The organism is Thiothrix unzii (assembly GCF_017901175.1).
In the GTDB taxonomy this organism is placed as follows: domain Bacteria; phylum Pseudomonadota; class Gammaproteobacteria; order Thiotrichales; family Thiotrichaceae; genus Thiothrix; species Thiothrix unzii.
In genome coordinates this window covers 1,484,706-1,946,078 of sequence record NZ_CP072793.1, presented here as the reverse complement: position 1 = coordinate 1,946,078, position 461,373 = coordinate 1,484,706, and the positions used below count along the sequence as shown (strand labels likewise).

Below are 461,373 nucleotides of genomic sequence, written 5' to 3'. Positions count from 1 at the left end.
CCTTGCTTGGTTATTCTGGATAACGCCCCGATACAAACCAGCAAAGCCTTTCTTGGTAAACGTGAAGATTGGATGTTGGCGGGAATTTGCTTACATTTTTTGCCAACCTACAGCCCTGAACTCAATCCTATCGAAATACTCTGGCGAAAAATCAAATATGAATGGTTGCCGCTGGATGCCTATAAAAGCTACAAGGACATGAAGGAACTGGTGTTAGCTATACTGGCTGGCTTTGGCGAAAAATACACGATAACTTTTGGATAATTACTTAACGCATTTGTGCAGAAGAGAAGTCTACCCCGCGCAAATCAGAGCCATCATCAAACTCCGCATAAGCAAAGAGGGTATTACTGACGCTGGTTTGTTGCAGATTAGCATTGAACAGTTTGGTATTGCTCAGATTCGCCCCATCAAGATTACTACCTTGGAAACTAACATTACGCAGTTTTGCATGGGAAAAATCAGCTCCGCGTAAGTCACTGTTGGAAAAATCAATATTGTTGAGTTCAGCGTATTTAAAATCAGCTTTTTGCAAATTCTTGCCGCTGAATTTAACATCTGACAGTTTGCTGTAGGCATAAGGTTTGAGTGATTGCGGTGCTGTCGGATACGCAGGCAAATTCGGTGCAACTGTAATCGCCGTCAACACCGGAGAAGCGATAGGGGCTTGTACCGCGTTGGTTTCTGGTAATGCCGTATTGCTGAGTTGAGCTTCACCCATATCATCCGCTGATAAGCGGGTGCTGCCGATAAATTTTGCGTGTTCGAGATCAGCATTGGCGAGACGCACATTGCTCAGGTCACAATCAATGAATTTCGCGTATTTGAACTTAACGCCGCGTAAGTCTGCACCACTGAAATTGACGTTGGTAAATTCCGCATAAGTCGCACTGCTGTTGCGTAAATCAATCCCGCTAAAATCGGCATCAGTGATTTTCAGGTTGTCTAGTTTGCCACCGGCAATGTCTTTGCTACTGAGATTAATGCCTTGTAATTCAGCGTATCCGTAATCGGGCGGCGTGGCAGCCTGCGACAGCGGTGCTAACAGCAAGTTAACCAATAGCAGGGCGGATGCAGTGAATAGAGGGTGTTTTAGGTTCATGTGAGGTTTTCCTTATCAGATAAGTGTCATGTGTCAATTATCAGGAATGGCTTTGCGATAAGTCTTTTCTATCGCGATGGGCTGGATATTTTTAGGGATGATTGGTATACCTCAATTTATCCAATAAAACCTTTAGGATTTCATTATGTCACTCACTCAAACGCCCGCTCACGGCTCCATCGCCCTCATCCCTGTTACCGCCACAAACTGGCAAAGCATCAGCGATGCCTTACCTGCAATGGCGCAACAATGGGCACAATTAAATGGTTTTACCGCTAAAGCAGGGCAGATTTGCGTAGTGCCTAATCAGGCGGGTGGAATCCATTGTGTGTTGGCTGCGTATGACGTGAGTGAAGGTTATGAGTGGTCATTAGCCGGTTTGCCGGAAAAATTACCGGCTGGTAATTACCACTTGCAAACCGATTGGACAGTGGAACAACGCACCGCCGCTGCTATTGGCTGGGGCTTGGGTTGTTACCGTTTTGATACGTTTAAATCTGCACCAGATAAGGCATTGCCGCATTTATTTGCCGATGCTGATCAGGCGCGTGTCGACGCTTTTGTGCAGGCGATTAGTTTGGTGCGTGATCTAATCAATACGCCTGCGAATCATATGATGCCGGAGGATTTATCCGCCGCAGCACAACGTTTGGCAAGCACTTATGGCGCGAGTTTTCGTGAAGTGGTGGGTGAGGCGTTGCTGACAGAAAATTATCCGGCAATTCATGCGGTGGGGCGTGCCAGTTCTCATGCGCCGCGTTTACTGGAATTGCAGTGGGGAAATCCGCAACACCCACATATTGCAGTGGTGGGCAAGGGCGTGTGTTTTGATACCGGCGGGCTGGATCTCAAACCGTCGCAATACATGCGCTTGATGCAAAAAGACATGGGCGGCGCGGCGCACGCGCTGGGTTTGGCGCAATTAATCATGGCAACGGGTTTGCCGGTGCATTTGCATGTGTTGATTGCGGCGGTGGAAAACGCGGTGGGTGGGGATGCGTTCCGTCCCGGCGATATTCTCAGCACTCGCGCGGGTAAATCGGTGGAGGTGGATAATACCGATGCGGAAGGGCGTTTGGTGTTATGTGATGCGTTCACCGCTGCGGTTGAACAACAGCCGGAATTGTTGCTGGATTTTGCCACTTTAACCGGTGCTGCGCGGGTGGCGTTGGGTACGGAAATCCCAGTGTTTTTCTGTAATGACAAACCGTTGACCTGCGCGTTGCAAGCGGCTTCGGAAGCGGCGAATGAACTGATTTGGAATTTACCGTTACACAAACCGTATTTCGCGCAACTCAAAAGCCAGTTTGCCGACTTCCAAAACAGCGGCGGTAGTTACGGCGGGGCGATTACGGCTGCGTTATTTTTGAATGAATTTGTGCCTGAAAATTTGCCTTGGGCGCACTTTGATATGATGGCTTGGAACACTCGCGCCCGTGCGGGTCGTCCTATCGGTGGTGAAGCGATGGGATTGCTTGCAGTCTATCGGTATTTTAAGACCAATTATCGGTCATAACCCCAAAGTGATGAACTTTTTTATTCAGGCAGTATTCAGTTTGCTAAATTATTGCCTATAATTAGGGCTAGTTAGTGTTTAGTGTTAGGAAGCCTTATGAGTTCGTCACAACCTTCTTCCTCGCCATCCCCGTTGGCGGCTTCGATTCGCCACGCGATTTGGCTGGCGATTTTTATTTACGCTTTAGTAGCGATCTTCTTGTTTGTTTTTTCACCAAAAACACAAGCTAGTGAAGAGCAAGCCCTGCACACACAGTTGTTATACGACGTGTTGGGGCGGGTAGAGTATGACGACGGCGGGCGATTTACCCCTGTGAAAGATGCGGCGATGTTGCAGGAACTTAAGGCAATGATTGCCACCCATCAGTTGGGGAGTGCAACCGCGACGGCCTATATCCGTAACGTTAGCCGCAATATGTTGGCTTGGGCAGCCAGCCCGACGGCACGCTTATTGCCCCAGCAAGAGCTTGGCTCGTACACCTTGCGTTTTGTACGGGTAGACGATTTGAATGTGGCAGTGCAAAATTTCTGGATTAAACACGCGGACGGGCAGCGTGAGGAATTTCAAATGGTGTTAGCGTTGCCCGCGAACTAAAAGCTACCCGTGAAAACGACCTTGTGTCGGTTGCGTAAAATCCTCCAGAATAGTGGCACTTAACACAGGAAGCCTGCGCGATGGTCGATTTTTACGATGAACTCACCTATGAAACCAATCCTTTCCCCGAAACCCATCCCGGTAATCTGGCGGCATTAGGTCGTTTATTTGGGGTGCAAACCCCGTTGGCGCAGCAGTGTCGCGTGTTGGAGTTGGGTTCAGCTACCGGGGGCAATATTATTCCGATGGCGTGGTGTTTACCGCACAGCGAATTTGTGGGTGTCGAGCTTTCCGCGCCGCAAGTCGCGATTGGTCAAGCGGTGATTGAGGCGTTAGGGTTAGGCAATATCCGTTTGGATGTGGGCGATATTCTGGAGCTAGATCCAGCGCAATTGGGGCAGTTTGATTACATTATTGCGCACGGGGTGTATTCGTGGGTTCCGACCGCCGTGCGTGAGAAAATTTTGGCGTTGGCGCGTGACTGTTTAACCCCGAATGGCATTGCTTACATCAGTTATAACGTGCTTCCAGGTTGGCGGATGCGCGGCAGCGTGCGTGATTTATTGTTGTACGCTACCCGCGATGCACAAGGGGCGGATGCGAAATACCATGCGGCGATAGCCGCGTTGCAACGTTTACAACACGCTTTGCAGGATGCGCAGGCCGATAGCCACCGTTATGTGCAAAAAGAAATCGGTTATTTGCTGAAAGCGCATCCGAGTTATTTGCTGCATGAATATTTGGCGGGGGAAAACAATGCCTTTTTGTTCAGCGAATTTTTAGCCGATAGCGGTCGCCACGGTTTGCAGTATTTGTGCGAAACCGATTTACACACTTTGTTTGACACGACCTTGACTCCACCTGCGCAAGCGGCTTTGGGTGATATTGATGACCCGTTGCAGCACGAGCAGTGGATGGATTTCGTGCGGATGCGTACTTTCCGTCAAAGCTTGTTGTGCCGTGCAGATTTACCGCTGGAACGTGACATTGATGTGGATGTTTTTACCACCTTTTATTTCAGTGCCAATTTGCGTTTGCAAGGTGAAGCCTCATTCACCAGCACTACGCCCGCAACGTTTTTGTACCCGGATAATACCGAGCTGAACGTAGCGCACCCGTTAAGCAAAGCAGCCTTGCTGTATTTGCAGGAAGTTCACCCGTATACCCCGGATTTTGCGGAATTACTGGCGAATGCGGCACAGCGGGTGCAAGCGGCGGGAGGTAAATCTTTTGTGTCAGAACGTGGGGAGTTGGTGAGCGAGTTGTTCAGTTTGTACAGTTATCGTGCAGTTTTAGGGCATTTGCAACCGTGCTTAATGCATCCGGGTGTGCCGGAACGTCCTAAAGCCAGCGATTTAGCGCGATTACAAGCCGCGCAAGGTTGGGAAAGCATTGCCAGTGTGCATCATTTGGGTTTGAGTGTTGATGCTTTTGCCAGTCACTTATTGCAACAGTTGGATGGGACGCAAACCATTAGTGAATTGACTGAAAAACTCTCGGCTGCGGTTGCCAGTGGCGCACTCAATGTTGCCGGAAGTCGCAAGGAAGTGCGGGATAACGTGCAGCATTTGCTTACGGTGTTTGCCCGGCACGGGGTGTTGGTAAATTAGTCATTAAGGATAGAGGCGACAAGGGGGAACGCTTGCCGCCTCCAGGATTAGGATTAATTTACCTTAGCGGTTATTTTTAGTGATTTAGATTCATCTTTGGCGAGACTACCGACTTGCCAAATACCTGTCACGTCATCGTAAACATCACTTCCGTAAACTGCTTGTCCATCATCGCTGACATAGCTTAAGGCGGTGGGCAGCTTGTCTTTTACTTCCACACCAGTCGCAGCATCTGGACCCGCATTGGTGACGGTTATGGTGTAAACCAAGGTGTCGCCTTTCTGAACCACATTTTTATCAACCGTTTTTTTGAGTGATAAATCTGCAACAGGCTGGGAAGAGGAACACGTTGCCGGGGCAGTAACGGTAATATTGCTCAACGTACAGCTTGCGGTCGTATCATCCGTCAGCGTCAACGCTAAATTCCCACCCGAAATCGGGAAGCTATTGGTGGAGGTATGCTCTGTGCCATAGCTGCGGTTGGCGTAAGTATCACCGCCAGTGATGCTGTACGTTGCCCCCACATTTGAACCTGTTACGGTGATTTTGTAGGTGAACTTGTCGTCGCTGGCGTTACTCGGTGTACCGTTATTATTACAAGTGGTAGTTACCGTTGGCGTATTAATGCTGCAAGCAGGCGCGGAGCTATACCCCACGTCAAAGCTATGGTTGTTTGCCCCCGCGCTGGGAATATCTGCTGCTGCAACCGTGACCTCACCCGTTGCAGGTGCATTCGAGTCAATCTGGGTATTACCACCTGCGGTAGCAGTCGTCAGGTTATACGTCGTGCCAGAAACGGTCACTGTGGTAGGGAACTTGACGGTATACGCCGTGTTCGGTTGCAATTGGGTAAGGCCATAAATTTTACTTGCCGTATTTGTACCCGCTGCATTGGTGAAGTAATACGTGCCATCAGCGGCAGTGGTGGCAGTCGCCACTACGGTAGCCCCGGAAAGCAGTTGCACCTGTACGTTAGGGATGCCATTTTCACCCGCATCCTGAATACCATCGTTGTCAGCATCGAGCCAGACCCGGTTGCCGATTTCGATGGGAGCAGGGGGTGTGATTAACTCCACGTCACCTAAACCATTGGCTTTTCCGTACAGTTCTGTATCTGAATTTTGATAGAATGAGTACCAATTGTTGATTTGTCCATTGTTTAGGTCATAAGTAATCGTTCCCTGCGTATTCCAATAGGCAGCACCAAGAAGAGCAATGTCAAGTTGTGGATGGGGGTCTATCGAAACTTGTAGGAGTTGGTTTTTCCCTTTTAATAAAGCAATAGCACCTTGGGAAGACTCGCTTTCTGAATCTCCTGATATATCTTGAATAAACTCATCAGTTCCAATATGACAACTACCGGCTCCCTCAATCTCCCAACCTGTCGATGCCTTACACGCTTTTAGATTTTCTCCAAATACCCTTGGCATGGCTCTTGTCGTATCGCCACTAATTGGGAGATAGTTATAGTAACCCATTTGATGACCCCAACGGTCAAAAAAGGAGAGGTACATATTGCCATGTTCGTCAAACTCCATATCTGATAATACGGGTTGGGTCATTATTTTATTACGCCTTCTGACTTCCACTGGCGGTTCTGTATAAGTGTCTATCCATGGATAGAATTCGATTAGATTATCAGCAATATATCTCTTAATGTTGGGATCAAAATTGAGTTTTTGGGTAAAACCTGCAGTTATATTGTTCGGGTCAAATTCCAATACTATTGCCTTTAAGTCTGATTGCTGCAACGATATAGATGCATCATCTATAATGCCTAAATAACCTTTCCCATACGCAAATTTTAATCCCCAAGGACGCAAAATACCTGTTGACGATGTTGGATAACCAGGGAGCGAACTTAAAATGTATTGGTTGATATTAGATGGCGTGCTGCTGGGATTGCCTGATACATCCACCCGAATAAGGGCTTTCTGGAATAAGTTAACAGTCCAAAGATAATCTGTGTTAGGTTGAATATCTGCATCTCCGTAAGACATAGTGCCAACTTTTCCAAAAGCATCTAAATCCCAGCTTGGGTCAGTCTTAGTGAGGGCAAGGGTGAAGTCATCTGAACCTGTTCGCGTGACTGTTCCCAAGTCGATGGCACTACCACCATTGGTGGGAATAACACCTTGTAAATCAAACTTTCCTGTTAAAGAAGGTGTTGCTCCACTGTAGTCTGCATTATAAATATAGCCAACACCATCAGCCATGCCAACATTTCGTTTAAGAAATGTGGTGAAATAAAAGTGCTTCTGTATTTTGTGGTAAGCAGTGCCCCAAACTGATCCAATTTCAGAGACGGTTAAATCTGTTCTGGGAACTGGTCCCGTTCCTTGAGTAACACCATCATCCTCCGTATAGTTTGAGTTTAATCCTGTACTTGGATACAAGGTGGAAGTAACCCCCGGTTCTATAGTATTAGCACTTGCTATGCCGTTCCAATATTGGGGAATTACATAACGGGGGGATTGTGTCGTATCCCAGTAATCATTCGGATCACTCACAGCAAAATTTGCTATCGTGCCATCTTTGGCAAACTGCACTGATGTACCACCGCCTGCTGTGCTTGCACTGGGTTTTAACCATGATTCCACCCATGAAAACTCAAGGCGATAATCGGCACCACTACTTAATCCTGTAAGTGTATAAGAGCCGTCAGTGTTTGATGTTGATGTTGATGTTGGTGTACCTGCTGGATCGTCAGCATCAAATGCCTTAATAGTGATGCCTGAAACGCCTACCTCATTAAAGTCTGTCCCTGTATCGAATGCGCCATTTGCGTTGAAATCTTGGAAAATCTTACCAGAAATATCAGCGAACGCAGTATTCGTGCCAAATAAGAGTAAAGCCGTTATTATGATCTTGCTTGCTTGCTTGCTTGCTTGCTTGCTTGCTTGCTTGCTTGCTTGCTTGCTTGCTTGCTTGCTTGCTTGCTTGCTTGCTTGCTTGCTTGCTTGCTTCGTTGTGCATGTTTTCTCCAAACCCCGTGTTGATTTATTGTTGCTGTGGGTCGTACTTAAGCGACAGAAGGTTCATTGTAGAAGTGAAATTTAGGTAAAAAATCACAGGAAGCTTTGGGTGTGTATTTTTTATGGATATTCCACTCAGCCTATTGCATTATGGTTAATTTAGCTTAACTTGATATTAATCAAGCCTGCTATCTTGCTATTTTTACGAGAGGATGTCGATCAGCCCTAAGGTGCTGACAACGACCAAGCCGCCGCCGACCCAACGTTTAAACAGCAAATCGTTACGCATAATGATTTCGTGGGCTTTTAGCCCCAGCACGTGCCCGACCGCAGCACCGGGGATCAGCAACAGCGCGGTTAACCATTGTACATTTACGCCAAGTGCTAAAAACGTTGACATTTTTAGACTCACCAAAATGAACCACAGCACAAACAAGGTGTCGCGTAATTTTTCCTTGCTGACGTTGCGCATGTAGACCGCCACCATCAGCGGTGCACCAGTGAGGGAGGTTCCGGCGACGTAACCACCCAGCATTAACAGCACTTTATCGACCCACGGATGATGGCTTTCAATGGCCCAGTTCATCAGCCAAATCAACCCGTAAAACAACGTGATGGAATAAATAAAGATATTCAGCCATAGGGTCGGCAGGTTCACCAATCCAAATACGCCGATAATAGCGGGCGGAATAATGTAGTAAGCTGATTTCCGCAAATAATGCCAGTCAACATTGTGCAAGCGGGTGCGCAGTGTCAGCCCGGAAAAGAACAGTAAATGCACGCTAATAATTGGCAGCCACAGCAGCGGATCATTGTGAAGGAATAGCATCAGCGGCAACCCCAAAGCCGCGCCGCCAAAGCCTAACCCGGTACGCACAAACCCCGTCCACACAAATAACAGGATGACCCAAAGGATCTGATAGCTGCTGAAATCACTCGGCATGTGGAAGTACTCATTCAAAAAGTTACGCAAATTAAGCCGATGCATGTTACCACTAGGGCTGCAAAAACTTATAATCCGTGCCTTGATCCCAAACCGGAAATGATGCTGTGTATAAGCTGTTGCGTGACTTATTGTTTTTATTGCCTGCGGAAACCTCACACCACCTCGCGCTCGATAGCCTCAAGCTGGCGAATAAGTTGGGTGTGCTGGGCAAGCCGACAGCATTAGCGGGTCAAGCCGTGCGGGTAATGGGTATCGACTTCCCTAATCCGGTGGGCTTAGCTGCTGGTTTGGATAAAAATGGCGAATACATTGACGCACTTGCCGCGCTGGGTTTCGGTTTTATTGAAATCGGCACAGTAACGCCACGCCCACAACCGGGCAATCCCAAGCCCCGCTTATTCCGCTTACCGGAAGCGCAAGCCATTATTAACCGCATGGGCTTTAACAATCACGGCATTGATTACCTGTTAGCCAAGGTGCAGCAAGCGCGTTACCAAGGCATTATCGGGATCAATATCGGCAAAAACTTTGACACAGCAGTGGAAAACGCCGCCGATGACTATTTGATTGGTTTGCGCAAAGCTTACCCAGTGGCGCATTACATTACGGTAAATATTTCTTCGCCGAATACGCCGGGATTGCGCACGTTGCAGTACGGCGATGAGTTGAAACGCTTGTTGGTGACGTTACGTGAGGAACAAAGTCGTTTGGCGCAGGAGTTGGGGCGTTACGTGCCGGTGGCGATTAAGGTGGCTCCCGATTTAAGCGAAGCAGAAATCCGTGATATGGCAGGGGTGTTTTCGTCGGTGCAGATTGACGCGCTGATTGCGACCAATACCACGCTGGATAAATCAGCGATACAAGGGTTAACCCACGCAAATGAGCAGGGCGGGTTGAGCGGGATGCCATTGACGCAGCATTCGACTCAAGTGATTCAGCAATTCCGCGCTGATATGGACAGCCAGATTCCGATTATTGGGGTGGGTGGAATTTTGTCGGGTGACGATGCGCAAGCTAAATTGGCGGCGGGTGCGAGTCTGGTGCAGGTTTATAGCGGGTTTATCTACCGTGGGCCTGAGCTGGTACGTGAGTGTGTTGCGGCAACAAAAAAGGCCGGTTAATAACCGGCCTTTCTATTCAGATCCGAAAGATCTGATTACTTCGCTGGAGCAGCGGCAGGAGCAGCAGGTGCTGCTGGCGCAGCAACTACAGCAGCAGCGGCTGGTGCAGCAGCAGGAGCAGTAGCTGTCGCAGCGGCAGCAGCAGGCGTTGCAGCTTGTTGTGCAGCAGCCATTGCTTTACGTTGCTCATCTAACTTCTTGAAGAATGCATCAGCTTGAGCGCGTTGCATTTCCATTTGTTTTTGGATTTGTTCAAAACTAGGTGCTTGCGGCATTGCGTAACCAGGCATCATCATGCCGTTGTAACCAGGCATAGCCATAGGAGCTTGCATAGTTGGTGCTTGCATCATCGGCATTTGTTGCATAGGCATTGCTTGTGCAGGAGCCGCTGGCATAGCCATAGGAGCTTGCATCATTGGCATTTGCATTGCTTGTGGAGCTTGCATGTTTGGTGCTTGCATCATGCCAGGCATACCACCCCAAGGGTTGTTGCCGCCATTTTGTGAGCTGTTGGTGTAACCGTACAGGTTGTTTGTGCCATTGCCGTAGCCGTAGCCGTTACCTTGCAGGTTAGTCGCTGTGTTGCCACGACCTTGACCAGCCATGTCAGATGCCAGATCAGACTTGCCTTTGCCTTTGAAAGTGATGGTGAAATCCATTTCGCCGTCAGCGTTGCCTTTACCACGACCGAAGCCGTTAACATCGCCGTTACCAGTGCCGTAACCTTGACCTTGACCAGCAGTGTTCGCTTGGCCTTGGTTTGCGCCTTGACCAACAGCATTGCCGTTTTCAAAACCGTCAAAGAAATCAGCAGAAGCAACGCCTGAAGTAGCGAGCAGAGCAATCAACAGTGCAATTTTAGTGTGTTTCATAAGTGTACCTCTAGCGGAGTAATGTACGCCAAGTGGCGTGTTTCAAAGTGAATCTTAATATAAGCAAATCATAATATTCTTATCGTCTGAATGCAAGCTCCATTTGTCAGTTTGCTGCGTTTTGTTGATATTTATTAAGGAAAGACAAGCAAGGTGCGAGGCAATACAATGCGGTTTAACGCAGATTGACAGCAATAAGAGGACAGCGCATGACCATTGGCTCCGTGATGGTGGATATTCAGGGTGCGGAACTTACCCGCGATGATGAAGAATTTCTCAAAAACCCAATGATTGGTGGGTTAATCTTTTTTACCCGTAACTACCGTTCGCCTGCGCAAATCAGTGAATTGGCGCAGGCGGTGCGCGAAGCCGCAGGCGGTGAGTTGTTATTAGCGGTGGATCACGAAGGAGGGAGGGTGCAACGCTTTCGTCAGGAATTTACCCGCTTACCGCCGCTGGCAACCTTGGGCGCGAAATACGAAGATGATCCACTGGAAGCATTACAGCTCACTCATGCCGCCGGGTGGTTAATGGCGGCGGAAGTGCGGGCGGTGGGTATTGATTTCAGTTTCGCACCGGTGCTGGATCTGGATTTCGGTGGGAGTCAGGTGATTGGCGATCGTGCGTTTCACCGTTGCCCGGAAGTAGTGACGATTTTGGCGGGAGCGTATATCGAGGGAATGCGTGAAGCAGGCATGGCTGCGACGGGTAAGCATTTCCCCGGTCATGGCTGGGTGCAGGCGGATTCGCACTTGGCGATTCCCCGCGATAACCGTCAGCGCAGGGCGATTATGGAAGAGGATGTTTACCCGTTTAAAACCTTGTTTAAGCACGGTTTGGATGCGGTGATGCCAGCGCACGTTATTTATGAGAATGTGGATGCGCACCCGGCGGGCTTTTCGGCGGTATGGTTGCAAGAGATTTTACGTGGGGAATTGGGCTTTGATGGGGTCATTTTCAGCGATGATTTGAGCATGGAAGGCGCGAGTGTCGCGGGCAGTTATGCGTTACGGGCGCAGGCGGCAATGGCGGCAGGTTGCGATATGGTACTGGCGTGCAATAACCGTGCGGGTGCTATCGACATTTTGGAACACGCGGATTTGCAACCGAGTGCGGCTTCGAGCCAACGTTTGGAGCGGATGCGCGGGCGCAACTTCATGAATCGCGGCGCGTTACTGAGCGATGAATACTGGCGTGAAGCGGTGGAATCCGTCACGGCGTTAACTTGATGGAATTTCCTATATCACACGGGTTTTTCCAGAAATTCGCTATAATTTCCCAGATACCTCTAACGGTCGTAACGTAATTATGATTGATACATCTTTATCAGAGCTGATTGCCCAAGGCGAGAATCACGCCCTGGAATTTAAATCTGCTCAAGTACATCCCGATTCCTTGGCACGTGAGTTGGTCGCATTAGCGAATACGCATGGCGGGGTTATTCTACTGGGTGTGGAAGATTCAGGTGATATTGCTGGTGTGCCCACTGACAAAAATTACGAGGAATGGGTCACGAATATTGCCCGTGAAAATGTTATTCCGGCTTTGGATGTGCTGATTACCCGTCATTGGCATACGGAAAAACAGGTGTTGCAAATTGATGTGCCGAAAGGACGGGACAAGCCGTATCAGACAAGGCAATTTCAGTTTTTGATTCGTGTGGGGTCTACTAATCGGGTGGCGACGCAGGCAGAACTGATGCGTTTGTTTCAACAAAGTGGCATGTTTCACTATGATCTGCAAGGCGTGGATAGAACCACTATCCGTGACCTTAATCTGGCGCAAATTGATGACTATTTTGCTGCGTATCAGATTGATTTCCGAAAAGAAGAAGATCAGGTAAGGATATTGACCAATACGGATATTCTGGACGAATCAGGGCGTGTGACCTTGGGTGGCTTGTTGATGTTTGGGATTAACCCGCAACGTCATTTGCCGAATGCCTGTATTTCATTTGCTCACTTTGCGGGTACGGAGCTGGATGAGGAATTGCTGGATAAGCAAGTGATTGGTGGTACGTTGAATATTCAAGTGGATACGGTGCTGGCCATTCTGAAAAACCACATCCGTCAGCCTAGCCGAATTGAGGGGGGCAAAACGGTTGACCAAATCTTTCAGTACCCTGAGAAAGTGTTTCGTGAATTGTTGGTGAATGCTTGTGTCCACCGCGATTATGCTATCCACGGCTCGCGTATCCGCGTGTTTGTGTTCGATGATCGGGTTGAGTTTATTAGCCCCGGTCGGTTGCCAAATACAGTTTCTATTGAAAAGCTCAGGCTGGGGGTTTCGTATGCACGTAACCCTGTCATCCTTAAATTCATGGAAAATTTACGTTACATTGATAAATTAGGTCGGGGGTTGCCAATGGTTTATCGTACCGCTACGCAGGCGGGGAGGCGGGTAGAGTTTGCTGAAATAGGTGAAGAATTTAAAGTGGTATTAGGGTTGGGTGAGTAAATCAGGAGTTCGTATGGGCATTACCCTTGAAGAAGCACAGCGCGTGATGGCGGAAGCGGATTTGCTGTATTCAGCGGCAGATATTGCACATGCTTTGGATATTTTAGCAGCCAGTATTACCGAGGCGTTGGCGGATAAAAATCCGTTGGTATTGTGTGTGATGAATGGCGGAGTGATTACCGCTGGGCATTTGCTCACACGCTTGAATTTCCCGTTGGAACAAGATTATTTACATGCCACCCGTTATCGTGGTGCAACCAGCGGCGGGCAAACGATTACTTGGTTGCACGAGCCGGAAACTTCGCTGGCAGGTCGTCATGTGTTGCTGGTGGATGATTTGCTGGATGAAGGTTACACCTTGCGTGAAGTGGCACGGTGGTGTCGAGAGCGCGGGGCACAAACGGTGTCGATTGCGGTGTTGGCTGACAAAATTCACGCGCGGCGGGTGGATGGCATTCAGGCAGATTTTCCGGCATTGCCGTTGGTGGATCGTTACGTGTTTGGGTTTGGGATGGATTACAAAGAATACTGGCGCAATGCCAATGGTATCTACGCAGTAAAAGGAATGTGATATGACGATTGCTTTTGCCGTTATCGGCGGAACGGGTTTGACCGAAATTGAGGGGCTGGAAGTGATTCATCGTGAAGTGGTGCATACCCCTTACGGCGAACCTTCGGGGCCGATTACCCACGGGATGATTGCGGGGAAGCGCGTGGTGTTTTTGGCACGTCACGGTTACGCCTCGAATATTCCGCCGCATCGGGTGAATTACCGCGCCAATCTGTGGGCGTTAAAAAGTCTTGGGGTCGAAAAAGTGGTGGCGGTGGCAGCGGTTGGTGGCATTACACCGCTGATGGAGCCAACCCGTTTGGTGATTCCTGATCAGATTGTGGATTATACCTACGGGCGTGCGCATACGTTTTTTGAAGACGGTTTGGAACACGTTACCCACATTGATTTTTCATGGCCTTACTGTGTGGAAGTACGTGACGCACTGTTGAACGCGGCGCAATGCGCAGGTGTGAATGTGGTTGCGCACGGCACGTATGCCGCAACACAGGGGCCGCGTTTGGAAACGGCGGCAGAAATCCGGCGTTTGGAACGTGACGGTTGTGATTTGGTGGGAATGACGGCGATGCCGGAAGCGTCATTAGCACGTGAATTGGGCTTGTGTTACGCAACGTGTGCGGTGGTGGCGAACTGGGCAGCAGGCAAGTGCGATGAAGAGATCAGCATGGCGGAAATTCACGACAATTTAACCGTCGGTATGGCACAAGCACGGGCATTATTGCGCGGTTTGGTGTGCTAAACGCATGGAAAATCACCAGCCGCCGCTGCACATTCAGCCGGGGGTATCGCGGCGTTTAGTCGCATTTTTGGTGGTGACGCACGGCTTGGGGGCGGGTGTGGTGCTGTTGATGCCGGGAATGCCTTGGTGGGGGCGATTGCTGTTATTGCTTGGTGTGGGTGTTTCTGGCTGGTATTACTGGCGGTTGCACATTTCACGTCAACACCCGGCGGCGGTGCTGGAAACGACGTTTTACGGGATTGATAGTTGGCGGGTGCAGACTCGCAGTGGCAGTCAATTTGCGGTGCTGGCAGACAGTAGTTTTTTGCAGCCGTGGCTTTGTGTGCTGAATTTGCGAATGCAAAGCGGTGCTATCCATAGCTTGATTTTATTACCCGACAATACTCCGGCAGACGTGTTACGGCGGTTGCGGGTGCGAGTGAAATTTAGTGCGACGGATTTACCCGAAAAATAGTAACCCTCCCCGGCGCAATGGGGAGGGTCAATAAGGGCTCTCTTAGATGTTTTTATTGATGGACTATTTGGGGGGAACTATCAATCAAGCTTATTTTGCAGCAGTGTCAGTGCTTGCAGGTGCTTCTGTCGTTGCAGGGGCAACAGCGGCAGTTTCAGTAGCAGCAGGTGCAGCTTCAGTTACAGCAGGAGCTGCTTCGGTAGCCGCAGGTGCTTCAGCTTCTTGTGCTGGTGCTTCTTGCTTTGGTGCTTCCTGTTCAGGCTTTACTTCTTCTTCAGGAGCTTGCTGAGTTGGGTTTTGTTGTACTGGTGTATCGTCAACAGGTGGGGTTGTGCCTGCGAAAGTTGCACCAGAAACAGCCAGTAACATAGCGGACATGATGGTAATAATGAAGTTTTTCATAGTGTTCTCCTTAACTAGAGTTAGATTTTGATGGACACAAAATGCAGCATTTTTTCCTGATGCTTGCATGGGTTCACTTTCGCTTGGCCTGTCTTCCTGATGGGCTTTGCTGAATGCAAACTTAACCACTAAAACGCCTGCGTAGAGAATCGGTTGACAGGGAATCAAAATTTTTTTGATGATGACAGCGATTTTTTACGCGACTGCTCCACACGTTGAAATCGGGTATAATGTGTTTCACAGCACGGTTTCCTTGCCGTTTGCGGCAGGTGATCACAAGTGCATCGTCGTCAAAATCGTGGATGACTGTGGGATAGAATCACTGAAAGTGATGGAGTTGGATTGATGGATATGGATCAAAATGTTTACGATGAAATGCCAGCATGGACATTCCAAGTTGAAAACTTCGGTTATATCAACAAAGGGGCGTTGACGTTAAAACCATTAACTATTCTGTGCGGACAAAATAACACAGGCAAAACATGGATGATGTACTCCATGTACGGTATTCTGCGCCACTTGCCAACAGATGAACCACTTCCTGAAATTGCTGAATTAACCAACAAACTACTGGTTGATGGTTATGTAGAGTGGAATATCGTTGAGTGGTTTGAAAGAAATTTCACCGTCATCCAAACCTATATCAATCAGGCAGTAAAGCAACGCTTACCAGAAATATTAAATACTGAGCCTGAATTTTTTAGCGAGACAGTTTTCAATTTTTTGATTAGTAGTGACACAAGCAGGCTATTTCAAAAAGGAAAAATGAAGGGAATGCTATCTTCAGTCATTCCTGTTGAAAGATTTTCTGTTGAGAAAGAGCGTCACTCGGCGATAGTTAAAATAACATTGCCAAATAATCGCTTCAAAGCAAGTGATATTGAGAACACAATAAAAGAACTCATCCTTGACTTGATCATAAATAAAAAAATGGGGATGAACCCATTATTGTTACCATCCGAAAGAAATGGTTTACACTTACTGTTTAGGGAACTCAGTATTCGCAGAACCGCGCTATTAAGCCTTTGGAGAGGTAACAACGAGAACTTTTCAGATTTAACATCTAATATTTCCCGTTATGCTGAACCTATAGCCCATTATATCAATTGGCTCAATCACTTAGGGCTTAATAACCAATCAAAATCTTTTGATGATGCTATTGTTGAACTGGATTTTCTGGAAAAAATAATTAAAGGAAAGTTGGAGGTTGATAAAGATAATAACATTGATTTCCTACTAGAAGGTGATCAACGGCTTGGTTTGCACTTGACATCCTCTACCGTAAACAGCTTGGCGGGTTTGTGGTTTTATATTAGACATACGGCAAGTCAAGGCTATGTGCTGATGATCGACGAACCAGAGTTAAACTTGCATCCAGCCAATCAACGGGCTTTAGCACGTTTGCTGGCACGTTTAGTAAACAAAGGAATTCGGGTTATCATCAGCACCCACAGCGATTATCTGATACGTGAAATCAACTCTTTGATTATGCTGTCACAAGAACATCCGCAACGCGCTGATTTAATGGAAAAATACGGTTATTCCGAAGCGGAAACTCTGACGCCTGAACAGGTTGGGGCGTATTTGTTCGACAAAAATAGTATTCAAGCAATGGAGGTATCAAAAGATGAGGGCATCATCGCCACCACCTTTGATGAAGTGATTAATGACCTGAACGAAACCAGTGACGACATCTTTTATACTTATCGTCATTGGAACAACAAAGTTGAGGATGCTGCATGACTTCGCTGGTGGAATTATTTGAACAATTGATCCACGAAGAATGGCGGCTGGAAACAGAAGGAAACCAATGGGTCATTCGTGAAACCCAGCAAACGAATAACCCTGAGTTACGCATCGGCGGTTGCCGCTCATTGGGTTTTTCTCTGGATAAAGCAGGTACTAATCCTTGGCCTTTCATAAAATCCGCAGCACCGAAAGGCATTCGTAGTGCTTGTGATGGCATCATTGTTGCCGAACGCGAGAATCAAACGGTTATTTTTGCAGTAGAACTCAAATCTGGTTCAGAAGGCAAAGCATATAAGCAATTAACCAGCAGTCATTACCTGATTGATTATCTCTGTAAGTTACTCACCTTGCACACTACTTGGAGCGGTGAATATATTTTTGCTGCCATTATTGCATCGACACCAACACGACGAACAGTGAATAAGCGCACTACAGTCAAAGATTTGTTCCCGATTTACCCCATAGAAAACCAAAGTGTGGTCAAGCTAACCGATTTGATGGATAAGCTACAATGAACGTCCCTTATGCCTCACCGATGTTGAAAATCAAGAGTAAAAGCTCTGAACAAGTCAATGCTAGGCGTGTTGACTCATGCAAACACTAAACGCGCCCACCGTCCCGCTGACGGGTATCAACCTGATCGAAGCCAGTGCCGGAACTGGCAAGACTTGGACTATTTCGTGGCTCTACCTGCGCTTGGTGGCGGAGGAGGGGTTGCGCGTCGATCAGATTCTGGTGGTGACATACACCGAAGCCGCCACCGCCGAATTGCGCGATCGTATCCGTAAACGTTTGGCGGATGCCTTGGCGTTTTTGGAAGGGCGCGATAGCGGCGAAACTTACTCCTCGTTATTGACGCAAGACTCGCCGGAAGTTTGCATCACGCGCCTGCAATTGGCATTGGTAAGTTTTGACGAGGCGGCGGTATTTACCATTCACGGGTTTTGTAAGCGCGTATTGACGGAAAATGCGTTTGAAGCCCGCTTGCCGTTTGAAAGTGAATTAGTCGCTAACGAAGATAATTTATTGCTGGAATTGGCGGATACGTTTTGGTATCAGCATTTTCTCAAACCCAGTGACGTGCATTTGCGCTTATTGCAGCAGCAGGGTTTAACCCCCGATAAATTGCTGGCAACGGTGCGTTTGTTCATTGGTAAACCGTATTTGCACGAAGTCATTCCGGCGGTAGCGGATGACAGTTTTACTCAAGCCAAAGCCGCGTTTAACAGCGCGATGAGTGCTGCTGCGAGTGTGTGGCGTGAACAGCAAACCAACATCCAAGCGTTGTTGCATGAGGCATTGAGCGGCAAAGTGTTGAATGCGCAAACTTACAAAGCGGATAAAGTAAACACTTGGTTGTTGCTGATAGAGGCGGCATTTACCAGCGGTGTTGTGGAAAAAGACGCGGCGGAAGCCTTAGAAAAGCTCGGTGCGCGTTACCTGCAAAGCAAAACCAATAAGGCTAAATCGCCCCCAACCCACGCTTTTTTTGACGCGCTGGATGTATTGCATGAAGCGCATACCGGGTTGCAAGCGTTGTTGCCGGGTGTGTTGGAGCATTTGCGGTTGCAATTGTTGCATTATTTACGGCGCGAATTACCGTTGCGAAAACAGCAGCGCGGTTTATTGACCTTCGATGATTTATTGCTGCAATTGGAGCAGGCGTTAACTCGTCACCCTAGTTTTGCGCAACGTTTGGCGGCGCAATATCAAGCCGCGTTGATTGATGAGTTTCAGGATACTGACCCGATTCAGTACGCGATTTTTGGGTGCATTTACCCGCCGTCTGCCGCCGAGCAGCTGCAACGGGTGTTTTACGTGGGCGATCCTAAACAGGCGATTTACGGGTTTCGCGGGGCGGATATTCACACCTATTTGCAGGCTGCGCATCACGCACAACAGCGTTATACCTTGGGTCAGAATTTTCGGTCGCACGCGGATTTACTGGCGGCTCTTAACCATTTGTTTGGGCAATCGAGTAACCCGTTTCGCGGTGAAATTGCTTATGAAGAAGTGGTGGCGGGTAAGGATCAGGCTGCTATTTTTTTACCTGCTGCCGATGAAGAAACCCCACTGCCGCCGTTGCGCTTGTGGGAGTGGGACGTGCCGGAGGAGCATCGTGGCAGCGATGTGGAAGACGCGCTGGCGGCGGCGACTGCCGATGATATTGCGCGGTTGTTGAATGCGGGGCAGCAAGGGCAGGCGGTGATTGGCGACAAGCCATTGCGTAGCGGTGATATTGCGGTATTAGTGCGCACCAGTAGGCAAGGTGAACGGGTACGCAACGCGCTGTTGGAACGTGGTATTGCCAGCGTGCAACGTTCCCGCGATAGTATTTTCAGCACTCGTGAAGCCAGCGAATGGCGGGCGGTGTTACGTGCGATTGCCGAACCGGGTAATGAAGCGGCATTAAAACAGGCACTGATCACCGAGTTATTTGGTTACAGTGCGGAACAATTACACGCGCTGGAGCAGCAACCCGCGTTACTGGAAAGCGCACTCGAAGCCTTTCACGATTGGCATAAAATCTGGAAAACCCAGGGTTTTATGCCGATGTTCCGGCGTTGGTTACATCAGCAACAGCGCGATCAGTATTTGCTGGGGTTTGTCGATGGCGAGCGGCGGTTAACCAATTTATTGCACCTTGCGGAATTAATTCACACTGAAACCCGGCTGCATGGGCATGGAATGCACGCGCTAATCCGCTGGTTACAGCAAAAAGCCGAAGCAGCCGAAGCCGAGGAAACCCACCAGTTGCGCCTCGAAAGTGACGCGGAATTGGTGCAAATTGTCACCATTCACAAAAGCAAGGGCTTGGAATACGCGGTGGTGTACTGCCCGTATTTATGGCAGGAACGCGAGCCGAGTAAACACGCTTGGTTCAGTTGGTATGACACCACGCAAGGGGAGGGCGTGCCGTGTTTGCAGGCGGATTCCCTCGCCACCGATGCGCAGCGTCAGCAACGTTGGGAAGAGGAAAAAGCTGAAAATTTACGCTTACTCTACGTGGCGTTGACCCGCGCTAAATACCATTGCACCTTGGCGGTGGTGACGGGGGCGGTGAGTCGGTTTGACTATTATTCCGCCTTGGGTTGGTTATTGTTTGGGGATTTGCCGCAACAAGCCGCAATCCTCGGCAAAGCCACCAAAGACAAGATGCAAGCCCCCGAACGTCAAGCGTTAATGCAAGCACAATTAAAAGCCATTGTCAGCACTTCGCCGGGAACCATCGGTTTGGAAAGCGTGCCGTTGATTAGCGAATTACGGCGTTATTGCCCGCCGGTGGTGAGTGCGGAGCCACCCATAGCACAAGCACCGTTGCGTTTACGTGCGACGTTAAAGGTGGGTAGTTTCAGCGGTTTAGTGGCGGGGAAGGACGATGAAAAGCCCGATTACGACAGTTTGGCATTGCTGAATACCAGCGCGTTGGGGCGTGATAATGGGCGTGGTGATGTGTTTCCACGCGGGGCGCAGGCGGGAAGTTGTTTGCATAAGATGCTGGAAGAAATGGATTTTATGCAAAGCGTAGCGGCGCAACGTGACAGCGTATTGTTGCCAGCATTGCAGCGGCACGGCATGGCAGAACGTTGGTTGCCAGCGGCAGAACGTTTGCTGGAGCAGGTGTTGCATACGTCGCTAATCGCTGCTGCAACGGGTGGGCAAACCTTGGCGCAGTTGCCGAAAGCGCGGCGTATGGATGAGCTGGAGTTTTATTTTTGGGTGGATCGTTTTCGTTTGCCCGCATTGCAGCGGGTGTTACGTGAGTATTTGCCGGTTGAGTGGACGGCGATTCATGCGGCGATTGAGCGGCTGAAATTTCCGCTGTTAACGGGTTACATGAAAGGCTTTATCGACCTGATTTTTGAGGCTGACGGGCAATATTACATCGTCGATTACAAGTCGAATGAACTGGGTGCGACGGCGGCGGATTACGCTTTTGACGCAATGCAGCAAGCAATGGCGGAACATCACTATTACCTGCAATACCTAATTTACTCGGTGGCTTTGCAGCGGTATTTACGCTTGCGGCTGGCGGATTATGCGTGGGAAACCCATGTGGGCGGGGTGCTGTATCTATTTTTGCGGGGGATGCAGCCGTCAGTGGCGGGTTCGGGAGTGTTTTTTCACAAACCGGACGCGGCGTTGATTGACGCGCTGGATCAGGTGATGGGGTGATTGTTGTGTAAAATCGTCCAGTAGGTGGATGATTTTACACGGTTGCATGGCTGATAGTCATGCTTTAAGATGAGGTCATGTATACACGACACATCACCCCCTTACTGCAAGAAGCACTCGCAGATACCCCCGTGGTATTGCTCAATGGCGCACGTCAGACCGGCAAAAGCACGCTGATCCAATCCTTGGCTGCAAGTGAAGGCCGCCGCTATTTTACCTTGGATGATCAGGCGGTGTTGTCAGCAGCGACCAGTGACCCCGCTGGATTCATTGCCGGGATCAACGGTGCGGTTGCCTTGGATGAAGTGCAACGCGCTCCGGCTTTATTCCTCGCTATCAAAGCTGCGGTTGACCGTGACCGTCAGGCCGGGCGTTTCCTGCTGACAGGTTCGGCAAACGTTATGTTATTGCCGAACATTGCTGACTCGTTGGCGGGGCGTATGGAGGTGTTATCGTTGTGGTCGCTGTCGAGTGCCGAAATAGGCGGCGATGCTGCAACCAATCTGGCGGATTGGCTGTTTGATGGCAAGCTGGATGCTAAGTCGATCCCTGCGTGTGAACGCGCCCAGTTGATTGAGCGGCTGGTGGCGGGTGGCTTTCCCGAAGCGGTGGAACGTAGCAGTGAACGGCGGCGGGCGGCATGGTTCGACAATTACCTGCAAGCCATTTTATACCGCGATGTGCGTGAATTAGCGCGGGTGGAGCAATTGACGGAAATTCCCAATCTGTTGAAATTACTCGCCTCACGCAGTGCTAATTTATTGAATTTCGCAGAACTTTCGCGCACCAGTAACCTTACTCAAACCACGTTGAAACGTTATTTCACCTTGTTAGAAACGTTGTTTTTGGTTTATCGCCTGCCTGCATGGGAACACAATTTAGGCAAGCGCATGGTTAAAGCACCTAAAGTTTTCCTGCCTGATGCAGGTTTACTGGCGCATCTTGCCCACTGGACGATTGATCGCATGGGTGTGGAAAGTGGTTTGCCCGGTGGTTTGGTGGAAACCTTTGTGTTGGGTGAATTGCTTAAACACTTGGCATTTTCCCAGCAGCGTCTCACCTTGTGGCACTACCGTACCCAGAGCAATATCGAAGTCGATTTTATCCTTGAAAATCGTGCGGGCGAGATTACCGGGATTGAAGTCAAAGCCAGCGCAACCGTGGATGCTAAAGATTTCAAAGGATTGCGGCACTTGCAAGAAACGGAAAGTGGATTATTCCGGCGTGGCATTGTGTTGTATAGCGGGCGTGAACTGGTGCCATTTGGCGAAAAGTTATTCGCCGTGCCGTTGTCGATGTGGTGGGCTTGATCTTATGAAAATGCAACGGCTGGTGGCGATTGCCGCGCTGCTTTATTCGGCGATTTCGTGGGGGTTGTTTTGGTATCCCTTCCGGTTGTTGGAGGGTTGGGGTGTCGGCGGTTTGGCGGCGATTTTTATCGCTTATTTGTTGCCGCTGTTGGGCATTGGCTGGTGGTATGGCAAAGCGTTGTGGCAGGTGCGCCGTCATTGGTTGTGGTTAACGGTGCTGGGGTTTGCGTCGGGCTGGAGCAATGTCGGCTATGTGTTGGGGGTGTTGGAAGGCGAAGTAATGCGGGTGTTGTTGCTGTTTTATCTCGCGCCGTTGTGGACGGTGTTGCTGGCTTGGGTGTTTTTGCGGGAGCGTTTGAGTACTTTGGGTTGGTGGGTGATTGTGTTGTCACTCGGCGGGGCAATGGTGATGTTGTGGCAACCGCAAGCGGGTTTGCCGTTGCCTGCGAATGTGGCGGAATGGTTGGGTTTGTCGGCGGGGATGACGTTCGCATTGAGCGTGGTCGCGGGGCGGCATTTGGGCGATGCGGTGAGTGATTGGGTCAAAACGGTGGCAGTGTGGCTGGGCGTGGCGGTGTTGACCGGAGTTGGTTTGCTGTTTTATCCGCAACAAATCACGGGCATGGTGTATTCGTGGGATGCGGCGTGGTTGTTGCTAGGCTTGGCGGTGGCAATTGCGCTGGTGACTTACGCGGTGCAATACGGGGTTGCGCGAATTCCGGCGAGTCAATCCAGCGTGATTTTTCTGTTTGAATTGGTGGTAGCAGCCATCGCCGCGTATTGGTTGACCCACGAACGTATGGTGTTAAATGAGTGGATTGGCGCGGCAATGATTTTGACCGCGAGTTTGTTTTCGGGGCGAATGCAGCAGGATTAGCGATTTGGGCTAATAAAAAACTGTCGGTTTAATTTTGGGCTTCGCATGAATGCGGCGAAAGAATGTTTTACTCTCTGGGCAAACGTATAAAAGTTCGCGTCCCGGTGTTTTGGGAACGAGTGATCTGTATTTCTTTAACGGTAAACCACTAAAGCGTGACAGCGGGTTTGAATAATACATTAAGGCGGCAATCGCAATGCCAATGAAAAATAATGCAACAAAGGATGCAATGACCGGAATTTCAGATACTATTCCAAACAGTGCCAAGATTGACATAATAACAAAGTTAGCCAATGGCAAAACGATTGGTATAAAATAGCGGCGTTCAAATTGTTTTAGAGCTTCTGGGTCTTCGGTGTATCCTGCTTCAATGAGCTTGGCAGCATCTAATGGTTCCATTGTGAATACCTCATGAATATTGTTTTAGTGATTAAGTGGGAGGTGTGCAATGCTAAGATTTGCTGGATTAATCTTCTGCCTTCGTTCGACAACCTGCAAAAAAGACGAGGTTCATATTTTTAGCAGAACAAGAACTAACGATTTTTGAAATAGTTATAGCATCTTGATTCAGTTCAATAGCTCCAAAGGCATTATTCATTGGGTAATCACCCGGAATAAGATACACATTATTTCCGGCCTCATAGCCATGACCAGTGGCGTAAATAATTGAAATATCCGAATTGCTGGATACGCTACTAAACTCATCCAATGCGCAAAGAATAGCTTGGCGTGATGAACCTACGCCTTGAGTCACTGAAAAGCCGTGTCTTGCTAACATCGCGGAGATTCTCAACTCATCCCATGCCGCTCCTTTGAGCGTGCCTCTGGCAGAATCGGTATAATCAGATACGACAAGAACTAAAGCCGTTCTACGTTCTTTTGATCCAATTTTCGGTTTTTGAATTCGCCAATCTTGGCTTAATTCCGCACCTATCCATTCCGGTTTCTGGTGGTTATGGCTAATCTCAACTGTCAATTCATCAAGCTTATCCTGAAACTCATCAATTTTAGCGTCAAACAGCGATGAAAACCTGATTAGTGCCGTCGCAAATGGATTGCCTCCTTCTTGGTCACGATCAAGCGTTGTTCCACCTGATTGAGTGGCAAAACAAATGGGTATGGGGAAGTTAAATCTAGCCATAAAATACGCTTGCTAAAAAATTAGTGGTCTTAGGTCTGTTTGACACGTAGAGTCTGCAAACCGGAGTCAGGCAGCCATCTTCATAGGGATAATAGGGTAAAGCCCTTTCTCTTTCGCTTCGAGGATGACAATCTGGACTTGTCGCTGCGTCCGTCGTCGAATAAATCAGTTAGACTATTGAAACTACTTGATATTATTTTGATTATTTAAATCGAGCGCGAAAAAAAATTTGAGTGGCTTTGCCGACTCCCCACCATCCCAATAAAATACCAATCCACATGATGGCTTTGCCAATGAAATCAAGTACAGTAAAGTGGGCGATTGCAAAGCCACACAACATGATACCCCAGCCAAATAGGGCGATCTTAACGTATTTGAAAAATGTCGCATTATTAACCATGAATCACCATGACACTACGGTGTAGTACATTTTGCTTCAACTCGACAAAATTGAACGCCTGCTGCTGCTCTCGCTGCATCTGGAGCAGCACCATTAGGAACCCAATAAGACTCTTGAGTATTTGAGTTGTTTATAAGGACATCATCTGCCTGTTGCTGTTCGTTGATAGTAGGGAAAGCACTACCTATCTGAGGTGCACTGGACGCTTCATTAAATTTGGCAACAGATTGGGCTGATGGTGCAGCAGTGTCAACTTTAGTGTTTTTTATTGGGGGCGTTGGTCGATTTGGTTGAATACTATCCATGTTAATTTCCCTAATTTTATCAATCTATAAAATAGCTGTCAGCTAATGGATAATATGCAATTTATGTAAAATGTATTTTCGGAAAACTGATGGGCGGTAGGTTTTTGGCGTTTAACGAGGGCGTAGAAAAACCTAGGTTTCTCTAACAAAATCTCAAAAGTACGTAAATCTTTGAACACTTTTCACTGAAAACTCCTCTAAGATTTGCGTAGAACTTCACATTTGTTTATTTTTCGCTCAATCCCCAAAAGTCGAAAAAGTGGTTTGGAGGTTATTCTACAGCCTCAACGTCATGGCTGACGGGCGCGGCGGGGAGTCGATTGGGCAGAGTCGCGAGCTGTCACTGCGTCCGTCGTCGATATTCTCGTTATGTTTTAATTGCGGCCTGTATTTAAACGATTTTTCCAATATTGATAATCAGAAAATAAAGTGTTTTTCGCATCGTTAAGATTTATATGTTGATCATCTACTATGTGAAGATGATCAACAACCAGTTGACCTAATTCAGTAAAGACTTTATTCCATAGTTTAGATAATTCGGTTAAAAATTCTAGCTGATCAGCTCTCTCTTGAGGTTTTTTTAATATTGATTGATTAAGTTCGGCAATAGCCATTAATAAGTTTATCAAGCTGAAAGGTAAACCAATTATTGGAGCCATTCCTAAAATATTGGTCATGATTACTCCCGCGTCTTTTACTTCTCTTTTAATTTTTGCCTTATGCTCAAGTCCAAGTGTATTTTTTATATATTGATCAATACACAAATCACATAAATCTATATATATTTGGGTTATAGCTCTTGAGTCATCTATTTGAAGAACTGTGCTTTCAAGAGTTGCTCTGTTTAGTTCTAATGACTTTATTAGTAGTGAGTCACCTAGAAAATCATTAGGAAATGCTGCTTCTCTTATCTGAAGCGATTTGGCTAGTTCATTAATTTTCGCACTTTCAAGTTGAAGTAGTTTTTTTATTTTTGGCATTATTTTATCATAGTCATCTTTTATTTTAGTGTATTCTTTTTCTATTGCTTTGGATGTGGAAATGTTCTTTTTTGCATTTCTCATGGCCTCTAATATTTCATTGATTTTTACCTTAACTTCAATGATTAATTCAAGGGCATTTGTATAGGGAATTGCATATTCTTTTTTATAGATTGCTTTAAGTTCATCTTCTATTCCTAAGATAACTTGCTTAAAAACGTTGTCTATTTTTTGTTGCTGTGTGGTCATATTTTTTTCCTAAACATAACGTTAAAGCATTTTATGCCGTGTGCGGCAGCACTGGGCATAAATGTCTTGTTGGACGGAACCGCGTGCTACGGAGTCCCACTCTTTATCTATAAGGGGATTGCTTTTCCAGCCTTTCGCTACATTAGCCCATGCTGCCCGATTATTTAACACCGACTGCTGCTTTTCCATTGCCTTGTCACCGCCTGCTACCCTGATTGTGGTCAAACATAGCACAGGGTCAGGGGCGTTTCGAGCCTTTTGTCCAGCAGACGCAACAGCCGTGGGGGGCAGTCCGGGGCTGCCTGTTTTTCCCTTGCCCAAAGCTAAACCTACCTGCCTATTGTGCCGTCAACCATACTCCAACCGTTGCGGCGGCAGCGGGTAACGCACCCGCATCATCCCGGTTTTGCAACAAGGGCAAGGGATGCCATCAAAGCGAGCAATGGCTTCCATTGGCTTGTCTGCCACCATTGGCAGCGTGGGTGCGTAACGGGCAATGGCCTCGCGCACTTGCGGCAAGCGGGTTTTGCGGCAGGCATTCGCCAACCAGCCGTAATGGCGGATGCGCAGGAACCCCGCAGGCAATACGTGTTGCAGGAAGCGGCGCAGGAACTCATCACCCGCCAAGGTCATCACTTTCTGCTGCCCATCGCGGTAATCGTGGTAGCGGAAGCTGACCGTTTCATCGGTGATACCCAACAGGCGCGACTCACTGATGGCAATCTTGCGGGTGTAGCGTGCCAGATATTTCACCACCGTTTCGGCCTTGTGCAGGCAGGGTTTGGCATACACCACCCAGTCTTTACGCATCAGTTGCCCCAGCAATTGTTTAACCTCACCGGGGTGGGTGACACGCGGCAATTGCCCATCCTCGGCAGCCTCCCGCAAGCGGCTGACCAGCTTGCCCCGGAACAGGCGCGACAGCACTCGGATCGGGAACAGGTAGGTGCTTTTTGCCGGATGCCACTGTTGCGCAGCATCCAATGCCCCGCCGGGGATCAGGCAATGCAGGTGGACATGCTGGCTGAGGTTCTGCCCCCAGGTGTGCAGTACCGCAGTCATCCCCAATTGCCCGTTGAGGCGTTTGGGGTCATGCCCCAAGGTGTTGAGTGTGTCCCACACGCTGCGGAACAGGGCATGGTAAACCACCGCTGGATGTAGCCTGACCCAACCGTTCAACTCATGTGGCAGGGTGAACACCAGATGGAAGTACGGTGCAGGCACAACATTCGCCAGTTCACGCTGTTGCCACTGCTCGCTGGCCTGCTGCTGGCAACGCGGGCAATGGCGGTTGCGGCAGGCATGGTACAGCGGGACTTCCTCGCCGCATTCCCCACAGCGCAGTTGGAAACCACCCAAGGCAGCGGTGCGGCACGCCAGCAGTTGTTGGCACACCTTGTTCACTGGCGGTGGCAGCGGCGGCAAGTGTGACTGAAACCGCTGCACCACCTCGGCTAGGCGTAACATACGGCGGCGGCATCCAGCCCCGCCAGCAGATCAATGGCTTGCCCGCCTTGTTGGGTTTCCGGCAACCAATGCGCATAGCGCATCGTGCTGCTGACATGCTCATGCCCCAACACCTGCTGCAACTGGTGGATCGGCATTCCCGCCTGCAACGAATGCGTGGCAAACGCATGGCGCAGGCTATGGATGCCGCCTGCCTTGCGGATACCCACTTGCCGCTTGGCGCGCAGGTAGATTTTCTGGGGTGTCGTCATCGACTGTTGGTAGCCGTAGTATTTCCCCGGAAACAGCCATTGTTTGGGGTGGCAACGCTGCCAGTAAGCCCGCCATTGTGCCAGCAAGGTGTCGGGTACGGGCACGTAACGGTCTTTTTGCCCCTTGCCCTGCACCACATGCAAGATGCGGCGGCTGCCGTCAATGTCCTGCACCCGGATATTCACCAACTCACTGACCCGCAGCCCGCAGGCATAACAGCTCAGCAACAGCAGCCGGTGGGTCGGGTTGTCGGGGGCTGCCACCAGTTGGCTGACCTCCGCCCGCGACAGCAAATCAGGCAAACGTTGCTGGCGTTTGGGCAAGGCAAAGCGGTAAGCCATAAAATCCGCATCTTCCAGCACCGTCACAAACAGGAAGCGTATCCCGTTGAAATACAGGTGACAGGTGGAGGATGAAACGTGGCGTTCTTTTAACAGCCACAGCAACCATTGCTGCACCTCATCCGCCGAAATCTTGTCTGGTGAGCGGTGGTAATAGTGGCTTAGGTCAAGGACGGCTTGGACATAACTGTCGTGGGTTCTGGGGGAATAGCCACGCATCTGCATGGCATCCAGCATCCGCTGGCGCAACGGGCTGACTTTCATGATGGGTTCTCCTGTAAATGTCCATCTATCGGACACTTAAAGTGTGGCTCATCAGAGGAAAATCGTTGGGAATCAGTGGGCTACCGCGTTAGCGGTTTAGTTCAACGTCAACATGACGGGCGCGGCGGGGAGTAGAAATTAAGAAGAGTCTGTCAAATAAACTGTGTAACACGTTTTTCATAGGGCGGAGAGCGGAACCCGCTCTTCACCGAACATAAGTAAAAAAGTCTGCAAAGCGGGTTTCCAGTGGTGAATGACCGACCACTTTTGCGAGGCTTCGCGTACCGCCAAATACAGGCTTTTGAGGGCTGAACTGTCATTGGGAAAGATGCGCCGGTTGCGGGTAAACTTGCGCAAACTCATGTTCAGGGATTCAATCGCATTGGTGGTGTAAATCACTTTGCGGATCTCCGGCTGGAACTGGAAAAACGGGATGACATTCGCCCAGTTACCGCGCCATAGACGCACGACTGCTTTGTATTTGTTACCCCATTCGGTGTCGAGGGCTTCCAGTTCGTGTTCGGCTTCTTCAGCAGTGCTGGACTGGTAAATGCGCTTGAGGGCAGCGACCACACCTTTGGTATCCTTGGCGGTGACGTAGCGCAAGCTGGCGCGAACCATGTGTACCATGCACAACTGGGTCAGCGTTTTGGGAAGACCGCGTTGACGGCTTCAGGCAAGCCGTTTAAGCCATCCATGCACGCCACGTAGATGTCTTGTACGCCCCGGTGGCGTAGTTCCGTCAAGACCGATAACCAGAACTTGGCACCTTCATTTTCTGCCAACCAGATGCCCAACACGTCCTTTTCACCGCGTAAGTTGACCGCCAATACCACATGGGCTGATTTATTGATGACCTGCTTATCTTGTTGAACTTTAACGACAATCCCATCGAGCCAGACAATCGGGTAGATATTATCCAGTGCTCGCGTCTGCCACGCTTTAGCTTCGCCCTGAACGGCTTCGGTTACTTCCGCGATCAGCGTATGCGAGATGTCCACCCCGTACAGGCGTTTGATCGTGTCTTCGATGTCGCGGGTGGTCATGCCTTTGGCGTACAGCGTCAGGATGTGTTCTTCCATCCCTGCTAACCGTATTTGGCGTTTTTGTATCAACTTCGGCTCAAAGCTGCCATCACGGTCACGCGGTGTCTCTACCTGCAACTCACCAAATTCGCCTTTGATGGTCTTGTTGCCTTTGCCGTTACGGGTATTGCTGCGCCGTTGCCCGGCTTCGCTACGCTCACCCTTGTCGTAGTTTAGGTGCACATCCAATTCGGCTTCCAAGCTGCGGTTGATCATCCGCTGCAAGAGCTGGCTGTAAAGGTTTTTGACATCAGCAGGCGTTTTGCAATCGCTGAGTAAGTCATCCATGAGTTTCGGGTCGAGGCGTTCCATGTTACTGCTCCTTCTTGGGATTCACGTTATATAGCAGTTACACAGTTCAGTTTACAGTCTCATTAAGAATCACGGGCTGTCACCGCGTCCGTCGTCGATGTTCTCGTTAGAAAATATATTCACTTTTTAACGCTTTCAATTACTGCTTTAATAAAATCAGTTGCATCCGGCGATTGAAAATCAATCGCTTCTGAATGGAATATATCTTTTAGCTTTTCAGGGTCTGAGATTTTTAATTCATACATTAAGCTAATTAAGCTGGCTTTTGTCGAGTGAAAAACAGACATTCTTAATGTATATTTAAATAGTTCCATAAACATTTTAACAAGAAGAAATAACATTATAGAGGTAAATGCTTTTATGGCAAGTGAATTGTAAATATAGAATTGATTTTTTTGTATTCTGTCTTCTTCTTCATTTAGTTCGCTTTTTAATTCTGTCTTCTTGTTTTCTATTGACTTTATAAACACTTCTTCATTTTTTATTTTTGCATTAACAAGCTCATTGAATTTAGCTGCATCATCGGCGATGGTTTTATTATTAAATTTTATAAGTGAATCTTTGTTTGCATAAGTAGAATTAAATATATTCTGCATATTTGTAATGAATGAATAATTAGTAACTTCTTTATTTATTTCATCTACCGATTTCAACAAAACAAATACACTTGAATCATATTGGTCATTTGGGTAGTGGTTATTGTAATCACGTATTTTTTTGGTATATAATAATATTTGGTTGTAATATGTGTAAGTGCCATAGGGATTTAAATAGTATGCCCTATATGAATCTATTTCACTTCCAATTTCTTGTTTGAATAAATCTTTATAATCATATTCGGCATTATCATCTTTTTTTAAGATTTCGATAATTCTTTCAAAAACTTTATTAATTTGAAGATATTCTTCAATGCTTAATGAGGATATTTCTTTAATATATGCCATATAGTAAGGGTGGTTTTGAAAGTCATACATTTGTATTTTTGTGAATTTCATGTTCTCAATAAATTTAATATTTTCATCTGAGTCGTTTATTTTATTGGCTTTGTTAATTTCCTCTTGTGGATTTTTTATTTTCACTGAACTAACATCAAGAGATGTTGTTGTGAATAGTTTGTATGCTCCGATCATTATTATAAAAATAATGACAAGAACAAGTATTGATAGCATTCTAAAAATTCTAGTTTGCTTTTCTAGTTTTTGAACAACAGTCAAAGATTATCCTTTCTTTTCTAACGTCAATTGGAAGTACTAAAAGTCGTAACTAAAAACGACTTTAGGTCAGATTTTTCTGATGCCGTTTCGAGACTGTAAACTGAACTGTGTAACTGCTATATAACGTGAATCCCAAGAAGGAGCAGTAACATGGAACGCCTCGACCCGAAACTCATGGATGACTTACTCAGCGATTGCAAAACGCCTGCTGATGTCAAAAACCTTTACAGCCAGCTCTTGCAGCGGATGATCAACCGCAGCTTGGAAGCCGAATTGGATGTGCACCTAAACTACGACAAGGGTGAGCGTAGCGAAGCCGGGCAACGGCGCAGCAATACCCGTAACGGCAAAGGCAACAAGACCATCAAAGGCGAATTTGGTGAGTTGCAGGTAGAGACACCGCGTGACCGTGATGGCAGCTTTGAGCCGAAGTTGATACAAAAACGCCAAATACGGTTAGCAGGGATGGAAGAACACATCCTGACGCTGTACGCCAAAGGCATGACCACCCGCGACATCGAAGACACGATCAAACGCCTGTACGGGGTGGACATCTCGCATACGCTGATCGCGGAAGTAACCGAAGCCGTTCAGGGCGAAGCTAAAGCGTGGCAGACGCGAGCACTGGATAATATCTACCCGATTGTCTGGCTCGATGGGATTGTCGTTAAAGTTCAACAAGATAAGCAGGTCATCAATAAATCAGCCCATGTGGTATTGGCGGTCAACTTACGCGGTGAAAAGGACGTGTTGGGCATCTGGTTGGCAGAAAATGAAGGTGCCAAGTTCTGGTTATCGGTCTTGACGGAACTACGCCACCGGGGCGTACAAGACATCTACGTGGCGTGCATGGATGGCTTAAACGGCTTGCCTGAAGCCGTCAACGCGGTCTTCCCCAAAACGCTGACCCAGTTGTGCATGGTACACATGGTTCGCGCCAGCTTGCGCTACGTCACCGCCAAGGATACCAAAGGTGTGGTCGCTGCCCTCAAGCGCATTTACCAGTCCAGCACTGCTGAAGAAGCCGAACACGAACTGGAAGCCCTCGACACCGAATGGGGTAACAAATACAAAGCAGTCGTGCGTCTATGGCGCGGTAACTGGGCGAATGTCATCCCGTTTTTCCAGTTCCAGCCGGAGATCCGCAAAGTGATTTACACCACCAATGCGATTGAATCCCTGAACATGAGTTTGCGCAAGTTTACCCGCAACCGGCGCATCTTTCCCAATGACAGTTCAGCCCTCAAAAGCCTGTATTTGGCGGTACGCGAAGCCTCGCAAAAGTGGTCGGTCATTCACCACTGGAAACCCGCTTTGCAGACTTTTTTACTTATGTTCGGTGAAGAGCGGGTTCCGCTCTCCGCCCTATGAAAAACGTGTTACACAGTTTATTTGACAGACTCAGAAAAAAGCACCAAAATTGCCAAGTTCGGTACGGTAGTGCATTCGTCAGTAAGCAGGGCAAACGCGGTATTTCAATGCTTGCTGGTGCAGTTTTTGGTATAACTTCTGCATTGAAATGACGGTGTGGATAATTGATGAAACGTTTCTACCTGCGGCAGTTATTGCCTTTGATGATGTTGGTTGGTTTATTGTCGGCGTGTTCGCCACGCCCGGAACAGCAATTGGCTGAAATCAATCTGCCAACGACCACTACGCAAGTGTTGTTGGTGACAACCCCGGATTGGGAGGCGACTGAAGCGACGTTGCAGCGTATGGAAAAACGCGCTGAGGCGTGGCATCCGGTGGGTGACGCAATCCCGGTGAGGGTAGGGCGTAACGGTTTAGGTTGGGGTGCGGGTTTGCACACGAATCCGTCAGCCGGTGTGCAAAAGCAGGAGGGTGATGGCAAAGCCCCAGCGGGTGTGTTCCGTTTAGGGACTGCGTTTGGTTATGACGCTGCCCCGCAAGGTTTGCAAATGCCTTACCGCCCTGCGACTGAGCGCGATTATTTTGTGGATGCGGTGGATTCCGCCGATTACAACCAGTGGCGCAGTGTCAGCGCGGATCAGCCCAACACCCCCAAGCAGCATTGGGCATCGTTTGAGCGGATGCGGCGCGATGATCATCAATACGAATACGGCATGGTGGTGGAACACAACACCCAGCCGGTCACGCCGGGGCGCGGCAGTGCGATTTTCCTGCATGTGTGGCTAGATCCGCAAACCCCGACTTCCGGCTGCACCGGGATGGATCGGGCGCACTTGCTAGAGGTATTGCGCTGGTTACAACCGAACGCCAACCCTTTATTGGTGCAAGTGCCAGCCGCTGAGTTGGGGCGTTTGTCGCTTTAATTCTTCCAAAACGCCAGCAATGCGTTGGTTTGTTCGAGTAAATAGTTTTTGCGCCAGTGGTCGTTATGGGTGGTTTTGAGGAGTTGTTCGAGCTGACGCAGGCAAGCGGTTTGGCGGGTTTTGTTGGTTTTTGCCCAGTCTTTTAGCAGCGACAACAGCGCGGAATCAAGGTCAAGATCGAGGTAAATGGGTTGGGCGTATTCGTGCAAAATGCGTTCAAACAGTTCGTTTTGGCGCATCTCTGGCAGCACGCTGTAGCATTCCCACAAGGTTGTGCAGGTGGTGCGCATCAGCACGTACAGGTGATTTTCGGTGTCATCCATTTTATCCGCGAGGGCAGGTAATGCGGTAATCACTGCGAGGCACAAGTCGGTAGTTTCACGGGTGGGCGTGGTGGCTTTGCGTGCTGCGTCGAGTAATTGCCGGATGGAATCCACCAGTTTTTGCGCACTAGCGATGTGAATAAAACCATCAGCATTAGCGTGGCGTTTAATCATGTCGGCGAGCATTTGCTGATATTTCGCCTCCACAGGTTCTTTGCTGCTGAGTAAATCCGCAAAGCAAATCAGCAAGGTGTCGCGAAAATCGCTGTCTTGAAGGGCTTTTTCACGCACAAATTCGCGTAATTGCGTGTGCGATAGTTGTTGGATGATGAGTTCGATTTGCCCTTGGCGGGTAGTTGGTTTTTGCATTGTTTGCCCTGCCTGTATTGTATCGGGCGCATTTTATAGGCTTCCCCCTTACGGGTAAATGAAACTGCGCTGCATCTGCGTTAGAATGCGGCATGGCTCGAATCTTTATTTCCGCAACTCACAAATCCTCCGGTAAAACCACGCTGTCGATTGGTTTATGCGCGGCCTTGCACGCTCAAGGCTTGCGCGTCCAGCCGTTTAAAAAAGGCCCGGATTACATTGACCCGCTGTGGCTGGGGGCGGCGAGTGCGCGTGCCTGCCACAACCTTGATTTTAATACCATGACCCCGGATGAAATCATCCAGACGGTGCAGCATTACGCGGCCTCCGCAGACATTGCCTTGATTGAGGCGAATAAAGGTTTGTACGACGGCATGGCTTTGGATGGCTCAGACAGCAATGCGGCAGTGGCAAAACTGACCCGTTCCCCGGTGATTTTAGTGGTGGATTCGCGCGGCATGACCCGTGGTGTTGCGCCGTTACTGCTGGGTTATCAGGCTTTTGACCCTGACGTACAGATTGCCGGAATCATCTTTAACCGTGTCGGCGGCGCACGCCACGCCAGCAAATTACGCGAAGCGGTCGAGCACTACACCGACATTAAAGTGTTGGGTGCGGTGCAAAATAACCCCGAAATGGAAATCGAAGAACGCCATTTAGGTTTAATGCCTAGCAACGAAAGCAGCGCGGCAGCGACACAAATCGCCCGCATCCGCGATCTGGTCGCGGAACAAGTCGACTTAAGCGCGTTGCTGGCGATTGCACGCGGCGCGGAATCCCTCTTGCTCCCTTCCCCCCTTGCGGGGGGCGAAGCGACGCGTTCGAGCGTCTGGGACGGGGTGGGGATGGGGGGAACTCCCTTACGCATCGGCATCTGCCAAGACCCTGCCTTCGCTTTCTATTACCCCGGTGATCTCGAAGCCCTGCAAACCGCAGGCGCGGAACTTGTGCCGGTGAATACCCTGAAAGATACGGCCTTGCCCGTGCTGGACGGTTTGTTTGTCGGCGGTGGTTTCCCGGAAACACAGATGCACGCGCTGGCGGCGAATGTGTCGATGCGTGAGTCGATCCGTAACGCGATTGAAAATGGGTTGCCGACTTATGCGGAATGCGGCGGCTTAATGTATTTATCGCGCTCGCTGGTGTGGAATGGTGAACAAGTGCCGATGGTGGGCATTATTCCCGGCGATGCGGTAATGCACGCGAAACCGCAAGGGCGGGGTTATGTGAAATTACAGGAAACCGCTGATATGCCTTGGCCGGGTGGGGATGAGCAAGCGGTGATTAATGCGCACGAGTTCCACTACTCGTGCCTTGAGAATTTGACCGCGCAAGGGCGATTCGCCTACCGTATGCGCCGAGGTACGGGGATAGACGGGCAATATGACGGTTGGATTTACCGTAATTTATTAGCCTCTTACACGCACATGCGCGATACTGCCCAATGCCACTGGGCGCGGCGGTTCGTCGCTTTTATTCGACTTAAGCAACAAGGAAATTGATTCAATGATTACCGTGACACCACAAGCTGCCACTCAAATACGCACCGCTTCTGTACAAGGCAATGCCATTGGTTTGCCATTACGCATTGCCATTCAGCAAAAGCCAGACGGTGGTTTGCATTATTTAATGGGGTTTGACGATCAGCAAAAAGACGGCGACAGCACTGTGGAAACCGAAGGTGTAACGCTGGTGGTGGATGCGGCATCACAGCCGTTGGCACAAGGTATGAGTCTGGATTTTGTGGAGTTGGAAGGCAAGATGGAATTTATTTTCATCAATCCGAACGACCCTAACTACCGCGCTCCGCAGGTGTAATTCAGTGGAAGAGCAAGTTATTCAGTTTACGCCGCCTAAGTCCAGCCCGCCTCAGCCAACACCGACCCCGCCACCTGAGGATGCGCGTCAGGCGTATTGGGCGACGCAAGAAGGTCGTCCGGTGATTGATTTACCTTGGCAGGCGCAAATAAGCTTGCTCTTTCTGTTGGTGTTACTCACGATCATTGGCGCGATGTATTTCTGGGTAATTAGCTCCGGGGTGCGTTATGAATGGTTAGCCCCGCTAATGACGGCATTGTGGCTGGTATCCGGCGGCGGCGTATTGGCGTTGCTGTATTGGTTATGGCGTGAGTTTTCGCGATTTGGCATGGAGTTGTCGCGCTGGGCAATGCGTTTGCGCAAAGGGGATTTGAGTGCGCGGATGCCGATTTTCGGTAAAAGCTGTCCGTCACGTAAAATTCGTGAGCAAATCAATGCGATAACCGATGATTATCAAGCACTTTCGCGGGTGCAACAGCAGCGTTTAAGCCGTCAGGAAAAATACATTGCCGAGAAAAAACGCCACTTAGGGGTGTTATATGAAGTGGCGAGCTGCATTAACCGCGCCGATAGTTTGGAAGATTTACTCAACCGTTTTTTACTGACCTTGAAAGAAGTGGTCAATGCGGAAGCGGCAACGGTGCGTTTGCTGGATAAAGACGGCAAGATGCGGCTGGTGGCGAGTATCGGTTTGACCGATGAAGCCGTCGCGCTGGAAGATTATTTGCCGTCGCCGAGTTGTTTGTGCGGGCGTGCGGCGACGGATAGCGAAATTAAAGTGCGTAGTGATATTTCGCAATGCAATCGTTTGTTAGGTCAGGAATTATGCCAAGGTAAGACGGCGGTGGAGCTGTTGGCGATTCCATTGCAGTATCGCGAGCGGATTTTGGGGGTGTATAACCTGTTTATTCCGGTGGGACGTTACGAGCGCAGTGAAGACGATGAGTTGCTGATTAGCATCGGGCAACATTTGGGCATGGCGATTGAAAAAGCCAGCAGCGACGAAGATACCCGCACCTTGTCGATCATGGAAGAACGCACCCGCATGGCGCACGAATTGCACGATTCCTTGGCGCAAACCTTGGCGAGTTTACGTTTCAAAGTGCGCTTGTTTGATGATTCCTTAAACCGTGGCGATGAGTCGGTAATCTGGCAGGAATTGGAAGGGCTGGAAAACACTATTGACGAGGCTTACGGCGAATTACGCAGTTTGATTACGCATTTCCGCGCCCCGATTGATGGTAAAGGGGTGTTGCGGGCGGTTGAGCGTTTGACTGAACGTTTCCGCCAAGACACTGGCATGGAAGTGTTCTTTTACCACAATTGGCATTTGAAAGATTTATCGCGTGAGTCGGAATTGGAAGTGATTCGGATTGTGCAGGAGTCGTTAACCAACGCCCGTAAACACAGCCAAGCCAGCACGGTACGGATTTTAATGTACTCTTCGGAAGAAGGGCGGTGCAGCATTTTGGTGGAAGATGACGGGGTGGGTTTACCTGATCCGTTGCCGGAACCGAACCCAACAACCGGCGAACACATCGGTTTACGCATTATGCAAGAGCGTGCGGAACGTATTGGCGGTGAGATACATTTTGAAAGTGAGCCGGGTGAGGGTACACTGATACAACTGAATTTCGACGCACCCCTTGTTAAAAAATTGTCCGATTTGGTGGGGGCACACCCAGTATCCCGACCGGACGCACCACAAGTGACCACACATGAATGAAAAAGTATTGCTGATTGATGACCACACCCTGTTTCGCGCAGGTTTGGAAGATCTATTGACCCGGCGCGGGATTCGCGTTGTTGCTGCTGTTGGTAGTGGTGAAGAGGGTTTGGCGGCAGCGGTGAAGCACGACCCTGATATTGTTTTATTAGATATGCGGATGCCGTTAATGGACGGCCTGAGCGTGTTACGTCAGTTACGTAAAAATCACCCCAATCTGCGGGTGGCAATGTTAACCACTAGCAGCAATGAAAGCGATTTGGTGGAAGCGTTGCGTAGTGGTGCACGCGGTTACTTGCTCAAGGATATTGAGCCGGATGAACTGGTGGTGGCATTACGCGAAATCGTTTCCGGTAAAACCGTAGTTGCCCCGGAACTCGCGCCGGTATTGGCACGGGTAGTGCAGGGCGGTGACGGGCGTGCGCAGGAAGATAAAATTGCTAATCCGTTTTCGGAATTAACCCCGCGCGAATACGAAATCCTTACCCTGTTGGCGGAAGGTCAAAGCAATAAAGTGATTGCGCGTAATTTGGGTATTTCCGATGGTACGGTCAAATTACACGTGAAAGCCATTTTGCGTAAATTGAACGTTAGCTCGCGCATTACCGCCGCGGTAATGGCAGTGGAACACGGTATCCGCGTCGAAGCGGCTAACGCAGCTTTATAGGGTAAAAAATCCATGAGTGAAAAAACTTTTGCCGCGTTGGTGGCAGATGCGCTGGCGCACGTCCGCGAATTAATGCCGTGGGATGTGGATGATTTGCGCCAAACGGATCCGAATGTGTTGATTGTGGATATTCGTGAAGCGGATGAATTCGCCAGCGGTCACATTCAAGGCTCCTTGCATGTGCCGCGTGGGATTTTGGAAGCGGCTTCCGACTGGGGGTATTCCGACACCGTGCCTGCTTTGGTGCAAGCCCGCAATCAGCCCGTGGTATTGGTGTGCCGTTCCGGTAATCGTACCGCGCTGGCGGCGGTAACATTGCAACTCATGGGCTTCCAGCAAGTATATTCCATGAAAACCGGGGTGCGCGGCTGGAACGATTACGAGCTGCCTTTGTATGATGTTGACGGGGTTCAAGTGGACATTGATCTTGCCGAGCAAGAGCTTGACCCGCCGTTGCGCCCGGATCAAACCAAACCGGCGGCTTAACCGACACGATTCTTTTTGTGGTAAATACGCATTTTTTCTAACAAAGTGTTTCTTTTTTGCTACACTCAACGGTATGTGTAAATTTTGCACGGCGATGAGTGCCCGTTATTGAGGCAAGGAGAAACATTCTTATGCAACATTATTTCAAAGTGCCAGCTTGGTGCGCCGTTTGGGTTTGCCTCGGCGTTGCTTTATCTGGCTGTTCAACGTTATCCGACGCGGCTTCCAGTTCAGCAGCGGGTTTGTCAAAATTAAACCCGTTTGCTGCCAGCAGTAGCCCGAAACCTGACGAGGCGCAAACCGTCGCCCCAGCGAGTACTACTCCGGCAACCCTGAAACCAACAGAAGCAAGCGGCAAGGTGATTCTGGTGAGTGCGCCGCCTGCATCAGCAACGGTTGAAACCACGTTGGCTGACAATAAGCAATGCACCACGTTTTGCGCTTTGCCGATGCGTAAGCCGCAATAAAGTGGTTAACCCAGCATTTCTTCGGCTAATGCACGGGTGGCGGGGGTAATTTCTACACCGCCAATCATGCGGGCAATTTCCTCAATACGCAGCGCGTGGCTTAATTGTTCAATGCCCGTGCTGGTGTGTTGTTTACCTTTGATTTTGGTGACTTTGTAATGCTGATGCGCTTGCGAAGCCACTTGCGGTAAATGGGTAACGCACAGCACTTGGCGGTTTGTACCGAGGGCGCGTAACTGTTTGCCGACCACTTCCGCAATACCGCCGCCGATGCCGGTGTCTACTTCGTCAAAAATCAGTGCGGGCAGGGTCACTTTCTGTGCTGCAATCATCTGAATCGCCAAACTAATGCGCGATAGTTCCCCGCCTGAGGCGACTTTCATTAACGATTTTAACGGTTGACCGGGGTTGGCACTCACGGTGAATTCGATGCTATCCATGCCGCTGGCCTGAAATGCCGTTTGTGTCTCACTATTGACCGTAATGGTGAATTGTCCGCCTTGCATTCCCAATTGTTGCATGGCTTTGGTGACTCCGGCGGAGAGCTGTTGCGCTGCCTTGATGCGTGCTTTGCTCAGATTGCTGGCTTGTTTACGGTAATGATCCGCTGCTGCTTGGCATTGTTTTTCCAAGGTTTCAAGGTCGTAATCGTCACCGCCGAGTTGCACCAGTTCGGTTTGAATGCTCAGTAATTTTTCAGGAAGCAAGCGCGGGTCAGTACGGTATTTACGTGCAAAACTGCGAATATCCGCAATCCGGTTTTCCACCGCTTGCAAGCGTGCCGGGTCAATATCGAGACTTTCAGCGTAATCGCGCAATTGTACCGAGGCTTCCTGCACCTGAATTTGCGCACTGGTAAGCAGTTCCAGCGGGGGTTCTAAACGGTTATCGAGTTGTGCTTGCTGGGCTAAATCGTGCATTAACCGCCCCAAAATCGCGTACAACGACGGTTCGTTATCGTACAACTGGGCGTAACCTTGTTCAGCCGTGGCACGTAATTGTTCGGCATTGGCGAGGCGATTTAGCTCTTCATCCAATTGTTCGGGTTCGTCTGCTTGTAACGCGAGGGCTTCCAGCTCGTGTGCCTGAAACCGCAGTAACTCCACGCGCTCTTGATGTTGCTGATTTTGTTGGCTTAAAACAGTGACGCGCTCGTGTAATTTCTTCCAAGCTTGCCAAGCATTGCGGGTATGCTCCAGCAAGTTGTCGTTGCCTGCAAAACCGTCCAACAGGTGACGTTGCGCGTCTTTTTTCATCAGCGACTGGTGTTCGTGTTGCCCGTGAATGTCCACCAATTGTTCGCCGAGTTCGCGTAATTGCGTTAAGTTTGCCGGGGAACCGTTGATCCAAGCACGCGATTTACCTTGTGCGGTAATTACGCGCCGTAGGATGCAAGTGTCATCCTCGTGTTCCATGCCTTGCGTTTCCAGCCAGTCGCGGGCAAACGGTGTTTGGGTAATATCAACGCTCAAGGTGAGATCGGCTTTATCCGCTCCGTGGCGTACCGTATTGCTGTCGGCTTTGTCGCCTAACACCAAACCGATAGCGTCCAGCAAAATGGATTTGCCCGCGCCAGTTTCCCCGGTGAGTGCGGTCATGCCCGCGTGTAATTCGAGATCAAGCGTTTCAATAATGGCGAAATCGCGGATATGGATATGTGTCAGCATGGCTTAAAGCTGTACTCCCCAGTGCAGTTTTTCACGCAAAATACGGTAGTAATCATAACCTTGTGGGTGCAATAAACGCACTTTTTCCGAATGAGCGCGAATCCGCACCCGATCACCGGATTCCAGCGCGATGTTATTATGCCCGTCAAACGATACCCGTGCGGGAATATCGCGTTGTTCACACAATTCGATTTCCACAGTGCTGTGACCGTTCAATACCAATGGGCGGTCACTCAGGGTATGCGGGCAAATCGGCACTAAGGTAATGGCTTGCAACGCCGGGTGCATAATTGGCCCACCACTCGACAAGGCGTAAGCGGTAGAGCCGGTCGGTGTGGTAATAATCAGCCCATCCGCCCGCTGGGTATTGACGAAATGTCCGTCAACCCAAGTGGTAAATTCGATCATGCGAATTTCACCGCGCACGTGCAGCACCACATCATTAAAGGCATCACCGCTACCTAGTAATTCACCATCGCGCTCGGCTTCGGCGTGCAGCATCAGGCGTTGTTCTTCTTGGTATTGCCCTTGGAGCATCGCGGCGAGTTGGGTTTGCATTTCATCCGGCGAAACATCCACCAGAAAACCCAAGCGGCCTAAATTAACGCCGATAATCGGCACGTTATACGCCGCCAGTAAGCGTCCTGCACCCAATAGTGTGCCGTCACCGCCGACCACAATCGCGAGGTCAATCCGTCTTGCCAGCTCGCCTGTTGCCATTGATGGCAGCCCCAAAATCAGCCCCGCATTTTGGTCGCAAAGCACCTGAAACCCTTGTTGATTCAGGTCTTCATGCAATTGTTGCAAGGTCTTATCAACGCGGGTGTCGTTAGGTTTGGTGAACAGGCCAATGGTGGAGAACAAGCTCATAATGTTTAGTAGTTGCTAGTAAAGATGCAAGGCTGGCAAAGCTGGGCTGAAATTGCAAGACTAACGGGCTTGTATCTGCGGCGATTTAACCCTATAACAGACACATGACAGCGACGAATCCCCCTGAATTAAACGAACGCGCCCGGCATATTTTAAAAGTGCTGGTCGAAAATTATATCCACGACGGGCAACCGGTGGGTTCACGTAGCCTTGCGCGTAGTAGTGGGCTGGATTTAAGTGCCGCGACTATCCGCAATGTGATGGCGGATTTGGAAGAAATGGGTTACATCCGTGCGCCGCACACCTCGGCAGGGCGCATTCCGACTTCGCAGGGTTATCGCTTGTTTGTGGATACGCTGGTGACAGTTCGCCCGTTAGAGCAGCAGTCGATTCATATTTTGCAAGGGCAATTGAAAGCCGAACGTGACCCTAATGCATTGATTCAATCGGCTTCTAGTTTGTTATCGGGCATTACCCAGTTAACCGGAATTGTTGCCTTGCCGAAGCGTCAGGCATCCTCAATTCGCCAGATTGAATTTTTGAGCTTATCCGCAAGGCAAGTGCTGGCGATTTTGGTCATGAACCGCAACGAAGTGCAAAATCGTATTATTCAACTCGACGAAGACATTACTTCCGCCGAATTGCAGCAAGCCGCGAATTTCCTCAATGAACGTTTAATCGGCAAAGATTTGTCGCAAGCCCGTACCGCACTACTCGAAGAAATGCGTCAGCACCGCGAAGATATGAATCGCATGATGCTTTCCGCGATTGCCTTGGGTGAACAAGCCGTGGCGGAACAACCCGGTGAAACCCTTGACGGCGGTTGTGTGATTGCTGGTGAAACCAATTTAATGGGTTACGATGATTTGTCGGATATTCACAAATTACGTGAACTGTTTGCTGCTTTTACCCGCAAGCGCGACGTGTTGAGTTTGCTGGATAAGTGCTTGCAAGCCGATGGGGTGAAAATCTTTATCGGGCGCGAATCTGGGCAAACGGTATTCGACGATTGCAGCGTTGTCACCGCGCCCTATGAAGTCGACGGCGAACATTTGGGTGTGCTTGGGGTGATCGGCCCCAAACGCATGGCCTATGAGCGCGTCATTCCTGTGGTGGATTTAACCGCTCGTTTATTAAGTGTTGCCCTGAAGTCCCGCCAATGATGCTATACATTCACGGTTTTAATTCCTCGCCATTATCGAGCAAAGCCCAACAATTACGCGAGTGGTTAGTCGCACAAGGGCGTGAAGCGGAATGGGTGGCTCCGGCGTTACCGCATGATCCCGCCCAAGCCATCGCATTGTTGTCGCGCGTGATCGAAACCGCGCCGACTCCACCGAAATTGATCGGGAGTTCCTTGGGTGGTTTTTACGCCACGTATTTGGTGAGCCGCTATCAACTCAAAGCGGTGCTGCTGAATCCGGCAGTGCATCCGAGCCTGTTATTACGCCCGTTAGTGGGGAAAATGCAAACAAACTGGCACGATGCCAGCACTTACCTGTTTACCACCGCGCATCTGGATGCGTTGAGTGCGTTGGAACAATTTACCCCGACATTCCCCAAAAACTTGTTGGTATTGCTGGAAACCGGTGATGAAGTGCTGGATTGGCAGGTAGCCGCGCACTATTACCGACAGGCGCATCAGGCGGTGTTTCAGGGCGGTGATCACAGCTTCAGCCGTTTTCAGGATCTGTTGGAATTGGTGGATCGGTTTTAGGTAACGGTCTTATTATCCGGCTTGCCCCGTCTGGCTATCACCTGTATAAATGCACCCACATTAACCAGCGCAGGCCAATCTATGTCAGCTACACCCTCTCATTCTGAACCTCGTTTTCGCCGTATTCTGCTGAAACTTAGCGGTGAAGCTTTGTTGGGCAATCAAGATTCGGGCATTGACCCTGAAATTTTGTTTCGTGTTGCCGCCGAAGCTTTGGAAGTGCAGCAATCCGGCGTGCAAGTGGCGGTAGTGATTGGCGGTGGTAATTTGTTCCGTGGCGCAGGTCTGGCTGAAAAAGGCATGGATCGGGTGCGCGGCGATCAAATGGGCATGTTAGCAACGGTGATGAACTCGCTGGCAATGCAAGACGCTATCGAAAAGTTAGGTGGTCAATGCCGGATTATGACGGCGTTGGGTATCGACCAAATCGGTGAGCGTTACGCCGCACACCAAGCACGACGTTATTTGGAAAGCGGCAATGTGGTGATTTGCGCAGCAGGCACTGGCAATCCGTTTTTCACCACTGACACGGCGGCGAGTTTACGTGCGGTGGAATTGCAATGTGATTTGTTGCTAAAAGCGACGAAAGTGGACGGCATTTACGATGCTGATCCGAAAAAAAATCCTGCGGCGAAACGTTTTGATCGGTTATCCTTCAGTGATGCCATTCAACGTCAGTTGGGGGTAATGGACTTAACGGCAATGGTCATGTGCCGTGATAATAAACTTCCCTTAGGTGTGTTTGATATGTTCGCACCGGGGGCACTTGCTGCAATTGTACGTGGCGAGTCTGTTGGTACTTTGGTTGAGGTTTGAAGTGATGATTGCGGACATCAAGAAAGATGCAGAACAACGGATGCAGAAAAGCATCGATGCACTGAAAAATGATTTGACGAAGATTCGTACCGGACGTGCGCATCCGAGTCTGTTGGATCAGGTAATGGTTGATTATTACGGTTCTGAAGTACCGTTGAGCCAAGTGGCTAACGTGAGCACCGAAGACGCACGTACCCTGAAAGTGGTTCCGTGGGAAAAGCCAATGGCAGCCAAAATTGAGAAGGCGATTTTGACTTCTAACCTGGGTTTGAACCCGGCGAATGACGGCAATGCGATTCGGGTGCCATTACCGGCGTTGACTGAAGAGCGTCGCCGCGATTTGGTGAAGCTGGTGAAAGGTGAAGCCGAAGGTGCGCGGGTAGCGGTGCGTAATATTCGTCGCGATGCGAATTCAGATTTCAAAGCCTTGCTGAAAGAGAAAGAAATTTCTGAAGATGAAGAGCGTCGCGCTACCGATGACATTCAAAAACTGACTGACCACTACATTAAGGAAGTGGAAGTCGTGATGGAAAAGAAAGAAAAAGAATTGATGGAGGTCTAATGACGATTCCCCGGCATGTTGCCATTGTCATGGATGGGAATGGGCGTTGGGCAAAAGCGCGGTTCCTGCCCCGGCTTATGGGACATCATCGGGGTGTCGAAGCAGCCCGCAAGGTGATCCGCGCTTGCAGTGATGCAGGTGTGGGTTGCTTGACACTGTTTGCTTTTAGCAGTGAAAACTGGAAACGCCCGGAAGAGGAAGTGAGCGGCTTAATGTCGTTGTTCATTTCGGCATTGGAACGTGAGGCCGCTGCGTTACAACGGCATAATGTACGGATGCGTTTTATCGGCGACCGTAGCGCGTTTTCCAGTGAATTACGCACCAAAATCACTCAAGTGGAAGCCTTAACCGCAAACTGTGACGGGATGCAGTTGTTAATTGCGGCGAATTACGGCGGGCGTTGGGATATTTTACAAGCGGCGCAGACCTTGGCCACGCAGGTATTGCAAGGCGAGTTAAGCGTCGCGGAAATAGACGAAACAAGGTTTACGGCAGCATTATCAACGGGTGACGCACCCGAGCCGGATTTGTTTATTCGCACGGGTGGCGAACGTCGCATCAGTAATTTCCTGATGTGGCAATTAGCGTATGCGGAACTGTATTTTACGGACACATTGTGGCCAGAGTTTGATGCGGCGAGTTTGCAGGCGGCTTTTGCAGATTTTGCCAGTCGTCAGCGACGTTTCGGAATGACAGGTGATCAGGTATCAGGAGTGAAGAATGCTTAAGCAACGGATTATGACTGGACTGGTGCTCATCACCTTAGTATTCGCGGGGGTGATTTTTTTACCGACTCCGCTGTTTGCCTTGTTTTCGATGATGTTTATCGTGGGTTTGGGCGCGTGGGAATGGGCGGGTTTGACCGGCTGTTATCTGCCTGAAAAACGCATGATGGGCACGTTGATGATTCTGATGGCTTCCGTGCCTTTGGTGTTTTTACCCTTGCCTACGATGTCGGTGTTGTGGGTAAGTGTACCGATTTGGACGGCGGTCTTGCTGGCGTTATGGATTTACCCCAAAAACGCAGGTATGTATAAAAAATATTCGTTGGTAATGCGCATTTTAGGGATTTTTGTGCTGTTACCGGCGTGGTTCGCGCTGTTTAAATTGCATCAAATGGATCCTCGCTACGTGTTGTATTTAATCACGTTAGTGGCACTTGCGGATACTGCTGCTTATTTTACCGGGCGTAAGTGGGGGGTAACAAAGCTTGCACCGCATTTGAGTCCGGGTAAAACCCGCGAAGGCATGTCTGGCGCAGTCGTGGTAACGGCCGCTTGGGCAACGCTGGCGACGATGTGGTTGCCTGTGCCTGCGGATAAGTCGATTCATTTCATGATTTTGTCGATGTTTGTGGTGCTGATGTCAGTCGCTGGTGATTTGTTCGAGAGCTTGCTGAAACGTGAGGCAGGGGTCAAAGATAGCGGTCAAATCTTACCGGGACACGGCGGTATTTTAGATCGTGTGGATAGTCTATTGGCAGCCGCACCGATTTTCGCACTCGGTTTATTGTGGCTGGCATGAGGTCGGTGATGGTATCTAAAGGCATTACAGTTCTCGGTTCCAGTGGCAGTATTGGGGTAAGTACCCTTGACGTATTGGCGCGTCATCCTGAGCGTTTTCATGTATTTGCCTTGACTGCGCACACCCACGTTGAGCGGTTATTGGCGCAATGTTTGCAGTTTCGTCCGCGCTATGCCGTCATGGTTGAACCTCGTGCAGCGGAATTGCTGGCAAGTGCGTTGCGTGATGCGGGCAGTGAAACCGAAGTATTAGCCGGTGTCGATGCCTTGAGCATGGTAGCGAGTCATCCACAAACCGATTATGTGATGGCAGCGATTGTGGGTGCGGCGGGTTTATTGCCCAGTTTAGCCGCCGCTCGTGCCGGTAAGCGGGTATTGCTGGCGAATAAAGAATCGTTGGTTATGTCCGGGCAATTGTTCATGGACGCAGTGCGCGAACATTCAGCCGTATTATTGCCCATCGACAGTGAACACAATGCAGTGTTTCAGTGTCTGCCGCGTGACGGCAAAGACGGCGTGGAAAAGATTTTATTGACGGCTTCCGGCGGCCCGTTCCGCACTTGGTCACAAGAGGCTTTGGCGCACATCACTCCTGAACAAGCGGTGGCGCACCCCAACTGGTCGATGGGGCAAAAGATTTCTGTGGATTCCGCCACCTTGATGAATAAAGGCTTGGAAGTGATTGAAGCCTGTTGGTTATTTGATCTTCCAGCGGAACGTGTGCAAGTCGTTGTGCATCCGCAAAGTACCATTCACTCAATGGTGTCCTATAATGATGGTTCTGTCCTGGCGCAGTTAGGCAACCCGGATATGCGTACTCCGATTGCTTACGGCTTGGGATGGCCGGAACGGTTGGTATCCGGGGTGGCTCCGTTGGATTTATTTGCCACGGCGCGTTTGGATTTTGAACAGCCGGATACCGAACGTTTTCCGTGTCTGGCGTTGGCGTATGAGGCACATACGCGCGGTGGTTACGCGACCATTGCGTTAAATGCCGCGAATGAAGAAGCCGTTAAAGCATTTCTAAATCGGGAAATTGCTTTTACCGCTATTCCACATATCGTGAAACAGGTAATGCAAATGGCGAGCGAGGGTACACCCATGAATGTTGAAGATATTATTGTTCAGGATGGGGAAAGCCGCCGCCATTCACTATCGTTCATCAAAAATAAGAAAATGCATTAAACCATGAGCTTGCTTATTATTATTCCCGCATTTCTTGTCACCATCGGTATTTTAGTTACCGTACACGAATTTGGTCATTACTGGGTTGCACGACGTTTAGGCGTGAAAGTATTGCGCTTTTCGATTGGTTTTGGCAAACCGCTGTGGAAACGGGTGTCAAAAGACGCTGATCGGGTGGAATACGTGGTAGCTGCGTTGCCATTAGGCGGTTACGTGAAAATGCTGGACGAGCGCGAATGCGAAGCCGGTTGTGAAATCCCAGAACATGAATTGCCGCGTGCCTTTAATCGTCAGGTATTGTGGAAGCGTGCCGCGATTGTGTTTGCCGGACCGTTGGCCAATTTTCTGTTAGCGATTGCGGTTTACGCGCTGACTTTTGTACTGGGTGTGGATACATTTCGCCCGGTGGTGGAAGTGCGTGCAGACACACCAGCGTCGATTGCAGGCTTTCAAACGGGCGACACCTTGACCGCCATTAATGGCGAACCGGTGGCATCGTGGGATGATCTGCACATGTTATTGGTGGAAGATTACCTTAAATCTCCGCGTCTTGAAGTCAGCGTTACCACTCGTGATGGCAATAATGCGCAACGGGTACTGGATTTGGGGGATAAGCCCATGTTCAAAGACGAATCTGACTTTCTGAATAAAGCGGGTTTGTCATTGTGGACGCGCGGTACTGGCATCAGTGGTGTATTGGCAGGCTCCGCTGCTGAGCAAGCAGGTTTGCAAGCGGGCGATAAGGTATTGTCAGTGGCGGGTACTTCACCGCAAAGCGTTCATGAGTTTATTCAAATCATTCAAAAACACGCGGGACAAACGCTGAGTTTACAAATCCGGCGTGGTGATAATGACGTGAGCATCAATGTGACTCCGCAATCCAAAGAGCTTGATGGTAAAACCGTGGGTAGTCTTGGTGCGAATGTGGGTGCTTACATGACCGATGCGGCACGCGCAGAATTGGCCTTTACCCAGCGTTACGGGGTGTTTGAAGCATTGTGGCGCGGTGTGGTAAAAACCAAGCAGATGTCTGTCGTGACATTGAAACTGATGGGGCGTATGCTCACGGGCGAAGTGGCCTTGAAGAATGTCAGTGGCCCGGTAACGATTGCACAGTTTGCAGGCGCGAGTGCTTCGATTGGTTTAGGAGCGTTTTTAGGATTCTTGGCAATTGTAAGCATTAGTCTGGGTGTGTTGAATCTGTTGCCCGTGCCGATGTTGGATGGCGGACATTTGATGTATTACCTGATTGAGCTGGTGAAAGGTAGTCCAGTTTCAGCAGAAGTGGAAGCCGTTGGCTTTCGGATAGGAATGGCACTCATCGGTTGTTTGATGGTGCTTGCTTTGTATAACGATTTCATGCGGTTGATGAATTAATTATGAAAAAACAGACACTTGGTTTATCCGTTGCAAGCTGTTTGGTGGTCTTGAGTCAGACCGCATGGGCAGCCGGTTTTGTGGTGCGTGATATTGAGGTTAATGGTTTGGAGCGTGTACCAGCGGGTACAGTGCTCAACTATTTACCGGCACGTATTGGTCAAGCTTTTGACGATCAGCAAACCGGCAATGCCATTAAAGCGTTGTTTGGCACAGGTTTGTTTGACGATGTGAAAGTCGGACGGCGTGGCGATGTGTTAGTGGTTAACGTGGTGGAACGTCCTGCCATCGGTGAGATTAACCTCAAAGGCAACCGCAAAATTCCTTCCGCGAAACTCATGGAAGTGCTGAAATCCCGCAATGTCGGCAAAGGCGATACCCTTGATAAAGCTGCGTTGTTGAGCATCCAACAAGAATTAGAAGAGCAATACAAGGCGATGGGTTACTACGGGGTGAGCGTAGAAACCACGATTGAACCGTTATTGCGTAATCGCGTTGCAGTCAATATTAACGTGAAGGAAGGTGCGACAACCCGCATCAAAAACGTCAAAATCGTCGGCAATCAAGCGTTCCCTGAAGCGGTTTTATTAAAGCAATTGGAATCTGGCCCACGCGGGGCATTTACGATTCCTTTCCTGAGTGACCGTGATAAATATTCCAAAGATAAACTCATTGGTGATTTGGAAAACCTCACTTCTTTCTACCGTGACCGTGGTTATCTGAATTTTGAAATTACTTCTACGGAAGTCACTATGTCACCGGATAAGAAGGATATTTTCCTGACGGTGGGCGTACAAGAAGGTGATCAATACCGCATTCGTGATGTTACGGTAGCTGGTGATTTGGGGCTGTCAAAAGAGCAGTTGGGCGAGTTAATTAAAATCCGCCAAGGCCAAGTATTTTCCCAAAAAGCGTTGGAAGAAACCCGTAAAAACCTCGAAGGTAAATTGGGTGAGCAAGGTTTTGCAGCGGCAAAAATCAATGCGGTGCCTGATTTCGATCAGGCCAATAAACAAGTTGGTATTACCTTGGCTGTCGAAACCGGTCGTCGTATTTATGTACGCCGGATCGACATTCGTGGGGCTAACCGCACCAAAGATGAAGTGTTCCGCCGTGAATTGCGTCAGTTAGAAAGCTCGCAGTATTCCAAAGAGCAAATTGAGCGTTCTAAAGTGCGTTTAGAGCGTTTGCCTTATGTGGAAGAAGCAAGCATTGAAGTCGAGCCTGTCGCAGGCACAGAAGACCAAGTGGACTTGATTGTGAAAGTCACTGAGCGTTCTTCCAACCAATTCCGTGTGGGTGCTGGGTATTCACAATCGCAAGGGGTGTTGTTTAACGTTAACCTGAACCAAGAAAATTTCATGGGTACGGGTAAACAAATGGATATTAACGTTGATAACAGCAAGGTTAATAAAAATTACAGCATTAGTTATACCAACCCGTATTACACCCCGGATGGCATTAGCCGTGGCTTTAGCGTATTCCACAATAAATACGATGCGGCAGCCGAAGATATTTCCAGCTACGCATCTAACCGTACAGGTGCATCCGTCAACTACGCCATTCCGTTGAGTGAACACGACTCGGTAAGTTTCAACGTGGGCGCGGAGCAACGTGAAATTGTATTGGGTAGTGACCCAGCTAACGAAATCAAAAATTACGTAACTCAAAACGGCAGTAAATATACGCAGTTGCCGGTAACAGTGAGTTACGTGCACGATACCCGTAACCGTTCCATTTTCCCTAGTGAAGGCCAACGCCATCGCGTGTCTTTGCAAGCCAACGTACCGGGCAGCGATTTGGAATACCAAAAGCTGAGTTACGAAGGTGCGGCTTATCTGCCAGTCACCGATGATGTAACGTTTGCAGTGAAGGGCAAAGTTGGGGTATCGAATGCGGCGGGTAAAACTACCGAAGTTCCATTCTTTGATAAATACTACGCGGGCGGTATTGGTTCCGTGCGTGGTTATGATCAAAGCAGTCTCGCACCGCGTAGTGCCAGCCATAGAGACCAAATTTTAGGTGGCGATACAATGGCTTCCGCCACCGCCGAGTTGCAATTCCCTGTGCCGTTTGCGGAAGATGTCAAAGGCTTGAAAATGAGCACTTTCGTGGATGCGGGTAATGCCTATAACCGCTCTACCAGTACCGGTGACGAGAAGGCGATGCGTTATTCTGCCGGGATTGGCGCGGTTTGGTTGTCACCGATTGGGCCGTTTGAAATCAGCTATGCCAAGCCGATTAACTCCAAAACTGGTGATGAAGAGCAGAAGGTACAATTTAGCATCGGGGCTTCTTTCTAGGTCTTATGCATTTGAACGGATTCTCCACCTTCATTCAACGGACAGCGAGTCATTGCTTACTCGCTGCTCTGTTGTTGCCTGCCTTAGCCATTGCTGAAGACAATGCGTCGACAAGCCCGTTTCGCATTGCCATCGTGGATGTGTCGGTGTTATTGGAAAATTCACCGCAATCCAAAGCTGCTAATGAAAAACTCAAATCAGCCTATGTGCCGCGCGAAGAAAGCTTAAATAAAGAGCAGCAAGCGATTCAGCAACTCGAAGAGGCACTGGCAGTACGTATTGAGGCCGGTACGGTTTCCGAGGCTGATAAGTTAGAACAGCAGCGTGAATTACGTGACCGTAAACGTAAAAATGTGCGGGCGTTAGAAGATTTCCGTGAGGAAGTGCGGACTGCCCGCGACACTGCCGTGGATAATTTGCAAAGCCAAATCGTGTTAGCCATTGGCGAAGTACGTGAGCGTGAGCAGATTGACGTGGTATTACGTGAAAGTGATTACATCGTTGCCAGCAACCGTGTCGATATGACCAATAAAGTTATGCAGCATTTGGAGCAAAAATTCCAAGCCGATAAAGCCGCAGCGACTTCCGCAGAACCGCCCCGTAAGGAATAACACCGATGGCGACGTATTCACTGGCAGCGTTAGCGGACTATACCGGCTCCACTTTGCAAGGGGATGGGGCTTTGTGTTTTGCGTCGGTGGCGGCAATTGATCAGGCATCTGTTAATGATTTAAGTTATGTGCGCGGCGGTAAATACCGTCATTACCTTGAAACCAGTACGGCTGGCGCATTGATTTTGCCCCCTGAACTGGCAACGAATTACGCGGGATCTTGTCTGGTTAATACCGATCCTTACCTCGCCTATGCCAAAATCGTGGCATTGTTATACCCCGTCCCGCGTCCTGCCACAGGCATTCACCCCAGTGCGGTGATTGCGGCTGACGTAGTGTTGGGCGAGGGTGTCAGCGTTGGTGCTCATGCAGTGATTGAAGCCGGTGCAGTGCTGGATGCGGGTGCGATGATCGGTGCGGGCTGCGTGATTGGTGAAAATTGCCATGTCGGTGCGCAAACCCAACTTCATCCGCGTGTGACCTTGGCGTACCAAACGCAGGTGGGGCAACGTTGTATTATTCATTCCGGCGCGGTGTTAGGTGCGGATGGCTTTGGCTTTGCGCCTGATCGGGGTATGTGGTACAAGATTCCTCAAGTGGGCAATGTCGTGGTCGGTGATGACGTGGAAATTGGTGCAAATACCACCATTGACCGCGCTGCATTAGGCTCTACGCGCATTGGTAATGGGGTTAAATTGGATAATTTAATCCAGATTGGACACAACACTCAGATTGGTGATTACACCGCGATTGCCGCTTGCACCGCCGTTGCTGGCAGTGTGCAAATCGGTAAACATTGCCAAATCGCAGGCATGTGTGCGATTGCAGGGCATTTAAGTATTGCCGACCGTGTAATCGTGACTGGCACTAGCATGGTGTCGCATTCCATTACCGAAGCGGGTGTGTATTCATCCGGGACATCGGTAACGGAAAATGCGGTTTGGCGTAAAAATGCTGCCCGCTTTAATCAATTGGATAAACTCGCCCGCCGTGTGGTGGCGTTGGAAAAGCAATTGGCAGATTTACATAACAAGGATTTAGATTGAGGGCACTATGGGCACGATGAATGTTGAGCAGATTAGAAATTACCTTCCGCACCGCTATCCGTTTTTGCTGGTAGACCGTGTTGTCGAATACGAAGTGGGTAAATCGCTTACTGCTATTAAAAATGTCACGGTTAATGAGCCGTGGGTCAACGGGCATTTCCCGCATCAACCCATTATGCCGGGTGTGCTGATTATTGAAGCCTTGGCGCAAGCTACGGGTTTGCTGGGTTTTCGCACGATGGGTGAAGAACCACAAACGGATACGCTGTATTTACTGGTGGCGGTGGATAACGCGCGTTTCAAGCAGGCCGTTGTGCCAGGTGATCAGTTAGTAATGCAGGTGGAGCTGGTAAAGCGCAAAGGCATTATGTGGGTGTTCAAAGCCGAAGCACGGGTGGATGGTAAGTTGGCGGTATCTGCCGAACTGATGTGTGCTGCGAAAAAAGAGAAAGTCGCTTGAGTAACGGGTTAATCCATCCCACCGCGATTATCCACCCCGGTGCATACTTGGATGATGGGGTGGAGGTCGGTGCGTACAGCGTCATTGGCGATAATGTACGCATTGGGCGCGGCTCGAAAATCGCTTCTCATGTAGTGATTGAAGGGCCGACGCAACTAGGTGAGGATAATCAGGTTTATCCATTTGCCTCATTGGGTGCGGCTCCGCAGGACAAGAAGTTTCGCGGTGAACCCACCGAATTGTTGATTGGTGATCGCAATGTGATTCGCGAATGCTGCACCTTTAACCGTGGCACAGTGCAGGACAAGGGTAAAACGGTGGTCGGCGATGATAACTGGATCATGGCTTACGTGCATATTGCGCACGATTGCATCATCGGTAATCACACGATTTTTGCCAATAACGCGACTTTGGCGGGTCATGTAGAGATTCGTGATTGGGTAATTTTGGGTGGTTTTACCTTGGTGCATCAGTTTTGCGTAATTGGCGAACATGCTTTCACTGGCATGGGTTCGTCGGTGAGTAAAGATGTACCACCGTTTGCAATGGTGTCTGGCGCACCGGCTGAACCGCACAGCATCAATTTGGAAGGGCTGAAACGCCGTGGTTTTAGTAAGGAAGCCATCCAGCGTATCAAAGAAGCCCACCGTATCCTTTATCGTCAACAACTCCCCGTGCAGGACGCGCTCGCCAAGATCGAAGCGGCTTACGGTGAACATGAAGAGATTGCGCTGTTACTGGCCTTTTGCCGCCACAGCCAACGGGGATTGATCCGTTAAGCGCATGAAGCGTATTGCTATTGTCGCCGGTGAAGCATCGGGGGATTTGTTGGCAGCGCGTTTAATCCGTGCGTTGCGTGAATCTTGTCCCGATTGTCAGTTTGAAGGTATTGCCGGAGCAGAAATGCAAGCGGCGGGCTGCCACACGCTGTTTCCCCTTGAAAAGCTTTCCGTAATGGGCTTGATTGAAGTCCTCAAACACCTGCCTGAACTGCTCAGTATCCGTAAACAGTTATTGCAACGCTGGCAAAATGATCCGCCCGATGTGTTTATCGGGGTGGATGCACCCGATTTCAACTTACCCTTAGCAGCGAAATTACATGCTTGCGGCATTCCTACGGTGCATTACGTTAGCCCGTCGGTGTGGGCTTGGCGGCAAAAGCGCGTGCGTAAAATGCAGGGTAATATTGATTTAATGCTGACCTTATTCCCGTTTGAGGCGCGTTTTTATCACGAACACGGCATTGCAGCGGAATTTGTCGGGCATCCACTCGCAGATGAAGTCAGCTTTGATGCAAGTCGTGACAGTGCACGGCAACAATTGGGTTTGCCGTTAGATGCACCGATTTTAGCGATTTTACCCGGTAGTCGCCGCAGTGAAGTGCGTTACCTTGCCCCCGATTTTTTGCAAGCTGCGCAACAATTGTGCCAGCAAAACCCGAATTTAGTGTGTGTTACGCCGGTGGTTAACGCCCGTTTGCGCGAGGAATTAGTGACGCTCCAGCAACGCTATGCCCCTGATTTACCGCTTATTTTACTTGATGGGCAATCGCGTACTTTGATGCAGGCAGCGGATTACATCCTGTTAGCCTCCGGTACGGCGGTGTTGGAAGGTATGTTGGCTGGGCGTTTAATGGTGGCGGCGTATCGGGTGCATCCGTTAACTGCGTGGTTGTTGCGCACCTTTAAACTGTTGAAAACCCAGTTTGTGACCTTGCCGAATAATTTAGCCAATGAAGCCTTAGTGCCGGAATTGCTGCAAGAAGCAGTAACACCCGATGCGGTGGCGCAGGCAGTGGCACAAATGATGCAGTTACCCACACAACGGCGCGATTATGTATTGCAGTGCTTTCAACGGTTGCATGGTGAGTTGCGCCGCGATGCCAGCAGGAGTGCTGCCCGTGCCATTATGGGGAAGGTGTTGAAGTGTTAAACGAAGGCGTTATTCAGTACCGTTTACAGCAGGTTACGCAAGTGTTGCCAGCGACATTGGCGGTTGATGCGTTGGAGGCATGTCGTGCGCGTTTGTTTGCGCAACACTTGATTGGGCAAGATCCGGCGCGTTACGAAGGTTTGGGTTACGGTAATGTTAGCGTGCGGGCAGCGTTGGCGGATAATCCGAATGCGTTTTTGATTACCGGTTCGCAAACAGGGCACTTGCCGCGCTTGCAACGCCAGCATTACGCGCTGGTGACGGCATGTGACCCGCAGGCTAATGAATTACACGCTTTGGGCGAAATTTCGCCGTCATCAGAAGCCATGACACACGCGGTTATTTACCCAATATCACCGCAAATTCAGGCTATTATCCATGTGCATTCAGCGGATTTATGGCAGAATGCGCAGCGGTTAAAGCTCCCGTGTACGGCGGCTGATATTCCCTACGGTACGCCGCAAATGGCGGCTGCGGTGCAAATATTGTGTTAACACAAGGCGCACCGCACGGTATTTTAGCGATGCTAGGGCACACCGATGGCATTGTAACGTGGGGGCAAACGCTCGCCGAAGCAGAGCAGCAACTCATGCAATCATTCATATTCTAATAGGACGTGTCATGGTTTACCTGACCAAACTCAAGCACACAGGCTCCGTCATCAGTTCCAGCGATAAGTTTGGCGCGAAGATGTTCGAGGTTTCCCAACGTTATTTTTCCCAGTATGCACGCGGCATTTTTATTGGCACGGGCAGCGGTGTAGTGGCGCAATACTTTATGGATACGCCGATCCCGTTTAGCTTTGTGGAAAAGCACCCGGCTTTTGTGCAGCAATTCCATACCCGTTTTGGTGATGATAAGCCTCTGTTAGCAAAAGATTTCTTTACCCTGCCAGTGGATAACAGCGAGGAAGGTTTAGGGCAATGCTTGATCGTATCGTGTATGCCAGTGACCGGGCCGTTTTATTCCGAAAAACTGGTGGAGCAATTTCGTGACGCGCTTAACAGCGGCTCAACCATTGTGCAAATGAGCTACACCCCCTTTATTAAACAAATTCGCTTATTTGACGGTTTGCAGCGTGAAGGTTTCAGCGTGCAGCGGGTAAGTACGGTGTTTTTCAATATTCCGCCTGCCTCTGTTTTTGTGTTACGGAAAGTCTAATGTTAATTGCAGGTGTTGATGAAGTCGGGCGCGGGCCACTCGCTGGAGCCGTGGTCGCAGCCGCAGTCATTCTTGATCCGAATCAACCGATTGTCGGGTTGAATGACTCGAAAAAACTCACGGCTAAACGTCGCGAACAACTCGCGTTAGAAATTCGTGCCAAAGCTTTGGCGTGGAGTTTAGGGCGTGCGGAAGTCGCCGAAATTGACGAAATCAATATTTTGCAAGCCACCTTTTTAGCAATGCAGCGTGCCTTGCAAGGGCTGTCGATTCAGCCGGATTTAGTGAAAATTGACGGCAATCGTTGCCCGGAATTGCCTGCTTACACCATGCAGGCGATTGTCGGGGGCGATGCGACTGTCGCCGAAATTAGCGCGGCTTCGATTTTAGCGAAAGTAGTGCGCGATGCTGAATTGGTGGAGCTGGATAAAACGTATCCACAATACGGTTTTGCGAAACACAAAGGCTACGGAACCGCACAACATTTAGCCGCTTTACAGGAATTTGGCGCAACGCCACACCATCGCACCAGCTTTGCACCCGTGCGCAAAGTGTTAGAAGCAGGGGAATGACATGACAGTGACACGCTTTGAAGACCATGTTCCGGCAATTCATCCCACCGCTTACGTCGACGCGATGGCGTATGTTAGCGGGCAAACCACGTTGGCGGAAGGCGTGTCAATCTGGCCGACCGCAGTAGTGCGTGGGGATATTAATCGCATTCAGATTGGGCGTTTAACCAATGTGCAAGACGGCGCGGTGCTGCATGTTACCCACGGCGGCGAATATACCCGCCCTGACGGTTTACCGCTGATCATTGGCGAAGAAGTTACCATCGGACACCGCGCGGTGTTACACGCCTGCACCATTGGCAATCGCTGTTTGGTCGGGATGGGCGCGATTGTGCTGGACGCGGCAGTGGTGGAAGACGAAGTGATGATTGGCGCGGGCAGTCTGGTTCCCCCCGGAAAAGTGCTGCACAGAGGGTATTTATACGTCGGCAGCCCGGTCAAACAAGCACGGGAACTTACCTCTAAAGAAAAAGCCTATCTGCGTTATTCGGCGGAATATTATCGGAAATTAGCGGAACGCACGCGGGCTAGTGCAGTAGGGGATTGATTTGCTGGTGTGTGTTTGAGGGGTAACGTTATTACTTTGGCACAACGACTCTTCAGCAGGCTGGTTGGGTCAACGGGTTTCAAGCCGCCTTACTTGAGTGTGGTCGGGTAGGCTCAAAGCTCGGCAATGTAGGACAGGGTTTCAGGATGCCGTTGCACTAAACGTAATAGCGTTACCGCCTGACCATTCGGGGCAGTGCGTCCTTGTTCCCAGCTTTCAAGCGTTCGGGCAGAGGTATGCAGGTGACGGGCAAACACACCACGCGACATATTGAACATTTCCCGAATCGTCAAAATTTCCTGTGGTTTAATTTCAGGCACACCTGCGCGTTGCACAACATGGGTGCGCAAGGTGAGTTTACCTTCTGAATGTTGCTTAGCTTCCACCAAGGCTGTGCTTAATTCTTCAAACAAGTTACGCTTGCTCATTACGCCATACCTCCATGAATGTTTTGAGTTGATGTTTCTGGTCAGCCGTCAGGTCAGACATCTCATTTTTGGCATAGATGGTCAGCAGATAAAAACGCTGGAAACTGTCGTAGTAGTAATAAATGACTCGCGCCCCGCCGCGTTTTCCCCGACCTTGGATGCCAACACGTACCTTCCTCAAACCTCCAGTGCCTTGAATAACGTCACCCACCAGCGGATTTTCCAGCAAATCGCTCTGGAACTGCTGAAACTCATCGTCTGGCAGGTATGCCGAGCGATGCTTTTCAAAAATAGTTGACTCGACGAAGACAGCTTTCATGTGAAAAATATACGTGGATCGCGTATGTATGGCAATCTATTTTTCGTTTGCGAGGATGCCATACGCGCCGTCGGAAACGATGACGGTTGGGGTGTCCCATTGGGCGTAGTGGTGGAGGCTGTCGCCGAGGTGGGGGCTGACTTGCCCGTCTGTCCAATGCGTGTGGGTGGGAAGGCTATCGAGGGTGACAGCTTTGCCGCGCCCGACCGTGCCGGGGGATGGGGTGTTCTTTGCCTTGAGTGCTACCGATGCGGACATAAACCAACGCCAAAAATCTTGTTGGGGGTAGGATAGCATAGGGCGGGTGTTGATCGGGTAACGCTATCAGTCTGATGAGTTGTCAGCCGACAGAAATTTACCTTAGAAAGTGTGTGTTTTTAGTGCGATAAGGCTAGACTTTCTGGAGATTAGTTGCGTATATTCACGGCACATACCGTGATAATGTGCTGGTTACGCATGACGATATGCGGCGACTGTGCGAAAGGTATCAGACTGGCAGGCAGAAACCCTCTTCTGTTTTATCTGAGTTCTGCTGTAGGACTTTACGAGTAGTGAGATTATAAATGGTAAGTGAATTCGCAAGTAAACCACGGCTTACACGTGCTGTTTTGCTGTTCTTATTTTTGTTTGCTATCGCGTTCACGAGTCAGTCACAAGCAGAGGGGCTACGTGTTGGCTGGAAACCTCCGTTTTTGCCCATTACGATCACTGCTGATGCAGATGGCATTGATATTTCTGGTGATAAAAGTATTGCAACACCTGTGGGTGTGTTTTATGCCGGATACTCCCATGATCTCCTAAAGAAACAAAATGATAACCTCCAGCTTGTTATCAGGGATAAAGAAGGGGAGCATGTGTATGAAATAAGAAACAATAAAAAGCTATCCGTTGTTACCGATGGCATTACTTTAATTGAGGCGGAAAATAACGTCGTTGTCGTGGATGTCACCAAAGGCAAAACAGTAAAAATACAATTTTCAACCAAGGGCGAAGAAGCCTCCGCCACAACTTCTAGCGCAGACGACACACTCCGCACCAGCAACCGCGAATCCTCTTCCAGTACATCCGGTCAATACCGCATCAACGGCGACGGCACGGTGACAGATACCAAAACCAAGCTGATGTGGAAGCGCTGTTCCGAAGGGCAAAGCGGCGACAGTTGCAGCGGTGAGGCAAGCGAATACAAATGGGATGATGCCATGTCCAAATTCGGCTCTGATGTCAGTTTCGCAGGGCATTCCGACTGGCGGATGCCGACCAAAGAGGAACTGCGTAGCTTGGTGTATTGCAGTAACGGCACACCTCAGGAAGAAGCGTGGGATTATGAGTGCGATGGCAAAGACGATAAAGCAGGTGAATATAAAGGCCCAACAATTAACCAAACTGCTTTTCCGAATACCGCACAGTGGCACTGGTCGTCCACGGAAAAAGATGCGTCCGCCGCTTGGTATGTCTTCTTCCTCAGCGGTAACGGCAATTGGCTCGTCCATGGCAATGGTCTCGCGGTGCGGTTAGTTCGTTCCGGTCAGTGATTTTGCTTTTTGTCTGAACTGGGATTTGCAGGAGAAGGAATTAGCAGGATAGGGAAGCGACTCCTCTTCAATCCTGTCCATCTTTGAATCCTATAAATCCTAGTTCAAGACCGTCATCCCCAAAACCTTAGCAGATTCATTCAAATGCTTGTCAAAACAGGCAAACACCAACGGTTGCGGCATGATTTGCAGGCTAATCGCCTCTGCCGCCGCCAGATGGATGCTGTCGTAACCCCGCAAACCAAACTGATCCGCCAGATTGCCCGCGCGTTTGACCAGCATTTCAGTGGGCAAAATCACATTCAGCGTTTGCCAATCGTTGTCGATGACGGGCAACAGTTGGGCTTTTTGGGCGGCATCCAGACGTTGCATACGCTGCGCTTTTGCCAAGGCTGCGCGTAATTCGGCATAGGCAATCAGGTGGGTGCAAGTCTGTTCTGCTTGTTCAACCGCCGCATGGACTGCTTCGGAACCGTCTTCTTCCACATACAATTTCAACCACGCGGAGGTGTCGAGATAGAGTAGGGGGATGCTCATGCACGGTCTTCCAACAGTAAATCACTCAACGACACACCTTCGGTTAAACGGATACGCTGCGCGGTAGGCAACCCCAGTTTTTTGCCAGCTTGTCCACGCCGTACCCACGCTAATTTATCCAGCGGTTGTGAAGCGCGAAGTTGCAAGTTGGGGGCTAAGCGCATCAAGCGTGCCACCGGATTGCCGTGGGTGGTGACGATGATTTCTTCGCCTGCTTGTGCGTATTTCAGGTATTCGGAAAAGCGATTTTTGAGTTCGCGGACAGCAACGTGCATAACGGTTATCTCATTTGTGGCTACATTCCTCCATTGTAGACACAGTTTGAGGTATTTGCACGATCAAAAAATGAAAGGATGTTACCCCCCAATCTCCCCCATCAACTTAACCACCCACTCCTCCCGCTCCTCCACCGTCGCCAATTCCACCTCAAACCTTAACTTATCCTGCCCATCCAGCTTAAACACCCACGGGCGTTTCTGGATCAGCGTAATCACCTTCATCGGGTCAATATTCGGTTTGTCGTCGAAGATAATCCGCCCACCCTTGACGTGCATATCCAGCTTGCGGATGCCCAGTTCCTGCGCCAGCAGCTTGACCCGCGTGACGCTGAACAGCGTCTTGGTCGGCTCTGGCAGTAGCCCGAAGCGGTCGATCATTTCCACCCGCAATTCGTCCAGTGCCGCCTGCGATTCCGCGCTGGCAATGCGTTTGTAGAGGATCAGCCGCGCATGGACATCCGGCAAATAATCGTCCGGGATCAGCGCAGGCGCACCCAATTCCACCGTGGTACGGCGGCTGGTCGCGCTCAGTTCCGGCACTTTGCCCGATTTCAACGCCTTCACCGCCCGTTCCAGCAAGTCGTTGTAGAGGTTGAAACCGATCTCCTGAATCTGCCCGCTTTGGCCTTCGCCGAGCAATTCGCCCGCGCCGCGAATCTCCAGATCGTGCGTCGCCAGCGTGAAACCGACCCCCAGTTCTTCCAGCGATTCAATCGCTTCCAGCCGCTTGACCGCATCCGGCGTGAGAGCGGATTTCGGCGGCGCAATCAGATAAGCGTAAGCGCGGTGGTGCGAACGTCCGACCCGCCCGCGCAACTGGTGCAACTGCGCCAGCCCCAGCTTGTCGGCACGGTTGATCAAAATCGTGTTGGCGGTCGGCACGTCGATGCCGCTTTCAATGATGGTAGTCGCAATCAGAATCTGGAAACGCTGGTGGTAAAAATCGCTCATGATGTTTTCCAGCTCATTCGCCCGCATCTGCCCGTGGGCATGGCGCACCGTCACACCGGGCAACATCGCGCTCAATTCCTGCTCCACCTTGTCGATGGTTTTGACCTCGTTGTGCAGCACGTACACCTGCCCGCCGCGTGACAATTCCCGCGCACAGGCTTCCTGAATGATGGTCTTGTTCCACTCGCACACAAAGGTTTTGATGGCGTGGCGTTGCGTCGGCGGGGTGGCAATGATCGACAAATCGCGCAAGCCCGACAGCGACATATTCAGCGTGCGCGGAATCGGCGTGGCGGTCATGGTCAACATATCGACATTGGCACGCAGCTTTTTCATCTGCTCCTTGTCGCGCACCCCGAAGCGGTGTTCCTCGTCGATGATCACCAGCCCCAGTTGCTTGAAATGCACATCGTCCTGCAACAGTTTGTGCGTACCGATTACGATGTCGATCTTGCCGGATGCGAGTGCCTCCAGTGCCTTGCTGGTTTCCTTGCCAGTCTTGAAGCGCGACAGCGATTCGATATTGAACGGCCAGTCGGCAAAACGGTCACGGAAATTGTTCAAATGCTGCTGCGCCAGCAAGGTGGTCGGCGCAATCATCGCCACCTGCTTGCCCGCATTCGCCGCCACGAACGCCGCCCGCATTGCCACTTCGGTCTTGCCGAAACCCACGTCGCCGCACACCACCCGATCCATCGGCTGCGCGGAACGCATATCCTTGATCACGTTTTCAATCGCCAGTGCCTGATCCGGGGTTTCCTCAAACGGGAACGCGCCCGCAAACAGGCGATAATCGTTGTCGTCAAACGGGAAGCTATGCCCCTGCTGCGCGGCACGGCGGGCGTGGATGTCGAGCAATTCCGCCGCCACATCCCGCGCTTTTTCCGCTGCTTTTTGCCGCGCCTTGTCCCACTGCTCATTGCCGAGGCGGTGCAACGGCGCGTGTTCCGGGTCAGCACCCGTGTAACGGCTGACCAGATGCAGCGCGGCGACGGGAACGTACAGCTTGTCGTGGTTGGCGTATTCGATCAGCAAATATTCCGCCGTCACTCCGCCCGCTGTGACCGTTTCCAGCCCCAGATACCGCCCGACCCCGTGTTCCTCGTGTACCACGGGTGCGCCTTCGTTGAGGTCGGTCAGGTTGCGGATAATCGCATCAGCATCGCGGGTAGCTTTGCGGCGACGGCGTTGCTGCTGGATTTGCACGCCGTGAAGCAGGTTTTCGGGAATGACCGCAATCTTCGCATCGGGCAGCCAGAAACCGTTTTCCAGCGGCGCGACCGTGACCGCCATTTCGGCTTTGCTACCGAGGAAATCCTGCCAAGTTTCCAGCGTTTTGACCGCAATGCCATTGTCTTTCAGCAGGGTGAGGAAGGCTTCACGCCGCCCGGCGGATTCGGCGGTGAATAGCACGCGCCCTTTCAGGTCTTTGAGGAAGTTGAACAGCAGGAATAGGGGCTGTTCTTGGCGGGCGTGGATGAGGAGCGAGGGGAGGGCGGCGATGGGGTAGTTCAGCGCGTTTTGGCTTCCCCCTTTGAAAAAGGGGGATTGAGGGGGATTTTCTTCCACCTCTTTAAATCGCTGCACCTCAACCCGAGGATAATCCCCAATCCAACTCCCCAACATCTCTGCCGTCAAAAACAGCTTCTCCGGTGCAAGCAACGGCCTCTCAATATCATGCCGCCGTTGCTCATACCGATACTCCACCGTCTCCCAGAACGTCTTAACCGCTGCATCCATGCCTTCAGCGAGTACTAGCAGCGTTTTCTTCGGCAAGTAATCAAACAACGTCGCGGTATGTTCAAAGAACAGCGGCAAGTAATACTCAATCCCCGCTGGCGGCTTGCCCTGACTCACGCCTTCGTAAATGCGGCTGCGGGTCAAATCCCCCTCAACCTGCGCCCGGTAGTTTTGGCGGAAAGTGCGGATACCGGCTTCATCCAGCGGAAACTCCCGCGCAGGCAGCAATTCGATGCTATCCACCACCACATCTGTCCGCTGCGTTTCCGGGTTGAAGGTGCGGATCGAATCAATTTCCTCGTCAAACAAATCAATCCGATACGGCGTATGGCTGCCCATCGGGAACAAATCGACCAGCGAGCCACGGGTCGCATATTCACCATGCGCCATCACCTGACTGACGTTGCGGTAGCCTGCTTCTTCGAGTTGCTTGCGCAATTTGTCGATATTGAGCGGTGAGCCTTTGCGTACCACGAAGGTATGTCCATGCACATAGCTGGTCGGCGCAAGGCGATGTAACAACGTGGTGGCTGGCACAATCAGGATGCCGCGCTTTAGGTTTTGCAGCGTCGCCAGCGTTTTCAGGCGTTCGGAAATGATGTCTTCGTGCGGTGAAAATACATCGTAGGGCAGGGTTTCCCAGTCGGGGAAAATGTGGCGCGGGATTTCCGGGGCGAAAAATTGCAGCGCGGAATCCATCTGGTAAGCGGTATGCACATCCGGCACGACCAGCAGGGTCAAGCCATCAAAGCCTTGCGCGGATTGGGCAATCAGCCAGTCGAGGGATGCGCCGTACAATTGCCCCCAGCGGACGTGACCGTTGGGAGCGGCGGGGAATTGGGGCTTGAGCAATACAGACATGAATCCGCGCTTTTATTCTGGAAAGCCCGGATTCTAGCGGATGGCAGCGTGTTTGTCCTGAGTCGCAGCAGGCTTGTTAAGCAGCTCAAGTTCGCGCGTTAGCTCATCGCGTTCATTTTGTGTGAGTAATTGCAGCACGTAATCGCGGTTAGCAATCGCATTTTCATGACCTTGAGCTGCTGCCCGCGATAACCAAAAAGCCGCTTTGGGTAAATCTTTAGCTGTTCCAATGCCATGCGCCATGTAAGTGCCAAGGTTGAATTGCGCTGGAATATGCCCGCGTTCTGCTGCTTTCTTGAGCCATTGGATTGCTTCGGTCGCATCTTGGGGAACGCCCTGCCCGGTAGACAACATTTGTGCCAACGCGAATTGCCCGTCGGGATACTGTTGTTCCGCCGATTGACGATACCAGTACAACGCCATTTCTAAATCTTTGGGGAAATCCACGCCTTGATCGTACATAAAACCTACGGTGTATTGCGCCGCTGGGTTATTACCTTCTGCGGCCTTGCGAATCCACTCGACCGCTTTGGTTTCATCTTGTGTGACCCCTTCGCCCAGCAAATATTTGATGCCGAGATTATACTGCGCTCCGGCTTCGCCTTGTTGGGCGGCTTTGCGATACCAGTAAATGGCTTTGTCGAGGCTTTTTTCAATGCCTTTGCCGTCTTCGTAAAGCAGGGCAAGGTTAAAGGCTGCTGCTGCATCGTTTTGCTCCGCTGCCCGCCGGAACCAGTAAACCGCTTGCGATAAGTTCAGCGGTAATGCCGTACCTTTTAAGTAACGTACCCCCAGATCGAACTGCGCATCTTTATGCCCGTTTTGTGCGGACTGGGTGAACCAATGCGTCGCTTCAGCGGCATCGGCAAAACCACTTTCAGGCGTGTCATAAATCAGTGCGAGGTTGTATTGCGCGGCAGCGTCTTTTTGCTGTGCGGCTTTTTCTAACCAGTAACGGGCTTTTTTGAAATCAGCGGGAGCTTGCAAATACAGAACGCCGAGGTTGAATTGTGCGTCAACATGCCCCTGTTGTGCCGCTTGTTCGTAAAGTTTAGCCGCTTTACTGACATCCTGCTTTACATGAACCCCATTTTCATAGAAATTGGCAAGCTCAAACAGTGCTGGCGCGTAAGCCTGATTGGCTGCTTTTTCCATCCAGATGACACCGCTTTTTAGCTCGTCTGGATTGCTCGGCTTACTTAATAGTTTGCTGGCAAGGGAAAATTGTTCAGCAGCAGCCTGAACGCTTTCCGGTTCCGTTTGGCTGGCGGTGGCAGGCATAGGTACACTGGATAGTGTGGCGTAGCTGGTGGAAAAGGGAAACGTCGTGAGTATGGCAATGGCTGCTACAGCACTAGCCGTGCGTGACAAGTTTGCGCCCTTGTACATGATTTAAGCCCCAGAAATAAAGATGAGTTGTTGTTGTTAGCACTGACTTGATTATAAATTAATAACAGGGAAAGATAAAACGGCTTTGGGGGAATAATATACAGATGCTATACCATTCGTCTGATAATTTTATAGCATGATGCAACGTGTTTGGTCTTAGGGAGTGAATATTGTGGCGGTAGAGGCGGTGGAAATTAAAGGTGAAATGTTGTTGCTCAACGTCTTGCATCTGCATTCGCCTGATACGGTGAAAATCAAGCAGGGCTTGCAATCTAAGCGTGACAGCTTGCCCCAATTGTTTGCCAATAGCCCGTTGGTATTGGACGGTGCGGCACTGGGAAACGCCTGTCGTGACTTGGATATGCAAGCGTTACGTGCGCTGGTTCTCGACCTAGGGTTTATCCCTGTTGGAATGCGGAATCTCCCTGAGGAGTGCCTGCAATCCGCTACGCAAGCGGGTTGGGCGGTGTTACGCTCGCCGCGTGCTGTGCCACCTCGTGTTGAACGTGCCACTGCCCGCGAACCCATCGCTTCACAAAACCCCAGCGTGGAAGTGGTGGATCGTCCGGTGCGTTCGGGGCAGCAAGTGTATTTCCCCGATGGTGATGTGGTGGTGTTGCAACACACCAGCGCGGGGTCGGAAATTTTAGCGGGCGGTTCTGTGCATGTGTACGGTTCCTTACGTGGGCGGGTGTTGGCGGGGATTCATGGTGATACCAGTGCACGGATTTTCTGCCAAAAACTCGAAGCGGAATTAGTCGCGATTGCGGGGAATTACCGCTTATTAGATGAAATGGATACCGACCTAAAAGGGCAGCCAGCGATGGTGTGGCTCGAAGGTGAAAAATTAAAAATTGCCCCGATGTTTTGAAGAATTTAGCATTTTTCAATCAAATATTGTGGGTTTCTGTTAATATTGCAGTGGCGTTCCAAGGCGGGTAACGCCGCTGAGCCACATAATACAAAAGGAGCACTTCTTGAGCAGGATAGTTGTAGTAACCTCTGGTAAAGGAGGGGTTGGTAAAACAACCACTAGTGCGGCATTTGCCACCGGGCTTGCCATGCGCGGCTACAAGACCGCTGTTATCGACTTCGATGTGGGTCTGCGGAATCTTGATTTGATCATGGGGTGTGAGCGGCGCGTGGTTTACGATTTCGTGAATGTGATTAACGGCGAAGCGTCGTTAAAACAGGCACTGATTCGTGATAAGCACACAGAAAATCTGTATGTTTTACCAGCTTCCCAAACACGCGATAAAGATGCTCTGACCCCCGAAGGTGTGGGTCGTATTATTGATGAATTGCGCAATGATGGCTTTGATTTTGTGGTGTGTGATTCACCCGCAGGAATCGAGCGCGGCGCACACATGGCTATGTATTTCGCCGATGATGCGGTGGTGGTGACAAACCCGGAAGTGTCTTCAGTACGCGATTCCGACCGTATTTTAGGATTGTTACAAAGCAAAACCCAAAAAGCAGAGCAGGGCGGTACAGTCCGCGAACATTTGCTGATTACCCGTTATTCACCAACGCGGGTTGAAGCGGGTGAAATGCTGGGTATGGAAGATATTCTCGAAATTCTTGCAGTGCCTTTGATCGGGGTTATTCCTGAATCACAGAGCGTTTTGCAGGCATCCAACAGCGGTAATCCAGTGATTTTGGATAAAGCCAGCGATGCAGGACAGGCTTACGATGATTTTGTACGGCGTTTCCTTGGGGAAACAGTGCCCCACCGCTTTTTAGAGGTGGAGAAAAAGGGTTTTCTCAAGCGACTGTTCGGGTGATTTATGATGGGACTATTTGAATATTTTAAGCAGGGCAAACAAAGCACTGCGAAAATCGCCAAGGAACGTCTGCAAATTGTGATTGCCCATGAGCGTTTAGACCGTAATGGCCCGGATTACTTACCCCAATTGCGCCGCGATATTATGGATGTGATCCGGCGTTATGTGCCGATTGCCGATGAACACGTTAATGTGCAATTTGAGAAAGGCTCGGATTACGACGTGTTGGAGTTAAACATTGCGTTGCCGGAGCGAGATCGGCGTAATTAATGGGTGTCATGGATAGCTCCGCGTTTCAATTAGGCGCGTTCATTGATCAACATATTGTGTTGGTCACTGCGGTGTTGATGTTTGGTTTGGGAGTGTTATTGGCGCACCTGTTTTACGCCCCAGCATTGCGCCAAACCCGCCGCGAGTTGGAGCGTTTAAACCTACAATGGCAAACCGAAGAGCAGATCAACGAAGAGCGGTTGCGCTTATTGGATGAAGCACAGGATCGTTTGCATAATACCTTTGCAGCGGTTTCACAACGTGCGTTGCGTGATAATAATACCCAGTTTTTGCAGTTAGCGCAGGAAACCATGGGGCGTTTTCACGTTGAGTCACGCGCCGATTTGGAACAACGTCAGCATTCCATTGCGCATTTGGTGCAACCGATTCAGGAAGCTTTGGTCAAGACCGAAGCGCAAATCCGTCAAATCGAGAAAGAACGCCAAGCTGCATTTGGCACACTCAGTGAACAAATTCGTGGCATGATGGGTGATCAAGCGGCATTGCGTGATGAAACCGGGCGGTTAGCCGCGGCAATGCGTCATCCGGGAACACGCGGGCAGTGGGGTGAGCTGAGTTTGCGACGCATTGCGGAATTATCCGGGATGGCGGAACATTGCGATTTTATTGAGCAAACCCAGCGCAGTAATACCGAACGCACGATTCGCCCCGACATGGTGGTACGGATGCCAGACCGCCGTGAAATGATCATTGATGCGAAAGCTCCGATGGATGCTTACCTTGATGCGGTGGGGGCGGATAGTGAGGAAAGCCGTAAACGTCATCTTCAACGTCATGCACGCCATGTTCGGGAGCATGTGCGGGTGTTGGCGGCAAAGCGTTATTGGGAACAGTTTGTGTATTCGCCCGATTTTGTGGTGTTGTTTATTCCCGGCGAACAGTTTTTAGGAGCGGCATTGGAGCAGGATAAAACCCTGTTGGAAGACGCGCTTAACGATAAAGTGATTTTGGCGACTCCTACCACGTTAATGGCGTTGTTGCGCTCGGTTGCGTTTGGTTGGAAGCAAACTGTATTGGCGGAAAATGCCACCAAAGTCAGGGATGTGGGCGAGGAGTTACACAAACGCTTGGCTATTTTTATTGAGCACATGGAACGTTTGGGGCGCAATCTGGGGGGGAGTGTTGATACCTACAACAAGGCGTTAGGTTCATTAGAACGCAGTGTGTTACCCGGTGTGCGTCGCTTGGCTGAGTTGGGAGTGTCCTCTGAGCGGAACATTTCTGAATTAGTAGCGGTCGAAGCGATACCACGTAAGCCTTACACCAAGGATGTTGAGACTGATGTTGAAACCGATTAAAACCCGTTATTACCTGACACTGTTGCAGATGTTGTTCGTCATGTTTCTGTTGGGCGCGGTGTTGCTGTTCAATAAAGACAATGTGACGCAGTTTTTCCATTCGACCCAAGCCGGACAAATGGGTTTGGTATTGAATGGTGTCATTCTGCTGATCTTCTTGTTAGGTTTGGTGCGCATGGTATTGATGTTCTTGGGCTATACCCGTGAGCAGGATATGTTGCAGCGTTTTTTGAAGCGTATTGAGGAAAATGCGCCGAACCCCAGTTACGGTTTATCCCCCAACTCGATTATTGTTGACCGTTATCAGGCGGTGCAAAGCATTGCGCGGCAACACGCCGATGTGAATCAGGCGGCGTTAGCGTCGACCTTGGCAGCGAGTCAATCCACCGAATTTACGTTGGTGCGCTTTGTGCATAACATTCTGATTTTATCGGGTGTTTTTGGCACGGTAGTGTCCTTGTCGATTGCGTTGATGGGGGCTTCGGGCTTACTGAGTTCACCGGATAATCTGCAACAAATGGGCACGATTGTGAGCGGGATGTCGAACGCGCTGAGTACCACGGTGACTGCGATTGTGTGCTATGTCTTTTTCGCTTATTTCCATTTGCGTTTGCAGGATGCTCGCACTCAATTATTGGCTAATGTCGAAAACATCACCACGCTGTACATCATGCCGCGCTTCCGTCATGTCGAAAACAGTTTGATGCACGATGTGGCGGTGCTGGTGGCGGAATTGCGCACTGCCGCTGAAACCATTAACCACATTCAAAACCGTTTCCTGCAAGCTGGTGATCGGTTGCAAGTGGCGGTGGATGATTTGCAAAGTGCCGTCGCGCACAGTGGTGATAATATCCGCGTCATTCGTGACTCGATCCGTGAAGGTTTCCGGCTTGATGAACAGCCTAAGAGGTAGGTGATGAAAGACGGTAATTTTTCATTTGCTTCTTTAATCAGCGGGCGCGATGAGTTTGAGGAAAGTTTTTGGCCGTCATTTACCGATGTGATGATGGTCATTACCATGATTTTCCTGATTGTCACGGTGGCGGTGGTTTTGACCAATACCCGCTTGCTGGATGATTTGCGTCACAGTGTCAAAGCTGAACAGTCTGCACAACAATCCGCACAAAAAGCGGCTGAAGAAGCGTTGCAAGCCTCTCGCCAAGCGCAAAAAGCCGAACAATTGGCGGAATTTCAACTCAAAGCCAATGCGAGTCTGGAAGAACAACTGGAATATTTACAACAACGCAGCAGTAGTTTGGAAATGGAATTATTGCGCAGTCGTGCTGCCGCCGAAGCGACAGCCAGTGCTGCCAGTGAACGCGATGCGTTATTGTCACGCTTAGAAGCGCAACAAAGCGAATACGGTAATACCTTAAAATTACGTGAGCAATCCATTGCCATGTTGCAAACGGAATTGAACAGTAAGAATACCGAAATTGCCGGACTCACCAGTAAAGCCGATCAAAGCGAAAAGCAATTACTGAGCTTGCAGGGTGAATACACCGAACTCGATCAAAAATACCAAAAGCTCCTCAAACCAGCTCGCTCCAGTAAAGGCAAGCAAGTGGTTGAGGTGGTGTATAGCAAGTCTGGCTACAATATCCGCAAACCCGGTGAAGCGACTCTGCGCAATATCGGGCGTGCGGCATTGGATGCTGAATTGAGTGCGTTAAAAGCGCAGCATGGCACTGAATTGTACGTCAAAGTCGTGATACCGGATAACAGCGGTTTGTCGTACAACGAAGCATGGCGATTTACCAGTGAAATGCTGGCTAAATACGACTACTACACCGCACCTTGACGTTGACGCACTGCTTCGTACAAACATACGCCGGTAGCGACCGATACGTTCAGGCTGGAAACTTGCCCCGCCATCGGAATCGAAATCAGGTAATCACACGCTTCCTCGGTTAAACGCCGGATGCCTGCACCTTCCGCGCCCATGACTAATGCCATTGGCCCTTTGAGTTCGGCTTGATAAAGGGTTTGCTTGGCTTTATCACTGGTTCCGGTTAACCAAATGCCACGACTTTTGAGGGTTTCAAGCGTGCGGGCAAGGTTAGTCACTGGCACAAACGGGATGATTTCCGCCGCACCTGAGGCGACTTTACGCACCGTCGGGGTAATGCTTGCGGCATTGTCTTTGGGGGCAATCACTGCATGGATACCCGCACCTTCTGCCGTGCGTAAACACGCCCCAAGGTTGTGCGGGTCGGTTACACCATCTAGCACTAACAAGAAAGCAGGTTCTTCCAGCCCATCGAGTAGGTCAAGAAGATCGTTTTCTGTCCATGCTTTGAGCTTGTAATACTCCGCCACGATCCCTTGATGCTTGTTGGTGCCTGCGATTTTGTCGAGCTTATCGCTCTCCATCGCTAACAGGCGCAAACCGCTGTCTTCCGCCATTTTTTCCAGCTTTTTCAAACGGTCATTACGACTGCGCTTGTCAAACCAGATTTGACCCAAATTTTCTGCGTCATTGCGCAGCGCGGTTTCGACGGCGTGAACACCGTAAATGGTTGACTTAGCCATTAGCGTTTCGTTTTCGATTGACTGGAGGATTTGGATGATTTTTTGTGGGCAGATTTTTTGCCGCTTTTGCCTTGTGGCTTGCCAGTAGCAGCCTCTTCGGTTTGCGCTAACACAAAATCAATCTTGCGTTCGTCAAGATCAACCCGCGCCACGGTAATCGCAATGCTGTCGCCCAAACGGTAAATACGCCCGGAATTTTCACCGGTTAACTGATGCCGTACCGGGTCAAAGTGGTAGTAATCACTGGTCAGTGCGGTGATGTGCACCAAGCCTTCCACGTAAATATCACTGAGTTCCACGAATAGCCCAAAGCCAGTGACTCCGGTAATAATACCAGCGAAATTTTCCCCAACGTGTTCCTGCATATATTCGCACTTCAGCCAAGCAGTCACGTTGCGCGTTGCATCATCGGCACGGCGTTCGGTCATTGAGCAATGTTCGCCCAAGTCCATCATGTCTTTAAAGCTATAGCCGAAATCTTTGGCTGTACCGCCGCGTACCACGTGACGAATCGCGCGATGCACCAATAAATCAGGGTAACGCCGAATCGGTGAGGTGAAATGCGCGTAATAGGAATGCGCCAACCCGAAATGTCCGCTGGCAGCAGGGCTATAAACCGCTTGCGACAGAGAGCGCAATAACACCGTTTGAATCATGTGACGGTCAGGACGGTCGTGCAATTCATCCATTAATTCCGCGTAATCCGCCGGATCGGGTTCGTCGCCGCCTTCCAATGCCAAACCGACACCAGAGAGGAATTGGCGTAAATCCACCAGCTTTTCCACGGTTGGGCCATCGTGTACCCGGTGTAAGGCAGGGATTTTGTGCTTGCTGAGGAATTTCGCGGCGCACACATTGGCGAGAATCATGCATTCTTCGATCAGTTTATGCGCGTCATTGCGTTCGGTGGGAACAATCGCTTCGATTTTACGATCAGCATCAAACACAATGCGGGTTTCAGCCGTTTCAAAATCAATCGCGCCGCGTTTATCACGCGCCTTACGCAACACTTTGTACAAAGCGTAGGCTTCATCCACACAGTCGAGCACTGCCGCCGGATAATCCGCACGGGTAGTCGGATTGCGCTGCACCACCATGTCGGCAACTTTGGTGTAGGTCAAGCGTGCCGCCGAATGCATAATGCCTTCTGCGAATTGATAGCTGAGTAACTTGCCGCGTGCGCCAATGCGGATTTCACACACCATGCACAAGCGGTCAACGTGCGGATTCAGTGAGCACAAACCGTTGGAGAGGATTTCCGGCAACATCGGAATGACTTTGCCGGGGAAATACACCGATGTACCACGTTCGCGTGCCTCACGATCAATCGCCATGCCGGGGCGCACGTAATGCGACACGTCCGCAATGGCTACCAACAAACGCCAGTTATTGCCTTCGCGTTCGCAATAAACTGCGTCGTCAAAGTCTTTGGAATCTTCGCCGTCAATGGTTACTAACGGTAATTGGCGTAAATCCCAACGGTTTGCAGCATCGGTTTCCGCGACATTTACGCTAAAACGGTCGGCTTCCTCACTGACTTCATCCGGCCACTCGAATGGCAGTTCATGGCTGCGCATCGCGACATTGATTTCCATGCCGGGAGCCATGTGGTCACCCAATACTTCGACAATTTTGCCGCTGGGTTGAGCGCGTTTGGACGGCTGTTCCACGATGCTGGCAACCACGATCTGCCCATGCACTGCGCCACCGGCAGCATCACTTGGAATCAAAATATCTTGGTTTAAGCGGGCATTGTCCGGTGCAACAAAACCAATGCCACCTTCCACAAAATAACGCCCGACCACTTGTACTGTGCCGCGTTCTAAGACTTCAACCAACGCACCTTCACGCCGCCCTTTGGGGTCAAGCCCGCGTACACTCACTAACGCACGGTCGCCGTGCATTAACGTGCGCATTTGTTTAGCGTGTAAAAATAAATCAGAACTACCATCGTCCGGTTTCAGGAAACCAAACCCGTCGGCGTGCCCGATAACGCGCCCTGCGATTAAATCGGTGCGGGCAATGGGAACGTACTGACGACGGCGGTTGTAAAGTAATTGCCCATCCCGTTCCATCGCACGTAAGCGTTTTTTGAGGGCATCAAGATCCATCTCCTCATGGAGATGCAGGGCATTTGCCAGCGTCATAAAGTCTAGCGGTTGCCCCTGTTCACCCAGCAATTGCAAAATCACTTCGCGGCTGGGAATCGGGTTATCATATTTCTCAGCTTCGCGCTGGTGATGTGGGTCTTTAAACTTCAAGGAACCTTCCTTTTGTAGTGTTTGCTTTCATGAGGCGAAGCATATCAAAAAAATCCACACAAAAGGCATTTATGTGTTTGACAAGATCGCGTCGGCTCTATATATTTCGCCTCTCACAACGCGGTGACGCTGAGTGAACGTGCCGAAATGGCGGAATTGGTAGACGCGCTAGTTTCAGGTATTAGTGGGGCAACCCGTGGAGGTTCGAGTCCTCTTTTCGGCACCAACCTTATTTAAGTTCTGACTACTACAGAACAACATTGAAACCAGCCAAGTGCTGGTTTTTTTGTGCCTGAACGAACCGAAACACCGATTTAAAGTCAAACAGCTAACCAACAACGCTATAAGGAGCTGTCTATGTCATTTTTTCGTCTTGGGGGCTTCGCCCTGTTTTCTAGTGTGTTATTGAGCGGGTGTGTACCTCCCAATATGGTTAATGGCGGTTTAGTGAATCCTTGGGTTTCACCGTATCCCGCACCAGCACCCGCGCCTGTACCCGCACCCGTTTCCTACGTTGATGTGTATAAATACCAAGGTTCGCGCCAATGTGAAGGCGGTGGTGTGCCATTGGCAGAAATGCAGCGTCAATTACAATCCATGCGGATTCCGGTGGTAAGCAGTGCCTGCGGTATGGATGGGCGCATGTATCCGGCAGTTTGTGGTTCTTCCGATGGTAAAATCAATATCCTGAGCATTCCCAGCGATGCGGTGCAAGCCGCAATGAGCCAAGGATTTTTCTTATTAAATGATTTACCGGGAGCGCAACGTACCAATTGTTCGGCAGGTGGCGTGAATAATAACAACACGACCAGTAGCAGTGTTACCACGCACCCGTATACGCCGTATACCGGTGGTAATAACACCTCTTACTATTCTTACCAATAGGCGCGATTGCACAGTACTGATGGCAAACTTTAATACTCATATTACGGTTGCAGCGGCAGGCGCGGGTTTGCTGTCGGTATTGTGTCTGCAAGTCGGTTTGGTGGCTCCGCGTGAAGCCTTGATTCTGGCTTTGATGGGAACCATCGGCGGAATCTTGCCCGATGTGGATTTGGAGCACGCTTACCCTAGCCGCATTATGTTTGCGCTCTTTGGCATTATCGCGGCGTTCTTGGTGATTTTTTCGGTTGAGAACGACTTGGCGATTGTGGAACTGTGGCTGATTGGCTTAATAACGTTTGCGTTGATACGCTGGCCGATTTGGATGATATTCCATCAATATACTCACCATCGCGGGTCAATTCATTCGGTCGTAGCAGGGGCGTTGTTTATGTTTTTAACCGTGATTTTTAGCCATCATGTTATGGGTAAAAATCCGTTTATTTCATGGCTTAATGGTTTTTTTATATTTAGCGGCTTTATTTTGCATTTAGTGCTGGATGAGTTGTATAGCGTCGACTTTATGAACAGCCGGATTAAGCGTTCTTTCGGTACGGCTTTAAAGTTTTGGGATACTAAAAACCGTCCGAAAGCGACCGCATTACTGTGTCTTACGTTGGTAGTGTGGGCGATTACGCCGGAATCCGCTGCATTTTGGGATACTTTACTTAGCAAGCAAACCTACCAAATTATTAATGCGCGGATGTTTCCGTAAGCATTTAAAACGGCATGAACGATTTAAACGCCTTCATAAACGGGTTCATGGTAGCAGCAGCTTCACCCATTGGCGCGGCAGCTTGTGCCAGCGTCCCTACTTTTTGGTTCATTTGCGCAACATTGCCGCTCATATAACCCACGTTATTGTTCATGTAATACATGGATTCATTCATCGCCTGAATGTTTTGCGTCATGTTCTGGGTATCACTCGCCATTGCACCCATGTGACCATTCATGGTGCTGATATTGCCGGACATGGATGTCATTGAGTTTTGCATATTGGTTAAGACGTAGAGCATATAACCGCCCGCCAACATGCCCGCTGCGACCAATGAAAGTAATAGACCGCGCTTTTTCTGTTTGAGGTTTGCCAGTGCTAAATGCTGTTGCTGAATCGCGTGCATTTTCACTTCAAGTTGCTGTTCGCGCTCGTTGAATTCGTGGTGTAAGCGTTTAAACGCGACTTCAAGACGTTCGGAAATGCCATCGTGAGCAATGGTTTTTACGCTAGGTTTTGTCCATGTTGCTGGCAGTAAGCGCGTGAGTAAGCTCGGTGATTGGGGGGCGACGACAGCCAGTTTTTTGGTGGATTTTTTGCGGCTGGGTTTGAGTGCTACTTGCTGACGTTTTACTACGCGCAAGGCTTTACCACTGGCTTCAATTTGGGCAGTAACATTATCAGGAATAGCATTGCCAAACACATCAATGCCTACGTCGATGGTTTTGGTGGTGGTTGGTTTAGGTTTGAACAGGTTTTTTGGTGTTTTCAATGTCTTTATCATGTGTTCCCTCGACCCCTTGTGATGCGCGAAGTGTGTGGCGAAAATCACACACTTCGGTAAGTTTATAAGGAAAAGCTAATATTGACAAGCTTGAATTTACAGCTACTTACGGAATTTACCGAAGGCAGCCGCGAGTGCATCACCCATCGCGGAATTAGCAGCGGGTGGAGCGGCTTTAGCTGGCTTTTTCGGGTTATTGAACTGCCCGCGTGCTTGTTGCGGCTCTGATGGCGGCTTGGGTGTTTGACGTTCTGTGCGTGCTGCTGGCTTTTGGGCTGGAGCTTTTTGCCCATCATCCTCCAGACGCATGGTGAGGGAAATGCGTTTGCGTTGCACATCGACTTCTTCCACACGCACTTTGACAATATCGCCGGTACGCACCACTTCACGCGGGTCTTTGATGAATTTGCTGGTGATTTGGGAAATATGCACCAAGCCATCCTGATGCACACCAATGTCAACGAAGGCACCAAAATTTGCCACATTCGTGACTACACCTTCGAGGATCATGCCCGCTTGTAAGTCGCTGATAGCGTTTACCCCTTCGCGGAAGGTGGCGGTAACGAGTTCAGGGCGCGGGTCACGTCCTGGTTTTTCGAGTTCCGCCAAAATATCGCGAATCGTCGGCAAACCGAATTGTTCGGTGACGTAATCACTGGGTTTGAGGCTGTGAATAAAGCTGCTATTGCCGATTAATTCCACTAACGGTTGGCGATTAACGGCAGCGATTTGTTCGACTAAAGTGTAGGTTTCCGGGTGGACAGCAGACGCATCCAGTGGGTGTTCGCCGTCACGAATGCGCAAGAAACCAGCGGCTTGTTCAAAGGTTTTTGCCCCTAAACGCGATACTTTTTTCAACTGATTACGATTGCGGAATGGTCCATTATCATCGCGGAAGGCTACGATATTGTCGGCAATGCCTTGATTCAAACCAGAAACCCGTGCCAGTAATGCGGCTGAAGCCATATTGACATCGACACCCACGGCGTTAACGCAGTCTTCCACTACCGCATCCAGTGAACGCGCCAGTTCAGGTTGATTAACATCGTGCTGGTATTGACCAACCCCGATGGATTTAGGGTCAATTTTAACCAGTTCGGCTAACGGGTCTTGCAAGCGACGGGCAATGGATACCGCCCCACGAATCGACACATCCAGCAGTGGGAATTCTTTCGCCGCCAATTCGGATGCGGAATACACTGACGCTCCGGCTTCTGATACCACGATTTTAGCGAGTTTGAGTTCCGGGTGACGTTTGATTAAATCGCTGGCTAACTGGTCAGTTTCGCGTGAAGCCGTGCCGTTACCGATGCTGATTAACCCTACTTGGTATTTGCTGCATAACTCAGCTAATACTGCGATGGATTGTTCCCATTGTTTTTTGGGAACGTGCGGGTAAATGGTGGCGAAATCCAGCAATTTACCGGTGGCATCAACGATGGCTACTTTGACACCGGTGCGTAAGCCGGGGTCTAAACCTAAGGTGGTACGTGCGCCCGCAGGTGCGGCGAGTAATAAATCTTTGAGGTTAGCAGCAAACACGCGGATGGCTTCAGCTTCAGCCGTTTCGCGTAAGCGTAAGTTCAAATCGGTGCTAAGACGGCTGTGTAATTTGACCTTCCATGCCCAGCGCACGCAGTCCAATAACCAGCGATCCGCCGCACGCCCTTGATCACGAATATTGAAAGCAGTAGCAATCGCGTCTTCGCAAGGGTGGCTCATGCCGTCGGCGACACTGACATCGAGTTTTAAGTCGAGAATGCCTTCATTGCGCCCACGAAACAGTGCCAGTGCGCGGTGTGAAGGGATTTTGTGGAGTGCTTCGCTGTAGTCAAAATAGTCGGCAAATTTTTGTCCTTCTTGGGTTTTGCCTTCAATCACACTGGAGGCTAAATGCCCGTGTTCCCACAAGTATTCGCGCAACCGCCCGGATAATTCAGCATTTTCAGCGAAATCTTCCATTAAAATTTGCCGCGCACCGTCTAACACCGCTTTGTTGTCGGTAAATTCCATCGCAGGGTTGAGGTAGTTAGCAGCTTCGCTTTCCGGGTTGAGTTGCGGATTAGTCAGTAACGCTTGTGCCAGTGGCTCGATTCCGGCTTCGCGTGCAATCTGCGCTTTGGTGCGGCGTTTAGGCTTGTAGGGCAGGTAAATGTCTTCGAGTTCGGTGCGCGTATTCAACGCGAGAATTTGCTGTTCCAGTTCCGGGGTTAATTTACCTTGTTCGCGGATGCTGTGCAGCACGGTTTCGCGGCGTTTTTCCAACTCGCGTAAGCTGCTCAGGCGGGTTTCAAGGTAACGTAATTGGGTGTCATCCAGCCCGCCGGTTTTTTCTTTGCGGTAACGCGCAATAAACGGGACGGTAGCACCTTCGTCTAATAGTTCGACAGTCGCCGCGACTTGTTTTTCATTCACTGCTAATTCGGTGGCGATTCGGGTCAGGATACTTTGCATACAGAACTCATTAAAAACGAAAGCCTCTGGTTAGCTCATGCAAATCCAGAGGCTTCGTCAGATTGAACACAGTTTAAATCAACGTTACGCAACGCGCCCCGTAATGAGTGTGAGGCGGTTACGAGCATACATATAGTACATCAGAGGAATCAGTACCAGCGTTAACACGGTGGAAACCAGAATTCCAAAGATTAGCGAGACGGCTAATCCACCAAAGATGGGGTCATCAATGATGAAAAACGCACCAACCATTGCGGCTAAAGCGGTGAGTGCAATCGGTTTAGCCCGTACCGCACTGGAATTAATCACCGCTTGTTTCAATGGCATACCGCCGCGTACCTGTTCGTTGATGAAGTCCACCAGCAAAATGGAGTTACGCACGATAATCCCCGCCAGCGCAATCATACCGATCATTGAAGTCGCGGTAAATTGTGCGCCGAGTAAGGCATGACCGGGCATAACACCGATGATGGTCAACGGAATCGGCGACATTATTACCAACGGAACCATATACGACCTGAATTGTGCCACGATCAGCAAGAAAATAAGGATCATACCCACGCCGTAAGCAATCCCCATGTCGCGGAAGGTTTCGTAAGTGACTTGCCATTCACCGTCCCATTTGATGCCGTACAAATACGGGTCATCTGGCTGTGCAATGAAATGCTGGTTAATCGGATTATCGTAAACCGACAGTTCTTTAACGCTGCTAAAGATGCTGAACATACCGTACAACGGGCTATCGGTATTACCTGCCATATCACCCATCACATACACTACCGGCAGTAAGTCTTTGTGATAAATGGAATGTTCGCGGGTGGTTTGTTGCACGCTTACCAGCTCTGACATCGGTACGAGTTCCCCGGATTGGCTGCGTACTCGCAACGCTAATACCGAATCCATTTTGTCTTTGAGAGCGACCGGGAATTCAACCCGGATTGGTACAGCGTATTTAATGCCCTGACCGTGTAAAAACACCACATCTTCGCCATGCAGCACGGTATCAATTGCCGAAGTAATTGCGTCTTGCGAAACCCCCATGAGGGCGGCTTTACTGCGATCCACTTGCACCACGAGGCGTTTTTGCGGGGCTTCCACGCTGTCGTCAATGTCCACAATGTCAGCAGTTTTTTCAAAAGTGCTGCGAATTTGTTTGGCAACCGCAATTTGACCGGGGTAATCCAAACCGTAAACTTCCGCCACAATCGGTGACATTACCGGCGGCCCCGGCGGAACTTCCACCACTTTTACGTTGGCTTGGTATTTTTGCGCAATGGTTTGCAACACCGGGCGTACTGCCAAAGCGATTTGATGGCTTTGACGTTCGCGCCCGTGGGAGTCGGTCAGGTTGACTTGAATATCACCGACGTTAGCACCTTCCCGCAAATAATATTGGCGCACCAAACCGTTGAAGTTAATCGGCGCGGCAGTTCCGGCGTAAATTTGATAATCGGTAACTTCATCCACTTGTTTCAAAGCTGCTGACATCTCATTGAGAACGCGGGAAGTTTGCTCTAGAGATGTGCCTTCCGGCATGTCCAAAATCACCTGAAACTCCGATTTATTGTCAAACGGCAGCATTTTTAACACCACCAGCTTAAACACCGCTAACGACGCAGACAGCACGATCAATAAGGTAATCACCGCGAACAGGATATTACGGCGTTTACTGCCTTTTTGATCATCAAGGAAGGGCGACATAATCCGACTGAAAAACCCAAACAGCTTGTTCGGTTCGTTGGCATCATGGTGGTGGAAATTAACGTTACTGAGCATTTTACCCGTCATCCACGGGGTCACAATGTACGCAACTGCTAAGGAAATCAGCATCCCCATGCTGGCATTAATCGGAATAGGGGACATATACGGCCCCATTAGCCCCGACACAAACGCCATTGGCAACAATGCGGCAATCACTGTAAACGTCGCCAAGATGGTAGGCCCGCCGACTTCATCGACAGCGACGGGGATGACTTCGAGTAATTTTTTACCGCCTTGTTGCATATGGCGATGAATGTTTTCCACTACCACAATGGCATCATCGACCAAAATACCGATGGAGAAAATCAACGCAAACAATGACACCCGATTCAGGGTAAAGCCGTATGCCCAAGATGCAAACAGTGTTACCGCCAAGGTAATAACCACTGCCGCGCCGACAATTAACGCTTCCCGCCAACCCAATGCCAACCAAATTAATAAGGCAACCGCAATGGTTTCAATGATCAGTTTGTGAATCAGCTTTTCTGACTTGGCTTGTGCGGTTTCGCCGTAATTGCGCGTCACCGTGACATTCACGCCTTCAGGAACGAACGTGCCTTTGAGTTTTTCAAAGCGGTCAATCACATTATTGGCAATGTCGACCGCATTTGTGCCCGGTTGCTTAGCAACAGCAACAGTAACAGCGGGGGCGTGAATGCCGTTGGGTAAGCCTTTATGATCGGCGGCGACTCCTGTGCCGAAACTGACATAAGCACTGGGAGTATCCGAGGTGCGTTTTACTTCCGCGACATCGCTGAGGAACACCGGCTTACCATTGAAAACCCCGACCATTAACTCACTGACTTCGGCGGCATCCATTAAGAATGTGCCTGCCTGTACTTGAATTTCCTCGTTATTATTCACCAAGGAAACCGCATCACGGGCTGAATTGCTGGCCTGCAACGCACGCCGTAAATCCGCAATATCAATGCCGTGACCAGCTAATTTATCCGCATCCAAGAGGACGTGTACCACTTGTTGAGGGCCGCCAATGGTGTAAATATCACGCGAACCGGGGACGCGCTTTAGCTCCGCCTCCACCGCATGAGCGACTTGATTCAGCTCGTAAGCCCCGTATTTCGGGTCTTCCGTCCACAAGGTTAAAGCCACAATCGGCACATCATCAATGCCTTTGGGTTTTATTAAAGGTGTGCCTACGCCGAGATTTTGCGGCAACCAGTCTTGGTTCGAGGCAATTTTATTGTAAAGGCGTACCAGCGCGGCAGTGCGATCTTCGCCCACCTTGTATTGCACCGTGAGTACCGACATACCGGGCATTGATGTGGAATAAATATGCTCCAAGCCCTCAATTTCAGACAGTACCTGTTCGGCAGGCGTACTCACCAAACTTTCAACCTGTTCCGCGCTCGCACCGGGGAAAGGCACGAATACATTGGCAAAGGTAACGTTGATTTGCGGGTCTTCCTCACGCGGTGTCACCATCACCGCGAACATCCCCAGCAGCAACCCCACTAATGCGAGTAAAGGGGTGATTTCCGTTATCAGAAATTTCTTGGCAATCGCCCCAGAAATCCCCAGTTTTGGTTCACTCATGGCTGACTCCGGCGGCTTGCTTTAGGGAAATCGCGGCTTGTACCGGGTCTAATGCGACTTTTTCACCAGCATCCAAACCGGCTAAAACGCTGATGCTGTTATCATCCAATTTTCTCCCTAAACGGATTTGGCGTAACGCGGGCTTGCCTTGTTCGTCAACCACGTATACCCCAATCACCTCGCTGCGCACCACTACCGCACTTTCCGGCACGCTGACGATGCTTTGTTGTGCGCCAGTTACAAAGCCGACTTTCACAAACATACCGGGGAACAGGTCAGGTGTACTGTCGGCTAACTCAATGCGCACTTTAAACGTATTGGTTTTGGGATCGGCGTAAGGAAAGAAGGTTAAGTTTTTGACTGATAACGGTTTATTTGAGCCATTCTGCAACACGATAGCGGTTTTTTCCTTGCGAATCGGCACAATCAAGCGTTGTGGCACATCCACTACGACACGTAATTGATCCAGGGAAATCCCGCTCATAATGGGTGTGCCGGGGTTGACGGTTTCGCCTAATTCCACGTGGCGTTGGGTCACAATGCCACCGTAAGGCGCAATCAAGGTGGTATAGCCCAGTTGTTCCCCGGCTTGCGTGGTCTGCGCTTTGGAGGCATCTAAACGCGCTTCAGCCGCTTTCAGTCCAGCCGCCGCCGCATCGTATTCGGCTTTGGGAATCAAACGTTTGGCATAAATTTCGCTGATTCGCTTGAAGTCGGCTTGCGCTTCCACGTAACGTGCTTGGGCTTCATCCAACGACGCTTGCGCTTGTTGCACACCTGCTTGCTGGTTTTTGGACTTAATCCGGGCGATGACTTTGCCTTGTTCCACAAAATCATCCACATCGTAATACAGCTTTTCAATCACCCCACTGGTTTGCGCCGACATGGTGCTTTTATTAACGGCTTCCACATGCCCATCCAAGTACTGCATATCCGGTGATGTGACGGCGTTGACTGGTGCGGTGGCTAATGTTGCCGCAGTGGTTTGAGTTTGCGTGACAGGCACGGATTCTTGCTCACCGCAAGCCGCTAACAACGACAATCCGACGACCAGTAACCATTGTGGTAATACTTTCATGGCATACTTACCCTGATTCAACATAAAATTTAACAGACATCTGATAGAAACTCTGTTTACCCTAACAGGGAACATTAGAGGATGCTAATATTACTTGTCAAGATAACAAAATAAGGTGACGACATGATGAAACAGGCAATATTTATGCCAATTTTACTGGCAAGCCTCGTCGGTTGGGCAAGTTCCGCCAGCGCAGAGATGTATAAATGGACAGATAGCAGTGGCAAAACACACTACAGTGCGACCCCACCGCCTGCTGATGTAAAAGCCAAAAATATTGAAGCTGAGATTAACCTATCCAGCGGTAAATCCAAGGTTTCTGATGCACCTAAGACTGATGCAGCAGCACCGGAAACTAAAACCGAAACACCAACTGACAAAGCTGTAAAGCCAGAAGAAGCGGCGCAAGCCAGCGAAAAACAGCACCGTAGTTATTGCGATCAACAAAAACAAGCACTGCAACAAATTTCCACAAATTCTCTGGTAAAATATACCGATGAAAAGGGCGAACGCTTCCTAAATGCGGCTGAAAAACAGGAAAAAATTGCTTCTATCAGTAAAAATATTGAAAGCATGTGTGGCCCTGAAATGTTTAGCAGTGCTACCGGCGTGGCGGCTGCACCAGCCAATGCCGCTGCTAAACCCGCATCACCAGCGACTGATACCACTACTACTGGACAAACTTCCGGCAAGTAAACGTTAAGCCTGTTATGCAGCTAACCATCGCCCGCGTGCTAATGCTACAAGGGCGTATGGTGTGTCGGTATTTTTATTGCGATTGATGTAGCAAGTTGATTGCGTTGATTGACGAAGCATCTTATAATCCGTCCCTCGCTTTTATCGACTCCCGCATCCATGCCCGGATGGTGAAATCGGTAGACACAAGAGACTTAAAATCTCTCGGCGGTAACGCTGTGCCGGTTCGAGTCCGGCTCCGGGCACCACTTTTGTTGCAAATGAATGCTTGTAAATCAGTAGTTTAGCCAATGACTGCTTTGGTTGAAAACATTGCTCTAGCGATATTGGAGTTCTGATGTACATCCCAAAACACTTTGCCGAACACGACCAAGCCGAAATCCTGCGCTTCATCGCCGCCAATGCATTTGGTACGCTGGTTACGGTTGATGCAGGTGTTCCCTTCGCCAGTCACATTCCGTTTTTGTTGGAACAGGGCGACACACTCACGTTGTCCGGGCATCTTGCCAAAGCCAATCCGCAATGGCAGCACCTCGCGACAAACCCGCAGGTGTTGGCAATGTTCCAAGGCGCACACGCCTACGTTTCACCCACATGGTACGAAGGCGCAGGCGTGCCCACTTGGAATTACACCGCTGTGCATGTCCACGGCAAGGTGCGTGTCATTCACGATACGGCATGGTTGCAAGCGCAGGTGGAACGCCTCAGTCATTACTATGAAGGCGATACCCCCAACGCTTGGATTCCCAGCTACCCCGCCAAAATGCTGGAAGCCATCGTTGGTTTTGAAATCACCATTGAGTCGTTGCAAGCCAAATACAAACTGAGCCAGAACCGCAGTGCTGCGGATCAACATCTTGTTATGCAAGCCTTGGATGCGAATGGCGGCGAAGGTGAACGCGGTGTGGCAGCATTGATGGCGAAACGTTTGGAGGATGATCACGCATCGCAAAACTGACGTGGTTGATATTTTCTGGCGTAATTTTTGCATATTCTTGTGATTAGCTTTTGCTTATAACAAGGTTCACATGCATAAATTGATGTTGGTCGATCACGACCCCGACCGCTCTGCGAGTCTTGAAGTTGCGCTCCTCGCGGCTGGTTATGCTCACATTATCCGCGTCGGGCAAGGTGAAAACCTGCTCGCTGCGGTGCGTACCCACCAGCCCGACATTATCCTCATCGACATGCAAAGCCCCGACCGCGACACCCTCGAATCGCTGCGCAATGTTAGCCGCGAAATGCCCAAGCCCATCGTGTTTTTTGCCGAACAAAGCGACCTTGAAACCACCCGTGCTGCCATTAGTGCCGGAGTCAGTGCCTATATCGTCGATGATTTGCCGGGAAAGCGCCTGAAATCGGTGTTGGAAGTGGCGATTGCCCGTTTTCAAGAACACCAAAAGCTCAAAGATGAGCTGGAAGACTACAAATCCCGCTTGCAAGACCGCAAAGATGTGGATAAAGCCAAGGGCATTCTTATGCAACACCGCAACCTGACGGAAGAAGAGGCATACCAACTCCTGCGCAAAATGGCGATGGATCGCAATATGAAAATCGGTGAAGCTGCCCGCAATTTCGTCGCGGCAATGGCCTTGCTAGGGGGGAAATTCTGATGAAACAAGATTTGCGCATCGGCTTTTTGCCCCTAACCGATTGTGCTGTGTTAGTCGCAGCGTTGGAACGCGGTTTCTTTGAAAAATACGGTCTGCACGTCACCTTGCAGCGCGAAGTGTCTTGGGCAAATATTCGTGACCGCGTGGCATTCGGCGAACTTGATGCGGCGCACATGCTTGCCCCCATGCCTTTGGCGGCAACGCTGGGCATCGACGGTTTGGGGATTCCGATGCAAGCCGCGTTCAGTCTTGGTCTGAATGGCAGTGCGATTACTGTTGCCAGCCCCTTGATGCAAGCCATGCGCGAACATTACCCGCAAGCATTATGCACCGCCCCGGTGCGAGCGCACGGTCTCAAGCGTCTTTTAGATGCGCAAATGCCGCGCAAACTGGTGTTCGGTTGCGTCTACCCTTTCTCACAGCACCATTATTTGTTGCAGGCATGGTTGCAGGATGGCGGTCTGGTGTTGGGGCAGGATGTGGAAATTCGCGTGATTCCCCCGCAGCAAATGGTCGAATCCTTGGCGCAAGGTCAGATTGACGGTTATTGCGCGGGTGAACCGTGGAATCAGCAAGCGGTCAGTCGGGGTATTGGGCAGGTTGCCGTTACCAGTTACGATTTGTGGAACAATGGCCCTGAAAAAGTGCTGGGTGTGACCCAAGCGTGGGCTGAAGCCAACCCTGAAACGCATCAAGCCTTGCTGTGTGCCTTGCTCGAAGCCGCACAATGGTTGGACGAGCCGCATAATCGCGTGCGGATTGCTGAACTGCTAACCCGACCGGAATATTTGGATGTGCCGCTTGCCTTGATCCAGCCGCCGTTGTTGGGGCGTTACCGTTACGCGCCGGATGAACCGGAACGTTTGCTGCCTGATTTCAATGTGTTTGCGCGTTATGCTGCCAATTTCCCTTGGCATTCGCACGGCGAGTATTTCTTGGCGCAAATGCACGCAACAGGTCAGTTGGCAACTTTGCCCACTGACCCTGCGGCACTGCTGACGAAGGTGTATTGCACGCCGTTGTATCGTTTGGCGGCTGAAACTCTGAGCTTGCCGTATCCGACGGTGGATTATCTGCCGTCAGTTCATTGTCTCGCGCCGTGGGTGTTGCGCGATGCCAGCCAACTAATCGCGATGGGGAATAGTTACGTGGCGTTGGAACGGTTGCGGCTATAACCGCGACTGCACCAATCCTGCCCAAACTAAGCCGAAAAAGCACAATATAAGTGCAGTCTAATGAACTCAAGGGTGGGTAGCGTGCAAGCAAAACCCACCAACCCCGCCACCAACCTACAGCTTTTCCACTTGGCACACCCTTTGCATAGTTATCACCATGCAGTCAACGGCGACTGCGTAATCATGAAATGACTCCTCCTCCTAACCGTGCGATGTAGCGCGGGTATTTGGGTAAAGCTGCCCTGACGACTGTTGGCTCCTCCTCTGCCAACAGATTGTCAGGGCTTTTTTTTTGGCTACGAAAAAGGTTTTTACGATGAGCAACATACACGTAACCGAACGCCGTACCTTCCTCAAGAAAGCGACGCTGGCGTTGGCATTAACATTGGGCATGGGTACTGGGCTGCTGAGCACCAGCGCATACGCCGAGATTGGCAAGCCGGAAAAGGCTGATCTGAAATTGGGTTTCATCAAGCTGACCGACATGGCTCCGCTGGCGATTGCCTATGAAAAAGGTTTCTTTGAAGACGAAGGCTTGTTCGTCAAGCTCGAAGCGCAGGCCAACTGGAAAGTTTTGCTGGATGGTGTAGTCGATGGGCAACTTGACGGCGCACACATGCTGGCAGGGCAACCACTCGCCGCCACCATCGGTTTTGGCACCAAGGCTGACATTATCACCCCGTTTTCGATGGACTTGAACGGCAACGGCATCACCGTTTCCAACGCGGTGTGGGAAAAAATGAAGCCGCACGTTGAAATGAAAGACGGTAAACCCGTCCATCCGATCAAAGCCGAAGCCCTCAAACCGGTTATTGAGGAATACAAGAAGGGTGGCAAACCTTTCAACCTCGGCATGGTGTTCCCGGTTTCCACCCACAACTATGAATTGCGTTACTGGCTGGCGGCTGGCGGCATCAACCCCGGCACTTACGCACCCGCCAAAGACGACATCAAAGGTCAGATTGGTGCGGACGTGATGATTTCTGTCACCCCGCCACCGCAAATGCCCGCTACCATGGAAGCAGGCACGATTGACGGCTATTGCGTCGGCGAACCTTGGAACCAGCAAGCTGTCGCCAAAGGTATCGGCGTACCAGTCATTACCGACTACGAAATCTGGAAAAACAACCCGGAAAAAGTCTTCGGTATCACCAAAGCATTTGCTGAAAAGAACCCGAATACCACAGCGCGTTTGGTAAAAGCCCTGATCCGTGCTGCTTACTGGTTGGATGAAAACAACAACGCCAACCGCAAGGAGGCCGTTGAAATCCTGTCCAAACCGGAATACGTCGGCGCAGATAAAGTGGTACTGGCGAATTCCATGACCGGTACGTTTGAGTATGAAAAAGGCGACAAGCGCGACGTGCCGGACTTCAACGTGTTCTTCCGCCACAACGCTACTTACCCGTATTACTCCGACGCAGTGTGGTATCTGACGCAAATGCGCCGCTGGGGTCAAATTGGCGAACCCAAGGATGACAAGTGGTTTGATGAAACTGCCAAGCAGGTTTATCGCCCGGACATCTTCAAAACCGCTGCTGAAGCTCTGATTGCCGAAGGCAAGCTGAAGAAGGAAGACTTCCCTGACTTCGGTGCGGAAAGCGGTTACAAGCCTGCGACCAGCGACTTTATCGACGGTACGAGTTACGACGGCACAAAGCCGAACGAATACATCGAACAGTTCAAGATCGGGTTGAAGAAAGACGAGAAGGTTTAACGGTCAGGTCGTGGTTGTAGAGACGCAAGATTTTGCGTCTCTACGGCTTATCCAAACAGGAGACAACTCATGAATTCCAAGCAACTATTCCAGACCTTTGCCGCGCCGTTTCTCGGTATTCTGCTGTTTCTGGCGATTTGGCAGGTTGGTGCGCCCAAGATTGTAACGTCGTTGGGGGCAGTGCCGGGGCCGGTGCAGGTTTTCGAGCAATTCACCGGGCTGGTGGATGAGCATCGGGCGGCACGTCAGAAAGAGGTGGAGTTTTACCAGCGGCAAGAAGAGCGCAATGCTACCGCGTTGGCGGAAGACCCGAATGCTGAAATCAGTGTTCGCCCTTACACGGGTAAAGCGACGTTTTTTGATCAAATTGTGACGAGCATTGTCACGGTGATGACAGGTTTTGTATTGGCGGGGTTTATTGCGATTCCGCTGGGGATTGTGGCGGGCTTGAGCCAGACGGTGTACGCCGCGCTTAACCCGTTGATTCAGCTTTTCAAGCCGGTATCGCCGTTGGCTTGGTTGCCGATTGTGACCATGATCGTGAGTGCGGTGTATGTGTCGGATGACCCAACGTTTGATAAATCGTTCATCAACTCGGCGTTGACGGTGCTGCTGTGCTGTTTGTGGCCGACCATTATCAATACCACGGTGGGTGTCGCCAATATCAGCAAGGATTTGCAGAACGTCAGTAAGGTATTGCGCCTGAGCTGGTGGACGCATGTGCGCAAAATCGTGCTGCCTTCGGCGATTCCGATGATTTTCACCGGCTTGCGTTTATCGTTGGGGATTGCGTGGATGGTGCTGATTGCGGCGGAAATGCTGGCGCAAAACCCCGGTTTGGGCAAGTTCGTGTGGGATGAATTCCAGAACGGCAGCTCCAATTCGCTGGGGCGGATTATGGTGGCGGTGATTGTGATTGGTTTAATCGGTTTCGCGCTGGATCGCGGCATGTTGCTGCTGCAACGTCAGGTGTCGTGGGATAAAAACGCGGCATTGCGTTAAGCGATAAGGAGAATAGTGATGACAACAAAACACGCGGATCACCTGCTGATTTCACAGGTATCCATCGACTTTCCTACCCCGCAAGGGCCGTTCCGTGCGCTCGACAAAGTGGATTTGCGTATTGAAAAGGGTGAATTTGTGTCGATTATCGGGCATTCCGGCTGCGGCAAATCCACCGTGCTGAACATCGTCGCAGGCTTGTATCAAGCCACCGAGGGCGGGGTGATTCTGGATGGGCGCGAAGTCAATGAACCGGGGCCAGAACGCGCCGTGGTGTTCCAGAACCATTCCTTGTTGCCTTGGCTGACGGCGTATGAAAACGTCGAATTGGCAGTGAAGCAGGTGTTTAAGGGCAAAAAGTCCAAAGCCGAAATGCGCGAATGGATCGAACACAATCTGACGCTGGTACACATGGATCATGCCATGCACAAACGCCCGGATGAAATTTCCGGCGGGATGAAACAGCGGGTCGGGATTGCACGAGCCTTGGCGATGCAACCGCAAGTGCTGTTGCTGGATGAGCCTTTCGGCGCACTGGATGCCTTGACCCGTGCGCATTTGCAGGATTCCATGATGGAAATTCAGGCGACGCTGGGCAATACGGTGATCATGATTACCCACGATGTGGACGAGGCGGTGTTGCTGTCAGACCGGATTGTGATGATGTCGAATGGCCCGGCGGCAAGTGTGGGGGATATTGTGACGGTGAATCTGCCGCGCCCGCGTAATCGGGTGGCGATGGCGGAGTCGGTGGAATACATGCGTTGCCGTAAGGCAGTGTTGAGCTTTTTGTATGAGCGGCACGGGCGCAAGGCAACACCTACGCCAGTCGCGGATGAGGAGGCGCAGCCCGCAAGGGGTAACATCGTTGAGCTGAAAAAAGTGCCTGCCAAAGAAGCGGCATAATCCGTCTGTTTGGCAGATAATGCCGCGATGGATTATCTGCTGCTGTTCACGTCGGCGTTACTCGCCGCGACCTTGATTCCCGCGCAATCGGAAGCCGTGCTCGTTGGGTTATTGCTCAACGGGCAGGGTGCGTTTTGGCTGTTGATTGCGGTGGCGACGTTGGGCAATACGCTGGGTTCGGTGATTAACTGGTGGCTGGGGCGTTATTTGGAACACTTTCAGGATAAACGCTGGTTTCCGGTGAAAGCGGCAAGCTTGGCACGGGCGCAACAGTGGTTTCAGCGTTATGGGTGGGGGGTGTTGTTGTTGAGTTGGTTGCCGATCATCGGTGATCCGCTGACGGTGGTGGCGGGGGTGATGCGGATGCCGTTGCTGCCGTTTGTGGCGGTGGTGGCGGTGGTGGCGGTGGTGGCGGTGGCGAAGGGTGGGCGGTATGGGGTGTTGGGGTGGATGGTGATGGGGTAGTTTATCTCAATGCCTTCAGGCTTGGTTTGACTAGTGCCATATATTTGTTTTCAGGGTTTTTCTACAGCGTCAACGTCCGAATTGACGGGCGCGGCGGAGAGTAAGTCGGTCGGAGTCGCGGGTTGTCACCGCGTCCGTCGTCGAATAAATTGTTGGCTCTCTATTAATATTTTGAGTTAAAAAAAGATATGTATTCTATGTATTTGTCAACTAGATAATGCGCCTTGTTTAATAATATTTTTCTCTCATCAAGGGTTGGTATTTTACCGTGAGCACGGTCATTTCTTTCTTCACGAAGAATATGCAAGACATAACCTTTACTCATGACTTTTTCTCTGACTACACAATTAATCATATTAACCAGTGATGATAAGTCGTTGTTACTTACAGTAATTAATTTCTGATCCTTTGCATTAGATAAGTAATTCTTTAATTCTGTTTCAAATATTCTGCCCAGTTCAAATAAGCCAATATCTATCTCATCAATATTTAATTTTGTGATAGCTCTGTTCAAGTATGGCTTTAAGTTTTCTTTTAACGCATAACTCTCAATATCTATAGAAATAGATTGACTAATCTCTTTGTTTCTGTAAATGGCATATGTTTTGTTATTTTCTTGGTAACTCTCAATATCATTCATTTCTGACAAATAATTATAAAATGTTGGTTTGATGCACTCAACCTGCTCAGAAATCATTTTATAGAGAACACCTTTTTGATATGGCTTATTCGGGTTGCTATAAAGAATTGTTCTGATTTCTTCATATATTCTCTCGCGCAATGTCTCTTTTCCCTCAGTTTTTGATAGACGTTGGAAATCTGAGTTTATACATTCAATTATCAAACTTTTACCATTCCCAATTTTTTTGAACTTAAAATTGGGGGAAGCCCTTAGTCTTTGTCTTATATTTATTTCGCTATAATTTGTTCTTTTCATTAGTTCCCTGACAGCTTCAGCAAATCTCATTGATGTTTTTTCTTTGAATAACTCACTTGCTGCCTCATCCAAAGAATGTACATTATTATTGATTTTCTCATCTTTATGTTCTTTCATTTTCCATGCTTTAAGTGCATAAAGTCCTCGATCAAGAGTCTGTCAAATAAACTGTGTAACACGTTTTTCATAGGGCGGAGAGCGGAACCCGCTCTTCACCGAACATAAGTAAAAAAGTCTGCAAAGCGGGTTTCCAGTGGTGAATGACCGACCACTTTTGCGAGGCTTCGCGTACCGCCAAATACAGGCTTTTGAGGGCTGAACTGTCATTGGGAAAGATGCGCCGGTTGCGGGTAAACTTGCGCAAACTCATGTTCAGGGATTCAATCGCATTGGTGGTGTAAATCACTTTGCGGATCTCCGGCTGGAACTGGAAAAACGGGATGACATTCGCCCAGTTACCGCGCCATAGACGCACGACTGCTTTGTATTTGTTACCCCATTCGGTGTCGAGGGCTTCCAGTTCGTGTTCGGCTTCTTCAGCAGTGCTGGACTGGTAAATGCGCTTGAGGGCAGCGACCACACCTTTGGTATCCTTGGCGGTGACGTAGCGCAAGCTGGCGCGAACCATGTGTACCATGCACAACTGGGTCAGCGTTTTGGGGAAGACCGCGTTGACGGCTTCAGGCAAGCCGTTTAAGCCATCCATGCACGCCACGTAGATGTCTTGTACGCCCCGGTGGCGTAGTTCCGTCAAGACCGATAACCAGAACTTGGCACCTTCATTTTCTGCCAACCAGATGCCCAACACGTCCTTTTCACCGCGTAAGTTGACCGCCAATACCACATGGGCTGATTTATTGATGACCTGCTTATCTTGTTGAACTTTAACGACAATCCCATCGAGCCAGACAATCGGGTAGATATTATCCAGTGCTCGCGTCTGCCACGCTTTAGCTTCGCCCTGAACGGCTTCGGTTACTTCCGCGATCAGCGTATGCGAGATGTCCACCCCGTACAGGCGTTTGATCGTGTCTTCGATGTCGCGGGTGGTCATGCCTTTGGCGTACAGCGTCAGGATGTGTTCTTCCATCCCTGCTAACCGTATTTGGCGTTTTTGTATCAACTTCGGCTCAAAGCTGCCATCACGGTCACGCGGTGTCTCTACCTGCAACTCACCAAATTCGCCTTTGATGGTCTTGTTGCCTTTGCCGTTACGGGTATTGCTGCGCCGTTGCCCGGCTTCGCTACGCTCACCCTTGTCGTAGTTTAGGTGCACATCCAATTCGGCTTCCAAGCTGCGGTTGATCATCCGCTGCAAGAGCTGGCTGTAAAGGTTTTTGACATCAGCAGGCGTTTTGCAATCGCTGAGTAAGTCATCCATGAGTTTCGGGTCGAGGCGTTCCATGTTACTGCTCCTTCTTGGGATTCACGTTATATAGCAGTTACACAGTTCAGTTTACAGTCTCTCGATCAACTCGTATAAAAATATCTTTATGCGAAACTAAGTAAGTGTTGACGGAACTTAATGGGATGTTTTCTCTTATTTTAGTTATTTCATTATGTATTTCTTTTGCTTTCATTGGTTCGCCTTTTTTATGCAAGGCTTTTATCATTAAGTCCTTTGAGCTGATATTAGGTACTGAGTTCCATTCGGAAAGTCCCCATTCTCCACTTTTTCCAATGGGAGTAAATCTTTTATCTGTAACCATTTGATTTGTGATATTTCTAGTGAGCGAGGCATCATGTGAACTTGTTGCTTCTTGTTTATTTATGATTTTAACTATTTGTCGATAATGTGTAGGCTTTCCTAAATTTACTAATATACGGTATGCTTTATCTGCGGCACTAGATAAACAATGGATTTTGGTTTGGAATATTTCTTTATCACTATCTATACATTCAACGCAACTTGAACTAGATAAAAGATTTATAATGTCGTTTTTACTTATATTTTTGATTTTTCTTTTCTTGTTCGATACCACTATATCAAATAGTGAATATTTATCGGGGGTTTTAATTAATGATGCAATGTGGGATGTTGCTTTTATTATATCCTTTGCTGAAATCTTATTTTTTGAGTAATACAGAGAATCTAACTGTAATGATGTAATACTAAAAGAGTTTGATAGTTTTTCATATCCCAATATTTCAAGTAGCAATACTACCTTGTTGTTATCTTGGCATTGATACTGATAATTATTTTTTAACAAGAAAATTATAGAATCTTCGCTGATGATGTTTCCATTTGATTCTAACTCTGATTCAAGTCGAATAAATTTCTCTCTGATTGTTATATCAACCTTGACTTTTTTACTACTGTCTGTCGTTAAAATGTTATAGATCGTTTTTAACGTTTTTGCTTCTATTTGTCGAACTCGCTCTCTTGTTACATCATTATAAGTGCCTATTTCTTCTAAGGTATATTTTTTGTAGCCCTTAAGTGAAAATCTTCTGTCTAAAATATTAATATTTCTTTCTTCATCTTTGTGGAAAATGCGTTTTATAACTTGATATGCAATTCTATCAATTGAGTCGCTTAAGTCTTGGTCGCGCGTTGATGCAACTAATATTCTATTATCACCTATATTATCAATTTCAGAGGGGCTTAAATTTTTATTATTTTCAATGAAGTCCGACAGTATAGTTAATGACTCGGAAATGCTATTCTTATTTATTCCGTCTATAAATGGAGTGTTCTCAAGAAATTTTTTTGCATCCTTGATGGTTTTAATATTATATGATTCAAGTTTGTTTTTTATTCGACTTGGTAAGTTTATGTGCGTTACAGGTATTTCAAGAACTTGTTCGATGTTGCATTTATTCTCTGTCATATGAACTCTATAATTACTTAAGAATCTGAATGTTGTTTGTTTTAAGGTTAGCCAACAGTTTATTGGACGGCGTTCATGAATATCAGAATAACCAGTCCCTGCTCAACCAAAAAGCAGCGACTGCCCATTTAGTTCGTCAAGCGTTCCGCATATTCTGGGATTGTGATTGCCGTCCTTCAAAATCCCATACAAATCGTAAACACGCTACCGCCCTACCACGTCGAAACCGGCATAGGGTCAGTCGCGTGTTGTTATAATTGGTATGGCGTGTATTGGGTTGTCGCCAGCGTTTGACGAATTGCCTGAAACTCTACCATAAGCTGACGAAAAATACCCACGAATCAAGCACACATTCGCAGTAAAATACCGCCATTTTGGCGCGTGTGCTAACCTCAAATGAAAAACTCGTTTAGGAGAAAGCCCGATGCCACCAGTACACCCACGCGATTACCTCAGCGTCGAAGACTACCTTGCAGGCGAACAGCGATACGAATACGTCGAGGGAAAGGTGTACGCAAGGGCAGGGGCAAGCACCAACCATAACCGTATTGCAGGCAATTTATATGCGTTAATCTGGAACCACCAGCGCGGCAAACCTTGTGAACCGATGACCAGTAACATACTGGTAAAAACCACCGCCAAGCGTTTTCGCTACCCCGATTTGATGGTGGTGTGTAACGATGACCCCTCGCAAGATACCTATGTCCGCGAAAGTCCGATTCTGATCTCAACCGCCAAAACGTAAGCCCAATGATGATTTTGAAGAAATCATCCTTATTTCAAGGACGATTTATGGATTATCGTCCTTAATGCTTGAATTCCCCATTCCAGTGCAAACCTCCCCACTCACTCCCTAAATTAGCGCACCCTAATACACCATTCTCTCCCTCCTACCCCCTTCACCCCTTGCGGGGGAAGGGCTGGGGATGGGGGGGTAACGCTGGCACAACCCTTGCATAACTCCCCCCAAACGCTACCCCCGGTCAACGGCGATCGAGGTACAGCCCACCACGCACTGTTGCGTGACACACATATCACGGGTAACGAAGCCCTGAACCCTACGCCCTCTCCGGCGTAACGGTTCAGGGCTTTTTTGTTTTCAGGAGACGCAACAATGCACAAAGAAAATTTAGTACTGATCGGCAACGGTATGGCAGGGGTACGCACCCTCGAAGAACTGCTTAAACTTGCCCCCGACCACTACAACATCACGGTATTCGGCGAAGAACCTTACGGTAACTACAACCGCATCATGCTCTCGCCGGTGCTTGCCAGCGAAAAGACCATCGAGCAAATCATGCTCAACGGCGAACAGTGGTACATCGACAACGGCATCACCTTGCACAAAGGCAAAAAGGTCGAGCAAATCAACCGCGCCCGCCGCGAAGTCATCGCCACCGACGGCACGGTAGCGCATTACGACCGCCTGATTATTGCCACGGGTTCCGTGCCGTTCATGCTGCCCTTGCCCGGTGCGGATAAAACGGGCGTGATCGGTTTCCGCGACATCAAAGACGTGGATACCATGCTCGACACTGCCAGCCGTTACCAACACGCGGTCGTCATCGGCGGCGGCTTGCTGGGGCTGGAAGCGGCAAACGGCTTGATGAAGCAAGGTATGAACGTCACCGTTGTGCACTTGCTCGACACCCTGATGGAACGCCAGCTCGACAAACCCGCTGCTGCCATGTTGCAAAAATCGCTGGCAGAGCGTGGCATGACTTTCCTGATGGAACACAGCACCGCTGAAATCCTTGGGCAAGAGCGCGTCACCGCCGTGCGTTTCAAAAACGGCACCGAAATTCCCGCCGATTTGGTGGTGATGGCAGTCGGCATCAAACCTAATACTGCACTCGGCAAATCCGCCGGATTGTATTGCGAACGTGGCATTGTGGTCAGCGACACCATGCAAACCATTACCGACCCGAAAATCTACGCGATTGGCGAATGCGTACAACATCGTGGCATTGCCTACGGCTTGGTAGCTCCGCTGTTTGAGCAAGCCAAAGTCGCCGCCAACCACCTCGCCAAACACGGCATTGCCCGCTACGTCGGCACGGTCACGTCCACCAAGCTGAAAGTGACGGGCATTGAGTTGTTTTCCGCTGGCGATTTCACCGGCAATGACCAAACCGAAGACATCGTGTTCAAAGATGCTGCGTCCGGCACGTACAAAAAGATCGTGCTGCAAGACAATCAGGTCAAGGGCGCAGTGCTGTACGGCGATACCGTCGATGGCAGTTGGTATTTCCAGTTGATGAAAGACGGCACAGACGTGTCCGCCTTCCGCGACACCCTGCTATTCGGGCAACACCATTTGGGCGATTCCGGGCATAATCCCGACACCCGCGTTGCCAGCTTGCCGGACAATGCCGAAATTTGCGGCTGTAACGGCGTGTGCAAAGGCGACATTGTAAAAGCGATTACCGAGAAAAAACTGTTCACGCTGGATGAAGTACGAGCGCATACCAAGGCTTCGGCTTCGTGCGGCTCGTGTACCGGCTTGGTCGAATCCTTGCTGGCGCACACTGTTGGCGGCGACTATTCCGCCACGCCGAAAACCAAACCGCTGTGCAAATGTACCGATTACACCCACGACGACATCCGCCACGGCATTATTCAGCACAGCCTGAAAACCATGCCTGCGGTGCGCGAACATTTCGAGTGGAAAACGCCGGATGGTTGCCCGTCGTGCCGGAACGCGCTCAATTATTACCTGCTGTGCGCTTACCCGACTGAATACGTGGACGATGCGCAATCGCGTTACATCAACGAACGCGCCCACGGCAATATCCAGAAAGACGGTTCGTATTCGGTCGTGCCGCGCATGTTTGGCGGGATGTGTACTTCTGACCAATTACGCGCCATTGCCGACGTTGCCGACAAATACCAAGTGCCGACCATGAAAGTCACGGGCGGGCAGCGCATTGATATGTTCGGTATCAAAAAAGAGCAGTTGCCTGCGATGTGGAAGGATTTGAGCGCGGCGGGTTTCGTGTCGGGTCACGCTTACGGCAAGGCGATGCGTACCGTGAAAACTTGCGTCGGCAGCGAATGGTGTCGTTTCGGCACGCAAGATTCCACCGGACTCGGCGTGAAGCTGGAAGAACTCACCTGGGGTTCGTGGATGCCGCACAAGTTCAAGCTGGCGGTGTCCGGTTGCCCGCGCAATTGTGCGGAAGCGACCATCAAGGACATCGGCGTGGTGTGCGTCGATTCCGGCTACGAATTGCACATCGGCGGCAACGGCGGTATCAAAGTGCGCGTTACTGACTTGCTATGCAAGGTTGAAACCGAAGCGCAAGTGTTGGAATACACGGGTGCATTCTGCCAATTCTACCGCGAAGACGCGCATTATCTGGAACGTACCGCGCCGTGGATCGAGCGCGTCGGCTTGGAAAAGGTCAAAACCGCGATTTTAAGCGATGCCGCCAACCGCAAAGCCTTGTACGAGCGTTTCCTGATTTCGCAACAGCCCGCGCAAATCGACCCATGGAAAGCCCGCGCCGACGGTGCAGAAGCCGCTGAATTCACCCCGATCATGATCGAAGCCTAGGAGTACATAACCATGAGTAAATGGATAGAAGTCGTCGAATTAAACAACATTCCGGTACTCGGTTCGCGCCTGATCAAAACCCGTGACACCGACATCGCCGTGTTTCGCGGCTCAGACGATCAGGTGTACGCGATTCGTGATGCTTGCCCGCACAAAGGTGGGCCGTTGTCGCAGGGGATTATGCACGGCTCGACCGTCACTTGCCCCTTGCACAATTGGAAGATCGACCTGAGCAGCGGCAACGCGCTTGCGCCGGATCATGGGTGTAGCAATGTGTTTGCGGTGAAGGTGGAGGGGGGCAGGGTGTATTTGCAACTATGAAAACAACCAAAACCACCTGCCCCTACTGCGGCGTAGGCTGCGGGGTCATCGTCGAACAAGACGCGGCGGGCGTATTTAAGGTACGCCCCGACAAGGAACACCCCGCCAACCTCGGCAGGCTATGCTCCAAAGGCACAGCCTTGGCGGAAACACTGGATCACCCGCAACGCTTGCTCTACCCCGAAATCGACGGGCAGCGCGTGAGCTGGGATGTCGCAACGTCCACCATCGCCAGCCGTTTCCAGCAAATCATCGCAGAACACGGCGCGGATGCAGTGGCGTTCTACGTCTCCGGTCAACTGCTGACCGAAGATTATTACGTTGCCAACAAGCTGATGAAAGGCTACCTCGGCTCGGCGAATATCGACACCAATTCGCGCCTGTGCATGTCGTCGGCAGTGGCGGCGCACAAACGCGCTTTCGGCGAAGACCTCGTGTCGTGCAGCTATGAAGATTTGGAAGCGGCGGAACTCATCGTGCTGGTGGGCAGCAATGCCGCATGGTGTCACCCCGTGCTGTACCAGCGCATGGTCAAAGCGAAAAAGCTCAATCCGGCGTTACAAGTGGTTACGATTGACCCGCGCCGTACCCAAACCGCCGACCTTGCCGATCTGCACTTGGGGCTTGCGCCGGGGACGGATGTGTTCCTGTTCAATGGCTTGCTGGCATGGCTGGCGGAAAACGGGCATACCGATGCTGCGTTCGTCAGCCAATCTACCAAGGGCATGGAGCAGGCGGTAGAGCTGGCGAAAACCACCGCACCCTCAGCGCAAGCTGTTGCAGCCCAATGCAACCTCACGGTTGAAGCTGTGGAACAGTTCTTCAAGCTGTTTGCCGCGACGCAACGGGTGGTCACGGTGTTTTCGCAAGGCATCAACCAATCCTCCAGCGGCGTGGACAAAGGCAATGCGCTGATCAATTGCCATCTGCTGACCGGGCGTATCGGTAAGGTCGGGGCTGGCGCGTTTTCCTTCACCGGACAACCGAATGCAATGGGCGGACGCGAAGTTGGCGGACTTGCCAACCAGCTTGCGGCGCATCTCGACATCGACAATCCACAGCACCGCGATTTGGTGCAACGTTTCTGGCAATCCCCGCGCATTGCGCCCTACGCTGGGCTGAAAGCGGTGGATTTGTTCCACGCGATGGAAGCGGGCAAAGTCAAAGCGGTGTGGATTATGGGCACAAATCCGGCGGTGAGTTTGCCGGACAGTGCGCAAGTGCGCCGCGCCTTGCTGGCGTGCGAGCTGGTGGTGGTATCCGATTGCGTGCGCAACACCGATACAGTGGATTTGGCGCACATCCGTTTGCCCGCGCTGACATGGGGTGAACGCGACGGCACTGTTACCAACAGCGACCGCACGATTTCACGCCAACCGCCGTTTTTGCCAGCACCGGGCGAAGCCAAGCAGGATTGGCAAATCTTGGCTGAGGTGGCGCAGGAAATGGGCTTTGGCTCGGCATTCCCTTATCAATCCGCTCACGAAATTTTCCGCGAACATGCTGCTTTATCCGCATTTGAAAATCACGGCGAACGTTGCTTTAACCTAGGCGCGTGGCAAACGCTGACAGCGGCGGATTACGACCAGTTACCACCGACGCAATGGCCGCTGGATGCCGCAGGGCAGGGGACGACACGCCTGTTTGCTGATGGAAAATTTTTCACGCCATCTGGCAAGGCGCAATTCATCGCCGTGCAACCGCGTTTGCCGCAATCACAACGCACGCCCGAATTCCCGTTTGTATTGAATACCGGACGGGTGCGTGACCATTGGCACACGCTGACGCGCACCGGCATTTCGCCGCGTTTGTCCGCGCACGTCGCCGAACCTTACGTGGAAATGCACCCATGTGATGCGCGTAATCAAGGCTTGCAAGACGGCGGAATTGCACGGATCTACACCGCCACCCAATCCATATTGGTCAAGGTGAAAACCAGTCGTGACCAGCAACGCGGCAGCCTGTTTGTGCCGATGCACTGGAGCGGGCAATTCAGTGGCGCGGCAGGCGTGGGGGCATTGATTCCGGCAAACGTTGACCCGATTTCGGGGCAGCCGGAGAGTAAGCACGCGGCGGTGGCGATTGAGGCGTATGGAGCGGCTTGGCAGGGTTTTTTGATTTCGCGAAGAAAACTCGCCCTCGCTGCTCTCGAAGGAGGGCGTATGCAATACGCCCCTACGAATATTCACGGTAGGGGCGTATTGCATACGCCCTCTTACACTTACTGGACTGCCATCAAAGTCCACAACGCTTGGCGTTACGAACTCGCAGGCCAGCAACCCGCAGCCGATTGGGCAACCTTCGCCCGCGACTTGCTATGCCAACACGCCGACGACGTGAACTGGACAGAATACCTCGACGTTGCCCGCCAAACCTACCGAGCCGCTCGTTTCACGGGTGATCAACTGGAAAGCTGCTTATTCATCAGCGCATCCGCCGCCCGTTTGCCCCCCCGCGATTGGCTAGTCAGCTTGTTTGCCCATGAAACGCTTTCCCCAGCAGATCGCACCAGTTTGCTGGCAGGCAAACCGGCGGTGGCTGGCGAAGACAAAGGGCGGATGGTGTGTGCGTGTTTCAACGTCGGCGAAAAAACCATCCGTAAAGTGATTGCCGAACAGGGTTTGAGCAGCGTGGAGGCGATTGGGCGTTGTTTGAATGCAGGCACGAATTGCGGCTCGTGTTTGCCGGAATTACAGGCGTTACTGAGTTAAAGCACTTTCGCTCGCCGGAAGCAGTCAGCGTATTAATTTTTAGGAGTTTATTTTTCAAGCCAATAAAATACCACCTACGTGGTAGTTCGGTTACGTCCAAAGTGTAATTGTCCCACGGAATAATGATGGTTAGGCTAGGGTATCCGCAAGTCACGCGATAAATTACGAGGATACCGCCATGACGTTGGAAAAACAGGACTTTATTGCCGCTTTACAAAGCTACAGTGAAGAACCCAGTATATTGCCCGATGAACTATGGTCGATTTATCAATCTGCTGTGACTCATTCCGTTATCCGTGAAAAAGCGGCTTACCCGTTGTCAGCCTTAATGGCGCAACCTGCCATCACAGTAAGTGCTGAGGCTTTCTTGATGGAAGCTTCGCGGTTAATGTTGGAAAAACGTATTAGCGGTTTGCCTGTAGTGGAAAATAAGATGCTGGTAGGCATTATTACTGAAGGTGATTTGATGGCAGGTTTTGGTGTGCCAGTGAGGGCTGCCCAAACTTCACGGATGAAAAAAGCCCTTGATTCGTGGTTACACCCACACCCGATCTCAACCAGTCCCACGAGTACTGTAGGTGAAGTCATGATCCGTTCCGTGGTTAGTGCCGAACCCCAGCAAACCTTGAAAGAGGGGTTGGAGCTGATGCGCCGTTATCAAGTAACGCGCCTTGTGATTGTTGATGATCAACGGCAAGTCGTCGGGATAGTCACCCGTTCCGACATTTTGCGCTTCACTTCTGCTGATCCACAAACCACACCGCTGCTTCCACCCGCGACCGCAGGTTGAGTTTGCGTAGTAAATGCTTGACGTGAACTTTGACTGTGCCTTCGGTAATGCCCAGTTCCCGTGCGACCAGCTTATTGCTTTTACCCGCTGCGACTCGCTCCAAAATGCGTTGTTCCTGTTCAGTCAAGCCTGCTTCTGAAGGCGTTTTGGGATGAATCGCGTCGTGGCGCATCGCGTGTGCCAGCAAGTTGATCAGGCGTTCGGTGAGGGTAATGCGTCCCGCCGCCGCTTCCGCCAGCTTTTCCACCAAATCTTCAGGTTCCATTTCCTTGAGCAAATAGCCGTCTGCACCTGCGCGTAACGCTGCCACCAAATCACTCGCCTGATCGGAAACCGTGAGCATCACCACCCGTGCATCGCTGCCAGAGGCTTTGATGACTTTTAATACCTCAATGCCGCTCATGTCTTTCATGTTCAGGTCGAGCAAGATCATGTCGGGGGCAAGTTCCAACGCCATGTCGATGCCTTCCTGCCCGCAGGAGGCTTCGCCGACAATGATGAAATCAGGCACCATATTGACCAAATAGCGCACGCCTTTGCGAAACAGGGGGTGATCGTCCACGATCAGCAGGCTTTGCGGGGTTTCAAGCGGCATGGGCAATCCTTGTTTTGGGGGTGAAATCGAGTTGTACGCAAGTGCCACCACCAGCACGCGGCAGGTATTGCAGTATGCCATGCAGGGCGCGGGCGCGTTCGTCCATAATTGCCATGCCGTAATGGTGCAGGTTGGCGGTTTTTTGGATACCTGCGCCGTCATCTTCGATGCGCAATTGCAGGCTATTGTTATCGTCTTGACGCTGCAACGACACCCACGTTTGGCTGGCGTGCGCGTGTTTGAGGGTGTTGGATAAGGCTTCGCGCACGATTTGCAGCAGGTGAATTTCTTCGTTGGGGGTCAGGTTGAGGTTGCCTAAACTAACCTCCAGCGTAATTGGTAAGTTGCCGCGTTCGGCAAATTCGGTGGTGGTTTGTGCCAGTGCCATGCCTAAATCATCGTCTTCCATGCGCAAACGGAAGGTGGAGAGCAGTTCGCGCAATTGCTGGTAGGAACTATTGAGGCCCTCGCGCAATTCTTCCAGTGCAGCGGTAACTTCTGTGACATCCGCCGGATTTTTTACCGCCGTGCGCAAGCGGCTGACTTGGATTTTCATATAGGCCAGCGATTGTGCCAAGGAATCGTGCAATTCGCGGGCGATGACGGCGCGTTCTTCCAGTAGGGAAACGCGGCGGTGCTGTTCGCTGCGTTGTTCGGAGGCAATGGTGACACCGATGTGGCGCGATAATGCTTCCAGTAATTGCACTTGCCAGCGTTCGGCAGTGGTGTTGGCGGGGACATCGACAGCTAACATGCCGTAGCGTTTTTCGGCATCGGTGAGCGGCATCCGCAAGATTTGACGACCGTCGGGGAGCGTGTCCATGCGGGCGGCGTGCGGGTCGTGGCATTCGGCGCAACTGTTGGCGCGTTGGCACAGCGGGCTTTTGCCATCGCTGGAAGTAGTTGCGACGACATCGCCTTGTTGGTCATTGTCTTCTTTGAGGCAAATCGTGCCATTGCCTAAGCCCAACACCGCTTCAGCATCTTTCAACACGTTGTGGAAGACATCGCGGTCGGGGGCTATGCCGTGTAAGCGCGTGATGGAGCGGTACAGTAAATCCAGTGAACGATTGCTGCGGGTAAGTTCGGCGGTTTTTTGTTCGACCCGTGCTTCAAGGTCTTGGTAAAGTTTGGAGAGATCCTCTGCCATCAGGTCAAAAGCTCGTCCCAGTTGCCCGATTTCGTCTTCACCCGCAAGGTCGGTGCGTACCGCGAGATTGCCTTGGCGGATTTGGTCGGTTAGCCCCAATAGCCCTTTGAGCGGGGTGACAAAAATGTTGTTGACCAAGTAAATGGAGAGGATCACGGCGAGGATCGTGCCAATCACGGCAACACCCAAAATCACCCGCAACACCAAAATCTTGGCTTCGGTGGCTTCTTCAATCTGCTTGACCAGATCATTGATGTGCGCAACGAATTGGGGAATGGCATCGAGCAATGCGGCATCGGCGGAGGTGGTGGTGCTCGTGGTCAGTAAGGGAATCAGGTCGGGTTTGATGCGTTGCTGCCAGCCGCTTTCGACTTGCCGATACACTTGCTTGAGCGGGGTGGTTTCGTCGGTGGGCAATACGGAGAGGATCGAGTCCGCCGCTAAATCGGTTTCAAAGCGTTGGATGGCTTGTTGCAAGTCGCTGCGGTGCGTGGGGTTGGGGTCATGCAGGATGCGTTGGTAGAGGGATGCCATGCGCCAACTTTGCATCCGCAAACTTCCAGCGACGTTGATGGCTTCGCCGTTGCCTTGGGTGGTTTCCGCGACCATCCATGACGTGGACATGCCGACAATCGCCAGAACCGTGATGGCAGCGATCATCCCGCCCAGCCGTAGCAGCAAGGAATTTTGGAGTTTTTTCCACAGAATGCGGTTCACGCGGTGGGTTTCCTAGTGTTGTTATTGGATGCTGCGCTCTGATTCTAGGGTAATACATTTGGGGGTGGGGCGGGTGGAAAAAAGGGTGTACTACTTTGGTGGTAGTCACTTGCTTGATCATACGTCGCGAGTGGTTTGTTTACGTGATATAGGTCAGACAAGCTGACGCTCTACGGCGTAGAATGGGTGGAAAACTTATTTTAAAAGGAGTCAGCGTGCATACCATCCAAGACATCCGAAATATTGTCTTTACCGGACATACAGGCGCAGGCAAGACCAGCCTGATCGAAGCCCTGCTGTTTCAGGCAGGCGAAACCACCCAACAAGGCGTTATTGAAAAAGGCAATACCGTCACTGACTGTGATCCGCTTGAACAACAACATCAACATTCCTTGTATATTTCTGTTGCTACTGCCCACCATGCCGGTTGCCATATCAATCTGATCGACACACCGGGATACCCTGATTTTCAGGGGCAGGTGCTGACGGCGTTGTCAGCCGCTGATACGGTGGTGGTAGTGATTAATGCCGTGGCAGGTATTGAACCCATGAGCCGCAAAATCATGGAGTGGGCAAGCCAGCAGCATTTGCCGTGCATGGTCGTGGTCAACCGCATTGATGCCGCACCCGACAAGCTGGAAAAGTGCCTTCAGGAAATTACCGAGGTGTTTGGTCGCGAATGCCTGCCGCTGGAGTTGCCCGTCAACCACGCGGCGCAAGTGGTGGAAGTGTATGACCATGAATCCGGCGCGGCGGATTTTTCTTCGGTAGCGGCAGCCCATACTGCTTTGATCGAGCAGGTGGTGGAAGCAAATGAATCTGCTATGGAACATTATCTAGAAGAAGGTACTGTACCTGCGGCTGAATTGCATGAAGCGTTTGAACAGGCTTTGCGTGAAAATCATCTGGTGCCCGTTTGCTTCACGTCTGCGCGAACTGGCGCTGGCATCCCTGAACTGTTGGATATTATCGCCAAACTTGCCCCCAACCCGTTGGAAGCTACGCCGCACCCCTTTATCCGTCATCAAGGCGAGAAAACCGTGGAAACATGGGCAGTTCCTGACGCAGATAAGCCATTGCTGGCGCATGTTTTCCATGTCGAATTCGACCCGTTTGTGGGCAAGCTGGCTTTGCTGCGGGTACATCAGGGCAGCCTGAAACTGGGCAGTCAGGTGCTAGTGGGTGCTGAAGGCAAACCCGTCAAGATTGCCCATTTGTATCGCTTGCAGGGCAAAGAACGCATTCCTGTTCAGCAGGCGGTCGCGGGCGATATTTGTGCTGTTGCCAAAATCAGCGAGATTGAGCCAGACACCATTTTGCACGAACGCCATGAAGATGATGGCATCGAAATATCCGGGATGACCTTGCCTACGCCACTGGTGGGTTTTGCCCTGCGTGCCAAAAAACGCGGCGATGAACAAAAGCTGTCAGATGTGTTGCACAAACTGGTCGCTGAAGACCCCTGTTTGCGTATTGAATACGATACAGCCGCCAATGAAACGGTGTTGCGTGGTTTAGGCGATTTGCATCTACGTATCGCGCTGGAACGCATGGACAAGCAGTATCACGTCGAAGTGGATGCAGCCCCACCCCGGATTCCGTATCGTGAAACCATTACCAAGTCGGTGCAGGCGCAATATCGCCACAAAAAGCAAAGTGGCGGTGCGGGGCAGTTTGGCGAAGTGCAGCTTGAGGTAGAGCCACTGGAACGTGGTGCGGGCTTTGAATTCGTCAACCGCATTGTGGGTGGGGCGATTTCTGGCTCATTGATCCCGGCGGTGGAAAAAGGGGTACGTCAGTTATTGGCATCAGGGGTGATTAGCGGGCATCCGCTGATGGATCTCCGGGTAACATTGCTGGATGGCAAGATGCACTCGGTGGATTCCAAGGAAATTGCCTTCGTGGTGGCTGGGCGCAAAGCCTTTATGCAAGCCGTTGCCGACGCCAGCCCCATTATTCTGGAGCCGCTGGTTGATTTGGAAGTAACCGTTCCCGCCACTGCAATGGGTGACATTTCTGGCGATCTGGCAACCCGGCGGGCGCAGATTCATGATGCGCAAGCTGATGCAGCAGGCAATATGGTTATTCAGGCCAAAATCCCGCTGGCGGAACTGGACGATTACGCCTCGCGCCTGAATTCGCTGACGGGCGGCGAAGGTAGCTGGGTTATCCAGTTCAGTCACTATGAGCCGACCACGGAAAAGACCCAGCAAGCGCTGATGGCGCAGTACAAGGCTGCTGAAGACTGAACAATATTTCACGTTAATCCGAAGAGGCCATCGTTTAACAATGATGGCCTCCCCGTCAGTTGCCATGTCTTAGCGGTTCACTTTTCTTTCACGACCTCGACATCTTCTCCATTGGTGAGTACTACCCACGCGCTGAGTTTGGGAAGCACCGCAATGGTCGGTAATTGCAAATACTCGTGTACCTGCTCAATGCCTTCTTGCCGCTTGGCATTCCAACCTTCAGCTTTGGCAGATTTTTTCGCGTATTTCAGTTCGATCAAATGCTGATGTGGAACGCTATAGGGGCTGCGTTCCAGCAGTAAAATATCGGGGTAACGCTGATTCATTTCACGTTCGCTCTGGATGAAGTACACCGGAGATTGGTAAAGCAACGTCAGTAAGAGCGTTTTGACGTGTTTTTCATCCATTTTGACAAAATCACGGTTGGACAGTAGCTGCAAAACACCCTGCATTTCATTGATCAGCGGTTGGATGTCATCGTGCAAAGCCAGCGTTTCAATGGCTTGCAGCACCGCCTGATCAGGAATGCGGATTTGATTACGGCGTTCCAGTTCGACCTTGAAATACTGAAAATATAGTTCGCGGATAACGTGGTTGGGAATGGCGAATACCGTTTGGGTCAGGGTACTCCCTGCAATAGTCACAAACCCCATGTAAGCCAGCAAGCTGATGAATGCGTCGCGGTTGAAATCCTTGTCCAGTTCAAACTTACGTTGTTGTTGTGCGGTTACTGTGCCTACGTTGATGAGTTCATCCAGCACTTGATAATTGGCTTCACGGTCGCCGATGTGGAATAACGCCATGATTTTACGGTAATCCGAGGCGATATTGTCATCCAACATCAGCTCAGGGTAGGCACAACTCTCCATCCTGAAGTTATCAAGGAAATACAATACCATGTTGGCGTTGTAGACGGTTTCTGTTGCTTTGGAGTGAAAGCGGTAGCCGTTATACCAATGTGCCATATCACTGAGTAATGCGTCAGCATCCAGCTTGCACTGCTCAACCAGCGGTTGTAACAAGCTAACGACTTCGGTTTGGGTGAATCCCATTGCGGTGTTGAAGTCGTGGTGTAGTGAAAGGTTTTTACCGATGTTAAAACCGCTAGTTAGGCTATCAAGCATTAGCGGCGTAACGCCTGTGATGAACAGTCGGTCTACTGTGCCGCGTTGGGTTGCCGTTTTGATGGTTTCGTAAAAACTACGCACGAACCCACCTTTGCCCATAACGCTTTGGAACAAGCCTTGGTCTTCAGCGAGGAGTGCGTTGGCAAAGTGGTCGTATTCGTCGATCAGTAGCAGGATTTTCTGGTTATTCGCCAAGGTGAACACGTATTTCATCTTGTCCGCAGGTGTTTGGTAGTTTGCCAACCCCGCTATTGCGGCATCCCCATAGCCGTAGCGTTCGAGAAATGCCTGCAAGTGCAGGCTGGTATTGGCATTGAAACCATTAAATACCTGTGCGTGGCTACCTGTCTCAATCCCGCTAAACTCCATGAACAGCACCTGATAGGTGTTTTTTAATGGGGTTGGGTGCTGCCCGATGTAGAGCTTGCCAAACAGCGCCGCGAATTCATCCGTGCGTTGCACATCGTAGTAATGTTCCAGCATCGAAATGAACAGGCTTTTACCGAAACGGCGCGGGCGCAACAGAAAGTGGTAGCTGCCATGATTCTCCAGCTTAGCGATGTAAGCTGTTTTGTCGATGTAGATGAAACCTTGGCTGATGACTTTCTTGAAGTTACTTTCGCCGTAGGGAGTTTTCATGGGTGTTCCTGCGTGTGGCTGCATGGGGCAATCATAGCATTTCCGCCGAAGCGTTGCTGTAGTTGCCATGCCACCTGCTTCGTAGTCAAAACGTGCAACGGGAATGTATGGCTAAGTCTGGTGAAGATAGCGAGCGCATCCAGCAAGCGATTGATTGTAAACAATTACAAGTCATTCCAAGTGATGACATCTCCTCTATGGTTTTGCCCCGTAGCTTAAGTGATGGTGAAAAGGAAGCCATTTGTCTGGCTATTCAACATGAAAACTCCCTGCTGATCGTGGATGACCAGTTAGCGCGTCGGCAAGCAGCGAAATTAGGGCTGACGTTTATTGGTTTGGTGCGTGTGTTGGCAATTGCCGAGCAGCAAGGTATGGTGGATTAGAAGGTGTACCACCTCTATGCCGCCACCACCAAAATCCAATCAGAGCCTTAATAAAAATTCAAATTAAAACAGTTTCTTAGATAATTTTCCATGTATCACTAAAGTGGTATTTTCCATCCTTTACCCACCATTACCCCCACTAGAATCAAGCATTCATCAGCCTAGAATCACCTTGAAACCACTAACGGTTTTGTTAAGAGGTGAATTATGGCAACGCAGCAATACAAGGCATGGTCGGTCGTCATCATGAGTACGCTGGCTTTTACCGTGTGCTTCATGATCTGGATGATGTTTGCCGTCATCGGGATTCCTATCAAGGCAACCTTGGGTTTGAACGAAACCCAGTTCGGGATTTTGATCGCAACACCGGTACTGACCGGCTCATTGATCCGCGTACCGTTAGGGATGTGGACGGATAAATTCGGTGGGCGCATCGTGTTCACCATCCTGATGCTATCCACCGTATTTCCGATTTGGATGATTTCACAGGCAACCCAATTCTGGCATTTCCTCGTAACCGGCTTGTTTGTCGGGGTAGCGGGTGGCTCATTTACCGTCGGTATCGCCTATTGCGCCCGCTGGTTTCCGAAGGAACGTCAAGGTTTGGCAATGGGGATTTTCGGCGCAGGCAATACTGGCGCGGCTGTCACCAAATTACTCGCCCCCATTATTGTGGTGGGCTATGGCTGGACAATGGTTCCGCAAGTTTACGCAGTGCTGATGCTGGTCACGGCGATTGTGTTCTGGTTTTTCACCTTTAGCGAGCCTAGCCACAAGGTCGGAAAATCGGTCACGGTGCGGGAACAACTGGCTGCGTTCAAAGATCCCAAGGTGTGGCGTTATAGCCAGTATTATTCCATCGTGTTCGGTGGCTACGTCGCACTGGCCTTGTGGATGACCAAATATTACGTCAGCGAATACGGTTTCGATCTGAAAACTGCCGCATTCTTGGCAGCCGCATTCAGTATTCCCGGCGGTTTGTTGCGGGCGGGCGGTGGCTACTTCTCCGACAAACTCGGCGCACACACCATGACCTGGTGGGTATTGTGGGTTTCGCTGGTTTGCTTGTTCTTCCTGTCTTACCCGCAAAGCGACATCACGATTCAAACCCTGAACGGGGCAAAAACTTTTCACTTCGGGCTGACCCCGACCATCTTCACCATCATCCTGTTTACCCTCGGCGTAGTCTTCGCTGTCGGTAAAGCCTCGGTATTCAAGTACATCTCGGATGACTACCCCGACAACATTGGCGTGGTATCCGGCGTGGTGGGCTTGGCGGGTGGTTTGGGTGGTTTCCTGATGCCGATTATGTTTGGCGCATTGGTGGATCTCACTGGCATTCGCTCTTCCGCCTTCATGCTGATGTTTGGCGTGGTGTGGGTGTCGCTGATGTGGATGTATTTCACCGAAGTTCGCCCGGTTCATGCCGATTTACACGAAAAATCCCTCACCACAAACCTTTAATGCGAGGAATACCTGATGACTGATATTAAAAATTGGGACGTGGAAGACACCACGTTCTGGGAAAGCACCGGCAAGAAAATTGCCAACCGCAATTTGTGGATTTCGATCCCTAGCCTGCTGATGGGTTTCGCCGTCTGGATGATGTGGGGGATTATCACTGTACAGATGTCCAACCTTGGTTTCCCCTTCAAGGACGATGAACTGTTCACGCTGACGGCGATTGCCGGGTTAGCAGGTGCGACCTTGCGGATACCTGCCTCTTTCTTCATCCGGCTGGCGGGTGGGCGCAATACCATTTTCCTCACCACTGCACTATTGATGATCCCTGCCATTGGTACGGGAATTGCGTTGCAAAGCAAGGAAACCCCGCTGTTGACCTTCCAGATTCTGGCATTTTTGTCCGGGATTGGTGGCGGTAACTTTGCTTGCTCCATGTCCAATATCAGCACGTTTTTCCCCAAGCGTTTGCAGGGTACTGCTCTGGGTTTGAATGCAGGCTTGGGTAACTTTGGTGTTACCACCATGCAAATCCTCATCCCATTGGCAATGACGATGGGCGTGTTTGGTGCCTTGGGTGGTGACCCTATGCCGCTGGTGAAAGATTCTGGTTGGGTACTGGGCAAAATCTTGGCCGGTACTGAAACGTGGATCCAGAATGCGGGTTATATCTGGTTGGTGTTCCTGATCCCGTTAGCATTCTTTGGCTTCTTCGGCATGAACAACCTGATGCCGATTTCACCCAATATCGGCGGCACGTTGGCGGCTTTTGCCAAAATCCTGTTCCTTTGGGGGCTGACCTTTGCCGTTACCGCCGTTGGCTTGTACCTCTACCTGCCTGCGCCGACTGGGCTGGGCTTGCTGAATATGTGGGTGGCTCTGCCGCTGATTATTCTGGCGACCTTGATGATCATGAAACTCGCCGCTTTTGGTGAGATGAAAACCAACATCAGCAAGCAGTTTGCCATTTTCAACAATAAACACACTTGGTCAATGACTGTACTGTACCTGCTGACCTTCGGTTCCTTCATCGGCTTCTCAATGGCGCTGCCGTTGGCGATCAAGGTCATTTTCGGTAACACCCATGTGTTTGATGCGGCAACCCAAGCATGGGTACACGCGAAAAACCCTAACGCTATTCCGGTGTTTGCTTACGCATGGATTGGGCCGTTTGTGGGGGCACTGATCCGCCCAGTCGGTGGCTGGATTTCTGACAAGGTAGGCGGTTCTATCGTTACCCAAATCATTTCTGTCGTCATGGTTGGCGCATCGGCTTACGCAGGCTACCTGATGATGCAGGCTTACCAATCGGCTACCCCGGAAGTGTTCTTCCAACCGTTCCTGTGGACGTTTGTGTTGCTGTTTGCTGCTACTGGTTTGGGCAATGGCTCGACCTTCCGCACGGTTGGGGTGATTTTTGACCGCCTGCAAGCGGGGCCAGTATTGGGCTGGACTTCGGCGGTTGCCGCCTACGGTTCGTTCATTGCACCGGTGGTGATCGGCGACCAGATCAAGGCGGGGACACCGCAAAACGCCATGTATGGCTTTGCGATTTTCTACGCGCTGTGCCTGATTTTGAACTGGTGGTTTTACCTACGTAGCAGCAGCGAAATCAAAAATCCGTAAGACAGGAGATATGAACATGGCAATTCAACAGTATGACGACAATCTGCAAACCAACCCTTACGCGATTTATACCTTGGCGTTGGAAGTGGATGGCAAGCAAATCCTCACCGATCAGGAAGGTTACATCCAGAACATGGATGACTGGAGCGAAGGTTTCGTGGAAGCCCTCGCCGAACGTGAAGGCTTGGTGCTGACCGACGAGCATTGGGAAATCATCGAGTTCCTGCGTAACTACCATCAGGAACACGGCGTACAAGCCCCGGTGCGCGACATGCTCAAGCACTTCAAGCAAGCGTGGGGTGAAGAGTTCGCTACCAACCATTACCTGCATGAAATTTTCCCTAAAGGCGGCCCGCAGAAGCAGGGCAATCGCTTGGCGGGTATCCGTAGAACCAAAGGGGAGCATTGATTGCTATGAGCCACTTTATTGACCGACTGAATTTTTTCAAACGCACCCAAACGCCGTTTTCCAACGGGCATGGAGCGATGACCGAGGAGAGCCGCGACTGGGAAGACGGCTACCGCAAACGCTGGCAGCACGACAAGGTGGTACGTTCCACCCACGGCGTAAACTGCACGGGTTCGTGTAGCTGGAAAATCTACGTGAAAAACGGCTTGGTGACGTGGGAAACCCAGCAAACCGACTACCCGCGTACCCGCCCGGATTTGCCGAACCATGAGCCGCGTGGCTGTCCGCGTGGCGCAAGCTATTCGTGGTATATGTACAGCGCGAACCGCCTCAAATACCCCTTGATGCGCCGTCAGTTGATGGAATTGTGGCGTTCTGCCAAAGCGAAAAATCCTGATCCGGTCACGGCGTGGGCATCCATCGTTGAAAATCCAACCACGGCGCAATCCTACAAAACCCGGCGCGGTTTGGGTGGTTTTGTGCGTTCTTCGTGGGATGAAGTGAATGAGCTGATTGCAGCCTCCAACGTGTACACCGCCAAGCAATATGGCCCAGACCGCGTGATTGGTTTCTCTCCGATTCCGGCAATGTCGATGGTGTCGTATGCGGCGGGAAGCCGTTACCTGTCACTGATTGGTGGCGTGTGTTTGAGCTTCTACGATTGGTATTGCGATTTGCCGCCTGCGTCACCGATGGTGTGGGGTGAGCAAACCGACGTGCCGGAATCTGCCGATTGGTACAACAGCAGCTACATCATTGCGTGGGGTTCTAACGTTCCGCAGACCCGTACCCCTGATGCGCATTTCTTTACCGAAGTGCGTTACAAAGGCACGAAAACCGTGGCGATTACGCCGGACTACGCGGAAGTTGCCAAACACGCCGACCAATGGCTGAACCCGAAACAGGGGACGGATGCGGCGTTGGCAATGGCATTTGGGCACGTCATCCTCAAAGAATTCCACGTTGACAAGCCTAGCGACTATTTCACCGATTACGTGCGCCGTTACACCGACTGGCCGAATCTGGTATTACTGGAAGCGCGTGACGATGGCAGCTATCAAGCGGGACGCTTTGCGCGTGCCAGCGACTTCATTTCTGGTTTGGGTGAAGAGCAAAACCCGGATTGGAAAACCGTGGCGATTGACGACGTGACGGGTGAAATCATTTCCCCGAACGGCTCAATCGGCTACCGCTGGGATGGTAGCGGGCAGTGGAATCTGCAACAGAAAGATGGCAAAACCCACGAAGAGGTCAAACTGTCATTGTCCTTGGTTGAACGTCACGATGCAGTGGTAGACGTTGCGCTGCCTTATTTTGGCGGTGTGCCGAGTGATTATTTCCAAGGCAATACGCTCAAAGACATTCTCAAGTACAAACTGCCTGCCCGCAAAATCACCTTGGCGGATGGCAGCGAAGGCATGTTGGTGTCGGTGTACGACCTGAACATGGTCAACTACGGTATCAGCCGTGGCTTGGGTGACGATGACAGTGCCAAAAACTTCGATGATGCCAATGCGCCGTACACACCCGCATGGCAAGAAGCGATTACCGGCGTACCGCGTGACAAAGTGATCCGCATTGCGCGTGAATTCGCCGATACCGCCGACAAGACCAAGGGCAAGTCGATGATTATCGTCGGCGCGGGCATGAACCACTGGTATCACATGGACATGAACTACCGTGGCTTGATCAATATGCTCGCCATGTGCGGCTGCGTCGGGCAATCTGGCGGCGGCTGGGCGCATTATGTCGGGCAGGAAAAGCTGCGTCCGCAGACCGGCTGGTTGCCGCTGGCGTTTGGGCTGGACTGGTCACGTCCGCCACGGCAAATGAATGGCACGTCGTTCTTCTACAACCATTCCAGCCAATGGCGTTACGAAAAGCTGGAAATCAAGGAAATCCTTTCCCCACTGGCGAACAAAGCGCGTCAATCCGGCAACTTGATTGACTACAACGTGCGGGCAGAACGCATGGGCTGGTTGCCTTCCGCACCCCAGCTCAATACCAACCCGTTGCGCATTGCCCAAGCCGCCAAAGACGCAGGCATGAGCCCGGCGGATTACACCGTTGCCAGCCTCAAATCCGGCAAGATCGCGTTTGCGGCGGAAGACCCCGACAACGCGCAAAACTTCCCGCGCAACCTGTTCGTGTGGCGTTCCAATTTGCTGGGTTCTTCGGGCAAAGGGCATGAATACTTGCTCAAGTATTTGCTGGGTACAAAGCACGGCGTGCAAGGCAAAGACCTCGGCGAAATGGGCGGCGTGAAACCGCAAGAAGTGAAGTGGCATACAGATGCGCCCGAAGGCAAACTCGATTTGCTGGTGACACTCGACTTCCGCATGTCCACCACCTGCTTGTATTCCGACATCGTGCTACCAACCGCAACTTGGTACGAAAAGGATGACCTCAACACCTCCGACATGCACCCGTTCATTCACCCGCTGACCGCTGCGGTTGACCCCTCATGGGAAGCGCGGAGCGACTGGGAAATCTACAAAGGCATTGCCAAGGAATTCTCACGGGTTTGCGTCGGGCATTTGGGCGTAGAAACCGATTTGGTGACACTGCCACTGTTGCACGATGCGCCTGCGGAACTCGGTCAAGCCTTCGGTGTGAAGGACTGGAAGAAAGGTCAATGCGACCTGATTCCGGGCAAAACCGCCCCAGCCATGATTGCCGTCGAACGTAATTACCCCGAAACCTATGCTCGCTTTACGTCCATTGGCCCGTTGATGGAAAAGCTCGGTAACGGCGGCAAAGGCATCGGCTGGAATACCGAAACTGAAGTCGCCTTCCTCGGCAAGCTCAACCACCAGCACACCAGCGGCACGACTGAAGGTCGTCCGTGCCTGAACAGCGCGATTGATGCGGCGGAAATGATCCTCTCGCTTGCTCCCGAAACCAACGGGCAAGTGGCGGTGAAAGCGTGGGCAGCCTTGTCGAAAATTACTGGCATTGACCACACCCATCTCGCCTTGAACAAGGAAGACGAGAAAATTCGCTTCCGCGACATCGTGGCGCAACCGCGCAAAATCATTTCCAGTCCTACTTGGTCGGGTTTGGAGGATGAGCATGTGTCGTACAACGCGGGTTATACCAACGTTCACGAGCTGATTCCGTGGCGTACTTTGACGGGGCGGCAACAGTTCTACCTTGACCATGACTGGATGCGTGATTTCGGCGAAAGCATGTTGGTGTATCGCCCGCCGATTAACACCAAAACCATCAAGCCGATGCTCAACCAAAAGTCCAACGGCAACCCCGAATTGGCGTTGAACTGGATTACCCCGCATCAAAAATGGGGCATCCATTCCACCTACACCGACAACTTGCTGATGCTCACGCTGTCACGCGGTGGGCCGATTGTGTGGATGAGTGAAGACGATGCTAAAAAGCTGGGCATTGTCGATAACGACTGGATAGACCTGTTCAACGCCAACGGTGCAATCGCAGCGCGGGCAGTGGTCAGCCAGCGCGTCATGCCGGGGATGGTAATGATGTACCACGCGCAAGAACGCATTGTGAACGTGCCCGGTTCAGCCATTACCGGCGAACGCGGCGGCATTCACAATTCCGTTACCCGCGTTTGCCCGAAACCGACGCACATGATCGGCGGTTACGCGCAACAGGCTTACGGCTTCAACTACTACGGCACGGTCGGTTCTAACCGCGATGAATTCGTCATTGTGCGCAAGATGACCAATGTCGATTGGCTGGACGGTGAAGGTAATGACACGATTCAGGAGGCAGTAAAATGAAAATCCGTTCCCAAGTCGGCATGGTGCTGAATTTAGACAAGTGCATCGGCTGCCATACCTGCTCGATTACTTGCAAAAACGTCTGGACTTCACGCGAAGGCATGGAATATGCGTGGTTCAACAATGTCGAAACCAAACCCGGCATCGGCTATCCCAAAGAGTGGGAGAATCAGGAAAAGTGGAAAGGCGGCTGGTTACGCCGCGCCGATGGCAAGATTGAGCCGCGCATCGGCGGGCGGTTTCGGGTATTGGCGAATATTTTTGCCAACCCCGATTTACCCGCGATTGACGACTATTACGAGCCGTTCGATTTCGATTACCAACACTTGCACAACGCGCCGGATAGCAAGCATCAGCCAGTGGCACGCCCGCGCTCGCTGATTTCTGGGCAGCGCATGGACAAGATCGAATGGGGGCCAAACTGGGAAGAAATCCTCGGCACGGAATTTTCCAAACGCCGCAAGGATAAAAACTTCGACCAGATTCAGGCGGACATTTACGGTGAATTTGAAAACACCTTTATGTTTACCCTGCCACGTTTGTGCGAACACTGCTTGAATCCGGCGTGTGTCGCGTCTTGCCCCAGCGGTGCAATTTACAAGCGCGACGAAGACGGCATTGTGTTGATCGACCAAGACAAATGCCGGGGCTGGCGCATGTGCGTGAGTGGCTGTCCTTACAAAAAGATTTACTACAACTGGAAGTCCGGTAAATCCGAGAAGTGCATTTTCTGCTACCCACGCATTGAAGCGGGGATGCCGACGGTGTGTTCGGAAACCTGTGTGGGGCGTATCCGTTACCTCGGTATCTTGCTGTATGACGCGGATCAGATTGAAGCCGCCGCCAGCACCCCGAATGAAAAGGATTTGTACCAAAAGCAGTTGGAAGTATTCCTCGACCCGTTTGACCCGAAAGTGATTGAACAGGCGAAAAAGGATGGCATTCCTGACAATGTGTTGAAAGCTGCTCAAGAGTCTCCCGTGTGGAAGCTGGCGATGGATTGGAAGCTGGCACTGCCATTGCACCCCGAATACCGTACCTTGCCGATGGTGTGGTATGTGCCGCCACTGTCGCCAATCCAATCGGCGGCGGATGCGGGCAAGATCGGCTACGACGGCGTATTGCCGGACGTGGACAGCTTGCGGATTCCAGTGCGTTACTTGGCGAATCTGTTGACAGCGGGCGATGAAGAGCCAGTGAAATTGGCTCTCAAACGCCTGATGGCGATGCGCCAATACAAACGGGCAGAAACGGTGGAAGGCATCCACGATACCCGCGCTTTGGAACAAGTCGGTTTGTCTGAGGCGCAAGCCAAGGAAATGTACCGTTACCTCGCGATTGCCAATTACGAAGACCGTTATGTCATCCCCACCAGTCACCGCGAACTGGCACGGGAAGCCTTCCCCGAACGCGGCGGCTGCGGTTTCAGCTTCGGCGATGGTTGCGGCACTAGCACGGGCACGAACCAAACCAACCTGTTCGGCGGGCGCAAGCAAACCGTGACAATGGTGCAGAAAATCGACTTCGTGAAGCAGGAGGTCAAGTCATGATTAAGATCTTTGCCGTACTGGCACGCTTAATGGATTACCCCACGGCGGAACTGATCGAAGCGCGGAGTGCCTTGATTGACGTAGTGCGCGAAGAAACCCGTTTGCCGCAGAGCTTGCGCGATTCCCTGACCGCTTTTATCCAGCAACTGGGGACGGGTGATTTGTTGGATGCGCAGGAAGATTACGTATCGCTGTTTGATCGCGGACGTTCGCTGTCTTTGCTGCTGTTTGAACACGTTCACGGCGAATCGCGGGATCGCGGGCAGGCAATGGTGGATTTGCTCCAGCAATACCGGGACGCGGGGCTGGAACTGAGTGTCAAGGAATTGCCGGATTACATCCCGTTGTATCTGGAATACCTCGCCACCCGCAGCGAAGCCGAAGCGGCGCAAGGGCTGGGGGATGTTCACCCCATTCTCGCGCTGTTATCGGCACGTTTGCAGGAGCGCGGCAGTAATTACCACCTGTTGTTTGATGCGCTGCTGGCGATGATTGGCATCCAGCCGAACATGGGGGAATTGCGCGGTAAAGTGGCAACTGAACCCCGCGATGATACCGCCGCTGCGATGGATAAGGTCTGGGAAGAGGAAATGGTCGCCTTTGTGGAAGACAAGGGCGCGTCGTGCCGACCCACCCAATCCACCAACCAAACCCACACGCTGCATTTTCGGGAGAACTGATATGTCTTACTTTGATTCACTTTTCTTTGGGCTGTACCCCTACGTGGCAGGGGCGGTGTTTCTGATTGGCAGTTGGCTGCGTTACGACCAAGCGCAATATACGTGGCGGGCAGGGTCTAGCCAGATGTTGAGCAACAGCGGAATGTGCCTGGCGAGTAATTTATTCCATGTGGGCATTCTGGTGATTTTCTTCGGGCATTTAGTCGGTTTGCTGACTCCGCATTGGTTGTATGAGCCGTTTATGTCGGCTGGCACGAAGCAAGTCATGGCGATTATCGTTGGCGGTATTGCCGGTGTGGCTTGCTGGTATGGCGCATTGCTGCTGTTTTTGCGCCGTAAGAATGATCCACGGGTACGCGCTACTGGCTCGACGATGGACTTGGCAGTGATTGCCATTTTGTTGGTGCAAGTGACGCTGGGTTTACTAACCATCATTCCGACCTTGGGGCATCTGGATGGCAGCAATATGCTGAAATTGGCGGAATGGGCGCAATCCATTGTGTTCTTTAAAGGCGGTGCGGCGGCGCATCTGGCGGATGTGGGCTTTATCTTTAAGCTGCACATTTTGCTGGGCTTGACCGTGTTCCTGCTGTTCCCGTTTACGCGCTTGGTGCATATCTGGAGTGTGCCGGTGCAATACGTGAATCGTCAGTATCAAATCGTGCGGGCGCGGGGGTAATTTATGGAAGTTGGAACGTATACCCCCCATCCCAACCCTCCCCCGCAAGGGGTGAGGGAGCAAGAAGTTCGCGTTGGTGATCAAGTGCTGACGGAGGAGGCGATTGCGGAAGAGTTGCAATACCACCCCGCTGCACAATTGGATGAAGCATGGCAGGCAGCGGCAACCAGCTTGGTGGTGAAAACCTTGCTGGAACAACGCGCTGCACAACTGGGTATCGAAGCCGCTAGTGAAGAAGAACGCACTGCCCTGTTGTTGGAAAGGGATATGCAAGTACCTGATCCAACAGAGGCGCAGTGTCTTCACTATTTTCAGAGTAATCGGCAACGCTTTCAAACGCCGGTATTGCTGGCAGTGAGTCATATTTTGCTGCCCGCCGCGCCGGATGACACTTTGCAACGTGATCAACAACGCCAGCTTGCGGCGCAATTGCTGCGGCAGTTGCAAGCTGATGCGGATAGCTTTGTGGCACTGGCGCAGCAGTATTCGGCTTGCCCATCGTCGGGGCAGGGCGGCAGTTTGGGGCAGTTGTCGAAAGGGCAAACCGTGGCGGAATTTGAGCGCCAAGTGTGGTTGCTTCCTGTGGGGCTTTGCACGCAGCCAGTGGAAACGCGCTTTGGTTTTCATCTGGTGCGGGTGGATCAGCGTGTGGAAGGCGAGCCGTTGGAATATGAGCATGTGGCAACGCGCATCCGTCAGTATTTGCATGAGCAGGTGACGCGGCGGGCGTTGAGCCAATACTTGCAGGTATTGGGTGTGGAAATTGGTGTTGAGGGGATTGCCTTCAATGCTGCGGGTTCACCACTGGTGCAGTAAGTTTTTCACAGACCCTCCGAAACCGGTCGGATGTAAGCCACTGACCGGGGGTGCGGGCGGTAGCAATATCGCCCGTTTTTTTCTTCATGAGGTGGTGTATGGGTAATGGATTGATTGACCCGTTTGGGCGTGAAATTAGCTACTTGCGGGTATCGGTGACGGATCGCTGTGACCTGCGGTGTTTTTACTGTATGCCCGAACACTTCAACGATTATACCGTGCCGGATCACTGGCTGAGTTTTGATGAAATTGAGCGGGTCACGGCAGCGTTTGCCGCCTTGGGCGTGAGTCGGTTGCGCTTGACGGGTGGTGAACCTTTGGTACGGAATGGTTTGCCTGAACTGGCGACGCGGCTGGCAGCATTACCCGGTATTACCGATTTATCCCTCAGTACCAATGCCAATCGTCTCGCGCAGGAGGCGGTGGCACTCAAACAGGCAGGCGTTTCCCGTCTCAATGTCAGTCTCGATAGCCTGCAACCCAAACGCTTTCAACGCATTACCAAAGGCAAGCTGGATAAAGTCATGGCAGGCTTGATGGCGGCGAAAGCCGCCGGATTTGCCCCAATCAAAATCAATATGGTGGTGATGCAGGGCATTAACGACGACGAAGTGCTGGATATGGTGGAATTCTGTCTGGAACACCGCTTCACCTTGCGTTTTATTGAGACCATGCCGATGGGTGAAACGGGGCGCAATGCCCGCGATTCGTATTACCTGAGCCTGCAAACGGTTAAAGCAAGGTTGGCGGAACACTACAATTTGTTGCCGTCGATCATGGAGGGCGGTGGCCCGGCACAGTATTACACCATCGGTGATACGGGGTTGAAGATTGGGTTTATTACGCCGATTTCGCAGCATTTTTGTGCTACCTGTAACCGTGTGCGGCTGGGTGTGGATGGCACGTTGTATTTGTGTTTGGGGCAGGAACATAGCGTGGCATTGCGTCCGTTATTGCGGGCGGGGATTAGCGATGTGGCGTTGCAAGGAGTGATCCGCAAGGCGTTGTGGCTGAAGCCGCTGGAGCATAACTTCAACCAAACGCAAACGCAGGTGTTGCGGTTTATGTCGATGACCGGGGGGTAAATAGTCTCACGTTGCAAATCGTATGCGTTCAATGGCCTGTAGCTGAATGCGTAAGTTATCCGCTGTACCGTACTGCTGTTCCCAGCATGTTAACCATTGCGCCACACTGAGATTTTCTGCCCAACTGTGGGCAATAGCACACTCACGCATCGCTTTTTGTACTATGTGTGGGGAATCTGGTGTTTGTAATGCCCGTAAAATACGGCGTTTACTGCGCCACTGCTGCCCGTATTTGCCCGCCAGCTTTACGCCAAACCATAGGCTTGCCAACAATGCCAGCAGACTAAACACGCCCATTACACCACGCCAAATCCAACCCAATACCCACGGGCGTGGTGGCGTGTATTGCCTGTGTTCCAAACGTGCCGTTTCAGGGTCAAACCAATGCCATTGCAAGGTGGGTAAATCCAGCCGTCCGCTGCTTTGCGGCTTGAAGGGGATGTGGTATTCGAGTCGGTATTGCCCGCCGTCACTGGCAGGTTTGTCAACTTTCGCAGGGAATAATTCCACTCCACTGCTGCGCATTTGTTTGAGAATTGGCGGGAATTGTGCCGTGTTTACTGCGTCGCTGTGCAAACGGATGTGCCAATACGCCAGATGCCCCGGTTGCAACACGCCGCTGGGGTCGATGTGCGATTCAATCTCGACATTACCGACGGGGATGGTTGGCGGCAAATATGGGGGCAGGGCTTGCACGTCCAGCGTTTGCACGGGCGGTTGCCATTGTGCGGCATCGCGTCCGTTGAGGTTATAGCGGATGGTGGGCAGTTGAATGGTTTGTGTGCCGGGGGTGTGGGCAGATAATTGCCATGTCAGGCGTAGGATGCGCTTGCCGTCTGTTCCCGCTTCGTTGGTGGCAGGCAGAGCCTGCACATCCACGCCGTCAATGCGCGGCAAACTGGCTTCGAGTGTGGCAAAACGGTCGGTGGATTGCACTTCGACAGTCAACGTGGTGCGTTCGCGTTGCCAGACTTGCGTGTCTTCTAGCTGGATTGTCCACGGCAAATCAGCGGCTACCACGGTAAAACTCCCAGTAATTCATTCGGTTTGGTTTGGGGTGCGGGGTAGCCTTCTTCGACTTCAAACAGACGTTTCCATAAGGTAGCGGGATCGTCGTCGAGCTGTTGCAGGGCAATGCGGGCATCGTCGAGCGATTGTTGGCTTTTGCGCCATGTTTGCGGATCGCTTGCGCCGGTTTCTGCCAATCGAGCCATGCCTTTGTTAATCAGTTGCTCGATGTCAGGGGGTAAATCGGGCGGTGGAGTATTTACGGGTGCGTCTTTGCCTTCGCCCAACGTCAGGGTGCTGGCTTGATCCCAGTCGAGGGTATTAGTGTTGCGTTCGCGGCGTGCGCCAGTACTCGCGTTGTCGGCGGCGGTGCGTTGTCCGGCTTCGCGGCGGCGTTCGAGTTCGGCTTGGACTTCGGCGGCGAGGGCTAGGTTTTGCTGGGTGGCGGGGTGTTCTGGGCGATAGGTTAGGGCATCACGGAAGACTTGCGCGGCGGCAGCGTAATCGCCTTGTTGGAAATAGCTGTTGCCGAGGTTGTGCAGGGCGCGGGCGCGTTCGGTGTCGTTGGTGGCGGCGAACACGGCGGCGGTGAAGTGTTGGGTGGCGGTGTCGTAGTGTTCGGCACGGTAGGCTTGGATGCCGTTGCGTAGGTTCGTTTCATCCGCTTGGACGCTACACGTCAACATAAGTAGTAGCGCAAACAGCTTATGCTTCATTTTTTCTTCCTCTTATTGCCAGCCATGCACACACCATCCCCAGTAACAACGTCCACACATACAACTCCCTCCACTGTTGCGCATCGCTGGAGGTGGCTGGAAAGGCTTGCACAATTCCGTTGGTGTACAGCGTTTTCCAATCGCTGGCAGCGTCTTTCACCGCACTGTACCCGCCGCCTGCTTGCGCGGTAAGGCTTTGCAGCGAGGCACTGTCGAGGCGCGAACGCACCGCTTGCCCGTCATATTCCAGCCATTTGCCGCCGGTAAGTGGGATGGCTTCGCCGTCCTCTGTGCCAACGCCAAGGCTGTAGAGCGGAATGCCCGCCGTTTGCAGGGCTTGCGCACGGGTTTGCAAGACGGCGTGCTGATCGGTGGGAATATCGCCATCGGTAATCCACAGCAGCGCAGCGGGTAACGCCTGTTCACGCGCCGCGAGTTCCTGCTGGGCAAAGCTGAGTGCTGCGGCGTGGTCAGTGCCATGTGTCGGCAGTACCAGCGTTTCCAGATGTTGCAGGTAAAAGCGCACGGCGTTGGCATCGTTAGTCAGCGGTGCGAATAGGTGCGGACGTGCACCATACACCACGATGCCGACGCGGCTTCCTTGGGCGAGGCTGAGGAATTCGTGCAATTCCAGCGCGGCGCGTTGCAAACGGTTGGGGGCGATGTCGGTAGCTTGCATTGAGCGCGAAATATCCAGCACCACCAGCACGTCGAATTGGGCGGGGCGCAGATCATCGGATTGCGTTTGTGGAATGCGCGGCCCCGCGAGGCTGATGGCGAATAGTACCCACGCGATAGCCCACAGCGTTTGCGGTGAGAGCCACTTGCGCCAACCGTGCTGACTGGCGGTTATTTGCACCCACGGCAATAAATGCGGGTCGACGTAGGTTTGCGCTTGGCTGCGTTGCTGGAAATATTCCCATGCGGCAAGCAGTAGCGGGAACACTGCCAGTAACAGCCACAAGGGTTCGCGCCAATGTAAGGTTTGCCAGAGCGTCATGTGTTTGCCCTACGTTGCCAGAGTTGCCACAACATCAGCGGTAGCAAACCTGCCAGTAATAGCCAGTGGTACAGTGGTTGCTGTTCGTAGCGCGGGGTTTGTTCGGCTGCGTTTTGGTGTTGGCGGGTAATGTCGGCAAGGGCTTGTTCGACGGCTTGTGCATCACCCGCTTGGTAGGTTTTCGCGTCCGTGCGTTTTGACAAGGTTTGTAGCAGGGCGAGATTGACGGGTTGGTAGACTAATCCGCCAGTGTCGCTGCTCATTGTCGCGGCGGTGGAGCCGATGGCGATAGTGTACAGCGGAATCTTGCTTTCGGCGGTGAGTGAGGCGGCGGCTTCAGGGTCTACACGCCCGATGGATTCGTCGGCATCAGTGAATAGCACGAAAATGGGTTTGCGTTGGGGTTGTTTGCCTGCTTCTTTGAGGGCGAGGGTGATGGCATCGCCGACGGCACTGACGCGCCCTGCCAACGTTGGGGTTAGGCGTTGTAGTTGGCGTTGCACCAGCGTGGGATCACGAGTAAGCGGTACTAGCAGATAGGGGTTTTCGGCGAACACGATCATGCCGAGGCGTTCGCCTTGCAGGCGGTTAGCGAAATCGTGCAGCAAGGTTTTGAGTACATCCATGCGGCTGCGTTTTTGTCCGTCGAGGGTGTAGTCGGTGAGGGTCATGCTGATGGATACGTCAACCAGTAGCAGGATGTCGCGTTCGGGCGGTAGGTCGGGGAGTTTTGCGCCGCGCTGCACGGGTTGGGCAATGGCGACGGTTAGGCAGAACCAAAGCCATGTGAAGAGGGCGCGTTGCAGATGGCGTTGCCATGTAGGGATTTTGGTTGTTGGCAATAGGTGGGCTAGGGGATGAAGAAAGCCCCCCTTCCCCGACCCTTCCCCCGCAAGGGGGGCAGGGAGAAAGAAAAGAGGGATTACCGCCACTAACGGAAAGATTGCGAGATACGGAGTAAGCCAGTCGATGTTCATCGGGCTTGCTCCAACAGGGCGCAGGCTTCGCGTTTGAGGGTGGCGAAGGTTTCGGAGGTGCAGGGTATTGGGGCGAAACGGGCGTGATCGAGAGCAGCAGGGGAAGTAAGCCCTGCTTCGCGCAAAATGCTTGCCAGTTTCGCCGGATTGGGTGGCGAATCGGGCAAGCGTTCAAGTTGACGCAAAGCACGCGCTACGGGGTGTTGTCGCTTGCGCCAATACCAAAATACGCCTGCCAGCAACAGGACAAGCGCGAACGCCGCCAACCACCAAACCATGACGGGCAATGGTTCGGGTGGTAACTCAAGGTCGTGCAGGCTGGGCGGCATCAAACCGCTGGCTCTTGCTGGGTGGTGCAATGAATTCCGCCACCGCCAGCCGCCACGCCGTCGATGTTGATTTGCACGATGTCACGGTCTGGGAACAGCTTTTGCAAGGTGTCATGCGCGGCTTTATCCGCTTTGGCATCGCCAAATTCGGGGGCAATCACCGCGCCGTTGCACACGTAGAAGTTGATGTATCCGGCGGCAAAATCGTTATTGGCGTATTGCTCACGCACCTTGGAAGGGGCAGTCATTACCGCGACTTCTAGCTTGTTTCCTTGTGCATCGGTGGCGGTTTTGAGGATGTCCAGATGGCGTTTGGTCACGGCATGATCGAACGATTGCGGGTCGGGGTCATAGCCTGCCACTACCACACCGGGGCGGGCAAAGCGGGCGTAAAAGTCGGTGTGTCCGTCGGTGATGTCCTTGCCTTTAATGCCCGGTAGCCAGATGATTTTCTGCAAACCCAGCAAGCGTTTGAGTTCGGTTTCGCACGCGGCTTTGCTGACACCGGGGTTGCGGTTGGCGTTCAAGACGCAGCTTTCGGTGATGATGGCAGTGCCGTGTCCGTCGACTTCGATACCGCCGCCTTCCAGCACCAAATCGGTTTCCAGCAGTTGTATGCCTGCGGTTTTGGCAACCAGTGGGGCGACTTTGGCATCTTCATCGAAATCCTGCTTTTCGCCCCAGCCGTTGAAGTTGAAATTCACTGCCGACTTTTCGCCCTTGGCATTGATGACGAAGACCGCGCCAGTATCACGCATCCACAAATCATCCAGCGGCGCGACCACCAGTTTGACGTTGGAATCCCCCAGCAGTTTTTCAGCGATGGCGTAGTCTTCCTCACGCACCAGCATGGAAACCGGTTCGTAGCGGGCAATCGTGGTGGCGATGGTGGCAAGGTTGCGGCGTACTTCCGGCAGCAATTTTTTGCCCCAGATGGCTGTCGATGCGCCGAAAGCCATCCAAGTGCGGGCGTGGGATTCGCTTTCGTCGGGCATCCGCCAGCCGTTGCCGGACGCTGCCCAGCCCATGCTTGGCGTGCCGAAAATGCTACCTGCGGATAGCAGCAGGCTGGTGCTGAGAAAGTGGCGACGGTTCATACAAATATCCTCATGTTGATTATGTACCCATCCCGTGCGGCAGCGGCACTGCTAGTTCTGGCGCATCCACCGCTGCGAGGAGCTGGGTGTAATGGCATCCCCAGCCGCGTAACCGTTGCGCTTGCCCCTCATGCAATGCCGCTGCTTGCTGGCGAAACTGTTCACGCAACGCGGGATCAGCCAAATTGACGCAGTGGGTAACGCCATCCAGCCCTTGCAGGTTCACGCGTCCGGCAGCGGGTAATTCGCATTCGGCAGTGTCCAGCACTTGCACTGTGAACAGCGGGTGATGATGGAGGAGTTGCAGGATATGTGCCTCACAAGCTGCGTCCAGATCGGAGAAATCGCTGAGTAGATAGACGTGTGTGCCGCGTACCACAGACGCATTGATGAGCGGCAAAATACTTGCCAAGGTAGGTTCATGCGTAGTCAGTAACGGTGGGCAAGTTGCTGCGCATTGACGCACGAATTCCCATACGGCGTGGGTATCGGTGGAGGCGGAAAACCAGTGGGGCTGCGCTTCCAAGATTACGCCGGAGGCTGCCCAGCCTTGTTGTGTGGCGGCGAACGCGATCAGTGCGGCAACGCGGGCAGCTTGCGCGGCTTTGAGGCGTACTTTCGTGCCAAAACGCATTGCCCTACGCCGATCTAGAACGATGAACACGGCGGGGCGGCGTTCTTCGCGGAACTGTTTGACGTGCGCTTTGCCAGTGCGGGCGGTAACGCTCCAGTGCATGAAACGCGGTTCGTCGCCGGGTTGGTAAGGTCGGCTTTCGGCGTAATCCAGCCCTGCCCCGCGATAGCGTGAAGCTACGTCACCGGCTTGGCGTTGTTCCAGCAGGTTTTGCAGGGAAGAGTCAGCGGCGGCACTGCGGGCGCGTTGGTACAGGGCTTGCAGTTCGGTTTCGGTAAGGAGTGGGGGAAATGTCAGTTTCACGGAATCGCCACACCCGCCAACACCTTGCGCACCAAGGCATTTGCATCCACGCCCGCCGCCCGTGCCGCATACCCCAGTACCAACCGATGCCGCAATACATCCGGCGCAATGTCGATAATATCATCTGGCACGACGTATTCCCTGCCACGCAAATACGCCAGCGCACTGCTGGCTCGCAGCAAGGCAATCGACGCACGCGGCGATGCCCCTACCTGCAAATAATCCGCCCACGCTGCATCAAACTGCCCCAAATTGCGGGTAGCCCCGACCAGCGCAACAATATACCGCTCCAGTTCCGGCGCAACATGCACTTCCGCCACTTCGCGGCGAGCTTGCAGGACTTGCTGCGGGTGCAAGGGCGAATGCAGCACGGGTTTATCCGCGCCGTAATGCCGCGCCCGATCACGTTGCAGGATCAGCAATTCGTCGTCAGCCGAGGGGTATTGCAACACCACATGCAGCAAAAAGCGGTCAAGTTGCGCTTCGGGCAAGGGGTACGTGCCGCTTTGTTCCAGCGGGTTTTGCGTTGCCATCACGATGAACAGTTCGGGCAAGGGGCGGGTCACACCGCCGACGGTGATCTGGTGTTCCTGCATGGCTTCGAGCAGGGCGGATTGCACTTTGGGCGGAGCGCGGTTGATCTCATCCGCCAGCACGATTTCGTGGAATAACGGCCCTGCGATAAAGCGGAATGTGCCGTGTTGCGGCTCGAAAATATCCGTGCCGGTCAAATCCCCCGGCATCAAATCAGGTGTGAACTGGATGCGTTGAAAGCTGGCGTGGACTCCGCTGGCGAGCGTGGTGACAGCGGTGGTTTTCGCCAGACCGGGCAGGCTTTCCAGCAGGATATGCCCGCCCGTGAGCAGTGCAATCATTAGGCGGTCGAGTAAGGCGGATTGCCCCACGATCACCTGTTCGAGGTGGGAACGTAGTTGCAGAAACTCGCGTTGTGTTTGCACGGTTACTCCTTGTTAAATGTCAGCGCAACCCACGCGCCGGAGAGTAGCATCGCTACCCCGACCAGCCAGAAGGTTACGTCCAAGCCTTGCGTCCATTGTGCCAGCAAGCCCATGCTCAGCGCACCGACGGCGTAGCCGAAGTCGCGCCAGAAACGGTAGACACCCAGCAAGGTGCTGCGTTGCGCGGGTGGGCTGACATCGGCGACTGCTGCGCCCAGCGTGGGGTAAAGCATCGCCATGCCGAAACCGATTAGCCCAGCTTCCAGCGTCCACAGCCAGACGCTGTGGGTGAGTACCAGCAGCAATACGCCGATGCCACACAGCCACATTCCGCCAACAATCAGCGGTTTACGCCCAAAACGGTCAGATGCCGAACCCGTGATAAGCTGGCTTGCACCCCACACCAACGCGTAAACACCGATGATGGAACTGCCCTGCACTAGCGTCAGATTTTGCGATACGAACCACACGGGTAGAATGATCCAGACCAGTGCATCAGTAAATTTTTCCACCAATCCGGCTTGGTTCAAAGCTAACAGATTGCGGTTTTGCCAACTCGCGTACCAAAAGGCTTGCCCTAATGATGGTGCGGGCGCGGGTTTTATTCCCTGCGTGTGCGCCAATGCCCACGGACGGGTTTCTTTTATCACCAGAACCGCCAATAGCAAGCCCAGCACAATCACCGTTGTGCCAAACATAAACAAGCCCAACCGTGCGCCATAAACATCCACCAACCACGCAGTAACCACACCCGCCAGCGCAACTGCCGCATAACCAGAAAACTCATTCAGCCCATTGACCAGCCCTTTCTGGTTCAGGTGGGTCATGTCAAGTTTGCTGTTCAAGGTCATCGACCAACACAAGCCTTGGTTAATGCCAAGCAACGCGGTAGCGGCGACGACCCAACCCCAATTCGGCGCGTAAAGCAGCAAAAACGGAATCGGCAACGCCGCAATCCACCCCGCAATCAATACCCGCTTGCGCCCGAAACGATCAGAAAACCGCCCCGCAAACAGATTCATCACCGCTTTAACTGCGCCGAATACCACCACAAACGTGGTTAGTAAAAAGAACTGTTGCCCGCCCAACCCGAATTCGGTTTCCGCCAAACCGGGGACGACGGTGCGCGTCATGCCGATGGTTAATCCGACTAGAAACACCTGAAGTAGCTGGTGGAGGATTTGCGCGAGATTGGCGTGGATACCGTGCTGAAGCTGAGGCATGAGAAAAACCTGTGGTGGAAACAGCTTGCAGGATACGCATTGTCATGCAATCATTCAACTCATCAATTGAATGAGAAATCCCTGATGTCATCCTCCGGTTTCAAACAGCAAGTCAACGCCCAATTTGCCCTGATCGCGCAAGCACTCGCCTCCCCGCAACGCTTGGAAATCCTCGACTACCTCGCGCAAACCGAGCGCAGCGTGGAAGAGCTGAGTCAACTTGCCAGCCTCACGGTAGCCAATACCTCGCGGCATTTGCAAACCCTCAAGCAGTCCGCGCTGGTGCAAGTTCGCACCGATGGCAAACGTCGTGTCTACCGCCTTGCGGGAGATGATGTGGTGCAACTGATTGCCAGTTTGCGACGCACGGCGGAATTGCATCTGGCGGAGGTGGAACGGCTTGCCCACACCTACCTGACCAACAAACAAACGATGGAAGCCATCAACGCGGAAGAATTGCTGGCGCGGCTAGCTCGCGATGAGGTGACATTATTGGATGTGCGCCCCTACGCCGAATACGCCGCCGGACACATTCCCGGTGCAATCCACGTTGCACCCGATGCAGTGGAGTCGCACTTGCAAACCCTCGATGACAGCAAAACCATCGTCGCGTATTGCCGAGGGGCGTATTGCGTGTACGCCTTTCATGCAGTGCAAACCTTGCGCGGGCATGGCATTGCGGCGGTGCGGCTGGCGGATGGGTTGCCGGAATGGCGGGCTGCTGGATTGCCTATTCAATCATCAATCGCTTAGGAGTTTTCTCATGTTTTTCTTGCAACGTGCCGCACCGTCTAACCCTTCCTCACTCGCCTACCTATTCGGCTGCGGTGGCAAAGGTCATGCCATCGCGGTCGATGTCCATGCCGAAGACGTGGAGTGGTTTTTGCAGCAAGCCGCGCAACAGGCGGTGAAGATTGATTACGTGATCGACACCCACATCCACGCCGACCACGTATCCGGCGGGCGTGAACTGGCGCAACGTTGTGGCGGTGAGTATTGCTTGCACGAAAGTTCCACGCCGCAATTTGCGTTTACCTCGCTCAAGGATGGGCAAGTGCTGACCATCGGCAATGTCACTGCGCAAGTGCTGCACACGCCGGGGCATACGGCGGACAGCATTTGCTTGCTGGTATCCGATGTACGCCGTAGTGCTGAACCGTGGTTTTTGCTGAGTGGGCATACGCTGTTTGTGGGCAGTGCGGGACGACCGGATTTGCGCGGTGAAGAAGAACGCATGGGCGGCTTGCTGCACGATTCGTTGTTCAACAAGCTGCTGACCTTGCCGGAACATGTGGAAATTTTCCCCGGTGCGCAAGCGGGTAGCGTGTGTGGCGCGGGAATTTCGGGCAAACCGTCGTCCACGATTGCGTTTGAAAGGCGGTTTAATACGGCGTTGCTGGCGGATAAAGCGGCGTTTGTGGCGGCGATTTTGGGAAATTTACCGCCACAACCGGAAGGTATGGCGGAAATTATCCGACGCAATGTGATGGCATAACCTGCGGTCGCGTTTCCCGGCCCTATCTCGCCGAATGGCACGCTCACAACAACGCCACCCCAAACCGCCGTACCACCAGCGCGAACAACCCAAAGCAAACCACGGTCAGCACCGCCGATGCCAGCAGCGTCAACCAAAACCCCAGCCGAGGCAACAAGGCGGGGAATGCCAAAAACATTGGCAAAGTCGGCACGACATACCAAAAGGTATACCACGCATGGTTGGCAAGCTTGGTGGCAGGTTGCCCTTCCACATACAACCACACCAACGTCAGCAGGGTGACAAGCGGTAACGCAGCAACAAACCCGCCGAGCTTGTCACTGCGTTTCGCCAGTTCGGAAATCAACACCACCAGTGCGGCAGTCACAGCGTATTTGGTAATGATCCAACCCATAATGGTGCTTCCTGTGAAATGCTACGCCGGATAATTCCAGCTATGCGTTTCCTGTTGCGTATGCCTGCACCACGCATACAGCTTGAGGAAAGCATCAAAGCTGCACAACTCCCCGACGTGGGAATATTCCACACCGGGGATGTCGTAAGGGGTAGCCTCGCTGGTTTCCGCCACTGCCAGCACCTGATCGGCTGGCACATAGAGAAATTCGGCTTCTTTGTCGATAAAGCGGGTAATCAGCCAGGGGCAGGCGATGCGGTCAATTTTAGGGCGTTCGCGTGTGACCCATTTCATTTGGCTTCCAACTTGCCACCAATGGCTTTCAAGCCTTCAATCCCACCCTCGATGAAACGGGCATTCACCCCTTCCGCTTGCAGACGGTCAACCACGCTGTTACTGACCCCACCGCCACACACGCAGTAAATTACCACCGGATGCTTGCGCGGTATGGCTTCGATCCATTGGTCAATCTGGGTCGGGTCTTTCCAGATCGCAAACGGCACGGTTTCGTTAGAGGCAGCACGGTCTTCCAAACGGCGCACGTCCAGCACCATTGCGGTATCTGCAATCGCGGCAAAATCTTCAGGTTTAATAGTACGTTCCATCTCACATTGCTCCCATAGCCAGTGTATAACTCAAACCCAACACGGCACACACACCGATCACTTTCATCACGTCCACCTTGTATTTCCACAGCGCGACAAATGCACCGATGGCAACCACTACAGCGAACCATTCAAACGGCGCAACAAATGGAGTTGCTCCAGTGGCTTTGGGGAAAAACGTATGCCACGCGAAAAACACCGCTAGATTCATAATCACACCCACCACCGCCGCAGTAACACCGGTCAATGGTGCGGTAAATTTAAGGTCATTACGCGAGCTTTCTACCACCGGCCCCACCACGAGGATGAACAGGAATGACGGTAAAAAAGTGAAAAAGGTGGCGACGGCAGCCCCGGCAAAGCCTGCTGCAATCGGGTTGGCTATTACGGTTTTTGCCACACCGCCCAGATAGCCGACCCAAGTAACCACCATGATTAACGGCCCCGGCGTGGTTTCACCCAATGCCAAACCGTCCATCATTTGCGCCCCGGTCAACCAGCCGAACTGTTCCACACCACCTTGGTAGACGTAAGGCAACACCGCATACGCCCCGCCAATGGTCAGGAATGCGGCTTTGGTAAAAAACATCCCCATCTCACTCAAGGCTTGGTTGCCGCCCAGCATCAACATAGCGACTGCCCAAATACCGATGAAAGCAGCAACGGTGATACCGAGTTTTGCCCATGAAAATTTAGCGTGTGCTGGCGTTGGGGTATGATCATCAATCACCGCCGCGCCGTATTGCTTGTCAGATGCACCGTGTCCGCCGCCGCCTTTAAACTTGTCCGGCATGAATTTGCCGCCAATCACACCCAATAACGCGGCCGCCAACACAATCCACGGGAAACCCACATCAAACACGAAAATGGCAACAAAAGCCGCTGCTGCGATACCCCACAGGACGCTGTTTTTCAGTGCCTTCGAGCCAATCCGCCACGCCGCAAACAGCACAATCGCCACCACGGCGGGTTTTATGCCATAGAACAAACCTTGCATCAGCGGCACATCACCCCACGCCAGATACACCCCTGCTAACACCGACAAGAGCAAGAACGCGGGCATAAAGAACAACACCCCCGCCATGACTGCACCCGTCACACCGTGCATCAACCAGCTAATATAAATCGCCAATTGGATCGCTTCCGGCCCCGGCAAAATCATGCAGAAATTCAGCGCGTGTAAAAAACGGTGTTCCGAAATCCAGCGTTTCTTTTCCACCAAGTCGGTGTGCATCATCGCAATCTGCCCCATCGGGCCACCAAAGCTGATGAAACCTAGTTTCAGCCAGTAGAAAAACGCTTCACCCAAGGTTGGGGCTTGTGGTGCGGTTTGTGGTGTATCGCTCAAAGGGAATCCTCCGGTAAGGAAAAAGCGCAATAAAGGTCATCGAGGAGCTGCCCGCCTTCCGCCAGCAGCACATCATCATTTGAGGCGCGGTGTTTCAAGCCTTTCAGCAGCACAGCAAATCCGGCGGCTTCCGGCGCATTGCCACCCACATCCAGCGTATGCACCAGATGCGCCAAGTGTTGCAGCCCAACATCCTGAGCCAGCCCGAAACTGTGCAGCAAGGTTTCAAACGTCACGTACCGTCCAATGTGGCTAAAACGCGCCCCGTCAAAATCGAAACCGAGCGCGTCAGCGGGGCAAACAGCGGTATCGTCCAACCACAGAAATTGCGCTTGCGGGTCAATGAAACGCTGGATCAGCCATGCTGAGGCAAGGCGGTCTACCCACAAATCGCGGCGGGTTGCCCAGTTCTTGCCTTGGAAATTTTCTTTGTCGAGCCGTTCCAGTTCTCCCTGCTGGGAGGTGGGTTCAGCCGAAACTGTCCGCCCACGCACGGCAGCTTCTGCTGTGTGCAGGCGTTCACGGGCGGTGGTTTGCAGCGGATGCGGGAAATAGTCGGTGTCGGTGATGGCAGCTAACCGCTTGCCCAACCCTTTCAGTTGCTTGCGGGTAGAGGCAATGTCGGCGGCGAGCGGGTCGAATTGCGCCAGTTCCTCCAGCCATGCTGTGTATTCGGCACTGCGATCAAACAAAGCGGGGAAACTGTCGGCTTGTTGCGCATCGGCTTGCAGTGCCAGCACCCACGCCTCCCCGCCCGATTTGTGGGTGTCTTCGGCAATGCCATCAAACCGTGCATGGGTATCAGGGCGTGAGGGCAATAGCCACACGCCATCACGCAGGCTGGCGCAACCAAGGGTTTTTAATGCCCGCCAGATGCGCATTCGTGCCGTGGCGTTTTCGGTGGGCAAGGAAATAATGAGTAATAACCAATTCATCTAATTATAGTAGCAACCTCTACAATAAAGTTACAACCATAACTTTATTTATGATGAGGTCTACCGAACTGTTTGACAAGTTGGATGTGGAGAACAAGACATTATGTACGACACGAGAGGAGGAAAACTTACGTTTCCCCCCAACTTTTCGTGTGACACAACCAGACGGATTATTTCACCGTCAGAGTAACGGTTTTGCTGTTGTTGGTTATGCTGCTGTCCCCGGTGTCGGATACGGCTTTACCATTGAGGGTAAGGCTACCAGCAACCGCTGGACGCAGGTAAATGTAACGGTTACGGGAAACGCCTTTTGCCAGATCACCAAAACTGCACACGACTTCCGCAGCAGCAGGCACACATTCCGCCGCACCGGATATCCAAGTGGTATTGGCAGGCATAGGCAATACAAACCGTGCATTTTTCGCTACATCGTTACCGTTATTTTTCAGCACAAAGTTAAATCCGGCGGAACTGCCTTTGGTAACACTGGTAGCGGTTGCATTAAAGGTAGTCAATGCCATGTCCGCATTGCCCGTGGTTGGCGGCGGAGGCGGAGGTGCGGCGGCAACTGTCATGCTAAGAGCCTGCGTGTCGCTCAAACCTTTACTGTCAGTCACTTTCACGCTGAAGCTGGTCGTGCCGGAGATCGAGGGTGTGCCGCTGATAACCCCCGCTGCACTGAGTGACAAACCTGTTGGCAAGCTACCGCTGCTCACCGACCAGCTATACGGAGCTGTGCCATTACTCACCGTCAAAGTTGCGTTATAAGCTGTTCCTACCTTACCAGCGGTCAATATGGAGGTGGTGATGTTTAAAGCCGCAGGTGGCGGAGGTGGCGGAGGTGGTGGTGGAGGTGGTGGAGGTGGTGGAGGTGGTGGAGGTGGGGGGGCAGCCCCGTTAATCGCGGGCAATGCCGCCTTAAGCGGTTCGGTGGTTTTGGTGTGTTCATTGGGGTAACTGTTCCAGCTACGGTAGATACCAAAGTTATTTTCGTTGTAATGGAACAACTGGCGGCTGATACCGAAATGGTCAAACGCGGCATTGGCGTGTTGCAACCATGTTACCCCGTTGACGCCTGCCAATTCGTATTTCTCAAACGTGACCCCGTATTCACCGATATTGAAGGGTACGGTAAAGCTGTCAGTGGCGGCATCATAGAACTCGGTCAAGCCTTCCCCATTTCTCAAAAGCTGTTTGAACTGCGCCAATGTACCCACGTAAGGTGTGTTGTTGGTATGTGAACCCGCCCAACTCCACGGTTCATACCAGTGGATATCGTACAGGATATTGTTGTCCGCTAGTTTATACATACCGATGTCGCTGGGGTGGAAAGACACTTCCACATCAATCAGGTGATTAGGGTCAACAGCGCGAATTTTGTTAATCAGAGTTTGGGCGTAGATAAACCAGTTGTTGATATGCGGTTCATTAATCAGGTCATAAGCCACAATGGTGGTTTCATTGCGGTAACGTTGGGCGATGGCAACCCACAAATCTTCTAGGCGTTTTTTCAGGTCAGCGCGACTACCGAATCCTTTGAAGTCATTGCTTTGGTAGCCACCGGGCGGGACGTGCATATCCAATATCAGACGCAAGCCGTTTTGTTTAGCCCACTGGATATGCCGGTCAACCAATGCCCAACCTTCATTCTTGTAGACACCGGGTGCGGTGTTGCTCTCAAACAGGTTGTAAGACAGCATCAGACGCACACTGTTGAAGCCGAGGTCACGAATTTCCTTGTAAGACGCTTCATCAACATTCTTGTATTTGAAATCATCGAGGGGCGGCGGTGGGTCAACATCAGTGCCCAGATCGTACAAATAAACGTTGACTCCTTTCATCAGGAATGGGGTTTTTTGTGACCCCATCACCAAGCGGTTGCCGTCTGCATAGACTAATGTTGAGGTATCCAACGTTACTGGTGGTTGGTAGCCAACCTCTTCTGTGGACAGCGGTTTTACAAACGCTTCATCTACTTGGAACGGTTTATTGGCAGCAGTGCCGCTAATACAGACTTTGAGGGTATCGCTGGGGGTAAAACTGGCTTGCCACACCCCAAAAACCCGGGTCCATTTGTCGGGATAAACCTTGGCATCGTAGCTAGATTGCTCGCCGTCCAAAGTAATCGGGGTAGCCCCGTTCTTGATCAAACCAAAGGAAAGGTTGGCAGAACTGCCCACGCCACTGCTCAAGCGTACCCGTGCCCCAAATTCGTAGAGTGTGCCATTTTTCAGGTTAGCGGTGTTCAAGGTGTACAGTGCCCCGGTAGGGCATCCGCTATAGGCGGAATCGACCTTCATCCCGGCTTGACCAGCATAAGCGGCTACCGGGTCAAGGGTGAGGATGGATTTGGTGCTTGTCCACGGCAATACACCGCTTTCAAAACCACCATCGGTAATCAGATTGCCCGCCGTGGCAGCTTGTACCGCTATTGCTAACGGCAAGGCATAGAAATAGGCTTTACCCACTCTCATGTGTTACTCCCTTCAACTGTTGTATTACGCAAGTATCAAGACGGTAACATTTGCACAAGAAAAAATCACACACTAATTATAGGTATTTATAGGGAAGTTGAGGTTTGTCATGATTTGCGGGCATCAGGTTGCACGTGGTAATAACGTTGTTTAAGGGCATTATCCACGTTGACACGGGCTTCTGTCGCCAGCCTATACCTTCCGTAAGTTGTTACGGAAGGATTGTATGAAGGACGGGAGCAGTCTCAGGTCAAGTCGTTGACGTGTGATTATTGCGATGCAAAATCTTGCACTTCTACAGTGGCGGTGTCTTGCGGTTCTTCGTCATGCTTGAGGAAGTGGTCAAATTGCGTGTAGGCATTTTCCAGCCAAACACGTACTCGCTGACGTTCCGGTGTGTTCATCAGATCGCGGTTATTCGCCGCAGCCCAAAAGCTTAGGTTGTTGAAATCGACCTTCTGCACCAATTTGGCGTGCAGTTTGCCTAGTGTCATGCAATACGCATTACGTTGTTGCGCTTTCTGGAAAATCGGTGATTGCTCGAATGCATCGAAGTCTTCGCCGCGCCCCATGTTTTGTACCACGATGAACTGAATGTCTTGCTGTGGGTAGCTATCCAGCGTTTTATCCAGCAGGCTCAGGGCATCTGCGCCATCGTCCATTACGTGCCAGATGAATATTTTATGCCCCATTTCGGTGAAAATGCCGAATACGTCGCTTTCCGCAATCCATTGCCCCAAGCGGGCGGAAGTTTGCGCAGCGAGGTCAATGATCAGATCGTGATCCGGGTGAGTTTCGGCGATGGTAATGATGTTATCCAGACTGTCGTAGTCATCTACCCGCAATGGGGATGCGAAGTCCTTGTAAAATCGGGAAAATGTGCCATGCGATTGGTCGGAATCAAACCCGGTAAACGGGGTCGCGCCGTCAATGAAATATTGCGCCAACAGACGTGCAGTCAGTGATTTGCCAACGCCGCCTTTTTCACCGCCAATGAAATGTACCCTACCCATTATTTTCTCCATGATTGCTAGTAGTTAAGGGGGATTACTATGCAATTTTTAGGCCAGAGAGTTAGACAAACAGATGGCCTGTCTAACTCTCGACGGGTTTACTTCACCGTCACTTCCAGCATCAGGGTGAGTTTTGCTCGCGCGGCAACATTGCCTACATCCCAGACTCCATTCGCAAAAGTGCCTTGTGATGGCGTTGCTGAAACGAAAGTCAGGCTGCTAGGTAAGTTATCACCCACTTTAACAGCGGTTGCAATAACGTCGCTGTCATTCTCTAAGGTAATGGTATAGGTCACAGTATCGCCATGTCTTACCGTGGTTTTGCTTGCCGTTTTTGTGACTTTGAGATCCGTTTTTGATACAGCACAGTTTGCTTGTATCGCTGCGGATGCTGTGTTGTTCACTGCATTACTGTCGGTTTCGGTGATTTTGGTAACGTTGGTGGTGTTGGTAATGGTAGCGCAAGCCGGTGGCGCGGCGGTTAATGTAACTGGGTGGTCTTCAATTTCCCCCGTGTTCGCAGCACCAGTGGCATTGCTGATTTCACTGGCAGTGCTGGCTAAACGGCAACGCATTACAGTGCTACCGCCTGTCGTGGTGCTGGCAGTTGCAGGCACGTTTGGTAATGTTAATGTGGCAGTTGTTGCGTTATTAGCAACGGTGGTGCTGGCACGTTCGGTCGTGTTATCAAGGGTTTTATCGCCATTGTAATCAATCCAGCACGCTAAAGTGGCATCCGCACCCGTGGTGTTGTGTGTTTTGACATTGATTGAAGGGGCGGTTTGTCCGTCGGTTAGCGATACTGGTGTGATAGCGTCTTCATCCGCACCGGCAGTGGCGCACGTACCGTAGGTAATGCTACCTGTCGCACTGTCATCACCGCTAGGGGTTGCAGTTACTTGCCCATCCGAATCACCATCCACGCAATTGCCTAAATACAATTGTTGGCTCATGAGGTGATTAGCACCGTTGTTAGCTTTGAGTGTAGGGTAGGTGGCTGGCGCGTCACCGAAATCTTTGGGTGGTTCAGCCATACAAAACGTAAACCCTGAAACCCGTACTGCGTGGTTATCGCTCGCACCGTTAGTTGCACCATGAGTGCCAGACCACCATGAGTACAAGTTAGGATTTGCTTGTTCGTCTGCCGCATCGTCCTGACCATTGGAATAAGTAATTATCCAAAAGTTATCGTGTATTTTTCGCCAAAGCCAGCCAGTATAGCTAACACCAGTTCCTTCATGTCCTTGTAGCTTTTATAGGCATCCAGCGGCAACCATTCATATTTGATTTTTCGCCAGAGTATTTCGATAGGATTGAGTTCAGGGCTGTAGGTTGGCAAAAAATGTAAGCAAATTCCCGCCAACATCCAATCTTCACGTTTACCAAGAAAGGCTTTGCTGGTTTGTATCGGGGCGTTATCCAGAATAACCAAGCAAGGTATTTTTGTTTGTGCAAATTCTTCGGCATAACGGTCAGCAAAGGCATTAAAGGCGGCGATGGCAGCTTGTGAGTCAACGCGCCCTTCCACCGTGTGGAAAAAACTATCGTTGTCTAGGCTCATAAAACCCAAGACATTCAAGCGTTTGCTCTGAGCTGTGAGTAGCCTGCGTGTTTCCCCCGTTTCTGCCACCCGTAAGGGACGCAAGGAGTTGTGGTAAAACCTGAACCATCGAAGTAGTAAATAAGCAACTTGCCAGCCGCCGCTTGCTGGTGGAGTAATGCTTGAATTTCCTGCTCACGCTTGAAAGCCACGGGGTCACGTTTATCTTTCAATGAGTTACGCATCCGCTTCCAGAGGTAGTGGAACTTTTTTTTAACAGGCGTTTCAAGGTGCTGGTACTGGCTACTTTCTGGGTTAGATCAGCCAGTTTGGTTTGAGCCGTCTTGATTTGGCGTGGCTCTTCGTCCACTAGGGTTTTCAACAACGCTACTTCAGCTTCTGTGTATATCCGGGGGCAACCAGAGCGGGGACGGTCGTAAAGTCCCAGCAGCCCTTCATGTTCCCAGCGGTCGAGCCACTCACTGATGGCATCGCGCCGTACATCCAAGATTGACCACAGTTCCGCAAGGGTAAAGCCGCGTGTACTCAACAAAATTGCTTGCGCACGTTGACGACAGCGGAATGTAGGGTGGTTCATATACATTTCCTGCAAGGTCACGCGGATTTCTTCAGGGATCGGCTGGGCAAATTTCATCGGTGCGGACATTCTTAAGTGACAAACTACCAGTTTACACCAGCAGGATCTTATACGTGGAAACTTCTAGCTAGTTACTTACATGATACTGAATTTGTCGATAGGTGCGGTAGATGCAGCACTGATGGTTCCAAGCGGATCTGTTGGTGCTACGTTGTTATTCTGGGCAGAGTTGTAGTTTGCGCGTGCAATAGCTCCTGTTACTGTTAGTGCACTACCCGGATTAAAAATAGAAATAGGTACGTCTGTACCGTTCATGGAGGCTTTGAATCCTACTTCATCTTGGAATGAGTTTCCTGGCGATTCACTAGCATGGAAGTTATTGTATGTATACAACAGACCGGCAGCATCAATATCCCCAATAGTGAAATTATCCATTAAGTGAGCTGGACGGGAAAAGCTGAAATCCAAGAACATTTCTTGGTTATGGTCTGAAGATAGTGATACCCACGTCAAAAAACCTGGACCATAAGCCATGCGGGTTCCCGTCACTAAGGAACTCGGCTGACCGTAGCAGTCAGAATCCCAAGGGTCGTCAATGCTACCGTTACTAGGCCACTCATCAACAGCAGGGGGTTGAATCAGTGGATCAGGATTAGGCAAACATCCACCTGCTGGATCATAGTGGTGCTTTCCTGCATCACGGACATCTGGATCAACGTTGATATTATTGGGGTCACGCAAACTCATCGTAATATCAACAGCGGCAGGGCTACCATTAGTATCCGTGTAGTTGACTGTATAGGTATTGCTGCTATTGCCGTAATTCCAGACGGCATTATTGCCTGAACCTGCGCCATCCCACGTAAAGTTGACCGTGCTCGTACCGACTGGACAGACCGCATAAACGGAAGGTGCAGCAAGAAGCAGTGCAACCCCTACCGAACTCAAGTGAGTTGTTGTTTTCTTAATCATTGTTTGCCCCAATGTACTTATCGAAGACTAATACCTTGTCAGTCTTTTATCTGGATGCAATCAGATCACACCCCTCGCCGCTCAAATAATAATTTGCTTAGGCTTAACCCCGACTGGATAACCGCCGGGTATTGAGCTTGTCTGCACGTAAAAACAGGCTTTCAACAGTGCCTTATTTAGAAGCTACTTCGGACACATTCAAAAGACCAACAGTGCCAAGTTTTTAGTTCACCGTTGCCTGAATGGTTAATGTTGCCGTTGTACCATTGGTTAACGAACCTACACTCCATATCCCGGTTGCTGATGAGTATGTACCTTGGCTGGCGTTGTATGTTGGTTTATAGGTAACTCCTGAGGGAAGTTGATCCGTGACTTCTATTCCTGTTGCGTTGTCTGGCCCGTTATTTTTTACCGTGATGGTGTACGTGACCACATCACCAGAATTGACCTTGGGTTTATCAACGACTTTGTTTACCTCAATGTCAGCCATTTTTGCTGTCATCTGGTTCAACACGCTGACCGCTACCGTGCTGTTTGCCACTATTGTGACCGGTTGGGCAGGTGTTATGACCGGTGTACTATAGCTATAACCACTGGGGGCGGACGGTGTGGTTTCTGTTACTGTACAGGTTGTGCCTGCCGGGATATTGCTGACAGTGTGGGTAGCACCAGCAGTCAGGGTGATGGCGTTGTTGTCGAAACTATTGTCGCTGCAATCCAGTTGGATATTGAAGGTTTGTGGGTCAGTGCCGCCCGCAACGGCCTTACTAATGGTTAGATTACCTTTGGGTGTGACAGGAGGAACGCAACCACTTAAAACTTCTACGTCGCCCAGCCCTGACTTGTCATTGTTTTCATTACCACCAGTACTGTTTTCCAAATCGACGATGTAATCATCTTGTCCCAACGTGGCTGTTGTCGAACCTGTCAAAGGGGTGATCTGTAGACCATAAATAAATGGCGCGGGAAAGTACAGGGCATCGCCCATCAGGACGAAGGAGTCTTCGCACGGTTCACTTGCTCCGGCATTTGTACCGTAGTTATTGTAACCGTAGGCTACTGAACCAGCCGCATTGATTTTATTATTAAATAATCCGACAGGAATAGTACCATTCCCACCTTCTAGACTGTTGTTTAATGTCCAGCCACCGCCTGAGCCGACCCATTCAACACCTGACGTATAATGGGAACTACGCATGTAGCTACCATCCACGACTGGCATTTCTCCGGCAAGCATCCGTTGCCCATCTTTACTGAAAGCAATGTCGGTAATAACAGCGTTACTTGATCCTGCCCAAGCACCTGAGGTGTAAGATAGTTCAAAACGTGCTGCGCCATTGGTTGCTCCATTACTGGCTACCGGAACCGACCAAATTTTATTGCCATCCACCGCCCACACGGAATAATACAAACGTTGTTCCTGTGGGTGATATTGAACAGCAGATACCCGCCGACCTAACTGGGTAAAGCCTGCTGTGCCATCGTCAGCGATAGTGGGGCTGGCTGCTTGCGTACCGTGATCAAAAGTTTCTACGGTTGCACCCGTATCCATATTGAGGACGTAAATTTTACCATCCTCATAGTTCGCCACATAAAGTGTTCTGCCAGTTGGGTTGGCGGCAATTTGTGCCAAACCCGCATAACGGGTAAATCCGTTATTGAATGTTGCACTAGGCAGATTAGCCAGAAGCGAGGCTGCTCCGCTTGAACCGTCAATTTTAAAGACACCACCATAACCGTTAGCCAATGAGCCTGGTGTCATATTAAATGCGGTATCCCTGAAATACATGCTGGAGCTACTGGCAAGGTAAATATCGGGTTGGGCTTTACTGGTATCGAGTGCTAGGCCGAAGACTTCCCCTAAAGTGGTTGCATCCCATGAGGTATGTTGGTAACGCGGAACAGTCCAGTTAGTTGGCCCCGGCAGGGCGAAGGGTGCACTATTGGCAACCGGATCGCGGATGTCCAGCACGCTCAAAACTTTGCCTTGCAAAAAGGGCTGCGATGTATTGTTCTCTATGCCTGAGAAATGGGTGGTAATGGCTTGCCCCGGCAATAGCGGCAAGTCTGCCCATGCAGACGGCGTGCCCGCTAAAACCGTCAGGAACATGAGACTAACAGCTAGTACTAAGCTATGGCCTATACGCTGAGGCAGTGGTGTGTGTTTCATCAGAATAGTTACCCTCGCTTAAAAATAGAGGAAGGCAGGTGTTAGCCATGCCTTCCTCGCTTTCTACTATCAGTTTCTGCGGCGTTGCCAGTAAACCCCAGCCAACATCAGCATCAGGCTCATCAGGATCAGCCCCCACTCGCTCACGGTTGGGATCGCCAGCATCGGGATGAAGCCGAAGCCAATCGTCAAGTTAGTGCTGGGGTCGTTGTCGCCGTCATTGACGGGTTCTTCGTTCCAGCTCAGGTTGACGGTGTTACTGCTGACGTAACCATCAAGTTGAATCGCGCCGTTGCTGTCAATATTGGCTGTGCTATCGGTTTGCCCGTTCGGATTTTCAACCGCAAGGGTAGGGCGATATGCTGCCGGATTTTTGACAATTACACAGTAGTCGCCAGCCTTCAGGTGGTCGAAGCGATACAAACCGTTCGCGTCAGTAACCATCGGCGGTACGATTTCACCGTAGATATTGGCAACGGTATTATTCGCGCAATCCGTCAGTTTGACTTCTAACCCCGGCAAGCTCGGTTCACCTTCTGCTTGCAGACCATCCGCGTTCAGGTCAACCCAGGCTGGGCCACCGATAGCAGTGGAGCGCGTAAAGCCGCAATCCACGGTGCTATTGTGGTGGTGGTCGTCACCATCGGCTTCGGTAGCTGGCTCAGTGCCGCCCAACAAGCTGAAGACTTTAGTTTGGAACTTGCCTTCGGTTGCCGTGCAATTGCTATCCGCGTTGGATGGATCTTCGTCCGGGTCAGCTCCGCCTTTGATGAGGTGGTAGCCATCCGGTGGTGTTACCTGCACGCTATAGTCGCCCGGTAACAGGTCATCGAAGTGGTATTTACCATCCGCCAACGTGGTGAACGGATCGACTGCATTGCCTTTAATATCGACGGCTTGCAAGCCATCGCTGGTCAACAATGCCACTTTCGCGCCCAAGATACCCGGTTCGCCAGCGGTTTGCAGGCCATCGCCGTTGCTGTCTTCCCAGATCAAGTCACCGACCGCAACCGGTGCGAAGAAACCGCAATCCAGCGTCATATCACGGTCACTATTGTCACCGTCTACACTGGTTTCCGGCTGGGCATTGAAGCGCAGCTCACGCACCTTGCTTTGGAACAGGCCGACCGTATCCGTTGCTTCGCAGTTACTGTCCTTAGTGATGTCCGTTACCGCTTCTGGCTTGCTGGCAATGTAATCGGCTGGCGGGTTAACGCGCACCACATATTGGCCTTCCATGAGCATTTCAAAGCGGTAAATCCCGGTTTCATCCACCACGATTTCAGCAACAGTTTCGCCCTTGAGGTTAGTGACCGGATTGCCTGCTGAGGTCAACAGGTTGACACGGCTACCGACCATGCCTTTTTCCGCATCGTCTTGGATACCGTTGGCGTTGGTGTCACTCCAGATGAAGTCACCCACTGCCAGTGGACGGATGAAGCCGAAGTCAACGGAACGGTTACTGCTGCTGTCGCGTACATTTGCCACTTCGTTGTCAGCAGTCGGTTCAGTCCGTGCTGTCAGGGTAAATGGCAGACTGCTGCTGACACCTTCCACTAATGGCAGTGCGTTGGAGTCGGTGTCGCTGCCATCGTCATCCGCATCAATGCCACCCTTCGTCGGTAGGTAAACCTCAGACGGGGCTTTGACTTTGAGCAAGTACTCGCCTTCCAACAGATACTCGAAGTAATAACGACCGCTATCCGTGGTGGTTTGTGCTGCTACTGGTCTGTCGTAAGCGTCCTTCACAGGTGTTACACCGTCAGCCGCGTACAGGTTAACAATAGCACCGCCGATGCTCAGGTCTTCAGGGTCTTGTTGCCCGTTGCCGTTACGATCCAGCCACACGCGATCACCGACAGCAACCGGGATGTAGAAACCGAAGTCGACTGTGAGGTTGGAGTTCGGATTTTCCAGATCACCGTCGTGCATGGGTTCAGCATCGTAAGCCAGCTTGACCACGCCGGATTGCACGTAATTGCTTCCAGTCACAGGGAGTGCATTGGAATCACGGTTCTCATCGTTGTTCGGGTCAAGTACAGCACGAGGTGTCGGCAGATAATCACCTTGAGGTGGTGTTACCCGTACCACGTAGTCGCCCGGAGCCAGCGCGGTGAACAGGTATTTACCCGTTGCATCCGTTTTGACAGGGGCTACTGGATTACCGTGGATGTCCAATGCCTGCGTTGTACCATCCGCGAGGAACAGTTCAGCCGTAGCATTTTCAATCCCGACTTCTGCCGCATCCTGCATCCCGTTGGCATTGCGGTCAAACCAGACGTAGTTACCCAATTGCATGTAACGCAATACACCGATGTCCTGCGTGCCGTCGTAGCTATTGTCTGCCAAGCTTGCTGGTGTGGTTTTGCCGCACGCGCGTTCACCTGTTGCTTCTTGACCCGGCATCAGGGTAAAGGCTGAGGTTTTGATACCGGACAGTGCCAGTGTCGCCAACTCGTCAATCCCGTTTTCACCTTGGGTGTCGTCGATACCTGCGTCAGCATCGTTGCCTTTACTGCTCAGGTAAGCGTACAGCGGTTTCAGCTCCAAGCCGCTATCCAGCACCACCTGATAATAAGGCACGTGCACGAAGTAGTTACCGGGGCGCAGATGCTCGAAGCTGTAGCAACCAAAACGGTCGGTTTCAGTAACACCTACGGCCATGTCTACGTCTGGGTCATCGCCTTGGCGATAGACTTCAACCATGACACTCGCCAGCGGTGGTTCGCCGTCGTCGTAAACACCGTTGTTGGTAGATGTTGGTGAAACACCTTCATCAATCCACAAGCGGTTGCCCACACCGACTTCCTGCGGCACGAACGCGAAGTCTATGCTCAGGTTGCTGGCGTTATCGGTTGAACCTGCCGCATCGTTACCCGCTTGCCCACTGGCTGTTGGGTATTCTTTGGTTGGTTCGCTGTCGTCTAGGGTAATGATACCGCTGCATACCTTACCGTTGGCATCCGCCGGAGCCAGACCGTTGTTGTTCTGGTCTTGATCCGCATTCGGGTCGCCTTCGTTAACAGTGCTTACCAGATAGCCAGCTAACAGACCGCCGGTAGCAAAGTTACTTGCCGCTACGCACACTTGGTATTCACCCGGTGGAACCGCGCTGAACAGGTAGTAACCGCCGGACGTGGTAGTGGTCAACTCACCGCCGCCGAGGTTAATGGGTTTGCCACTGGCATCGTTGAGTTCCAGTACTACACCGTCATCGACAGGTTTTTCACCTTTATCGACTTTGCCATTGTCGCGGTTAAGCGCAATGCCGTTACCGTCGTCAATCCACAGGTAGTTACCCAAACTGTGCCCTTTGTGGGTACGGATGTGAGCAACGTCTTCGCTGGTGACAGGCGATTGGTTGGTCGGCGTGCCGTCCGGGTTAATCGGTTTCGCACTGACGGTTGCCAGATTGCTGATCGGCTGAGTGGCCTTGGCAAGTTGACAGGTGTAAACCCAGCGTTCTTCCGGCGCGAGGAATGCGTCACCGTCAGCGTCATCCTTAACTTCAACGTTGCAACCCGCCAGCTTGTCATCCACCACAATTTCTTTCAGCCAAGTGTTACCGGTATTGGTGACAGTGATGTAATACCGCGCGGGTGCGTCATACATGACGTAAGCTGCACTGGTTTCATCTTGTGCATCCAGTCCTAAAGTGCTGTCGTCGGCAGGGGCGTAATCTTTCGCTTTATCAGCCGCTTGTGCGTATTTCTTCAACAGGATGCTAGGGCGCAACTCGGTGGTAACGTGTGCAACATCGCTGGCATCAACCGGAGACTGGTTGGTTGGTGTGCCATCCGGGTTGACTGGACGTGCTTGCACGGTCGCAGTGTTACGAATGTCTTCGTTGACCTTGGCGAGGGTACATTCGTACACCCAGCTTTCTTCCGGTTGCAGCGTGTTATTACCGTTACCATCGTCGATTGAAGCCAGTACGCAGTTGTCGAGTTGATCATCAACAGTGACTGTATCCAACCAAGTGTTGCCTTTATTGGTAACAACAATGCGATACAAGGCGGCTTTGTCATACGGAACATGAACCGCAGATGTTACGTCTTGTGCATCGTAGCCCAAGGTGGTGGCATCGTTTTTATCAAACTCTGGCGCACCCTCCAGTGGTTGCACGTACTTTTTCAGAGCAATTTTCGGCGCAAGTTCAGTCGTGATGTGGGCAACATCGCTGTCATCCACGGGCGATTGATTGGTCGGCGTACCATCCGGGTTAATCGGACGTGCTTCCACTGTCGCAGTGTTACGGATGTTTTCCTTGATATTCGCCAGCGTGCATTGGTAAACCCAACGTTCGCCCGGTTTCAAGGTTTTAGCCGCATCATCGTCGCCTTGGTCAATCGGGGCAGTGCCCAAATCGCAGTTGGCTAACTGATCATCTACCACCACTTGATCCAACCACGTGTTACCGGTGTTAGTGATCGCAATGCGATACAACGCTGACTTGTCTTTGACGATAAAGGCCGCAGAAGTTGCGTCTTGTGCGTCAACACCCAAGCTTGCAATGTTTGCCGGGTCGTAATCCACCGCACCATCAGCGGCTTGCACGTACTTCTTCAAAGCAATTTTCGGTGCAAGTTCAGTCGTGACGTGGGCCACATCGCTGTCATCCACGGGCGATTGGTTGGTTGGCGTGCCATCCGGGTTAATCGGACGTGCTTCCACCGTGGCGGTATTGCGGATGTTTTCCTTGATATTCGCCAGCGTGCATTGGTAAACCCAACGTTCGCCCGGTTTCAAGGTTTTAGCCGCATCATTGTCGCCTTGGTCAATCGGGGCAGTGCCCAAATCGCAGTTGGCTAACTGATCATCCACGACCACTTGATCCAACCAAGTGTTGCCGGTGTTAGTGACCGCAATGCGATACAACGCTGACTTGTCTTTGACGATAAAGGCCGCAGAAGTTGCGTCTTGTGCGTCAACACCCAAGCTTGCATTGTTGGCTGGATCGTAAGCCATCGCCCCATCGGCTGCTTGCACGTATTTCTTCAAAGCAATTTTCGGTGCAAGTTCAGTCGTGACGTGGGCCACATCGCTGTCATCCACGGGCGATTGATTGGTCGGCGTGCCATCCGGGTTAATCGGACGTGCTTCCACTGTCGCAGTGTTACGGATGTTTTCCTTGATGTTCGCCAATGTGCATTGGTAAACCCAACGTTCGCCCGGTTTCAGGGTTTTAGCCGCATCATTGTCGCCTTGGTCAATCGGGGCAGTGCCCAAATCGCAGTTGGCTAATTGATCATCCACGACCACTTGATCCAGCCAAGTGTTGCCGGTATTGATCACGGTAATGCGGTACAGTGCTGAAGCATCCTTAGTGATAAACGTTGCGGTAGTCGCATCTTGTGCGTCAACACCTAAGCTCGCATCGTCTGCTGCGCTGTAAGCTACCGCGCCTGTTGCCGCTTGCACGTACTTTTTCAAAGCGATTTTTGGTGCAAGTTCAGTCGTAACGTGCGCAACATCACTGTCATCCACTGGCGATTGATTGGTCGGCGTACCATTCGGGTTAATCGGACGTGCTTCCACTGTCGCAGTGTTGCGGATGTTTTCCTTGATGTTCGCCAGTGTGCATTGGTAAACCCAACGTTCGCCCGGTTTCAAGGTTTTAGCCGCATCATTGTCGCCTTGGTCAATGTTGCTGATGGCGCAGTTGGTTAACTGATCATCCACGACCACTTGATCCAACCAAGTATTACCGGTGTTAGTCACAGTAATGCGGTACAAGGCTGATTTGTCTTTAGTAATGAATGTCGCAGCACTGGCATCTTGTGCGTCAAAGCCCAAGGTTGCATCGTCCAGTGCGTTGTAAACCAAAGCACCATCCGCCGCTTGCACGTACTTTTTCAGGGCAATTTTCGGCGCAAGTTCCGTAGTCACGTGTGCCGGATCGGAACTGCTGACAGGGCTTTGACCCGTCGGAGCCAAATCGGCATGAATAGGCCGTGCACTGGCGGTAGCGAGGTTACGAATATCTTCGTTGACCTTGGCTAACTGACATTCGTACACCCATGACTCATCCGGCTTCAGGGTGTCGTTAACATCGTTATCACCGCGATCAATGCGAGTCACTGCGCAATTCTCAATGCTGTCGTCAACCGCAACTTGATCTAACCAGGTTGTACCGGTGTTTTTCACCACAATGCGGTAGAGCGCGTCGCTATCGTACTGCACGTAAGCTGCCGTCGTTGCATCTTGCGCATCTTTACCCAAGGTAGCGACATCGCCGGAAACATAAGTCGGAGCACCAGCCGCCGCTTGCACGTACTTTTTCACAGTAATGCTAGGGCCGTCCAATGGAATGCGTACATTCGCCGGATCTTTGGCATCGACCGGGCTTTGACCGGTTGGTGTGCCGTTCGCAAATACCGGAGTCGCTTCAACCGCTGCGAGGTTGTACACGTCTTGGGTAACGTTGGCTTGGGTACATTCATACGTCCATGCTTCGTTAATGCCCAGCAGGTTATCGCCGTCTGCCAAACTCAGCGGATTCAAGGCGCAATCTTTCAGGTAGTCATCCACTTTGACGTAACCCAATACGGTATCCCCGATATTGCGCACTTCAATGTGGTAAATGACGTTTTCACCGTGTGCAACGGTCAGCGCGTTTAAGTTGTCTTGCGCATCGTTACCCGGTGCGGCATCGCCGACTTTGCGCACGTATTTCTTCATGGCAATCGCAGGCTGCTTGACCGGAATCATTACGTTGGCCATGTCTTTCGCATCGACCGGGCTTTGACCGGTTGGCTTACCGTCTTCCTGAACCGGGCGTGCTTCCACACTTGCCAAGTTAGCCAAGTTTTCGGTGACATTCGGCACACTGCATTCGTATACCCAGAATTCGCCCGGTGACATCACTTCGTCGTTATTGACGCTGCTATGAATGCGGGTGAACGGGTTGCAAGTGTCGAGATGGTCTTCGACTTTCACGCTATCCAGCCATGTTGTGCCAGTATTTTTTACCACCGTGCGGAATAGGGCGGTATCGCCGAATTCCAGCATTTGCGCGTGCAGGGTGTCTTGTGCGTCCAGACCCAGTGTCGTGCTGTTGTTGGCATCGTAAGCAGGTGCGTTGGCTGCCGGTTGCACGTGCTTTTTCAGGGTAATGGCTGGGCCAGTTACCTGAACATGAACGTTTGCCGGATCTTCGTCATCCACTGGCGATTGGTTGGTCGGTGTGCCATCCGCATTTGCCGGAACTGCTTCCACGGTTGCCAAGTTGTAAACGTCGGTGGTGACGTTGGTTTGGTCACATTCGTAAACCCAAACTTCAGTCAAATCCAGCTTGCCATCGTTGCCGGTATCACCGGATTGCGGATTGGCAGGCAGGTTACAAGCTTCCAGATGATCGTCGACCTTGACGTTAATCAATGGAGTCTTGCCGATATTGCGTACTTCAATGCGATAGGTCACGTTGCTGCCGTAAGCGACAGTTTCCGCGTGTAAGGCATCTTGTGCATCGTTACCCGGCGTGACTGCACCTTGTGGACGCACGTACTTTTTCAGGCTGATCGCTGGCAGTTCTTTGCGAATCCGTACATTCGCGGGGTCTTCATCATCAACCGGGCTTTGGTTGGTTGGTGTGCCATCATCGTGTAGCGGTACAGCTTCCACGGTTGCCAAGTTGTAGGTGTCGACTTTTACGCCAGTTTGGGTGCATTCAAAGATCCAAGTTTCACCTTGTTTTAAGGTGTTAGCTGCATCCAAATCGCCCAGATCTACCGGTGCTAAGGCGCAGTTTTCAAGGTGATCATCAACTTTTACATCACCAAGCAGCGCGTTACCTAGGTTACGCACGGTAATGCGGTAGGTGACGTTGGTATTGTGTTCAACCATCAATGCAGCACTGGCATCTTGAGCATCCAGTTCTGTGCCAACGGCTGTACCGGCAACACGCACGTATTTTTTGAGTTCAATTGCCGGTTGTGCCAGTGGGATGCGCACGTTAGCCGGGTCTTCATCCGTAATCGGAGATTGTCCGGTAGGTGAGCCATCCGCATTGGCTGGCGTTGCAACCACGGTAGCCAAGTTGTAAACATCTTGAGTTACGTCGGCTTGACTGCATTCGTAAACCCACAGTTCGCCAACATCCAGCAAGTCATTGCCGTTATCACCGGATTGCGGGGAATCAGGCAGGGTGCAATCACGCAAGTGATCATCAACCTTGACGTTGCTCAATGCGGTGCTGCCGGTGTTACGCACGGTAATGCGGTAAGTCACAGTGTCGCCGTGTTTGACCAGCAAGGCGTTGAGATTGTCTTGCGCGTCAATACCCGGAGCCGCTGTGCCATCCAAACGCACGTACTTTTTCAGTTCCAGCGCGGGTTGTTTGGATGGAATGCGTACATTCGCAGCATCCTGTGCCATAACTGGGCTTTGAGTGGTCGGCGTGCCGTTGTCATGAGCCGGTTGTGCAACTACGGTGGCGAGGTTGTACACATCGGTGGTGACACCGGTTTGGGTACATTCGTATGACCACAGTTCACCCGTTTCTAACAGTTTGTCGCCGTCGTCACCCACAGGGTTAGTTGGCAAGTCACAGCCTTCGAGGGAGTCTTCCACGTCAACGTTTGCCAACGCGGTGTTACCCGTATTACGTACCACAATGCGGTAAATCACGTTGCTATTGTGGTTGACCAACAGGGCATGGAGCGCATCTTGTGCATCGGAACCCGGTGCTGGCGTGCCTTCCAAACGTACATACTTTTGCAGGGCAATCGCAGGTTGCGCCAGTGGAATGCTCACGTTTGCCGGGTCTTCGTCGTTGACTGGGCTTTGACCGGTTGGTGTGCCATTGGGGTGAGCCGGAACCGCAGTCACAGTAGCCAGATTGTAAACGTCAGTAGTGACGTTATTCTGGTTGCACTCATAGACCCAGACTTCACCTGTTTCTAACAGATCGGTCGTGCCTGCATCGCCAGAGACTGGCTTGCTTGGCAAGTTGCAGTCTGGCAGATGGTCGTCGACTTTAACACTTGCCAACGCGGTTGAACCGGTGTTGCGCACTTCAATACGGTAAGTAACGTTATCGCCGTGCTTGACAGGCAGTGCGTGTAAGTTGTCTTGCGCGTCATTGCCCGGTGCAGGGTCGCCCGCTTTACGCACGTACTTGATCAGTTCAATCGCAGGCAGATTTTGACCGATGCGCACGTTTGCGGGATCTTCGTCGTCAACTGGCGATTGCGTGGTCAAAGAACCGTCTGGATTAGCGGGTTTGGCTTCTACTGAAGCGACGTTTTGCATATCCAGCGTAATGTTGGCTTTGGTGCATTGATAAATCCAGAATTCACCCGATTTGAGTAAATCCTTCGCATCAGCGTCACCGTTGTAAACGCGGTTTACTGCACAGCCTTCCAGATGCTCAGTCAACTGCACTTGTGCCAGCGGCGTATTGCCGATATTGGTTACGACCATGCGGTATATAGCCGTCGCGCCGTGTGGCAGTACCACCGCAGTGCTCATGTCTTGCGCTTCTTGGCCTAAGCCCACCAGCGGAGTTGCAGCATTGAATGCAGGTGCAGTAGCCGCATTTTGTACGTACTTTTTCAGTTCAATCGCAGGTTGACCCAATGGAATGCGTACATTCGCGGGGTCTTCAGAAGACACTTGCGATTGATTGGTGGGCGTGCCATCGGCGTTCACCGGTTTAGCGGTAACAGTCGCCAAGTTGAGCGTATCCACCCGCACATCCGCGACGCTACAAGTGTAAGTCCAGACTTCACCCACACTCATGATGCTGTCGCTGCCGGTATCGCCTGCGACGGTGCTGAGGTTACAGCCGGTGAGATTGTCTTGTACGTCAACTGTGCCTAATGCGGTATTGCCGGTGTTGGTCACTACCAGTTTGTAGTTAACGGTTGCACCCGCATCAATCATCACCGCCGCTGCCGCATCTTGAGCATCGTTATCCGTGCCATTAGCAACCACGTACTTTTTCAGGCTGATAGCCGGTGCGCCTTCACGCAATTTCACATTCGCCGGGTCAAGGTCACGTACTGGCGATTGGGTAGTCGGTGTGCCATCCGGGTTAGCGGGTTTGGCTTCCACGTCGGCAATGTTTTCCATCGCCACAATCATGTTAGCCTTCGTACATTCGTATTCCCAGAACTCGTTAGGGTCAAGCAGGGTATCGCCTGCACCGACAGTTTTGGCTACTGCACAGCCGTCCATGTGCTCAGTGAGTACCACATTGGTTAACGGGGTGTTGCCGATGTTGCGTACAACCATGCGGTAGGTGACACTGGCGTTATGGTCGACTACCAACGCTGCGCTCATGTCTTCTGCGTCTTTCTCGGTTGCCGCACCTGCTGCCGCGCCTACTGGACGCACGTACTTTTTCAGTTCAATCGCCGGTTGGCCTAAGGTAATGCGTACATTAGCCGGATCACCATCGTTTACCGGGGATTGACCAGTTGGTGTGCCGTCGGCATTGACAGGTGTTGCAACAACAGTGGCGTAGTTGTGGGTATCTTCACGTACATTGGCTTTGCTACAAGTGTAAGTCCACACTTCACCTACCGCCATGCGTGCGTCGTTGCCAGTGTCACCTTGTGGCGCACTAATGGCACAATCTGATAATTGCTCATCTAACACCACGCTGCCCAGTGCGGTATTACCAATATTGGTGGCTACCAGTTTGTAATTGACTGTAGCCCCCGCGTTAATCATTACAGCTTTGCCTGCGTCTTGCGCATCGTTATCCACGCCGCCTGCTACCACGTATTTCTTCAGGCTAATGGCAGGTTGGTTAATACGGATGCGTACATTCGCAGGATCTTCGTCAGACACCGGACTTTGTGTGGTCGGTGTACCGTCAGCATTTGCCGGTTTCGCAGTAACGGTAGCCAAGTTGTAGGTATCCACTTTCGTGACCACACCGCTACATTGGTAAACCCAGGCTTCATTTGGCGACAGGAACGCATCCGCAGTGCTGGTGTCGGTGCGTACTGGATTGGTGCAACCTTCCAGTTGGTCATCTAGCATGACATCAGCCAACAAACTGTTGCCTGTATTGGTAACAACCATGCGGTAAGTCACTTTATCGCCGTGGCTCACCATCAGAGCAGCACCCATGTCTTGGGCATCGACTTCGGTGTTTTCCGGTGTGCCGTCAACCCGCACGTATTTCTTCAGGCTAATCGCCGGGCGTTCCACACGGACACGCACATTCGCCGGGTCTTCGGAAGACACGGGTGATTGGTTGGTTGGTGTGCCATCAGCATTGACGGGTTTAGCAGTAACCGTTGCCAAGTTGAGGGTATCCACCCGCATATTCGCGACGCTACAAGTGTAAGTCCAGACTTCACCCACACTCATGATGCTGTCGTTGCCGGTATCGCCTACGACGGTGCTGAGGTTGCAGCCGGTGAGGTTGTCCTGTACGTCAACTGTGCCTAATGCGGTATTACCGGTGTTGGTCACTACCAGTTTGTAGTTAACGGTTGCACCCGCATCAATCATCACCGCAGCGGCAGCGTCTTGGGCATCGTTATCCGTGCCATTAGCAACTACGTACTTTTTCAGGCTGATGGTAGGCGCACCTTCACGCAATTTCACATTCGCCGGGTCAAGGTCACGTACTGGCGATTGCGTGGTAGGCGTGCCATCCGGGTTAGCGGGTTTGGCTTCCACGTCGGCAATGTTTTCCATCGCCACAATCATGTTGGCTTTAGTACATTCGTATTCCCAGAACTCCGCCGGGTCAAGCAGGGTGTCGCCCACGCCAACCGTTTTGGTGACAGCGCAGCCGTCCATATGCTCAGTGAGTACCACGCTGGTCAGCGGGGTATTGCCGACGTTGCGCACCACCATGCGGTAAGTGACGCTGGCTTTATGGTCGACCACCAAGGCCGCGCTCATGTCTTCTGCATCCAGCTCTTGTGCAGAGCCAGCCGCTGCTGCTACCGGACGCACATACTTTTTCAGTTCAATCGCAGGCTGGCCTAAGGTAATGCGTACATTCGCTGGGTCTTCGTCAGACACCGGACTTTGTGTGGTCGGTGTACCGTCAGCATTCGCCGGTTTCGCAGTAACGGTAGCTAGGTTGTAGGTATCCACTTTCGTGACCACACCGGTACATTGGTAAACCCAGGCTTCATTCGGCGACAGGAACGCATCCGCATTGCTGGTGTCGGTGCGTACCGGATTGGTACAACCTTCCAGTTGGTCATCCAGCACGACATCCGCCAACAAACTATTGCCAGTATTGGTAACAACCATGCGGTAAGTCACTTTATCGCCGTGGCTCACCATCAGGGCAGCACCCATGTCTTGAGCATCGACTTCGGTGTTTTCCGGTGTGCCGTCAACCCGCACGTATTTCTTCAGGCTAATCGCCGGGCGTTCCACAAGGACACGCACATTCGCAGGGTCTTCGGAAGACACGGGTGATTGGTTGGTTGGTGTGCCGTCGGCATTGACCGGTTTAGCGGTAACCGTCGCCAAGTTGAGGGTATCCACCCGCATGTTTGCGACGCTACAGGTGTAAGTCCAGACTTCACCCACACTCATGATGCTGTCGTTGCCGGAATCGCCTGCGACGGTGCTGAGGTTACAGCCGGTGAGGTTGTCCTGTACGTCAACTGTGCCTAATGCGGTATTACCGGTGTTGGTCACTACCAGTTTGTAGTTAACGGTTGCCCCAGCATCAATCATCACCGCCGCTGCCGCATCTTGGGCATCGTTATCCGTGCCATTAGCAACTACGTACTTTTTCAGGCTGATGGCCGGTGCACCTTCACGCAATTTCACATTCGCCGGGTCAAGGTCACGTACTGGCGATTGGGTAGTCGGCGTGCCATCCGGGTTAGCAGGTTTGGCTTCTACGTCGGCAACGTTTTCCATCGCCACAATCATGTTGGCCTTTGTACATTCGTATTCCCAGAACTCATTAGGGTCAAGCAGGGTATCGCCAGCACCGACGGTTTGGGCTACTGCGCAGCCGTCCATGTGCTCAGTGAGTACCACGTTGGTTAACGGGGTGTTGCCGATGTTGCGCACCACCATGCGGTAAGTGACGCTGGCGTTATGGTCAACCACCAAGGCCGCGCTCATGTCTTCTGCGTCTTTCTCGGTTGCCGCACCTGCCGCCGCGCCTACTGGACGCACGTACTTTTTCAGTTCAATCGCTGGTTGGCCTAAGGTAATGCGTACATTCGCCGGATCACCATCGTTTACTGGGGATTGACCGGTTGGTGTGCCATCAGGATTGACTGGTGTGCCGATGACAGTGGCGTAGTTTTGAGTATCCACGCGCACGTTGGCTTTACTACAGGTGTAAGTCCAAGCTTCGCCCACCGCCATGCGTGCGTCATTGCCAGTGTCGCCGGAAACAGCACCAACTACGCAGTCTTCCAATTGCTCTTCTAAGTCAATGTTGCCTAGTACCGTGTTACCAATGTTGGTAATGACAAACTTGTAATTGACCGTAGCCCCCGCGTTAATCATCACGGCTTTGCCTGCGTCTTGCGCATCGTTATCTGTGCCGCCTGCGACTACGTATTTTTTCAGGCTAATGGCCGGTTGGTTGATTGGAATGCGTACATTCGCTGGGTCATGGCTGTCTACAGGGCTTTGTCCGGTAGGTGTGTCGTCTTCGTTGACAGGAATACCACGGACTTTTGCGGTATTAACAATGTCTTGCTTTAGTGCAGGCAAGGTACATTCGAGCACCCAGACTTCACCTTGGCTCATAGTGCCGTTAGGTGTGGTGGCATTGCTGTCGTAAATTTTGGTCAGAGGGTCGCAAGCTTCGATTTGATCATCAACCGTCACTTCATTCAGTTTGGTGGAGCCAGTATTTTCCACACGAATGCGGTACAGCGCGTCAGAACCGTAGGGCAGAATCAAGCCGCTCACGAATTCTTGTGCATCATCGCCCAAGGTCGCACTTTCATTGGCATTATCGTAAGCCGGTGCGCCCGCTTTATTTTGAACGTATTTTTTGAGGTCTATCTTGGGAACAGCGGCAGCAATCGTAATACGGTAGTCTTCAATTTCACCGTCGGCTGCTTCGCCGGTTACGCCATCACCGCCTGCGGTTGAACAGCGGAAACGCGCATAGGTTGCACCGGGACGTGCAGAGGCAGGCACGTCTAAAGTGAGAGTGTTATTGCCGATAGCGAGCAGTTGATCAGTGGCTATTTGATCACCTACGTCACCCCATGTGCCGTTGCCGCTCCAGTCGACCCACGCATTCAGGCGGCAGGCTTTATTGGCAGCAACGTTGATCGTGACATCTTGTGCACCGACTTTGAGTTCGGTGAACGTTACGCCATCTTCGTCATCGCCGTTGGCACACGTACCGACGACCGATGCACCGTTGCCTGTGTCATCACCGAGGGCATCGCTGCTGGGTTGACCGTCTTCGTCTTTGTCAACGCAACTACCGAGGTGGAGCGTATTGTCTTTTTGGATATGGCGTGCGCCATTGCTGCTGAGCAAGGTGGCATAACTAGGGTCTGGGGCATCGCCAAGGTCGTAACTATCGTCTTGCAAGGTAATGGTGACGCACGATTCATCATTTTCCGCTGGTGTCGCGCCGAGATTATTCGGTGTTGAGTTGATGTCGTCCGGTGAAGCCTGGATAACTTGCGTACAGTTGGTGATGGATGCGGCCCAGCTTGCTTGCGCAGCAACCACCATCCATAAAACCCCTATCCAGAGTAAAACCTTGCTTGTTTTCATTGTATCAGCCCCATTCCATCATCATGCAGCCAACATGACGTATTTATAATAATTAGTGATGACTTTAATTAAATTAATCTATCAATGGCAATTCTACACAGCATCAGCAAAACTGCCAAGTACAATCACCGCTTCAGTTTAACAGCGTCGATCTGTTGCTCAAAAGATGTTCCGAGGAACGGTATATAGCCTAATCTCGCCCATCGCAAGCTGAATGAGTTGTGGTAAAGTATCGTCCGAAGTTAACCACCTGCACGGAGAATCAGTGTGCGTCTAAATAAAGAACAATACCGTCAATGGGAACATAAAAAAGTCACCTTGTTGGGAATGTCCGGTGTTGGAAAAACCCATATTTCCAGTATGTTACGTGGACATAATTGGTTTCACTATTCTGGTGACTACCGTATTGGCACTTGCTATCTGGATGAAGATATTCTCGACCTGATTAAAGAGCAGGCGATGAAAGTGCCATTTTTGCGCGATTTGTTGCGCAACGACTGGATCTACATTCGCAATAATATCCGCGTCAATGACTTGGGGCCGGTATTGTCTTTTGTTGGAAAATTGGGCAACCCAGAGTTGGGTGGCGTGCCACTCGACGACTTTACCCAACGCCAAGCGCAATACCGTCAGGCTGAAATTGCGGCGATGCGTGACGTACCGGAATTTATCCGCAAAGCGCAGTTGATTTACGGCTATTCACACTTTGTGAATGATGCTGGCGGTAGTTTATGTGAGTTGGAAGAGCCGTCAGTATTTGAGTTATTGGCGGAAAGTACCCTGATTTTATACATTAAAGTCACCACGCCAGAAGAAGAGCAAAAGCTGATTGACCGCGCCCGCAGTGATCCTAAGCCGCTGTATTACCGCCCAACTTTCTTGCGTGAACATTTGGGGATTTATCTGGAAGAGCAGGGCTTGCAATACGCGGCTGAAATGATTCCTGATGATTTTACCCGCTGGATTTTCCCGCGTTTATTCCATTCGCGCTTGCCACGTTACGAAGCGATTGCACGGGATTATGGTTATACCGTGACTTCGGAAGAGGCGGCGCAGGTGCGCGATGAAAACGATTTCAACGCTTTGGTCGAAATGGCCATTGAACGTCACGGGAAGTAATTAGCCATGCCATTGGTCGCGCATTCTGCCTTGCCTACGTTTGACCGTCTGCGTCAGGAAGGTCAAACGGTCTTGAGTGAAGATTATGCTTTTCATCAGGATATTCGTGAGTTGCATATTGGGTTCCTCAATATGATGCCGGATGCGGCGATGGAAGCCACCGAGCGGCAATTTTTCCGTTTGGTGGGCGCGTCCAATCACATTGCACAATTTCATATCCACCCGTTTACGCTGGATACGTTGCCCCGTGGTGAAAAAGCGCAGGCGCACATTGCGCGGCATTACGATACCTTTGCGAATTTGCAGGAGCAGGGGCTGGACGCGCTGATTATTACCGGCGCGAATCCCTCGCAGGCACGTTTGGAGGATGAGCCTTTTTGGGATGGGCTTTGTGAAGTGGCGGCTTGGGCGCAGCAAAATGTGACTTCGACCTTATGTTCGTGTCTTGCCAGTCACGCGCTGGTGCAGCATTTGTGGGGAATTCGTCGTCGTCCTTTGGGTTTTAAACGCTGGGGCGTATATGACCATGTGGTGACTTCCCCGGCGCATCCGTTGGTTAATGATTTGAATACGCGCTTTGATGTACCACATTCACGCTTTAATCAAGTGGATCGGGCAGACTTGGAATCTGTTGGGGTTCAGGTGTTAGCGGAAAGTGCCGAGGGCGGGGTGCATTTGGCGGTAAGCCCTGATTTGTTTCGGATGGTTTTCATGCAGGGGCATCCCGAATACGATCAAATCAGTTTGTTGAAAGAATACCGGCGCGAAACGCAACGCTGGTTTAGCGGTGTGCGCGACGATTATCCGCCATTTCCCGAAAATTATTTACGCCCTAAAGCTAAAGCAATTTTGAGTGAATACCGTCTTGAGCTAATGGCGGCGAAACGTTTGGGGCAGCCATTGCCGGATTTTCCCGAAAAACTGCTGTTAACCATGGTTAACAATACTTGGCGTGATACGGCCAAAGTATTCTACAGCAACTGGATTGGGAAAGTTTACCAAATCACCAACAATGACCGTCGCAAACCGTTTATGGATTGGGTAAACCCGGATGATCCATTAGGGTTGCGCGGTCAGGGTTAAGTGTTAAACTGCTACATCGGCCTTGATATGTGGGTGATGTTCGTACCCCACTAGCTCAAAATCGTCGTAGGTAAATGCAAATAAATCCGTGATTTGCGGGTTTAGTTTCATCTGTGGTAAGGGGTGTGGTTCACGCGATAATTGTAACTCCACCTGCTCCAAATGATTCAGGTACAAGTGCGCATCGCCCAAGGTATGCACGAATTCACCCGGTTTTAAGCCCGTCACTTGCGCCATCATCAACGTCAGCAAAGCGTAAGAGGCAATATTAAACGGCACACCAAGGAAAATATCCGCACTGCGCTGGTACAGTTGGCAAGACAGTTTACCTTCTGCCACGTAAAACTGGAAAAACGCATGGCACGGTGGCAATGCCATATTGTCTACATCGGCGACATTCCACGCGCTAACAATAATCCGGCGCGAGTCTGGATTATTCTGTAATTGCGCAATCACTTGGCTGATTTGGTCAATGTGACGACCATCCGGGGTAGGCCAGTTGCGCCATTGATAGCCATAAACCGGGCCTAAATCACCGTTTTCATCCGCCCATTCATCCCAAATGCGCACACCATTGGCTTTCAAATAGCGGATATTGGTGTCGCCTTGTAAAAACCACAGCAACTCATGAATGATGGAGCGCAAGTGCAACTTTTTGGTGGTAACCACCGGAAAGCCCTGACTTAAATCAAAGCGCATTTGATGCCCGAATACCGACAGCGTTCCTGTGCCGGTGCGGTCGGTTTTTTTGACCCCGTGATCACGTACATGACGCATTAAATCAAGGTATTGCTTCATGCTTTCGCCTTTTTATACGCGCCCCACATGAAAAACAGCCCCAGTAACACCATCGGTAAGCTCAATAACTGTCCTTGGGTAATGCCGCCCGCTAAATAACCAATGTGCGCATCCGGCTCACGTACAAATTCCGCCAGAATACGTGCAATGCCGTAACCGACTAAAAATAGCCCGGAAATAGCACCCACTGGCGGCGACGCTTTGCGGTAAAAATGCAATAACACGAACAGTACCAAGCCTTCCAAAAATGCCTGATATAACTGCGAAGGGTGACGCGGCACATTGTCTACGTTTGGGAACACCACGCCCCACGGCACATCAGTTTGTCTGCCCCACAGTTCCGCGTTAATAAAGTTACCAATGCGTCCTGCAAACAAGCCAATCGGAACCAGTGGTGCGACGAAATCACTGACCTCGAAAAAGCGCAGATTCCAACGGCGTGCCAGCAAAAACATGGCCAGAATTACCCCCAGCAAGCCGCCGTGAAAACTCATGCCGCCATCCCAAACGTGGAAAAACGACAAGGGATCAGCCAGTAACCCTTTGAGGTTATAAAACAGCATGTAGCCAGTGCGCCCGCCCGCCACCACGCCGATGGCTCCCCAGAACATCATGTCATCCACCCGATCAGGATTCATCACGCTTCCCGGTTCACGGGAACGCATTTTTCCAATCAGCAGAAAACCTAAGAAACCAATCACATACATCAAGCCGTACCAATGCACCTTTAACGGGCCAAGGGATAAGGCGATAGGGTCAATTTGTGGGTGAATGAACATAGTCGCTCGCTAAAAAAACAAAGTTTTCAAGGCCGCACCGGGGTCTTGCGCTCGCATAAAAGCTTCCCCCACTAAAAACGCATGAACCTGATGTTCGCGCATTAAAGCAACATCGGCTTGGGTGTGGATACCGCTTTCAGTGACAACCAGCACATCACTAGGTACGTCGGCTAATAATTCCAGCGTGGTATCTAAGCTGGTGGCAAAGGTGCGTAAATTGCGGTTATTAATCCCAATCAACGGTGCGTTTAACGGTAGGGCGCGGTGTAATTCGGCGCGGTCGTGTACTTCAATCAGCACATCCATGCCCAATTCGGTGGCAAGCTGGTAAAGGCTTGTCAGTTGCACATCGTCTAATGCTGAAACAATCAATAAGATGCAGTCTGCACCCATTGCCCGTGCTTCGTACACCTGATACGGATCAACGATAAAATCCTTACGGATAACCGGCAACTGACAGGCCGCACGCGCTGCTTGCAGGTAAGTTTCATGCCCTTGGAAGTATTGCGCATCGGTTAATACAGACAGGCACGCCGCGCCTGCTTGTGCATAACTTTGTGCAATCGCTGGCGGGTCAAAATCCTCGCGTATCACGCCTTTACTGGGCGATGCCTTCTTAATTTCTGCAATAATCGCCGGATTACCCAGTGCCACCTGTTGCTGCATAGAACGCACAAAACCGCGCACCGGATCAGCACTGACAGCCTGTATTTGTAACTGCGCAAGGCTGACTAAAGCCGAACGGCTGGCAATTTCTTCCTGCTTGGTATTGAGGATTTTTTGTAAAATGTCTGGGGTACTCATCCGGCGTTAAAGCTCTGGGTTAGGTCAATCAATTGTTGCAGGCGTTGTGCTGCGACACCGGAATCAATCGCTTGCTGCGCTTTGTTAATGCCTTGCGCATGGCTATCGGCACAACCGGCAACATAAATCGCAGCACCAGCATTCAGGCAAACAATGTCACGCGCAGCACCCGTGGCTCCGGCAAACACTTGTTGAATCATTGCGAGGCTTTCCTGTGCGGTATTTACCCGTAAACTGTCAAGGCTGGCGCGTTGCAAACCAAAGTCTTCCGGCTGAATCGTGTATTCGTGAATCACGCCGTCTTTGAGTTCAGCGACAAAAGTGGGTGCGGCAACACTGATTTCGTCTAAGCCGTCTTGCGCGTGAACCACCATAACATGCCGACTGCCCAGGGCTTGCAGCACTTCCGCCATTGGGCGTACCCATTCTAGCGCAAATACCCCTAACACTTGGTTGGGTGCGTTCGCAGGGTTTGCCATCGGCCCCAGCAAGTTGAAAATAGTGCGGATGCCCAACTCACGACGCGGCGCACTGGCATGACCCATCGCGCTATGGTGACGTTGTGCAAACAAGAACCCGACCCCAACCTCATCAATGCATTGCGCCACTTGTTGCGGGGTAATCGCAAGATTAATTCCGGCGGCTTCCAATACATCAGCACTGCCTGATTTGCTGGAAATCGAGCGATTGCCATGTTTAGCCACTCGCGCTCCGGCGGCGGCGGCTACAAAGCTACTGGCGGTAGAGATATTAAATGTCCCGGAAGAGTCACCCCCCGTACCGCAGGTATCCACCAAATATTCAGGGTTAACCGTGACACGGGTGGAAAGCTCGCGCATCACGTGCGTGGCGGCACTGATTTCGGTAACGGTTTCACCACGCATCCGTAAACCCACGAGGAAAGCACCGATTTGCGCAGGTGTCGCTTGCCCCGTCATCAGGGTGCGCATGGCGTTGGTCATTTCTTCAGCGGTTAACGGCTGTTGGCTGATGATTTTTTTGATAGTGTCCTGAAAGTCCATAATTTCTTCGTGGTGTTGCTGACGATTGGATGTGGCGATGCTACATGATTTCGTGAGCTTGCTAAAGCGCAATACGTAAAAACCCTAGAGAGGCCGTCGTCCTTTGTGCGATAGTTACCCCTCATTTTAGCTGGAGGATACCCAATGATCATACAACGTGCCGAACACCCCGGTTCGCACGAACGCCATTTGTTGCGTAAAGTGGCGAATCCTTTGTTTGAAAATGCGTTGGTATTAGACGACGATAATTTGCTGGATGCGCAACGCCGTGACCATGATGAACTGGTAGCGTTCCAAGCCGAATTTCATCAGTTACTGGAAGCTGCCACCACCCTCAAAGGCACGGTTGAGAGCGATGTGGTGCTGCAACTCAAAGACCGTTTTGACCGCGCCTATGAAACGGCATCACACCTGATGGATGACCAAACACCAGCCAAACAAGCTATCCGTAAACTGCTGAGTTTTATCATGATGGCAGTGCGTCAGGGTGCAGGTAACGATGCTCAGGCACATCACGAGCTGGATCAGGAAGAAATGGCACGTGAGGCACATTTTAGCTTGCTGGGTTCAACGCTTGTGGCGGATTTGCTCAACCCGGAATCCCCGATTCAACCTGACGAATTGATTCCTACCCTGTTATCATCCAGCAAAGATGAATTGCAATTGGCATTGCAGATATTTGATGAGGTGCAATTGTTAGCAATGTTAACCGATGGCGTAAAACGCTTGGAACATTTGCAGCAGAATGGCATCCATGTAGAGGAAGCTTGGCAAACATTGGCGTTCATGCAAGGTTATGCAGAATTTGCTGGTGAGCTGGGCAATAGTGAAAAAGCACAACCCGTTAAGGAGTAATTTGATGAAATTGTTAAAAATCGTAGGGCTGGTCGCTCTGTTAGCTGGTACTGGGCAGGCAATGGCGGATGAAGTGTGGGACACCAACGTAGGTCGGGTGATTTACGCCGATGAAATTGGCCCCACTGCGGTATTCGCTTACGGCCCCAAAGAAGATCCGGGCGTGATTTATTTGGTGGGTTTGGCGAAGGTTTACCAAAATCGCGGGACTTACGACGGTTATTGGGCAAAAGACAAATCCAAAGTGGAATGCACCACCGCACGTCCTGGAATTTACGGCAAAATGACCCGCTATTGGGGACGGATGCAGGTGAAATTCATCGACAAGGATTTCCCATCACGTTGGGAAGCCATCTGGAGCTATTGCGACAGCGAAAAGCAAGAAACCAAGATTGAAGCGAAACCCCAAGTCGCAGCACCAGCGAAATAACCCCCCATCCTGCACCCTTCCCCCGCAAGGGGGGAAGGGTGCAGGATGATAAACTCTTTGCAGAGCAAGGGGTTATTCCACTACAAATGCGGATAACAGCCCATCGCGCCCTAAACTGTAACTGACATTGCCATCCGTTAACGCGGGCACGACGTAACCAGCAGAATCACCGCGCACTCGTGCAGCTAACTGCCCGCTGCGGGCATTAATCCAATGCAGATAACCTTGCTGATCGCCCACCAAGAGGTAATCGCCGACAATGCTGGGAACGGTAGGTTGGCGACCTTCCAAATCATCCATTTTCCACAACGGATTACCGGTGCGCGGCTCTAAACGCCAGACATCGCCAGTGGCATTGGTGGTGTATAAGCCATTCGCATCGGCATCAACCCCGGTATTGCTGGAGTAAGGCGCAGACCATGCAATATTTCCATTGCGCATATTAATGCCTGCAATTTGCCCGTTGTAACTGCTGGCAAATAAGGCTTCGCCAATGGCTTTAAGTTTGCCGTCAACGTCAATCATCCGGCTTAAATCATCCGCGCCGTTGGGGATGGCGAGGGTGGCTTCCCATAACGCTGTGCCGCTTTGCAGGTCGAAAGCGGTAACGACACCGCTGTCGAATCCGGCAATGACCATGCCGCCGACCACCAGCGGTACGCCCGCACCGCGTAACGACAAGCTTTTGCCGGGGCGTGCTTGCTGCCACAGGGTTGCGCCGTTAGCCGTGGAAATGCCGTGCAATCGCCCGTCACTGGTACGAAATACCACTTTGCCGGTTTGTGCGGTGGAAATGCCCAACACTTCGCTATTGAGCGCGGTACGCCAACGTTCTTGCCCGGTGTTCGCGTCGAGGGCAATCACGTTACCGTTGCTGGTTCCAAGATAAACTTGCGCGTCGCCGCCACTTACGCCGCCACTGATTGTGGCTTGATTGATGGGGGTTTGCCAAAGGCGTTTGCCGTTGGTTTTATCCCACGCACTAACGCTTTGACCACCCGCCACGATGAGGGTATTGCCGTTAAGGTAAGGGTGAATGCGTACATGAACGTCACGGTTGCTGCTGCCGGTTTCCACCTGCCACAAGGTGCGTACTTTGGCTTGCGGTGAAAAATCTTGCAGCTTTTGCGGTTGGCGTGCTTCTGATGCCGGAAGCACGGTTGAGGTGACTTCTTGAACGCTGCTGCAACCGGCAAGTAAGCTACTTGCCAGTAAAAATCCAACAACGGATTTCATGCGGATTAGCCTTCGCCTAAATTGTCGCGCTTGAGTTTGATCAGTTCCGTGGAACCGCCAGAGCTGCTCAGGATGGCTTTGTCATACGCCGCACGCGCTTCTGCGAGGTTGTTTTTTGCGGTGTAAACATCGCCTTTCAGCTCTTCGATTAAGGACTGATAAGCCGCAGGGTAGGTTTGCGTGGTTAACGCTAACGCATCATCGGTTTTGCCCATTGCTAAAAATACCCGCGCTAAACGCACGTTCGCCACTTGGGTAAAAGCAGCTTCTTTGCTGTTGTCGATGACCCAGCGTAACGCGGTTACAGCGGCTTCATAATCGCCTTTTTCTGCGTGTTGTTGCGCCAGTTTGAGGCTGGCAGTTGCTGCATACGGCGTGGATGCGTAATCTTTTTGCAGTGTTTGTACTGTTGGCAGAGCCTGTTCCAGTGCGGCTGCATCAACTTTACTAACTTTCGCGTACAGATCAGAGGCCGCTGCGGCGGTGCTGGTTTGGTAATCTTTCCAATATTCCCAACCGAATAAGCCTGCAATGGCTAAAGCTATGCCTGCGATGACGGAAGTGCCGTTTTCTTTCCACCAAGCTTTGAGTTCTTCGACTTTTTCGTCGTCAGTTTTGTAATCGCTCATCAGTTCGCCCTTTTACATAAAGAGATGTTGTTATCGCTTTTCCAGCAGTTGCGGTAATGTTGACACAAGGTCGCTGACGGGCAGGTTAATCTGCTCGCCACCCGTGCGCAAGGGTTTCAGGCTAATTTCACCGCGTGCCACTTCATCATCGCCCAAAATCAGCGCGAATCCCGCCCCGGATTTATCGGCGCGTTTCATTTGGGTTTTGAAATTACCGCCGCCACAGTTACTGATTAGGTTGAGGTCAGGCAATGCAGTGCGCAGGCGTTCAGCAATCGCTAAACCGGCTTGCACTGCCGTTTCACCTGCCATAATCAGGAACACGTCTGGTGCGCTGCTCGGTGGGGTAATGCCTTGCGCTTCCAGTAATAAAATCAGGCGTTCCACACCCATTGCGAAACCGCACGCCGGGGTTGGTTTGCCACCGAGTTGTTCCACTAAGCCGTCGTAGCGTCCACCGGCACACACTGTTCCTTGTGAACCCAGTTCATCCGTCACCCATTCAAACACGGTGCGCGAATAGTAATCTAAGCCACGCACCAAACGCGGGTTAATGCGATACGGGATGCCCATACCGTCTAACAGCGTTTGCAATTGGGCAAAATGCGTCGCGGATTCGCTGTCGAGGTGTTCGTGTAAATTCGGTGCGGCGGCAACCAACTCGCGCATTGCCGGATTTTTCGTATCCAAAATGCGTAACGGGTTGGTGTGCAAGCGGCGTTTGGAATCTTCATCCAACAAAGCGTGATGCCCATTGAAATACGCCACCAGCAATTCACGGTAAGCTTGGCGTGCTTCCAGTGTGCCGAGGGAGTTGAGCTCCAAGTGAATATTTTTTAAACCCAATTGCTGCCACAAACGCGCACCGATTGCGATTAATTCCGCATCAATATCCGGGCCGGTAATGCCGAATGTTTCTACCCCAACCTGGGTGAACTGGCGATAACGTCCTTTTTGTGGGCGTTCGGCGCGGAACATCGGGCCTGCGTACCACAGACGTTGTTGTTGGTTAAAGATTAAACCTGCTTGAATCCCGGCACGCACGCAACCAGCCGTCCCTTCCGGGCGCAAGGCCATACCAAAGGCTTCGCTGCTGTCGGCATCGCTGCGGCTTTCCAGCGTGTACATTTCTTTTTCAACAATGTCGGTCACTTCACCAACCGCCCGTTTGAACAAGTCAGTTTGTTCGACGATTGGCATACGGATTTCGTGGTAGCCGTAACGCTTCAATAAGGTACGCACGCTACTTTCAAAATACTGCCAAGCGGGGGTAGCGTCCGGCAGGATGTCGTGCATCCCCCGGATAGATTGGATATTTTTAGCCATGATTATTCAACTTTGAAGCGGGAAACGCTGCCCTTGGTGTGGGGAGCCTGGTCGTACAATTGACCATTGAGGTAGATTTTCACGCCACGCGCATTGCCCACTTTGAAATTGAGTGGCGTAGTGGCTTTCAGCTCCTTGGTTGAACCTGACGCATTGAGGGATTCATACAAGGTTTTCTTGCCGCCGTCTTTGACCTGCATCCACACGTCTTCGGTGAATTCCAGTTTGATATTCACTTCGCCCGCAATCGGTTGCGCCGGGGTTGTGGCATCGGCGGTGGTTGCAGTCGCTGCGTCTGGAGCCGTTGCTGGCGTAGTAGCAGCCGTTCCTTGGTGTGGGGAGCCTGGTCGTACAATTGACCATTGAGGTAGATTTTCACGCCACGCGCATTGCCCACTTTGAAATTGAGTGGCGTAGTGGCTTTCAGCTCCTTGGTTGAACCTGACGCATTGAGGGATTCATACAAGGTTTTCTTGCCGCCGTCTTTGACCTGCATCCACACGTCTTCGGTGAATTCCAGTTTGATATTCACTTCGCCCGCAATCGGTTGCGCCGGGGTTGTGGCATCGGCGGTGGTTGCAGTCGCTGCGTCTGGAGCCGTTGCTGGCGTAGTAGCAGCCGTTGTTGTTGCATCGCCCGTAGTTGCCGTCGCTGGTGTACTGAGGGTTGTTGCGCTGGCATCGGTGGTGGTGGGCGCGGCAGGTGTCGCGGTGGAAACCGTGGTGCTATCCGTTGGCGTAGTTGTCGCGGTATCTTGCGTGCTGCTGGCGGTGGCTACGGTTGTTGGGGCAGTGTCGGAAGTTGTCGCGGTTGCTGCATCACTTGGTTTTGTGGTCGCAGTGGTATCCGTGCTGGCAGTTGGCGTGGTTGTGCCTTCTGGTGCAGTAGGCGGTGCAGCAGCATCGGCGGCAGGCGCGGCAGTTTCAGGGGTGCTGGCAGCACTGGCAACTGCGGGTGTTGCATCGCTACTGGTCGACGCAGGTGCATCAGGGGTTGTGGTAGCCGCTGGTGTGGCGACGACTGCTTGCTCTTCCGCGTCTTTTTGAGCGGTAAAAGTTTCCAACGCAGGCGCAGGGCGCACAACTGGCGGTGGTGCGGTCTTGGCAGAAAAAGCTGCCCAAGTGCTGCTCGTCCAATCACGCACGCTGGGCAACAGCGATAACATGCCTAAACCCAGTACTATCACCCCAACACCCAGCAACTTGATGATAGTGGGTGACATCGAAGGTTGTTGTGCTACACGATGTAACGAACGGGAGGGCGCAAAGTGGTGAGCAATCTCATCCGGGTTTGCACCGCGCAACGCTTCGTAAGTGCGGATCAGCTCTTTGGGATCAGTGTCGGAGAACTTTGCATAGCCGCGCAAATAGCCACGCACGTAAGGCGGCTCTGGCAAGCGGGCAAATTCTTCCTTTTCCAGTGAACGCAGGAGGCTGGTAGACAGGTGCATTTCATCAGCGGCTTGTTCCAAATCTAATCCTGCTTTTTCGCGGCACGCTATGAGCTGTTTGCCCAAATCGCCAGCTTGTATCGCAGAAGTTTGTTCTTCAACCGGGGTGGTGGTCTCCGTCACAGTTCCTCCTAAATCGTTCTACTGTGTCAATTAATGTGGCTGTTAGCTGCGCTATCGGGGAAGCGAGCGCGTAATGCGACCGCACAACTTTCAGCTTTTTCCGTTTCGTGCATAGCTGTTTCTATTTGATAGCATAGCAGCAATGCGTCCGCTGTGGCGGGTGCGCTCTCATTATAGCGATAAAGGAAAGCCTGTGCTTTGGCGTTATCACCTTTTTCGTGGCTTAATTTTGCCATTTGATACAAGGCTTCGGAAAAATGCCCGTCCGCTTGTAAGGCTTGGCGGAAGTAACTTTCCGCAGCGGCATTATCACCACGCTTACGCACACAAATGCCTGCATTGGTATAAGCAAAAGCCGGGGTTTTGTAAAGCGGGTCACGTACTGCTGCCATAAACGCACTTTCCGCGTCGCTAATATTGCCGCTTTTGCATTGGAATGAGCCGTAGTTATTCAACAGATCGGGATTTTTGCCATCGCGTTTTAAGGCTTGCCGGAAATGTTCGCCAGCCTTACCGGGGTTGCCTAAACGGTCTTGCAATAGCGCGTAATAATGGTGGACATCCGCCGAATCGCCGTCTTGTTTCAAGGCTTTTTCAAGGTTTAATGAAGCTAAATCCAAACGGTCTTTTTGCAGGTAAGCTACGCCCAATTGGGTGTAATAGCCGGTGGCTTTACTGCTGGCAGACGCGCTGGAACCCTCAGGCGTGCTAGAGCAGCCAGTCACGCTGCTGGCAGCCAACAAAGCTGTCAGGGCGTACATTGTTGTTGCTTTCATTGTTTAGTTATTCCGCTCAATACGTGCGAAATGGACATCTCTGCGACTTTTATCATTTACCTGCCCGGCTAATTGCCCACAGGCCGCGTCAATATCATCGCCACGTGTTTTTCTTGTTATCACGGTGTACCCCGCTTCCGTTAAAATATCGCGGAAACGGTGGATACGGTTATTGCTGGAACGCGCATAACGGGTGGAAGGAAACGGGTTGAAAGGAATTAAATTCACTTTCGATGGAATCCCTCGCAGCAGTTGCGCCAATTGGTGCGCGTGTTCATCGCGGTCATTCACGCCATCCAGCATGACGTATTCCCACGTAATATGGTTGCGCTCGGTGGTTTTGTTTGCAAGGAATTGCCGACAGGTTGCGAGTAATTCCTTAATCGGGTATTTGCGGTTCAATGGAACCAGTTGATCACGTAGCTCATCATTCGGGGCGTGCAGCGATACCGCTAACGATACGTCGATGGTTTTGCCCAAACGTTCTAACGCGGGTAACACCCCGGAAGTGCTGACAGTAACGCGACGTTTACTTAAACCGTAAGCGTTGTCGTCAAGCATCAGGCTTAACGCATTGACGGTATTATCAAAATTCAGTAAGGGTTCGCCCATGCCCATCAGTACCACATTGCTGACAACTCGTGGGGCTTTGGGGTCGGCTTGCAGGGTGCGTTTGGCGACCCAGAGTTGCCCGATAATTTCGGCAGTCGTGAGATTGCGGTTAAAGCCTTGGCGGGCGGTGGAACAAAAAGTGCAATCCAACGCGCAGCCCACTTGGGTGGAAATGCACAAGGTTCCGCGATCATCTTCGGGGATAAACACGGTTTCAATCGCATTGCCATCGGCTAGGCGCAACAACCATTTGTGAGTGCCATCGGCGGATTGCTGGTCAATGACGATTTCGGGGGCGCGAATTTCCGCCTTTTCTTCCAGTAGCGTGCGTAACGACTTACTTAGGTTGGTCATCTGGTCAACACTGCCAGCAGTCATTTGGTGTAGCCATTTAATCACTTGCGTGGCGCGGAAAGGTTTTTCACCAATGCTGATGAAATAATCTTTTAGCGTTGCGTGGCTAAAATCCAGTAAATTGACTTTGTTAGCGGTGTTGGACACAGATGATGTTACCTTTTAGTAAAACGCCGATTAGCGTGTGCGTGGGCACAGACCTTCTTCACCGAAGAAGTAGGCGATTTCGATAGCAGCATTTTCCGCGCTATCAGAGCCGTGAACCGCGTTTTCGTCGATGGAATCCGCAAAATCAGCGCGGATAGTGCCAGCGTCAGCATTCTTAGGGTTGGTTGCACCCATCAGTTCGCGGTTTTTAGTGACGGCGTTTTCACCTTCCAACACTTGTACCATGACAGGGCCAGAAGTCATAAATGCCACTAAATCCTTGAAGAAAGGACGCTCTTTGTGAACAGCGTAGAAGCCTTCAGCGCGTTCTTGGCTCAGGTGAACCATTTTAGCAGCAACGATTTTCAGGCCAGCGTTTTCAAAACGGCTGTAGATCTGACCAATAACGTTTTTAGCAACAGCGTCAGGTTTAATGATGGAAATGGTTTGTTCGATAGCCACGGTGTGTACTCCAAATATAAGTGTTGAGTCCTAAAGAGGGCGCAATTGTAATGGGTAGGCGGCGTGGTAGCAAACATTGCCTTTGGTTGGTTTATTGTACCTTTACGACTTCTACTTTTATCCCGTCACTGATAAGTAACCAAGCACTGAGTTTGGGGAGTGCGGCAATCGTTGGTAATTGCAAATAGCCTTGGACCTGTTCGGTTCCTGCTTGACGTTTGGTTGCCCAGCCTGTTTCACCGTCACTGACCTTGCTGTATTTCAGCTCGATCAAATGTTGGTGGTCAACCTCAATCGGGCTGCGCTCCAGCAGCAGGATGTCAGGGTATTTACGGTCGATTTCCCGCTCGCTTTGGATGAAATACACCGAGGATTGGTACAACAACGTGAGTAACAGCACTTTGATGTGTTTCTCATCCATTCCCATTGCGTCACGGTTGGAAAGCAGTTGCAGTGCCTGCACCATTTCCTCCACCAGCGGTTGGATGTCGTCACGCAACGCGAGTGTTTCCACCGCCACGGCTATTGCACGGTTGGAAATGGTCATCTGGTTACGGCGTTCTAATTCCACCTTGAAGTAGCGAAAATACAGTTCGCGCATCACATGATTGGGGATGCCAAACACTTCACCAGATAACGTTTCGCGCTGTAATGACACAAATCCCATGTACGCTAACAGGCTGATGAAATCGTCGCGGTCAAAGCCTTTTTCAAAGTCAAATTTACGGCGTTGTTCGGCGGTCACTTCGCCGCCGCTGATGAGTTCATCCAACACCGTAAAATTGGTGTCGCGGTCGCCAATGCTGAACATTCCCAAAATCTTGCCGTAGTCGGAAGCGATGTTGTCATCCAGCATTTGCCTAGGCGAACTACACGTTTCTGTATCAAAATTCTTCAGGAAATACAGTACCATATTGGCATTATAAACGGTTTCGAGGGCTTGGGCGTGAAAACGGTAGCCGTTGTACCATTGGGTTACAGCACCCATTAAGGCTTGCGGTTCAAGTTGGCAGCTTTCCACCAGTGGTTGCAGCAACTGGGCTACTTCCGCCTTGGTGAATCCTACCGCCGCGTTAAAACCTTTGTGCAGGGAAAGATTCTCGCCGATATTGAAACCACTGGTCATGCTGTCGAGCATGATGGGCGTGACCCCAGTAACGAACAGGCGGTCAAGTGTGCCGCGCTGGGTGGCGGTCTTGAGGGTTTCGTAGAAGCTACGCACGAACCCGCCTTTGCCCATGATACGCTGAAACAACGTCAGGTCTTGCGACAAAATGGCATTGGCAAAGTGATCGTATTCATCGATCAGTAACAACAGCTTTTGCCCACTAACAACCCGGAAAAAGGCTTCCATCCGGCTCTGTGGTGTTGGCTCAGCTTCAATCAGATGGTGTGTGTCGGCAGGATAACCATACCGTTGCAGGAATGTTTGCAGTGCATTAGCAATTTTACGGTCGAACGCCAGATAAATGGAGTCAAGCCCTCTATCCGTGTCAATTCCGCTGAATTCCATGAACAGCACTTGGTAGCTGTTTTTTAGCGGGGTGGGATGCTTGCCGATGTAAAGGTTTGAAAAAAGAGCATCAAAGTCGTCTTTGCAACCCACGTCATAATAGTACTCCATCGCCGATAACAGCAGGCTTTTCCCGAAACGACGTGGGCGCATTAAAAACAAGTGACGACCAGCATCTTCCAACTTGGCGATGTACTCAGTCTTGTCAACGTAGGTATAGCCTTCGCTGATGACTTGCTTGAAGTTACTTAGTCCGTAAGGGATTTTCAGGTGCATGGTGCGGCATCCATCAATGTTTATGGCAACAGTTTAGCACACTGTATTCTCACCCTACTTGTTGGCTGAGTTTTCGGTTTCTTTGCCAATTAGTACGGGTTTGCCGTTTTGCCAGACAACTGCGTATTGACCGAGGCGTTTTTTACGCTCCAGTGCTTTTTCAACGGCTTTGCGCATGACATTTAGCATTTTTTGGGTGTCTTGGGATGGTGTGTTCACGAGTCGGCTTCCTTCAGAATCTGTTGATAGTAAACCTCGTTCAATATGATACGTTGGCTGCCTTGCTGTTCAAAAATAGGTTCGGCAATGTCACTGTTCATAAAGCAACGGGTACGCTCTACGCGATAGCTGAAATCATTCAGCAAGTTGCGCAAACTGCGGGCAAAACGCCGCTCAATATCTTTGGTCGGGATGTTATTTTCTATCCATTTGTCATTGTTTGATTGATGCTTTGTAGTCTAAAAGCCCCGTTATATCTGGGCAAGCGTTAATTATGAATACCTGCTAACTAGCGATGCATATTAATCCAACAGCATGGAATGCCGTTTTACACTCTTATTCCAGCGTAAAATCACGATAATAAACGGGGGCGAGGGTGATGCGAGAGCTTTTTGTACGTGCCGGTGTGGTATGTGTCCTACTGCTGGGCGGTTTTTCGTCGGGGTGGGCGTATTACAATCTGGATGCGGCATTGGGAACCAACACCAATGAGGTCAGCGAAACCGATAGCAGTGTGCCGTTTGTGGATTTGTTCCGTGCTGCGTTGCCGTTTGAGGATGCACGCCCTTGGTTGACAAAGGGGGAGGTGCAATACGATGCGGATGGCTGGCCGGTGGATTTGCGGGGTGGGCAGGCGGGAACGCGGTTTTTGGCGAATTTGCCTGCGAATACCGTGCCGGACGGGGCGTACACGGTGTTGTTTGAGGGCGATGGTGACATGACCTACGCCAACGACGCGAAGTTAATCACCCACGCGCAGGGTAAGGATACGATTCAAATCAGCGCGGGTGCGGATGCCATGTTGAATGCGACGTTGTTGATTACGCGCACCAATCCGCAAAATCCGTTACGCAATATCCGCATTTTACCGCCCGGTGGTATTTGTGAAGATGATCCGTTTAAGCGGGTGACGGGGGAGGGTGATTGCGCCACCGGGAGTTACCGTGCGTTTAGTGAGCATTATGCGAAAATCTTATTTAACCCCGATTATTTGCATTTTATGAAGGATTTTAAAGTAATCCGCTTTATGAATATGGGCGGTATCACTCAAAATCCGTTGCAAGCTTGGGAACAGCGTCCGCATTTAACGCAAGCGACTTGGGGTGGTAAAGAAGGGCAGCGTGGCGCACCGTTAGAAATCATGGTGGAACTGGCGAATCGTTTAAATGCGCACCCGTGGTTAGTGATTCCGCACGCCGCCGATGATGATTTTGTTACGCAATATGCGCGTTATGTGCGCCAGCATTTAAACCCTGATTTGAAACCGCATCTCGAATACAGCAATGAAACTTGGAATACTTTGTTTTTGCAAGGCAATTACGTGCGTGAACAAGGGGTGCAACGCGGTTTAGATAGCAATGCTGGCCGCGCCGGTTATCGTTATTATTCAGAACGTTCGGTGGAAATCTTCAAGTTGTGGGAGAATGTGTTCGGGGGTAAACAGCGGTTGGTGCGAATTCTTTCTGGCTGGACGATTAACCCGGAGTTGACCCAATTGATTTTGACGCATCGCGATGCTTACCGGCACGCGGATGCATTTGCCATTGGCCCGTATTTTTTCGGTGGGCATGAAGAAATTCGCCGGGTTAAAACGGTGGATGACATATTTCAATTACTTACCGACCCGCAATACCGCTATTCTTTGCGTAAAGTGTTAGATTATATCAGTGAGCAAAAAGCCTTGACGGATAAATACAAAGTTGCATTAATCGCTTACGAGGGCGGGCAAGGTTTAGTAGATTTTAAAACCAGCGATAATAACGCACACCCGAATCCTTTATTATACGCGGCGAATCGTGATTCACGCATGGCGGATTTATACGGCGAGTTTTTAACGGGTTGGAAAACAGCGGGCGGGCAATTGTTTATGCACTATTCTTCGCCGCGCACTTATCAAAAATACGGTACGTGGGGAACCAAAGAATACATTACCCAAGCCACCGAAGACGCGCCGAAATATCAGGCGATCCTCGCGTTTATGCGCACCAATCCGTGCTGGTGGGCGGGGTGCAGCACCGATACGTTCATGTCGTACACCGATTTTTGGAAGCGTTAAAGGCTGCGTAAGGCGTTTTCGAGCGCGGTTGCGGTAATCGGAAACGCCAGCGTCACCAATGGAAACCGCTCTGTCAGCCGCGCTAATTGGTGTGCTTGTTCCTTGTCATAAAATACCACGACCCGCGTATTGGGCATCCGCTGCACCACTGCCATCATCGACTCTAAACTACTGGTGCGATCCCGAAAATCGGATTGGAAATTGAACTCCGCGACAATCACTTGCGGGGTATTTTTCTTCAGAAATTGCAGCACTTTGCGCATACTGGTGTGCTTTTCGACCTGAAAGCCGAGTTGCTGATATAACGCGCTAAAGTCCGGGTAGCCGCCGATTTCGACGATACTTAATAGCAATGGTTGGGGTTCGGGCATTCGTGAGACTCCTTGGTTGATAATGCGTGGATAGTTAGCACCAGCGCATCATGCCATAATCAAGCGGCGCGGGTATCAGGGAGTTTTTTGGGTTATCATAGCCGCCCCTATTGCTGACAAAGCTCCACGCATGTTTGAACAAACTTTTAAAAATCTCGATGACGTATTGTGGAAAGAGGCGGGTTGCTCCTCGGAACTCGATTACACCGAACAATCGTCGTGGATTCTGTTTTTAAAATACCTTGATGATTTGGAACAGGAATACGAGCAGGAAGCTGAACTCGGCGACATTCCTTACGAATACATTATTGATGCGGAATATCGTTGGTCAACCTGGGCAGCACCCAAAAAAGACGGCAAGCCTGACCGCGATAATGCCAAAACGGGCACTGATTTGATCCGCTTCGTGGATAACAAGCTGTTTCCGTATTTGCAGAGCTTCAAGGAATCCGCGTCGTCACCAGAGACGATTGAGTACAAAATCGGCGAGATTTTCAGCGAGATCAAGAACAAGTTTGCCAGCGGCTATTCTTTGCGTGATGCGCTGGAGTTGGTGGATCAACTCACGTTTGGGTCGCAGGCTGAAAAGCACGAGCTTTCGGCGTTGTATGAATCCAAGATCAAGAACATGGGGAATGCGGGGCGCAATGGTGGCGAATATTACACGCCGCGTCCGCTGATTCGGGCGATGATTCAGGTGGTGCAGCCGCGCATTGGTGAGCGTGTGTATGACGGGGCGTGTGGTTCGGCGGGGTTTTTGTGCGAGGCGTTCAACTATTTGCGTTACGCGCCGGATGGTTCTAGCCGCCCGCTCAAAACCGATGAACTCGATGCGTTGGAAACGCGCACGCTGTACGGCAAGGAAAAAAAGAGCCTCGCGTATGTGATTGCAATTATGAACCTGATTTTGCACGGGGTGGATGCGCCGAACATTATCCACACCAATACGCTGGCAGAAAATCTGGCGGATGTGCAGGAAAAAGACCGCTATAACGTCATCCTTGCCAATCCGCCGTTTGGGGGTAAGGAACGCCCGGAAATCCAGCAGAATTTCCCGATCAAAACAGGTGAAACCGCGTTTTTGTTCCTGCAACATTTCATCAAATACCTCAAGGCGAAGGGGCGGGCGGCGGTGGTGATTAAGAACACCTTCCTGTCGAATTCGGATAATGCCTCCAAAGCCTTGCGGCAGGAATTGCTGGAAAATTGCAATCTGCATACCGTGCTGGATTGCCCTAGCGGGACGTTCATTGGTGCGGGTGTCAAAACGGTGGTGCTGTTTTTTGACAAGGGCGAGCCAACGCAACAGGTTTGGTATTACCAACTTGATCCCGGTCGTAATATGGGCAAAACCAACCCGCTCAACGACAACGACCTGAAAGAATTTATCGCGCTGCAACGCACGTTTGCCGACTCGGAAAAATCGTGGTCGGTGAAGATTGCCGATGTCGACAAAGACAACTTCGACCTTTCCGTGAAGAATCCCAATAAGCAGGAAGCGGCGGCGTTGCGCGATCCGCAGGCTATTCTTGACGAGATTGCGGGGTTGGATGCGGAGAGTAAGGAGATTTTGGATGTGATTCGGGGGTTGTTGTGATGAGGAATATTCATGAGTTTGATGGCTATATTCGCTGCCTCACTCCGAACGCTCCCCCATCCCCAGCCCTTCCCCCGCAAGGGGTGAAGGGGGCAAGAGGTGCTGCGGTTGTTGGTGTAAAACGTGGCGGATTTGTTGTAAAACGGTTTCCTGATGATTCAGAATTTCGTGATTCCAAAAACGTAACACCTGAAAATGTTGTTGTTGCATCCAATGGTCGCGTTCGCGGTCGTAGCCTTTTTGTTCGTGGTGATGGTTGCCATCCAGTTCAATCACTAAACGTGCTTCCAAGCAAACAAAATCAGCAATGTAACGCCCTACAGGGGTTTGGCGGCGAAAGCGGTAGCCGTCGAGCTGGCGTTTTCTCAAGGCATTCCATAACTGCTGTTCTGGCACAGTCATATTCCTGCGCAAATTCCGGGCAAGATCACGATGAATTTTGTTGTTTTGTCTTTCCATTCTGCCAGTGTCAGCAACCTCGCCTTGTTACGCAACATTCACCGATAGACAGCACCTCTTGCCCCCTTCACCCCTTGCGGGGGAAGGGCTGGGGATGGGGGAGCGTTCGGAGTGAGGTGGTGAATACTCCCTCAAACTTATGTCGATACGTTTCTTCCGCCCGCGCCCGCCAACGGATGATGCTAAACGGGAGCAACGACGATGCTTAAAGAACGTATGGTGAATCATCAACTGCCTAAAGGGTGGCAGGCAAAGCCTCTTGTACAACTTTGTACGCTATTTACTGATGGAGATTGGATAGAAAGCAAAGATCAATCTTTAGATGGCATACGTTTAATACAAACTGGCAATGTTGGGTGTGGCGAATTCAAAGACAGAAGAGATAAAGCCAGATGGATTTCTCAAGAAACTTTTGAAAAGTTGAAATGTGAAGAGGTTTTTCCTGACGATTGCTTGATTTCACGTTTGCCTGATCCAGTAGGGCGTTCATGTCTTATTCCTGAGACGGGAGATAAGATGATTACGTCCGTTGACTGCTCAATTATCAGGTTGAACAGGTCTTTTATTATCGCTGACTTTTTTAACTACTATACTCAGTCAGCTAAATATTTAGAGGAAGTGGAAAGCAAATGTTCAGGTGCTACAAGAAAACGAATTAGTAGAAAAAATTTAGGAGAGGTAGAAATATTACTTCCGCCACTCCCCGAACAAAAACGCATTGTCGCCATTCTCGATGAAGCCTTTGCCAACATCAGCCAAACGGTTGCCAACGCTGAAAAGAACCTTGCGAACGCCCGCGAGTTGTTCGACAGCTATTTGAATGAAGTATTTACGCACAAGGGCGAGGGATGGGAAGAGAAATATTTAAGTGATGGAGAGCTGCTTAAAATCATTGATGGAGATAGAGGGAGTAATTATCCTACAGCATCTGAATTTTTTCCTGAAGAATACTGCTTGTTTTTGAGCACTAAAAATGTCAGACCAGATGGATTTAAATTTAATGAGACAATGTTTATAACAAAAGAAAAGGATCAAGCCTTGAGAAAGGGGAAGTTGCAACGACTTGATGTTGTTTTAACAACAAGAGGCACTATCGGAAACGTTGCAATTTATGATGAAAAAGTTGATTTTGAAAATATCCGCATTAATTCAGGTATGCTAATATTTCGTCCAAATCAATCATTAATTTTGTCAGAGTATTTATTTGAGGTTCTACGTTCAAATTTTATAAAAAAACAAATAAATGCTTCAGTTTCTGGTGCTGCGCAACCTCAATTGCCTATTAAGACTATAAATAATTTTAAAATACCCGTACATCCCAGCATAGAAAAACAGAAGTTTATTTCTAATAAAATCAAGAAGCTCTCTTGCGAATGTGAAGAGCTTGAGGATATTTATCGGCGGAAGTTGGCTGCGTTGGCAGAGTTGAAGCAGGCGTTATTGCAGAAGGCGTTTACGGGCGAGTTAACCGCCGCAGACCAACCCACTTAACCTTGAATTTTTGAGCAGCACAGGAGCGTTTATGCAAATCCAACTTAACGAAAAATACACCATCCGCCTCAGTGATTTGATTCAATACTACACCTACGGTGGTTTGCTCTTGGGGAGCGCGACCGAAAAAGATAACAATGAGCAAATTGAGCAAAGCTGCGAATACGCCAAGAAAAAATTAAACACCGAATCCGTGTATCTGATTGAGCCTGTCAGAACGTGGACGACACGCGAGTTTTTCGGAAATATCGCTTTAGTGGAAGACCCTTATCAACGTGCAATGGAGTGCCGCTCTGATAAGCCGCTGAAATGGCGTAACAGCACGCTAGAACGCTTGCCGTTGATTACCTGCTGCGCAACGTTTTTATCCGCCCCAGTGGTCGATGAGCGGGAAATGGATATATCGCAGTTATCAGTTGTGTGGTTTCAGGATCAGTTCGCCATGCCGATTGATGCCGACATTATTAAGCACCTGCAAGGGTTGGACTGGGAAGCAGTGGCGCAGCCTTATTGGTTTTGACAGCTAACCATCCGCATCCACAATAAACGCAATCTACTGCCTTCTTGCACCCTTCACCCCTTGCGGGGGAAGGGCTGGGGATGGGGGGAATGTTCGGAGTGAAGTAGTCAATTCAACCACCGAACTGACACAAAACCATGATAAGAAAGGCTGATAATGCTACTATTCAAGCCATCTTGCGCGATATTGGCGCAAAAACAAGGCTAATCCATGACTCCAGAACTCGACCTCAACGAAGCCAATACCCGCGCCGAATTCATCGAGGAACACTTGCGGGAAGCGCAATGGGGCGAACGCCACACACGCCATTCACGCATTGACCGCGAACACGTCATTTCCATCGGTAAATTGCTTGGTGGCGGACAACGCGCCAGCACCCGCCCTGCCGATTTCGTACTGATGTACAAAACTCACAAACTCGCCGTCATCGAAGCCAAACGAGTACGTCTTCACCCCACCGAAGGTGTGCAACAAGCCAAAGATTACGCCGCACTGTTGAAAATTCGTTTTGCCTATGCCACCAACGGTAAGCAGATTTACCGCATCGACATGCTCACCGCGCAAGAAACCTACGTCGACCGCTACCCAACCCCAGAAGAGCTATGGCACGCCACTTTTGCCCAGCCGAACGACTGGCGCGACCGTTTCAGCACCATCCCGTTTGAAGACAAAAGCGGCTCATGGCAACCGCGCTACTACCAACACAACGCCATTGAAGCAGCCCTCGAAGCCCTCATCAACGGCAAAGACCGCATCCTGCTGACACTGGCAACCGGCACAGGCAAAACCGCAATAGCGTTCCAAATTGCGTGGAAATTGTTCCACAGCCGCTGGAACGTCAAAGCATGGCGCGGCGATACCAGCGTTGACCGCCAGCCGCGCATCCTGTTTCTGGCGGATCGCAATATCCTCGCCAATCAAGCCTACAACGCCTTTTCCGTCTTCCCCGAAGATGCAATGGTGCGAATTTCGCCCAACGCGATCCGCAAGAAAAAAGCCGTGCCCAAGAACGGCAACCTGTTTTTCACCATTTTCCAAACCTTCATGACTGACACCAAGGACGCGGCGGGCAACCCGGCTCCCAGCTTTGGTGATTACCCGCCCGACTTTTTCGACCTGATCATTATTGACGAATGCCACCGTGGCGGCGCGAACGACGAAGGCAGTTGGCGTGGCATCATGGAGTATTTCCGCACAGCGGTACAAATCGGTCTGACCGCCACGCCCAAGCGCGATGGCAATGTCGACACCTACAAATATTTTGGCGAAGCGGTCTATACCTACTCGCTCAAAGAAGGCATTAATGACGGCTTCCTGACCCCGTTCAGGATCAAGCGCATTGTCAGCACCCTCGACGAATACACCCATGTCGCCGACGACGAAGTGCTGGAAGGTGAAGTTGAAGAGGGCAGAACTTACACCGAAGCCGAAATGAATCGAGTGCTGGAAATCGAAGACCGCGAACGCCATCGGGTGAAAACTTTCATGAACCTGATCGACCAAAGCGAAAAAACCTTGGTGTTCTGCGCCACCCAACAACACGCTTTAGCGGTGCGCAACCTCATCAACCAGATGAAACGCAGCACCCAACCGAATTACTGCGTGCGCGTCGCGGCGGATGATGGCAAAGAAGGCGAACGCCTGCTGAGTGCGTTTCAGGATAACGAAAAAAACATCCCGACGATTTTGACCACTTCCCGCAAACTTTCTACCGGCGTGGATGCGCGGAATGTGCGCAATATCATCCTGATGCGCCCCGTCACAAGTATGATCGAATTCAAGCAAATCGTCGGGCGTGGTACGCGCCTATTCGATTTCAAAGACTACTTCACCCTGTATGACTTTGTGAAAGCCTACGAACATTTCAAAGACCCAGAGTGGGATGGCGAGCCGGAAGTGTGCAAAGTCTGTAATGAACGGGTGTGTATCTGCGAAGCAGAACCTTGCTCCAAGTGCCAACAACGCCCGTGTGTTTGCCCACCGAAGCCGTGCAAAAAGTGCGAACAATCGCCATGTGTGTGCGAACCGGAGCAATGTGAAGTGTGCGGCGCAACGCCCTGCAACTGCCTACAACCACCCAAACGCGCCAAAGTAAAATTGGCAGCAGGCAAAGCCGACCAGATTCAAAACCTGATTTCCACCGAATTCTTGGGCGACGATGGCAAACCGATGAGCGTGCAAGATTACCTGCAACAGTTTTACACTGCCCTGCCGGAATTTTTTAAGGACGAGGAAGAATTACGTGCCTTGTGGAGTCAGCCCGAAACCCGCCAAGGCTTGCTGGATGGCTTGCAGACAAAAGGTTACGCAGCAGCACAATTACAAGTGATCAGCCGTGCGGTGAATGCCGAACGCAGTGATTTGTTTGATGTGTTGGCGCATATCGCGTTTTCATTACCTGCTAAAACCCGTGAAGAGCGTGTTGCTACGCACAAGACGCGGATTTACCAAGGCTACAACTATAAACAACGTGAATTTATCGAGTTTGTATTGGGGCATTACGTGGATGATGGCATTACCGAATTAGCCCCGACCAAATTGAAAACCTTCATCGACTTGAAATACCAAGGCATCCGCGATATGCCCGAAGAATTGGGCAAAGCCGCTGATGTGAAGAAGCTGTTTGTCGAATTTCAGCAACGCTTGTACGCGCCGCTATAGCGCGTATTGCGCAAACAACCCGCCGACATCCACCCGCGCCCGCAGTTTCGCCGACAGCAAATACAACCCGCCTAGCTTGCGATGTAAAAACAACGCATCCGCAGGCGGTGTATGCCAATAATCCTGCTCCATGCTCAACGCCATGCCCGCGTCACGAATCCGGCTTGCCAAACTCGATGTGCCAAAGTCATACACGCCTTTCCAACGCAACGGCTCGCACGCCTGCTCAAACAAATCCAGCACTGCTGCCCGCTGTTCCGGCTTGATGAAGGCTTGAAAGAAACCAATTTGCGCAGCACCCGCATCCATCATGGTACGATCCCGTTGCACTGCGCCTTGCATCACTTGCCGATAGCCTTCCGCAATGGATTCGGGGTATTCCCGTGTTGCGCCAAAGTCCAGCAAAATCAGTTGCTGCGCTTCACGATCATAGCGGTAATTGGCGAAATTCGGGTCGGTCTGCACCAACCGGAAGCTGAAAATTTCGCGGAATAATAAACCCAGCAGTAAGTGCATTACGCGATCACGTTCTTCCTGCGGCGCGTGTGCCAGCGATTCAATCGGCACGCCGCCAATGTGCGTCATTGCCAGAATGTTCACCGTGGTGAAATCATCATGCACAGCGGTCAACGCAAATTCGGGGCTATCCGCCAATAGCTCTTGGTAACGGCGGATATATGCCGCTTCCTGCAAGTAATCGGCTTCTTGGTGCAATTGCTGTTTGGCTTCTTCGAGCAGCGGTTGGTAGTCGATGCCTTTGGGAATTAGCCCCGAAATCCGCAGTAATGCCGCGACATTATCCACATCACTGCTGATGCTTTCGCGCACGCCGGGGTACTGTATTTTCAGCGCGAGATGCCGCCCGTCTTTAGTGTGCGCCGAATGCACTTGCCCAATCGAAGCTGCCGCTAAGGGTTGGAACGAAAATTGTTGAAAACGTGTGTTCCAGCCTTTGCCCCAGTTGTCATCCAGCACTTTTGCCAATTGGCTCAAGGGCATGGGTTTGGCAGCGGAGCGCAGTCGCGAAAGAATCTCGGTGAGTTCGGCGGGCAACATATCACCCGCGTCCATCGACAGCAGTTGCCCAACTTTCATCGCAGCCCCGCGTAAACGCGCCAACTCGTCGGCAACGCGCTTGGCATTGGCGGGAGTCAGCAGCAGATCGCTGACTTTGGGACGATTACCTTGCGCAAGCTGCCGTGCACCTTCGGCGATCATGCCACCTGCGACACCCGTGGCGAGTGAGCCGAGGCGTGCCATGCGGGCAAAGCGTCCGGCGGGGACGCTGGCATTGTGTTTTTCGTCGATAGTGGTCATGGCAGTTTCATCAATTCGAGGTGTTCAGGATTAATGCACAGGTACATCGCTAGTTAATGCTGCCGGTGATCGGGCAATCAGCAATGTCGTCGAAAATCTTTTTCAAACCGGGGCTGTTTTCACCCGTGTGCATGGGGATGTCGAGGTATTCGGCTTTGTTGGCTTCGGACTGGAAATAGATTTTGAGGTCGCCGTCCATAATAAAGGGGGCGTTTGCAACGTCGGTTACGTCTTCTAGGCTAATCGGGTCAAGGGTCGAAATGCGCATGGTCGAGTTCCTCCTAATGATTGTGGCTTGAGTGTCGTAATTCTGGACAAGACTTGCAATTAATCATGCTTTGTATCGGGTAATTGTACAAGAGTGTGACAGTGCTCTGTTCTGATCGTTGCTGCTTGCGCCCGAATCGCACTACGGTATTTGTACATATTTTGAATGTTGCCCATCGCTTGTGTTGCGTCTAGTATCCGACCCATTGCTCCCTACATATGACTGGCTAACTCTATGAACCCAATACCGCCGTTTACCCCAACTGACATTCTCGATTTTTGGTATACCCCGCCCATGCCACAGTATTGGTTTGCTTCCACCCCGGTCATTGATGCCGACATCCGCGAGCGTTTCAGCGTGTTGTGGGAAAAAGCAGCGGCTGGTGAAATGGACGCTTGGCAAGCAACACCCGAAGGTTGTCTTGCTTTGTGTATCGTGCTGGATCAGTTCCCGTTGAATATGTTCCGTGGGGAAGCCCGTAGTTTTGCTACCGAACAGCAAGCGGTTGCGGTCGCAAAATACGCAGTAGCTCGCGGCTTTGACTCGTTGTTGCCGCAGGAACGCCGCAGCTTTCTTTATATGCCGTTAATGCATAGCGAACATCTGGCAGATCAGGATGAGTCCGTGCGCTTGTTTGAACTCGCTGGTTTGGAAGCGAATGCGCGGTTTGCACGGCATCACCACGAGATTGTGCGCCGCTTTGGGCGTTTTCCACACCGTAACGTGGTGCTAAAACGTGAAAGTACAGCGGAGGAATTAGTGTATCTGGCTTCCAAAGAAGCATTCACGGGGTAATCACACGCTACACGGTTTGAACGAAACGGAGGTGTTTGATGCGCCAACAGATGCAGTCTTATTCCACCCGTTTTTTTCCAGTCAACGGCAAACGGTAATACGCAAACACCCGATACCCCGCGTCCATTATTGCAATCAAAAACGGCAAACGTTCAAGCAGTCCGGCGATGAGGTGGTAGTAGGGAAGTTGTTTCCACACCGCAATAAAACCGCGCACGCCAGTTTGCATTTGTTGCCCCGCGTCGATAACGTGGATGCGAGCCATCGCCTGCTTGTAGGTAATGCCCGCCGCCGCTAATGCTTCAGGTTCTTTGGTGATGTCGACCCACTGGATATTGCCCGCCTTGTCGAGTTTTTTCATGCCGTTGATTTCAAGATTGCATAAGGGGCATTCGCCGTCATGGAAACAGGTGACTTTCGGGGTTGTCATGGGGTGATTAACCTTTTGTCTTGGGCCGTTACAAAACCGCATTATTACTACCGATTATCAATAATGTACAACTTCAGTGCTATTATGGTTACAGTTTACAAGGAGTTTAGTGATGAAATTGTACAAAAAATTATCTTACGTAGGGTTGCTGGGTTTGGCACTGTTGTTATCCGCTTGTGTCGGGATTCCAGACGGCATAACACCAGTCACAGGTTTCCAAGTTGAGCGTTATCTGGGCAAATGGTATGAAGTAGCGCGGCTGGATCATTCCTTCGAGCGCGGTTTGGAGCAGGTGACGGCGGAATACAGTCCGCGTGACGATGGTGATATTCGCGTCATGAATCGGGGTTACAACACCGCCAAGCAGCAATGGGAAGAGGCGGAAGGCCGCGCTAAATTCGTCGGTGCAAAAGATGTCGGGCAACTGAAAGTGTCGTTCTTTGGCCCGTTCTACGGCGGTTACAACATCGTGGAACTCGACCCGAATTACCAATACGTGTTGATTGCAGGCAATGACCGCGAGTACTTGTGGTTGCTGTCACGCACCCCGAAATTGGATCCAGCAGTACAACAGCGGTTAGTCAATAAAGCGAAAAGCTTGGGTTTTGCCACCGACAAACTGATTTTTGTGAAACAGGATTAATAGCGGCGCATGGAACGACCTTTTACCCGCTTTTTCAGTGAAGATATACAGCGATTATCAAGCGTGATAAGGTTGCAAGCCATTGGCTTGACAATACAAAAACCGATTTGATTTCATTCAGGACTAGAGAAACGATGTATAAAAAACTGATTTTGGGTGCTGCTATTAGCATCGCATTGGCTAGCAGTTGGGCAGTTGCGGAAACCGCTGTTCCGGCAGATTTGGGCGAAAAAATGAAACCGATGTTTGGTGGCGCACCAGACTCGTTGAAAGCAACCCCGGTAGCGGGCGTGTTTGAAGCGAAATTCGGCGGCGAAGTGATTTACGTCAGTGGCGACGCGCGTTATGTATTTGCAGGCGATCTCATTGATGCGCAAAGCAAAAGCAACCTGACAGAATTGTCCCGCTCCGGTGATCGTAAAGAAGTGGTTGCGAAAATTGACGCGGCATCCGCCATTGAATTCAAAGCGAAAGGCGATGAAAAACACATTGTTTATGCGTTCACCGACGTTGATTGCCCTTTCTGCGTGAAGTTGCACAAAGAAGTTCCGGCCTTAAATGAAAAAGGCGTAACAGTACGTTATTTGGCATACCCGCGTGCTGGCGTAGGCTCACCAGCTTACAAGAAAATGGTTAACATTTGGTGTTCAGATGATAAGGTTGCGGCACTTAACCAAGTGAAAAACGAAGGTAAGGAATTGCCCGCTAAAGAATGCACAAATCCAGTGAAAGACCAGTTTGAACTCGGTCAAAAACTGGGCGTAAACGGCACGCCAGCGTTAATAACGGTTGATGGCATGATGATTCCGGGCTTCCGCCCTGCTGATCAATTGGTGCAAATGTTGGAATCTGAGTCCAAAAATAAAGCCAATTAATCGTCAAAAACGATAATGAAGAGCGGGTAACGCGCTGGTGTTGTCCGCTTTTTTTATGCCTGCTACTGAGTGTTTATCTAAAAAACCGATTGATATGAGCTAAAAAACCTATCATTTGTGGGGAAATTTCTTGATGTGTGTCAAGCAAGGGTTTCTCCTAGTGTCTACCATGAGTCCTGTCACGCTTTACTCATAAGAACAGGAGATAGTCATGAAGATCAAAATGCTCGCGGTTTCCGTATTAGCCCTCAGTGTCGCAACCGCTGTCTGGGCTTCGAAAGAAGAGCCAGCTAAGCCCGCCGAAGCTGCTGCCGCATCTACGGTTAAAGATGAACCGATTAAACCGTTGCCATCTTACGTTCCTAAAGAAGCGATGGTTGAACTGGGCAAAAAGCTGTATTTCGACCCACGCCTTTCCAAATCCGGTTTCATTTCCTGCAACTCTTGCCATAACTTGAGCATGGGCGGTACGGATAACCTGCCGACCTCTATCGGCGACCATTGGCAACAAGGCCCGATCAACTCCCCAACCGTCCTTAATTCCAGCATGAACGTTGCGCAATTCTGGGATGGTCGTGCGAAAGACCTGAAAGCCCAAGCGGGCGGCCCGATTGCCAACCCCGGCGAAATGGCGTTCACCCATGAACTCGCTATCGACGTACTGGAATCCATTCCAGCGTATAAGGACGAGTTCAAAATGGCTTTCGGCAAAGACAAAATCGACATTGACATGGTGACTGACGCGATTGCTGCGTTTGAAGAAACCTTAGTCACGCCTGATTCTAAATTTGACCGTTGGTTGAAAGGCGATGCCACCGCGATGAATGACAAAGAACTCAACGGTTACAAGTTGTTCAAGGATAGCGGTTGCGTAGCGTGCCACAATGGCCCGGCAGTTGGCGGCTCTAGCTTCCAGAAAATGGGTGCAGTTGAACCGTACAAAACCGACAGCAAAGCGGAAGGTTTAGTAGGCGTTACCGGCAAAGATGCTGACCGCTTCAAGTTCAAAGTGCCTACACTGCGCAACGTAGAAATGACTTACCCGTACTTCCACGATGGTGCTGCGAAAACCTTGGAAGAAGCTGTCACCATTATGGGCCAAATCCAGTTGGGTAAGAAATTCTCTGATGCTGAAACGGCTGACATCGTGTCATTCCTGAAAACTCTGACCGGTAAGCAACCTGACATTAAGTTGCCGATTTTGCCACCGTCTACTAACGATACCCCACGCCCTGATCCGTTCGGTAAAGGCGATGCAGCTAAAACAGACGACGCTGCGAAAAAATCGTAAGGTTATGTGACCGTAATAAAAAACCCCGCATTGCGGGGTTTTTTTTGAAGAGGGCGTATGCGATACGCCCCTACTGGAGCTTGCCGGTTGTTTACCAGTAAGTACCCTTACCACCTTGGCTCTGCATTGCCGCTTGCGCCACTGTGCTAACCACACCCGCTTTACGCATCAAATCCGCCAATTCGCGTTGCTGGCTGGCATCCTGACACGCAGCCGTGGCTTTGGCATACAGGCTTTCGGCTTTGCTGCTATTGCCCCATTTTTGCGCCAGTTCTGCCATGTAAGCAAAGTGGAAATGGTTTTCGGCTTTGGCTTCGCCTTTGTCCAAAATGGTTTGTGCTTGCGCGTCGTCATCCAAATGCTCTTTCACCGCTTTGGCAAGCTTGTTGTACTCGAAAGTACTGGCGTTGCTGGCATCCAGTTTTTCCAGTTGTGCGGCGTAGAATTGCTGCGTCCAGGTTTTACCAAACTCGGTGTCGCTGAGTTGCTTGCTGACGGTTTCGCCGAGGTTGCGCACTTGGGCAAAGGTATTGCTGTTGTTCGCGGCTAAGTCGAGCAAACGCGCTAACCATGCTTTGTCTTTGACCAGGTTGCCGACGGAAACGATCAGTGGCTGGTAAGCGGCAAAGCTGAATGTACCTGCATCCTGCATCTTTTCTTCCGCCGTGGTCAGCAATTGGCTGGCGTAGGAGGTGTCTTCCAGTTCTTCGACCACCGCGCTTGCCAGTGCAATGAACTGGTTGGGGCGCGTCAGGGTTTTTTCCTGATTTTGGAATTCGGTGTAACGCGCTTGGCTAGCTTCACGTTTTGCCAATTTCCCGCTAATACGGTCGTTGCGCTCGGCATCATCCGCCAGCAATTGCTTGGAGGCATTGGCCAGTTTGCGCATTTCATCGAGGGAACTGACGTTAGCTTCGGCTTTGTCGAGAGCCTGGATAACCACGGTATTGTCGCCCGGTGTCAGTTTTTGTGCGCGTTGCGCTACGTCTAACACTTGTGCGTTGGTTTCGGTCAGTTCCAAGGCTTTTTGCAGGGAAGTGGCTGCGAGTGCGGCATCGGCTGGATTTTTCGCCAGTGCTTCGAGGATGCTGGTTGCGTCAGTGTAAACTTTGCAAGCGTCCACCGCTTTGGCGTACAGCGCGTTGGTTTTAGCAGGGTCTTGCAGGTTGGCGTTGACTTCGCCTGCGAGTGATACCAAGGCGGCAGCGTTAGTGGCTTTGCTTTCGGCGGCGGCGTAAATGCTGGCAACGCGGTCTTTATCACCGAGGTTGTCGTTGACAGCTTTTGCCAACATTGCCAAATCGGTAGGGGTGCTGAGTTTGCTGGCGAGTTTGTCGTAAGCTTTGCCTGCGATGGTTTTGTCATCCATGTTGGCGGCAACGGCACTGGCGAGTTTCAGCAGGTCTTCTTTGCCGCTGAATTCGTTCAGGGCAACACCGTACATATCTTTAGCGGTGGCTTGATCGTTCAGCAAGCTGGCGTAACCGGTTGCCAGATCGAGGTTTTCTTCACCGCTCATGGCGAAGTTTTTACCTTGTTCCAGCAAATCTTCGGCTTTGGCTTTGTCGCCGAGCAGGTTCATGAAACCGCCTGCGAGCACCACGAATTGCGCGGGGAACATGCAGTTGCTTTCCGCATCGCCCAGTGTTGCTGCGACTTCTTTATCATCGCTGAACAGGTCTTTCAAACCCTTAGCGAAGCTCACCACATCGGCAGTTTCGCTGCTGGAAGGTGCGGCCTTTTTGAAGACCATCAGCGCGGTAGTGGGGTTGCCGCTGTTTTTAATGTCGCTCGCCAGTTTCTGGTAGTCGGCAATGCTTTTGCAGTTGGCAGTGACTTTGCTGAACAGTTTGTTCGCCAGCGCGTTGTCTTGCAGCGCGTCTTGCACGTAACCGGCGTAAGACAGCAGCTCGGTGGTGTTGGTGGTTTCGCTGATGGCTTCTTCCAACAGGGCGCGGCCTTTGTCGCGGTCGCCGAGGAATTTGGCAATGCTGTAGCCAGTTTCAGCTTTTTCTTTGGCATCAAAGCACGCATTGGCGGCTTCGTCGTACAGGGCAGCGGCTTTGTCGTTATCACCAGCCGCCACATAGCCTTCCGCAACAGCGACATAATGCGCGGGGAAGGAGCAGTTGGATTCGCCCTTTGCAAGCAGTTCTTTGGCGTAGTCCAAATCGGCGGGTGCGGCTGCTGCTTGCTTAGCAAGGGCGGCGTAGGATTCTGCATCGTTGCAGGCGGATGCTTGTGCGCTGAGTTCTTCGCGGGTTGCCATGTAGTTGAAACTCCTTCCTATGTAATTGCGGTAATCGGGTAACGATCAGTACGGCGGTATTTTAACGGATTTCAGGGGGCTTTTACCCTGATAATCGGGGTATTTTTGCTAAATTTCTTGATGCAACCGGGCATTTTTCGGGGATGCCGGTTTGTAACTGGTTGGTATTCGTCAATCTGGCTATACTGACCCCCCATTATTTTGGAATATGACAACGTTTATCATGGCGAGTTTTCCTAGCAACATGACGTGTCAGGCGTGTGGTCAAGTACACCATTACCGTCCGGTAGCGGCGGGGCAAGTCGCGACGTGCCGCCGTTGCAATGCGGTGTTGTACCGCAATCGCCCGCGCATGATGGAAACGGTGTTGGCACTGACCATTGCGGGTTTGGTGTTGTTTAGCATTAGCAATGTCTGGCCGTTGTTGGGGTTGAGCACTCAGGGCATGGAGCAAGAGTTGCATTTGTTCGGTGCAAGTATTGCGTTTTGGGATCAGGATTATCCGATTGTGGCGGTTTTACTGGTGCTGAATCTGGTGATTTTTCCGTTGTTTGAGTTGCTGTCGTTGCTGGTGATTAGCTTGACGATTCGCTACCGCTGGCGACCGCAAATGGCAGCATTTTTATTTCACTGGCAACGGGAATTACGTCCGTGGGGAATGCTCGAAGTATTCATGTTGAGCATTTTGGTTTCCCTAGTCAAATTGGGGACGGTGGCAACGTTGATTGTGGGGCCTGCGTTTTGGTCGTTTGCCGGGTTGATTGTGGTGATGGCGGCGGCAACAGCTACGCTGGAACCTTCGAGCGTTTGGCGTGAATTAGGGATGGAGCCACCAGCCCGTGTTGTGCGTGCTAACAGTATTGAAGTGACTTGGGCGTTGCTGATTGCCGCCATGATTTTGTACATCCCTGCGAATGTTTTGCCGATTATGAGTGCTTACAAACTGGGGTTGGGGCAGCCTGATACCATTGTCAGCGGGGTGTTTTATTTATGGGCGACGGGGCAATGGCCGTTGGCATTAATTGTGTTCGCCGCGAGCGTTGTTGTGCCTTTGATGAAGTTGATTACCTTGAGTTTTTTATTAATCACGATTCAGTGGAAATCCAGTTGGCGGCAACAGGAACGAATGCGTTTGTATCATATCATTGAGTATTTAGGACGCTGGTCAATGGTGGATATATTTGTGATTGCGATTTTGATAGGGTTGGTGCAGTTCGGTAATTTAGCGCGGGTGGAAGCGAATGCGGGTAGTTTTTCCTTCGCAGCGGTGGTGGTATTGACGATGTTAGCGGCACGCACTTTGGATGAACATTTGATTTGGAATATTTCGCGCCAGCGGGAGCAGGGTAAATGAGTACGTCGACGGATCAGTTAATACCATTGGCAGAGGTGAATGTGCGTGAGCAACGCTGGCCTTCGCCGGTATGGTTGATTCCTTTGACCGCTTTATTGGTGGGTTTCTGGTTATTGTTCCAGATTTGGTACGCGAAAGGCCCGGAAATCGTGGTGCAGTTCACCAGTGCGGAAGGCATTATTTCCGGCAAAACCGAAGTGCGTTTCAAAGCGGTCACGGTGGGTAAAGTGAAGGAACTTAAACTCAGTGATGACCTGAAATACATTGAAGCGGCTATCGAGTTAAATAAGGAAATCGGGCAACATTTGGGTAGTGATGCGCGGTTTTGGGTGGTCAAACCGAATATTAACCGTTCGGGTGTTTCCGGGTTAACCACACTGTTTTCCGGCACGTATATTGGCATGGATCCGGGCAGTAATACCGATGATTTGAGTTTTTACCAAGGGGAAGAGCGTCCGCCAGTGATCGCGCCTTCGGAAAGCGGGCGGCGGTTTTTCCTGCTGTCGGATTCGTTAGGCTCGATGGATATTGGTGCGCCGGTTTTTTACAAGCAATTGCAAGTCGGTGAAGTCATAGATTACAAGCTATTACCGGAACAAGATCAAGTAAGACTTGAAGTGTTTATCCGTGACCCTTACTACGATTTTGTGCGCACCACTACGCGCTTTTGGAATGCCAGCGGTGCGGAATTTAAAATGAGTGCGGCGGGTGCGGAGTTTCGGATGGAATCCCTGACTTCGTTATTAGTCGGGGGCGTGGCCTTTGAAACCCCGAAAGCCATTGGTGCGGGTGAAATCAGCGCGGCGGATGCGGAATTCGTATTGTATAAGAATTTCGCCGCGATTCAGGAAAAGCAATTTACCCAGAAATTGTATTACGTCATGTATTTTAATGGTTCGGTGCGCGGTTTAGCGGTGGGTGCGCCGGTAGAGTTTCAAGGCATTCCGTTGGGCAAAGTCGAAAACATTGACCTGAAAATGGATATGAAATCACAGGAAATCCGTATTCCGGTCTTGGTGTCCATTCAACCGCAACGTTTCGATGAGAACATTAGCAAAGACGCAGCACACGCGATGATGAGCAAGCTGGTAAGCAAAGGCTTACGCGCTCGCATGGAAACCGCCAGTTTGTTGACCGGGCAAAAACTGGTAACACTCAGCATGGAAAAAGACCCGCCACCGGCCGAAATCATTGCCACGCAATTTTATAGCGAGTTTCCGACCATTGGTTCCGCATTGGACGATTTACCGTTGTTAGCCACGGAAATCATGGGCAGCTTGCAAGAAACCTTGGATGGCGTGAAAAAACTGGTGAACAGCGGCAAGTTGGATAAAGCGGTTGATAACCTCAACGGGGTATTGAGCGAGGCCGAACAAGCGGTGCGTGCGGCGAAAAAAGTGCTGGAAACCGTGGATAAGCAAACCCTGCCAACTGTTACCCAAGAAATGAGCAAAACCTTGCAAAAGTTACAGGGTTCGCTGTCGCATATTGACCGTTTGACCGCGCAAAATTCCCCGACACAATACCAATTACAGGAAATGTTGGAAGAGGTCACGGCGGCTTCGCGCAGTGTGCGCACCTTAGCGGAAACCTTGCAACGTCAGCCCAGCGCATTGATTCGCGGTAAACAAGGAGAGTGATAATGAAACAATGGCTGAGTTTGTGGATGGTGGTGATATTGAGTGCCTGCTCCAGTACGCCGACCCAATATCACACCCTGTCAACGCCGAGCGGCAATGCGCAAGCGGTTGTGATGACTAAGCCCATCAAGAGCGTGGGGGTGGGGCCGATTACCCTGCCAACCTTGCTGGATCGAGAGGGCATGGTGATTCGCAAAGATGCGACGACTTTGGAGGTATCCGACACGCACTTATGGGGCGGGCAGTTGGAAGACGAATTCCTGCGCACCTTAGCTCAACAGTTGCAAAGCCGTTTGCCTGCCACACGGGTGCAAAGCGTGCCTTGGGAACTTAGCCAAACGCCGCAATATCAGGTGGTGGTTAAATTGGATCAGTTTGATGGTACGCCGGGGGGTAAGGCTTGGTTGCGTGGGATGTGGCAGCTTCAGGCGGGTGATGGAAAAATCTTGAGCGGCGAGCCAGTGACGCTGACCCGCCAAACCCCTGAAGCGGGGGTGACAGGGTTAGTCAAGGCGCAAAGCGGTTTGCTGGCGGATTTGGCTGATCAGATTACGCAGGGTTTGGCGGCACGTTAGCCTCAGCTTGTTTCACAAAACTCAGGAAAAAGGTGACAGGCACAGCATTGCTAATGCTGGTGAGTCCCGCAATTTCACGCAAGGCAGTCAGGCCAGCGGCTAGGTCAAAATCCGCCGCATTCAACACAATCGGCGCAACGGTAGTCACTTGCACAATGTTGCCGACTTCGGTGATGGCAACAGTGGCAGGTATTTCCTTTTTCACGCCATGCAAATCCAAAGTGACGTTAACGGTTTGGATGCCCGGTTTTACGCCAGTTTTGCTCAAGTCCACACTAACGCTTGCCATAGCAAACTTTTTGGTATCGAACAATTGTTCGCGCATTCGTTGATCGCGTATGTCGATATTGGTGCTTACGCTTGCCAAATCAATGTTCAAAGAACCTTGCCCAGCTTTGGTAATTCCACCAGACAGGGTTTTGAAAGTGTGGGTTTCGGCAATGTGATCTTTCTTGATAGAGACGAAATACAGTGCAGATTGCTGATTATTGAGTGCCCAATCAGCCATTGCTGTACCAGAGAGCAAGGCGAAGCTGAGAACGGTGTTGCAGATAAATGGTAAGGTATGTTGCATGATTTGTTTTTCCCCATAATGGTTAATATTGGTTCTACGGTAGCTTAACTGAACGATACTGTTGGTCGGATATACTGCGGTAATAACATGGAAATTTTCTTTGGGGTGAACTTCGCTTGACCTAAGTCAAATACCAAGAAGGGTTATATGATACCCTACCAAGAGAGATAGAATGACCGAAAATATTAACGAAATGATTACACCACATAAGGAGATACAATATGGCGATCAGCAAAGCCGTGCAGCGCGGTACATTGATTTACATTTATGACCAAAATGGCGAAGCAGTGACCTCCATTTCAGCCCCCGGTCGTTTACCCACTGATGGTCTGAAGGCTTATAACGAGCACAGCATTAGCGTGCAAAAAGGCGCATTGTTATACAGCTATGACAAGCAAGGGCGGCAGACCGGCATTACACCGATGGTGCAACACTGAGTTGCCACGCCGCTTGATGTCTCAAACCCCACCACTATGCACCGTCGCGTAGTACAACTTCTCCAGCTCATTTTTATGCTTGGTTTCTTCATTCGCAAGGTACAGGAACAGGTCGTGAATCGGCCCCGCTTCCGTGCCTTGCGCCAAGGCGTGGTATTGCTCCATCGCCGCGTGTTCGCGCCGCAAGGCATATTGTAACACTGCCTGATCGTCCGGCTGTTCGCCAAGGTCGGGCAGGTGGATGCAGTCGGAAAACTTGTGGTCACTGGCAGGCCGTTCCACTTCGGCTTTGAGTTGCTGTTCCAGATCGTCACGCGCTGCCATTTGGGTAAACAGGTCGTAATGGCCTTGTTCCTCCGCCGCGAGTTCTTCCACCAGATAGCGGATACTTTTGTGTACCTTGGGGATCAGGTCGGTGTAAAAATCTCGGGCAGTGCGTTCAAACTCGGTCGCCACTGCTAGGATTTCCTTGAGGGTGGTTTTGCTTTGCAGCCGTTGGATGCTGGCTTCGCTCATGCGGTTGCCTCCTGTGGGGTAAGGGCGCGGTGGATGCTGGTGGCGACACGGTGTCCGTCGGCAACGGCGTTGATGACATCGGGGCCTTTGACGCAATCACCTGCTGACCATAACCAGCTTTCTGAAGTGCGTCCGTTCGGGTCAATCTGGATGCGTCCACGGTTCCATTCCAGCCGTTCGGTGAGTGCGTCACCCAGCAGGCTGACATCAGCCATTTGACCGATGGCTTCGACGATCATTTCACCTTCGTGGAGTTGCTCGTCTGCCGGGTCGTATTTTGGGGCGAAGCGGCGTTCTGCATCGAATATCGACAAGACTTTCCAGGTTTTTAGCCCAAGCAGTTTGCCGTTGTCGTCGATCACGCAGGCTTGTGGGCCACGGCTGTCGAGGATGTTGATTTGCTCTTCCAGCGATTCCTTGATTTCCACCGGATCGGCGAGGAAATGCGCTTTGTCTTCCAATGCGGTCAGGGTCACACGGATTTCGCCGTATTGCTGCAATTGCAGGCGTGCCATGCTGCGGGCAATGTCCATCGCCACGTTGCCGCCGCCAATCACGACTAGGGATTTAGGTACGTCAATGGTTTCGCCAGCGGTAATCTGGCGCAACAGGTCAACCGCTTTGCGTACTTGCGGATGATCGGAACCGGGAATGCGGGTGGAACGCCCTTGATGCAAGCCGATTGCCAGCACTACTGCGTCATAATCGCTTTGCAGTTGCTGCATGGCAATGTCCGTGCCGACCCGCTGGTTGTACTTGATATCCACACCCATCGCGGTGATCACGGCAATATCCTTGTCCAGCGCGTCGTAAGGCAAACGGTATTCGGGGATGCCGTAGCGCGTCATGCCGCCGCCAGCCGCTTGCGCTTCATAAACCGTGACCGCGTGACCCAAACGAGCAAGATCAAACGCCGCCGTCAGACCCGCAGGCCCCGCCCCAATAATGGCAACTTGCTTGCCTGTCGGTGCTGCCGGTTTGCCAATCAATTCAATGACTTTTTCTTGCGGTACTTGATCAATGATGTGGCGTTTGAGCCAGCGGATGGCAATCGGGTCGCCTTCGTGCCGTGCGGCGCAGGAATCTTCGCAACGGTGAGTACACACCCGCCCGCACACTTGCGAAAACGGGTTGGTTGCGTACAGCAATTGCACACCGCGTTCGTAATCGCCGTCCCGCACCGCTTTGATGTAATCGGGAATCGCCATGTGCGCCGGGCAGGTGGCAATGCACAGCCCGCAAGACACGCAACGGTCGGCTTCCAGTCTGGCCTGTTCGATGCTGTAACCGTGAACGATTTCAACAAACGAATCGAGCCGCGCTTCCGGGTGCAATTCCGGCATTTCTTCGCGTGCCACGGGCATCAGATGCTTTTCATCATGACGCTGGTAGCCGAGTTCGGCATTGTCCCAATATTTTTTGTCCACGCCGGGGGTAAAGCGAAACAAGTCGGGGTCGCTTTCTACCCATTTGTATTCATTGGACATGGTGAGTGAGCCGGTCATGCACACGTCTACACACAGCGCACACCAGCAGCAACGCCCGTAGTCGATGCGCGGGCGCAAGCCGGAATCACCTTGCACCGCCGGAATGCCTTCCACCGGCAGCATGTCAATAGCACCGTTTTGGCAAATCGTTTCGCAGGTTCCGCAGCCGATGCACTTGTCCATGTCATTCTTGTGGAAGCCGCGATAACGCGCCGCACCGGGGCGTTCATTGAGCGGGTCTTTGATCGTTACCGGGTCGCGGAACAGGTTTTTCCAAGCGGTAAACGGGGACAGTACGTCACTGATACTCATCGTTCGATCTCCGGCGGGTAGGTGTGCAGCGACACCAGCAAAGCGGCAACATCAGAAATATTGGCGTTGATGACCATGCGTTCAAACAGCGCAATCGAATGCGTGTAAGACGGCCCGCGCACATTCACCCGGCGCGGGTATCCGCTGCCATCGGTGACGAGGTAATAACCGTATTCGCCGCGTGAACATTCGCCACGGACATAGGTTTCACCGCGCGGAATTTTCCAGTGCAACACATTGGGCAACTTGGTCATCACCGCACCCGTTTTGGGCATTTTCGCCAAGATTTGCCGGATCAGATCCAGCGACAGTAACAAGTCACGGCGGCGTACATCCGCACGGGTGTAAATGTCGGAATCCTTGCCCGTCACCGCCTCAAATTCCAGTTCGGGGTAAACCAGATAAGGTTGGTCTTTGCGCACGTCTTTGGCGACTCCGGCAGCGCGGGCATTCGGGCCGGTAATGCCGTAACTGTCCAACCATGCGGTGTCAATCACGCCCACGCCGACCGCACGTTTCTTGAACACGGCATTGTGGAACATGACCCGATCCACATCCGCCAGCACGCTTTCGATTTCGCGCAAGGTTTCTTCCATGCGCCCCGCAAACCCGTCTGGCAGGTTATCGCGCACTCCGCCGGGGATAATAAACATGTGGTAAATACGTGCGCCAGTCAGTTCCTCGAAGCGGTCGAGCATCAGGTCACGCACATACGTTGTCCATTGCCCGATCACGCCTTGCCCGAAGGCACCGGCTTGCCCGCCGAGGTACATCAGGTAGCTGTTGACGCGCCCCATTTCCAGAATCAGGGTACGAATCCAGTGCGCCAGTTCGGGGATTTCCAACCCGGCGAGTTCTTCGACGGCAGCGGCGTAGCAGTATTCGTTGAAATCGGGTTCGGGGACGCAAATGCGGCACACAATCGGGAAGCACTGCATGAAAGTGCGGCGTTCCATCAGCTTTTCAAAGCCGCGATGCAAATAGCCAACGTGGGTGGTGGCGTCCACCACTTCGTCGCCGCACACGGTCAGTTCAATCGCCATATTGCCGGTAATGCCGGGGTGTTGCGGGCCTTGCCACAGTTTCAGGTATTTGCCGGAAGTGAGGTCAATGTCCAGTGTGCCGTCGGCTTTTTTCTGCGGGTACTGGCTGCGGTCTAACTCAAACATCGCCTTTGTCCCCGTACAGTTGTTGTTTCATGTGCGCCGCCGGGTCACGGGTTTCGCGCCCTGGGCGTTCGCGGTAGGTGGCGCGTGCGTATTCGAGGGTGTCGAAATCACGGCGGTAGGGTGGGGCGGCGTTCCAGCCTTCCAGAATGAAATCGTCCATCAGGCGTGGGCTACCGGGGAAGTCGATACCGAACATTTCGCGCAATTCACGTTGGTAGGTCGCTGCGGCTGCCCACAGGTCGTGGATGCTTTCCATGCTGGCATTGTCGCGGGCAATCAGTACCCGCAAACCCAAATCCTGACACTTGCTGCGATTGTTCAGCAGGTAAGTGAGCTGAAATTGCCCGTCTTCCAGCCAATCCACTGCCGTTAACAGCACCAGATGGGTGAAACCTTCCTGATCACGCAAATGCCGTAACAGGGCGTGCAGGCGTACCGCTTCCACCGTGATAAAGGCGAGGTCGGCGCGTTGCCGGGTGAATTCGCCCAGTGAGAAACGTTGTGTGAGGGTGTCGTAAAGTTGCTGCATAATGCTCACCAGTTATAGTCCGGCATGTCCCAGTCGTGGATGACGCTTTTCTGGTTGGCTTTGTACCAGTCAAAGTTGGCGGCGTATTGGTTCGCGCCTTCGGCTTTGCCAGCGCGGATGATTTTTTTCAGTTCCTCAAACCCTGCCAGCAAGGCTTCCGGGCGCGGCATACAGCCCGCGATATACACATCCACTGGCAAATAATCATCCAGCCGCTTGATGGTATTGTAGGAATCCCAGTACATGCCGCCGTTAATGGTGCAAGACCCTAACCCCACCACGTATTTCGGCCCTTGCATCTGCTCGTAGGAGCGGATCACGCGCTTGAGGGTTTTCACCGACAAATAGCCAGAAATAACAAACAGGTTGGACTGGCGCGGGGTAGGCCGCCACTGAATGCCATAACGGTAAGCGTCGAAACGCGGTGTCATTAGCGGGCGCATTTCGATGGCTCCGCAACCCGTGCCAAAGCCCAGAATCCACAGCGATTCGGAACGCGCCCAGTTGAACAGCTTTTCAATAATCGCGGTGTAAGCAGGCGGTTGTACCGTGGGGCCTGCTTCGCAGTAATAATCGCGCAGCGGGTCAATTTCGATTTCCTGACCATCCGGCGTTTTAACGATGCGTTTGAGTAATTCTTCTTTCATGTCATTACACCAGTACCACGGCGAGGATGCCCAACGGCACTGCCCAGATTAAAAACCAGCGGATCGACTGTTCCACCCGGAAACGCGGGAATACCACCCCGACAAACGCCGACACCATGTAAATCAGGAATACCTTGAGGAAAAATTCCGGCCAGCTTCCTGCCCCGCCAAAGAACAGGTTCATGTACACCACGATCTTGGCGACCGGGAACAATGCCCGGTTGGTCTGCATCATCGCCAGAAACGAGGAATGGTATTCGGTCGGCGGGCCAATGGGGATTTCCTGCGGCGCAAGTACCACGTCAAACGGCGGGCGCATCATCGAACCGAGGAACGACATCATCGCCGCTGCCACCGCTAACGGATTGGTAAACAATGTCCAGTGCAACACCCCACCTTGTTGTGCCGCTACAATTTCGGTCACGGAAAGTGTCTGGTATTGCAAGGCCACCGCAAACACCGCCAGCGCAAACGGCAATTCCGCCGCCGTCATCTGCGACAAGCCACGTGTAATGCCAATAGCGGAATAAGGATGCCCGCTTTCCGCCGCGCCCAATGCCATGCCCAGCGTGCCAAAGAACACAAAATACAGCGCGAGGATCAAATCGCCTGCAAACGAAAAGTTGGCGAACATCTCCGAACCGTAAATGCTCGGCACAAACAGCAACAAGCCCACCCCGCCGGACAGCCGGAACACCGGCCCCAGATAGAACATCACCCCGTGGGTAATGGAGGTACGCAGCGCATAGTTCTTCAGCATATCAATGTAATTCTGCCAAATGGGGATACCATGCCGCCGCCCCACCCGTGCGCCGATTTTTTGCACCAAAGCCGTCATTAGCAAACCGTAGTTGATGACAATAAACAATGTCAGCAACGCCCAGGGGATTCTCATCCATTCAAATTCCATCACAAGCCCCCCATCCACAACAGGTAGACGATAATCACAAAGGCGAGCAGGTGAATGGCGTAAGTCTGCCCATTCCCGGTATACATCCGCCGTAAAATATCTGCCGCCGAATGCAGCAATTCCGTGAGGGTTTCCCAAAAAATCGTGACCAGCGGCTGGGTCAAAAAGCCCAATGCCTTGCGGTACGGTGCGAAGAAGTTCCAAGCAAAATGGGTGGTTTCCGGGCGGAACGGGCGTTCACCGGCAAACACGATATTGAACTGCTTCACCGGCTGCGCCCTGCGGTTGACGAACAGCAACCAAGCAAACAGCGTGGCAAAAATCACCCCGATCACCAGCATGATCGACACCGGACTCCAGTAACCGAATTCGCTGGTAATGGTCAACCCTGCCCAATCCAGCCCATTCTGCCCACCAAAGAATGGGGCAAGGTAAGCATCCACATGCCGCAACGCCATGCCCGGAATCAGCGCGAACACCAATAAGGCAACCACAAAAATCATCTGCGGCAACACAATCCAGAACGGTGCTTCTTTCACGGTGCGCAATTCATCTTTCAACTGCCCTAGGAAAATGGTGTGAATCAAGCGGAACAGGTACAGGAACGCAATCGGCCCTGCGAGGAAAATAATCACCATCGGCAAACGGTATTCTGCCGTCATAATCGCATTGTAGAAAATCCAGCGTCCGCCAAACCCGGAAAGCGGCGGCACACCCGACACCGCAATAATCCCGATCATAGTGGCAATGAACGACAGCGGCATCAGCGTAATCAGCCCGCCCATGCGGTACATATCGCGCGTGCCGGTACGTTTGGCAACCCCGCCCACTGACAGGAACAGCATCGACTTGTAAATGTAATGGTTAATGACAAACATCAACGCCATCAGCCAGCCCAGATGGTTCATCATTGCCAGCCCAAACAGCGCGTAACCCATTTGCCCAATGGAAGAATAAGCCAGCAAGCGTTTCGCATCTTCCTGGAAAATCGCCAGCAAGTTACCAATCAGTGCCGAAATTGCGCCAATCCACAGCATCACGTGGGTGAGTTCCACCCCGTACAATTGCTGCTTGCCCATCGTCATTAGCAACACGAACAGCCCGAACAGCCCTGCCTTAAGCAAAATACCGGACACCAGCGGCGATACATCGGTTTCTGCCTCGGCATGTGCGCCGGGCAACCAAATATGCACGCCCACCGCAGCCGTTTTGGTCATGAAACCCATCGCCAACAACGCAAATACCCACGGTGCAAACGGTTCTGCTACCTGTGCCAAGGCCGCGATCTTAAAGTCCGGCACACCTTGCGCCGCCAGTGCAAACCCCGCCAGCATCAGGAATGCCCCGCCCAGCGAGAACACAATGTACGACAGCGCGTGCGGTTCAGAATGCTTGCCGCGCAGAATCAGGAAGTACGAACCCACCGTCAGCAATTCCCACGCCGCAAAAAATGCAAACGAGGTTTTGGCTTCAATCAACATCGCCAGACCCGCAAACATCAGCATTGCCGCCGGGTAGAACCCCACCCGCCGTTGCTGCGTCTGGAAACTTGCCAGCAAAATAATCGCGCCACCCGGCAACATTACCGCTGCAAAAATCAATTGCAGCGCATCGTAACTGGGGTAATGCAGGTAAAACCAGCCGACCAGCCCAGCAATTGCCAACCCGTTTTTGAGCTTGGCAGGCAGCCAGTCCAGTGGCAAAAACAGCAGCGCAAACAGCAAGGGGATGGCGTGCAACAGATTACCGTGCCCGGAAAGTTCGCCCCACAGATAAGCCAATAACCACGCGACCACCGCTGCACTCAAGGCAACATCTTCTTTGATGGCTTGCAGCAATAATCCCGCTTGCGGCTGTTCGCGCTTAAGCACGTAGCCAAACCAGCGGAACAAATACGCTGCTTCCAGCAATGCCCCGAACAGGATCAGCCCCAACAGCCACAATTGCCCGTTTGCTGCCAGCGCGTGCGCCAGTTCCCACTTGGCATAAAAGCCGGGGAAGGGCGGCAAACCCACCAACAACGCAATAAAGGTGACAAATGCAAACACCAGCACCGGATGCCCACGCAACGCAGCCCAATCACTCAAGCCGCGTGCTGCTACCAACCCAGAAAGCCAGAATAAGCCCGCTTTGGCAACCGCATGAGCCAGCAAAATACCGCCTGCCACAAAATAATACTGTTCCCCCAGTAAATCGCGCTGCCCAATCACGGTCAAGATCAGCCCCACCTGTGCTATCGAGGAATAGCCCAGCAACCGCCGGTCATTGTCTTGCACCAAGGCAAAAATATTGGCAACCACAAAGGTCACAATCCCGATGGCACTTGCCAGTGGCAACCACTGTGCCCCGCCAATCAGCAACAGTTTGTCCGCCGCATACACAGTTGCCGCCCCGGTTGCTGCTGAAAACAGTGCCGCAAATGCAGGGTGTGCCGATTCATAAATGTCCAGCCCCCAACCGTTGGCAGGAAAGGGTTTCAACTCTGCCAGCACCGCCATCAACATCAGGAAAAACGCCAACGCCCCGCCTTTGAATAGGTCAGCTTGCGCCGCTGCCATGCCGTCGATGTTGAGTGTGCCAGTGGCATGGTAGGCAAATACCATCCCCACCAGCATCAGGATGGACACCAGTTGCGACACAATCAGGTATTTCAAACCAGCCCCCAATGCCCGCCGATCTGCTGACAGCAGCACCAGCCCACCGGTAGAAATCACCACCAGTTCCATGAATACAAACAGGTTGAACAGGTCACGAGTGAAAATCACCCCGCAGGTGGCCATCACGAAAATCAGCAGCACCGCCATTGCCCGCCGCCCCTGCTTGAACAGGGTATCGCGCATGTACAGTGCGGCGTGCAAGCCCGTCAACGCCATTAGCAATGCCAGTGACGCTTCCGCCAGCCCGACCCGGAAATTGATCGCAAACGGTGGTTGTGTCCCAGCGGTGAAGATTTCAACCGGCACCGCCCCTTGCAGCGCAAACGCCCACAGCCAGCTTCCGGCAATCCAGCCCATGAGCGCGAGTGCGAGGAGGGTTACGCCATAGGCTGCCCGCTGCCATTTTTCCGGCAACAGACCGAGCAGGAACGCTGCCCCCAGCCCGACGGCAATGATGTAGAGTGGGCTTACCATTTCAAATCCCTGCATTTGGAAATATCGAGCGTGCCTTTTTCTTCGTACAACTTGTAGGCATACGTCAGCATCAAGGCTGTTACCCCCAGCCCAATCACGATGGCGGTCAGCACCAACGCTTGCGGCAAGGGGTCAATAATGCGGGTGACAGCATCCGCCATCGGTACGGCTTCATCCAGAATCGGTGCAGTACGCCCGCGCATATACCCCACCGCCACCAGCACCAGATTCACGCCGGTATTGGCGACGCTGAACGAGACAATGATCCGCAGGATATTGCGGTTGGTGAGTGCGCCATACAGCCCCATCAGGATGAGGATGAAGCCTGTTGCCATTGCGATCCAGTCCATTATGATTGCTCCGTTTCTGCCAGATGGGTCAGCATGGAAGTGAATTCAGCCCCGACCTTGAGGCCGATAAAGCTGTAAATGATGGGCATGACACCCGCCGAAAACAGTGTGCCGAACGCCCCGTTGGGCAGCACCCTGCTATCGAGGAAACCGCCTGCATACACCAGCCCCAGTACGCCCAGCCCGATGAAAAACAGCCCGGATACCGCTTCCATGACCGCGATCAGGCGGTGACTAAAGCGTTTCAACGGATCCGTCAGTAACAACAGCAACGCCGCCGATGCCACAATTGCCCCGCCCTGAAAACCACCGCCGGGAGTCAGATGCCCGTTGACAAACACATACACGCCCAGCAATAAAATCAGCGGCACTAACAGGCGGCTACCCGTGGTCAGCAATTCCCCTGCCGCCGGTAACTGACGTTGCAATGCGCGGTGTTTACGTCCACGCGCCAACACCATGCCAATAATGGTGGCGGTCAAAAACAGCACCGTGACTTCACCCAACGTATCCAGACCCCGGTAAGTGACCACAATCGCGGTGACGATATTGGCAGCACCCAAATCCTGCGCGGTGTGTTCCGCGTAGTAACGTGCTGTCAGGTTGAGTTCCTCGCTTGGCGTATAGCCCAGCAACAGGTCGGCAAAGATTGCCCCCAAGCCCAGCAACAGCAGGAAAACCGCAAAACGTCGGATCATGACTGACCTCCGCGCACGCGCCCTAGCACAAAGAAAAACAGGAAAGTGGTCAAGCCGCTGCCAATCGCCGCTTCGGTCATTGCCACATCAGGGGCAGCGAGAAACAGGAACAGCACCGACGCAAACAGGCTCACCAGCCCCGCCGCCAACATCGCGGTGGCAATCCGGGTGGCACGAATCGTTAGCCATGCCACGCCAATCATGGCAACCGCCAGCAATACGCCGATGCCCAGTAATACGGTATTCATGCTTTGCCCTCTTGGTCTTCTGCCAACTGGTCAATCTTGGTCAATGGGGTTTTCTGCGCCCCGCGTCGGTGGGCAGTGTTTGCCAACACCTGAGAGGAAACCGGGTTGGTGAAAATCAGGAATACCCCAATCAGCAACAGTTTCCAGCCCCATCCGGGTTGCAAACAAGCTGCTCCGGCAAGGGTTAACAAGGTTCCCAGCGTAGTGGCTTTCGTGCCTGCCTGAATGCGGTTGAAAACGTCCGGCATCCGCAGCAGCCCCAGGCTGCCAAACAGCAGAAATGCCGCGCCACTGACCAGCAGCAAACCACCGATAATGTCGATTAGCAGTCCCATCAGAACCTGCCCTCCAGATAGCGGGCAATGGCGATTACCCCCAGGAATGACAACAGCGCGTAGACCAACGCCGCATCCAGATAAATTCCCCGGTTTTCCACCAAGGCCACCAGCACGATGAAGGTAATCGCAATTACCGTCAGCACATCAAACGCAACCACCCGGTCTACCCGCGATGGCCCGCGCACAAACCGCGCCAGTGCCAGTAGGAATGCCAGCCCGGCAAGCGTTCCGGCAATGGCAATCAACACCTCAACCATACATCACCTCAAGGTAAGACTCGAACCCGCTGACAATTTCCGCCGTGGCTGCCTCAATATCCGTTGCACCCACGGTGACGCAGTGTATGTACAGCCATTCACCAGCCATCTCGACCGTCAGCGTTCCCGGTGTCAGCGTAATGGAATTCGCCAGCATCAACCGCCCCATGCGACTTTTGAGCCGGGTGCGCACTTTAACGATACCCGGCGTAATCGGGAGTGAGGGCGATAACACAATGGCAGCCATTTTCAGGTTGGACTTAAACAGCTCCTGCAAGAAGTAGCCGTAGTAGCGGAAGCCCGCCACAATCGCTTGCGGGGTAAAACGGAATTCGGTGAAGAACGACAGACCATCGCGGTAGAGCAGAGCGATGATCAATGATGCGACTGCGCCGACGATGAGGACATCAGTGTCCAGTTTGCCGCTTAGCATTAGCCAAAACAGCATTAAAGTGACGAACAGGACGGCTGTATCACGCAGCTTGCTAGGTTTGCCCTGACACATGGTTTTCTCCGTTATTAACTGTGGTCAGTGTTTAAGTATCTTTATTAGGGTTTGATTATGTTCTTACCGCGCTCAGGGATAAATGGGGGCGTTGGGGTTTATGCGAGTCTCCTGACATAAAGCAAGGTTTACCCTAAGTCTGCTTGGGGTGTTGCACTGCATCAGATACAATCGGCAACCCCCTTTTCACCTCGCAGGCGTAAATGGTGCTTTAGTTGCTGCACTGCATCCGCTACAATCGCCCGCATTCAGTAAACACTGGCAGGAGAGTGTTGCACACCGCAAGGTTGCTGCAACCGCCGAAGGCGCAATTCCGCCCGGAAACGCTCAGGCAAAAGGACTGGCAGTACTAGATCTGACTCTGGAGAGCAGTGCGGACGCACTCACCGAAGGGTAGTAACCACGTTGCCTGAGCGTAGTCGAAGGCACAGTGGGAATCTCTCAGGTAAACGGACAGAGGGGCGGCAAGCTTAGCGGCTTGCCGCCCTTTTTTTGTGCCTGTTAAACTGGAAGAATCCTAATGCAACGTACTGCACTTTACGCCAAGCACCTTGAATCCGGTGCGAAGATGGTCGATTTCGCGGGCTGGGAAATGCCCATTCACTACGGCTCACAACTGCAAGAACACCACCAAGTCCGCAATGACGCGGGCATGTTTGACGTGTCGCACATGGTCATCCTCGACCTCGTGGGGGCGCAATCCAAAGCCTTTTTGCACTACCTGCTCGCCAATAACGTTGATAAGCTGAAAGAATCCGGCAAAGCGTTGTATAGCTGCATGTTGACCCCCGAAGGCACGGTGATTGACGATTTGATCGTGTATTTCATCACCGACACCCAATGGCGCATCGTCGTTAACGCAGGCACTCGCGACAAAGACATTGCGTGGATGCAAAAACAAATCGCCAATTTCGACGCAACCCTGACCGAACGTGACGACCTTTCCATGATCGCGGCACAAGGCCCGAATGCACGCGCTAAAGTGCTGGGCATTATGCCTGCGGATGAAGTCGCCATCGTTGAACCACTGAAAACGTTCTACGGCGCATTCGTCAACGACTGGTTCATTGCCCGCACCGGCTACACTGGCGAAGACGGCTTTGAAATGATGTTCCCCAATGCACAAGCCCACAAAGTGTGGGATGCGCTGCTGGCTGCTGGCATCAAGCCGATCGGTTTGGGCGCACGCGATACCTTGCGTTTGGAAGCGGGCATGAACCTTTATGGCACGGACATGGACGAAACCACTTCACCATTAGTGTCGGGTTTGGGTTGGACAATCGGTTGGCAGCCGGAAGACCGTAACTTTATTGGGCGCAGCGCGTTGGAAGCACAGAAAGCTGCCGGTATTCCGCAAAAGTTCGTTGGGTTGGTGCTGGAAGGCAAGGGCGTATTGCGCAGCCACATGAAAGTTATTTGTGAAGGCGGTGAAGGCGAAACCACCAGTGGTACTTTTTCGCCTACACTCGGCGTAGCGATTGCGTTGGCACGCGTGCCAGCAAGCTGTGGCGACACCTGTGAGGTGGATATTCGCGGCAAATTGCACCCGGCAAAAGTGGTGAAGCCGGTTTTCGCACGCAATGGCAAATCTGTTTTAAATTAAGTTTTTAGGAGTTATTTATGAGCAATGTTCCATCCGATTTGAAATACACCAAATCCCACGAGTGGGTACGCGACAACGGCGACGGCACTGTTACCGTCGGGATTACTGACCATGCGCAAGAATTGCTGGGTGACTTGGTACACGTTGATTTACCAGAAGTTGGCACTGAATTCGGTGCAGAAGACGGTTGTGCGGTTGCCGAATCCGTCAAAGCGGCTTCTGATATTTACGCGCCTGTTCCGGGTGTGATTATCGAGAGCAATGAAGCGGTGCAAGACTCGCCGGAACTGATCAATTCTGACCCTTACGGCGACGGCTGGCTGTTCGTGATGCGTGTGGATGACGAAGACGCGCTGGGCGAATTGATGGATGCAGACGCATACAAAGCGGAATGTGACGAGTAATTAGCGTAGGGGCAGACCTATGTGTCTGCCCTCTTTAATCGGGTAAAGAAAGAGAGGGCAGACACGTAGGTCTGCCCCTACATCAATAGGCAGATATTTGAATGACAACCTTGTACGAACTTGAACAACACGACGATTTTATTGCCCGCCACATCGGCCCCAACGCGGCAGACACAGCGGCAATGCTGCAAACCGTGGGTGCGGAATCGCTGGATGCGCTGATCGACAGCACCGTGCCTGCAAGCATCCGTCTGCCAGTGCCGTTAGCAATCGACGGCAGCCGTTCCGAAGCCGAAACGCTGGCTTACCTCAAGCAACTGGCGGGGCAAAACACCGTTGCCAAGTCGTACATCGGCATGGGCTATTACGACACGTTCGTACCGCCCGTCATTTTGCGTAATGTCTTGGAAAACCCCGGTTGGTACACCGCGTATACGCCGTATCAGCCGGAAATTTCCCAAGGGCGGCTGGAAGGCTTGCTCAATTACCAGCAAATGGTGATGGATTTGACGGGCATGGACATTGCTAATGCCTCCTTGTTGGATGAAGCGACCGCAGCAGCGGAAGCGATGACGTTGTGCAAACGTTCCAACAAGCTCAAATCGGATAAATTCTTTGTGGGTGCGGATGTGCATCCGCAAACTATCGACGTGTTGAAAACACGGGCGGAATACTTTGGTTTTGAACTCATTATCGGCAACCCGTATAGCGAGTTGGCGGGGCAGGAAGTGTTTGGGGTGATGTTGCAATACCCTAGCACCACGGGTGAAGTCGTTGATATTGAAGCCCTGATCAAACAGGCGCACGCGCAAAAAGCCTTGGTGTGTGTGGCTTCCGACCTGATGGCATTGGTGATGTTGAAAGCACCAGGGGACATGGGCGCGGATGTGGTGGTCGGTAACTCGCAGCGTTTCGGCGTGCCAATGGGTTTCGGCGGGCCTCATGCGGCGTTTTTTGCGGTGAAGGATGCGTTTAAGCGCACCATGCCGGGTCGGGTGATCGGGGTTTCGATTGATAGTCATGGCAAGCAAGCGTTGCGCATGGCGATGCAAACCCGTGAGCAACATATCCGGCGTGAGAAGGCGACTTCTAATATTTGTACGGCGCAGGCGTTGCTGGCGAATATGGCAGGGTTTTATGCGGTGTATCACGGCGCGGCGGGTTTGCAGACGATTGCGGGGCGGATTCATCGGCTGACGAATATTCTGGCGAAGGGCTTGCAGCAGAAAGGTGTCCAACTGCTGAATGATACGTGGTTCGACACGCTGACAATTGCTGCTCCCTTCGACTTCGCTCAGGGAGCGAATCTTGTTAATTTCCGCCATTTTGCCAATGGCAACATCGGGATCAGTATTGATGAGCGTAAAACCCGTGCTGACATTGCCGAGTTGTTCGATGTGCTGCTCGGTGCTGGGCATGGTTTGGATGTGGATGCGCTGGATGCTGCGGTTGTCGCGGAAGGTTTCAGCGGTATCCCTTCCGGTTACAAACGCACCAGCGAGTTCCTGACGCATCCCGTGTTCAATTCGCACCATTCCGAATCGGAGATGTTGCGTTATTTGAAACGCTTGGAGAATAAGGATTTCTCGTTGGCGCATGGGATGATTCCGTTGGGTTCTTGCACCATGAAGTTGAATGCGACCACGGAAATGATGCCGGTTACTTGGTCAGAGTTTGCGGATATTCACCCGTTTGCGCCGCAGGAGCAGACCGTGGGTTATCGCGCCATGATCAAGGAGTTGGAAGATTGGTTGGTGGAAATCACGGGCTATGATGCGATTTCGATGCAGCCGAATTCGGGGGCGCAGGGCGAATACGCGGGGCTGGTGGCGATCCGTCGTTATCAGGCGAGTATGGGGCAGGCGCATCGGGATGTGTGTTTGATTCCGAGTTCGGCGCATGGCACGAATCCGGCATCGGCAGCGATGGTGAGCCTGAAAGTGGTGGTGGTCGAGTGCGACGCGAACGGTAACGTGGATGTGGCGGATTTGCGTGCCAAGGCGGAAAAACACGCGGCGAATTTATCGTGCTTGATGGTGACTTATCCGTCTACGCACGGGGTGTTTGAGCAGGACATCGTGGAAATTTGTGACATTGTGCATCAGTTCGGTGGGCAGGTGTACATGGATGGCGCGAATATGAACGCGCAAGTGGGCTTGTCGAAACCGGGCAAGATGGGGTCGGATGTGTCGCATTTGAACTTGCACAAGACGTTTGCGATTCCGCACGGCGGTGGTGGCCCTGGCATGGGGCCGATTGGGGTGAAGGCGCATTTGGCTCCGTTTTTGTCCAGCCATGCGGTGACTCCGCCGGATGGGGTTGCGCTGGGGAATAGCGCGGTGTCGGCTGCCCCGTATGGGAGTGGGGCGATTTTGCCGATTTCGTGGGCGTACATTAAGTTGATGGGCGCGGCGGGTTTGCAGCGGGCGACCGAGATGGCGATTTTGAACGCCAATTACATCATGCAGCGTTTGGCTGACTACTACCCTGTATTGTTTAGGGGGGCGAACGGGCGGGTGGCGCATGAGTGCATTATCGACATTCGTCCGTTGAAGGCGGCTTCGGGGATTGATGAGTCGGATATCGCTAAACGCTTGATGGATTACGGTTTCCACGCGCCTACCATGTCGTTTCCGGTGGCGGGTACGCTGATGATTGAGCCGACCGAATCCGAGCCGAAAGAGGAGCTTGACCGTTTTTGCGATGCGATGATCGCGATTCGGGAAGAGATTCGCAAGGTGCAGGATGGCGTGTGGCCTGCGGACAATAATCCGCTGGTGAATGCGCCGCATACGCTGGATGATTTGGTGAATGCTTGGGAACGCCCTTACAGCCAGACCGAGGCGGTGTTCCCGCAGGGTGTTAGCCCAACGGCGAAGTATTGGCCTACCGTGAACCGGATTGATAATGTGTACGGGGATCGGAATTTGGTGTGTTCTTGTCCTTCGGTTGATTCTTATCGTTAATAAATTAATGTGCTTTAGTTAGAAATTATTTGTATTTGTCTGGCTAAAGCACATTTTTATTGAATACGGAGAGATTGTAGATGCCTTTAGAAATACTAAAAAGTAACCAAGGAATTGATGTCCGATCAGATGGACTTAGTTTTGATATTTCAGTGTCAGGGGATGAAAAAACTCTTTACGTAGAAGGAGATGAAAATAAAATATTTGATTTGTTTGATTTTCATTTTGATGAATTAAGCAGTGAATTTTTTCTTTTTGATTTAGGTGTCGGGGATATTGTTGATCTTGTAAGTGATAATATAATAAATGGAGTTGTTAAGGTTAAAATCATTGAATTTGGGCTTTGCGTTGGTTTTACCTTTAATTTGGAAAATGACTGGTGGGTAGAAAAGTGGTCAACTTCCTATCATCTGACTGAATTCAAGAAGCAGGTTGATAAAAGATTTAATGGACTTGTTTTTTGGGAAGATTACCCTGCTAATGAAGATGACGTCTTTAGTAGTGATAGAAGCAAGCTATGGCCATATTTGTTCTTTAGACATGATGTCAATGAACTTAAGTTAAAAGATGTTATGTCTTCAGATTTGAAGTTAATGCAAGAAGTTCATTCGCTACTTAAGAAGAAATTGAGGCTTCTGTTTGTTGATGAAAATAAATCGGTAATTGAATTTTTTGAGTTCCCTGAGTCAGTTAGCTTTGCATGTAAGCAATATTTGATTTACTTTGGTCAGTTTTTGAGAGACTTAGGAATAAATGCCTCTACAAGTATTCAGGATGGTAATTCTGGCAAGGTGTTGTTTTCAGTTACTCCTGATGATCAGAAACAAGCTTTATCTCAGATAAGAGATGCACTTGAAATATATTTGAATTTGCCAAGAAATACCTCGATCACGCCTTTTGATGTTCAACCAGATATAAGCGTTCAGCAGTTGGTTTCAAATATTTATCATTTGAAGAGTCAATTGGCATTGGCAGCAGCGACGATTCAGCAAAAGGAACTCTTAATTGGTCAACAACAAAGCATGATCAGTAACCAGCTGTTGAGTGGGGAAATATTGGTCAAGTCGATGGCGCAGTTGGTTGTCGCTTCTCAAAATAACGATGATGAAAAAGAAAACGTGATTGGTGACATTGTTGCGGTCAGAAAAGCAGATTGGGGCTTTGTTCAGGTGGATTTACCTACCCTGATGCGTCGATTGAAGCAAGTGTTTGGCAAAGGGAAAGATAAGTAGCTAAGCTATAGCTTGTGATGACCCTATGATAAAGAGGAATTAAGCATGATTTCTAATGATTTGGGAAAGGTACTACACGACAAAGCCACTCGCGGTATGACCCTATCCGCTGAGGAGCAGGTACAGTTGCAAACTTGGTACGACGAACAGGATGCAGAGGAGGCGGCGATGTATGCCGCCGTTCCAGAAGTAACGGGTGTTGCCAGACTTCAGGCGCAGATTGATACGACGTTGACGCAACTGATGAGCATGACCCGCCGTATTCAAGAGGTAATGCTCGAAAACAAGGCATTGCGTCAGGAAATCGAAGGCTTGCGCCGCCAACTGATCGCTTCTATTCCGCTACAAAAAGCCGTATGACCATAACGGCAGATATTCGCCAGCAAGTACGCCAACGGGCAGGCTGTGCCTGTGAGTTTTGTGGCGTTACGGAAGAGAGTGCCGCCAGCGAGTTGACGATTGACCACTATCAGCCACAGGCAAAAGGTGGCAGCGACGACCTTGATAATTTGATCTATAGCTGCCCCAAATGTAACAGCTACAAGTCAGATTATTGGCCTGTCGATGATCTACCTGCTTTGTGGAATCCCCGTGTTGATCAGGCAACATTACATTTCATTGAAGCAGAGGATGGCTTGTTGTATCCCCTTACTGCTACGGGTCGATTGACGGTTGAGCGTTTACGCCTAAACAGACCGCAGTTGGTGAATAACCGTCGGCAACGTGCCGAACGTGCTAAGGAACTGATGTTATTGCAACGCGCCAATGAGATGGTTTTGTTGCTTGAAAACACGAATAGAGAAATGTCGTTACTGATGGATGAGCAGCGTACCTTATTGAAAGAACAGCGGGATTTGCTGCGTCTGTTGTTACGCAGAAGATAGGTTTGTCACATGCAGGTGCAACTAAAACCGGAATTTGAGAAAATACTCGAACCGTTGGGTGAGAATGCAGCCGCTTTCTTCCTTGCCGCTGGTTTGTATTTCGCGCACAAAGTCAGCTTTGCCGCTGCTGCCGCACTTGCCGATCTGAATTTCAATGAGTTTTTGTGCCGTCTACAAACGGATTTCGGTATTGGCTTTCAGGTATCGAATGACTCAGTACTTGAAGATTTACAGACTGTTGAGATAACAAGTTTTCACCCGATAGCTGCTTATCAGAATTAATTGACCCACCCGCATTCCTCCGCAACCATACCCGCAAGTTGCAAGAAATAAGCGATCCTGTTGCTGGTGATGGGCGAAAAGCAAAAGCAGTTACCAATCCAAAGACAAAGGTTTTGACCCGCAGCTCATCAATATCAATGAAAACAATAAGGTTAGCTACTGTTTGTAATCCATTGGTTGCAACCACGCCCGCAAACACCGACCCACTTCCGCAATCTCTTCCGCAAACACATTATGCCCCAGCGGATATTCCGAATACTGTGGCGCATACCCGCGCTCACGCAGCCAGAGATACGCCTTGAGTGCCAGTAAATCCGGCACAATCGTGTCCTGCTTGCCGTGGAAAATGTGGATCGGTAATTGCGCATTCGCCGCATTCAGCGCAACCGTATCGGTCGTGGCAAAATACGTCGACAGTGCCAGCAAGCCCGCCAGCGGTTTGGGGTAACTCAATGCGGCCTGATACGCCACCGCGCCGCCTTGCGAAAAGCCCGCAATCACAATGCGTTCGCTGGGAATGCCGCGTGCGATTTCGCGCTCAATCAGCTTGCCCACCTCGCGTGCGGATGCTTGCAATTGCGCCACATCCACTTTGCGGTCGAGGTCGATTTCCAAAATGTCATACCATGCGGGCATTACATAACCGCCGTTGACGGTTACGGGCATATCCGGCGCGTGCGGAAAAACAAACCGAATCCCGTGGTCGGGCGGCAAACCCAATTCGGGAATAATCGGCACAAAATCGTGCCCATCCGCGCCCAAACCGTGCAGCCAGATGACCGCAGCAGTAGCGGGGGAGGTCGGTTCAATTTCGACAGCAGGTAAATAATGCATCAGTGTCTTATCCTTCAACGTTTACAGCCGTGCCGCTAACCGTGACCATTAACATGCCACCGCTGTTACCCATCGTGATGTTTTCGTAGTCAATGTCGATGCCGACGACCGCGTTTGCACCCAGACTTTGCGCCTGTGCTTCCATTTCGGCAAAGGCGATTTCACGGGCTTTGCGCAATTCCTTCTCATAGGCTGCGGAACGTCCGCCGATAATGTCGCGAATTCCGGCAAAAAAATCTTTGAAGATGTTCGCACCCAAAATGGCTTCGCCCGTGACGACACCGTGGTAACGGGTGATGCGTTTGCCTTCGATAGTCGGGGTAGTGGATTGGATCATGACGTACTCCTATTGTAGTGATTGCTTGTCTCGATCATATAACAACGGCTGGAAATGGCGCGTTCAGCCTTATCGGGATAGGGTTTAAATTTACGCCGCTGGCTTGGTTGTGTCGGTGTTTGCGTCTTGCTGCGCTTGCTCCCATTGCTGCAATGCTGCGCGGTAAATATCCCACACGCAGGGGTCACAGCCGCTTTCACAGCATTCGTTGGGGGCGGGTGGTTGTGGCTTTTCGGTGATGGGTGATGGTTGCATGACGGTTGCTCCTGATTTCATGGGCGCAACATAGCAATTTGAAGTTGGTTGGGCTAGTTTTTTGCAATATGCGATAACTCGTCTAATGCCCCACTCATTAACCAATCACCAACTCATCTCCCTCACACGGTTCTTGCCCACCTTGGTGCGTCAGAATACGCTTGAACGCATCCCTATCCGCTCTTTGTTGCCGTTCGTTGAAGAATTTGAGCGTATCCTCCTGAGTCGTGGGCGAAGGCAACGGATAGGTTACAGTTTGTTGTTCCATATACAGATTCTCCTTGTCTCATCGCTGATGCTAGATGAAAATCCTTGAGAAATCTTGTTTTTTGCTATCATCTCCCTCAGTCACTTGGAGCTTAAATCATGATGGATGATCCAATCGTTGAAGAAGTCCGCAAACATCGGCAAGCCCATACCGCCAAGTATAACAATGACCTGAAAGCCATTTGTGCGGCATTGAAAATCCGTGAGCAGCAATCCAGCCGCAAGGTTGTTAACCGCGCCCCTCGTTTGCTACTGAAAAAAGTCAGCTAAGGGTCGGACTCAAATGGATACGGAAAACCACCGAGCAGCGGTAAAGCACATCATTGAAACTTACGCCAGATTTCGCCCTTCTCACGGCAACATTCGGCTGGATACTGTGTTTGATGAAACTCACGACCGTTACGCACTCATGCAAGCGGGCTGGGACAGAGGCAGACGAGTACGTGGCAACCTGATCTACATCACCCTTCAGGATGGCAAAGTAGTGGTCGAATACGACGGCATCGAACACGGCATCACCGATGACTTGATCCGCCAAGGGGTGGAGGAAAAGAGACTGTAAACTGAACTGTGTAACTGCTATATAACGTGAATCCCAAGAAGGAGCAGTAACATGGAACGCCTCGACCCGAAACTCATGGATGACTTACTCAGCGATTGCAAAACGCCTGCTGATGTCAAAAACCTTTACAGCCAGCTCTTGCAGCGGATGATCAACCGCAGCTTGGAAGCCGAATTGGATGTGCACCTAAACTACGACAAGGGTGAGCGTAGCGAAGCCGGGCAACGGCGCAGCAATACCCGTAACGGCAAAGGCAACAAGACCATCAAAGGCGAATTTGGTGAGTTGCAGGTAGAGACACCGCGTGACCGTGATGGCAGCTTTGAGCCGAAGTTGATACAAAAACGCCAAATACGGTTAGCAGGGATGGAAGAACACATCCTGACGCTGTACGCCAAAGGCATGACCACCCGCGACATCGAAGACACGATCAAACGCCTGTACGGGGTGGACATCTCGCATACGCTGATCGCGGAAGTAACCGAAGCCGTTCAGGGCGAAGCTAAAGCGTGGCAGACGCGAGCACTGGATAATATCTACCCGATTGTCTGGCTCGATGGGATTGTCGTTAAAGTTCAACAAGATAAGCAGGTCATCAATAAATCAGCCCATGTGGTATTGGCGGTCAACTTACGCGGTGAAAAGGACGTGTTGGGCATCTGGTTGGCAGAAAATGAAGGTGCCAAGTTCTGGTTATCGGTCTTGACGGAACTACGCCACCGGGGCGTACAAGACATCTACGTGGCGTGCATGGATGGCTTAAACGGCTTGCCTGAAGCCGTCAACGCGGTCTTCCCCAAAACGCTGACCCAGTTGTGCATGGTACACATGGTTCGCGCCAGCTTGCGCTACGTCACCGCCAAGGATACCAAAGGTGTGGTCGCTGCCCTCAAGCGCATTTACCAGTCCAGCACTGCTGAAGAAGCCGAACACGAACTGGAAGCCCTCGACACCGAATGGGGTAACAAATACAAAGCAGTCGTGCGTCTATGGCGCGGTAACTGGGCGAATGTCATCCCGTTTTTCCAGTTCCAGCCGGAGATCCGCAAAGTGATTTACACCACCAATGCGATTGAATCCCTGAACATGAGTTTGCGCAAGTTTACCCGCAACCGGCGCATCTTTCCCAATGACAGTTCAGCCCTCAAAAGCCTGTATTTGGCGGTACGCGAAGCCTCGCAAAAGTGGTCGGTCATTCACCACTGGAAACCCGCTTTGCAGACTTTTTTACTTATGTTCGGTGAAGAGCGGGTTCCGCTCTCCGCCCTATGAAAAACGTGTTACACAGTTTATTTGACAGACTCGAGGAAAAAGACATCGTGCTGGCGTTTTTGGAAGAGCCGGAAATGGCAGTGGTAGTTTAACGCACAAGCAATAATCCCAATGAGCCATACTTTTTTTCAAAAAAGCTAAATGAACATTGACAAAGCAGAGTGACGGTTTATTCGCTGGACTCACAGTCTTTTATGAATTTTAGTAGATCACTTTCCTGCTTCAATTTGGACTGAGCTTCTTCTTTTAGTTTTTTGTATTTAATTTCTTCATTATTTATTGCGATTAATTTATTTTTTTCTTCTTGTAAATTTAGACAATATGTTACATAGTTTTCATGGATTTTCTCAGCTTCCTCACGAATTGCTCTATCTTGATCCATGCTGGAGCGAATATGTTGGTGGTCATCTATTATTTTTTGCAAATTATCTAATAAGAATTGAATCCTATCTTTGCTGGTTTTCTTATCTTCTGGATAATCAATATTTATTGACATTAAAATATCTTCTGATGTTTTAATTTTATTGATATTTGTCGTTCTATTTTTCTTAAGTCTCTTTAGGTTATCTTCATATGCATCTATTGAATCCTGCTGAGAAGAAATTCTGTCTTCAAAAAAATCAATATTTAGATCATGTGTGATAATAGAGATAATTAATTTGCAATCTATTTTCTTTTCATAACCTTTATGGCTAATAATGAGTTTTATTTTTTTCAAGAAACGATCAACATCATCATAACGTATTTTATCTATTTTCTTTGCTTTAAACTCTTCCCATTCGTCAATAAATTTCATTGTTCTATTGACTTGTTCTTCTTTCTCCATTGAATCTTTTTGATATTTTAGTTGTTTTAAAGTCTCAGTCAATTCTTTTTTCTGTAAAAGAAAACCCCTATAAACAATCAAGACTGTTACAAAACTTGCCAAAGATGTGGAAATATTAAAAAAGTCGCCAGTTTGTCCCAGTTTTGCAATCTCGAACTCTTTGAGAAAGCTTATGTCTTTATGATAAATAATATAAGCAACTATTGAAATCCATAGAAAAGCAACAGCCAAAATTCCAAGCAAAAAGAAAATATCGAGTACCGTATCAGAAAAGTTACTTTTACCAATATCATTGGTTTTCTGTTCGGTATCGCTCATCAAAAAAATTCCCTATAAAATTATAGGGTGTGATTATAATGCGATCAATGGCTAACTCAAGATATTTTTATAAAATATGTATCTACCCCGTCAACGTAACAAACACCTGCGTCATCCTTTCCGGCAACCGTTGAACATTATCCACCACCGTAACGCGCTTGCCGAAAATATCCCGCACGTATTCATCCGCTCGCGGATCAAGGCTAATGCAATAGCTGTAAATGCCTTTCTGATCCAATTCCTTCACCGCTTGCCGCGTATCTTGCGTCAATAATTGCGGGTCATCCACGTCAATATCCGACGGTTCGCCATCGGTTAAAATCAGCAGCAGTTTTTTATCCGCCTGTTGATGCTCCAGATAATGTGCCGCATGACGCACCGCCGCGCCCATCCGCGTCGAATAGCCCGCCTGCATTGCCGCCAGCCGCCCCTTCACCTCGTCGTTCCAATGTTCCTTGAAACCCTTGATGTGCTGGTAACGCACCTCGTGGCGCGTATTGGACGCAAACCCCGCAATCGCAAACGGGTCACCCAACGCCTCAATCGCATACGCCAACAACGACACCGCTTCCTGACTCAGTTCCAGAATGCTGCTGGTCGCACCTTCCGGCACTTCGCTGATTGAAGCCGACAAATCCAGCAACAGCATGACCGCAATATTGCGCCCGTCATGCTTGTGGCTCATATTGATGCGGGGATCAGGGTTCGCCCCGCCCTTGAAATCAATCAGGGAACGGATCGCCACATCAAGGTCAAGCTCACTGCCTTCTTCTTGATAGCGTACCCGCGTGTAATTTTGCGGCTTCAACAAATCCACAATCTGCTTCAACCGCTTTGCCAACGCCGCGTGTTTTTGCAACAGCGCATCAATCACCGCCGGATTACCCGCCGGATGCAAACTTTCATACACGCTCGTCCAATCCGGGCGATACGTCTGGGTGCTGTAATCCCACTCAGGATAATGGCGCGGCGGCAAGCCCGATTGCTCGTTCTGTTGCGCGGTTTGCTTGTGTTCGTCGAAGAATTCTTCGTCGTCGCTTTCCTCGATGTACTGCCACAAATGGCGGTTATCATCGCGGTAAGGAATGGCGGTATTGTTGAAATACACGCTCGGCAACTGGTCAGTTTGCAAGCGCGTCTGTGCCACAAACGAAATCGCCACAGACACCATATCCGCCGTGGTTGCGTTGCCTTGCAGCATTTTTGCGTGGAATTTGCCCGCAAACTCATTGATCTTCACGTTCTGATAGCCATGCGCCGGATTCAAAATCGCCCAAGACAACATCGCCAGCCGATGCCGGAAACACGATTCGGTCTTGGAATCGCACTCATCTTCCACGGGGGCAGGGTGCAACGCCGTGAATATCCGCCGCAAACCGGGGTATTCCTGCATCGCCAGATATTCCACCCGACTGTCTTCGAGGCGTTCAATCGCTATGCGCTGTTGTGGGCTGAAATTATCCGCCACTACTTTGTGCGTCCAGCGTTGGTGCGCCGCCATATGCGCCAACACCGCGCGGTAACGGTCAATCCCCGTCACACCATGCGCATCGTCGAACACGTCAGGAATACGCATCCCGAACTCGTCAAAATACGGCTGCTGCTCGCGCATATCGCGGAAGTCCACTGAATACGGCACGAGGTATTCGTGACTTTCCCAGCAGGCTTGCAGGTACAAATTCAGCTTGCGCTCGTTATGCGTAAACAGCGTGCCGTGGCGTTCGTGCTGCAACATCGCCTTGGCATCGGCGGATTGCAGGCTGAAATATTCTTCCTGCCGATGCGGGTGTTTGCCGTAGTTGCGGATGCCGTATTCGATCCAGTTCTTCAAGCCACCCAAGGCTAGCTGGCTCATTAAATAAGGCATTTGCTCCAGCAGTTTCGGCAAACCGGGGCTGGGAATGGTGGTGTGGAAACCGTGAATCGACCCCGTGGTACGCTCCATCATCTCGAACAACAGGGTGATGTAATGCCCAACCAATTCCTCGCTTTCGAGGCGGCGGCATACGTCCGGCAAGGTCTGCAAAAAAATGGGAATAATGCGCCCGTTGGGGGTACGCGAGATTTTCCACACCGCTTGGCTGACGCGGGTCAACATCCCTTCACCGAGCTTGTGGGCGATGACCGGCATTTCTTCCAGATAGGTCAGCACGGGGTCGAAACCGCGCCCGATTTTGCACACCAACGACGCACCGTCGAGGTAATCCTTGATGCCTTGCTCGCTCAATAGCGCGAGCGCGTCCTGCATACAGGCGGCGAAGGCTTCATCAAGCTGCTTGAAATTGCAGCTTAGTTGGGTGCGGTAGAAAGAAACCCCCTTCAATTCCCCCTTATCAGGGGGAAAGCCGGAAGCTGCTGCCTCTTCGCTCCTCCCCTGATAAGGGGAGGCTGGGAGGGGTTTCTTCTCGCTCATGTGATTCACCCAAAAATCGCGTCAATCGCGTGGTTCAGCGTGCTGCGAATATCCGCATCATCGGTAATCGGGCTAACCAGTGCCATGCGGCAAGCGTCACCTGCTGCAATCCCGTCACGCATCAGGTTGGCGGCGTACACCAGCAAACGGGTGGAAATGCCTTCATCCAGCCCATGTCCTTTCAGGTTACGGGCGGTGTGGGCAATTTTCACCAGCTTGTCTGCCATTGCTGCGTCCACGTTGGCTTCTTGCTGCAAAATGGTGGATTCCACGTTAGCGGCAGGGTAGTCAAAATCGAATGCCACAAAACGTTGCTTGGTGGACTGTTTTAAATCTTTCATCAGGCTCTGATAGCCCGGATTGTAGGAAATCACCAACTGAAAATCGGGGTGCGCGTTCACCAGTTCGCCTTTTTTATCTAAGGGCAAAGTGCGGCGGTGATCCGTCAGCGGGTGAATGACGACGGTAGTATCCTGGCGTGCCTCAACGATTTCATCGAGGTAGCAAATTGCGCCAATGCGGGCGGCAGTGGTCAATGGGCCATCCAGCCAGCGTGTGCCATTGGCTTCGAGTAAATAGCGTCCGACCAGATCGGAGGCGGTCATGTCTTCGTTACAAGCGACTGTGATCAGTGGCTTGCCGAGTTTCCATGCCATGTGTTCGACGAAACGCGATTTACCGCAACCCGTCGGGCCTTTCACCATCACCGGCAGGCGGGAACGGTACGCAGCTTGGTACAGTTCGACTTCGCGTCCGGTGGCTTGGTAGAAGGGTTCGTGTTGGATGGTGTATTGGGTAGCGTCGGTCATGGGTGGGATTCCTGACAGAGAGATTGGGAGAAGTGGGCAGTGCGAATGCACCACCCACCTTTACTGTGGTCGCTTGCGGCTTACTTGTGTACGCCCAGCTTTTCGCGCCAGCCTGGGAACAGCTTGTCAGCATCGCCAGGGAATGACTCGAATGCGCGAGCAAATTCTTTGTGCTCTTTCGCAAATTCGATCGGGTCAGCACCGGATTTCCAGCACTCATAAGATTGACGCAGGGAAATCGCGCCAGCCGCTGGGCTGTCAATGTGACCGTAAGAACCGCCACCGGAAGTGTTGATGACGTTACCGTGACCCAAGTTCTCGAAGAAGCCAGGCAGACGCAGTGCGTTCATACCGCCAGAGATGATTGGGGTAGTTGGCTTCATACCGTGCCATTTTTGATAGTAGACAGGCCCTTGGCACTCGTCACGTTCAATCATGTACGCGATGATTTTGTCATCGGAACCGCCTTCCATTTTGCCGAAGCCCATTGTGCCGACGTGGATACCGGAAGCACCTTGCAGACGTGACATTTTCGCCAATACAAACGCAGTGTAACCACGCTTGGAAGATGGGGAAGTGATCGCACCGTGACCCGCGCGGTGGTAGTGCAGGTACTGGTTAGGGTACTGGCGACGAGCGGTAGTGATCATGCCAGGGCCGCCAACGTAACCGTCAACCAAGAATGCTACTTTGTCCGCATCCGGGCCAAACGCTTCGAGGATGAAGTCAGCACGAGCGCACATTTCGTAATGGTCGTCAGCGGTGATGTTCGCAGAGAACAGTTTCGCTTGACCGGTTTCGTCTTGCGCACGCTTCATTGCGTCGTATACGAGTGGGTAAACTTTTTTCGCTGGGCAGAAAACTTGGTTGCCTTGCGGTTCATCGTTCTTGATGAAGTCGCCGCCGAGCCAGAATTGGTAAGCCGCGTGAGCGAATGGCTCAGGGCGCAGACCCAGTTTAGGCTTGATGATAGTACCAGCGATGTAACCACCGTTGTTAACATCACGACCCAGAATACGCCACATGTCAGAAATGTCTTTCGCAGGACCATCGAACAACTGGATAGCGCGTGGCGGCATGAAGAAGTCGATCATCTGTGCGTGTTCAATGTCGCCCATGCCTTGGTTGTTACCGATAACCAGTGTCAGGAACGACACCAGCATCATACGGCCATCCGTGATGTTGCGGTCGAACAGGTCAATCGGGTAAGCGATACGCATGTCTTCGGTTGCTTCGTCGATGTGGTACACCAGCGCGTCAACGCCCTTGGTGAAATCATCGGTGGTGCAAACTTCAACGTTAGTACCGGTGGAAGATTCTGCTGCCAAATGCGCAGCCGCTTCCAGATAGCCATAGCCAGCTTTTGGCTTCATTTTGTAGGCAACCAGAATGTGCCCACCACCTGCGATCAGGTCTTCTTCTTTCAGACTAAGATCCGCGTAACGTCCAGATTGGTCCATGACTATCTCCTCGATTGAATAAAAAGGTTTCAATAACTTTCAATGAGCGCAAGTATAAGCAATGCTTAAGATAAGGGAAAGTCATTTGTTCTTACTTAAACATCAGGTTTGATTATGTTATGATGATGACAAGAAACCCTGAATTTCCGAGTGGATTAGTCAACATGCACATCTCATTCCGCCAGATCCAGATCTTCCAGACCGTTGCCCAAACGGAAAACTTTACTCGCGCCGCCGAATTGTTGCACATGACGCAGCCTGCAATATCCATGCAGGTCAAGCAATTGGAAGAAAACGTGGGTTTGTCGCTATTTGAACGCCAAGGCAAACGCATTGTGCTGACGGCGGCAGGGCGGGCAATGCACACCTACACCTGTGAGATTGCAGCAAAATATCAGGGCATGGTGGAAACGCTGGAAGAATTGAAGGATGTGCATCAGGGCGTTATCAATGTGTCGGCGGCGAATACCTCGATTTACTTTATTACGCGGATGTTGGCGGGATTTTCGCAGCAGAATGAGGGGATTACGGTTTCGCTGAATATCACCAACCGCAAGACTTTGGTGGAACAGTTGCAGAATTATGAGGCGGATTTGGTGGTGATGGGTGAGCCGCCGTCGAATCTGGATTTGCATTCGCAACGCTTGATGTGCAATCCGCTGGTATTGATTGCGCCTGCGAATCATCCGCTGGCAGGGCAGAAGGATATTCCGGTGTCCGCAATTATTGGCGAAAAGTTTGTGGTGCGTGAACCGGGGTCAGGGACGCGGGCGGCAATTGAGCGGTTTTTTGCGGAACACGGGCATACCTTTACTAGTACGCTGGAAATGGGCAGCAACGAGTCGATCAAGTATTCGGTAATTGCGGGGCTGGGGTTGGGGATTGTGTCGTTGCACAGTATCAAGCTGGAGTTGGAAACCAAATCCTTGGTATTGCTGGATGTGGAGGGTTTCCCCATCCAGCGTTATTGGCACATTATTACCCGTGAAGGTAAGTGGCTTTCACCCGCAGCGCAGGCATTCAAGGAATACGTGATTGCCGAAGCCGCTAATTATTCGCAGGATTATCAGCAGCTTTTGCTGTAGTTACAGCGTTGCCGCCAGTTCACGGACTTGTGCGGCAGTCAGTAAAAATACCCCGTCACCGCCGCGTTCAAACGTTAACCAGTGGAATTCCACATCCGGGTAAGCCGCTTGCAGGGCGTATTGGCTATTGCCGACTTCCACGATTAAAATCCCGTGATCGCTCAAATGTTCAGCGGCATCGCGTAAAATGCGGTGCGCGTGTTCCAAGCCGTCATGCCCGGAAGCCAGTGCTAATTCAGTCGGTTCGTGCAAAAACTCAGGGGTTAATGCCGCCATATCATCCGCATCCACATACGGCGGGTTGCTCACAATAATGTCGTATTGCCCGTGCAGATTTTCAAATAAATCGGATTGAATCGCTTGCGCTTGCCCCTGCAAATGATGGCGTTCGATATTGATTGCCGCCACCGCCAGTGCGTCGCTGGAAATATCGCTCAGGTCAATTTGTGCGTGCGGAAACGCATACGCGCAGGCAATACCAATACAGCCGCTACCCGTGCATAAGTCCAGTACTCGATTGACTTCAAATGGCTCAATCCACGGTGCGAATTGCTTTTCAATGGTTTCCGCAATCGGTGAGCGTGGCACTAATACACGCTCATCCACGTAAAACGGTAAACCCAAAAACCAGCCTTCGCGGGTCAAATACGCTGCGGGTTTACGGGTTTCAATGCGTTGTTGGATGATTTCAGCCAGTGCAGCGCGTTCTGCGGTGGTTAAACGGCTGTCAAAGTACAAATCGGGAGTATCTACCGGCAAATGCAGCGTATGCAGCACCAAATAAGCCGCTTCATCAATCGCAGAAGCCATGCCGTGCGAAAAACTCAGGTTGGCAGCCGCAAAATGACTCGCACCCCAGCGGATATAGTCTTTGATGGTACGCAGTTCGGTGTGATTGAAATCCATAAGTTACACAACTGGCTAAAAGTGCCGTATCATCCCGCATTTGCAACCAAAACAGCAACACCCATGAACATCATCGACATCTTAAAAGCGTGGCCTTTGTATGTATTGCCACACCATTTTATTTCCCGTTTGGTTTTCCGTTTAACGCGGGTGCAATGTCCGCGTCTTGTGCCGGATGCGATTCGTTTATTTAGCAAAGTGTTTAAGGTTAATTTGGAAGAAGCGGTGAATCCCGACCCCGCGAGTTACACCACGTTTAATCAGTTTTTCACGCGCCCGCTTAAACCGGAATTACGGCCTTGGGCAATGGCTGAAACCGCGTTGGCGAGTCCGGTGGATGGGCGGGTGAGCCAATTAGGTAAGATTGAGCAAGGGCGTATTTTTCAGGCAAAAGGTCACGACTATACCGTGCTGGAATTGTTGGGTGGCGATGAAGCGCGTGCGGCAGCGTTTGCGGGTGGGCAATTTGCCACGATTTATTTATCACCGCGTGATTATCACCGTATTCATATGCCGCTGGCGGGTACATTGACTGAGCAAGTGTACGTGCCAGGGCGATTATTCAGCGTTGCCGGACATACGGTGCGCACAGTGCCGCGTTTGTTTGCGCGTAATGAGCGCGTGGTGGCGATGTTTGATACCGCGTTTGGCAAAATGGCAATGGTGTTAGTCGGTGCTATTAATGTGGCAGCGATTGAAACGGTGTGGGACGGTTTGGTAACGCCGCCACAAGGCTGGGCAGTAAAACGTCAGGTGTTCGCTGATGTGCAACTGGCAAAAGGCGATGAAATGGGGCGTTTTAATATGGGTTCCACCGTTATTTTATTGCTGGAAAACCCGCATGTCGCATGGGCGCAAGGCGTAAGTGCCGATGCACCGGTGCAGTTGGGGCAGGCATTGGCAGATTTACAAGCATAAGGTGAGATAATGAAAGCGTATCAAGAGGAATTTCTAAACTTTGCGATTGGGCAGGGTGTGTTGCGTTTTGGTGAATTTACCCTCAAATCGGGGCGCGTCAGCCCGTACTTTTTTAACGCGGGTTTGTTTCAAACTGGCTCGGCGTTGTCGCGCTTGGGTAAGTTTTATGCGCAAGCGATTGTTGACGCTGGGGTGGAATTCGATATGTTGTTTGGCCCCGCTTACAAGGGCATTCCGTTAGTGGCGGCAACGGCGATGGCTTTGTACGAGCAACACGGCAAAGATTACCCGTATGCGTTTAACCGTAAAGAGGCGAAAGCGCACGGCGAAGGTGGCACGATTGTGGGTGCGCCATTGCAGGGTCGGGTGTTGGTCATTGACGATGTAATGACCGCAGGCACGGCGATTCGGGAATCAGCGGATATTATTGTGGCAGCCGCTGGCGCGACTTTGGCGGGTGTAACGATTTCGCTTGACCGCCAAGAGCGCGGTACGGGTGCGCAATCGGCGGTGCAGGAAGTGGAGGCACGCTACGGCATTCGGGTCATTAGCATCGTGGGCTTGAACGAGGTGATTAATCACGTTGGCACAAGCTTGCATGACGCGGCATTGCTGGCAAAGGTGCAGGCATACCGCGAGCAATACGGGATTTAATCGTCGAGTAATGCCTGCAAATTCGCAATGTAGGCACGGGCGGTTTCGTGGCGTTCTTCGTCGGAAACCACCTTTTTGTTCTCCCACTCCAGATGTTCGGGGGGGAGTTCATCAAGGAAGCGGCTGGGTTCAATGCTGGAGGTTTCGCCGTAACGTGAGCGCACTTTCGCGTAACTAATGGTGAGATTTTTCTGGGCGCGGGTAATGCCGACATAGGCGAGGCGGCGTTCTTCTTGAATGCCGTGTTCGTCAAGACTGTTGGTGTGGGGAAGCAATTCTTCCTCCATGCCGATTAAAAACACACTGGGAAACTCCAGACCTTTGGCAGCGTGCAAGGTCATTAACACCACCGCATCTTGTTCTTTTTCCTCACTATTGCGCTCCAGCATATCGACTAAACTCATGTGCGCAATAATATCGCTTAAGGTTTCTTTGCCCGCGCCGTCGTTGTGCAGTTTGCGTACCCATTCGACAATTTCCCAGACATTTTTCATCCGAGATTCGGCTTGTTTAGGGGTGTTGCAAGTGTTTTTTAGCCAGTCTTCATAAGCGGTGTCGTTGATCACTTGGCGCACCATTGCGCTGGGATCAGCACCCTCGGCGGCACGCATCATTTCTTGCAACCAAAAGCAAAAGGTTTCCACCCGCTGTTGCGCTTTCGCAGAAATACGCTGGGCAAAACCGAGTTCTTGTGCAGCGGTCAATAAACTGGAATTGCGCTCGTGAGCGTATTCGCCGAGTTTTTCGAGGGTGGATGTGCCAATTTCGCGTTTGGGGGTATTAATAATCCGTAAAAATGCTGCGTCATCGGTGGGATTCGCAATCAAGCGCAGGTAGGCGAGAATATCTTTCACTTCACTACGCTCGAAAAATGAGGTTCCGCCGCTGATTTTGTAAGGAATATTATTTTCGCGCAGGAGTTTTTCAAACAAACGGCTTTGATGATTACCCCGGTAAAGAATCGCAAAATCTTTAAAATCGGCACGATCCCGAAAGCGTGCCTTGAGAATTTCACCCACGACTTTTTCAGCTTCGTGTTCTGGCGTGCGGCACGGCATGACGCGAATGGGATCACCTTCACCGAGGGTACTCCACAAGTTTTTCTCAAACAAATGCGGGTTATTACCAATGAGTTTATTGGCACTTTGCAAAATACGGCTGGTGGAGCGGTAGTTTTGTTCGAGCTTTACCACTTTTAACATTGGGTAATCGGTTTGCAATTGCGCAATGTTTTCCGGGCGTGCGCCGCGCCATGCATAAATCGACTGGTCATCATCACCCACGGCAGTCAGTGCGCCGCGAACCCCCGCCAATAAACGAATTAACCGGTATTGGCAAGCGTTAGTGTCTTGGTATTCATCGACCAGCAAATAACGCAATTTCTGCTGCCAATATTGCAAGGCATCAGGATGTTGCTCAAATAACTGTACCGGCAATACAATTAAATCATCGAAATCCACTGCGTTATACGCTTTGATTTGCTGCTGGTATTTTTCATAAAGCATAGCTGCTAGTTTTTCATCGGTGGTGCTGGCGATTAATGCGGATTGTGCTACCGAAATAAAATCGTTTTTCCAACGTGAAATAATCCAGCGTAGGTTATCAGCTTCTTCCACATCTTCTTTATGCGCCAACTCTTTGAGAATCGCGGCACTGTCTTGTGCGTCCAAAATACTGAAATTCGGTTTATAACCCAAACGCTTGGCTTCGCGCTTAATAATATTTAAACCCAGCGTGTGAAAAGTAGAAACGGTTAAACCTTTCGCTTCTTCTTTGGTTAAAAGCTGGATGGCGCGTTCGCGCATTTCGCGGGCAGCCTTATTGGTAAAGGTAATTGCCGCGATTTGATTGGCAGAATGCACACCTTTGCGGATCATCCACGCGATTTTTTGGGTAATTACGCGAGTTTTACCGCTGCCTGCACCAGCAAGCACGAGGAGGGGGGAGCCTAGGTGGGTGACAGCGGCTTGTTGTTGGGGGTTTAGTCCGTTCATGAGGCTGAATTAAATACTTTGTTTAGCCAAGTAATAAGGGCAATGAAATTGGGGTGATCCTTCTCAAATAATCCTTGGTGATAAGCATATGAGGGGGATATGCCGGGTTCTTTTTGCCATGCGAGCCATGTGGATAAGTGAGCTTTTGAATCGTGGTGGTCAGCAAATGCTTTGAGTTTACCAAGATTGCCAATTGTAGTTTTGGCGTGATTTAGTAAGTCGCTCTGATTTTTTTTGGTGACACTGATGAATAAGTCTTCTATCATCCCATCAGAAAAGTGATTCGGCATGATCCAAATACCAATTTCTGCACCTGAGGGATGTGAGAATATCTCGCCATTATTTTCTTGGTTGGGTGTGTCGGTGATAGTAAATCCCTTGCCATGTAAAATTGACGTAAGCTGATTTCGGCGATTGTTAAATCCATTCAGTTCTTGAGTCGAGTGATCGGCATCAACAATGACACCTAATCTTGAAATTTGTCCGCGAATCAGTAAGTCAACTTGCAGCTTGAGTTGTAGGTATAGCGGTTGGAGTCCATTCCTGAAAATTCGGGCATCAACATCACGGGGTATTTTAGGTTCGATGTCAACCTGACTAGAAAGACCTGCCAGTAATTGCTTGAAAAACTTCTGATCGCTAGCCCCTTCGACTAACAGGATGTTTTTTGCTTGCATCAGCGTACTTCCATCCCTGTCTCAGCAATCAGTTTTATGTCATCTTCGTTGTACGTTATGGCAGTGATTTTACCTTTATCAATCTCGCGCTCGTTACGTCCCAACGAGATTAAACGTCCTTCCTCTTCAGACTGAAGAGCAATTTTGCTGAATGCCTTAATCGTATCTTGGCTGTGAGTCGTTACAAACACCTGAATATCAAGCTCTTTCGCCAATTTGAACAACTTCTCCCAAACTTCTTCCTGAATTGAGTAGTGCAAGCCATTCTCGAACTCGTCGATCATCAAGTATCCACCACGAGCTTTGAAAGAGTGCAGAAATATTTGTAGGAGACGGCTCATGCCTTCCCCAAAGCTCTTGAGTGGGATAGCTTTTTTTTCATTTGAGTATTTGACCACTGCGATTCTTTGATGACCAAAGCCTGGTTTTTTAATAAAAAACAAATTACTGAAGCGACTATCAATTATAGATAAGAAATTTCTAGCTTCTATATCCATGGAGTTTAACAGTATATCATCCCAAAGTTCAGCTAAGTCATTTACTTGGAAAAGTTGTGTTGCAACAAAACTGCATGAATATTCTTTTGAGTTTCTTTTTAGCGATGCTTGCGATTCAAAATTAGTTGCTTCATATAATAGTATATCCTCTAATTCATCTGGAAAAATAGCTAAAGCTTCAAATATTGGGGAGTGAATCAATATTTCTTCGCTGTGGTTAATGAATTTTTTCTCTGCGGGTGAGAAGTTGAGTAATCCTTTAGTGTTATGTTTAGTTTCTTCGATGTAGCGAAGATAAGCAACTTCGACTTTTAGTGATTGATCTTTATTACCTATATATATGACATTTTTATTTTCCTCATCAATTTGTGAAAATTTGCGACCAGTGAAAATATTTTGAAGATCTTGAAATGTGTCTCTTCTTTCGGAGTTGTTTGAAAAATAAGCAGTTTCATCTCTATCTGAGAGAATATCTAACAGTGTTTGTATATTGCCTTTTTTTGCATACGTGTACACAGCCTCCAGCAACGTACTCTTCCCGCTATTATTCTTCCCCACGATCAGATTTACCCGCCCCAGCGAGGGGATGGTGAGGTCTTCAAAGCAGCGGAAATTTTTGATGTGCAGGCTGTCGAGCATGGTGTGTGTCCTTCATTCCAATGTCCCCAAACTATAGCAAGTTTCGTGCAAGGGGACTAATAAGTGGATGTATAATCCTCGCCATGACGAAACTCGCAAGCCTTACCGATCTCAATTTCCATCACGTGCTGACGGCAACGCCGGGCACTGCGTTGGTGTTTTTTACCGCGCCGAACTGTGGCGCATGTCGCAGTCTCAAGCTGGCTTTGGGGAAATACCTGCACAGTTACCCCGCTACATTGTCGGTGTTTGAGGTGGATGCAGTGCATAACAGCGCGTTGGTGAATGCGTTGGAAGTGTTTCATTTGCCAGCGTTGTTTTTATACGTGGCGGGGCATTATCACTGCGAATTGCACAGCGAGCCATTGCCCGCGCACTTGCATCGGGCGATTCAAACGGCTTTAAGTTTGCCAGCACAGGAGGAGCCATGAACATTGATCCGCAAACCGGGTTATTGGATATTGCGCGTCAATGCCCTTCGCCGAATCATGATGAACGTCCACAAGATTGTGTGGCGGATTTAATCGTATTGCACAATATCAGTTTGCCGCCTTATGAATTCGGGGGAGGCTGGATTGATCAGCTTTTCACCAATCAGCTTGACCCCAGTGCGCATCCGTTTTTTGCGGAAATCTGTCATTTGCGGGTGGCGAGTCATTTGTTGATTACCCGTGAGGGCGAGATTGTGCAATACGTGCCGTTCCATCGGCGGGCGTTTCATGCGGGGGTGTCGTGTTATCAGGGCAGGGAACGCTGCAATGATTTTTCCATTGGGATTGAGCTTGAGGGTACGGATTTTACCGCGTTTACTGACATTCAATACCAGCAGCTTGAAGCTTTGTTGCCTGTGTTGGTAGCGGCGTATCCGACGTTGAGTTTGCAACACATTACCGGGCATGAACACATTGCACCGGGTCGCAAAACCGATCCGGGGCCGTTTTTTGATTGGCAGCGATTGGGTGATGCGTTAGGGTTTTATTTGCCCAATGTGTAAGTTTTTGTGGTGAAAAAACAACGATTAAGGCTAAAAAATATTCATTCCTGCAAAATTCCTGACGTGGCCTATACTCTACAGTGTTGCTAAAACAACACAGCGTTTGATGAGGGATCAGGCGTTCGATGTTGGCTTTAGCCCCTAAGCTTGATTTATCCACATCTTCGTCGAGAGAGGGATCTCAATGAGTATTAAACCTGTAGTGTCCGGGTCATTCATGCAGACCCGTCGCCAATTATTATTGTTGCCTTTGGTTTTGCTGGCTTCGCGCGTGGTTGCGGAACCGGCGGCATTGCCTGCGGGTATGTGTCCGTTGAACAGCGGTGGCCCTTCGTTACTGGGGACTAGCTGGCGTTTGACTACAATTTACGGTAACGCTGTTCCTCCTGAAGTCGCCATTACGATGACGGTGGGAGATATTACTTTAATGGGTTCCGCTGGTTGCAATGAGTATATCGCGTACTTCAAACGTGTTGGTCATTCCGGTTTTATGATGGAAAGGGTTCAACGCGGCAGCAACGGCTGTACGGTAATACGTACTGAAGATGGCGGTCCCACTGTCAATGTCGGTGATTGGGAAGGTAATTTCATTCGTACCTTGCAACGCGCTGGCAGTGTTGAACAGAAAGAGGATGGATTGCACTTTTACAATCGTAGCGGTGAGCCTTCGGTGATCTTTGTGAAAAGTGATGCTGCCCCTGAAACGACTGGCGTAACGGAAGAGCCAACACCATTTGAGGCTGAGCAACCGACCGAGAGTTGAGTGTTTGGCTGTAAAACACCGTAGGTTGAGCTGAAAAACGGTGGTATGATACAACGCTTTTTTTAGCTTCCAACGCGCAGGAGAAAAACCGCATGTTTTCCAGCCAAATGACCATCGCAGGGTATGATGATGAACTGTGGACTGCCATGCAGTCTGAGGTGCGTCGTCAAGAAGAGCACATTGAACTGATCGCATCCGAAAACTACGCCAGCCCGCGAGTTATGGAAGCGCAAGGTTCTGTTTTGACTAATAAATATGCGGAAGGCTACCCTGCCAAGCGTTACTACGGTGGTTGTGAATACGTCGATAAGGCGGAACAACTGGCGATTGACCGTGTAAAACAATTGTTTGGCGCGGATTATGCCAACGTGCAACCGCATTCCGGCTCGCAAGCCAATGCTGCGGTGTACATGGCATTGTTAAACCCCGGTGATACCGTGTTGGGTATGAGCCTTGCTCACGGCGGGCATTTGACCCACGGTGCGAAGGTTAACTTCTCCGGTAAAATTTATAATGCGGTGCAATACGGCATTACCGATGACGGCTACATTGATTACGCTGAAGTTGAGCGTCTGGCGGTAGAACACCAGCCAAAAATGATCGTGGCTGGCTTTTCCGCTTATTCGCGGGTGATTGATTGGAGTAAATTCCGTGAAATCGCTGATAAAGTAGGCGCGTATTTAATGGTCGACATGGCACACGTTGCTGGTTTGGTTGCCGCCGGGGTTTACCCAAGCCCGGTACAAATTGCTGACGTAACCACTTCCACCACGCATAAAACCTTGCGCGGGCCACGCGGCGGCATCATTTTGGCGAAGTCTAACCCGGAGCTGGAAAAGAAATTCAACTCACTGGTATTCCCCGGTATTCAGGGCGGCCCGTTGATGCACGTCATTGCGGCAAAAGCGGTAGCGTTTAAAGAAGCTCTTGAACCCGAATTTACGGTTTACCAGCAGCAAGTCGCTAAAAATGCCAAAGTCATGGCGGAAACCCTGATTTCACGCGGTTACAAAATCGTTTCCGGCGGTACGGATAACCACCTGATGTTGGTTGACCTGATTGCGAAAGGTATTACCGGTAAAGCGGCGGATGCGGCGTTGGGCGCGGCAAACATTACCGTGAACAAAAACTCAGTGCCGAATGACCCGCAATCACCGTTTGTCACCAGCGGGATTCGTGTGGGTACGCCAGCTATTACCACCCGTGGTTTCAAAGAAGCGGAAACCGCGCAGTTGGCTAACTGGATGGCTGACGTGCTGGACAATGTGGAAGACACCGCGACGATTGAACGGGTAAAAGCGGAAGTGCTGGCGATTTGCGCACGATTCCCGGTATACCCGTCCAGTAATTTCGGCGATCACCCGGCGTAACGCGCGATGCGTTGCCCTTTTTGCGGAACGGATGATACGCGGGTAGTTGACTCGCGCTTGGCGAATGACGGCGATCAAGTGCGCCGTCGTCGTCGCTGCGTGGCTTGTGATGAACGCTTTACCACTTATGAGGTGGCGGAACTCACCATGCCGCGTGTGATTAAATCCAATGCGGCGCGTGAGCCATTCAACGATGAAAAGTTACGTGCGGGCATTATGCGAGCACTCGAAAAACGCCCCGTTTCAATTGAGGGCATTGAAGCCGCGCTCAACCGTATCCGCAAACGTATTTTGATCAGTGGGGAACGTGAAGTTGCGTCCTCCACGGTCGGCGAATTGGTGATGGATGAATTGCGCCAATTGGACGAAGTGGCGTATATCCGTTTTGCTTCTGTGTACCGCCGCTTTGATGCGATTGAAGAATTCCGCAGCATGATTGATCATCTGGAAAGTACCCCTTCTAGCGAACAGCGTCACCGCCAGATTGACTTATTACCGCGCCCACCCAAGGTATGACTTTTACCGCTGACGACCACCGTTACATGGCTCGCGCTTTGCAATTAGCGCGGCACGGTTTATATACCACCCACCCTAATCCTCGCGTTGGCTGCGTTATTGTGCGGCACGGGCAAATTGTCGGCGAAGGTTGGCACGCCAAAGCGGGGGAAGCACACGCTGAAATTCACGCGCTACGCACGGCTGGCGAGGCGGCACGCGGCGCGGATGTCTATGTCACTTTAGAACCGTGTTCCCATTTTGGACGCACTCCGCCGTGTGCTAATGCCTTGATTCAAGTCGGTGTTGCGCGGGTCGTGGCAGCAATGGTTGACCCCAATCCGCTGGTGGCTGGCAACGGTTTAGCCTTGTTACAACAAGCAGGCATCGCTACCGCATCGGGATTGTTGGAAAACGATGCGCGGGCGTTAAACCCCGGTTTTATTACCCGTATGGCCTTGAATCGCCCGTATTTGCGCTTGAAAATGGCGATGAGTTTGGATGGGCGCACCGCGATGGAATCCGGCGAAAGCGTGTGGATTACCGGCGAAGCTGCACGCCATGATGTGCAATTCTGGCGGGCGCAAGCAGGGGCAATTTTAACCGGCATTGGTACGGTATTAGCCGATGATCCATCGTTAAATGTGCGTTTAACCGCGCAAGAGTTGGGCATTGATGGCGAAGTACGCCAACCGGTGCGTGTGGTGCTGGACTCTGCTTTGCGCTTTCCATTGACGGCACAAATGTTGCGTTTACCTGGTCAAATCCTGATTTACACCTGTAATAATGATGCGGCAAAAATCGCGCAGTTGGCTCAGTTTGGTGTGAAAGTGCGCTGTTTTAACGGCGATAAATTAGCGTTAACGCAGGTGATGGCAGCGTTGGTTGAGGATGGCATTACCGAAGTGCATGTGGAAGCGGGTGCGACGTTGACAGGGGCGTTAGTTGCGCAAGGGTTTGCCGATGAGATGGTGATTTACCTTGCAGCGCATTTAATGGGTTCGCGTGCCCGTGCTTTGTTTGATTTGCCGCATCTGGCTCACATGCATGAACGCATTAAGTTGGAAATTCGTGATATTCGCGCCGTTGGGCAGGATTGGCGTATTATTGCAAGAACATCACCATGTCAGTCGTAACTATGACCCAGCTTCACTTAGATATGATGTCTCCGAGCCTTGCCTGCGAAGCAGTTGAGCAGGTCGACATTGTGCCTGTTATTCAAGGGTTTCAGTGTCAGTATGCGCATTCCAGCGGGGTGTTGTATCAGGGGAACTCCATTGACTGGCTCGCTTCGCTTGCGGATAGCTCTGTCGATTTGGTTTTTGCTGACCCACCCTACAACATCAAAAAAGCGGATTGGGATAATTTTGAGAGTCAAGAGTATTACATTGATTGGTCAATGCAATGGATACAACAAGCAGCACGGGCTTTGAAACCGACAGGTTCATTGTACATTTGCGGGTTTTCCGAGATATTAGCTGATTTGAAACATCCCGCGTCGCGCTATTTTAAACAGTGCCGTTGGTTGATTTGGCACTATAAAAACAAAGCCAACTTAGGAAATGATTGGGGTAGGGCGCATGAAAGCATCCTTCATTTTCGCAAGTCGGAAGCGGTAAAACTCAATGTTGATGATGTGCGCATTCCTTATGGGGCGCATACTCTGAAATACCCATCACATCCTCAAGCAGATACCAGTGCTTATGGTAAGGGGGGTAATAAATCCCGTGATAATTGGATGCCTCATCCCAAGGGTGCGAAACCAAAAGATGTGATTGATATTCCGACCACGTGTAATGGTATGGGTGAAAGTACGCCGCATCCCACTCAAAAGCCAGAGGAGCTGGTGCGTAAGTTTGTACTGGCTTCATCTAATGCAGGGGATTTAGTGATTGATCCATTTTCTGGTTCAGGAACGACCGTTGTGGTGGCTGAACAATTAGGGAGACGTTGGATGGGATGTGATTTAAATCCCGAATACAATCAGTGGGCTATTAAGCGACTGGAAAATGTGCGCAGTATGAGCAAAGACGAATGGATCGCTTTTGATCGCAAAAACGCTGAACGTAGGGAGTCCATCCGTTGAAATTAGCAGATTTGGTCAATCATGCTGCTAATAAACAGCAATTTCAGCAGCTTAGCGATTATATTGATTTTTGCCGTCAGTATTTGGCATTTGTTGAAACTGGCTTGCAGGCTCGTATCGTTTCGCAGAACGAAAGCTACTATCAGTTTTTTCAGTATGGTGTGGAAGGGCAATACAATATCAGTCGTCCAATCAATACTCGTCTGTTTTACACGGCTGAAAGTTTTGAGACGATGATTTCACATTTTACCCAGACCTTTACAGACTTGAAACAGGGTCAGCGGGTTGACGATGAACAACGTGACCGTATTATCCGTATCATTTATACCTTGCAACAGACAATTGGGGCGGCACTCGATGCACTGCCAGCGGGAAAATCGAACCAAGCCCGCAAGGTGAATGGTGATTTGTTTGAACGGCTCATTCGGTTGTTATTACAGGAAATGGGGGCTGATTGCACGGCAGGTGTTGTACAAGTTCCGGTGAAAGATGATGCTGGAGCTTTGCTGTTCCACACTAGTTATCAGCATGATTTACTTATTCGCCACGCCGGAGATTTAAAGGTTATTGGTTCAGTCAAAACATCCAGTAAAGATAGACTGGATAAGGTGTTCGTCGATAAGTTTCTTTACAGTCGCTTGACCGGAACCGCATTGCCGCACATTGCGATTTTTCTCAACGATGTGCAGCGCAAAAAAACCAAGCAAGAAAATAGTTATGGTATCAGCACGACATTTTTACCCGGACACTTTCGTGCGTACACAGTCAAATTAAACCCATTAGACGGGGTTTATTATTGTGACATTCGCCCCAATATGCGGGAGGATGCATTACTTTCCACTCACATCCGCACCATAGACCATCTTTTTCTGGATGATTTATGGGAATTGCTGAATAAACCCAGCGGAGATTAATTACCCCATGTTTACCGGAATCATCGAAGCCATCGGCACTATCCGCGATATGCAACCCAAAGGTGGCGACCTGCGTTTAACTCTTGCTGTTGGCAAGTTAGACATGAGCGACGTAGCCCTTGGCGACAGTATCGCGGTCAATGGCGTATGTCTGACGGCTATTGCCTTCGACAGCAGCAGCTTTAGTGCTGACGTTTCGCGCGAAACCTTGTCGTTAACCAGCCTTGGTAATCTCAGCCGGGGTTCTAAGGTGAATCTGGAAAAAGCCTTGACCCTGCAAACTCGCCTCGGTGGGCATTTAGTCAGCGGTCATGTCGACGGTTTGGGTGAAGTGGTGAGTCGTCATGATGACGGGCGTTCGGTGCGTTTTACGATTCGCGCCCCGGATGCATTAGCCAAATACATTGCTGCGAAGGGTTCGATTACCGTGGATGGCACGAGCCTTACCGTCAATAAGGTCGATGGCAGTAACTTTGAACTCAATATTGTGCCGCACACCCTTGATGAAACCATCATCGCCGATTACCGCAGTGGCTCAAAAGTGAATCTGGAAGTGGATGTGATTGCACGTTACCTTGAGCGGTTATTGCTGGGTGAAAAAGCTGCGCACTCCACGGCAACCAGCGGTCTTACGGAAAGTTTTCTGGCTGAACACGGGTTTATTAAATGAACAACGCACCTATTCGCATGACTGAATACAGCCACGGCTCCGGTTGTGGTTGCAAAATCGCTCCGGCAGTACTGGATGTCATTTTACACAGCACGTTACCCCCGGATGTGTGCGATGCATTGCTGGTCGGGAACAGTTCGCGTGACGATGCGGCGGTTTACGATTTGGGCAATGGCACGGCGGTGATTAGCACTACCGATTTTTTCATGCCGATTGTGGATGATCCGTTTACGTTTGGGCGGATTGCGGCAACCAATGCGATTAGCGATATTTACGCAATGGGTGGCAAACCGTTGATGGCGATTGCGATTTTTGGTTGGCCTTTGGATAAATTGCCACCGGAAGTTGGGCGTGAAGTGGTCGAAGGCGGGCGTAAAGCGTGTCAGGATGCGGGCATTCCATTAGCCGGTGGGCATAGCATTGACGCACCCGAACCGATTTTTGGTTTAGCCGTTACTGGCATTGTGCCAACCGCGCACCTTAAGCAAAACAGTACCGCCACCGCCGGTTGCCAATTGTACCTAACCAAACCGTTGGGCATTGGTATTTTGACCACGGCGCAAAAACGCAAAGTATTATTACCCGAACACAGCAACCTTGCGATTGAGGTGATGTGCCAGATGAACTCACTGGGCGCGGAACTGGGGCAGTTGTCCGGGGTAACCGCATTAACGGATGTGACGGGCTTTGGTTTGGGCGGGCATTTGCGCGAAATGTGCGAAGGCAGCCAGTTGCAGGCGGTGATTCAGTTCGATCAAGTGCCGGTGTTGCCGCATATTCCGCAATACTTGGAGCTGGATTGTTCACCGGGTGGGGCAAAGCGCAATTTTGACAGTTACGGTTATGCCTTGGGTGCGATGACTGAGCGGCAACGTCAGATTGTCTGTGACCCGCAAACCAGTGGTGGTTTATTGGTGGCAGTGGAACCGGCGGGGGAGGCGGCATTTTTGCAAGTGTGCGCTGCTGCGGGGATGACGCTGCAACCGATCGGTTATTTGCGTGCGCCAATCGCGGGTGAAGCCTTGATCACGGTAGTTTAAGCATGTTGAAAACCCGCCAAGATTTGCCCTTAATCGACGACTTGCAAGCGTTGTTTTTGCGTGATGTGCCGCTGCTGGATGTGCGTGCGCCCGTCGAATTCCATGAGGGGGCATTTCCCACTGCGCAAAATCACCCGTTAATGGATGACGCAGACCGGGTGGCGATTGGCACGCGCTATAAGCAACAAGGGCAGGACGCGGCGATTGCATTGGGTTTGCAGCGTGTCAGTGGCGAGGTAAAAGCGCAGCGGGTGGCGGCGTGGGAACAATTCGCGCGGGAACATCCTGACGGGGTGTTGTACTGTTTTCGCGGTGGCTTGCGTTCGCGGATTTCACAGCAATGGTTATTTGAACAAACTGGCCTGCATTACCCGCGTGTCAAAGGTGGCTATAAGGCGATGCGGCGGTTTTTGCTGAATCAGCTTGAAACCCTACCGGCAACCTTACAACCTGTGGTGTTGAGCGGGCGTACCGGCTCTGGTAAAACCCGCTTTTTGCAAACCTTGCAACGTACTATGGATTTGGAAGGTTTAGCCAATCACCGTGGCTCTGCTTTTGGGGGGCAACCGACCCCGCAACCGAGTCAAATCAGTTTTGAAAACGCGCTGGCGATTCAATTATTGCGTGCGCTGCAAACCCAGTCCGCGCTGTTATTTGAAGATGAAAGTCGCATGATTGGCTCATTGCATTTACCGGAAACGTTTTTTACGCGCTTGCGGGAGGCACCGTTGGTATTGATGCAGGTGGCGGATGCCGAACGCGTGGAAATCAGTTATCAAGAATACGTGGTGGATACCAGCGCGGCTTTTACGGCGTTACATCACGGTGATGTAGAACGTGGTTTTGCGGCATTTAGCGGGTATTTGTTAGGCAGTTTGGATAAAATCCAACGGCGTTTGGGGGGCGCACGCCATCAGGCGGTGTTGAAGATGATGCAGCAGGCGTTGGCGATACAGGCGCGTGACGGCACGACGCAGGCGCATTACGACTGGGTGCGGCTGATTTTGCTGGACTATTACGACCCGATGTATGACTACCAAATCAGCAAAAAGCAGGAGCGTCTGGTATTCAGTGGTTCACCTGCTGAAGTGCGTGATTACCTCAGCAGTGTGGGGGTTGTGTAATCAGCTTAGCCAAGCGCGGTGGTTGAAACTTCGTCGAGTACATGGTGTAAATGGTTGGAAATTTGTTCCAGTACCACATCATTACGGGTCAAAATCGCAATCAATGCATCGGGGCTGACGCGGCTCAATAAAATATTACCTTGCGAGCAACGTAATTCCACATGATCTAGGGTGTCAGTGAACAGGTTTTTGGTGGCGTATTCGCCCCATGTCAACATTGCCGCGCTCAATGCACTGGCATGGTCGGGGTCAACACCTGGCATGGGGTCGTGAAATAACGCTAAACCTGTATTGGAAATAATGGCGGAAGCCTCAATCCCTTGATGCTGCCGGTTCAGATCGCTAAAAATTTTTGCTAGGTTCATTGGGTGCATTCAGTTTATCCGTGTGTGATTTTCTGCTGGACGCTATGAGTATAGACGGCTATTTAGCACCTGTTGTTAATAATCTTTTAAATAGATTATTTAGCATTTTCTATTTAAAAACAGCCGATATTCCCCTGTTTTTTAACGATAAACGGTATGCAATGCACCTATGTCACCGATAAAAACACTTTACACCGCAACGGATGAATTAGGGGAAGTTATCGTCACCGACGATGGCGAATGCCGCGTGCTTGGTTTTTGCCCCAATGATGAACAAAGTCGTTGCCTGAAAGCCGCGCCACACGTGTTGCAATACGAATACACTCAAGCGATGTTACTGGTATTGCTGTTTTGTCAGCCCCGGCGCGTGTTGGTATTGGGTATGGGCGGCGGTAGTTTGGTTACGGCGTTGCACCACCATATACCGGGTATTCAAATTACGGCGGTGGAATTACGGGCGCAAGTTATTGAAGTGGCGTACCGTTTTTTTCAGATGCCGCGCAGCAAACGGGTGCAAGTGATTCAGCAAGATGCGGATCAGTTTTTAGATTCGCCAAATTTACGTAAACCCGATGTGATTTTCGCCGACTTGTACCACGGCACGGGGGTGGACGACGTGCAGTTACGCGATGATTTTATTGCGCGGTGTGCGGCGTTACTCAAGGACGACGGCTGGTTAGTGCTCAATTGCTGGAATGAACACCGCGAAGACGCACGGCTACGCGATGCATTACGCGCTCATTTTACCGACATCCGCACCGTGATGACCAGCAGTCGCAATTGGGTGATTCTCGCGGGTAAAGCGCAGGACTGGCAAACCAACGGTGCGCTAAAAGACACCGCGTTTAAGTTAAGTGCGTCGCTGGGGTTTCCGCTGTTACGCCATTTGGGGCGAATGCGCGGCTTGGGTGAATAGCCTCACGAGCTGCACGAGAGCATGGAGCAGCCCGCCTTATGCCGCGCCCATTCCGGGCGTTTTTCCGCAAAGTGTGCGTAAGCAGTCTGCTCGTCATAAGGGTGACGCAATGCATCCAACAACGCCAGAATCTGCGAATTATCCCCCTCGGTAGCAGCATCAATCGCTTGTTGCGCGAGGTAATTACGCAATACAAAGCGCGGATTGACCGCATTCATGCGGGTGCGGCGAGTCTGATCGCTTAAGCCATCTTGCTGTAAACGTGCTACATAAAGTTGCAACCACGCCTCCCACGTACCACGTTGTTGTGCGAATAATTCAGGGCGGTAAAACGCGCTGTTTAACACGGCCAAATCGGGTCGTTCTAGCTCAATTTCAGCCAGTTCACGGAAAAACAAGGTCATGTCGACTTCGGACTTATGCAGTAATTCAAAGGCTTGATTGATCCAGGGCGCATCCGCGTCCGATAACGTCACAATACCAAATTTTGCCGCGAGCATTTCGCCAAAAGTTTCGGTGTAAGTATCCGCGTAAGCTTGTAAACCTGCCTGCAAGATGCTCGAATCTTTAATCAGTGGCATAAGTGCGTCGCTTAAGCGTGCGAGATTCCAATGCCCAATGTACGGCTGTTGCCCGTAGGTGTAGCGTTTACCATGTTCATCGGTGGTGTTGGGTGTCCACATCGGGTCGTAATCTTCCAGCCAACCGTAAGGCCCGTAGTCAATGGTCAACCCCAGAATCGACATATTGTCGGTATTCATTACCCCATGCACAAAGCCGACCCGCATCCAGTGCGCAATCATAATCGCGGTGCGGCGGCACACTTCCACAAACCATTGAGCGCGTTTGCTGGCAGTATCACCTTGCAGTTCGGGGTAATCCCGCGCAATCGTGAAATCCACCAATTGCGCCAATAGTCCCAAATCGCCGCGCTGTGCGGGTAATTCAAAATTGCCGAAACGGATAAACGACGGCGCGACCCGGCACACAATGGCTCCCGGTTCAAGCGCGGGGTTGCCATCATAAAGCATATCGCGCATGACCTTATCGCCCGTCATGACCAGACTTAAGGCGCGGGTAGTCGGAATGCCAAGGTGAAACATGGCTTCGCTGCACAAAAACTCACGCACCGAAGAACGCAATACTGCCCGCCCATCTGCACGGCGCGAATACGGCGTTTGTCCCGCGCCTTTGAGTTGCAATTCCCAACGTTGCCCCGCCGCGTTTACGCTTTCCCCCAAAGATATTGCGCGTCCATCGCCCAATTGCCCCGCCCAGCCGCCGAATTGATGTCCACCGTAACACGCGGCGTAAGGTTGCATTCCTTCCAGCAAGGCATTGCCGCCAAATATTTGGGCAATACGCGGATCATTCATGTCCTCAGCTTGCCAGCCCAGCAATGCGGCGACTTCGGGCGAATAGGCTAGTAAACGCGGGTCGGCGACGGGCGTGGGGGTAACGCTTGACCACAATGCGTCATACACTTGGCGCGACAGCTTAACATTGTCGGTGTCACCGGGGAGTTCACGCACAAAGCGGTTATCAAAAGTCAGGGGGCGCATAAGGATTCCTGTGGCTAATCTGGGTTAAGCAAACCAGATAAGGCGCACGATGTCGAGAAAGCTTACCTATTGACTCGATAAGCCGCCGAACGGTCTTGCCTTCATAGGGTAAGCCCGTTAACCTCAGTGCGCTTTTGGGTGAACTATTGCTGAGTATGGTTGAATGCAAGTCCTGCTTTATAACGAATTAAATCCGCAAGCGATTCAGGGTTTTGCTAAATGGCAAAAATTCATGGAAGCGGATGATTTAAAGTCCGCCGATGTCAAAAAGATCGGTGATAATTTGTATCGGGCGCGATTAAATCGCACCGATCGTTTATTACTGGCATTTCATCATTATCAGGGTCAGCGTTACGCGCTGGTGCTGGAATACCTGAAAAATCACGATTATGCCGGTTCCCGGTTTTTACGCGGTGTGGCACAACTTGATGAAGAGGCTATTCCGTTACTGGAGAGCGTGCCGGAAGATATGCCAGCGTTGGCGTATGTGAATCCGCAGCACCCACGATTTAATTTACTCGATAAAATCATTGCGTTTGATGATGTGCAACAGGCGATTTACCAACTGACTCCGCCGTTGGTGATTATTGGCTCGGCGGGTAGTGGCAAAACGGCACTGACCTTAGAAAAGATGAAAGCGGTGGCGGGGGACGTGTTGTATGTGACGCTTTCGACATATTTGGTGCGCAATGCGCGGGATTTGTATTACGCGCACGCTTACGATAATCCGCAGCAGCAGGTGGACTTTTTATCGTTTCAGGAGTTTTTGGAAAGCATTCAGATTCCGGTGGGAAAACCGATTGATTTTCACACGTTTGCAGCGTGGTTTGCGCGGCAACCGCGTTCGGCGATAAAAGACGCGCACAAATTATTTGAAGAGTTTAAAGGGGTGATTACCGGGCCATCGGTGGATACGGCGTATTTGAGCCGGGAGCAATACCTGAATTTGGGGGTTAAACAGTCGATCTTTTTGGAAGAAGAACGTGCGGCGGTTTATGCTATTTTCAGTAGCTATTTGAGCTTTTTGCAGGAAAGTGGGTATTACGATAGCAATATCGTTAGCCATCAATACGTGACGTATAGCAGCCCACGTTACGATTTTGTGGTGGTGGATGAAGTTCAGGATTTAACCAATAGCCAGCTTTATTTAATTCTCAAAGCCTTACGTGAGCCGCGTGGGTTTTTATTGTGCGGCGATGCCAATCAGATTGTTCACCCGAATTTCTTTTCGTGGAGCAAGGTTAAAAGCCTGTTTTACCAAGAAATGCCGGGGCAGGGCGAGGCGGAATTGATCCGTATTTTGCACACCAATTACCGCAATTCCCCGCAGGTAACGGCATTGGCGAACCGTTTATTGCTGTTAAAGCAGGCGCGGTTTGGCTCTATTGACCGCGAAAGCAATTATTTGGTGAATAGTAACGGGCATGTGCAGGGCAAGGTGGTGTTTTTGCAAGATCGCGACACTATCCGCCGCGAGTTAAACGCTAAAACCCGCACCTCAACGCGCTTTGGGGTGGTGGTAATGCACGAGTCGAAAAAGTTGGAAGCGCAACAGCATTTCAATACGCCGCTGGTGTTTTCGATCCAAGAAGCCAAGGGGCTGGAGTACGAAAATATTATTTTGTACAACTTCCTCAGTGCTGAAGCCAAACGGTTTCGGGAAGTGTGCGAGGGTGTCAATCCGGCGGATTTACAGGGTGATTTAACTTATGCACGCGCTAAAAGTAAAACCGATAAGTCACTGGAAACCTATAAGTTTTACGTGAATGCGTTGTATGTGGCGTTAACCCGTGCGGTGTGTGATTTGTATTGGATTGAAGCTGACCCGCAGCAACGTTTATTGAGTTTACTAGGGCTGGAACAAGCGCAAGACAGCCTCACGCTGGAAAATCAGGGGTCAAGTTTGGAGGATTGGCAGCGCGAAGCCCACAAGCTGAGCCTGCAAGGTAAACAAGAACAAGCCGAGCGGATTCGGCGCGAAATTTTACAGCAGCAAACCCCGACTTGGACGGTTTATCGCGACGATACTTTGCAGCAATTACATCAACAAGCGATTCAGGGCAATGATAAAAAAGCACGGTTGACGGCGTTTGAAATTGCGTTAGTTCACGACGATACCCAATGGTTGCGGGATTTGTTATTAGTCGATTTTAAGCCAGCACGTCACCCGGAAAACGGGATTAAATTACTTCAGCAGAAACATTATCTGGCGTATCAGGCAAAAAATCCGCAGGCATTACGTCAGCAACTCCAGCAATTTGGGGTGGATTTCCGCAATCCGTTTAACCAAACCCCGTTAATGACGGCAACCTGGTTAGGAAATGCGGCCTTGGTGGAGGAATTGCTGGAACGCGGGGCGGATACTGATCTGGTGAATAATCAGGGGTTTACTGCGTTTCAAATTGCGTTACAGCAAGCGAGTAAGGACGAGAAATACGCTAAACAGACGTTAGGGCGCATATACGCGGCATTAGAGCCGGATAGCATTAGCATTCAGGTGGACGCGCGTTTAATCAAGCTGGATAAGCGCGGCATGGAATTTTTCCTGCTGAATCTATTAATTGTGCTGTTTTACCGGGTACTGCCGTCGAAATTGATAAAAAGCGGTGGGTTTGGCACACAAGAGGTGTTGGATGCGATTGCGCATTTCCCTGATCACGTTTTACCCAAGCACCGCAAGCAACGGGCCTACCTGTCGTCAGTATTGGCGAAAAACGAGATGTATCGCGACGGGGCGTATAACTACAAATTGTTTTACCGGCTGCGTCAGGGGCATTACGTGTTTAACCCCAGCTTGATGCTGCGGGTGGAAGGGGAGTGGGTGAATATTTACCAGCTATTGCCGCTGGATAAACTCACTTATCGTGCTGAGGCAGGTACGAACGGTTGGGATAAAAACGACCAACGTTATTGGGATCAGCAAATGGAATGGGGGTGCGATAACCTCAATCAGGCGTTACAAAAAGTGCGTGGGGATGTGCTGAACGACGCACTTTCAATGTTGAAAGTGCTGTGTGAACAAGAGTTGCAGCGGATTCAGCAAATACCGGGGTGAGTTTCAGGTTTTTGCTATTTGGTGGTGGTGCAGCGCAAGTTCAACTTGCTAGGCGTTGGTGGGGGATGCGTCAATTCTGAGCTAATGGTGAAAACACCGCGTGCGCCGGGGGTGAATCCAAAAATCTGTGCGAATGTTTTGCTCTTTGATGCGGCAATTTCAGAACGTAATGTGACCAGTTCCGCGCCGGGTATGTGTGTGCGCAGTACTTCGGCGATTTCGGCTGTCATTTTAGCCAGTGTTTCGTCATTCACTGGCTAACCTCCCTGAAGAATACGGGGCGTTCGGTGTCATTGGGTTCCCTCACTGATTGCCTATTAATAAGACAGATCAGCACATTAAGAAAATCCATGCACTTTGTAAATAGCTACCGTATCATTTTCGCATAATTAGTGGCCACTTTGTTTCGCCGTAAGCAGAAAATCGTTCTAATGCACACTGCACTACGCCCACTTGCTTTTATCAACTGACTGGAATGCCTGATGCGCCGTTTTGACCTCCAACATTTTTCCCACATCAGCACGATTGCCACCGCGCTTGTTGCCGTGCTGGCACTGGTGATTGCTATCTGGCAAATCAAAGCGGCGGAAAATATCCAACGCGAAGCCTCTGCCCGCGAAGCCTTCAAGGAATACCTCAAACTCGCCATCGACAAGCCCGATTTTGCCAATGCCCAACCCGGCGATAACAAGGGCGCGAAGTCTGGTTATGAATGGTTCGTGACCTACTTCCTCTACAGCGCGGAACAGATTTACACGGCTTACCCCGATGACCCGCAGTGGCACAAAGGGTTGGCAGCAGAAGTCTGTTACCACGAAGTTTATTTGTCAGGCGCGGAATACCAAAAATCGGTCAAGCTCCAGCATGACCCCGACTTTGCCGAGTTTGTGGATGCTGCATTGAAAACCTGCTCCCAGTAATAAAAAACGAGGTAATACATCCCATGCGTCGCCGAAAATTTTTACACATAATCGCCGCTCTGTTGGCAAGCACTAGCGTTGCGCCGCTGTCTGCCGCTTCCGCCAAACGTATTGTAGTAGTCGGCGCAGGCATCGCCGGTCTGACTGCCGCGCAAGCCCTGCGCCAGCAAGGGCATTCCGTGACCGTTGTGGAAGCGCGTGACCGACTGGGCGGACGTTTGTGGACAAGCAAACGCTGGCAACACATGCCCGTAGACCTCGGCGCAACGTGGATTCACGGCGCAAAAGACAACCCCTTATCCGCCTTGGCTGACCGCATCGGCGCAAAACGTTTGATCACCCGTTACGCCGACACCACCACCTACAACACCGCTGGCAAACCCTTGAACAACGCCGAAAGCCGCCAATTGGAACAGTGGCAAGCGCGTATCGACAACGCATTGGAAGCCGCACAAGCCGCTGACACCGATCAATCCGTGCAAGCCGCTGTTGAAAAAGCCCTCGACTGGAGCGACCTGAAGGCAAACGAACGCCAACTCGTGCAATTCATCCTCAATAGTACGTTGGAACAAGAATACGCAGGCGGCATCCACGAGCTTTCCGCCCACTGGCATGATGCCGCAGCGGCATTCAAAGGCGACGACGCACTGTTCCCAGATGGCTACCAAGTCATCGTCGATCATCTGGCAAACGGGCTGGATGTGCGCTTGCAACACGTCGTACAACAGGTCACATGGTCAGATAAGCAAGTGACTGTGCAGACCGACCGGGGCGTGTTTCAAGCTGATCACGCCGTTATCACCTTGCCGCTAGGCGTGTTGAAAAGTGGGCAAGTCGCCTTTTCTCCGCCATTGCCTGTCCGCAAGCAACAAGCCATTGCGGCACTGGGAATGGGCACGTTAAACAAGTGTTACCTGCAATTCCCCAGCGTTTTCTGGCCGGAGGATCAGGACTGGCTGGAATACATTCCCAGCGAAGCAGGTGCGTGGACAGAATGGGTGAGCCTAGAGCGGGTAGCTGGCTGGCCGGTGTTGCTGGGTTTCAATGCAGCGGAACGCGGCAAGCACATCGAGCAATGGACAGATCAGCAAATCGTGGCTGATGCCATGCAAACCTTGCGCAAGCTATTCGGGGATAACATCCCTGATCCCGTGGATTACCAGCTTACCCGCTGGAATGCTGACCCGTATGCGCGGGGCGCGTATTCCTTCAATAGCGTGGGTTCAACGCCTGCCATGCGTGACCATTTGGCAGAACGTTTGAGCAAGACGGTGTTTTTTGCCGGGGAAGCCACCGAGCGCAAGCATTTTAGCAGTGTGCATGGGGCGTACCTGTCCGGTTTGCGGGCAGCCCAGCAAATTCTTGAACAGGTTCGTGGGTAATCCATCCACATGCATTCGCCCGTGTGCAAACCTAGAACTTCCATCAGTACCCTTGGTGCGCATTACAGCGACACCTTACTCACAAAGCGCGGAGCTTCCGCCATCACAAACCGCTTAAACTCCCGTGCAATCGGCGACAACCGCTTGCCCTTGCGCATCACCACGTGCCAATGGCGGTGAATCGGGAAATTTTCCACCTGTAAAATCACCAACCGCCCGCTATCCAGTTCCGGCTGGATGGTGTGCATCGACACAATCCCCAGCCCCAACCCCGCCTCGACCGCGTGTTTAATCGTTTCATTGCTGCGCATTTCCAATGAATTTTTGCAACTGGCATTGTGTTTATTCAAGTGCCGCTCAATCGCGCTGCGCGTCCCAGACCCTTTCTCGCGCACGATAAAGCGTTCCGCCAGCACATCACTCAGCAACAGCGGGCGACCAATGCCTACCAGCGGATGCGTCGGCGCGGCAATCACTACCAGCGGATTTTCCATCAAACGCTCGGATTGCAACCCGTGACCTTTGGGCGGTTCACCCATGATCACCATGTCCGGCTCGTGGTTTTCCAACTGATCCAGCAAGGTGTGACGGTTGGTCACATCCAGCGTGATATTAATGCCTTCGTGTTGGCGGGAAAACTCTGCCAGCAATTGTGTAACGAAATAATTGGCAGTCGTCGCCACCGACACAATCAAGTGCCCACCCTTGGTTCCTTTGAATTCCTTCATCGCACCTAGCATGTCGCCGTGCGCCTGTAATACGCGGCTGGCGTAGTGCAACATTTCCTTGCCTATCGGGGTCAGGCACATTTTTTTACCTTGACGCTCAAACAATGCCAGCCCGCTATCCTCCTCCAACTGCTTGATTTGCATGGATACCGCAGGCTGCGTCATGAATAGCTTTTCCGCCGCACGGGTATAACTTTCGTATTGTGCCACCGCTTCAAAAATGCGGATTTGGCTTAATGAATACGGCATCGTGTTCCTCCTAAAAACATCAGCTTTCCTTATATTTACACGTTTCATTATTGAGTTTCAATTATACCTACTGTTTGGCATACTTCTCCCCCATCAGCAGGCAGTGCTTGTTGTTTAGGCAAAAACACTTTTTCTTATAACCTCGTTGGAGGCACTTCATGGCAGTTAAGAATTACAGCGCGGGCGTGAAAGAATACCGCGAAACCTACTGGATGCCGGACTACACCCCGAAAGATACCGACATCCTCGCTTGCTTCAAAATCACTCCTCAGGCGGGCGTACCGCGTGAAGAAGTGGCAGCAGCAGTAGCCGCAGAATCTTCCACGGGTACTTGGACTACCGTTTGGACTGACCTGTTGACCGATCTGGACTACTACAAAGGTCGTGCTTACGCCATTGAAGACGTACCCGGCGATGACACCTGCTTCTACGCATTTGTCGCATACCCAATCGACCTGTTTGAAGAAGGTTCAGTCGTAAACGTACTGACTTCATTGGTTGGTAACGTGTTTGGTTTCAAAGCCTTGCGTGCACTGCGTTTGGAAGACATCCGCTTCCCTATCGCTTATGTTATGACTTGTAACGGCCCACCACAGGGTATCCAAGTTGAACGCGATATTATGAACAAATACGGTCGTCCGCTGTTGGGTTGCACCATCAAGCCTAAGCTGGGTCTGTCTGCGAAAAACTACGGTCGTGCGTGCTACGAAGGTCTGCGCGGCGGTTTGGACTTCACCAAAGACGACGAAAACGTTAACAGCCAGCCGTTCATGCGCTGGAGACACCGTTTCGATTTCGTCATGGAAGCCATCCACAAAGCGGAAGCCGAAACTGGCGAGCGCAAGGGTCACTACCTGAACGTTACTGCGCCTACGTCTGATGAAATGATGCGCCGTGCGGAATACGCCAAAGAAATCGGTGCGCCGATCATCATGCACGACTACCTGACCGGCGGTCTGTCAGCGAACACCCAATTGGCGCAATGGTGCCAAAACAACGGCATGTTGTTGCACATCCACCGTGCGATGCACGCGGTACTCGACCGCAACCCGCACCACGGTATCCACTTCCGCGTACTGACTAAAGTATTGCGTTTGTCCGGCGGTGACCACCTGCACTCCGGCACGGTTGTAGGCAAGCTGGAAGGCGACCGCGAAGCTACCTTGGGTTGGATCGACATCATGCGCGATTCCTTCATCAAAGAAGACCGTTCACGCGGTATTTTCTTCGACCAAGACTGGGGTTCAATGCCAGGGGTAATCCCTGTCGCTTCCGGTGGTATCCACGTTTGGCACATGCCTGCGCTGGTTAACATCTTCGGTGATGACTCCGTATTGCAATTCGGCGGCGGCACACTGGGTCACCCGTGGGGCAATGCAGCAGGTGCGGCGGCTAACCGCGTCGCGGTTGAAGCGTGCGTTGAAGCACGTAACATGGGTCGTGAACTGGAAAAAGAAGGTAAGGACATCCTCACTAATGCAGCGAAGTCTAGCCCTGAACTGAAAATCGCTATGGAAACATGGAAAGAAATCAAGTTCGAGTTCGACACCGTTGATAAACTTGACGTTTCGCACAAGTAATTGATTATTTAACCTAATTTTGGAGTACATCACATGAGTGATATGCAAGACTACAAATCAAGCTTGAGCAATGCAGACAGCCGCAAGTTTGAAACTTTTTCCTACCTGCCAGCGATGAATGCGGATCAAACGCGCAAGCAAATCCAATACATCGTCAACAAAGGCTGGAACCCATCCATCGAACACACTGAGCCAGAAAATGCCTTCGGCAGCTACTGGTACATGTGGAAATTGCCGATGTTCGGTGAAACCAACGTCGATACCATTCTGGCAGAACTCGAAAACTGCCACGCTGCGCACCCGAACAACCACGTTCGTTTGCTCGGTTTGGATAACTACGCGCAATGCGCGGGTGCATCCATGGTTATTTTCCGTGGTAAAACCGTCTAATTGATGGTTAGATGGCGTGTGGAGGGCGTATGCAATACGCCCCTACCGCAGACATCCCGTAGGGGCGTATTGCATACGCCCTTACCCACCACCCAAACCAACAGGAAACACGCCATGAACAAACCCAGCACTTACATCGGTATCGACAAAGATCTTCAAGGTGGCATGACCACGATTGGCAAGATTATCCGCGACGCTTGGGTATTTGGCATTTTGCCTGAAACACAAACTTGTGAAGGCTGGAACCTAGCCGGGATTGACTCCGTGTTACAGAAGGTCAATGCCGAGTGGGACAAATACGGTTGTTTAGTCAGCCGCCTACCACCTGATTTAGCCGAACGCCATCAGCGCATTCACGGTGCTGCCATCGAAAAAGCCCGTGCCAATGGCTGGTGCGGCGAGCATGAAACCGACGACGAAGATTAACCCTGCGAGAAAATGAGGTCGCCTTATGTCTGCTACTACTGTTGATCCCAACCAATACCTCGTTAAAAACGAACCTTATTACGAAGCGGTTGGTGACGAAATCGCTTTGTACGAAGCCGCCTATAGCGCACGTATGCCAATGATGCTCAAAGGGCCAACAGGTTGTGGTAAATCGCGTTTCGTCGAACACATGGCATGGCGGCTGAAACGCCCACTGATTACCGTGGCGTGTAACGAAGACATGACGGCCTCTGACTTAGTAGGGCGTTTCTTGCTCGATAAAGACGGCACGAAATGGCAAGACGGTCCGTTAGCAACCGCTGCCCGCATCGGCGCAATCTGCTATTTGGATGAAGTCGTCGAAGCACGCCAAGACACCACCGTCGTGATTCACCCGCTGACCGACCATCGCCGCAGCTTACCGCTGGACAAAAAAGGCGAGTTGATCGAAGCACACCCTGATTTCCAATTGGTGATTTCCTACAACCCCGGCTACCAGAGTTTGATGAAGGATTTGAAGCAATCCACCAAGCAACGTTTCGGTGCGTTGGATTTTGACTACCCGCGTGAACAGGTCGAAGTCGCCATCGTTTCCAAAGAATCCGGCGTGGATGAAAAGACCGCCGCCAAATTGGTACAGATTGCACACCGGGCGCGTAACCTCAAGGGGCACGGGCTGGATGAAGGCATTTCCACCCGTTTGCTGGTGTACGCAGGGCAATTGATTAGCAAAGGCGTTACGCCGCTGGCTGCCTGCTCGATGACGATGGTGACACCGTTGACCGACGACCCCGATATGCGGGATACGCTGAATGCGGCGGTGCAGACGTTCTTTGGGTAAACCAAACGGTAGGCAATTATGGCAATCCATCTTGAAGAGTATCGGGAATTTCTCGAAAAAATAACGCCACGGGTGCGTGATGTCCTCGATGGTTCGTACCAAGAAGCCACGCGGGTGATGTCACCAGCCGGATTGCTGGATTATCTGGATGGTGCCAAAGCCATTCAGAAACTTGGTCGCGGTGAAGACCTGATCATCACTTATTTGCAGGAAATGCCGCTGGTTGCCAAAGAATGCGGCGAAGACATTATTCCCGATGTGGTCACATCCGCGATGAAACTGTCGTCGATGGTGTCTGGTGAAGTGATTACGCTGATGATTTCCAGCCTGCCTACGGCTTCGCGGCATTTGGGGGATGCGGAATTGGTGCGCGGCTACCTGACGTTTATTCACCAGTTTTCTTCGACAGCGGCACGCGGCTTACGCCCGATGCTGAATCATATGGATGAATTGCTTTCCAAACTCACGTTGAGTGGCTTGCGGCGCTGGGCAAATTTTGGGGCGCAAGCCTATCGGCGTGATTTCAATAATTTAACCAAATATTTTGATCTGGAATCAGCGGATAGTCGTGCCACGTTGCAGAAAGAACGCCGTGGGGTGTTGTTCGTTAAAACCCAGCGTAAGCTGAATTTTTACTTGCGGGCGTTGTGGGCGCGTGACTTTTTCTTGCGTCCGACGGGTGCGGATTACACCGATTTTCGCCCTTACATCGAACACCGTATTTTTCACATGCCGGATGCGGTGGATGATCTTGGCGATATTCCGGGGCTGGAATTGTACCGCGCTACTGCGGCGCACATGGCGGCGCATTTGATGTATACCCGCAAGGCATTGTCGGCGGAACAGCTTAGCCCTGCGCAATTGTTTTTCATCGGCTTTATGGAAGATGCGCGGGTTGAATACAAAGCCACGCAAGCGTTTCCGGGGCTAAAAACTTTGTGGAGTCGGCTGCTGACGGCGAATTATGACGGCGCGGTGGAACACCCGACCATGCGTTTGTTGGAAAACATTGCGCTGATGTTGCTGGATGAACAGGTGACGGGTGCAGGTGATGAGGCAATTAGTGCATTCGTGGCGAAATTCCACGCGAATATTGCTGAAAAACAGGACGATGGGCAGTTTTCGTGGTTGATGGGGGTCGAGCTTTACAACCTGTTTGCGGGGCGGCGTGAAGTGCCGAGCTTGCGGATTCTGGAGCGCATTCGCATCCCTTACCGCGATGACAACCGTTATGTCTGGACGATGGAGGAAATGACGTGGGATGTTGGGTTTGAATACGTCCCCGCCAGCCAGCGGCAGGTGCGTCGTCAGGTCAATGTGATGATGATGGCGAACGAGGTTGATTGCGAACTCGCGGGCGATGACGCGCAGGAAATTTGGACGTGTTCCACCGAAATGCGCCCGTATGAAGACGATTTGACCGATAACACCAAGACTTTCAATGAAATGTGGGGCAAAGAGCCGGTTTCTGAGCCGTTTCATTATCATGAGTGGGATTACCACATTCAGTTGCATCGCCCGGATTGGGTGACGGTGTACGAACGCCGCCAGCAACGCGGTGATCCTGATGATATTCGGGCGATTATTGACGCTTACCGTCCGGTGGCGCATCGCATTAAGCAGATTATCGACTTGCTGACTCCCGATGGAGTGCAACGCCAACGCGGGCTGGAAGACGGCGACGAAATCGACATTAATGCGGCGGTGGATGCGATGATTTCGATCCGCATGGGCGAACAGCCGAACCCGCGCATTACCATGCGTAATGTGATTAAAAACCGTGACTTGGCGGTGGTGGTATTGCTGGATTTGTCGCAATCCACCAATGAAGCGATGAAAGGTTCGGATAAGACGGTGCTGCAATTGACCCGTGAAGCTTCCACGCTGGTGGCGACGGCGATTGAGGGGATTGGCGACCCGTATGCGATTCACGGCTTTGCATCGGATGGGCGGCATGATGTGCAGTATTTCCGCTTGAAGGATTTTAATCAGCATTTCGATGATGAGGCGAAATCACGCTTGGCGGGGATGAAGGGTGGGCTTTCCACGCGCATGGGGGCAGCGTTGCGTCATTCTGCATACCATTTGCACAAGCAACCGGAACGCCGCAAGCTGATTTTATTAGTGACGGATGGCGAACCGGCGGATATTGACGAGCGCGACCCGCAACATTTGCGTTTCGATGCGAAAAAGGCGGTGGAGGAGCTGTATAGCCAAGGGGTGCAGACGTATTGTTTGACGCTTGACCCACACGCGGATGATTATGTGAAACGGATTTTTGGGCAGAATAATTACACGGTGATTGACCATGTGGATCGGTTGCCGGAGCAGTTGCCGGTGTTGTTTGCTAGTTTGACGAAGTAACCTGAGTTCGGAATAACGATAAATTCGGATTGCGGATTTGCGGGCGAGTGGATTTTGATTCAGTTTATCCGGCTTGGTAGGCAGCGGATACTTGCCGATAGAGCTTGTCAGACATTCTGAAGCCGTTACGGATAGCCTGATCCAACAGTGATTGGGCGGTAGCAGGCGGTAACACGTTTCTTTTGACCGACAGCAGTAATAAACCGGCAAAGCCTGTTACGGTCAAGTTTTTTTGCAAGGCGATTGTACTGCCTTTACGTTCATCAATCAGGATCGGAAACTGGCGTTCCAAAGCCAAAGTGATGGCTTCTGCTTCACCGGGATCAAGTATTAGTTGCAGGCTGCTGAGTTGTTCCGAAGGTTCCAATCGAATGATTTCTATGCAACCTACAGCGTTGATTATTTTGATAATGTCGGGTGATCCAGCGGACAATTCGTTCAAAACCGCCTGCGGAATCAGAATGCTTTCAAACACTGCACATAACAACTCGATGGATTGCAAACCTTCCAGCGCAATCAAGCTGGTGATGTCACTGACAATAACTTTCATGCTGCCAGCATCTTCTCAATCGCTGCCAAATCTTCGGTAAAATCATAATCTGCTACCGGAACGCCCAGTAACCCCAGTAACTTGATGGTTTCATGTTGGTTTTTACCGAGTCCTGAAAAGCTTTGGTTAGCTTGCCGGGGTTGGTTCGGAGTTCTTTGATGCCGATGACTTGCATTAATTATACTACTTTTAGGATGTATATTTATGTTGGGGCTTTTAGTGTGAACATTCAAGGTGGCGTGCTTGCATCGTAATGATAATCGGCGTATGTTTTTGTCATACATGATTTGAGGATGAACTCGATGACAACTTCCATACTGAGCGTGCGTGTCAACGAAACAGAACGCAATTTGCTGGAAACGGCGGCTAAATACGCCCATACCAACCTTAGCGATTTTGTCCGGCGCAAAGCCTTAGAATCTGCCGAGATTGAGATGATGGGGCGGGTAGTGGTCGAAATATCTGCTAAACACTGGCAGGATTTCGAGGCATGGCTCAACACGCCACCGCAAGCGATACCTGCATTACAACGTATTGCCGGGATGAAGCCTGCATGGGAATAAGTAAGCCGCGTCCGTTGAGCGAAGAGGACAACCGTGCTGAATTTGATTGTGGCAGGGCTTCATTGAATGAGTGGTTTCAACGCCACGCATGGAAAAATCACAAGGCGGACATATCGCGTACCAATATTGTGTGTGACACCGAAACGGGAAAGATAGCGGGTTACGTCACGCTGCTTGCCGCAGAAATACGCCGTGAGTTTTTGGTCAAAGCGCAGCAACGTAATAAGCCAGAGGCAATTCCAGTCATTTTGTTGGGGCAGTTGGCGGTGGATGTCCAATACCAAGGGCAGGGCTTGTCAACGTCATTATTGTTTTTCGCTTTTAAAACGGTATTGCGTATTGCGGATGTGGCGGGCTGTTATGGTTTGATTACCCATCCGCTGGATGAATCGGTACGCGCTTTCTATCAACGCCACGGTTTTCAGGATATTCCGTATGACCCGGAACGTGCCATGATGGTTCGGATTGCGGATTTGCGGGTGAGTGGGTTTTGATGCTCAAAATGCAGCTATATTTTGAGGATGCTGTTTACTTGACTCCGCGAGAAATGGAGCAAAAAAATTCCAATGTCTGAATTTTTATCAAATACTAATAACTTAGTCCGCAGCTCTAGAGCTGGTGATGAGTTTCATTACATATGGGCAGCCCGTCAATGTTTGAGGCTACTCGATTTCAATACTACGTTGACAGAACTTTCTATTGAAGGTGCATCTCATTCTTCAGATGATGAAAATATCGAAGCAGGCGAGTACATTATTGATGTTGGTGAGTACTATCATAATAAAGATGGTAATATTGAGCGTATTGTCTATCATCAACTAAAACACTCCACAAGTCGGTTAGATAAACACTTCGTTCCAAGCGAGTTAGAAAATACTTTTTCTGGTTTTAGCCAGCGTTTTAAAAAATTCTCTGGAAAATACGGGAATGATTTTGCTTCTGAGAAGTTGGTGTTTGGTTTTATTTCAAATCGTCTGGTTGATGAAAAAATAAAAAACACTTTTTGTGCTCTAAAAAATAAAATAGCTGTTGAATCAGGTGAAATTGAAAGCAAGCTTCTTAAGTTTACTCAGTTAACATTTCAAGAATTACAAACTTTTGCTAGTTGTGTGGTATTCAATGATAGTGAAGGTGATTATCTTATCCAGCGTGGGCAACTGCAATTGGAACTTTCTCCATTGCTTGCTGGTAATCTGAGTCAGGGTTTATTAGATTCGCTTATTGCTATGGTGAAAGATAAAGCACTGCCTCACTCTGCTCGTTATCCTACCATACGAAAAGAAGATGTTTTGCTGCGTTTTGGAATCACATCAACGGATGAGCTTTTTCCGGCTCCACCAAAGCTCGATGGTTTAGTAGAAACTATTCCCCGCAAGCAACAAGCCGAATTCTATGAGGCAATATTAAAAAGCGAATTGCCGATAGTGATTCATGCTCCGGGTGGGGTGGGAAAATCTGTTTTGGCGCAATCGTTATGCATGAGTTTGCCAGAAAGCTCTGTAGGTATTGTGTTTGATTGCTTCGCAGCAGGTACGTATAGAAATCCGAGTCGTCCTAGGCATGAGCATAGACAGGCACTAGTTCAAATTGTCAATGAACTAGCCGTTAGGGGATTATGTGAGCCTTTGTTGCCAAATGCCAGTACAACACGTGATCAGTATCTTCGCTATTTCAGGAGTCGTATCGAACAAGCAGCTAATAAACTCAAAATATTAGACGAAGACGCATGTGTCGTTATTCTGATTGATGCTGCTGATAATGCTGAAATAGCAGCAACAGAACGAGAGGAATACTGTTTCGCTCATGAAGTTATGCAAGAGCCTCCTCCATCGGGAGTGCGGATTGTATCTCTGTGTCGGACAGAAAGAAAACACTTGCTGAAGTTACATCCGGGTGATTATTTGGACTTACCTTTGCAGGAGTTCGATAAAGCAGAAACCCAACAGATTCTTGAAGCAAAGTTCCCTTCTGCAATACTAACTGAAATTGATATTGACGAATTTCATCGCTTAAGCGGAGGCAATCCACGTGTACAAGCGAATGCTTTAGATCAAGCAGAAAGTCTAGAAAAGGCGGTGGAATACTTAGGGCCATATAGAACCAGCGTCGATGAACAAATAGCTTTTCATTTGCAAAGTGTAATAAACGATATTAAGAAGAAACACCCCGATATAAATGTTGATTTACTTTGTTCTGGCCTAGCCATCTTACCGCCATTTATTCCTATTATTGTATTGGCTGAGATTGCGAATGTTGACTCTAGCATGATAAAAAGCTTTGCTGTGGATATGGGGAGACCTCTATGGTTACTTGAAGAATCACTCCAGTTTCGTGATGAACCAACGGAAACATGGTTTAAAAATAATTATGAGGCTACTCAAGAACAACTTAACAATTTTATTCGTTCGATAAAACCATTAACTAGTCAATATGCTTATGCATCAGAAAGTTTGCCTGCTCTTTTGCTAAAAGCAGGACAGTATGATGAACTGATTGATCTTGCGTTGTCAGAAAATTTTCTACCTGTTGATAGCCCTATTGATCAACGCACAGTAAAATTAAGTCGCTTGCAATTTGCTCTAAAAGCAGCATTGAAAAAGCAAGATTTATTTAGTGTTGCCAAGTTGGCTTTACGTGCAGGTGAGGAGACTGCTGGAAGTCAACGTCAATTGAGTTTATTTAAGAAAAATATTGATCTCTTACCTCTATTTGAACCTATCCAGAAAGTTCAAGAAATTGCATTCCAGCGTCAATTATCAGGAGCTTGGGATGGTTCTGAACATGCTTATAGTGCATCGCTGCTATCGCATATCAATGAGTTTCATGGTGAGGCTCAGAGTTATTTACGTAACGCTAGAAATTGGCTTAATATTTATTTTAATGAAAGAAGTAAGCGATCTAAAAATGATAGAGGTTTTAAAGAAAAACTTCATGATGATGAGATTGTTGAACTAGCAATAACTCATATGAACATTAGGGGTGATGATGCCTTAATCGATTTTTTTTCGCGCTGGTCTCCAAAGGAGTTGGGCTACCGTGTCGGGAGACCGATAATCAAGCGTTTGGCGGATCATTCTAAGTTTGAAGCTATTGAGAACCTTGCCATAAAAGGTAGTCGTAACGCTTATCTAATTTTAGGCATTGCACACGAGCTTGCTAAACTCTGTAGATTTATACCTAAAGAATGCATCGACACGGCATTAATTATTTTGACGCATCATAAAATACGTCCAGAAACGGTCAAGAAACGTCAATATGGAGAGCCAGATTACCTTTCAGCTTATGTTGCAATTGCTGAGGCTGCTATATATTATAAACTTGATCTTAAAAAGATTAAACGCTTATTAAAAATTCATGTGCCTCAACAAGCTTCACCATCTTTCTCATCAGATCATGGTCTTGAAGATAGGGTAAGCTTCTTAAAGCCCCATGTTCTCCTTAATTATCTTGATGGAAAATATGAATTAGAATCACAAATGCTAATGCCGAAATTATGGCTTGATAAGAAAGAGTCTTATGATAATAAAAGAGAAAAAGAAGAATTTTGCCAGATTGTAGAAGCTCTTTCACCGTGGTTGTTTTTGCGCCTTAAAATTATTCGAGGTCAGGGTTCAATTGATAATATTGATTCATGTATTGAAGCTGCGAGTTCTGCATCAAATAAAGCCACCGCTTCAAGATATAAAGAATACGACCCTCTACGTTATGAAATCCAATGTGTACGTTTTGAATGTTTAGTTATCTCGAAAACCATATCCGTTAATGAAATAGAAAAATTTAAAAGCTGGTTAAAGCCCAACGATAATACAATTCGATTTTTGGAGCGAATGAAGTTTTGTCATATTGCTTATCGGAATGAAAGTCTTGAAGAACTACGTTCACTTTTAGAAGATTCTTGTTATCAAGTGGTTGATAGTATTAATGATGAGCCACCAGAATCTATTGCTGATTACTACATTGACCTTGCCAGGGCTGTTTTACCTGTGCAAAAAGAAAATGCCAAAGCTTATTTTGATACAGCAGTGGAAGTTGTTTCTAAATTTGGTGATGAAGGATTAGATCGTTGGCAGGCTATTAATGCACTTGGCAAGCAGGCATCTTGTAATAGGAGGTTAACAGACTCATTGGCTTATCGCTTCATACGTTGTGGTGAAGTCGTATCCGGCTTTGAATCAAAATATTTCGATTGGCGCGAAGCAATAAAAACATTAACTTATCAATCCCCATGTTCTGTTTTTTCTATACTAAGCCGACTGCGTGATCGTAATGTAGGTTGTTTTGAAGAGTTATTGGCAATAGCTATAAATCATCTTCTAGCACAAAAGCATTTATCACCAGAGGTAGCTTGGGCGTTTACCAGTTTTTTAGGTTTTTCCGACTCAGAAAAAATTGCTTGCCAATGTCTTGAATATAATAAAATTGAAACTATTTTTAGAAAATTTATAAAAGAAGCTCAATTGGCTAAAGCTGGTAAAGCCACATGGCTAAAAATAAAAGAAATTACACAGAGACACATGTTTCAGTTTGAAGAGCTTAATTCGATAGTTGCTTTTTATGAAGGGTATGGTGGAGTAGATGAGGAAGTAAATTCAACTTATTCTTATTCTTCACTACAGCTAAATGATGAAAAGTATAACTATGACGATCTAGTTGCTGATATTGATTTTTCACATACTGATTCAGTAAATATTGCATGTAAACGTTTTGATGCAATAGACGGGACTAGAAGCCCTGAAATTTTTTGGCAAACAGTTATTCATAAAATCCCTATTGGCTCTGAATATGTATTTGTTAACTCCGCAGCTCATTCTAGTACTATTGATTTATACGATCTTAAAAACATATTTCAGAATGTACCACCGGAATGGTGGAATAAGATAACGCTTAAGAAGAATAAAGAAAAGATTTTCCGTTCTATTTGCAAGCAACAAAGTCTTAGGTTACTATCAAATTCATATTCCTATAAGCATCATTTTGATTATTTTTTGAGTCAGTATGATGTTTCTGAACAACTGATTGCAGAATCTATTCTTGAAGGATTGGTGGGTGGACAAGATATATTGCATCCACAGTTATTATTTTCTTTGGTAAAACTGTTGGCGCGTATGTTAAGTCCCGAAGAAGCAGAGCGAGTACTTGAATATGCACTTGAACGTTTAGAGTTGTTCATTGATGAGGAACAAGCCGGTGGGATATGGAACAACGAGTTATCGCCACCTAATGATATATCTGAAGCAGCAACAGGATTGATCTGGGCAGCTTTGGCTTCACCACATGCCAAAGTTCGCTGGAATGCTGCTCATTGTGTTAGACAATTAGGAGAATTGGGTTGTACACAAGAGCTTGCACAACTGATTGCATGGTCAAAGAAAGATGTCCCGAAGGCATTTGTTGATAAAAAGCTACCTTTTTATGAATTACATGCAAGGCAATATTTGTTGATTGCTTTGGCTCGTATTGCATTAGATGATCCAATTTCATTACTGTCGCATGGGAAGTTTTTCGAGAAAATTGCTTTAGATGGTATACCTCATGTTCTGATCCAGCATTTTGCTGTCAAAACCGTGTTATTGATCGAAAAATCCATGCCGGGTACATACGATGATTCAGTGGTAAAAAAACTGCAAACTGTTAATGTTTCTCCATTCACAAAACTAAAATTAGAGGAATATGGGAAGAATTCCCAAGTAGTACCATGGTTAGGAGAAAAAGAAGTTCAGGATGATGAGGATCTACATTTTGGTTGGGATTTTGATCGTTATTGGTACGAACCGTTAGGGCGTATTTTTGGTTTATCTACTCAAAAAATTCAAATGGTAGCAAGAAAAGTCATTAGAAATGAGTGGAAATTATCTGTTACAGGAAAATATATAGACGACCCTAGGTCTGGACAGTGGAAAGGATATTATGGGGAGCGTCCTACTTATCATAGACATGGTTCTTATCCGAAAACTGACACTTTGAGTTTTTATTTTTCTTATCATGCTATGTTTTGGGTCGCTGGTAAGTTATTGACAAGTATGCCTATAGTTGAAAATAGTTATAGTTGGGAAGAAGATGAGTGGGGATATTGGTTTAATCATCATACATTAACTCTCCATGATAGTCGTTGGCTTGCTGATACTCGCGATCCTGAACCATTACATTATCGTCCTTGGTTTAATGACGATGAAAGCAATAAGGATTGGCGTTGGCAAGTCATGCCAAATGACTTTTATGATGTACTGGTTTCTAGTCATAATGATGATTTTTTTATTAATGTAAATGGATATTGGTCTTATGCTAGAGGTAGAAAAAAAGAATCTGTAACCTTATCATCAGCACTGGTTTCTCCAAGAACATCCATGGCTTTGTTGCGTGTTTTGCAAACTTATGAAAATCATCATGACTATAAAATCCCTGATGCTGGTGAGCACGTTGAAATTAATCATAAACAGTTTATTTTGCAAGGATGGATTCAAGATTTTAGCTCTGATAAGCATTTTGATGAATATGATCCTCATGCAGAGGCTATTCCTTATCCCGTATGTTTTCCCGCAGAATTTATTCAACAGGAATTTTCACTATATTTAGATAAAACCAAGAGGCAATGGTTAAATGAAAATGAGCAGGTTTGTTTAATCTCTGAGGTTTGGAGTAATGGTGAGCAACAAGATCATGGGGATTGCAAAGCAAGGGGAAAAAGACTAAAAGCCACACTTGAGTTTTTAGCAGATATGCTGCAACGACTTGATAAACAACTCATTATTGAAGTTCGGATTGAGCGCAGTTATTGTAATAGTTATTCTAATCGAGAAGAAGATGATGACCTTAAATATCCAAGACCCTATACCCAACTCTTGCTCCTCGACTCATCGGGAAAACTCAGTACGCTCTACTCGTATTATGAGCTTGGGAAAACGTCTAATTGAGGAGTTTGAGCTTGATATAGTTGGAAGAGAAAACATTTTATCACGTTGGATGGCGCATTATATTGCAGAAAAAATTATTGATGCAGAAACAGCAGTTGATAGTGAAAAACAGGAAGCAGAAAATAGTTGTGTAGAAGCCATCTTGGATTTGTGGTGGGAAAGAAATTCTTTGCCCGATGGACGTAGACCTTTTGAAAAGTTTGAACCTATCTGGGAAACCCTAGAGGGCTTAAATCCTAACAGTGATAAACCATACTTTGTAAATACAACGACTTACGAATCTCCTGAAGAGGGAAATGAGATGCAAATGTGGTTGACAATGGCTTCATATTTGGATCGAGCGGCAAGAACATTGATTGAATATTCGCTGCGAAAGGCAGTTGTTGTAGCAGTTGATAAAAAATCGTTGGAGTGGGTGCAAGCAGCTTATGGCCTGGATGCTCATACGGATGCAAGTGCGATTGTCCGTTTATTTCTTCCCGAAGGAATAATGCAAGAAGATAATAAAAAAACGGATGCAGAATTGGAAATTGAGCAACTAACTATTTATAAAGGCTATTTACAAGATTTCATTTCAACAGCGGAAAGTACGTCGATGTTCATTGATGAAAAAATAGAAAATATGAAGTCTAAGAATCTAACTTAACCTGGCAGATACCTTCTCAAATTATGGTATCTGCCAGATGTACTTGGATGTTTACGCCTCATACCCCAAAACCGGAGCCAACCACCGTTCCGCTTCCGCCAGCGTCATCCCCTTACGCTTGGCATAATCCTCGACCTGATCCCGCGCAATCCGCCCAATCCCGAAATACCGCGAATCCGGGTGGCTGAAATACCAACCCGACACTGAAGCCGCCGGATACATCGCAAACGATTCGGTAATGATCATCCCCGTATTTGCATCGACATCCAGCAACGTCCACAGCGTGCCTTTTTCGGTGTGGTCAGGGCAAGCAGGATAGCCGGGGGCAGGGCGAATCCCCTGATATTTTTCGGCAATCATCGCGTCATTATCCAGCGTTTCATCCGCCGCATAACCCCAGAATTCCTTGCGCACGCGCTCGTGCATCCGCTCTGCCAAGGCTTCTGCCAAACGGTCACACAAAGCTTCCAACATAATCGCGCTGTAATCGTCATGCTTTTCACGGAAGGCTTTCAAATGCGGCTCAATCCCAAAGCCTGTACTCACCGCAAACACGCCCATCCAGTCCGCCTTACCCGATTCCACAGGTGCAACAAAATCACCCAGACAGAAATTAGGCTGCTGCCCGTTACGCTCCATCTGCATCCGCAAATTGTGCAACACGCTCAAGGTTTGCGTGCGGCTCTCGTCGGTATACAGCACCACGTCATCGCCTTGCGCATTCGCAGGGAAGAACCCAACCACCGCTTTGGCTTGCACCCACTTTTCCGCCACCATTTTCTGCAACATCGCCTGCGCATCCGCATACAGTTTGGTGCATTCCTCGCCCACCACCTCATCCGTCAGAATGGCAGGGAACTTGCCCGCCAATTCCCAACTACGGAAAAACGGTGTCCAGTCAATTCGCTCCACCAGTTCCGCCAACGGATAATCGTTGAACACAAGCGGGGTAGGGGTGTTAGGTTTAGGCGGTGTGTAATTCGCCCAATCCACCTGAAACTTATTCGCCCGAGCCGCAGCGATGCTCACCAATTTGCGCTCGGTCTGGTTCGCCGCCCGCTTCACGCGCACTTGCTCATATTCGGCCCGAATGCTCGCCACATAATCCGGCTTCTGCTCTTTGGACAGCAACGCACTTGCCACACCCACCGCCCGCGACGCATCCGGCACATACACCACGATGTCGTTCTTAAACTGCGGCTCAATCTTCACCGCCGTATGAATTTTGGACGTGGTAGCCCCGCCAATCAGCAACGGTACATGGAAATCCTGCCGCTGCATCTCCTTGGCAACATGCACCATTTCATCCAGCGACGGCGTGATCAGGCCGGACAAGCCGATAATGTCCACCTTCTGCTCCCGCGCCACTTGCAGGATTTTTTCGGCGGAAACCATCACGCCCAAGTCGATCACTTCGTAGCTATTGCACTGCAACACCACGCCGACGATGTTCTTGCCGATGTCATGCACGTCACCTTTCACTGTTGCCATGAGGATTTTGCCGTTGGCTTGCACCTCGCAACCGGCTTTTTCGGCTTCCATGAACGGGTCGAGGTACGCCACTGATTTTTTCATCACGCGGGCAGATTTGACCACTTGCGGCAGGAACATTTTGCCCGCACCGAACAAGTCGCCGACCACATTCATGCCGTCCATCAACGGGCCTTCGATGACCAGCAGCGGACGACCGAGTTTCACCCGCGCTTCTTCGGTGTCTTCGTTGACGAAGGCATCAATGCCTTTCACCAGTGCATGTTCAAGGCGTTTTTCGACCGGCCATGAACGCCATTCGAGGTCTTCTTTCTTAACTTCGGTCGAGCCATCGCCTTTGTATTTCGCGGCAATATCCAGCAAACGTTCGGTCGCACCCGCATCCTTGTTCTGGATCACATCTTCGACCGCATCGCGCAATTCTGCCGGAATATCGTCGTAAACCGCCATTTGCGCGGCATTCACAATCCCCATATCCATGCCCGCTTTGATCGCATGGTAGAGGAACACGCTGTGGATGGCTTCGCGCACCGGATTGTTGCCCCGGAACGAGAACGACACGTTGGAAACCCCGCCGGAAATGTGCGCGTGTGGCAGGTTCTGGCGTATCCAGCGCGTGGCTTCGATAAAGTCCACTGCGTAATTATTGTGTTCGTCGATGCCCGTCGCGACTGCGAAAATGTTCGGGTCGAAAATAATGTCTTCGGGCGGGAAGCCGACTTGTTCGGTCAGAATCTTGTAGGCGCGTGAACAAATCTCGATTTTACGCGCTTGCGTATCCGCCTGGCCTTGTTCGTCAAACGCCATCACGATCACCGCTGCTCCGTAACGGCGCACCAGTTTGGCTTGCTGGATAAATTTTTCCTCGCCTTCCTTCATCGAAATCGAGTTGACGATGCCTTTGCCTTGGATGCACTTCAGACCGGCTTCGATGACGTCCCACTTCGAGGAGTCGACCATGATTGGTACGCGGGCAATATCCGGTTCGGATGCGATCAGGTTGAGGAAGCGGGTCATTTCTTTTTCCGCATCCAGCAAGCCTTCGTCCATGTTAATGTCGATGACGGGTGCGCCGCTTTCGACTTGTTCCAACGCGACTTGTAAGGCTTCGGTGTAATTGCCTTCTTTGATCAGGCGCTTGAATTTGAGTGAGCCGGTGACGTTGGTGCGTTCGCCCACGTTCACAAACAAGCTGTTCGCGCCGATATTGAACGGTTCCAGCCCGGAAAGGCGGCATTCTTTGGCCAGTTGTGGTGCTTTGCGTGGTGCAATTCCAGCTACCGCATCGGCAATGGATTTGATGTGCGCAGGCGATGTGCCGCAGCAGCCACCGACAATATTGAGGAAGCCACTTTGCGCCCATTCACGGATGTGTACCGCCATTTCCGCGCCGTCCATGTCGTATTCGCCCATTTCATTCGGTAAACCGGCATTGGGGTGGGCAGAAACGCCGGTGGCACACACGCGGGACATTTCTTCGACATACTGACGCAACAAATCCGGCCCCAGTGCGCAGTTCAAACCAAACGAAATCGCGTCGGCGTGTGCCAGCGCATTGTAGAACGCTTCGGTAGTTTGCCCTGACAGCGTGCGCCCTGACGCATCGGTAATTGTGCCGGAAATCATGATCGGCAGTTCGATATTATCTTCATCGAACACCTGCTTGACCGCAAATACCGCAGCCTTGGCATTGAGCGTGTCGAAAATGGTTTCGATCAGGATAATGTCAGCACCACCTTCGATCAGACCACGGGTGGATTCCATGTACGCCGTGACTAGCGCATCGAAGGTGACGTTGCGGAAACCGGGGTCGTTGACATCGGGGGAAATGCTGCATGTACGGCTAGTCGGCCCCAACACGCCTGCCACAAAGCGTGGTTTGTCGGGGGTGCTGTATTCATCGGCAACCGAACGTGCCAGTTTCGCCGCTTCTACATTGATTTCATACGACAGGTCTTGCATGTCGTAGTCGTGCATCGAAATCGTGGTGGCGTTGAAGGTGCAAGTTTCGAGGATGTCCGCGCCGACTTCTAGGTATTGCGCGTGGATGCCACGGATAATCTGCGGTTGGCTCAATACCAGCAAGTCGTTGTTGCCCTTGACATCGGTATGCCATGCAGCAAACCGTGTGCCGCGATAATCGGCTTCTTCCAGTTTGTGGCGTTGGATCATCGTGCCCATCGCGCCGTCAAGAATCAGGATGCGGTCGGCAAGGGCTTGTTGAAGTTGGTTTGTGCGGTTCATGGTGTTTATGTCATCGGCAATTCAAACAAGGCGCGTATCGTACCAGAATCTCACGCCAAGGGCATTCGTCCACACGTCGCCTTGAAATTGCAGGTTGCCCTTGAAATCCACGCTGGCTTCCCCATCTTCCGCTCATCAAATGAACCAGAATGAGGACGAAACCCCCATGACAGCACAAAAAGAAAACCTGCAATTTCAAACCGAAGTGAATCAACTGTTACACCTGATGATTCACTCGCTGTATTCCAACAAGGAAATTTTCCTGCGCGAGTTGGTATCTAACGGTTCAGATGCGTGCGACAAGCTGCGTTTTGAAGCGATTGGCAACGACAGCCTCTACGAAACTGACAGCGAATTGCGCGTAGAAGTCGAATTCGACGCGGCAGCGGGCACGATCACCGTGCGCGACAACGGTATCGGCATGAGCCGCGATGAAGTTGTGACCAATATCGGCACGATTGCCAAATCCGGCACCAAAGAATTCCTGAGCAAACTGACCGGCGATGAGAAAAAAGACTCGCACATGATCGGGCAGTTCGGGGTAGGTTTCTACGCCTCCTTCATCGTTGCCGACAAAGTAACACTGACCACGCGCCGCGCTGGGGATGCCGCTTCTGAAGGTGTGCGCTGGGAATCCGATGCGCAATCCGGCTACTCACTGGAACAGGTCGAAAAAGCCACTCGCGGTACAGAAATTGTCCTGCACCTCAAAGAAGACGAAAAGCTGTTGGCTGACGGCTGGCGTTTACGCAATATCATCCGCCAATATTCCGACCATATCCCGCTGCCGGTGAATATGCGCAAAACCGAAGCGGGTGAAATCAAGGATGAATGGGAAACCGTCAACAAAGCCAACGCACTGTGGACACGCGCCAAATCCGAGGTAAAAGACGAGGAATACCAAGAATTCTACAAGCACGTTTCACACGACTGGGAAGATGCGCTGGCATGGTCACACAACCGCGTTGAAGGCAAATACGAATACACGTCCCTGCTGTACCTGCCATCCAAAGCCCCGTTCGACATGTTTGACCGTGACAACACCCACGGATTGAAGCTGTACGTGCAACGCGTCTTCATCATGGAAGACAAAGAATTCAAGCTGATGCCACGCTATTTGCGTTTCGTGCGCGGTGTGCTGGATTCCAATGACCTGCCGTTGAACGTGTCGCGTGAAATCCTGCAAGGCAATAAAATCATCGAGAACATGAAAAATGCTTCGGTGAAAAAAGTCATTGGCTTGCTGGAAAACATGATCGCCAACGAGCCAGAAAAATACCAAAAATTCTGGAAAGAATTCGGCAAAGTCCTCAAAGAAGGTCCCGGCGAAGACTTCAGCAACCGCGAACAAATCGCCAAATTGCTGCGCTTCTCTTCCACATTGGATGACAGTGCGGAACAAACCGTCTCCTTGCCGGACTACATGGCTCGCATGAAGGAAGGTCAGGACAAAATCTACTACATCACTGCCGACAGCCACACTGCTGCAAAAAACAGCCCGCATCTGGAAGTGTTCCGCAAGAAAGGCATCGAAGTATTGCTGTTGTCCGACCGCGTAGACGAATGGCTGGTACAGCATTTGATGGAGTTTGAAGGCAAATCGCTGCAATCTGTCGCCAAAGGCCAGCTTGACCTGTCCAAACTCGAAACCGAGGAAGACAAGAAAGAGCAGGAAAAAGTCGAAGCTGAAGCCAAAAACATGGTCGAACACATCAAAACGGCATTGGGCGAAAAAGTCGGCGACGTGCGTGTATCGCACCGTTTGACCACTTCACCATCTTGCATCGTGCTGAACGACCATGACATGGCGTTGTACATGCAGCAATTGATGAAACAAGCCGGTCACGAAATGCCTGACACCAAGCCTGCGCTGGAAATCAACCCGACGCATCCGTTGCTCAAGCGCATGGAAGCCGAAACCGATGATGAACGTTTTGGCGAATGGTCAAGCATTTTGCTGGATCAGGCGATTCTGGCAGAAGGCGGGCAATTGGAAGACCCGGCGGGCTTCGTTAACCGTTTGAATAAGCTGATGTTGGCAATGGGTTAATCCCGCCCAGCCCCTTGCTGCTCAATGCAAGGGGCTGTTTCTTGATTTGCATCCTACCCCGTTACTGCGATAAGCGTTACACTTTGCCTCTTTTTCAAGATTTCCCCTATCGGAGAACCTCAATGCAGGAAGATTTACTTGCGTATGTACCCACCCTGGAAGCCCTGCAAGGGCGTGTGATTTTGGTGACAGGTGCAGCCGCTGGTTTAGGCAAAGCGATTGCAATGGCGTGTGCGCAATACGGTGCTACCGTGGTGATGCTGGATAAGGAAATGCGCCGCGCAGAAGACACTTACGACGCAATCGTGAACGCAGGCTACCCGGAACCCGCCATTTACCCGCTGGATATGCAGGGCGCGAATGCCAAAGATTACGCTGATTTAGCGGAAAATTTGCGTGAGCAAATGGGGCGTTTGGATGGTTTAGTGCTGAATGCGGCGTGGTTGGGTTCGTTTACGCCGATTGCGCATTACGATGCGGAATTGTGGGCAAAAATGATTATGGTCAATTTGCACGCTAACTTTCTGTTAACCCATGCGTGTTTACCGTTGCTGAGTGCGTCACCTGATCCGGCGATTGTGTTTGCGGATCACGAATCCAATAAAGCGTTTTACGGTGCGTTTGGGGTGGCAAAAGCGGGGATGCGGGCATTTTGCGATATTTTGGCGGCAGAACATTCTGATTCCGGGCATTTTATCCGGGTGAATAGTGTGGATACCGGCCCGGTACGCACCAGTATGCGCACTTTGAATTTCCCCGGTGAAAACCCTAATAGCGTAGCGCGTCCTGAAGCGTTGGTGGCTCCGTTCTTGTATTTTCTGGGGGCGGATGCGGGGCAACGTTCCGGTGAGAAACTCGTGTTGCCGCGTCAGCCTGCTGATTTGCAATGGGCTGGCGAGGCGGTGAGCGCGTAATGCAGCGTGATACCGTTTACGCTTTGCCGCAAGCGCAGTTGGTGGATTTTGCGTTTAATGAATCAGTCGCGGACGTGTTCCCCGATATGATTCGACGCTCAGTTCCGGGCTATGAAACCGTGATTGGTTTGCTGGGGGTTATTGCGCGTCGCTATGCGCAGCCGCAGTCGCGCATTTACGATTTAGGGTGTTCGTTGGGTGCGGCTACGTTGTCGATGGCTTCACAGGTACGTGATACTGACGTGCATTTTGTATGCGTCGATAACTCCGCAGCGATGACCAGCCGTTGCGGGCAAATCCTCCAGCGGCATTTGCGCACTGCACAGTTTGAAGTGGTGTGTGACGATATTCAAGCCGTTGCCTTGGAACAAGCCTCGGTGGTAGTGCTGAATTTTACCCTGCAATTCCTCAAACCGGCGGAACGTTTGACTATGTTGCAGAAGGTGTACGCGGGTTTGCGCCCCGGTGGGGTGTTGGTATTGTCGGAAAAATTAGCTTTTGCCGATACTGAGGAACAGGAGTTACTCACTGATTTGCATTTGGAATTTAAACGTGCCAACGGTTACAGCGAGTTGGAGATCAGCCAAAAACGCTCGGCGTTGGAGCATGTGTTGATTCCCGATACTTTGGAGCAGCATATTGAACGTTTGCACGCAGCGGGTTTTGCGCAAGTGGTGCAGTGGTTCCAAGGATTTAATTTTGCAGCATTGTTGGCGGTAAAAGCGTGATGGATTACGCGGATTTGTATGCTTTTTTGCAATCATCGCGGCTGGCGGGGTGGTTGACGACATTACCGGCGCAACTTGAGCAGTTTGCGCAGGAAAATAGTCATGGTAAGCAACCCGAATGGCAGGCAGCGATTGATAGTTTGCCCGCATTGCAACCTAGTGTGATGGATTTTGGTGGGAGTGCGGTGCGTATTGGCGTGTCACACGATGCGGATAGTGCCGCACACGCCGCGTTAATGGCTGCGTTACAGGCATTGATTCCTTGGCGTAAAGGCCCGTTTGAGTTGTTCGGGATTACTGTGGATACCGAATGGCGTTCCGATTGGAAATGGGAGCGCGTCGCGCCGCACCTTACGCCGTTGCAAGATCGGGTGGTGTTGGATGTGGGTTGTGGCAGTGGCTACCACTTGTGGCGGATGTACGCAGCCGGTGCGCAAGCCGTGGTAGGTATCGACCCCACTGTATTGTTTCTTAAGCAATTTGAACTGATTAAGCATTATGCTGGTGCGACGCATCCGGTGTGGATGTTGCCGTTAAAAAGCGAAGATTTACCGGATTTGCGCCAAAAAGGTTTTGATACCGCATTTTCGATGGGGGTGTTATATCACCGTCGTGACCCGTTGGGGCATTTGCAGGAATTACGGCGTGCTTTGTGTGCGGGTGGGGAGTTGGTGTTAGAAACGCTGGTGGTAGCGGGTGATGAACAAACCGCCCTGATGCCGCACGACCGCTATGCAAAAATGCGCAACGTTTGGTTTATTCCCTCAGTAGCAATGTTGCAGTTGTGGTTGAAACGTTTAGGTTTTTTGAATATCCGGGTGGTGGATATTACCCAGACCAGCGTGGAAGAGCAGCGTTGTACCGCGTGGAGTAAGGGGGAATCGCTGGTAGATTTTCTCGACCCGACAGATCACAGCCGTACTGTGGAAGGTTATCCCGCACCGTTGCGGGCGACGCTTATCGCTAATACGCCTAAGTGATCTATTCAGCGGTTTATCAGTAAATTACACTATGATGATGAATGCATGAAATGAAGTGAGCTAAGTGAATACCTTATTGCACAAACCCGGTTATCTGTTGGCGGTTGGTGAAGCCAGTCGGTTGCAGTCGCATCTTTCCCAGCGCATGGGGCAGGCGTACAAACGATTCCGCGCAAGCTGGAACGGTTTGTTGCGCGACCCGTATTTGCGTGACGGTGGTGATTACCGTTACCGGCGTTATTCGGTGTTTCATTGGAAGAACAACCAGTTAGAAGTACTTCCTCATGAGCCACATTACCAAAGTAGCCATTACAATCACGTCCACGGTGGTTTTAACCGGCATTTTCGGGCGTGGTTGCCGACTACGCTGAAAAATCCGGTTTTGACGGAAATTATCCGTTGGTCAACCCAACAGTTTTCGCGCAGTCCGGTGGATTTGTGGCGGATTCAGGCACATCAATTCCGTATTGTGGCGCAAGGGGATAAAGCGGGACGGCCTACACCCGAAGGCGTGCATAAAGACGGCGCGGAATACATCCTGATTATGATGATGGATCGGCACAACGTCAGCGGTGGGGTGAGTCACATTTACGACAATGAGATGCGCCCGTTAGGTGAAGGCACATTGGAACAGGCAGGGGATTTGGTGTTGGTTAACGATCACGCGGTGTATCACGGCGTAACCGAAATTAGCCCATCAGACCCAACACACCCGGCTTGGCGCGATGTGCTGGTGCTGACGTTCCATAAGCAGTAATGCTTAACCGGGGCCTTCAAAATATTTCCAAGGGTATTGCTCATCTTCTTTGAGCTTGCTCCAGAACAGTTTGCCGGAGTTGCGCCAAGGGTCAAGAATAATCCCTTCGCTCATGGGGCGGCCTTTAGGCGTGACTACCAGTGTGCTGTGTTCGCGCCACGCATTGCCTTTGTAAGCTACCGCCCAATATAAATCAAAGGTTTGCAAGTTTTTAGCCCGCATCCGCGCCCGCATTGCGCGTGTCCAGTCGACACACAGACCGGCCTTGCGTTGGTTGGCGTTGCGCAGGGTATTGTGGAGCAGCGGTGGCCAGGTTAACCCCCAGTCATTCGCCAAATACATGGGGTAAACGAAGGCATCGTGAGCAACCGCGCGGGCTTCTTGGGGATTGATGCTGCGCGGGTCTAAGGCGATTAAAGCGGCTTCTAGGGTTTGGATTTGGTTTTGTAAATCCGGGGTCATGCGAGCAGCGCGAACATCACCCGCAGGGGTTACGTTCACGGGGTCGTATTGAACAGCGCATCCGCTGATCATCAGGGGCAACAGCAGCAGGGGGACTGCATGTTTGACTCTCATCAAATGGTTTCCTTCTTGAAATGCATTAAATAGTTAACATCAACGTCATTACCTAAACGGTAACTCTGAAACAGGGGATTGTAGGACATGCCGCTGATATTACGCAGTTCTAGTCCGACGGAACGTGCCCATTTTTCGAGTTCTGAGGGTTTGATGAATTTTGCGTATTCGTGCGTGCCTTTGGGAAGCATATTCATCAGGTATTCTGCACCGATAATCGCAAAGGCGAAGGCTTTGGGATTGCGGTTAATGGTGGAGAAAAACACATCGCCACCGGGTTTCACCAAGGTAGCGCAAGCGGCAATAACGGACGCGGGGTCGGGTACGTGTTCCAGCATTTCCATGCAGGTCACGGCATCGAATTGTCCGGCGGCTTCCAGTGCGATGCTTTCAGCACTGATCTGGCGGTAATCGACGCTGACTTGTGATTCCAGTGCGTGCATTTGTGCCACACTTAACGGGGTTTCGCCCATATCAATGCCGGTTACGATTGCGCCGCGCCGCGCCATGCTTTCTGCCAAAATGCCGCCGCCGCAGCCTACATCAATGACTTTTTTTCCTTGTAAATGAACGCGATCGTCGATGTAGTTCAGGCGCAATGGATTAATGTCATGCAAGGGTTTGAATTCGCTTTCAGTGTCCCACCAGCGGTAGGCCAGCTCTTCAAACTTGCGGATTTCATTGGGGTCAACGTTGGGAACGGCAGTGGTCATGAGGTTGCTCCGATTTTTTGTTGCCATGCCTGCGCGGTGGCGAGTAGTTCAGTGATATTAAGGGTGGTCAGTTCACGCTGGGTCATGAGGGCTTTGCCTGCTACCCAAGTGTGCGTTACCTGATTGCGGTTGGCGCAATAAACGATTTGGGAAACCGGGTCGTACAGCGGCTGGGTTTCCAGTGCGCTTAAATCGACCGCGATCATATCCGCTGCTTTGCCGATTTCCAACGAACCAATGGTGTCGGCTAATCCTAGCGCGGTTGCGCCATTGATGGTTGCCATGCGTAAGGCTTGTGCTGCTGACACCACACTGGCATCGTGCGCTACGGCTTTGGCGATCAGGGCAGCGGTGCGCATTTCGCCGAGCATATCGAGGTCGTTGTTGCTGGCGTTGCCGTCCGTGCCGAGGGCGACATTGACTCCGGCGGCTAACAGTTTAGCGACTGGGCAAAAACCGCTGGCGAGCTTGAGGTTGGATTCCGGGCAGTGAATGACGTGCGTGCCTTTTTCCGCCAGTAACGCTATTTCCTCATCGGTAAGTTGCGTCATGTGTACCGCAAGAAAATGCTTATCGAGTAAGCCGAGATTATCCAGTCGTGCCAGCGGTACGGCATCGTGTTGCGCCAGTGCTTGTTGCACTTCAAACGCAGTTTCGTGAACATGCATGTGGATAGGCATATCCATTTCACAGGCTAAGTGACTGACTTGTTTGAGCGGGTCATCTGAGACTGTGTAAGGGGCGTGCGGCGCAAACGCGGTAGTCAACAGCGGGTCGTCAGCCACTTGATCATGCAACGCCAAGCCTTTTTGCAGGTAATCTTCAGGGCCTGTGCCCCACGCGGTCGGAAAGTCGATCACGATCAGACCAATGCAGGCACGAATCCCTGCTTCCTGCACGGCTTTTGCAGTTTGTTCGGGGAAAAAATACATGTCGTTAAAGCAGGTCGTGCCGGAGCGAATCATTTCCGCAATGGCTAAGCGTGAGCCATCGTAAACAAATTGCGCATCCGCCCAGCGACTTTCCGCAGGCCAAATGTGGTTTTGCAACCACTCCATCAGCGGTAAATCGTCTGCCAATCCTTTAAGCAAAGCCATTGCTGCGTGGGTATGTGCATTCACCAAACCGGGGAGCAAAGCTTGTTGCGCTAAAACGACAGTTTGTCGCGGACGGTAGCGTTTTTCTGCCTCAGACACGGGAAGTATGTCAACAATTCTGCTATCATCAACCGCCACAGCGTGGTGGTGTAGTACCTGATTGCGAGAATTGACAGTAATAACCCATTCGGGGATAACCAGTAATTCAATTTCCATTGGGGTGTTGTAACATTGCCACTTTAAATAACCTATTTATGCCGAAAATCCTCATGAGTCAACACGATTCGATCCGTGCCGTAGAATGGAAAGACAACCATCTGGTCTTACTTGACCAGCGCAAGCTCCCGCATAACGAGCAATACGTGCAGTTGTATAGCGCGGAAGAAACCGCCGATGCGATTCGTAATATGGTGGTGCGCGGTGCGCCAGCCATTGGTATTGCGGCTGCTTACGGGGTCGTTATGGCGGCACGTAAAAGTTATAAACAGTATCCGCAAGATTGGCGTAATCGCTTAGAAGCTGAAAAAGACGTGCTGATGAATGCGCGTCCTACCGCTGTCAATTTAATGTGGGCATTGCGTCGGATGTGCGCTGCCTTGGAAGGCATTCAAGGCGACCCGGAACCGGTACTGCTGGAACTGGCGCAACGTATTCATCAAGATGACATTGATGATAATTACCGTATGGGCGAATTAGGCAGCGCGTTAATTCAGCCATCACACGGGGTTTTAACCCACTGCAATACCGGCTCACTCGCTACTGGCGGTTACGGCACGGCTTTGGGTGTGATTCGTAGCGCGTACAGCAACGGCAAGATTGAACACGTTTACGCCGATGAAACCCGCCCTTGGTGGCAAGGTTCGCGCCTGACCGCGTGGGAACTGGTGAAAGATAAAATCCCCGCGCATTTATTGTGCGAGGGTGCTGCTGCGAGCTTAATGCGTCAGGGCAAAGTGTCTTGGGTCATTGTTGGTTCCGACCGCATTGCTGCCAACGGTGATGTGGCAAACAAAATCGGCACTTACAGCCTTGCGGTGAATGCGCGTTACCACGGGGTACGCTTTATGGTGGTTGCACCCACCAGCACCATTGACATGAATACCCTTACCGGCAACGACATTCCGATTGAAGAGCGTTCACAAGATGAAGTGCTGAATGTTGGCAATCAACGCATTGCCGCAATGCAAGCACAGGCGTGGAATCCGGCATTTGATGTGACACCTGCTGCATTAGTTGATGCACTGGTGACGGAAAAAGGTGTGATCGAACGCCCGAATGCTGCAAAAATGGCTGCCTTGATGGCCTCTTAATGCCGCAGTGGCTTTATTAACACTTCAAGACCTGCACGTTAGCTTCCACTCACCCGACAGGGGTTGTGTGGAAGCAGTGCGTGGGGTGAGTTTGCAAGCGCAGCCCGGTGAAACCCTTGCGGTTGTCGGCGAATCCGGTGCGGGTAAAAGCCAGTTGTTGCACGCAGTCATGGGTTTATTACCACGCAATGCCCGTGCTACTGGCAGTGTGCAATTTGCCGGTACGCAATTATTGGGGCAGCCAGCCGCGCTGTTAAACCGCTACCGTGGCAGCCGTATTGCGATGATTTTTCAAGACCCGATGACCTCGTTGAATCCGCTGTTAACTATCGGGCAACAACTCACCGAAGTTCTCACTACCCACCAACACCTGAAAACGCCTGCCGCCCGTGCTAAAGCGATAGCCATGCTTGAACAGGTGCGGATTAACGATGCTTCGCGGCGTTTTGACAGCTACCCACATGAATTATCCGGCGGAATGCGCCAGCGAGTAATGATTGCGATGGCATTGCTGTGCGAGCCGGATTTACTGATTGCAGATGAGCCAACCACAGCGTTGGATGTTACGGTGCAGTCGGAAATTATCGCCTTGTTGCAAGCCATCCGGCGACAACGTGAGATGGCGATTGTATTGATTACCCACGATTTGCCGTTAGCCGGTGGTTTGTGTGAGCGTATCGCAGTAATGCAAGCCGGAAAGGTGGTGGAGGAGGGATGTGTCGACACTATTTTCGCGAACCCGCAACATCCTTACACACAACACTTGCTGTCGGCCTCCCGTTTCGCATACGCTTGTGCACCACAACAATAAGACTTGCCTGCACGCAGTAGCTAACCCACCAAAGGAGTAGAACCGTATGAGTCTCATCAAACAAGACGACGTGATTGCCAGTGTCGCTGATGCGTTGCAATTCATTTCTTATTATCATCCCGTGGATTTTATTGAAGCGATGCATCAGGCGTGGCAGCGTGAAGCGTCCCCCGCCGCAAAAGATGCGATTGGGCAGATTTTAGTGAATTCACGGATGTGCGCAGAAGGTCATCGCCCGATTTGCCAAGACACCGGCATTGTTACCGTGTTTGTAAAAGTCGGGATGAATGTGCAGTGGGAAGGCGATATGAGCCTCACTGATATGATCAATGAAGGGGTGCGTCGCGCTTATTTGCAACCGGATAACGTATTGCGTGCGTCGATTTTAGCAGACCCGGCAGGTGCGCGTAGAAATACCAAGGACAATACCCCAGCGGTGATTCATTACGAAATTGTCCCCGGTGATAAAGTCGAATTTGATGTGGCTGCCAAGGGCGGTGGCTCAGAAAATAAATCTAAAATGGCAATGCTTAACCCTTCCGACAGCATTGTGGATTGGGTGTTGAAAACTGTGCCGCAAATGGGTGCGGGTTGGTGTCCACCGGGAATGCTGGGGATTGGTATTGGTGGTACGGCTGAAAAAGCCGCGCTAATGGCGAAAGAAGCCCTGATGGAACATATCGACATTCAGGAATTGCAGGCACGTGGGGCGCAAAATCGCGTAGAAGAGCTGCGTCTGGAATTATTTGAAAAGGTCAATAATCTTGGCTTAGGAGCGCAAGGGCTGGGCGGTTTGACCACGGTGCTGGATGTTAAAATCAAAGATTACCCCACCCATGCCGCGTCTTTGCCGGTTTGCATGATTCCTAACTGTGCAGCCACGCGCCATACGCACTTTGTGTTGGATGGCTCCGGTGCGGCCTTGCAAACCCCGCCAGACTTATCGCATTGGCCACAAATTTCCTTGGAAGGTGGGGCGCAGGCAACGCGCGTTAACCTCGATACCATTACTCCCGAACAGGTACGCCAATTGAAACCCGGTGAAACGGTGTTGCTGTCGGGTAAAATGCTGACCGGGCGCGATGCAGCACACAAACGCATGGTCGATATGCTTAATAAGGGTGAAACTTTACCCGTTGATTTGCGCGGGCGTTTTATTTATTACGTGGGGCCGGTTGATCCGGTACGTGACGAAGTAGTCGGGCCAGCAGGGCCTACCACCTCCACGCGCATGGATAAATTTACCCATCAAATTCTTCAGCAAACCGGTTTGTTAGGCATGATTGGTAAATCCGAACGCGGCCCGGTTGCGATTGAAGCGATTAAAGAATTCGGTGCGGTGTATTTAATGGCGGTCGGCGGCGCGGCTTATTTGGTGTCCAAAGCGATTACCGGCGCGAAAGTGTTGGCCTTCCCGGAATTGGGTATGGAAGCGATTTACGAGTTTGAAGTTAAGGATATGCCGGTAACGGTCGCGGTGGATAGCAACGGCGAATCCGTGCATACCACCGGCCCTGCAAAATGGCAGAAAATCATTGCCATGAATCACACGCAGCACTAAATGCGCAGCCAAGGGTAAAGGTACGGTTGCCTTTACCCTTTCTTGACTCCCAATGCCGTGGCGTAAGCGGTGTCTTCATCCAAGCCTTTATGAATCAGATGCAAATAATCTTCCCGTGCTTTTCTTAATGCCAGAGTGACTTTGACTGAGCTGATTCGCGCTTTATTATTGCCGTTGCCATCGTAAACCCCGCGTCCGTTGGGTGCTTTGAAAATCGCCCATTCTTTCGCAATCGCGTAACTGGCGGAATACAAACCTTGACCTTGACGTACCCAGCGGTCAATCGCAGGCTGTTTTTCTTTCGCCAGATAAAATGCAAAAATACGATCTTGTACGGCAGGGGTGAATCTAGTTGATGGCGGGAGTTTCAGGGTTCTTACCGCAATATCTAACGTTTCTGGCACGATTTGATAATGCCCGACTGCCAACAGCTTTTGTGAAGAACACGATGGCAACGATTGATAATATTGAATTTGCCCGATGCTCATATTGGTAAGATTGAGCGGTGCACTGTTGCTTTTAGCACAGCGCATTGAGCCACGGTTATAACTGTTGTAGCCCCGGCTACCGGCTTCGCCGTCTAAAATCAGCTTTTTCAGCGTGCCGGGCGGTGCGTTATGACCGTGATGCAAGGCTTTGCCGGTTGCCATTAAGCACAACAAAATACCGATGCTAAATGCCAGCCAATGCCGATACACAAACCCCGCTGCTTGTGGGGAGCCAACTTGGTAATGCAAAACGTTCATTCAGTCGACCATTTTTCCCGAATCAAATCTACTGCGTGTTCCATATCTTCGCCGATGAGAGCGGCTGATAACGCGCGTTTTGGGGAGGCATCCCCCGACATGAAGACGTAACATTCACCTTGTTCGCACAAGCTTTCACAACCTTTTTGTCCAATCAGTAATTCGCTGAATTCATGCGCCCGCACCCGCATTCCAATACTGGAGGGAATGCCCTGACGCAAGGTTTCACCGCAAGTTTTGGGGTCATAACATTGAATCCCAAACAAAAAGTGAATACCCGCTTCTTGCGTGGGAGCCGCGCCAATCAATTCCAATAACAGACTTTTAATGCTGTCACCCACTTCACGGTCATCATCAGCCGATACTGGCGCACTGCATTTTAAGCCAATGGTTAATTCGCTGAAGGCGACTAACTGGTAAGGCATGGGAGCCTCAGGAAAGCGACGATTATACGCCGCAATATTATTGACCCCAGCTTCCAAAAATTGCTGGCAACGCACCAGCATCATTTTACGAATCTGTAACAGGCACTTGTGAGCCTTGTGCATGTCGGTGATCACCGGCTCAGTCACTTGCGGCAAACTGTTGCAGACGGCTAATTCCAGTAACTTGGGGTCAATCAGGGTAATGCGCAAGCGTTCCGGGGGCAGGCTGTAACTGGTGCTCAGGATGATATTGAGCATTTGCCCCGCACGTTCCATGCCGACTTCACCGCCAACCAGTAAGTGCGGCGCATGGGTAATGTCGACAATCATCGGATTACCGATTAAATCTTCACCCACTAAACCGGGTAAGGCATAGCCTGACGTTTGCGCAGCTTCCAACATGCTTAAGGTGCGTACCGGGCGGTATTTTTCCTTGGGGATGTATAAGGCGGCGCGTCCGTTACCGATATTGGCATCGACACTGATGTGCGTACCCTTAGGTAATTTCAATGCGCGGGAAAAGTTTTCACCTAATGCGGTAATTCCGGCGACATCATAGCCTTGTTGTACTTCCAGTTCGTACATATCCAGCGTCGCGCCGGAGGTGTCCAACACCACCACGTTGGCTTTGATATTGTGCGCATTTAACGCATCCTGAAGCTTTTTACCCCACCACTTTTCGGGATCCATGCCTTTTTCGATTAAAAAGCGGCGTTGCACCTCGGCTTTTTTGGAAGCTTCTGGTCGGCCTAGCCAATGCCCGCCACGTAATGGGCGGGTGGCATCTAAAATGGCAAAACCGACGATAATCGCCATTCCGGCAGCAAAACCCGGTATTTCCCAAATCAAATACAGGATCATTAAGGCAGGCAAACCAACCAAGGTAGGTTTTGCCATGTCGATCAAGTCTTTATTATTGGGTTTGGCGGTGCGCCATGCTTCCGGGAGTACCCCTATTTTGTGCTTATTGCACCAATTTAGGACATTCTCCATCACGGATTGCCGTTGTGATGGGGTCTTTAACGTCTTCAATAACTCAAGGGACACTGGGCTTACTCTCCGCAACCACACTTTCGGGTTTAGTGGGAGGTGGTGTTTTGCCCTCCCATTTGTTTTTCAAATCATCCCACCACTGCGGGGTTGCCGCTGCTGCAAGGGAGGTTTCAATGCGTTCAACCGTGGCAGAAACAGGCTGGCCTTGGTAGAGGGAATAGGCAATAACGCCAATCGTTGCCGCACCCAACATTCCAAGCCAAGACAAGCTGGAGGTGGCGTTGCCGCCACCACTGCCAACATGCACATGCACTTGCACCGGGTCTTGCGGTGGAGCGTAGTTTTGGACGGGCAGCAGCTCCCCCATCAGTACCCGCTGCCCGTCAGTCAATTCTTGCCTCATCAACTGCACCCGCAATTTTTAGCCCATTTGCTATCCAAACTCCCCGCTTTATTAATTTGGATACACTCATTTTTTTCTTGTTGATTCAAGGCTCTGCCTAAAATCGGGCTGTAAAAATTGCATTGGCTCATGTCGTAATGTTTGTTGGCGACTTGGGCAATGTTAGCGTTGTATTGAATCGAAGGTGCGCCATCAGCTATACGTTCGATGTCTGCGCCACCCATAGTGAGCAAAACCATGACCAGAACGGTGGAGGCGAGCCAGTTAATTTCTTCTTCCCAAACGTTTGCCATGCTCAAGATGGCGCGTGCACCTTCGGCAATAGCCACCACCCCAATTTTATAAGCAGGTGCGTGTAATCCAGTGAAAGCTAAAGGATTTTCCCCATGAAAAGCGTAATACCCCATCCACATAGCCGCTAATAAATGGAAAAACCAGCCAATATCGACAGCACTCATGCCCATTAACAGGGGTTTCGTGCTCAGTATGGTGGCAATGCGGGTACGTTTTTGTTCGATAACGTTGGAAATTGCCATATCATTCCTCTCCTGTGACGAGGGTGAAGAAATTATATGCAATAGCTATACGGGCAGTTGTTCGCTGCATCATGGTAGGGTTAACCTCGCGCCTTTGGTAAAAACAATAACGATGGAGGGTAGGGAAACTGACACTCTCACATTACGCCCCATCCTGTGATTGACTCGTAGTGGTTGCTTTGTAAGCAAATAACATGCCAAATTATGCACACCCGGTGAGCATTCGCGTGGCATCAATTTTGCTTGTAAGCAAACACAAGTTTTTCTTTGGGTCTATCAGCGGTGCTGATTGTAGCAAAAGAATGAACAGAAAATGAACGATACTATGAATTATATTTCAAGTTTTAGACAATGCTGAAATAGTTTTGTGTAAATATTGATCTATACTGTGGACGCAATGCGGAACATGCCGGTGCGTTTAAGAAAATTTTATAAACCATGTTTGGAAAAATGCGATGAATGAGCATTCAGTCGACTCGATGCAGTCAATGGATATTTTGTCGTCCAGCTTTTTGTTGGGCAATGTTGGTGCGCCTTTTGTGATTGGGCTGGCGGTGGGTTATTTCGCCAAAAAGATGTTACGGTTGGCTCTGTTTATCGGGGGCGCGGCTTTGGTGCTGATGTTCGTAGGTGAATATTACGGCTTTACGAATGTGTCGGATGCCAGCTTGCAAAATGCGGCGAATTCAGCGGTGGATGCGGCTAAATCATCCGGTGGCTTTTTGGTCGAGCGGCTATCGTCGATCAGCAGTAAGGGCGTGAGTGCGACAGTCGGTTTTTTTGCTGGATTGAAATTGGGTTGATCCCCACCGATAGCCAGACAAATCTGGTTATTGAGGGGTTGCCCCCTTATAATCAGTCGCAACGCTTTGAGAGAAACAAATACCTAAATGGAGAGAGAGTTCATGTACCAACATGTAAAAGTTCCCGCGCAAGGCGAAAAAATCACAACCAATGCTGACTATTCGTTAAATGTGCCGAATAATCCGATTATTCCGTACATCGAAGGTGATGGTATTGGGGTTGATATTAGCCCGGTTATGCTCAAAGTTGTCGACGCTGCTGTGCAAAAAGCTTACGGCGGTGAGCGCAAAATTTCTTGGATGGAAGTCTATGCGGGCGAAAAAGCCACGCAAATTTACGGCGAAGACGTTTGGTTGCCGGATGAAACGGTACGGGCGGTCAATGATTTCGTGGTTTCCATCAAAGGGCCATTAACTACGCCAGTGGGCGGCGGTATCCGTTCCCTCAACGTCAAATTACGTCAAGACCTTGACCTTTACCTGTGCTTGCGCCCGATCCGTTATTATGACGGCGTACCTAGCCCAGTGAAGCACCCGGAAAAAACCAATATGGTGATTTTCCGTGAAAACTCCGAAGACATTTACGCGGGTATCGAGTGGGCAGCCGAAACCCCCGAAGCGAAAAAAGTCATTGAATTTTTGATGAAGGAAATGGGTGTCACTAAAATCCGTTTCCCTGAAACCTCCGGCATTGGTATCAAACCTGTGTCCCGCGATGGCACTAAGCGTTTGGTGCGCAAAGCGATGCAATACGCGATCGACAACGATCATGATTCCGTGACTTTGGTACACAAAGGTAACATCATGAAGTTTACCGAGGGTGCATTCAAAAATTGGGGTTACGAGCTGGCGAAAGAAGAATTCGGTGCAGTGGAAATTCAAGGTGGCCCTTGGTGTTCCATGAAAAATCCGTTAAATGGTAAAGAAATCATTATCAAAGACGTGATTGCTGATAACTTCCTGCAACAAATTTTACTGCACCCTGAAGATTATTCCGTGGTGGCAACCTTGAACCTCAACGGTGACTTCGTTTCTGATGCGTTAGCGGCTCAAGTGGGCGGTATCGGCATTGCACCGGGCGCAAACTTGTCAGATACCACCGCGATGTTTGAAGCAACCCACGGCACTGCGCCAAAATTCGCGGGTTTGGATCAGGTAAATCCTAGCTCCTTAGTGCTGTCAGCAGAAATGATGCTGCGTCATTTGGGCTGGCTGGAAGCGGCTGATTTGATCAATAAAGGTACGGCAGGTGCGATTTCATCTAAGCGTGTGACATTTGACTTCGCGCGTTTGATTGATGGCGCGGAAGAAATCAGTTGTTCCGAATTTGGTGATAATGTCATTGCCCATATGTAAACAGGCAATGCTATTTCCAATGCTTTAATAATGGGCGGCCTTGGTGTCGCCTGTTTTTTGTGAGGTAAGGTATGACCGCCAGACTTAACCCGATTGTTGCGCAGACGACGTTGCATCAGCAAATGCAGCAATGGCGACGTGATCTGCATAAACACCCTGAAACCGCTTACGAAGAGTTTCGTACCTGTGCTGTCGTTGAGCAAAAGTTGCAGGATTGGGGTTTGACGGTGCATTCTGGCCTAGGTGGAACCGGTTTAGTGGCAGTGTTGCCTGGGAAATATCCCGGTGATAAGCACATTGGATTACGCGCGGATATGGATGCGTTGCCCATGCACGAATCCAATACCTTTGCTCATGCGTCCTGTCATCACGGCAAAATGCACGGCTGCGGACATGACGGGCATACCACCATGCTATTGGGTGCGTCACATTATTTGGCGCAAAATCCTGAGTTCGCGGGTACGGTGTATTTCATTTTCCAACCGGCGGAAGAAGGCGGTGCAGGCGCGAACCGCATGGTGGAAGATGGTTTGTTTACCCGCTTCCCGATTCAGGAAGTTTATGGAATGCATAATTGGCCGGGGATTCCGGCGGGGCAGTTTGCGGTGCATCCGGGAGCGGTGATGGCAGCAACCGATTCATTTGATATTGAAATTACCGGCAAGGGTGGTCATGCGGCGATGCCCGATACCGTGGTTGATCCGGTGGTAGTCGCGGGGCATTTGATTACGGCGGTGCAAAGCATTGTGGCGCGTAATTTACGGCCGGTAGACACCGGTGTAGTAAGCATTACGCGCATGGTCGGCGGCAGTGCTTACAATGTCATTCCCGAAACTGTGTTGCTGCAAGGTACGATTCGTTCCCTAGCGGAAACTGCTCGCAGCTTAATGAAACAACGCTTGCAAACCTTGGTGACACATACGGCTGAGGCATTTGGTGCGCAGGCGACGCTGAGTTTTACACCGGGTTATCCTGCGACGATTAATACCCCTGCGAATGCGCAACATTGCTATCAAGTTGCGATGGAATTGGTGGGTGAGGCGCAAGTGACATGGAACCCGCCACCGAGCATGGGCGCGGAAGATTTTGCCTATATGCTGCAACAACGCCCAGGCGCGTACATCTGGATCGGTAACGGCGATGCACAGGAAAGCCGCCCGTTGCACAATCCGTATTACGATTTTAACGACGCAATTTTACCCTTGGGGGCAAATTATTGGGTGCGCTTGGTGCAGCATTTATGCGTTTAACGGATGTTTGCAGTGGTTAGCTTTTCATAATGAAATACGTACCTGCGGCGGCAACTATCATCCATACCACGACCGCGCCAATGCCAAACATTTGTGACAGCGTTCCCATGAAGACCAAAATGATTAATGCCAGTGCGAGTAAACCGTTACCAATCCAAAAGTTGGTGTTTTTCATCCGTCTTGTTTCCTTAGTGACACAAGGCGCGATTGTAACATGCTCTGCGAAACGGGCGAATCTTCTGGCGCGGGTGTCGCTATGATCGGTGTATTGGGTGGTACGTTTGACCCGGTGCATTATGGGCATTTGCGCACCGCACTCGAAGTGGTGGAGCATTTTGGGTTAAGCACCCTGCGGTTAATTCCGGGTAATGTTCCGCCGCATCGCCAGCAGCCCGTTGCCAGCCCGCAACAGCGTTTAGCCATGTTGCAATTGGCGATTGCTCACGAACCCTGTTTGCAAGCGGATGACCGTGAGTTGCGTCGTGAAGGGTATTCGTACAGCTTTGATACACTGGCGAGTTTACGCCAGGAAATCGGGCAGGAAATGCCATTATTGTTTACACTAGGCTTCGATGCGTTCTTGAAATTTCAGGATTGGCATCGCTGGAATGAAATTTTAGCGCAGACACATCTAGTCGTGGTGCAGCGTCCGGGTTATAGTCTGCCCCCCGCTGGCTGGTACGAATCCCGTTTGAGTACTGACCCGAATGAGCTGTGCAGCACGCCCGCAGGTCGGATTTATCCTTTTGCCGTTACCGCATTGGACATTTCCGCTACCCGATTACGCGATACCTTACGGCTGGGTCACAACCCACGCTACTTGTTACCGGACAGCGTTCTCGACTATATTCACACACATCAATTGTATTGCAGAATTTAATGGAACTTGAACAATTTAAAGCCTTAGTCGTTGAAAAGTTAGAAGATATGAAAGCGCAGGACATCAAAGTCGTTGACGTGCGCGGTCGTTCTCCTATCACTGAGATGATGATTATTGCCACCGGCAACTCTATCCGTCACGTAAAATCTCTTGCTGAAACGGTTGCGCAGGCAGCTAAAGAAGCCGGTATGCCGCCATTAGGTATCGAGGGTGAACAAGATGCGGAATGGGTGCTGGTTGACCTTAACGACATTATTTTACACGTCATGTTAGCCACTACCCGCGACTTTTATAATCTCGAAAAATTATGGGAAATGGGTCAAGGCATTCCACAAAGCCGCGCCGGAACAGAGACCGAGTAAGTGCGGATTCACCTATTGGCAGTCGGCACTAAAATGCCTGCGTGGGTCAACACCGGAACGCAAGAATACGCGAACCGGATGCCCCCGCAATGTCAGTTGCAGATTCGTGAAATTTCAGCGGAAAAGCGCACCAAAAACAGCGATTTGCAACGCATTCGTCAAACCGAAGGTGAAAAATTGCTGGCTGCCATTCCCGATGGCAGTTTGGTGGTAACGCTGGATGTACGTGGTAAAGCTTGGTCGACGGAACAACTCTCGCAACAGTTGGACGCTTGGATGATGTCCGGGCGTGATGTTGCGTTATTGGTGGGTGGCCCTGAAGGTTTATCTCCGGCGTGCTTGCAACGTGCTGAACAAAGCTGGTCACTATCACCATTAACCTTCCCGCATCCCTTGGTGCGGATTGTGGTTGCTGAGCAATTATTCCGCGCTTGGAGCATTTTGACGAACCATCCTTACCATCGGGGCGACTAAGTATGACAGCTCCGTTGTTAATTTTAGCATCGGCCTCACCTCGGCGTTACGAGTTGTTAACCCAAATCGGCGTGCCTTGTCGGGTGGAGACAGCGGATGTGGACGAATCACCATTAGCAGATGAAACGCCCGAAGCCTTAGTATTACGGTTAGCGCAGCAAAAAGCTCAAGCCGTGTGGCAACGTTTAGCGGCAACGCCCGACGGATTGCCTTTGCCGGTGTTGGGGGCGGATACCTTGGGGTTGCTAGACGGTGAGTTATTGCTTAAACCGCGAGACTTTGCTGATGCGCAAGCGTTATTACGGCGTATGTCCGGGCGTTGGCACACCATTTTTACTGCGGTCGCTTTAGTCACAGCGACGGGGACATCGGTGGTGCTCAATCGCAATGCGGTTAAGTTCCGTTCAGTCTCTGATGCAGAAATTCTGGCATACTGGCGAACTGGGGAGCCATGTGACAAAGCGGGTGCTTACGCCATTCAGGGGCGTGGAGCGGTGTTTGTCGAACGCTTAGAAGGTTCGTATTCCGGCGTAATGGGTTTGCCCTTGTTTGAGACGGCACAATTGCTGGCAGCCGCTGGCATAAAAACGATGTAAGTCATCCGTAGCGCAGGCGATGCGTACTGCTACGGCTGAGACACTGACCAAAGGCGGATGGCATGAGCGCAGAATTATTAATTAATGTGACCCCGCAAGAATCGCGGGTTGCGTTACTCGAAAACGGTTGTTTACAGGAGGTGCTGATTGAGCGCACTTCCCGTAAAGGCATTGTTGGTAATATTTACAAGGGTAAAGTGAGTCGCGTGCTACCGGGTATGGAAGCCGCGTTTATTGATATTGGTTTAGAAAAATCCGCTTTTTTACACGCTTCTGATTTAACACACCCCTCTTTGGAAGAATTTAACGGGCATACTATCCCGCGTCCGACCCTGCAAATCAGTGAATTATTGTACGAAGGCAAAAAATTGCTGGTGCAAGTCATCAAAGATCCGTTAGGTACTAAAGGCGCACGGCTTACGACGCACGTTACCTTGCCTTCGCGTTTTTTGGTGTTAATGCCGGACAATAGTAATATCGGGGTTTCGGGTAAAATTGAAGCCGGTGAAGAGCGCGAACGTTTGCGTTTATTAATTGAACAATTACGTACCGAATTTGGTGATGATCACGGCTATATTATTCGCACCGCAGCGGAAGGTATCAGCGAAGATGAATTGCGCCGCGATATGTCTTTTTTGCTCAAATTGTGGAAAAGCATTGCCAGTACCGCTGCCGAATCGCCTGCACCGACCTTGGTTTATTCGGATTTACCCTTGGTATTACGGGTATTGCGCGATATGGTGGGGGAAAAAATCAGCAGGGTATTAATTGATTCGCGTGAAACTGCCAGTAAAGTGATTGAGTTTAGCCAGAAATACATTCCTGATTTGGCGGGTGTGATTGAGCATTACCCCGGTGAACGCCCGATTTTCGATTTACACGGGGTGGAAGAGGAAATTCAAAAAGCCTTACAGCGTAAAGTGCCGCTGAAATCCGGTGGCTATTTGATTATTGACCAAACCGAAGCAATGACTACCATTGACGTGAATACCGGTGGTTTTGTGGGGAGCCGTAATCTCGAAGAAACGATTTTCCGCACCAATTTAGAGGCAGCACAAACCATTGCGCGGCAATTACGCTTACGCAATTTAGGCGGCATTATCATTATCGACTTTATTGATATGCTGCAACACGATCATCGCCAGCAAGTATTAAAGCTGTTGGAGAAATCCCTAGAACGTGATTATGCCAAAACTTACGTTTGTGATGTTTCGCCGTTGGGTTTGGTGGAAATGACGCGCAAACGTACCCGTGAGAGTTTGGAACACGTTTTGTGTCAGGCTTGTCCTACGTGTGGTGGTAATGGTTTTGTGAAAACTGCTGAAACGGTGTGTTACGAGATTTTTCGGGAAATTTTACGCGCAGTACGCCAATTCGATGCGCGGGAGTTATTGGTGCTGGCTTCTCAGGAAGTCGTGGATTTATTACTGGATGAGGAGTCCGATAGTCTGGCTGAATTACAACAGTTTGTAGGCATTCCCATTCGCCTGCAAGTCGAAGCTTTGTATATTCAAGAGCATTTCGACGTTGTTCTCCTCTAATAAACAAAGCGGTTTTGTTTTACGCTTGACGTATTTGCTGCTGACGTGGTTTTTCCACGCGGCTATTTTTGCGGTGGCCTTAGTAGGGTTGGCAAATTTTTGGATGCCGTTGTTAGCCGATTACAAAGGTGTCTTGGAAAAAGAATTATCCGGGTTTGTGGGGAATAGCGTTAGCATCGGCGAAATTCGGGTTGACCGTGACAGCGAAACCCCGCGCTGGATTTTAAGTAATCTGCATTTAACCGAAGACTCTGGTTACGCGCCGATTCACATTGAACAATTAGCTTTAAGCCTTGATTGGCGTGAAAGTTTACGCACCTTACGTTTGCAACCAGCGGATATTGAATTACGTGGTGTGGAATTTATTTTGCGTCAGCAAGGTGATGCGTTGCCGGATGTGCAGGGCTTGAGTTTTCCTTTGCCGGGGCAGAAAAATACCGCATTGAATGTGGAGCGTCAGTCAGCATTACGCATTTCGATTAATGGCGGGTTTGTGCATTGGATGGATGTCACCAATCACCGCACGTTGGCCTTGGATGATTTACAATTCACCGGGGAAATCTTACCCAATGCGATTACCTTGCAGGCAGAGGCGGCATTTCCTTCAGAAATCGGTGAAAAGCTAGGGATTGATGCGGTGCTTACCCAAGCTCCGGCAACCGATGGCGAGCCACAATGGAATGCCGAAATACACGCCCGTACCCGTATTTTTAACCTTGCCGCACTGCCTTCGCCGCAATTACAGGCTTATGGCGTTGATGCGGGTGGTTTGTTATTGGATGTGAATATTCAATCGCAAGTGGGTAAGCCATTGCAGGTGCGCGGCGAAGGCGAAGTGACGCAGTTGAATTTACGCGGGGCCAAAAACATTCCGGCATTAAAAAATATTACCGCCAATTTTCATGCTAATAATCAAGGCGGCAAAGTAAATATTGAGGTAAAAGACAGCGAGTTGGTGTATGCCACGTGGTTTGAGCGTCCGTTGGCATTGGATGCATTACAGGCGCAATTACAATGGCAGGTGCGGGATTCAGGCTGGTATTGGGAATTAACAAATCTTGATGCAAAAAATCCTGATGTTCGGTTGAAAGGTGCAGGTACATTAGCCATGCCTTTAAATAAACCACCCGATATTGACCTGAATATGACGTTTGCTACCCAGCGTGTCGTGGATAATGTGCGTGATTATATTCCCGCTCTGGTAATTGATAGCACTGAAGAATGGTTAAAAACTGCGATTGTTTCAGGTTATGTGCCAAAAGGTGAATTTGTGTTGCGCGGTAATCCAGCCGATTTCCCATTTCAGGGTAAACCAGGTATTTTCGATATTCGCTTTGATATTGAAAATGGCGTATTAGCCTATTTACCTGAATGGCCTGTTGCCAAAGAGGTGCAAGGCGAATTGCGTTTCCATAATGAAGGTATGGCTGCAAAAGTCAAACGTGCCCGTATTATGGATTTGGACGTTACCGGCGGTACGGTTGATATTCCCGATATGTTGCATGAAACCCATTTGTTATTGGATTTAAAAACCCAAGGGGATTTGTACGGGCATATGGATTACTTGCAAAGCGCACCGATTGGCAAGGGTCTGCGGGACTTTATGCAAGTTGCCAAATTTGCCGGTGATTCGCGCCTGCATTTGAAACTGGATGTGCCGCTGGATGGCGATGTATTCCAGCGCAAAGGTGTGGCGGTAGACGGCAAAGTTAGTTTGCAAAATAACAGTTTTAGCATTCCCAATTATCATCAGGCATTTAGCAAGCTCAAGGGTGAAGTGCGTTTTGATCAATACGGGGTGAGTGCGGATGCGGTGAGTGGGGAATATTTACGTCAACCGGTGCAGATGAAAGCGGCTACCCACAAAACCAAGGGTATGATTACGGTTGATTTGCAGCAAACCAATGAGCCAGCAGCATTTTTACCCGCAGGTTTGCAACAGTTAGCAGGGTATTTAAAGGGTAAAACACCGATAAGCACTCGCTTGGAATTACCCGCTTTTGATTTTTCATCCGGTAAGCGTCAAGCCAGCTTGAAGGTTCATGCTACTAGCCAGCTACGCGGCGTTGCGGTGCAATTACCCGCGCCATTGGGGAAAACAGCGGAAGCGGCACGCGATGTCGCGGTGGATTTGGAAATACCGTTTGATACGCGCTTGGCATGGCAAGCGCAGGTAGCAATGAGTGACGCGCTGAATGTGCAGGCACGTTTGCCACAAGCGAGCAAAGCATATCCCGCCGTAGCCATTGGGGTGGGGGCAAAACCGGGTGCGCTGCCATCGCAGGGCGTTGCGCTTATCGGAGCCTTGCCTGAGCTGGATTTGCTGACATTAACAGGCTTCGGTGGTTTGGGAAATAAGCAGCAGAGCACACTTGCCGCAATGCCATTGCAGGCAGATCTGACGATTGGTGAGTTGCATCTAGGCAAACAATCGTTGGGTGCGGCGCAATTGACGCTCAGTGGTGCGCAAACCGTACAGGCTAAATTAACTGCTGACAAACTTCAGGCGAGTGTGCATTTGCCATTGCAGCAGCTTGCCGCAGGGCAGGTGGTTTTGGACTTGCAACAATTGGATTTTGCCGCGTTAGAAACGGCACTGCCTCCTACCAAATCCACGGCTAAAGGGTTGTCAGCCAAAGATTTTCCGGCGTTACAAGTGACTTGTAGTGAATGCCGTCACGGTGATTTTCCGATTCAACACCTGAAATTAGTGATGCAGCCTCAGCAGGACGCACTGGCGATTCATCATCTGGAATTACGTAATCCAAGCCTGACTTTGAAAGGTGAACACGGCACTTGGGTGACGGATGCCGCCGGAGACTCGCGCACCACCTTACAAACCCGTTTGAGTGTGCCCGATCCGGGACAGTTACTTGCCAGTGACGGGCAACCAGCAGGGTTGCAAGGTGGGGCTTTGCAAGCTAATGCTAAACTGTCTTGGGCGGGTTCGCCGTTTGGTTTCGCGCTAAATCAGTTGCAAGGTGACGGGCAGGTTACCCTGGGGAAAGGTTCGTTGGTGGATGTGGAACCGGGCGTCGGGCGGCTGCTGGGCTTATTGGATGTGCAACGCCTGCCGAGTCGGTTAGCCTTGGATTTTAACGATATGACGGCTAAAGGTATTGCCTTTGATGAAATCAGCGGGCATTTTCGGTTGGATCGTGGGTTATTGAGTACCGAGGATACGGTGATTAAAGCCGCCGCAATGGTGGCTGGGATTCAGGGCAGTTCAGATTTGATTGCCCGCACTCATCAGCAACAGGTGACGGTGATTCCTAACTTGCGTTCGGCCTTGCCGGTAGTTGGGGTGGCGGTTGGCGGCATTGGTGGTGGGGCATTAATGTTGCTGTTTAATTCGGTGACGCAAAAAGATGCTGCGACGCGCCTACAAAGCTCCGGTGGTTTCCGTTATGAGGTGACAGGATCATGGGATAAGCCCGCCGTGAATGAGGTAAAATCATTAGACACAAAGGCAGATGTTGATGTTTTCGCGCATTGAACCGACAATGACACCCTGCACAAAAACATTCCTAGGAGAACGGCATGACATTAATTGCAGCAGTACAAATGGCGGCTGGCCCACAGGTTCAAGCCAATCTGATGGAAGCTGGACGGCTGATTAAAGAAGCTGCGGATCGTGGCGCGAAAATGGTGGTATTGCCAGAAACGTTTGCGATCATGGGTGTAACGGAAGCCGAGCGGGTAAAGGTTGCCGAAGTCTTTGGTAACGGGCCGATTCAGGCATTTCTCAGCCAGCAAGCGAAAAAATACGGCGTATGGCTCGTCGGCGGAACCTTGCCGTTGCGTTCTGAGGATGAGGCGCGGGTTTACGCGGCTTCCCTAATGTACAATGCTAAAGGCGAAGTGGTAGCGCGTTACAATAAAATTCACCTGTTCGATGTCATGCTCAGTGAAAATCAAGAGGTGTATACCGAAAGCGACACCACCATGCCGGGTAATAAGCCTGTGGTGGTCGACACGCCTTTCGGTAAAGTGGGGATGGCGGTTTGTTACGATTTACGCTTCCCCGAATTATTCCGGCATTTATCAGAGCAGGGTGCGCAAATTTTTGTGATTCCGTCTGCTTTTACTGACGTGACCGGCAAAGCGCATTGGGAAGTGCTGTTACGCGCCCGTGCGATTGAAAATTTATGTTACGTGGTGGCTCCGGGACAAGGTGGCTATCATGTCAACGGACGCACGACTTACGGTCACAGCATGATGGTGGATTACTGGGGGCGGGTGCGTGATGTTCTGGATAAAGAAGCAGGCATTGTCATGATTGACATTGATCTTGAGGCTTTGGAACAAACTCGCAAAACCTTCCCGGTGCTTTCCCACCGCTGCCCGCCCAAAAACATTGAATCAGGAACACCATGAAACCAGCGATTGATTTAGCCCGTGAAGCCTTCTTTGCCAGCAATGGCTTGGATGAGGCGCAGTTGGCGCAAGTCTTTGGTCAATTACTGACGAAAGACACCACGCTTGCCGATTTGTATTTCCAGTCCGCCCGCTACGAATCGTGGGGTTTGGAGGAAGGCATTATTAAAAGCGGCAGTTATAGCATTGAACAAGGTGTCGGGGTGCGCTCGGTGTGTGGTGAGCAAACCGGCTTTGCCTACAGCGGCGAAATCAGCTTCCCCGCCTTATTGGAATCAGCCAAAGCAGCGCGGGCGATCAGCAGTGCAGGGCAGTCTGGCACGGTCAATACATGGCGTGTCGCCACACCATCACGGGCATTGTATGCACAGGATGACCCGCTGGCTTCCCTGTCAGAAAGCGATAAGATTGCATTCTTGCGGGAAATCGACAGCATTGCACGTGCAACTAGCCCCTACGTGCAGCAAGTGATGGCGAGTATCGTCGCAGCGCATGAAATCATCCTCATTATTGACGAAACCGGACGCATGACGGCGGATATTCGCCCGTTGGTACGCGCCAATGTCTCAGTGATTGTGGAGCGCAAGGGGCAAACTGAAAGTGCCAGTTCCGGCGGTGGCGGTCGTTTTAACCTCGATTTTTTCACCAACGGCAACAAAGCGCAGGAATACGCCGAAGATGCGGTACGCAAGGCATTGATTAATTTGGATGCCGAAGCCGCGCCTGCCGGTAGCATGACAGTGGTATTGGGTAACGGTTGGCCGGGTGTATTGTTACACGAAGCGATTGGTCACGGTTTGGAAGGTGACTTTAACCGCAAAGGAACCTCGGCTTTTGCAGGGCGTATCGGTGAGCAAGTCGCAGCGAAAGGTATTACCGTGGTTGACGACGGGACGCTGGATCAACGCCGTGGTTCCCTAAGCGTGGACGATGAAGGTACGCAAACCCAATGCACCACCTTGATTGAAGACGGTATTCTCAAAGGTTATTTATACGACCGCCAAAATGCCGCCCTAATGGGGACGCAATCCACCGGCAACGGGCGGCGACAGTCTTATTCCAACCTGCCAATGCCGCGCATGACCAATACTTACATGCGTCCCGGTGAATACGATCCGGCGGAGATTATTGCTTCGGTGGAAAAAGGTATTTATGCGGTTAACTTCTCTGGCGGGCAGGTAGACATTACTTCTGGTAAGTTCGTGTTTTCAGCATCCGAAGCCTATCAAATTGAAAATGGCAAGTTGGGTAAACCGCTCAAAAATGCCACTTTGATTGGTAACGGCCCAGACGTATTAACCCGCGTAAGCATGGTAGGTAACGACCTGCAATTGGATACAGGGGTTGGGGTGTGCGGTAAAGACGGGCAAAGCGTTCCGGTAGGCGTGGGGCAGCCCACATTGCGCATCGACGGAATTACCGTTGGCGGCACAGCGGCAGCATAAAGGATAACAACCATGATTGAATTGGAAAACCGTTTCGATGTTGCGACTGAATTTCAGGCAATGGCAGAGCGTGTATTGAATGCCGCTAAAGCCAAAGGTGCTACCGCAGCGGAACTGGAGATTGATAAAGGCACGGGTTTATCCGTGGAAGTGCGTATGGGGCAGGTGGATAAACTGCAATACCACCGTGATCAGGGCATTAACCTCACCGTGTATTTCGGGCATCGCAAAGGCTTTGCCTCCACTGCTGACTTTTCCCCGCAAGCATTGGAAGATACCTTGGAAGCGGCGTGCCGGATTGCGCGTTACACTTCTGAAGACGATTTCAACGGCTTGGCAGAACCGGAACAGATGGCGAGCGCGTTCCCGAAGCTGGATTTGTACCACCCGTGGGAATTAGACGCGCCGTTGGCGATTGAAACTGCATTGCAGGCAGAAGCGGTAGCGCGTGAACACGATAAACGCATTACCAATAGCGAAGGGGCGGGTGTTGATAGTTACGCAGGGTTGAGCCTTTACGCCAACAGCCATCATTTTATGGGAATCAGTCACGCAACCCGCCACTCCCTGAGTTGTGCGGTGGTGGCGCAAGACGGTGACTCAATGCAGCGCGATTATTGGTACAGCGTTTCGCGTGTACCCGGACATTTGGAAAGTGCTGATACGGTTGGTGCGGAAGCCGCGCAACGTGCGGTGCGGCGATTACATGCACGCTCGTTGTCTACCCGTGAAGCCCCGGTATTATTTGTGCCGCAATTGGCTCGTGGCCTGATTGGGAATTTAGCTGGTGCGATCAGCGGCGGTTCGCAGTACCGTAAAGCCAGTTTCTTGCTGGATTCGATCGGGCAGCAAGTATTCCCTGATTTTGTGCAATTGCGTGAAGACCCCTTAATTCCGCAAGCATTAGCCAGCCGTTCCTACGATGCGGAAGGTGTTGCTACACAACAGCGCGATATTGTCAAAGATGGCATTATTCAAGGCTATTTCCTTGGCAGTTACAGTGCGCGTAAATTGGGCATGACGAGCACCGGCAATGCCAGCGGCACGAGTAATTTGCTGTTAGCCGATACCGGCGTTACGTTCATTGACCTGTTGCAACAAATGGGCACAGGCTTGATGGTAACAGAGTTAATTGGCAGCGGTGTTAACGGTATTACCGGTGATTATTCACGCGGCGCGGTGGGCTATTGGGTTGAAAATGGCATGATTGTGCATCCGGTAGAAGAAGTGACCATTGCGGGCAACCTCAAAGACATGTTCAAAGGCATTGTTGCCATTGGGGATGATGTGGATGAGCGTGGTAGTATTCGTACCGGTTCGATTTTGATTGATAAAATGACAATTGCGGGGCAATGATTTACCCCCCGATTAACGTGAAAGGAAGTTTATGAGTCAGTTTGATAATGTCAGTGTGGTGAAAACCGCAAATGTGTATTTTGATGGTAAGTGCGTCAGTCACACGGTGGTGTTGGCGGATGGTACGCGCAAAAGCGTGGGGGTAATTTTGCCTTCAACGCTGACATTCAATACCGGTGCGCCGGAAATCATGGAACTGCTGCAAGGTCGTTGCCGGGTACGTATGGCTGGCAGCGATGCATGGCAGGAATACGCAGGCGGGGAATCGTTCAATGTCGCAGGTGATTCAGCCTTTGACATTGAAACCCTAGAAAACCTGCATTACGTTTGCCATTTCGGTTAACTAGCCGCTCATGTGTTGAACGGGACGCTGCAAAGCGTTCCCGTCCAGCATTACCTGATTGCCTTCCAGTTTCAACCTGCCTTCCACAAACCACTTTGCCACACGCGGGTAAATGTGATGTTCCTGCTCTTGTACCCGTTGTGCCAGACTTTGCGCGGTATCGCTGGGTAACACCGGCACTTTTGCCTGCATGATGACCGGGCCGCCGTCGAGTTCCGGGGTGACAAAATGCACGCTGACACCGTGTTCACGCGCTTTGTCGTCCAACACCCGTTGATGGGTATTGATGCCTTTGTATAACGGTAACAGGGAAGGGTGGATATTGAGCATTTTACCGCTGTAATGACGCACGAAATCGGCGGTAAGGATGCGCATAAAGCCCGCCAAAATAACCAGATCCGGCTTAAACTGATCAATACACTGTTGCAATGCTTGATCGAAAGCTTCACGTCCGGCAAATTGGGTGTGATCAATAATCTGCGTAGGGATACCAGCCTGCGTGGCACGCTGTAAACCGTAGGCATCAGCTTTATTGCTAATCACCGCCGCAATACGTGCTGTCATTCTGCCCGCGCTAATCGCATCCATCAGCGATTGCAGATTGCTACCGCTGCCGGAAATCAGCACCACCAAACTTGGTAGTGCTGCATCATTTTCAATCGACATACTGGACAAACGGATTCTCAGTTTCAGAGGCTGCCATGTGACCAATTTGCCATGCAGGCACGTTGTCCAAACGGCAAGCGGTCATAATGTCTTCAGCCTGTTCTGCGGGAACGGCTAAAATCATGCCAATGCCGCAGTTAAAGGTGCGCAGCATTTCTTCTTCAGAAACCCCGCCTTTGCTTTGCAACCAATCGAAAATCGCAGGACGCTGCCAACTGCTGAGGCTGATTTTAGCCATGCTGCGGGCAGGTAATACGCGCGGTAAATTTTCTGTCAAACCACCGCCGGTAATGTGTGCCAGCGCGTGAATATCGTATTGGCGCAGTAAAGTGAGCAACAATTTAACGTAAATGCGGGTGGGTTCCAGCAAAGTACGCCCTAAGGTGCTTTCGCCGAACGGTGTATCCAGCGCGTCGCCGCTCACTTCCAAAATCTTACGGATCAATGAGTAGCCGTTAGAATGCGGGCCGCTTGAACCAAGACCGATCAATACGTCATTGCGGTGAACCAAAGAATGATCAAGGATTTTGTCACGCTCGACCACGCCCACGCAGAAGCCTGCTAGGTCAAAATCGCCTTCGCGGTACATCCCCGGCATTTCAGCGGTTTCGCCGCCAGCCAAGGCCGCACCGGCTTGCAAACAGCCTTCAGCGATACCACTGACAACTTGTTCTGCGGCATCCACGTCCAGTTTACCTGTCGCGTAATAATCAAGGAAAAACAACGGTTCAGCACCACTGACCACAATGTCATTCACGCACATCGCTACCAAATCTATTCCGATAGTGTCGAAAATGCCGGTATCAATCGCGAGTTTCAGTTTTGTGCCAACACCGTCTGTGCCAGAAACCAACACTGGGTTTTTGTAATGTGAAGGGATCGACATCAAAGCACCAAAACCACCAATGCCGCCCAGCATTTCGGGGCGTTTGGTGCGTTGTGCCAAGGGTTTGATGCGTTCGACCAAACTGTTGCCTGCGTCAATATCTACGCCAGCATCACGGTAAGTCAGCGAAGGTTTAGTTGAATCCATTAAGACCTGTCTCTTTCGGTACAGCAAAGCGGCGATTCTATCATAGCCACTGGTCGGCTGACAGACACTGCGCGTTTCCGATGCGTGAAAAAAAGCTGGAAATTGGTTCGCACATTGCGTATTATTCGCAGCCTTCGGAGAGCTGGTCGAGTGGTCGAAGGCGGCGGTCTTGAAAACCGTTGAGGGTTAAACCTCCGGGGGTTCGAATCCCTCGCTCTCCGCCATATTATTGAACGGTGACGTTCTAAAACATCCTGAAACCCGCATTACAGCGGGTTTTTTTATGCCTGAGCCATTCTGATCAGTAATGGGCAAACGTATTCGCAGTTGTTTCTATCCCGCTAGTGGCCTTGATAATTTATATGCTATAAGCCTATAAATCCTCATCGGGAGCCATCATGAGCAACCAAACTTATTCCGGGCAAAAAGAAATCCTGCATTCGAAGCGGGCAAACATCTATTACCTCGAACACTGCCGTGTCATGGTCAAAGGTGGTCGGGTTGTTTTCCTGACACCTACTGACGATGAAAATCAGTATTGGAACATCCCCATCGCCAACACCACGGTGGTTTTGCTGGGTACGGGAACGTCACTCACGCAAGCCGCTGTCAGAATGTTATGCGGGGCGGGTGTCATGCTGGGCTTTAGCGGGGGCGGTGGCACGCCATTGTTAGCCGCCACTGAAATTGAATGGCTTTCCCCACAAAGCGAATACCGCCCGACCGAATACCTGCAAAGCTGGATGTCTTTTTGGTTTGATGCGCAAAAGCGTTTAAATATTGCCCGCTTTTTGCAAACTAAACGCCTCGCTTTCCTAGATCATGTTTGGAGCAAAGACAAAGAGTTACGCCGTTACGATTTTTCCTTGAATGATTTTGAGCTGGAAAAATCCCTGAAACGTTGTCAGCAGGATATTGGCAACAGCCCAGATGTGACGCAGTTATTGCAGTCGGAAGCGCGTTTAACCAAAGCACTCTACAAGTTTGCTGCTAACCGCACTAATACCGCCGAGTTTGTACGTTCTCATGAGCCGGAAGAACTGGACTTGGCAAACCAGTTCCTCAATCACGGTAACTATTTGGCCTATGGCTTGGCGGCAACCTGCTTGTGGGTGTTGGGCATTCCGCATGGCTTTGCGGTGATGCACGGCAAGACGCGGCGGGGTGCATTGGTATTCGATGTGGCGGACTTGATCAAGGATGCGATTGTGTTGCCGCTGGCGTTTATTGCCGCCGAACAGGGGGCGAAAGAACAGGAGTTCCGCCAGATGTGTTTGCAAGGTTTCACCCAACATGAGGCGTTGGACTTTATGTTTGATGTGGTGAAAGAGGCGGCACAACTCGGCGAGTCTTTGTCATGATCGTAACCTTTGTGTCGCAATGCCAGAAAAAGTCCCTCGATATTACCCGCCAAGTGCTGGATGCCTACGCTAACCGGATTGGGGAACGCACTTGGCAGACGGTGATTACACAGGAAGGTTTGAACGCGGTACGTTCGCGCCTCGCTAAAACTGCCCGCAAAACCACGGCGGTGTCGTGTCATCGGATGCGTGGCACGAGCCGCACTGAATTGGTGTGGATTGTGGGCAACCGTCGTCAGTTTGATGAATTTGGTAATGTGCCGGTCAACCGTACCCAGCGGGATTTGCACAAGGAAGATTGGGAAGACGACTGGCGTTTCCTGCCTTTGCTGAAAGTGCTGATTGCGCTTGCCGCGTTGTTCCATGATTTTGGTAAGTCGTGGGATCATTTTCAGGGGATGCTGGCAAACCCGAACAATAAAAATAAGCGTGACCCTATCCGGCATGAATGGATTTCGTTGCTGTTGTTCAAAGCCTTGGTGAGCGGCAAAACGGATCAGGAATGGTTGGCAGATACGCTGGCACTCAAAGCCATGAATGCTAAAGCGCGGCAGGCTTTTATGAAAAAGCTGCTGGCGGATGCGCTACCCAGTAAAGCCGATGCGGATTATCCATTTGAAACAGGTTTCGCTCAGTCACGGCTGGCAACGTGGGTGGCTTGGCTGATTGTGACGCACCACAAGTTGCCGCGTTTTCAGTGGGACAAGTCCGAAGCTATTCCGTTTTCCAATGGGAACAAGCCAGTCAAACGGCAAGCGTTGCTGGAGTGTATTTCCCGCGAGATGGGTTACATCAAAGACTTTGCTTGGGTGTTTGCTGAGAAAAAGGATTGGAAGTTTGCGAATGGTTTGCCGCTGCTGTCTGACCCTTGGTGTAAAGAAGCAGCGCGTTGGGCGGGTAAAGCGCAAGCTGTACTGAGTTTGTTGGATGAGGCGGAAGCGGTGGAACGCTTGTTGCTGACCTTGGCGCGGCTGGCGTTGATGTTGGGCGATCATCATTATTCCTCGCAGGAAAAAGACCCGCAGTGGCGCAGTGATATGCAGCTCTATGCCAATACGGGTAAGGATAAAGAGGGCAACCGCCCACTCAAACAGCAACTCGATGAACATCTGGTCAAGGTTGCTGATGCCGCGCTGAAAATTGGTCATTTGCTGCCAGCATTTGAAAAAGAATTGCCGCGAGCGCGGGATGTACGAGCACTGCGTAAACCGTCACCACCCGCCTTTGCTTGGCAGAACAAAGCGGTACAAGCCTTAGCAACATGGCGCAAAGCACACGCGCTGGCGGAAAACGGTTTCTTTGCCGTCAATATGGCGAGTACCGGCTGCGGTAAAACCTTCGCTAATGCCAAAGTTATGGCAGCACTGCACGACGATAACAGCCTGCGTTACAACCTTGCGTTGGGGTTGCGTACCCTGACCTTGCAAACGGGGGATGAATACCGCGACAAGCTCAAGTTGGATAATACCGAATTGGCGGTATTGATCGGTTCGGCGGCGGTGCGCTTTCTGCATGAACAACGTCAAGATGGGCAACACGCGGGGGGCGAGGATGAGGTGGAAACGTCTGGTTCAGCATCGGCGCGTTCCCTGAGCGAAGGCATGGAAATTGTGTACGAAAGTGCCGTGCCGGATGAGCGTTTGAGTACGGTGTTGCGTGATACCAAAAGCAAAAGTCTGTTGTACGCACCTGTAGTGGTATCGACCATCGACCATTTGATGCCAGCCACCGAAGGCGTGAATGGCGGGAAGCATATTTTGCCGACTTTGCGGCTGATGTCGGCGGATTTGGTGATTGATGAGGTGGATGATTTTGATCAGCAGGATTTGCCTGCGATTGCACGTTTGGTGCACCTGAGCGGGATGTTGGGGCGTAAGGTAATGATTTCCTCGGCGACGATTCCGCCTGCGATTGCCGAAGGCTTGTTTCATGCGTATCAGCAGGGTTGGAAGTTGTTTGCCGCGAGTCGCCAGCGCAAAGCGGGTGTGACGGCTTTCTGGCTGGATGAGTTCGGCAATAACGTGCAACTGGTGACGGATGAAGAGAGCTTTCGGTCAGCACATCAAGCCTTTGTCGGCAAGCGTTTGAAAGCCTTGGCGCGGGAAACGCAAGTCAGGCGCAAAGCCCGTGTGTTGCCTTTGTCACGCGAAGGTATTCAAACCGAAGATTTGCAGCAGCATTGGTTTCAGCAGGTGTTGAACAGTGCGATTAGCCTGCATCGGCAATATGGAGTTGAAGATCAGGCGACGGGTAAACGCTTGTCTGTCGGTGTGGTGCGGGTGGCGAATGTTGACCCGTGTATCAACTTGAGCCGCTATTTGTTGGGTTGTGAATTGCCGGAAGATGTAGAAATTCGGGTGATGCCGTATCACAGTCGTCAGGTGTTATTGCTGCGTTCTGAGCAGGAAAAGCATCTGGATAGCGTCCTCAACCGCAAGCAAAACCGCCAACCGCAGGATAATTTGCTGATCAAGCAGCACTTGCAGCATTGCACCAAACCCAACCTGATTTTCATCTTGGTGGCAACGCCGGTTGAGGAAGTCGGGCGTGATCACGATCTGGATTGGGCGGTGATTGAGCCGTCGTCGTTGCGTTCGATTATCCAGATGGCGGGGCGGGTAATGCGGCATCGGGTGGTGAGCGGTTTGGAGGGGGCGAATCTGCTGCTGATGGAATACAACCTGAAGGGCTTTGTGGGGCAACAAAAAGTAGTGTTCCAGCAACCGGGTTATGAGAGTTCCCGTTATCCGCTGGCGACGCACCGTTTGACTGATTTGCTGGATACGCAAGCCTTGGCGGAACGGGTCGATGCTGCGCCGCGTATTCAATGTGCGGATACATTGCAGCCCACGACAAGCTTGTCAGACTTGGAACATCAGGTGTTGCAAGACATTATGACCAAAGCGGATTTCACGCCTAAAACCGTACAGGGTTGGACGCAGGGGGCGTTTTACCTCACCAGTTTGGCGCAACAAGTGACGCGCTTCCGCGATTCTGAGCAGGATGAAGCCTATAAGCTGCATATCGAAGAGGGGGAGTTAGTATTACGCCAGCCGCTTGAAGAGGGCGTGCAGGGTAAGCAAGCGCATAACCTGCATATTGAAACGCTTGAACCTGAATTACGGGAGCGGTTGTGGTTGACACTGGATTACCCCGATTTGATTGAAGAACAGCGGCGCACCTTGGGCTATAGCACGCGCCGTACTTGCGAATTCTTGGGCGAGATTCGCCTGCCGGACAAGGAGGGTGAACAGCATTTTGTGTTTATCCCAGAGCTTGGATTTGAACGACGGAGAAAAGGTGCATGATAAACCCGATTGTCGATTTTTTGGAAAAGCGTAAGCAGAAGCCGCTGAAAGAGGCGAAGAAACCCGTCGCGGAAATTGAGCAGGAGTTTCAGATAGCGGTGTGGGGTGCAAGTGCTGCAAATCGTGCCGCACAGCTCAGTCTGGTTTCGCACCCCGGCAAGTTTAGCCACCCCGATGCACGAATTACGCCCGTGTTGTTTGCGGGTGAATATGCTGCTGATGGTTATGTGCGTTCCGGCAATGCGAAGTCGGGGCAGGATGTGGTGGGCAATGCGGCAGCGTTGGATGTGTACGCTTTCCTTTCTGTTGTGTTGGACGATGGGCGTAGCGTCTTGGAACACTTTGAAGCCAACAGTGCTGTTCTGAAAGCCTTGTTAGCGGTGGGTGAGGAAACGTTTGCTGCGTGGCGCACAGCGTTTTTGCAAATCAAAGCGGTGGATGGGGGCGCGAAAACGCATACCAATGTGAAGCAGGTGTATTTTCCGGTGGCAGAGGGTTATCACTTGCTGTCGGTATTGTACCCGTCCGGTTTGATGACGGAACACCGCGAACGTTTGCGCCAGATGAAGTTTTCCGAGGCGACCAAAGCAGCACGGGAAGCGCGGCGTAAGGAGCTATTCCACGAACAGGGTTTTGCCGATATGACGGGGTTGCTGACCCTGCATTTCGGTGGGACGAAGCCGCAAAACATCAGCAAGCTGAATAGCAATAACGGCGGAGAGGCGTGGTTGATGCAGTGTTTTCCGCCGGAATTGCAGCAGCATTACCTGCATTTGCCGAAAGCGGATTTTTTCCAATGGTTACGTTGGGATGCGGACTGGAGCGAGATCATCACCGCCCTGCACAAGTTATTGCTGACCGATTACAACAACGTCGAGATTCGCCAATACCGGCAGCGGCGTATTGAGCAATTGTTTGATTGGGTCATGGGGCGGGCAGTGTTGTTGCAACAGCAGCCAGCGGGTTGGTCGGGGGCGGAAGGTTTTCGTTTACCAGCGGCGCAACGCTTTTGGTTGGATGCGGCCTACCGTGAGAGTAACCCCGCGCCAGAGCAATGGCAGGAAACCATTACACGCAGCATGAGCGAGTGGGTCGTCACCAGCTATAAGCGTTTCCGCAAAAAACAGGGCGATGCCGTGAGTTTGGGTGAAATCGAAGTCAAGGCGTTTCAGGCAGAAATGCTGGGGTATGCGCGTGAGCATGAGGAGTTTTTGCTGTGAGTCAGTATGTGTTACTCAAACATCTGCGGGTGCAGAACGCGAATGCGATTGCCAGCCCGTTTACCTTTGGTTTTCCGGCGGTCACGGCGTTTATGGGTTTGGCTCATGCGCTGCAACGCCACTTGAACCCGACGGCTGACCCTGATGAATTGCTGATTCGGGGTGTGGGGATCGCGAGTCATGCGTTCACGATGCAAGACCATCAGGAAAATTACAGTCGCACGTTACGTTTGACCGCGAATCCGCTGGATAAGGATGGCAATCGCCCGTCATTTGTGGAGGAGGGGCGGTGTCATTTGACGGTTTCGTTGGTACTGGAAGTCGATAATTTACCGGATGGACGACCGTTGGAACGCTTGCTGGCGCAGTTTGAACCGTTGTTGCTGGCGCGGTGCAAATTGGCGGGTGGCGATGAAAAGCCACTGTGTAGTGCGGTAGGTAAATTTACCGTTCACTGCCGCACTGGCAGCTTAGAAAGTTGCGACAAATCAGGCCATGACGCTGATGGAGTTCACTGCCGCACTGGCAGCTTAGAAATAAACCCAAGGACGGCAAGGTAACGACGAATCGTTCACTGCCGCACTGGCAGCTTAGAAATAGCAAAGTTGCCACTGGTGCAATATCAAAGCGTTCACTGCCGCACTGGCAGCTTAGAAAACCGTGCGCCAAATCAGCACACCCCCGCAAACGTTCACTGCCGCACTGGCAGCTTAGAAATCCAATTCCACCATCGGCAACGACTACACACTGTTCACTGCCGCACTGGCAGCTTAGAAAGTATCAGGAAAGCAGTGAAGAAATACACGCCTGTTCACTGCCGCACTGGCAGCTTAGAAAGCATGGCGACGATTGCCGATGTGGTGATGGTGGTTCACTGCCGCACTGGCAGCTTAGAAAACGCAAGGGCAAGTATTTAGTAGTGGTGTATAGTTCACTGCCGCACTGGCAGCTTAGAAAATCGCGTTAGCCGCAGCAGGTTATGCCGTGGAGTTCACTGCCGCACTGGCAGCTTAGAAAATGTGTTTGATTACTCAAATCATAGCACAACCGTTCACTGCCGCACTGGCAGCTTAGAAACCGCGTAAACTCCTTATCGACGATGCCATTCTGTTCACTGCCGCACTGGCAGCTTAGAAAAACACATCGACCTCTCTAATCACCTGTTGCGCGTTCACTGCCGCACTGGCAGCTTAGAAAAGCGCGTAAACCCACCATTGCATATCACTGACGTTCACTGCCGCACTGGCAGTTTATAAAAGTAGGCTAAACGGTTTGTCACACTCGGCGATCAAGTCCCAGTGCTACCACGGCGATGCAATGATTGATTCTTTCAAATAATCACCGTGCGCATCCGGTTTTTCTGCAATGGCTCGATAAGCGTTACACTGTGGCGTTGTATGTTTCAACGAAAGCAGGAGAACCTTATGCAGCCCACGACACGCCCGTTACCCGAATTGATGTGGTCGTTAGGTTACGGCGGTTTGTTGCCGTTTCTGGCGTTAAGTGCAGCGTTGATGTACGAAACCAGTTTGCCCGGGCTGGAAAATGTGCGCTTGGATTGGTGGTTGGCGGCGTATGCGGCGATTATTCTGAGTTTTCTGGGGGCGGTGCATTGGGGCGTGACACTGGGAATGCTCGATAAATTAGAGCAGCGCGAACGCACCCATTTGCTGTTGTTTAGCGTTGTTCCGGGTGTGTTGGCGTGGTTTGCGTTGTTGTTGCCGATTCAGGGGGCGTTATTCGCACTAGCTGGTTTGGTGACGTTGGTTTATGTGGCTGATACTCGCTTATTGTTTCGATTATTGCCTGACGATTACCGCAAAATGCGCCGAAATCTGACGATAGCGGTGACGTGTTCGTTAATTGCATCGGGGATAGTGGCAGGATGAACACTCAACCTTCCGTCGCTTGGTTGGTCGGTGCAAGTTCCGGCATTGGGCAAGCCCTCGCGTTTGCGTTAGCTGCGGCGGGTTGGAAAGTCGCGATTAGTGCGCGACGCATTGAGCCGTTGCAAGCGATGCAGGCACGTAACCCCTCGTTAACGCCTTACCCGCTGGATGTGACCGATGCGCAAAGTTTGCATGAAGCTGCGGCGGCGATTACCCGTGAACTCGGTGATATTGAGTTGTGCGTGCTGAATGCGGGTGATTACACCCCGATGCCGTTGGATGCTTTTGATCCGGCGTTATTCCGTAAGCTGTGCGAAGTGAATTATCTGGGCATGGTTAACGGGTTGGATGCGATCTTACCGTTGATGTTGGCGCGGGGGCGTGGGCAAATCTTGCTGACGGCGAGTATTGCGGGTTATCGCGGTTTGCCAAAATCCGCGCCCTACAGTGCCAGCAAAGCGGCGGTGATTAGCTTGGCGGAATCGTTGCATCTGGAATTGAAGGCGCGAGGCGTGTTGTTGCGGGTGGTTAACCCCGGTTTTGTGCGTTCGCCACTGACTGATAAAAACGATTTCAAAATGCCGTTTTTGATGGAAGCGGAAGATGCGGCGCAAGCGATTATGCGTGATTTGCCGCGCCAGAATTTCGAGATTGCCTTTCCCAAACGCTTTGCGTATTTGATGAAACTGTTGCGTATCTTGCCGTATTGGTTGTATTTCAAACTGACGAAGGGGGCGGCGTAATGGAGCATGTGGAACGTTATTTGCAGACATTTACGACGTTGCAGGCGGATGGCTTGGAGCGTTTGGCGGGGATTTTTGCGGCGGATGCGCGGTTCAAAGACCCGTTTAATGATGTGCGCGGGTTGGTGGCGATTACGCGAGTTTTTGCGCACATGTTTGCGACTACCCAGCATTCGCGCTTTATGATTGTGGATCACGCGCTGGCGGGAGATGTGTTGTTTATTCGTTGGGATTACCATTTTCAGACTTTGAAAGGGGAGGCGTGGGAAATCCCCGGTACGAGCGTGGTGCGGTTTAATGCGGCAGGTTTGGCGGTCGAGCATGTGGATTATTGGGATCCAGCAGAGCATATTTACAGTAAGTTGCCCGTGCTGGGTTGGTTGATGCGCTGGTTGCGGGGGAGGTTGGCAGCGTAAATATTCCCTTCGCTTATCAGCCCTCCAATTCTGCCAGACGTTTTTTTAATTGTGACAATTCTTCTTGTAAAGCAATGGTTTGAGAGACATCTTTTTGTACGCCAATGTAATACATGATGCCTTCCTCGTGGTCAAAATAGGGGCTAATAGTCAGATCATTCCAAAACAGCGACCCATCTTTACGATAATTGCGTAACACGGCTCTTATAGGCTGATTGCTTTCAATGGCAGCACGAATGCTAGCAAGCTCAGGTTGATCGTTGTCAGCATTTTGCAAAAAGCGGCAATCTTTGTACAAGCACTCGTCGGATGTGTAGCCCGTCATCTCCTCAAAGGCGCGATTAACATACAACAGGATAGTGTCATTGCCTTCACGTTCAGCAATGGTAATACAGTGTTCGGCATGATCCATCAATGCCTGTAACAGATCCGGGCGTATGCTTGTCGCAAGTGTGTCGGCCATGAAGAATGATCCTGAACAATGTCATGTTAAGAATCTGTATTGTAGATGGAGTCGGGAAAAACGGCTAGTACACTATAATATCTCGCTACCCCTTACTTTTTTTGGAACGCAATCGTCACTTCACCCAAGGTGAAACCAAACTTGCTCATCTTTGCGCGGTTCAGCAATACGCCATCCGGTTGCAAATACATCCAATCATCGAAATGCACCTGCCAGACTTTGCCATCCACCGGCAGATTCAAATCGTATTGCCAATTGAGCGCATTGCCGTAAGCCACGCCTTGCGCTTCGCCGACCACATCCGCCGCTCGCCCGCTGTAACGGTGTGCGTCTTGTTTGCGGATGTACCAGATGCGTTGGGAGATTTCGCCGTCATTCCACACGAAATCTTCGGTCATCACCAACTCACCATCCTTGTTGACCTCGCCTTTGATGTCGACCACGAACTGGCGTTTCAACGCGCCGCTGCGATCCTGAAACACGCCCCAACCACGGGTATTGCCCTGAAAATAGGCAAATAGATCCAGTTTTGGTTCAAACGCGGCGTAATCTTCAATCTTCATGTTGCTGCACCCGCTTATCATGAATAGCAGAAGGGTGAACAGAATAGAGCGCATTCGCATAACTCATCTCCCAATAATCCCGAAAATCGACTTCACTGAAGGGAAATCGCCACATGCGCCAAATCACCCAGCTTTTCAGCAATACAGGCAGTCCGGCGTACAATAAAGCCATCGTTAATAAAGTTGTATCGGTTTGCAGGGCTGCCTCTTGCGCAAAGCCCGCCCAATCCAACAACGGAAACGCAATCCCCACCGCCAAAGCGAGTGCCAATTTCGTCAGCAACCCCCACAAACCAAACAGCAAGCCGGTCTGCGGATTGCCCTGATGTTCCATTTGCTGAGCAATATCGGCTTGCATTGACGCAGGCAACGCCATATCAGCCCCCAACGCCAAACCACTGATCACACAAACCGCGAGAAACCCGTACACATCGCCTGCGCCCAAAAACGGAACCCACACAAATGCCGCCACCGATAACACAAGAGCCAATACCCATGCCCGACTTTTGTCGATGCGCCGAGCGAGCCACAACCACAGCGGGAGACCAACAATACCGCTGAGGAAGTACACCATTAGCACCATGCCGACCTGTTCAGGGGCTTGCAATACATGGGTCACAAACAAAATGAACGAGGTAGCGGGCAGGGCATTGGCTAAACTGTTAACAAAATAAGCGGGCAGCAACTGGCGTATCGCGGGATGTGCGGAGAGAATGCTGCCCACCTTGCGCAACGGCGCGAACCGACGCACTTGGCGGCGTTCCACCAACCACAGCAACGCGGGAAAAAGACTCAAGGGCAATAACACCCACAACAACTTGGCAAGGGTATCGAGCGTGAGTGCAATGTTATCCATTGCGCCGATCAAAAACGGCAAGCTAATCACCACCACTGTACCGAGGATGGCAAACACCTCACGACTGGCGGATAAGGCACTTTTGCCGTGGTAATCGTGGGTCATTTCCGACCCCCACGCTTGCCAGGGGATGCTGATCAATGTCCAACCCAAATACGTGACCATTGACCAGGTGAACAGGTAAAGTCCATCGACATTACCGACGGGGCGCAGCAAATAATCCAGCCCCACCAGCAATAACGGCATCCCCAATAAGATGAACAATTTGCGCCGCCCGATACGGCTGTTGATTTTGTCGTTTGCCCAACCAATCAGCGGGTCAGTAATCACATCAAAGCCGCGAGCCGCCAGTAGTGCAATGCCAATCACCGTCAGTGACAGATGCCACTCTTGCGCATAAAACGACGGCAAATACACATACAAGGGTAAGCCCAACATCGCCAACGGCAGCCCCGGTAAGCCGTAAAACAGCAACTGGCGATAATGGGCGGCTTTCATGACAAGGGTTTCTCCAGCGTTACCTGAATCACGTCGATGCGTTCCTCATTGAAACCCGCTTCGCAATACGCGAGGTAATAACGCCACAAACGTTCAAAGCGTTGGTCATACCCCAGCGGGCGCAGCGTTGGCAAGGCGGCGATGAAACGTTCATCCCATTCGCGCAGTGTCCGCGCATAATCTTTGCCGAAACCAACCTGATTAATCTGCTTGAGGTGACTACCCGCCACCAGCTTTTCGAGGTTGGCAGGGTTCGGCAACATGCCACCGGGAAAGATATAGCGTTGGATGTAATCCGCCCGCGAACGGTAGGTTTCAAACCAGTCATCGCCAATGGTGATGATTTGCAGCACGGCACGTCCGCCCGGTTTGAGGTGGCGTTGCAGCGTTTGGAAATAGGTTTCCCAATACTGTTCGCCCACCGCCTCAAACATTTCAATCGAGACAATGTGGTCGTAAGTGCCTTCCAGGTGGCGGTAATCGCGCAATTCCAGCACGGTTTGTTCGCCGAAGCGTTCCAAACGTTGTTGCGCCCAAGCCAATTGTTCGCTGGAAAGGGTAATGCCATGTACTTTGCAGCCCTGTTCGGCTGCCATTTCCGCGAAACCGCCCCAACCGCAACCGATTTCCAGCACGGTTTGCCCCGCTTGCACCTGCAATTCATCCAGAATCCGCTGATATTTGGCACGTTGCGCCTGTTCCAAGGTTAATTCTGGGGTGGTGTACAACGCTGACGAATACGTCATGGTGCTGTCTAGCCATTCGCGGTAGAAATCGTTGCCCATGTCGTAATGGTGGGCAATGTTCTTGCGGCTATTGCGGACGCTGTTGCGGCGCAGTTGGTGAAACCAGTTGGCAGGTTTGCGTAGCAGCTTGCGGCTATCCAAGGTGTTGCCGAATTGTTCCCAATTGCGCAGTAACAGGGTCAGCAAATCCGCCGGATGATCGCTTGACCAATCGCCCGCAATATAGGCTTCACCGAATCCCAAATCGCCTTTTGTCAAACATTTCAGCGCGAGGCGCAAGGGGCGGTGAATGTGAATGCTGGCGTGCAATTCGTCGGAATGCCCCAACACGTAATATTCGCCATCCAAATGAATGCTGAGCCGCCCGTATTGAATGCGGGCAAAGGTTGCTAATAACCAGCGTTTCAGGGTGGGCAGGTGATCAAAACGGGGTACTAATGGCGGGTTCAGGGTGGTTTCTAAGGGCATTAGGTTACGGTCTCCGTTGGGGGCGCAGGCTTGCGATAAAACTTGCCGCCTTTTAGCCAGATTTTCAGGGCTTGCCAGTGAATCAAGAGCATGACTTTCAGAGTCATGAAGGGGATGAGTGCAAATTGCCGCAGCAAAACAGCAGTAGTAAACGGCTGGCGTTGCCCTTGTTGGCTGGCAATCAGTGCCAGTTCATCGCCTTCGTATTCGTGGATTAGAATCTTTACCGTCTCAGTTGGCGGATGGATGAAAAATTCATACCGCGCATCCATCCCCATGAAGGGCGACACATGAAACACTTTCTGCTTGCTACCGGTGACGATAGCGGCATTAGCGGCTACCGGCAGCAAATAATGGTGGTGTTCACCAAAGGTATTACGCACTTCGCAAATGGCTGCCAGCAAGTTGCCCGCCGTGTCATGGCAGAACCACATACTTAACGGGTTAAAGCCATAACCCAAGATACGCGGGAAACACAGTAACTGGATGTTGCCAATAGCAGCGTCAATGCCATTCTCGCGCAACAAGGTTTCCGCCCATCCGCGCCATGCACTACCATCGCGTGCGCCGTGGTCACGCTGGTAAAGGCTGAACAGGTTGAAACGGTTGATGGAAAACAGTGGGGTACGTCCGACTTCATCCAGCCGGTCGATGTCCACTAACAAACTAAAAACGCGATAGCTGAAACGGTAAGTCACCGGAAAACGCCGACTGTGCATGACTGTTGAGGGAAAGACAGCAGCCGCAGGTGCAAGCGTTTTCATGGTGTGACCGCCCCAGCTATCGACAACGGAAGCACAGGCTGAGGAGTCGTCGTTTCCTGTGCTTTGACCCAAACCGGGGTAACGCCGAAATCCTGACAAACCCTCACCGCCGAAGCGATGGCATCTTCGTGGAAGCCGTAGCGGTGGTAACTGCCACAGAACCATGACTGCTGTTGCCCTTGCAGGCTGGCAAGTTGTGGTTGGGCGGCGACGGCAGCTTGGTCGAAGATCGGGTGTTCGTAAGTCATTTCGGTAATGATGTGCTCGTCACGCGGCAACTGATACGGGTTGAGGGTGACGAAATAATCGGTGCTGGTGTCCAGCCCTTGCAGGTTATTCATCCAATAGGTCGCGGTCATTTGTTGGCGAGCGTTGGCGTATTCTGGCTGGCTGGTGGCGAGGTAATTCCACGACGACCACACTTTGCGATTAACGGGCATGAGATTCGTATCGGTGTGCAAATAGGTCTGGTTTTTTTCGTAGCGGAAGCAACCGAGGATGCGTTGTTCTTCCGCGCTGGGTTGTGCCAGTAAAGCCAATGCTTCATCGGCGTGGCAGGCAAAAATCACCGCATCAAAGTCGTGTTGGGTGCTATCGGTGAAGACGCTGGCTTGCGTGGTGCTGCGTTCGACACGTATTGCGCCGGATTGAATGGTGATTTTGTCGCCCATTTCGGCGAGAAGTTTGCGCACGTAAACAGAACTTCCGCCGCAAACGGTGCGCCATTGGGGACGGTTTTGAATGTCGATCAAACCGTGGTTGGCGAAGAAGCGGAGGAAGCTGAGCGCGGGAAATGCGAGCATGGTGTCAACGGGGCATGACCAAATCGCCGCACCCATTGGCAACAGGTAATGTTCGCGCATATCGCGGGAAAACTGATGCGCGTCGAGCATTTCACCCAAACTCATGTCGGGGACGGCAACGGGGTTTTCGAGCAAGCGGTGCGCCACTTTGTTGAAGCGCATGATTTCTTTGAGCAAACGCCAGTGGCTCAGGCGGAACAGGTTTTTGCGTTGTGCAAACAGGGTATTGAGGCTAGAGCCGGAATATTCCAATTCGCCTTGGTTCAGCGAGAATCCGAACGACATATCGGTGTCGCGGGTGGGAATGCCGAGTTGTGCGAATAGCCCAATGAGGTTGGGGTAGTTGCGGTCGTTGTAGACGATAAAGCCGGTATCGACGGGCACTTGGCAGTCTGCTTCGGGTACGTCGATGGTGTGGGTATGCCCGCCGATGTAGGCGTTCTTTTCAAACAGGGTGACATCGTATTGTTTATGGAGTAGCCACGCGGAAGCTAACCCTGTAATGCCAGACCCAATGACTGCAATCTTCTTCCTGTACATTTCCCGCGTTCCTTATTAAAACTTATACCTTACCTGTACGGTCAAGTATGCGTGATGGATGCAGCAAATGACTAAAAAACGAATTTTTTGTAGGGTTTTGTCAAATTTAGGAATAATTTACTACTGGTTAGGGTAATTCCTTATAAGTCTTGTGTAATTATCGTGATTATTTTGTCACGGTATATGTCAAGTTTCCTTCACGGTCATCGCCGGATAACAACACCTGTTTAACCACATGACCTTGTTCCAGATACACCAAGCCGACATTCGGGCGGCAGGTAATCCAGTAGGTATTGGGGTCGGTGCGTGACTTGCCGTCTTTTTGTTCGAGCCAGTGCCATAGCTTTTGTAAAGTCTTAGCGGCTAAAGGTTCCCACCAAGTTTTTGGTTCGATTGTCGGGCGCGGTTGTACCGCTTTACCGGGAATGCCGACGACTTCAAGTTTCCATATGTCTTTTTTCAGAAAACGCCAGAAAAATAAGCGATACCACCAAGCCAAGGTTTCGGGTTTGCTGTGTCCGCGCCGTACTTTGGTAATGTCATTGGCGAGGAAAGTTTCTAAGGCACGCCCCGCTTCAGGTGTGTTGCGCAAGGCACTGCTGGTTAATTGCAGGCATTCGAGCGTTTGCACGTCATCAGGGGCGATTTGGCTGGTGTAAGTCGCGTGGTTGGCAAAGGAGTAATGCACATCACCGGCAATGAACGTGGCTTTTTTGTAGCCCATCCGATACAAAATGGCATTTAAAAACATTGAAAAGCCTTGGCGATTGGCGATCCAGCTTTCAATATCAAGGCGGCTGGGGGCGAGTTTGCCATTGGCAATGCCCAGCAAAAAGCCTACGCGATAGGCGAGTTGTTGCACCCCTTCAATTACCGAAAATCCAAAAACTGGCGTGCCGGTAATAAATATTGGCGTTACCGTGTCTTGTTTTTGTTCGGCGGGCAGCTTGAACCATGTTTCGTGGAGCGAGTCCAGTGCGTAATGATCCAACAATTTCGGCGGGGAATTGAACGAGCCAAAGTCGCGCTGGGTGCGGCAATCCAGCACAAAAATCGGTGGTGTGGTTGGCAGCACAAAACTCCACTGATGGAATTTACGCAGCGTGAAATCGTAGTGTTTGGCGTATTCACTATTCTCAGGAACAATCAGGTGATTCTGTAACGTGTCGATAAACTCCTGATTAAATTGCGCCGGTTCATTGCCCCAACTTTGAAATGCCCAAAATGCCGCCAGTGCGTTAGACACTATGCGACTGCCGGAAACACTGGAATGTACCTGATTGTACCAACTGCGATTGATATTCCAGTCATCGGTTACGTCGTGGTCATCAAACATCATGTAGGTGGGAATATTGGCCAAGGTTTTGCGCACTTGCGCTTGGCTGGCAAGGAAATCCCGCAAACTGTCCAGCGCGGGACTAGTCACGGTTTTTTCAGGAAGGCTAAAGCCAATGCGATTACCCATGACTAACAAATACATAGCCGCGAATTCGCCAAAGCCCATTAAGTGCATATCGGGGCAATTGGAGGTCAACCCGCATTCGGCTTTCAACGCGGTGCGTTGTGTGCTGTCAATGTTGCTTAATATTGCGCCGCACGGCAGAGGAATATCATGACCCACCAACGTTACCGCGATTTTTTTGAGGCTATCCATGACGATTTCAGGGACTTCATCAGCATAAATCTGGTCGCCGACCAAAAATAAATGCGAGGGGCGATTCGCTAAATTTTGTACATTGTCACTTAAATGACCGGCTAACAATGCCAGTGAATCTTGGTGTTGGGTTTTTTCCTGATCATCAAACGAAGGGCCGTGTGGTTTGCGGCACGAGCCATACGCAAACATTTGCAGGTGTTGTGGAATGTAAAACCCCGGTAACGGTTCCCCGTCTAAGCACACATCCGTAATCTCAGGTAAGGGGTTTTCCTGAGCATCGAATAAGTTATAACGTAACAACACATCCTGTGGAAACGGGTCGCCAGTTCGATCCGGTCGCGCTTCGATCAGGGTGACGTGTAGCTGTGTGCCTAAATTGGCGTGGCTTTGTAATGAACCCACCCAAGTATCACGTTGCTGCGTCATCGAATCAGGCATTACCGATGAACCCACCTGTTCACCTGCCAGATCATAAATCCGCAAAGTGACATCAAGCCGTCGGCTTGTGGCTAACCACACGGTAACGGAATCTGCTGTTACCCGCCGTAAAATTGGCCCGGCTAAGATTAAAGGAAGTGTCTGATTGTCGTCCATGAAGTGCGCTCCGCAAGCAAGTCTTGGTGTTAAGCATAGGCGTTACGCCCGCTTTTTGCTGTTAACGAAATGATAAACGGCTATTTTTGGCGGCGGTAATCCCACGGTGCTACCGGATGTGCATCTTGCCATAAGCCTTTTTGCGCGGCGCGTGCTTGTTTTTCAGCTTTGGCATAGGCTTTACTGTCACGAGGGCTTTGTTCTTTGGCATAAGCGACATAGTGCCAGCCGCACCCTTGACGCAATAGGGTTAACGCCACATCACTGTCATCGACGCTAATTTTGGCAATAATACGCCCGTATTTATCATGTTTATAGGCTTCCACTTGCACCGTTTTGCCGTTGGTTAATTGCCCCAGTTGCTCTTTGCAATATTTACCAAAAGCTTGCCCGCGCTCTGGTGCATCAATGCCTTGCAGCCGAATCTTAAACGACTCTTTATTGCTGGCAAGCACGGTTAAACTGTCGCCGTCAGCAATGTGGACGACTTGCCCTTGCGCAATTAATGTACCTGCGGCGGTGAGTTCGGCATCACTGGGCAGTTTCTCCTGCAATTTACGTTGTTGAGCGGTTAAGTCTTTTTGGCAAGCACTTAGTAGCATGAGTGGAATGAGGATCAGCGCAAGCATTTTCATAAGATTTACTGGGTTTTCCGAATCATAAAAGAGCGCATGAGTATACGCCTTTGGCTGTGCTATATTGCCGCCCAACCGATAAAAGTGAGAGTGAACATGACCGACCGCTACGCCGTCTTTGGCAATCCTATCGCCCACAGTAAATCGCCACGCATTCATGCATTGTTTGCCGCGCAAACCGGCATTGCTTTGGAATACAGCGCGTTATTGTCAGAACCGGAAGAGTTTGCGCAAGACGTGATGATGTTTTTGATTAGCGAAGGCAAGGGTTGCAATGTCACCGTGCCTTTCAAGCAAGAAGCGTGGGAACTGGCGGACGAACTCAGTGATTATGCGGCACGGGCGCAAGCGGTCAATACGCTGGTGTTTCGGGAAGATGGCAGCATGTTCGGTGCGAATACCGACGGCATTGGTATCGTGCGTGATTTACAGCAAAATCATGGGCTTGTATTGCAAGGTAAACGTATTTTGTTACTAGGTGCGGGGGGCGCGGTGCGCGGCGTGTTACAGCCGTTGCTGGAAACTCAGCCAGCCAGTTTGTTTATCGCCAATCGTACTGCCAGTAAAGCCACGGAATTGGCAGCGGATTTTGCTACCTTGGGCAAGGTTTCCGGCGGTGGTTTTGAGGCAATTAATGGGCAATTTGATCTCATTATTAACGGTACGGCGGCGAGTTTGCAGGGTGATTTACCGCCCTTACCGGATGGTTGTCTGGCGGTAGGCGGCAGCACTTACGATATGATGTATGCCGCAAAACCCACCGCATTCGTGGAGTGGGGCAAGGCACAAGGTGCGCTCTTAGCTTTGGACGGTTTGGGCATGTTGGTTGAACAAGCCGCAGAAGCGTTTTTCATCTGGCGTGGCGTGCGTCCGGATACCGCACCCGTATTGGCACAATTACGAGCTGAATTAGCCGCATAACAGTAAAAGTACGCGATTAGCGGTCATTGAATTGTAGCGTGACTGGGCTACACTTGAAGCTTTGTTGCACTAACCATTCAAAACAACGCGAGGCAGGGAAAATCCTATGGCACAAATCATTATCAAATATAAGCTGAAAGCCGGTGTTACCCGTGAACAGTATGAAAACTGGACGCGCACCACCGACTACCCAACCATGCGTGGCTTGACGCGGGTAGCGCGTTTCGTCAATTACCGCACCGTGCGCAACCTATTAAGTGACGCTGCCCCGACGGTTGATTACGTGGAGTTTTTCGATATTGCTGACATGGATGGCTTCTTGGGTGAAGACATGGGCAGCAGCACCGTGCAGGCAGTGATGAGCGAGTTCATGCAATTCGTCGACGCGCCAGAGTTCCTGATTGCGGAAGAAGTGGTTTAACGGCGGATTTCGATTGGATGGATAATTCCTACTTTTCTTGTGGGAATGTGCTAGGCTGAGAGTAGAAGGTTTGGTCTGAAATTCATAAACTGCAAGGAGTCGCGGTATGAAGAAGCTAATTATTTCTACTTTGTTTTCTGTCCTTTGTCTTTCCGCTTGGAATGTGTCGGCTGAAGACAAGCCACTTGATCCCGCCGCAGGGAAACGCTTGTACGAGACCTATTGTTTCATGTGCCATGACCGAGGTTTGAGCAACGCCCCGCGCCCTGCGGAAAAGGTTGACTGGGATAAACTGTTACCTTTAGGTGAGGAAACCCTGTTCAAAGCGGTGATTGATGGCCCCGGTCACATGTATCCAAAAGGTATTAGTCCGGTTTGGTCTGAGTGGGAACTGCGCAGCATGATCCGTTATATGATGGATACGGTGACGGATGCGGACAGCCAGAAGCAGGCCAATACCGCCAGTGCAGCAGACAAAGAGCGTCACTTGCAACTGTTACACGGGCGCAAGCTGTATGAACAGACTTGCTTCAAATGCCATGATTATGGTGATCTGGGCGCACCCAAGCTGGGTAGCCTTGAATCATGGGCGGGCAGCAAGGATAAGAGTATGGATGCACTGGCTAGAAGCGTGATTGATGGCAAAAATCATATGTACGCCCACGGTGGCAGTAATAGTCTTTCCATCAATGAATTCAAGTCCATGATCGAATACATGCTGAGCAGCCTAGAAAAGGGGTGGGTTTCACCTCAAAGAAAGTGCCAGTGAGTGTTGGGTATTTGCTATGCACTTATTCAAGTAAGTCGATTCCCGCCTGTTGCAACATCTGACTCAGGCGAATCAGCGGCAGCCCCATTAATGCAGTGGGGTCGTCGCCGTACATGCGCTTGAACAGCGTAATCCCCAAGCTTTCTGAGCGGAAGCTACCAGCGCAGTTATAGGGCTGGTCTTTGTGGAGATAGTGGTTAATTTGCGCATCAGTTAATTCACGGAAATCCACACTAAACGGCACAACATCTAACTGGTAATGACCGCTGTTACTGTCGAATAAACATAATCCCGTTAAAAAAGCTACGGTTTGCCCAGAAGCATTTTGCAATTGCTTGACCGCATTATCGTGATTACCGGGTTTGCCAATCACTGCATCGTGTAATACCGCACATTGGTCTGAGCCGATAATCAATGCATCAGGGTATTGTTCGGCAACTTTACGGGCTTTCGCCAGCGATAAACGCAGCACCATGTCGCGTGCGCTTTCGCCTTCAAGACGGGTTTCGTCAATGTCGGGGGCAGCGGTGGTGAAGGGGATTTTGAGGCGATCCATCAACTCGCGACGGTAAGGTGAAGTGGAGCCAAGAATTAAGGTACGAGTCATCATAAGGGCGGTGTTGTGGCTTATGTGGTAGTAAAGCGGCAGATGATACGCAAGATATGCACTTTACCCAAGTAAAAAGCCCAGAAATTTCTTTACATATCATAGCCCGGATTCATATAATCCCGCGCTTATGTTGAACAGACTACCCGTAGACGTTAATCCTTTTAAATTAGTCGAGCAAGGAAGATGCTTGGCTGGTGTTATGCCGTTGCAACAATTGCCACGTTTGGTCGAGGTTGTGTTGGCAGGAACGCAGGATGTAGCGGTAACATTGGACTTCACCCGCAGTATCGGTGGTCGTCCGATGATCAAAGGGCATATTCGCGGTAATGTGGTGTTGGAATGCCAACGCTGTATGCAGCCAGTGACTATCCCGCTTGATGTGCCGGTTGAAGTAGCTCTGACGACGTTTGAGTCGGATGAACGCCCCGAACAAGAAGGCTTAGAAGCTTGGTTGGTTGAGGATGAACGGCTGTTTATACAGGATTTCGTTGAAGATGAAATTCTTCTGGCTTTACCGTTAGCGGCGAAGCATGAGCAGTGCGAGCCGGTGCGCAAGTTGATAGAAGCCTTGCCATCAGACGTGGTGTTAACAGAAAGTGGGCAAGAGGACTCGGCGGTAATTACCAAAAAGAATCCTTTTGCAGTTTTAAAAGATTGGAAAAAAACGGAGTAAACGATGGCAGTCGGTCAAGCTCGAATGACTCGTTCAAAACGCGGTATGCGTCGCTCACACGATGCACTGAAGAACCCTACCTTGTCTATTGATGCAACTTCAGGTGAAACTCACCTGCGTCATCACATGACTAAAGACGGTTTCTACCGTGGTCGTCAGATCATTAAATCAGCGGTTGATGCGGACGAAGCAGAATAAGTGGCAACGCTTTGCACGCTTTCACCAAGAAATCGTATAGAATCGCGGGCTTGACCCGCGATTTTTTTTCAGGAGAGGGGATAGCATGGCTGAACAATATCGCATCGCGTTGGATGCGATGGGAGGCGATCATGGGTTGTCGGTGGTGGTTCCAGCCGCACTGGAAGCCCTGAAACAGTACGATGATATTGCTTTGATTCTGGTCGGTGATGAAACGCAGATTCAATCACTATTGGCGCAACACCTAGCAGTCGCTGGAAATCGGTTGCGTATTCATCATGCTTCACAAGTCGTACAGATGGATGAAGCTCCCGCTGTTGCTCTGAAAAATAAAAAAGATTCCTCCATGCGGGTCGCTATTAATTTAGTCAAAGCCAATGAAGCCGATGCTGCCGTCAGTGCTGGCAATACTGGTGCGTTAATGGCTACCGCCCGTTTCGTTCTCAAAACCCTGCCCGGTATTGACCGCCCCGCCATTTGCACCATTTTGCCTTCGATCAAAGGCCACACGCATATGCTGGATTTGGGCGCAAATGTCGATTCTGAAGCAGAACACCTGTATCAATTCGCCCTCATGGGGTCGGAACTCACCAAAGCCATTGACGATAATCCAAACCCCAGAGTCGGTTTGCTCAATATTGGGCAAGAAGCGATCAAAGGTAATGAGCAAGTCAAAGCTGCCAACGCCTTATTGCAAGGTAGCCCATTGAATTACATCGGTTATGTCGAAGGTGATGACATTTATCTCGGCGATGTGGACGTAGTGGTTTGCGACGGTTTTGTGGGTAATGTCGCCCTGAAAACCAGCGAAGGTTTGGCGAAAATGGTATCTTCGCACCTCAAGCAAGAGTTTACTGCGAACCTATTCCGACGTTTCGCGGCTTTAGTTGCATTGCCGGTGCTGAAATCGTTTCGGCGTAAATTTGACCCAAGGCGTTACAATGGCGCAAGCTTCTTAGGCTTACAAGGCATTGTGGTAAAAAGTCACGGCGGCGCGGATAGCATTGCTTACGCCAACGCTATCGGTATGGCTCGCACTGAAATTATCAAGCAAGTACCGCAACGCATTCATAAACAACTCGAACATTTGCACGCACAGAGGATCAAAGCATGATCTATTCACGCATTACCGGCACGGGTAGTTATTTGCCGGAAAAAGTATTGACCAATAAAGACCTTGAAGAAATGGTTGATACCACCGACGAGTGGATTTTTGAACGTACCGGGATTCGTGAACGTCACGTTGTTGAGATGGAAAGTGCCTCCGACATGGCGGAACACGCCGCACGTCGTGCCTTGGAAATGGCAGGTAAAAAGCCCGAAGACGTTGATTTGATTATCGTGGGCACATCTACCCCGGATTTGGTATTTCCTAGCACCGCGTGTTTGCTCCAAAATAATTTGGGGATTCGCAACGGCGGGGCGGCCTTTGACGTACAAGCCGCGTGTTCCGGTTTTGTGTTTGCCTTAAGCGTGGCAGATAAATTTGTACGCAGCGGTACCAGCAAATGTGCGTTGGTAGTCGGTTCTGAAGCCATGTCCAAAATTTTGGATTGGACAGATCGCGGCACCTGCATTTTATTTGGTGACGGTGCGGGTGCAGTAGTGCTGGAAGCCAGCGATGAAGCGGGTATTTTATCCACTCACATCCATGCCGATGGTGCTTACGAGCATTTATTAAGTGTTAATGCAGGTATTTCACGCAATTTGGAAATGCTGCGTGCTGAAGGTGCGTTGTTGCAAATGCGCGGTAACGAAGTTTTTCGGGTAGCAGTCAATACCTTAGGGCGTATTGTTGATGAAACGCTCGAAGCCAATGGCATGACTAAAGCTGATGTGAACTGGTTAGTGCCGCACCAAGCCAATATCCGTATTATTCAGGCGACTGCGAAAAAGCTCGATATGTCGATGGATAATGTGGTGGTTACGGTTGATAAACACGGTAATACCTCGGCAGCTTCAGTGCCGTTGGCATTGGATACGGCAGTGCGCGATGGGCGTATCAAACGTGGCGATGTGATTTTATTGGAAGCGTTCGGCGGTGGCTTTACTTGGGGTTCTGCCTTAGTTAAGTTCTGATGGCTATTGAAATTGAACGCAAATTTTTGCTGGTGTCGGATGCATGGCGGGCTTTAATCAGCCGCTCTGAAACTTTCCGGCAAGGCTATCTCAGCAATACCAAACGCGCTTCGGTGCGGGTGCGGATTGCTGATGAAATGGCAACGTTGAACATCAAAGGTATGACCTTGGGTGTGCAACGTGCCGAATACGAATACACCCTTCCATTGCCCGATGCTATGGAATTGTTGGATCAGTTGTGCGAACGCCCGCTGATTGAAAAAACCCGCCATTTTGTCGAGTTTGGCGGAAAACTGTGGGAAATAGACGAATTCCACGGTGACAACGCCGGATTAATTGTGGCGGAAGTTGAACTCGATTCATCGGATGAAGTAATCATTATGCCACCTTGGGCTGGCAATGACGTTTCCCATTTGGAACGCTATTACAACGTCCGGCTCACTCAATACCCCTACAGCCAATGGTCGGCTGAGGAACGAGGTTAATTAAACAATGCTATTTTCTGAACTCGGCTTGTCCGAGCCGCTGTTGCGTGCCATCGGCGAACAGGGGTATGACACCCCGACTCCTATTCAAGCACAAGGGATTCCTGCGGTGCTTTCCGGGCGCGATCTTATGGCGGCGGCACAAACCGGTACAGGCAAAACAGCAGGATTTACCCTGCCATTATTGCACCGTTTATCGACTGGCAATCGCCCCAGTGCCAATCACATCCGGGCGTTGGTGTTAACCCCAACCCGTGAATTGGCGGCGCAAGTGGGTGAAAGCGTGCGCGAATACGGCAAGTATTTGTCGTTGAGTTCTACTGTGGTGTTTGGCGGGGTAAGCATTAACCCGCAAATGATGGCGTTACGGCGCGGTGTTGACGTGCTGGTGGCAACACCGGGGCGGTTACTGGATTTGTACGAACAAAATGCCGTGAAATTTGCTCAAGTGGAAATCCTCGTATTGGATGAAGCGGATCGCATGTTGGACATGGGCTTTATCCGCGACATCCGTAAAGTGTTGGCAGTATTGCCGAAACGCCGTCAGACTTTACTGTTTTCCGCGACATTTTCTGATGACATCGTGGCATTAACCAAGGGCGTGTTAAATAACCCGCTGCAAATTTCAGTTAGCCCGCGCAATGCCGCTGCGCCATCAGTGAAACAGTCGGTGTATATGGTGGATAAAACGCAAAAAACTGCATTGTTAAGCCATTTAGTGCGCGAAAACCAATGGGAACAAGTGCTGGTTTTCACCCGTACTAAACACGGCGCGAACCGTTTGGCAGAAAAGCTGGAACGTGATGGTGTCACCGCTGCGGCGATTCACGGTAATAAAAGCCAAGGGGCGCGTACCAAAGCCTTAGCCGATTTCAAGCAAAGCAATATTCGGGTGTTGGTGGCGACTGACATTGCGGCGCGTGGTTTGGATATTGAGCAATTGCCACACGTGGTAAATTTCGAGTTACCGAATGTTTCGGAAGATTACGTGCATCGCATTGGGCGTACCGGGCGTGCCGGAGCAACGGGCGAAGCGATTTCCTTGGTTGAGCCGGAAGAATACGGTTTCCTCAAAGGTATTGAGAAGCTGATTAAACAGCAATTACCGCGTGAGCCATTGCCAGTTTTCAGCAATGCACCGGTACGTCCGCGTACTCCAGAAGAAGTTAAGGCTGATGCGGAAGCTGATAAGCCACGTTCACCGCAACACCGCCCTGCGAATCGCCGCACCAATGGGCAGAAAAACGATGCACGTAAAGCGGCTGGTTTGCCTGCGGTAAAACGCAGCAATGGTAATGGCAACAATGCCAATGGCGCGAATAAACCACGCCGTCGTCCTAATAAGCCGCAAGCTGTAGCTTAATTCAGCATGTGCGTGGGTATTGCTGCTGTCTGTGGCACAGCAATACCGCGCACATTATGGCGGCATAAACGGTGTTCCAAGCCTTGGCGCACCATGCCCCATTCGGTATCTAAAATACTGTAAATCGCGGTATCACGAATTAAACCATCCGGCATAATCGCGCTGCGGCGCAATACACCTTCTTGCGTAGCCCCTAATTTTTCCAGCGATTGGCGTGAACGCGCATTGCGAATATCCGTTTTAAATTGCACCCGCAAAATCCCGAAGGTTTCAAACGCATGGCGCATCAGTAAATATTTGCACTCCAGATTAACTCCGCTGCGCTGGTATTCGGTGGCGTACCAGGTTCCACCAATTTCCAGTTTCATGTGTTTTAAGCAAATATCTCGGAAACGGGTGCTGCCAATGGCTTTTCCAGAAGCGCGATGGATGACCGCAAACGGTAAATCGCTGCCCAAATCACGTTGGCGAATCGCATTAGCAATAAAGTTTTCCATGTGTTCGGGTTCGGCGAGATTGCCGTAAAACATGTATTGCCAGATGCGTTCATCGCGGGCGGCTTCCAGTAAGTCGGGGATATGGTGGTCACTTAAGGGTTCAAGGTGTACTAAATGACCAGTCAAAGTAACGGGTTGCAAGGTCATAGCGATCACTCCTTTTCACAGGCAAGACAATACACACAGGCTTCCTTGTGCTAAACCCGCGCCCAAAAACGCGCCCATCAGCACATCGCTAGGGTAGTGCAGCCCTAAAATGACCCGCGACAACGCCACGAGTGCCGCAAAGGGCGCAACCAATACCAACCATTCCGGGTAGTAACTTAGCAATACCCAGCTAAAACTGACTGCGTGCAAGGTATGCCCAGACGGAAAACTAAACTGGTCCAAGGCTGCGACATTTTGAAAGATAGTGTCGCTGTAGCAATAAGGGCGCACCCGCTCGGTTGAGGTTTTCAGCCAGCGATAAATCAGTACACCCAGCAATCCGACCAAAGCCATGTGCAACGATACTGTTACCGCCTGCCAGCCGTAAATCACTGGCAACATCAGCATTAACACATACCAAAACACCCCGTTACCCAAACGGCTGACGGCGGCAAAAAATAAGCTGATCGGTTTGAGGTGATTGATCCGGTTAAACAGCAGGCATAACGGGATTTCGCGGTCATTGAGGTTATGTAACAGCTTCATGGTTTGGCCTCGTGCAAAATAGTTTGCAAAGTGTGGTGTAAACGCTCGACAACATTGCCCCAACTTAACTGTTGTGCGGCTTGATACGCCGCTTCACCTTGGGTTTGGCGCAAGGTCGGGTCGCCCGCTAGAGTCACAGCGGCTTGTATAAAGGCGGCGTTATCATCGAAAGGGACATTCATGCCATTGCTGCCGTAGTGCAGGTATTCATGCGCGGCGGCGTAATCGAATGTGACCACGGGTAAACCGCTTGCCATTGCTTCCAAAATGACATTGCCAAAGGTTTCGCTGGTGCTGGGGTATAAAAACAAATCGCCGCTGGCGTAATGTTCCGCCAAGGCCACGCCGGTTTGCATTCCTGCGAAGATGCAATCAGGGTGCGCGGCTTGCAGGCGTTTGCGTTCGGGGCCATCGCCGACCAATAAGAATTGTGCGTCAGGTACTTGCGCTTGAATCGCCCGAAACGCGCTAAATGCCAAATCGAGGTTTTTCTCTTGCGCCATGCGTGACACCAGCGTGACGAGTAACTGCTCAGGGCGGATGCCTAATTGGGTGCGTAATGTTTCACTGCGGCGTTGCGGGTTAAATTGGCTGGTATCAATCCCGCGTTCTAAAATGCCCAGTTTGGTGTAACCGCACGCGCTCAGTTGTTGTTGTAATTCGCGGGTGGGAACCAGTGTCACCAGCGTTTGATTGTGCATGTGGCGTAAATAGCGTTTTGCCACATTAAAAAAACCACTCAAACGGTAATAGCGGCTGTATTGGTCAAAATTGGTGTGGAAATCGCTAATCACAGGAATACCGAGTTTTTTAGCAGCTTTCATCGCGGAATACCCCAACGGGCCTTCGGTGACGATTTGCACAATGTCAGGGCGTTGCTTTTTCCACAAGCGTTTGAGGGCGTGGTATTGCGGGAAGCCCAAGCGGACTTCCTTGTAAAAGGGGAGTGTCAATCCATTGACGAGGTATTCCTGGAAATCGTTGTCGTGTTGCGCTTGTTCCAACGCGGTTTGACGCGGGCGCACCAATTGAATGTGATAACCGCCGTAAGCACGTAACCCTTGCACCAAGCGATTAATGGTATGCGCTACGCCGTTAATTTCCGGTGGCCATGTTTCAGTGACCACACTTAAGCGGGTGTTAGCGGCAACAAGTTGTAAGCGGCGGTTTGACACAAAATAAACATTCCAGTGTAGCGATGCCCCTGATTTTCCAAGGTTTGTGCTGCAACACCGTGACGTTTTTGTGAAGGTTATGTTTAGACGCTAGGTGAAAACCGATAACCCGCACCACGCACCGTTTGGATGTAATGCTCAATCCCGTGCGGAGCTAATGCCTTGCGTAAGCGCAAAATATGCACATCCACAGTGCGCTCTTCGACATACACATTGCGTCCCCAAGCGTTATTGAGCAATTGCTCACGACTGTAAACCCGATCCGGGTGCTGCATAAAAAATTTCAGCAACCGAAATTCTGTGGGGCCAAATTCCAGTTCGGTGGATTTAGCCGTCACCCGATGACTGAGCGGGTCAAGAAACAAATGTTCGTATTCCAACGGCTGATTGGTGGGCGCATTGGAGGTTTGGGTGCGCCGCAATACGGCCTGAATCCGCGCCAGCAATTCCGCCGGGGAAAAGGGTTTGCTGATGTAGTCGTCAATCCCCGCATTGAAACCGTTGATTTTATCGGCTTCTTCGGTGCGTGCCGTGAGCATAATCACCGGAATGTCTTGGGTGTTGGCATCGCGTTGTAAGCGTCGTACCAATTCCAAGCCGTTCATGCCGGGGAGCATCCAATCCATCAGGATTAATTCAGGGCGTTTACGGTCAATTTCTGCGTAAGCTTGTTCCGCATCGGCAGCCTCGCTGAGTTCAAAACCGGCGCGGCTCAGCGCGAAATTCACCATTGTACGGATGGGCTGTTCGTCTTCGACAATCAGAATATTGTGCATGTTAAACCTGTATGAATTCCATTTTATACGTTGCATTTAAGCGTGGTTGTGTGTCAATTCTGTGACAATGTGCTGAATTTGTTGATTTTTTTGTGCATCGCCCAATAAAAAGGGAGCGACACGCGCTCCCTTAAAACTCCTTTCGTTAAAATTTATTAACTGGAGAAGTGTTTGTTATTATTTCAAGCCATCTGCGGTCATTGCAGTCAGGGCTGTTGCATTTTTAGCAATTTCTGGCAGTTCTTTAGCGTCAACAGGTACTAAGCCTTTGTCAGCCAAGTAACCATCAGCACCCATAGCCGCTTCACTGACGTATTCAGCAATAAATTCTTTGATGCCTTTTACTTGGTCAACGTGGCTGTTTTTCACGTAAACGTACATGGAACGTGACATTGGGTAGCTGCCATCAATAACTGCTTCTGGTGAAGGCGCAACGCCGCCGATAGCTAAACCGCGCAGTTTGTCTTCATTTTGCTCAAGGAAGCTGAAACCGAACGCGCCCAGAGCTTTAGGGTTGGCTTCCAGTTTCTGTACGATCAGGTTGTCGTTTTCACCGGCTTCAACATACGCACCGTCTTCACGGATAGTTTGGCAAGCTGCTTTGAAAGCTTTCTCGTCTTTTTCCTTGAGTGCTTTCATGGAGTCGATTTTCTTACAACCGCCTTCCATACCCAGTTCATTGAAAGAGTCGCGTGTACCAGAAGTAGGTGGCGGCCCGATGACTTCGATTTTAACGTCTGGCAGTTCAGCGTTAACTTCTTTCCAAGTTTTGGCAGTGTTAGGGACTAATTCGCCTTTTTCGTTAGGCACGTCTTTCGCCAAACCCATGTATAAATCTTTCAGGGTGAAGTTTTTGAACTCATCACCGCTTTTGGATTGTGCGAGAGTCAAGCCATCGTAGCCCATTTTGATTTCAGTGATAGCATCAACGCCGTTCTTTTTGCAGTCTTCAAATTCGCCTTTTTTCATGCGGCGTGAAGCATTGGTCAAGTCTGGCGTTTCAACGCCAGCACCGGCGCAGAACAATTTCATACCGCCGCCAGTACCGGTGGATTCAACCTTTGGTGCTGGATTGCCAGTTTTCTTAGCAAATGTTTCAGCTACTGCGGTGGTGAAAGGATAAACAGTGGAAGAACCCACGATTTCGATGTTGTCACGCGCTTGTGCGGCGGTAGCAGACAGTGCCAGAGCAGCAGCAATTGCCAGAGCAAGTTTCTTCATTTGAAAGTCTCCAAAGTTTTTAGATCAGATGATGTTTCAATCACGTCCGTATTGAACTGCTGCGTACTCTAATCATCCAATATGACAGCTTTGTGACAAATGAAAAAAATTTTCCGCGCGGCCTTTCGTTCTGGTGCAGAAGCCAATAGGCTCTTCGGCTGGTATCAAGGAGATCATTATGAAAACGTTACGTCGGGTTACGCGGTTGCTGTTGTTCTTGGGGCATGTGTTGTGGGGGGTGTTGTTGACCGCGATTTTTGCCGGGGTGTTGCGGATGAGTGTGACCCAACCTTTTTATCAGGGTTTGGTGCAGGCTTGGTTGCGGCGTTTAACCCGCATTATGGGCGTGCGCGTGAAGGTTAGTGGTACACCGGCAAGCGCAGGAGCCTTGCTGGTGGCAAATCACATTACCTGGCTGGATATTCCGCTATTGGGTGGGGTGCTGCCAGTACGATTCTTGTCGAAACAGGAAGTGCGCCACTGGCCGGTGGTGGGTTGGTTGGCAGTGAAGGCCGGTACATTGTTTATTACACGCGGTAAAGCAGGCGCGGCAGCGGCAGCAACGGCGACCATGACCGATGCACTACAAGGGGGCGCGACGGTACTGCTGTTTCCCGAAGGTACGACAACCACGGGTAATGATGTGTTGCCATTTCATGCACGTTTATTTGCCCCAGCAATTAACTTGGATATTCCGGTGCAGCCGATTGTATTACGCTATCCTAGTGTAAACGGATTAACTCAGCCATTAATACCCTACGTGGATGATCAGGCATTATGGGATAATTTATGGGGTGTGTTGGGTGAGTCGGAATGTGCGGCTGAAATCCATTTTTTACCTCCATTAATAATAACGGGGCTTGACCGTAAAGGATTAGCCACATTATGTGAGACGAATATTCGGCAGCGTATAGAAAAATCCTCAAAGGTTTGATGGGATTCAAGGGATTGATCTAGGGGAAACCCGTAAACGAGCTTTATGATACCTTGGGCGTTTACTATTCGCTTTATTGTCGAATACCCTTACAATTCGTTCTGTACTTGCGCTGGATGACGCGCATCGACGCAGAGCTAGGAGGAACGCAAGTACAGCAACGTTGTGACGACGTTACGTGGAAAATTAGAGAATAATGAATCTAAGCCAAAAATCAGAAGAAGCCTACGCTAGGTAGGGTCGATTGTTTAAATCGACCCTTTTTTTTTGGTTCGCTTTTCCGTTAGACTTCTGGTGGTCGGCTGATTTCAAGCTGTTAATACCAAAATACTGACGCGCGGGAGCGAAGCAATGACCGGTAATTCCAATGCTACTCATGATGATGGCAGTGATGACAGCTTAATTATTGTGGGTATCGGTGCGTCAGCCGGTGGGCTTGAGGCTTTAAGGCTATTAGTACCGAAATTACCGATTGATGAGCGTGTGGTTTATATCCTTGCGCAGCACCTTGATCCGAAACACAGCAGTATGCTTGTGCCGATTTTGTCGCGCGAAACCCAGTTGCAAGTGAATGAATTACAACACGATCAAGCCTTGCAAGCGGGTCAACTCTACATTATTCCGCCGGGAATGGATGCTTTTTATACACGCCAACGCATTCATTTGGAAAAAGCCACGGGTATTGGCCCGAAACCTTCTGTTGACCGTTTATTGGCATCGCTCGCAGAAAATCACGGTGAACGTTCTATTGGTATTATCTTATCCGGCACGGGAATGGATGGGGCGCACGGGATTCGTGCGATTAAAGCCGAAGGCGGTATTACCATTGCGCAATTAGAATCAACCGCGCGTTTTGACAGTATGCCGCACGCTGCAATCAATACCGGGCATGTGGATTTGGTATTGCCACCCGAAGAAATTGCTCAACAAATCCATGACTTACTCAATCAACCGGGTTCCTCGTTTCCTTTTTCGCAAAAGACTGAACCTAGCGAAGATGAGATTCAGGAAATCTTGCGGATGTTATTGGATCAAACCGGCACAGATTTCCGCGATTATAAACGCAACACCTTATTACGGCGTATTGAACGGCGCATGACTTTACATAAATGTAAGCGTCTTGATGAATATTGCAGTTTCTTGCGTGATAAACCCGAAGAATTATATGAATTACATAATGATATTTTAATTTCAGTCACTGCATTTTTCCGTGATACCGATGCGTATCAGGTTTTACACCGCATGATGGAAGATATTATTAGCCAGAAAGGTAAAATAGAAGGTGAAATTCGTATTTGGATAGCCGGGTGTGCCACGGGTGAAGAAGCTTATTCCATTGCGATTATGTTATCGGAATATTTAGGGAATCGTGCCAGCCGTTACAAGATTCAGATTTTTGGTACGGATTTATACGATGGCGTATTATCCATTGCCCGCCAAGCACGTTATCCTAAAGCGGCAGTAGTCGATATAGAACCGCGTTTATTGGATAAGTATTTTATTCAAAAAGACGGTGCATATCAGCTTAATCAAACCATCCGTAATATGGTGCTGTTTGCACGCCACGATTTGGTGCGTGACCCGCCATTTTCGCACCTTGATCTGGTGTCGTGCCGCAATGTGCTGATCTACTTTAACCAGAATTTGCAACGCAAAGTGCTGGAGTCGTTTCATTACGCCCTCGAAACCGGCGGTATTTTGTTTTTAGGTAAATCTGAAGCGATTGGCAATGCGGAAAATCTGTTTACCACAGTGGATCGTAAGGCGCGTATGTACCGCCGTCGTGGCGACGTGAAAGGTCATTCGCCGTACTTATTACAACATCGCCAGCAACGTGAGCGACCAGCAATTTACGGGCAAGGCTCGCGTGAGCGTAACCGCGTGAAGCTTCAGGATATGGTCGATAAATTATTGGTAAACATTTATCAGCCGGTGTGCATTTTGCTGGATGACCGTCAGGAAATTGCTTATGTGCGCGGTCATGTTGATCCGTTTCTAAGCTTCATGGAAGGGCGTGCCGCATTAGGGATTCTGGAGTTAATTCGCAGTGAATTGCGTCAGGATATGCGCGGAATGCTCTATAAAGCGCGGCGTACTGATGAGTCCATTCTCAGTCGGCGTATTCCCATGAAAATCAATGGTGAAGACAAGCGCGTATTAATGCGGGTGAGCCATTTTCCGGCAGGAAAGCTTACCGAAAATGAAGTCAGCATGATCGTTTTCGAGGTGTTTTCTGACGTTGAAGTGCCTCTGAGTGATACTGTTGTAGAGCAAATGACTGATACGGTGCGTTTAAAAGAGCTGGAAGAAGAATTACGCGAAACCCGTGAAAGTTTACAAACCACAATTGAAGAGCTGGAAACCTCCAACGAGGAATTGCAATCGACCTACGAAGAGGCGCAGTCGACTAACGAGGAGCTGTATACCTCCACCGAAGAGCTGCAAACCTCCAACGAGGAGTTGCAATCGACTAACGAAGAGTTACGCACCGTTAATCAAGAGTTGAGTGTCAAAAGCAGTGAATTAGAAACCGCCAACCACCAACTGAAAAGTACCAATGAACAACTGACCCAAGAGGTTGATGAGCGTAAATGGGCGGAAGCACGTTTAGAAATTGAACGCGCAAAACTCCACACGATTTTCCACATGCAACCTAACTGGATTAATATTTGCACTACCGATGGCATTATTCAGGAAGTGAATCCAGCGGGTTTGTCGATTATGGAAGTCAGTTCCAGTGCTGAGTTGGTGGGGCGTTCCCTGCGGGATTTTGTGTTTCCCGAATATTTGCCGGAAGTGGACAACTGCCTTGCGATGATTGGTGAGGTCGGCGAAGTGAATAAGCGTGAATTACGCATTAGAACCAGCAAAGGTAATCCGCGCTGGTTGGAAATTCACTCATTGCTAGTGCATTTTTCTGATGATGAATTGCGCATTATGTCGATTATCGTGGATCACACCGAACGCAAGTTAGCACAAGAATTGCTCGCGGAACGCCAACAAGAGTTAGCTCACATTATGCGCCTCAATACCTTGGGGGAAATGGCTTCGGGGATTGCGCACGAACTGAATCAGCCATTATCCGCTATTGCCAATTACATTCGTGGTTGTGAGCGACGCTTGAACAGTGATGGCTGCAATTTGGAAGAATTGAAGGAAGTCATGCAGTTAGTGTCTACGCAGGTGCGGCGTGCAGGTGATATTTTGCGCTATGCGAAAGATTTTACCCGCAAGGATCAAGATAATGAGCGTTTGTCGTGTAACATTAACGAGGTGGTGCGCGAAACCTTACACTTATTGGAAACCACCGAGCAGTTTAAGGAAACCAAATTAATCGTTGAGTTGGAGAGTGAGCTGCCCAATGTGTTGATTAATAAAATTCAAATAGAGCAAGTATTGATCAATATGGTGCAAAACGCGCTGGACGCAATGGATGAGATGAACGACGCGAAACCTGCTGTATTACGCATCCGTACCGCGCGTGCCGACGATCATGCCCTGCGCTTGTCGGTGGTTGATCAGGGGACGGGGTTGCCAGTGGGATTTGAAAAGAATATTTTCCGCCCGTTTTTCTCTACCAAGAAAAATGGTATGGGAATGGGGCTGGCGATCAGCAGTTCCATTATTGAAGCCCACGGTGGACGTTTGGAAGCGGTCAATAATTTAACCCGTGGAGCAACGTTCAGCTTTATGTTGCCTTTGGAGGGGGATGCAAATCCATGACCTATGAGCCGACTGTTTTTATTGTCGATGATGATCCGGCGGTGCGCGATTCGTTACGCTGGTTGTTAGAATCCATGCGCTTGCGGGTAGCAACGTTTGATTCCGCCGAAGCTTTTTTGAAGTTTTACACCATGCATATGGTCGGTTGCCTGATTTTGGATGTGCGGATGCCCGGTATGAGCGGGCTGCAATTACAGCAACATTTAACCAAGCAGCAATACGCTTTGCCGATCATTTTTATTACTGGTCACGGTGATATTCCAATGGCGGTGCGGGCGATGCAGGCGGGGGCGAAGTACTTCCTCGAAAAGCCGTTTGAAGACCAATTGCTGTTGGATTATGTGAATGAAGCATTGGCTTTGGACAAGGAAAATCAGCAAGCACGGCTGCGTTTGACCACGATTCGGGCGCGTATTGCGAATTTAACCGACCGTGAAACCGAGGTGATGGATTTGGTGATTCGTAACCATTCCAACAAAGAAATTGCCGAAAAACTGGGTGTGAGCATTAAGACGGTGGAGTTTCATCGCAGTCACATGATGGACAAAATGCACGCCAGTTCCTTGATTGATTTACTCAATATGGTGCGCGAAGCGACGTTAGCTAACCCCCCATCCTGACCTTCCCCCGCAAGGGGTGAAGGAACAAGAGGAGAGGTGGCATTCTTTATTCTTCAAAGCCTTGGCTAATCCACGAGGCGAAAGTTTCGTGGAACATGAGGTCAGTCAATTCTTCCCGAATCGCTGCTTCAACGTCAGCAGCATCGTGTGCGTGGCCTTCGCTTTGGGCGGTTTCCAGCATTTCGGTGCGCACTTGTTCAAGGTAAGCCAGAATATCGTCAGCTTCATTGCGGTCAACAGGTAACAAGCCGAAGCTGAAGGTGTGGCTACCGTCGGCTAAGGTCAGTAGGCGCGAAGCAATGCAGATGTTTTTAGGAATACTGTCTGCTTCTAACGGCACTTCTAATACCGGCCCGGTAGTACCTAGTTGGCGCACTTGGGCGGATTTACCAGCGGTAAAGCCCATCACTTCCCACAAGCCTAATGTCGCTTTATTGAGCGCATTAATGTATTGGCAGGCAAACGAACCGGTTTGTTGTTCGACGCGGGTACGAATGAATTCGCTTAACACGCTTTCGTCGTCTTCATTGGTTTCGGTGGTGATGAAATGCTCGAAAACGTGAGCGTGTGCCATTTGTCCCAACGGCGGCTCTTCGAGATAATCCAAGACTTCATCAGCAGAAAGCTCTAACATTTCGGCGGCGTAGTCGATGGAACCGGTAAAAACTTCGACCATCCATTCTTCCCAAGGTGGGTTGGCGATGTGGGCACTCAGAAGTTCCATCACACCATCGACTTGTTTTTGCTGTTCTGCTGTAATCACGGCTAAATCCTTTTGGGGTGTTAATGTGGCATTGCTGCCGGTATCGGGGCATAGTAACACGATTTTGACTTTTTCATGGACGGATACATGCACCTGTTGCCGAAATATATCGACCTATTAGCGGATAATAACATTCCGCAATCCGTGTTATTTACGGTATTTGACACCGCAACGGTGGAGCGTGGTATCGACTATTTTGAAGCCAATCACGTTACCCATTACCGTGCTGAACAAAGTGGTAATGGCAATGTGATGATTTACGCGAAAGTCCAGGGTAACAGCAGTACACCGTATGCCACGACAGTGAGTTACAACGAAAAAAGACCGCATTGGATTACCGGTATGTGCAGTTGTCCAGTGACCACCAGTTGTAAACATTCCGTCGCTGTCCTGTTCAGTTATCTGGAACAAGCCTCTAAGTTAAAGCGGCGTGAAAGTGAATTGCGGGGCTTGGGAGCGCGGGCATTTACAGCGGCGAGTTTGCCGACTGCGCGTGGTAAACAGGTGTCGCCGATTGATTTTTGGTTGCAAAGCATTACTGCTGCCAGTCGCTCCTCGCAAGAGACGAATACGAGCTTTGAGGTGGTTACGCCGCAAGCGCAATTGTTGTATTTGCTGCGCTTTGATAATTACCGCACCGAGTTGGTAAATATTGGTATTTATCGCTCTAGTCCCTTGAAAAAAGGCGGTTTAGGCAAGCCATCCAGTATTCCGCTGGATACGCTAATCACTAATCACCGCGCCCGTAATTTCCATTACGAACCACACGATTTAATGATTGCGCAGTTGCTGGCATTGCCGGAATTACGCTTTGCCAGTTACGGTCACAGCGGGATATTAACCGGCAGAGTAGGGCAGCAGGTTTTAACGGAAGTGTTAAAAACCGGACGGGCATTTTGGGCAACGGCGGAGGCTTGGCAACACGCCGCCCAACCACTACGCAGTGGAATGCGCCGCTTGTTTGATTTCCAGTGGACGACAGATGAAAAAGGCTGTTACCACGTTGGCTTGGTAGCAGAAAAGCCGATTGACCAGCGTTTTTGGTTGAATGGTGAATTGTGGTTTGTGGATAGTGCGAATCGTGAATGCGGCTTGCTGGAATACCCCGACTTAAACTCACAGCAGGTGGAAAAGCTGTTAAACGCGCCGCCGATTCCGCCGGAAGAAGCCGAGGTGGTGAGCGAGCGTTTGCTGGAAATATTACCCGACGCTGACATCCCCGCTCCATCAGTCAAAGTGCGTCAAGAAATGGAGGCTCTGGAGTATCCGCTCCAGCCGGTGATTTTATTGCAAACCCTGTTAAGCGATGAACACGGACGCGCGTTACACGGGGTCAGTTTGAGTTTTCGTTACGATACGCATGTTTTGCGCCCGACCACACCGGGTGCGTCTAGCGTGGTGAAGGTGGATAAGCAACGTTACCGTTTGCAGCGTGACCGGCTGGGTGAGCAAAGCGCGTTGGAAGCCTTGAGTGATTACGGTTTTGAGTCGGGGCGTAAACGTTTTAGCAGTTTGCATCCGTTGGATTTCGTGCTGGAAGCCGACAATAAAACCTTGGGTGCATTACGCTGGCATGATTTTCTTGAGCATGGCTTGAGTAGTTTGCAGCACGCCGGTTGGCAGGTGGAAATCGCGGAAGATTTCGATCTGAAATTCGATGTGGTGGATGAGTTTGATGCAGCGTGGGAAGAAAGCGCGGGCAGTAATGACTGGTTTGAAATCAGCATGGGCTTTCAGGTCGATGGGCAACGGGTTAATTTGTTGCCGATTTTGGTGGAAATGTTGACGCAAATGGAAAGCCCGCAAGCGTTGCAGGAATTGTTACGCCGCCAAGAACATTTGTTAGTGCCGCTGTCTGATAATCGTTGGGTAAAACTCGATGCCAAGCGTTTGGAAGGGATCATGGAAACGTTGGTCGAGTTGTACGACCATCAGCCGTTAAATGCGGATGGCAATTTGGAGTTTAGTCGTTTCCAGGGGGCAAACTTGGCGGCGTTGTTAAACGCACCGGGAATGAAATGGAAAGGCGTGGAAGAATTAGCGGAACTGACGGAGAAATTACGCAACTTCCAAGGGATTCAGCCCGCGACAATACCCGCGAGTTTACAGGCCGATTTGCGCCCGTATCAGCACGAAGGGGTGAGTTGGCTACAGTTTTTGCGCGAGTTTCAGTTCAACGGCACATTGGCGGATGACATGGGTTTGGGCAAAACCTTGCAAACCTTGACCCATTTATTGCTGGAGAAGGAAGCGGGGCGCATGGATTTACCTTCGTTGGTGGTTGCGCCGACGAGTTTAATGGGCAATTGGCGACGTGAAGCCGCGCGTTTTACGCCGGGATTACGGGTGCAGGTGGTACACGGTGCGGATCGTTTGCGCCACTTTAGTTCGTTTGCTGATTTTGATCTGATTTTGACGACTTACCCGTTGATGCTGCGCGATGAAGAGCGTTATCAAAAACAGCAGTTTCATTACCTGATTTTGGATGAAGCGCAGGCAATTAAAAATGCTGCGTCTAAAACCACCCAGATTATTTACACTTTGAAAGCGCGTCATCGTTTGTGTTTGACGGGTACGCCGCTGGAAAATCATTTGGGTGAGTTATGGTCGATGTACCATTTCTTAATGCCAGGGTTTCTGGGAACCAATGAGAAATTTACCCGTTTATTCCGCAGCCCGATTGAAAAACAAGGCGATCTGGGGCGGCAACAGCAGTTACGCAATCGGGTGCTGCCGTTTATGTTACGGCGCACTAAAGAATTAGTTGCGAGCGAATTACCGCCGAAAACTGAGATTATCCGCAGTGTGCCGCTTGATGGTAAACAGCGTGATTTGTATGAAACCGTGCGTTTGGCAATGGATGCCAAGGTGCGCGAAGAAATCAGTAAAAAAGGCTTTGCCCGCAGCCAGATTATGATTTTGGAAGCCTTATTGAAATTGCGCCAAGTGTGTTGTGACCCGCGTTTAGTAAAACTTGAGAAAGCCCAGAAAGTTAAAGAATCCGCCAAGCTCGAATTGCTGATGAGTTTGTTACCGGAAATGGTGGAGGAAGGCCGCAAGATTTTATTGTTCTCGCAATTCACTTCGATGTTGGCGTTGATTGAGCTTGAACTCGAAAAAGCCAATATCAGTTATTGCAAATTGACCGGGCAGACCAAAAACCGTGATGACGTGGTGACAGCATTTCAGGAAGGTGATGCGAAAGTGTTCCTGATTAGTTTGAAAGCGGGTGGCACGGGTTTGAACTTAACCGCAGCGGATACTGTGATTCATTACGACCCTTGGTGGAATCCGGCGGTGGAACAACAAGCAACCGACCGCGCTTACCGCATTGGGCAGGATAAGCCGGTGTTCGTTTATAAATTACTGACCGAAGAAACTGTGGAGGAAAAAATCCTCAAGCTGCAAGAGCGCAAACAAGCACTGGCGGACGGTTTGTACTCGGATAAAGCCGGTGAAGAGGGGGCGCGTTTCAGTGCCGACGACTTGATGGACTTGCTCAAGCCGTTGGAAAAGTAATCACCTTGGTGGTGTTTAACGCTGCTGTTGCACCACTTTGGCTAATGCTGAGGAGTCGAGTTCACCATCACCGTTATCCACCAGAGTTTGCATATAGCTGGCAGCGCGTTGTGTGCCGGGTAAATTCAGCCCGAATGCCGCGAGAGTATCGGTGACAATGTGCAGGTCTTTGTTGTGCAGTTTCGCTTTAAAACCGGGCTGGTAGTTTTCGCTCAAGATACGTTGCCCGTGTAATTCCAACACCCGCGAATAAGCAAACCCGCCCAGCAGGGCTTCGCGCACTTTTGCGGGGTCTACGCCAGCCGCTTTGGCAAGTTCAAAGGCTTCAGTCACGGCGATAATGCTTTGTGCCGCAATCAGTTGATTACACGCTTTGGTTAATTGCCCCGCGCCGTGTGCGCCAATGTGGGTAATGGTTTTTCCCATGGCTTCAAGTGCAGGGCGGGCGTAGTCAACATCTGCCGCTTCGCCGCCGATCATAATGGTCAATGTGCCTGCAATCGCGCCCACATCACCGCCGGAAACGGGTGCATCTAAAAAGCGGATGCCGTGACTGATTAATTGCGCGGCAATTTCACGGGTGGCAACTGGCGAAATGGTGCTCATGTCGATCACTAATAAGCCCGGTTTCGCGCCATGAATGACACCCTCATCGCCTAATAATACCGCTTCCACATCCGGGGTATCTGCCACCATGCTGATGACAATATCCACGTTTGCTACCAGTGCTGCGGGGGTGGGGTAAAAGCTTGCGCCCAGCTCACATAATGCTTGGGCAGAGGTGCGGCGACGGGCGTAAACACTCAGCGAGAATCCCGCTTTCATGAGATTTTTACACATGGGTTCGCCCATAATACCGGGGCCAATCCAGCCAATAACGGGTTTGTGTTGCATCGGTTTTCCTCGTAATTAGGGTGGTTAAGCCAGTGCGCGGCTGGCCTTATTCAGCGGCAATGATAGCAGTAAAGCCACTAAGACGAATCCTGCCGAGAGCCATAAACATCCCGCCAAACCGTAGTGTTGGTAAGTTAACCCCGAAAACACCGTGCCTGCTAAACGCCCGCCCGCATTTGCCATGTAGTAAAACCCGACTTTCAACGCCACTTTATCGTGATCCGCATAAGCCAAAATCAGGTAAGAGTGCAGGGCGGAATTAATCGCAAATACCACCCCAAACAGCAGCAGTCCTGTCACTAAAACAGTTGCTGCGTCCCAGTCTGGTTGCGCCAAAGCCAAGGCAATACCCACCGGAATCAGTAGCAACACCAATGCCCAGAATTGCGCAGCACCCGCACCCGGCGTGTGTTGTTTCAAACCGAGCAATGCCGGAGCAGACGCTTGCACCACCCCATAACCAATTACCCACGCCGCCATGAAAGTGCCGACCTGCATAAAGCTCCACCCCAGCACGCCCGACATAAACACTGGCACGGCAACCACAAACCACACATCCCGCGCCCCGAACAGGAAAAACCGCGCTGCTGATAACCAGTTAATCGCGGCGTTATTGGAGAAAACTTGGGTGAATTTCGGTTTGGCTTTGGATTTACCGATGTCTTCGGGTAGCAATGTCAGGGTGATCAACGTCACCACAAATAACCCGCCCGCAAGCATCAGCAAAGCATCCTGAAAACCCGCGATTTGTAATAATGCCGCACCCAAGAAAAAGCCAACGCCTTTCAGGGCATTTTTCGAGCCAGTGAGAATCGCTACCCACTTGAATAAACGCGCATTCGCCCCGTGTGGCACGAGCGTTTTTACACTGGCTTTCGCCGACATTTTATTCAGGTCTTTCGCAATACCAGACAGAGCTTGCGCCGCCATCACATACGGCACGGAAAGCAAATGGGTCGGAACTAGCATCCCTAACGCTACGATTTGCAGCAGCATCCCCATGTGCATAGTGACGTTTAGTCCCAAGCGTGCCGCCAGCCAGCCGCCGACCAGATTGGTGACAATGCCGAAAAATTCATAGAACAAAAACAGCATTGCCACCTGAAACGGTGAATAACCGAGCTGGTGGAAATACAGCACCACCAGCATACGGATTGCACCATCGGTGAGGGTGAACGCCCAATAGCCGAAGGTGACAGTGAGGTAATTGCGCAGGTCGAGAGTCATAGCGTTTATCCGATTAACGATACGGCTCATTATATGCGTTTTTGTGAATACAGGAGAATGAAAAGGTGCGTGTCATGGAATGTTCATGTGGAACAATCCCGTTACGCCGCCTTTGCATTCATTGGCATCTCGCCAAAGTCCAGCAATGTAGGATAAAGATGCACGATTTCATCATCAATGCGGCGTATCACTAAGCTGAAAATTTCGCGGGTTTCCTGAATAAAGGCTTCATGATCGCGGATTCGGAGTTCTTTGCCTTTGCACCAGCGTTTCAGGTATTGCCCGAAAACGCGCTTGATTTCACCAGAACCGGACAGGAATTTTCTGCCGGTATTGCGCACATCATTGTCTTCGTGTACCAGCAGTAATTGATAAAGTTCGCGTTCTTCCACTTCCAGATGTTCGCGCACCATTGCAACGTATCTGAAAAATAATTCGCATGACACAGCAGTGTCACACATAGAACGTTCGTTAATCAGGTAACTTAATACATTCGACAGTTCGGTAATTTTGTGGTTTTGCTCGTGAAGCTCCATGTATGAAATCATGGTTTTCTCTCCTGTGGTTCGTGCTTGCTAGCGGCTATTTCCTTCGGAATTATAGGGCATTAGCCGCTGCATAAGCATTGTATTCAGTCAAGAGCTGCTTAGGGTTCGTACTAGGACAAACCAGCCACGACTTTTGCGGTTAATTCCATCATGCGGTTCATATAGCCCCATTCGTTGTCATACCAGGCATAAATTTTCACCTGCGTACCGTCAATGACCATCGTGGAGGGCGCGTCGATAATCGACGAGCGTGGGTCGTGCTTGTAATCCACCGATACCAGCGGGCGTTCTTCGTAACCCAAAATGCCTTTCAGGTAGGTTTCTGAGGCTTCCTTGAAATAGCCGTTCAGCTCTTCTGCGGTGACTTCACGTGCTGCTTCAAACACAAAGTCGGTGAGGGAGGCATTCAATAACGGGATGCGCACTGCATGACCGTTTAATTTGCCCGCGAGTTCCGGGAAGATTTTGGTAATGGCTTTGGCAGAACCCGTGGTGGTCGGAATCATCGACTCGCCACAGGCGCGGGCGCGGCGCAAATCCTTATGCCCTTTGTCGATAATGGTTTGGGTGTTGGTAATATTGTGCAGTGTGGTCATGCAACCGTGCTTGATGCCGACCTTTTCGTGCATCACTTTGACTACGGGTGCAAGGCAGTTGGTGGTGCAAGACGCAGCGGTAATCAGGTGATGCTCTTGCGGTTGGTAGCAGTCGTCATTCACGCCGTAAACGATGTTTAATGCGCCTTCGACGGGGGCGGCAACAATGACTTTTTTCACACCTTGATCGAAATACGCCTGCAATTGCTCGATTTTGCGGAACTTGCCACTGCATTCCAGCACGATGTCGCAGCCAGACCAATCGGTATCTTCGATGGCTTTATTGGAGGTGTAAGCAATGGTTTGCCCGTCAATGATCATATTGCGCTCATCCGCACTGCACTCCGGCGACCAGATGCCGTGAATAGAGTCGAATTTCAGCAAGTGCGCGGACGTGGTTGCATTGCCTGCGATTTCATTGACTTGGGTAAACGTAAATGCCGGGTTGCCCCATGCAGCGCGGATACCTAAACGTCCCATGCGCCCGAAGCCGTTGATACCAATGGTTGCCATCGTGATTTCCTAGTGCTATTTGATGTGAAGTGCATTATATTCGCCAAGGTGTATATTGTTGAAGTGTTTTGACAGTGGTCATAAAAATTTCATATTAAAACTTTAGGAGATAGCGTGTTGAATACGTCCCCACCACTACATTCCTCCATCGTCGCGCTGGTGTCACTGGCAGCAGGTATTGCCGCAAAACACCCCAGCATGGGGCTGTGCCAAGTGCAACGCCTGCGCTCCTTGGGCGTGTCGGAAGACCATATCCAAACGGCGGTAGAAATTGCCCGCCACATCCGTGACGAAGCGGCGCAAAAGCTGGATGCTGCGTTTGATGAACAATTCGCAGGTGTGCCAGTGGTGGAGGCGGGTGGTGCTTGTTGTACGCCGACGGCTTCTGGGCAGGCGTGTTGCTGATGAAAGTTTTGACACAACCGTGGTTTTTACCCGTGATGGCGGTTATTTGGTGGTTGCTCTACCAAGCGTTATTACCGGTATCTGAGGTAATCGTTGGCTGGTTGCCGCTAACGCAAGGTAGCCATCTTGCGGGGGCGTTGCAGTTTTTCCTTTACGACACCCCGAAAGTGTTGCTGCTGCTCACCGGCATTGTGTTCGTGATGGGCATTATCCATACCTTCGTGTCGCCGGAACGTACCCGTGCCATGCTCTCCGGCAAACGATTGGGCGTAGGTAATGCAATGGCAGCAACCTTGGGGATTGTCACCCCGTTTTGCTCCTGTTCCGCTGTGCCATTGTTCATCGGTTTCCTGCAAGCGGGTGTGCCGCTGGGCGTGACATTCTCGTTCCTGATTGCCGCGCCGATGGTGAATGAAGTCGCGCTGATTTTGCTATTCGGCTTATTTGGCTGGCAGGTTGCCGCGCTGTATCTGGTGATGGGTTTGCTGATTGCGATTGTTGCCGGAATGCTGATTGGTAAGCTAAACATGGAAGAGCACCTTGAAGACTGGGTACGCAAGATGCAAAACACCCAATCCGCTGGCAATGTTGGTGCAAGTGCGATGTCGTGGGCGCAACGCATCCAGCACGGTTTCGGGCATGTGCGTGAAATCGTCGGTAAGGTCTGGCCTTACATCGTCGTCGGCGTGGGCTTGGGTGCGCTGATCCACGGCTTTGTGCCGGAAGATTTCATGGCATCTTTCATGGGTAAGGATGTGTGGTGGGCAGTGCCTGCGGCGGTGTTGCTGGGCGTGCCGATGTATACCAATGCTGCTGGAGTGATTCCAATTGTGCAGGCATTGCTGGCGAAAGGTGCGGCACTCGGTACGGTGCTGGCGTTCATGATGAGCGTGATTGCACTGTCTGCACCGGAAATGATCATTTTACGCAAGGTGCTTAAACCGCGTTTGATTGCCACCTTTATTGGCGTCGTGGCGACGGGTATCTTGCTGGTCGGGTATATTTTTAATCTCGTTTTGTAACGTTTACTGCATCAAGGAGCATTTCATGCAAATCAAAGTTCTCGGCACGGGTTGTGCCAACTGCAAAACCACCTTCAAGCTGATCGAAGACATGGCGAAAGAAAAAGGCGTGGCGGTGGAACTGGAAAAAGTCGAAGACCTGCCTTCCATTATGGGCTACGGCGTAATGTCCACTCCCGGCGTGGTCGTGGATGGCAAAGTGGTTCATGCAGGCGGCATTCCTTCCAAAGCGAGTATTGAATGCTGGCTGTTGGGGGAAACCACCACGAATGCGGGCAATTGCTGTAGCGGTGGCAAGTGCTGCTAAGGCGATGTCGTTAGCCGGTCGGGTGGGTGTTGTTGCCGGGTGTGGGATCTATTCCCGCCGCAACGCATCCACTGGCGGCAAGGCGGAAGCTCGCTGTGCGGGCGCAAAACCTGCCAGCAACCCCGTCACCACCGCCACCGCTTCTGCCAATACCACGTACAGCCAGTCGATTTGCACGGGCAGCGCCGGTAACGCGGCGTGTAACAACCACGCAATGCTAATCCCTACCACCAATCCGGCAATGCCCCCCAAACCTGCCAAGGCCGCCGCTTCCAACAAAAACAAGCGTGTCACTTGTTGACGTGACGCACCCAATGCCCGCAACAAACCGATTTCCCCGGTGCGTTCATTCACTGCGATGCTCATAATGGTCAGAATCCCCACGCCCCCCACCAGCAAAGAAATGCTACCAATCCCCGCCACCACCGCTTTGAGAATATCCAAAATCGAACCCAGCGTTTTCAGCATGTCGCTTTGGCTGGTAATGGTCACATCTTCCGTGCCGTGGCGTTGGATCAGCAATGTCTTGATTTGCGCAATAATTCCCCCCTCATTTGCCCCAGCCTGATACAACACGTCGATTTCCATCAAGCCTTCACGGTTAAACAATGCCATCGCCCGCGCCACCGGAATATACACGGAATCATCCATATCAAAACCGAGGATTTGCCCTTTGGATTCCATCACTCCAATGACTCGAAAGCGTTCCTGCCCAATGCGGATGGCTTGCCCTAGTGGATTGCTGTCGGGGAATAATTCTGCCCGCACTTTCGCGCCAATCACCGCCAGATTGCGGGCTTGGCGGGCCGCATCGTCTGGCAAGAATTGCCCGCTGGCAACGCGCAACTGCCAGGTTGCCAAGGTTTCGTGATTGACCCCTAGCACCGTCGTCCAGCGGGTACGCTTATCCGCTTCCACCGGCGAATTGCCTTGCACCACGGGCACGGACGTTTGCACGCCCTGAATCCGCCGCAAACTCTCCGCATCCTCAATCGACAGCGGACGCACATTGCTGACCATTGCACCCGACACGCCCAAGGTCGAACTTTTGCCGGGGTTGATGGCAATAATGTGCGCCCCAAACTGGGTAAACTGCTTGAGAACGTATTGCTGCACCCCGCCACCTAACGCCGTCAGCAATACCACCGCCGCAATCCCCACCGCAATCCCCAATGCCGTCAAAAAACTGCGCATCCGGCTAAAGCGGATACTCGTGGTGGCAAGGTGCAAATAATCGGCAAATAACACTGCTACCTCCCCGACAACGCGGCAACCGGATCAAGCCGCGCTGCCTGTCTTGCCGGAATGCTGCCAAACAGCAAGCCGGTAAAAAACGTGATCAGCACGGAAGCGATCAATGCCCACAAGGGTGGTTGCGCACTAAAATCCGGCACGGCTTGGTTCAACACAAACACTCCACCCAACCCCAACAACAAACCAATCACCCCGCCCGCACTTGCCAACAACGTCGCTTCAGTCAAAAACAAGCGCAACACTTGCGAGGTCGGCGCACCCAAGGCTTTCAGCAAACCGATTTCAGCCTTGCGCTGGCTAACCGCCACCAGCATCACATTCATGATCAGAATGCCCGCCACGATCAAGCTGATGGCGGCAATCCCGCCCAATGCCCACGTCAATGCGCCAAGGATATTGTCGAACGTGCCAATCAGCGAATCTTGCGCAATAATGGTAATGTCATTTTCACCGTCATGGCGTTGACGAATAATCTGTTCAATATCCTGTTCGGCCTGAGGCAATTGCCCTTGGCTGGACGCGGTAACAATGATGCGAAACAAAGACGGTGCATTAAACAAATTCCGCGCACTCGCCACCGGAATCACCACCATATCGCTCATGTCCGACCCCAGCGACTGCCCCTTACCGGCTAATACGCCGATCACCCGGAAACGCGATTCGCCAATCCGCACCCATGCGCCCAAGGCGGGGCGATTGCCGAACAGCTCTTTCCACACGGTTTCTCCCAGCAAGCACACTGCCGTTGCCACACGAGGATTGGTGTCGGGCAAGGATTGCCCCAACGCCAAATCCAATTGCCGCGCACTCAATAAGGCGGGAGTAGAACCCATGATGGTCACTTCGCGCTCGCGGGATTCATACGCCACCGGAGCAGCTCCCAAAATAATCGGCGCAACGTCTTTAATCGCAGGGCTGCGTTGCAAAGCCAGTGCATCATCCAGCGTCAAATCACGCGGCGTTGTGCCCAGCATTGGCGGCGCACCGCCGGTGGTTTCCGAACGCCCCGGCAATACAATCAGCAAATTCGAGCCTAAGCCTTGGAATTGCCCAATCACGTACAAGCGTGCGCCTTCACCCAACGAGGTCAACAAGATAATCGCTGCCACGCCGATACACATCGCCAGCAAAATCAACGCCGTGCGCCCCGGATAAGCGCGTAAGGCTTGGTAGCTAAAGTGCAGTGTGTCTTGCGGTTTCATGCGTCATCCCCGACCACACGCCCATCCACCATGCGAATGCGCCGCCGAGCGCGTTTGCCGATCTCAGTATCGTGCGTCACCACGACCAAGGTAATGCCTTGTGTGTTCAAGTCTTCGAGGATACGGATCACTTCGGTGCTGGAATGCGAATCCAGATTCCCCGTCGGCTCATCCGCCAGCAACAAGGGCGCGTGCATAATGGTAGCGCGGGCAATCGCGACGCGTTGTTGCTGCCCGCCGGACAATTGCGCGGGGCGATGATCCGCCCGATCTGCCAGCCCCAAACCAGCCAATGCCTGACGTACCTTGACCTTGCGTTCGCTGGCAGGCATTCCGGTGAGCACCAACGGTAATTCCACATTCTCCGCTGCCGTCAAACGCGGGATCAGGTGGAATGATTGAAAAATGAAACCGATATTGTCACGGCGGACTTGCGCCCGTTGTTCTTCCGGCAAGGTAGTGAGTTCGCGTCCCGCAAAGCGGTAAGACCCGGCGTTGGTCTGATCGAGCAAACCCAACATATTCAGCAAGGTGGATTTTCCTGACCCCGACGGCCCCATCACGCTGATGTAATCGCCTGCGTGGATGTTGAGGCTGACGTGATCCAACGCGTGTACCGTTTCATCACCCACCTGAAACTCACGGCAAATATCGCGTAGGGCAATGAGGGGTTCGTCATTCATCCGTGGTTTCCTTCGCCTTCGCCGCCACGCCCTCGGCAACGCCCGCCGCCCCCGGCGTAGTCACGATACTCGCGCCTTCCGCCACCCCCTCGGTGACTTCGGTAAAGCTCCAATTGCTCAAGCCAACGCCAATCTTGCGTTTTTCCAGCTTGCCCGCGTCGGTGAGTACGTACACGTAGTGCTTATCGAACAACGCTTCGGTAGGGATGCGTAACACGTCGCGACGGGTTTCCAGAATAATGTCCACATCCGCGCTGTAGCCGACCAGCAAATCCTTGAGGTCGGCAGGATTATCGAAGGCGAGTTCGACTTCCACCGTCCGCGCCTGTTTTTCCAGATCAATCACGTAAGAACCGACCCGTGTCACCTTGCCGGGGAAATCACGCCCACGCCAGGCATCAAGGGTAATGCGGGCTGGCAAGCCCGTTTTGATATTCGGCGCATCGACTTCATCAATCGGCGCACTGGCAAGGAAACACCCCGGCTCAATCAAATCCACCACGGGCAACGTTTGGATACCGGGCGGCGAAGGCGTGACGTATTCGTTGAGTTCGCCATTGATGTCAGCAATCACCCCTGCAAACGGCGCAACCAACACGGTACGTTCCAATTGCGCTTGTGCGGCTTTTAGCTGAGCGGCAGTGAGGGTAATTTGGGCTTCGGCAGCTTTACACGTGGCATCTGCCACCGCTGCCGCTGTATTGGCTTTATCCAATTCCTGTACCGAAATGCTGGCGGATTGGCGTAAGCGGCTGGCGCGATCGGCAGCGCGACGGGTTTCAGCAGCTTGCAAGCAGGACGCGCTACGTTGTGAGCGTGCCGCTTGCACACCTTTATCCGCTGCCTCCACATTGGCTTGCAAATCGTGATTCCACAAGCGTAGCAACACATCACCCGTGTTGACGTGAGCACCTTCGGCAAAGGGTAATACGCTGATTTGCCCACCGATGGAGGGCGAGAGTTTGGCGCGACGGCAGGCTTTCACCGTACCGGCGCGGGTATTGGCAACGCTGGATTCGACTACGCCACGGCTGACACTCGCGGCACTCACCTCTAAGGCGGTAGGGTGTTGTTGCTGCCAAACCCACCAACCGCCAGCGGCGAGGAATGGCACAAGCAACCAGAAACGGGACAAACGCATAACATTACTCCCTGATGTTCTGGTTTCAGTGTAGCACGCTCCTCCAGTATAGGCTTCCAGATAGGGAACGGCTCTTGACTATGATTTTCCGCCACCCATACACAACGGTGATTCGGCGACTTTACCCGCCCGCTCAAAATATTCGTCGGGTGTGAGGGTGTGTAACGCGAGAGCATGGATTTTGCCATTGAGTTCTTCTGCCAAAATGCCATTAATCAGGCGATGGCGTGCAATCAGCATTTTTCCATTGAATTGGCTGCTTACTAACGTCACTTTAAAGTGCGATTCGGAGCCGGGTGCGACATTGTGCATGTGGCTTTCGTTGAGGACTTCGAGGAAGTCGGGCTGCATGGCGTTTTGAAGTTTTTGTTCAATCTGTGCTTGGATAGTCATAGCCTGTTACTTACTTGGATTAACGATGATTAACTTGAAACCACGGGAATAGGGCGCGTATATTTCGCCCTACACTCATCTACGACTAGCCAACATGAACCAAAAAGAAAATTTTGACAAGTTATCCCAGTATTTGCAGAGCAAAATCATCGGTCAAAAATCCCTGATTAATCGCTTGATGATTGCCTTGTTAGCGGATGGGCATTTATTGGTTGAAGGCGCACCCGGTTTGGCAAAAACCCGTGCTATTCAAATGCTTGCGCAGGGGATCGAAGGTGATTTCCATCGCGTACAGTTTACCCCGGACTTATTACCGGCGGATATTACCGGTACAGAAGTGTTCCACCCGAATGATGGTTCTTTCCACTTTCAGAAAGGCCCGTTATTCCACAATTTGATCTTGGCGGATGAAATCAACCGCGCTCCGGCGAAAGTGCAGTCGGCGTTGCTGGAAGCGATGGCGGAACGTCAAATCACCGTGGCAGGCACTACTTGGAAGTTGCCAGAGCCGTTTTTGGTAATGGCGACCCAAAACCCGATTGAGCAAGAAGGCACGTACCATTTGCCTGAAGCGCAACTTGACCGCTTTTTAATGCACGTGGTGGTGGATTACCCGACACCCGCAGAAGAGAAAGTGATTTTGCACTTGGGGCGGCGCGAAGCCATGCAGCAAGTCAAACACGAAAAAGACACGGTTGAACCGTTGGTGAGCCGCGAAGATGTGCGCTTGGCGCGTCAGGACGTGTTGAATGTTTACATGGCGGATAAGGTCGAAACCTATTTGCTGCAACTGGTATTGGCGAGCCGCAACCCGGAGCGTTACGGTAAATCGTTGGTGGGTAGTATTGCTTATGGCGCAAGCCCGCGTGCAACCTTGGCATTGGATCGCTGTGCGCGTGCCTATGCGTGGTTGGCTGGGCGCGATTTTGTGACACCGGAAGACGTGCAGGCGATTGCGCATGATGTGTTGCGTCACCGTTTGTTATTGACGTTTGAGGCCGAAGCCGATGGCATGACAGCAAACCATGTGATTGATGAATTATTGGCGTTGGTAGCGGTTCCCTGATGGCGATGCAGTCGGGAGCAAGGCAGACAGGCCAAGCTGGGTATATAGGGCAGCAAGGGGATGGCATTGTGTTCAGTTCCTTGCAGTCGTTATTGCATTTGCAGGGGCAGGTACGCACGTTGGTTTTGGCGAAACGCCATATTCGGGCGCGGCACGCAGGGTTACACCGTTCGGTTCACAAAGGCAGGGGAATGGACTTTGCTGAATCGCGTATGTATCAACCCGGCGATGACATCCGTACCATTGACTGGCGGGTGACAGCACGTAGTGGGCGGGTACACACCAAGGTTTTTGAAGAAGAACGTGAAAAGCCGGTGCTGTTGTGGATGGATTTACGCCCGTCGATGTTTTTTGCGACACGTGGACGCTTTAAATCCGTGGTAGCGGCAGAAATTGCGGCGTTGTTGCTATGGAAAACCCTCGAAGACGGTGATCGTATCGGTGGTATTTTGCAAAATAGCAGCCATATTGAATTAAAGCCGTCGCGTAGTCGCTCTGCGGCGTTGCATTTGTTGCGTGAATTGAGCGAGATGACCCGTCACGGGGCAACAACAATAAACCCGGCGCGTGGTGAAGATTTACAAAGCAGTTGGACACGGTTACGGCGTGTGGCTCAAGCGGGCAGTCAAGTGTTTGTGGTGAGTGATTTTCGCCAAGCAACCCCAACCGCGTTGCGCCAACTGGCAATGATTAGCCGTCATTCTCAAGTGACGTTAGTGGTTATTCATGATCCGTTTGAAGATAACTTACCGTCGCAAGGTAATGTGCGTTTGACCGATGGCGGTAAACGTAAGTTGTGGGTCAATCTGGGGTTGAGCTTGTGGCGCAACCGTTACCATGAGCGGGCGCAGCAATCGCGCAAGGTGTTGCAAGATTTCAGTCGCAGTTACCGCTTGCCTTTGATTGAATTATCCACGGCAGATACTAGCAATGCGTGCTTATTAAAATTATCACGGGGGTTGCGATGAACCCGGATAGCTTGCCGTTACGCGATATTCATTTACCCGCACCGCTGGGCTGGTGGCCGTTGGCTCCCGGTTGGTGGATCGTGGGGGCGTTAGTGTTCGCGCTGTTAATTGCTGGATTGATTTGGTTGTGGAAACGTCAAAACCGCCAGCCGCAGGGTGCGACGCTGGCATTGGATCAGTTAGCGCAGTTGCAACGCCAGTATGCGCAACAGCCAGCGGCGTTATTGCGGGAATTGTCGGTGTTGTTGCGTCGCGTGGCGATTAACCAATACGGGCGTGAACGGGTCTCCGGGTTAACAGGTAATGCGTGGGTGGAGTTTCTTGATCAACAGGTGGGTAAGCCGCTATTTGCGCCGCGTTTTACGACCTTATTGACCGAGCAACCGTATCGACCCGATGCGCCCGTGGAAACTGCCGCATTGATTCAAGCCATTCGTACTTGGATTAATCTGCAACAGGGGAAACGCCATGTATGACTTGCTCTGGTGGTGGATGTTTTTGTTACTGCCCTTGCCTTGGTTAGTGTGTTTGGTGTTTAAACCTGCGCAACAGCAGGCGGGCAGGGCATTGAAAGTGCCTTTTCTGGAAGATTTTCAACAAGGTAAACAAGCTTTTTCACGTTCTTGGCACAGTTGGTTAGCATTGCTGTTGGGGGCGTTGGCTTGGTTAATGTTGCTGACTGCGGCAGCACGTCCGGTATGGATTGGTGATACGGTATCGTTGCCCATGCAGGGGCGTGATTTGATGATGGCTGTCGATTTATCCGGCAGTATGCAGGAGCAAGATTTCATTTTAAATCGCCAAGTCGTGGATCGTTTGGTAGCAACTAAAGCGGTGGCAGGGGAATTCATCAGTAAACGCAGTGGCGACCGTATTGGTTTGGTGCTGTTTGGTGATCAGGCGTATTTGCAAGCTCCGCTAACGTTTGACCGTCATACCGTGCTGCAATTGCTTAAAGAATCTGCGATTGGTTTGGCAGGTGAACGCACCGCCATTGGTGATGCGATTGGGTTGGCGTTAAAACGCTTACAAAACAGCCCGGAAAAAAATCGGGTACTGATCCTAATGACCGATGGCGCGAATACCGCAGGCAGCGTTAGCCCGTTGGAAGCGGCGGATATGGCGGCTGCGGCAGGTTTAAAAATTTACACGGTCGGGATTGGTTCGGAAAGTGATGCCGCCCGCAGTTTGTTTGGGTTTCAGTTAATGAATCCGAATGCGGATTTGGACGAGCGTTCCTTGCGGGCAATTGCGGATAAAACCGGCGGGCAGTATTTCCGGGCTAGGGATACCGAAGAGTTTCACAAAATTTACGCTGAATTAGATCGCTTAGAGCCGGTGGAGCAAGCGGCGCAACAGTGGCGGCCTCAGCAGGAATTGTTCCGCTGGCCTTTATTGGCGGCGTTTGTATTGGTGTTGTTAACCGCTGTATTGCGGATAGACCCGGAGTAACCTGGTGGATAATTTGCATTTTATGCATCCTCATTGGTTGTGGCTGGTGCTGCTCATTCCGCTATTGTGGGGGGCGCGATGGTTGCGTCATACTCGCAAGGGGACGTGGGAACAGCTTGTCGACAAGCAATTGATGCCGTTTGTGTTAAGCGGTAAAGACAGCGCGTTAGGTGTGGGCGTATTGGTATTGGTGTCACTGGGTTTATTGGTGGCGACGCTGGCAATGGCGGGGCCTGCGTGGGAAAAGCGCGAAGTGCCGGTATTTCGTAATCAACAAGCGTTGGTGATTGCGATGGATTTCTCCGCGTCGATGTATGCCGCTGATGAAAAACCCAATCGCTTAACCTTGGCGCGTTTCAAATTGTTGGACATCCTTAAAAGTCGCCATGATGGGCAAACCGGTTTGGTGGTGTTTGCCGGAGATGCGTTTATGGTGTCGCCGTTGACCGATGACATTGCCACGATTGAAGAGCAAGCAAAAAACCTTTCACCAGAGATTATGCCCGCACCGGGGAGTTTATTGGCTCCTGCGATTCAACGGGCAATGGCATTGTTACAGCAAGCGGAAATGCCTAAAGGCCATATTTTACTGATTACTGATGGCGCGAGTGACCCTGATAATGCCAGTGTTGCCGCTGAACAGGCGCAAGCCGCTGGTTATCAGGTGTCAGTATTAACCGTGGGAAGTGAGGATGGTGCACCCATTGTGCAACCAAAAGGTGGTTTTTTAGTCGATAGCCTCGGCAAGACAGTCGTAGCAACAGTGAATGTGGATGCGCTTAAAACTATTGCGCAAGCGGGTGGCGGTGTTTTTACTCAAGCAGCATTGGGCGATGCTGATGTGACCTTGCTGGGGGCGCAGTGGCAGGCCGAAACCAATCAAAAACTTACCGAAGGGCAGGGTCGGCAACTGGATACTTGGGTTAATGAGGGTTATTGGCTCGTGTTGGGGCTGTTACCGTTGGCGGCTTTAGCATTTCGGCGTGGTTGGCTGGGGGCTGTGTTGGTGGCTTGCGTGGTATTACCGCAACCGCAAACCGCACAAGCGTTTAGCTGGCAGGATTTGTGGAAAACCCCGGATCAGCAAGCTCAGGAAATCTTGCAACAAGGGCAGCCAGCAGAAGCGGCGAAATTGTTTCGTGACCCTGACTGGCAAGCCGCTGCTGCGTATAAGCATCAAGATTACGCAACCGCTGCTAAACGTTACAGCCAGCGTCAAGACGTTGACGGGCAATACAATTACGCCAATACCCTAGCGATGCAGAACAAACTGCCTGAAGCTGTCAAAAGTTACGAACAAGTACTCCAGCAGCAACCGGGTCATGCGGATGCGCAGCACAACCTGAAGCTGGTGAAAGAGCGTTTGGAACAACAGCAAAAACAGCAGCAAGATCAAAAAGGTGAAGGCGAGCAACAACAGCAAGCCTCCAGCGATCAGCAGCAACAACAACAGCAAGATGGGGAGTCACAAACTCCGCAACCCGGCGAGACTGAAAAGCAGCAGCAAGCCGCCAAAGAAGCAGAGCAAAAAGCGCAGGAAGATGCACAAAAGGCTGAACAAGCCGAGCAGCAACAAGCGCAGGCCAAGCAATCCGAAGAAAAAGACAAACCTGCTGAAGATAAACCAACACAAGAATCAGAAAGTGACCCACAACAGCGTGAGCAACAACAAGCCACTGAACAATGGTTGCGACGGATTCCTGATGACCCGGCTGGTTTATGGCGGCGTAAATTTCAGTACCAATATCAACAGCGCGGCGCACAAGCCAGAGGTGAAGAATGGTGAGGTTTTGGTTGTTGGTGGCGTGTTGGTTTTTGCCTTTATGGGTGCAAGCGGCCACGATTACAGCGGAGTTTGATCGTAACCCCGTCGCGGTGGGTGATCCGGTGGTGGTGCGTTTTAGTGCCGCTGGTGTCGTGGGTGGCGAACCTGATTTCACTCCGTTGAGTAAAGATTTTGAGATTCAGGGGCGTTCTCAAAGCAACAGTTTCAGCATGATAAATGGTGTTAGTAGCGTGCAAACTGTGTGGGAGTTAACACTATTTCCACGAATTACCGGGAATGTGCCATTGCCACCGATTGCGTTTGGTGCGGATCAAAGCCAGCCTTTGGTTTTACAGGTGTTGGATCAACCACCACCGAATACGAATGCGGGGGCGAGTGCCGCAACCGATATTTTTGTGGAACTCAGTGCAGAACCGCAGCAGCCTTATGTCCAGCAACAAACCATTATTACCCAGCGTTTGTTACACCTCGCACCGTTACAGCCACAAGCCAGTTTAACCCACCCTAGTATTGAAGCGGGTAAGGGCAATATTCAGCAGCTTGGTAAAACCCGCAATACCACACTGATGCGTGATGGGCGTAATTACCAAGTGATTGAGCGGCGTTACGCGCTTTATCCGCAACAAAGCGGGGATTTAGTGCTGGGGCGTACCACCTTTGAAGGCAGTTTAGCGACCGGGCAATCGCAGTTTGATCCTTTCGGGGTGGCAGGGCAGCGAGTAAGGCGTTTTTCAGAGCCATTTACCTTGCAAATTCAAACCCAGCCAGCCGCTTACACCGGAAAATATTGGTTGCCTGCGAAAAGCATTAGCCTAAACGCACACTGGGACACGCCACCCGATAAACTTAAAGCGGGCGAACCTGTGGGTTTAACCCTAGCGATTGTGGCGGATGGTTTAGCCGCCGAGCAATTGCCAAAGCTGGAGTTGAAAATACCTGCTGCGATCAAAGCCTATACTGATCAGCCAGAGTTTCGTAATGAAAACAATGCGCAAGGTATTGTGGGCGTGCGTCAGGAAAAATGGGTATTGGTTGCGCCCTATAATGGCGATTACGCCTTACCCGACATTCAATTGGATTGGTGGAATAGCACGACGGGCAAGCAAGAAACCGCCACCATTAATGCGGCTACCTTGCGCGTCAGTGGTGGCGCGGCTGCACCTGCGGGGCAAGTAACCCCGCCACCGCCGCAGACTGAAGCACAACCTGCCACACCGTCGCCTGCACCGTCTGCTAAACCGCAGCAGGTGGTGGCAGACTCGTTGATGCCATCAACATGGTCGACGAATAAGCAAATCATTGTGGCATTGCTGCTTTTGTGGGTAGTGTTAACAACAGCATGGCTGTTATGGCAATGGAAACACCGCAAATCTGCTCCAGTTTCCGCTAAACCCACCAATGTTGCTTTACCGCAGCAACGTAATGCGAAAACGGCACTGCAAGCATTAGCCACCGCATGTAAAAACAATCAGCCGCAAGCAGCTCACGATGCCTTGGTTAACTGGATTGATGTGGGGTTGAATTTGCGCCCAGCCTTGATTGCACGATTGCGTGAACAGGCTAACCCGGTATTGCAGGCAGAAATTGATGCGTTGGGGGTGGCGTTATACGGGCGTGGTGACAGCGCGTGGCGTGGTGAAGGTTTATGGCAAGCGGTAAAAACGTTCCAGCCATCAGCAGCACAAACACCAGCCAAACCCGCAGGCTTGGCTGAGCTTTACCCGCAAGGCTAGGGGTTACGCCAAATCAACTTTAGGTGCGGGAACCCAACCCGCTTGGCGGTGTTCGACCACAACCGTGGTGTAAATGCCGCCACGTACATTCCACACCCCAGTTAAACGCATAAAGCGCGGGGCAGTGGCTGTGGCCAAATCTTCGAGGATTTTATTGGTAACAGCTTCGTGGAACGCACCTTCTTCGCGATAGCTCCACATGTACAATTTCAGGGATTTCAATTCGACGCATTTTTCATCCGCCACGTATTCAATCTTGAATTGCGCAAAATCCGGTTGCCCTGTTTTCGGGCAGATGCAGGTAAACTCCGGCACGTCGATACGAATGGTGTAATCGCGTTGCGGATTCGGGTTTGGAAAAGTGTCGAGTTCTTTGCTAGGTTGAGTGGACATAAACGCTCCTTTGTTACCCAATAGACAGTTGGGCGGCGATTATAGTAGCCTCTGCCCCTCTTGGCACAATAGTTTGGTTATTTTAATGAATATTAGCGCAATTCCTGTTTTGACCATTGATGGTCCAGCCGGAGCTGGAAAAGGTTCGATTGCTGGCATGTTAGCCGATACCTTGGGGTGGCATTTGCTCGACAGCGGCGCGATTTACCGCGTGGCAGCTTTAGCAGCGTTGCGTCGTGGTATAGATTTACAGGATGAAGTGGCGATTTCAGCATTGATTCCCCAGCTTGTTATTGAATTTAAACAAGGGGATGCATGGCTAAATGGTGAGTGCGTCAGTAGTGATATTCGCAATGAAGCCTGCGCCAGTGCAACCTCGAAAATCGCTGCATTACCCAAAGTACGTAGTGAATTACTCGCCTTACAACGCAGTTTTTGCAAAGCACCGGGGCTAATTGCGGACGGGCGCGACATGGGAACGGTGGTGTTTCCAGAGGCTCCCTATAAGTTTTACCTGACTGCCAGTGCGGAAATTCGTGCAGAACGCCGCCTGAAACAGTTGAGCGAACAGGGACTTAGTGCTAGACTCCAAGACCTGATTCAAGACATTAATGCCCGCGACGAGCGCGATTCCAATCGCCCGGTAGCCCCGTTAAAACCAGCCGATGATGCCGTTTTAGTGGATACCAGCCCGCTGACGCAAGCCGAAGTGTTTGCCGAAGTGTTACGGTATATCCGTTAAGCATTTGTTTGAATTCACCAACTTGAAGGTAGCCCTGACAGGAGTCCGGGCTTTTTGCGTTTTACCCGTCATCGCAGGAAGCAGTGGCGATAAATTTTGTTATTACAGGTATTTTTTTCCATGACTGAAAGTTTTGCCGAACTGTTTGAAGAGAGCCTTTCGTATACCCAAATGCAACCGGGCGCTCTGCTGAATGCAACAGTTCTTGAAGTACGCTCCGATTTCGTTATCGTCAGTGCTGGCCTCAAATCCGAAGGTGTTATCCCTGCTGAACAGTTCAGAAATGAACGCGGTGAACTCACCGTTAAAGTAGGTGATTTGGTTGAAGTTGCACTGGATACCGTAGAAGATGGTTTTGGTGAAACCAAACTGTCTCGCGAAAAAGCACGTCGTTTACGCGCTTGGGAAATCTTGGAAGAAGCATTTAACAACGACGAAATCATTACCGGTATTATTACTGGCAAGGTTAAAGGCGGTTTCGTTGTTGAACTCAGCGATATTCGTGCATTCTTGCCGGGTTCACTGGTTGATGTACGTCCGGTTCGTGATACTTCTTACTTGGAAGGCAAGGAACTGGAATTCAAACTGATCAAACTGGATCAGAAGCGCAACAACGTTGTGGTTTCACGCCGCGCAGTTGTGGAAGAAGAATACAGCGCAGAACGCGAAGCACTGATGGAAAACCTGCAAGAAGGTCAAGTCATCAAGGGCGTGGTCAAGAACCTCACCGATTACGGTGCATTCTTGGATCTCGGCGGCATCGACGGCCTGTTGCACATCACCGATATGGCTTGGAAGCGCGTTAAGCATCCTTCCGAAGTGGTTAACATCGGTGACGAAATTGACGTTAAAGTCCTCAAATTTGACCGCGATAAGAACCGCGTTTCCTTGGGTCTCAAGCAATTGGGTGAAGATCCTTGGCAAGATTTGGTTCGTCGTTACCCATCCGGCACACGTATCTTCGGTAAGGTTAGTAACCTGACTGATTACGGTTGCTTCGTGGAAATCGAAGACGGTGTTGAAGGTCTGGTACACGTTTCTGAAATGGATTGGACTAACAAGAACGTTAACCCTGCTAAGGTTGTGACCTTGGGTGACGAAACTGAAGTCATGATCCTCGACATCGACGCTGACCGCCGCCGTATTTCTTTGGGTATGAAGCAATGCCAAGCTAACCCTTGGGATGAATTCGCTGGTACTCGCAACAAGGGCGACCGTGTTTCCGGTAAGATCAAGTCAATCACTGACTTCGGTATCTTCATCGGTCTGGATGGTGGCATTGACGGTTTGGTTCACTTGTCTGACATTTCTTGGAATGTTCCGGGCGAAGAAGCAGTCCGTAGCTACAAGAAAGGCGACGAAGTGGAAGCAGTGGTATTGGCTGTTGATCCAGAACGTGAACGCATTTCCTTGGGCATCAAGCAGATGGAACAAGACCCGTTCTCCAACTTCGTTGCTGCACATTCTAAAGGTAGCGTTGTTCACGGGACTGTGGTTGAAGTTACCCCTAAAGCGGCGAAAATCGACTTGGGCGAAGGCATCGAAGGCATTTTGCGTGCTTCCGAACTGTCACGCGACCGCGTTGAAGATGCTCGCACGCTGTTGAAAGAGGGTGACAAGATTGAAGCCAAGTTCATGGGCGTTGATCGTAAAACCCGCTCCATCAACCTGTCTATCAAGGCTAAGGATGATGAAGATGAAGCACGTGTAATGCGTGAGTACACTGGTCGCTCCGGTGGTGCATCCACTTCATTGGGTGACATCTTCAAGGAACAAATGGGCGAATAACTTCGCTTTCAGGACGGTACGCAGGCCAAGGATGGCCTATAGTTTTCGTGTTGCAGGGGTAGTAGTACTCCCTGCAACACTTCCAAAAATCCGAATAGCTGCAACATGTTACCGGCAACCCCGTCGCTTGTTCAGGAGTGGAAAGGATGACCAAATCTGAAATCATTGATATTCTGTCGCGCAAGCAAAGCCATCTCAGTAGCCGTGATGTGGAATCATCGGTTAAGTTGTTGTTGGATAAAATGAGCGATACATTGTCCGAAGGCGGACGCATTGAAGTGCGTGGCTTTGGCAGTTTCTCGTTGCATCATCGTGCTGCGCGTAAGGGGCGTAACCCTAAAACCGGAGATCAGGTGGCATTAGCACCTAAGCACGTTCCGCACTTTAAACCGGGCAAAGAATTGCGGGAACGGGTTAATGAGTCGCGTGAGCAATACCCTATTCAGGAATAATCCTGCGGGTGTGCTTGCACGAAATAAAAACAAAGGGAGGCGTAGTGCCTCCTTTTTTATGTCTGAAAGGCCATGCTAGAAATTCTATTTTTGTTACTGCCACTGGCGTTTTATTCCGGTTGGCAGTCTGCTCGCAAACGTTACAAAGAGCGTCAGGAAAAGCGTAAGCAAATTTCTGTGCATTTTGTGCGCGGTATTAACTACTTATTGAGCGAACAGCCCGATAAAGCATTGGATGTATTTTTAAATTACCCGGAAATTGACGAATACACTGCCGATACCTTTTTATTGCTGGGAAATTTATTCCGCAATCGCGGCGAAATTAACCGTGCCTTGCGGGTGCATCAAAACTTAGTGGCACGTCCTGACTTGAGTAAGGCGCAACGTACCTCTGCAATGCTCGCACTGGGCGAAGATTTTTTTGCTGCCGGAATGTTAGATCGCGCAGAAAGTGTTTTCACAGAATTATTGAAAGATGACCCGAAACGTTCAGATGCGTGCGAGCCATTGCGCAATATTTACGAGCAATTACACGAATGGGATAAGGCCATTGAAATCAGCCAATGCGCCCAGCAGCGCAGCAAGTCTGATCATGGACGTTTGATTGCGCACTATTATTGCGAATTGGCGACGCAGGAATTGCAAAAAAACAACCTGTTTAAGGTCGAAGAAACCCTGAAAAAAGCCACGAAAGCGTATCCTGATTCTTCGCGGGTATTGGTGTTGGCAGGTGATCTTGCTTACGCACGCGGGCAGATGCAAGAAGCGATGAAAACGTATCAGGCGGCTATCAGCAAAGACAGTCGTTTATTGGGTATGTTGTTTAGCAAGTTGCTCAATGATTTTCCGCAACAGGATGCTTTGGAAAATTTGTATCAGTTTATTAAGCAGCATTTCACCCAATCGCAAGACACGCGCCTGTTTGCCTATTTATTACAATTGGCAAGAAAATTAGGCAAGCTTAAGGAAATGCACGCTCACGTTGACGAGCATTTATTGAAAGGTAAACCCACGTTGAATACCTTAGCGCACTCAACGGAAGTGTTGGCTTCGGTGTGGCAAGAGAGTAATACCTGCGATATGGCGCAAGTGCAAACGGCGTTGCAGCGGTTAGCTAATAGCCAGCCAGAGTTTCAGTGCGGGCATTGTGGGTATAAAATGCACGATTACTTATGGCGTTGCCCTGCCTGTCATCAGTGGGATAGCGTTGCCAATGTTTAATCCGATTAGGAAGTTTCGTTTATGTCGAGTCGTTTAATTATTGCACTTGATTTTCCGACTGCCGAGCAAGCCTTGGCGTTTGTAAAACCACTGGATCCACAACAATGTAAATTGAAAGTCGGTTTTGAATTGTTCGTTGCGGCGGGGCCTGATTTCGTGAGGGCATTGGTGCAGCAGGGGTTTGCAGTATTTCTTGACCTGAAGTTCCACGATATTCCCAATACGGTTGCTTCTGCCTGCAAAGCGGCGGCTCAATTGGGTGTTTGGATGATTAATGTACACGCATCGGGTGGTGCGAAGATGATGCAAGCAGCGCAACAAGCCTTGCAGGGCTTTGAAAATCCACCAAAATTAATCGCTGTAACGGTTTTGACCTCAATGGATAAAGCGCAATTGTCAGGTACTGGGGTGAACGCAGATCCTGACCAGCAGGTGTTGCATTTAGCCCGATTGGCTGCGGATAGTGGTTTGGATGGGGTGGTCTGTTCTGCACAAGAAGCTGGTTTGTTGCGTAAAGCTTTAGGCGATGATTTTTTGCTGGTCACACCCGGTATTCGTCCAGAAGGCAGTGACCAAGGGGATCAATCACGGGTAATGACACCAGCACAAGCGCGTGACGCAGGAGTGAGTTATGTGGTGGTAGGGCGACCGATTACCCAAGCTGCCGATCCGTTAGCGGTGATTGCGCAAATCAATGCAGCGTTGTAAATCAACGTTTGGATTACGCATTTTTCAGAAATTGCTGCGCTTCTTTTTGCATTGCGCCGCGTGCAAAAATGAGTTTCCAGCGACTGCCGCCTGCTTGTCGCCACAACAAGGCGGCACGCACGCCAGCCAGTAACAGTGCGCGGATTTTAGCTGCATTGTCCGGGTTAGCGAGATGGCTTTGATCGCCTTTAATCATAATGCGCGGGCCTAACTGACTGATGCTGTTGCTGTAGATTTCAGCGAGTCGCGCAATCATATTGGGGTGTGTCATCGCAAAGAAATCAAGCTGTTGCTGGGCTTTTTCAATGTGAGCAAGTAATTGCTTGAACATATCAGGATCGTTATGCAGCTTTTTTTCCAAATACAATAAGTTGACTGCATAGCGGGTAGCTTCAATGTTTTTGGGTTTGCCTTCTGGGGTTAAGTTGCCGGAGCCCAGTTGATACATTAAGACCCGTAATCCGGTGTGGAGGCGATTAACACCGCCGTACAAAGCCTCTGGTGAACCGGCACTGTCATGCAGCACGCTGTGGATGCAACTGTCGAATAATTCACTGTCAACATTGCCACGAGTGGCGATTTGCACGACACCTTCGACACATTGAAATAGTGCTGCAAGGGCAATGGTACGATTTCGATTGTTAGCTTCCACGGGGTTCTATCAGTTAGTGGTTAGGGTGCTGACAGCATAAGGGCTGTGCAGAATAATTCAAGTCAACCTTGCGGGGTTGGGGCAGTGCTTTTCCATACTGTCGATAATACCGCCGCCGAGACACACGCTTTCTTGGTAAAAAACAATGGATTGTCCGGGGGTTATTGCGCGTTGTGGCTGCGGAAAACACACTTGGGCAATGCCGTCATCCATGATGCGTACCTGACAAACTTCTTCAACTTGGCGATAGCGCACTTTCGCTTTGCATTCAAACGCTGGTGCGGGAGGTTTACCCGCTACCCAATGCAATTGCGAAGCCAGCAAAAAATGCTTCATCAATAATTCGTGTTGATGACCTTGGGTAACAATTAGACGATTGCCCTGCATATCTTTGTCCACCACAAACCATGGAGTTTCGTCGGCATCTTTACGCCCACCAATGCCTAAACCTTGGCGTTGACCGAGGGTGTAATACATTAAGCCGTGGTGTCTGCCGACAATTTCGCCTTGTGGAGTGATCATATCGCCGGGTTGCGCGGGCAAAAAACGTTGCAGAAAATCGCGGAACTTACGTTCACCGATAAAACAAATGCCGGTGCTGTCTTTTTTACGCGCGGTGCTAAATCCAGCCGCATCAGCTAATTCGCGTACCCGGCTTTTTTCTAACTCGCCAATCGGGAATAAGCTGCGCTGTAATTGGTGCTGTTGCAGTGTGTATAAAAAGTAGGTTTGGTCTTTATTCGCGTCCACGCCTTTGAGCATTAGTGCGTCGCCATCGGCGGTGTATGCAATACGGGCGTAATGTCCGGTGGCGATATAATCCGCGCCTAATTCGAGTGCAACATCGAGAAATGCTTTAAATTTTATTTCTTTGTTACACATAATATCGGGGTTGGGGGTGCGACCTGCGCGGTATTCTTCCAGAAAATACGTGAAAACCCGTTCCCAATATTCGGTAGAAAAATTACGGGTGTACAGGGTAATGCCCAATTGATCAGCAACCGCCTGCGCATCAGCGAGATCAACGGCAGCAGAACAATAGTCTTCGGTGTCGTCTTCTTCCCAGTTTTTCATGAACAAGCCTTCCACCTGGTAGCCTTGTTCGAGCAACAACAGCGCAGCTACGGAAGAATCAACCCCGCCAGACATGCCGACAATCACACGTTTTTTAGCCATATTAGCTTTGTGCCATGAAATATTGCAGACTCTCTAAAGGGTAACGCACCCCGGATTCGTAACAATCCAGTGACAAACCAACCAATTCACTACGCCATACACGCGGTTGTTGCTGACGAATTTGTTCGCGGGTTAACCAGTGTACAGCGGTAATGTCGGGGTCAATGCTGTAATCAGGGAGGTGTTCCAATAGCGTTCCGGTAAAGGTAAAACGCAGGTAAACCCGATCCGGGTCGGCACGGTTCATGTGAAATATACCCAACAGCGCGGTCGGTTCAAAACGCCAGCCGGTTTCTTCGAGGGTTTCACGACGCACCGCATCCAGCAAGCTTTCGCCGTATTCCATGTGGCCTGCGGGTTGGTTAATGGTCAGCTCCCCGTAGTGTAGTTCTTCTACCATCAGGAAACGGTTGTCTTGCTCGATGACGCTGGCAACGGTAACGCGCGGCTTCCAGACCATAAAACACTGTCCTCGAAAAACTAAAACGAATATTTTACACCACTTTCACTAAGGGGTTGTTCATAAAAATCGGTTATTGGCTTGTAATGCGACAAAACAAACCCAAATTGACGGGGATAGTGACAGCAGCTTATAAAAGCGTTTATAACTGCTGTGTCGACAGCGTAACGGGGTTAGGTAGAACTAGTAATGGCACAGAAACATAAAGACTCTCACGACGATAGCCGCGATTCTGGCGTAGCGGTGCAAGAATCCCGCCCAGAGGTGAAAGAACCACCGCGCTTTAAAGTTATACTGTTAAACGATGATTTTACTCCAATGGACTTTGTGGTGGAGGTGCTGCAAGTGTTTTTTGGAATGGATCGTGAAGGTGCTACGCGCGTTATGCTGAGTGTCCACACTAAGGGCAAAGGCGTTTGTGGCATCTATACTCGTGATGTAGCGGAAACCAAGGTGGCACATGTCAACCGGTTTGCACGGGAGCATCAACACCCTTTGCTGTGTACGATGGAAGAGGCATAAGCTTATGTTGAGCGCGGAAGTAGAATACTCAATTAACACCCTGTTTCGTGATGCGCGAGATAGTCATCACGAGTTTGTAACGGTAGAACATTTGCTATTGGCGATGCTGGATAACCCCAGTGCTGCGGATGCGTTGCGTGCCTGCAATGTCGATATTCCGTATTTGCGGCGGGAACTGGAGCAATTCGTTGCTGAAAATACCCCGTTAATTCCGGTGGGTGATGAGCAACGTGATGTGCAACCTACCTTGGGTTTTCAGCGTGTTATCCATCGTGCGGTCTATAGTGCGCAATCGTCCCGCAAAGGTGAAGTGACCGGCGACGCTATTTTAGCGGCGATTTTCGGTGAGCCGGATTCCCACGCTGTTTACTACCTGTCGCGTCACCGGGTCAGCCGTTTGGATATTGTGCATTACATTGCGCACGGTATCCGTAAAGACGGGGCAGCGGAAGCGTCTAATCCTAAACAGGAAGACAGTTCTGCATCAGCAGCTCCCGCCGAGAATGCGGCTGAAGGTGAAGATAATGCCAAGCCATTGGATAAATACGCCAGCAATCTCAATGAGATGGCGTTGGAAGGTAAGATTGACCCACTGATCGGACGCGATGCGGAAATTGAACGCACCGTACAAGTTTTGTGCCGTCGCCGTAAAAATAATCCGCTGTTAGTGGGTGAGGCCGGTGTCGGTAAGACTGCAATTGCCGAAGGTTTAGCTAAGCGCATTGTCGACGGGGAAGTGCCGGAAATTTTAAGCAATGCAGTTATTTACTCGCTGGATTTGGGTTCATTGCTGGCAGGCACGAAATACCGGGGCGATTTTGAAAAACGCCTGAAAGCCGTATTGAAGCAGATTAAAGCTGAGCCGCACGCGATTCTTTTTATTGATGAAATACACACGATTATCGGTGCGGGTGCGACTTCTGGCGGCACTATGGATGCGTCTAACTTAATCAAGCCGGTGTTGTCGAGCGGCGACTTAAAGTGCATTGGCTCGACCACATTTCAGGAATACCACAGTATTTTTGAAAAAGATCGTGCCTTGGCGCGGCGTTTCCAGAAAATTGATATTAATGAGCCGAGCGTCGATGAAACCATTGAGATTCTCAAGGGCTTGAAAGCACGCTTTGAAGTTCATCATAACGTGCGCTATACGCTGCCCGCGCTCAAGGCAGCAGCAGAGTTGGCAGCAAAATACATCAATGACCGCCATTTACCGGATAAAGCCATTGATGTAATTGATGAAGCCGGTGCAAATCGCCAGTTACAACCAGCGGCTTCACGCAAAAAGACCATTTCCGTGCATGATATTGAAGAAATCGTCGCGAAAATTGCCCGAATTCCACCAAAATCGGTTTCAGGTTCTGATATGCAAATATTGCGCAACTTAGAACGTGATTTGAAAATGGTGATTTTCGGTCAGGATCAGGCGATTGGTCAGCTTACTGCTGCGATTAAAATGGCACGTTCGGGTTTGCGTGATGATAGCAAACCGATTGGATCATTCTTGTTTGCAGGGCCGACTGGCGTAGGTAAAACCGAAGTATCCAAGCAATTAGCACAACGTTTAGGCATTGAGCTGCTGCGCTTTGATATGTCGGAGTACATGGAACGCCATACGGTTTCGCGTTTAATCGGTGCGCCGCCGGGTTATGTTGGGTATGACGAAGGTGGTTTATTAACCGATGCGGTCAATAAGCATCCGCACGCAGTATTGTTGCTGGATGAAATTGAGAAAGCGCACCCCGATGTGTTTAACCTGTTATTGCAAGTTATGGATCACGGTACATTGACCGATGCGAACGGACGTAAGGTTGATTTCCGTAACATTATTTTGATCATGACCAGCAATGCCGGTGCGGAAAACATGAATCGCAAGAGTTTAGGGTTTACCACGCAAGACCATACCACGGATTCTTCCGAGGCGATTAACCGCACTTTTAGCCCTGAATTCCGTAACCGTTTAGATGGCATTATTGGGTTCAACGCTTTGACTGCAAGCGTGGTTGCTTCGGTGGTGGACAAGTTTGTGATTCGTTTAGAAGCACAGCTTGAGCCGAAAAAGGTAGTTTTGATTGTCGATGAAGCCGCACGCCATTGGTTGGCACAGAAGGGCTACGATCGTTTGATGGGGGCACGCCCAATGGAGCGCGTGATTCAAGAGCACATCAAAAAGCCATTGGCTGATGCGATTCTCTTTGGTGAATTGAGTCAGGGCGGCAGGGTAGAAATCTCTGCGGACGATGACGGCTTAACTATCGAGATGCAAGGCACTACTGAGGCGTTACCCGCCTGATTACCTGCACCAAGAAGTATGGCAATCAATGCGCCCTTGGGGCGCATTGTTATTTATTGCGGTAGCTAATGCGGCCTTTTGTAAGGTCGTAAGGGGTGAGCTGTACCGTTACACGGTCACCAGTGAGGATGCGAATGTAGTTTTTACGCATACGACCGGAAATATGGGCGTTCACAACGTGACCGTTATCCAATTCTACGCGGAATGTGGTGTTGGGCAGGGTTTCAAGTACCGTGCCTTCCATTTCAATGTAATCTTCCTTTGCCATAATCTCTTTAAATACTGGGAAATACTAAACGGCGTATTATCCTTGCCGCACGCCAGATGACAAGCTCTTTTTATTGGAAGCGGGTGTATTTAAGCAGCTTAAGTGATTATTTTAGGGTTTTGTTGGTTTTCATAAGCCGCGCTTTTGATTACGATAGGGGGATTTGTTGCCAGAGCCAGTATTGCTTGGCCTAGATAACGTTCATTTTTCGCTGGAGTAGGGTAATGATGACAATCGCAGGGGTTTTTCCGGGGCAAGGCTCACAGTCACTCGGAATGTTGGCTGATTTAGATAAGCAATTCAAACAAGTACGTGAAACTTTTCAAGCCGCTTCCGATGTTTTAGGACGCGATTTATGGGATATGGCGCAACAAGGCCCAGAAGCAGCATTGAACAGCACCGAGAATACCCAACCCTTAATGCTGGCAGCAGGCGTGGCAGTGTGGCGCGTTTGGTTGGGTGAGGGTGGTTGTTTGCCGGTTGCTGTAGCAGGTCATAGTTTGGGCGAATATTCCGCGCTGGTCGCGGCTGGCGTACTGGATTTTGCCGATGCAGTTGCCTTGGTTGCGGAACGCGCCCGGCTTATGCAGAATGCAGTAGCAGACGGTGCGGGTGCAATGGCTGCTATTTTAGGCTTGGAAGATGCACAAATTATTGAAGCTTGTGCGCAGGCAGCCCAAGGCGATGTGGTAGAAGCGGTGAATTTTAACTCGCCGGGACAAGTGGTTATTGCTGGTAGTGCCGCTGCCGTGGATCGTGCGATTCAAACCGCAACAGCAATGGGTGCAAAAAAAGCAATTAAATTATCTGTCAGCGTGCCTTCGCATTGTGCGTTGATGCAGCCAGCAGCCACCGCGTTAGCAGTGCGTTTGGGGCAAACTGCTTTTGCACCTGCAACCATGCCGGTTTTGCACAATGTGGATGCCACCGCTCGCACCAGTGTTACTGAAATGGCGCAAGCGTTAGAACAGCAGTTGTACCGCCCGGTACGCTGGGTTGATACCGTCATGGCATTGAAAACGACTTATGCGGCGGATGCGATTGTTGAATTTGGCCCCGGTAAGGTTTTGGCAGGTTTAAATCGCCGTATCGACCATAAAATGGGTGCGGTTTGCATCCACGACAGCGCGACATTGGCAGAAGCATTAAAATTGTGTGAAGAGGCGGGAGCGTAATGAATTCATTAATCAGTTTACAGGGCGAAGTCGCCTTAGTTAGTGGTGCAAGCCGTGGCATCGGGCGCAGTATTGCAGAACTGTTGGGCAGCGCGGGCGCAACCGTAGTTGGCACAGCCACCAGCGAAAAAGGTGCGGAAGCCATTACCGCTTATTTGCGCGAAGCAGGTATCGCTGGCAAGGGCATGGTGTTAAACGTTGCTGACAAAGCATCCATCGACACGGTGGTAAAAGCTGTGGGCGATGAATTTGGCGGCATTAGCGTTTTAGTCAATAATGCAGGTATTACACGCGATAACTTGCTGATGCGCATGAAAGATGATGAATGGGATGATATTATCAATACCAATCTGACTTCCGTTTACCGCATGAGCAAAGCCTGCCTGCGCGGCATGACCAAAGCCAAAAAAGGGCGGATTATTTCGATTTCTTCCGTAGTGGGCGCGTCAGGTAACGCGGGTCAAACTAACTACGCCGCAGCGAAAGCGGGCTTGGTGGGTTTCAGCAAATCCTTGGCACGTGAAATTGGTTCGCGTAATGTGACGGTCAATGTGGTAGCACCCGGTTTTATTGATACCGACATGACCCGCGAACTTTCTGAAGATCAACGCAACAATTTACTGCACGGAATTCCGTTAGGTCGGTTGGGGCAACCGGCAGAAATCGCCGGAGCCGTTCTGTTTTTAGCATCACCTTTGGGTGCTTACGTGACCGGCGAAACAATTCATGTCAACGGTGGGATGTATATGGCATAAACCTGCTGGCATGATGCACAGGTTTTAAATACAATAGTCTACCGCTACTGAGCATTTTTTATTAACGAGGAACAAAAAACCATGAGCGATATTGAAGCGCGCGTCAAAGCCATCGTAGTTGAACAACTGGGTGTTAGCGAAGACGAAGTAACCAATACATCTTCCTTCATCGACGATCTGGGCGCGGATTCACTGGATACCGTCGAACTGGTTATGGCATTGGAAGAGGAGTTTGGTGCAGAAATTCCTGATGAAGAAGCTGAAAAAATCACTACAGTGCAAGCTGCGATTGATTTTATCAAAGCAAGTCAGGGCTGATTTTTGCCTAGAAACCGCAGTCTAACAAGGCTGCGGTTTTCCTTTTAAGACGTAAGATGGGGGCATTCATTTGTCTAAGCGACGTGTAGTAGTGACAGGTTTGGGGATTGTTTCGCCTGTCGGTTCTAAGTTAGAAAAGGCTTGGGACAATATCAAAGCAGGCCGTAGCGGGATTGCCCGTATCAATCCTGATCTGTTCGATTCCAGCGGTTTCAGTGTGCAAATCGCCGGTAACGTCAAAGATTTCAATGCTGATGAATACATCAAGCCGAAAGACCAGAAAAAAATGGATACCTTTATCCATTACGGTATTGGTGCGGGTATTGAGGCGATTCGTGATTCCGGCTTGGAAGTAACGGAAGAGAACGCCGAGCGCATTGGTGTGTTGATGGGATCTGGAATCGGTGGTTTAGATACCATTGAGCGTAACTACACAGCCTTCCTGAATGGCGGGTCACGCAAAATTTCTCCCTTCTTCGTACCTGCAAGTATTATCAACATGGTGGCGGGAAACTTATCCATCATGTACGGCCTGAAAGGGCCAAACTTATCCATCGTTTCAGCATGTGCTACTGCGACACACAGTATCGGCGATGCGGCACGTATGATCGTTTACGGTGATGCGGATGTTATGGTGGCTGGCGGTGCAGAAATGGGTTCTACCCCATTAGGTATCGGCGGTTTCGCAGCGGCACGCGCCTTGTCGACCCGCAATGACGACCCAGAAGCTGCCAGCCGTCCGTGGGATGCTGACCGCGATGGTTTCGTTTTGGGTGACGGCGCGGGCGTGCTGGTACTCGAAGAGTATGAGTTTGCGAAACAACGCGGCGCACGCATTTACTGTGAGTTGGTTGGCTACGGCATGAGCAGCGATGCTTACCACATGACCACGCCATCAGAAGGTGGTGAAGGTGCGGCACGTTGCATGGTCAATGCCATGAAAGATGCCGGTCTGAATGCCAGTGATGTGGATTATGTGAATGCCCACGGCACATCGACTCCAGCAGGCGACAAAGCCGAAACAATGGCGGTAAAACGTGCATTGGGTGATCACGCTTACAAAGTGGCGGTCAGCTCCACCAAATCCATGACCGGTCACTTACTGGGTGCTGCGGGTGGTATTGAAGCGGTATTCAGTGTATTGGCTATTCGTGACCAAGTATTGCCGCCAACCATCAATTTCAACACGCCAGACCCGGCTTGTGATCTTGATTACGTGCCAAATATTGCGCGTGAAACCAACGTCAATATTGCAATGAGCAACTCTTTTGGTTTCGGTGGAACCAACGGAACTTTGATTTTCAAGAAAATCTGATTGCTTACTCAACGTTTTAAGGGCGAGTATGATTTACTCGCCCTGCATCAACAGCATCCGCATCGTTATCCTTTCCTGCTGGAAAGTGTCGTTACTTCCCCTCATGCCCGTTACAGTGTGCTATTTGCTTTTCCACAGCAATCATTGCGTCTCAATGCCTTAACTGACGCTAACTTTTGTGCGCAACTGGATGCCGCTTGGCACAATACAGCCGTGCAGCAAAACAACACCGACATCCAAGATTTACCGTTTCGTGGTGGTTGGTTTTTATACCTTGGTTACGAGTTGGCAGGGCAGTTAGAGCCGAGTTTACAATTGCCCACTGCCACTGATGGCTTGCCTATTGCCTTAGCAGTACGCATTCCTGCCGCGATTATCGTGGATCATCATCAACGAGAAACTATTGCAATCATTGAGGATGAATACGCCGCATTGTTGGATGATTTGCTCGAATTTGTTAAAGAGTGCGGGGTAGGGCGCACCAACACCACCGCCGTTGATGTGCGTATCAGCGAAGATTTACCGGAAAAATTTGAAAGTGGGGTGGAACGCATTCGGGATTACATTGCAGCAGGCGATGTATTTCAAGTGAATTTGTCGCGCGGTTGGCACGGTGAATTGCAATCTACGCACAGTGCCGCCGAGTTATACGCAGTTTTGCGCCAGAAAAATCCTGCACCGTTTGCGTGTTTCGCCCATTTTGATGATTTCGCGATTATCAGCTCTTCGCCGGAACGTTTGGTGCGTGTAGAACAAGGCTGGGTAGACACCCGACCTATTGCCGGAACCCGTCCGCGCGGTGAAGATGCCGCACGCGATCAGGCGTTACTCGAAGAATTAATTGCACACCCTAAAGAACGCGCTGAACACATTATGCTGATTGACTTGGAGCGCAATGATTTAGGGCGTATTTGCGACTACGGTACGGTCAAGGTGGATGAGCTAATGGTGGTTGAAAGCTATCAGCATGTTCATCACATCGTGTCCAACGTGCGCGGTAAATTGCGCCAAGGCACAACGCCGGGGGAAGTGATTCGCGCGGTTTTTCCGGGTGGAACGATTACTGGTTGTCCTAAAGTACGTTGCATGGAGATCATTGCGGAACTGGAGCAAGTGCCGCGCAGTGCGTATACCGGCTCCGTCGGCTATTTGAATCATAATGGCGACATGGACTTGAATATTTTAATCCGAACCATGACATTGAGCGGCAACCAGCTTACGTTTCGCACTGGCGCGGGCATTGTGATTGATTCCATTGCACCTAACGAACTACGCGAAACCCGCCATAAAGCACGCGGTTTACTACGGGCATTGGCGCATGATTTGGGTTAACGGCGTACTCAGTGATACGTTACCGATTACTGACCGTGGTTTGCTTTACGGTGACGGTGTTTGGGAAACCATTGCCATCGTTAATGGGCAACCGCAGCGTCTGTCTTGGCATTTGGAGCGTTTGCTGCAAGGTTTGCAAGCCTTAGCCATTCCCGCGCCTGATATGACGCAATGGGTGACGGAGATCCTGCAAGCCTGTCAAGGCAGGGATAGTGCCGTGTTAAAGCTGATTGTCACCCGTGGGCAGGGAATGCGTGGCTACAATCCGCGTGAATGCCAGCAGCCCACGCGCATTGCGCAAATATCTGCCCGCTACGTTTACCCAGCCGCTTATGCGCAGCAAGGCATCCGTTTAGCCTTATGTGAAACGCGTTTGGCACAGCAACCGCGTTTAGCGGGTTTTAAGCACCTTAACCGTTTGGAACAGGTGTTGGCTCGCGCAGAATTCGACACCGATTACCAAGAAGGTTTAGTGCGCGATACCGCAGATAAGATTATCGAAGGCACAATGAGCAATGTATTTTTGATACAAGCGGATGGCAGTGTGGATACACCTGAATTAACGCAGTGCGGGATTGCGGGTATTATGCGTCGCGTTGTGCTGCAAGTGTTACACGAATGGGACATTCCTTGCCGGATTGGTGCGCTGTCTTTGGCAGATACGCATTCATGCAGTGCTATTTTTATGACAAATTCACTCATAGGTATTTGGCCGGTACGCGAGTTCATGGGAAAAACTTACCCTGTGGCTCCACTGATAACCGAACTACAAACAAAGGTTAATGCAATCACATGAAGCTATTGTTGAAATTATTGAGTTTTCTGTTGATTACGTCGGTGATTACTGTCGGATTTTTACTGTGGTATCAATACGATGTATTTTTAAAAACACCTGCACCGATTACCGAAAGCAATGCCATTATTGAGGTAAAGCCGGGAAGCAATATCCGCCAAGTAGCTGATCAATTGCAAAAAAACGGGGTAATCGAACACAGCCTATTGTTTTTTGCTCATGCGCGTATCAGTGGGTTAGCCGATAAACTTAAAGCAGGGGAGTACAAGCTCGAAGCAGGAATGCTGCCTGATGATATTCTCAAACGCTTGGTATCGGGGCAAACCTTACAGTATTCGTTGAGCTTGATTGAGGGTAAAACCTTCAAAGATTTGCAAGCACTGATTCGTAAACATCCAACCCTGCAACAGACGTTGACGGATGCTGATTACGCTGTTGTCATGGAAAAACTAGGCGCACCTGTTGGAACCCATCCTGAAGGCTGGTTTTTGCCTGATACCTATCATTTTCCGCGTAAAACCACCGATCTGGAATTCTTACAGCGTAGTTACCAAGATATGCAGCGTTATTTGCAACAAGCTTGGGATAAGCGTGAACCGAATCCCTACCTGAAAACGCCTTACGACGCGCTGATTTTGGCATCCATTGTCGAAAAAGAAACCGGGTTGCCGGAAGAGCGTCCCTTGGTGGCGCGGGTGTTTTTGAATCGTTTGGCTAAAGGCATGTTGTTACAAACCGACCCGACAGTTATTTACGGCATCGGCGACAAATACGATGGCAATATCCGCAAAACTGACCTACAAACAGATACGCCTTACAACACGTACACGCGGGCAGGCTTAACCCCAACCCCGATTGCGATTCCTAGCAAAGCCGCGATTGACGCAGTAATGCACCCAGCAACCAGTAATGTGCTGTACTTTGTGGCAACTACACCCGGCGGTGCATCTAAGTTTTCAGAAACCTTGGATGAACATAATCGCGCCGTACAACAATACCTGTTAAATCGCAAAAGTGCTTCGGAGCCTAAACCATGAAACCCGGTAAATTCATTACACTCGAAGGTGGGGAAGGCGCAGGAAAAAGCACCAACGCGCTGTGGATTGCCGATTACTTACGCGCCCAAGGCAAAACCGTGTTAGTCACCCGCGAACCCGGCGGTACAACAGTTTCCGAGGCTATTCGCGGCGTATTGTTATCGCCAGAATTGCCCGCAATGGATGCGGATACCGAATTGTTGTTAATGTTTGCCGCCCGCAATGAACACCTGCGCACGAAAATTTTACCCGCATTAGCGCAAGGAACCTGGGTGATTTGCGACCGTTTTACCGATGCTACCTATGCGTATCAAGGTTATGGGCGCGGTATCTCCTTAGAACGCATTGCCGCATTAGAAAACTGGGTACAAGGAACATTACGCCCTGATTACGTCATTTTGTTCGATTTAGATGTGGAAACCGGTATGGCGCGGGCGCAAGCGCGTGGGCAGGCGGATCGTTTCGAGCAAGAGCATACCGAGTTTTTTACGCGCATTCGTGCAGGCTACCAAGCGCGTGCCGCAGCAATGCCAGCGCATTACCCACAGATTGATGCAGCACAGCCTCTGGAGGCCGTCAGAGCGCAATTACAAGCATTGTTGGAGCGCATGTTACAGGCAGATCAGCCCGCATGATTTATCCTTGGCAAACCGCACTTTGGGCAACATTGCAACGCGCCCGCGAAGGGGATCATTTACCCCACGCTTTGCTGTTCCAAGGTGAGGATGGTTGCGGCAATGAGGCATTCGTGGAGGATTTAGCGCAAAGTCTGTTGTGCTTAAATCCGACCGCCTCAGGTCATGCTTGCCAGCAATGCCGTAGTTGCCATGTGCTGGCTTCGCAAGCGCACCCTGATTTCATGCCAGTGATGCTGCACGAAGATCGCCAAGCCATCTTGGTGGAGCAAATTCGTGAGTTAAACCATTTCCTTGGCTTGAGCCGCAGTTACAGTCCGCGCCGCGTTGTGATTATTTCACCAGCAGAGCGTATGAATATCAATGCGGCAAATAGCTTGCTTAAATCCTTGGAAGAACCGGCGGCGGATACCCACATTTTACTGTTGAGCGCACATCCGGGTAGTTTGTTACCCACGATTCGCAGCCGTTGTCAGCAAATGCGTTTACCCGTGCCTGACAGCGATGCGGCGTTGCAATGGTTGCAACAACAAACTTTACAACACTCGCCCGAAACCTTGTTGCTGGCAGCACGCGGGAAACCCTTAACCGCATTTGATCTGGATTCCAGCGAAACCCTTGGTCATTACGGAGAATGGTTGCGTCATATTAGCGAATGCGCACAAGGGCAGGGGAGCATTACTGCTAAATCAGCACAATGGGAAAAGTTTGATAAAACGTTATTGCTAGATTGGCAGCTTGATGCGGTGAATAGCCTTTTAAAACAAGCACTCATTGCTAATTCCGCAGGATTACCTGGCGAATTACAAGCACTCAGCGGCGCAATAAATAAACAGCGTCTGTGGGAAATTCATACAAAACTATTAGCCATGAAGGCATTAGCCGCACACCCGCTAAATCCACGTCTCTTGATTGAAGACATGTTAATGTTGTGGCAGGCAAGGTATTGATAATATAATGGAAAAGTTCATTTTTTATTCATGTGCTGAGGATTAATAAATACGCATGGAAAAGCCCGAAGGCGGCAGTATCGACAGTAACGTTAAGCGCAATCTTTCGTTAACCTTACCCGATAAGCACTCGCTACATGCTACTTACATGCCGTTTATTAAAAATGGTGGCGTTTTTGTGCCTACGCATGAGCGGTTTTCGCTGCATGATGATATTGTGCTGCAACTGCGTCTAATCGAAGAAGGTAAGCGTCTACTGATTCCCGGAAGAGTTGTCTGGATTACCGGAGGCAAAGGTCAGCGCGGCACACCAGCCGGTGTTGGCTTGCAATTTACTGGTGAACAACAAGCTCGCATCCGCCAGTTTCTGGAAGAGGTCATGGGCGATCTCATCAAACAACCCGCACAGAATCCTACTTACTAACACCACTAATGTTCTGTCACCCACCCCATTCTCTCTATCCTTGATTTCGCCTAATACATATTATGTCAAATAGACATAATAATAGTGTTATGTAGTTCCTAACACCTATAGGGAGGCACGCATAACACAGGTAGTTTTACTCAATTTGGCTTACGTTGGCAGATTGCTGAGTCGTCTGGGGTTTCGACATTGCGCACAATGGTTTCAATAAAAGCATTGAACTCATCCATAGTGATCACACTCAGCATCCGATTCATGACATCGGGGTCAATCTGGGCGATAGTCTGTCTCCCCTCTGACAGTTGTAGGTAAATACCAGCGGTGCTTTTAGCATCTTCATCCACTAACCCTTCTTCGAGTAAGGCTTGGTCTTCCGTGCTTAAATCATCGTAAAGTTCATCCAGCGTATCCCACAAATCCTCATCCACGCCTTCCGCAATTTTGAGTAAAGTAGCACCCTGCATCGGTTCGATTTCACGGATGTATTCCAGACCGTTGTCTTGTAACGTGGAAGCAAATTTATCGGCAATGGTTGATGTAAAAAACAAATATTCCAACACTTCATTCATAGCGAACTAACACCTATTGATTTTCATCGGATGAGATTTTCAGTAATACGCGATCCAGCCACTTGCCCGGCAGCAATCGCCGCAATGCCCAAAACAAATGCGCTGGAAATGTCACCGGGTAACGTACTTTCGGATTCGGGCTTTCGAGCGCGTGAATCACTTTAGCCAACACCGCTTCTGGCGGTAACGTAAAAGGTGCCGCCGGGCCTTCTTTTTCCAAACGGCGAATCGTGCCTTCGTAAGATAACCGATGCGGACTTTGCTCAATACTCACCTGTTCTTTGAGAGCTTGCAACGCATTGGCACGAAAACGGCTCTCAATGGGGCCAGGTTCAATCAAACAGACCTTGATGTCAGTATTGACCAGCTCTAAACGCAGCGTGTCTGCAATGCCTTCAATTGCGTATTTGCTGGCATTGTAAGCCCCGCGATACGGCAACGCCACGTAACCCAGTAACGAGCTGTTGTAAATAATACGCCCTTCATTACGTTGCCGGAATAATGGCATGAGCATATTGGTGAGCTGATGCCACCCGAATACATTGGTAGCAAACTGCTTTTCCAAGGCTTCACGCGACAAGTCTTCCAAAGCACCTGCTTGCCCGTAACCACCGTTGTGAAAAACTGCGTATAACTCACTGTTAGTACGCAACATTAACTCATAAACCGCATCCTGCACGCTTTCCGGGTCTGCTAAGTCTAATTGCAAGGTCTTAAACCCTTCCCTTTCCAGCTTTTCGACATCTTCTGGCTTGCGGGCTGAGGCAAATACCTGGTAGCCACGCTCACGTAAGCCTTTAGCCACACAATAGCCAATACCGCTAGAACACCCTGTAATCAATACATTACGCATCGTTGTTATCGCTTCCTGTGACCACGAAAACCCACAATGTAACGTGATTCATTGAATTCAGGCAATCACATCCTTATTATTAGGTGCTAATATTGATTGATGCTTTGTTTTCTCAGGAGAAATTTCCATGCCGATTTATGCTTATCAGTGCGCATCTTGTGGTCACGAGTTAGAAGCCTTACAGAAAATGGCAGATGCACCATTAACCGATTGTCCCGCTTGCCAGCAACCAGCATTAAGCAAAAAAGTAACGGCAGCAGCATTCCGTTTAAGTGGTGGTGGTTGGTACGAAACGGACTTTAAAGCCGGTAACAAGAAAAACGTCGCTACCACCGATGCAGCCCCTTCTGCGGCGTGCGGTACGGGTGCTTGTCCTGCTTGCCAATAACGCACTTCCCTGCCCTCATGCCCGGTTTTTCACCGGGTCATGTCAAATTGTCTGCCATTCATCTGAAACCCTCCTTCGCTCATTGCTTGCTGTGAATACAACACCTTAAAATCAACGAAGGTAGCTTCCACAACAAATAAAAGAGGATTCGGGCTATGAAAAAACAACTATTAATTGCAGCTCTTGCTGTTTGTGCCACCGGGCAAGTAATGGCGGCGGATGATCTGTTTGGTTCTTCCAGTGAAGGCGATGGCGGCACGATTTACGGCGGTGTCAGTTTAGGTAAAACCCAAGCTGACTGTACAGGTTCTGCGGAGTGCGACAGCAGTAACTGGAAATTATACGGTGGTTACGAAATTACTTCTGATATAGCTGTAGAAGGTGCTTATCACAGCATTGCTAGCAGCGGTTCCAATAAAGTAACTGGTATAAGTGCGGCTGGTTTATACAGTATGCCGGTAGCAGATAATCTTGAAGCCTTTGGTAAAGCGGGCATGATTGCTTGGGATTCTGATGGCACGGACAATGGTACTGATTTCCTGCTAGGTGCAGGTGCTACTTACAAAATGGATGAAAACTGGGGTGTTCGTGGTGAATACGAACGTATTGGTGGTGATATAAAAGCCAATATGTACTCTGTCGGTGCAGTTTTCTCAACACTCTAAACCGATTACTGGGCATGGCAGCATTATCTTGTCATGCCCTTGGTTTTCTTCGCTGATTCACGCTTGCACACTCGCTTATCAAAGCTTAACATTCCCGCCTTTACAAAATAAGTCTCCTAGCTTAAGTGCCTAGAAGTAGATCGAAATAGGAATTAGCGATGCGTAGCCATTATTGCGGGCAGGTGGATGAAGCCCTGCTAGACCAGCAAGTGACTTTGTGCGGATGGGTAAACCGTCGGCGTGACCACGGCGGTGTTATTTTTATCGACTTGCGTGACCGTGAAGGTTTAGTGCAAGTGGTATTTGACCCCGATCGTGCTGAAGTTTTTCAAACAGCCGAGCGCGTGCGTAATGAATACGTGCTACAAGTCGTGGCAAAAGTGCGTCGCCGCCCTGCCGGAACTGAAAACGCTAATTTACGCAGCGGTCAAGTCGAACTGTTGGGCTTGGAATTAAAGGTGCTGAACGAAGCCGTTACTCCACCCTTCCAATTAGACGAAGAAAACGTTGGTGAAGAAACCCGTTTAACTTACCGCTATATTGATTTGCGCCGTCCTGAAATGCAAAAGCGGATGCAAACCCGTGCGAAAGTTACCGGCTTTTTGCGGCGTTTCCTCGAAGATCACGGCTTTTTAGACATTGAAACTCCGATGTTGACCAAAGCTACCCCTGAAGGTGCGCGTGATTATCTGGTACCTAGCCGCACCCATCCGGGATCATTCTTCGCCCTGCCCCAGTCACCACAGTTGTTTAAGCAATTGCTGATGATGTCAGGCATGGATCGTTACTACCAGTTTGCACGTTGCTTCCGTGACGAAGATTTACGCGCAGATCGTCAGCCTGAATTCACCCAGTTGGATATTGAAACGTCCTTTATGGATGACAATGCCATTATGGGCTTGATGGAAGAAATGATGCGGGCGACGTTCAAGGAAACTTTGGGCGTTGAATTACCTAACCCGTTACCTCGGATGGCTTACTCAGAAGCCATGCATCGCTTTGGTTCCGACAAGCCGGATATGCGGGTTCCATTGGAATTCATCGAAGTTAGTGACTTGATGGAAAACGTCGAGTTCAAGGTGTTTTCCGCGCCTGCTAAAGACCCTGACAGCCGCGTAGTAGCGATGCGTTTACCGCAAGGTGGTGAACTGTCCCGTAAAGAAATCGACGATTACACCACGTTTGTAGGGCGTTACGGTGCAAAGGGCTTGGCGTACATCAAGGTTAATGACGTTGCCGCAGGTCGTGAAGGTTTGCAGTCCCCTATTCTGAAATTCCTGCCGGATGAAACCGTCTCAGGGATTATGCAACGTACTGGCGCACAAACTGGCGACTTAATCTTCTTTGGCGCAGATAAATCACGTGTAGTCAACGATGCACTAGGTGCATTGCGCGTTAAGCTGGGTCATGACCGTGGCTTAGTGCAAGGCGAATGGGCAGCATTGTGGGTTGTCGATTTCCCTATGTTCGAGTGGGATGACAAAGACAAGCGTTGGGTTGCCCTGCACCACCCATTCACCGCACCCAAAGGTACGCCAGAAGAGCTGTTGGCTAATCCGGGGGAAGCTCTGTCGATTGCTTACGACATGGTATTAAACGGCACGGAAGTAGGTGGTGGCTCAGTACGTATTCACAGTATGGAAATGCAGAAATCGGTATTCAAACTGTTGGGTATTTCTGATGAAGAAGCCGAAGAAAAATTTGGTTTCTTGCTGAATGCGTTGAAATACGGTTGCCCTCCGCACGGTGGTTTAGCGTTCGGCTTGGATCGTTTGATCATGTTGATGACAGGTAGTCAATCAATTCGTGATGTTATGGCGTTCCCTAAGACCCAAACCGCAGCTTGCCCGTTAACGAATGCACCTGCTGAAGTTAGTATGAAACAGCTTCGTGAATTGAACATTCGAGTGCAATTACCACAGAAGTAAGAAGTAGCTCTCCTAACCTCCCCTTGTCAGGGGAGGAATGGGAAAGAGATTTTTTGCCGCTTTCTCTATAAAATAAAATGTTTAGAAAACGTACTTACGTAATTTATACTAAATTCAATTAAATTATTTACTTATGATTTTTATATAAAGTTTTAGTTAACGTATTTAGTGCTTCACTAACTCGAACACCGTTGCGGGTTTGCCACTGCGCCCGTCATTACGGTGACGCGTACTCCGACGAATTCTTCCTTGTGTTTCCAATGACTTAAGCAAGGTATTCATCGTCGCTGATTTGATATTTTGCTGGAACACATTGATCCGAATCTGCGTGGTAGTTAACCCACCGTGTTTACGTAATGCCGCCAAAATCTTGTTGGCATCTTCGTTCTGCTCACCTTCAAAAATGTACGCCACACTACCCAAGCAGTAATCCCATAAATGCGCCGCAGCTCGCAGGTGATGTGCTTCCACTTGTGCCGTGCAATCCAGGAGAGCGAAAATACAAGCGATGCGTAATACCTGCATACGCGAACGTTCTGACATCGGTGTATTGGCTTTAGCGAGTGAAATCGCCAAAGTACTCCAAACCGTTAACGCTTCTGAAGTGAGACTTAACTCATTGGTTTCGGAAGAAAATTGGATGGCTTTAGCAATCTCATCGGCGTAATTCAGCATTCGCCCCACAGGAATACTTTCAGGAATCGCGACAATTTTCGGGCGACGCACGCAAACCCACAAAATCCGGCTGGCTAAAGCAGTGGCGTATTCGCTTTGCTCCAAGCGTTTCACCAATTCTTCGTAGGTAATGTGCGCCACAAAACACACGTGCGCATCTGTTACAGTTACCCGGTTATTTTTGGTCAACGGTGAAAAGTTGCCGGTATCCCAAAAACGCCGGATCGCGGCTGATACCGTATTACCTTCGCGTCGTGCTGCTTGTAGCACCGCCGCAAATTCTTCTTCCAAAATCATTAAACGTTTGTCTGGAATACCTTTGTCAGTCGGATTGCCATCCTCGTCTTCGGTATCTGCCGGGTCACGAACCGCCCATGCCAGCCCTTCCCCACTCGACATCGGCCCATCGCGGTATAACGCAGGCGACAAACCCATGCGCCGCAATTGCACATCGACGTAATCACGCATCAGTTTTCTTACTGGCGCGGCGGCTGTACCTTTACCGCCACCGGCTGAACTAGCGGTGACGCAAAACAAACGCGGTGGAGCTTCCACATCACCTAAACGCAACACGGCACGATTACCGAAATACGCCCCAGCCCACGTCAACAGATGCATCAAAACCCCGACTGGATCAGCTTCTGACTGCGCACAAGCCTCTTGAGCAAAACGTCCGGCAATTCCGTAGTAACACCCGGAATCAGGCACAGGAAATTCTGAAGGTACTTCTTCAACCTCAATGGTGTGGTGCGCACTGTTATCGTGTAAGCGGACGACGTTACTCATATCGAGTGTTCTCCGTTAATGACCTAAGTATGTAAATAATTTTACTAAAAAATGCAACTATTATCAGTATAACTAACTGTTTTAAAAGTTAATAGTATTTTTTACGTAAGTACGTTTAATAAAATTTTTTGAAGGCTTCAAATAACTTCCCACTCTTCCCACGTTTATCATGAGAAGAGCAGGCGTTTTGTGTGTTTAGCGGTGTTTGATCAACCAGCAACCGTGAATTTTAGGATCACGTTCAAAGTCTAACGGTAAGGATGCTTTACGATAATCCTGTACTTGGTACTTAGCCTCTACTTCAGGATCTAATTGGAACTTTCTGAAATTATTAGAAAAAATCAGTGTTCCTTCCGCGCTCAATACCCGCATTGCATCGTTTATCAGGGCGATATGGTCACGCTGTACATCGAATGCACCTTCCATACGCTTGGAATTGCTGAAGGTTGGCGGGTCAAGAAAAATCAGGTCATATTGCTCATTGCACTCACTTAACCAGTCCAGCACGTTATCTTGAATGAAACGGTAACGGCGGTAAGGATCATGTTGAAAACCGTTTAAGGCTAAGTTTTCACGCGCCCAAGCGAGGTACGTGGCTGACATATCGACGCTATCAACACGACTTGCACCGCCGACTGCGGCATGAACGCTTGCAGTTCCGGTATAGCAAAATAAATTCAACACGCGCTTATCTTTGGCATGTTGTTGCAGCCAGTAGCGCATCGGTCGATGATCTAAAAACAAACCGGTATCTAAGTAATCGGTGAGGTTTACTTTAAAAGTCACGCAGTGTTCGGTCACGTGTAAGGCTTGCTCTGCCCTGCCCTGTTTTTCGTACTGGCTTTTACCTTTTTGTTGTTTACGTTGTTTTAACACGATGTGGTTAGGATTTACGTCCAGCACGTTTGGCAAGGTCATTAACGCTTGTTCTAAACGGTGTTTTGCAGTTTTTTCGTCAATCGTTTTAGGTGGAGCGTATTCTTGTACGTGTAACCAGTCGGCATAACGATCAACGGCAATCGCGTATTCGGGAATATCCGCGTCATAAACCCGATAAGCATCGGAATCGCCGCGTTTGATCAGTGGTTTCAGTTTGCGTAAATTCTTGAGAATGCGATTGGCTAAATCCTCAGAAAACCAATCCGTTGGACGTTCTTTTTGAGCTAATTGATTGAAGGTGTAAAGCTTACATTCGTCTTCGCTGTTAACAAAACGGTATTCTTTACTGTAAAACAAATTGGTTAAGGGAATCGGTGCGTTGGCATCGGCAAATAATGCGCCGTGATATGTTGCTGGTAAACGCGCCATCCACTGTCCAAGTGCTTGATAGAGTGGTTGTAATGCGGCGGCGGTCATGCTGGTTTGATATGGGGTATGGTTGATGATTAAACCGCTGGCGGCGGCTGAAGCTTCCGGCATAGCGGTTAACGCGCCTTGCGTCCAACGTGCAGCAGGTAAGTCGATAGAACGCCAATCGGCACGAGCAGCGATTAATTCCGCCGGATTAGAGTCATTCCCCCAAAATACGTAACGGGCTTCTTTTGCCAAGCCTTCAGTGCGACGTTGTTCGGCATTATTCCACAGTTGTTGCCATAAATTTGCATCGTGACCTAACCAACGTTCTGCCACGGTATTGGTACGCAATAAGCCGGGGGCAATATCCAAAGCCATTAACGCGCCTTCAATCAAGAGCGTGCCTGCGCCGCAAATGGGGTCAAATAAGGCCAGCGTTGTTGCGTCGCTGGCGATTAGTTCAGGCCAACCGGCACGCACTAAAACGGCTGCTGCAAGGTTTTCACGCATTGCAGCACGGCTATCCGCTTGACGATAACCGCGATGATGTAGGCTGTGTTGATTCAGTTCGATACCGACGCTGGCATTGCCTTTGTGCAAATTGACTACAACCACAAGATCAGGTTCATTACTAACATTAGGGCGAATGCCTTCACGCGCCACGAAATAGTCAGCAATTTGGTCTTTTACCCACTGCGCCCCGAATTGCGTATTGCGAATATCGTCATTTAGCCCAAAGAAACGGACTTTCAAACTGCCATTGGCGCGTAAATGTTCGTCCCAAGGAATGCTCTGCAACAGAACCAATAATTCTTGCTGATTTTTTCCAAAGCCGCTGGCTAATTGCAGCGTGGCTCTGGATGCTAACCGACTCCACAACAAAGCGGTGTAGGCAAAGGTTAAATCCCCGTGCGCCTGCACACCTGCATGACCGATTTTGACTTGCTGGGCCCCTAAACTGGTGAGTTCATTGGCTAATAAGGGTTCAATAAATTGCGGGCAAGCGAAAAACCAAGTAAGCGGCGTTGCATCGTGAGCGTGCATATAGAGTGACCAACGTTAAAAATCGAACCGGGATTCTAACATTAATCGCTGCTAAATGTTGTCAGCCAACGCCTAACAACGCCAACACGCCCAGTACCGCGAAAATAGCCGCTGCAATACCATGTACCAGCTTCAAAGGTAAGTTATTAGCCATTTTATCGCCGAGTAACACCGCTGGGACATTGGCAATCATCATGCCTAAGGTGGTTCCAGCCACGACCCAGAACAACGATGCGTATTGTGCTGCTAATGCCACAGTAGCAATCTGGGTTTTATCACCCATTTCTGCGAGGAAAAATGCCACTAGCGTTGCGCCGAAAATACCGTAGTGTGTGGCATCGACTTTTACATCATCGTCATCCAGTTTATCAGGGATCATAATCCATACCGCCATTGCCAGAAACGATAAGCCTAAAATCCAGCGTAAGGCATTTTCACCTAAGAAAGTCGTGACCCACGCGCCGACAGCTCCTGCACCCGCATGATTCAGCAAGGTGGCAACCAAGATACCGAGAATAATAGGAATCGGACGGCGAAATTTTGCCGCGAGAACGAGAGAAAGGAGTTGGGTTTTATCGCCGATTTCAGCGAGGGCAACAATGCCGGTTGAGACTAAAAAAGCTTCCACAGCGAATATCCCGCAAAAGGGGCTGATTCAAACAAAGACGAGAAGCCGTGTCTAGTGAAAAATCCCTGTTTGGGTAGAGACGCAAAATCTTGCGTCTCTACCAAGTTACCGTTACTACCGCACCACTGGTTTATCAGCTTTGATCCAGCCCGTAATCCCGTGGGTAACGTTATATACCTGCTTGTAACCCACTTGTGCCAACATTTCCGCCCCGGCACGTGTCCGGTTTCCGGTACGGCAAATCAGGGCAACCGGCTTATCCGGTGCAGCAACTTTTTGGACTTTTGCCAAAAAATCCGGCGTAACAGAACCGTCTTTCTGGAATAAGGTAATCCGGTGGCTATCAGCGACGATGCCGGTTTGCTGCCATTCTTCTGGCAAACGAATGTCGATCAAGGTTACTTTTTTATCCAACAAAGCTTGTAATTCATCATTGGAGATATTACTCACTGAACCCTGTTGAGCAGAGGCGGTCGCGCTGTCTGCCGCCGCAGTTTCTGTTTTCGAGCAAGCTCCTAAACCAACGACGCTACTGATGACGATTGCCAATGCCAAAAATCTAACTGCGTACATGCTTACCAAGCTCCAAGATTAAATGCGGCATTTTATCGCTATTGAGAGCGATACGGCGTTGAGAATTATTAAATTTGTTACAAAATATCGCAAACTTCACACAACCTTACTCGTGCCGCAACGCATCAATCGGGTCAAGCCGCGCAGCGCGTTTCGCAGGCATGTACCCAAACAACACGCCAATCCCAGCCGAAAACACAAACGACAGCAAGTTGATGCTCACGTTGAAGGTATACGGCACATTCATCACCTGCGACAATGCGATGGATGCCAGCGTTGCCAACCCAATCCCGACCAAGCCGCCAAGGGAAGCCAGCACCACCGCCTCGATCAAAAATTGCAGTAACACTTCGCGCTCCAATGCCCCAATCGCCAGCCGGATACCGATTTCGCGGGTACGTTCGGTCACAGACACCAGCATAATATTCATAATGCCGATCCCGCCTACCAGCAAGCTGACCGAAGCCACTGCCGCTAACAACATGGTCATAATCTGGGTCGTGCCAGACATCGCTTCGGCAATTTGGCGCGTGTCTTGTACGTTGAAATTGTCGTCCTTGTCTTCCCCCAACCTGCGGCGTTCGCGCATCAAGTTGGTCAATTGCTCTTTGACGCTAGTAATGTCGTTTTCGTCCGCAACCGACACTTGAATGCTGGACACATTCTGATTGCCGGTCAAACGCCGTTGCACCGCTTTGATCGGCATAATGACGGTATCATCCTGATCGCGCCCCATCGACGCTTGCCCTTTGGATACCAATATACCGATGATTTCGCAAGAAAAGTTATTCACCCGCAAACTCTCGCCCACGGGTTGTTGCGTACCGAACAATTCACGGCGGATGGTTTCCCCAATCACGCACACGGTTTGCCCCGCCTTACCCTCTGCTTCACTAAAGGTGCGCCCTGATGCCAGTTTCCAGCTTCCGGCAATGAAAAAATCGTTGGTCGAACCTGTGACACTGGTTGACCAGTTGTTTGACATGGAAACGACCGTGGCACTCTTGCTCACTTCTGGTGCAACCGCTGCCAGCCCGGTGATTTGGTTGCGGATAGCTGCGACATCTTCTAGCGAAAACGGTGGTGAACCTGTGCTGCCGCCACCCGGTGGCCCCATCATGCGTTGCCCGTTGCGAATTTGCAGCAGGTTGCTGCCAAGACTTGAGACCTGATCTTTAACCGCTTGGGTTGCACCATTGCCCAGCGTCACCATGGTGATCACGGCGGATACGCCGATAACAATCCCTAAAATCGTCAGGAAGGAACGCAATAAGTTGCGGCGAACCTCGCGTAAAGCGAGTAAAAAGCTGCTCCATAACATCAGACGACCCTCTGTTGGCTATCAATGGCACGGTTACGCACATCGCTGTCGATATTGCCGTCAACGAAATGAATGATGCGTTTGGCGTATTCCGCCATATCCGGTTCGTGCGTCACCATGAGTACGGTAATGCCCTTGTTTTCATTCAGGTCAGTGAGCAAGGTCATGATTTCGTTACTGGTTTTGGTGTCGAGGTTGCCAGTCGGCTCATCTGCCAGCAAAATGGTCGGGTTGGTGACTATCGCCCGCGCAATCGCTACCCGTTGCTGTTGCCCACCGGACAATTCTGCCGGAGTATGATGCCCCCAACCTTCCAGCCCCACCTGTTGCAGCGCGGCTTGGGCAGCAATATGACGCGCTTCGGTGGATTCGCCCCGATACAACAGCGGCAATTCCACATTTTCCTGTGCGGAAGTCCGCGCCAACAGGTTGAAACCTTGGAACACAAAACCCAGATAATGCCGCCGCAACAAAGCACGTTCGTTGCGCGACAATTGTTCCACATGCACATCGCGGAACAGGTATTCACCGCCGCTGGGGACATCCAAACACCCCAGAATATTCATCGCAGTAGATTTGCCCGAACCACTCGGCCCCATGATGGCGACAAAATCGCCTTGCTCAATGGTCATATTAACCCCGTGCAATGCCTTAAAGCTCGCCTGCCCTTGCCCGTAGATTTTGGTGATACCGCGTAATTCGATTAACGCGCTCATGGTTTGCCACCTGTTGTACCACCGGTGCTTTCGGTGATTACCGCCATTCCTTCTTTCAAGCCGCCGCTGACGATTTCGGTTTGCTTGCCATCGCTAATGCCGGTTTTGACTTCGACGGCTAGGGGCGCGTTGTTTTCCAATACCCAGATTTTTTGCATTCCATCGGGGCTGGCGGCGGGTGATATGCCATTGGGGCGTTTTTTGGCTGTCCCCATTCCCGGCGGACGCGGCATCAGTTTAGAAATGAAGCTGCTATTGGCACTCGCCGCCGCAGGCGCAGCAGCCACCACAGGGGTAAAGCGCAGGGCGGTATTGGGAATGAGCAGAACATTTTCCCGCGCTTCGGTTTTAATGGTAGCGGTGGCAGTCATGCCGGGGCGTAAGGTCAGATCGGTATTTTGCACCGCTAATACAGTCAGGTAGGAAACCACGTTATTGGATGTATCCGCCCCTAAGCTGACGCGGGTAATTTCGGCGGGGTATTTGCGCCCCGGCCATGCGTCCACGCTGAATTCGGCTTTTTGCCCGGCTTTGACTTGCCCGACATCGGCTTCATCCACACCGACTTCGACTTCCATTTGTGCCAAATCTTCTGCCAGTGTGAACAAGGTTGGCGCGGACAAAGACGAGGCGACGGTTTGCCCAGGTTCGACGGTACGGGTCAGCACTACGCCGTTAATCGGTGAGGTGATAATGGCTTTGCCGAGATTGGTTTGCGAGGAACGCAGTTCGGCAGTAGCAGAAGTCACCGTAGTTTTGGCAACCGCTTCATCGGCTTGGGCGCGTTCCAACGTCGCTACAGCGGAATCCAGTTCGGATTTAGCCGGTAATTTACCACCGGATGCGCTGTACAACTCGCGTAAACGGTTGAGTTTAGTCCGTGCTTCTTTGACGCTGGCGGCAGCTTGTTTCACTTTGGCTTGTGCAGAAGCCTGCGACGCTTTGCCTTTGGTAATGGTGTCTTGCAACTGGGTGGTGTTGAGGCTTGCCAACTTCTGCCCTTTTGTCACCACAGCATTAGCTTCTACCAAGACTTCATCGACTGTACCCGATAGTTCCGTGCCAATATCGACTTGATTCTTGGGTTTTAAGTTGCCGGTTGCTGTGACCGTGACACTGAGGTTTCCGGTTTTGACGGGGGTGGTTTTGTAGCTAGCTTGGCTTGTGGTTTGCGATTGCCCCATGAAGTAATAGCCCGCGCCGCCTGAGACAATCCCCGCGACCAACAGAGCCAGCAGCCACTTGCCCTTGCTGCTTTGGGATTTCTTTTTGCCGCCTGCTGCCAATACCGCTTTGACGGAATCGTTCGTGGTTGAATTGATTGGGTTGCTCATAAGGTTCTCCTACCACGCGCCGCCGATGGCTTTGTAAAGGCTGATCATTGCCTGAGTATTTTCTGCTTGTGCTGCCAACTGGCTTTCTTGCGCACTCAAGACGCTGCGTTGCGCTTCCAGCACGTTTTGGAAATCTGCCGTACCGGCGTGATAGCTGAGTTGCGCTAAATTTTCGGCACTACGGGCAAGCGCGACATTGTTCGCTAAAATCGGTTGCTGTTCGCGATTAGCCTGCAAACTGGCAAAGGCATTGGCGACATCTTTCAACGCGGTCAATACCGCTTTTTGGTAACTGGCAACGGCTTGTTCACGCGCCGCATCTTTAGCTTCGACCTGCTGTTTAAGCCGCCCACCGTCAAACAATGGCGCACTGATTGATGCTAATAAGGAACGTACCATCGTGCTGGTATCCAACAAATCCGCGAGACTTAAACTGCTGAAATTGAGCGATCCGCCCAAATTAAAACTGGGGTAAAGATTAGCTTTGGCTTCACCAACACGCAAAGCCGCCGCCGTGACTTTGTATTCAGCGGCGCGAATATCAGGGCGTTGGCGGATGGCGTTTGCCGGAATATTATTAAGCAATTGCCCACTAGCCGCCGGAATCGGTTTGGCAGCCGCAAGACGTGAATTAAGTGCGCTCGGTTCTTTGCCGGTGAGAATGGCTAAAGCGTGTTGTGTTTGGCTAATGTTGCTTTCCAGCGCGGGGAGTTGCGCTTGAGTTTGCCCCAGACTGAGTTTGGATTGTTCGACTTCCAAACCGCTGGCAAGCCCCGCTTGTTGTTTCAACCCAATCAAACGCACGGTTTCATCACGGGCAGCAAGGCTTTGGCGTGAAATAGCAAGACGGGCTTGAGTTAAACGTAAGTTAACGTAACTGCTGGCAACTTCGGCGGCAAGCGAGGCTTTTACATCTTCCAGACTGGCTTGAGTAGCTTGTAAATCAGCGGCTGCGGCTTGATCCGCTAAATGGTTGCCTCCAAAAATATCAGCTTCCCAACTAGCATCAAGATTTGCGCTGTAGCTGTCCTTGCCATCGCTGCGGCGGGCGGATGCGCTAGTGGATAAACTGGGTAATAAACTTGCTCCGGCAGTGACACGTTGCGCACGAGCAGCACGTAAACTGGCTTGCGCAGTTTTAATATCGGGACTGGCTTGCAGGGCTTCTTGAATCAGCGCAGTCATTAACGGGTCGTTAAACGTTTGCCACCAATTGGCCTGCACTGGCTGACGCGCAACCGTACTACTGGGGTGAATTTGAGTGGTACTGGCAGGTGTAGCGGTATCGCGAATGCTGGCGGGCGTACACGCGACCGTTGCCATGCAAATGGCGAGGCTAATCAGCAGGCGTTGTGGAGCGAAGGCCATAAACGTAGTCCCATAAATAATTTCCATAGGACGAGTGTGGCGCAGGCTGACGTAAAGGTGGGTAAACCGTATGTAAAGATAGGTAAAGATGCTGTTATGGGTGGTAAATGTCCGCAATCATTATCTCATCAAAACTTTTCAGGAGATTAACACATGGACACTGCTACCCTGCGCCGCTGGGCGACACCATTGACGATTGGCGCGTTTATGCTGATGTCGATTACCGGCATTTTAATGTTTTTCCATATCAATCCGGGCATTAGCAAAGTGACGCACGAATGGCTGAGTTGGGCAATGGTCATCGGCGTGGGCTTGCATGTCGTGACCAACTGGAAAGTATTTTCACGGTATTTTTCGCAAAAAGCTGCCGTTGGGGTAATCGTTTTCTTTGCGATATTGACGGTTGCCTCCATGCTGATTCCGGGTGGCGATGAACGTCGCGGGCCACCGGGAGCAATGCAAGCCAGTCAAGTATTGCTCAATGCACCACTGGATAAACTGGCTGGCATTACGGGCAGCACTTTGGAAGGCTTACAGGTGAAATTGCAGGCGCAAGGCTTAAAACTGGACGCGACGATGGTGTCGCTGGATGCAGTGGCTAAGCAAAATCAGCGCAATCCGGTGGAAGTGTTGAATAGCGTGATTGCCGCGAAATAACTTAATCCGGGGAGAGATACGCCATAAAACTCCCCGCATCCGCCCCCGCCGCACTGACCACGTAATCGTAACCCTCGCCCCCTGCCAACACTTGCCAAGATTGTAAGGTGATGTTTGGCAGGGCGAACAAATGCAGCAAAAAATCGGTTTCCACTTGGCTGTTCACACTACCACGCCCTCCGTAACCGCTCTCAATTTTGATCAAATCACCTTGGATTTCGACAAGGTTATACACCCAAATATTACGTGGATCGTTGCCCGTCAAATTACCCAGATAAGCATCCGCATTTGCGCTATCCATCAAAGTGTAGGGACTATCAGCACATAGGCTATAGCCATCGAGGGTAGTGTTTACGAGTGTCTGCGCCAATGCTGCAACACTATCAGAGGTAACGTATGCCAGCAGCAACCAATCAGGCCCGTTACCATTCGCGGCAACTTGCCAGCACCACGGTTTTACCTTCGTCATTCTTGTTCTCCATGTACGCTCATCGCGCCGTCAGTATACACTCTGCGCACTATTGACCCGTCAGGAATTGAATCATGCTGTATTGCTATGGCGACTTATGCCCACTACGCGCCGACTGCTATCGGCATACCCAACCGACACCGGGGCGGGACAGGTTCGCCGCTCTGCCCTACGATGCAGTCAGCGAAACATGTAACTATTTCCACAGCAATGAACCCACCGAAGCCCTGATCCGCGAAACCGCGTATTACTTGTGGCTGCGCGAAGGTTGCCCCGACAACCGCGCCGACGAACATTGGGCAGAAGCATACCGGAACTTATGCATCAGCACTGGTCGTGTAAAGCCGTGTAAAGAAATGTAAAACCCCCTGCCCTTGCATTTCAATCACCGTATGATTCAAGGTATGACACCACTCAGAAGACAATCATGAGCAAGCTATTACTGGTCGACGACGACATCGAACTCACCACAATGCTGACCGAATACTTGGAACGCGAAGGTTTCGACATCACCGCTGTGCATAACGGTGACGCAGCGGTGCGCGAAGCCCTCAACGGCGATTACGCGCTGGTGGTGTTGGATGTGATGATGCCCGGCATGAGCGGTATCGAAGCCCTCAGCCGCATCCGCACCCACAGCAAAATGCCGGTGCTGATGCTCACCGCCCGTGGCGACGACATCGACCGCATTATCGGCTTGGAACTGGGTGCAGACGATTACGTGCCAAAACCGTGTATGCCGCGTGAATTGGTTGCCCGCATCCGCGCCATCCTACGCCGCACCAGCAGCGACACTACCACCACGAATCACGAACCGCTGCAAACTGGCGCACTCACCCTTTACCCCGAAAAACGCCAAACCCTCTGGCACGGGCAACCGTTAGAACTCACCAGCACCGAATTCAACCTGCTCGAAGTGCTCGCCCGTCAAGCCGGGCAACCCGTCAGCAAAGCCGATCTCTCCACCCACGGCTTAGGGCGAGCGCTGACCCGTTACGACCGTAGCATCGACGTACACATGAGCAGCATCCGCCACAAACTCGGCAACTTACCGGATGGGCGTTCCTGTATCCAAACCGTGCGCGGCATCGGCTACCAATTGATCGGGGAATAAACATGGGCAGACTGTTTTGGAAAATCCTCCTCACGTTTTGGCTGACGCTGCTGGTGGCGGGCGGGGTCACTGGCATTGCGGTCTGGTTGCACCACAGCGATTTGCAGGACATGGAAAAAGATGTGGTAATACGCCCCAGCTCCGTCCTCGCGGTCAAAGCGGCAGCCAATACCTTCCTCTATGGCGGCACAGCGGCGATGCGCAATATGTTGCTGGAACAACGCGATGAAGCCCCCCAAGACCTGCAAATTTACGCCGTGGATGCTAACGGCAAGGAGCTGCTAGAGCGCACCGTGTCGGATGATACCCTCCAACGGGTTCGCGCCAGTCTTGGCAAAAACCTCAAATTGCCCATCGTCCGCCAAGTCCAAACCGGGGCAGAAAGTTATGTGCTGTTCGCGCCACTAGCGGGGCAATACCCGCAATTCCAGCAAGAACGACGGCTGCCACCACCGCACCGGATTTCTACCCCAACTCTGATTGTCTCCGGCATTGCCGTCAGCTTTTTATCCAGCTTCCTGCTGGCCTGGTATTTCTCGCAACCCATTGGCATTTTGCGCAAAGCCTTCCGTGCCGCAGCCAAAGGCGATTTGAGCCAGCGTGTTACCGCAACAATTGGTTCGCGGCGTGATGAAATTGCTGATTTGGGTCGCGATTTCGACGATATGGCTACCAAACTGCAAATCCTAATGGCTTCGCAACGCCGCTTGCTGCATGACGTTTCGCACGAACTGCGCTCCCCGCTGGCACGCTTGCAAGCCAGCATCGGTCTGGCGCATCAACAGCCAGAAAAAGTCGCCAGCAGCCTTGCCCGCATTGAACACGAAGCCGGACGCTTGGATACCTTGGTGGGCGAAGTGCTGACGCTTTCGCGCCTCGAATCCGGCGTACCACAGCCGTTGGATGAATACATCGACATTCTGGAATTAGCCGATGCAGTAATTGATGATGCGCGGTTTGAGGCGAATGCGCTGTCACGCCAAGTGGTGTTTCAGTGCGATGTCGAGGGCAATCCGATCATTCAGGGGCATGGTGAATTGCTGTATCGCGCTTTGGAAAACGTGGTGCGCAATGCCATCCACCACACGCCCGAAAATACAGCAGTAACGTTGGCGATTCACCACGATACTACCGCGTCGCGCCTGCATCTGACGGTGGATGATCAAGGGTCGGGTGTGCCCGAAGCGGAATTGGGGAGCATTTTCGAGCCGTTCCAGCGCAGCAGTAACGCCAGTGCCAGCCGTAACGGTTACGGACTGGGGTTGGCGATTGCACGGCGGGCGATTGAAAGTCACGGTGGCACGATTCGCGCATTCAATAAAACTGACGGCGGGTTACGGATTGTGATCCAGCTCCCGCTAACGAAGCCAACAACGTGATTATTGCTCGTAACGCTTATCCGTCAGCGTTTTCATAAATGCCACTAAGGCATCAACTTCTGCGTCTTTCAAAGCTGGGGCTTGAAATTCCTTTTCCTGCAATGCCAGATTAGCATCAACTTCTGGCGCGTCCCACGGTTTACCCGTTTCCGGGTTGAGGGTTCGCTGTGAGTTGTTAAATTTGTCGTAAAACAATACCACCGTGCGCAAATCGGCAAACACACCGTTGTGCATATACGGCGCGGTCACAGCAATATTGCGTAAGGTTGGCACTTTAAATTTACCATCGGCGGTTTTTGCGTCGACATCCGGGTGTTCCAGCAAACCGTAGTCGACGAAATTTTTAGCTTTACCATTCGCCGCACGCACGGCCTGATTGGTTGGCACGCCCAAGTTATGGTACTGGTAATTGCTGAAGGTTTCGCCATCGCTACCCGGAAAAGTTTTTAACTGATGGCAACGGTTACAATTGGTGAATTGATTAGAAAAGAATAACGATTCGCCCAAGGACTCCTGATCCGTCAGATCGACCTCACCCTTCAAATAGCGGTCATATTTGGAATCAAACGGTGCGAACAGATCGGTTTTCTCAAACTCGCCCAAACTTTCCGCCATCGCCGCGTAAGCCGTTTCCGGTTTGTCGAAAACACTTGCGCCGAAAAGCTGTTTGAACGCACTGACATAATCCTGATTTTCCTGCAAACGCGCTACTACACTCGCTTTGTCCGGCATTCCCATTTCCACCGGATTGAGTGGCGGGCCACCTGCCTGCCCTGCTAAATCTTGCTCACGCCCATCCAGAAATTGCCCGCCGATGTATTTACCGGCTTTGTTCTGGTGAAAATCCGGGCTGAACTTCGCATAAGCAGCCGTCGGTGCATTCCTATCGCCCAAGGATTTGCCATCGTCACCCAATGAAACCGCTTTACCCACCGCCGTGCTGCGATTATCCACAAAACCGTGTGCTGGATTGTGACAAGTGGCGCAGGATTGCGTGCGGTTTTTCGACAGGTTTACGTCAGAAAATAACTTTTCGCCCAATGCGGCTTTGCTAGTCAGCGGCGTATTCGCCGCAGCAACGGGGGGTAACAGCAGTAGTAAGCAGGAAAGGATCAGGCGCATAGCATTGGGTTTTTAGTGGCTGGAAACGGATGCTAATATAAATGAGAATGCTTTGCATAACAATCAATATAAAGTATCCAAACCTTGACAAGAATGGTGGCTGCTATAACTATCCATTCCTTCACGAGCAAACAAGGCGTAACCATCATGCTGTTCACCACCTCACCCGACGCTTTCAAAGCCCGCTTTACCGACGGTTTACAAAACATGCTCACGCCCGATGGCTTGGGCGCGTTTATCTTGGTACTAGCAAACAGTATGCAAGACGCACAATTACGCCAACAGCTTGCAACACCCTTGCGTGAAACTTTTGCACAATTGCAACAACGTCAGCCTGACGGCCCCGTGGATGATGTCGCCACGTTCACCGCTTTACTGAAAACCGGCATTGAGATTTTTTCGGGTTGGGAATATGCACGTGCTGAACCGTGGGAACTGGTAATAAATCCGTTGCGGGGTCTACGCCCTATGCGGGTATCTGGCGAAGTATTCCACGAATTGCACCAAGCGTTTGCCGCTGATAAGTTTCATTTCAACAAGCCTTTTCTACGCCCGGAAATCCTGTGGGAAGGCACAGCGGAAGGCATGAACTTGCGGGTGTTGTATAACAAATTTCCATTCGTGCCTTGGCATACGTTGATCGTACCTGAGCCGCAAGCCACCCTGCCGCAATTTCTGACGCAATCCTATCATGAGCGCATGATGGAATTGGCTACCAACACAGCCACCTACCTACCGGGATTTGGGATAGCGTTTAATAGCGTTGGCGCGTATGCCTCGGTGAATCACCTGAATTTTCAGGGATTTATCCGCCCATCAGCATTTCCGGTGGAAGCAGCTCAGTGGCAGCATAACGGCGGCACACAAGCCTACCCGCTGCACTGCTGGCGTGCGGACTCTGCACAAGCAGCGTGGAAAATCATTGAAGGGTTACATCGGGAAAATCGACCTTACAACCTGCTTTACCGCCCGCAAGGATGCTACATTATGCCGCGCAAGGGGCAAGGCACAGTGAGCTTACCGGACTGGACACAAGGCATTGGCTGGCATGAGTTATGTGGTGTCTTTACGTTAGTGGAAAAATCAGCAGCGACAATGGGCGGCGCGGTGTTTTCACATGAGCTATCACGATTAACCTATTGATAATTTAGTGTATAAAGAAGGGGCTTGCGCCCCCGTTAAGGTTGTTTCAAAATTCCCAGAGAGGAACAGGAGCTTGTCAGGCCAAGGTTATTTTTATCAAGGCTAACCCAACAAGTTGTACACACAGTAATTCAGGCAAATTGGGGCTGCGGTTGTAATGCCGCTTGCTTTGGCCTAAATGGAATAATCGCTGCACCACCAGTGTGCGGAAAAAAGCTTCGGTAAATGTTTTCTAACTGATGTTTCACATCATGCGAACATCGTGCCAACAACAGGCATTTTACTAATTCTTGTTGAACACGCTGACACGGATTACATAATTCACTCAGGCAAAAATCGCCCTGCTCAATGCATTCCTGCAACTCTGCTTTGTCGAATCGCGCGACTTGCTCGCCAGTCTGCCGATTGTGCAAGCTGATAAATGGATCAACCCGATCCAACCATGCGTTTACATAAAACGTCATACACACCTCCATTTATCTCTTAAAAAAGAAATAACCTGGCTGGTGCGGAGTCACAAATTCATACACTGGCTTGGCTACTTTTTATTGCCGTTTTGAGGAGAGGCAAAACCTGTAACATGAATCAAATGATAATAATTCGCGTTTTATCGGTCAAGAACATTTTGAGAACTTTTCTCATTTCGGTAAATTACTGAGAACTACTTGTATTTGCAATTGCGCATGGTTATCATCAGTGCACTATCAAGAACGATTATTGTTTAGGTGATGCCATGTACGTTTGTATTTGCCACTCTGTGACCGACAAAGCGATTAAAAAGGCCGTCAAGCAAGGCCATGAAACGCTGGAAGCCATTCAGCAAGAGCTGAAAGTGGGCACGTGTTGCGGGCGGTGCAAAGGTCATGCCTGTGAAGTCATCGAAGAAACCCTTAACCCCGACACCTTTTCCTTTAACCTCAACCTAATGCAAGGTGCATTCGCATGATGTCTGGAGCCTTGAGAATGACGGATACCAAACCTCCCCTAGTCAATTTAGAAGAATTGATGCGTGGTTGTAAAAAGGTCATTTTACAGCACGGCAAGCGTCCCTATTTCCTCACCATTACCCGCCGTGGCAACCTGATTTTGACCTCAGCGGACGATGACTCGCTTTTTTCGGAGAAAAATTGTCATGAATCGTATTCGCCAACTGGTAGCAAGCGCACTCTTCGGTAGCGCGTTAACTATCGCGCCATTGTGTGTTGCTGCTGAAACTGTCACCGCTAAAACGGTTATGGAGCATTACGTTAATCTTGCCCACGCTGGTTTTAGTGATACCTTGAGCACAGGTAAAGTGCTGCAAGAAAAAGTGAATGCTTTCATTGCCAATCCAACGCCTGAAACTCAGCAAGCGGCTAAAGCCGCATGGTTGGCGGCACGTGTTCCATACAGCCAAACCGAGGCATTTCGTTTCGGTAATCCCAACGTGGATGCATGGGAAGGTCAAGTGAATGCTTGGCCGTTAGACGAAGGATTGATTGATTACGTTAAACAAGACCTTTACGACCACGAAGAAGGCAATAAATTTGCCACTGCCAATATTATCGCGGGCAAAGAGCCAATCAATGCCGAGTTACTGAAAGCCTCCCATGAAAAAGGCGGTTCTGAAGCTAATGTTGCCACCGGCTATCACGCGGTTGAGTTTTTGCTGTGGGGGCAAGATTTCAATGCCAGCCCCAACGACGCAGGTACACGTGCACACACGGATTACGCCAAAGGTGATACCTGCACCAACGGTAATTGCGAACGCCGCGCTGAATACCTCAAAGCTGTGACCGATTTGCTGGTCGCGGATTTGCAAACGATGGCGGATGATTGGGCAGATGCGCAAGACAATTACCGCAAAACCTTCCTCGCTTTAGATGAAAAAGAAGCAATGCGGCGTATGTTATTCGGCATGGGTAGCCTGAGTTTGGGTGAATTAGCCGGTGAGCGCATGAATGTCGCGTTGTTGGCGCATTCGCAGGAAGATGAGCATTCCTGCTTTAGCGATAATACCCATAATGACATTGCGGAAAACGCTCGCAGCATCCAGAATATTTTCAATGGAACCTATCAACGCGCTGATGGGACGAAGCTCGAAGGTGCAAGCCTTGCGCAACTCGTCGCCAGCAAAGACGTGAAAGCCAGCGAAACACTGGTCGGTAAATTGAGCGACACCCAGCAAAAAGTGACTGCCATTGTCGAAACTGCCAAAAAAGGCGAAGCGTTTGATCAGCAGATTGCCGCTGAAAATAAAGCAGGTAATCAGCGTATTAAAGCAGCGATCGCCGCGTTACGCAGTCAAACAGGCGACATTGAAGCAGCCGCAAAAGCCTTGGGTATCGACAATTTAAGCCCTGAAAGCAGCGACTCTTTTGGTGGATAAATGCGAGTAACTTTAGCCATGACCCTCAGTAGCTTGATGCTGCTGTCAGGTCTAGCCAACGGCGATACCCCCCGTTCCCTGAGCGGGAACCCGCAACAGCATGAAGATTTCGCCGTCGGTGGCGCATTCTTTCAGCAACCCTGGGTTATCGCCCCCGCCTCGACCAGCGCACGCGATGGTTTGGGGCCGTTATTCAAGGCTAATAGTTGCCTTGCCTGCCATATTGGACATGGGCGCGGACATCCGCCGTTTACCGATGCCGAACCGTTTATGTCGACCATCGTTAAGTTGGGTGTCCCTATTCGGGATTCCCAACAACACGAGCAAGCCAAGGTATTGGGTGTCGCACCTGACCCTGTTTACGGCGATCATTTACAAACTTTAGGTATTAAAGGCTTACCCAGCGAAGCGACCCCGCGTTTTCGTTACAGCGAAATCCAAGGGGAATTCAAAGATGGCACTAGCTATACCCTGCTGAAACCGCATTTGGAAATCACCCAGCCGAATTACGGTGCGTTCGCCCCCGATATTCAGTTTTCTGCACGGGTTGCACCGCCATTGCTGGGCATGGGGTTGCTGGAAAGCATTCCTGAAACGGACATTCTTGCCAATGCTGACCCAGATGACCGTAACGGTGACGGAATATCAGGCAAACCCAACACTGTGTGGGACATAGCCAAACAGCAAACCGTGTTAGGACGCTTTAGCTGGAAAGCGAATCAGCCCAGCATTCGCCAGCAAAGCGCAGATGCGTTTCGTAACGACATTGGGATTACCTCAAGCTTATTTCCTGAACAGCCATGCAGTGCGGTACAAACCGATTGTTTGCAATTACCTACTGGCGGTAAACCTGAAATTCCCGACGATTTACTTGCTACCGTGGTGTTTCATGTTGCTAACCAACCCGTACCAGTGCGTCGCACAACCAATGACATTCAGGTAATTCAAGGGCAGCAATTGTTCGGGCAAGCGGGTTGTGCGGCCTGCCATATTCCTAGTTTTACAGCATTGGCAAACCAGCCTCACCAGCCCTATTCCGATTTATTGCTGCACGATATGGGCGAGGGTTTAGCCGATAACCGCCCGGAATTTGCAGCCAGCGGACGCGAATGGCGCACTGCGCCGCTGTGGGGCATTGGCTTAACCGAAAAAATTAACGGTCACACCCGCTTTTTACACGACGGACGCGCCCGCAATCTGCTCGAAGCCATTTTGTGGCACGGCGGCGAAGCGGAACCAGCCAAACAAGCGGTTGTCGCCATGCCAAAAACCAAACGGGAAGCGTTGCTGCACTTCCTCAACTCCTTGTAATGGAACGCATACCATGTTTAAGCAACTGATTTTGCTACTTTGTCTTGCCCCGACCACCTTATGGGCGCAAACCGTTACACCACTGCCTGATTCCGACGGATTACTGGTCAGTATCACTGAAAAGGCGATTCAACCGCTGTACCGCGAACTCGATAAAGCCGGGGAAGCTTTGGCACAACAAAGCAAAGTATTTTGCAGTAACCCGAATCAGGCAAATTTTACAGCAGTACGTCAGGCATGGGCGGAAACCTTACTGGCATGGCAACGCACGGATGCCCTGCTGTTTGGCCCGGCAGTTGAGAATCAGCGGGATTTCAATGTGCATTTTACCCCGCCGAAAAAACTGGTGATCCAGAAACATTTAAACGCCAGCACCGCACTCACACCGGACACGATCGCGCAAACTGGGGTGGGTGGGCGTGGTTTGCCCGCACTAGAGTGGCTCTTGTTTGACCGCGAACAACCCATTGATGCGCAACTCAAAACGTTCCAGCAAGACGGCGGTAAACGCCGTTGTGCGTATGTTCAAGCCGCCAGTGAATTATTGCAAGGCGACTTACACGAGATTGCACAAGCTTGGGCAGACGAAGGTGACAATTACGCCAAAGCCTTTAAAACAGCGGCGCGAGGTAACGCGCACTTAGCCAATACCCAACAGGCATTGGATACATTGGTCGGAAAAATCTATCAATCTTCCGAAAAAATCGCAAAAAACCGTTTAGGAAATCCCTTAGGCAAAGGCTTAGTCAGCAGTGGGACGAATCACGATACGGTGCAAAATCAATCGAACGCTTACCAATTGGAAGCATGGCGCAGCGGATATGCCATTCAAAGCGTGCGTGCCAATATGCAGGGTTTGCAACGTCTGTTAGTCGATGGCGGCATCCTCGCACAACTGAAAACACAAACCGCCAACCAAGCTCTTGCCGAACAGTTAACCACGGCAATCGAAGCCTTTTTAAAGCTGCCTGTACCGGAAGCGGATCCGTTTGAGTTAATTAGCCAAGGTCAAGGCGCGGCATTGGATGATTATTACCAGCGTGCAGAAAGCATCCGTAGTTTAATCCGCACCCAATTAGCCCCGGCGATGGGTGTGCAACTGGGTTTCAATGATAATGACGGAGATTAACCCATGAATCGTCGTCAGTTCCTGTTACTCGCCACTGCCGGAAGCTTCGGTGCTGCTTTGGGAGTCAGCGAGTTAATGAAGTTTGCGGCACAACCTGCCCCTGTATCAGCAAAGCCAACACCGACTTGGTTATATTCCGCTAGTGACAATCCGGCGGGCGGACATTTTCTGAGTAAGCTCGATCTAAGCAGCGGCACTGTGCAGTCGTTACCGGTTGGCGTGCGTGGGCATGGTGTCTTACCCATGAGTGACGGGCGCGTTTTAATGTTTGGGCGACGACCGGCGTTTGCTTGTGAAGTCGTCAACTTCGACGATGCCAGCAATCTTACCCTGAACGCGATTAACGGGCGGCATTTTGCCGGACACGGGTGTTTGTCGGGGCGCGGGGACGTGCTGTTTACCACCGAAAATGATTACAACGGTAAGCGTGGAGTGCTGGGCATTCGTGACAGCAAAAGCTTGCAACCCGTGGGGGAATACACCACTTACGGGCTTGATCCGCACGATGTGCAGTTGCTGCCCGATGGTAAAACGCTAGTTGTTGCGAACGGTGGCATTGAGACTCACCCTGACTTTGGGCGACGTAAGTTGAATCTCGATACCATGCAGCCCTCATTGGTTTACCTTGATAGCGAAACCGGCAAAAAGCTTGATGAATACCGTCTACCAGACCATCAATTAAGCATACGTCACCTGATCGTTACCCCCGATGGCGATGTTGGGGTGGCCTTGCAATACGAAGGTGATTTGTACCGCAAACAACCCGCGTCCTTAGTTGCATGGCAACACGCGGGCGGAGATTTACGCTTACTGGCGGTTGATAATCCTACCGTTGCGCAGTTTAACGGCTACATGGCGGATTTAGCTTACGACCCGCAGCAACGCATCGCCGCTGTGACATCACCGCGCGGCAATCACGTAACGTTTTGGGATACCGATGCCGGGGCGTTTTTAGCAGCGATTCCGCTCACTGAACCCAGTGGTTTGGCTTTTATTCCCGCACAAGGTTTTGTGGTATCGGGAGCGAACGGCGATTTACACCGTTGCCAAGTCACAAAACACTCGACAAATGCAACTTTGTTGCATAAATTTACCGATACCTTATGGGACAATCACTTAACGATTGCCTGATTTTGACTAATTTGGAGAATACAACGATGCAAAAAACCTTACTGGCAAGCTTGATTGCTACCGCGCTTGCTACCCCGCTACACACCGTTCAAGCTGCTGAAGTCAGCGACCAACTCGAAGTATTCGGCACGATTGAAGTGGAATATGGCAACAACAAAACTAAGCAGGCTGACGGCACAACCACCACCGAAAAAGGCTCCGCGTTGGCAACCGGCGCGTTCGGCTCTATCATTAAACCCAATGATAAATTCGACATCACTACTTCGTTTTTGTACGAAGAAGATTTAAACGCCGTAGCTACCCCGCTGGAATTGGATGAAGCCTTCGTTACCTGGCACGCTATGCCCGCAGAAAAGCTTGATATTACTGCCGGGAAAAAATACCTGTCTTTCGGCAAATACGACACCTCAATGGTTTCTGATCCGCTGACATTGGAGTTGGGCGAAACCAACCGCAAAGAAGTGCTGCAAGCATCAACCAAAAACGGCAACCTTTCCGCAACAGCTTATTTGTTTAATGGCGAAGCTGAAAAAACCGACGGAACGGGTAAACACAAAAGTGGTTTCGGTCTGGGCGTGGGCTATGAAACTGAAAAACTAAGCGGCGGCATCGACTATGTATCGAACATTACCGAATCCGGTGGTTTTGGTGATGTCAGTAATGCCAGCAAGAAAGTACCGGGTGTCAGCATCTACGGCTCAACCAAGCTCGGCAACGTCACCTTAATGGGCGAACACCTGATGGCAACCAAAGCCTTCCAAGCAGGTGATTTAGCAAGTGCTGACGAAGATGGTGATGGTACACCCGATTCAGTTTTGGACGCTGCCGCCAAACCGTCGGCTACTCACTTGGAAGCAGCTTTCGATCTGCAAAACGACCGAACTATCGCCATCGGTTGGGATAAAACCAAACAAGCCGCACAACTGGGGTTGGATAAAACCGCTTACGGTGTTGCCTATCGCCAACCGTTATACAAAGATTTAACAGGTGCTATCGAACTGCGTCAGTCGAAAGGCTATGACGATGCCAAAACCCGTGCGTTAACGGCGCAAGTGGCTTACGAGTTTTAAGCTACTGATTGAAAACCGCCTGACATCAGGCGGTTTTTAGTGCGATGTACAGTAAAAATCTTCCCAACGCCGCTCAAATATCCCTTGTTTCAGATTGTAGTGAAACACGTCATAACAACGCTCCGTAGCACCGAAACTTGTCCCCGCCAACACCGCAATTTCATTGAGTCCATCACGATTTTTGTCCTGAACACGGAAAAATACTTTCTGAAAATCAGGGTATAACGCAGGATTAATCCCGGTTAAGCGTTGCGCATCCGCGCCTTGCTTTTGAACCATAACCACACCATCAATGACATAGACAGTGGCGCGTATTTGATATTTTTCACTAATCAGTAAGGGCTTTGCATCAGAGGGAATGGTGATTGCTGCACTTAACGGGCTTTGTGGAACAACGTCACGTTTAGCGGGGTTACACGCGGTCAATAAAGTGACTACAATACTAAGCATTAATGGAGTTTTCATACTAAATCCTTATCTACTGAGGCGAAGGATACAATTACGGAGTAGGCAATGCACTATCTAGCAAACAATAAGTCATCAAGACATTGGGTAAACCGTGCATTGATACATAGTATGGCGATAACAGCTTTAGCTCTCGTGACTGGCTGTGGAGGTGGCGGTGGAGGCGGTGGTACAGCCCCAGACCCTACGCCTACGCCTACGACATTACAGGGTAAATTGATCATTTCCGTTAATGGTGCAGAACGCGCTGTCGGCAATGTCAGCTACAGCAGTGCTGCAAGCGCAAATGCTGCTGGCACGGTGACTGCACAGGCAAGCGGTGTCACTGGCTTGGATGGTAGTTTCACTTATAATAGCGGTGAAACAGTGACATTCACCATTGCCAACCAAAACCTTACCCTCACTGGTGCAAGCGTAGTGACCGCAGAAATGTTGGCAACCGCCAGCACCAGCGATACCAGCCGTCAAGCCACTACTGCTAACAATATCGAGCTGTTTTTACTTAACGGTGACATTGATCGCAATCCAAGTAATGGCATAAATCTGGACGCAAGTTTTACACCACCACCAAACGAATCTCTTGGTGATGAAACTTTTGCTAGTGAATTAAACGAACAACTTGTAGAGAAAGGCATAACTCCCTTAACAGCATTTACACCATCACTCGGCATCAATACCGAAGCACCGCAAGCTGAACAAGACAGCATTATTCAAAGCGTGCCGTTTGCTGATTTGTTCCGCATTGCACGACCATTTAAAACACTGTCATGCGCATCCGTGACTTATGACGCTAACGGTTGGCCTACCTCAGCCCCTACCGCAGATTGCGGCATTCGTACCACCTTATTATCAGGCGCGATCCTCGCCAATCCAACAGTAGCGGCAGAAAATATTGGGCGAACCATTCCCGCTAGTCGTTTTAGCGAAGTTATCCCTGAAGGACGTTACACCGTATTGTACGATGGCGAGGGAACCATTGTTTACGGCAATTACGCGCAATTAGTATCACGCTCACCCGGTAGGGACTTGATTGATATTAAATTTACCGGCGTGGCAGTGCGTTTGGAACGCATGGATTTATCCATTACCGTTAACAACGTCAATAATCCCATCAAGAACATCCGCATTGTGATGCCGGGTGGTGTTTGCGAGGGTAATCCTTTTGTACGTGTGGCGAATGCGGATGGCTGCCCAGCAGGTAAGTATCAAGCGTTTGCAGATACTTTAGTCAACCGTAATACTATCGTCTTTAACCCGGATTATCTGAATTTTATGAAAGATTTCCGCGTGGTACGGATGATGAACTTAATGGAAGCCAGCCCGCGCAACCCCTGTACTGGTTCAGGTGATGCCTATAACACCTGTTTACTTCAGGATTTCACATGGGCGCAACGCGCCAAACTGACGGATGCAACTTGGGGTGGTTCTGCCAGTGCCAACAACCCACTGCTGCAACGCTACGGGCGCGGCGCACCGCTGGAAGTGCAAGTGGCTTTGGCAAATCAGTTGAAAGCACACCCGTGGTTTAATATTCCACACAATGCCACCGATGAATACGTCACAGAATTTGCGAATTATGTACACGCTAACCTCAATGCGGGTTTAAAAGCACACATTGAATACACCAATGAAGCATGGAATTACATTTTCTGGGGTTCTTTATACGCCCGTAAAAAAGGCATGGATTTAGGTTTGGGTAGCGCATTTACCAACCAAGAATACTGGGCGGGTGCATTGTATTACGCAAAACGTGCCACCGAAATCTTCAAGTTGTGGGAAACGGCTTTCAACGACAATAGCCGTTTAGTGCGTATTTTGGGAACGGTGCAAACCGACATCTTCCTGACACGCAATATGCTGAACTACCTTGATACCAAAGATCATGTGGATGCAGTCGCCACCAATGCCTATTTTTATGCGTGCTTGGATCGCACCAGCACCAGTTGCTCCAATACCACCACCATTCCGAAAACCTTGAATGAGGTAACGACGGTGGATGAAGTGTTTGCCGCGATTGACAATGCCAACGATCCTAATGGTTTGCCAAAATTGCAGATCAATCTGGCGGCTCAAGCCACTGAAGTGGCACGGTTTGGTAAAGCCTTATATGCCTACGAAGGTGGGCAACATTTAACCGTTGATGGCAATACCGACGACATCCGCCGCAATGTATTTGAAGCAGCGAATCGTGACCCGCGCATGGGTGAACGCTACACCACGTTGCTCAACGGCTGGAAAACAGCGGGCGGGCAACAATTTATGCTGTATACCCAACCGCAATCGTTCCACAAGTGGGGCTTGTTTGCGATGAAAGAAACCCTGCTACAACCGCGTTACAGCACTCCAAAATACGATGCCGCGATGAAGTTCCAAGAAACCCAAGGCAAATGCTGGTGGAACGGCTGTTAAGCGCGGTTTAATTACCCATGCCGCTACCTTCCGACAAAAGGTAGCGGCGGCAATGAACCTTTTTGTGGTAGTATTTTTTAAGCATATCCTAAATAAAAAATCATAGGCCATAAGGTTCAGCGCGACAGGGGATAATGACCGATGCAGGTTATTTTAACGTTCTTCACACCAGCAAAGGGTTGGCATCAGCCATTGCCCGATCTGGATTCATCGCAAACCTTGGTGTTGGTGTTTGGTGAGCCGGATCACCATGCCTTTCCGGGTGTTTTTAAATCCATTCAAACCCAATACCCTACTTCTGTTATCGCCGGTTGTGCATCAATGGCGGGTATTTTCGGCGAACATTTGCAGCAAGAAGGCTTGGTCGTCGGGGTAATACGCTTTGATCACGCACGTTTGGCTTTGGCGGAAACACCACTGTCGTCGCCTGCGGCTTCACGTCAAGCGGGCGAATATTTGGGTTTGCAGCTTCAGGCTCCCGATTTGAAAGGGGTTTTGTTACTCACTGACGGTCTTAACACGCAAGGTACAGAGCTGATTCGCGGGTTAGCCGCTCACATTGATCAGGAATCTGTCGCTATTGTTGGCGGTTTAGCCAGCGACCGGATGGCATTTCAAGCAACCTGGGTTTTGCATAACGGTGTGCCTTGTTCAGGGCGAGCCTGCGGCATTGGTTTTTACGGTGAAAAAGTGGTGTTTGCGAGTCAATCGCGGGATGGTTTCCGCCCATTTGGCCCCGAACGTCGCATTACCCGTGCGGATAATCGCACTATTTACGAAATTGACCATCGCCCTGCCCTGCAAGTTTACAAAGAATATTTAGGTGAACACGCGCAATATTTACCGCAAAGTGCGTTGAATTTTCCACTAGCGATTTGGAATAGTGACAAAACCCATTATGCGGTACGTGTGCCGGTAGCGGTGGACGAAGCCACCCAAAGCTTGGGCTTTATTGCTGATATTCCATCCGGCTATCAAGCCCAATTTATGTACGGCAGTGCCGATTATTTAGTAGATGGCGCGGAAGATGCGGTAAAAAGTTTGGTAGCTAAACTGCCCAACAATACGCCTGTCTTAGCATTCACCATCAGTTGTGCGGCACGACAACTCATTATGGGTGAAGATACTGCCCAAGAATTAAAAACAGTGCTGGAAAATCTGCCCAATGGCAGTCAACAGTTTGGCTTTTACAGCTTCGGTGAACTCGCCCCCACTGAATACGGCGGCGGCTGTAGCCATCACAATGCCACTATGACACTTTCGCTATTGTATGAACGCCCATGAATAACTTACAAAAACGCCTTGAAAAACAGCTCAAACGCAGCGGCCTGAATGCAACAGATTTACCGGATGATCTGAGCAAATGGCAGGATTTTTTGCATTTGATTGATCGTTCTTACACCGATACCACGAATGCGCAGTATTTGTTAGAGCGTTCCTTGGAAGTGTCTTCTCAAGAAATGCGCAAGCTCTACGAAGATGTTAAAACGGAAACCGAACAGCGCATTGATGCCCTGCATAAATCCGAACAAAAAACCCGCTTCATGGCAAACATGAGCCATGAATTACGCACTCCGATTCACGGCATTCTCGGCTCACTCGAAATCGTCAAAAGCACTCCGCTTGATGAAAAACAGCAGTTATTCATCGACACTGCTTATGCCTCGTGCGAGGTAATGCTCGACATCATCAATAATATTCTGGATTTTTCCAAGCTTAAGGCGGGCGGTATTGATCTTGAAGTGATTGAGTTTTCCCCACGCGAACTGGTCGAAGGCATTAGTACAATCATGTCAACAATGGCGCAGGAAAAGAACCTTATCGTGCGTTGCGAAATTGCTGATACCTTGCCCGAACGGGTCAAAGGCGACCCCGCACGGTTGCGGCAAATGTTGATGAACCTGATTGGTAATGCGATTAAATTCACCGATCACGGCGAAGTTTACACCGCATTAAGCTGCCGCGAAGCCAAAGACGGTAATGTTACCTTGCGCTTTGAAGTACGTGATACCGGCATTGGCATTCCACCCGCGATGCACAAAAGCGTGTTTGAATCCTTTGTGCAGGTCGACGCATCCATTAACCGGCGGTACGGCGGTACGGGTTTGGGGCTAACCATTGTGCGCGAATTTGCCGAAATGATGGGCGGCACTATCGGCTTGGATAGCATCCCCGACCAAGGCAGTCACTTTTGGTTTGAAATTCCGGCGCAAGTGGTCGACGCAAGTGCTTCACACAAAACCGAACATTTAAGCGGGCGCAAAGTCATGGTGGTGGACGACACCGAAACCAACCGCCTGATCCTTGAAAACTATTTGCAGGCATGGCAGGCCGAAATCACCTTGGTCAGCAGCGGTGACGAAGCACTCGCCACCTTAGAAGCCCCCGAACACCAACAACGCCCGTTTGATATTTTAGTGCTCGACTGGTTTATGCCGCGCATGGATGGCATCGCCCTCGCCAGAGCCATCCGCAGCAATCCGCAGCACGACCACACCCCGATTGTGATGTTGACTTCTTACGGAATTTCCCAAGAAAAACAACAACAAGCGGGTATTCAAACCGCGCTGACCAAACCGATACGCTCGATTACCTTGCGCGATGTCTTAAACGATACCTTACAGCGTTATGGTCGTCCGGCGCACTCAACTGCACCGAATTCCGCACCTGCCGCCACCTTCGTGCCACCGGCAACCCACACGCAAACAATTTTACTGGCGGAAGATAATCCGGTTAACGCCCTGATTGCGATTACTATGCTGGAGCAAGCCGATGTCCACGTCGATCACGTAACCACCGGCAAACTGGCACTCAAAGCCATCCGCACCCGTGCTTACGATATGGTGTTGATGGATATTAATATGCCGGAAATGGACGGCTACACCGCCACCCGTTACATCCGCAAATGGGAAAGGGAAGGCATTCTCAAAAAGCGCACCCCAGTGATTGCGATGACCGCCAACGCCCTCAAAGGCGACAGGGAAAAAAGCTTGAGCGTGGGCATGGACGATTACCTCGCCAAGCCCGTCAAACAAGAAGAATTGCTGAAACTGGTGAGCAAGTGGCTTACGCTACAAGAAACCGCGTGCGCTGCGTAAAGTTACGCGCCAGCTTCCCACGCTTCCTCAAATGCCAGTAAATGCGCTTTAGCCGACTGCCGCAAATGGTGACGCACTAAAGCGCATTCGCCGTCGTATTTTTCGTGGGAAATATGCCCGCGCATTAACTGGAACCGCAAATAAACCAACCAAGTATTCAGCACATCGGTTTCACAATAATTGCGAATATCCGCCAACTGCCCCGCCTGATACGCATCCCACACTTTCGCGCCGCTCATGCCCATCTTGCCGGGGAAGCCGAATAACGTTGCTAATTCATCCAGTGGTGCATTGGCACGTCCGCTGTATAACGCCAGCAAATCCATCAAGTCCGTGTGGCGCGTGTGATAACGGCTGATGTAATTATTCCATTTAAAACTGCTATCGTCTTCGCCCATATCCCAATAACGCGGCGCGGTGACTTTATGTTTCATCGCACGGTAATGAATCACCGGTAAATCAAAACCACTGCCATTCCAGGACACCAACGTCGGGGTATAACGATCAATCCCATCAAAAAAGCGTTGCAGAATCTCTTTTTCATCCGCGCTTTCATCGCCCAACGTCCACACTTTAAACTCATCACCGCGCCCGCGAAACGTCACCGAAATCGCCACAATACGCTGTAAATGATGCGCCAGAAACTCCGTACCGTTTTTCTGAAAACGCAGGTGAAACATTGCCTTAGCCACGCCATCCGCATCCAAATCACCGAGATCGTACAACTTACGCCCACCCTCAATATCGGGAATGGTTTCGATGTCAAAGACTAGGGTATTCACGTTTTATGTCCTTTTTTAATTTCATCTGGAAAACGATCTGCGAATTCCAACACATGATCATCTTTTGGATCTTTGAGAATCAGTCGCCACAGGTAAAAAATATCGTGCTTATTACCCACCAATGCCAAATAATTCAGATCGTATGTAATACCAAAAATAAAAACAAGTAGAAAGTTATCGAAACAAAAACGGGGGTACACCATGAATAAATCCAACATTTTGCCGCTATTGGCCTGCTTTTTTCTGGTCGCTTGCCAGACACTGGGAACTGGCATGGCAGGCAAGGCTTCGTACTACGCGCATCAATACCACGGTCGCCCGACTGCCAGCGGTGAACCGTACAATATGTATGCGATGACTGCCGCCCACCCCAGCTTGCCTTTCGGCACGTTGCTGCGCGTGACCAACCTGCGAAACGGACGTGCTGTCCTGGTAAGAGTGAATGACCGTGGCCCTTACAAAGCGGGGCGGGTTGTCGATGTGTCGTTGGCAGCGGCGGAACAGCTTGGGCTAATCCTGCCGGGTACGGCGGAAGTGCGGCTGGAGATTGTGCGGTAACAGGATTTAGCCAAAATCTAGGTGATTGATACCATGTGATACGGGTGTTCCGGGGCTGGGCTTTGTGGTGTATCTGGGCGGCTTTTCGCCGTTACCCCTCACCCCAACCCCGCACCCAGCCGCTTTCAGCGTCGTCCCTCAAGGGGCGAGGGGCTAAGAGCCTGATTCTCTTGCTCCCCCTCGCCCCTTGAGGGAGAGGGGGCTGGGGGGTGAGGGGAAGTTCGGAGTGCAGTAATCGAACAAAACCACATTTTTGTTCACACCCAATATACCCGACACATCGGCGTTTGAAATCCCGCAAAGTAGTTGAAGCGACAAGACCGCTGGGCAAACGGTTTGCTGATTGGCGACAAGGCAACATCAGCTTCGCCGAATTCGATGCCAGCGTACAAGGCTGGACCAACCACGTCCGTTATGCCGATTCATGGGGACTAAGAAAGCACATGCTAAAGCAGTTCAAGTGGTGAAAAAAAATCGTCAGCCGCGTAGCGGCTGACAGGGGTTCAGTGACCAGTAAATCAGTGTTCAATAGGGGAAACAACACAACAACCGAAAACCCTGAGAGTCGAGACGATAGACTGGATTCCCACGACTGCGAAAAGAAGAGCGGCAAAGCTCAGTAAGGTAGTTCCACGAGCCGCCCCGAACCACACGAACACCGCCGGAAAGATCAGGGGTAATCATTGAAGGTTCTTCGTACTTGTTGAGACACCATTCCCAGACGTTCCCGGACATATCCATCAAACCGTAGGGCGACTGACCTTGAGGGTAAATACCAACGGCAGACGTTTCTCGCAGGTAAAAGTCGCCGTCTTTTTTCCATGTTTCATCAATATTGGCATAACCCGTTTTGTAACTTCCTTCCCACTGGTATTCCCGACCATCCGTGCCCCGTGCTGCTTTTTCCCATTCCTGTTCTGTTGGCAAGCGGATTTCTTGACCTGTTTTTGCAGATAGCCAGCGACAGAAGGCGATGGATTCATACCAGTCCACATTTTCTACCGGGCGATTGCCATCTATCCAACGATGGCTTGGCAGGGAATCAGGCTTTTGCAGCCCTTCCCACCATTTATCAGTGTTATAGCCACCAGCCTTCTCAAATGCCTGAAATTGCTGATTAGTAACAGGATAACGGCTCATCTGATAATCACCTAACCACAAACGTTGGCTATCCTGATAAATAAACTCACCAACGGGAATTTTCACCCAGTCGATGTCGGGCAAACCGTTGGCATCAAGACCCACACCGGGACGTGGATCACCAATAATATTCAGGCGATTACCGATCTCAAAACGGCGTGGTGGCAATACCTGCGGGTTTTGCAACTCTTGCAACAAGCGTTCAGCTTCTGAAAGTTGCCGTGGTTTTGGTACGACTTGCGCGAGTGGGACTGCTTCTATCACTGGCTCGACAGCAATGTATTTGCCAACCGCAAGCAATAAACGCCCCCAATGCTGAGTTTGCGTAAAATCCAAGGCATTAATATGCGTCAACCACAAAGGCAGTTCCACCTGCTCCACCAACAGAGGAATAATCGGAATTCTTTTATTGGCAGCAAACAAACATTCACGCATTACCCAACGCTGCGGGTCAAGCGCAGGTTTAGACACCACCACCACCATCAAATGGCTGGCTAAAATCTGTTGCTCAATCACCGCTGCCCAATGGCTACCGGGATCAATATTTTCCACATCGCGGAAAGCCGCAATCCCCGCTTGCACCAGTTGTTCATGCAACGCAGTCGCCGTCTGTTCACTGACACCGCCATCTCGGGCGTAGCTGATAAAAACCTGTGGTACTTGAGACATAAGACGCAACAATTCCTGTGAAAAATTCCTGATGGATTAATAGCAGAATTCCACCTAACTAGAAACCCACAACCGCCGGACTTCAACCCGACATCCGACTATAATCCCCCATCCCAATCTCGACGGAGCATCCCCATGACCCAAGCCCGCTGGCAATTCTGGATCGACCGTGGCGGCACATTCACCGACATCGTGGCGCAAACCCCGGACGGCACATTACGCCCCCACAAGCTGCTATCCGAAAACCCGGAACGCTACCCCGATGCAGCGATTCAAGGCATTCGCGATTTGCTGGGGCTGGAGGCTGGGCAAGCAATCCCCACCGAACAAATCGACACGGTGCGCATGGGTACAACCGTTGCCACCAACGCCCTGCTGGAACACCAAGGCGAACCGGTGCTGCTGGTGACAACGCGCGGTTTCGGTGATGCCTTGCGGATTGGCTATCAGCAACGCCCCCACCTATTCGCGCTCGACATCGAATTGCCGCAAATGCTCTACACCGACGCGCTGGAAATCGACGAACGCATCTCTGCCAACGGTGAAATCTTGCAAGCACCGGATGCGGAGCAAATCCGCCCTGACCTGCAAGCCGCTTACGCCAAGGGTTTGCGTTCGGTGGCGATTTTGTTCATGCACGCCTACCGCTACCCGCAGCACGAAACGTTGGTAGCAGCGATTGCCCGCGAAATCGGTTTCACCCAGATTTCCACCAGCCACGCGGTTAGCCCGCTGATCAAATTCGTCGGGCGCGGCGATACCACGGTGGTGGATGCGTACCTCTCCCCGGTGTTGCGCCGTTATGTCGAGCAAGTGGCGCGGGAATTGCCGGAGACGAAACTGTTTTTCATGCAATCCAACGGCGGTTTGACGCACGCGGATCACTTTGCGGGCAAGGATGCGATCCTGTCGGGGCCTGCGGGTGGCGTGGTCGGCATGGTGCAAACCGCGCAGGCTGCGGGTTTCGACAAATTGATAGGCTTTGACATGGGCGGCACGTCTACCGATGTGTGCCACTTTGCGGGCGAATACGAACGCACGCTGGAAAGCCACATTGCCGGGGCGCGGATTCGTGCGCCAATGATGCTGATCCATACTGTCGCTGCGGGTGGTGGCTCCATCCTGCATTTCGATGGGCAACGTTTCCGCGTTGGTCCCGATTCTGCTGGAGCAAATCCGGGGCCAGCGGCGTATCGGCGCGGTGGCGAATTGACCATTACCGATTGCAATGTGTTGCTGGGCAAGTTGCAGGCAGATTATTTCCCGCACATCTTCGGGCGCGAAGGCAATGAGCCGCTGGATGTGGCGGTAGTGCGAAAAAAATTCACCATGCTGGCTGAGCGCAGTCGAAGCCTCACTCCCGAACAAGTCGCCGAAGGTTTCATCAGCGTTGCCGTCGAAAACATGGCAAACGCGATCAAAAAGATTTCGGTGCAGCGCGGCTATGACGTGAGCGAATACGCGCTGTGCTGCTTTGGCGGGGCGAGTGGGCAACATGCGTGTCTGGTGGCGGAAGCGTTGGGAATGCGCAAGGTGTTTTTGCATCCGTTTGCGGGCGTGTTGTCGGCTTATGGCATGGGGTTGGCGGATGTGCGCCATATTGTGACGCGCAGTGTGGAAGCGGTGTTAGATGATGCGCTGCTGGTTGGGTTGCAGCAACAACAGGCGGAATTGGTGGCGGAAACGACGGCGCATATTCGTAGCCAAGGTGTCAGCACGGTGCACATACGGCATGAAACGCGGCTGCATTGCCGTTATGCGGGATCGGATTCGAGTTTGCTGCTGGCGTGGGTTGGTGAGGATGCGGCGGGGATTCGGGCTGCGTTTGAGGGGGTGCATCGGCAGCGGTTTGGGTTTACTGCGGCGGAAAAAGCGGTTGTTGTTGCTAGTGTTGAGGTGGAGGGGATTGCTGCGGGTCGGGCTGAAGCCCGACTTCCCCCCATCCCCGACCCTTCCCCCGCAAGGGGGGCAGGGAGCGAAGAGCACATCACTTCGCATCAAGTATTTATGCGTGGGGAATGGCAGGATACGCCGTTTTATCAACGGGATCATTTGTGTGTTGGGCAAATAATTACAGGGCCAGCGGTAATTCTGGAAAGTACCGGGACGGTGGTAGTTGAACCTAATTGGACAGTTCAACTAACCGAACTTGGCAATCTTGAGATGTTCTCTCTCCCCTCCTCCTCTTCACTCCCTGCCCCCCTTGCGGGGGAAGGGTCGGGGATGGGGGGTAATTCCCCCAACCCAATCCGCCTAGAAATCTTCAACAACCTCTTCATGTCCATCGCCGAACAAATGGGCTTCGTGCTAGAACAAACGGCAGTATCAGTAAACATCAAGGAACGCCTAGACTTTTCCTGCGCGATCTTCGACCCCTCCGGCAATCTGGTGGCAAACGCGCCGCACATGCCGGTTCACTTGGGCAGCATGAGCGAAAGCATCAAAGCCGTAATCAGTGCTAACTTAGGGCAAATGCAAGCGGGCGATGCCTACGTCCTCAACGACCCCTATCACGGCGGCACGCACTTGCCCGACATCACCGTCGTCAAACCCGTGTTTGAAGCAAGTGGCAACACCATCATTTTCTACGTCGCCACCCGTGGGCACCATGCGGATGTGGGCGGCATTACCCCCGGCTCGATTCCGCCACAAAGTCGCACGATTGACGAAGAAGGCATCCTCCTCACCAACGTCAAACTGGTGGAGCGTGGGCATTTCCGCGAAACTGAAATCCGTGCATTGCTGGCTTCCGGCGCGTATCCGGCACGGAATATCGACTACAACATCGCCGATTTGAAGGCGCAACTTGCGGCGTGTACCCGTGGCGAAACCGAACTCACCCGCATGATTGCGCAAATGGGGTTGGCGACGGTGCAAGCCTACATGCGCCATGTGCAGGACAATGCGGAAGCCTCGGTGCGGCGGGTGATTGGCAATCTCAAAGATGGCAGTTTCCAGTATGACATGGACGATGGCAGCCGGATTTGCGTGCAAATTACCGTGGATGCAGCCAACCGTTCCGCCACGCTGGATTTCACCGGAACCAGCCATCAACACCCCGGCAACCTCAACGCACCGACCGCGATTACCCGCGCGGCGGTGCTGTACGTATTCCGCTGTCTGGTGCAAGACAATATTCCGCTCAACGAAGGTTGTTTGAAACCGTTGCACATTATCATTCCCCCCGGCTCGATGTTGAACCCGCAATACCCCGCTGCCGTGGTAGCGGGCAATGTGGAAACCTCGCAATACGTGGTCGACGCGCTGTTTGGCGCACTCGGCATGATGGGCGCGGCTCAAGGCACAATGAACAACGTAACGTGGGGCAATGCACAACACCAGTATTACGAAACCCTATGCGGCGGTGCGGGGGCAACCGCGAATGCGGACGGTGCGAGTGCGGTGCATACCCACATGACCAATTCACGCTTAACCGACCCCGAAATTCTCGAAACGCGCTTTCCGGTGCGGCTGGAAGCGTTCCACATTCGCCCACATTCTGGCGGCAAGGGCAAACAGCGCGGCGGCGATGGCGTGGTGCGCAAAACCCGGTTTCTGGAACCGATGACCGTGAGCATTGTGTCGGGGCATCGCAAGGTTGCGCCGTATGGCATGGCGGGCGGCAGAAATGGGCAGTGCGGCGTGAATCGTGTATTACGAGCCGATGGCTACTTGCAAACGCTGGAAGGGATTGCGCAGGTGGAAGTCAGCGCAGGTGATGTGCTGACCATTGCCACGCCGGGCGGTGGTGGGTTTGGGTAACCCCTACCCGCGCGGATGATGCTCCCGATGCAAATCCTGCAACCGCGCCTGCGCCACATGGGTATAAATCTGTGTGGTCGACAAATCGGTATGCCCCAGCAGCATTTGCACCACCCGCAAATCCGCGCCGTGATTCAGCAAGTGGGTAGCAAACGCATGGCGCAATGTATGCGGTGAAATCGAGCGGGCGATTCCCGCTTGCGACGCATAACGTTGAATCAGTACCCAGAACATCTGGCGCGTCATCCCGCCGCCACGTGCAGTAACAAACACGTGTTCATCAATCGGTTTTCCTTGCATCAGGATCGGGCGGGCTTCGCGCAAATACGCGGTGATCCACTCGTGCGATTCTTCGCCCAAGGGTACGAGACGTTCTTTACCGCCTTTGCCGGTGATGCGGATTACCCCGTTTGACAAGGATATTTCGTGCAAGCGAATCCCCACCAATTCCGACACCCGCACGCCGGTAGCGTAGAGCAATTCCAACATCGCCCGATCCCGCAAACCCAGCGGTTGAGTATTGTCGGGCGCGGCTAATAACGCATCAACTTCGATTTCTGACAGCACGGTAGGTAAATAACGCCCCTGTTTCGGCATTTCAATCTGGGCGGAAGGGTCATCTTTACGCATATTTTCACGCACTTGCCAGCGGTAAAAACGCCGCATACTGGAAAGCAAGCGTGACGTAGAGGTCGATTTTGCCCCATCACGTACCCGAATCGCTAAATATTCGAGCAAATCCCCGCGTGTCGCGTGTTCCAGCGTGCTGCCCTGCTCCCCCAGCCAATGACACAACAAACGTAAATCGCGCTCATAACTGGCGAGGGTATTGCGGCTTGCTCCCCGTTCCGACCAAAAGGCATCTAAAAAACGATCAATTAATGCCTGATTAAGGCATGTTAAGCGAATGATAGCGGGTAGGGATTTTTTTACAGAAGTCATGGTCTTAGTGCCAAAGAGTTAGAATTTTAAACGATCCTTGCCGATACAACAGGGGCTATACCAATGAATAACAATGAATACCAAACGTTGGGAATGACGCAACACATGCTGCGTGAATTCCGCGCCCAATGCAACCAACGTCAGGAAAGTGAACAACAACACCAACAATTCCAAGCGGATTACCCACGTTTAGGTAATGAGCTGCTGGATTACCCGATTTTCACCAATCACACCTGCCCGCAGCACGCGGCAACGGAACTACTCGCACCTGAGATGAATGAAGCGCACTGCCAACGTTGGCGGTTTTTTTTCACCCCTGATCCGCACCAGTTACCGCACGAATCACACGCGCTGGCGTTAAATCAGCAACTGGCAATGCTCAAACACCAGTACCGCACCGCAACTTCACCGCGACTGGCAGCATTATTTGCAGCCGTTTTAACCATTATATTGCTGGTAATGCGTGGGCACTTTTTGTTACCGCTGGCTCCGATTGGCGCACTGGCATGGTATTGGCTGCGTAGCGAACGTCAATCGCGCCAAGCCCGCCAAGATTTGATCCAGCATTTAGAACAAATGAAAACCTTGCATCAGCAACAGGAAACCTTGCAACACCAGCTTGCCAGCTTGCCGCCTGCCGCAACGTTGGAGCACATGCAGCAATGTTATCAGCAGGCCATTGCACAATTATTCCGGCGCACCTTGCAACGGGTATTACGCCCGCACGAATTAGACGATCTCCATAAAGTGTTAAGCAAACGTCATTGGCAGGGTTTTATCACCGAAAGCTGGGGGCATTTACAACTACCGCTGCACGGCAAGGCGGATAAGCAAATCCATACGTTGCTGTTGGATAGTGCAAATAATGGCTTGATGGCGATGCAAAATGCCGCGCACGGGCGCAAAGGTGACAATATTTTCCGGGTGCAATACCTGCATTTGTGGGTACTGACTGAGCGTGGCTTGCTGTTAGGTTGCGGGTATTACGACCGGGTTATGGATCAGTTTTTGCAGGAACAGTACGAGTTTTACCCGTATGCACAACTCACCCAGGTACGCCTGAGTGAGCAAACCCTGCCCGAATTACCAGCGTTGAAAGCCGCATTGCCCGACAATGTGCATCGCCATTATTTCCACGCGCCGGTCACGGTGCTGTCAGTGACGACCGCGAGTGGCAAAACCCATGAATGTTCGATTTTGCCAACTTCGCCCCGTCACGAATGGCGCGATAGTTACGGGCTGGATACGGATATTCACCGCCTCAATCGCCATTTGCATGAGCGCATTGTCGGTGTCAGTGCGCAAGCGGCTTAAAGCCCGACACTTTGGAAGCCCTGCTGCTGCACTTTACGCCCTGCTAATTGCACCGCGTATTGCAGGGCTTGCTCCAACGGTTGCCCGGTAGCCAGCGCGTGGACTAAACCCGCATTAAACACATCACCCGCCCCCACGGTATCCATGACCACGGGGGTGACAAGCGCGGGTTCGTGAAAAATAGCACCGTCATGATCAATCGCCCAGGCACCTTGCTCACCCCAGGTACAGGTCATCCACAACGCGCCGTGGGTTGCCTGACGATCCTGCAAAAAACTCACTGCATCCTTAAAACCTTGTGCCTGCGCGTAAGCACGCGAAAACAGCACCACATCCACCAATGGAATCAGCTCTTCCAGCCCGTCACGCACTTTTTCGATTTCCAGTGACAGCGGTTGATCCACCACCCGTTCACGCGCGAATTGCAGCATTTCACCCAAGGCGGCAACATTACGCCCTTCAAAGTGCAACCAGTCGTAACGCTCCACTTCGATTTCCATGAAAGCTTCGGCGGCTAATTCGGGTAAATCGCGGTAATGCACAATCGTGCGGCTACCGTTTTGCTGATTGACGGTAATGTACGACACCGGTGACACACCCACCTGACAGTCAGCGTGTTCAACGCCGACTTGGTGGGCTTTTAAGGTGGCAAGGATTTTATCGCCGTCACTGTCATTGGCAACAACCCCAACCCAATCGCAACGGTGACGGTGTGCGGCTAATACCCGCGCCATTGTCGCCGCATTGCCTCCTAAATCGCTCCATTGTTCCAACGCCCGCAGCTCTTCGTCTTCGTGCGGGTAATGCGCGACGCGATTGACAATATCCAGCGTGGCATTGCCGGTGATTAAAATAAAACTCATAAAATTTTCCCATTAAATGCAGTAATTCGCCGGTTTTGGTGGTCGAACGTTGTGGGCTACATGATAACGTGACAGGGGACACAGAATGTATAAGGTATTGGGGATAATTTTTATCCTGCTTTTGCCATGGCAAGTAGCGGGTGCGAATACAGATCGGATGATGCGTATTGTGGGGGGCAATCCCGCTGGGCAAAATGCTTGGCCTTCGGTGGTAGCGATTAAAACTACCGCAACGGGTGAAGTGCTGTGCGGCGGCAATTTAATTCACCCGCTGTGGGTGTTAACCGCTGCGCATTGTGTGCAAGGGGAAGCAGCGGGCTTAAGCTATGAATACACCCCACCCGATATGGTGATTTTTTCCGGGGCAATCGGTCTGGATTCCCCCAAAGGGCGGCATATGAATGTGAGCCGCATTGTGGTTCACCCGCATTACAACCCTCACAGCGGTATCAACGACCTAGCGTTATTGATGTTAAGCGCACCGCTGGAAGGCGCGACCATGCCGGTTTACGCCAATAACCCACCGCCCGGAACGGCTGCCACCGTCGTTGGTTGGGGCGCACGCCAAGCCAATGGCAAAGACGGCATTCCCGCCAATTACCCACGCACCTTACAGCAAGTCAGCATCCCAATTGTGGACAATGCAGTGTGTAATCGCCCCAACGCTTACGGCGGCAAAATACAAGGCAATATGCTGTGCGCAGGCTTGCCGGAAGGCGGAAAAGATGCGTGCGTGGGCGACAGCGGCGGCCCGTTGATGGTGCGTTTAAACGGGGTTTATCGTCAGGTCGGCATTGTCAGTCAAGGTGATGGTTGCGCCCGCCCCGGCAAATACGGCATTTACACCCGCGTTGCCAATTACGCGCCCTGGATTCAGCAATACGCGCCACCACCGTATGCCGGAATGCCAATCACCACACCCGATAATCCCAAAATGCTTTACCCCGGCGGCGCGGGCGGGATGGATTTAGCGTGGTTTATCGGCGTATTGAGCGCGATATTGATCGCTGTCGGGGTTAGGATGAGCGTAAAACGTGCAAAGTATTGTCGAGTTCCACCTGTTTACGCAGCAGACGCTTCACCCCGAAAGGCACGAACTGAAACAAGGTGATCCCGGTTGCACCCAACAACAACATGCTTCCCAGCAGTTGATTGATGACTTCATCGGAACCTAACAGGCCACCGATACCGAAAAACCCGGAAACCATACGCAATAGGTAAAACATCAGGGCGGCGAGCAACAATACGGCGGAGGCGTGAATCAATACCCCGCCGATTTGGTTAACCCAGCCCCAGCGCGAACGCTGTTGCTCTGCCACTTGCTCGTAATGACGGGAACGGTGCTGCACTTCGCGTACAATGCGTTTTTGGGAAGCGGCTAAAATCAATTTGCCGATTTGTTGTTCACGCTGGCTGAGGGTGACATACGGTAAATGCGACAATACCCGCACGTGCTGATGTACCACTTGCTTGAATAAATCGCCGCTATTGATTTGATCAGGTAAGGCCAATACCGCCATCGGGTGCTGTTGCCAGTGGGTTTGCACGTAGGTTTGAATGCGCTTGACCCGCACCGAACGCAAGTCACGTAACATTCCGCCAATCTCAGTGTTATTGGCAAAATCCGGTTCCATCTGCGCTTGCACGTAATACACCGGGGAACGTGCCACCACTTGCGCCAAGCGTTCTGCCGCTGCGTTATTCGCACCTTCAGCGGCTAAATAACGGGCGCACTCATAGGCACTTTCCATGTCGTCCAGCCCCACCGCGTGGGTAGCGCGCAACGCCGTTTCCACCGCCGCGCTGAATTGCCCATTACCGTAATACGCATCTGCCAGATGCCGCCGTGCAAATTGCGCAAAGGCCGGGTCAAGCAATTGCGCGTGTTGCACCGCTGCCTGAAAGTGCGTTGCTGCACGTTCCAGTTTGCCCAACAAAAATAAATACATCCAACCCAATTCAAAATGAGCGCGGTAATTATCGGCATTCGCCGCCACCGCATCGTGCAGCATATGTTCTGCCAAGATCACCCGTTGTTGTGCCGCCTGCCCTTCAGTCACTAAAGATTCTGCCAATTTCTTGCTGGCAAAATCTGCCCCCATACTCGCACGGTACAACGAAAAACTGCCTTGGCTACGCGCTAATAATTGCTTGCGTAAATCTTCGCGCCCTTGCATTAAGCTCAAACCTTGCACAGAAACGTGAGAGGCCAGCGTTTCCAATTGCGGGCGTAAACTGTGCAAAACATCGTCCGCACCACCGGCTTTACGTAAATTACTGCGCAGCCCCGCATCCAGCAAACTGTAGACGTGCTGACGACCCAATGCCTGTAACGGCACGAGGTATTCGAGGTTAATCCGGTGGAAGGTTTGCTGCTTATGTGCAGGGAAAAAGACTCCCTGCAACTGACACGCCGCGAATGTTTTCGACATTTTCAGAATCCGTTCTGATCGTTAGGACACACAATGGCTCTAACTATAGTCGAGTTTACGCATTTTGCTACATTTAATTATTGGTATTATCAATGTATTAGCCCAAACAGCCGTTTTAGGCAGGGAAAATTCCGGTGGAAATGTAACGATCCCCCCGGTCACAAATAATCGCCACAATCGTCGCATTTTGCAACGTTGCAGATAAACGTAACGCCGCCGCAACCGCACCACCCGACGATACACCGCAGAAAATCCCCTCTTCTGCTGCCAGCCGATGCATGATTTGCTCCGCCTCCGGCTGACTCATATCAATTTCCAGATCGACTTCGTTACGGTGAAAAATTTCCGGTAAATACTCCGGTGTCCAGCGACGAATACCGGGAATTTGATCGGTTTGCGTAGCAGGTTGCACCCCCACAATTTGCACTTGCGGATTTTTGGACTTAAGGAAGCGTCCCGTGCCCATAATGGTTCCCGTCGTTCCCATGCTGCTGACAAAATGCGTTACCTGCCCGTGCGTATCGCGCCAGATTTCCGGCCCGGTAGAATGAAAGTGTGCCTGTGGATTATCCTCATTAGCGAACTGATTCAGCACTTTGCCCTTGCCTTCGCGCTCCATTTGCAAGGCCAGATCACGCGCCCCTTCCATGCTCGCTTCTTTGGAAACCAGCACTAACTCCGCGCCGTAGGCTTTCATCGAAGCGCGGCGTTCAGCACTCATGGTTTCCGGCATAATCAGCACCATTTTGTAACCTTTAATTGCCGCTGCCATTGCTAACGCAATCCCGGTATTACCGCTGGTGGCTTCAATCAAGGTATCGCCGGGTTTAATATCGCCACGGGCTTCGGCTCGCTGAATCATGCTTAATGCCGGACGGTCTTTGACTGAACCTGCCGGGTTGTTGCCTTCGAGTTTCACCAAAATAGTGTTAGTGGTTGCACCCGGCAAACGTTGCAGACGCACTAGCGGGGTATTGCCGATAAAATCTTCGATGGTGGGGTAATGCATGTTCGTCGCTCTTGCTTTGGTATTGATGCAGAAAGAGCTTACCAGCCATCCCACTTATCCGCTACCTACCGACGAATTTGACTTGACCTGATCTGATAATCAGGTAACGTGTCAAACCTGCGAATAAACATAATAAATAGGAAATCATGTGAGTAGCGCAACCAAGATCTTGGCTCCTTTTATCCAGCCAGTTTCAGCAGTAGCCCCCAACAAAACAGCCTCCATCAATATGTCCGCTGCCATGTTAATGCAACGTGACACTGATCTGGCGCAGCGTTCCGTTTCCGGGACACTTGCTTATCTGGTAAGTTGGGTTGTATTGGTGCAGGGGACGCACCTTACCCAATACAGCCCGACGCTGGTTTACATAACCGGCTTATTCATGTTGCTGCTGACTTTGTGGCGATTGTTTCTCATCAAGCGACAACCTTCTTTATGCGCTAAAAATCCGCAACGCTGGCTGACGCTGTTTCGCAGCAATGTGTTGGTATCAAGCTGTATTTGGGGGTTATTTACCGCGTGGGGATTGTCTCAGGTAGGCGTGGGCACGCATGGCACAATCATGCTATTGCCATTGCTCATGATCGGAGCCGGTTCGGTTTCACATTTGTCGCCTGACAGAAACCTGCTGATACTGTTCAATAATATCCTACTGTGGCCAACGATTCTGGTAATGCAGCATACCGGGACAACCGATGCCTACATTATTGCGCTAGGCTTATTCCTGCTTGGAATTTTTACCATCGCGATGGGCAACACTATCCATAAAGATTACTTTCAGCTTTTATACAAAAACGATTTACTGGAACAACAGACTGCTAACCTTGCCGCTGCCAAAGAAATGGCGGAAATCGCTAATCAAGCCAAAAGCCATTTTCTCGCGAACATGAGCCACGAATTACGCACCCCAATGAACGGTATTCTGGGTGCAAGTGAATTGCTGACCCCGTTGGTGAAAACGGCTGAACAACAACAATACGTTTCCCTGATCCATCGCAGCGGCAAAACGCTACTGGCACTGCTGAATGATTTGCTGGATTTTTCCAAAATCGAAGCGGGCAAGATGGAACTGGAGTTAACCCACTATCCGCTCCACGATATGGTGGCGCATTTACAGCACTTACTGGACATTCGCGCTAAAGAAAAAGGCTTGACGTTTGTTATCGAGATGGATGCCGACATCGCACCCTATTTAAAAGGTGACGAAATCCGCACCCAACAGGTATTACTCAACTTACTTGGTAACGCCATCAAGTTTACCGACGCAGGCACGATTACGCTGACAATCAAACCGACACAAGATGGCGAACGACTGCGCTTTGAGATTCGGGATACTGGCATTGGCATTCCTGCTGAAAAACAGGGTTTATTATTCAGTAGTTTCCAACAAATGGAATCATCAACAGCACGGAAATACGGCGGAACAGGTTTGGGTCTGGCAATTTCCAAGCAGTTGGTTAACCTGATGCACGGCACAATCGGGATGCAAAGCCAGCAAGGGCAAGGCTCGTGTTTCTGGTTCGAGATTCCTTATCAGGTAGCAACCCCAACGCCAATCGCTCCGGTATCCGAGCCAAAGCCAGCGGAACTTACCCCGCTTGACCCTAATTGCCGCATCTTGTTGGCAGAAGACAACCCCATCAACCAAATCATTGCCCAAGCCATGCTGGAAACCTTGGGGCTAAGTCGTGTTGATACCGTAGAAAATGGCGAACAAGCCATCCAACACCTGATTGACGCAGATTATGATCTGGTATTGATGGACGTACAAATGCCGGAATGCGATGGTCTGGAAGCCAGCCGCCATATCCGGGGCAATAGCATTCACGCGGGTATGGCAGCCGTGCGTAACCCCTCAATTCCCATCATCGCGCTCACCGCAAATACCATGAGTCATGATATTGCTGAATGCTTAAAAGCAGGCATGAACGGGCATATCGGTAAACCATTGGATACGCCAACCTTGGCAGCGGAATTGCAGCAGTGGCTTGCCTCAGTTCCCCACCGCAATCACGAAAGCGAGGGCGTGGCTGCGCTCGTCGGCAACTGAGAGTTGACACGAGGCGACACCCATTGCTGTCGCCGTTGCCAGTGTTACACCATGCAATTGCAACAACGGTTTACCGCGTAAATCGTGAGTCGTTTCGATTTCTTGTAAGCGCACCTCTTTGCCGATACCTGTGCCGAGGGCTTTAGCAAGGGCTTCTTTGGTGGCGAAGCGTTTCGCCAGCCATGCTGCCGGGTTGGCTTGACTGGCGAAGCGTTCGAGTTCATTGGGGTGCAAAATACGGGCGGCTAAACGTTGGGGATGCCGCGCTAACATTTGTTCAATGCGGGCGATTTCCACGATGTCTGTGCCGATGCCAAGAATGGTCATGCACCCGCTCTGGCTGCTTGCATTAACTCCAACATTTCCAGCGTCGCTTGGCGGATACCCACAAACACTGCCCGCGCTACCATTGAATGTCCGATATTGAGTTCACGAATATTGGCAATCGCGGCAATCGCTTGGGTATTGTGGTAATCCAACCCATGCCCAGCGTTTACCTGAATACCGAGACTGTGTGCAAATTCGGTGGCTTCGCGAATACGGTTTAATTCGCGCTGTCTAGCTTCGCCACTGGCATTCGCATACGTGCCAGTATGCAATTCAATCACAGGTGCACCAATGTCAGGCACACGGCGGATTTGCTCAATATCCGGCTCGATAAACAACGATACGCGGATATTCGCCGCATTTAAGCGTTGGGTCACGCTGCGCACCCGCTCGAATTGCCCGATAATGTCCAAACCGCCTTCGGTGGTGAGTTCTTCGCGCTTTTCAGGAACGACACACGCATCATTCGGCAATACATCGCAGGCAATCCCAACCATTTCATCAGTTGCCGCCAGTTCCAGATTCAAACGGCGCGTACACATTTGGCGAATCGCGTACACATCCGCGTCCTGAATGTGGCGGCGATCTTCGCGCAAATGAATGGTAATGGCGTGTGCGCCTGCGTCTTCCACCAGCCGTACTGCCTCCAGCAAATCGGGGTAAGCCGTGCCGCGTGCTTGGCGCAAAGTGGCGATATGGTCAATATTGACACCGAGTTCGATCTTATTCATGGAACAATTTTCTCGCATTCAAGGTTTTGCCTTTCAGCAACATCTGGATCAGGTAATCGAGGGTATGGCGCAATTCCAGCCGCTGTTCGGAGTTCATCGCTTCAGGTTCGCGCAACGCAATCAGTAAGTTACCCGAAATGGGTACACCTTTACCCTCCCCCACATCCGCATACAAACCGTGGTCGGGGCGGAAACGGTAACGCATCGCGGGTTCAATGTCATGTCCCTCTGCGTCATCGTGCCATAGATTGAGAACATAGCCCGCCATTGCCAGCACGTCCAGTTCAAACAGCGGCAGTGCGAGTACGTCAGCGGGGTTTTCGAGGCGGAACAAGGTTTGCTGGTATTGGGCGAATAATTCCGGCTGCGGCTGGTGTTGCCACAATGCCCGCAGCAACAATTCATTGGCGTAAACGGCACGCACCAAACCAGCAGCTTTCAGCGGGAAACGGCGTTTTTCTTCAGCATTAAACAACGTAAATACTTCGCCCCTTCCCGTCCAACTGGCATCGAGTTGGCGGAAAGGTTCGAGCATTCCCTTGGAGCGCGAGTTTTTGCCCTGCCCGAATTTGGCAACGCAGGTAATCTTGCCAGCTTCAAGGGTAAACAAATCCAACAATACGCTGGTGTCGCGGTAGGGGTTACGGCGTAAGATGAAGGCTGGCGAAAGTGGGGGCAACACTCAGGTTGAAATCCCCAAGCTTTGCAGATGCCGTGGGCTGTTTTCCCAGTTTTCTTCCACCCGCACCCACAATTTCAGCATCACTTTGCGCTCTAAAAAGGCTTCCAGTGCAATCCGTGCCGAGCTACCAATGCGCTTGAGGGTATCGCCTTTACTCCCAATCACGATGCCTTTTTGGTTTTCGCGACTCACCCAAATGACCGCGTTTATTTCGGTGATGTGTGGTTTTTCGGTAAAGGTTTCAATTTCAACAGCGGTGGAATACGGCATTTCCTGATGCAAATACGTCATTAACTGCTCGCGGATCAATTCACCGCAAATAAAGCGCGTTGATTGGTCGGTCACGTCATCTTCGGCGTAAATCCAGTCTTGCTGCGGCATGACTTTAGCCAGCGCGTTTTTAAGCTGTTCGGTATTCGTACCCTTAGTTGCCGACAGCGGGAAAATTTCTTTGAACGGGTATTTGCTCAATACCTCCGGCAACCAGCCAAACAGTTTTTCTTTTTTCTCAATCTTGTCCACTTTATTGGCGATCAAAAACACCGGGCATTGGACGTGCGCAATACGCTCTAACACCAGATTATCTTCATCTTGCCAGCGCATCGCTTCAACAATCATCACCACCGCATCGACACCTTCAATAGAGGCCACCGCTTCACGGTTAATGGTTTTATTGAGCAAGCTTTTGGAAGTGCGGTGAATTCCCGGCGTATCGACGAAAATCATCTGATAATCGCCTTCGGTGAGAATCCCCCGGATGCTGTGGCGCGTAGTTTGCGGTTTATTCGCAATCGCCGATACTTTGAAACCAATCAAATGGTTCATCAACGTGGATTTACCCACATTAGGTCGCCCAACAATCGCGACATAACCGCAACGTTGTGAAGATAATTCAGTCATTTTTTAGCCATTACCTGCTGAAAGGCAAGCGCGGCGGCTTCCTGCTCTGCCTTGCGGCGGCTCCCGGATGTGCCTTGCGTGCGGATGTTTAAACTGTTGATCACACATTCAGCGGTAAACGTCTGTTTGTGCGCTTCGCCGTGTACTTCAAGTAACTGATAGTCAGGTAAATCGTGACCACGTGACTGGAGGAATTCTTGCAAACGGCTTTTGGGGTCTTTGAGGCTATCTTCGGTGGGTAAATTGTTAAGGCGTTCGCCGTAAGCGGTCAATACAAATTGGCGTGCCGCGTCCATGCCCTGTTCCAGATAAATGCAGCCAACCAATGCCTCGAACGCATCCGCAATAATCGACTTGCGCCGAAACCCGCCACTTTTGAGTTCACCCGGCCCCAGCCGCAATAAATCGCCAATCGCTAATTCAACCGCAATCCCAGCCAAAGCATTTTCATTGACTAAAGACGCACGCAAACGACTCAAATAACCTTCGCTTGCCCGTGGAATCCGCTGATAAAGCTCCGTGGTGATAATTAGCCCAAGCACGCTATCACCAAGAAACTCCATGCGCTCATTATGTTTACCATCCGCACTGCGGTGGGTGATGGCGCGGCTAAACGTGTCCGTCGCCATCAATTCGCTACCCAGTAGCTTTTTTAGTTTGCTCAAGTATCTCCAGCCTTTCCCAATTCAATCGAATAATGGAACGTTGTCAAAAAATCAATGTTTGCCAACCAGTTTTTGCGTGATTCGTAGTGTACTACCAGTTCACGGACATTTTTCTTGCCCGGAACTGGCTCTACCGAAAACGCATCCGAGGTCAGCGTATACAACCCGTTGATATTCAAATAATCATCAACTTTGGCTTTAATCTGCTGCTTACTGGCACTTTTCATGCTGGGATTCATCGCAATATCATGAGCCAGCGACTTCACCGCACGAAATTCCAAATAACCGGGGACAAGCTTAACGGCTGTCACCAGCGAAAAAATAACCACACTAGCCGTCGCCATCCATGACAGGAAGGTCGCACCTTGTTGCTTACGCATTGTGTTTTACCTTTATTGTTATGATTAATTAAATACGCAGGAAAATGAATTAGTCGATTGAGTTACCAATACGTGACGGTTTAAAACCATCGCCGCCAAAATTAGCGTGCATCCACACGTAAGTCGCCTTACCCACCAAATTCGCTTCCGGCACTAAACCCCAAGCACGCCCGTCATGGCTCATGTCACGGTTATCACCCATCATAAAATAGCTGCCTTCCGGTACAGTTATTGAGCCACGCGAACCGCCCGTGTTGGGCACAACCAGAATATCATGAGAAATGCCCAATAAATCCTCCGTTAGACGGAAGGTGGCATGTACCCCGTTGTTTTGATCCAGCGCGTTGTACTGCCCCACCGCAACACGCGCTAAATCCACACCATTCACACGCAGGTTCTTATTATCCCATTCCACCACATCACCCGGCACACCGATTAAACGTTTGATGTAATCAATGTCTGGATTGTTGGGGAAACGAAATACCACCACATCGCCGCGCTGCGGTTTACCGGTCTCAAGGATTTTGGTGTGTGCTACCGGTAAACGTAACCCATAGGCAAATTTATTCACCAAAATAAAATCGCCGATTTCTAAGGTCGGCAACATGGAACCCGAAGGAATCCGAAACGGCTCCAGCACAAACGAGCGCAATACCAACACTGCCAGTAATACCGGGAAAAAGGAACGGGCGTATTCGACAAGCACCGGTTCAGGTTTTTCGGAAGCATTGCGTACTAACAACCGATACAACGCCCAAATAACGCCGCTGATCGCTGTCGCGCTAACCAGTATCCACTCCAAATCAAAAGCCATCTCGTATTCCCTGTTCCGTGTTACTTATCGCTAACTCTTAGCACAGCGAGGAAGGCTTCTTGTGGAATTTCCACGCTGCCGACCTGCTTCATGCGTTTTTTGCCTTCTTTTTGCTTTTCCAGCAACTTGCGCTTACGGCTCACGTCACCGCCATAACATTTCGCCGTTACGTCTTTGCGCATCGCTTTGACGGTGCTACGGGCAATAATATTGCTGCCAATTGCTGCCTGAATCGCCACTTCGTACATCTGGCGCGGAATCAGGTCTTTCATCTTTTCTACCAACATGCGCCCGCGAGACTGAGCGAAGTCGCGGTGAATCATCAACGCCAGTGCGTCAACTTTTTCACCATTTACCAGCACGTCAACGCGCACCATTGGCGCGGCTTCAAAACGGTTCATCGCGTAATCGAATGACGCATAACCACGGCTGCACGATTTCAAGCGGTCAAAAAAGTCCATAACCACTTCAGCTAACGGCAATTCAAAGGTCAGCGACACTTGCGCACCCATGTACTGCATATTCTTTTGTACGCCGCGCTTTTCAATGCACAGGGTAATCACGTTGCCCACATACTCTTGCGGCACGAGAATCGTCCCCACAATGATCGGCTCACGGATTTCCGCCAACTTATTAATCGGTGGCAATTCAGACGGGCTGTGGATGAAACTTTTCTCGCCATTGGTCAAGACGACTTCGTAAATAACCGTCGGCGCGGTGGAAATCAAATCAAGGTTGTATTCACGTTCCAGACGCTCTTGCACAATTTCCATGTGCAACATACCCAAGAAGCCGCAACGGAAACCAAAGCCCAAGGCTTGCGAAGTTTCTGGTTCATAGAACAACGCGGAATCGTTCAATTTCAGCTTGGAAAGCGCGTCACGTAAGTTTTCGTACTGGTCAGATTCAATCGGGAACAAACCAGCTAAAACACGTGGCTGAATTTCCTTAAAGCCTTGTAACGGAACACTGGCTGGACGTTGCGCATCGGTCAGCGTGTCGCCCACTTTTGCGACGGCGATTTCCTTGATGCCGGAAATCATGAAACCCACTTCACCCGCGCGTAATACGTCCAAATCTTTCATTTTCGGGGTGTACACGCCAACACGTTCGACTTGGAAATCACGCCCGCTGGACATAAAGCGAATTTTCATTTTTTTGCGAATTTCGCCGTCAATCACCCGCACCAACACTACTACGCCGAGGTAGTTGTCAAACCACGAGTCAATGATCAAGGCTTTTAGCGGCGCATCAGGGTCGCCCACGGGTGGTGGAATGCGTTGCACCAACTGTTCGAGCAGGTCTTCAATACCGATGCCGCTCTTAGCACTGACGTGAATCGCTTCCGATGCATCAATGCCGATAATATCTTCGATTTCTTGGCACACACGGTCAGGATCAGCCGCAGGCAAGTCAATTTTATTGAGGACGGGGACAACTTCCAGATTCAGGTCAATCGCGGTGTAGCAGTTGGCAACACTTTGCGCTTCCACACCTTGTGACGCATCCACCACCAGCAATGCGCCATCGCAAGCGGACAATGAACGTGAAACTTCATAAGAAAAATCCACGTGCCCAGGGGTGTCGATAAAGTTTAAATGATAGGTTTCGCCATTACGCGCTTTGTAATCCAGTGAGACGCTCTGCGCCTTAATAGTAATGCCGCGCTCACGCTCCAGATCCATTGAATCCAGTACTTGTGCTTCCATTTCACGCTGTTCTAAACCACCGCAATACTGAATAAAGCGGTCGGAAAGTGTCGATTTACCGTGGTCAATATGCGCAATAATCGAAAAGTTGCGGATGTTCTTGTTCGCCTCACCCATGCTGTAATGCTTGCCTCAAAATCGCTTCGTCGAAGAAATGCCGGAACAAAATCCGCTCTCCCCACGCCACCACTGGAACATCAGCATTGAAACGCACCTCCAGGTCTGCGTCAGCGTCGATGTCAACCAGCACGAAACTAAAGTCCAGTTCATCCTGAAATTCAGCCAAAAGAGCCACCATCTCGTCACACAAATGGCAGCCCACGCGATGATACACGCTCAGATGCTTTTTTGCTTCACTGAGTTGCATTCGCGCCATCCAATTCGCTGTTATTGGGTAATTCCGTGATCATGAGCTGCACCACTTGCGCCTGTCCGCCACGCAAAATGCGTAAATTGACCGTTTTACCCAAGGTTGTCGCCCCCACTAACAACGGCAATGCCGCCGCATTCGCAATCGGTTTGCCCTCAAAAGCCACGATCACATCGTTGGCTTGCAGCACCCCCACCGCAGGACTGTGAGGCAACACCTCTGTTACTAACGCCCCCATCGGTTTGGGTAACTTCAAGGAACGCACCAAAGCCGCATCCATTTCACCGATGTAAATTCCCAGCCACCCACGTGATACCCGACCCTGATTCTTTAACTGCTGAATCACATCGCGGGCAAGATCAATCGGAATCGCAAACGATACCCCCATGAAACCACCGGAACCGCTGTAAATCTGCGAATTAATGCCCACCACTTCGCCTTTTAAATTGAATAATGGGCTACCGGAATTGCCAGGATTAATCGCCACATCGGTTTGAATAAACGGCACGTAGTTACCATTGGGTAAACTGCGCCCCTTAGCACTGACAATACCGGCAGTCGCACTGTGTTCAAAACCAAACGGGGAACCAATAGCCAACACCCACTCGCCCACTTCGAGCTTTTTCGAGTTACCTAGCTTTAAAACGGGTAAACGCCGCGCATCTACTTTCAATAAAGCAAGATCGGTGCGTTCATCGCTGCCAATCAAACGAGCGGGCAATTCGCGCCCATCGTTGAGCTTGACCTTAATGTCAGAAGCGGCATTGACGACGTGGTGGTTGGTGACAATATAACCGTCAGTGGAATACACGAATCCCGAACCGTGGGCTTTTCCATCGAAATTAAACGGATTCGTGCCGCCGCCCTCCTCCAGCAATTGACGCATCAATTCATCAAATAAGGCATCGGTTTCGGGCGATTGTGGTTTGTCTTGCAGCGAAAGGGGTAGATCAGGGAAAGGCAGTTGACTGCTGATATTAACCACAGCGGGGCTGTTAGCTTTTACCAGACGGGTGAAGTCTGGCAAATCACGCGCGTAAAGGTTGGCGGCTGCTAACTGGCAGCACACCAGCAATACGGCGGATAAGAATCGTTGCGACATAAAGCCCTTTCTCCTGAGCGTGACTCAAACAAGCCACACTATGCGGGAGAAAGTAACTAAGAATCAAGGGGAAGGAATAATCTGGCTATAAATCACAGACTCTTTAGCGCGTAAAATAACCGGCTGAAAATCTGGCGAATTTAACGAACGCAAACTAAATAAATTAGCAAAGCGCAAACCGCCCAATAGCCCAGCCACACCCGCTAACATCGCCCCTAACTCATCATTAAAGCCTAAGAAAGCAAACACTTCACTCCCGATAAATGCTGCAAATAATAGAGCTAATAGCGGCACTAAGTACGCTAATAGAGAATAGACAATTAACGCTTCACCCTGCATTCCCACCACAACCTGCTCACCGGGACGTGCGTACAATGGGTTCAACACCCGCATTTTCTGCGGCTCTTTACGTGACAATAATTCCAGTGGTGACGAGGTTGCGCACGAACCACTGGATTTGCAAGAACCACAACTTCCAGCCGCTTGTTGTGGGATTACCCACGCGTAACCAGCCTCAACGCTGACAACGGTTGCTGTTTGTTCAATCATTTTGTGCTCCCTCGTTATTGATGTTATGTCACCATCATATACTGAGGAGCTTGCTTTAAACTTAATCAATGGATCTTTCTGATCAGCGAGCATGACGTAAGCCTTTACTAATACTCTCCAACGTCGCTACCGGCACTTCACCCACCAAAGTCACCTTATGCCCATCCACTTCGGTGGTGAAAATATTCATAGCACCCGCTGACAAAGACAAGGCTTCCGGCACACCGGGGCTGTCTGGACGCGCAATAAACACCGATACCGAAGTCATGCCATCCGACAAAATTATTTGACGCACTGCTGCTTGCCCTGCCGCACCCGCTTGTTCCAAATTGCGTGTTTGCTGAAAACCCATTGGCAACGCACTAAACGACCATTCTGCATCGTTTTTAACTGTGGCTGGTAACGCTTCCGCTTTAACCGCAACACTAGGTGGAGGTACTGCCATTGCCGGTGCAACAACAGCTTCACTCGGCGGATTAATCGTCAACGCGGTAAACATTAATTGTTCAACCGATTGATGCGAACGATCCACCAAGGCGTATTTCAACAACATCCCGCTGTTTGGATCAATGCAGTAACGTTGTAAATAACGCATCCGGTCACGCGGGCGTGCCACCACGATACGGCAAGTTTGCCCGGCAACGGATTCTTCACCGCCGACATCTAGCGCGTAAACCTGCTCCATTTGCGGTTGCACTTGCTCGAATTTCGCCAGTGAAAAACTTTCTTCCGCTGGCGCATTCGTGCCTTGCGCACCCTGCGTTAAGCGAATCACGCTGTCTTTTTCCGCACCACCTTCCAACACATGCCGAATCTGGTAGGTGGAAAGCTCATTGCCCCGCGCATACACCAACGTTCCTTGGTAACTCAAGGTGTGCACCGCACCGCGCATTTTCGCCAACAGATCAGCAGCTTGGTCTGCCATACTGACCGTAGGCAATGCCAGCAGCACGGACACTAACAGCTTAAGTTTAACGTTCATTGGCATAAGAAACCGCTCGAATTGAAGGAGCAATGGCTGTGGTTGAAGCATATTTAACATGCTGCGCCACGTACTGTTTAAGAATGTCGCGGGTTTGCGGGTCAATCCGCCCAACTTGCTGAATCCGTGCATCCACACTGTCGGCTGCCGGTAACGCAGCCAAGGCTTGTGCTGCAACAGGTGCGGAAGTGGCTGGCGTGGTTGCAGGCATCGTTGCCAACGGCTGGGTTTCGCTAGTGGGTTGTTGCAAGAACAATACGCCGCCTAAGGCGATAGCTCCCACCGCTGCTGCCATACCCATTCCCAAGGTTTTGTAGGAATATTTAGGTTTAGCAACCGGCAAGGGAATAACGTTTTCAGCATACACCGGTTCGGCGTCCAGCTCGTCATGAATACGCGCCAGTAACGACATGCCCGAACCCATGCGTTGACCGCTATTGCCCGCACGCATCACTTCACCCATGAGCGCGTAACGCGATAACGTTTGCCCTAATTCAGCATCTTTGTTCAGCTCATTCAGCAACCGACGTTGCTCAAATTCACCCGCCTCATCGTCTAATAAAGCCGATAAGAATTCTGTTTTACTTGTGTTCATTTGTTTCACCTGCACCTTGAGACACTACTCTCGTGGGGTTTTAACTCAGCAATGGCCTCAAGACCTTATCAATTGACTCACGCGCACGGAAAATCCGCGAACGCACAGTACCTATCGGACATTCCATTGTCACCGCAATTTCTTCGTAACTCATCCCTTCCAGTTCACGCAACATGATGGCTGTGCGCAAATCTTCGGGTAAATCGTCAATCGCCCGATTAACGACCCGCTGGATTTCCGCCGTCAATAATTCATGTTCAGGCGTTGCGTATTCCTTTAGAGCGGACTCCCCCCCAAATTGTTCCGCTTCTTCTGCATCAATATCAGTATCCGGTATTCGACGACCCTGTGAAACCAGATGATTTTTCGCTGTATTGATCGCAATGCGGTACAACCAAGTGTAAAACGCACTTTCGCCACGGAAATTCTTAAGGCCACGATAGGCTTTAATAAAGGCTTCTTGCGCCACATCCTGCGCAGTATCATGATCATGCACATAACGCAGCACTAGGCTAACAACCTTGTGCTGGTATTTAAGCACCAGAACGTCAAACGATTTTTTATCCCCGGTCTGGATCCGTTGAACCAGTTCGAGATCAGTAGGCTTCTCGCCCATCAGGGCTGTACTCCATAGTTGTTTTCCGCCAAGATTATATCCTACAAGTTGGCTGTCAACACCAGAATCATAATCCGGCGTAATATCGCCCCCTCTAGCAGGAGCTACATTGTGTACGACGTGCTTATTATTGGCAGCGGAGCTGCCGGACTTACCCTCGCACTCAGCTTACCGGAAACCTGTACGATTGCGATTTTGAGCAAAGATGTGATTACCGAAGGCAGTACCGTGTACGCACAAGGCGGGATGTCAGCGGTATTAGATGCAACCGACAGCGTGGATTCACACGTTGAAGACACCCTCAACGCCGGTGCGGGTTTGTGTGACGCGGATGTGGTGCGGATGACGGCGGAACATGGGGCAAAATCTATCGAATGGTTGCTGGATGCCGGTGTACCGTTTACCCGCGATGAACACGACCAGTCACGCCTGCACTTAACCCGTGAAGGCGGTCATAGCCACCGTCGCATTGCCCACGCTGCCGATGCCAGTGGTGCGGCGATTGAAAACACCCTTGTGGCACAAATCAGCCATCGCCCGAATATCACCGTGCTAGAACACCATATTGCGATTGATTTAATTACCAGCCGCAAACTCGGTCATCGGGATAACCGTTGCGTGGGCGCGTACATTTTTAATCGAAAAACCAAAAAAATTAGCACCCTGCAAGCACGGTTTACCACCATTGCTACCGGCGGAGCCAGCAAGGTTTATCTGTATACCAGCAACCCCGACGGGGCAAGCGGCGATGGCATTGCGATGGCTTGGCGGGCGGGGTGTCGGGTCGCCAATATGGAATTCATGCAATTCCACCCCACCTGTTTGTATCACCCGCACGCAAAATCCAGCCTTATCACCGAAGCGGTGCGCGGCGAAGGCGGGCGTTTGTTATTGCCGGACGGAACCCGTTTCATGCCGCGTTTTGACCCGCGTGCAGAATTAGCCCCACGTGACATTGTGGCACGCGCCATCGACCACGAAATGAAACGGCTGGGGCTGGATTGCGTTTATCTCGATATTAGCCACAAACCAAAAGATTTCATTATTAGTCACTTCCCCAATGTGTACGCCACTTGTGAAAAATTTGGCTATGACATGAGCAAGCAACCCGTGCCAGTCGTACCCGCAGCGCATTATACCTGCGGCGGGGTTATGACCGATTTAAACGGGCGCACTGATGTTGACGCACTCTATTGCATTGGTGAAGCGTCTTACACGGGCTTGCATGGCGCGAACCGCATGGCGAGTAACTCGTTGCTGGAGTGCATTGTTTACGGGCAGGCCGCAGGACACGACATTAGCGCACGCCTCAACGAAGCCCCGCTGGATTTACCCATGCCAGTGTGGGATGAAAGTCGGGTTACAGACTCGGATGAGCGCGTGGTGATTACCCATAACTGGGATGAAATTCGCCGCTTTATGTGGGATTACGTCGGGATTGTACGCACCACCAAACGCCTTGAACGCGCCCGTAATCGGATTGAATTGCTGCTACGGGAAATTGATGAATATTACGCCAATTTCCGTATTAGCAGCGATTTGATCGAGTTGCGTAACTTGGCAGTGGTGGCACGGTTGATTATCCGTTCAGCGTTGTTGCGTAAGGAAAGTCGCGGACTGCATTACACCCTCGACTTCCCTAAAACCGATGCACGGATGGATGGCATCCCTACGGTACTTGATCCGATTACCACTTACCATCCGTACTAAGCGCACAGCCCCGCACCACGGTCTTCGGCAACATCGGTAATACCGCGCACTTCACGACTTGCAATAATCAGGTCGTGAATGATCGGCATCAACACCAGTTCAATCGCCATTAACATCTTGCTGCTCGGCACTACCATTGTATTGCGGCGCGTCATGAACGCGCCCGGAATGTCTGCCAGCAAAGGCTGGAAATCCGGCCAATATTTATCGCAGAAATGAATAATTAAATAACATTCATCGGCTGTCGGCACAGGTTCTGCGGCAAACGGATCGGAAGTATCCACCAACGGAATAAGCTGAAAATTGATATGGGTACGCATGAATTGCGGGGTAATGTGATGCACATAATCGTGCAGACGATTCAGCAAGCCATTTTTCACGTCATCTAAAGCCACGCCACGATCGTGGATTTCGTGCTGAATTTTCGCCATCCACTCCAGATTAGCATTCGGCGCAATCCCAATCGACAAGTCAGGATGTTGCGCAATATTAATGCCATCGGCTACCGCCGCACCGTGTAAACCACGATACAACAATAAATCGCTGTCGGAATCCATGCTTTCCCAAGGGGTAAATGTGCCTACAGCCTGTCCGTATTTAGCCGCTTGCGCCGAAGTGTGCAGATAATGACGATGTGAACCTTGACCAGACGTTGCGTATTCAACAAACAAGCTTTCGAGTTTATCCAGATGATTACCATCCGGGCCAAAATGCCCTAACACACGGCCTTCCGCTTTGGCCTTATTCACTTCATCGCGCATCGCTGTGCGGTCATAACGACGAAATGCGCTGCCGTCGATATACACAGCCTTGACCCGCTCACGGTAGAAAATCCGCTCCAACGCCTGAATAACCGACACAGAGCCTGATTCCATCGCACCGGTAATCGCGACAATAGGGTGTTTTACTGACATGACTCCTCCTTCTAAAAAAGCTTATCGTGCGGAGCATAACACCAGCGGATTCTGTTGGGATAGCTGCCCAAATGGAGTTAAGGAAAGTGTTATTCCTGCAAATCCCTCAGCTTGTTTATACACTCATGGCAATGTTAACAAAGGAGTAAGGCGATGGCGTTTCAGGACTCGGCATTACGCAAGGCATTTCCGAATGGTTTGCAGGGTGAAATCGTGCGTGGGGCAAGCGGCAGGGCTGTGGTAGCGGTGCAATACGCGCTCGGACGGTTAGGGCATTTACACGATTTATGTGATGGAAAATTTGGCGGTAATACTGAAACCGCGCTCAAGGTCTATCAACGTGCGGTCGGTTTGCCGGTCACAGGTAAGGTGGATGCCGCGCTGCTCACCAAACTGGATAGCGTGGTGGCGCGACTGGATTTGCGTACACCCGCGATGAAAGCCGCTGATCCCTTGGCGTATTTGTCAGATTTTCGCAGTTTACAAATGCCGGAAATCCGCATCGTCGGCACACGCGAAATCTACAACTGGTCAAGCCCCGAAATTCAGGTGGCTTACGGCAAATGGGTGGGTTCGTACTGGGAAGTGCTTAAGCAAAACCGCGTGGAAGCCGATTGCAAGGGCATGGCGTTATTTCTGATGGATCAATTCCGTAAGCAAATCTTGCAAGACCGTTTTATTAGTCTGACGCATCCGGTGCGGCGCGGCGCGGTGGAAAAACCGTGGATTGTGGCAACACGCGACAAAACACGCGGATTTTTCAATCGTTCTGACAGCGGCACACCCGCGAATCGGGCGGGTTATGAGGCGGTAAAAGTCGTGGAAAAACTCGATCCGCAACATTCCATGCTGTACGGCGTAGCGGTACATTACCCTGAAGTCAGTGCGCATCACGTGGCACGAGCTTGTACGCGGGTGTGGGACTGGAGTAGCGCGTCCCATAATGGCGGTGACACCAGCAAACCAGAAGTGCCGGTCAATCAGTTACAACCCGGTCATCTGATTTTCATTGACCACAGCGGCAACGGCAGTTTCGACCATACTGTCAATGTCATTAAAGTTGAGCGGGATAGCGGCAATCGCACCCGCAAACTGGTGATGGCGGTGGGTTCATTTGACGATATACGTGACAATTCATCCGACACTGAACCCACCAACCTTGGGCTGATTAATACTTACGCGGAAGAAGTGACCGTAGAATTAGACAGCAACGGGCGCATCAGCAGTTCAACCGTCACTTGGTCATCCGAACCCGATTACATTGTCAAAACCCGCTACAGTGCACGCACTACGCTGATGGAGCAAAAAGCAGGCGGCAAGCTGTTTATCGGACGGTGGGCTTAGGCATGGGTGTAGAATCTGCTATCCTTCACAATGTGATTACTTACGTAGACTGTTACCATGCTGCAACGCCTCCCTGTTGGTATCCAGACGTTTTCAGAGTTGAGAGAACGCGACTGTCTGTACGTAGATAAAACGGAAGCTATCCAACGGTTACTGTGCAAAGGCAAATATTTCTTCCTGTCGCGACCGCGCCGTTTTGGTAAATCGTTGTTGCTTTCCACCATCAAAGAAATCTACCAAGGCAATCGTGCCCTGTTTGATGGGCTGTGGATCGCGGATCAATGGGATTGGAGCAAGACCCACCCCGTGATTCACCTGTCTATCAACAAGCTTGATTATCAGGGTTTGGGTCTGGAAACAGCTTTGCAACAAACGCTGGAAGCGATTGCAACGCAACATGGCCTTACTTTGGTAAGCACAACGCTGAAAAACGTGTTTGCTGAACTACTTGAAAAACTTGCCAAACAGCAAGGCAATGTGGTGTTGCTGATCGACGAATATGACAAGCCGTTGATTGACTACCTTGATGACATTCCGCAAGCCAAAGCCAATCAACAGACCATGAAAACTTTCTATTCGGTGCTGAAAGACAGTGATCCGTATTTGGAGTTTTTGCTGATTACCGGCGTGTCGAAGTTTAGCCGCGTGTCGATTTTCTCGGATTTGAATAACCTGTTTGACCTGACATTTGACCGCAGTGCCAGCACGCTATTGGGGTATACACAAGCGGAATTGGAGCACTATTTCACACCCTATATGCCGGAAACGGAAAGCTATCTTGGCTTAACCCGTGCGGCATTGCAGGAAAAAATCCGTGAATGGTATAACGGTTACAGTTGGGACTTACGTACCCGCGTTTACAATCCGTATTCGATCTTGAGCTTCTTTCAGGCGCAGGCATTCCGCAATTTCTGGTTTGAATCGGGCACACCGACGTTTTTGCCGAAGTTGATGCGCCGCAAGAAAGTGTATCGTCTGGATAAGTTGCGGGTAGATGAATTGGCTTTGGGCAATTACGATCTTGAAGAATTAGAGCTTGTCCCCGTAATGTTCCAGACAGGCTATTTGACCCTAAAAGACCAAGATAAACGTGGCATGTATTGGTTGGATTACCCTAACCGTGAAGTACGTGCGTCAATGATGATGTTTTTGATGGCGGAATGGGCGCATGTTGAACCTGCCAGGACAACACCAATGGTGGTGCATCTGAGTGAAGCCTTTGACGGCAATGATTTACCTGAGGTAATTGAAATCATCAAAACGGTATTCAAGAAAATTCCGTATCAGATTTTCCTGCAAGACCGTGAGGCGTATTACCACAGTTTGATTTACTTGACGTTTTTCTATCTGGGGCAGTACAGCGAAGCGGAAGTCAATGAGAGTAATGGGCGGGTTGATTGCGTGGTGAAAACGGCAACGCATATTTATATTCTGGAGTTCAAACTGGATAAAACGGCACAGGCGGCAATGGCGCAGATCAAGGCTCGCGATTACGCGGGGGCATTTCGGGATGATCCGCGCTCGAAGGTGTTGGTGGGTATTAATTTTAGCAGTGAGCTGAAGAGTGTGGATGATTGGGTGGTGGAGGGTTAACCAAGCCAGTATTTTATTTATTCTCGCTTACAAAGCCTGCTTTCTGAAACTGCGCAAGCAAATACGCCTGCTTGTCTTCCCAGCTTTCCAGATAGGCGGGGTTGCCATCCTGCATCACCAACCATACATCCTGATTGAGCGGGCTGTTTTTCCAGTCGGGATTATTCGCCAGCCCTTGTTGTGCATGATGTGCCAATGCGCGGGCTTCGACAGTTTTCTGCTGTTTAAGCAATACATCCACTAACTCGGCGTAAGCCAGCAAGGTGCTGTTATCCAATGACAACACTTTTCGGTAGTGCTGTTCGGCTGCGGGTAATTGTCCCTGTTCGACATAAGTGGAGGCGAGATTTAGCTGGAAACGGCGGTTATTGGGCGCATAATCCACTGCTTGTTTGTACCAGTCCAATGCTTCTGCGGCACGGTTTTGCATCTGACGAATTTGCCCCATACCGAAATAGGCTTGTGCCACAGCAGGGTTACGCTGAATCGCATCCTGATAGTGTTTTTCAGCGTTGCTGAAGTCTTCGCGGCTGGCTTCGGCTTCGCCCATCACCGCCAATGCGTAAGCAGAGTCTTCAGGGTTGGCGGCGGCGTAAAAGGTTTCTACATCACGTGGTTCCAGCATCAGGCTGGTGATGCGCAAACAACGCTCGCGGGCGGTGGATGCGGGAGCGGCTTGGCATTCCTGTTGGGCTTGCTGGTATTCGCCTTGTTGGAGCAGGGTTTCACCAATAGGCGTTGTCTTCTGACTAAGCCAATAAAAAATCAGCCCCATAACAATTGCGAGGACTAATAGGATCACACTCCACCAAGAGATATGGGCACTTTTTAAAGGTGCAGAGGAAGGAAGACGATTTCGTTCATCTTCTTTTTCAATAGCGATTTTTAGACGGTCAAGCAGCATTAAAGCATCGGGAGAATGGGGATAATCTGCCATATATTGTTCAAGCTCATACCTCACTTGGTTAAGTTGATGAGATGAATTGGCTAGAAATACTCGGTGGTGAATATCCGCCAAGGTATCAGGGGAAAGTGGAGGAAAATGGTTGATCGGTGCTAAAGAGGGTACTTGCCCCGGTTGTGGTTTGACAGCAACAGGTTGCCCTGTAAGGTGACGCAGCAATTTTTCGTAGCTGCCTTCAATGCTGAGGTTGTAATGCGACACTGCCCGCAGCGGTTTGGGAATGAAAACGGTGTCATCGGCGGTGAAGACAACCGGGATAAATTTGCGGTTTAACCCGTCGTTGTCGTAAATGTCCTGATAAGTCAGTAATGACTCCCACTTTACGCCCTTGCCGATGCCCTGCTTTTCTTTGCGCTGTACACGATTCAGATAAGTCTCAGTGCAAATGACAAGAACATACGATGCTGTTTCCAACATCCGCTCCATCCACAGAGGCCAGCCTTCTTCCGGTGAACCATTGATGTATTGGTCAATATCGCAGTTCAGACCGCTTTTATTCAAGCCGTCTGAAAGTGCTAGAACCCTATGACGGTGTTCATCAGAATCATGGCTATAGCTGATGAAAATCCTGAGCGGCGGCGTACCCACTATTTGACCTGCGCAAGCGGGAAGTCCTGCCCGTTCAACTGGAACATGGGGAACTGTTCGTATTGCCATTGCTGTTTGGAGAGGCGCGGCACTTCGTCACGGGCGTAGGCTTGCAGTTCCCCCACGTTGACCGTGCCATCTTTGATCAGGTCGGCCTTGCCCTGCAAGCCTTTGAGCAAGACGTGAGTGAACAGGCCGTGGCCTTGCCCGCCTTCGGCGATGCCTTCCAGTGCCTGTTGCTGGCTGGAAGCAGCGGCGAGGATCGAGGTGCCGGTAGCCTGCATCAGGCGGTCGATGGCAGCCTTGTCATCCATGCCGCGTGCGGCCGGGGTGTCGAGCGCGGCGAGGGTGGTGAGGCTTTTGCCCGCGTGGCAGGTGTCGATCACCATCACGCGCTTGCCTGCCTCCACCAGTGACAGCCAGTCACGCAGCTTTTCTTCGCCCAGCGCCTGCTGGCGGATGGCGTCGCTGTTTTCGTAGACCACATCCTGCGGCACGTAGTGGTAGCGCCCATCGGCAACCACGCCATGCCCGGCGAGGTAGAGCACGAACACGTCCTGCGGCTGCACCTTGGCTGCCATTTCCTCGAATGCGGCGTGGATGCTGGCGAGGGTCACGTCCTTGTCACGCAGGACTTTGGGTTCGACCTTCTGGAACATGTCGCCGTGTTTTTGCAGTTCAGCGGCGAAATCCACCGCGTCATCGGCGGCGTATTTGAGGGCGAAACTCTGGTCGCGGTAGTCACTGACGCCGATGCTGAGGATGTACAGCGACGGTTCGCGCTGCACCGGGTCATCCACCTGCACCTGTACACGCACGGGTTTGGAAGCCACCTTGTCGTTTTTGCTGTAGGCCACTACTTCGATGGTGTTGTCGCCGTTGCGCAGCGAGAATGGGCGGCGCAATGCCTGTTGCCCTGCGGGGGAGCGTGGGCTAAACGGGCGGGCGGCGGCACTGTTGACCACCTCGCCGTTGACGCGGTATTCGACCCGCCCGATGCCGCCACCCTGATCATGCAGGGTCACATCCAGATCGAAGCTGCGCTGTTTGAGTTGCTGCTGTGGCCCACCCCCCACCTCGACCGTGGGTGGCAGACCGGCTTGCAGGATTTGGCGTACATCGCCTGCTTTTTCCAGCGCGGCCTGTGCCAGTTGCGGGTAGTCGTCATCCAGCGCTTTGGTGACCAGATCGGCGCGGGCGAACACTTGGCGCAACTGCTCCACCCCGACGAATTCGGCTTCCTGATCCGCGCCCCGGTTGAGGTGATAACCGATCAGATCCTCCGCACCCTCGGCAGCGGCGTAGAAGCCCTCCGGCGTCCACGTCACCCAGCGTTTTTCATCCGGGTGCAGGTAGAAGGCCAGCCGCTCTTTGCCGCTTGCCTTTTCGTACCAGCGGATCGTGCCATCGCCGAGTGCTGCCACCACCCAGCGGTCATCGGCACTGATATTGACCGCCCATGCCACTGGCACGGACTGTTGCCAGCGCAAGGAGCCGTCTTTGCCATACAGCCGCAAAGACCAGTCCGCACCCAGCGCGAAGCTGTTGCCTTGGGCGTCGATGGCGAGGCTGTGGGAGGTTTCGTAGTCTTGCAGCGGCAGGGGTTGGCCGTTGAGTTTGGGATGTGTGGTATTTTTCCATTCAGAAATATTCAATCCCGGTGCGGTTTGTCGTACTCCTTTGAGATTAGCAGTACCCTGCTTTGGCGATTGAAGTTCATTCACCAACCATTCCCATTTACCCCTAACAACATCACCTTTTTTAGTTTCATAGGCATATGGGATGGCAACCATATCGCCCGTATCTCCTAAAGAAACATCAATATCCCGATAATCCAACACCCCGGAAGTCTGCTTCCACACCACCTGCCCGTTGGCATCCAGCCGTCCGATGGCAGGATCAGCACTGGCATACACCACCCCGCCATCCTTGAGCGGCTTGATGTCCATCACGGTATTCTGCGAAGCACGCCACAGCGAGCGTTTGCCTGCGCCGCCCTTGTCCCAGACCACCAGCGGCCTGCCGTTGCCGTCCTCATAACGCCCACCCGCAGTCAGACGGCGACCATCCTGCGACCAGGCAATCCTGCCCAGATTGCCATTATCAATCCCCTGCGTATCCTGCCTGCGCACGGGCTGCAAACCGGCAGCGGCGAGGATTTCCACCGCCGTGCTGTCGGCAAAGCCCACAGCCACTTGTTTGCCATCGGGGGAGAAACGGGCGAAGTACGGGCGGCTGCCGCCCTGCGTTTTGTATGAGTGCAGCAGCTTCAACCCGGCATCGTACAGGCGCACCTGACCATCGTAACTGGTGCTGACCACACGCCCCTGCGCATCGAAATCGACACTGTAGCTGTTGCCGCCATAATCACTGTCACGGGCAAGCTCCTGCCAGTCGCGGGTGGAGAACAGGCGGATGCCACCTTCTCCCAACGCTACAGCCAGCTTGCTGCCATCCGGGGAAAAGGCGAGGTGGTTGATGACATCAGCCAGGTCACGCAGCCGGGTGAGCAATGCGCCGCTGCTGCGCTGGAAGAGGTAGATATTCGCGTCCCAGCCTGCCACCGCCACCTGTTCCCCGTCCGGGGAAATCGCCACGGCAAATAACTTGCCCTCATGCCCCTCACCCTGCGGCGGGCGCAGCACCTGCAACAGCTTGCCGGTGTGCAAATCCCACACCCGTGCGGTTTTGTCATCGGCGGCACTGACCATAAAACGCTCGGCAGCATCCACGTCAATCCGCTTGATTTGGGCGAAGTGCATTCCCGGCTCGATGCGCAGGATGGGGGTGGGGTCGGGTTCTGCCGCAAGGGTGGGTAAAGCCGCCAGCAGCAGGACGGCAAGCAGCAAGGCGCGTTGGAGTGTGGTTAACATGAGAAGCCCCCGGAATCATGGTGTGGGGTAATTATAGACGGGAATGATGGGCGATGTGTGAAAAATGCCGTTTCCCAATCCGTTCACGCCCTCCCCCGATTACTGCTAAACTCTCCTGCTTAATCCAGCAGCCCCGACGAGCCATGAGCAAAGAACAGCAACACACCCCCATGATGCAACAGTATTTCCGAATCAAAGCGGAATACCCCGACATCCTCCTGTTTTACCGCATGGGCGATTTCTACGAACTGTTCATGGATGACGCAAAAAAAGCCGCTGCCTTGCTCGACATCACCCTCACCGCACGCGGCTCTTCCGCTGGGGAACCGATTGCGATGGCGGGTGTGCCTTACCACGCGGTCGAACAATACCTCGCCAAACTCCTTAAAGTCGGCGAATCTGTCGCCATTTGCGAACAAGTCGGCGACCCCGCTAAGTCTAAAGGCCCGGTCGAACGCAAAATCACCCGCCTACTAACCCCCGGCACTGTCACTGATGATTATTTGCTGGATGATCGTCGCGACAACCTGCTCGTCGCGATTCATAGACTCCCTGCCCCCCTTGCGGGGGAAGGGCCGGGGAAGGGGGGGTCTTACGGCATCGCCGCCATCGACCTAAGCACCGGACGCTTCACCGTGCAAGAAGCCGATTCCGACACCACCCTGCACAATGAAATCGAACGCCTGCAACCCGCTGAAATCCTGCACGACGAAGACTGGAAACCCGCCTTCGCCCGCAACCGCATTTCCACCCCGCGCCCGCAATGGCACTTCGACCTCGACACCGCCAAACGCCTGCTGCTACGCCAATTCGGGGTACACGATCTCGACGGTTTCGGCTGCAATCACCTGCCACTTGCGATTGCCGCTGCGGGCGCATTGCTCAATTACGTGCAAGAAACCCAGCGCACCGCCCTGCCCCACATCAACAGCCTCACGGTGGAACTCAGCGACGAAGGCATCATTCTCGATGCCGCCAGCCGCCGCAATCTGGAACTCGAATACAGCATCAGCGGTGAACACAAAAACACCCTGATTTCGGTGATCGACAAAACCGCCACCAGCATGGGCAGCCGCCTGCTACGCCGCTGGCTCAACAAACCGTTGCGCGACCGTTTTACCTTACGCAACCGCCACCAAGCTGTCGGCGCATTGCTCGACCAATACCGCTACGAAACCCTGCTGGAAACCTTGCGCGGCATCGGCGACATCGAGCGCATCGCCAGCCGCATCGCCCTCGGCTCAGCACGTCCGCGTGACCTGTCCACCCTGCGTAGTTCCTTGCACGTATTGCCAGGCATTCACGGTTTGATCGGCACCATCGACAACCCGCACATCCAGCAATTACAAAGCAATATCGACCTGCACGAGGCACTCCGCTACCTGCTGGATTCCGCCATTATCGACAACCCACCCGTGGTCATCCGCGACGGTGGCGTAATCGCTCCCAGTTTCGATGCCGAACTCGATGAATTACGCAATTTGAGCGAGAACGCCGACCAATACCTGCTTGATCTCGAAGCCCGCGAAAAAGTCCGCACCGGTATCAACAATCTCAAAGTCGCCTACAACCGTATCCACGGCTATTACGTCGAAATCCCGCAAAGTCAACTGAGCCGGATTCCCGCCGACTACATCCGTCGCCAAACGCTTAAAGGCGTGGAACGCTTCATTCTGCCCGAACTGAAAAAATTTGAAGACAAAGTGCTGTCTGCCCGCGAACGCGCCCTTGCCCGCGAGAAAGCGATTTACGACAACCTGTTACGTGATTTACTGGAACACTTAAACCCCATTCGCAACACCGCACAAGCCATCGCCGAACTCGATGTATTGAGCAATTTCGCCGAACGCGCCAACACCTTAAATTACAACTGCCCCGCGCTGGTGGATGGTGCGGGTATTCAAATCGAAGGCGGAAGGCATCCGGTAGTCGAACGCACCCTCGATAACCCCTTCGTACCAAACGATTTATACATGGACTCGCGCCGCCGTATGTTGATGGTCACAGGCCCGAATATGGGCGGAAAATCCACCTACATGCGCCAAGTTGCGTTGATCGTGTTGCTGGCACACATTGGCAGTTACGTCCCCGCGCAAACCGCTCGTCTTGGCAATATTGACCGTATTTTCACCCGCATTGGCGCACACGACGACTTAAGCACCGGGCGTTCAACCTTCATGGTAGAAATGACCGAAGCCGCCAATATCCTCAACAACGCCACCGCCCACAGTTTGGTATTAATGGACGAAATCGGGCGCGGAACCAGCACATTCGATGGCTTGTCACTGGCATGGGCAATCGCCGAATTCCTCGCCCGCGACCGCAAAGCTTTCACCCTATTTGCCACCCACTATTTCGAGCTAACCTCCCTCGCCGAACAAATCAGCACCATTGCGAATGTGCATATCGACGCAGTAGAGCATGGCGACAAAATCGTGTTTTTACACGCGGTGAAAGAAGGCCCCGCCAACCAAAGCTACGGCCTGCAAGTAGCACAATTGGCAGGTGTACCCAAAGGCGTGATTGCACAGGCAAAAAAGAAACTGGTATCACTGGAAAAGCACAGCCAGCAAGCCCCACAACCGGGGCAAACCCTGCCACTGATGTTCGGCACACCCACCGAACCCAAAGATGAAATCGCCGAAAAGGTGAAAGCGGCACTCGCCGCCGTAGACCCGGATGAACTCACCCCACGCCAAGCGTTAGACGAGTTATATCGGTTAAAAAGATTAATGCATTAAATTAGACATGCCGCCCATCACCGGCAACATAATTGACAACACGATCAAGGTAACAATGCCGCCCATGAACAAAATCAGCCCAGGTTCCAGCAAACTCAACAAGGTAGCGAGTCGGGCTTGGGTTTCGCGTTCTTGTTGAATCGCAGCGCGTTCCAACATTTGATCCAAACGACCGCTGCCTTCTCCGCTGGCAATCAGGTAAACCATCATCGGCGGAAAATACCCCGAACGCTCCAATGCTTTATGAATCGGCATCCCTTCGCGTACCCGATCTGCCGCGCTCAACACGGATTCGCGCATCGGAATATTGGTCACGACTTCTGCCGAAATCTTCATCGCCTCTAACACCGACACCCCGCTGCTATTGAGAATGCTAAAAGTGCGGGCAAAATGTTCAGTATTAATACCGCGCACCAAGCGTCCAATAATCGGCACGCGCAACAGCAATTGATGGTAACGCCGTTGCCACTGCGGCTTACGTAATAACCACGCCACGCCCGCCACCACCAAACCAATGCCCAGCAGTAACACCAAACCGTAATTCTGTAAAAACTCGCTGGAGGCAATCAGCATCCGCGTCAGCAGCGGCAATGTCACATCAAGGGTTTCAAAAGCTTCCACCACTTTCGGCACAACAAAACGCAATAACGCCACCACCACCCCAATCGCCACCAACAGTAATACGGTAGGGTAAGCCAACGCCGTCATGATTTTTTGCTGCCCGTGCTGGTGATTTTCGGTGTATTCCGCCAACCGCTCTAACACTGCCGGTAAATGCCCCGATTGTTCACCCGCGCCCACGGTTGCCCGATACAACACCGGAAACGCCCCCGGAAACAACGCCAGCGCGTTTGCCAAGGCATGACCTTCCATAACCCGCGCCCGAATTGCCGAGAAAATACGCCGCGCGGAAGGCCGTTCGGTTTGGCGCACGATGGCACTCAAGGCTTCTTCAACGGGTGAACCTGCACCAACCAAAGTGGCTAATTGCCGCGTCATTAACGCAAGGTCGGTCGGATTTAACCGACCGCTTCCCAGAAAGCCCCGGTTTTCCGCCGTCTTTTGCTTTTGGGCAACCTCGTTAACTTCCAGCGGCACTAATTCACGATTGCGCAATAATTGGCGCACCTGACGCGGCGCATCCGCTTCCAAAATACCGCGCTCTTCTTTACCCGCTGGGTTTAATGCAAGGTATTCAAAGGCTGGCACTTAGGCATCCTCCCGCGTTACCCGCAAAATTTCATCCAATGAAGTTTTGCCTTCCAACACCAAACGGATACCGTCATCCCGCAAACTGGGTGCGTGTTGGTGAGCGTATTCGCCCATCTGAATTTCGCTGGCACGGTCATGGATCATTTGGCGTAAGGTGTCGTCAATTTCCACCAATTCATAGATACCTACCCGCCCCACAAAACCGGTATGGTTACACGCAGGGCAACCCACCGGGCGAAACGGCGTTGTGCCTTCCAAATCGTCGCCGTCAGAAAGGTGTTTGCGGAAAAAATCCCGCTCCGTTTTATCCGGTAAGATCGGCGTTTTACAGGCCGGACACAATACCCGCACCAAGCGTTGCGCCACCACCCCTAATAAACTGGAAGACAATAAATAAGGCTCCACCCCCATATCCCGCAAGCGCGTCACCGCCCCAATCGCGGTATTAGTATGCAAGGTTGAAAACACCAAATGCCCGGTCAAACTCGCTTGCACCGCGATTTCGGCAGTCTCAATGTCGCGAATTTCCCCGACCATTACCACGTCCGGGTCTTGGCGCAAAATTGCCCGCAAACCCCGTGCAAAGGTCATATCCACCTTATTATTGACTTGGGTTTGCCCGATACCGTCGATGTAATACTCAATCGGATCTTCTACCGTCAGAATATTGCGCCGCTGATCATTCAAGTGAGTCAATCCGGCGTACAAGGTAGTGGTTTTCCCCGAACCGGTTGGCCCCGTCACCAAAATAATCCCGTGCGGCTTTTCAATGAGCGACTGCAAGCGCGTGTGGACACCCTCATCCATTCCCAAATGCGATAAGTTTAACCGCCCCGCCTGCTTATCCAGCAAGCGCAATACCACCCGCTCCGAATGACCCGACGGCAAGGTTGACACCCGCACATCCACCGCACGCCCCGCAATCCGTAAAGAAATACGCCCATCCTGCGGCAAGCGTTTTTCGGCAATATCCAGACGCGCCATGACTTTAATCCGCGAAATAATCACGGGTGCGGAACGGCGCGGCGGCTCGATAATTTCACGCAATACGCCATCCACCCGCATTCGCACCGACATCCGGCTTTCAAAGGTTTCAATATGAATGTCCGAGGCGTTTTCTTTCACCGCTTGCGCCAACAACCCATTGATTAAACGAATAATCGGGGCATCATCTGCCGACTCCAGCAAATCCTCTGGCTCTGGCAAGGAACCGGCAATATCCTGAAGATCAACATCCTCATCAATCTCCTGAATCATCAAAGACCCGACTTGGCTGCGCTCATAATGCGCCGCTAACAAACGGTCAAAACTTTCGGTATCCACGGCTTGAAAGTGCAGTTCACCCGCCACCAATCGCTGCACTTCTGCCAATGCTAACGCGCTGACACCTTGGCGACATTGCACCGTTGCCCCGTCTGAAGTGTTTTGCAGCAATACCCCGTGCCGCTTGGCAAAGCTATACGGTAAATCTTTTAGCAGCGCAGTGGGTTGGGTATCACTCATAACGTACCATTACAGAACGGGTCTGCCGAATTAACGCACGCCCCTTGCTGGGCAGGTTTATGCGGTCTTCCCTGGACGGGGTATAGCGGTGAGCCGAGGTGCAAATCGTCCGCCGAACCATTGCTCACTTTGCTCATATCCGCAGGCAAAGTGGAGGCTTTTTCTGGCAAACTACCGCGCTGAGTCACTTGGCTGCGCTGTTGTTGCTGTTGCATGGTTTGGTACTTACGGCGGGTATACGCATCAGCGGATTGCGCATCCGGCAAAATCACCGGATGGATAAATACCATCAGGTTATTTTTGGTTTTGTTGGTGGTGTTATTACGGAAAATGCCGCCCAATACCGGAATATCGCCCAGCACCGGCACTTTATTTTCAGAATCGCGGTAATTGTCTTCGATTAAACCGCCTAACACCAAAATTTGCCCGTCATCCACCATCACATTGGTCATAATACGGCGTTTATTGGTAATCAAATCGGACGCGCCCGCACTGCTGGAAGCCACATTGGAGGATTCCTGCTCAATTTTCAGGTTAACCGTTTCGCCACGATTGATTTGCGGGGTAATTTTAAACTTCAAGCCCACGTCACGGCGTTCAATGGTGGTAAACGGATTGGTGGTATCGCTAGAGCTGCTGGTACTTTTGCCGGTAATAAACGGCACTTCCTGACCAACCGTGATTTCCGCTTCCTCATTATCCATTGTCACCAAGGTAGGCGTGGAAAGAATATTGGTAGCTGCATCGCCCTTGAGGGCTTCCACAATCGCACCAAAACTTTTATTACCACCACCCAGCAACAAACCACCAGGTACGGCTGTTGCTGTGCCACTTGCCAGCGCAATCGCCGTATTTAAACCGTCGGTAGCAAAGTTGCTGTAACCCACCGCGCCCTTACCATCGGCTGCACCATTGGAGAGCAAAGTCGCGCCAATTTTATTGCTCAAGTCGGTCGAAACTTCCGCAATAACCGCTTCAACCAGCACCTGCGCACGCCGCCGATCCAGTTGTGCAATCACGCCCATCATGTTTTTCTGTAAGGTCGGCGGGCCGCTGATAATAATCGAGTTGCTGGACTTATCCGCTAATACCGTCACCCCACCACTGCGTGCGGCACTCGCTACTGCGGCTGGGGCAGCTCCACCCGCAGCGGGGGTTGCCCCCGATTGTTCTTGCAACGCAGGGGATACACCGTTAAGCACCGCCACCACATCTTCCGCTTTAGCGTAACGCAAGGGGATAACACGGGTATCGCCTTCGGTAGCACGTTGCACGTCCAGTTTGGCAATCGCTTTTTTCATGCGTTCGCGGGTTTGCTTGTCGCCGGAAACTAATACGCTATTGGTGCGCTCATCTGCTGATACCCGCCCGGTTGCAGGCAATGCACCTTCGCCTGCCGCGCCACCGGGAGCCATTAAACCTTGTAACGTGGTTGCCACTTGCGAAGCTACTGCATACTGCAATTCCACCAGCTCAAAATCATCGTTATTAGGGTTATCAATACTCTCTGCCACCGCGCGTAAGCGTGCGACGTTTTGCGCCCGCCCGGTAATAACCACAGAGTTACTGGCCTGATTCGGCTGAATCCGGGTTTCGCCTTGACCACTCAATGGGGTCAACGTCTGTAATGCCGTCGCGACAGGAATGTAATTCAGTTTGATGACTTCGGTGACGGTTTCATCAACATTGCTTTCACCAGCGTTGTTTACCAAGGGAGCGACCTGAGAACGCGCCTTGCCCACGGGCACAATTTTAATTAAATCACCCGACTCAATCGCATCAAAACCGTGAACTTGTAGCACCGAAAGAAAGGCTTCATACAAGCCGGACTTATCCAAGCCACGCCCTGAAACAAAGGTGATCTTGCCACGCACTTGGGGGTCAACAATGAAATTCTTACCGGTATCTTTTGCAACAATATCAACTAACTGACGGATTTCAACATCCTGTAAATTGATGCGCGGCGCATCCTCAGCCATGCCGCTCGGCGCAGTTGCCAACCACAACATGGAAGCTAACAAAAGACGATGAACCATTGTTTTGTGGGAATAACGCGAATATTTCATTCAAAAACCTGTGTATGCTGCGGCAATCTGTTCAGTTAGAGTGTGGATTCTATCACTACATCGCCAATTTTTCCCGACACGCATTGCATTTTAGCTGACAGGTAACAATGAAATGCTGCAAACCTGAAAAAATCCGCCAACATTACGGTTTTTGGGGTGTAATCCCTGAAGCGTTCGTATTATGATGCGAATCTTTTCCTTCGCCCAATGCGATTTAGGGAGTTAATTGTGGAACTGACCGGAGCCGAGATATTCGTCGAGTGTCTTAAGGAAGAAGGGGTTGAAACCATCTTCGGTTATCCCGGAGGTGCTGTCCTGTTCATCTATGATGCGCTGTATAAGCAACAGGATAAGGTCAACCATATTCTCGTAAGACATGAGCAAGCTGCTGTCCATGCAGCGGAAGGGTACGCCAAAGCAACCAACAGACCGGGTGTTGTGCTAGTCACATCAGGCCCTGGCGCGACCAATGCAGTAACAGGCATTGCCGATGCCTACATGGATTCTGTGCCACTGGTAGTCTTTACCGGGCAAGTGCCGCGCGCGCTCATTGGTAATGATGCATTCCAAGAAGTGGATATTGTGGGCATTACGCGCCCGTGCGTGAAACACAATTTCTTGGTAACGGATGTTAAAGATCTTGCCACGACCATTAAGAAGGCGTTTTTTATCGCCAGCACCGGTCGTCCGGGGCCAGTGTTAGTCGATATTCCTAAAGACATTACTACTGCGCGTTGCGAGTTCCATTACCCGCAGGAAATCACCTTACGCTCGTATAACCCCACGGTAAAAGGCAATAAACGGCAAATTCGCCGTGCGGTTGACCTGATGCTGGAAGCTAAACGTCCGGTATTGTACACCGGGGGTGGCGTGGTGTTATCCGGTGCAGCGCACGAATTGACTGAGCTTACCCGTGAATTGGGCTTCCCGATTACCAATACCCTGATGGGTTTGGGTGCTTACCCGTCAATGGATAAGCAGTTCATCGGCATGTTGGGGATGCACGGCACGTATGAAGCCAACCATTCGATGCATGACTCCGATTTGATTATTGCGATTGGGGCACGTTTTGATGACCGCGTTACCGGCAATATTGAAAAATTCTGCCCTTACGCCAAAATCATTCATATTGATATTGACCCGGCTTCCATTTCTAAAAACGTTAAAGTAGACGTGCCAATTGTTGGTGATGTCAAAAACGTGATTGTCGATTTGCTGGAAGAATTGCGCACGCGCACCGAACGCACTGATCCGGCGGCACTCGCTACGTGGTGGAAACAAATCGAGGAATGGCGCAGCGTCGATTGCATGAAATACACGCAAGACCCGCAAAAAGCGATTCGGGCGCAGTACGTCATTGAAAAGCTCTGGGAAGTTACTGGCGGTGATGCGTATATCACCTCCGATGTCGGTCAACACCAGATGTGGGCGGCGCAGTATTACAAGTTCAATAAACCGAACCGTTGGATTAACTCCGGTGGTTTAGGCACGATGGGCTTTGGTTTACCGGCAGCAATGGGTGTGCAACTGGCATTCCCGGAAGAAACCGTGGCGTGCATTACCGGCGACGGCAGTATTCAGATGTGTATTCAGGAACTGGCGACGTGTCTGCAATACCGCTTGCCCGTTAAAATCATCTGCTTAAACAATGGCTACCTCGGCATGGTGCGTCAGTGGCAGGAATTCTTCTACCAGAAGCGTTACGCCATGTCTTATATGGATTCCCTGCCTGATTTCGTGAAGTTAACCGAAGCCTACGGGCATGTCGGGATGCGCATCGAAAATCCGGCAGATGTGGAAGGCGCATTGAAAGAAGCGATGGCAATGAAAGACCGTTTGGTATTCATGGACTTCGTGACGGAACAGGAAAATAACGTGTTCCCGATGGTTCCGGCAGGTGCTGGTCATAACGAAATGATTCTGGTATAGGTGACAAGATGCGGCATGTGATTTCCATTTTAATGGAGAATGAAGCAGGCGCGTTGTCGCGTGTTGCCGGATTATTCTCCGCACGGGGTTACAATATTGAATCCCTGACCGTTGCACCGACTGAAGATGCAACCCTTTCCCGCCTGACGCTGGTAACACGCGGCAGTGATGAAATTGTCGAGCAGATACTCAAGCAGTTACACAAACTGATTGATGTGGTCAAGATCATGGACTTGGCGCAGTATCCTCACATTGAACGCGAAATGATGTTCATTAAAGTCGGCGTTGATAAAAATTCGACGTGTGAAGCGGTCAAACGCCTTTCGGACATTTTCCGTGGCAATATCATTGACGTAACTGACCACACCTACACCATTGAGTTGACGGGTGATCGCTCCAAATTGGATGCGTTTGTTAGCACACTCAAAGATTTTCGCATCATTGAAGTGGTGCGTTCCGGCAGTATGGGCATTGCACGTGGCGATACCGCGTTACGCGCTTAACCAGTATTTGATTGATTTAAGGTAACACTCATGGCATTAAACATTTATTACGACAAAGACGCTGACCTTTCTATTATCCGTGGCAAGAAAGTTGCCATCATTGGTTACGGTTCACAAGGTCATGCACACGCTTGCAACCTGAAAGATTCCGGCGTGGATGTCACTGTTGGTCTGCGTAGCAATTCCCCAACGGTAGCCAAAGCGCAAAACGCTGGCCTGAAAGTAGCACCTGTTGCTGAAGCTGTTGCTGCTGCTGACATCATCATGATCCTGACGCCTGATGAGTTCCAAAGCCAATTGTATCGTGAAGAAATCCAGCCAAACCTGAAACAAGGTGCAACGCTGGCATTCGCGCACGGTTTTGCGATTCACTACAACCAAATCGTGCCACGTGCAGATTTGGACGTAATCATGATTGCCCCTAAAGCACCGGGTCACACTGTCCGTAACGAATTCGTCAAAGGCGGCGGCATCCCTGACCTGATTGCTATCCAGCAAGATGCTTCTGGTCAAGCGAAAGCAGTCGCGCTGTCTTACGCTTCTGCTATCGGCGGCGGTCGTACTGGTATCATCGAAACCACCTTTAAAGACGAAACCGAAACTGACTTGTTCGGCGAACAAGCGGTATTGTGCGGTGGCGCGGTTGAACTGGTCAAAATGGGCTTTGAAACCCTGACTGAAGCGGGTTACGCGCCAGAAATGGCTTACTTTGAGTGCCTACACGAACTCAAACTGATCGTTGACCTGATGTACGAAGGCGGCATTGCCAACATGAACTACTCCATCTCCAACAATGCGGAGTATGGCGAGTATGTAACTGGCCCGAAAGTCATCAACGAGCAATCCCGCGCAGCGATGCGTCAAGCTCTGAAAGACATCCAAAACGGCGAATACGCGAAAAACTTCATCCTGGAAGGGGCTTCTAACTACCCATCCATGACTGCATACCGCCGTAACAATGCAGCGCACCCGATTGAACAAACCGGTGGCAAGCTGCGTGCGATGATGCCTTGGATTCAAAAGATCGTAGATAAGTCTAAGAACTAATCCTGCGGTTCACTTAATCGAAAAGAAAGGGTGCGTTGATCGCGCCCTTTTTTATGCCCGTAAACACGCCAACAACGACAACGTAATCCGCGCCGTCGCCCCCCACAGCACTTCGCCGTCGTATTCCTGAAAATACACCATAGGCACAGGTTCGGCAAAGCCCGCCAATTCGCGGTAACGGATTTCGTGGTGGTGCGGCTGCGCCAACCATTGCAACGGGATGGTGAAAACCCGCGCCACTTCCAGCGGATTTAAGGTGAGTGCATAAGGCCAAGGCATAACCCCAACGGTGGGTGTAATGCGGTAACGGCTGGCACTGTGATGGATACCCAACTGCCCCAAAATCGTCACATCTTGCATCGCCACCCCGATTTCTTCATACGCCTCACGCAATGCCGTCATGCACAAATCGCTGTCGCTAAGGTCACGCTTACCCCCCGCGAATGCCACCTGCCCACTATGGTAATCGCGCTCAGACTTCGGGCGGCGGATAAAGACCAGATGCCAGCTTTCCGCCACCCGCACAAACGGGACTAACACCCCCGCGTCACGGTTAGCCTGCAACGGTACATCATGGGTTGCGCCACCTGGTTGACACAAACATTGCGTGATTTCCGCGAGGGTTAAACTGTCCAAATTGTTCATCCGATACTCCCCATCCGCCAAATACTGCCAGTTGGCTATAGATGATACAGCAGATTACCGCAAAATCTGTTATCAATGAGGCAAGTGAACGGGGCTTGCTGAAACACCCCGCTCACTCCCCCTGCCATTAGTGAGTGTCCTAGTTATGGGTAAGTTGGGTGTTCAAAATTATGCCGGATGGCAACACACGCTGTTCTGGCTATCGTGGGTATCGCTGCTGATACCGGTGTATTTCATCGGGCGCGGGGTTGCGCTGGTAAGTTCATTATTGCTGAGCGGTTACAGCGATATGCTTGATTGGGCACTGTTCGCTATTTTTGGCACAGCGTTGTTGGAAGTCTTATTGATCGGGGTGTACACCCTGACGCGCTTTTGGCGACATCAGGGCTATCCCTTTAGACGTTTGTTGCTATGGCTCACGGTCGGCATACTGATCATTCCGTTAGCTGCCGTTTTGGGTGCTATTTACGCTTATGTCCAGTTAGCCGTGTGAAACTTACACCATGCGGTGCGCCACGAACTTGCTGAGATTGTCGAGAATTTCCCCGCCACGGCGGAAACCTAAGCCACAAGCTTCCCACGCGAAAAACACCCCAGCTTGGTAGCTGCGGCCTTGCGCATCTTTCGGGTAAGCGGCAAACGCTTGGTAAATGCTGCGGTAACGGTCGTATTCACCCGGCATTGCGTGCAAAATCGCCCCTGCCGCATCGTAAATCACCGTGTTTGCACCTTCGCGCCCAAACATTTTCTTTGCCACCTGTTGTTGACCTTGCAATGGCTCACCACGGGTTTCCAGCAAATACGGCGAATCCGGGAACAGCTCATACAACACTTTCAGCATACCTTTGCTTTGGAACAGCAAGGTATACGCCGGGTTGAGAATCACGGTGTCGGTATTGCGGGTAATGTCATCTAAAATGCCATTAATACCGTCAGTTTGCAGCGCGATATTTTCCCACGGATACAACTTAAACCAATAATCGAAGCGCGTTTGTTGCGGGTTAAAAATCCCCTCTTCTTCCAAAAAGCCCACTTCGTCGGTGTAACAAAAGTCGGTCTGAAACCCCGCATCACTGGCTAAATGCTGCAAAAACCGCACAGTGCGCTCGTCTTCCGGCTCATTGCGCACACTGGAAAACAAAATATTTTGGAAACGATAATACTCGCCGAAAGTATCGGGATCATTATCGCCCGTCACCAAACGCCGGAAACTGTTGCGAATGCTTTCATACACAGAATTGAACTGCGAAGCCTCATCCATATGATTGGCTTTCAGCAATGCCCATTGCACAATCGCCGTTTCAAATAAACTGGTCGGGGTATCCGCATTAAACTCAATCAGTTTAATCGGCAAACCATCCACCCCACCGGCAAAATCGAAACGCCCGTATAAATGCCGATGATCGTTTTCCCAGCTACGTTTAATCGGATCAACAAGGTTAAACGGAATATCCAGCTCTAAAAAACGCTCGTTGTCGATAACGTGCTGCGCAGCTTCAACGTACATATCGTACAGGGTGTTCGCCGCTTCGTAATACGCTTCTACTTCGTCTTCCGTGACCAGGACAATTTCATCGGCAATGTAAGGCTGCCCATCTGGGTCAGTGTGCCAAGTCATGCCGACTTCCTCCATCAGCGCGGGGCTAATGGGATTGACTTTTTCCAAACGAATCATTGTGATTTAACCACCGTAAGAATTGCTACCGGACGCTGAAGAACCGCCCGATGTGCTTGACCCTGCACCCGCTCCCGCAGCAGAACCAGCACCATTATTGTTATTACCCATGAAACCCGATTTAGGCTGATTTTGCCCCGGATTCACTGCACGCGTGTCAGTACCACCCGCTGCCGGACGGCTAATGCTGGTTTGCGCCCGTTGGGTTTGCTGCTGTTGGTGTTGCTGATAATTGGAATTGCCCATGAGTTTATTCGCAATCATCCCGCCAATCAGTGCGCCCGCCGCCGAAGCCAGCAAGGTTTCACCCAAGCTCAAGCCTTGATTTTCTGCGGCTGGCTGAGTCAGTTTGGACGTGCCATCTTCGACTTTCTTAGCTTCTTCTTCGGCAATTTTCTTGAGTTCTGCTTCACTCAGGATGCGCTCAGAGCCATCCATGCCCTTGAGAATCGCGCGTGTACCTTCGCTGGAAGGGTGTTTTTCTTTCAACTCATAAGTATCTGGATTCGCACCGGTTTGCTGAATCACCAAAAACATCCCCTCGCCTTTGGCTGCGTCTGAAATCGCACCGGGAGCTTGATTTTGTGGCGGCGTAGGCGGTTGATCGCCACCGCAACCTTGCAAACTGGCAACGATAGTCAGGCCAATACTACCGACCATCGAATAAGAAAGAATGCTTTTAACATAAGGTTTACGCATGGGTTGCTCCTATAAAAAATGGATGCGCCACAATAACCAATCACTCACGCAAAATCCACAAAACCCTGTCAGAATAAAGCTAAAAAATCACCCGACCAATTATCAGAAAATAGTTCAACGATGCACTATCTTATGAGAAATTACGCCCAGCTTAAGCAAACCCATAATTATTTATATAACATTACCCTTGAGTGTTTCACCATGAAAAAAACTGTGATTGCCGCTACCCTGTTAGCTTGCCTGTCTTGCGCACCATCTGTTTTCGCCGAAATGATCAATATTAACAAGGCCGATGCTGCCACCTTAGATGGTTTGGATGGTATTGGCGCGAAAAAAGCGGAAGCCATTGTTGCTTACCGTACTGAACACGGCGAATTCAAAACCTTAGACGAACTCAAAGAAGTCAGCGGTATCGGCGACAAATTATTTGATAAAATTAAAGCTGATATTTCCCTGACAGAAGGCGCAAGCACTGCCAGCACCACCACACCGGACAAATCGACCGACAAAGCGGATGCAAAAACCACTGACAAGGCCGACAAAGCAGAGAAAGCAGATGCCAAATCAGCGGATAAAACCGACAAAGTATCGGAAAAATCCGCATCAAAAACTGACAGCAATACCTAATCGCTGCTATCTTTTGTTGGGTGTCCCTGAAACACCCAACAAAAGGATTATAAGTAAATGTCACAAACGGTTTTAGTTACTGGTGGCGCGGGCTACATTGGCTCACATACGTGCGTGGAATTGCTAAACGCAGGTTTTACCCCGATTATTGTCGATAATCTTTGCAATAGTTCCGTTGAATCCCTGCAACGTGTCGCCACCATTACCGGCAAAGCAGTCCCGACTTTCTACGAAGGCGATATTCGCAATGCTGAGTTACTGGATAAGATTTTCCAAACGCATTCCATTGACAGCGTAATTCATTTTGCGGGCTTAAAAGCCGTAGGTGAATCGGTCGAGAAACCGCTGGCTTATTACGACAATAATGTCGCTGGAACCATTCAATTGCTGCAAGCCATGCAGCGTCATCAAGTTAAGTGCATTGTGTTCAGCTCATCCGCTACGGTTTACGGCGACCCGCACACCACGCCGATTCAAGAACATTTCCCACTGTCTGCCACCAATGCCTACGGGCGTTCCAAACTCATGATTGAGGAAATGTTAGGTGACCTTTACCGCGCTGATCCTGCATGGAAAATAGCTTTATTGCGCTATTTTAACCCAGTTGGGGCGCACAGCAGCGGCCTGATTGGTGAAGACCCGCAAGGCATTCCAAATAATTTAATGCCGTATATCGCACGGGTAGCAGTCGGTACTTACGAATACCTCTCCGTTTTTGGCGGCGATTACCCCACGCCAGATGGCACGGGAGTACGCGACTACATCCACGTCGTCGATTTGGCAAAAGGCCATGTCAAAGCCTTGGAAGCCTTTCAACGCCCCGCTACCCCGGATTTATTGACCGTCAATTTAGGCACGGGGCAAGGCTATTCGGTACTCGATATGGTCAATGCGTTTGCCCAAGCCAGCGGATGCGAAATCCCCTATCGTATCGTGGCACGTCGCGCTGGTGACATTGCTTGCTGCTATGCCGACCCCGCCAAAGCACAAGAATTATTACAATGGACAGCAGAAAAAGACCTCGCTGCCATGTGTAACGATGCTTGGAACTGGCAACGTAACAATCCACAAGGCTACCGTTGAATTCACCCTGAATAATGAGAATTGCTTGCATTCAATAAACAACTCGTAAATAATGAGAACTCTTATTATTAGTGTTTTCATCAGGAGTGTTATCGTGTTCAAGAAAATCGCACTGTCATTACTGGTTGCCAGCATCGCTACCCCCGTGCTGGCAGATGGCGAAGTCAATGTCTATTCCGCCCGCAAGGAACAACTGATCAAGCCGCTGTTTGACAAATTCACCGAAGCGACGAGCATCAAGGTCAACCTCGTCACTGGCAAAGACGATGCACTGCTGGAACGCCTCAAGCTCGAAGGTGAAAACACCCCCGCCGACCTGCTGATGACCGCCGACGCTGGGCGTTTGTACCGCGCGGTAGAAATGGAGCTGACCCAACCCGTCGAATCCGCCACACTGAAAAAAGACATTCCTGAAAACCTGCGTGACCCCGCCAATCAATGGTTTGGGTTGACCTCCCGCGCTCGCCCGATCTTTTACGTGAAAGACAAGGTGAAACCGGAAGAACTTTCCACCTACGAAGACTTGGCTGATCCGAAGTGGAAAGGACGTATCTGCGTGCGTTCTTCCGACAATATTTACAACCAGTCGATGTTGGGGTCGATGATTGCAGTGAACGGCGCGGAAAAGGCACAGGCATGGGCTGACGGCTTGGTGAAAAACTTTGCGCGTCCACCCGAAGGCGGCGACCGTGATCAAATCAAGGCGGCTGCGGCTGGGCAATGCGACATTGCGATTTCCAACACCTACTACTACGGGCAAATGCTGACGGGCGAAGAGGCGGAAGACAAAGCCGCTGCGGAAAAAGTCGCAATCTTCTGGCCTAATCAAGCCGAAGGTGATCGTGGCACACACATCAATATCAGCGGCGCGGCTGTCACCAAAACCGCCAAAAACAAGGATAACGCCGTCAAACTGATGGAATTCTTGGTCAACGACGAATCGCAGAAATGGTACGCCGAAGCCAATCAGGAATACCCCGTGAAAGCCGGTATTGCGCCCAGTGCGATGCTCAAAGGTTGGGGCGAGTTCAAAGCCGATAGCCTGAATTTGTCCGAACTCGGCAAACACAATGCCGAAGCCGTGAAAATCATGGACAAAGCTGGGTGGAAATAAAACCCCTGCTCTGGCGTGCCGTGCTATTGGGCATGGCATTGCTGACTGCTTTGCCGATCCTCGCGGTGTTCGGCTATGTATTCGTGCCTGCGCCCGAAGTCTGGCAGCATTTGCGCGAAACCGTGCTTACCGATTACTTGCTGAATACGCTGTGGCTGGTATTGGGCGTGGGGTTTGGCGTATTGCTGCTGGGGCTTCCGGCGGCATGGTTGAACAGCATGTGCGAGTTTCCGGGGCGACGCTTATTTGAATGGGCATTGCTGTTGCCGATGGCGATGCCTGCTTACATTATTGCCTACACCTACACCGGAATGCTGGATTTTTCGGGGCAGGTGCAAACCTTGCTGCGCGAGCTGACGGGCTGGGGGTATGGCGATTATTACTTCCCGAATGTGCGCTCTCTGGGTGGCGCAATCACCATGTTGTCGCTGGTGCTGTTCCCGTATGTGTATTTGTTGGCGCGGGCAGCGTTTCTGGAACAGTCGATTTGTGTGCTGGAAGTGAGCCGCACACTGGGGTCAAACCAGTGGCAAAGTTTCTTTCGGGTGGCGTTGCCGTTGGCGCGTCCAGCGATTATTACCGGCTTGTCGCTGGCCTTGATGGAAACGTTGGCGGATTTTGGCACGGTGCAATATTTCGGCGTATCAACCTTTACCACGGGCATTTTCCGTACTTGGTTTGGGCTGGGCGATCATGCGGCGGCTTCGCAATTGGCGGCGTTGCTGATGGGGTTTGTGTTTGTGCTGATCCTGTTGGAACGTTGGTCGCGCAGTCGGGCGCGGTATCACCATACCTCCAGCAAGTATTCGCGCATTCCGAAATTCCGTTTGCGTGGCTGGACGGCAGTGGCTGCGGTGTTGGCGTGCGCCCTGCCCTTGTTGTTGGGGTTTGTGATTCCGGTGGGGCAATTGCTGCATTGGAGCATTAAAGTTGCCAGCAAAGGATTGGACAGTGATTTCATGAATCTGGTGTGGCATAGCTTGATGCTGGCAAGTTTGGCGGCAGTATTTGCGCTGTTGCTGGCGTTGATTTTGGGTTATGGCAAGCGGCTAAATAATGATCCGTTGGTGAATATTGCTTCGCGGATTGCGGCGATGGGGTATGCGATTCCGGGGACGGTGATTGCGATTGGGGTGCTGATTCCGTTTGCGTGGGCAGACACGCAACTCAACCACCTGAGCAAACAGTTTTTCGACAGTAACGCAGGCTTGTTGCTGAGTGGCACGCTGTTTACGCTGCTGTTTGCCTACAATGTGCGCTTTTTGGCAGTGTCGCTGCAAACAGTGGAAGCGGGGTTGGGCAAGATTAAACCAACGCTGGATAATGCGGGGCGTTCGTTGGGCTTGAGTCCCTTGGGCGTATTGCAGCGGCTGCATTTGCCGTTGATGAAAGGCTCGTTACTCACCGCGATTTTGCTGGTGTTTGTGGATGTGCTGAAAGAATTGCCTGCCACGCTGATTTTACGCCCGTTCAATTTCAATACGCTGGCAGTGCGGGCGTATGAATTGGCTTCAGATGAACGGCTGGCGGATGCGGGTTTGCCATCGCTGATGATTGTGGCAGCAGGGATTATTCCGGTGATTTTATTGAGCCGCTCGATTAGTCGGTCGCGGGCTGGGGAACATTGATGAGCAAGTTAGTCCTGCAAAACATCCACATCGAATACGGCAGCAATGCGGTGGTACACGATGTCAATCTGACGGTGGAAGACGGGCAAATCGGTTGTTTACTGGGGCCCAGCGGCTGTGGCAAGACGACTTTGCTGCGGGCAATCGCTGGTTTCGAGCCTGTCACCCGTGGCACGATTACGCTCAAAGATCAGGTAATCAGTGCGCCTGATGTGCATTTACCGCCGGAAAAACGCAATATTGGCATGGTGTTTCAGGATTACGCGCTGTTTCCGCACCTGAGCATTGCCGACAATATCACCTTCGGGATTCGCAAAC

The 461,373-nt window shown here is 50.9% G+C and carries 424 protein-coding genes, 3 tRNA genes, 2 pseudogenes, 1 CRISPR repeat array and 1 riboswitch (2 of these 431 running past the window's edge); of the genes and pseudogenes, 237 read left to right on the top strand and 192 right to left on the bottom strand.

What is annotated here, in order from left to right:
• Positions 1–264: the 3' end of an IS630 family transposase gene (locus J9260_RS09720; protein WP_210217598.1), read on the top strand. 348 nt of this gene lie to the left of the window's left edge; the window shows 264 of its 612 coding nt (coding positions 349–612); the start codon falls outside the window, past its left edge; the stop codon is at positions 262–264.
• A 4-nt stretch (positions 265–268) separates the two neighbouring features.
• Here the strand turns inward: J9260_RS09720 and J9260_RS09715 are convergent, their stop codons facing one another.
• A complete protein-coding gene (locus tag J9260_RS09715) occupies positions 269–1,102 on the bottom strand; it encodes a pentapeptide repeat-containing protein (RefSeq protein WP_210217597.1) in 834 nt (277 codons plus the stop codon).
• Positions 1,103–1,247: 145 nt separating this feature from the next.
• Between J9260_RS09715 and J9260_RS09710 the strand changes: the two genes are divergently transcribed.
• The 3 genes from J9260_RS09710 to J9260_RS09700 all read left to right on the top strand — a co-directional run bounded on the left by J9260_RS09710 (position 1,248) and on the right by J9260_RS09700 (position 4,822).
• Positions 1,248–2,618: a leucyl aminopeptidase family protein gene (locus tag J9260_RS09710; protein ID WP_210217596.1), complete on the top strand. Its 1,371-nt coding sequence runs from the start codon at positions 1,248–1,250 to the stop codon at positions 2,616–2,618.
• Between the two features lie 96 nt (positions 2,619–2,714).
• Positions 2,715–3,212, top strand: coding sequence for a hypothetical protein (locus tag J9260_RS09705; RefSeq protein WP_210217595.1), 498 nt, complete (start codon positions 2,715–2,717; stop codon positions 3,210–3,212).
• A gap of 80 nt (positions 3,213–3,292) precedes the next feature.
• On the top strand, positions 3,293–4,822 hold the full coding sequence (locus J9260_RS09700; RefSeq protein ID WP_210217594.1) for a class I SAM-dependent methyltransferase: 1,530 nt from the start codon (positions 3,293–3,295) through the stop codon (positions 4,820–4,822).
• 53 nt (positions 4,823–4,875) lie between these two features.
• Here the strand turns inward: J9260_RS09700 and J9260_RS09695 are convergent, their stop codons facing one another.
• Together J9260_RS09695 and J9260_RS09690 are read right to left on the bottom strand one after the other, a co-directional pair.
• On the bottom strand, positions 4,876–7,809 hold the full coding sequence (locus J9260_RS09695; RefSeq protein ID WP_210217593.1) for an SdrD B-like domain-containing protein: 2,934 nt from the start codon (positions 7,807–7,809) through the stop codon (positions 4,876–4,878).
• Positions 7,810–7,999: 190 nt separating this feature from the next.
• Positions 8,000–8,740 carry a TSUP family transporter gene (locus J9260_RS09690; protein WP_210217592.1) on the bottom strand — a complete coding sequence of 247 codons (741 nt, stop codon included), beginning with the start codon at positions 8,738–8,740 and terminating at the stop codon, positions 8,000–8,002.
• 107 nt (positions 8,741–8,847) lie between these two features.
• Here J9260_RS09690 and J9260_RS09685 point away from each other — a divergent pair, with 107 nt between their 5' ends.
• Entirely contained in the window at positions 8,848–9,864 is a 1,017-nt protein-coding gene (locus J9260_RS09685) for a quinone-dependent dihydroorotate dehydrogenase (RefSeq protein WP_210217591.1), read from the top strand.
• Positions 9,865–9,899: 35 nt separating this feature from the next.
• On the opposite strand, the gene J9260_RS09680 is transcribed toward J9260_RS09685, so the two are convergent.
• Complete coding sequence (locus J9260_RS09680; protein WP_210217590.1) at positions 9,900–10,736, bottom strand: hypothetical protein; 837 nt, start codon at positions 10,734–10,736, stop codon at positions 9,900–9,902.
• A gap of 209 nt (positions 10,737–10,945) precedes the next feature.
• On the opposite strand from J9260_RS09680, the gene nagZ reads away from it, so the two are divergent.
• The 5 genes from nagZ (at position 10,946) to J9260_RS09655 (ending at position 14,957) form a co-directional block, all read left to right on the top strand.
• A complete protein-coding gene (nagZ, locus tag J9260_RS09675; RefSeq protein ID WP_210217589.1) occupies positions 10,946–11,965 on the top strand; it encodes a beta-N-acetylhexosaminidase in 1,020 nt (339 codons plus the stop codon).
• A gap of 79 nt (positions 11,966–12,044) precedes the next feature.
• The gene (locus J9260_RS09670; RefSeq protein WP_210217588.1) at positions 12,045–13,193 is read left to right on the top strand and encodes an RNA-binding domain-containing protein; all 1,149 of its coding nucleotides are present in this window, start codon (positions 12,045–12,047) and stop codon (positions 13,191–13,193) included.
• A gap of 13 nt (positions 13,194–13,206) precedes the next feature.
• Positions 13,207–13,764 (top strand): hypoxanthine-guanine phosphoribosyltransferase, encoded by a 558-nt coding sequence (locus J9260_RS09665; RefSeq protein WP_210217587.1) that lies wholly within the window; start codon positions 13,207–13,209, stop codon positions 13,762–13,764.
• Position 13,765: 1 nt separating this feature from the next.
• Positions 13,766–14,503, top strand: a complete 738-nt coding sequence (locus J9260_RS09660) for an S-methyl-5'-thioinosine phosphorylase (RefSeq protein WP_210217586.1) — start codon at positions 13,766–13,768, stop codon at positions 14,501–14,503.
• Between the two features lie 4 nt (positions 14,504–14,507).
• Complete coding sequence (locus J9260_RS09655) at positions 14,508–14,957, top strand: protein YgfX (RefSeq protein WP_210217585.1); 450 nt, start codon at positions 14,508–14,510, stop codon at positions 14,955–14,957.
• Positions 14,958–15,047: 90 nt separating this feature from the next.
• Here J9260_RS09655 and J9260_RS09650 read toward each other — a convergent pair whose 3' ends face one another.
• A complete protein-coding gene (locus tag J9260_RS09650; RefSeq protein WP_210217584.1) occupies positions 15,048–15,359 on the bottom strand; it encodes a hypothetical protein in 312 nt (103 codons plus the stop codon).
• Positions 15,360–15,537: 178 nt separating this feature from the next.
• On the opposite strand from J9260_RS09650, the gene J9260_RS09645 reads away from it, so the two are divergent.
• The 6 genes from J9260_RS09645 (at position 15,538) to J9260_RS09620 (ending at position 23,471) form a co-directional block, all read left to right on the top strand.
• Positions 15,538–15,705, top strand: coding sequence for a hypothetical protein (locus tag J9260_RS09645; RefSeq protein ID WP_210217583.1), 168 nt, complete (start codon positions 15,538–15,540; stop codon positions 15,703–15,705).
• Complete coding sequence (locus J9260_RS09640; RefSeq protein ID WP_210217582.1) at positions 15,705–17,102, top strand: AAA family ATPase; 1,398 nt, start codon at positions 15,705–15,707, stop codon at positions 17,100–17,102. Before J9260_RS09645 ends, J9260_RS09640 begins: the two co-directional genes overlap by 1 nt.
• The gene (locus J9260_RS09635; RefSeq protein ID WP_210217581.1) at positions 17,099–17,623 is read left to right on the top strand and encodes a hypothetical protein; all 525 of its coding nucleotides are present in this window, start codon (positions 17,099–17,101) and stop codon (positions 17,621–17,623) included. The genes J9260_RS09640 and J9260_RS09635 overlap by 4 nt, the downstream gene beginning before the upstream one ends.
• A 76-nt stretch (positions 17,624–17,699) precedes the next feature.
• Positions 17,700–21,284 (top strand): exodeoxyribonuclease V subunit beta, encoded by a 3,585-nt coding sequence (gene recB / locus J9260_RS09630; RefSeq protein ID WP_210217580.1) that lies wholly within the window; start codon positions 17,700–17,702, stop codon positions 21,282–21,284.
• A 77-nt stretch (positions 21,285–21,361) separates the two neighbouring features.
• Positions 21,362–22,594 (top strand): ATP-binding protein, encoded by a 1,233-nt coding sequence (locus J9260_RS09625; RefSeq protein WP_210217579.1) that lies wholly within the window; start codon positions 21,362–21,364, stop codon positions 22,592–22,594.
• A 4-nt stretch (positions 22,595–22,598) separates the two neighbouring features.
• Complete coding sequence (locus J9260_RS09620) at positions 22,599–23,471, top strand: DMT family transporter (RefSeq protein ID WP_210217578.1); 873 nt, start codon at positions 22,599–22,601, stop codon at positions 23,469–23,471.
• Between the two features lie 9 nt (positions 23,472–23,480).
• Here the strand turns inward: J9260_RS09620 and J9260_RS09615 are convergent, their stop codons facing one another.
• The 9 genes and pseudogenes from J9260_RS09615 to J9260_RS09575 all read right to left on the bottom strand — a co-directional run bounded on the left by J9260_RS09615 (position 23,481) and on the right by J9260_RS09575 (position 31,481).
• Complete coding sequence (locus J9260_RS09615) at positions 23,481–23,870, bottom strand: hypothetical protein (protein WP_210217577.1); 390 nt, start codon at positions 23,868–23,870, stop codon at positions 23,481–23,483.
• 67 nt (positions 23,871–23,937) lie between these two features.
• On the bottom strand, positions 23,938–24,612 hold the full coding sequence (locus tag J9260_RS09610) for a caspase family protein (RefSeq protein ID WP_210217576.1): 675 nt from the start codon (positions 24,610–24,612) through the stop codon (positions 23,938–23,940).
• A gap of 202 nt (positions 24,613–24,814) precedes the next feature.
• Entirely contained in the window at positions 24,815–25,012 is a 198-nt protein-coding gene (locus tag J9260_RS09605; protein ID WP_210217575.1) for a hypothetical protein, read from the bottom strand.
• Between the two features lie 14 nt (positions 25,013–25,026).
• Positions 25,027–25,317: a hypothetical protein gene (locus J9260_RS09600; RefSeq protein ID WP_210217574.1), complete on the bottom strand. Its 291-nt coding sequence runs from the start codon at positions 25,315–25,317 to the stop codon at positions 25,027–25,029.
• Positions 25,318–25,691: 374 nt separating this feature from the next.
• Positions 25,692–26,546, bottom strand: a complete 855-nt coding sequence (locus tag J9260_RS09595) for a hypothetical protein (RefSeq protein WP_210217573.1) — start codon at positions 26,544–26,546, stop codon at positions 25,692–25,694.
• 348 nt (positions 26,547–26,894) lie between these two features.
• Complete coding sequence (locus tag J9260_RS09590; protein ID WP_210217460.1) at positions 26,895–28,013, bottom strand: IS91 family transposase; 1,119 nt, start codon at positions 28,011–28,013, stop codon at positions 26,895–26,897.
• Positions 28,001–28,870, bottom strand: coding sequence for a tyrosine-type recombinase/integrase (locus tag J9260_RS09585; protein WP_210217459.1), 870 nt, complete (start codon positions 28,868–28,870; stop codon positions 28,001–28,003). Before J9260_RS09585 ends, J9260_RS09590 begins: the two co-directional genes overlap by 13 nt.
• A 177-nt stretch (positions 28,871–29,047) precedes the next feature.
• A pseudogene (locus tag J9260_RS09580) lies at positions 29,048–30,267 on the bottom strand (IS256 family transposase).
• 119 nt (positions 30,268–30,386) lie between these two features.
• Positions 30,387–31,481: a hypothetical protein gene (locus J9260_RS09575; protein WP_210217572.1), complete on the bottom strand. Its 1,095-nt coding sequence runs from the start codon at positions 31,479–31,481 to the stop codon at positions 30,387–30,389.
• Positions 31,482–31,631: 150 nt separating this feature from the next.
• On the opposite strand from J9260_RS09575, the gene J9260_RS09570 reads away from it, so the two are divergent.
• On the top strand, positions 31,632–32,852 hold the full coding sequence (locus J9260_RS09570) for an IS256 family transposase (protein ID WP_210217517.1): 1,221 nt from the start codon (positions 31,632–31,634) through the stop codon (positions 32,850–32,852).
• Between the two features lie 167 nt (positions 32,853–33,019).
• On the top strand, positions 33,020–33,775 hold the full coding sequence (locus J9260_RS09565) for a L,D-transpeptidase family protein (protein ID WP_210217571.1): 756 nt from the start codon (positions 33,020–33,022) through the stop codon (positions 33,773–33,775).
• Here J9260_RS09565 and J9260_RS09560 read toward each other — a convergent pair.
• On the bottom strand, positions 33,772–34,467 hold the full coding sequence (locus tag J9260_RS09560) for a hypothetical protein (RefSeq protein ID WP_210217570.1): 696 nt from the start codon (positions 34,465–34,467) through the stop codon (positions 33,772–33,774). The genes J9260_RS09565 and J9260_RS09560 overlap by 4 nt on opposite strands.
• A 92-nt stretch (positions 34,468–34,559) precedes the next feature.
• Here J9260_RS09560 and J9260_RS09555 point away from each other — a divergent pair, with 92 nt between their 5' ends.
• The 6 genes from J9260_RS09555 (at position 34,560) to J9260_RS09530 (ending at position 39,631) form a co-directional block, all read left to right on the top strand.
• Positions 34,560–35,969, top strand: a complete 1,410-nt coding sequence (locus tag J9260_RS09555) for a cobyrinic acid a,c-diamide synthase CobB (RefSeq protein WP_210217569.1) — start codon at positions 34,560–34,562, stop codon at positions 35,967–35,969.
• Positions 35,970–35,973: 4 nt separating this feature from the next.
• A complete protein-coding gene (locus J9260_RS09550; protein ID WP_210217568.1) occupies positions 35,974–36,285 on the top strand; it encodes a HesB/IscA family protein in 312 nt (103 codons plus the stop codon).
• Positions 36,286–36,289: 4 nt separating this feature from the next.
• The gene (locus J9260_RS09545) at positions 36,290–38,011 is read left to right on the top strand and encodes a GAF domain-containing sensor histidine kinase (protein ID WP_210217567.1); all 1,722 of its coding nucleotides are present in this window, start codon (positions 36,290–36,292) and stop codon (positions 38,009–38,011) included.
• The gene (locus J9260_RS09540) at positions 38,004–38,678 is read left to right on the top strand and encodes a response regulator (protein ID WP_210217566.1); all 675 of its coding nucleotides are present in this window, start codon (positions 38,004–38,006) and stop codon (positions 38,676–38,678) included. Before J9260_RS09545 ends, J9260_RS09540 begins: the two co-directional genes overlap by 8 nt.
• A 12-nt stretch (positions 38,679–38,690) precedes the next feature.
• Positions 38,691–39,164, top strand: coding sequence for a rhodanese-like domain-containing protein (locus J9260_RS09535; RefSeq protein ID WP_210217565.1), 474 nt, complete (start codon positions 38,691–38,693; stop codon positions 39,162–39,164).
• Positions 39,165–39,295: 131 nt separating this feature from the next.
• Positions 39,296–39,631: a hypothetical protein gene (locus J9260_RS09530; protein ID WP_210217564.1), complete on the top strand. Its 336-nt coding sequence runs from the start codon at positions 39,296–39,298 to the stop codon at positions 39,629–39,631.
• 5 nt (positions 39,632–39,636) lie between these two features.
• Here the strand turns inward: J9260_RS09530 and recN are convergent, their stop codons facing one another.
• A complete protein-coding gene (recN, locus tag J9260_RS09525; protein WP_210217563.1) occupies positions 39,637–41,298 on the bottom strand; it encodes a DNA repair protein RecN in 1,662 nt (553 codons plus the stop codon).
• A 3-nt stretch (positions 41,299–41,301) separates the two neighbouring features.
• A complete protein-coding gene (locus J9260_RS09520; protein ID WP_210217562.1) occupies positions 41,302–42,168 on the bottom strand; it encodes an NAD(+) kinase in 867 nt (288 codons plus the stop codon).
• A gap of 104 nt (positions 42,169–42,272) precedes the next feature.
• Between J9260_RS09520 and hrcA the strand changes: the two genes are divergently transcribed.
• The 18 genes from hrcA (at position 42,273) to J9260_RS09430 (ending at position 57,980) form a co-directional block, all read left to right on the top strand.
• Complete coding sequence (hrcA, locus tag J9260_RS09515) at positions 42,273–43,331, top strand: heat-inducible transcriptional repressor HrcA (RefSeq protein ID WP_210217561.1); 1,059 nt, start codon at positions 42,273–42,275, stop codon at positions 43,329–43,331.
• On the top strand, positions 43,328–43,885 hold the full coding sequence (locus J9260_RS09510) for a YqiA/YcfP family alpha/beta fold hydrolase (RefSeq protein ID WP_210217560.1): 558 nt from the start codon (positions 43,328–43,330) through the stop codon (positions 43,883–43,885). Before hrcA ends, J9260_RS09510 begins: the two co-directional genes overlap by 4 nt.
• Before the next feature lie 81 nt (positions 43,886–43,966).
• Positions 43,967–44,701 (top strand): UMP kinase, encoded by a 735-nt coding sequence (gene pyrH, locus J9260_RS09505; protein ID WP_210217559.1) that lies wholly within the window; start codon positions 43,967–43,969, stop codon positions 44,699–44,701.
• 4 nt (positions 44,702–44,705) lie between these two features.
• On the top strand, positions 44,706–45,263 hold the full coding sequence (gene frr, locus J9260_RS09500; RefSeq protein ID WP_210217558.1) for a ribosome recycling factor: 558 nt from the start codon (positions 44,706–44,708) through the stop codon (positions 45,261–45,263).
• Positions 45,263–45,991: a polyprenyl diphosphate synthase gene (gene uppS / locus J9260_RS09495; protein ID WP_210217557.1), complete on the top strand. Its 729-nt coding sequence runs from the start codon at positions 45,263–45,265 to the stop codon at positions 45,989–45,991. Before frr ends, uppS begins: the two co-directional genes overlap by 1 nt.
• On the top strand, positions 45,984–46,787 hold the full coding sequence (locus J9260_RS09490; RefSeq protein ID WP_210217556.1) for a phosphatidate cytidylyltransferase: 804 nt from the start codon (positions 45,984–45,986) through the stop codon (positions 46,785–46,787). The genes uppS and J9260_RS09490 overlap by 8 nt, the downstream gene beginning before the upstream one ends.
• Positions 46,788–46,795: 8 nt before the next feature.
• The gene (gene ispC / locus J9260_RS09485; RefSeq protein WP_210217555.1) at positions 46,796–47,971 is read left to right on the top strand and encodes a 1-deoxy-D-xylulose-5-phosphate reductoisomerase; all 1,176 of its coding nucleotides are present in this window, start codon (positions 46,796–46,798) and stop codon (positions 47,969–47,971) included.
• Positions 47,972–47,974: 3 nt separating this feature from the next.
• Positions 47,975–49,348 (top strand): RIP metalloprotease RseP, encoded by a 1,374-nt coding sequence (gene rseP, locus J9260_RS09480; protein WP_210217554.1) that lies wholly within the window; start codon positions 47,975–47,977, stop codon positions 49,346–49,348.
• Between the two features lie 2 nt (positions 49,349–49,350).
• A complete protein-coding gene (gene bamA, locus J9260_RS09475; protein ID WP_210217553.1) occupies positions 49,351–51,651 on the top strand; it encodes an outer membrane protein assembly factor BamA in 2,301 nt (766 codons plus the stop codon).
• A gap of 11 nt (positions 51,652–51,662) precedes the next feature.
• On the top strand, positions 51,663–52,262 hold the full coding sequence (locus J9260_RS09470; protein WP_210217552.1) for an OmpH/Skp family outer membrane protein: 600 nt from the start codon (positions 51,663–51,665) through the stop codon (positions 52,260–52,262).
• Positions 52,263–52,267: 5 nt separating this feature from the next.
• Positions 52,268–53,308, top strand: coding sequence for a UDP-3-O-(3-hydroxymyristoyl)glucosamine N-acyltransferase (lpxD, locus tag J9260_RS09465; protein ID WP_210217551.1), 1,041 nt, complete (start codon positions 52,268–52,270; stop codon positions 53,306–53,308).
• A 7-nt stretch (positions 53,309–53,315) separates the two neighbouring features.
• The gene (gene fabZ / locus J9260_RS09460; RefSeq protein ID WP_210217550.1) at positions 53,316–53,768 is read left to right on the top strand and encodes a 3-hydroxyacyl-ACP dehydratase FabZ; all 453 of its coding nucleotides are present in this window, start codon (positions 53,316–53,318) and stop codon (positions 53,766–53,768) included.
• The gene (gene lpxA, locus J9260_RS09455; RefSeq protein WP_210217549.1) at positions 53,765–54,547 is read left to right on the top strand and encodes an acyl-ACP--UDP-N-acetylglucosamine O-acyltransferase; all 783 of its coding nucleotides are present in this window, start codon (positions 53,765–53,767) and stop codon (positions 54,545–54,547) included. The genes fabZ and lpxA overlap by 4 nt, the downstream gene beginning before the upstream one ends.
• Positions 54,548–54,551: 4 nt before the next feature.
• Positions 54,552–55,700, top strand: a complete 1,149-nt coding sequence (gene lpxB, locus J9260_RS09450; protein WP_210217548.1) for a lipid-A-disaccharide synthase — start codon at positions 54,552–54,554, stop codon at positions 55,698–55,700.
• Positions 55,694–56,194 (top strand): class II aldolase/adducin family protein, encoded by a 501-nt coding sequence (locus J9260_RS09445; protein WP_210217547.1) that lies wholly within the window; start codon positions 55,694–55,696, stop codon positions 56,192–56,194. The genes lpxB and J9260_RS09445 overlap by 7 nt, the downstream gene beginning before the upstream one ends.
• Positions 56,195–56,321: 127 nt before the next feature.
• Positions 56,322–56,861: a hypothetical protein gene (locus J9260_RS09440; RefSeq protein WP_210217546.1), complete on the top strand. Its 540-nt coding sequence runs from the start codon at positions 56,322–56,324 to the stop codon at positions 56,859–56,861.
• On the top strand, positions 56,861–57,433 hold the full coding sequence (rnhB, locus tag J9260_RS09435; RefSeq protein WP_210217545.1) for a ribonuclease HII: 573 nt from the start codon (positions 56,861–56,863) through the stop codon (positions 57,431–57,433). Before J9260_RS09440 ends, rnhB begins: the two co-directional genes overlap by 1 nt.
• A 1-nt stretch (position 57,434) precedes the next feature.
• The gene (locus J9260_RS09430; RefSeq protein ID WP_210217544.1) at positions 57,435–57,980 is read left to right on the top strand and encodes a gamma carbonic anhydrase family protein; all 546 of its coding nucleotides are present in this window, start codon (positions 57,435–57,437) and stop codon (positions 57,978–57,980) included.
• Between the two features lie 113 nt (positions 57,981–58,093).
• Here the strand turns inward: J9260_RS09430 and J9260_RS09425 are convergent, their stop codons facing one another.
• From J9260_RS09425 to J9260_RS09415, 3 genes are read right to left on the bottom strand one after another with little or no spacing between them, the layout of a single operon-like run.
• On the bottom strand, positions 58,094–58,408 hold the full coding sequence (locus tag J9260_RS09425) for a helix-turn-helix domain-containing protein (protein ID WP_202717404.1): 315 nt from the start codon (positions 58,406–58,408) through the stop codon (positions 58,094–58,096).
• Positions 58,395–58,727, bottom strand: coding sequence for a type II toxin-antitoxin system RelE/ParE family toxin (locus tag J9260_RS09420; RefSeq protein WP_210217543.1), 333 nt, complete (start codon positions 58,725–58,727; stop codon positions 58,395–58,397). The genes J9260_RS09425 and J9260_RS09420 overlap by 14 nt, the downstream gene beginning before the upstream one ends.
• A 36-nt stretch (positions 58,728–58,763) precedes the next feature.
• Positions 58,764–58,985 carry a hypothetical protein gene (locus J9260_RS09415; RefSeq protein ID WP_210217542.1) on the bottom strand — a complete coding sequence of 74 codons (222 nt, stop codon included), beginning with the start codon at positions 58,983–58,985 and terminating at the stop codon, positions 58,764–58,766.
• A gap of 305 nt (positions 58,986–59,290) precedes the next feature.
• On the opposite strand from J9260_RS09415, the gene J9260_RS09410 reads away from it, so the two are divergent.
• Entirely contained in the window at positions 59,291–60,259 is a 969-nt protein-coding gene (locus tag J9260_RS09410; protein WP_210217541.1) for an Lcl C-terminal domain-containing protein, read from the top strand.
• A gap of 99 nt (positions 60,260–60,358) precedes the next feature.
• On the opposite strand, the gene J9260_RS09405 is transcribed toward J9260_RS09410, so the two are convergent.
• The 4 genes from J9260_RS09405 to J9260_RS09390 form a co-directional block, all read right to left on the bottom strand.
• Positions 60,359–60,796, bottom strand: a complete 438-nt coding sequence (locus tag J9260_RS09405) for a type II toxin-antitoxin system VapC family toxin (RefSeq protein ID WP_210217540.1) — start codon at positions 60,794–60,796, stop codon at positions 60,359–60,361.
• A complete protein-coding gene (locus J9260_RS09400; RefSeq protein ID WP_210217539.1) occupies positions 60,793–61,071 on the bottom strand; it encodes a type II toxin-antitoxin system Phd/YefM family antitoxin in 279 nt (92 codons plus the stop codon). Before J9260_RS09400 ends, J9260_RS09405 begins: the two co-directional genes overlap by 4 nt.
• 81 nt (positions 61,072–61,152) lie before the next feature.
• A complete protein-coding gene (mfd, locus tag J9260_RS09395) occupies positions 61,153–64,626 on the bottom strand; it encodes a transcription-repair coupling factor (protein ID WP_210217538.1) in 3,474 nt (1,157 codons plus the stop codon).
• Between the two features lie 33 nt (positions 64,627–64,659).
• Positions 64,660–66,015: a tetratricopeptide repeat protein gene (locus tag J9260_RS09390; RefSeq protein ID WP_210217537.1), complete on the bottom strand. Its 1,356-nt coding sequence runs from the start codon at positions 66,013–66,015 to the stop codon at positions 64,660–64,662.
• 163 nt (positions 66,016–66,178) lie between these two features.
• On the opposite strand from J9260_RS09390, the gene minC reads away from it, so the two are divergent.
• From minC to J9260_RS09360, 6 genes are all read left to right on the top strand, one after another.
• Positions 66,179–66,886, top strand: coding sequence for a septum site-determining protein MinC (gene minC, locus J9260_RS09385; protein WP_246499370.1), 708 nt, complete (start codon positions 66,179–66,181; stop codon positions 66,884–66,886).
• Between the two features lie 106 nt (positions 66,887–66,992).
• Complete coding sequence (gene minD, locus J9260_RS09380) at positions 66,993–67,799, top strand: septum site-determining protein MinD (RefSeq protein WP_210217536.1); 807 nt, start codon at positions 66,993–66,995, stop codon at positions 67,797–67,799.
• Positions 67,800–67,802: 3 nt separating this feature from the next.
• A complete protein-coding gene (gene minE / locus J9260_RS09375; protein ID WP_343231182.1) occupies positions 67,803–68,069 on the top strand; it encodes a cell division topological specificity factor MinE in 267 nt (88 codons plus the stop codon).
• Positions 68,069–69,388 carry a DNA recombination protein RmuC gene (locus tag J9260_RS09370; protein ID WP_246499369.1) on the top strand — a complete coding sequence of 440 codons (1,320 nt, stop codon included), beginning with the start codon at positions 68,069–68,071 and terminating at the stop codon, positions 69,386–69,388. The genes minE and J9260_RS09370 overlap by 1 nt, the downstream gene beginning before the upstream one ends.
• Positions 69,372–70,301: a MotA/TolQ/ExbB proton channel family protein gene (locus J9260_RS09365; RefSeq protein ID WP_210217535.1), complete on the top strand. Its 930-nt coding sequence runs from the start codon at positions 69,372–69,374 to the stop codon at positions 70,299–70,301. The genes J9260_RS09370 and J9260_RS09365 overlap by 17 nt, the downstream gene beginning before the upstream one ends.
• Positions 70,302–70,304: 3 nt before the next feature.
• On the top strand, positions 70,305–71,189 hold the full coding sequence (locus J9260_RS09360; protein WP_210217534.1) for a hypothetical protein: 885 nt from the start codon (positions 70,305–70,307) through the stop codon (positions 71,187–71,189).
• Here the strand turns inward: J9260_RS09360 and rlmB are convergent.
• Both rlmB and rnr read right to left on the bottom strand, forming a co-directional pair.
• A complete protein-coding gene (gene rlmB / locus J9260_RS09355; RefSeq protein ID WP_210217533.1) occupies positions 71,174–71,920 on the bottom strand; it encodes a 23S rRNA (guanosine(2251)-2'-O)-methyltransferase RlmB in 747 nt (248 codons plus the stop codon). The genes J9260_RS09360 and rlmB overlap by 16 nt on opposite strands.
• Positions 71,920–74,181, bottom strand: coding sequence for a ribonuclease R (gene rnr, locus J9260_RS09350; RefSeq protein WP_210217532.1), 2,262 nt, complete (start codon positions 74,179–74,181; stop codon positions 71,920–71,922). The genes rlmB and rnr overlap by 1 nt, the downstream gene beginning before the upstream one ends.
• 141 nt (positions 74,182–74,322) lie before the next feature.
• Between rnr and J9260_RS09345 the strand changes: the two genes are divergently transcribed.
• The 3 genes from J9260_RS09345 (at position 74,323) to J9260_RS09335 (ending at position 75,778) form a co-directional block, all read left to right on the top strand.
• Positions 74,323–74,407: transfer RNA gene (locus tag J9260_RS09345), tRNA-Leu, on the top strand.
• Between the two features lie 131 nt (positions 74,408–74,538).
• The gene (locus J9260_RS09340; protein WP_210217531.1) at positions 74,539–75,066 is read left to right on the top strand and encodes a hypothetical protein; all 528 of its coding nucleotides are present in this window, start codon (positions 74,539–74,541) and stop codon (positions 75,064–75,066) included.
• 19 nt (positions 75,067–75,085) lie between these two features.
• On the top strand, positions 75,086–75,778 hold the full coding sequence (locus J9260_RS09335; RefSeq protein WP_210217530.1) for a metal-dependent hydrolase: 693 nt from the start codon (positions 75,086–75,088) through the stop codon (positions 75,776–75,778).
• Between the two features lie 4 nt (positions 75,779–75,782).
• Here the strand turns inward: J9260_RS09335 and J9260_RS09330 are convergent, their stop codons facing one another.
• The 4 genes from J9260_RS09330 to J9260_RS09315 form a co-directional block, all read right to left on the bottom strand.
• Entirely contained in the window at positions 75,783–76,562 is a 780-nt protein-coding gene (locus tag J9260_RS09330) for a hypothetical protein (protein ID WP_210217529.1), read from the bottom strand.
• A 102-nt stretch (positions 76,563–76,664) separates the two neighbouring features.
• On the bottom strand, positions 76,665–79,016 hold the full coding sequence (locus J9260_RS09325; RefSeq protein ID WP_210217528.1) for a Tex family protein: 2,352 nt from the start codon (positions 79,014–79,016) through the stop codon (positions 76,665–76,667).
• An 84-nt stretch (positions 79,017–79,100) separates the two neighbouring features.
• On the bottom strand, positions 79,101–82,331 hold the full coding sequence (locus tag J9260_RS09320) for an efflux RND transporter permease subunit (RefSeq protein ID WP_210217527.1): 3,231 nt from the start codon (positions 82,329–82,331) through the stop codon (positions 79,101–79,103).
• Positions 82,324–83,409, bottom strand: coding sequence for an efflux RND transporter periplasmic adaptor subunit (locus J9260_RS09315; protein WP_210217526.1), 1,086 nt, complete (start codon positions 83,407–83,409; stop codon positions 82,324–82,326). The genes J9260_RS09320 and J9260_RS09315 overlap by 8 nt, the downstream gene beginning before the upstream one ends.
• A 144-nt stretch (positions 83,410–83,553) precedes the next feature.
• Between J9260_RS09315 and J9260_RS09310 the strand changes: the two genes are divergently transcribed.
• The 9 genes from J9260_RS09310 (at position 83,554) to J9260_RS09270 (ending at position 90,983) form a co-directional block, all read left to right on the top strand.
• Positions 83,554–84,105 (top strand): DUF4124 domain-containing protein, encoded by a 552-nt coding sequence (locus J9260_RS09310; protein ID WP_210217525.1) that lies wholly within the window; start codon positions 83,554–83,556, stop codon positions 84,103–84,105.
• 161 nt (positions 84,106–84,266) lie between these two features.
• Positions 84,267–84,353, top strand: a tRNA-Leu gene (locus J9260_RS09305).
• Between the two features lie 89 nt (positions 84,354–84,442).
• Entirely contained in the window at positions 84,443–85,063 is a 621-nt protein-coding gene (locus J9260_RS09300; protein ID WP_210217524.1) for an FMN-binding negative transcriptional regulator, read from the top strand.
• A gap of 70 nt (positions 85,064–85,133) precedes the next feature.
• The gene (locus J9260_RS09295; RefSeq protein ID WP_210217523.1) at positions 85,134–85,718 is read left to right on the top strand and encodes an ANTAR domain-containing response regulator; all 585 of its coding nucleotides are present in this window, start codon (positions 85,134–85,136) and stop codon (positions 85,716–85,718) included.
• Positions 85,718–86,893, top strand: coding sequence for a CmpA/NrtA family ABC transporter substrate-binding protein (locus J9260_RS09290; protein ID WP_210217522.1), 1,176 nt, complete (start codon positions 85,718–85,720; stop codon positions 86,891–86,893). The genes J9260_RS09295 and J9260_RS09290 overlap by 1 nt, the downstream gene beginning before the upstream one ends.
• A 316-nt stretch (positions 86,894–87,209) precedes the next feature.
• Positions 87,210–88,610, top strand: coding sequence for a CmpA/NrtA family ABC transporter substrate-binding protein (locus J9260_RS09285; protein WP_210217521.1), 1,401 nt, complete (start codon positions 87,210–87,212; stop codon positions 88,608–88,610).
• 69 nt (positions 88,611–88,679) lie between these two features.
• Positions 88,680–89,612, top strand: a complete 933-nt coding sequence (locus J9260_RS09280; RefSeq protein WP_210217520.1) for an ABC transporter permease — start codon at positions 88,680–88,682, stop codon at positions 89,610–89,612.
• A gap of 18 nt (positions 89,613–89,630) precedes the next feature.
• Positions 89,631–90,518, top strand: a complete 888-nt coding sequence (locus J9260_RS09275) for an ABC transporter ATP-binding protein (RefSeq protein WP_210217519.1) — start codon at positions 89,631–89,633, stop codon at positions 90,516–90,518.
• 9 nt (positions 90,519–90,527) lie between these two features.
• Positions 90,528–90,983: a YqaA family protein gene (locus J9260_RS09270; protein WP_425520089.1), complete on the top strand. Its 456-nt coding sequence runs from the start codon at positions 90,528–90,530 to the stop codon at positions 90,981–90,983.
• A gap of 163 nt (positions 90,984–91,146) precedes the next feature.
• Here the strand turns inward: J9260_RS09270 and J9260_RS09265 are convergent, their stop codons facing one another.
• From J9260_RS09265 to J9260_RS09255, 3 genes are all read right to left on the bottom strand, one after another.
• Positions 91,147–92,037 carry a hypothetical protein gene (locus J9260_RS09265; protein ID WP_210217518.1) on the bottom strand — a complete coding sequence of 297 codons (891 nt, stop codon included), beginning with the start codon at positions 92,035–92,037 and terminating at the stop codon, positions 91,147–91,149.
• A gap of 67 nt (positions 92,038–92,104) precedes the next feature.
• A complete protein-coding gene (locus J9260_RS09260) occupies positions 92,105–93,325 on the bottom strand; it encodes an IS256 family transposase (RefSeq protein ID WP_210217517.1) in 1,221 nt (406 codons plus the stop codon).
• 46 nt (positions 93,326–93,371) lie between these two features.
• The gene (locus tag J9260_RS09255; RefSeq protein WP_210217516.1) at positions 93,372–94,751 is read right to left on the bottom strand and encodes a sigma factor-like helix-turn-helix DNA-binding protein; all 1,380 of its coding nucleotides are present in this window, start codon (positions 94,749–94,751) and stop codon (positions 93,372–93,374) included.
• 424 nt (positions 94,752–95,175) lie between these two features.
• Between J9260_RS09255 and J9260_RS09250 the strand changes: the two genes are divergently transcribed.
• The 5 genes from J9260_RS09250 (at position 95,176) to J9260_RS09230 (ending at position 102,129) form a co-directional block, all read left to right on the top strand.
• Positions 95,176–95,496, top strand: coding sequence for a Uma2 family endonuclease (locus J9260_RS09250; RefSeq protein ID WP_210217515.1), 321 nt, complete (start codon positions 95,176–95,178; stop codon positions 95,494–95,496).
• A 369-nt stretch (positions 95,497–95,865) separates the two neighbouring features.
• Positions 95,866–98,307, top strand: coding sequence for a nitrite reductase large subunit NirB (gene nirB / locus J9260_RS09245; protein WP_210217514.1), 2,442 nt, complete (start codon positions 95,866–95,868; stop codon positions 98,305–98,307).
• A gap of 12 nt (positions 98,308–98,319) precedes the next feature.
• Complete coding sequence (nirD, locus tag J9260_RS09240) at positions 98,320–98,628, top strand: nitrite reductase small subunit NirD (protein ID WP_210217513.1); 309 nt, start codon at positions 98,320–98,322, stop codon at positions 98,626–98,628.
• Complete coding sequence (locus J9260_RS09235; protein ID WP_210217512.1) at positions 98,625–101,339, top strand: nitrate reductase; 2,715 nt, start codon at positions 98,625–98,627, stop codon at positions 101,337–101,339. Before nirD ends, J9260_RS09235 begins: the two co-directional genes overlap by 4 nt.
• 178 nt (positions 101,340–101,517) lie before the next feature.
• Positions 101,518–102,129 (top strand): CBS domain-containing protein, encoded by a 612-nt coding sequence (locus J9260_RS09230; RefSeq protein ID WP_210217511.1) that lies wholly within the window; start codon positions 101,518–101,520, stop codon positions 102,127–102,129.
• Here the strand turns inward: J9260_RS09230 and narL are convergent.
• Together narL and J9260_RS09220 are read right to left on the bottom strand one after the other, a co-directional pair.
• Positions 102,074–102,724 carry a two-component system response regulator NarL gene (gene narL, locus J9260_RS09225; protein ID WP_210217510.1) on the bottom strand — a complete coding sequence of 217 codons (651 nt, stop codon included), beginning with the start codon at positions 102,722–102,724 and terminating at the stop codon, positions 102,074–102,076. The genes J9260_RS09230 and narL overlap by 56 nt on opposite strands.
• The gene (locus tag J9260_RS09220) at positions 102,714–104,591 is read right to left on the bottom strand and encodes a type IV pili methyl-accepting chemotaxis transducer N-terminal domain-containing protein (protein ID WP_246499368.1); all 1,878 of its coding nucleotides are present in this window, start codon (positions 104,589–104,591) and stop codon (positions 102,714–102,716) included. The genes narL and J9260_RS09220 overlap by 11 nt, the downstream gene beginning before the upstream one ends.
• 215 nt (positions 104,592–104,806) lie before the next feature.
• Here J9260_RS09220 and fusA point away from each other — a divergent pair, with 215 nt between their 5' ends.
• Positions 104,807–106,840, top strand: coding sequence for an elongation factor G (fusA, locus tag J9260_RS09215; RefSeq protein ID WP_210217509.1), 2,034 nt, complete (start codon positions 104,807–104,809; stop codon positions 106,838–106,840).
• A gap of 77 nt (positions 106,841–106,917) precedes the next feature.
• Here the strand turns inward: fusA and J9260_RS09210 are convergent, their stop codons facing one another.
• Positions 106,918–108,606 (bottom strand): AAA family ATPase, encoded by a 1,689-nt coding sequence (locus tag J9260_RS09210; protein ID WP_210217508.1) that lies wholly within the window; start codon positions 108,604–108,606, stop codon positions 106,918–106,920.
• Positions 108,607–108,698: 92 nt separating this feature from the next.
• On the opposite strand from J9260_RS09210, the gene J9260_RS09205 reads away from it, so the two are divergent.
• The 10 genes from J9260_RS09205 (at position 108,699) to moaA (ending at position 121,053) form a co-directional block, all read left to right on the top strand.
• On the top strand, positions 108,699–108,989 hold the full coding sequence (locus tag J9260_RS09205; RefSeq protein ID WP_485129799.1) for a PIN domain-containing protein: 291 nt from the start codon (positions 108,699–108,701) through the stop codon (positions 108,987–108,989).
• Between the two features lie 207 nt (positions 108,990–109,196).
• Positions 109,197–110,453: an MFS transporter gene (locus J9260_RS09200; protein ID WP_210217506.1), complete on the top strand. Its 1,257-nt coding sequence runs from the start codon at positions 109,197–109,199 to the stop codon at positions 110,451–110,453.
• A gap of 15 nt (positions 110,454–110,468) precedes the next feature.
• A complete protein-coding gene (locus J9260_RS09195; protein WP_210217505.1) occupies positions 110,469–112,076 on the top strand; it encodes an MFS transporter in 1,608 nt (535 codons plus the stop codon).
• Between the two features lie 16 nt (positions 112,077–112,092).
• Positions 112,093–112,485: a TusE/DsrC/DsvC family sulfur relay protein gene (locus J9260_RS09190; RefSeq protein ID WP_210217504.1), complete on the top strand. Its 393-nt coding sequence runs from the start codon at positions 112,093–112,095 to the stop codon at positions 112,483–112,485.
• Positions 112,486–112,490: 5 nt separating this feature from the next.
• Positions 112,491–116,243 carry a nitrate reductase subunit alpha gene (locus tag J9260_RS09185; RefSeq protein ID WP_210217503.1) on the top strand — a complete coding sequence of 1,251 codons (3,753 nt, stop codon included), beginning with the start codon at positions 112,491–112,493 and terminating at the stop codon, positions 116,241–116,243.
• Positions 116,240–117,793, top strand: a complete 1,554-nt coding sequence (narH, locus tag J9260_RS09180; protein WP_210217502.1) for a nitrate reductase subunit beta — start codon at positions 116,240–116,242, stop codon at positions 117,791–117,793. The genes J9260_RS09185 and narH overlap by 4 nt, the downstream gene beginning before the upstream one ends.
• The gene (gene narJ, locus J9260_RS09175; RefSeq protein WP_210217501.1) at positions 117,790–118,473 is read left to right on the top strand and encodes a nitrate reductase molybdenum cofactor assembly chaperone; all 684 of its coding nucleotides are present in this window, start codon (positions 117,790–117,792) and stop codon (positions 118,471–118,473) included. Before narH ends, narJ begins: the two co-directional genes overlap by 4 nt.
• A gap of 1 nt (position 118,474) precedes the next feature.
• Positions 118,475–119,152: a respiratory nitrate reductase subunit gamma gene (narI, locus tag J9260_RS09170; RefSeq protein WP_210217500.1), complete on the top strand. Its 678-nt coding sequence runs from the start codon at positions 118,475–118,477 to the stop codon at positions 119,150–119,152.
• Positions 119,153–119,155: 3 nt separating this feature from the next.
• Positions 119,156–119,968, top strand: a complete 813-nt coding sequence (locus J9260_RS09165; RefSeq protein WP_210217499.1) for a peptidylprolyl isomerase — start codon at positions 119,156–119,158, stop codon at positions 119,966–119,968.
• A gap of 98 nt (positions 119,969–120,066) precedes the next feature.
• On the top strand, positions 120,067–121,053 hold the full coding sequence (gene moaA, locus J9260_RS09160) for a GTP 3',8-cyclase MoaA (protein WP_210217498.1): 987 nt from the start codon (positions 120,067–120,069) through the stop codon (positions 121,051–121,053).
• 6 nt (positions 121,054–121,059) lie between these two features.
• Here moaA and J9260_RS09155 read toward each other — a convergent pair whose 3' ends face one another.
• The 9 genes from J9260_RS09155 to J9260_RS09115 all read right to left on the bottom strand — a co-directional run bounded on the left by J9260_RS09155 (position 121,060) and on the right by J9260_RS09115 (position 129,299).
• On the bottom strand, positions 121,060–122,073 hold the full coding sequence (locus J9260_RS09155) for a BatD family protein (protein WP_210217497.1): 1,014 nt from the start codon (positions 122,071–122,073) through the stop codon (positions 121,060–121,062).
• Positions 122,067–122,777: a tetratricopeptide repeat protein gene (locus tag J9260_RS09150; RefSeq protein ID WP_210217496.1), complete on the bottom strand. Its 711-nt coding sequence runs from the start codon at positions 122,775–122,777 to the stop codon at positions 122,067–122,069. The genes J9260_RS09155 and J9260_RS09150 overlap by 7 nt, the downstream gene beginning before the upstream one ends.
• Positions 122,767–123,777 (bottom strand): vWA domain-containing protein, encoded by a 1,011-nt coding sequence (locus J9260_RS09145; protein ID WP_210217495.1) that lies wholly within the window; start codon positions 123,775–123,777, stop codon positions 122,767–122,769. Before J9260_RS09145 ends, J9260_RS09150 begins: the two co-directional genes overlap by 11 nt.
• Positions 123,774–124,619 carry a VWA domain-containing protein gene (locus tag J9260_RS09140; RefSeq protein ID WP_210217494.1) on the bottom strand — a complete coding sequence of 282 codons (846 nt, stop codon included), beginning with the start codon at positions 124,617–124,619 and terminating at the stop codon, positions 123,774–123,776. Before J9260_RS09140 ends, J9260_RS09145 begins: the two co-directional genes overlap by 4 nt.
• Before the next feature lie 131 nt (positions 124,620–124,750).
• The gene (locus J9260_RS09135; protein ID WP_210217493.1) at positions 124,751–125,113 is read right to left on the bottom strand and encodes a DUF4381 family protein; all 363 of its coding nucleotides are present in this window, start codon (positions 125,111–125,113) and stop codon (positions 124,751–124,753) included.
• Positions 125,083–126,180 (bottom strand): agmatine deiminase family protein, encoded by a 1,098-nt coding sequence (locus J9260_RS09130; RefSeq protein ID WP_210217492.1) that lies wholly within the window; start codon positions 126,178–126,180, stop codon positions 125,083–125,085. The genes J9260_RS09135 and J9260_RS09130 overlap by 31 nt, the downstream gene beginning before the upstream one ends.
• Positions 126,181–126,199: 19 nt before the next feature.
• Positions 126,200–127,117, bottom strand: a complete 918-nt coding sequence (locus J9260_RS09125; protein ID WP_210217491.1) for a DUF58 domain-containing protein — start codon at positions 127,115–127,117, stop codon at positions 126,200–126,202.
• Positions 127,114–128,076, bottom strand: coding sequence for an AAA family ATPase (locus J9260_RS09120; protein WP_246499367.1), 963 nt, complete (start codon positions 128,074–128,076; stop codon positions 127,114–127,116). Before J9260_RS09120 ends, J9260_RS09125 begins: the two co-directional genes overlap by 4 nt.
• A 2-nt stretch (positions 128,077–128,078) precedes the next feature.
• Complete coding sequence (locus tag J9260_RS09115; RefSeq protein ID WP_210217490.1) at positions 128,079–129,299, bottom strand: MFS transporter; 1,221 nt, start codon at positions 129,297–129,299, stop codon at positions 128,079–128,081.
• A gap of 84 nt (positions 129,300–129,383) precedes the next feature.
• Between J9260_RS09115 and J9260_RS09110 the strand changes: the two genes are divergently transcribed.
• Together J9260_RS09110 and J9260_RS09105 are read left to right on the top strand one after the other, a co-directional pair.
• Positions 129,384–130,052 (top strand): ArsR/SmtB family transcription factor, encoded by a 669-nt coding sequence (locus J9260_RS09110; RefSeq protein WP_210217489.1) that lies wholly within the window; start codon positions 129,384–129,386, stop codon positions 130,050–130,052.
• A 10-nt stretch (positions 130,053–130,062) separates the two neighbouring features.
• Positions 130,063–130,794 (top strand): MBL fold metallo-hydrolase, encoded by a 732-nt coding sequence (locus J9260_RS09105; protein ID WP_210217488.1) that lies wholly within the window; start codon positions 130,063–130,065, stop codon positions 130,792–130,794.
• Positions 130,795–130,837: 43 nt separating this feature from the next.
• Here J9260_RS09105 and J9260_RS09100 read toward each other — a convergent pair whose 3' ends face one another.
• From J9260_RS09100 to J9260_RS09040, 13 genes are all read right to left on the bottom strand, one after another.
• Positions 130,838–131,188 carry a DUF3147 family protein gene (locus J9260_RS09100; RefSeq protein ID WP_210217487.1) on the bottom strand — a complete coding sequence of 117 codons (351 nt, stop codon included), beginning with the start codon at positions 131,186–131,188 and terminating at the stop codon, positions 130,838–130,840.
• 21 nt (positions 131,189–131,209) lie between these two features.
• Positions 131,210–131,482: a chromate resistance protein ChrB domain-containing protein gene (locus J9260_RS09095; RefSeq protein WP_210217486.1), complete on the bottom strand. Its 273-nt coding sequence runs from the start codon at positions 131,480–131,482 to the stop codon at positions 131,210–131,212.
• Positions 131,479–131,793 (bottom strand): rhodanese-like domain-containing protein, encoded by a 315-nt coding sequence (locus J9260_RS09090; protein ID WP_210217485.1) that lies wholly within the window; start codon positions 131,791–131,793, stop codon positions 131,479–131,481. Before J9260_RS09090 ends, J9260_RS09095 begins: the two co-directional genes overlap by 4 nt.
• A gap of 1 nt (position 131,794) precedes the next feature.
• Positions 131,795–133,141, bottom strand: coding sequence for a chromate efflux transporter (chrA, locus tag J9260_RS09085; protein ID WP_210217484.1), 1,347 nt, complete (start codon positions 133,139–133,141; stop codon positions 131,795–131,797).
• Positions 133,138–134,076: a chromate resistance protein ChrB domain-containing protein gene (locus tag J9260_RS09080; protein WP_210217483.1), complete on the bottom strand. Its 939-nt coding sequence runs from the start codon at positions 134,074–134,076 to the stop codon at positions 133,138–133,140. Before J9260_RS09080 ends, chrA begins: the two co-directional genes overlap by 4 nt.
• Positions 134,077–134,246: 170 nt before the next feature.
• A complete protein-coding gene (locus J9260_RS09075; RefSeq protein ID WP_210217482.1) occupies positions 134,247–136,550 on the bottom strand; it encodes a cellulase family glycosylhydrolase in 2,304 nt (767 codons plus the stop codon).
• Positions 136,551–136,819: 269 nt separating this feature from the next.
• Positions 136,820–137,563 carry a P-loop NTPase family protein gene (locus J9260_RS09070; RefSeq protein ID WP_210217481.1) on the bottom strand — a complete coding sequence of 248 codons (744 nt, stop codon included), beginning with the start codon at positions 137,561–137,563 and terminating at the stop codon, positions 136,820–136,822.
• Between the two features lie 98 nt (positions 137,564–137,661).
• Positions 137,662–138,597 (bottom strand): DUF11 domain-containing protein, encoded by a 936-nt coding sequence (locus J9260_RS09065; RefSeq protein WP_210217480.1) that lies wholly within the window; start codon positions 138,595–138,597, stop codon positions 137,662–137,664.
• A 140-nt stretch (positions 138,598–138,737) separates the two neighbouring features.
• Complete coding sequence (locus tag J9260_RS09060) at positions 138,738–139,193, bottom strand: transposase (RefSeq protein WP_210217479.1); 456 nt, start codon at positions 139,191–139,193, stop codon at positions 138,738–138,740.
• Between the two features lie 139 nt (positions 139,194–139,332).
• Positions 139,333–139,758, bottom strand: coding sequence for a helix-turn-helix domain-containing protein (locus J9260_RS09055; RefSeq protein ID WP_210217478.1), 426 nt, complete (start codon positions 139,756–139,758; stop codon positions 139,333–139,335).
• Positions 139,759–139,836: 78 nt separating this feature from the next.
• Positions 139,837–140,673: a hypothetical protein gene (locus J9260_RS09050; RefSeq protein ID WP_210217477.1), complete on the bottom strand. Its 837-nt coding sequence runs from the start codon at positions 140,671–140,673 to the stop codon at positions 139,837–139,839.
• A gap of 223 nt (positions 140,674–140,896) precedes the next feature.
• Complete coding sequence (locus J9260_RS09045) at positions 140,897–142,783, bottom strand: DUF5979 domain-containing protein (protein WP_210217476.1); 1,887 nt, start codon at positions 142,781–142,783, stop codon at positions 140,897–140,899.
• Positions 142,784–142,912: 129 nt separating this feature from the next.
• Positions 142,913–157,537 carry an IPTL-CTERM sorting domain-containing protein gene (locus tag J9260_RS09040; protein ID WP_210220670.1) on the bottom strand — a complete coding sequence of 4,875 codons (14,625 nt, stop codon included), beginning with the start codon at positions 157,535–157,537 and terminating at the stop codon, positions 142,913–142,915.
• 267 nt (positions 157,538–157,804) lie between these two features.
• Here J9260_RS09040 and J9260_RS09035 point away from each other — a divergent pair, with 267 nt between their 5' ends.
• Both J9260_RS09035 and metA read left to right on the top strand, forming a co-directional pair.
• Positions 157,805–158,656: an ATPase gene (locus tag J9260_RS09035; protein WP_210220669.1), complete on the top strand. Its 852-nt coding sequence runs from the start codon at positions 157,805–157,807 to the stop codon at positions 158,654–158,656.
• 6 nt (positions 158,657–158,662) lie between these two features.
• Positions 158,663–159,739, top strand: coding sequence for a homoserine O-succinyltransferase MetA (metA, locus tag J9260_RS09030; protein WP_210220668.1), 1,077 nt, complete (start codon positions 158,663–158,665; stop codon positions 159,737–159,739).
• Positions 159,740–159,742: 3 nt separating this feature from the next.
• On the opposite strand, the gene J9260_RS09025 is transcribed toward metA, so the two are convergent.
• From J9260_RS09025 to trpD, 4 genes are read right to left on the bottom strand one after another with little or no spacing between them, the layout of a single operon-like run.
• Entirely contained in the window at positions 159,743–160,537 is a 795-nt protein-coding gene (locus J9260_RS09025; protein ID WP_210220667.1) for a thymidylate synthase, read from the bottom strand.
• Positions 160,534–161,316, bottom strand: coding sequence for a prolipoprotein diacylglyceryl transferase (gene lgt, locus J9260_RS09020; protein ID WP_210220666.1), 783 nt, complete (start codon positions 161,314–161,316; stop codon positions 160,534–160,536). The genes J9260_RS09025 and lgt overlap by 4 nt, the downstream gene beginning before the upstream one ends.
• A gap of 9 nt (positions 161,317–161,325) precedes the next feature.
• A complete protein-coding gene (trpC, locus tag J9260_RS09015; RefSeq protein WP_210220665.1) occupies positions 161,326–162,120 on the bottom strand; it encodes an indole-3-glycerol phosphate synthase TrpC in 795 nt (264 codons plus the stop codon).
• The gene (gene trpD, locus J9260_RS09010) at positions 162,117–163,142 is read right to left on the bottom strand and encodes an anthranilate phosphoribosyltransferase (protein WP_210220664.1); all 1,026 of its coding nucleotides are present in this window, start codon (positions 163,140–163,142) and stop codon (positions 162,117–162,119) included. The genes trpC and trpD overlap by 4 nt, the downstream gene beginning before the upstream one ends.
• Before the next feature lie 144 nt (positions 163,143–163,286).
• Here trpD and J9260_RS09005 point away from each other — a divergent pair, with 144 nt between their 5' ends.
• Together J9260_RS09005 and J9260_RS09000 are read left to right on the top strand one after the other, a co-directional pair.
• Positions 163,287–163,997 (top strand): hypothetical protein, encoded by a 711-nt coding sequence (locus J9260_RS09005; RefSeq protein WP_210220663.1) that lies wholly within the window; start codon positions 163,287–163,289, stop codon positions 163,995–163,997.
• A 4-nt stretch (positions 163,998–164,001) separates the two neighbouring features.
• A complete protein-coding gene (locus J9260_RS09000; protein ID WP_210220662.1) occupies positions 164,002–164,427 on the top strand; it encodes a hypothetical protein in 426 nt (141 codons plus the stop codon).
• Between the two features lie 72 nt (positions 164,428–164,499).
• On the opposite strand, the gene bamB is transcribed toward J9260_RS09000, so the two are convergent.
• The 10 genes from bamB to J9260_RS08950 form a co-directional block, all read right to left on the bottom strand.
• Positions 164,500–165,663 (bottom strand): outer membrane protein assembly factor BamB, encoded by a 1,164-nt coding sequence (bamB, locus tag J9260_RS08995; protein ID WP_210220661.1) that lies wholly within the window; start codon positions 165,661–165,663, stop codon positions 164,500–164,502.
• Between the two features lie 5 nt (positions 165,664–165,668).
• Positions 165,669–166,292, bottom strand: a complete 624-nt coding sequence (locus tag J9260_RS08990; RefSeq protein ID WP_210220660.1) for a YfgM family protein — start codon at positions 166,290–166,292, stop codon at positions 165,669–165,671.
• A gap of 30 nt (positions 166,293–166,322) precedes the next feature.
• The gene (hisS, locus tag J9260_RS08985) at positions 166,323–167,618 is read right to left on the bottom strand and encodes a histidine--tRNA ligase (protein ID WP_210220659.1); all 1,296 of its coding nucleotides are present in this window, start codon (positions 167,616–167,618) and stop codon (positions 166,323–166,325) included.
• A 2-nt stretch (positions 167,619–167,620) separates the two neighbouring features.
• Positions 167,621–167,854 carry a DUF4115 domain-containing protein gene (locus J9260_RS08980; protein WP_210220658.1) on the bottom strand — a complete coding sequence of 78 codons (234 nt, stop codon included), beginning with the start codon at positions 167,852–167,854 and terminating at the stop codon, positions 167,621–167,623.
• Entirely contained in the window at positions 167,851–169,191 is a 1,341-nt protein-coding gene (locus J9260_RS08975; protein ID WP_210220657.1) for a helix-turn-helix domain-containing protein, read from the bottom strand. Before J9260_RS08975 ends, J9260_RS08980 begins: the two co-directional genes overlap by 4 nt.
• A 26-nt stretch (positions 169,192–169,217) precedes the next feature.
• A complete protein-coding gene (gene pilW, locus J9260_RS08970; protein ID WP_210220656.1) occupies positions 169,218–169,967 on the bottom strand; it encodes a type IV pilus biogenesis/stability protein PilW in 750 nt (249 codons plus the stop codon).
• 3 nt (positions 169,968–169,970) lie between these two features.
• Positions 169,971–171,080 (bottom strand): dual-specificity RNA methyltransferase RlmN, encoded by a 1,110-nt coding sequence (rlmN, locus tag J9260_RS08965; RefSeq protein WP_210220655.1) that lies wholly within the window; start codon positions 171,078–171,080, stop codon positions 169,971–169,973.
• A gap of 30 nt (positions 171,081–171,110) precedes the next feature.
• The gene (ndk, locus tag J9260_RS08960) at positions 171,111–171,542 is read right to left on the bottom strand and encodes a nucleoside-diphosphate kinase (RefSeq protein ID WP_210220654.1); all 432 of its coding nucleotides are present in this window, start codon (positions 171,540–171,542) and stop codon (positions 171,111–171,113) included.
• A gap of 91 nt (positions 171,543–171,633) precedes the next feature.
• Positions 171,634–173,331, bottom strand: a complete 1,698-nt coding sequence (locus J9260_RS08955) for an AAA family ATPase (protein ID WP_210220653.1) — start codon at positions 173,329–173,331, stop codon at positions 171,634–171,636.
• A 54-nt stretch (positions 173,332–173,385) separates the two neighbouring features.
• On the bottom strand, positions 173,386–173,550 hold the full coding sequence (locus J9260_RS08950; RefSeq protein WP_210220652.1) for a hypothetical protein: 165 nt from the start codon (positions 173,548–173,550) through the stop codon (positions 173,386–173,388).
• A 379-nt stretch (positions 173,551–173,929) separates the two neighbouring features.
• Between J9260_RS08950 and J9260_RS08945 the strand changes: the two genes are divergently transcribed.
• Entirely contained in the window at positions 173,930–175,606 is a 1,677-nt protein-coding gene (locus J9260_RS08945; RefSeq protein ID WP_210220651.1) for a hypothetical protein, read from the top strand.
• Here the strand turns inward: J9260_RS08945 and J9260_RS08940 are convergent.
• Entirely contained in the window at positions 175,603–175,977 is a 375-nt protein-coding gene (locus tag J9260_RS08940; RefSeq protein ID WP_210220650.1) for a hypothetical protein, read from the bottom strand. The two genes, J9260_RS08945 and J9260_RS08940, sit on opposite strands and share 4 nt — an antisense overlap.
• Positions 175,978–176,107: 130 nt before the next feature.
• On the opposite strand from J9260_RS08940, the gene J9260_RS08935 reads away from it, so the two are divergent.
• Positions 176,108–177,574 carry a class I SAM-dependent DNA methyltransferase gene (locus J9260_RS08935; RefSeq protein WP_210220649.1) on the top strand — a complete coding sequence of 489 codons (1,467 nt, stop codon included), beginning with the start codon at positions 176,108–176,110 and terminating at the stop codon, positions 177,572–177,574.
• 39 nt (positions 177,575–177,613) lie between these two features.
• Here J9260_RS08935 and J9260_RS08930 read toward each other — a convergent pair whose 3' ends face one another.
• Positions 177,614–178,033 carry an endonuclease domain-containing protein gene (locus J9260_RS08930; protein WP_210220648.1) on the bottom strand — a complete coding sequence of 140 codons (420 nt, stop codon included), beginning with the start codon at positions 178,031–178,033 and terminating at the stop codon, positions 177,614–177,616.
• Between the two features lie 201 nt (positions 178,034–178,234).
• Here J9260_RS08930 and J9260_RS08925 point away from each other — a divergent pair, with 201 nt between their 5' ends.
• The 3 genes from J9260_RS08925 (at position 178,235) to hsdR (ending at position 182,705) form a co-directional block, all read left to right on the top strand.
• Positions 178,235–179,524 (top strand): restriction endonuclease subunit S, encoded by a 1,290-nt coding sequence (locus tag J9260_RS08925; RefSeq protein ID WP_210220647.1) that lies wholly within the window; start codon positions 178,235–178,237, stop codon positions 179,522–179,524.
• Positions 179,525–179,555: 31 nt separating this feature from the next.
• Positions 179,556–180,044 (top strand): hypothetical protein, encoded by a 489-nt coding sequence (locus J9260_RS08920; protein ID WP_210220646.1) that lies wholly within the window; start codon positions 179,556–179,558, stop codon positions 180,042–180,044.
• Between the two features lie 210 nt (positions 180,045–180,254).
• The gene (gene hsdR / locus J9260_RS08915) at positions 180,255–182,705 is read left to right on the top strand and encodes an EcoAI/FtnUII family type I restriction enzme subunit R (protein WP_210220645.1); all 2,451 of its coding nucleotides are present in this window, start codon (positions 180,255–180,257) and stop codon (positions 182,703–182,705) included.
• On the opposite strand, the gene J9260_RS08910 is transcribed toward hsdR, so the two are convergent.
• Both J9260_RS08910 and J9260_RS08905 read right to left on the bottom strand, forming a co-directional pair.
• Positions 182,700–184,022 (bottom strand): ABC1 kinase family protein, encoded by a 1,323-nt coding sequence (locus tag J9260_RS08910; protein WP_210220644.1) that lies wholly within the window; start codon positions 184,020–184,022, stop codon positions 182,700–182,702. The two genes, hsdR and J9260_RS08910, sit on opposite strands and share 6 nt — an antisense overlap.
• A gap of 49 nt (positions 184,023–184,071) precedes the next feature.
• Positions 184,072–184,290: a hypothetical protein gene (locus tag J9260_RS08905; RefSeq protein WP_210220643.1), complete on the bottom strand. Its 219-nt coding sequence runs from the start codon at positions 184,288–184,290 to the stop codon at positions 184,072–184,074.
• A 234-nt stretch (positions 184,291–184,524) separates the two neighbouring features.
• Between J9260_RS08905 and J9260_RS08900 the strand changes: the two genes are divergently transcribed.
• Positions 184,525–185,085 (top strand): DUF924 family protein, encoded by a 561-nt coding sequence (locus tag J9260_RS08900; protein WP_210220642.1) that lies wholly within the window; start codon positions 184,525–184,527, stop codon positions 185,083–185,085.
• Positions 185,086–185,143: 58 nt separating this feature from the next.
• On the opposite strand, the gene J9260_RS08895 is transcribed toward J9260_RS08900, so the two are convergent.
• The gene (locus J9260_RS08895) at positions 185,144–185,515 is read right to left on the bottom strand and encodes a thiol-disulfide oxidoreductase DCC family protein (RefSeq protein WP_210220641.1); all 372 of its coding nucleotides are present in this window, start codon (positions 185,513–185,515) and stop codon (positions 185,144–185,146) included.
• Positions 185,516–185,627: 112 nt separating this feature from the next.
• Here J9260_RS08895 and J9260_RS08890 point away from each other — a divergent pair, with 112 nt between their 5' ends.
• The 3 genes from J9260_RS08890 to J9260_RS08880 all read left to right on the top strand — a co-directional run bounded on the left by J9260_RS08890 (position 185,628) and on the right by J9260_RS08880 (position 188,324).
• A complete protein-coding gene (locus J9260_RS08890; RefSeq protein WP_210220640.1) occupies positions 185,628–186,158 on the top strand; it encodes a lipocalin family protein in 531 nt (176 codons plus the stop codon).
• A gap of 134 nt (positions 186,159–186,292) precedes the next feature.
• Positions 186,293–187,033, top strand: a complete 741-nt coding sequence (locus J9260_RS08885) for a DsbC family protein (RefSeq protein ID WP_210220639.1) — start codon at positions 186,293–186,295, stop codon at positions 187,031–187,033.
• A gap of 211 nt (positions 187,034–187,244) precedes the next feature.
• Positions 187,245–188,324 carry a cytochrome-c peroxidase gene (locus tag J9260_RS08880; protein WP_210220638.1) on the top strand — a complete coding sequence of 360 codons (1,080 nt, stop codon included), beginning with the start codon at positions 187,245–187,247 and terminating at the stop codon, positions 188,322–188,324.
• A gap of 91 nt (positions 188,325–188,415) precedes the next feature.
• Here J9260_RS08880 and J9260_RS08875 read toward each other — a convergent pair whose 3' ends face one another.
• Entirely contained in the window at positions 188,416–190,593 is a 2,178-nt protein-coding gene (locus J9260_RS08875) for a hypothetical protein (protein WP_210220637.1), read from the bottom strand.
• A gap of 208 nt (positions 190,594–190,801) precedes the next feature.
• Between J9260_RS08875 and J9260_RS18675 the strand changes: the two genes are divergently transcribed.
• The 3 genes from J9260_RS18675 to J9260_RS08860 are packed head-to-tail and all read left to right on the top strand — an operon-like array spanning position 190,802 to position 194,162.
• Positions 190,802–191,947, top strand: coding sequence for a paraquat-inducible protein A (locus tag J9260_RS18675; protein ID WP_246499730.1), 1,146 nt, complete (start codon positions 190,802–190,804; stop codon positions 191,945–191,947).
• Positions 191,944–193,587, top strand: coding sequence for a PqiB family protein (locus J9260_RS08865; RefSeq protein ID WP_210220636.1), 1,644 nt, complete (start codon positions 191,944–191,946; stop codon positions 193,585–193,587). Before J9260_RS18675 ends, J9260_RS08865 begins: the two co-directional genes overlap by 4 nt.
• 2 nt (positions 193,588–193,589) lie before the next feature.
• Positions 193,590–194,162 (top strand): PqiC family protein, encoded by a 573-nt coding sequence (locus J9260_RS08860; RefSeq protein ID WP_210220635.1) that lies wholly within the window; start codon positions 193,590–193,592, stop codon positions 194,160–194,162.
• Here the strand turns inward: J9260_RS08860 and J9260_RS08855 are convergent.
• Positions 194,137–194,736: a YceI family protein gene (locus J9260_RS08855; protein ID WP_210220634.1), complete on the bottom strand. Its 600-nt coding sequence runs from the start codon at positions 194,734–194,736 to the stop codon at positions 194,137–194,139. The genes J9260_RS08860 and J9260_RS08855 overlap by 26 nt on opposite strands.
• A gap of 221 nt (positions 194,737–194,957) precedes the next feature.
• On the opposite strand from J9260_RS08855, the gene J9260_RS08850 reads away from it, so the two are divergent.
• The gene (locus tag J9260_RS08850) at positions 194,958–195,173 is read left to right on the top strand and encodes a hypothetical protein (RefSeq protein WP_210220633.1); all 216 of its coding nucleotides are present in this window, start codon (positions 194,958–194,960) and stop codon (positions 195,171–195,173) included.
• 21 nt (positions 195,174–195,194) lie between these two features.
• Here J9260_RS08850 and J9260_RS08845 read toward each other — a convergent pair whose 3' ends face one another.
• Genes J9260_RS08845 through J9260_RS08785 form a run of 13 tightly spaced genes read right to left on the bottom strand, consistent with a single transcriptional unit; the run spans position 195,195 to position 206,270 of the window.
• Positions 195,195–195,689 (bottom strand): ferritin family protein, encoded by a 495-nt coding sequence (locus J9260_RS08845; RefSeq protein WP_210220632.1) that lies wholly within the window; start codon positions 195,687–195,689, stop codon positions 195,195–195,197.
• The gene (locus J9260_RS08840; RefSeq protein ID WP_210220631.1) at positions 195,686–197,488 is read right to left on the bottom strand and encodes an FAD-dependent oxidoreductase; all 1,803 of its coding nucleotides are present in this window, start codon (positions 197,486–197,488) and stop codon (positions 195,686–195,688) included. Before J9260_RS08840 ends, J9260_RS08845 begins: the two co-directional genes overlap by 4 nt.
• Positions 197,485–198,657, bottom strand: coding sequence for an NADH-quinone oxidoreductase subunit D-related protein (locus J9260_RS08835; protein WP_210220630.1), 1,173 nt, complete (start codon positions 198,655–198,657; stop codon positions 197,485–197,487). Before J9260_RS08835 ends, J9260_RS08840 begins: the two co-directional genes overlap by 4 nt.
• A complete protein-coding gene (locus J9260_RS08830; RefSeq protein ID WP_210220629.1) occupies positions 198,650–199,186 on the bottom strand; it encodes an NADH-quinone oxidoreductase subunit C in 537 nt (178 codons plus the stop codon). The genes J9260_RS08835 and J9260_RS08830 overlap by 8 nt, the downstream gene beginning before the upstream one ends.
• A 5-nt stretch (positions 199,187–199,191) precedes the next feature.
• On the bottom strand, positions 199,192–199,833 hold the full coding sequence (locus J9260_RS08825; RefSeq protein WP_093070252.1) for a NuoB/complex I 20 kDa subunit family protein: 642 nt from the start codon (positions 199,831–199,833) through the stop codon (positions 199,192–199,194).
• Positions 199,834–199,837: 4 nt separating this feature from the next.
• On the bottom strand, positions 199,838–200,728 hold the full coding sequence (locus tag J9260_RS08820; protein ID WP_246499728.1) for a respiratory chain complex I subunit 1 family protein: 891 nt from the start codon (positions 200,726–200,728) through the stop codon (positions 199,838–199,840).
• Positions 200,729–200,742: 14 nt separating this feature from the next.
• Positions 200,743–203,874, bottom strand: a complete 3,132-nt coding sequence (locus J9260_RS08815) for a proton-conducting transporter transmembrane domain-containing protein (protein ID WP_210220628.1) — start codon at positions 203,872–203,874, stop codon at positions 200,743–200,745.
• Positions 203,868–204,224: a sodium:proton antiporter gene (locus J9260_RS08810; protein ID WP_093070247.1), complete on the bottom strand. Its 357-nt coding sequence runs from the start codon at positions 204,222–204,224 to the stop codon at positions 203,868–203,870. Before J9260_RS08810 ends, J9260_RS08815 begins: the two co-directional genes overlap by 7 nt.
• Entirely contained in the window at positions 204,224–204,922 is a 699-nt protein-coding gene (mbhE, locus tag J9260_RS08805) for a hydrogen gas-evolving membrane-bound hydrogenase subunit E (RefSeq protein WP_207251031.1), read from the bottom strand. Before mbhE ends, J9260_RS08810 begins: the two co-directional genes overlap by 1 nt.
• The gene (locus J9260_RS08800; protein ID WP_210220627.1) at positions 204,919–205,170 is read right to left on the bottom strand and encodes a hydrogenase subunit MbhD domain-containing protein; all 252 of its coding nucleotides are present in this window, start codon (positions 205,168–205,170) and stop codon (positions 204,919–204,921) included. The genes mbhE and J9260_RS08800 overlap by 4 nt, the downstream gene beginning before the upstream one ends.
• Positions 205,167–205,505 carry a monovalent cation/H(+) antiporter subunit G gene (mnhG, locus tag J9260_RS08795; RefSeq protein WP_210220626.1) on the bottom strand — a complete coding sequence of 113 codons (339 nt, stop codon included), beginning with the start codon at positions 205,503–205,505 and terminating at the stop codon, positions 205,167–205,169. Before mnhG ends, J9260_RS08800 begins: the two co-directional genes overlap by 4 nt.
• A complete protein-coding gene (locus tag J9260_RS08790; protein WP_210220625.1) occupies positions 205,505–205,765 on the bottom strand; it encodes a monovalent cation/H+ antiporter complex subunit F in 261 nt (86 codons plus the stop codon). The genes mnhG and J9260_RS08790 overlap by 1 nt, the downstream gene beginning before the upstream one ends.
• Complete coding sequence (locus J9260_RS08785; RefSeq protein WP_210220624.1) at positions 205,758–206,270, bottom strand: Na+/H+ antiporter subunit E; 513 nt, start codon at positions 206,268–206,270, stop codon at positions 205,758–205,760. Before J9260_RS08785 ends, J9260_RS08790 begins: the two co-directional genes overlap by 8 nt.
• A gap of 252 nt (positions 206,271–206,522) precedes the next feature.
• Positions 206,523–206,623: riboswitch (glycine riboswitch) on the top strand.
• Positions 206,624–206,790: 167 nt separating this feature from the next.
• On the opposite strand from J9260_RS08785, the gene gcvT reads away from it, so the two are divergent.
• The 7 genes from gcvT (at position 206,791) to J9260_RS08750 (ending at position 213,641) form a co-directional block, all read left to right on the top strand.
• Positions 206,791–207,873 carry a glycine cleavage system aminomethyltransferase GcvT gene (gcvT, locus tag J9260_RS08780; protein ID WP_210220623.1) on the top strand — a complete coding sequence of 361 codons (1,083 nt, stop codon included), beginning with the start codon at positions 206,791–206,793 and terminating at the stop codon, positions 207,871–207,873.
• 17 nt (positions 207,874–207,890) lie between these two features.
• Positions 207,891–208,277 (top strand): glycine cleavage system protein GcvH, encoded by a 387-nt coding sequence (gcvH, locus tag J9260_RS08775; RefSeq protein ID WP_202717274.1) that lies wholly within the window; start codon positions 207,891–207,893, stop codon positions 208,275–208,277.
• 101 nt (positions 208,278–208,378) lie between these two features.
• On the top strand, positions 208,379–211,243 hold the full coding sequence (gene gcvP / locus J9260_RS08770; protein WP_210220622.1) for an aminomethyl-transferring glycine dehydrogenase: 2,865 nt from the start codon (positions 208,379–208,381) through the stop codon (positions 211,241–211,243).
• Positions 211,244–211,323: 80 nt separating this feature from the next.
• Complete coding sequence (locus J9260_RS08765) at positions 211,324–212,475, top strand: hypothetical protein (protein WP_210220621.1); 1,152 nt, start codon at positions 211,324–211,326, stop codon at positions 212,473–212,475.
• Between the two features lie 45 nt (positions 212,476–212,520).
• A complete protein-coding gene (locus J9260_RS08760) occupies positions 212,521–212,835 on the top strand; it encodes a hypothetical protein (protein ID WP_210220620.1) in 315 nt (104 codons plus the stop codon).
• Positions 212,832–213,359, top strand: a complete 528-nt coding sequence (locus J9260_RS08755) for an HNH endonuclease (protein ID WP_210220619.1) — start codon at positions 212,832–212,834, stop codon at positions 213,357–213,359. The genes J9260_RS08760 and J9260_RS08755 overlap by 4 nt, the downstream gene beginning before the upstream one ends.
• Before the next feature lie 9 nt (positions 213,360–213,368).
• Positions 213,369–213,641, top strand: coding sequence for a hypothetical protein (locus J9260_RS08750; protein ID WP_210220618.1), 273 nt, complete (start codon positions 213,369–213,371; stop codon positions 213,639–213,641).
• Positions 213,642–213,797: 156 nt separating this feature from the next.
• Here the strand turns inward: J9260_RS08750 and J9260_RS08745 are convergent, their stop codons facing one another.
• The 4 genes from J9260_RS08745 to J9260_RS08730 form a co-directional block, all read right to left on the bottom strand.
• Positions 213,798–214,475 carry an alpha/beta hydrolase gene (locus tag J9260_RS08745; RefSeq protein ID WP_210220617.1) on the bottom strand — a complete coding sequence of 226 codons (678 nt, stop codon included), beginning with the start codon at positions 214,473–214,475 and terminating at the stop codon, positions 213,798–213,800.
• A gap of 7 nt (positions 214,476–214,482) precedes the next feature.
• On the bottom strand, positions 214,483–214,812 hold the full coding sequence (locus J9260_RS08740; protein WP_210220616.1) for a heavy metal-binding domain-containing protein: 330 nt from the start codon (positions 214,810–214,812) through the stop codon (positions 214,483–214,485).
• A 90-nt stretch (positions 214,813–214,902) separates the two neighbouring features.
• Positions 214,903–215,067, bottom strand: a complete 165-nt coding sequence (locus tag J9260_RS08735; RefSeq protein ID WP_210220615.1) for an oxidoreductase-like domain-containing protein — start codon at positions 215,065–215,067, stop codon at positions 214,903–214,905.
• Positions 215,068–215,164: 97 nt separating this feature from the next.
• Entirely contained in the window at positions 215,165–215,335 is a 171-nt protein-coding gene (locus tag J9260_RS08730) for a hypothetical protein (protein WP_210220614.1), read from the bottom strand.
• 98 nt (positions 215,336–215,433) lie between these two features.
• Here J9260_RS08730 and J9260_RS08725 point away from each other — a divergent pair, with 98 nt between their 5' ends.
• Genes J9260_RS08725 through J9260_RS08715 form a run of 3 tightly spaced genes read left to right on the top strand, consistent with a single transcriptional unit; the run spans position 215,434 to position 217,168 of the window.
• Complete coding sequence (locus J9260_RS08725; RefSeq protein ID WP_210220613.1) at positions 215,434–215,604, top strand: hypothetical protein; 171 nt, start codon at positions 215,434–215,436, stop codon at positions 215,602–215,604.
• A gap of 13 nt (positions 215,605–215,617) precedes the next feature.
• Positions 215,618–215,896, top strand: coding sequence for an element excision factor XisI family protein (locus J9260_RS08720; RefSeq protein WP_210220612.1), 279 nt, complete (start codon positions 215,618–215,620; stop codon positions 215,894–215,896).
• Positions 215,897–215,947: 51 nt separating this feature from the next.
• Entirely contained in the window at positions 215,948–217,168 is a 1,221-nt protein-coding gene (locus J9260_RS08715; protein ID WP_210217517.1) for an IS256 family transposase, read from the top strand.
• Positions 217,169–217,337: 169 nt separating this feature from the next.
• On the opposite strand, the gene J9260_RS08710 is transcribed toward J9260_RS08715, so the two are convergent.
• From J9260_RS08710 to J9260_RS08695, 4 genes are all read right to left on the bottom strand, one after another.
• Entirely contained in the window at positions 217,338–218,312 is a 975-nt protein-coding gene (locus J9260_RS08710; RefSeq protein WP_210220611.1) for a hypothetical protein, read from the bottom strand.
• Positions 218,313–218,394: 82 nt separating this feature from the next.
• Positions 218,395–220,725: a nitric oxide reductase activation protein NorD gene (locus J9260_RS08705; RefSeq protein WP_210220610.1), complete on the bottom strand. Its 2,331-nt coding sequence runs from the start codon at positions 220,723–220,725 to the stop codon at positions 218,395–218,397.
• 5 nt (positions 220,726–220,730) lie between these two features.
• Positions 220,731–221,534, bottom strand: coding sequence for a CbbQ/NirQ/NorQ/GpvN family protein (locus J9260_RS08700; RefSeq protein ID WP_210220609.1), 804 nt, complete (start codon positions 221,532–221,534; stop codon positions 220,731–220,733).
• 80 nt (positions 221,535–221,614) lie between these two features.
• A complete protein-coding gene (locus J9260_RS08695; protein ID WP_210220608.1) occupies positions 221,615–222,994 on the bottom strand; it encodes a ribulose-bisphosphate carboxylase in 1,380 nt (459 codons plus the stop codon).
• A 164-nt stretch (positions 222,995–223,158) separates the two neighbouring features.
• Between J9260_RS08695 and J9260_RS08690 the strand changes: the two genes are divergently transcribed.
• Positions 223,159–224,079, top strand: a complete 921-nt coding sequence (locus J9260_RS08690; RefSeq protein WP_210220607.1) for a LysR family transcriptional regulator — start codon at positions 223,159–223,161, stop codon at positions 224,077–224,079.
• Here the strand turns inward: J9260_RS08690 and prmB are convergent, their stop codons facing one another.
• Positions 224,080–224,985 (bottom strand): 50S ribosomal protein L3 N(5)-glutamine methyltransferase, encoded by a 906-nt coding sequence (prmB, locus tag J9260_RS08685; RefSeq protein ID WP_210220606.1) that lies wholly within the window; start codon positions 224,983–224,985, stop codon positions 224,080–224,082.
• 63 nt (positions 224,986–225,048) lie between these two features.
• On the opposite strand from prmB, the gene asd reads away from it, so the two are divergent.
• Both asd and pyrE read left to right on the top strand, forming a co-directional pair.
• Positions 225,049–225,903 (top strand): archaetidylserine decarboxylase, encoded by an 855-nt coding sequence (gene asd / locus J9260_RS08680; protein ID WP_210220605.1) that lies wholly within the window; start codon positions 225,049–225,051, stop codon positions 225,901–225,903.
• 9 nt (positions 225,904–225,912) lie between these two features.
• Positions 225,913–226,557 (top strand): orotate phosphoribosyltransferase, encoded by a 645-nt coding sequence (pyrE, locus tag J9260_RS08675; protein WP_210220604.1) that lies wholly within the window; start codon positions 225,913–225,915, stop codon positions 226,555–226,557.
• Here the strand turns inward: pyrE and rep are convergent.
• The 3 genes from rep to J9260_RS08660 are packed head-to-tail and all read right to left on the bottom strand — an operon-like array spanning position 226,554 to position 230,364.
• On the bottom strand, positions 226,554–228,551 hold the full coding sequence (rep, locus tag J9260_RS08670) for a DNA helicase Rep (RefSeq protein ID WP_210220603.1): 1,998 nt from the start codon (positions 228,549–228,551) through the stop codon (positions 226,554–226,556). The two genes, pyrE and rep, sit on opposite strands and share 4 nt — an antisense overlap.
• Positions 228,548–229,228 carry a DUF3226 domain-containing protein gene (locus J9260_RS08665; RefSeq protein ID WP_210220602.1) on the bottom strand — a complete coding sequence of 227 codons (681 nt, stop codon included), beginning with the start codon at positions 229,226–229,228 and terminating at the stop codon, positions 228,548–228,550. Before J9260_RS08665 ends, rep begins: the two co-directional genes overlap by 4 nt.
• A complete protein-coding gene (locus J9260_RS08660) occupies positions 229,228–230,364 on the bottom strand; it encodes an AAA family ATPase (RefSeq protein ID WP_210220601.1) in 1,137 nt (378 codons plus the stop codon). The genes J9260_RS08665 and J9260_RS08660 overlap by 1 nt, the downstream gene beginning before the upstream one ends.
• Before the next feature lie 83 nt (positions 230,365–230,447).
• On the opposite strand from J9260_RS08660, the gene J9260_RS08655 reads away from it, so the two are divergent.
• The 11 genes from J9260_RS08655 (at position 230,448) to mnmH (ending at position 239,820) form a co-directional block, all read left to right on the top strand.
• Positions 230,448–230,795 carry a thioredoxin family protein gene (locus J9260_RS08655; protein WP_246499725.1) on the top strand — a complete coding sequence of 116 codons (348 nt, stop codon included), beginning with the start codon at positions 230,448–230,450 and terminating at the stop codon, positions 230,793–230,795.
• The gene (ampD, locus tag J9260_RS08650) at positions 230,792–231,358 is read left to right on the top strand and encodes a 1,6-anhydro-N-acetylmuramyl-L-alanine amidase AmpD (RefSeq protein ID WP_210220600.1); all 567 of its coding nucleotides are present in this window, start codon (positions 230,792–230,794) and stop codon (positions 231,356–231,358) included. Before J9260_RS08655 ends, ampD begins: the two co-directional genes overlap by 4 nt.
• Positions 231,359–231,542: 184 nt before the next feature.
• Complete coding sequence (locus tag J9260_RS08645; protein ID WP_210220599.1) at positions 231,543–232,121, top strand: META domain-containing protein; 579 nt, start codon at positions 231,543–231,545, stop codon at positions 232,119–232,121.
• A 92-nt stretch (positions 232,122–232,213) separates the two neighbouring features.
• On the top strand, positions 232,214–233,491 hold the full coding sequence (gene glyA, locus J9260_RS08640; protein ID WP_210220598.1) for a serine hydroxymethyltransferase: 1,278 nt from the start codon (positions 232,214–232,216) through the stop codon (positions 233,489–233,491).
• Positions 233,492–233,497: 6 nt separating this feature from the next.
• The gene (nrdR, locus tag J9260_RS08635) at positions 233,498–234,007 is read left to right on the top strand and encodes a transcriptional regulator NrdR (RefSeq protein ID WP_210220597.1); all 510 of its coding nucleotides are present in this window, start codon (positions 233,498–233,500) and stop codon (positions 234,005–234,007) included.
• Positions 234,004–235,122: a bifunctional diaminohydroxyphosphoribosylaminopyrimidine deaminase/5-amino-6-(5-phosphoribosylamino)uracil reductase RibD gene (gene ribD, locus J9260_RS08630; protein ID WP_246499723.1), complete on the top strand. Its 1,119-nt coding sequence runs from the start codon at positions 234,004–234,006 to the stop codon at positions 235,120–235,122. The genes nrdR and ribD overlap by 4 nt, the downstream gene beginning before the upstream one ends.
• Positions 235,110–236,072 (top strand): DNA-methyltransferase, encoded by a 963-nt coding sequence (locus tag J9260_RS08625; RefSeq protein ID WP_210220596.1) that lies wholly within the window; start codon positions 235,110–235,112, stop codon positions 236,070–236,072. Before ribD ends, J9260_RS08625 begins: the two co-directional genes overlap by 13 nt.
• Positions 236,069–236,986, top strand: a complete 918-nt coding sequence (locus J9260_RS08620; protein WP_210220595.1) for a hypothetical protein — start codon at positions 236,069–236,071, stop codon at positions 236,984–236,986. The genes J9260_RS08625 and J9260_RS08620 overlap by 4 nt, the downstream gene beginning before the upstream one ends.
• 7 nt (positions 236,987–236,993) lie before the next feature.
• Positions 236,994–237,656 carry a riboflavin synthase gene (locus J9260_RS08615; RefSeq protein ID WP_210220594.1) on the top strand — a complete coding sequence of 221 codons (663 nt, stop codon included), beginning with the start codon at positions 236,994–236,996 and terminating at the stop codon, positions 237,654–237,656.
• The gene (selD, locus tag J9260_RS08610) at positions 237,653–238,696 is read left to right on the top strand and encodes a selenide, water dikinase SelD (protein ID WP_210220593.1); all 1,044 of its coding nucleotides are present in this window, start codon (positions 237,653–237,655) and stop codon (positions 238,694–238,696) included. The genes J9260_RS08615 and selD overlap by 4 nt, the downstream gene beginning before the upstream one ends.
• 2 nt (positions 238,697–238,698) lie before the next feature.
• Positions 238,699–239,820: a tRNA 2-selenouridine(34) synthase MnmH gene (mnmH, locus tag J9260_RS08605; RefSeq protein ID WP_246499721.1), complete on the top strand. Its 1,122-nt coding sequence runs from the start codon at positions 238,699–238,701 to the stop codon at positions 239,818–239,820.
• A 5-nt stretch (positions 239,821–239,825) separates the two neighbouring features.
• Here mnmH and J9260_RS08600 read toward each other — a convergent pair whose 3' ends face one another.
• On the bottom strand, positions 239,826–240,185 hold the full coding sequence (locus J9260_RS08600; RefSeq protein WP_210220592.1) for a roadblock/LC7 domain-containing protein: 360 nt from the start codon (positions 240,183–240,185) through the stop codon (positions 239,826–239,828).
• A gap of 169 nt (positions 240,186–240,354) precedes the next feature.
• Between J9260_RS08600 and J9260_RS08595 the strand changes: the two genes are divergently transcribed.
• Positions 240,355–241,101 carry a spermidine synthase gene (locus J9260_RS08595; protein ID WP_210220591.1) on the top strand — a complete coding sequence of 249 codons (747 nt, stop codon included), beginning with the start codon at positions 240,355–240,357 and terminating at the stop codon, positions 241,099–241,101.
• 2 nt (positions 241,102–241,103) lie between these two features.
• Here J9260_RS08595 and J9260_RS08590 read toward each other — a convergent pair whose 3' ends face one another.
• On the bottom strand, positions 241,104–242,663 hold the full coding sequence (locus J9260_RS08590) for a protein adenylyltransferase SelO (RefSeq protein WP_210220590.1): 1,560 nt from the start codon (positions 242,661–242,663) through the stop codon (positions 241,104–241,106).
• A 163-nt stretch (positions 242,664–242,826) separates the two neighbouring features.
• Here J9260_RS08590 and J9260_RS08585 point away from each other — a divergent pair, with 163 nt between their 5' ends.
• Complete coding sequence (locus tag J9260_RS08585; protein ID WP_210220589.1) at positions 242,827–245,718, top strand: AAA family ATPase; 2,892 nt, start codon at positions 242,827–242,829, stop codon at positions 245,716–245,718.
• 14 nt (positions 245,719–245,732) lie between these two features.
• Here J9260_RS08585 and J9260_RS08580 read toward each other — a convergent pair whose 3' ends face one another.
• Positions 245,733–245,972: a hypothetical protein gene (locus J9260_RS08580; RefSeq protein WP_210220588.1), complete on the bottom strand. Its 240-nt coding sequence runs from the start codon at positions 245,970–245,972 to the stop codon at positions 245,733–245,735.
• A 228-nt stretch (positions 245,973–246,200) separates the two neighbouring features.
• Between J9260_RS08580 and J9260_RS08575 the strand changes: the two genes are divergently transcribed.
• Both J9260_RS08575 and J9260_RS08570 read left to right on the top strand, forming a co-directional pair.
• Positions 246,201–246,638, top strand: coding sequence for a hypothetical protein (locus J9260_RS08575; RefSeq protein WP_210220587.1), 438 nt, complete (start codon positions 246,201–246,203; stop codon positions 246,636–246,638).
• Between the two features lie 23 nt (positions 246,639–246,661).
• Complete coding sequence (locus tag J9260_RS08570; RefSeq protein ID WP_210220586.1) at positions 246,662–248,020, top strand: flavin monoamine oxidase family protein; 1,359 nt, start codon at positions 246,662–246,664, stop codon at positions 248,018–248,020.
• Positions 248,021–248,082: 62 nt separating this feature from the next.
• Here J9260_RS08570 and J9260_RS08565 read toward each other — a convergent pair whose 3' ends face one another.
• Positions 248,083–248,997, bottom strand: coding sequence for a LysR family transcriptional regulator (locus J9260_RS08565; protein WP_210220585.1), 915 nt, complete (start codon positions 248,995–248,997; stop codon positions 248,083–248,085).
• 158 nt (positions 248,998–249,155) lie between these two features.
• Between J9260_RS08565 and J9260_RS08560 the strand changes: the two genes are divergently transcribed.
• The 5 genes from J9260_RS08560 (at position 249,156) to J9260_RS08540 (ending at position 254,598) form a co-directional block, all read left to right on the top strand.
• Positions 249,156–250,577: a form I ribulose bisphosphate carboxylase large subunit gene (locus tag J9260_RS08560; RefSeq protein WP_210220584.1), complete on the top strand. Its 1,422-nt coding sequence runs from the start codon at positions 249,156–249,158 to the stop codon at positions 250,575–250,577.
• A 33-nt stretch (positions 250,578–250,610) separates the two neighbouring features.
• Positions 250,611–250,967: a ribulose bisphosphate carboxylase small subunit gene (locus J9260_RS08555; protein WP_210220583.1), complete on the top strand. Its 357-nt coding sequence runs from the start codon at positions 250,611–250,613 to the stop codon at positions 250,965–250,967.
• 114 nt (positions 250,968–251,081) lie between these two features.
• Positions 251,082–251,393: a hypothetical protein gene (locus J9260_RS08550; protein ID WP_210220582.1), complete on the top strand. Its 312-nt coding sequence runs from the start codon at positions 251,082–251,084 to the stop codon at positions 251,391–251,393.
• Between the two features lie 25 nt (positions 251,394–251,418).
• A complete protein-coding gene (locus J9260_RS08545) occupies positions 251,419–252,234 on the top strand; it encodes a CbbQ/NirQ/NorQ/GpvN family protein (protein WP_202716526.1) in 816 nt (271 codons plus the stop codon).
• A gap of 18 nt (positions 252,235–252,252) precedes the next feature.
• Positions 252,253–254,598: a nitric oxide reductase activation protein NorD gene (locus tag J9260_RS08540; protein ID WP_210220581.1), complete on the top strand. Its 2,346-nt coding sequence runs from the start codon at positions 252,253–252,255 to the stop codon at positions 254,596–254,598.
• Between the two features lie 64 nt (positions 254,599–254,662).
• Here J9260_RS08540 and J9260_RS08535 read toward each other — a convergent pair whose 3' ends face one another.
• Positions 254,663–255,148, bottom strand: a complete 486-nt coding sequence (locus tag J9260_RS08535; protein ID WP_210220580.1) for a PIN domain-containing protein — start codon at positions 255,146–255,148, stop codon at positions 254,663–254,665.
• Between the two features lie 302 nt (positions 255,149–255,450).
• Here J9260_RS08535 and J9260_RS08530 point away from each other — a divergent pair, with 302 nt between their 5' ends.
• The 4 genes from J9260_RS08530 (at position 255,451) to J9260_RS08515 (ending at position 263,268) form a co-directional block, all read left to right on the top strand.
• The gene (locus tag J9260_RS08530; RefSeq protein ID WP_210220579.1) at positions 255,451–255,711 is read left to right on the top strand and encodes a type II toxin-antitoxin system TacA family antitoxin; all 261 of its coding nucleotides are present in this window, start codon (positions 255,451–255,453) and stop codon (positions 255,709–255,711) included.
• The gene (locus J9260_RS08525; RefSeq protein WP_210220578.1) at positions 255,702–256,205 is read left to right on the top strand and encodes a GNAT family N-acetyltransferase; all 504 of its coding nucleotides are present in this window, start codon (positions 255,702–255,704) and stop codon (positions 256,203–256,205) included. Before J9260_RS08530 ends, J9260_RS08525 begins: the two co-directional genes overlap by 10 nt.
• A gap of 72 nt (positions 256,206–256,277) precedes the next feature.
• On the top strand, positions 256,278–262,622 hold the full coding sequence (locus J9260_RS08520; RefSeq protein WP_210220577.1) for an ATP-binding protein: 6,345 nt from the start codon (positions 256,278–256,280) through the stop codon (positions 262,620–262,622).
• Complete coding sequence (locus J9260_RS08515) at positions 262,603–263,268, top strand: hypothetical protein (protein WP_210220576.1); 666 nt, start codon at positions 262,603–262,605, stop codon at positions 263,266–263,268. Before J9260_RS08520 ends, J9260_RS08515 begins: the two co-directional genes overlap by 20 nt.
• Before the next feature lie 51 nt (positions 263,269–263,319).
• Here the strand turns inward: J9260_RS08515 and metH are convergent, their stop codons facing one another.
• Positions 263,320–267,003: a methionine synthase gene (metH, locus tag J9260_RS08510; protein ID WP_210220575.1), complete on the bottom strand. Its 3,684-nt coding sequence runs from the start codon at positions 267,001–267,003 to the stop codon at positions 263,320–263,322.
• 166 nt (positions 267,004–267,169) lie between these two features.
• Here metH and htpG point away from each other — a divergent pair, with 166 nt between their 5' ends.
• The 5 genes from htpG to J9260_RS08485 all read left to right on the top strand — a co-directional run bounded on the left by htpG (position 267,170) and on the right by J9260_RS08485 (position 272,432).
• Positions 267,170–269,053 carry a molecular chaperone HtpG gene (gene htpG, locus J9260_RS08505; protein WP_210220574.1) on the top strand — a complete coding sequence of 628 codons (1,884 nt, stop codon included), beginning with the start codon at positions 267,170–267,172 and terminating at the stop codon, positions 269,051–269,053.
• Between the two features lie 122 nt (positions 269,054–269,175).
• Complete coding sequence (locus J9260_RS08500; protein WP_210220573.1) at positions 269,176–269,967, top strand: SDR family NAD(P)-dependent oxidoreductase; 792 nt, start codon at positions 269,176–269,178, stop codon at positions 269,965–269,967.
• Positions 269,967–270,695, top strand: a complete 729-nt coding sequence (cmoA, locus tag J9260_RS08495) for a carboxy-S-adenosyl-L-methionine synthase CmoA (protein WP_210220572.1) — start codon at positions 269,967–269,969, stop codon at positions 270,693–270,695. Before J9260_RS08500 ends, cmoA begins: the two co-directional genes overlap by 1 nt.
• Positions 270,695–271,675, top strand: a complete 981-nt coding sequence (gene cmoB, locus J9260_RS08490; RefSeq protein WP_246499757.1) for a tRNA 5-methoxyuridine(34)/uridine 5-oxyacetic acid(34) synthase CmoB — start codon at positions 270,695–270,697, stop codon at positions 271,673–271,675. Before cmoA ends, cmoB begins: the two co-directional genes overlap by 1 nt.
• Positions 271,676–271,739: 64 nt before the next feature.
• Positions 271,740–272,432, top strand: coding sequence for a 2OG-Fe dioxygenase family protein (locus tag J9260_RS08485; RefSeq protein ID WP_246499719.1), 693 nt, complete (start codon positions 271,740–271,742; stop codon positions 272,430–272,432).
• Between the two features lie 3 nt (positions 272,433–272,435).
• On the opposite strand, the gene J9260_RS08480 is transcribed toward J9260_RS08485, so the two are convergent.
• Genes J9260_RS08480 through J9260_RS08470 form a run of 3 tightly spaced genes read right to left on the bottom strand, consistent with a single transcriptional unit; the run spans position 272,436 to position 275,034 of the window.
• Positions 272,436–273,008 (bottom strand): hypothetical protein, encoded by a 573-nt coding sequence (locus tag J9260_RS08480; protein WP_246499717.1) that lies wholly within the window; start codon positions 273,006–273,008, stop codon positions 272,436–272,438.
• Positions 273,008–273,721 carry a bifunctional 2-polyprenyl-6-hydroxyphenol methylase/3-demethylubiquinol 3-O-methyltransferase UbiG gene (gene ubiG / locus J9260_RS08475; protein WP_210220569.1) on the bottom strand — a complete coding sequence of 238 codons (714 nt, stop codon included), beginning with the start codon at positions 273,719–273,721 and terminating at the stop codon, positions 273,008–273,010. Before ubiG ends, J9260_RS08480 begins: the two co-directional genes overlap by 1 nt.
• Positions 273,718–275,034 (bottom strand): TRZ/ATZ family hydrolase, encoded by a 1,317-nt coding sequence (locus J9260_RS08470; protein ID WP_210220568.1) that lies wholly within the window; start codon positions 275,032–275,034, stop codon positions 273,718–273,720. Before J9260_RS08470 ends, ubiG begins: the two co-directional genes overlap by 4 nt.
• A 53-nt stretch (positions 275,035–275,087) precedes the next feature.
• On the opposite strand from J9260_RS08470, the gene mtnA reads away from it, so the two are divergent.
• From mtnA to J9260_RS08455, 3 genes are all read left to right on the top strand, one after another.
• Complete coding sequence (gene mtnA / locus J9260_RS08465; RefSeq protein WP_228292239.1) at positions 275,088–276,128, top strand: S-methyl-5-thioribose-1-phosphate isomerase; 1,041 nt, start codon at positions 275,088–275,090, stop codon at positions 276,126–276,128.
• Positions 276,129–276,195: 67 nt separating this feature from the next.
• The gene (locus J9260_RS08460) at positions 276,196–276,939 is read left to right on the top strand and encodes an ABC transporter ATP-binding protein (protein WP_246499715.1); all 744 of its coding nucleotides are present in this window, start codon (positions 276,196–276,198) and stop codon (positions 276,937–276,939) included.
• A 46-nt stretch (positions 276,940–276,985) separates the two neighbouring features.
• Positions 276,986–278,500 carry a fumarate hydratase gene (locus J9260_RS08455; protein ID WP_210220565.1) on the top strand — a complete coding sequence of 505 codons (1,515 nt, stop codon included), beginning with the start codon at positions 276,986–276,988 and terminating at the stop codon, positions 278,498–278,500.
• 32 nt (positions 278,501–278,532) lie between these two features.
• Here the strand turns inward: J9260_RS08455 and J9260_RS08450 are convergent, their stop codons facing one another.
• Genes J9260_RS08450 through J9260_RS08435 form a run of 4 tightly spaced genes read right to left on the bottom strand, consistent with a single transcriptional unit; the run spans position 278,533 to position 281,603 of the window.
• On the bottom strand, positions 278,533–279,246 hold the full coding sequence (locus J9260_RS08450; protein ID WP_210220564.1) for a lysozyme family protein: 714 nt from the start codon (positions 279,244–279,246) through the stop codon (positions 278,533–278,535).
• Positions 279,243–280,664, bottom strand: a complete 1,422-nt coding sequence (locus tag J9260_RS08445; protein WP_210220563.1) for an FtsK/SpoIIIE domain-containing protein — start codon at positions 280,662–280,664, stop codon at positions 279,243–279,245. Before J9260_RS08445 ends, J9260_RS08450 begins: the two co-directional genes overlap by 4 nt.
• 43 nt (positions 280,665–280,707) lie before the next feature.
• Complete coding sequence (locus J9260_RS08440) at positions 280,708–281,067, bottom strand: hypothetical protein (RefSeq protein ID WP_210220562.1); 360 nt, start codon at positions 281,065–281,067, stop codon at positions 280,708–280,710.
• Positions 281,067–281,603 carry a hypothetical protein gene (locus tag J9260_RS08435; protein WP_210220561.1) on the bottom strand — a complete coding sequence of 179 codons (537 nt, stop codon included), beginning with the start codon at positions 281,601–281,603 and terminating at the stop codon, positions 281,067–281,069. The genes J9260_RS08440 and J9260_RS08435 overlap by 1 nt, the downstream gene beginning before the upstream one ends.
• Positions 281,604–282,058: 455 nt before the next feature.
• On the opposite strand from J9260_RS08435, the gene J9260_RS08430 reads away from it, so the two are divergent.
• The 3 genes from J9260_RS08430 (at position 282,059) to J9260_RS08420 (ending at position 285,012) form a co-directional block, all read left to right on the top strand.
• On the top strand, positions 282,059–282,406 hold the full coding sequence (locus J9260_RS08430) for an FUN14 domain-containing protein (RefSeq protein ID WP_210220560.1): 348 nt from the start codon (positions 282,059–282,061) through the stop codon (positions 282,404–282,406).
• A gap of 102 nt (positions 282,407–282,508) precedes the next feature.
• The gene (gene icd, locus J9260_RS08425) at positions 282,509–283,762 is read left to right on the top strand and encodes an NADP-dependent isocitrate dehydrogenase (RefSeq protein ID WP_210220559.1); all 1,254 of its coding nucleotides are present in this window, start codon (positions 282,509–282,511) and stop codon (positions 283,760–283,762) included.
• Between the two features lie 71 nt (positions 283,763–283,833).
• The gene (locus J9260_RS08420; RefSeq protein ID WP_210220558.1) at positions 283,834–285,012 is read left to right on the top strand and encodes a M20 aminoacylase family protein; all 1,179 of its coding nucleotides are present in this window, start codon (positions 283,834–283,836) and stop codon (positions 285,010–285,012) included.
• Positions 285,013–285,028: 16 nt separating this feature from the next.
• On the opposite strand, the gene J9260_RS08415 is transcribed toward J9260_RS08420, so the two are convergent.
• Positions 285,029–285,187, bottom strand: coding sequence for a hypothetical protein (locus J9260_RS08415; RefSeq protein WP_210220557.1), 159 nt, complete (start codon positions 285,185–285,187; stop codon positions 285,029–285,031).
• A gap of 39 nt (positions 285,188–285,226) precedes the next feature.
• On the opposite strand from J9260_RS08415, the gene nadD reads away from it, so the two are divergent.
• The 10 genes from nadD (at position 285,227) to ppnP (ending at position 296,386) form a co-directional block, all read left to right on the top strand.
• Positions 285,227–285,892: a nicotinate-nucleotide adenylyltransferase gene (gene nadD / locus J9260_RS08410; RefSeq protein WP_246499712.1), complete on the top strand. Its 666-nt coding sequence runs from the start codon at positions 285,227–285,229 to the stop codon at positions 285,890–285,892.
• A complete protein-coding gene (rsfS, locus tag J9260_RS08405) occupies positions 285,892–286,254 on the top strand; it encodes a ribosome silencing factor (RefSeq protein ID WP_210220556.1) in 363 nt (120 codons plus the stop codon). The genes nadD and rsfS overlap by 1 nt, the downstream gene beginning before the upstream one ends.
• Positions 286,255–286,728: a 23S rRNA (pseudouridine(1915)-N(3))-methyltransferase RlmH gene (gene rlmH / locus J9260_RS08400; RefSeq protein ID WP_210220555.1), complete on the top strand. Its 474-nt coding sequence runs from the start codon at positions 286,255–286,257 to the stop codon at positions 286,726–286,728. It abuts the gene before it with no gap.
• 2 nt (positions 286,729–286,730) lie between these two features.
• Positions 286,731–287,324, top strand: a complete 594-nt coding sequence (locus J9260_RS08395) for a Maf family protein (protein WP_210220554.1) — start codon at positions 286,731–286,733, stop codon at positions 287,322–287,324.
• Positions 287,325–287,386: 62 nt separating this feature from the next.
• Positions 287,387–288,865 (top strand): ribonuclease G, encoded by a 1,479-nt coding sequence (rng, locus tag J9260_RS08390; RefSeq protein ID WP_210220553.1) that lies wholly within the window; start codon positions 287,387–287,389, stop codon positions 288,863–288,865.
• On the top strand, positions 288,852–292,361 hold the full coding sequence (locus tag J9260_RS08385) for a YhdP family phospholipid transporter (RefSeq protein ID WP_210220552.1): 3,510 nt from the start codon (positions 288,852–288,854) through the stop codon (positions 292,359–292,361). Before rng ends, J9260_RS08385 begins: the two co-directional genes overlap by 14 nt.
• 44 nt (positions 292,362–292,405) lie before the next feature.
• Complete coding sequence (locus tag J9260_RS08380; protein WP_210220551.1) at positions 292,406–293,242, top strand: carbon-nitrogen hydrolase family protein; 837 nt, start codon at positions 292,406–292,408, stop codon at positions 293,240–293,242.
• The gene (gene tldD, locus J9260_RS08375) at positions 293,239–294,687 is read left to right on the top strand and encodes a metalloprotease TldD (RefSeq protein ID WP_210220550.1); all 1,449 of its coding nucleotides are present in this window, start codon (positions 293,239–293,241) and stop codon (positions 294,685–294,687) included. The genes J9260_RS08380 and tldD overlap by 4 nt, the downstream gene beginning before the upstream one ends.
• A 12-nt stretch (positions 294,688–294,699) precedes the next feature.
• A complete protein-coding gene (gene pmbA / locus J9260_RS08370; RefSeq protein WP_210220549.1) occupies positions 294,700–296,043 on the top strand; it encodes a metalloprotease PmbA in 1,344 nt (447 codons plus the stop codon).
• Positions 296,044–296,074: 31 nt separating this feature from the next.
• Positions 296,075–296,386, top strand: coding sequence for a pyrimidine/purine nucleoside phosphorylase (ppnP, locus tag J9260_RS08365; protein ID WP_210220548.1), 312 nt, complete (start codon positions 296,075–296,077; stop codon positions 296,384–296,386).
• Here the strand turns inward: ppnP and purN are convergent, their stop codons facing one another.
• On the bottom strand, positions 296,387–297,052 hold the full coding sequence (gene purN / locus J9260_RS08360) for a phosphoribosylglycinamide formyltransferase (RefSeq protein ID WP_210220547.1): 666 nt from the start codon (positions 297,050–297,052) through the stop codon (positions 296,387–296,389).
• Positions 297,042–298,085, bottom strand: coding sequence for a phosphoribosylformylglycinamidine cyclo-ligase (gene purM / locus J9260_RS08355; RefSeq protein ID WP_210220546.1), 1,044 nt, complete (start codon positions 298,083–298,085; stop codon positions 297,042–297,044). The genes purN and purM overlap by 11 nt, the downstream gene beginning before the upstream one ends.
• A gap of 136 nt (positions 298,086–298,221) precedes the next feature.
• Between purM and J9260_RS08350 the strand changes: the two genes are divergently transcribed.
• The 8 genes and pseudogenes from J9260_RS08350 to J9260_RS08315 all read left to right on the top strand — a co-directional run bounded on the left by J9260_RS08350 (position 298,222) and on the right by J9260_RS08315 (position 307,022).
• Positions 298,222–298,309: transfer RNA gene (locus tag J9260_RS08350), tRNA-Ser, on the top strand.
• A 174-nt stretch (positions 298,310–298,483) separates the two neighbouring features.
• On the top strand, positions 298,484–299,446 hold the full coding sequence (gene cas1f, locus J9260_RS08345; RefSeq protein ID WP_210220545.1) for a type I-F CRISPR-associated endonuclease Cas1f: 963 nt from the start codon (positions 298,484–298,486) through the stop codon (positions 299,444–299,446).
• Positions 299,443–302,754 (top strand): type I-F CRISPR-associated helicase Cas3f, encoded by a 3,312-nt coding sequence (cas3f, locus tag J9260_RS08340; protein ID WP_210220544.1) that lies wholly within the window; start codon positions 299,443–299,445, stop codon positions 302,752–302,754. Before cas1f ends, cas3f begins: the two co-directional genes overlap by 4 nt.
• Complete coding sequence (gene csy1 / locus J9260_RS08335; protein WP_210220543.1) at positions 302,751–303,974, top strand: type I-F CRISPR-associated protein Csy1; 1,224 nt, start codon at positions 302,751–302,753, stop codon at positions 303,972–303,974. The genes cas3f and csy1 overlap by 4 nt, the downstream gene beginning before the upstream one ends.
• Positions 303,971–304,327 (top strand): annotated as a pseudogene (locus J9260_RS18895) (type I-F CRISPR-associated protein Csy2); the annotation flags it as partial. The gene csy1 and the pseudogene J9260_RS18895, both read left to right, overlap by 4 nt.
• 96 nt (positions 304,328–304,423) lie before the next feature.
• Positions 304,424–305,231: a CRISPR direct-repeat array (repeat unit 28 nt; unit sequence GTTCACTGCCGCACTGGCAGCTTAGAAA).
• Between the two features lie 167 nt (positions 305,232–305,398).
• On the top strand, positions 305,399–305,863 hold the full coding sequence (locus J9260_RS08325; RefSeq protein WP_246499709.1) for a DUF3429 domain-containing protein: 465 nt from the start codon (positions 305,399–305,401) through the stop codon (positions 305,861–305,863).
• Positions 305,860–306,606: an SDR family NAD(P)-dependent oxidoreductase gene (locus tag J9260_RS08320; protein ID WP_210220542.1), complete on the top strand. Its 747-nt coding sequence runs from the start codon at positions 305,860–305,862 to the stop codon at positions 306,604–306,606. The genes J9260_RS08325 and J9260_RS08320 overlap by 4 nt, the downstream gene beginning before the upstream one ends.
• On the top strand, positions 306,606–307,022 hold the full coding sequence (locus J9260_RS08315; RefSeq protein WP_210220541.1) for a nuclear transport factor 2 family protein: 417 nt from the start codon (positions 306,606–306,608) through the stop codon (positions 307,020–307,022). The genes J9260_RS08320 and J9260_RS08315 overlap by 1 nt, the downstream gene beginning before the upstream one ends.
• A 16-nt stretch (positions 307,023–307,038) precedes the next feature.
• Here J9260_RS08315 and J9260_RS08310 read toward each other — a convergent pair whose 3' ends face one another.
• The 8 genes from J9260_RS08310 to J9260_RS08275 all read right to left on the bottom strand — a co-directional run bounded on the left by J9260_RS08310 (position 307,039) and on the right by J9260_RS08275 (position 315,609).
• On the bottom strand, positions 307,039–307,485 hold the full coding sequence (locus J9260_RS08310; protein ID WP_210220540.1) for a PAS domain-containing protein: 447 nt from the start codon (positions 307,483–307,485) through the stop codon (positions 307,039–307,041).
• Positions 307,486–307,577: 92 nt separating this feature from the next.
• The gene (locus tag J9260_RS08305) at positions 307,578–308,048 is read right to left on the bottom strand and encodes a DUF3833 domain-containing protein (RefSeq protein WP_246499707.1); all 471 of its coding nucleotides are present in this window, start codon (positions 308,046–308,048) and stop codon (positions 307,578–307,580) included.
• Positions 308,038–309,402, bottom strand: coding sequence for an MFS transporter (locus J9260_RS08300; RefSeq protein WP_210220538.1), 1,365 nt, complete (start codon positions 309,400–309,402; stop codon positions 308,038–308,040). The genes J9260_RS08305 and J9260_RS08300 overlap by 11 nt, the downstream gene beginning before the upstream one ends.
• On the bottom strand, positions 309,399–310,616 hold the full coding sequence (locus tag J9260_RS08295) for an SAM-dependent methyltransferase (RefSeq protein WP_210220537.1): 1,218 nt from the start codon (positions 310,614–310,616) through the stop codon (positions 309,399–309,401). Before J9260_RS08295 ends, J9260_RS08300 begins: the two co-directional genes overlap by 4 nt.
• Complete coding sequence (locus tag J9260_RS08290; RefSeq protein WP_210220536.1) at positions 310,616–311,380, bottom strand: DUF1365 domain-containing protein; 765 nt, start codon at positions 311,378–311,380, stop codon at positions 310,616–310,618. The genes J9260_RS08295 and J9260_RS08290 overlap by 1 nt, the downstream gene beginning before the upstream one ends.
• A complete protein-coding gene (locus tag J9260_RS08285) occupies positions 311,377–312,723 on the bottom strand; it encodes an NAD(P)/FAD-dependent oxidoreductase (protein ID WP_210220535.1) in 1,347 nt (448 codons plus the stop codon). The genes J9260_RS08290 and J9260_RS08285 overlap by 4 nt, the downstream gene beginning before the upstream one ends.
• Before the next feature lie 166 nt (positions 312,724–312,889).
• Positions 312,890–314,974, bottom strand: a complete 2,085-nt coding sequence (locus J9260_RS08280; protein WP_210220534.1) for a metallophosphoesterase family protein — start codon at positions 314,972–314,974, stop codon at positions 312,890–312,892.
• Between the two features lie 80 nt (positions 314,975–315,054).
• A complete protein-coding gene (locus J9260_RS08275) occupies positions 315,055–315,609 on the bottom strand; it encodes a thermonuclease family protein (protein ID WP_210220533.1) in 555 nt (184 codons plus the stop codon).
• Positions 315,610–315,705: 96 nt separating this feature from the next.
• On the opposite strand from J9260_RS08275, the gene aroE reads away from it, so the two are divergent.
• The 3 genes from aroE (at position 315,706) to J9260_RS08260 (ending at position 317,720) form a co-directional block, all read left to right on the top strand.
• Entirely contained in the window at positions 315,706–316,530 is an 825-nt protein-coding gene (aroE, locus tag J9260_RS08270; protein ID WP_210220532.1) for a shikimate dehydrogenase, read from the top strand.
• Between the two features lie 106 nt (positions 316,531–316,636).
• A complete protein-coding gene (locus tag J9260_RS08265) occupies positions 316,637–316,951 on the top strand; it encodes a hypothetical protein (protein ID WP_210220531.1) in 315 nt (104 codons plus the stop codon).
• Between the two features lie 106 nt (positions 316,952–317,057).
• Positions 317,058–317,720: a c-type cytochrome gene (locus J9260_RS08260; protein WP_210220530.1), complete on the top strand. Its 663-nt coding sequence runs from the start codon at positions 317,058–317,060 to the stop codon at positions 317,718–317,720.
• Between the two features lie 22 nt (positions 317,721–317,742).
• Here J9260_RS08260 and J9260_RS08255 read toward each other — a convergent pair whose 3' ends face one another.
• A complete protein-coding gene (locus J9260_RS08255; RefSeq protein ID WP_210220529.1) occupies positions 317,743–318,330 on the bottom strand; it encodes a Maf family protein in 588 nt (195 codons plus the stop codon).
• Between the two features lie 187 nt (positions 318,331–318,517).
• Between J9260_RS08255 and J9260_RS08250 the strand changes: the two genes are divergently transcribed.
• The 6 genes from J9260_RS08250 to J9260_RS08225 all read left to right on the top strand — a co-directional run bounded on the left by J9260_RS08250 (position 318,518) and on the right by J9260_RS08225 (position 323,128).
• Positions 318,518–319,003 carry a YceD family protein gene (locus J9260_RS08250; protein WP_246499705.1) on the top strand — a complete coding sequence of 162 codons (486 nt, stop codon included), beginning with the start codon at positions 318,518–318,520 and terminating at the stop codon, positions 319,001–319,003.
• 3 nt (positions 319,004–319,006) lie between these two features.
• Complete coding sequence (rpmF, locus tag J9260_RS08245; RefSeq protein ID WP_210220527.1) at positions 319,007–319,201, top strand: 50S ribosomal protein L32; 195 nt, start codon at positions 319,007–319,009, stop codon at positions 319,199–319,201.
• An 85-nt stretch (positions 319,202–319,286) separates the two neighbouring features.
• Positions 319,287–320,315 (top strand): phosphate acyltransferase PlsX, encoded by a 1,029-nt coding sequence (gene plsX / locus J9260_RS08240; protein ID WP_210220526.1) that lies wholly within the window; start codon positions 319,287–319,289, stop codon positions 320,313–320,315.
• A complete protein-coding gene (locus tag J9260_RS08235; RefSeq protein WP_281419464.1) occupies positions 320,312–321,280 on the top strand; it encodes a beta-ketoacyl-ACP synthase III in 969 nt (322 codons plus the stop codon). Before plsX ends, J9260_RS08235 begins: the two co-directional genes overlap by 4 nt.
• Entirely contained in the window at positions 321,280–321,765 is a 486-nt protein-coding gene (locus J9260_RS08230) for a CYTH domain-containing protein (protein ID WP_210220525.1), read from the top strand. The genes J9260_RS08235 and J9260_RS08230 overlap by 1 nt, the downstream gene beginning before the upstream one ends.
• A gap of 7 nt (positions 321,766–321,772) precedes the next feature.
• Positions 321,773–323,128, top strand: a complete 1,356-nt coding sequence (locus J9260_RS08225) for a DEAD/DEAH box helicase (RefSeq protein WP_210220524.1) — start codon at positions 321,773–321,775, stop codon at positions 323,126–323,128.
• On the opposite strand, the gene J9260_RS08220 is transcribed toward J9260_RS08225, so the two are convergent.
• The 5 genes from J9260_RS08220 to J9260_RS08200 all read right to left on the bottom strand — a co-directional run bounded on the left by J9260_RS08220 (position 323,125) and on the right by J9260_RS08200 (position 327,490).
• Positions 323,125–323,772, bottom strand: a complete 648-nt coding sequence (locus tag J9260_RS08220; protein WP_210220523.1) for a GNAT family N-acetyltransferase — start codon at positions 323,770–323,772, stop codon at positions 323,125–323,127. The two genes, J9260_RS08225 and J9260_RS08220, sit on opposite strands and share 4 nt — an antisense overlap.
• A gap of 15 nt (positions 323,773–323,787) precedes the next feature.
• Positions 323,788–324,318 carry a phosphatase PAP2 family protein gene (locus J9260_RS08215; protein ID WP_210220522.1) on the bottom strand — a complete coding sequence of 177 codons (531 nt, stop codon included), beginning with the start codon at positions 324,316–324,318 and terminating at the stop codon, positions 323,788–323,790.
• A complete protein-coding gene (locus tag J9260_RS08210) occupies positions 324,315–325,493 on the bottom strand; it encodes a glycosyltransferase family 4 protein (protein ID WP_210220521.1) in 1,179 nt (392 codons plus the stop codon). Before J9260_RS08210 ends, J9260_RS08215 begins: the two co-directional genes overlap by 4 nt.
• Positions 325,494–325,576: 83 nt before the next feature.
• Positions 325,577–326,269: a phosphate regulon transcriptional regulator PhoB gene (gene phoB, locus J9260_RS08205; protein ID WP_210220520.1), complete on the bottom strand. Its 693-nt coding sequence runs from the start codon at positions 326,267–326,269 to the stop codon at positions 325,577–325,579.
• 177 nt (positions 326,270–326,446) lie between these two features.
• Positions 326,447–327,490: a substrate-binding domain-containing protein gene (locus tag J9260_RS08200; RefSeq protein ID WP_210220519.1), complete on the bottom strand. Its 1,044-nt coding sequence runs from the start codon at positions 327,488–327,490 to the stop codon at positions 326,447–326,449.
• A gap of 178 nt (positions 327,491–327,668) precedes the next feature.
• On the opposite strand from J9260_RS08200, the gene J9260_RS08195 reads away from it, so the two are divergent.
• The 3 genes from J9260_RS08195 (at position 327,669) to J9260_RS08185 (ending at position 332,767) form a co-directional block, all read left to right on the top strand.
• Positions 327,669–328,424 carry a lysophospholipid acyltransferase family protein gene (locus J9260_RS08195; protein ID WP_210220518.1) on the top strand — a complete coding sequence of 252 codons (756 nt, stop codon included), beginning with the start codon at positions 327,669–327,671 and terminating at the stop codon, positions 328,422–328,424.
• A 351-nt stretch (positions 328,425–328,775) separates the two neighbouring features.
• On the top strand, positions 328,776–332,147 hold the full coding sequence (locus tag J9260_RS08190; RefSeq protein ID WP_210220517.1) for a CheR family methyltransferase: 3,372 nt from the start codon (positions 328,776–328,778) through the stop codon (positions 332,145–332,147).
• Positions 332,144–332,767, top strand: a complete 624-nt coding sequence (locus tag J9260_RS08185; protein WP_210220516.1) for a response regulator transcription factor — start codon at positions 332,144–332,146, stop codon at positions 332,765–332,767. Before J9260_RS08190 ends, J9260_RS08185 begins: the two co-directional genes overlap by 4 nt.
• A gap of 46 nt (positions 332,768–332,813) precedes the next feature.
• Here the strand turns inward: J9260_RS08185 and J9260_RS08180 are convergent, their stop codons facing one another.
• Complete coding sequence (locus J9260_RS08180; protein WP_210220515.1) at positions 332,814–333,530, bottom strand: hypothetical protein; 717 nt, start codon at positions 333,528–333,530, stop codon at positions 332,814–332,816.
• A gap of 87 nt (positions 333,531–333,617) precedes the next feature.
• Here J9260_RS08180 and J9260_RS08175 point away from each other — a divergent pair, with 87 nt between their 5' ends.
• Positions 333,618–337,049, top strand: coding sequence for a DEAD/DEAH box helicase (locus J9260_RS08175; RefSeq protein WP_210220514.1), 3,432 nt, complete (start codon positions 333,618–333,620; stop codon positions 337,047–337,049).
• A gap of 15 nt (positions 337,050–337,064) precedes the next feature.
• Here J9260_RS08175 and J9260_RS08170 read toward each other — a convergent pair whose 3' ends face one another.
• From J9260_RS08170 to J9260_RS08155, 4 genes are all read right to left on the bottom strand, one after another.
• Complete coding sequence (locus J9260_RS08170) at positions 337,065–337,943, bottom strand: NAD(P)-dependent oxidoreductase (protein WP_210220513.1); 879 nt, start codon at positions 337,941–337,943, stop codon at positions 337,065–337,067.
• Positions 337,944–337,967: 24 nt separating this feature from the next.
• Complete coding sequence (arsJ, locus tag J9260_RS08165) at positions 337,968–339,170, bottom strand: organoarsenical effux MFS transporter ArsJ (RefSeq protein WP_210220512.1); 1,203 nt, start codon at positions 339,168–339,170, stop codon at positions 337,968–337,970.
• 101 nt (positions 339,171–339,271) lie between these two features.
• Entirely contained in the window at positions 339,272–339,718 is a 447-nt protein-coding gene (locus tag J9260_RS08160) for a hypothetical protein (RefSeq protein ID WP_210220511.1), read from the bottom strand.
• Between the two features lie 110 nt (positions 339,719–339,828).
• Positions 339,829–340,827, bottom strand: a complete 999-nt coding sequence (locus J9260_RS08155; protein ID WP_210220510.1) for an ArsJ-associated glyceraldehyde-3-phosphate dehydrogenase — start codon at positions 340,825–340,827, stop codon at positions 339,829–339,831.
• Between the two features lie 114 nt (positions 340,828–340,941).
• Between J9260_RS08155 and J9260_RS08150 the strand changes: the two genes are divergently transcribed.
• The 3 genes from J9260_RS08150 to J9260_RS08140 are packed head-to-tail and all read left to right on the top strand — an operon-like array spanning position 340,942 to position 342,561.
• Positions 340,942–341,232, top strand: coding sequence for a hypothetical protein (locus tag J9260_RS08150; RefSeq protein WP_210220509.1), 291 nt, complete (start codon positions 340,942–340,944; stop codon positions 341,230–341,232).
• Entirely contained in the window at positions 341,232–342,254 is a 1,023-nt protein-coding gene (locus tag J9260_RS08145; protein ID WP_210220508.1) for a permease, read from the top strand. Before J9260_RS08150 ends, J9260_RS08145 begins: the two co-directional genes overlap by 1 nt.
• Positions 342,255–342,279: 25 nt before the next feature.
• Positions 342,280–342,561, top strand: coding sequence for a thioredoxin family protein (locus J9260_RS08140; protein WP_210220507.1), 282 nt, complete (start codon positions 342,280–342,282; stop codon positions 342,559–342,561).
• A gap of 48 nt (positions 342,562–342,609) precedes the next feature.
• Here the strand turns inward: J9260_RS08140 and J9260_RS18845 are convergent, their stop codons facing one another.
• From J9260_RS18845 to J9260_RS08115, 5 genes are all read right to left on the bottom strand, one after another.
• The gene (locus J9260_RS18845; protein WP_210220506.1) at positions 342,610–343,809 is read right to left on the bottom strand and encodes an ABC transporter permease; all 1,200 of its coding nucleotides are present in this window, start codon (positions 343,807–343,809) and stop codon (positions 342,610–342,612) included.
• 2 nt (positions 343,810–343,811) lie between these two features.
• The gene (locus J9260_RS08130) at positions 343,812–345,017 is read right to left on the bottom strand and encodes an ABC transporter permease (RefSeq protein WP_210220505.1); all 1,206 of its coding nucleotides are present in this window, start codon (positions 345,015–345,017) and stop codon (positions 343,812–343,814) included.
• The gene (locus J9260_RS08125; RefSeq protein ID WP_210220504.1) at positions 345,014–345,700 is read right to left on the bottom strand and encodes an ABC transporter ATP-binding protein; all 687 of its coding nucleotides are present in this window, start codon (positions 345,698–345,700) and stop codon (positions 345,014–345,016) included. The genes J9260_RS08130 and J9260_RS08125 overlap by 4 nt, the downstream gene beginning before the upstream one ends.
• Positions 345,693–346,841: an efflux RND transporter periplasmic adaptor subunit gene (locus tag J9260_RS08120; protein WP_210220503.1), complete on the bottom strand. Its 1,149-nt coding sequence runs from the start codon at positions 346,839–346,841 to the stop codon at positions 345,693–345,695. Before J9260_RS08120 ends, J9260_RS08125 begins: the two co-directional genes overlap by 8 nt.
• 78 nt (positions 346,842–346,919) lie before the next feature.
• Complete coding sequence (locus J9260_RS08115) at positions 346,920–347,234, bottom strand: BolA family protein (protein WP_210220502.1); 315 nt, start codon at positions 347,232–347,234, stop codon at positions 346,920–346,922.
• Between the two features lie 94 nt (positions 347,235–347,328).
• Here J9260_RS08115 and J9260_RS08110 point away from each other — a divergent pair, with 94 nt between their 5' ends.
• From J9260_RS08110 to J9260_RS08085, 6 genes are all read left to right on the top strand, one after another.
• Positions 347,329–348,300, top strand: coding sequence for an AAA family ATPase (locus J9260_RS08110; protein ID WP_210220501.1), 972 nt, complete (start codon positions 347,329–347,331; stop codon positions 348,298–348,300).
• Positions 348,301–348,368: 68 nt separating this feature from the next.
• Positions 348,369–349,268, top strand: coding sequence for a DUF58 domain-containing protein (locus tag J9260_RS08105; protein WP_246499702.1), 900 nt, complete (start codon positions 348,369–348,371; stop codon positions 349,266–349,268).
• Positions 349,265–349,744 carry a DUF4381 domain-containing protein gene (locus J9260_RS08100; RefSeq protein ID WP_210220499.1) on the top strand — a complete coding sequence of 160 codons (480 nt, stop codon included), beginning with the start codon at positions 349,265–349,267 and terminating at the stop codon, positions 349,742–349,744. The genes J9260_RS08105 and J9260_RS08100 overlap by 4 nt, the downstream gene beginning before the upstream one ends.
• Positions 349,737–350,720, top strand: coding sequence for a vWA domain-containing protein (locus tag J9260_RS08095; protein ID WP_210220498.1), 984 nt, complete (start codon positions 349,737–349,739; stop codon positions 350,718–350,720). Before J9260_RS08100 ends, J9260_RS08095 begins: the two co-directional genes overlap by 8 nt.
• A gap of 4 nt (positions 350,721–350,724) precedes the next feature.
• Positions 350,725–352,506: a VWA domain-containing protein gene (locus J9260_RS08090; protein WP_210220497.1), complete on the top strand. Its 1,782-nt coding sequence runs from the start codon at positions 350,725–350,727 to the stop codon at positions 352,504–352,506.
• A complete protein-coding gene (locus tag J9260_RS08085) occupies positions 352,500–354,239 on the top strand; it encodes a BatD family protein (protein WP_210220496.1) in 1,740 nt (579 codons plus the stop codon). Before J9260_RS08090 ends, J9260_RS08085 begins: the two co-directional genes overlap by 7 nt.
• Positions 354,240–354,242: 3 nt before the next feature.
• On the opposite strand, the gene queF is transcribed toward J9260_RS08085, so the two are convergent.
• Positions 354,243–354,632 (bottom strand): preQ(1) synthase, encoded by a 390-nt coding sequence (queF, locus tag J9260_RS08080; protein WP_210220495.1) that lies wholly within the window; start codon positions 354,630–354,632, stop codon positions 354,243–354,245.
• 85 nt (positions 354,633–354,717) lie between these two features.
• On the opposite strand from queF, the gene cmk reads away from it, so the two are divergent.
• From cmk to pyrF, 5 genes are all read left to right on the top strand, one after another.
• Complete coding sequence (cmk, locus tag J9260_RS08075; protein ID WP_246499700.1) at positions 354,718–355,374, top strand: (d)CMP kinase; 657 nt, start codon at positions 354,718–354,720, stop codon at positions 355,372–355,374.
• A gap of 120 nt (positions 355,375–355,494) precedes the next feature.
• Positions 355,495–357,162, top strand: a complete 1,668-nt coding sequence (rpsA, locus tag J9260_RS08070; RefSeq protein ID WP_210220494.1) for a 30S ribosomal protein S1 — start codon at positions 355,495–355,497, stop codon at positions 357,160–357,162.
• 146 nt (positions 357,163–357,308) lie between these two features.
• Positions 357,309–357,614, top strand: a complete 306-nt coding sequence (locus J9260_RS08065; RefSeq protein ID WP_210220493.1) for an integration host factor subunit beta — start codon at positions 357,309–357,311, stop codon at positions 357,612–357,614.
• A 72-nt stretch (positions 357,615–357,686) separates the two neighbouring features.
• Complete coding sequence (locus J9260_RS08060) at positions 357,687–358,835, top strand: tetratricopeptide repeat protein (protein WP_210220492.1); 1,149 nt, start codon at positions 357,687–357,689, stop codon at positions 358,833–358,835.
• A 21-nt stretch (positions 358,836–358,856) separates the two neighbouring features.
• Entirely contained in the window at positions 358,857–359,543 is a 687-nt protein-coding gene (pyrF, locus tag J9260_RS08055) for an orotidine-5'-phosphate decarboxylase (RefSeq protein ID WP_210220491.1), read from the top strand.
• Positions 359,544–359,556: 13 nt separating this feature from the next.
• Here pyrF and hflD read toward each other — a convergent pair whose 3' ends face one another.
• The 3 genes from hflD to J9260_RS08040 are packed head-to-tail and all read right to left on the bottom strand — an operon-like array spanning position 359,557 to position 361,831.
• Complete coding sequence (hflD, locus tag J9260_RS08050) at positions 359,557–360,195, bottom strand: high frequency lysogenization protein HflD (RefSeq protein ID WP_210220490.1); 639 nt, start codon at positions 360,193–360,195, stop codon at positions 359,557–359,559.
• A gap of 57 nt (positions 360,196–360,252) precedes the next feature.
• On the bottom strand, positions 360,253–361,371 hold the full coding sequence (mnmA, locus tag J9260_RS08045; RefSeq protein ID WP_210220489.1) for a tRNA 2-thiouridine(34) synthase MnmA: 1,119 nt from the start codon (positions 361,369–361,371) through the stop codon (positions 360,253–360,255).
• 1 nt (position 361,372) lies between these two features.
• Entirely contained in the window at positions 361,373–361,831 is a 459-nt protein-coding gene (locus tag J9260_RS08040; protein WP_210220488.1) for an NUDIX hydrolase, read from the bottom strand.
• A 189-nt stretch (positions 361,832–362,020) separates the two neighbouring features.
• Here J9260_RS08040 and clpS point away from each other — a divergent pair, with 189 nt between their 5' ends.
• Positions 362,021–362,353 carry an ATP-dependent Clp protease adapter ClpS gene (clpS, locus tag J9260_RS08035; protein WP_210220487.1) on the top strand — a complete coding sequence of 111 codons (333 nt, stop codon included), beginning with the start codon at positions 362,021–362,023 and terminating at the stop codon, positions 362,351–362,353.
• A gap of 4 nt (positions 362,354–362,357) precedes the next feature.
• Complete coding sequence (gene clpA, locus J9260_RS08030; RefSeq protein ID WP_210220486.1) at positions 362,358–364,646, top strand: ATP-dependent Clp protease ATP-binding subunit ClpA; 2,289 nt, start codon at positions 362,358–362,360, stop codon at positions 364,644–364,646.
• Between the two features lie 49 nt (positions 364,647–364,695).
• Here clpA and infA read toward each other — a convergent pair whose 3' ends face one another.
• The gene (gene infA, locus J9260_RS08025) at positions 364,696–364,914 is read right to left on the bottom strand and encodes a translation initiation factor IF-1 (RefSeq protein ID WP_210220485.1); all 219 of its coding nucleotides are present in this window, start codon (positions 364,912–364,914) and stop codon (positions 364,696–364,698) included.
• Between the two features lie 227 nt (positions 364,915–365,141).
• Between infA and fabD the strand changes: the two genes are divergently transcribed.
• The 10 genes from fabD (at position 365,142) to J9260_RS07975 (ending at position 373,648) form a co-directional block, all read left to right on the top strand.
• Complete coding sequence (gene fabD / locus J9260_RS08020; RefSeq protein WP_281419473.1) at positions 365,142–366,089, top strand: ACP S-malonyltransferase; 948 nt, start codon at positions 365,142–365,144, stop codon at positions 366,087–366,089.
• Positions 366,089–366,844, top strand: a complete 756-nt coding sequence (gene fabG, locus J9260_RS08015; RefSeq protein ID WP_246499698.1) for a 3-oxoacyl-ACP reductase FabG — start codon at positions 366,089–366,091, stop codon at positions 366,842–366,844. The genes fabD and fabG overlap by 1 nt, the downstream gene beginning before the upstream one ends.
• A gap of 81 nt (positions 366,845–366,925) precedes the next feature.
• Complete coding sequence (acpP, locus tag J9260_RS08010; RefSeq protein ID WP_210220483.1) at positions 366,926–367,162, top strand: acyl carrier protein; 237 nt, start codon at positions 366,926–366,928, stop codon at positions 367,160–367,162.
• 70 nt (positions 367,163–367,232) lie between these two features.
• Complete coding sequence (fabF, locus tag J9260_RS08005; protein WP_210220482.1) at positions 367,233–368,477, top strand: beta-ketoacyl-ACP synthase II; 1,245 nt, start codon at positions 367,233–367,235, stop codon at positions 368,475–368,477.
• Positions 368,478–369,809, top strand: coding sequence for an aminodeoxychorismate synthase component I (locus J9260_RS08000; RefSeq protein WP_210220481.1), 1,332 nt, complete (start codon positions 368,478–368,480; stop codon positions 369,807–369,809).
• Positions 369,796–370,605 (top strand): aminodeoxychorismate lyase, encoded by an 810-nt coding sequence (gene pabC, locus J9260_RS07995; RefSeq protein ID WP_210220480.1) that lies wholly within the window; start codon positions 369,796–369,798, stop codon positions 370,603–370,605. Before J9260_RS08000 ends, pabC begins: the two co-directional genes overlap by 14 nt.
• The gene (gene mltG / locus J9260_RS07990) at positions 370,602–371,639 is read left to right on the top strand and encodes an endolytic transglycosylase MltG (protein WP_210220479.1); all 1,038 of its coding nucleotides are present in this window, start codon (positions 370,602–370,604) and stop codon (positions 371,637–371,639) included. The genes pabC and mltG overlap by 4 nt, the downstream gene beginning before the upstream one ends.
• Positions 371,636–372,274 carry a dTMP kinase gene (gene tmk, locus J9260_RS07985; protein WP_210220478.1) on the top strand — a complete coding sequence of 213 codons (639 nt, stop codon included), beginning with the start codon at positions 371,636–371,638 and terminating at the stop codon, positions 372,272–372,274. Before mltG ends, tmk begins: the two co-directional genes overlap by 4 nt.
• Positions 372,271–373,224 carry a DNA polymerase III subunit delta' gene (gene holB, locus J9260_RS07980; RefSeq protein ID WP_210220477.1) on the top strand — a complete coding sequence of 318 codons (954 nt, stop codon included), beginning with the start codon at positions 372,271–372,273 and terminating at the stop codon, positions 373,222–373,224. Before tmk ends, holB begins: the two co-directional genes overlap by 4 nt.
• 55 nt (positions 373,225–373,279) lie before the next feature.
• Positions 373,280–373,648: a PilZ domain-containing protein gene (locus tag J9260_RS07975; protein WP_210220476.1), complete on the top strand. Its 369-nt coding sequence runs from the start codon at positions 373,280–373,282 to the stop codon at positions 373,646–373,648.
• Positions 373,649–373,788: 140 nt separating this feature from the next.
• Here the strand turns inward: J9260_RS07975 and J9260_RS07970 are convergent, their stop codons facing one another.
• Complete coding sequence (locus tag J9260_RS07970) at positions 373,789–374,217, bottom strand: hypothetical protein (protein WP_210220475.1); 429 nt, start codon at positions 374,215–374,217, stop codon at positions 373,789–373,791.
• 13 nt (positions 374,218–374,230) lie between these two features.
• A complete protein-coding gene (locus J9260_RS07965; RefSeq protein ID WP_210220474.1) occupies positions 374,231–375,070 on the bottom strand; it encodes an SDR family oxidoreductase in 840 nt (279 codons plus the stop codon).
• A 127-nt stretch (positions 375,071–375,197) separates the two neighbouring features.
• Here J9260_RS07965 and J9260_RS07960 point away from each other — a divergent pair, with 127 nt between their 5' ends.
• The 3 genes from J9260_RS07960 (at position 375,198) to aspS (ending at position 378,051) form a co-directional block, all read left to right on the top strand.
• Positions 375,198–375,458 (top strand): FmdB family zinc ribbon protein, encoded by a 261-nt coding sequence (locus J9260_RS07960; protein ID WP_210220473.1) that lies wholly within the window; start codon positions 375,198–375,200, stop codon positions 375,456–375,458.
• A 155-nt stretch (positions 375,459–375,613) separates the two neighbouring features.
• A complete protein-coding gene (locus J9260_RS07955) occupies positions 375,614–376,123 on the top strand; it encodes a porin family protein (RefSeq protein ID WP_210220472.1) in 510 nt (169 codons plus the stop codon).
• Between the two features lie 158 nt (positions 376,124–376,281).
• Complete coding sequence (gene aspS / locus J9260_RS07950; protein WP_210220471.1) at positions 376,282–378,051, top strand: aspartate--tRNA ligase; 1,770 nt, start codon at positions 376,282–376,284, stop codon at positions 378,049–378,051.
• A gap of 165 nt (positions 378,052–378,216) precedes the next feature.
• Here aspS and J9260_RS07945 read toward each other — a convergent pair whose 3' ends face one another.
• The 8 genes from J9260_RS07945 to J9260_RS07910 all read right to left on the bottom strand — a co-directional run bounded on the left by J9260_RS07945 (position 378,217) and on the right by J9260_RS07910 (position 387,789).
• Complete coding sequence (locus J9260_RS07945; protein WP_210220470.1) at positions 378,217–379,512, bottom strand: helix-turn-helix domain-containing protein; 1,296 nt, start codon at positions 379,510–379,512, stop codon at positions 378,217–378,219.
• Positions 379,513–379,707: 195 nt separating this feature from the next.
• Positions 379,708–381,849: a bifunctional 23S rRNA (guanine(2069)-N(7))-methyltransferase RlmK/23S rRNA (guanine(2445)-N(2))-methyltransferase RlmL gene (rlmKL, locus tag J9260_RS07940; protein ID WP_210220469.1), complete on the bottom strand. Its 2,142-nt coding sequence runs from the start codon at positions 381,847–381,849 to the stop codon at positions 379,708–379,710.
• 61 nt (positions 381,850–381,910) lie between these two features.
• A complete protein-coding gene (locus J9260_RS07935; RefSeq protein WP_210220468.1) occupies positions 381,911–382,477 on the bottom strand; it encodes a TMEM165/GDT1 family protein in 567 nt (188 codons plus the stop codon).
• 114 nt (positions 382,478–382,591) lie between these two features.
• Entirely contained in the window at positions 382,592–383,050 is a 459-nt protein-coding gene (locus J9260_RS07930; RefSeq protein WP_210220467.1) for a rhodanese-like domain-containing protein, read from the bottom strand.
• 106 nt (positions 383,051–383,156) lie between these two features.
• Complete coding sequence (locus tag J9260_RS07925; protein ID WP_210220466.1) at positions 383,157–384,371, bottom strand: ABC transporter permease; 1,215 nt, start codon at positions 384,369–384,371, stop codon at positions 383,157–383,159.
• Positions 384,371–385,087: an ABC transporter ATP-binding protein gene (locus J9260_RS07920; protein WP_210220465.1), complete on the bottom strand. Its 717-nt coding sequence runs from the start codon at positions 385,085–385,087 to the stop codon at positions 384,371–384,373. The genes J9260_RS07925 and J9260_RS07920 overlap by 1 nt, the downstream gene beginning before the upstream one ends.
• Complete coding sequence (locus J9260_RS07915) at positions 385,084–386,421, bottom strand: efflux RND transporter periplasmic adaptor subunit (RefSeq protein WP_210220464.1); 1,338 nt, start codon at positions 386,419–386,421, stop codon at positions 385,084–385,086. The genes J9260_RS07920 and J9260_RS07915 overlap by 4 nt, the downstream gene beginning before the upstream one ends.
• Before the next feature lie 9 nt (positions 386,422–386,430).
• On the bottom strand, positions 386,431–387,789 hold the full coding sequence (locus tag J9260_RS07910) for an efflux transporter outer membrane subunit (RefSeq protein WP_210220463.1): 1,359 nt from the start codon (positions 387,787–387,789) through the stop codon (positions 386,431–386,433).
• 153 nt (positions 387,790–387,942) lie between these two features.
• Between J9260_RS07910 and J9260_RS07905 the strand changes: the two genes are divergently transcribed.
• The gene (locus tag J9260_RS07905; RefSeq protein ID WP_210220462.1) at positions 387,943–388,446 is read left to right on the top strand and encodes a DUF4405 domain-containing protein; all 504 of its coding nucleotides are present in this window, start codon (positions 387,943–387,945) and stop codon (positions 388,444–388,446) included.
• A gap of 1 nt (position 388,447) precedes the next feature.
• Here J9260_RS07905 and J9260_RS07900 read toward each other — a convergent pair whose 3' ends face one another.
• Entirely contained in the window at positions 388,448–388,915 is a 468-nt protein-coding gene (locus J9260_RS07900) for a hypothetical protein (protein WP_210220461.1), read from the bottom strand.
• A 74-nt stretch (positions 388,916–388,989) separates the two neighbouring features.
• Here J9260_RS07900 and J9260_RS07895 point away from each other — a divergent pair, with 74 nt between their 5' ends.
• The 3 genes from J9260_RS07895 (at position 388,990) to J9260_RS07885 (ending at position 391,408) form a co-directional block, all read left to right on the top strand.
• Complete coding sequence (locus J9260_RS07895; RefSeq protein ID WP_210220460.1) at positions 388,990–389,277, top strand: DUF2934 domain-containing protein; 288 nt, start codon at positions 388,990–388,992, stop codon at positions 389,275–389,277.
• Positions 389,278–389,342: 65 nt separating this feature from the next.
• On the top strand, positions 389,343–390,029 hold the full coding sequence (locus tag J9260_RS07890; protein WP_210220459.1) for a response regulator transcription factor: 687 nt from the start codon (positions 389,343–389,345) through the stop codon (positions 390,027–390,029).
• Between the two features lie 2 nt (positions 390,030–390,031).
• Positions 390,032–391,408: an ATP-binding protein gene (locus tag J9260_RS07885; RefSeq protein ID WP_210220458.1), complete on the top strand. Its 1,377-nt coding sequence runs from the start codon at positions 390,032–390,034 to the stop codon at positions 391,406–391,408.
• On the opposite strand, the gene J9260_RS07880 is transcribed toward J9260_RS07885, so the two are convergent.
• On the bottom strand, positions 391,409–392,530 hold the full coding sequence (locus tag J9260_RS07880) for a cytochrome-c peroxidase (protein WP_210220457.1): 1,122 nt from the start codon (positions 392,528–392,530) through the stop codon (positions 391,409–391,411).
• Between the two features lie 147 nt (positions 392,531–392,677).
• On the opposite strand from J9260_RS07880, the gene J9260_RS07875 reads away from it, so the two are divergent.
• Positions 392,678–393,673 (top strand): GDP-D-glucose phosphorylase 1 family protein, encoded by a 996-nt coding sequence (locus J9260_RS07875; protein WP_210220456.1) that lies wholly within the window; start codon positions 392,678–392,680, stop codon positions 393,671–393,673.
• A gap of 131 nt (positions 393,674–393,804) precedes the next feature.
• Here the strand turns inward: J9260_RS07875 and J9260_RS07870 are convergent, their stop codons facing one another.
• On the bottom strand, positions 393,805–394,137 hold the full coding sequence (locus tag J9260_RS07870) for a hypothetical protein (RefSeq protein ID WP_210220455.1): 333 nt from the start codon (positions 394,135–394,137) through the stop codon (positions 393,805–393,807).
• A 269-nt stretch (positions 394,138–394,406) separates the two neighbouring features.
• Here J9260_RS07870 and J9260_RS07865 point away from each other — a divergent pair, with 269 nt between their 5' ends.
• From J9260_RS07865 to J9260_RS07835, 7 genes are read left to right on the top strand one after another with little or no spacing between them, the layout of a single operon-like run.
• On the top strand, positions 394,407–394,619 hold the full coding sequence (locus J9260_RS07865; RefSeq protein WP_210220454.1) for a bacterioferritin-associated ferredoxin: 213 nt from the start codon (positions 394,407–394,409) through the stop codon (positions 394,617–394,619).
• 17 nt (positions 394,620–394,636) lie between these two features.
• Positions 394,637–394,849, top strand: a complete 213-nt coding sequence (gene hemP, locus J9260_RS07860) for a hemin uptake protein HemP (RefSeq protein WP_210220453.1) — start codon at positions 394,637–394,639, stop codon at positions 394,847–394,849.
• Positions 394,806–396,041, top strand: coding sequence for an imelysin family protein (locus tag J9260_RS07855; RefSeq protein ID WP_210220452.1), 1,236 nt, complete (start codon positions 394,806–394,808; stop codon positions 396,039–396,041). Before hemP ends, J9260_RS07855 begins: the two co-directional genes overlap by 44 nt.
• Positions 396,042–397,352 carry a di-heme oxidoreductase family protein gene (locus tag J9260_RS07850; RefSeq protein ID WP_210220451.1) on the top strand — a complete coding sequence of 437 codons (1,311 nt, stop codon included), beginning with the start codon at positions 396,042–396,044 and terminating at the stop codon, positions 397,350–397,352. It begins immediately after the preceding gene.
• Positions 397,353–397,365: 13 nt separating this feature from the next.
• The gene (locus tag J9260_RS07845; RefSeq protein ID WP_210220450.1) at positions 397,366–398,481 is read left to right on the top strand and encodes an imelysin family protein; all 1,116 of its coding nucleotides are present in this window, start codon (positions 397,366–397,368) and stop codon (positions 398,479–398,481) included.
• A 3-nt stretch (positions 398,482–398,484) separates the two neighbouring features.
• Positions 398,485–399,612 (top strand): DUF1513 domain-containing protein, encoded by a 1,128-nt coding sequence (locus J9260_RS07840; RefSeq protein WP_210220449.1) that lies wholly within the window; start codon positions 398,485–398,487, stop codon positions 399,610–399,612.
• 26 nt (positions 399,613–399,638) lie between these two features.
• Positions 399,639–400,682 (top strand): LbtU family siderophore porin, encoded by a 1,044-nt coding sequence (locus J9260_RS07835; protein ID WP_210220448.1) that lies wholly within the window; start codon positions 399,639–399,641, stop codon positions 400,680–400,682.
• Between the two features lie 36 nt (positions 400,683–400,718).
• On the opposite strand, the gene J9260_RS07830 is transcribed toward J9260_RS07835, so the two are convergent.
• Complete coding sequence (locus J9260_RS07830; RefSeq protein ID WP_210220447.1) at positions 400,719–401,147, bottom strand: hypothetical protein; 429 nt, start codon at positions 401,145–401,147, stop codon at positions 400,719–400,721.
• 111 nt (positions 401,148–401,258) lie between these two features.
• On the opposite strand from J9260_RS07830, the gene J9260_RS07825 reads away from it, so the two are divergent.
• The 3 genes from J9260_RS07825 to J9260_RS07815 all read left to right on the top strand — a co-directional run bounded on the left by J9260_RS07825 (position 401,259) and on the right by J9260_RS07815 (position 406,654).
• Entirely contained in the window at positions 401,259–403,556 is a 2,298-nt protein-coding gene (locus tag J9260_RS07825; RefSeq protein WP_210220446.1) for a hypothetical protein, read from the top strand.
• A gap of 141 nt (positions 403,557–403,697) precedes the next feature.
• The gene (locus J9260_RS07820) at positions 403,698–404,840 is read left to right on the top strand and encodes an FIST signal transduction protein (protein WP_210220445.1); all 1,143 of its coding nucleotides are present in this window, start codon (positions 403,698–403,700) and stop codon (positions 404,838–404,840) included.
• Positions 404,837–406,654, top strand: a complete 1,818-nt coding sequence (locus J9260_RS07815) for a response regulator (RefSeq protein ID WP_210220444.1) — start codon at positions 404,837–404,839, stop codon at positions 406,652–406,654. Before J9260_RS07820 ends, J9260_RS07815 begins: the two co-directional genes overlap by 4 nt.
• A 2-nt stretch (positions 406,655–406,656) precedes the next feature.
• Here J9260_RS07815 and J9260_RS07810 read toward each other — a convergent pair whose 3' ends face one another.
• A complete protein-coding gene (locus J9260_RS07810) occupies positions 406,657–407,436 on the bottom strand; it encodes a 3'-5' exonuclease (RefSeq protein ID WP_210220443.1) in 780 nt (259 codons plus the stop codon).
• 201 nt (positions 407,437–407,637) lie between these two features.
• Here J9260_RS07810 and J9260_RS07805 point away from each other — a divergent pair, with 201 nt between their 5' ends.
• The gene (locus tag J9260_RS07805) at positions 407,638–407,994 is read left to right on the top strand and encodes a septal ring lytic transglycosylase RlpA family protein (protein WP_210220442.1); all 357 of its coding nucleotides are present in this window, start codon (positions 407,638–407,640) and stop codon (positions 407,992–407,994) included.
• A 525-nt stretch (positions 407,995–408,519) separates the two neighbouring features.
• Here J9260_RS07805 and J9260_RS07800 read toward each other — a convergent pair.
• The gene (locus J9260_RS07800) at positions 408,520–409,803 is read right to left on the bottom strand and encodes an SUMF1/EgtB/PvdO family nonheme iron enzyme (RefSeq protein WP_210220441.1); all 1,284 of its coding nucleotides are present in this window, start codon (positions 409,801–409,803) and stop codon (positions 408,520–408,522) included.
• Between the two features lie 135 nt (positions 409,804–409,938).
• Here J9260_RS07800 and J9260_RS07795 point away from each other — a divergent pair, with 135 nt between their 5' ends.
• A complete protein-coding gene (locus tag J9260_RS07795) occupies positions 409,939–413,565 on the top strand; it encodes a hydantoinase B/oxoprolinase family protein (protein ID WP_210220440.1) in 3,627 nt (1,208 codons plus the stop codon).
• Positions 413,566–413,568: 3 nt separating this feature from the next.
• On the opposite strand, the gene xerD is transcribed toward J9260_RS07795, so the two are convergent.
• On the bottom strand, positions 413,569–414,507 hold the full coding sequence (xerD, locus tag J9260_RS07790; RefSeq protein WP_210220439.1) for a site-specific tyrosine recombinase XerD: 939 nt from the start codon (positions 414,505–414,507) through the stop codon (positions 413,569–413,571).
• A gap of 63 nt (positions 414,508–414,570) precedes the next feature.
• Here xerD and J9260_RS07785 point away from each other — a divergent pair, with 63 nt between their 5' ends.
• Entirely contained in the window at positions 414,571–415,821 is a 1,251-nt protein-coding gene (locus tag J9260_RS07785) for a hypothetical protein (protein ID WP_210220438.1), read from the top strand.
• On the opposite strand, the gene J9260_RS07780 is transcribed toward J9260_RS07785, so the two are convergent.
• The gene (locus J9260_RS07780) at positions 415,818–416,684 is read right to left on the bottom strand and encodes a PfkB family carbohydrate kinase (RefSeq protein ID WP_210220437.1); all 867 of its coding nucleotides are present in this window, start codon (positions 416,682–416,684) and stop codon (positions 415,818–415,820) included. The two genes, J9260_RS07785 and J9260_RS07780, sit on opposite strands and share 4 nt — an antisense overlap.
• Positions 416,685–416,769: 85 nt before the next feature.
• Here J9260_RS07780 and J9260_RS07775 point away from each other — a divergent pair, with 85 nt between their 5' ends.
• Positions 416,770–417,795 carry a serine protease gene (locus J9260_RS07775; protein ID WP_210220436.1) on the top strand — a complete coding sequence of 342 codons (1,026 nt, stop codon included), beginning with the start codon at positions 416,770–416,772 and terminating at the stop codon, positions 417,793–417,795.
• Here the strand turns inward: J9260_RS07775 and J9260_RS07770 are convergent.
• Both J9260_RS07770 and cysM read right to left on the bottom strand, forming a co-directional pair.
• Positions 417,701–419,116: a tetratricopeptide repeat protein gene (locus tag J9260_RS07770; RefSeq protein WP_210220435.1), complete on the bottom strand. Its 1,416-nt coding sequence runs from the start codon at positions 419,114–419,116 to the stop codon at positions 417,701–417,703. The genes J9260_RS07775 and J9260_RS07770 overlap by 95 nt on opposite strands.
• 115 nt (positions 419,117–419,231) lie before the next feature.
• Complete coding sequence (gene cysM, locus J9260_RS07765; protein WP_210220434.1) at positions 419,232–420,125, bottom strand: cysteine synthase CysM; 894 nt, start codon at positions 420,123–420,125, stop codon at positions 419,232–419,234.
• Positions 420,126–420,273: 148 nt separating this feature from the next.
• On the opposite strand from cysM, the gene J9260_RS07760 reads away from it, so the two are divergent.
• Positions 420,274–422,175: an ATP-binding protein gene (locus J9260_RS07760; RefSeq protein ID WP_210220433.1), complete on the top strand. Its 1,902-nt coding sequence runs from the start codon at positions 420,274–420,276 to the stop codon at positions 422,173–422,175.
• Here the strand turns inward: J9260_RS07760 and acpS are convergent.
• The 14 genes from acpS to rpoE all read right to left on the bottom strand — a co-directional run bounded on the left by acpS (position 422,119) and on the right by rpoE (position 432,597).
• Positions 422,119–422,502, bottom strand: coding sequence for a holo-ACP synthase (gene acpS, locus J9260_RS07755; RefSeq protein WP_210220432.1), 384 nt, complete (start codon positions 422,500–422,502; stop codon positions 422,119–422,121). The genes J9260_RS07760 and acpS overlap by 57 nt on opposite strands.
• Positions 422,499–423,233 (bottom strand): pyridoxine 5'-phosphate synthase, encoded by a 735-nt coding sequence (gene pdxJ, locus J9260_RS07750; protein ID WP_210220431.1) that lies wholly within the window; start codon positions 423,231–423,233, stop codon positions 422,499–422,501. The genes acpS and pdxJ overlap by 4 nt, the downstream gene beginning before the upstream one ends.
• Complete coding sequence (gene recO, locus J9260_RS07745; protein ID WP_210220430.1) at positions 423,226–423,915, bottom strand: DNA repair protein RecO; 690 nt, start codon at positions 423,913–423,915, stop codon at positions 423,226–423,228. Before recO ends, pdxJ begins: the two co-directional genes overlap by 8 nt.
• Positions 423,916–424,815: a GTPase Era gene (gene era, locus J9260_RS07740; RefSeq protein WP_210220429.1), complete on the bottom strand. Its 900-nt coding sequence runs from the start codon at positions 424,813–424,815 to the stop codon at positions 423,916–423,918.
• Positions 424,812–425,480 (bottom strand): ribonuclease III, encoded by a 669-nt coding sequence (gene rnc, locus J9260_RS07735; RefSeq protein WP_210220428.1) that lies wholly within the window; start codon positions 425,478–425,480, stop codon positions 424,812–424,814. Before rnc ends, era begins: the two co-directional genes overlap by 4 nt.
• Positions 425,477–425,860, bottom strand: coding sequence for a DUF4845 domain-containing protein (locus tag J9260_RS07730; protein ID WP_210220427.1), 384 nt, complete (start codon positions 425,858–425,860; stop codon positions 425,477–425,479). Before J9260_RS07730 ends, rnc begins: the two co-directional genes overlap by 4 nt.
• 49 nt (positions 425,861–425,909) lie before the next feature.
• Positions 425,910–426,674 (bottom strand): signal peptidase I, encoded by a 765-nt coding sequence (gene lepB / locus J9260_RS07725; protein ID WP_210220426.1) that lies wholly within the window; start codon positions 426,672–426,674, stop codon positions 425,910–425,912.
• Between the two features lie 20 nt (positions 426,675–426,694).
• Positions 426,695–428,500: a translation elongation factor 4 gene (gene lepA, locus J9260_RS07720; RefSeq protein WP_210220425.1), complete on the bottom strand. Its 1,806-nt coding sequence runs from the start codon at positions 428,498–428,500 to the stop codon at positions 426,695–426,697.
• A complete protein-coding gene (locus J9260_RS07715) occupies positions 428,493–428,750 on the bottom strand; it encodes a glutaredoxin family protein (protein WP_210220424.1) in 258 nt (85 codons plus the stop codon). The genes lepA and J9260_RS07715 overlap by 8 nt, the downstream gene beginning before the upstream one ends.
• Positions 428,737–429,855 (bottom strand): trypsin-like peptidase domain-containing protein, encoded by a 1,119-nt coding sequence (locus J9260_RS07710; protein ID WP_210220423.1) that lies wholly within the window; start codon positions 429,853–429,855, stop codon positions 428,737–428,739. The genes J9260_RS07715 and J9260_RS07710 overlap by 14 nt, the downstream gene beginning before the upstream one ends.
• 63 nt (positions 429,856–429,918) lie before the next feature.
• Positions 429,919–430,404, bottom strand: a complete 486-nt coding sequence (locus J9260_RS07705; protein WP_210220422.1) for a SoxR reducing system RseC family protein — start codon at positions 430,402–430,404, stop codon at positions 429,919–429,921.
• An 82-nt stretch (positions 430,405–430,486) separates the two neighbouring features.
• On the bottom strand, positions 430,487–431,386 hold the full coding sequence (locus J9260_RS07700) for a MucB/RseB C-terminal domain-containing protein (protein ID WP_210220421.1): 900 nt from the start codon (positions 431,384–431,386) through the stop codon (positions 430,487–430,489).
• Complete coding sequence (locus J9260_RS07695; RefSeq protein ID WP_210220420.1) at positions 431,376–431,981, bottom strand: sigma-E factor negative regulatory protein; 606 nt, start codon at positions 431,979–431,981, stop codon at positions 431,376–431,378. Before J9260_RS07695 ends, J9260_RS07700 begins: the two co-directional genes overlap by 11 nt.
• 40 nt (positions 431,982–432,021) lie before the next feature.
• Entirely contained in the window at positions 432,022–432,597 is a 576-nt protein-coding gene (gene rpoE, locus J9260_RS07690) for an RNA polymerase sigma factor RpoE (protein WP_210220419.1), read from the bottom strand.
• A 111-nt stretch (positions 432,598–432,708) separates the two neighbouring features.
• Between rpoE and nadB the strand changes: the two genes are divergently transcribed.
• Positions 432,709–434,307 (top strand): L-aspartate oxidase, encoded by a 1,599-nt coding sequence (gene nadB / locus J9260_RS07685; RefSeq protein ID WP_210220418.1) that lies wholly within the window; start codon positions 432,709–432,711, stop codon positions 434,305–434,307.
• Here the strand turns inward: nadB and J9260_RS07680 are convergent.
• Positions 434,304–435,221, bottom strand: a complete 918-nt coding sequence (locus tag J9260_RS07680) for a phosphoribulokinase (protein WP_210220417.1) — start codon at positions 435,219–435,221, stop codon at positions 434,304–434,306. The genes nadB and J9260_RS07680 overlap by 4 nt on opposite strands.
• A 153-nt stretch (positions 435,222–435,374) precedes the next feature.
• On the opposite strand from J9260_RS07680, the gene J9260_RS07675 reads away from it, so the two are divergent.
• Both J9260_RS07675 and J9260_RS07670 read left to right on the top strand, forming a co-directional pair.
• Complete coding sequence (locus tag J9260_RS07675; RefSeq protein ID WP_210220416.1) at positions 435,375–436,565, top strand: peptidoglycan-binding domain-containing protein; 1,191 nt, start codon at positions 435,375–435,377, stop codon at positions 436,563–436,565.
• Positions 436,566–436,622: 57 nt separating this feature from the next.
• Entirely contained in the window at positions 436,623–438,158 is a 1,536-nt protein-coding gene (locus J9260_RS07670; protein WP_210220415.1) for an ATP-binding protein, read from the top strand.
• 13 nt (positions 438,159–438,171) lie between these two features.
• Here J9260_RS07670 and J9260_RS07665 read toward each other — a convergent pair whose 3' ends face one another.
• Entirely contained in the window at positions 438,172–439,779 is a 1,608-nt protein-coding gene (locus tag J9260_RS07665; protein WP_246499696.1) for a tetratricopeptide repeat protein, read from the bottom strand.
• On the bottom strand, positions 439,710–442,583 hold the full coding sequence (locus J9260_RS07660) for a caspase family protein (protein ID WP_210220413.1): 2,874 nt from the start codon (positions 442,581–442,583) through the stop codon (positions 439,710–439,712). The genes J9260_RS07665 and J9260_RS07660 overlap by 70 nt, the downstream gene beginning before the upstream one ends.
• 143 nt (positions 442,584–442,726) lie before the next feature.
• Here J9260_RS07660 and mutS point away from each other — a divergent pair, with 143 nt between their 5' ends.
• Positions 442,727–445,324, top strand: a complete 2,598-nt coding sequence (gene mutS / locus J9260_RS07655; protein ID WP_210220412.1) for a DNA mismatch repair protein MutS — start codon at positions 442,727–442,729, stop codon at positions 445,322–445,324.
• Here mutS and gspF read toward each other — a convergent pair.
• Genes gspF through gspD form a run of 3 tightly spaced genes read right to left on the bottom strand, consistent with a single transcriptional unit; the run spans position 445,313 to position 450,105 of the window.
• Positions 445,313–446,533, bottom strand: a complete 1,221-nt coding sequence (gene gspF / locus J9260_RS07650) for a type II secretion system inner membrane protein GspF (protein WP_210220411.1) — start codon at positions 446,531–446,533, stop codon at positions 445,313–445,315. The two genes, mutS and gspF, sit on opposite strands and share 12 nt — an antisense overlap.
• A complete protein-coding gene (gspE, locus tag J9260_RS07645; protein ID WP_210220410.1) occupies positions 446,534–448,039 on the bottom strand; it encodes a type II secretion system ATPase GspE in 1,506 nt (501 codons plus the stop codon).
• Positions 448,036–450,105 (bottom strand): type II secretion system secretin GspD, encoded by a 2,070-nt coding sequence (gene gspD / locus J9260_RS07640; RefSeq protein ID WP_210220409.1) that lies wholly within the window; start codon positions 450,103–450,105, stop codon positions 448,036–448,038. The genes gspE and gspD overlap by 4 nt, the downstream gene beginning before the upstream one ends.
• 228 nt (positions 450,106–450,333) lie before the next feature.
• Here gspD and ilvB point away from each other — a divergent pair, with 228 nt between their 5' ends.
• The 3 genes from ilvB to ilvC are packed head-to-tail and all read left to right on the top strand — an operon-like array spanning position 450,334 to position 453,584.
• Complete coding sequence (gene ilvB, locus J9260_RS07635) at positions 450,334–452,034, top strand: biosynthetic-type acetolactate synthase large subunit (RefSeq protein WP_210220408.1); 1,701 nt, start codon at positions 450,334–450,336, stop codon at positions 452,032–452,034.
• 8 nt (positions 452,035–452,042) lie between these two features.
• Complete coding sequence (ilvN, locus tag J9260_RS07630) at positions 452,043–452,537, top strand: acetolactate synthase small subunit (protein WP_210220407.1); 495 nt, start codon at positions 452,043–452,045, stop codon at positions 452,535–452,537.
• Between the two features lie 30 nt (positions 452,538–452,567).
• Entirely contained in the window at positions 452,568–453,584 is a 1,017-nt protein-coding gene (gene ilvC / locus J9260_RS07625; protein WP_210220406.1) for a ketol-acid reductoisomerase, read from the top strand.
• Between the two features lie 51 nt (positions 453,585–453,635).
• Here ilvC and J9260_RS07620 read toward each other — a convergent pair whose 3' ends face one another.
• Positions 453,636–454,229 carry an NUDIX hydrolase gene (locus tag J9260_RS07620; protein ID WP_210220405.1) on the bottom strand — a complete coding sequence of 198 codons (594 nt, stop codon included), beginning with the start codon at positions 454,227–454,229 and terminating at the stop codon, positions 453,636–453,638.
• Between the two features lie 145 nt (positions 454,230–454,374).
• Between J9260_RS07620 and J9260_RS07615 the strand changes: the two genes are divergently transcribed.
• The gene (locus J9260_RS07615) at positions 454,375–454,722 is read left to right on the top strand and encodes a hypothetical protein (RefSeq protein WP_210220404.1); all 348 of its coding nucleotides are present in this window, start codon (positions 454,375–454,377) and stop codon (positions 454,720–454,722) included.
• 3 nt (positions 454,723–454,725) lie between these two features.
• Here J9260_RS07615 and J9260_RS07610 read toward each other — a convergent pair whose 3' ends face one another.
• Positions 454,726–455,904, bottom strand: coding sequence for a glutathionylspermidine synthase family protein (locus J9260_RS07610; protein ID WP_210220403.1), 1,179 nt, complete (start codon positions 455,902–455,904; stop codon positions 454,726–454,728).
• Positions 455,905–455,910: 6 nt separating this feature from the next.
• A complete protein-coding gene (locus tag J9260_RS07605) occupies positions 455,911–456,603 on the bottom strand; it encodes a Cj0371 family chemotaxis-regulating polar lipoprotein (RefSeq protein ID WP_210220402.1) in 693 nt (230 codons plus the stop codon).
• A gap of 201 nt (positions 456,604–456,804) precedes the next feature.
• On the opposite strand from J9260_RS07605, the gene J9260_RS07600 reads away from it, so the two are divergent.
• The 5 genes from J9260_RS07600 to J9260_RS07580 all read left to right on the top strand — a co-directional run.
• Entirely contained in the window at positions 456,805–457,230 is a 426-nt protein-coding gene (locus J9260_RS07600; RefSeq protein ID WP_210220401.1) for a ComEA family DNA-binding protein, read from the top strand.
• Positions 457,231–457,287: 57 nt separating this feature from the next.
• Positions 457,288–458,313: a UDP-glucose 4-epimerase GalE gene (gene galE / locus J9260_RS07595; RefSeq protein ID WP_210220400.1), complete on the top strand. Its 1,026-nt coding sequence runs from the start codon at positions 457,288–457,290 to the stop codon at positions 458,311–458,313.
• Positions 458,314–458,407: 94 nt separating this feature from the next.
• Entirely contained in the window at positions 458,408–459,427 is a 1,020-nt protein-coding gene (locus J9260_RS07590; RefSeq protein WP_210220399.1) for a Fe(3+) ABC transporter substrate-binding protein, read from the top strand.
• Between the two features lie 32 nt (positions 459,428–459,459).
• Complete coding sequence (locus tag J9260_RS07585) at positions 459,460–461,055, top strand: ABC transporter permease (RefSeq protein ID WP_210220750.1); 1,596 nt, start codon at positions 459,460–459,462, stop codon at positions 461,053–461,055.
• Positions 461,055–461,373, top strand: partial view of an ABC transporter ATP-binding protein gene (locus J9260_RS07580; protein ID WP_210220398.1) — the beginning only. 731 nt of this gene lie beyond the right edge of the window; the window shows 319 of its 1,050 coding nt (coding positions 1–319); its start codon is at positions 461,055–461,057; its stop codon lies off the right edge, out of view. The genes J9260_RS07585 and J9260_RS07580 overlap by 1 nt, the downstream gene beginning before the upstream one ends.

Bases quoted from the DNA above. Each gene is read 5' to 3' on its own strand.
- J9260_RS09715 (WP_210217597.1), bottom strand. From the start codon at position 1,102: ATGAACCTAAAACACCCTCTATTCACTGCATCCGCCCTGCTATTGGTT.
- J9260_RS09710 (WP_210217596.1), top strand. From the start codon at position 1,248: ATGTCACTCACTCAAACGCCCGCTCACGGCTCCATCGCCCTCATCCCT.
- J9260_RS09705 (WP_210217595.1), top strand. From the start codon at position 2,715: ATGAGTTCGTCACAACCTTCTTCCTCGCCATCCCCGTTGGCGGCTTCG.
- J9260_RS09700 (WP_210217594.1), top strand. From the start codon at position 3,293: ATGGTCGATTTTTACGATGAACTCACCTATGAAACCAATCCTTTCCCC.
- J9260_RS09690 (WP_210217592.1), bottom strand. From the start codon at position 8,740: ATGCCGAGTGATTTCAGCAGCTATCAGATCCTTTGGGTCATCCTGTTA.
- J9260_RS09680 (WP_210217590.1), bottom strand. From the start codon at position 10,736: ATGAAACACACTAAAATTGCACTGTTGATTGCTCTGCTCGCTACTTCA.
- nagZ (WP_210217589.1), top strand. From the start codon at position 10,946: ATGACCATTGGCTCCGTGATGGTGGATATTCAGGGTGCGGAACTTACC.
- J9260_RS09670 (WP_210217588.1), top strand. From the start codon at position 12,045: ATGATTGATACATCTTTATCAGAGCTGATTGCCCAAGGCGAGAATCAC.
- J9260_RS09665 (WP_210217587.1), top strand. From the start codon at position 13,207: ATGGGCATTACCCTTGAAGAAGCACAGCGCGTGATGGCGGAAGCGGAT.
- J9260_RS09660 (WP_210217586.1), top strand. From the start codon at position 13,766: ATGACGATTGCTTTTGCCGTTATCGGCGGAACGGGTTTGACCGAAATT.
- J9260_RS09655 (WP_210217585.1), top strand. From the start codon at position 14,508: ATGGAAAATCACCAGCCGCCGCTGCACATTCAGCCGGGGGTATCGCGG.
- J9260_RS09650 (WP_210217584.1), bottom strand. From the start codon at position 15,359: ATGAAAAACTTCATTATTACCATCATGTCCGCTATGTTACTGGCTGTT.
- J9260_RS09645 (WP_210217583.1), top strand. From the start codon at position 15,538: ATGATGACAGCGATTTTTTACGCGACTGCTCCACACGTTGAAATCGGG.
- J9260_RS09640 (WP_210217582.1), top strand. From the start codon at position 15,705: ATGGATATGGATCAAAATGTTTACGATGAAATGCCAGCATGGACATTC.
- J9260_RS09635 (WP_210217581.1), top strand. From the start codon at position 17,099: ATGACTTCGCTGGTGGAATTATTTGAACAATTGATCCACGAAGAATGG.
- recB (WP_210217580.1), top strand. From the start codon at position 17,700: ATGCAAACACTAAACGCGCCCACCGTCCCGCTGACGGGTATCAACCTG.
- J9260_RS09625 (WP_210217579.1), top strand. From the start codon at position 21,362: ATGTATACACGACACATCACCCCCTTACTGCAAGAAGCACTCGCAGAT.
- J9260_RS09620 (WP_210217578.1), top strand. From the start codon at position 22,599: ATGAAAATGCAACGGCTGGTGGCGATTGCCGCGCTGCTTTATTCGGCG.
- J9260_RS09615 (WP_210217577.1), bottom strand. From the start codon at position 23,870: ATGGAACCATTAGATGCTGCCAAGCTCATTGAAGCAGGATACACCGAA.
- J9260_RS09610 (WP_210217576.1), bottom strand. From the start codon at position 24,612: ATGGCTAGATTTAACTTCCCCATACCCATTTGTTTTGCCACTCAATCA.
- J9260_RS09605 (WP_210217575.1), bottom strand. From the start codon at position 25,012: ATGGTTAATAATGCGACATTTTTCAAATACGTTAAGATCGCCCTATTT.
- J9260_RS09600 (WP_210217574.1), bottom strand. From the start codon at position 25,317: ATGGATAGTATTCAACCAAATCGACCAACGCCCCCAATAAAAAACACT.
- J9260_RS09595 (WP_210217573.1), bottom strand. From the start codon at position 26,546: ATGACCACACAGCAACAAAAAATAGACAACGTTTTTAAGCAAGTTATC.
- J9260_RS09590 (WP_210217460.1), bottom strand. From the start codon at position 28,013: ATGTTACGCCTAGCCGAGGTGGTGCAGCGGTTTCAGTCACACTTGCCG.
- J9260_RS09585 (WP_210217459.1), bottom strand. From the start codon at position 28,870: ATGAAAGTCAGCCCGTTGCGCCAGCGGATGCTGGATGCCATGCAGATG.
- J9260_RS09570 (WP_210217517.1), top strand. From the start codon at position 31,632: ATGGAACGCCTCGACCCGAAACTCATGGATGACTTACTCAGCGATTGC.
- J9260_RS09565 (WP_210217571.1), top strand. From the start codon at position 33,020: ATGAAACGTTTCTACCTGCGGCAGTTATTGCCTTTGATGATGTTGGTT.
- J9260_RS09560 (WP_210217570.1), bottom strand. From the start codon at position 34,467: ATGCAAAAACCAACTACCCGCCAAGGGCAAATCGAACTCATCATCCAA.
- J9260_RS09555 (WP_210217569.1), top strand. From the start codon at position 34,560: ATGGCTCGAATCTTTATTTCCGCAACTCACAAATCCTCCGGTAAAACC.
- J9260_RS09550 (WP_210217568.1), top strand. From the start codon at position 35,974: ATGATTACCGTGACACCACAAGCTGCCACTCAAATACGCACCGCTTCT.
- J9260_RS09540 (WP_210217566.1), top strand. From the start codon at position 38,004: ATGAATGAAAAAGTATTGCTGATTGATGACCACACCCTGTTTCGCGCA.
- J9260_RS09535 (WP_210217565.1), top strand. From the start codon at position 38,691: ATGAGTGAAAAAACTTTTGCCGCGTTGGTGGCAGATGCGCTGGCGCAC.
- J9260_RS09530 (WP_210217564.1), top strand. From the start codon at position 39,296: ATGCAACATTATTTCAAAGTGCCAGCTTGGTGCGCCGTTTGGGTTTGC.
- recN (WP_210217563.1), bottom strand. From the start codon at position 41,298: ATGCTGACACATATCCATATCCGCGATTTCGCCATTATTGAAACGCTT.
- J9260_RS09520 (WP_210217562.1), bottom strand. From the start codon at position 42,168: ATGAGCTTGTTCTCCACCATTGGCCTGTTCACCAAACCTAACGACACC.
- hrcA (WP_210217561.1), top strand. From the start codon at position 42,273: ATGACAGCGACGAATCCCCCTGAATTAAACGAACGCGCCCGGCATATT.
- J9260_RS09510 (WP_210217560.1), top strand. From the start codon at position 43,328: ATGATGCTATACATTCACGGTTTTAATTCCTCGCCATTATCGAGCAAA.
- pyrH (WP_210217559.1), top strand. From the start codon at position 43,967: ATGTCAGCTACACCCTCTCATTCTGAACCTCGTTTTCGCCGTATTCTG.
- frr (WP_210217558.1), top strand. From the start codon at position 44,706: ATGATTGCGGACATCAAGAAAGATGCAGAACAACGGATGCAGAAAAGC.
- uppS (WP_210217557.1), top strand. From the start codon at position 45,263: ATGACGATTCCCCGGCATGTTGCCATTGTCATGGATGGGAATGGGCGT.
- J9260_RS09490 (WP_210217556.1), top strand. From the start codon at position 45,984: ATGCTTAAGCAACGGATTATGACTGGACTGGTGCTCATCACCTTAGTA.
- ispC (WP_210217555.1), top strand. From the start codon at position 46,796: ATGGTATCTAAAGGCATTACAGTTCTCGGTTCCAGTGGCAGTATTGGG.
- rseP (WP_210217554.1), top strand. From the start codon at position 47,975: ATGAGCTTGCTTATTATTATTCCCGCATTTCTTGTCACCATCGGTATT.
- bamA (WP_210217553.1), top strand. From the start codon at position 49,351: ATGAAAAAACAGACACTTGGTTTATCCGTTGCAAGCTGTTTGGTGGTC.
- lpxD (WP_210217551.1), top strand. From the start codon at position 52,268: ATGGCGACGTATTCACTGGCAGCGTTAGCGGACTATACCGGCTCCACT.
- fabZ (WP_210217550.1), top strand. From the start codon at position 53,316: ATGGGCACGATGAATGTTGAGCAGATTAGAAATTACCTTCCGCACCGC.
- lpxB (WP_210217548.1), top strand. From the start codon at position 54,552: ATGAAGCGTATTGCTATTGTCGCCGGTGAAGCATCGGGGGATTTGTTG.
- J9260_RS09440 (WP_210217546.1), top strand. From the start codon at position 56,322: ATGGTTTACCTGACCAAACTCAAGCACACAGGCTCCGTCATCAGTTCC.
- rnhB (WP_210217545.1), top strand. From the start codon at position 56,861: ATGTTAATTGCAGGTGTTGATGAAGTCGGGCGCGGGCCACTCGCTGGA.
- J9260_RS09430 (WP_210217544.1), top strand. From the start codon at position 57,435: ATGACAGTGACACGCTTTGAAGACCATGTTCCGGCAATTCATCCCACC.
- J9260_RS09425 (WP_202717404.1), bottom strand. From the start codon at position 58,408: ATGAGCAAGCGTAACTTGTTTGAAGAATTAAGCACAGCCTTGGTGGAA.
- J9260_RS09420 (WP_210217543.1), bottom strand. From the start codon at position 58,727: ATGAAAGCTGTCTTCGTCGAGTCAACTATTTTTGAAAAGCATCGCTCG.
- J9260_RS09415 (WP_210217542.1), bottom strand. From the start codon at position 58,985: ATGTCCGCATCGGTAGCACTCAAGGCAAAGAACACCCCATCCCCCGGC.
- J9260_RS09410 (WP_210217541.1), top strand. From the start codon at position 59,291: ATGGTAAGTGAATTCGCAAGTAAACCACGGCTTACACGTGCTGTTTTG.
- J9260_RS09405 (WP_210217540.1), bottom strand. From the start codon at position 60,796: ATGAGCATCCCCCTACTCTATCTCGACACCTCCGCGTGGTTGAAATTG.
- J9260_RS09400 (WP_210217539.1), bottom strand. From the start codon at position 61,071: ATGCACGTTGCTGTCCGCGAACTCAAAAATCGCTTTTCCGAATACCTG.
- mfd (WP_210217538.1), bottom strand. From the start codon at position 64,626: ATGTCTGTATTGCTCAAGCCCCAATTCCCCGCCGCTCCCAACGGTCAC.
- J9260_RS09390 (WP_210217537.1), bottom strand. From the start codon at position 66,015: ATGTACAAGGGCGCAAACTTGTCACGCACGGCTAGTGCTGTAGCAGCC.
- minE (WP_343231182.1), top strand. From the start codon at position 67,803: ATGATGGGACTATTTGAATATTTTAAGCAGGGCAAACAAAGCACTGCG.
- J9260_RS09370 (WP_246499369.1), top strand. From the start codon at position 68,069: ATGGGTGTCATGGATAGCTCCGCGTTTCAATTAGGCGCGTTCATTGAT.
- J9260_RS09365 (WP_210217535.1), top strand. From the start codon at position 69,372: ATGTTGAAACCGATTAAAACCCGTTATTACCTGACACTGTTGCAGATG.
- J9260_RS09360 (WP_210217534.1), top strand. From the start codon at position 70,305: ATGAAAGACGGTAATTTTTCATTTGCTTCTTTAATCAGCGGGCGCGAT.
- rlmB (WP_210217533.1), bottom strand. From the start codon at position 71,920: ATGGCTAAGTCAACCATTTACGGTGTTCACGCCGTCGAAACCGCGCTG.
- J9260_RS09340 (WP_210217531.1), top strand. From the start codon at position 74,539: ATGTCATTTTTTCGTCTTGGGGGCTTCGCCCTGTTTTCTAGTGTGTTA.
- J9260_RS09335 (WP_210217530.1), top strand. From the start codon at position 75,086: ATGGCAAACTTTAATACTCATATTACGGTTGCAGCGGCAGGCGCGGGT.
- J9260_RS09330 (WP_210217529.1), bottom strand. From the start codon at position 76,562: ATGATAAAGACATTGAAAACACCAAAAAACCTGTTCAAACCTAAACCA.
- J9260_RS09325 (WP_210217528.1), bottom strand. From the start codon at position 79,016: ATGCAAAGTATCCTGACCCGAATCGCCACCGAATTAGCAGTGAATGAA.
- J9260_RS09320 (WP_210217527.1), bottom strand. From the start codon at position 82,331: ATGAGTGAACCAAAACTGGGGATTTCTGGGGCGATTGCCAAGAAATTT.
- J9260_RS09315 (WP_210217526.1), bottom strand. From the start codon at position 83,409: ATGAAAGTATTACCACAATGGTTACTGGTCGTCGGATTGTCGTTGTTA.
- J9260_RS09310 (WP_210217525.1), top strand. From the start codon at position 83,554: ATGCCAATTTTACTGGCAAGCCTCGTCGGTTGGGCAAGTTCCGCCAGC.
- J9260_RS09300 (WP_210217524.1), top strand. From the start codon at position 84,443: ATGTACATCCCAAAACACTTTGCCGAACACGACCAAGCCGAAATCCTG.
- J9260_RS09295 (WP_210217523.1), top strand. From the start codon at position 85,134: ATGCATAAATTGATGTTGGTCGATCACGACCCCGACCGCTCTGCGAGT.
- J9260_RS09290 (WP_210217522.1), top strand. From the start codon at position 85,718: ATGAAACAAGATTTGCGCATCGGCTTTTTGCCCCTAACCGATTGTGCT.
- J9260_RS09285 (WP_210217521.1), top strand. From the start codon at position 87,210: ATGAGCAACATACACGTAACCGAACGCCGTACCTTCCTCAAGAAAGCG.
- J9260_RS09280 (WP_210217520.1), top strand. From the start codon at position 88,680: ATGAATTCCAAGCAACTATTCCAGACCTTTGCCGCGCCGTTTCTCGGT.
- J9260_RS09275 (WP_210217519.1), top strand. From the start codon at position 89,631: ATGACAACAAAACACGCGGATCACCTGCTGATTTCACAGGTATCCATC.
- J9260_RS09265 (WP_210217518.1), bottom strand. From the start codon at position 92,037: ATGAAAGAACATAAAGATGAGAAAATCAATAATAATGTACATTCTTTG.
- J9260_RS09260 (WP_210217517.1), bottom strand. From the start codon at position 93,325: ATGGAACGCCTCGACCCGAAACTCATGGATGACTTACTCAGCGATTGC.
- J9260_RS09255 (WP_210217516.1), bottom strand. From the start codon at position 94,751: ATGACAGAGAATAAATGCAACATCGAACAAGTTCTTGAAATACCTGTA.
- J9260_RS09250 (WP_210217515.1), top strand. From the start codon at position 95,176: ATGCCACCAGTACACCCACGCGATTACCTCAGCGTCGAAGACTACCTT.
- nirB (WP_210217514.1), top strand. From the start codon at position 95,866: ATGCACAAAGAAAATTTAGTACTGATCGGCAACGGTATGGCAGGGGTA.
- nirD (WP_210217513.1), top strand. From the start codon at position 98,320: ATGAGTAAATGGATAGAAGTCGTCGAATTAAACAACATTCCGGTACTC.
- J9260_RS09235 (WP_210217512.1), top strand. From the start codon at position 98,625: ATGAAAACAACCAAAACCACCTGCCCCTACTGCGGCGTAGGCTGCGGG.
- J9260_RS09230 (WP_210217511.1), top strand. From the start codon at position 101,518: ATGACGTTGGAAAAACAGGACTTTATTGCCGCTTTACAAAGCTACAGT.
- narL (WP_210217510.1), bottom strand. From the start codon at position 102,724: ATGCCGCTTGAAACCCCGCAAAGCCTGCTGATCGTGGACGATCACCCC.
- J9260_RS09210 (WP_210217508.1), bottom strand. From the start codon at position 108,606: ATGAAAACTCCCTACGGCGAAAGTAACTTCAAGAAAGTCATCAGCCAA.
- J9260_RS09200 (WP_210217506.1), top strand. From the start codon at position 109,197: ATGGCAACGCAGCAATACAAGGCATGGTCGGTCGTCATCATGAGTACG.
- J9260_RS09195 (WP_210217505.1), top strand. From the start codon at position 110,469: ATGACTGATATTAAAAATTGGGACGTGGAAGACACCACGTTCTGGGAA.
- J9260_RS09190 (WP_210217504.1), top strand. From the start codon at position 112,093: ATGGCAATTCAACAGTATGACGACAATCTGCAAACCAACCCTTACGCG.
- J9260_RS09185 (WP_210217503.1), top strand. From the start codon at position 112,491: ATGAGCCACTTTATTGACCGACTGAATTTTTTCAAACGCACCCAAACG.
- narH (WP_210217502.1), top strand. From the start codon at position 116,240: ATGAAAATCCGTTCCCAAGTCGGCATGGTGCTGAATTTAGACAAGTGC.
- narJ (WP_210217501.1), top strand. From the start codon at position 117,790: ATGATTAAGATCTTTGCCGTACTGGCACGCTTAATGGATTACCCCACG.
- narI (WP_210217500.1), top strand. From the start codon at position 118,475: ATGTCTTACTTTGATTCACTTTTCTTTGGGCTGTACCCCTACGTGGCA.
- J9260_RS09165 (WP_210217499.1), top strand. From the start codon at position 119,156: ATGGAAGTTGGAACGTATACCCCCCATCCCAACCCTCCCCCGCAAGGG.
- moaA (WP_210217498.1), top strand. From the start codon at position 120,067: ATGGGTAATGGATTGATTGACCCGTTTGGGCGTGAAATTAGCTACTTG.
- J9260_RS09150 (WP_210217496.1), bottom strand. From the start codon at position 122,777: ATGAAGCATAAGCTGTTTGCGCTACTACTTATGTTGACGTGTAGCGTC.
- J9260_RS09145 (WP_210217495.1), bottom strand. From the start codon at position 123,777: ATGACGCTCTGGCAAACCTTACATTGGCGCGAACCCTTGTGGCTGTTA.
- J9260_RS09130 (WP_210217492.1), bottom strand. From the start codon at position 126,180: ATGAACCGTCGCCACTTTCTCAGCACCAGCCTGCTGCTATCCGCAGGT.
- J9260_RS09115 (WP_210217490.1), bottom strand. From the start codon at position 129,299: ATGCCTCAGCTTCAGCACGGTATCCACGCCAATCTCGCGCAAATCCTC.
- J9260_RS09110 (WP_210217489.1), top strand. From the start codon at position 129,384: ATGTCATCCTCCGGTTTCAAACAGCAAGTCAACGCCCAATTTGCCCTG.
- J9260_RS09105 (WP_210217488.1), top strand. From the start codon at position 130,063: ATGTTTTTCTTGCAACGTGCCGCACCGTCTAACCCTTCCTCACTCGCC.
- J9260_RS09100 (WP_210217487.1), bottom strand. From the start codon at position 131,188: ATGGGTTGGATCATTACCAAATACGCTGTGACTGCCGCACTGGTGGTG.
- J9260_RS09095 (WP_210217486.1), bottom strand. From the start codon at position 131,482: ATGAAATGGGTCACACGCGAACGCCCTAAAATTGACCGCATCGCCTGC.
- J9260_RS09090 (WP_210217485.1), bottom strand. From the start codon at position 131,793: ATGGAACGTACTATTAAACCTGAAGATTTTGCCGCGATTGCAGATACC.
- J9260_RS09080 (WP_210217483.1), bottom strand. From the start codon at position 134,076: ATGAATTGGTTATTACTCATTATTTCCTTGCCCACCGAAAACGCCACG.
- J9260_RS09075 (WP_210217482.1), bottom strand. From the start codon at position 136,550: ATGAGAGTGGGTAAAGCCTATTTCTATGCCTTGCCGTTAGCAATAGCG.
- J9260_RS09070 (WP_210217481.1), bottom strand. From the start codon at position 137,563: ATGGGTAGGGTACATTTCATTGGCGGTGAAAAAGGCGGCGTTGGCAAA.
- J9260_RS09065 (WP_210217480.1), bottom strand. From the start codon at position 138,597: ATGGCTGAACCACCCAAAGATTTCGGTGACGCGCCAGCCACCTACCCT.
- J9260_RS09055 (WP_210217478.1), bottom strand. From the start codon at position 139,758: ATGAAATTTGCCCAGCCGATCCCTGAAGAAATCCGCGTGACCTTGCAG.
- J9260_RS09050 (WP_210217477.1), bottom strand. From the start codon at position 140,673: ATGATTAAGAAAACAACAACTCACTTGAGTTCGGTAGGGGTTGCACTG.
- J9260_RS09045 (WP_210217476.1), bottom strand. From the start codon at position 142,783: ATGTTCCTGACGGTTTTAGCGGGCACGCCGTCTGCATGGGCAGACTTG.
- J9260_RS09040 (WP_210220670.1), bottom strand. From the start codon at position 157,537: ATGAAAACAAGCAAGGTTTTACTCTGGATAGGGGTTTTATGGATGGTG.
- metA (WP_210220668.1), top strand. From the start codon at position 158,663: ATGCCATTGGTCGCGCATTCTGCCTTGCCTACGTTTGACCGTCTGCGT.
- J9260_RS09025 (WP_210220667.1), bottom strand. From the start codon at position 160,537: ATGAAGCAATACCTTGATTTAATGCGTCATGTACGTGATCACGGGGTC.
- lgt (WP_210220666.1), bottom strand. From the start codon at position 161,316: ATGTTCATTCACCCACAAATTGACCCTATCGCCTTATCCCTTGGCCCG.
- trpC (WP_210220665.1), bottom strand. From the start codon at position 162,120: ATGAGTACCCCAGACATTTTACAAAAAATCCTCAATACCAAGCAGGAA.
- trpD (WP_210220664.1), bottom strand. From the start codon at position 163,142: ATGGACTTTCAGGACACTATCAAAAAAATCATCAGCCAACAGCCGTTA.
- J9260_RS09005 (WP_210220663.1), top strand. From the start codon at position 163,287: ATGATCATACAACGTGCCGAACACCCCGGTTCGCACGAACGCCATTTG.
- J9260_RS09000 (WP_210220662.1), top strand. From the start codon at position 164,002: ATGAAATTGTTAAAAATCGTAGGGCTGGTCGCTCTGTTAGCTGGTACT.
- bamB (WP_210220661.1), bottom strand. From the start codon at position 165,663: ATGAAATCCGTTGTTGGATTTTTACTGGCAAGTAGCTTACTTGCCGGT.
- J9260_RS08990 (WP_210220660.1), bottom strand. From the start codon at position 166,292: ATGAGCGATTACAAAACTGACGACGAAAAAGTCGAAGAACTCAAAGCT.
- hisS (WP_210220659.1), bottom strand. From the start codon at position 167,618: ATGGCTAAAAATATCCAATCTATCCGGGGGATGCACGACATCCTGCCG.
- pilW (WP_210220656.1), bottom strand. From the start codon at position 169,967: ATGAAAGCAACAACAATGTACGCCCTGACAGCTTTGTTGGCTGCCAGC.
- J9260_RS08955 (WP_210220653.1), bottom strand. From the start codon at position 173,331: ATGCACCTGAAAATCCCTTACGGACTAAGTAACTTCAAGCAAGTCATC.
- J9260_RS08945 (WP_210220651.1), top strand. From the start codon at position 173,930: ATGCGAGAGCTTTTTGTACGTGCCGGTGTGGTATGTGTCCTACTGCTG.
- J9260_RS08940 (WP_210220650.1), bottom strand. From the start codon at position 175,977: ATGCCCGAACCCCAACCATTGCTATTAAGTATCGTCGAAATCGGCGGC.
- J9260_RS08935 (WP_210220649.1), top strand. From the start codon at position 176,108: ATGTTTGAACAAACTTTTAAAAATCTCGATGACGTATTGTGGAAAGAG.
- J9260_RS08930 (WP_210220648.1), bottom strand. From the start codon at position 178,033: ATGGAAAGACAAAACAACAAAATTCATCGTGATCTTGCCCGGAATTTG.
- J9260_RS08925 (WP_210220647.1), top strand. From the start codon at position 178,235: ATGCTTAAAGAACGTATGGTGAATCATCAACTGCCTAAAGGGTGGCAG.
- J9260_RS08920 (WP_210220646.1), top strand. From the start codon at position 179,556: ATGCAAATCCAACTTAACGAAAAATACACCATCCGCCTCAGTGATTTG.
- hsdR (WP_210220645.1), top strand. From the start codon at position 180,255: ATGACTCCAGAACTCGACCTCAACGAAGCCAATACCCGCGCCGAATTC.
- J9260_RS08910 (WP_210220644.1), bottom strand. From the start codon at position 184,022: ATGACCACTATCGACGAAAAACACAATGCCAGCGTCCCCGCCGGACGC.
- J9260_RS08905 (WP_210220643.1), bottom strand. From the start codon at position 184,290: ATGCGCATTTCGACCCTTGACCCGATTAGCCTAGAAGACGTAACCGAC.
- J9260_RS08900 (WP_210220642.1), top strand. From the start codon at position 184,525: ATGAACCCAATACCGCCGTTTACCCCAACTGACATTCTCGATTTTTGG.
- J9260_RS08895 (WP_210220641.1), bottom strand. From the start codon at position 185,515: ATGACAACCCCGAAAGTCACCTGTTTCCATGACGGCGAATGCCCCTTA.
- J9260_RS08890 (WP_210220640.1), top strand. From the start codon at position 185,628: ATGAAATTGTACAAAAAATTATCTTACGTAGGGTTGCTGGGTTTGGCA.
- J9260_RS08885 (WP_210220639.1), top strand. From the start codon at position 186,293: ATGTATAAAAAACTGATTTTGGGTGCTGCTATTAGCATCGCATTGGCT.
- J9260_RS08880 (WP_210220638.1), top strand. From the start codon at position 187,245: ATGAAGATCAAAATGCTCGCGGTTTCCGTATTAGCCCTCAGTGTCGCA.
- J9260_RS08875 (WP_210220637.1), bottom strand. From the start codon at position 190,593: ATGGCAACCCGCGAAGAACTCAGCGCACAAGCATCCGCCTGCAACGAT.
- J9260_RS18675 (WP_246499730.1), top strand. From the start codon at position 190,802: ATGACAACGTTTATCATGGCGAGTTTTCCTAGCAACATGACGTGTCAG.
- J9260_RS08865 (WP_210220636.1), top strand. From the start codon at position 191,944: ATGAGTACGTCGACGGATCAGTTAATACCATTGGCAGAGGTGAATGTG.
- J9260_RS08860 (WP_210220635.1), top strand. From the start codon at position 193,590: ATGAAACAATGGCTGAGTTTGTGGATGGTGGTGATATTGAGTGCCTGC.
- J9260_RS08855 (WP_210220634.1), bottom strand. From the start codon at position 194,736: ATGCAACATACCTTACCATTTATCTGCAACACCGTTCTCAGCTTCGCC.
- J9260_RS08850 (WP_210220633.1), top strand. From the start codon at position 194,958: ATGGCGATCAGCAAAGCCGTGCAGCGCGGTACATTGATTTACATTTAT.
- J9260_RS08845 (WP_210220632.1), bottom strand. From the start codon at position 195,689: ATGAGCGAAGCCAGCATCCAACGGCTGCAAAGCAAAACCACCCTCAAG.
- J9260_RS08840 (WP_210220631.1), bottom strand. From the start codon at position 197,488: ATGAGTATCAGTGACGTACTGTCCCCGTTTACCGCTTGGAAAAACCTG.
- J9260_RS08835 (WP_210220630.1), bottom strand. From the start codon at position 198,657: ATGTTTGAGTTAGACCGCAGCCAGTACCCGCAGAAAAAAGCCGACGGC.
- J9260_RS08830 (WP_210220629.1), bottom strand. From the start codon at position 199,186: ATGCAGCAACTTTACGACACCCTCACACAACGTTTCTCACTGGGCGAA.
- J9260_RS08825 (WP_093070252.1), bottom strand. From the start codon at position 199,833: ATGAAAGAAGAATTACTCAAACGCATCGTTAAAACGCCGGATGGTCAG.
- J9260_RS08820 (WP_246499728.1), bottom strand. From the start codon at position 200,728: ATGAGAATCCCCTGGGCGTTGCTGACATTGTTTATTGTCATCAACTAC.
- J9260_RS08815 (WP_210220628.1), bottom strand. From the start codon at position 203,874: ATGGTAAGCCCACTCTACATCATTGCCGTCGGGCTGGGGGCAGCGTTC.
- J9260_RS08810 (WP_093070247.1), bottom strand. From the start codon at position 204,224: ATGGACTGGATCGCAATGGCAACAGGCTTCATCCTCATCCTGATGGGG.
- mbhE (WP_207251031.1), bottom strand. From the start codon at position 204,922: ATGATCCGACGTTTTGCGGTTTTCCTGCTGTTGCTGGGCTTGGGGGCA.
- J9260_RS08800 (WP_210220627.1), bottom strand. From the start codon at position 205,170: ATGAATACCGTATTACTGGGCATCGGCGTATTGCTGGCGGTTGCCATG.
- mnhG (WP_210220626.1), bottom strand. From the start codon at position 205,505: ATGGGACTGCTAATCGACATTATCGGTGGTTTGCTGCTGGTCAGTGGC.
- J9260_RS08790 (WP_210220625.1), bottom strand. From the start codon at position 205,765: ATGGTTGAGGTGTTGATTGCCATTGCCGGAACGCTTGCCGGGCTGGCA.
- J9260_RS08785 (WP_210220624.1), bottom strand. From the start codon at position 206,270: ATGTGTCAGGGCAAACCTAGCAAGCTGCGTGATACAGCCGTCCTGTTC.
- gcvT (WP_210220623.1), top strand. From the start codon at position 206,791: ATGCAACGTACTGCACTTTACGCCAAGCACCTTGAATCCGGTGCGAAG.
- gcvH (WP_202717274.1), top strand. From the start codon at position 207,891: ATGAGCAATGTTCCATCCGATTTGAAATACACCAAATCCCACGAGTGG.
- gcvP (WP_210220622.1), top strand. From the start codon at position 208,379: ATGACAACCTTGTACGAACTTGAACAACACGACGATTTTATTGCCCGC.
- J9260_RS08765 (WP_210220621.1), top strand. From the start codon at position 211,324: ATGCCTTTAGAAATACTAAAAAGTAACCAAGGAATTGATGTCCGATCA.
- J9260_RS08760 (WP_210220620.1), top strand. From the start codon at position 212,521: ATGATTTCTAATGATTTGGGAAAGGTACTACACGACAAAGCCACTCGC.
- J9260_RS08755 (WP_210220619.1), top strand. From the start codon at position 212,832: ATGACCATAACGGCAGATATTCGCCAGCAAGTACGCCAACGGGCAGGC.
- J9260_RS08750 (WP_210220618.1), top strand. From the start codon at position 213,369: ATGCAGGTGCAACTAAAACCGGAATTTGAGAAAATACTCGAACCGTTG.
- J9260_RS08745 (WP_210220617.1), bottom strand. From the start codon at position 214,475: ATGCATTATTTACCTGCTGTCGAAATTGAACCGACCTCCCCCGCTACT.
- J9260_RS08740 (WP_210220616.1), bottom strand. From the start codon at position 214,812: ATGATCCAATCCACTACCCCGACTATCGAAGGCAAACGCATCACCCGT.
- J9260_RS08735 (WP_210220615.1), bottom strand. From the start codon at position 215,067: ATGCAACCATCACCCATCACCGAAAAGCCACAACCACCCGCCCCCAAC.
- J9260_RS08730 (WP_210220614.1), bottom strand. From the start codon at position 215,335: ATGGAACAACAAACTGTAACCTATCCGTTGCCTTCGCCCACGACTCAG.
- J9260_RS08725 (WP_210220613.1), top strand. From the start codon at position 215,434: ATGATGGATGATCCAATCGTTGAAGAAGTCCGCAAACATCGGCAAGCC.
- J9260_RS08720 (WP_210220612.1), top strand. From the start codon at position 215,618: ATGGATACGGAAAACCACCGAGCAGCGGTAAAGCACATCATTGAAACT.
- J9260_RS08715 (WP_210217517.1), top strand. From the start codon at position 215,948: ATGGAACGCCTCGACCCGAAACTCATGGATGACTTACTCAGCGATTGC.
- J9260_RS08710 (WP_210220611.1), bottom strand. From the start codon at position 218,312: ATGAGCGATACCGAACAGAAAACCAATGATATTGGTAAAAGTAACTTT.
- J9260_RS08705 (WP_210220610.1), bottom strand. From the start codon at position 220,725: ATGAGCGAGAAGAAACCCCTCCCAGCCTCCCCTTATCAGGGGAGGAGC.
- J9260_RS08700 (WP_210220609.1), bottom strand. From the start codon at position 221,534: ATGACCGACGCTACCCAATACACCATCCAACACGAACCCTTCTACCAA.
- J9260_RS08695 (WP_210220608.1), bottom strand. From the start codon at position 222,994: ATGGACCAATCTGGACGTTACGCGGATCTTAGTCTGAAAGAAGAAGAC.
- J9260_RS08690 (WP_210220607.1), top strand. From the start codon at position 223,159: ATGCACATCTCATTCCGCCAGATCCAGATCTTCCAGACCGTTGCCCAA.
- prmB (WP_210220606.1), bottom strand. From the start codon at position 224,985: ATGGATTTCAATCACACCGAACTGCGTACCATCAAAGACTATATCCGC.
- asd (WP_210220605.1), top strand. From the start codon at position 225,049: ATGAACATCATCGACATCTTAAAAGCGTGGCCTTTGTATGTATTGCCA.
- pyrE (WP_210220604.1), top strand. From the start codon at position 225,913: ATGAAAGCGTATCAAGAGGAATTTCTAAACTTTGCGATTGGGCAGGGT.
- rep (WP_210220603.1), bottom strand. From the start codon at position 228,551: ATGAACGGACTAAACCCCCAACAACAAGCCGCTGTCACCCACCTAGGC.
- J9260_RS08665 (WP_210220602.1), bottom strand. From the start codon at position 229,228: ATGCAAGCAAAAAACATCCTGTTAGTCGAAGGGGCTAGCGATCAGAAG.
- J9260_RS08660 (WP_210220601.1), bottom strand. From the start codon at position 230,364: ATGCTCGACAGCCTGCACATCAAAAATTTCCGCTGCTTTGAAGACCTC.
- J9260_RS08655 (WP_246499725.1), top strand. From the start codon at position 230,448: ATGACGAAACTCGCAAGCCTTACCGATCTCAATTTCCATCACGTGCTG.
- ampD (WP_210220600.1), top strand. From the start codon at position 230,792: ATGAACATTGATCCGCAAACCGGGTTATTGGATATTGCGCGTCAATGC.
- J9260_RS08645 (WP_210220599.1), top strand. From the start codon at position 231,543: ATGAGTATTAAACCTGTAGTGTCCGGGTCATTCATGCAGACCCGTCGC.
- glyA (WP_210220598.1), top strand. From the start codon at position 232,214: ATGTTTTCCAGCCAAATGACCATCGCAGGGTATGATGATGAACTGTGG.
- nrdR (WP_210220597.1), top strand. From the start codon at position 233,498: ATGCGTTGCCCTTTTTGCGGAACGGATGATACGCGGGTAGTTGACTCG.
- ribD (WP_246499723.1), top strand. From the start codon at position 234,004: ATGACTTTTACCGCTGACGACCACCGTTACATGGCTCGCGCTTTGCAA.
- J9260_RS08625 (WP_210220596.1), top strand. From the start codon at position 235,110: ATGTCAGTCGTAACTATGACCCAGCTTCACTTAGATATGATGTCTCCG.
- J9260_RS08615 (WP_210220594.1), top strand. From the start codon at position 236,994: ATGTTTACCGGAATCATCGAAGCCATCGGCACTATCCGCGATATGCAA.
- selD (WP_210220593.1), top strand. From the start codon at position 237,653: ATGAACAACGCACCTATTCGCATGACTGAATACAGCCACGGCTCCGGT.
- mnmH (WP_246499721.1), top strand. From the start codon at position 238,699: ATGTTGAAAACCCGCCAAGATTTGCCCTTAATCGACGACTTGCAAGCG.
- J9260_RS08600 (WP_210220592.1), bottom strand. From the start codon at position 240,185: ATGAACCTAGCAAAAATTTTTAGCGATCTGAACCGGCAGCATCAAGGG.
- J9260_RS08595 (WP_210220591.1), top strand. From the start codon at position 240,355: ATGTCACCGATAAAAACACTTTACACCGCAACGGATGAATTAGGGGAA.
- J9260_RS08590 (WP_210220590.1), bottom strand. From the start codon at position 242,663: ATGCGCCCCCTGACTTTTGATAACCGCTTTGTGCGTGAACTCCCCGGT.
- J9260_RS08585 (WP_210220589.1), top strand. From the start codon at position 242,827: ATGCAAGTCCTGCTTTATAACGAATTAAATCCGCAAGCGATTCAGGGT.
- J9260_RS08575 (WP_210220587.1), top strand. From the start codon at position 246,201: ATGCGCCGTTTTGACCTCCAACATTTTTCCCACATCAGCACGATTGCC.
- J9260_RS08570 (WP_210220586.1), top strand. From the start codon at position 246,662: ATGCGTCGCCGAAAATTTTTACACATAATCGCCGCTCTGTTGGCAAGC.
- J9260_RS08565 (WP_210220585.1), bottom strand. From the start codon at position 248,997: ATGCCGTATTCATTAAGCCAAATCCGCATTTTTGAAGCGGTGGCACAA.
- J9260_RS08560 (WP_210220584.1), top strand. From the start codon at position 249,156: ATGGCAGTTAAGAATTACAGCGCGGGCGTGAAAGAATACCGCGAAACC.
- J9260_RS08555 (WP_210220583.1), top strand. From the start codon at position 250,611: ATGAGTGATATGCAAGACTACAAATCAAGCTTGAGCAATGCAGACAGC.
- J9260_RS08550 (WP_210220582.1), top strand. From the start codon at position 251,082: ATGAACAAACCCAGCACTTACATCGGTATCGACAAAGATCTTCAAGGT.
- J9260_RS08545 (WP_202716526.1), top strand. From the start codon at position 251,419: ATGTCTGCTACTACTGTTGATCCCAACCAATACCTCGTTAAAAACGAA.
- J9260_RS08540 (WP_210220581.1), top strand. From the start codon at position 252,253: ATGGCAATCCATCTTGAAGAGTATCGGGAATTTCTCGAAAAAATAACG.
- J9260_RS08535 (WP_210220580.1), bottom strand. From the start codon at position 255,148: ATGAAAGTTATTGTCAGTGACATCACCAGCTTGATTGCGCTGGAAGGT.
- J9260_RS08530 (WP_210220579.1), top strand. From the start codon at position 255,451: ATGACAACTTCCATACTGAGCGTGCGTGTCAACGAAACAGAACGCAAT.
- J9260_RS08525 (WP_210220578.1), top strand. From the start codon at position 255,702: ATGGGAATAAGTAAGCCGCGTCCGTTGAGCGAAGAGGACAACCGTGCT.
- J9260_RS08520 (WP_210220577.1), top strand. From the start codon at position 256,278: ATGTCTGAATTTTTATCAAATACTAATAACTTAGTCCGCAGCTCTAGA.
- metH (WP_210220575.1), bottom strand. From the start codon at position 267,003: ATGAACCGCACAAACCAACTTCAACAAGCCCTTGCCGACCGCATCCTG.
- htpG (WP_210220574.1), top strand. From the start codon at position 267,170: ATGACAGCACAAAAAGAAAACCTGCAATTTCAAACCGAAGTGAATCAA.
- J9260_RS08500 (WP_210220573.1), top strand. From the start codon at position 269,176: ATGCAGGAAGATTTACTTGCGTATGTACCCACCCTGGAAGCCCTGCAA.
- cmoA (WP_210220572.1), top strand. From the start codon at position 269,967: ATGCAGCGTGATACCGTTTACGCTTTGCCGCAAGCGCAGTTGGTGGAT.
- cmoB (WP_246499757.1), top strand. From the start codon at position 270,695: ATGGATTACGCGGATTTGTATGCTTTTTTGCAATCATCGCGGCTGGCG.
- J9260_RS08480 (WP_246499717.1), bottom strand. From the start codon at position 273,008: ATGAGAGTCAAACATGCAGTCCCCCTGCTGCTGTTGCCCCTGATGATC.
- ubiG (WP_210220569.1), bottom strand. From the start codon at position 273,721: ATGACCACTGCCGTTCCCAACGTTGACCCCAATGAAATCCGCAAGTTT.
- J9260_RS08470 (WP_210220568.1), bottom strand. From the start codon at position 275,034: ATGGAAATTGAATTACTGGTTATCCCCGAATGGGTTATTACTGTCAAT.
- mtnA (WP_228292239.1), top strand. From the start codon at position 275,088: ATGAGTCAACACGATTCGATCCGTGCCGTAGAATGGAAAGACAACCAT.
- J9260_RS08455 (WP_210220565.1), top strand. From the start codon at position 276,986: ATGAGTCTCATCAAACAAGACGACGTGATTGCCAGTGTCGCTGATGCG.
- J9260_RS08450 (WP_210220564.1), bottom strand. From the start codon at position 279,246: ATGAACGTTTTGCATTACCAAGTTGGCTCCCCACAAGCAGCGGGGTTT.
- J9260_RS08445 (WP_210220563.1), bottom strand. From the start codon at position 280,664: ATGGAGAATGTCCTAAATTGGTGCAATAAGCACAAAATAGGGGTACTC.
- J9260_RS08440 (WP_210220562.1), bottom strand. From the start codon at position 281,067: ATGAGGCAAGAATTGACTGACGGGCAGCGGGTACTGATGGGGGAGCTG.
- J9260_RS08435 (WP_210220561.1), bottom strand. From the start codon at position 281,603: ATGGCAATTTCCAACGTTATCGAACAAAAACGTACCCGCATTGCCACC.
- J9260_RS08430 (WP_210220560.1), top strand. From the start codon at position 282,059: ATGAATGAGCATTCAGTCGACTCGATGCAGTCAATGGATATTTTGTCG.
- icd (WP_210220559.1), top strand. From the start codon at position 282,509: ATGTACCAACATGTAAAAGTTCCCGCGCAAGGCGAAAAAATCACAACC.
- J9260_RS08420 (WP_210220558.1), top strand. From the start codon at position 283,834: ATGACCGCCAGACTTAACCCGATTGTTGCGCAGACGACGTTGCATCAG.
- J9260_RS08415 (WP_210220557.1), bottom strand. From the start codon at position 285,187: ATGAAAAACACCAACTTTTGGATTGGTAACGGTTTACTCGCACTGGCA.
- nadD (WP_246499712.1), top strand. From the start codon at position 285,227: ATGCTCTGCGAAACGGGCGAATCTTCTGGCGCGGGTGTCGCTATGATC.
- rsfS (WP_210220556.1), top strand. From the start codon at position 285,892: ATGGAACTTGAACAATTTAAAGCCTTAGTCGTTGAAAAGTTAGAAGAT.
- J9260_RS08395 (WP_210220554.1), top strand. From the start codon at position 286,731: ATGACAGCTCCGTTGTTAATTTTAGCATCGGCCTCACCTCGGCGTTAC.
- rng (WP_210220553.1), top strand. From the start codon at position 287,387: ATGAGCGCAGAATTATTAATTAATGTGACCCCGCAAGAATCGCGGGTT.
- J9260_RS08380 (WP_210220551.1), top strand. From the start codon at position 292,406: ATGACATTAATTGCAGCAGTACAAATGGCGGCTGGCCCACAGGTTCAA.
- tldD (WP_210220550.1), top strand. From the start codon at position 293,239: ATGAAACCAGCGATTGATTTAGCCCGTGAAGCCTTCTTTGCCAGCAAT.
- pmbA (WP_210220549.1), top strand. From the start codon at position 294,700: ATGATTGAATTGGAAAACCGTTTCGATGTTGCGACTGAATTTCAGGCA.
- ppnP (WP_210220548.1), top strand. From the start codon at position 296,075: ATGAGTCAGTTTGATAATGTCAGTGTGGTGAAAACCGCAAATGTGTAT.
- purN (WP_210220547.1), bottom strand. From the start codon at position 297,052: ATGTCGATTGAAAATGATGCAGCACTACCAAGTTTGGTGGTGCTGATT.
- purM (WP_210220546.1), bottom strand. From the start codon at position 298,085: ATGGATTCAACTAAACCTTCGCTGACTTACCGTGATGCTGGCGTAGAT.
- cas1f (WP_210220545.1), top strand. From the start codon at position 298,484: ATGAGCAACCAAACTTATTCCGGGCAAAAAGAAATCCTGCATTCGAAG.
- cas3f (WP_210220544.1), top strand. From the start codon at position 299,443: ATGATCGTAACCTTTGTGTCGCAATGCCAGAAAAAGTCCCTCGATATT.
- csy1 (WP_210220543.1), top strand. From the start codon at position 302,751: ATGATAAACCCGATTGTCGATTTTTTGGAAAAGCGTAAGCAGAAGCCG.
- J9260_RS08325 (WP_246499709.1), top strand. From the start codon at position 305,399: ATGCAGCCCACGACACGCCCGTTACCCGAATTGATGTGGTCGTTAGGT.
- J9260_RS08320 (WP_210220542.1), top strand. From the start codon at position 305,860: ATGAACACTCAACCTTCCGTCGCTTGGTTGGTCGGTGCAAGTTCCGGC.
- J9260_RS08315 (WP_210220541.1), top strand. From the start codon at position 306,606: ATGGAGCATGTGGAACGTTATTTGCAGACATTTACGACGTTGCAGGCG.
- J9260_RS08310 (WP_210220540.1), bottom strand. From the start codon at position 307,485: ATGGCCGACACACTTGCGACAAGCATACGCCCGGATCTGTTACAGGCA.
- J9260_RS08305 (WP_246499707.1), bottom strand. From the start codon at position 308,048: ATGAAGATTGAAGATTACGCCGCGTTTGAACCAAAACTGGATCTATTT.
- J9260_RS08300 (WP_210220538.1), bottom strand. From the start codon at position 309,402: ATGAAAGCCGCCCATTATCGCCAGTTGCTGTTTTACGGCTTACCGGGG.
- J9260_RS08295 (WP_210220537.1), bottom strand. From the start codon at position 310,616: ATGCCCTTAGAAACCACCCTGAACCCGCCATTAGTACCCCGTTTTGAT.
- J9260_RS08290 (WP_210220536.1), bottom strand. From the start codon at position 311,380: ATGAAAACGCTTGCACCTGCGGCTGCTGTCTTTCCCTCAACAGTCATG.
- J9260_RS08285 (WP_210220535.1), bottom strand. From the start codon at position 312,723: ATGTACAGGAAGAAGATTGCAGTCATTGGGTCTGGCATTACAGGGTTA.
- J9260_RS08280 (WP_210220534.1), bottom strand. From the start codon at position 314,974: ATGGACGACAATCAGACACTTCCTTTAATCTTAGCCGGGCCAATTTTA.
- J9260_RS08275 (WP_210220533.1), bottom strand. From the start codon at position 315,609: ATGAAAATGCTTGCGCTGATCCTCATTCCACTCATGCTACTAAGTGCT.
- aroE (WP_210220532.1), top strand. From the start codon at position 315,706: ATGACCGACCGCTACGCCGTCTTTGGCAATCCTATCGCCCACAGTAAA.
- J9260_RS08265 (WP_210220531.1), top strand. From the start codon at position 316,637: ATGGCACAAATCATTATCAAATATAAGCTGAAAGCCGGTGTTACCCGT.
- J9260_RS08260 (WP_210220530.1), top strand. From the start codon at position 317,058: ATGAAGAAGCTAATTATTTCTACTTTGTTTTCTGTCCTTTGTCTTTCC.
- J9260_RS08255 (WP_210220529.1), bottom strand. From the start codon at position 318,330: ATGATGACTCGTACCTTAATTCTTGGCTCCACTTCACCTTACCGTCGC.
- rpmF (WP_210220527.1), top strand. From the start codon at position 319,007: ATGGCAGTCGGTCAAGCTCGAATGACTCGTTCAAAACGCGGTATGCGT.
- plsX (WP_210220526.1), top strand. From the start codon at position 319,287: ATGGCTGAACAATATCGCATCGCGTTGGATGCGATGGGAGGCGATCAT.
- J9260_RS08235 (WP_281419464.1), top strand. From the start codon at position 320,312: ATGATCTATTCACGCATTACCGGCACGGGTAGTTATTTGCCGGAAAAA.
- J9260_RS08230 (WP_210220525.1), top strand. From the start codon at position 321,280: ATGGCTATTGAAATTGAACGCAAATTTTTGCTGGTGTCGGATGCATGG.
- J9260_RS08225 (WP_210220524.1), top strand. From the start codon at position 321,773: ATGCTATTTTCTGAACTCGGCTTGTCCGAGCCGCTGTTGCGTGCCATC.
- J9260_RS08220 (WP_210220523.1), bottom strand. From the start codon at position 323,772: ATGACCTTGCAACCCGTTACTTTGACTGGTCATTTAGTACACCTTGAA.
- J9260_RS08215 (WP_210220522.1), bottom strand. From the start codon at position 324,318: ATGAAGCTGTTACATAACCTCAATGACCGCGAAATCCCGTTATGCCTG.
- phoB (WP_210220520.1), bottom strand. From the start codon at position 326,269: ATGCACAATATTCTGATTGTCGAAGACGAACAGCCCATCCGTACAATG.
- J9260_RS08200 (WP_210220519.1), bottom strand. From the start codon at position 327,490: ATGAAGAAACTTGCTCTGGCAATTGCTGCTGCTCTGGCACTGTCTGCT.
- J9260_RS08195 (WP_210220518.1), top strand. From the start codon at position 327,669: ATGAAAACGTTACGTCGGGTTACGCGGTTGCTGTTGTTCTTGGGGCAT.
- J9260_RS08190 (WP_210220517.1), top strand. From the start codon at position 328,776: ATGACCGGTAATTCCAATGCTACTCATGATGATGGCAGTGATGACAGC.
- J9260_RS08185 (WP_210220516.1), top strand. From the start codon at position 332,144: ATGACCTATGAGCCGACTGTTTTTATTGTCGATGATGATCCGGCGGTG.
- J9260_RS08175 (WP_210220514.1), top strand. From the start codon at position 333,618: ATGCACCTGTTGCCGAAATATATCGACCTATTAGCGGATAATAACATT.
- J9260_RS08170 (WP_210220513.1), bottom strand. From the start codon at position 337,943: ATGCAACACAAACCCGTTATTGGCTGGATTGGCCCCGGTATTATGGGC.
- arsJ (WP_210220512.1), bottom strand. From the start codon at position 339,170: ATGACTCTCGACCTGCGCAATTACCTCACTGTCACCTTCGGCTATTGG.
- J9260_RS08160 (WP_210220511.1), bottom strand. From the start codon at position 339,718: ATGATTTCATACATGGAGCTTCACGAGCAAAACCACAAAATTACCGAA.
- J9260_RS08155 (WP_210220510.1), bottom strand. From the start codon at position 340,827: ATGGCAACCATTGGTATCAACGGCTTCGGGCGCATGGGACGTTTAGGT.
- J9260_RS08145 (WP_210220508.1), top strand. From the start codon at position 341,232: ATGAAAGTTTTGACACAACCGTGGTTTTTACCCGTGATGGCGGTTATT.
- J9260_RS08140 (WP_210220507.1), top strand. From the start codon at position 342,280: ATGCAAATCAAAGTTCTCGGCACGGGTTGTGCCAACTGCAAAACCACC.
- J9260_RS08130 (WP_210220505.1), bottom strand. From the start codon at position 345,017: ATGAAACCGCAAGACACACTGCACTTTAGCTACCAAGCCTTACGCGCT.
- J9260_RS08125 (WP_210220504.1), bottom strand. From the start codon at position 345,700: ATGAATGACGAACCCCTCATTGCCCTACGCGATATTTGCCGTGAGTTT.
- J9260_RS08120 (WP_210220503.1), bottom strand. From the start codon at position 346,841: ATGCGTTTGTCCCGTTTCTGGTTGCTTGTGCCATTCCTCGCCGCTGGC.
- J9260_RS08115 (WP_210220502.1), bottom strand. From the start codon at position 347,234: ATGACTATCCAAGCACAGATTGAACAAAAACTTCAAAACGCCATGCAG.
- J9260_RS08110 (WP_210220501.1), top strand. From the start codon at position 347,329: ATGAACCAAAAAGAAAATTTTGACAAGTTATCCCAGTATTTGCAGAGC.
- J9260_RS08100 (WP_210220499.1), top strand. From the start codon at position 349,265: ATGAACCCGGATAGCTTGCCGTTACGCGATATTCATTTACCCGCACCG.
- J9260_RS08095 (WP_210220498.1), top strand. From the start codon at position 349,737: ATGTATGACTTGCTCTGGTGGTGGATGTTTTTGTTACTGCCCTTGCCT.
- J9260_RS08085 (WP_210220496.1), top strand. From the start codon at position 352,500: ATGGTGAGGTTTTGGTTGTTGGTGGCGTGTTGGTTTTTGCCTTTATGG.
- queF (WP_210220495.1), bottom strand. From the start codon at position 354,632: ATGTCCACTCAACCTAGCAAAGAACTCGACACTTTTCCAAACCCGAAT.
- cmk (WP_246499700.1), top strand. From the start codon at position 354,718: ATGAATATTAGCGCAATTCCTGTTTTGACCATTGATGGTCCAGCCGGA.
- rpsA (WP_210220494.1), top strand. From the start codon at position 355,495: ATGACTGAAAGTTTTGCCGAACTGTTTGAAGAGAGCCTTTCGTATACC.
- J9260_RS08065 (WP_210220493.1), top strand. From the start codon at position 357,309: ATGACCAAATCTGAAATCATTGATATTCTGTCGCGCAAGCAAAGCCAT.
- J9260_RS08060 (WP_210220492.1), top strand. From the start codon at position 357,687: ATGCTAGAAATTCTATTTTTGTTACTGCCACTGGCGTTTTATTCCGGT.
- pyrF (WP_210220491.1), top strand. From the start codon at position 358,857: ATGTCGAGTCGTTTAATTATTGCACTTGATTTTCCGACTGCCGAGCAA.
- mnmA (WP_210220489.1), bottom strand. From the start codon at position 361,371: ATGGCTAAAAAACGTGTGATTGTCGGCATGTCTGGCGGGGTTGATTCT.
- J9260_RS08040 (WP_210220488.1), bottom strand. From the start codon at position 361,831: ATGGTCTGGAAGCCGCGCGTTACCGTTGCCAGCGTCATCGAGCAAGAC.
- clpS (WP_210220487.1), top strand. From the start codon at position 362,021: ATGGCACAGAAACATAAAGACTCTCACGACGATAGCCGCGATTCTGGC.
- clpA (WP_210220486.1), top strand. From the start codon at position 362,358: ATGTTGAGCGCGGAAGTAGAATACTCAATTAACACCCTGTTTCGTGAT.
- infA (WP_210220485.1), bottom strand. From the start codon at position 364,914: ATGGCAAAGGAAGATTACATTGAAATGGAAGGCACGGTACTTGAAACC.
- fabD (WP_281419473.1), top strand. From the start codon at position 365,142: ATGACAATCGCAGGGGTTTTTCCGGGGCAAGGCTCACAGTCACTCGGA.
- fabG (WP_246499698.1), top strand. From the start codon at position 366,089: ATGAATTCATTAATCAGTTTACAGGGCGAAGTCGCCTTAGTTAGTGGT.
- acpP (WP_210220483.1), top strand. From the start codon at position 366,926: ATGAGCGATATTGAAGCGCGCGTCAAAGCCATCGTAGTTGAACAACTG.
- pabC (WP_210220480.1), top strand. From the start codon at position 369,796: ATGATTTGGGTTAACGGCGTACTCAGTGATACGTTACCGATTACTGAC.
- mltG (WP_210220479.1), top strand. From the start codon at position 370,602: ATGAAGCTATTGTTGAAATTATTGAGTTTTCTGTTGATTACGTCGGTG.
- tmk (WP_210220478.1), top strand. From the start codon at position 371,636: ATGAAACCCGGTAAATTCATTACACTCGAAGGTGGGGAAGGCGCAGGA.
- holB (WP_210220477.1), top strand. From the start codon at position 372,271: ATGATTTATCCTTGGCAAACCGCACTTTGGGCAACATTGCAACGCGCC.
- J9260_RS07975 (WP_210220476.1), top strand. From the start codon at position 373,280: ATGGAAAAGCCCGAAGGCGGCAGTATCGACAGTAACGTTAAGCGCAAT.
- J9260_RS07970 (WP_210220475.1), bottom strand. From the start codon at position 374,217: ATGAATGAAGTGTTGGAATATTTGTTTTTTACATCAACCATTGCCGAT.
- J9260_RS07965 (WP_210220474.1), bottom strand. From the start codon at position 375,070: ATGCGTAATGTATTGATTACAGGGTGTTCTAGCGGTATTGGCTATTGT.
- J9260_RS07960 (WP_210220473.1), top strand. From the start codon at position 375,198: ATGCCGATTTATGCTTATCAGTGCGCATCTTGTGGTCACGAGTTAGAA.
- J9260_RS07955 (WP_210220472.1), top strand. From the start codon at position 375,614: ATGAAAAAACAACTATTAATTGCAGCTCTTGCTGTTTGTGCCACCGGG.
- aspS (WP_210220471.1), top strand. From the start codon at position 376,282: ATGCGTAGCCATTATTGCGGGCAGGTGGATGAAGCCCTGCTAGACCAG.
- J9260_RS07945 (WP_210220470.1), bottom strand. From the start codon at position 379,512: ATGAGTAACGTCGTCCGCTTACACGATAACAGTGCGCACCACACCATT.
- rlmKL (WP_210220469.1), bottom strand. From the start codon at position 381,849: ATGCACGCTCACGATGCAACGCCGCTTACTTGGTTTTTCGCTTGCCCG.
- J9260_RS07930 (WP_210220467.1), bottom strand. From the start codon at position 383,050: ATGTACGCAGTTAGATTTTTGGCATTGGCAATCGTCATCAGTAGCGTC.
- J9260_RS07925 (WP_210220466.1), bottom strand. From the start codon at position 384,371: ATGTTATGGAGCAGCTTTTTACTCGCTTTACGCGAGGTTCGCCGCAAC.
- J9260_RS07920 (WP_210220465.1), bottom strand. From the start codon at position 385,087: ATGAGCGCGTTAATCGAATTACGCGGTATCACCAAAATCTACGGGCAA.
- J9260_RS07915 (WP_210220464.1), bottom strand. From the start codon at position 386,421: ATGAGCAACCCAATCAATTCAACCACGAACGATTCCGTCAAAGCGGTA.
- J9260_RS07910 (WP_210220463.1), bottom strand. From the start codon at position 387,789: ATGGCCTTCGCTCCACAACGCCTGCTGATTAGCCTCGCCATTTGCATG.
- J9260_RS07905 (WP_210220462.1), top strand. From the start codon at position 387,943: ATGGACACTGCTACCCTGCGCCGCTGGGCGACACCATTGACGATTGGC.
- J9260_RS07900 (WP_210220461.1), bottom strand. From the start codon at position 388,915: ATGACGAAGGTAAAACCGTGGTGCTGGCAAGTTGCCGCGAATGGTAAC.
- J9260_RS07895 (WP_210220460.1), top strand. From the start codon at position 388,990: ATGCTGTATTGCTATGGCGACTTATGCCCACTACGCGCCGACTGCTAT.
- J9260_RS07890 (WP_210220459.1), top strand. From the start codon at position 389,343: ATGAGCAAGCTATTACTGGTCGACGACGACATCGAACTCACCACAATG.
- J9260_RS07885 (WP_210220458.1), top strand. From the start codon at position 390,032: ATGGGCAGACTGTTTTGGAAAATCCTCCTCACGTTTTGGCTGACGCTG.
- J9260_RS07880 (WP_210220457.1), bottom strand. From the start codon at position 392,530: ATGCGCCTGATCCTTTCCTGCTTACTACTGCTGTTACCCCCCGTTGCT.
- J9260_RS07875 (WP_210220456.1), top strand. From the start codon at position 392,678: ATGCTGTTCACCACCTCACCCGACGCTTTCAAAGCCCGCTTTACCGAC.
- J9260_RS07870 (WP_210220455.1), bottom strand. From the start codon at position 394,137: ATGACGTTTTATGTAAACGCATGGTTGGATCGGGTTGATCCATTTATC.
- J9260_RS07865 (WP_210220454.1), top strand. From the start codon at position 394,407: ATGTACGTTTGTATTTGCCACTCTGTGACCGACAAAGCGATTAAAAAG.
- hemP (WP_210220453.1), top strand. From the start codon at position 394,637: ATGACGGATACCAAACCTCCCCTAGTCAATTTAGAAGAATTGATGCGT.
- J9260_RS07855 (WP_210220452.1), top strand. From the start codon at position 394,806: ATGAATCGTATTCGCCAACTGGTAGCAAGCGCACTCTTCGGTAGCGCG.
- J9260_RS07850 (WP_210220451.1), top strand. From the start codon at position 396,042: ATGCGAGTAACTTTAGCCATGACCCTCAGTAGCTTGATGCTGCTGTCA.
- J9260_RS07845 (WP_210220450.1), top strand. From the start codon at position 397,366: ATGTTTAAGCAACTGATTTTGCTACTTTGTCTTGCCCCGACCACCTTA.
- J9260_RS07840 (WP_210220449.1), top strand. From the start codon at position 398,485: ATGAATCGTCGTCAGTTCCTGTTACTCGCCACTGCCGGAAGCTTCGGT.
- J9260_RS07835 (WP_210220448.1), top strand. From the start codon at position 399,639: ATGCAAAAAACCTTACTGGCAAGCTTGATTGCTACCGCGCTTGCTACC.
- J9260_RS07830 (WP_210220447.1), bottom strand. From the start codon at position 401,147: ATGAAAACTCCATTAATGCTTAGTATTGTAGTCACTTTATTGACCGCG.
- J9260_RS07825 (WP_210220446.1), top strand. From the start codon at position 401,259: ATGGCGATAACAGCTTTAGCTCTCGTGACTGGCTGTGGAGGTGGCGGT.
- J9260_RS07820 (WP_210220445.1), top strand. From the start codon at position 403,698: ATGCAGGTTATTTTAACGTTCTTCACACCAGCAAAGGGTTGGCATCAG.
- J9260_RS07815 (WP_210220444.1), top strand. From the start codon at position 404,837: ATGAATAACTTACAAAAACGCCTTGAAAAACAGCTCAAACGCAGCGGC.
- J9260_RS07805 (WP_210220442.1), top strand. From the start codon at position 407,638: ATGAATAAATCCAACATTTTGCCGCTATTGGCCTGCTTTTTTCTGGTC.
- J9260_RS07800 (WP_210220441.1), bottom strand. From the start codon at position 409,803: ATGTCTCAAGTACCACAGGTTTTTATCAGCTACGCCCGAGATGGCGGT.
- J9260_RS07795 (WP_210220440.1), top strand. From the start codon at position 409,939: ATGACCCAAGCCCGCTGGCAATTCTGGATCGACCGTGGCGGCACATTC.
- xerD (WP_210220439.1), bottom strand. From the start codon at position 414,507: ATGACTTCTGTAAAAAAATCCCTACCCGCTATCATTCGCTTAACATGC.
- J9260_RS07785 (WP_210220438.1), top strand. From the start codon at position 414,571: ATGAATAACAATGAATACCAAACGTTGGGAATGACGCAACACATGCTG.
- J9260_RS07780 (WP_210220437.1), bottom strand. From the start codon at position 416,684: ATGAGTTTTATTTTAATCACCGGCAATGCCACGCTGGATATTGTCAAT.
- J9260_RS07775 (WP_210220436.1), top strand. From the start codon at position 416,770: ATGTATAAGGTATTGGGGATAATTTTTATCCTGCTTTTGCCATGGCAA.
- J9260_RS07770 (WP_210220435.1), bottom strand. From the start codon at position 419,116: ATGTCGAAAACATTCGCGGCGTGTCAGTTGCAGGGAGTCTTTTTCCCT.
- cysM (WP_210220434.1), bottom strand. From the start codon at position 420,125: ATGCATTACCCCACCATCGAAGATTTTATCGGCAATACCCCGCTAGTG.
- acpS (WP_210220432.1), bottom strand. From the start codon at position 422,502: ATGACCATTCTTGGCATCGGCACAGACATCGTGGAAATCGCCCGCATT.
- pdxJ (WP_210220431.1), bottom strand. From the start codon at position 423,233: ATGAATAAGATCGAACTCGGTGTCAATATTGACCATATCGCCACTTTG.
- era (WP_210220429.1), bottom strand. From the start codon at position 424,815: ATGACTGAATTATCTTCACAACGTTGCGGTTATGTCGCGATTGTTGGG.
- J9260_RS07730 (WP_210220427.1), bottom strand. From the start codon at position 425,860: ATGCGTAAGCAACAAGGTGCGACCTTCCTGTCATGGATGGCGACGGCT.
- lepB (WP_210220426.1), bottom strand. From the start codon at position 426,674: ATGGCTTTTGATTTGGAGTGGATACTGGTTAGCGCGACAGCGATCAGC.
- lepA (WP_210220425.1), bottom strand. From the start codon at position 428,500: ATGGGTGAGGCGAACAAGAACATCCGCAACTTTTCGATTATTGCGCAT.
- J9260_RS07715 (WP_210220424.1), bottom strand. From the start codon at position 428,750: ATGCAACTCAGTGAAGCAAAAAAGCATCTGAGCGTGTATCATCGCGTG.
- J9260_RS07710 (WP_210220423.1), bottom strand. From the start codon at position 429,855: ATGTCGCAACGATTCTTATCCGCCGTATTGCTGGTGTGCTGCCAGTTA.
- J9260_RS07705 (WP_210220422.1), bottom strand. From the start codon at position 430,404: ATGATTGAACAAACAGCAACCGTTGTCAGCGTTGAGGCTGGTTACGCG.
- J9260_RS07700 (WP_210220421.1), bottom strand. From the start codon at position 431,386: ATGAACGTTAAACTTAAGCTGTTAGTGTCCGTGCTGCTGGCATTGCCT.
- J9260_RS07695 (WP_210220420.1), bottom strand. From the start codon at position 431,981: ATGAACACAAGTAAAACAGAATTCTTATCGGCTTTATTAGACGATGAG.
- rpoE (WP_210220419.1), bottom strand. From the start codon at position 432,597: ATGGGCGAGAAGCCTACTGATCTCGAACTGGTTCAACGGATCCAGACC.
- J9260_RS07680 (WP_210220417.1), bottom strand. From the start codon at position 435,221: ATGTCAGTAAAACACCCTATTGTCGCGATTACCGGTGCGATGGAATCA.
- J9260_RS07675 (WP_210220416.1), top strand. From the start codon at position 435,375: ATGGCGTTTCAGGACTCGGCATTACGCAAGGCATTTCCGAATGGTTTG.
- J9260_RS07670 (WP_210220415.1), top strand. From the start codon at position 436,623: ATGCTGCAACGCCTCCCTGTTGGTATCCAGACGTTTTCAGAGTTGAGA.
- J9260_RS07665 (WP_246499696.1), bottom strand. From the start codon at position 439,779: ATGGCAATACGAACAGTTCCCCATGTTCCAGTTGAACGGGCAGGACTT.
- J9260_RS07660 (WP_210220413.1), bottom strand. From the start codon at position 442,583: ATGTTAACCACACTCCAACGCGCCTTGCTGCTTGCCGTCCTGCTGCTG.
- mutS (WP_210220412.1), top strand. From the start codon at position 442,727: ATGAGCAAAGAACAGCAACACACCCCCATGATGCAACAGTATTTCCGA.
- gspE (WP_210220410.1), bottom strand. From the start codon at position 448,039: ATGAGTGATACCCAACCCACTGCGCTGCTAAAAGATTTACCGTATAGC.
- gspD (WP_210220409.1), bottom strand. From the start codon at position 450,105: ATGAAATATTCGCGTTATTCCCACAAAACAATGGTTCATCGTCTTTTG.
- ilvN (WP_210220407.1), top strand. From the start codon at position 452,043: ATGCGGCATGTGATTTCCATTTTAATGGAGAATGAAGCAGGCGCGTTG.
- ilvC (WP_210220406.1), top strand. From the start codon at position 452,568: ATGGCATTAAACATTTATTACGACAAAGACGCTGACCTTTCTATTATC.
- J9260_RS07620 (WP_210220405.1), bottom strand. From the start codon at position 454,229: ATGAACAATTTGGACAGTTTAACCCTCGCGGAAATCACGCAATGTTTG.
- J9260_RS07615 (WP_210220404.1), top strand. From the start codon at position 454,375: ATGGGTAAGTTGGGTGTTCAAAATTATGCCGGATGGCAACACACGCTG.
- J9260_RS07610 (WP_210220403.1), bottom strand. From the start codon at position 455,904: ATGATTCGTTTGGAAAAAGTCAATCCCATTAGCCCCGCGCTGATGGAG.
- J9260_RS07605 (WP_210220402.1), bottom strand. From the start codon at position 456,603: ATGCGTAAACCTTATGTTAAAAGCATTCTTTCTTATTCGATGGTCGGT.
- J9260_RS07600 (WP_210220401.1), top strand. From the start codon at position 456,805: ATGAAAAAAACTGTGATTGCCGCTACCCTGTTAGCTTGCCTGTCTTGC.
- galE (WP_210220400.1), top strand. From the start codon at position 457,288: ATGTCACAAACGGTTTTAGTTACTGGTGGCGCGGGCTACATTGGCTCA.
- J9260_RS07585 (WP_210220750.1), top strand. From the start codon at position 459,460: ATGGCATTGCTGACTGCTTTGCCGATCCTCGCGGTGTTCGGCTATGTA.